302 protein-coding genes, 20 pseudogenes and 3 riboswitches are annotated in these 355,331 nt (G+C 73.4%); of the genes and pseudogenes, 175 read left to right on the plus strand and 147 right to left on the minus strand.

Features of this window, described 5'->3' with window-relative positions; all coding sequences use genetic code 11:
• The 8 genes from IE180_RS18510 to IE180_RS18545 all read left to right on the plus strand — a co-directional run.
• Positions 1–429, plus strand: a 429-nt coding sequence (locus IE180_RS18510) for a sensor histidine kinase (protein WP_268255469.1), incomplete at its 5' end; no start/stop codon positions are given.
• Positions 430–1,388: 959 nt separating this feature from the next.
• Positions 1,389–2,579, plus strand: coding sequence for a cytochrome P450 (locus tag IE180_RS18515; protein ID WP_190158002.1), 1,191 nt, complete (start codon positions 1,389–1,391; stop codon positions 2,577–2,579).
• Between the two features lie 38 nt (positions 2,580–2,617).
• Positions 2,618–2,827 carry a ferredoxin gene (locus IE180_RS18520; RefSeq protein ID WP_030690098.1) on the plus strand — a complete coding sequence of 70 codons (210 nt, stop codon included), beginning with the start codon at positions 2,618–2,620 and terminating at the stop codon, positions 2,825–2,827.
• Positions 2,828–3,283: 456 nt separating this feature from the next.
• On the plus strand, positions 3,284–4,057 hold the full coding sequence (locus tag IE180_RS18525; RefSeq protein WP_190158003.1) for a maleylpyruvate isomerase family mycothiol-dependent enzyme: 774 nt from the start codon (positions 3,284–3,286) through the stop codon (positions 4,055–4,057).
• A 281-nt stretch (positions 4,058–4,338) separates the two neighbouring features.
• Positions 4,339–4,932, plus strand: coding sequence for a dihydrofolate reductase family protein (locus tag IE180_RS18530; RefSeq protein ID WP_190158004.1), 594 nt, complete (start codon positions 4,339–4,341; stop codon positions 4,930–4,932).
• Between the two features lie 199 nt (positions 4,933–5,131).
• Positions 5,132–5,827: a type 1 glutamine amidotransferase domain-containing protein gene (locus IE180_RS18535; RefSeq protein WP_190158005.1), complete on the plus strand. Its 696-nt coding sequence runs from the start codon at positions 5,132–5,134 to the stop codon at positions 5,825–5,827.
• 130 nt (positions 5,828–5,957) lie between these two features.
• Complete coding sequence (locus IE180_RS18540) at positions 5,958–6,410, plus strand: nuclear transport factor 2 family protein (RefSeq protein ID WP_190158006.1); 453 nt, start codon at positions 5,958–5,960, stop codon at positions 6,408–6,410.
• A gap of 306 nt (positions 6,411–6,716) precedes the next feature.
• Positions 6,717–7,160, plus strand: coding sequence for an erythromycin esterase family protein (locus IE180_RS18545; RefSeq protein ID WP_373302797.1), 444 nt, complete (start codon positions 6,717–6,719; stop codon positions 7,158–7,160).
• Here IE180_RS18545 and gap read toward each other — a convergent pair.
• From gap to IE180_RS18570, 5 genes are all read right to left on the minus strand, one after another.
• Positions 7,126–8,124 (minus strand): type I glyceraldehyde-3-phosphate dehydrogenase, encoded by a 999-nt coding sequence (gene gap / locus IE180_RS18550; RefSeq protein ID WP_190158007.1) that lies wholly within the window; start codon positions 8,122–8,124, stop codon positions 7,126–7,128. The genes IE180_RS18545 and gap overlap by 35 nt on opposite strands.
• 110 nt (positions 8,125–8,234) lie before the next feature.
• The gene (locus IE180_RS18555) at positions 8,235–9,191 is read right to left on the minus strand and encodes a GlxA family transcriptional regulator (RefSeq protein WP_190158008.1); all 957 of its coding nucleotides are present in this window, start codon (positions 9,189–9,191) and stop codon (positions 8,235–8,237) included.
• 103 nt (positions 9,192–9,294) lie between these two features.
• On the minus strand, positions 9,295–9,666 hold the full coding sequence (locus IE180_RS37380; RefSeq protein ID WP_308434416.1) for a hypothetical protein: 372 nt from the start codon (positions 9,664–9,666) through the stop codon (positions 9,295–9,297).
• 126 nt (positions 9,667–9,792) lie between these two features.
• On the minus strand, positions 9,793–10,326 hold the full coding sequence (locus IE180_RS18565) for a GNAT family N-acetyltransferase (protein WP_190158009.1): 534 nt from the start codon (positions 10,324–10,326) through the stop codon (positions 9,793–9,795).
• Positions 10,327–10,383: 57 nt separating this feature from the next.
• Positions 10,384–10,812, minus strand: a complete 429-nt coding sequence (locus IE180_RS18570; protein WP_190158010.1) for a nucleoside deaminase — start codon at positions 10,810–10,812, stop codon at positions 10,384–10,386.
• A 93-nt stretch (positions 10,813–10,905) separates the two neighbouring features.
• On the opposite strand from IE180_RS18570, the gene IE180_RS18575 reads away from it, so the two are divergent.
• Positions 10,906–11,352 (plus strand): nitroreductase family deazaflavin-dependent oxidoreductase, encoded by a 447-nt coding sequence (locus tag IE180_RS18575; RefSeq protein WP_190158011.1) that lies wholly within the window; start codon positions 10,906–10,908, stop codon positions 11,350–11,352.
• On the opposite strand, the gene IE180_RS18580 is transcribed toward IE180_RS18575, so the two are convergent.
• Positions 11,286–12,431, minus strand: coding sequence for a DMT family transporter (locus tag IE180_RS18580; RefSeq protein ID WP_190158012.1), 1,146 nt, complete (start codon positions 12,429–12,431; stop codon positions 11,286–11,288). The two genes, IE180_RS18575 and IE180_RS18580, sit on opposite strands and share 67 nt — an antisense overlap.
• 72 nt (positions 12,432–12,503) lie before the next feature.
• On the opposite strand from IE180_RS18580, the gene IE180_RS18585 reads away from it, so the two are divergent.
• Entirely contained in the window at positions 12,504–13,418 is a 915-nt protein-coding gene (locus IE180_RS18585; RefSeq protein ID WP_190158013.1) for a LysR family transcriptional regulator, read from the plus strand.
• Here the strand turns inward: IE180_RS18585 and IE180_RS18590 are convergent.
• The gene (locus IE180_RS18590) at positions 13,410–14,243 is read right to left on the minus strand and encodes a class II fructose-bisphosphate aldolase (RefSeq protein ID WP_190158014.1); all 834 of its coding nucleotides are present in this window, start codon (positions 14,241–14,243) and stop codon (positions 13,410–13,412) included. The two genes, IE180_RS18585 and IE180_RS18590, sit on opposite strands and share 9 nt — an antisense overlap.
• A gap of 39 nt (positions 14,244–14,282) precedes the next feature.
• On the minus strand, positions 14,283–15,206 hold the full coding sequence (locus IE180_RS18595; protein ID WP_190158015.1) for an SIS domain-containing protein: 924 nt from the start codon (positions 15,204–15,206) through the stop codon (positions 14,283–14,285).
• A 172-nt stretch (positions 15,207–15,378) separates the two neighbouring features.
• Here IE180_RS18595 and IE180_RS18600 point away from each other — a divergent pair, with 172 nt between their 5' ends.
• Positions 15,379–16,185: a DeoR/GlpR family DNA-binding transcription regulator gene (locus tag IE180_RS18600; protein WP_190158016.1), complete on the plus strand. Its 807-nt coding sequence runs from the start codon at positions 15,379–15,381 to the stop codon at positions 16,183–16,185.
• A 235-nt stretch (positions 16,186–16,420) separates the two neighbouring features.
• Positions 16,421–18,445, plus strand: a complete 2,025-nt coding sequence (locus IE180_RS18605; RefSeq protein ID WP_190158017.1) for a phosphocholine-specific phospholipase C — start codon at positions 16,421–16,423, stop codon at positions 18,443–18,445.
• Between the two features lie 66 nt (positions 18,446–18,511).
• On the opposite strand, the gene IE180_RS18610 is transcribed toward IE180_RS18605, so the two are convergent.
• Complete coding sequence (locus tag IE180_RS18610; RefSeq protein WP_190158018.1) at positions 18,512–19,111, minus strand: DUF6197 family protein; 600 nt, start codon at positions 19,109–19,111, stop codon at positions 18,512–18,514.
• 404 nt (positions 19,112–19,515) lie between these two features.
• Positions 19,516–19,674, plus strand: a riboswitch (cyclic di-AMP (ydaO/yuaA leader).
• A 2-nt stretch (positions 19,675–19,676) separates the two neighbouring features.
• Between IE180_RS18610 and IE180_RS18615 the strand changes: the two genes are divergently transcribed.
• Positions 19,677–20,549, plus strand: coding sequence for a LysM peptidoglycan-binding domain-containing protein (locus IE180_RS18615; protein WP_190158019.1), 873 nt, complete (start codon positions 19,677–19,679; stop codon positions 20,547–20,549).
• Here the strand turns inward: IE180_RS18615 and IE180_RS18620 are convergent.
• The 3 genes from IE180_RS18620 to IE180_RS18630 all read right to left on the minus strand — a co-directional run bounded on the left by IE180_RS18620 (position 20,533) and on the right by IE180_RS18630 (position 23,648).
• Positions 20,533–21,837 (minus strand): phosphoribosyltransferase family protein, encoded by a 1,305-nt coding sequence (locus IE180_RS18620; RefSeq protein ID WP_190158020.1) that lies wholly within the window; start codon positions 21,835–21,837, stop codon positions 20,533–20,535. The two genes, IE180_RS18615 and IE180_RS18620, sit on opposite strands and share 17 nt — an antisense overlap.
• Positions 21,838–22,104: 267 nt before the next feature.
• Entirely contained in the window at positions 22,105–22,701 is a 597-nt protein-coding gene (locus IE180_RS18625; protein WP_190158021.1) for an LURP-one-related family protein, read from the minus strand.
• Positions 22,702–22,883: 182 nt separating this feature from the next.
• The gene (locus tag IE180_RS18630; RefSeq protein ID WP_190158022.1) at positions 22,884–23,648 is read right to left on the minus strand and encodes an alpha/beta fold hydrolase; all 765 of its coding nucleotides are present in this window, start codon (positions 23,646–23,648) and stop codon (positions 22,884–22,886) included.
• Between the two features lie 303 nt (positions 23,649–23,951).
• Between IE180_RS18630 and IE180_RS18635 the strand changes: the two genes are divergently transcribed.
• The 3 genes from IE180_RS18635 (at position 23,952) to IE180_RS18645 (ending at position 27,865) form a co-directional block, all read left to right on the plus strand.
• The gene (locus IE180_RS18635; protein WP_190158023.1) at positions 23,952–26,501 is read left to right on the plus strand and encodes a SpoIIE family protein phosphatase; all 2,550 of its coding nucleotides are present in this window, start codon (positions 23,952–23,954) and stop codon (positions 26,499–26,501) included.
• 124 nt (positions 26,502–26,625) lie between these two features.
• A complete protein-coding gene (locus tag IE180_RS18640; RefSeq protein WP_190158024.1) occupies positions 26,626–26,874 on the plus strand; it encodes a type B 50S ribosomal protein L31 in 249 nt (82 codons plus the stop codon).
• Positions 26,875–27,028: 154 nt separating this feature from the next.
• Positions 27,029–27,865 carry an SDR family oxidoreductase gene (locus IE180_RS18645; RefSeq protein ID WP_190158025.1) on the plus strand — a complete coding sequence of 279 codons (837 nt, stop codon included), beginning with the start codon at positions 27,029–27,031 and terminating at the stop codon, positions 27,863–27,865.
• A gap of 231 nt (positions 27,866–28,096) precedes the next feature.
• Here IE180_RS18645 and IE180_RS18650 read toward each other — a convergent pair whose 3' ends face one another.
• From IE180_RS18650 to IE180_RS18660, 3 genes are all read right to left on the minus strand, one after another.
• Positions 28,097–28,597, minus strand: a complete 501-nt coding sequence (locus IE180_RS18650; RefSeq protein WP_190158026.1) for a peptidylprolyl isomerase — start codon at positions 28,595–28,597, stop codon at positions 28,097–28,099.
• Positions 28,598–28,721: 124 nt separating this feature from the next.
• The gene (locus tag IE180_RS18655) at positions 28,722–28,934 is read right to left on the minus strand and encodes a hypothetical protein (protein ID WP_229860597.1); all 213 of its coding nucleotides are present in this window, start codon (positions 28,932–28,934) and stop codon (positions 28,722–28,724) included.
• A 30-nt stretch (positions 28,935–28,964) separates the two neighbouring features.
• Positions 28,965–29,612, minus strand: coding sequence for a DUF6629 family protein (locus tag IE180_RS18660; RefSeq protein ID WP_190158027.1), 648 nt, complete (start codon positions 29,610–29,612; stop codon positions 28,965–28,967).
• 109 nt (positions 29,613–29,721) lie between these two features.
• Here IE180_RS18660 and IE180_RS18665 point away from each other — a divergent pair, with 109 nt between their 5' ends.
• Positions 29,722–30,246 carry an AMIN-like domain-containing (lipo)protein gene (locus IE180_RS18665; RefSeq protein WP_190158028.1) on the plus strand — a complete coding sequence of 175 codons (525 nt, stop codon included), beginning with the start codon at positions 29,722–29,724 and terminating at the stop codon, positions 30,244–30,246.
• Positions 30,247–30,288: 42 nt separating this feature from the next.
• Here the strand turns inward: IE180_RS18665 and IE180_RS18670 are convergent, their stop codons facing one another.
• The 3 genes from IE180_RS18670 to IE180_RS18680 form a co-directional block, all read right to left on the minus strand.
• On the minus strand, positions 30,289–30,792 hold the full coding sequence (locus tag IE180_RS18670; RefSeq protein ID WP_190158029.1) for an NUDIX domain-containing protein: 504 nt from the start codon (positions 30,790–30,792) through the stop codon (positions 30,289–30,291).
• A 112-nt stretch (positions 30,793–30,904) separates the two neighbouring features.
• Positions 30,905–31,582, minus strand: coding sequence for a response regulator (locus IE180_RS18675; RefSeq protein ID WP_190158030.1), 678 nt, complete (start codon positions 31,580–31,582; stop codon positions 30,905–30,907).
• Positions 31,579–32,970 carry a sensor histidine kinase gene (locus IE180_RS18680; RefSeq protein WP_229860599.1) on the minus strand — a complete coding sequence of 464 codons (1,392 nt, stop codon included), beginning with the start codon at positions 32,968–32,970 and terminating at the stop codon, positions 31,579–31,581. The genes IE180_RS18675 and IE180_RS18680 overlap by 4 nt, the downstream gene beginning before the upstream one ends.
• Positions 32,971–33,104: 134 nt before the next feature.
• On the opposite strand from IE180_RS18680, the gene IE180_RS18685 reads away from it, so the two are divergent.
• Entirely contained in the window at positions 33,105–34,013 is a 909-nt protein-coding gene (locus IE180_RS18685) for an ABC transporter ATP-binding protein (RefSeq protein WP_190158032.1), read from the plus strand.
• Entirely contained in the window at positions 34,010–34,855 is an 846-nt protein-coding gene (locus IE180_RS18690; protein WP_190158033.1) for an ABC transporter permease, read from the plus strand. The genes IE180_RS18685 and IE180_RS18690 overlap by 4 nt, the downstream gene beginning before the upstream one ends.
• A gap of 3 nt (positions 34,856–34,858) precedes the next feature.
• Here the strand turns inward: IE180_RS18690 and IE180_RS18695 are convergent, their stop codons facing one another.
• Together IE180_RS18695 and IE180_RS18700 are read right to left on the minus strand one after the other, a co-directional pair.
• Positions 34,859–35,716: a YhjD/YihY/BrkB family envelope integrity protein gene (locus tag IE180_RS18695; RefSeq protein ID WP_190158034.1), complete on the minus strand. Its 858-nt coding sequence runs from the start codon at positions 35,714–35,716 to the stop codon at positions 34,859–34,861.
• Positions 35,717–35,910: 194 nt separating this feature from the next.
• Positions 35,911–36,387: a winged helix-turn-helix transcriptional regulator gene (locus IE180_RS18700; protein ID WP_190158035.1), complete on the minus strand. Its 477-nt coding sequence runs from the start codon at positions 36,385–36,387 to the stop codon at positions 35,911–35,913.
• Between the two features lie 98 nt (positions 36,388–36,485).
• Between IE180_RS18700 and IE180_RS18705 the strand changes: the two genes are divergently transcribed.
• A complete protein-coding gene (locus IE180_RS18705; RefSeq protein WP_190158036.1) occupies positions 36,486–36,977 on the plus strand; it encodes a PaaI family thioesterase in 492 nt (163 codons plus the stop codon).
• Positions 36,978–36,998: 21 nt separating this feature from the next.
• On the opposite strand, the gene IE180_RS18710 is transcribed toward IE180_RS18705, so the two are convergent.
• Positions 36,999–37,364, minus strand: a complete 366-nt coding sequence (locus IE180_RS18710; RefSeq protein ID WP_229860600.1) for a luciferase domain-containing protein — start codon at positions 37,362–37,364, stop codon at positions 36,999–37,001.
• 136 nt (positions 37,365–37,500) lie between these two features.
• The gene (locus IE180_RS18715; protein WP_229860602.1) at positions 37,501–38,670 is read right to left on the minus strand and encodes a PP2C family protein-serine/threonine phosphatase; all 1,170 of its coding nucleotides are present in this window, start codon (positions 38,668–38,670) and stop codon (positions 37,501–37,503) included.
• 182 nt (positions 38,671–38,852) lie between these two features.
• Between IE180_RS18715 and IE180_RS18720 the strand changes: the two genes are divergently transcribed.
• From IE180_RS18720 to IE180_RS18735, 4 genes are all read left to right on the plus strand, one after another.
• On the plus strand, positions 38,853–39,722 hold the full coding sequence (locus tag IE180_RS18720; protein ID WP_190158038.1) for an AAA family ATPase: 870 nt from the start codon (positions 38,853–38,855) through the stop codon (positions 39,720–39,722).
• Positions 39,719–41,119 (plus strand): VWA domain-containing protein, encoded by a 1,401-nt coding sequence (locus IE180_RS18725; protein WP_190158039.1) that lies wholly within the window; start codon positions 39,719–39,721, stop codon positions 41,117–41,119. The genes IE180_RS18720 and IE180_RS18725 overlap by 4 nt, the downstream gene beginning before the upstream one ends.
• A gap of 71 nt (positions 41,120–41,190) precedes the next feature.
• Entirely contained in the window at positions 41,191–41,400 is a 210-nt protein-coding gene (locus IE180_RS18730) for a helix-hairpin-helix domain-containing protein (RefSeq protein WP_190158040.1), read from the plus strand.
• 121 nt (positions 41,401–41,521) lie between these two features.
• The gene (locus tag IE180_RS18735) at positions 41,522–42,106 is read left to right on the plus strand and encodes a nucleosidase (RefSeq protein ID WP_190158041.1); all 585 of its coding nucleotides are present in this window, start codon (positions 41,522–41,524) and stop codon (positions 42,104–42,106) included.
• Between the two features lie 18 nt (positions 42,107–42,124).
• Here the strand turns inward: IE180_RS18735 and IE180_RS18740 are convergent, their stop codons facing one another.
• Positions 42,125–43,294 (minus strand): alpha/beta hydrolase family protein, encoded by a 1,170-nt coding sequence (locus tag IE180_RS18740; protein ID WP_190158042.1) that lies wholly within the window; start codon positions 43,292–43,294, stop codon positions 42,125–42,127.
• A 454-nt stretch (positions 43,295–43,748) separates the two neighbouring features.
• On the opposite strand from IE180_RS18740, the gene IE180_RS37520 reads away from it, so the two are divergent.
• From IE180_RS37520 to IE180_RS18750, 3 genes are all read left to right on the plus strand, one after another.
• Positions 43,749–43,850, plus strand: coding sequence for a putative leader peptide (locus IE180_RS37520; RefSeq protein ID WP_373302798.1), 102 nt, complete (start codon positions 43,749–43,751; stop codon positions 43,848–43,850).
• Positions 43,851–43,964: 114 nt separating this feature from the next.
• Positions 43,965–45,098, plus strand: coding sequence for an LLM class flavin-dependent oxidoreductase (locus tag IE180_RS18745; protein ID WP_190158043.1), 1,134 nt, complete (start codon positions 43,965–43,967; stop codon positions 45,096–45,098).
• Positions 45,095–46,459 (plus strand): NtaA/DmoA family FMN-dependent monooxygenase, encoded by a 1,365-nt coding sequence (locus IE180_RS18750; protein ID WP_190158044.1) that lies wholly within the window; start codon positions 45,095–45,097, stop codon positions 46,457–46,459. Before IE180_RS18745 ends, IE180_RS18750 begins: the two co-directional genes overlap by 4 nt.
• Before the next feature lie 52 nt (positions 46,460–46,511).
• Here the strand turns inward: IE180_RS18750 and IE180_RS18755 are convergent, their stop codons facing one another.
• Positions 46,512–48,407, minus strand: a complete 1,896-nt coding sequence (locus IE180_RS18755; RefSeq protein ID WP_190158045.1) for an alpha/beta fold hydrolase — start codon at positions 48,405–48,407, stop codon at positions 46,512–46,514.
• Positions 48,408–48,841: 434 nt separating this feature from the next.
• Between IE180_RS18755 and IE180_RS18760 the strand changes: the two genes are divergently transcribed.
• Positions 48,842–49,117 (plus strand): alpha-amylase inhibitor, encoded by a 276-nt coding sequence (locus tag IE180_RS18760; RefSeq protein ID WP_229860604.1) that lies wholly within the window; start codon positions 48,842–48,844, stop codon positions 49,115–49,117.
• A 234-nt stretch (positions 49,118–49,351) separates the two neighbouring features.
• Here the strand turns inward: IE180_RS18760 and IE180_RS18765 are convergent, their stop codons facing one another.
• Positions 49,352–49,954, minus strand: a complete 603-nt coding sequence (locus IE180_RS18765) for a TetR/AcrR family transcriptional regulator (RefSeq protein WP_190158047.1) — start codon at positions 49,952–49,954, stop codon at positions 49,352–49,354.
• Between the two features lie 138 nt (positions 49,955–50,092).
• Between IE180_RS18765 and IE180_RS18770 the strand changes: the two genes are divergently transcribed.
• Together IE180_RS18770 and IE180_RS18775 are read left to right on the plus strand one after the other, a co-directional pair.
• Complete coding sequence (locus IE180_RS18770) at positions 50,093–51,586, plus strand: APC family permease (protein WP_190158048.1); 1,494 nt, start codon at positions 50,093–50,095, stop codon at positions 51,584–51,586.
• Between the two features lie 5 nt (positions 51,587–51,591).
• A complete protein-coding gene (locus IE180_RS18775; RefSeq protein WP_190158049.1) occupies positions 51,592–52,455 on the plus strand; it encodes a carbon-nitrogen hydrolase family protein in 864 nt (287 codons plus the stop codon).
• 13 nt (positions 52,456–52,468) lie between these two features.
• Here the strand turns inward: IE180_RS18775 and IE180_RS18780 are convergent, their stop codons facing one another.
• From IE180_RS18780 to IE180_RS18790, 3 genes are read right to left on the minus strand one after another with little or no spacing between them, the layout of a single operon-like run.
• Positions 52,469–53,584 (minus strand): PP2C family protein-serine/threonine phosphatase, encoded by a 1,116-nt coding sequence (locus IE180_RS18780; RefSeq protein WP_190158050.1) that lies wholly within the window; start codon positions 53,582–53,584, stop codon positions 52,469–52,471.
• A 1-nt stretch (position 53,585) separates the two neighbouring features.
• Entirely contained in the window at positions 53,586–55,277 is a 1,692-nt protein-coding gene (locus tag IE180_RS18785; protein WP_190158051.1) for an MFS transporter, read from the minus strand.
• Complete coding sequence (locus IE180_RS18790; RefSeq protein ID WP_190158052.1) at positions 55,274–55,861, minus strand: TetR/AcrR family transcriptional regulator; 588 nt, start codon at positions 55,859–55,861, stop codon at positions 55,274–55,276. The genes IE180_RS18785 and IE180_RS18790 overlap by 4 nt, the downstream gene beginning before the upstream one ends.
• 297 nt (positions 55,862–56,158) lie before the next feature.
• On the opposite strand from IE180_RS18790, the gene IE180_RS18795 reads away from it, so the two are divergent.
• The 4 genes from IE180_RS18795 to IE180_RS18810 all read left to right on the plus strand — a co-directional run bounded on the left by IE180_RS18795 (position 56,159) and on the right by IE180_RS18810 (position 60,830).
• Positions 56,159–56,743, plus strand: a complete 585-nt coding sequence (locus IE180_RS18795; RefSeq protein WP_190158053.1) for a TMEM165/GDT1 family protein — start codon at positions 56,159–56,161, stop codon at positions 56,741–56,743.
• A gap of 325 nt (positions 56,744–57,068) precedes the next feature.
• The gene (locus IE180_RS18800; protein WP_190158054.1) at positions 57,069–57,686 is read left to right on the plus strand and encodes a TetR/AcrR family transcriptional regulator; all 618 of its coding nucleotides are present in this window, start codon (positions 57,069–57,071) and stop codon (positions 57,684–57,686) included.
• A complete protein-coding gene (locus tag IE180_RS18805) occupies positions 57,670–59,328 on the plus strand; it encodes an acyl-CoA dehydrogenase family protein (protein ID WP_190158055.1) in 1,659 nt (552 codons plus the stop codon). The genes IE180_RS18800 and IE180_RS18805 overlap by 17 nt, the downstream gene beginning before the upstream one ends.
• A 203-nt stretch (positions 59,329–59,531) precedes the next feature.
• Positions 59,532–60,830, plus strand: coding sequence for a M20 metallopeptidase family protein (locus tag IE180_RS18810; RefSeq protein ID WP_190158056.1), 1,299 nt, complete (start codon positions 59,532–59,534; stop codon positions 60,828–60,830).
• Here the strand turns inward: IE180_RS18810 and IE180_RS18815 are convergent.
• Positions 60,827–61,711, minus strand: a complete 885-nt coding sequence (locus tag IE180_RS18815; RefSeq protein WP_190158057.1) for a LysR family transcriptional regulator — start codon at positions 61,709–61,711, stop codon at positions 60,827–60,829. The two genes, IE180_RS18810 and IE180_RS18815, sit on opposite strands and share 4 nt — an antisense overlap.
• Before the next feature lie 130 nt (positions 61,712–61,841).
• Between IE180_RS18815 and IE180_RS37210 the strand changes: the two genes are divergently transcribed.
• From IE180_RS37210 to IE180_RS18830, 3 genes are all read left to right on the plus strand, one after another.
• Entirely contained in the window at positions 61,842–63,101 is a 1,260-nt protein-coding gene (locus IE180_RS37210; RefSeq protein ID WP_190158058.1) for an MFS transporter, read from the plus strand.
• The gene (locus tag IE180_RS18825) at positions 63,101–63,418 is read left to right on the plus strand and encodes a cupin domain-containing protein (RefSeq protein WP_190158269.1); all 318 of its coding nucleotides are present in this window, start codon (positions 63,101–63,103) and stop codon (positions 63,416–63,418) included. Before IE180_RS37210 ends, IE180_RS18825 begins: the two co-directional genes overlap by 1 nt.
• Before the next feature lie 62 nt (positions 63,419–63,480).
• A complete protein-coding gene (locus IE180_RS18830) occupies positions 63,481–64,119 on the plus strand; it encodes a TOPRIM nucleotidyl transferase/hydrolase domain-containing protein (protein ID WP_190158059.1) in 639 nt (212 codons plus the stop codon).
• A gap of 330 nt (positions 64,120–64,449) precedes the next feature.
• On the opposite strand, the gene IE180_RS18835 is transcribed toward IE180_RS18830, so the two are convergent.
• Entirely contained in the window at positions 64,450–65,235 is a 786-nt protein-coding gene (locus tag IE180_RS18835) for a cache domain-containing protein (RefSeq protein WP_190158060.1), read from the minus strand.
• The gene (locus IE180_RS18840) at positions 65,189–66,034 is read right to left on the minus strand and encodes a FadR/GntR family transcriptional regulator (protein ID WP_190158061.1); all 846 of its coding nucleotides are present in this window, start codon (positions 66,032–66,034) and stop codon (positions 65,189–65,191) included. The genes IE180_RS18835 and IE180_RS18840 overlap by 47 nt, the downstream gene beginning before the upstream one ends.
• A 131-nt stretch (positions 66,035–66,165) precedes the next feature.
• On the opposite strand from IE180_RS18840, the gene IE180_RS18845 reads away from it, so the two are divergent.
• The 4 genes from IE180_RS18845 to IE180_RS18860 all read left to right on the plus strand — a co-directional run bounded on the left by IE180_RS18845 (position 66,166) and on the right by IE180_RS18860 (position 70,251).
• Positions 66,166–67,203 (plus strand): ABC transporter ATP-binding protein, encoded by a 1,038-nt coding sequence (locus IE180_RS18845; protein WP_190158062.1) that lies wholly within the window; start codon positions 66,166–66,168, stop codon positions 67,201–67,203.
• 76 nt (positions 67,204–67,279) lie between these two features.
• On the plus strand, positions 67,280–68,479 hold the full coding sequence (locus tag IE180_RS18850; RefSeq protein ID WP_190158063.1) for an ABC transporter substrate-binding protein: 1,200 nt from the start codon (positions 67,280–67,282) through the stop codon (positions 68,477–68,479).
• Between the two features lie 10 nt (positions 68,480–68,489).
• The gene (locus tag IE180_RS18855; RefSeq protein WP_229860605.1) at positions 68,490–69,413 is read left to right on the plus strand and encodes an ABC transporter permease; all 924 of its coding nucleotides are present in this window, start codon (positions 68,490–68,492) and stop codon (positions 69,411–69,413) included.
• Positions 69,414–69,435: 22 nt separating this feature from the next.
• Positions 69,436–70,251, plus strand: coding sequence for an ABC transporter permease (locus tag IE180_RS18860; RefSeq protein WP_190158064.1), 816 nt, complete (start codon positions 69,436–69,438; stop codon positions 70,249–70,251).
• A 47-nt stretch (positions 70,252–70,298) separates the two neighbouring features.
• Here the strand turns inward: IE180_RS18860 and IE180_RS18865 are convergent, their stop codons facing one another.
• Positions 70,299–71,648 (minus strand): L,D-transpeptidase, encoded by a 1,350-nt coding sequence (locus tag IE180_RS18865; RefSeq protein ID WP_229860607.1) that lies wholly within the window; start codon positions 71,646–71,648, stop codon positions 70,299–70,301.
• Positions 71,649–71,783: 135 nt separating this feature from the next.
• Positions 71,784–72,269, minus strand: coding sequence for an SRPBCC family protein (locus IE180_RS18870; RefSeq protein WP_190158066.1), 486 nt, complete (start codon positions 72,267–72,269; stop codon positions 71,784–71,786).
• Between the two features lie 159 nt (positions 72,270–72,428).
• On the opposite strand from IE180_RS18870, the gene IE180_RS18875 reads away from it, so the two are divergent.
• The 7 genes from IE180_RS18875 to IE180_RS18905 all read left to right on the plus strand — a co-directional run bounded on the left by IE180_RS18875 (position 72,429) and on the right by IE180_RS18905 (position 77,713).
• On the plus strand, positions 72,429–73,031 hold the full coding sequence (locus IE180_RS18875) for a PadR family transcriptional regulator (RefSeq protein ID WP_190158067.1): 603 nt from the start codon (positions 72,429–72,431) through the stop codon (positions 73,029–73,031).
• A gap of 61 nt (positions 73,032–73,092) precedes the next feature.
• Positions 73,093–73,542, plus strand: coding sequence for a peroxiredoxin (locus tag IE180_RS18880; RefSeq protein ID WP_190158068.1), 450 nt, complete (start codon positions 73,093–73,095; stop codon positions 73,540–73,542).
• 168 nt (positions 73,543–73,710) lie between these two features.
• The gene (locus IE180_RS18885) at positions 73,711–74,109 is read left to right on the plus strand and encodes an SHOCT domain-containing protein (RefSeq protein WP_190158069.1); all 399 of its coding nucleotides are present in this window, start codon (positions 73,711–73,713) and stop codon (positions 74,107–74,109) included.
• Positions 74,110–74,279: 170 nt separating this feature from the next.
• Positions 74,280–75,077: a hypothetical protein gene (locus IE180_RS18890; protein ID WP_190158070.1), complete on the plus strand. Its 798-nt coding sequence runs from the start codon at positions 74,280–74,282 to the stop codon at positions 75,075–75,077.
• 36 nt (positions 75,078–75,113) lie between these two features.
• A complete protein-coding gene (locus IE180_RS18895; RefSeq protein ID WP_190158071.1) occupies positions 75,114–75,563 on the plus strand; it encodes an RrF2 family transcriptional regulator in 450 nt (149 codons plus the stop codon).
• Positions 75,564–75,632: 69 nt separating this feature from the next.
• The gene (locus IE180_RS18900; protein WP_190158072.1) at positions 75,633–76,820 is read left to right on the plus strand and encodes a globin domain-containing protein; all 1,188 of its coding nucleotides are present in this window, start codon (positions 75,633–75,635) and stop codon (positions 76,818–76,820) included.
• A gap of 122 nt (positions 76,821–76,942) precedes the next feature.
• Positions 76,943–77,713, plus strand: coding sequence for a rod shape-determining protein (locus IE180_RS18905; RefSeq protein ID WP_190158073.1), 771 nt, complete (start codon positions 76,943–76,945; stop codon positions 77,711–77,713).
• Between the two features lie 310 nt (positions 77,714–78,023).
• On the opposite strand, the gene IE180_RS18910 is transcribed toward IE180_RS18905, so the two are convergent.
• The 10 genes from IE180_RS18910 to IE180_RS18955 all read right to left on the minus strand — a co-directional run bounded on the left by IE180_RS18910 (position 78,024) and on the right by IE180_RS18955 (position 88,352).
• Positions 78,024–78,809, minus strand: coding sequence for a polysaccharide deacetylase family protein (locus IE180_RS18910; protein WP_190158074.1), 786 nt, complete (start codon positions 78,807–78,809; stop codon positions 78,024–78,026).
• Positions 78,810–79,001: 192 nt separating this feature from the next.
• On the minus strand, positions 79,002–79,445 hold the full coding sequence (locus IE180_RS18915; RefSeq protein WP_229860610.1) for a hypothetical protein: 444 nt from the start codon (positions 79,443–79,445) through the stop codon (positions 79,002–79,004).
• Between the two features lie 51 nt (positions 79,446–79,496).
• A complete protein-coding gene (locus IE180_RS18920; protein ID WP_190158075.1) occupies positions 79,497–81,044 on the minus strand; it encodes an ATP-dependent DNA ligase in 1,548 nt (515 codons plus the stop codon).
• A 49-nt stretch (positions 81,045–81,093) separates the two neighbouring features.
• The gene (locus IE180_RS37215; RefSeq protein WP_190158076.1) at positions 81,094–82,176 is read right to left on the minus strand and encodes a DUF6397 family protein; all 1,083 of its coding nucleotides are present in this window, start codon (positions 82,174–82,176) and stop codon (positions 81,094–81,096) included.
• A gap of 140 nt (positions 82,177–82,316) precedes the next feature.
• Entirely contained in the window at positions 82,317–82,730 is a 414-nt protein-coding gene (locus IE180_RS18930; protein ID WP_123458100.1) for a roadblock/LC7 domain-containing protein, read from the minus strand.
• A 173-nt stretch (positions 82,731–82,903) separates the two neighbouring features.
• Positions 82,904–83,521: a GTP-binding protein gene (locus tag IE180_RS18935; RefSeq protein WP_190158077.1), complete on the minus strand. Its 618-nt coding sequence runs from the start codon at positions 83,519–83,521 to the stop codon at positions 82,904–82,906.
• Positions 83,502–83,918, minus strand: coding sequence for a DUF742 domain-containing protein (locus IE180_RS18940; protein ID WP_190158078.1), 417 nt, complete (start codon positions 83,916–83,918; stop codon positions 83,502–83,504). Before IE180_RS18940 ends, IE180_RS18935 begins: the two co-directional genes overlap by 20 nt.
• Positions 83,919–83,931: 13 nt before the next feature.
• Complete coding sequence (locus IE180_RS18945; protein WP_190158079.1) at positions 83,932–84,366, minus strand: roadblock/LC7 domain-containing protein; 435 nt, start codon at positions 84,364–84,366, stop codon at positions 83,932–83,934.
• Positions 84,363–87,434, minus strand: coding sequence for a sensor histidine kinase (locus tag IE180_RS18950; RefSeq protein WP_190158080.1), 3,072 nt, complete (start codon positions 87,432–87,434; stop codon positions 84,363–84,365). The genes IE180_RS18945 and IE180_RS18950 overlap by 4 nt, the downstream gene beginning before the upstream one ends.
• 84 nt (positions 87,435–87,518) lie before the next feature.
• Positions 87,519–88,352 carry an MHYT domain-containing protein gene (locus IE180_RS18955; protein WP_190158081.1) on the minus strand — a complete coding sequence of 278 codons (834 nt, stop codon included), beginning with the start codon at positions 88,350–88,352 and terminating at the stop codon, positions 87,519–87,521.
• Between the two features lie 161 nt (positions 88,353–88,513).
• Between IE180_RS18955 and IE180_RS18960 the strand changes: the two genes are divergently transcribed.
• The 4 genes from IE180_RS18960 to IE180_RS18975 all read left to right on the plus strand — a co-directional run bounded on the left by IE180_RS18960 (position 88,514) and on the right by IE180_RS18975 (position 92,222).
• Positions 88,514–89,119, plus strand: a complete 606-nt coding sequence (locus tag IE180_RS18960) for a class I SAM-dependent methyltransferase (protein ID WP_190158082.1) — start codon at positions 88,514–88,516, stop codon at positions 89,117–89,119.
• Between the two features lie 216 nt (positions 89,120–89,335).
• Positions 89,336–89,671: a hypothetical protein gene (locus IE180_RS18965; protein WP_229860612.1), complete on the plus strand. Its 336-nt coding sequence runs from the start codon at positions 89,336–89,338 to the stop codon at positions 89,669–89,671.
• A gap of 99 nt (positions 89,672–89,770) precedes the next feature.
• The gene (locus IE180_RS18970; RefSeq protein WP_190158084.1) at positions 89,771–90,613 is read left to right on the plus strand and encodes a hypothetical protein; all 843 of its coding nucleotides are present in this window, start codon (positions 89,771–89,773) and stop codon (positions 90,611–90,613) included.
• Between the two features lie 220 nt (positions 90,614–90,833).
• On the plus strand, positions 90,834–92,222 hold the full coding sequence (locus IE180_RS18975) for a tannase/feruloyl esterase family alpha/beta hydrolase (RefSeq protein WP_190158085.1): 1,389 nt from the start codon (positions 90,834–90,836) through the stop codon (positions 92,220–92,222).
• An 18-nt stretch (positions 92,223–92,240) separates the two neighbouring features.
• Here IE180_RS18975 and IE180_RS18980 read toward each other — a convergent pair whose 3' ends face one another.
• A complete protein-coding gene (locus tag IE180_RS18980) occupies positions 92,241–92,786 on the minus strand; it encodes an MOSC domain-containing protein (RefSeq protein WP_190158086.1) in 546 nt (181 codons plus the stop codon).
• A gap of 87 nt (positions 92,787–92,873) precedes the next feature.
• A complete protein-coding gene (locus tag IE180_RS18985) occupies positions 92,874–93,962 on the minus strand; it encodes a fatty acid desaturase family protein (RefSeq protein WP_190158087.1) in 1,089 nt (362 codons plus the stop codon).
• A 247-nt stretch (positions 93,963–94,209) separates the two neighbouring features.
• Between IE180_RS18985 and IE180_RS18990 the strand changes: the two genes are divergently transcribed.
• Positions 94,210–97,230, plus strand: a complete 3,021-nt coding sequence (locus tag IE180_RS18990) for an SCO1167/SCO6262 family helicase (RefSeq protein WP_190158088.1) — start codon at positions 94,210–94,212, stop codon at positions 97,228–97,230.
• Positions 97,227–98,618 (plus strand): SWIM zinc finger family protein, encoded by a 1,392-nt coding sequence (locus IE180_RS18995; RefSeq protein WP_190158089.1) that lies wholly within the window; start codon positions 97,227–97,229, stop codon positions 98,616–98,618. The genes IE180_RS18990 and IE180_RS18995 overlap by 4 nt, the downstream gene beginning before the upstream one ends.
• Here IE180_RS18995 and IE180_RS19000 read toward each other — a convergent pair.
• Positions 98,599–99,369 (minus strand): hypothetical protein, encoded by a 771-nt coding sequence (locus IE180_RS19000; RefSeq protein WP_190158090.1) that lies wholly within the window; start codon positions 99,367–99,369, stop codon positions 98,599–98,601. The two genes, IE180_RS18995 and IE180_RS19000, sit on opposite strands and share 20 nt — an antisense overlap.
• 589 nt (positions 99,370–99,958) lie before the next feature.
• Positions 99,959–100,813 (minus strand): bifunctional 5,10-methylenetetrahydrofolate dehydrogenase/5,10-methenyltetrahydrofolate cyclohydrolase, encoded by an 855-nt coding sequence (locus IE180_RS19005; RefSeq protein WP_308434418.1) that lies wholly within the window; start codon positions 100,811–100,813, stop codon positions 99,959–99,961.
• A gap of 28 nt (positions 100,814–100,841) precedes the next feature.
• A riboswitch (ZMP/ZTP riboswitch) is annotated at positions 100,842–100,949 on the minus strand.
• Positions 100,950–101,368: 419 nt separating this feature from the next.
• Here IE180_RS19005 and IE180_RS19010 point away from each other — a divergent pair.
• From IE180_RS19010 to IE180_RS19020, 3 genes and pseudogenes are all read left to right on the plus strand, one after another.
• Positions 101,369–102,544, plus strand: a pseudogene (locus IE180_RS19010) (GAF domain-containing protein); the annotation flags it as partial.
• A 44-nt stretch (positions 102,545–102,588) separates the two neighbouring features.
• Positions 102,589–104,112: an acetaldehyde dehydrogenase ExaC gene (gene exaC, locus IE180_RS19015; RefSeq protein WP_190158274.1), complete on the plus strand. Its 1,524-nt coding sequence runs from the start codon at positions 102,589–102,591 to the stop codon at positions 104,110–104,112.
• Positions 104,113–104,518: 406 nt separating this feature from the next.
• Positions 104,519–104,647: pseudogene (locus tag IE180_RS19020) on the plus strand (IS5/IS1182 family transposase); the annotation flags it as partial.
• 135 nt (positions 104,648–104,782) lie between these two features.
• Here IE180_RS19020 and IE180_RS19025 read toward each other — a convergent pair.
• The 3 genes from IE180_RS19025 to IE180_RS19035 form a co-directional block, all read right to left on the minus strand.
• Positions 104,783–105,337 carry a dihydrofolate reductase family protein gene (locus IE180_RS19025; protein ID WP_190158091.1) on the minus strand — a complete coding sequence of 185 codons (555 nt, stop codon included), beginning with the start codon at positions 105,335–105,337 and terminating at the stop codon, positions 104,783–104,785.
• A gap of 96 nt (positions 105,338–105,433) precedes the next feature.
• The gene (locus IE180_RS19030) at positions 105,434–106,069 is read right to left on the minus strand and encodes a helix-turn-helix domain-containing protein (protein WP_229860613.1); all 636 of its coding nucleotides are present in this window, start codon (positions 106,067–106,069) and stop codon (positions 105,434–105,436) included.
• 380 nt (positions 106,070–106,449) lie between these two features.
• Positions 106,450–106,770, minus strand: coding sequence for an ArsR/SmtB family transcription factor (locus tag IE180_RS19035; RefSeq protein WP_190158093.1), 321 nt, complete (start codon positions 106,768–106,770; stop codon positions 106,450–106,452).
• 117 nt (positions 106,771–106,887) lie between these two features.
• Here IE180_RS19035 and IE180_RS19040 point away from each other — a divergent pair, with 117 nt between their 5' ends.
• The 5 genes and pseudogenes from IE180_RS19040 to IE180_RS19060 form a co-directional block, all read left to right on the plus strand.
• Positions 106,888–107,205: a hypothetical protein gene (locus IE180_RS19040; protein ID WP_229860615.1), complete on the plus strand. Its 318-nt coding sequence runs from the start codon at positions 106,888–106,890 to the stop codon at positions 107,203–107,205.
• A gap of 146 nt (positions 107,206–107,351) precedes the next feature.
• Positions 107,352–108,350, plus strand: coding sequence for an AraC-like ligand-binding domain-containing protein (locus IE180_RS19045; RefSeq protein ID WP_229860647.1), 999 nt, complete (start codon positions 107,352–107,354; stop codon positions 108,348–108,350).
• A 323-nt stretch (positions 108,351–108,673) separates the two neighbouring features.
• The gene (locus tag IE180_RS19050; RefSeq protein WP_190158095.1) at positions 108,674–109,135 is read left to right on the plus strand and encodes a DUF2871 domain-containing protein; all 462 of its coding nucleotides are present in this window, start codon (positions 108,674–108,676) and stop codon (positions 109,133–109,135) included.
• A gap of 7 nt (positions 109,136–109,142) precedes the next feature.
• Positions 109,143–109,510: pseudogene (locus IE180_RS19055) on the plus strand (DUF4267 domain-containing protein).
• A 46-nt stretch (positions 109,511–109,556) separates the two neighbouring features.
• A pseudogene (locus IE180_RS19060) lies at positions 109,557–109,715 on the plus strand (cupin domain-containing protein); the annotation flags it as partial.
• An 809-nt stretch (positions 109,716–110,524) separates the two neighbouring features.
• On the opposite strand, the gene IE180_RS19070 reads toward IE180_RS19060, so the two are convergent.
• Together IE180_RS19070 and IE180_RS19075 are read right to left on the minus strand one after the other, a co-directional pair.
• Positions 110,525–110,731, minus strand: a complete 207-nt coding sequence (locus tag IE180_RS19070; RefSeq protein WP_190158096.1) for a hypothetical protein — start codon at positions 110,729–110,731, stop codon at positions 110,525–110,527.
• A 20-nt stretch (positions 110,732–110,751) separates the two neighbouring features.
• Positions 110,752–112,203, minus strand: coding sequence for a radical SAM/SPASM domain-containing protein (locus IE180_RS19075; RefSeq protein ID WP_190158097.1), 1,452 nt, complete (start codon positions 112,201–112,203; stop codon positions 110,752–110,754).
• 37 nt (positions 112,204–112,240) lie between these two features.
• On the opposite strand from IE180_RS19075, the gene IE180_RS19080 reads away from it, so the two are divergent.
• The 5 genes and pseudogenes from IE180_RS19080 (at position 112,241) to IE180_RS19095 (ending at position 117,247) form a co-directional block, all read left to right on the plus strand.
• Positions 112,241–114,466, plus strand: a complete 2,226-nt coding sequence (locus IE180_RS19080) for a carbamoyltransferase family protein (protein WP_190158098.1) — start codon at positions 112,241–112,243, stop codon at positions 114,464–114,466.
• Positions 114,463–115,584, plus strand: a complete 1,122-nt coding sequence (locus IE180_RS19085; protein ID WP_190158099.1) for a cupin domain-containing protein — start codon at positions 114,463–114,465, stop codon at positions 115,582–115,584. Before IE180_RS19080 ends, IE180_RS19085 begins: the two co-directional genes overlap by 4 nt.
• On the plus strand, positions 115,581–116,156 hold the full coding sequence (locus tag IE180_RS19090; RefSeq protein WP_190158100.1) for a 2OG-Fe(II) oxygenase: 576 nt from the start codon (positions 115,581–115,583) through the stop codon (positions 116,154–116,156). Before IE180_RS19085 ends, IE180_RS19090 begins: the two co-directional genes overlap by 4 nt.
• 446 nt (positions 116,157–116,602) lie before the next feature.
• Positions 116,603–116,776 (plus strand): annotated as a pseudogene (locus IE180_RS36520) (IS5/IS1182 family transposase); the annotation flags it as partial.
• Positions 116,777–116,893: 117 nt separating this feature from the next.
• Positions 116,894–117,247, plus strand: a complete 354-nt coding sequence (locus IE180_RS19095) for a hypothetical protein (RefSeq protein WP_229860616.1) — start codon at positions 116,894–116,896, stop codon at positions 117,245–117,247.
• Positions 117,248–117,359: 112 nt separating this feature from the next.
• Here the strand turns inward: IE180_RS19095 and IE180_RS37220 are convergent, their stop codons facing one another.
• A complete protein-coding gene (locus tag IE180_RS37220; RefSeq protein WP_190158101.1) occupies positions 117,360–121,703 on the minus strand; it encodes a ricin-type beta-trefoil lectin domain protein in 4,344 nt (1,447 codons plus the stop codon).
• A gap of 411 nt (positions 121,704–122,114) precedes the next feature.
• Here IE180_RS37220 and IE180_RS19105 point away from each other — a divergent pair, with 411 nt between their 5' ends.
• Positions 122,115–129,110, plus strand: coding sequence for a ricin-type beta-trefoil lectin domain protein (locus tag IE180_RS19105; protein ID WP_190158102.1), 6,996 nt, complete (start codon positions 122,115–122,117; stop codon positions 129,108–129,110).
• 72 nt (positions 129,111–129,182) lie between these two features.
• On the opposite strand, the pseudogene IE180_RS19110 reads toward IE180_RS19105, so the two are convergent.
• A pseudogene (locus tag IE180_RS19110) lies at positions 129,183–129,316 on the minus strand (SAM-dependent methyltransferase); the annotation flags it as partial.
• A gap of 224 nt (positions 129,317–129,540) precedes the next feature.
• Here IE180_RS19110 and IE180_RS19115 point away from each other — a divergent pair.
• The gene (locus IE180_RS19115; RefSeq protein WP_190158103.1) at positions 129,541–130,989 is read left to right on the plus strand and encodes a hypothetical protein; all 1,449 of its coding nucleotides are present in this window, start codon (positions 129,541–129,543) and stop codon (positions 130,987–130,989) included.
• A gap of 332 nt (positions 130,990–131,321) precedes the next feature.
• Here the strand turns inward: IE180_RS19115 and IE180_RS19120 are convergent, their stop codons facing one another.
• Together IE180_RS19120 and IE180_RS19125 are read right to left on the minus strand one after the other, a co-directional pair.
• Positions 131,322–132,086 carry a GntR family transcriptional regulator gene (locus tag IE180_RS19120; RefSeq protein ID WP_190158104.1) on the minus strand — a complete coding sequence of 255 codons (765 nt, stop codon included), beginning with the start codon at positions 132,084–132,086 and terminating at the stop codon, positions 131,322–131,324.
• Positions 132,087–132,121: 35 nt separating this feature from the next.
• Positions 132,122–132,889, minus strand: a complete 768-nt coding sequence (locus IE180_RS19125; protein ID WP_190158105.1) for a GntR family transcriptional regulator — start codon at positions 132,887–132,889, stop codon at positions 132,122–132,124.
• A gap of 174 nt (positions 132,890–133,063) precedes the next feature.
• Between IE180_RS19125 and IE180_RS19130 the strand changes: the two genes are divergently transcribed.
• The 10 genes and pseudogenes from IE180_RS19130 (at position 133,064) to IE180_RS19175 (ending at position 147,260) form a co-directional block, all read left to right on the plus strand.
• Positions 133,064–134,323, plus strand: coding sequence for an extracellular solute-binding protein (locus IE180_RS19130; protein ID WP_190158106.1), 1,260 nt, complete (start codon positions 133,064–133,066; stop codon positions 134,321–134,323).
• A gap of 80 nt (positions 134,324–134,403) precedes the next feature.
• Positions 134,404–135,303: pseudogene (locus tag IE180_RS19135) on the plus strand (carbohydrate ABC transporter permease).
• Positions 135,300–136,133, plus strand: a complete 834-nt coding sequence (locus tag IE180_RS19140; RefSeq protein ID WP_190158107.1) for a carbohydrate ABC transporter permease — start codon at positions 135,300–135,302, stop codon at positions 136,131–136,133. Before IE180_RS19135 ends, IE180_RS19140 begins: the two are co-directional and overlap by 4 nt.
• 9 nt (positions 136,134–136,142) lie before the next feature.
• Positions 136,143–137,627 (plus strand): beta-N-acetylhexosaminidase, encoded by a 1,485-nt coding sequence (locus IE180_RS19145; RefSeq protein WP_190158108.1) that lies wholly within the window; start codon positions 136,143–136,145, stop codon positions 137,625–137,627.
• A 47-nt stretch (positions 137,628–137,674) separates the two neighbouring features.
• Entirely contained in the window at positions 137,675–139,105 is a 1,431-nt protein-coding gene (locus tag IE180_RS19150; protein WP_190158109.1) for a cellulose binding domain-containing protein, read from the plus strand.
• 593 nt (positions 139,106–139,698) lie between these two features.
• The gene (locus tag IE180_RS19155) at positions 139,699–140,850 is read left to right on the plus strand and encodes a S1 family peptidase (protein WP_190158110.1); all 1,152 of its coding nucleotides are present in this window, start codon (positions 139,699–139,701) and stop codon (positions 140,848–140,850) included.
• Positions 140,851–141,181: 331 nt separating this feature from the next.
• Positions 141,182–142,867, plus strand: coding sequence for a glycoside hydrolase family 64 protein (locus IE180_RS19160; protein ID WP_229860618.1), 1,686 nt, complete (start codon positions 141,182–141,184; stop codon positions 142,865–142,867).
• Between the two features lie 604 nt (positions 142,868–143,471).
• A complete protein-coding gene (locus tag IE180_RS19165) occupies positions 143,472–144,356 on the plus strand; it encodes an alpha/beta fold hydrolase (RefSeq protein ID WP_190158111.1) in 885 nt (294 codons plus the stop codon).
• A 228-nt stretch (positions 144,357–144,584) separates the two neighbouring features.
• A complete protein-coding gene (locus IE180_RS19170) occupies positions 144,585–145,319 on the plus strand; it encodes a D-Ala-D-Ala carboxypeptidase family metallohydrolase (RefSeq protein ID WP_190158112.1) in 735 nt (244 codons plus the stop codon).
• A gap of 189 nt (positions 145,320–145,508) precedes the next feature.
• Positions 145,509–147,260, plus strand: a complete 1,752-nt coding sequence (locus tag IE180_RS19175; RefSeq protein ID WP_190158113.1) for a glycoside hydrolase domain-containing protein — start codon at positions 145,509–145,511, stop codon at positions 147,258–147,260.
• A gap of 75 nt (positions 147,261–147,335) precedes the next feature.
• Here IE180_RS19175 and IE180_RS19180 read toward each other — a convergent pair whose 3' ends face one another.
• Positions 147,336–148,400, minus strand: coding sequence for a polyprenyl synthetase family protein (locus tag IE180_RS19180; protein ID WP_190158277.1), 1,065 nt, complete (start codon positions 148,398–148,400; stop codon positions 147,336–147,338).
• Between IE180_RS19180 and IE180_RS19185 the strand changes: the two genes are divergently transcribed.
• The gene (locus tag IE180_RS19185; protein ID WP_190158294.1) at positions 148,287–148,598 is read left to right on the plus strand and encodes a hypothetical protein; all 312 of its coding nucleotides are present in this window, start codon (positions 148,287–148,289) and stop codon (positions 148,596–148,598) included. The two genes, IE180_RS19180 and IE180_RS19185, sit on opposite strands and share 114 nt — an antisense overlap.
• On the opposite strand, the gene IE180_RS19190 is transcribed toward IE180_RS19185, so the two are convergent.
• From IE180_RS19190 to IE180_RS19200, 3 genes are all read right to left on the minus strand, one after another.
• Positions 148,568–149,719: a tetratricopeptide repeat protein gene (locus tag IE180_RS19190; protein ID WP_190158114.1), complete on the minus strand. Its 1,152-nt coding sequence runs from the start codon at positions 149,717–149,719 to the stop codon at positions 148,568–148,570. The genes IE180_RS19185 and IE180_RS19190 overlap by 31 nt on opposite strands.
• Before the next feature lie 221 nt (positions 149,720–149,940).
• Complete coding sequence (locus tag IE180_RS19195; protein ID WP_190158115.1) at positions 149,941–151,209, minus strand: aminotransferase class V-fold PLP-dependent enzyme; 1,269 nt, start codon at positions 151,207–151,209, stop codon at positions 149,941–149,943.
• Entirely contained in the window at positions 151,206–153,188 is a 1,983-nt protein-coding gene (locus IE180_RS19200) for a carbohydrate-binding protein (RefSeq protein WP_190158116.1), read from the minus strand. Before IE180_RS19200 ends, IE180_RS19195 begins: the two co-directional genes overlap by 4 nt.
• A 156-nt stretch (positions 153,189–153,344) precedes the next feature.
• Here IE180_RS19200 and IE180_RS19205 point away from each other — a divergent pair, with 156 nt between their 5' ends.
• The 6 genes from IE180_RS19205 (at position 153,345) to IE180_RS19230 (ending at position 160,665) form a co-directional block, all read left to right on the plus strand.
• A complete protein-coding gene (locus IE180_RS19205) occupies positions 153,345–154,724 on the plus strand; it encodes an ABC transporter substrate-binding protein (RefSeq protein ID WP_190158117.1) in 1,380 nt (459 codons plus the stop codon).
• Positions 154,721–155,617: a carbohydrate ABC transporter permease gene (locus tag IE180_RS19210; RefSeq protein ID WP_229860621.1), complete on the plus strand. Its 897-nt coding sequence runs from the start codon at positions 154,721–154,723 to the stop codon at positions 155,615–155,617. The genes IE180_RS19205 and IE180_RS19210 overlap by 4 nt, the downstream gene beginning before the upstream one ends.
• The gene (locus IE180_RS19215) at positions 155,614–156,465 is read left to right on the plus strand and encodes a carbohydrate ABC transporter permease (RefSeq protein ID WP_229860624.1); all 852 of its coding nucleotides are present in this window, start codon (positions 155,614–155,616) and stop codon (positions 156,463–156,465) included. Before IE180_RS19210 ends, IE180_RS19215 begins: the two co-directional genes overlap by 4 nt.
• Before the next feature lie 2 nt (positions 156,466–156,467).
• Positions 156,468–158,237, plus strand: coding sequence for a glycoside hydrolase family 36 protein (locus IE180_RS19220; protein ID WP_190158118.1), 1,770 nt, complete (start codon positions 156,468–156,470; stop codon positions 158,235–158,237).
• Complete coding sequence (locus IE180_RS19225; RefSeq protein WP_190158119.1) at positions 158,234–159,256, plus strand: LacI family DNA-binding transcriptional regulator; 1,023 nt, start codon at positions 158,234–158,236, stop codon at positions 159,254–159,256. Before IE180_RS19220 ends, IE180_RS19225 begins: the two co-directional genes overlap by 4 nt.
• A gap of 392 nt (positions 159,257–159,648) precedes the next feature.
• A complete protein-coding gene (locus tag IE180_RS19230) occupies positions 159,649–160,665 on the plus strand; it encodes a LacI family DNA-binding transcriptional regulator (RefSeq protein WP_190158120.1) in 1,017 nt (338 codons plus the stop codon).
• 24 nt (positions 160,666–160,689) lie between these two features.
• Here the strand turns inward: IE180_RS19230 and IE180_RS19235 are convergent, their stop codons facing one another.
• From IE180_RS19235 to IE180_RS19245, 3 genes are all read right to left on the minus strand, one after another.
• Positions 160,690–161,541, minus strand: coding sequence for a carbohydrate ABC transporter permease (locus IE180_RS19235; RefSeq protein ID WP_190158121.1), 852 nt, complete (start codon positions 161,539–161,541; stop codon positions 160,690–160,692).
• Positions 161,538–162,551: a carbohydrate ABC transporter permease gene (locus IE180_RS19240; RefSeq protein ID WP_229860626.1), complete on the minus strand. Its 1,014-nt coding sequence runs from the start codon at positions 162,549–162,551 to the stop codon at positions 161,538–161,540. Before IE180_RS19240 ends, IE180_RS19235 begins: the two co-directional genes overlap by 4 nt.
• 78 nt (positions 162,552–162,629) lie before the next feature.
• Positions 162,630–163,949 (minus strand): ABC transporter substrate-binding protein, encoded by a 1,320-nt coding sequence (locus IE180_RS19245; protein ID WP_190158122.1) that lies wholly within the window; start codon positions 163,947–163,949, stop codon positions 162,630–162,632.
• A gap of 276 nt (positions 163,950–164,225) precedes the next feature.
• Here IE180_RS19245 and IE180_RS19250 point away from each other — a divergent pair, with 276 nt between their 5' ends.
• Positions 164,226–166,643, plus strand: coding sequence for a glycoside hydrolase family 2 protein (locus IE180_RS19250; RefSeq protein WP_190158123.1), 2,418 nt, complete (start codon positions 164,226–164,228; stop codon positions 166,641–166,643).
• Entirely contained in the window at positions 166,640–167,680 is a 1,041-nt protein-coding gene (locus tag IE180_RS19255; protein WP_190158124.1) for a LacI family DNA-binding transcriptional regulator, read from the plus strand. Before IE180_RS19250 ends, IE180_RS19255 begins: the two co-directional genes overlap by 4 nt.
• A 97-nt stretch (positions 167,681–167,777) precedes the next feature.
• On the opposite strand, the gene IE180_RS19260 is transcribed toward IE180_RS19255, so the two are convergent.
• From IE180_RS19260 to IE180_RS19275, 4 genes are all read right to left on the minus strand, one after another.
• A complete protein-coding gene (locus tag IE180_RS19260) occupies positions 167,778–168,758 on the minus strand; it encodes an acetylxylan esterase (RefSeq protein ID WP_190158125.1) in 981 nt (326 codons plus the stop codon).
• 116 nt (positions 168,759–168,874) lie between these two features.
• Entirely contained in the window at positions 168,875–170,500 is a 1,626-nt protein-coding gene (locus IE180_RS19265) for a cellulase family glycosylhydrolase (protein ID WP_190158126.1), read from the minus strand.
• Positions 170,501–170,810: 310 nt separating this feature from the next.
• Complete coding sequence (manA, locus tag IE180_RS19270; protein ID WP_190158127.1) at positions 170,811–172,049, minus strand: mannose-6-phosphate isomerase, class I; 1,239 nt, start codon at positions 172,047–172,049, stop codon at positions 170,811–170,813.
• A 19-nt stretch (positions 172,050–172,068) separates the two neighbouring features.
• Complete coding sequence (locus tag IE180_RS19275) at positions 172,069–173,049, minus strand: ROK family protein (RefSeq protein WP_190158128.1); 981 nt, start codon at positions 173,047–173,049, stop codon at positions 172,069–172,071.
• Between the two features lie 219 nt (positions 173,050–173,268).
• On the opposite strand from IE180_RS19275, the gene IE180_RS19280 reads away from it, so the two are divergent.
• Positions 173,269–174,654, plus strand: a complete 1,386-nt coding sequence (locus IE180_RS19280; RefSeq protein ID WP_190158129.1) for a GH1 family beta-glucosidase — start codon at positions 173,269–173,271, stop codon at positions 174,652–174,654.
• Positions 174,655–174,790: 136 nt separating this feature from the next.
• On the opposite strand, the pseudogene IE180_RS37525 reads toward IE180_RS19280, so the two are convergent.
• From IE180_RS37525 to IE180_RS19290, 3 genes and pseudogenes are all read right to left on the minus strand, one after another.
• A pseudogene (locus tag IE180_RS37525) lies at positions 174,791–175,015 on the minus strand (rhamnogalacturonan lyase family protein); the annotation flags it as partial.
• 56 nt (positions 175,016–175,071) lie between these two features.
• On the minus strand, positions 175,072–175,560 hold the full coding sequence (locus IE180_RS19285; protein WP_190158130.1) for a flavin reductase family protein: 489 nt from the start codon (positions 175,558–175,560) through the stop codon (positions 175,072–175,074).
• Positions 175,561–175,956: 396 nt separating this feature from the next.
• Entirely contained in the window at positions 175,957–176,145 is a 189-nt protein-coding gene (locus IE180_RS19290) for a hypothetical protein (RefSeq protein ID WP_190158131.1), read from the minus strand.
• A gap of 255 nt (positions 176,146–176,400) precedes the next feature.
• Between IE180_RS19290 and IE180_RS19295 the strand changes: the two genes are divergently transcribed.
• Entirely contained in the window at positions 176,401–176,877 is a 477-nt protein-coding gene (locus IE180_RS19295) for an STAS domain-containing protein (RefSeq protein WP_190158132.1), read from the plus strand.
• Between the two features lie 641 nt (positions 176,878–177,518).
• On the opposite strand, the gene IE180_RS19300 is transcribed toward IE180_RS19295, so the two are convergent.
• A complete protein-coding gene (locus tag IE180_RS19300; RefSeq protein ID WP_190158133.1) occupies positions 177,519–178,559 on the minus strand; it encodes a LacI family DNA-binding transcriptional regulator in 1,041 nt (346 codons plus the stop codon).
• A gap of 161 nt (positions 178,560–178,720) precedes the next feature.
• Between IE180_RS19300 and IE180_RS19305 the strand changes: the two genes are divergently transcribed.
• The 5 genes from IE180_RS19305 to IE180_RS19325 all read left to right on the plus strand — a co-directional run bounded on the left by IE180_RS19305 (position 178,721) and on the right by IE180_RS19325 (position 183,021).
• Positions 178,721–179,626: an ABC transporter substrate-binding protein gene (locus IE180_RS19305; protein WP_268255471.1), complete on the plus strand. Its 906-nt coding sequence runs from the start codon at positions 178,721–178,723 to the stop codon at positions 179,624–179,626.
• Positions 179,626–180,735 carry an amino acid ABC transporter permease gene (locus IE180_RS19310; protein ID WP_190158134.1) on the plus strand — a complete coding sequence of 370 codons (1,110 nt, stop codon included), beginning with the start codon at positions 179,626–179,628 and terminating at the stop codon, positions 180,733–180,735. Before IE180_RS19305 ends, IE180_RS19310 begins: the two co-directional genes overlap by 1 nt.
• 5 nt (positions 180,736–180,740) lie before the next feature.
• Positions 180,741–181,484 (plus strand): amino acid ABC transporter ATP-binding protein, encoded by a 744-nt coding sequence (locus IE180_RS19315; protein ID WP_190158135.1) that lies wholly within the window; start codon positions 180,741–180,743, stop codon positions 181,482–181,484.
• Positions 181,481–182,254 (plus strand): type 1 glutamine amidotransferase, encoded by a 774-nt coding sequence (locus IE180_RS19320; protein ID WP_190158136.1) that lies wholly within the window; start codon positions 181,481–181,483, stop codon positions 182,252–182,254. Before IE180_RS19315 ends, IE180_RS19320 begins: the two co-directional genes overlap by 4 nt.
• A gap of 422 nt (positions 182,255–182,676) precedes the next feature.
• Positions 182,677–183,021 (plus strand): YkvA family protein, encoded by a 345-nt coding sequence (locus IE180_RS19325; RefSeq protein WP_190158137.1) that lies wholly within the window; start codon positions 182,677–182,679, stop codon positions 183,019–183,021.
• A 12-nt stretch (positions 183,022–183,033) separates the two neighbouring features.
• On the opposite strand, the gene IE180_RS19330 is transcribed toward IE180_RS19325, so the two are convergent.
• The 3 genes from IE180_RS19330 to IE180_RS19340 are packed head-to-tail and all read right to left on the minus strand — an operon-like array spanning position 183,034 to position 186,691.
• Positions 183,034–183,840, minus strand: a complete 807-nt coding sequence (locus IE180_RS19330) for a phosphatase PAP2 family protein (protein WP_190158138.1) — start codon at positions 183,838–183,840, stop codon at positions 183,034–183,036.
• Positions 183,841–183,888: 48 nt separating this feature from the next.
• Positions 183,889–184,866, minus strand: coding sequence for a YihY/virulence factor BrkB family protein (locus tag IE180_RS19335; RefSeq protein WP_030692107.1), 978 nt, complete (start codon positions 184,864–184,866; stop codon positions 183,889–183,891).
• Positions 184,832–186,691, minus strand: a complete 1,860-nt coding sequence (locus tag IE180_RS19340) for a bifunctional phosphatase PAP2/diacylglycerol kinase family protein (RefSeq protein ID WP_229860629.1) — start codon at positions 186,689–186,691, stop codon at positions 184,832–184,834. The genes IE180_RS19335 and IE180_RS19340 overlap by 35 nt, the downstream gene beginning before the upstream one ends.
• Positions 186,692–187,550: 859 nt before the next feature.
• On the opposite strand from IE180_RS19340, the gene IE180_RS19345 reads away from it, so the two are divergent.
• Positions 187,551–188,471: a YihY/virulence factor BrkB family protein gene (locus IE180_RS19345; protein ID WP_190158139.1), complete on the plus strand. Its 921-nt coding sequence runs from the start codon at positions 187,551–187,553 to the stop codon at positions 188,469–188,471.
• On the opposite strand, the gene IE180_RS19350 is transcribed toward IE180_RS19345, so the two are convergent.
• The gene (locus tag IE180_RS19350; RefSeq protein ID WP_190158140.1) at positions 188,462–189,679 is read right to left on the minus strand and encodes a phospholipase D-like domain-containing protein; all 1,218 of its coding nucleotides are present in this window, start codon (positions 189,677–189,679) and stop codon (positions 188,462–188,464) included. The genes IE180_RS19345 and IE180_RS19350 overlap by 10 nt on opposite strands.
• A gap of 281 nt (positions 189,680–189,960) precedes the next feature.
• On the opposite strand from IE180_RS19350, the pseudogene IE180_RS36545 reads away from it, so the two are divergent.
• A pseudogene (locus IE180_RS36545) lies at positions 189,961–190,133 on the plus strand (IS481 family transposase); the annotation flags it as partial.
• Between the two features lie 181 nt (positions 190,134–190,314).
• Positions 190,315–190,731 (plus strand): GNAT family N-acetyltransferase, encoded by a 417-nt coding sequence (locus IE180_RS19355; RefSeq protein WP_190158141.1) that lies wholly within the window; start codon positions 190,315–190,317, stop codon positions 190,729–190,731.
• Positions 190,732–191,311: 580 nt separating this feature from the next.
• Here the strand turns inward: IE180_RS19355 and IE180_RS19360 are convergent.
• Both IE180_RS19360 and IE180_RS19365 read right to left on the minus strand, forming a co-directional pair.
• Positions 191,312–191,535 (minus strand): annotated as a pseudogene (locus tag IE180_RS19360) (IS5 family transposase); the annotation flags it as partial.
• Positions 191,536–191,648: 113 nt separating this feature from the next.
• Positions 191,649–191,864, minus strand: coding sequence for a DUF6243 family protein (locus IE180_RS19365; RefSeq protein ID WP_190158142.1), 216 nt, complete (start codon positions 191,862–191,864; stop codon positions 191,649–191,651).
• A gap of 352 nt (positions 191,865–192,216) precedes the next feature.
• Here IE180_RS19365 and IE180_RS19370 point away from each other — a divergent pair, with 352 nt between their 5' ends.
• On the plus strand, positions 192,217–194,178 hold the full coding sequence (locus IE180_RS19370; protein ID WP_190158143.1) for an acyl-CoA dehydrogenase family protein: 1,962 nt from the start codon (positions 192,217–192,219) through the stop codon (positions 194,176–194,178).
• Positions 194,179–194,464: 286 nt separating this feature from the next.
• On the opposite strand, the gene IE180_RS19375 is transcribed toward IE180_RS19370, so the two are convergent.
• The gene (locus IE180_RS19375) at positions 194,465–195,403 is read right to left on the minus strand and encodes a MurR/RpiR family transcriptional regulator (protein ID WP_190158144.1); all 939 of its coding nucleotides are present in this window, start codon (positions 195,401–195,403) and stop codon (positions 194,465–194,467) included.
• 457 nt (positions 195,404–195,860) lie between these two features.
• Here IE180_RS19375 and IE180_RS19380 point away from each other — a divergent pair, with 457 nt between their 5' ends.
• The 3 genes from IE180_RS19380 to IE180_RS19390 all read left to right on the plus strand — a co-directional run bounded on the left by IE180_RS19380 (position 195,861) and on the right by IE180_RS19390 (position 200,332).
• Positions 195,861–197,117 (plus strand): NAD(P)/FAD-dependent oxidoreductase, encoded by a 1,257-nt coding sequence (locus tag IE180_RS19380; protein WP_190158145.1) that lies wholly within the window; start codon positions 195,861–195,863, stop codon positions 197,115–197,117.
• Between the two features lie 459 nt (positions 197,118–197,576).
• Positions 197,577–198,749, plus strand: coding sequence for a lycopene cyclase family protein (locus IE180_RS19385; protein ID WP_190158146.1), 1,173 nt, complete (start codon positions 197,577–197,579; stop codon positions 198,747–198,749).
• Positions 198,750–198,772: 23 nt separating this feature from the next.
• Positions 198,773–200,332: an FAD-dependent oxidoreductase gene (locus IE180_RS19390; protein ID WP_190158147.1), complete on the plus strand. Its 1,560-nt coding sequence runs from the start codon at positions 198,773–198,775 to the stop codon at positions 200,330–200,332.
• A 206-nt stretch (positions 200,333–200,538) separates the two neighbouring features.
• Here the strand turns inward: IE180_RS19390 and IE180_RS19395 are convergent, their stop codons facing one another.
• The 4 genes from IE180_RS19395 to IE180_RS19410 form a co-directional block, all read right to left on the minus strand.
• Positions 200,539–201,513: a Rieske (2Fe-2S) protein gene (locus IE180_RS19395; RefSeq protein ID WP_229860659.1), complete on the minus strand. Its 975-nt coding sequence runs from the start codon at positions 201,511–201,513 to the stop codon at positions 200,539–200,541.
• 182 nt (positions 201,514–201,695) lie between these two features.
• Positions 201,696–202,769, minus strand: a complete 1,074-nt coding sequence (locus IE180_RS19400; protein WP_190158148.1) for a phytoene/squalene synthase family protein — start codon at positions 202,767–202,769, stop codon at positions 201,696–201,698.
• Positions 202,766–204,256 carry a phytoene desaturase family protein gene (crtI, locus tag IE180_RS19405; RefSeq protein WP_190158149.1) on the minus strand — a complete coding sequence of 497 codons (1,491 nt, stop codon included), beginning with the start codon at positions 204,254–204,256 and terminating at the stop codon, positions 202,766–202,768. Before crtI ends, IE180_RS19400 begins: the two co-directional genes overlap by 4 nt.
• Positions 204,253–205,542 carry a polyprenyl synthetase family protein gene (locus IE180_RS19410; protein WP_229860631.1) on the minus strand — a complete coding sequence of 430 codons (1,290 nt, stop codon included), beginning with the start codon at positions 205,540–205,542 and terminating at the stop codon, positions 204,253–204,255. Before IE180_RS19410 ends, crtI begins: the two co-directional genes overlap by 4 nt.
• A gap of 204 nt (positions 205,543–205,746) precedes the next feature.
• On the opposite strand from IE180_RS19410, the gene IE180_RS19415 reads away from it, so the two are divergent.
• Positions 205,747–206,454 carry a class I SAM-dependent methyltransferase gene (locus tag IE180_RS19415; protein ID WP_190158150.1) on the plus strand — a complete coding sequence of 236 codons (708 nt, stop codon included), beginning with the start codon at positions 205,747–205,749 and terminating at the stop codon, positions 206,452–206,454.
• 224 nt (positions 206,455–206,678) lie between these two features.
• Positions 206,679–207,143, plus strand: a complete 465-nt coding sequence (locus tag IE180_RS19420) for a hypothetical protein (RefSeq protein ID WP_190158151.1) — start codon at positions 206,679–206,681, stop codon at positions 207,141–207,143.
• Positions 207,144–207,533: 390 nt separating this feature from the next.
• Here the strand turns inward: IE180_RS19420 and IE180_RS19425 are convergent, their stop codons facing one another.
• Both IE180_RS19425 and IE180_RS19430 read right to left on the minus strand, forming a co-directional pair.
• Positions 207,534–207,806 (minus strand): GlsB/YeaQ/YmgE family stress response membrane protein, encoded by a 273-nt coding sequence (locus IE180_RS19425; protein WP_190158152.1) that lies wholly within the window; start codon positions 207,804–207,806, stop codon positions 207,534–207,536.
• Positions 207,807–208,120: 314 nt separating this feature from the next.
• Entirely contained in the window at positions 208,121–208,594 is a 474-nt protein-coding gene (locus IE180_RS19430; RefSeq protein ID WP_308434419.1) for a VanZ family protein, read from the minus strand.
• A gap of 422 nt (positions 208,595–209,016) precedes the next feature.
• On the opposite strand from IE180_RS19430, the gene IE180_RS19435 reads away from it, so the two are divergent.
• Positions 209,017–209,697 (plus strand): DUF4230 domain-containing protein, encoded by a 681-nt coding sequence (locus IE180_RS19435; protein ID WP_190158153.1) that lies wholly within the window; start codon positions 209,017–209,019, stop codon positions 209,695–209,697.
• Positions 209,698–210,222: 525 nt separating this feature from the next.
• Here the strand turns inward: IE180_RS19435 and IE180_RS19440 are convergent.
• The 3 genes from IE180_RS19440 to IE180_RS19450 form a co-directional block, all read right to left on the minus strand.
• Complete coding sequence (locus tag IE180_RS19440) at positions 210,223–210,780, minus strand: DUF6328 family protein (protein WP_190158154.1); 558 nt, start codon at positions 210,778–210,780, stop codon at positions 210,223–210,225.
• A 753-nt stretch (positions 210,781–211,533) separates the two neighbouring features.
• A complete protein-coding gene (locus tag IE180_RS19445) occupies positions 211,534–211,986 on the minus strand; it encodes an SRPBCC family protein (RefSeq protein ID WP_190158155.1) in 453 nt (150 codons plus the stop codon).
• 205 nt (positions 211,987–212,191) lie between these two features.
• Positions 212,192–212,566: a ribosome maturation factor RimM gene (locus IE180_RS19450; RefSeq protein WP_190158156.1), complete on the minus strand. Its 375-nt coding sequence runs from the start codon at positions 212,564–212,566 to the stop codon at positions 212,192–212,194.
• 581 nt (positions 212,567–213,147) lie between these two features.
• Between IE180_RS19450 and IE180_RS19455 the strand changes: the two genes are divergently transcribed.
• The 8 genes and pseudogenes from IE180_RS19455 (at position 213,148) to IE180_RS19485 (ending at position 222,749) form a co-directional block, all read left to right on the plus strand.
• On the plus strand, positions 213,148–214,290 hold the full coding sequence (locus IE180_RS19455) for a serine/threonine-protein kinase (protein ID WP_229860633.1): 1,143 nt from the start codon (positions 213,148–213,150) through the stop codon (positions 214,288–214,290).
• 420 nt (positions 214,291–214,710) lie between these two features.
• Positions 214,711–215,955, plus strand: coding sequence for an NADH:flavin oxidoreductase/NADH oxidase family protein (locus IE180_RS19460; protein ID WP_190158158.1), 1,245 nt, complete (start codon positions 214,711–214,713; stop codon positions 215,953–215,955).
• Positions 215,956–216,525: 570 nt separating this feature from the next.
• Complete coding sequence (locus IE180_RS19465; protein ID WP_308434420.1) at positions 216,526–217,059, plus strand: (2Fe-2S)-binding protein; 534 nt, start codon at positions 216,526–216,528, stop codon at positions 217,057–217,059.
• Entirely contained in the window at positions 217,056–218,057 is a 1,002-nt protein-coding gene (locus IE180_RS19470; RefSeq protein ID WP_190158159.1) for an FAD binding domain-containing protein, read from the plus strand. Before IE180_RS19465 ends, IE180_RS19470 begins: the two co-directional genes overlap by 4 nt.
• 205 nt (positions 218,058–218,262) lie before the next feature.
• On the plus strand, positions 218,263–220,386 hold the full coding sequence (locus IE180_RS19475) for a xanthine dehydrogenase family protein molybdopterin-binding subunit (RefSeq protein WP_190158160.1): 2,124 nt from the start codon (positions 218,263–218,265) through the stop codon (positions 220,384–220,386).
• Between the two features lie 41 nt (positions 220,387–220,427).
• A pseudogene (locus IE180_RS19480) lies at positions 220,428–221,260 on the plus strand (IS5 family transposase).
• 218 nt (positions 221,261–221,478) lie between these two features.
• Positions 221,479–221,823: pseudogene (locus IE180_RS37530) on the plus strand (acetoacetate decarboxylase family protein); the annotation flags it as partial.
• Between the two features lie 320 nt (positions 221,824–222,143).
• Positions 222,144–222,749 carry a TetR/AcrR family transcriptional regulator gene (locus IE180_RS19485; RefSeq protein ID WP_190158161.1) on the plus strand — a complete coding sequence of 202 codons (606 nt, stop codon included), beginning with the start codon at positions 222,144–222,146 and terminating at the stop codon, positions 222,747–222,749.
• Positions 222,750–223,057: 308 nt separating this feature from the next.
• Here IE180_RS19485 and ruvB read toward each other — a convergent pair whose 3' ends face one another.
• From ruvB to IE180_RS19520, 7 genes are all read right to left on the minus strand, one after another.
• Positions 223,058–224,281, minus strand: coding sequence for a Holliday junction branch migration DNA helicase RuvB (gene ruvB, locus IE180_RS19490; protein ID WP_190158162.1), 1,224 nt, complete (start codon positions 224,279–224,281; stop codon positions 223,058–223,060).
• Positions 224,282–224,325: 44 nt separating this feature from the next.
• The gene (recA, locus tag IE180_RS19495) at positions 224,326–225,495 is read right to left on the minus strand and encodes a recombinase RecA (protein ID WP_190158163.1); all 1,170 of its coding nucleotides are present in this window, start codon (positions 225,493–225,495) and stop codon (positions 224,326–224,328) included.
• Positions 225,496–225,556: 61 nt separating this feature from the next.
• Positions 225,557–226,057 (minus strand): single-stranded DNA-binding protein, encoded by a 501-nt coding sequence (locus tag IE180_RS19500; RefSeq protein WP_190158164.1) that lies wholly within the window; start codon positions 226,055–226,057, stop codon positions 225,557–225,559.
• 256 nt (positions 226,058–226,313) lie between these two features.
• Positions 226,314–227,105 carry a zinc finger domain-containing protein gene (locus tag IE180_RS19505; RefSeq protein ID WP_190158165.1) on the minus strand — a complete coding sequence of 264 codons (792 nt, stop codon included), beginning with the start codon at positions 227,103–227,105 and terminating at the stop codon, positions 226,314–226,316.
• Positions 227,102–227,617, minus strand: coding sequence for a hypothetical protein (locus IE180_RS19510; protein ID WP_190158166.1), 516 nt, complete (start codon positions 227,615–227,617; stop codon positions 227,102–227,104). Before IE180_RS19510 ends, IE180_RS19505 begins: the two co-directional genes overlap by 4 nt.
• A complete protein-coding gene (locus IE180_RS19515) occupies positions 227,614–228,594 on the minus strand; it encodes an ATP-binding protein (protein WP_190158167.1) in 981 nt (326 codons plus the stop codon). Before IE180_RS19515 ends, IE180_RS19510 begins: the two co-directional genes overlap by 4 nt.
• A gap of 260 nt (positions 228,595–228,854) precedes the next feature.
• Positions 228,855–229,772: a RecB family exonuclease gene (locus IE180_RS19520; protein WP_190158168.1), complete on the minus strand. Its 918-nt coding sequence runs from the start codon at positions 229,770–229,772 to the stop codon at positions 228,855–228,857.
• Between the two features lie 431 nt (positions 229,773–230,203).
• Here IE180_RS19520 and IE180_RS19525 point away from each other — a divergent pair, with 431 nt between their 5' ends.
• From IE180_RS19525 to IE180_RS19560, 8 genes are all read left to right on the plus strand, one after another.
• Positions 230,204–230,578: a PRC-barrel domain-containing protein gene (locus IE180_RS19525; protein ID WP_190158169.1), complete on the plus strand. Its 375-nt coding sequence runs from the start codon at positions 230,204–230,206 to the stop codon at positions 230,576–230,578.
• Between the two features lie 344 nt (positions 230,579–230,922).
• Positions 230,923–232,431, plus strand: coding sequence for an aldehyde dehydrogenase family protein (locus IE180_RS19530; protein ID WP_190158170.1), 1,509 nt, complete (start codon positions 230,923–230,925; stop codon positions 232,429–232,431).
• Positions 232,428–233,954, plus strand: coding sequence for a GMC family oxidoreductase (locus IE180_RS19535; protein ID WP_190158171.1), 1,527 nt, complete (start codon positions 232,428–232,430; stop codon positions 233,952–233,954). The genes IE180_RS19530 and IE180_RS19535 overlap by 4 nt, the downstream gene beginning before the upstream one ends.
• The gene (locus IE180_RS19540; RefSeq protein ID WP_190158172.1) at positions 233,951–235,036 is read left to right on the plus strand and encodes a quaternary amine ABC transporter ATP-binding protein; all 1,086 of its coding nucleotides are present in this window, start codon (positions 233,951–233,953) and stop codon (positions 235,034–235,036) included. The genes IE180_RS19535 and IE180_RS19540 overlap by 4 nt, the downstream gene beginning before the upstream one ends.
• A gap of 205 nt (positions 235,037–235,241) precedes the next feature.
• Positions 235,242–237,212, plus strand: a complete 1,971-nt coding sequence (locus IE180_RS19545; protein WP_190158173.1) for an ABC transporter permease — start codon at positions 235,242–235,244, stop codon at positions 237,210–237,212.
• A 1-nt stretch (position 237,213) separates the two neighbouring features.
• Positions 237,214–238,185 carry an ABC transporter substrate-binding protein gene (locus IE180_RS19550; RefSeq protein WP_190158174.1) on the plus strand — a complete coding sequence of 324 codons (972 nt, stop codon included), beginning with the start codon at positions 237,214–237,216 and terminating at the stop codon, positions 238,183–238,185.
• A gap of 381 nt (positions 238,186–238,566) precedes the next feature.
• Positions 238,567–241,164, plus strand: a complete 2,598-nt coding sequence (lanKC, locus tag IE180_RS19555; RefSeq protein ID WP_190158175.1) for a class III lanthionine synthetase LanKC — start codon at positions 238,567–238,569, stop codon at positions 241,162–241,164.
• A 603-nt stretch (positions 241,165–241,767) separates the two neighbouring features.
• Complete coding sequence (locus IE180_RS19560) at positions 241,768–242,301, plus strand: EF-hand domain-containing protein (RefSeq protein WP_190158176.1); 534 nt, start codon at positions 241,768–241,770, stop codon at positions 242,299–242,301.
• Positions 242,302–242,487: 186 nt separating this feature from the next.
• Here the strand turns inward: IE180_RS19560 and IE180_RS19565 are convergent, their stop codons facing one another.
• The 5 genes and pseudogenes from IE180_RS19565 to IE180_RS36550 form a co-directional block, all read right to left on the minus strand.
• A complete protein-coding gene (locus tag IE180_RS19565) occupies positions 242,488–243,447 on the minus strand; it encodes a class I SAM-dependent methyltransferase (RefSeq protein ID WP_190158177.1) in 960 nt (319 codons plus the stop codon).
• The gene (locus IE180_RS19570; protein ID WP_190158178.1) at positions 243,444–244,556 is read right to left on the minus strand and encodes an NAD(P)-dependent alcohol dehydrogenase; all 1,113 of its coding nucleotides are present in this window, start codon (positions 244,554–244,556) and stop codon (positions 243,444–243,446) included. Before IE180_RS19570 ends, IE180_RS19565 begins: the two co-directional genes overlap by 4 nt.
• Complete coding sequence (locus tag IE180_RS19575; RefSeq protein WP_190158179.1) at positions 244,553–245,962, minus strand: aldehyde dehydrogenase family protein; 1,410 nt, start codon at positions 245,960–245,962, stop codon at positions 244,553–244,555. Before IE180_RS19575 ends, IE180_RS19570 begins: the two co-directional genes overlap by 4 nt.
• An 8-nt stretch (positions 245,963–245,970) precedes the next feature.
• Positions 245,971–246,726 (minus strand): (5-formylfuran-3-yl)methyl phosphate synthase, encoded by a 756-nt coding sequence (locus IE180_RS19580; protein WP_190158284.1) that lies wholly within the window; start codon positions 246,724–246,726, stop codon positions 245,971–245,973.
• A 443-nt stretch (positions 246,727–247,169) separates the two neighbouring features.
• A pseudogene (locus IE180_RS36550) lies at positions 247,170–247,766 on the minus strand (MmyB family transcriptional regulator); the annotation flags it as partial.
• A gap of 425 nt (positions 247,767–248,191) precedes the next feature.
• Here IE180_RS36550 and IE180_RS19590 point away from each other — a divergent pair.
• The 5 genes and pseudogenes from IE180_RS19590 to IE180_RS19605 all read left to right on the plus strand — a co-directional run bounded on the left by IE180_RS19590 (position 248,192) and on the right by IE180_RS19605 (position 254,411).
• Positions 248,192–249,352 (plus strand): enolase C-terminal domain-like protein, encoded by a 1,161-nt coding sequence (locus IE180_RS19590; RefSeq protein ID WP_190158181.1) that lies wholly within the window; start codon positions 248,192–248,194, stop codon positions 249,350–249,352.
• A gap of 260 nt (positions 249,353–249,612) precedes the next feature.
• Entirely contained in the window at positions 249,613–250,854 is a 1,242-nt protein-coding gene (locus tag IE180_RS19595; RefSeq protein ID WP_190158182.1) for a Rieske 2Fe-2S domain-containing protein, read from the plus strand.
• Positions 250,855–250,928: 74 nt separating this feature from the next.
• Positions 250,929–251,251: pseudogene (locus tag IE180_RS37535) on the plus strand (hemerythrin domain-containing protein); the annotation flags it as partial.
• Between the two features lie 167 nt (positions 251,252–251,418).
• Positions 251,419–253,875, plus strand: a complete 2,457-nt coding sequence (locus IE180_RS19600; RefSeq protein WP_190158183.1) for a molybdopterin oxidoreductase family protein — start codon at positions 251,419–251,421, stop codon at positions 253,873–253,875.
• The gene (locus tag IE180_RS19605; RefSeq protein WP_190158184.1) at positions 253,872–254,411 is read left to right on the plus strand and encodes a hypothetical protein; all 540 of its coding nucleotides are present in this window, start codon (positions 253,872–253,874) and stop codon (positions 254,409–254,411) included. Before IE180_RS19600 ends, IE180_RS19605 begins: the two co-directional genes overlap by 4 nt.
• Here IE180_RS19605 and IE180_RS19610 read toward each other — a convergent pair.
• On the minus strand, positions 254,408–255,307 hold the full coding sequence (locus IE180_RS19610; protein ID WP_190158185.1) for a UbiA family prenyltransferase: 900 nt from the start codon (positions 255,305–255,307) through the stop codon (positions 254,408–254,410). The two genes, IE180_RS19605 and IE180_RS19610, sit on opposite strands and share 4 nt — an antisense overlap.
• Positions 255,308–255,385: 78 nt before the next feature.
• Between IE180_RS19610 and IE180_RS19615 the strand changes: the two genes are divergently transcribed.
• The 4 genes from IE180_RS19615 (at position 255,386) to IE180_RS19630 (ending at position 259,310) form a co-directional block, all read left to right on the plus strand.
• Complete coding sequence (locus IE180_RS19615) at positions 255,386–256,498, plus strand: type III polyketide synthase (protein ID WP_190158186.1); 1,113 nt, start codon at positions 255,386–255,388, stop codon at positions 256,496–256,498.
• A gap of 16 nt (positions 256,499–256,514) precedes the next feature.
• Positions 256,515–257,048, plus strand: coding sequence for an isoprenylcysteine carboxyl methyltransferase family protein (locus tag IE180_RS19620; protein WP_373302799.1), 534 nt, complete (start codon positions 256,515–256,517; stop codon positions 257,046–257,048).
• A complete protein-coding gene (locus IE180_RS19625) occupies positions 257,045–258,076 on the plus strand; it encodes an NAD(P)/FAD-dependent oxidoreductase (RefSeq protein ID WP_190158187.1) in 1,032 nt (343 codons plus the stop codon). The genes IE180_RS19620 and IE180_RS19625 overlap by 4 nt, the downstream gene beginning before the upstream one ends.
• 180 nt (positions 258,077–258,256) lie before the next feature.
• Positions 258,257–258,397, plus strand: a riboswitch (SAM riboswitch).
• A gap of 190 nt (positions 258,398–258,587) precedes the next feature.
• A complete protein-coding gene (locus tag IE180_RS19630) occupies positions 258,588–259,310 on the plus strand; it encodes an IclR family transcriptional regulator (RefSeq protein ID WP_190158188.1) in 723 nt (240 codons plus the stop codon).
• Between the two features lie 309 nt (positions 259,311–259,619).
• Here the strand turns inward: IE180_RS19630 and IE180_RS19635 are convergent, their stop codons facing one another.
• Complete coding sequence (locus IE180_RS19635) at positions 259,620–259,844, minus strand: hypothetical protein (RefSeq protein WP_190158189.1); 225 nt, start codon at positions 259,842–259,844, stop codon at positions 259,620–259,622.
• A gap of 495 nt (positions 259,845–260,339) precedes the next feature.
• On the opposite strand from IE180_RS19635, the gene IE180_RS19640 reads away from it, so the two are divergent.
• The 4 genes from IE180_RS19640 to IE180_RS19655 all read left to right on the plus strand — a co-directional run bounded on the left by IE180_RS19640 (position 260,340) and on the right by IE180_RS19655 (position 265,479).
• Entirely contained in the window at positions 260,340–260,729 is a 390-nt protein-coding gene (locus IE180_RS19640; RefSeq protein WP_190158190.1) for a TOBE domain-containing protein, read from the plus strand.
• 95 nt (positions 260,730–260,824) lie between these two features.
• On the plus strand, positions 260,825–261,640 hold the full coding sequence (gene modA / locus IE180_RS19645; protein WP_190158191.1) for a molybdate ABC transporter substrate-binding protein: 816 nt from the start codon (positions 260,825–260,827) through the stop codon (positions 261,638–261,640).
• Positions 261,641–261,734: 94 nt separating this feature from the next.
• Entirely contained in the window at positions 261,735–263,672 is a 1,938-nt protein-coding gene (locus tag IE180_RS19650) for an ABC transporter permease (protein ID WP_190158192.1), read from the plus strand.
• 298 nt (positions 263,673–263,970) lie between these two features.
• On the plus strand, positions 263,971–265,479 hold the full coding sequence (locus IE180_RS19655; protein ID WP_190158193.1) for a DUF4246 domain-containing protein: 1,509 nt from the start codon (positions 263,971–263,973) through the stop codon (positions 265,477–265,479).
• Positions 265,480–265,576: 97 nt separating this feature from the next.
• Here IE180_RS19655 and IE180_RS19660 read toward each other — a convergent pair whose 3' ends face one another.
• Entirely contained in the window at positions 265,577–266,434 is an 858-nt protein-coding gene (locus tag IE180_RS19660) for an RNA polymerase sigma factor SigF (protein ID WP_229860635.1), read from the minus strand.
• 258 nt (positions 266,435–266,692) lie between these two features.
• Here IE180_RS19660 and IE180_RS19665 point away from each other — a divergent pair, with 258 nt between their 5' ends.
• The gene (locus IE180_RS19665) at positions 266,693–267,115 is read left to right on the plus strand and encodes an ATP-binding protein (RefSeq protein WP_190158194.1); all 423 of its coding nucleotides are present in this window, start codon (positions 266,693–266,695) and stop codon (positions 267,113–267,115) included.
• 61 nt (positions 267,116–267,176) lie between these two features.
• On the opposite strand, the gene IE180_RS19670 is transcribed toward IE180_RS19665, so the two are convergent.
• The 5 genes from IE180_RS19670 to IE180_RS19690 all read right to left on the minus strand — a co-directional run bounded on the left by IE180_RS19670 (position 267,177) and on the right by IE180_RS19690 (position 272,021).
• Entirely contained in the window at positions 267,177–267,599 is a 423-nt protein-coding gene (locus IE180_RS19670) for an SsgA family sporulation/cell division regulator (RefSeq protein WP_190158195.1), read from the minus strand.
• Between the two features lie 163 nt (positions 267,600–267,762).
• Complete coding sequence (locus tag IE180_RS19675; RefSeq protein ID WP_190158196.1) at positions 267,763–268,167, minus strand: STAS domain-containing protein; 405 nt, start codon at positions 268,165–268,167, stop codon at positions 267,763–267,765.
• Positions 268,164–269,279, minus strand: a complete 1,116-nt coding sequence (locus tag IE180_RS19680; protein ID WP_190158197.1) for a cobalamin B12-binding domain-containing protein — start codon at positions 269,277–269,279, stop codon at positions 268,164–268,166. The genes IE180_RS19675 and IE180_RS19680 overlap by 4 nt, the downstream gene beginning before the upstream one ends.
• Positions 269,276–270,958: a PP2C family protein-serine/threonine phosphatase gene (locus IE180_RS19685; RefSeq protein WP_190158198.1), complete on the minus strand. Its 1,683-nt coding sequence runs from the start codon at positions 270,956–270,958 to the stop codon at positions 269,276–269,278. Before IE180_RS19685 ends, IE180_RS19680 begins: the two co-directional genes overlap by 4 nt.
• Before the next feature lie 232 nt (positions 270,959–271,190).
• Entirely contained in the window at positions 271,191–272,021 is an 831-nt protein-coding gene (locus tag IE180_RS19690) for a DUF1206 domain-containing protein (RefSeq protein ID WP_190158199.1), read from the minus strand.
• A gap of 154 nt (positions 272,022–272,175) precedes the next feature.
• On the opposite strand from IE180_RS19690, the gene IE180_RS19695 reads away from it, so the two are divergent.
• Positions 272,176–272,433, plus strand: coding sequence for a WhiB family transcriptional regulator (locus IE180_RS19695; RefSeq protein WP_190158287.1), 258 nt, complete (start codon positions 272,176–272,178; stop codon positions 272,431–272,433).
• Between the two features lie 168 nt (positions 272,434–272,601).
• On the opposite strand, the gene IE180_RS19700 is transcribed toward IE180_RS19695, so the two are convergent.
• Positions 272,602–273,066, minus strand: coding sequence for an ATP-binding protein (locus IE180_RS19700; protein WP_190158200.1), 465 nt, complete (start codon positions 273,064–273,066; stop codon positions 272,602–272,604).
• Between the two features lie 117 nt (positions 273,067–273,183).
• Complete coding sequence (locus IE180_RS19705) at positions 273,184–274,395, minus strand: PP2C family protein-serine/threonine phosphatase (protein ID WP_229860637.1); 1,212 nt, start codon at positions 274,393–274,395, stop codon at positions 273,184–273,186.
• A gap of 107 nt (positions 274,396–274,502) precedes the next feature.
• On the opposite strand from IE180_RS19705, the gene IE180_RS19710 reads away from it, so the two are divergent.
• Positions 274,503–275,015: a MarR family winged helix-turn-helix transcriptional regulator gene (locus IE180_RS19710; RefSeq protein WP_190158202.1), complete on the plus strand. Its 513-nt coding sequence runs from the start codon at positions 274,503–274,505 to the stop codon at positions 275,013–275,015.
• A gap of 118 nt (positions 275,016–275,133) precedes the next feature.
• Here IE180_RS19710 and IE180_RS19715 read toward each other — a convergent pair whose 3' ends face one another.
• The 4 genes from IE180_RS19715 to IE180_RS19730 form a co-directional block, all read right to left on the minus strand.
• Positions 275,134–276,309: a PP2C family protein-serine/threonine phosphatase gene (locus IE180_RS19715; RefSeq protein WP_190158203.1), complete on the minus strand. Its 1,176-nt coding sequence runs from the start codon at positions 276,307–276,309 to the stop codon at positions 275,134–275,136.
• 79 nt (positions 276,310–276,388) lie between these two features.
• Positions 276,389–276,760, minus strand: coding sequence for an STAS domain-containing protein (locus IE180_RS19720; RefSeq protein ID WP_190158204.1), 372 nt, complete (start codon positions 276,758–276,760; stop codon positions 276,389–276,391).
• A gap of 51 nt (positions 276,761–276,811) precedes the next feature.
• The gene (locus tag IE180_RS19725) at positions 276,812–279,286 is read right to left on the minus strand and encodes a SpoIIE family protein phosphatase (RefSeq protein ID WP_190158205.1); all 2,475 of its coding nucleotides are present in this window, start codon (positions 279,284–279,286) and stop codon (positions 276,812–276,814) included.
• A 114-nt stretch (positions 279,287–279,400) separates the two neighbouring features.
• Positions 279,401–283,153, minus strand: a complete 3,753-nt coding sequence (locus tag IE180_RS19730; RefSeq protein ID WP_190158206.1) for a hybrid sensor histidine kinase/response regulator — start codon at positions 283,151–283,153, stop codon at positions 279,401–279,403.
• A gap of 287 nt (positions 283,154–283,440) precedes the next feature.
• Between IE180_RS19730 and IE180_RS19735 the strand changes: the two genes are divergently transcribed.
• A complete protein-coding gene (locus IE180_RS19735; protein WP_190158207.1) occupies positions 283,441–283,668 on the plus strand; it encodes a DUF5133 domain-containing protein in 228 nt (75 codons plus the stop codon).
• Between the two features lie 150 nt (positions 283,669–283,818).
• Here IE180_RS19735 and IE180_RS19740 read toward each other — a convergent pair whose 3' ends face one another.
• Together IE180_RS19740 and IE180_RS19745 are read right to left on the minus strand one after the other, a co-directional pair.
• Entirely contained in the window at positions 283,819–283,980 is a 162-nt protein-coding gene (locus IE180_RS19740; RefSeq protein WP_190158208.1) for a DUF5670 family protein, read from the minus strand.
• Positions 283,981–284,064: 84 nt separating this feature from the next.
• Positions 284,065–284,451 (minus strand): hypothetical protein, encoded by a 387-nt coding sequence (locus tag IE180_RS19745; protein ID WP_190158209.1) that lies wholly within the window; start codon positions 284,449–284,451, stop codon positions 284,065–284,067.
• 103 nt (positions 284,452–284,554) lie between these two features.
• On the opposite strand from IE180_RS19745, the gene IE180_RS19750 reads away from it, so the two are divergent.
• Both IE180_RS19750 and IE180_RS19755 read left to right on the plus strand, forming a co-directional pair.
• Positions 284,555–286,147 (plus strand): FMN-binding glutamate synthase family protein, encoded by a 1,593-nt coding sequence (locus IE180_RS19750; protein WP_190158210.1) that lies wholly within the window; start codon positions 284,555–284,557, stop codon positions 286,145–286,147.
• Positions 286,148–286,225: 78 nt separating this feature from the next.
• Entirely contained in the window at positions 286,226–287,956 is a 1,731-nt protein-coding gene (locus IE180_RS19755) for a thiamine pyrophosphate-dependent enzyme (protein WP_190158211.1), read from the plus strand.
• A 141-nt stretch (positions 287,957–288,097) separates the two neighbouring features.
• On the opposite strand, the gene IE180_RS19760 is transcribed toward IE180_RS19755, so the two are convergent.
• From IE180_RS19760 to IE180_RS19770, 3 genes are all read right to left on the minus strand, one after another.
• On the minus strand, positions 288,098–288,646 hold the full coding sequence (locus tag IE180_RS19760) for a GNAT family N-acetyltransferase (protein WP_190158212.1): 549 nt from the start codon (positions 288,644–288,646) through the stop codon (positions 288,098–288,100).
• A 242-nt stretch (positions 288,647–288,888) separates the two neighbouring features.
• A complete protein-coding gene (locus IE180_RS19765; protein WP_190158213.1) occupies positions 288,889–289,098 on the minus strand; it encodes a hypothetical protein in 210 nt (69 codons plus the stop codon).
• 150 nt (positions 289,099–289,248) lie between these two features.
• Complete coding sequence (locus IE180_RS19770; RefSeq protein WP_190158214.1) at positions 289,249–289,617, minus strand: PRC-barrel domain-containing protein; 369 nt, start codon at positions 289,615–289,617, stop codon at positions 289,249–289,251.
• Positions 289,618–289,856: 239 nt separating this feature from the next.
• Between IE180_RS19770 and IE180_RS19775 the strand changes: the two genes are divergently transcribed.
• Positions 289,857–291,359, plus strand: coding sequence for a SulP family inorganic anion transporter (locus IE180_RS19775; protein WP_190158215.1), 1,503 nt, complete (start codon positions 289,857–289,859; stop codon positions 291,357–291,359).
• 121 nt (positions 291,360–291,480) lie between these two features.
• Here IE180_RS19775 and IE180_RS19780 read toward each other — a convergent pair whose 3' ends face one another.
• Positions 291,481–292,995 carry a DHA2 family efflux MFS transporter permease subunit gene (locus IE180_RS19780; protein ID WP_229860639.1) on the minus strand — a complete coding sequence of 505 codons (1,515 nt, stop codon included), beginning with the start codon at positions 292,993–292,995 and terminating at the stop codon, positions 291,481–291,483.
• A 186-nt stretch (positions 292,996–293,181) separates the two neighbouring features.
• Positions 293,182–293,688 (minus strand): DinB family protein, encoded by a 507-nt coding sequence (locus tag IE180_RS19785; protein WP_190158216.1) that lies wholly within the window; start codon positions 293,686–293,688, stop codon positions 293,182–293,184.
• Between the two features lie 102 nt (positions 293,689–293,790).
• On the opposite strand from IE180_RS19785, the gene IE180_RS19790 reads away from it, so the two are divergent.
• On the plus strand, positions 293,791–294,420 hold the full coding sequence (locus tag IE180_RS19790) for a class I SAM-dependent methyltransferase (protein WP_190158217.1): 630 nt from the start codon (positions 293,791–293,793) through the stop codon (positions 294,418–294,420).
• A 393-nt stretch (positions 294,421–294,813) separates the two neighbouring features.
• Here the strand turns inward: IE180_RS19790 and IE180_RS19795 are convergent, their stop codons facing one another.
• Entirely contained in the window at positions 294,814–295,710 is an 897-nt protein-coding gene (locus IE180_RS19795) for an AraC family transcriptional regulator (protein ID WP_190158218.1), read from the minus strand.
• A 263-nt stretch (positions 295,711–295,973) separates the two neighbouring features.
• Here IE180_RS19795 and IE180_RS19800 point away from each other — a divergent pair, with 263 nt between their 5' ends.
• On the plus strand, positions 295,974–296,699 hold the full coding sequence (locus tag IE180_RS19800; protein ID WP_190158219.1) for a dienelactone hydrolase family protein: 726 nt from the start codon (positions 295,974–295,976) through the stop codon (positions 296,697–296,699).
• Between the two features lie 187 nt (positions 296,700–296,886).
• Positions 296,887–297,648, plus strand: a complete 762-nt coding sequence (locus IE180_RS19805) for a metallophosphoesterase family protein (protein ID WP_190158220.1) — start codon at positions 296,887–296,889, stop codon at positions 297,646–297,648.
• 115 nt (positions 297,649–297,763) lie between these two features.
• On the opposite strand, the gene IE180_RS19810 is transcribed toward IE180_RS19805, so the two are convergent.
• Entirely contained in the window at positions 297,764–298,303 is a 540-nt protein-coding gene (locus IE180_RS19810; RefSeq protein ID WP_190158221.1) for a YbhB/YbcL family Raf kinase inhibitor-like protein, read from the minus strand.
• 802 nt (positions 298,304–299,105) lie between these two features.
• Positions 299,106–299,585: pseudogene (locus IE180_RS19815) on the minus strand (NAD(P)H-dependent oxidoreductase); the annotation flags it as partial.
• Here IE180_RS19815 and IE180_RS19820 point away from each other — a divergent pair.
• A pseudogene (locus IE180_RS19820) lies at positions 299,541–299,852 on the plus strand (MmyB family transcriptional regulator); the annotation flags it as partial. The pseudogenes IE180_RS19815 and IE180_RS19820 overlap by 45 nt on opposite strands.
• 40 nt (positions 299,853–299,892) lie before the next feature.
• On the plus strand, positions 299,893–300,513 hold the full coding sequence (locus IE180_RS19825) for a phosphoribosylanthranilate isomerase (RefSeq protein WP_190158222.1): 621 nt from the start codon (positions 299,893–299,895) through the stop codon (positions 300,511–300,513).
• A gap of 23 nt (positions 300,514–300,536) precedes the next feature.
• Here IE180_RS19825 and IE180_RS19830 read toward each other — a convergent pair whose 3' ends face one another.
• Positions 300,537–301,043 (minus strand): hypothetical protein, encoded by a 507-nt coding sequence (locus IE180_RS19830; protein WP_190158223.1) that lies wholly within the window; start codon positions 301,041–301,043, stop codon positions 300,537–300,539.
• Positions 301,043–301,288 (minus strand): helix-turn-helix transcriptional regulator, encoded by a 246-nt coding sequence (locus tag IE180_RS19835; protein ID WP_055639523.1) that lies wholly within the window; start codon positions 301,286–301,288, stop codon positions 301,043–301,045. Before IE180_RS19835 ends, IE180_RS19830 begins: the two co-directional genes overlap by 1 nt.
• 256 nt (positions 301,289–301,544) lie before the next feature.
• On the opposite strand from IE180_RS19835, the gene IE180_RS19840 reads away from it, so the two are divergent.
• The 9 genes from IE180_RS19840 (at position 301,545) to IE180_RS19880 (ending at position 311,687) form a co-directional block, all read left to right on the plus strand.
• Positions 301,545–302,411 (plus strand): D-alanyl-D-alanine carboxypeptidase family protein, encoded by an 867-nt coding sequence (locus IE180_RS19840; RefSeq protein WP_229860663.1) that lies wholly within the window; start codon positions 301,545–301,547, stop codon positions 302,409–302,411.
• A gap of 217 nt (positions 302,412–302,628) precedes the next feature.
• The gene (locus IE180_RS19845; protein ID WP_190158224.1) at positions 302,629–303,093 is read left to right on the plus strand and encodes a GNAT family N-acetyltransferase; all 465 of its coding nucleotides are present in this window, start codon (positions 302,629–302,631) and stop codon (positions 303,091–303,093) included.
• 367 nt (positions 303,094–303,460) lie between these two features.
• A complete protein-coding gene (locus IE180_RS19850; RefSeq protein ID WP_190158225.1) occupies positions 303,461–303,703 on the plus strand; it encodes a hypothetical protein in 243 nt (80 codons plus the stop codon).
• Positions 303,704–303,824: 121 nt separating this feature from the next.
• Entirely contained in the window at positions 303,825–304,631 is an 807-nt protein-coding gene (locus IE180_RS19855; protein WP_190158226.1) for a biotin/lipoyl-containing protein, read from the plus strand.
• 155 nt (positions 304,632–304,786) lie between these two features.
• A complete protein-coding gene (locus tag IE180_RS19860) occupies positions 304,787–306,904 on the plus strand; it encodes an NHLP family bacteriocin export ABC transporter peptidase/permease/ATPase subunit (protein WP_229860641.1) in 2,118 nt (705 codons plus the stop codon).
• Between the two features lies 1 nt (position 306,905).
• The gene (locus tag IE180_RS19865; protein ID WP_190158228.1) at positions 306,906–309,869 is read left to right on the plus strand and encodes an NHLP bacteriocin export ABC transporter permease/ATPase subunit; all 2,964 of its coding nucleotides are present in this window, start codon (positions 306,906–306,908) and stop codon (positions 309,867–309,869) included.
• Between the two features lie 110 nt (positions 309,870–309,979).
• A complete protein-coding gene (bla, locus tag IE180_RS19870) occupies positions 309,980–310,915 on the plus strand; it encodes a class A beta-lactamase (protein ID WP_229860642.1) in 936 nt (311 codons plus the stop codon).
• Positions 310,912–311,325 carry an SRPBCC family protein gene (locus tag IE180_RS19875; RefSeq protein ID WP_190158230.1) on the plus strand — a complete coding sequence of 138 codons (414 nt, stop codon included), beginning with the start codon at positions 310,912–310,914 and terminating at the stop codon, positions 311,323–311,325. The genes bla and IE180_RS19875 overlap by 4 nt, the downstream gene beginning before the upstream one ends.
• A gap of 167 nt (positions 311,326–311,492) precedes the next feature.
• The gene (locus tag IE180_RS19880) at positions 311,493–311,687 is read left to right on the plus strand and encodes a hypothetical protein (RefSeq protein WP_190158231.1); all 195 of its coding nucleotides are present in this window, start codon (positions 311,493–311,495) and stop codon (positions 311,685–311,687) included.
• 50 nt (positions 311,688–311,737) lie between these two features.
• Here IE180_RS19880 and IE180_RS19885 read toward each other — a convergent pair whose 3' ends face one another.
• The 4 genes from IE180_RS19885 to IE180_RS19900 form a co-directional block, all read right to left on the minus strand.
• Positions 311,738–312,421, minus strand: coding sequence for a class I SAM-dependent methyltransferase (locus IE180_RS19885; RefSeq protein WP_190158232.1), 684 nt, complete (start codon positions 312,419–312,421; stop codon positions 311,738–311,740).
• Positions 312,422–312,766: 345 nt separating this feature from the next.
• Positions 312,767–313,438, minus strand: a complete 672-nt coding sequence (locus IE180_RS19890; RefSeq protein ID WP_190158233.1) for a DUF4232 domain-containing protein — start codon at positions 313,436–313,438, stop codon at positions 312,767–312,769.
• 172 nt (positions 313,439–313,610) lie between these two features.
• Positions 313,611–316,700, minus strand: a complete 3,090-nt coding sequence (locus IE180_RS19895) for a glycoside hydrolase family 3 protein (RefSeq protein WP_190158234.1) — start codon at positions 316,698–316,700, stop codon at positions 313,611–313,613.
• 39 nt (positions 316,701–316,739) lie between these two features.
• A complete protein-coding gene (locus IE180_RS19900; RefSeq protein ID WP_190158235.1) occupies positions 316,740–318,650 on the minus strand; it encodes an RICIN domain-containing protein in 1,911 nt (636 codons plus the stop codon).
• A gap of 257 nt (positions 318,651–318,907) precedes the next feature.
• Here IE180_RS19900 and IE180_RS19905 point away from each other — a divergent pair, with 257 nt between their 5' ends.
• The 9 genes and pseudogenes from IE180_RS19905 (at position 318,908) to IE180_RS19945 (ending at position 329,371) form a co-directional block, all read left to right on the plus strand.
• Positions 318,908–319,642, plus strand: a complete 735-nt coding sequence (locus tag IE180_RS19905; protein ID WP_190158236.1) for a DUF7873 family protein — start codon at positions 318,908–318,910, stop codon at positions 319,640–319,642.
• A 35-nt stretch (positions 319,643–319,677) separates the two neighbouring features.
• A pseudogene (locus tag IE180_RS19910) lies at positions 319,678–319,765 on the plus strand.
• Positions 319,766–320,224: 459 nt separating this feature from the next.
• Complete coding sequence (locus IE180_RS19915) at positions 320,225–321,718, plus strand: extracellular catalytic domain type 1 short-chain-length polyhydroxyalkanoate depolymerase (RefSeq protein ID WP_190158237.1); 1,494 nt, start codon at positions 320,225–320,227, stop codon at positions 321,716–321,718.
• A gap of 170 nt (positions 321,719–321,888) precedes the next feature.
• On the plus strand, positions 321,889–324,585 hold the full coding sequence (gene lanL, locus IE180_RS19920) for a class IV lanthionine synthetase LanL (protein WP_190158238.1): 2,697 nt from the start codon (positions 321,889–321,891) through the stop codon (positions 324,583–324,585).
• Between the two features lie 244 nt (positions 324,586–324,829).
• Complete coding sequence (locus tag IE180_RS19925; RefSeq protein WP_190158239.1) at positions 324,830–324,985, plus strand: VenA family class IV lanthipeptide; 156 nt, start codon at positions 324,830–324,832, stop codon at positions 324,983–324,985.
• 140 nt (positions 324,986–325,125) lie between these two features.
• The gene (locus IE180_RS19930; RefSeq protein ID WP_190158240.1) at positions 325,126–326,226 is read left to right on the plus strand and encodes an ATP-binding cassette domain-containing protein; all 1,101 of its coding nucleotides are present in this window, start codon (positions 325,126–325,128) and stop codon (positions 326,224–326,226) included.
• Positions 326,223–327,077: an ABC transporter permease gene (locus IE180_RS19935; protein ID WP_190158241.1), complete on the plus strand. Its 855-nt coding sequence runs from the start codon at positions 326,223–326,225 to the stop codon at positions 327,075–327,077. Before IE180_RS19930 ends, IE180_RS19935 begins: the two co-directional genes overlap by 4 nt.
• 99 nt (positions 327,078–327,176) lie before the next feature.
• On the plus strand, positions 327,177–328,217 hold the full coding sequence (locus tag IE180_RS19940; protein ID WP_190158242.1) for a vWA domain-containing protein: 1,041 nt from the start codon (positions 327,177–327,179) through the stop codon (positions 328,215–328,217).
• 251 nt (positions 328,218–328,468) lie between these two features.
• Complete coding sequence (locus tag IE180_RS19945) at positions 328,469–329,371, plus strand: NAD-dependent protein deacetylase (RefSeq protein ID WP_190158243.1); 903 nt, start codon at positions 328,469–328,471, stop codon at positions 329,369–329,371.
• 97 nt (positions 329,372–329,468) lie between these two features.
• Here the strand turns inward: IE180_RS19945 and IE180_RS19950 are convergent, their stop codons facing one another.
• Complete coding sequence (locus IE180_RS19950) at positions 329,469–329,933, minus strand: hypothetical protein (protein ID WP_190158244.1); 465 nt, start codon at positions 329,931–329,933, stop codon at positions 329,469–329,471.
• 18 nt (positions 329,934–329,951) lie between these two features.
• Positions 329,952–330,194 (minus strand): hypothetical protein, encoded by a 243-nt coding sequence (locus tag IE180_RS19955; protein ID WP_190158245.1) that lies wholly within the window; start codon positions 330,192–330,194, stop codon positions 329,952–329,954.
• A gap of 248 nt (positions 330,195–330,442) precedes the next feature.
• Between IE180_RS19955 and IE180_RS19960 the strand changes: the two genes are divergently transcribed.
• Entirely contained in the window at positions 330,443–330,991 is a 549-nt protein-coding gene (locus tag IE180_RS19960) for a GNAT family N-acetyltransferase (RefSeq protein ID WP_190158246.1), read from the plus strand.
• A gap of 18 nt (positions 330,992–331,009) precedes the next feature.
• Here IE180_RS19960 and IE180_RS19965 read toward each other — a convergent pair whose 3' ends face one another.
• Positions 331,010–331,846 carry an SDR family oxidoreductase gene (locus tag IE180_RS19965; RefSeq protein WP_190158247.1) on the minus strand — a complete coding sequence of 279 codons (837 nt, stop codon included), beginning with the start codon at positions 331,844–331,846 and terminating at the stop codon, positions 331,010–331,012.
• Positions 331,847–332,037: 191 nt separating this feature from the next.
• On the opposite strand from IE180_RS19965, the gene IE180_RS19970 reads away from it, so the two are divergent.
• Entirely contained in the window at positions 332,038–332,574 is a 537-nt protein-coding gene (locus IE180_RS19970) for a hypothetical protein (RefSeq protein WP_190158248.1), read from the plus strand.
• A gap of 131 nt (positions 332,575–332,705) precedes the next feature.
• Here IE180_RS19970 and IE180_RS37540 read toward each other — a convergent pair.
• From IE180_RS37540 to IE180_RS20000, 6 genes and pseudogenes are all read right to left on the minus strand, one after another.
• A pseudogene (locus IE180_RS37540) lies at positions 332,706–333,074 on the minus strand (alpha/beta fold hydrolase); the annotation flags it as partial.
• A gap of 19 nt (positions 333,075–333,093) precedes the next feature.
• Entirely contained in the window at positions 333,094–333,732 is a 639-nt protein-coding gene (locus IE180_RS19980) for an HAD family hydrolase (protein ID WP_190158290.1), read from the minus strand.
• Between the two features lie 26 nt (positions 333,733–333,758).
• Positions 333,759–334,844 carry an ABC transporter ATP-binding protein gene (locus IE180_RS19985; RefSeq protein WP_190158249.1) on the minus strand — a complete coding sequence of 362 codons (1,086 nt, stop codon included), beginning with the start codon at positions 334,842–334,844 and terminating at the stop codon, positions 333,759–333,761.
• A 3-nt stretch (positions 334,845–334,847) separates the two neighbouring features.
• A complete protein-coding gene (locus IE180_RS19990) occupies positions 334,848–335,762 on the minus strand; it encodes an ABC transporter permease (protein WP_190158250.1) in 915 nt (304 codons plus the stop codon).
• Complete coding sequence (locus tag IE180_RS19995; RefSeq protein WP_190158251.1) at positions 335,750–336,643, minus strand: ABC transporter permease; 894 nt, start codon at positions 336,641–336,643, stop codon at positions 335,750–335,752. Before IE180_RS19995 ends, IE180_RS19990 begins: the two co-directional genes overlap by 13 nt.
• Positions 336,643–337,755, minus strand: a complete 1,113-nt coding sequence (locus IE180_RS20000; protein WP_190158291.1) for an ABC transporter substrate-binding protein — start codon at positions 337,753–337,755, stop codon at positions 336,643–336,645. Before IE180_RS20000 ends, IE180_RS19995 begins: the two co-directional genes overlap by 1 nt.
• A gap of 292 nt (positions 337,756–338,047) precedes the next feature.
• On the opposite strand from IE180_RS20000, the gene IE180_RS20005 reads away from it, so the two are divergent.
• From IE180_RS20005 to IE180_RS20025, 5 genes are all read left to right on the plus strand, one after another.
• Entirely contained in the window at positions 338,048–338,800 is a 753-nt protein-coding gene (locus IE180_RS20005) for a GntR family transcriptional regulator (RefSeq protein ID WP_190158252.1), read from the plus strand.
• Between the two features lie 67 nt (positions 338,801–338,867).
• Positions 338,868–339,251, plus strand: a complete 384-nt coding sequence (locus IE180_RS20010) for a VOC family protein (protein ID WP_190158253.1) — start codon at positions 338,868–338,870, stop codon at positions 339,249–339,251.
• A gap of 100 nt (positions 339,252–339,351) precedes the next feature.
• Positions 339,352–339,879, plus strand: coding sequence for an NUDIX hydrolase family protein (locus tag IE180_RS20015; RefSeq protein ID WP_190158292.1), 528 nt, complete (start codon positions 339,352–339,354; stop codon positions 339,877–339,879).
• A 96-nt stretch (positions 339,880–339,975) separates the two neighbouring features.
• Positions 339,976–340,644: a HEAT repeat domain-containing protein gene (locus IE180_RS20020; protein ID WP_190158254.1), complete on the plus strand. Its 669-nt coding sequence runs from the start codon at positions 339,976–339,978 to the stop codon at positions 340,642–340,644.
• 136 nt (positions 340,645–340,780) lie between these two features.
• Complete coding sequence (locus IE180_RS20025) at positions 340,781–341,785, plus strand: HEAT repeat domain-containing protein (RefSeq protein WP_190158255.1); 1,005 nt, start codon at positions 340,781–340,783, stop codon at positions 341,783–341,785.
• A 17-nt stretch (positions 341,786–341,802) separates the two neighbouring features.
• Here the strand turns inward: IE180_RS20025 and IE180_RS20030 are convergent, their stop codons facing one another.
• Complete coding sequence (locus IE180_RS20030) at positions 341,803–342,309, minus strand: dihydrofolate reductase (protein ID WP_308434424.1); 507 nt, start codon at positions 342,307–342,309, stop codon at positions 341,803–341,805.
• An 8-nt stretch (positions 342,310–342,317) separates the two neighbouring features.
• On the minus strand, positions 342,318–343,115 hold the full coding sequence (locus IE180_RS20035; RefSeq protein WP_190158257.1) for a thymidylate synthase: 798 nt from the start codon (positions 343,113–343,115) through the stop codon (positions 342,318–342,320).
• 258 nt (positions 343,116–343,373) lie between these two features.
• Between IE180_RS20035 and IE180_RS20040 the strand changes: the two genes are divergently transcribed.
• Complete coding sequence (locus tag IE180_RS20040; protein ID WP_190158258.1) at positions 343,374–344,948, plus strand: serine hydrolase; 1,575 nt, start codon at positions 343,374–343,376, stop codon at positions 344,946–344,948.
• Positions 344,949–345,324: 376 nt separating this feature from the next.
• Here the strand turns inward: IE180_RS20040 and IE180_RS20045 are convergent.
• Together IE180_RS20045 and IE180_RS20050 are read right to left on the minus strand one after the other, a co-directional pair.
• Positions 345,325–345,525: pseudogene (locus IE180_RS20045) on the minus strand (TROVE domain-containing protein); the annotation flags it as partial.
• Between the two features lie 140 nt (positions 345,526–345,665).
• The gene (locus IE180_RS20050; protein ID WP_190158259.1) at positions 345,666–347,195 is read right to left on the minus strand and encodes a DUF1349 domain-containing protein; all 1,530 of its coding nucleotides are present in this window, start codon (positions 347,193–347,195) and stop codon (positions 345,666–345,668) included.
• A gap of 118 nt (positions 347,196–347,313) precedes the next feature.
• On the opposite strand from IE180_RS20050, the gene IE180_RS20055 reads away from it, so the two are divergent.
• Both IE180_RS20055 and IE180_RS20060 read left to right on the plus strand, forming a co-directional pair.
• Positions 347,314–348,492, plus strand: a complete 1,179-nt coding sequence (locus IE180_RS20055; protein WP_190158260.1) for a sensor histidine kinase — start codon at positions 347,314–347,316, stop codon at positions 348,490–348,492.
• Positions 348,489–349,160: a response regulator transcription factor gene (locus IE180_RS20060; protein ID WP_190158261.1), complete on the plus strand. Its 672-nt coding sequence runs from the start codon at positions 348,489–348,491 to the stop codon at positions 349,158–349,160. The genes IE180_RS20055 and IE180_RS20060 overlap by 4 nt, the downstream gene beginning before the upstream one ends.
• A 16-nt stretch (positions 349,161–349,176) precedes the next feature.
• Here IE180_RS20060 and IE180_RS20065 read toward each other — a convergent pair whose 3' ends face one another.
• From IE180_RS20065 to IE180_RS20085, 5 genes are all read right to left on the minus strand, one after another.
• Positions 349,177–349,782, minus strand: coding sequence for a hypothetical protein (locus IE180_RS20065; protein ID WP_190158262.1), 606 nt, complete (start codon positions 349,780–349,782; stop codon positions 349,177–349,179).
• The gene (locus IE180_RS20070) at positions 349,779–351,425 is read right to left on the minus strand and encodes a serine/threonine-protein kinase (protein ID WP_190158263.1); all 1,647 of its coding nucleotides are present in this window, start codon (positions 351,423–351,425) and stop codon (positions 349,779–349,781) included. Before IE180_RS20070 ends, IE180_RS20065 begins: the two co-directional genes overlap by 4 nt.
• Positions 351,426–351,582: 157 nt before the next feature.
• Entirely contained in the window at positions 351,583–352,782 is a 1,200-nt protein-coding gene (locus IE180_RS20075; protein ID WP_190158264.1) for a S8 family peptidase, read from the minus strand.
• A 335-nt stretch (positions 352,783–353,117) separates the two neighbouring features.
• Positions 353,118–354,314 (minus strand): RNA polymerase sigma factor, encoded by a 1,197-nt coding sequence (locus IE180_RS20080; RefSeq protein WP_190158293.1) that lies wholly within the window; start codon positions 354,312–354,314, stop codon positions 353,118–353,120.
• 8 nt (positions 354,315–354,322) lie between these two features.
• Entirely contained in the window at positions 354,323–354,730 is a 408-nt protein-coding gene (locus tag IE180_RS20085; RefSeq protein ID WP_190158265.1) for a YciI family protein, read from the minus strand.
• Between the two features lie 406 nt (positions 354,731–355,136).
• Here IE180_RS20085 and IE180_RS37545 point away from each other — a divergent pair.
• Positions 355,137–355,331 (plus strand): annotated as a pseudogene (locus IE180_RS37545) (hypothetical protein); the annotation flags it as partial.

A 355,331-nucleotide genomic window follows, 5' to 3' on the forward strand; every position in this document is an offset into this window, starting at 1 on the left:
CTCGCCCCCGCCGACCTCGCCGGAGGCGGCGGCCTCGAAGAGGCCCTGCGCGCCCTCGCGGAGCGGGAGTCCTCCGAGGCCCTCCAGGTCCGCTTCCACCAGGACGGCACGCCCTCCACCGCCGTCCCCGGCCGCGTGCAGGCGGCGCTGCTGCGGATCGCCCAGGGCGCGCTGGCCAACGTCCGCGAGCACGCCGACGCCGACACGGCGGCGCTGACCCTCAGTCACCTGGACGACCAGGTGGTCCTGGACGTCGCCGACGACGGCCGCGGCTTCGACCCCGCCGGGAAGCCCGGGGGCGTGCGCGGGCACGGTCTGCCCGCCATGCGCGCGCGTGCCCGGCAGCTCGGCGGCGAGCTCATGGTCGAATCGTCACCGGGCGGGGGCACGGTCCTGACGGCCGTGATCCCTCTGTCACCACCGTCCTGACGGCCCGCGCCCCTCTCCCGCCATGGCCGTCGTCGCCCCTTCGTCACCCCGTCCTGGCCGGTCTCGCCCCTTCGTCGCCCCGCCATGACCGCCCTCGCCCCTGCGTCACCCCGCCCCGGTCGGTCTCGCCCCGAAGGCCCCCCGGCCCCCGTCCGGCGCGGTGACCACTCGCTCGCGGACCACCCGCCCGCCGACCCCTCACCCGCTCCGGAGCAGCTCACCCGCACCGCGACCGGGGCTCCCTCGGCATCCGGGCCGGCCGACGCCGGAAACCAGCCGTCGCCCCGGCTCGTCACGGCGCGGAGCGGTCGGGCGTCGCCGACGTCCACGGTCCCCGACTCCACGTCGGAGGCACGGACCGGGCGCGTGACCTGCCGGTGGCGGGAACGGGGCCGGAGGTCCGCCCTCAGGCGCAGCCCCTTCTCCGCCTTCCGGCTCTGCACGGCGCGGGCCTTCCCGATCGGCTCCGGGACGGCCGGTCCGGTCCGTCCCCGGACACCGTCCTCGCCGGGCTCGCCCCGTTCCGGCACTCCGGACACGGCGGCGGCTTCCTCCGCGGCCGCGCCCCGGCAGGCGACACCGCCCGGTTCCCGCCCGGACGCGACCTCCGGGCGGGCGTCGAGCCCCGCGGTCCGGCAGTGCTCGACGAACGGGACTCCCGAGGGGCGGTCGATCTCGCCGAGCCTGAAGGCCTCTTCCCCGGCGGGTGAGTTTACGGCCACCCCTCAGACCGTCCGCGGGTGCGGGGGAACGGCCTCGGTGGAGGCGTACCGGAACCGGAGGAAAGGCCTCGGGCCCGGTCACGCCGGGCCGAAACCCCTCATGGGACCACCCGCCGTACGGGCCGCGCCCGATCCGGTGGAATGGCCGAACTGTGCATAGACCAGATAGGTGCCTGAGGCATGTAGTGGAGACGGCACCACAGTCCCTGCCACCGATGCGCTCCCAGCGAGGCCCCCGTGACGAAAGCCGTGGCGTTCCCCCAGGACCGGACCTGCCCCTACCACCCGCCCACCGCCTATCCCCGGACCGAGGAGGAGCACCCGCTGACGCGGGTCACCCTGTGGGACGGAAGGCCGGTGTGGCTCGTCACCGGACACGCGGCCGCCCGTTCGCTCCTCGCGGACCAGCGGCTGTCCACCGACTCGACCCGTGACGACTTCCCGCTGCCGACGGAACGCGCCACGGCCGTGCGCAGGCGCCGACGCGCGGCGCTGCTCGGCTGGGACGACCCCGAGCACAACGCCCAGCGGCGGCTGTTGATCCCCAGCTTCACCCTCAAGCGCGCCGAGACCCTCCGGCCCCGCATCCAGGAGACCGTGGACCGGCTCCTCGACGCGATGGAGGCGCAGGGGCCGCCGGCGGAGCTGGTGAGCGCGTTCGCCCTGCCCGTGCCGTCGATCGTCATCTGCGACCTGCTCGGTGTGCCGTACGCGGACCACGAATTCTTCGAGGAGCAGTCACGGCGGCTGCTGCGCGGCCCGACGGCCGCGGACACCGAGGACGCGCTGGCCCGGCTGGAGGGCTACCTCGGCGACCTGATCGACCGCAAGCGCGAGAAGCCCGGCGTCGGCGTCCTCGACGACCTGGTGGCGCGCGGGGCCGAAGACGGCGGACCCGGACGCGAGGAACTGGTGCGCCTCGCCACGATCCTGCTGGTGGCCGGCCACGAGACCACGGCGAACATGATCTCCCTGGGCACGTACACCCTGCTCCGCCACCCGGAGCGGCTGGCGGAGCTGCGGGCGGACCCCGGGCTCCTGCCGGCCGCCGTCGAGGAACTGCTACGGTTCCTGTCGATCGCCGACGGGCTGCTGCGGGTCGCGCGGGAGGACGTCGACGTCGCCGGGACGGTGATCCGGGCGGGCGAGGGCGTGGTCTTCTCCACCTCGGTGATCAACAGGGACGCCTCCGCGTACAGCGACCCGGACACCCTCGACTGGGCACGGTCCGCCCGTCATCACGTGGCGTTCGGTTTCGGCATCCACCAGTGCCTCGGGCAGAACCTCGCCCGCGCGGAACTGGAGATCGCGCTCGGGACGCTCCTGCGCCGGCTGCCGGGGCTCCGGCTGGCCGTTCCGGCCGAGGAGATCCCGTTCAAGCCGGGCGACACGATCCAGGGGATGCTCGAACTCCCCGTCACGTGGTGAAAGGAGCGGAGCGGAACATGGCGAAGGAAGCGGTGCCCATGCGCGTGTCGATCGACGCGGACGTCTGCATCGGCGCGGGGCAGTGCGCCCTCACGTCCCCGGACGTCTTCACCCAGGACGACGACGGATTCGGGACGGTCGTCCCGGGCCGGGAGGACGGCACCGGAACACTGGTCCGCGAGGCGGCGCGCGCCTGTCCCGTACAGGCGATCACCCTCCATGACCTCGCCGACGAACCACGTGCGTGACGGCGGTCGGCAAAGGCGCCGAGGGGCGGGCACCGTCACGGACCGACGGTGCCCCCTCCCTGCCGACCGGTCACCACGTCCGCGCCTGCCGAGCGGGCGAACGGCGCACGGCCCGGTCCCGCTCCTGTGCGGGCCCGGCGCCATGGGGCGGCCGCTCAGACCGGACCGCATCGACGCGGCCCGTCCGGAGGAGGTGTCGGCCGCGGACTTCGTCGGGCACCGCGGCGGCGGCTGCCCTTCTGGTCGGACCCGACACCGGGTGATCCACCGGTTCGACGAGATCGGCCCGGCCCGCCCGGACCGGATGGGTGGGTCCAGGAGGGGTCGAAGTCGCCGTCGGCGAGCAAGGCGCGGAGTTCCAGGGCGGCTTCGGTGCCGACGCCGCGGCCGGCCGTCGACGCGTTCGTCCGACAAATTCGCTACTCGGCGGCCGGAGCGCCGTGATACACATCCGCCGTGCAAGAAATCTTGGAGTTCCCCGAGGTCCTGCGGCTGATCGAAGACCGCTCGGCCGCGTTCCGCGCCGCGATCGCGTCCGCCCCCGACCTCGACGTCCAGGTCCCGACCTGCCCGGACTGGACGCTGCGCGAACTGGCGCAGCACCTCGGCGACGGCCGCCGCCGCCAGGCCGCCGTCGTCACGGCCGGCCCCGGCGCCGAGCCCCCGGCGAGGACGGACCCGAAGGGCGCCCCGACCGCGCCCCGCGACCGCGGGGCCCTGGACGCCTGGCTCGCCGAGTCGACCGAGCTCATGCTCGACGCGATGCGCGAGGCGGGCCCGGACCGCGGCTGCTGGACCTGGTGGGGCCGCTCGCAGGCCCCGGAGACCAGCGGAGCTGTGGCCCGGCACCAGATCCAGGAGATCGCCGTCCACACCTACGACGTCCAGCTCACCCAGGGGGCCGCGCAGCCGCTGCCGACGGACGTCGCCGTCGAGGGCGTCGACGAGTTCCTGACGACCGTCTCGGCGACGACCGTCCCCTGGCCGTTCAAACCGGCGACCATCGACCTGCACGCGACCGAGGGCCGCTCCTGGCGCCTGACCCTCGACGCCGACGGCGTCCGCTGCGACGACCTCGCCGCCGACGCGGAGCCGGGCGACATGGCAGTGCGCGGCGCGGCGAGCGAACTGGTCCTCTACCTCTACGCGCGCGTCCCGCTCGACGACCTGGAGACCACCGGCGACACCGAGCCGATGGAGCAGCTCGCGGACTGGGACCCGAACGCGTAGAGCACGCGCTTGCGACGCGGCGGGAACGGTCGGGTCCGTCGTCGGTCGTCCACCGTGCGGCCCGGCGGTCGGCCTCCTCCCGGGTCAGGCGGCCCCCGGCAAGCACGGCGAGGCGCTCTTCGGACTCATCGAGCGTCGACCGGCGGCTGGGGCCCGTGTCCTGACCGTACGGGTCCTGACCGTACGGTCAGGACCGACGCCGTCCGATGCGGGAACGGGGTCCTGAGGCGGGCGGGCGTCGGCGGTCGTAGGGTCGGAGCTGTTCCCAAGGAGGGCTTCCGATGCGCAGCGTGACCTACTCGATGGGCGTCTCGCTCGACGGCTACATCGTCGGGCCGGACGGTGGCTTCGACTGGACGGCGCCCGATGAGGAGGTCTTTCGCTTCTGGATCGACGAGATCCGAGAGGTCGGCGTCCACCTGCTGGGGCGACGGCTGTACGAGACGATGCTGTACTGGGAGACCGCTGACCAGGACCCGTCGCTCGACGACGCGGAACTCGAGTGGGCCGCACTCTGGAAGCCGCTCCCCAAGGTGGTGTTCTCCACCACGCTGTCGACCGTGCGGGGCAATGCCCGCCTGGTCTCGGGCGGCCTCGTGGAGGAGATCGAGCGGTTGCGGGCCGAACCGGGGCGGGGCGACATCGCGATCGGCGGCGCGGGGCTCGCCGCCGAGGCGGCCGCATCGGATCTGATCGACGAGTACCGGGCCGTGGTCCACCCGGTGCTGGTCGGCGGCGGCATCCCGTTCTTCCCCCGGCACCAGCGCCGAGTGGATCTCGAACTCGTCGAGACCCGCACCTTCAGTTCGAGGTTCGTCTACCTCCGCTACCGGGTGGCGCGCCGGGGCTCGTCCCAGCAGGGCGGCCGAGCATGATCGTATTCCCGATGGAGCCATTGGCGTCCCTATCGGAGCCATCGGTTTCTTCATTGGATACCTATGGCCCTCGGGCCTACTGTCGAGAACGTCGCCGCTCCGGCGAGCTCGCCGGAGAACGCCACTCGGGTCAGAGTGTCGGTGTGCGCACCCCCGTCTCCGGGCCCGGGTCGGGCCCGCCATCCCCTGGAGATCCCCCATGTCGAAGATCCTTTTCGTGATGACCGGCGCCGACCACTGGACGCTGGCCGACGGCACCAAGCACCCGACCGGGTTCTGGGCCGAGGAGGTCGTCGCGCCGTACGAGGCGTTCAAGGCCGCCGGTCACGAGGTCGTCGTCGCCACGCCCGGCGGCGTCGTCCCGACCGTCGACGCGGGCAGCCTCGCCGCCGAGGTCAACGGCGGCCGGGAAGGCGCGGACAAGGTCGCCGCGGCGCTCGCCTCCATCGGCGAGATCCAGCACCCGATCAGCCTGGAGGACGCCCGTCCGGCCGATTACGACGCCGTCTTCTACCCCGGCGGCCACGGCCCCATGGAGGACCTCGCCGTGGACACCACTTCCGGCAGGCTGCTGGTCGACACCCTGCGCTCGGGCAAGCCCCTGGGCGTCGTGTGCCACGGGCCCGCCGCGCTTCTCGCCGCCACCGACGCCGACGGCTCGAACGCCTTCGCCGGCCGCAAGGTCGCCGCCTTCAGCAACGCCGAGGAGACCCAGGCCGGCCTCGCCGAGAAGGCGAAGTGGCTGCTGGAGACCCGGCTCGTCGAGGCCGGCGTGGACGTCCAGGTCGGTGAGCCGTGGGCGCCGCACGTGGTCGTCGACGGCAACCTGGTCACCGGCCAGAACCCGTCCTCCTCCGCCCCGCTCGCCGCCGAGCTGCTCAAGAAGCTGGGCTGATCCTCCATCAGCACGGCCCCGGCTCGCCGCGCGCCGCACGACCGGGCGCGCGCGGGCCTGGACAGGGACACCTCCCCTCACTAATCTCCTCCCCACTTAATCAATTAGTTGACTAGGCGTGGAGATGTCCATGAAGCCCTTCCGTCAGGCCGTCGAGGCGAACGACCACGCGGCGATCGAGGCGCTCCTCGCCGAGGACGTCGTCTTCACCAGCCCCGTGGCCTTCAGGCCCTACCCGGGCAAGGCGATCACCGCGGCCGTCCTGCGCGGGGTGTCCCGCGTCCTCACCGACTTCCGTTACGTCCGGGAGATCACCGGCGAGGACGGCCGCGACCACGCCCTCGTCTTCGAGGCCCGCGTCGGCGACCGTGCGATCACCGGCTGCGACTTCCTCCACCTGAACGACCAGGGCCTCATCGACGACTTCATGGTCATGGTCCGGCCGCTGTCCGCCGCGCAGGCGCTGTCCGAGGCGATGGGGGCGCAGTTCGAGCGCATCGCCGCCGAGGCCGCCGACACCGCCTCCGCCGCCGGGGCCGCCTCCGCTTCCACCGCCGGGGCCGCCGAGCCGGACCCGGCGTGAGCATGGCCACGACGCCCTCGTCCTCGGCGCCGGCAACGCCGGCCTGACCACGGCCGCCCCCTCCGACAGGCCGGCGTGCGGACCCCTGGCGTCCTCGCCCCGCGTACAGTCGCTGCGGACGACGAGCTGTGCCGGGCATCCGCCACGGGGCGGGAGGGAGGACGCGCGCGTCGGACGAGGTGACGTCGTGGCTGGCCCGGGTCGCCCTGCCGTCGACCCGCCTCACCGCCGGTGCGCCCACCACCGATCTCCAGCCGTGGAAGGGCGTCCGCGTGCGGGCCGCCGACCTGGTGACGCGCGTGCGACGTGCGAGAGCACGCGGACCCGGGGCGGACGGTCTTCGCCGTGCGCGACCGGCACATGGCCGACGCCGTGGAGGCGGTCCTCGACGACCCGTCCGTGAGGGTCGCCCCGTGGGCGCACGACGGGCACCTCGGCAGGCGCCGCCACGGCGGCGCCGTGCCGTCCCTGGGACAGCACCTCCGCTCCCGGTGCGGCGACGCCCCTTACGCGCTGGGACCGCTGTTCGGTCGCGGAGCGTTCCGCGCGGCGGATGCGGCTCCGTTCCCGGGCCCGTCCGCCTCCTCGCCCTTCTCCCTCCGGAACGGGCGGAGGTCCGGAAACGCGTCACACGCCGACCCCAGTGCGGTCGGGGTCGGCGTGTGGCCGTGCCCGTCCCCACCGCGTGCGGTGGGGACGACGGTCGGGCTCGTCGTCAGCTCGTGGCGAGGAGCTGCAGGGTGTCGATGACGCGGTTCGAGAAGCCCCACTCGTTGTCGTACCAGGCGACGACCTTGACGTGACGCCCCTCGACGCGGGTGAGGGCGGAGTCGAAGATCGACGAGTGCGGGTTGCCCACGATGTCGGCGGAGACCAGCGGGTCGTCCGAGTACTCGAGGACACCGGCCAGCGGACCCTCGGCGGCGGCGCGGTAGGCCTCCAGGATCTCCTCGCGGGTCACGTCGCGGGCGACGGTCGTGTTGAGCTCCACGATGGAGCCCACCGGGACCGGCACGCGGATCGAGTCGCCGGACAGCTTGCCGTCCAGGTTCGGCAGCACGAGGCCGATGGCCTTCGCGGCGCCCGTCGAGGTCGGCACGATGTTGACGCCGGCGGCGCGGGCACGGCGCGGGTCCCGGTGCGGGCCGTCCTGCAGGTTCTGCTCCTGCGTGTAGGCGTGAACCGTCGTCATGAAGCCGTGCTCGATGCCGGCGAGGTCGTCGAGGACCTTCGCGAGAGGCGCGAGGGCGTTCGTCGTGCAAGAGGCGTTCGAGACGATCGTGTGCAGATCGGCGTCGTACGCGTCGGTGTTCACGCCGTAGGCAAGGGTGACGTCGGCGCCGTCCGCGGGCGCGCTGACGAGCACCTTCTTGGCGCCGGCGTCGAGGTGCGCGCGGGCGGCCTTGGCCGAGGTGAAGCGGCCGGTGGACTCCAGGACGATGTCGACGCCGAGTTCGGCCCACGGCAGCTGCGCCGGCTCGCGCTCGGCGAGCACCTTGATGCGGCGGCCGTCGACGACGAGGGTGTCTCCGTCGACGGTGACCGGGCGGCCCAGACGGCCCGAGGTCGAGTCGAAGGCGAGGAGCCGCGCGAGGGCCGTGGGCTCCGTCAGGTCGTTGATGGCGACGACCTCGAGGTCGCTTTCGCGCTCGAGGAGCGCGCGCAGCACGTTGCGTCCGATGCGGCCGAAACCATTGATGGCGATACGAGTCATGAGCGGTGTCCCTTCCGATTCGCCACCCAGGTTCGCGCGGAATGATCGTTCCGACCAGCGGCGTGATCGCCACGGTCCGCAAGTATCGCGCCAAGGGACCGGCGGGCGGGTCACTCCCCCTGCGCGAAGGTGCGCCGGTACTCGGTCGGGGTGGTGCCCAGGATGCGCTGGAAGTGCAGGCGGAGATTGGCTCCGGTGCCCAGGCCGACGTCGGCGGCGATCTGCTCGACGCCCCGCTCGGATCGTTCGAGCAGCTCACGGGCCATGTCGATACGGGCGCGCATGACCCACTGCATCGGCGTGTAGCCGGTGTCCTCGACGAACCGGCGCGAGAACGTGCGCGGCGACACCGCCGCGTTCCGGGCGAGCGTCTCCAGGGTGAGGGGCTCGCCGAGCCGGTGCAGCGCCCATTCGCGGGTGGCGGCGAACCGCTCGCCGAGCGGCTCCGGCACGCTGCGGGGCACGTACTGCGCCTGGCCGCCGCTGCGGTACGGGGCGGCCACCAGCCGCCGGGCGGCGTGGTTCGAGGCGCCCACGCCGAGGTCCCCGCGCAGGATGTGGAGGCAGAGGTCGATGCCGGAGGCGGCACCGGCGGAGGTGAGCATGCTGCCCTCGTCCACGAAGAGGACGTTCTCGTCGACGTGGATCAGCGGCCGCTTGGCCGCGAGCGCCCGCGCGTAGTGCCAGTGCGTCGTGGCCCGTTTGCCGTCGAGGAGGCCGGTGGCGGCGAGGGCGAAGGCCCCCGTCGAGATGGCGGCGAGCCGCGCCCCGCGCGCGTGGGCGGCGATCAGCGCGTCGACGACGGCTCGCGGGGGGTCCTCGCGATCCGGATGCCGGTAGCCGGGGACGAAGACGATGTCGGCCCACGCGAGCGCCTCCAGCCCGTGGGCGACCTGGTACGACAGACCGTCGCCGCCGGCCACGATGCCGGGCTCCGCGCCGCAGACCCGTACCTCGTACGGCATGCTCGCCCGGGTCGTGAACACCTGGGCGGGGATTCCGACGTCGAGGGGTTTCGCGCCTTCGAGCACGAGGACGGCGACGCGGTGGAGACGTGAAGCAGACACGTCCACGAGGGTACGCGTACACGTGTCCTCCCTGGTCAGGGGCGTCCGCGGCCGCCCCTGACCGCCGGACCCGGACCCCGGCCGCCGTGGTCCCGTCGGATCGTCACCGGGGCGGGCCGCGGTCGGGACGAACCACCACCGGGACGGGATCGTGGTCGGGACGGAACCGCGCCGTCCGGAACTCGTCGCCCGTGGCGGGAGCCTCCGGTACGCGACGGCACTCATGGTCGTCGGCACGCTCATCGAGAAGCTCACGGGCCGGCCGGTGTCCGAGGCGTACGAGCACCGCGTCTTCAAGCCGCTGAAGCTGCGCGATACCTCGCACGTCCACCCCGACACGCGCGTCGAGGACCTGCGCGTACGCCTTCTCGACCCGCGACGGCCGGCGCAGCCTGTCGGCCGTCGCGAACACCTCGGACCACGGTGCCGCCGACACGGCGCTCGGCGGAACGCCGGAGGCGGCCTTCTGCGGCAAGAAGCCGGCGGTGGCGCCGTCCTCGCGGGCCGCCTCCCCGCCGGCGGCCCGCGGCTTCTCGTCGCTGCCGGCGGAGCGGGACCTCGCCGGAGCGCCGCTGACGGCCCTCCGGCGAGGTCCCGGTGGTCACGCCCGGTACTCGGTGAGGTCGATGGCGTAGATCCGCAGCGGAACGCCGAGGGCCGGGTGGCTCACCTCCCGCTCCGGGACCATGCCGAGCTTGCCGATGACGTTCGCGGAGGCCCGGTCACCGATGTGGGCGATGGCGACGACCCGGTCGAGCCCGCGGTCCTGGAGGGCGAACTCCAGGACCGCGTGGGCGGCCTCGGAGGCGTACCCCTGGCCCCAGAACTGCCGGCCGAGGCGCCAGCGGATCTCCACGTCGGGAAGCACCTCCGGGAGGAACTCGGGCACGGAGAGACCGACGAGGCCGATCAGTTCGCCGGAGCCGAGGAGCTCGACGGCGAAGAGCCCGAAGCCCTCCTCGTCCCACTCCTCCTCGTACCGCTCGACGGCCTCCGCGGTCTGCTCCGGGTCCAGGACCGAGCCGTCGCCGACCCACCGCATGACCTCGGGGTCGGCGTTGATCTCCGCCATGGGGACGAGGTCGTCGTCGGTCCAGCGGCGGAGCATGAGCCGGGGGGTGAGGATCTCGGTCATGTCCTCATCCTGACGCATGCGGCGTCCCGTCTCACCAGGGCCCGGGCGGGCGCCGGGTCAGCGGTAGTAGCCCTCGACCACGGCCCGTACCTCGTCGAGCAGGGCGGGGCCGTCCTGCGGTACGGGCGGGCGGCCACTGGCCGGGCGGATGTCGAGGAGCTGTTCGCCGGAGAGGGCGTACACGACGCGGCGGAGGCCGGCCTGCCGGATGACCGCTTCGCACATGCCGCAGGGCTGGCAGCTGGTGTACATGGTGGTCTCGGCCGCGGTGGCCGGGTCCAGTTCCCGGGCCGCCCACCGGGCGAGCTTGAGTTCGGGGTGCGCGGTGATGTCCCGGTCCGTGAGGGTGGTGTTGCGCTCCTCGGCCAGGACGGTCCCGTCCGGGGCCGCCAGGAGTGACCCGAACGGGGGATCGCCGCCCTCCCGTGCCTCGGCGGCGAGGGCGATGGCGCGGCGGAGGAGGGCGTGGTCGTCGGGTGTCGTCATGACGGCTCCGTTCTGACGCGGTGTCGGGAAAGTCGGATAGCGTCGGGACGGCCGGGCCTGCGCCGGCGGACACCATCCGAAAGGACACACATCATGCCCCTCGAAGGCGAGTACGAGCCCAGCCCGACGGCGTGGGTGCGCAAGCAGGTCGAGCTGTACGAATCGTCCGGCGGCACCGAGGGGACGACGATGCGGGGCCTCCCCGTCGTCCTGGTCACGAGCCTCGGCAGCCGGAGCGGCAAGCTCCGCAAGACCCCGCTCATGCGGGTCGAGCACGAGGGGTCGTACGCGCTCGTCGCGTCCAACGGCGGCGCGGTCAAGCACCCCGTCTGGTACCACAACCTGGTGGCCACGCCCCTGATCGAGCTGCGCGACGGCCCGCACGTGGAGGACATGAAGACGCGTCTGGTCACCGGCGGGGAGCGGCGTGCGTGGTGGGAGCGGGCCGTCGCCGCGTTCCCGGACTACGCCGACTACCAGCGCAGGGCCGACCGGGAGATCCCCCTCTTCGTCGCGGAACCGGTCGTCCGGGACGTGTAGGCCGCACAGCTCCGCGGCCCCTCGGCGGCGCCCGGCCGGAGGGGCACCCGGTCCCGGGCCGTCGGGGCCGTCGGGGCCGTCGACCGGACGGCTCGCGCACCGGGGCGTGGTCCGGGAAGCACCCTCCAGCTCCGGACTGCCGGCGTCCGGCGTCCCGGAGGCGTCCCGGGAACCCCCGTCGGTCCGGTCTCCCCGGCCGTCGCGGGTCGCGGGACGGACCTCGCCCGCAGGCGGGTCAGGCCCACGCCGACCAGGACGACCGTCATGCCCGTCAGTGTCCGGGCGGTCAGCGGCTCGTCGAGCACCAGCGCGCCCAGGGTGACGGACACGACCGGCAGCAGGTATCCGACGGTGGCGGCGCTGGTGGGTCCCTCCTCGGCGATCATGCGGTAGTTGAGGTGGAAGGTGAGGCCGGTGGCGAAGACGCCCAGGACGAGGACCGCGAGCAGTCCCGTCACGGTCACGGTCGCCCGGCCGCCGGCCGCCACGGCGGGTGTGCTGAGGGCGGTGGCCGTGAGGAGCTGCGCCGCGGAGAGGGCCAGGGGCGCGGTCCCCCGGTCGGTGAGCCGGCGGGCCATGTACGCGAAGGCCGCCGCGTAGCTCATGGAGGCGCCGAGCAGGGCGAGCGCTCCCCAGGTCATCAGGCCGGAGCCCGTGCTCCAGGGCGCGAAGATCACCAGGACTCCGGCGAAGCCGAGGACGAGTCCGCAGGACCGGGCGGGGCGCAGGGGGCGTTCCGTTCCGAGGCCGAGGCCGAGGAGGAGGGACCAGAGCGGGGTGGTGGCGTTCAGGACGCCCGCCGTCCCGCTGTCGACGGTCTGCTCGCCGACGGAGAAGAGGAGGAACGGCAGCGCGTTGCAGAGGAGGGCGGCGATCACGAGGCGCCCCCAGGTGCCGCGGTCCCCCGGCAGCCGCTGTCCGGCGCCGTGCGCGAGCGCGAGGAGGACCGCCGCGCCGAGGAGGCAGCGCACGAAGGTGATCCACCCCGGGGTGAGGCCCTCGTCGAGGGAGATCTTGATCCAGAGGAAGCCGGAGCCCCAGAGCAGGGCCAGGACGCCCAGGCGTATCGCCGAAGTCATGGCCTCCACGGTCCCGGCTCCCGGCCGACAGGACAAGCGAAGGTTCGTGCAGGCAGCGTTAAGCTCTCCTGCATGCTCGACGTGAGACGCATGCAGGTGCTCGGGGCCGTCGTCGCCAGCGGTTCGATCACGGCCGCCGCCGGACACCTCGGCTACACCCCCTCCGCCGTGAGCCAGCAGATCGCCGTCCTGGAGAAGGAGGCCGGCATCGCGCTGCTCGAACGTTTCGGCCGGGGCGTGCGGCCGACCGCCGCCGGCCGGCTGCTCACCGAACACGCCGCCGTCATCGGACGCCAGGTCGCCGAGGCGGAGACGGCGCTCGCCGATCTCCGGGCGGGCCGCACCGGGCGGGTCGTCGTCCGCTACTTCGCCACGGCCGGCGCCGACCTGGTCGCACCCGCCCTGGCCCGTTTCCGTGCGGAACACCCGGGCGTGCGCGTGGATCTGAGGATCGCCGACGGCGCGCCCGACGAGGAGGCCGACCTCACCCTCCTCGTACGGCCCCGGGGCGCGGGACCGGAGACGTCCGGCGACGGCCTCCGGCTCGTCCCCCTGACCGAGGACCCGTACCGTGCCGTGCTGCCCAGGGGCCACCGGCTGGCCGATCGCCGCGGCGCCGTCGACCTGGTGGACCTGGCAGCCGAGCCGTGGATCGGCAGCGAGCGTCCGGGGCCCTGTCTCGACGCGGTCCTCGACGCGTGCGCGGCGGCCGGGTTCAGCCCGGACATCGCGGTGGAGTGTGAGGAGTACGCCGCCGCGCAGGGGTTCGTCGCGGCCGGACTCGGCATCAGTCTGATCCCCCTGATGGGCCTCGGCAGCCGTCACCCGAGCGTGGTGGTCCGCAGGGTCCGCGGTCCCGAGCCGGTCCGCTCGATCCACGCGGCGGTACGGGAGTCCTCCCTGGCACTGCCCGCCGTACGGGACCTCCTGACGGCGCTTCAGGAGGTCCGGGCGGGCGGGGTCACGTCGTGCGGGCCGTCACGGTGAGAGCACCGTCAGGAGGTGGGAGACCTCGCGGGCCACGGCCGCGCGGGCCGGGGTGAGGTACGTGCGGGGGTCGACCGTCGTGGGGTGTTCGTCGAGGTGGGCGCGGACGGCCTCGGTGAAGGCCTTGTTCAGGTGGGTGGAGACGTTCACCTTGGTCATGCCCGCCGCGATCGCCGCGGTGAGGTGCGGGTCCGAGACCCCCGAGGAGCCGTGCAGGACGAGCGGGGTGTCGACGGCCGCGCGCAGCCGGGCGATCAGGTCGAGGTCGAGGACGGCGTCCCGGGTCACCATCTGGTGGGCACTGCCGACCGCGACCGCGAGGGCGTCGACGCCGGTGGCGGCGACGAAGGCACGCGCCTCCTCGGGGTCCGTGCGCACGCCCGGGGTGTGGGCGCCGCCCTTGCCGCCGACCTCGCCGAGTTCCGCCTCGACCCAGACGCCGTGGCTGTGGCAGTGCTCCACGACCTCTCGGGTCGCGGCGACGTTCTCCGCGTACGGGAGTCTGGAGGCGTCGAACATGACCGATCCCAGGCCGAGGGCGACGGCCTCGCGGACGAGGTCGGGGTTCTCGGCGTGGTCGAGGTGGACGGCGACGGGGGTCTTGGCTGCGCGGGCGACGGCCAGGGAGGCGAGCGCGACCGGTTCCAGGGCGCCGTGGTAGCGGACGGTGTTCTCGCTGATCTGGAGGACGACCGGACGGTCGGCGTTCTCGGCGCCGGTCACGATGGCCTGCGCGTGTTCGAGCTGGAGGACGTTGAACGCCCCCACCCCGGTGCCCGCGGCGCGGGCGCGGCGGACGATCTCGTCGGTGGGCGTCAGCGGCATGGTGTCTCTCCCGGACGGTGGGCGGGGGCGGGGCGGCGGTCAGGCACGGACGTCGGCGAGGACGACGGAACGGGTCAGGTTCCGGGGGGCGTCCGGGTTGAGCCCCCGGGCCTCGGCGACGGCGACGGCGAGCCGCTGGGCGCGGACGAGCTCGGCGAGCGGGTCGAGGTCGCTCTCGGCGAGGGTGCCGCCGACCTTGCGGACCTCGTCCGCGAGCCCCGCGGGGAGGGCACCGAATCCCCAGGCCACCCGGCCGGGTCCGGTGATGCTGATCGGGCCGTGCCGGTACTCCATGGCCGGGTACGCCTCCGTCCAGGCACCGGCCGCCTCGCGCATCTTCAGGCCCGCTTCCAGGGCGAGCCCGTACGTCCAGCCGGTGCCGAGGAAGGTGAACTGCTCCGCCGTGCGCACGTTCTCGTCGAGCGGGGAGGCAAGGGCCCGCTCGGCGTCGCGGGCGGCGTCCTCGACGGTGGCGAGCCCCTCCGGCAGGGCGTCCTCGGCCTCCAGGTGGGCGCGGAACAGGGCGAGCACGGTGGTCGCGAAGCGGGTCTGGACCACGGACTCCTCGTCGGCGAAGTCGAGGACGGCGACCTCGTCGGCGAGGTCCATCACCGGGGTCGTGGGGTCCGCCGTGACCGCGCCGGTGGGGACCGTGCCGCGCAGCCGGGACAGCACGGCGAGGACCTCGCTGGTGGTGCCGGAGCGGGTGATGGCCACGACCCGGTCGTAGCGGCGGCCGTGGGGGAATGCGGAGGCGGCGAAGGCGTCGGTCTCGCCGTGGCCGCCCGACTCGCGCAGCTCCGCGTAGGCGAGGGCCATGAACCAGGAGGTGCCGCAGCCGATCACCGCGACCCTCTCACCGCGCCGGGGCAGGGCCGCGACGTGCTGGGACAGGGTGCGGGCCGCCTGGCGCCAGGTCGCCGGCTGGGAGGCGATCTCCACGGCGGTGCGGGTGGTGGTCATGCCGATCTCCTTGCAAGAAGAGTGCGCGATGGTGACGGAAGATGCTTGAAGATAGGGGTATTCAATCAGAAACACGCATCCCCTTTCCAGATCCCACGCCTGTCGGCGCTAGAATCGGACGCGCGCACGAGCGGGTGGTCATGCGGTCGTGGCCCCGACGGAGGAGGGACCCATGTCCAAGCACGAGCGGTGGAACACGCTCCTGGAGCTGCTCGCGGCCTCGGGGAAGCTGGAGGTCGAGGAGGCGGCGTCCGCGCTCGACGTCTCCGCCGCCACGATCCGCCGGGACCTCGACGAACTGGCCGAGCAGCAGCTGCTGGTGCGGACGCGGGGCGGGGCGGTCGCGCACGGCGTCTCGTACGAGCTGCCACTGCGGTACAAGTCGACGCGGCACGCGCCGGAGAAGCGGCGGATCGCGGAGGCGGTGGCGGATCTGGTCGCCCCCGGCGAGGTCGTCGGGCTCAACGGGGGCACGACGACGACGGAGGTCGCACGGGCGCTCGCGCTGCGGTTCGCGAGCGGCCGCGCCGAGGGCCCGGGGACCGCCGTGTCCGCGGGGCCCGCCCTGACCGTGGTGACCAACGCGCTGAACATCGCGGGCGAGCTGGCGGTGCGCCCGCAGATCAAGATCGTCACCACCGGGGGCGTCGCCCGCCCCCAGACCTACGAGCTGGTGGGTCCGCTGACGGTCGGGGTGCTCAGCGAGGTCGTGCTCGACGTGGTGGTGCTCGGTGTCGACGGGGTCGACGCCGAGCTCGGCGTGATGGCGCACCAGGAGGACGAGGCGAGCATCAGCCGGCTCTTCGCGGAGCGGGCGAGCCGGGTCGTCGTGGTGACCGACTCCTCGAAGATGGGCCGCAGGGCGTTCGCGCGGATCTGCGGGCTGGACCGGATCGACACGCTCGTGACCGACACCGGCATCGCCCCGGAGACGGTGGCGCAGCTCGCCGAGGCCGGGGTGAAGGTCCTCACCGTCTGAGGCGCCGCCCGAGCCGCCCGACGCGACGTCCGGCGCCCGGCCCCGCGCCCGGCCCTCGACCCTCGGTCCGACGTTCCACTCATTGGTCTGAGGTCGAACCAATCCGCACCCTGGTATCTCAGGTCCTGCGGGTATTCACCGATTAATTACCGCACGGCTGTACACCTTTAAGCTCTCCTCCCTCATCATGTCTCCGACGTGCCGCTGGGGCACACCGTGACAGGAGGGGCGAGGCATGATTCCCATCAGCCGCAGGGGGTTCGTCGGGATCGGCGCGGGGCTCATGGCGGGGGCCGCGCTTCCGCCGGCCCGGGCGTCCGCCGCCGCGAGCGCCGCGACCGGCACCCTCGCCGACGTCCGGCACGTGGTGATCCTCATGCAGGAGAACCGGAGTTTCGACCACTACTTCGGCACCCTGAAGGGCGTACGGGGCTTCGGTGACCGCGCGGCCGGCAATCTGCCCGGCGGCTGGGGCACGTTCAACCAGCCCAACTGGGGCGGCCGCCAGTACCCCTGGAAGCTCAGCGACACCCCGCCCGCCGGCGGGGTCGACGGCGAGACCCTCGCGCAGTGCAACGGCGACCTGCCGCACAGCTGGACCTCGCAGCACGCCGCCTGGAACAAGGGGCGCCTCGACAACTGGGTCACGGGCGTGGGCAACACCCGGACGCTCGGTCACCTCGACCGTGGGGACATCCCGTTCCACTACGCGCTCGCCGACCACTACACGATCTGCGACGCGTACTTCTGCTCGACGCTGAGCGCCACGGGCCCCAACCGCACGTTCCTGTGGAGCGGGAAGATCGACGGCTCCAGCAAGGACGGCGGCGACGAGTCGGGGCTCACCTGGGAGACGTACGCCGAGGCGCTCCAGCGCGCCGGCGTGAGCTGGAAGGTCTACCAGAACGCCCAGGACAACTACGGCGACAACGGCCTCGCGTACTTCAAGAAGTTCACCGACGCGCGGCCCGGGGACCCGCTGTACGACCGGGGCATGGGCTCGGTCCCGAAGGTGACCGGCTCGACGCCGGACGACATCGCCGCGGCGATCCGCGCCGACGTCGTCGCGGGAACCCTGCCGCAGGTGTCGTGGGTGGTCGCGAACGAGGCCTTCTCGGAGCACCCTTACGCCCCTCCGGGGGACGGCGCCCACTTCGTCGACCTCGTCTACCGCGCGCTCGCCGCGAACCCCGAGGTCTTCGACTCCACGGTGCTGTTCCTCAACTACGACGAGAACGACGGCTTCTTCGACCACGTGCCGCCGCCGGTCGCCCCTCCGGGCACGGCGGGCGAGTACCTCGACGGCGTGCCGATCGGCCTGGGCTTCCGCGTCCCGATGATCGTCATGTCCCCGTGGACCCGGGGCGGTTGGGTGAGCTCCGAGGTCTTCGACCACACCTCGGTGCTGCGCTTCATGGAGAGCTGGACGACGGCCCTCGGCACCCCGGCCGCCTGCCCCAACATCAGCGCCTGGCGGCGGAAGGTCACCGGCGACCTGACCGGGGTCTTCGACTTCGCCCACCCGGTGTACGGAGTGCCCGCCGGCCTTCCGTCCACGGCGAAGGTGATCGGGCAGGCCACCTGCGGCCCGCTGCCGAACCCGGCACCGCAGAACAACGCCCTGCCCGCCCAGGAGGCCGGCACCCGGCCGGCCCGCGCCCTGCCGTACCAGGTGAACGGCAACCTCGACCGCTTCGAGTTCGGCGCCTCGGGCAAGATCCTCGCCTGGTTCTCCATGACGAACCAGGGCGCGGAGGCCAAGCGGTCGGCGCACTTCTCGATCCACCCGCACCAGTACCGGGACACCGCCGCCTGGCAGTACACCGTCGACCCCGGCGGCACGGCCACCGACTACTTCAACATCGGCCTCGGCTCCGGATCGGGGAAGTACGACATCTCGATGATGGGTCCGAACCGTTTCCTGCGCCGCTTCATCGGGGACGCCTCCAAGGCGGGCAAGGCCGTCGAGGTGGCGGCCCGGTTCGCACCCGAGGCGGGGACGGGCAGGACGGCCCTGTGGTTCACGATGACCAACACCTCGGCCGGGCCCGTCACCTTCACGATCCGCTCGAACGCCTACCGCTCGGACGGGCCGTGGACGTACACCGTACCGGCGAACTCCAGCCGCGAGGACTTCTTCAACGCGGTGGCGTACAACGACGGCTGGTACGACTTCACGATCCTCGCCGACATCGACGGGAGCTGGTCGCGCCGGTACACCGGCCACATCGAGACCGGAGCCCCGAGCGTCAGCGGCTGACCCCCTCCCCCGTGCGCCGGGCAGCGGCTTCCGGTCCGCCGCCGCCCGGCCCCGGGCGACGCGGCGTCAACGGCCGGCGTGCGCGGCACGGCGGACCGTGGCGTCGAGGAGCGCCACCGCGTCGGCTCCGGTACGGCCGGGGGCCCGGTTCCACGGCCCGATCAGCCCCTGCCACCCGCGCGACCGCAGTTCGGTCATGATCCAGGCAGCCGCCTCGTTCATGGTGTCGGCGCTGCCGTGGCCGAGCCGATGGGCGGCGAGGAGGGCCCCGCAGACGCACCGGGCGCCACGCGCGTCACGCAGCTTGTACGGGGCGTTCTGCCAGCCCCACTCCGTCAGCACCAGGCGCGCGTAGCCGAGGTGGACCGAGGGGCGGATCTCGGTCCGGCCGATGCGGCGCCACGTGTGCAGCCGGTCCGGCAGGACGGCGCCGAGCCGCCCGGGGATGCGGCGCCCGGTGGGGAGCGCCGGGGGCAGGGCGGCCAGGGCGTCGGCCACGAGCCGGTCCACCGGCACGCTGAGCAGTGCCCGCCAGCTCTCCTCCGGCGGCGACTCCTGGGGGGCGGTCCAGTCCGTGACGATCCGCTGCCAGGTCGCGCTCTCGAAGAGGGCGGCCGCCTCACGGTCGAGGGCGTCGGGGCTGAGCAGGGGGGTGGAGGGCGGCATGGGGTGTCTCCTGGGTCGACTTCCTCCATCTTTCAGGATGGAATGTCTGTTTTGCGGCTTTTACCCGCACACGGAGAGTCGCCCGCCCCCGCGCCGCCCCCTCCCGCGCGAACACCTCACCACATGAATTAATACCCCATTTACCCATGAACGGAATTACGCGCCAAATAGGGACATTGCGCTTCGAGTGACAGGACTCACTCGTACGACCCGGCAGCCCGGCGGCCCCCTCCCCCACCCCGTACCGGACAAGGAAGTTCACCCCCTTCCGGACGGCATCGATCTTGAATCACCCGAATTCCGTGATCCATTTCCGGATAGCAGATCCCCCCTCCCCTTGTTATCCGTCGCATTACTGGCCTACGGTCACCTCCATTCGAGCGGAACGCCCAATCCTGCCGCCGCTCGGTAAACCTCCCTTTTCACCCGACGGCAGGAGCGGGGGACCCACGAATACGCCGGCCCGGAATCCGGAACGGCTCGGGGTGAAGCCGCGTGCGCGCGGCCGGACATCTCCCGTCCGAACCCGACAGCTCACCCCGCAGGCGCCGGAGAGGAAACCGTCATGCCTGCTCACGGTAAGCACCGCCGCCCCCGCCGCAGCCCCGTCTCCCGGGGCCTCGCCCTGGTCGGCACGGGTGGCGCCGCGCTGACCCTGCCGCTCGTCGCCCCGGCCGTCGCCGACGCCGCGCCCGTGTCCGGCGCCCCGGAGATCGCCGCCCAGTCACTCGCCGCTCCCGCCGCGCAGGCCGCCGCCAAGGCCCCGGCCGCCCCGGTCACCGCGCGCACCTACACCGTCGTGCGTGGCGACTCGCTTTCCCTGATCGCCCACAAGAAGGGAATTCAGGGGGGCTGGAAGAGCCTTTACCGTGCCAACAAGAGCATCGTGGGTGACAACCCGTCACTCATTCGCCCCGGCCTCGAACTGACGATTCGTCGGGATTCCGTCAAGGCCGCGCCGGCGAAGGCGAAGAAGTCCGCCACGACCGAACGGGCGAGCCGCTCCGAGCGCCGACCGGCCGCTCCCGCCGTCGCCACCGGTACGGGCGCCTCCGCCGCGCAGGCCGTTCCGGCCGTCGCCGCCGGCCAGGCGGCCCCTGTCGCCGCCACGAACTACGCCGACAACCTCGACGGCTGGATCCGGGAGTCGCTGGCCATCATGGGCCAGCACGGCATCCCCGGCTCCTACGACGGGATCTTCCGCAACGTCATGCGCGAGTCGTCCGGAAACCCCCGGGCCATCAACCTCTGGGACTCCAACGCCGTCGCCGGCACCCCCTCCAAGGGCCTGCTCCAGGTCATCGAGCCGACCTTCCTCGCCTACCACGTGCCCGGCACCTCCATGGACCTGTTCGACCCGGTCGCCAACATCACCGCCGCCTGCAACTACGCGGCCGACCGCTACGGCTCCATCGACAACGTCAACTCGGCGTACTGACCCTCTGGCGCCGGAAGTGCTCGGCGAACCAGGAGGCGGCGAGGTCCGCCACCTCCTCCAGGGCGCCCGGCTCCTCGAAGAGGTGGCCGGCGCCCCCCACCACGGCGAGTCGGTTCTCACAGCGCAGCAGGGCCTGGGCCCGCCGGTTGAGGTCCAGGACCATCGCGTCCGCGCCGCCCACCACCAGGAGCGTCGGGGCTCGCACCCCGGCCAGGTGCTCGGCCGCGAGGTCCGGCCGGCCACCGCGGGAGACGACGGCGCTCACGGGTGACACGGGGTCCGCGGCCGCCCACAACGCGGCGGCCGCGCCCGTGCTCGCGCCGAAGTACCCGAGCGGGAGTCCCGCGCCCTCGGTCCTCCCGGCCAGCCACTCCGTGGCCCCGGCCAGCCGCTCGGCGAGGAGCGGGGTGTCGAAGACGCGCTCCCGGTCTCCCGCCTCCTCCTCGGTCAGCAGATCGAAGAGGAGGGTCCCGAGGCCCGCCCGGTCGAGCACCCGGGCGACCGCCCGGTTCCGGGGGCTGTGGCGGCTGCTGCCGCTGCCGTGGGCGAACAGGACGATGCCGCCGGCGTCCTCGGGCACCGCGAGCCGTCCGTCGAGGGTGACGCCGGAGACCGGGATCCGGACGTCCGTGCCCTGCGCGTCGGGTCCCCGCACGGATCTGCTCCGGTCCAGACAGGCGATGACCTCGGCGTCCGGTGTCTGCGAGAAGTCCTGGTAGAACTGCCCGATCGCGAAGAAGAGGTCCGGCGTGTGCACGCTGACGGTCTCGTCGGCATCGCCGCCCACGCGGGTCGTCCATCCCCGTGGTGCCACCGGGACGGCGAGGACGATCCGGGCGGCGCCCCGGGCCCGGACCACCCGGCAGGCCGCCAGTGCCGTGGCCCCCGTCGCCAGCCCGTCGTCGACCACGACGACCGTCCGCCCGTCGAGGGGCGCGGAGGACCGGCTGCCCCGGTACCGGCGGGCGCGCTGGTCGAGCTCGGCGTGCTCACGCTCCTCCACCACGGCGAGGTCGCGGTCGCTCACGCCGGTTTCGCGGAGCACCCGCTCGTTGAGCACCCGCACGCCTCCCTCGCCGAGCGCCCCCATCGCGAGCTCCGGCTGGTGCGGCACGCCGAGCTTCCGTACGAGACAGATGTCGAGCGGCGCGTCGAGGGCGTCGGCGACCTCCGCGGCCACCGGCACCCCGCCCCGCGGAAGCCCGAGGACCACGACGTCATGGCCCTTCAGGTGGTCGAGCCGGGCGGCGAGCTGCCGCCCCGCGTCGGTGCGATCGCTGAAGAACATGGTCCGCCGCCCTTCCGCCGGTGCGCGGCTCGGGCGCGGGGAGGAACGGAGCGCCCCGTCCCCTGCCCGTCCTTCCAGGGTAGACGCGTCGTCCTCGCCGACGGGGCGCCCGGGACGGTGGGCCCGCACGGACGGCGGGTCCGCACGGACGGCGGGCCGCGCGGACGGTAGGTCCGCCCGGCAGACGGTCCGCCCGGCGAACGAGCCCACCCGACCGGCGGACCGGTGTCGGCTCGGCAGGCGGTGACCGGCGCGGTCCCGGTTCGGTCAGCGGGACTGCAGGGCGTCGAGGGCCACGGTCTGGGCTATGGCGAGGCGCGGGTCGAGCTCCGGGTCGGCTATGTCGAGCACGTACCGGTCCCGGATGCCGAAGAGCTTGTCGACGGACATGACGGTCCGCCCGCCGCCGGTGAAGTCGAAGTGGTACGGCACGACGAACGGGACGAGGTCCACGAAGGGCAGGAAGTCCCAGGCCCGCCGCAGCAGCGCCACCACCTGGTTCCGCTCCTGCCCGGTGGCCTCCCCCTCCTCGCCGTCCCGGCTCAGGTGCCAGGTGCTCCGCAGCAGGGAAGCGCCGAAGTCCTTCCGGAAGCCGCCCAGTCGGGTGCCGGAGGCGCCGACCACGTCGTACGTCGCGCCGAGGTCGACGACCTGCCGGGCCTTGAAGGTGAAGAGGACCTGGCGCCGGGACTCGTCGGTGTAGAAGGTGACGTGTTCCTTGAGCGCCATCCTCTTCGGGTGGGCGAAGGCGACGAGTTCGCCCTCCTTGCCGTCCGGTCCGACGGTGTGCACCAGGTAGCGGTTGGCCATGGGCGTCACCTTCTGCCGTACGAGGAAGCGGTGCTGCGACTGTGCGAGGCCCATCGGTCGTGCTCCTGCCGGTCGTGGACGGTCCCCGGAAGGCCATCCCCTGAGGTCGTGAGCACGATGATCCGCCGCCGGGGGACCCCGCCGCTGTCCTCGAAAGTCGTCGCCTCCGTCGACCTTCGGATGAGACCGGGACCGGAAGCCGGGCCGGAAGCCGGCACCGGAAGCCGAGGGGCGCCTCAGGCGCCCAGGAAGGCCTCGATGGCCTCCGCGAGGGCCTGCGGGGTCTCCTCGGTGGCGTGGTGGCCGGCGTCCTTGAGGACTTCGAGGCGGGCGTTGGGGTACCAGCGCAGCCAGGTGGCCTCCATCGCCTCGGCCCCCAGCGCGGGGTCGTGGGCGCCGACGACCAGCAGGACGGGCGTGGGGTTGTCGCGGACCCGCTCGTGGAAGTCGGTGCGGGACCAGGAGTCCAGATAGGCGCGGAAGGCGGTCGCGGAGGAACGGGTGAGGGAACGGTCGACGAGTACGTCCAGCCACGCGTCGTCGTGGCGCCCGCCGGTGGTGTGGTCGATGATCGCGCGCCGGTTGGCCGGCTCCTCGGCGGCTCCGGCGAAGAGCTCCCAGGTCTCCCCGTCGAGCGGGAAGCCGGCGGCGGAGACCGGGGAGACCCCGATGATCGAGCTGATCCGGTCCGGGGCGTCGAGCAGCATCAGCTGGGCCGCCTTGCCGCCCATCGAGTGACCGATGACGGAGAACGAGTCCCAGCCGAGGTCGTCGGCGACCGCGAGGGCGTCGGCCGCGACCTCCTCCATGGTGTAGGCGCCGGCGTGGTCGAGGGCGTCGCCGTAGCCCCGGCAGTCGAGGAAGGCGTACGTGCCGAGGCCGCCGTCCAGATGGGCCCGGAGCGGGGCGAAACTGGTGCGGTCACCAAACCAGTTGTGCAGCACGAGGGCCCTCCCGCGGCCCTCGCCGTGTACGTCGTACGGAAGAACCTGCCCCGTCATCGTGCCCCCTGCTCGCGAGGTCGTGCGCCGCGCGCCGACGGCGGCGGTCGACGACCGAGTGTGACGGCACGGATGCGCGGGGTCAACACCATCGGGTGGGCGCGCGGGAGCGCGCCGGCTCCGGACGGGAGGCGCCCCGACGGCCCGGGGCCGTGGAAGCGTCCCGCCGGATCCCGGAGAGGGAATCTCCTTCCCGGCCCAACCCCGGACACCGGCGCGCCTCACGTCCCGGACACCGGCGCGCCTCACGTCCCGGGCGCCGGTGCTTTCGCGTGCGTCCGGGAACGGGGGGATCCTGGCTGTGTGACCTCGCACGGCGCGTCCGGCCCCGGCCCGGCGGGCGGCACCGGGAGTCCGTCCGGGAACGGAGCCGAGAACGGGCCCGCCTCCCGTGCGCTCACATGGGCCCTCGCGGAGACGGCCCTCGCGGCGGTGGAGGGGGTCGGCGGTTACGCGGGCGGGGTGTACCTGCGCTCGGGGACCCCGGGGCTGTTGCGCCTCGCGGTCCTGGTGGGGCTGCCGGGGCCGCTGTTCCGGCCGTGGTGGCGAATGCACGCGAACCGGCCGTTCCCCGTGGCGGAGGTGCACCGCTCGGGCCAGTCCGTCCACCTCGCCGACGTCGAGGAGGCCATGCGGCGGTTCCCCCAGCTGGTGGCGAGCCTGCCGTTCCCGTTCGCCTCGCTGTACGCGCCGGTGGTCGCGGGCCGCGAGCGCTTCGGTGTGCTCGTGGCGCTGCGGGCGCCGAGCCCGGGGACGCCGGTGGACGCGCGGGACCGGAGCCGGATGACCGGGGACGCGCTCCGCCTCGGTGAGGCCCTGGCCGACCTGGCCCGGCGGGGGACGGAGATCGCGTGGCCCGGGGATCCGGTCTGCGTGCAGCTGCCCACCGGTTCGGGACCACCGGTCCGGTTCGGCTCCTTCTCCTGGGACCTGGACACGGGCACGGTCACGCTGGACGAAGGGCTCCTCGCCGTCCTCGGAGCGGATGTCTCCTCGCCCTGTTCGATCGAGGTGCTGACGTCCCTCCTCGATCCCGAGGACGGATACGCGCTGTGGGCGGCGGCCCGGCAGGCGACGGGGACGGACGGGCGGCCGTCGGTCCGCAGGCTCCGGCTGCGGGGGCCGGACGGCGGCCTCCACCTGCTCGAGGTGTCCGCGCGTGCGCGGCGGACCGTGGTGGGGACGGGAGCCGCTGGTGGAGGCGGCCGGCTGGAGGGGACGCTCGTGGACCTGGGTACGGGGCTGATCGGCTCGGACGCCACGGACCGGCTGCCGCGGGCCATCCTGGCCGTCGACCGGCTCGGCCGCGTCACCTACCTCAACGAGCAGACGGAGCACCTGCTGGGACGACCGCGCGGGGCGCTGGCGGGGCGGCCGCTGTGGGAGGCGCTGCCCTGGTTCGGTCAGCCCTTCCACGAGGAGCAGTTGCGCGCCGCCCTGCTCTCCGGTGAACCGGTGCGTTTCCTGGCCCGTCCGGAGCGGGGCCGGTGGTTGTCGGTGTCGCTCCACCCGGGCCGGGACGGGGTGACGATGGTGCTGGTCCCGGAAGAGGATCCGGCGCCCCCCGCCCCGGAAGCGAACGAGTCGGCGGCGAAAGGCGAACGGCCGGCGGGCGACGTCCTGTCCGCGCCGGGCGACCGGGCGGCCGCGCTGTACCGACCGGTGGCCCTGGCGATCGCGCTCTCCGAGGCGGTGACGGCGCGCCAGGTGTCGGCGGTGGTGACGGAGGAGCTGCTGCCGGCCTTCGGCGGACGGCAGTTGGCGATCTACCTGCTGAGCGACCGGCGGCTCTACCTGGCCTGGGAGACGGGCTTCCCGCAGGGTTTCCTCGAACCCTTCGACGGCGTGGCCCTGGACTCCCGGGTGCCGGGCGTGGAGACCCTGACGACCGGCAGGCCGCTCTTCTTCGAGTCCATGGAGCAGCTGGGGCTGGCGTATCCGGACCTCCCGATGGACTCGCACTCGGGCGCGCGGGCCTTCCTTCCCCTGATCGCCTCGGGCCGGCCGGTGGGCTCCTGCATCCTCGGGTTCGACGCCCCGCGCGGCTTCAGTCCGGAGGAACGGACCGTCCTCACGGCGCTCGCGGGACTGATCGCCCAGGCCCTGGAGCGGGCGCAGCGGTACGACACGGAGTCGGCGGTCGCGCGGGGGCTGCAGGACGCGCTGCTCCCGCACCGGCTGCCGGTGCGGGAGGGGGTGGAGACGGTGGGCCGGTACCTGCCGGGCACGCAGGGCATGGAGGTGGGCGGCGACTGGTACGACGTGATCGAGACCGGGCAGGGGCGGCTCGCCCTGGTGATCGGCGACGTGCAGGGGCACGGTGTGGCGGCCGCGGCCACCATGGGGCAGCTGCGCAGCGCCGTCCGGGCGTTCGCGCTGGGGGGGCACCGGCCGCAGGACGTGATGCGCGGCACCAACCGGCTCCTGATCGATCTGGATCCGGGGCAGTTCGCGAGCTGCTGCTACGTACTGCTCGATCCGGAGACGGGTGACGCGCGGGCGGTGCGGGCGGGGCATCCGCAGCCGCTGCTGCGGATGCCGGACGGTACGGCGCGGCCGGTGGAGCTGGCGGGCGGGATGGTCCTGGGGGTCGACGTCCGGGCGTCGTATCCGGTGACGCGGTTGCGGCTGGCTCCGGGGGCGGTCCTCGCGCTGTTCACGGACGGTCTGGTGGAGCGGCCGGGCCAGGACATCGACGAGGGGATCGGGCGGCTGAGCCGCGCCTTCGCGGCGACGGGCGCGCTGCCGCTCGCGGAGACGGCCGACCGGCTGATCCGGGAGGCGAGGGCCGCCGCGTCCCGCCCGGACGACATCGCGCTGCTGCTCGCGGCCCGGTGGGCGGACGGCGACTGAGCCGATCGCGCGGGTGTCACCCGGTCGGGCCCGTGGCGCTGGTCGGAGGCCGTGCGGCCGGGGAGGCTGGGGGTGCCGTGCCGATCAGGCCGGACCAGTCAGGGCAGTGGCCCGAGGAGGACACGTGCAGCAGGACAAGCAGCCCGATTACCACCCCGTGGTGTTCCGTGACCGCTCGGCGGGGTACGCGTTTCTGACCCGGTCCACCGCGACCAGTGACCGGACCATCGAGTGGGACGACGGCGAGACGTACCCCGTGGTCGACGTCGAGATCTCGTCCGAGAGCCACCCCTTCTACACGGGCAAGGCGCGGACCGTGGACTCCGAGGGCCGGATCGCCCAGTTCGAGCGCCGCTACGGCGAGGGGAAGTGAGGCCGTCGAGGGGATGAGGCCGCCGAGAAGGTGAGGCCGCCGGGAATCCGTCCGTGAAACTGGCCAGGAGATGGCCGGTTCGCCTTCCAGGATGAGGTCACGAAGACGGCGGGGCGCACGCGCTCCGCCACGGACTCCCTGGAGGGGGACAGCTGTGATCGTGGTGACCGGAGCGACCGGAAACGTCGGACGACCGCTGGTGGACATGCTGGTCGCGGCCGGCGAGGAGGTCACGGCGGTGAGCCGCCGTCCGGCCGAGGGACTGCCCGCCGGGGTGACGCACCGGCGGGGCGACCTGGCCGATGTCGACGGCCTCAAGGGGCTGTTCGAGGGGGCGGAGGCCGTGTATCTGCTCGTCGCGGGTCTCGGGGACGAGCTGCGTCCGCGCGAGATCGTGGCGGCGGCGGTGGCCTGTGGGGTGCGGCGGATCGTGTTCCAGTCCTCGCAACTGGTGGGGACGCGGACCGGCTCGGTGTCGCACGAGATCCTGCGCGCGTTCGAGGCGGCGGTACGGGAGTCGGGCGTCGAGTGGACGGTGCTGCGGCCCGGCGGCTTCGCCTCCAACGCCTTCCTCTGGGCCGAGCAGGTGCGCTCGGCCCGAACCGTCACGGCCCCGTTCGCCGATGTGGCGCTGCCCGTGGTGGATCCGGCGGACGTCGCCGGGGTGGCGGCAGCCGCGCTGCGCGACCCGGCGCACGCCGGGCGGACGTACGTCCTGACGGGGCCGGCCGCGGTCTCGCCGCGTGAGCAGGCGCGGGCGCTGGCCGAGGCGCTGGACGCGCCGGTGGAGTTCGTGGCGCAGAGCGCGGAGGAGGCCCGGTCGCAGCTGGTGCGGTTCCTGCCGGAGGAAGCCGTCGACGGGATGCTGTCGGTGATGGGCGAGCCCCTCGCGGACGAACAGCGGGTGAGCCCCGATGCGGAGCGGGTGCTCGGACGGGCGCCCCGGCCCTTCTCGGCGTGGGCGGTGCGGAACGTGCCGGCCTTCGCCTGAGGCTCCCGGCTCCCGGCTCCCGGCATCAGGCATCAGGCATCAGGCGACACGGCGGGGCGGGACGCGCGTCCGATGGACCGCTTTCCCGCCCCGGCCGGGTGGACGAGCGAGGGCCCCGGGCCCTCCGTCCGACCCGAAGGGCGACCGGCCCGGAAGGGCGGTCGGCCCGGAAGGGCGGTCGGCCCGGGGAGACGATTCGCCTCGGAGAGGCGGCTCAGCTCGGAGAGGCGATCAGGCCTTCACGATGCCGGACTCGGCGACCTCGATCTTGGCCTTGGTCGCGCCCGAGGCGGAGCCGAGGGACTCGATCTTCTTGACCAGGTCCTGGCCCTCGACGACCTCGCCGAAGACGACGTGCTTGCCGTCGAGCCAGTCGGTGACGACCGTGGTGATGAAGAACTGCGAGCCGTTGGTGTTCTTGCCCGCGTTCGCCATCGACAGCAGGAACGGGCGGTCGTGCTTCAGCTTGAAGTTCTCGTCCGGGAACTTCTCGCCCCAGATGCTCTTGCCGCCGGTGCCGTTGCCGTTGGTGAAGTCGCCACCCTGCAGCATGAAGTTGGGGATGACGCGGTGGAACGGGGAGCCCTCGTAGCCGAAGCCCTTCTCGCCGGTGGCGAGCGTGCGGAAGTTCTCCGCCGTCTTGGGGACGACGTCGTCGAACAGCTTGAAGGTGATGCGACCCGCGGACTCGCCGTTGATCTTGATCTCGAAGTAAACGTTCTCGTTGCTCATGAGGACATCCTGTCATTACTCACGCACGGCGCGCGCACGGGCCGCCTCCTCCCGGGTCGCGGCACGTCGGCGCCCCGCGCTCCGTCGGGAACACGGGGCACCGGCCGCCACCTGGGACGCGACGTCAGAGCAGCCCGCCGCCCTGCTGGTTCTGGAGGGCGCCCTCGGCTCCCTGGACGGTCTCGTGGAGGACGGTGGCGGTCTGGTCCTCCTGGAGGAGGCCCGTCGTGCCGGCGAGGGGGCTGTCGGCGGCGCTGGCCTGCGGCGGCGGGGTGACGAGGGCGGTGACGACGCCTGCGGCGAGGGAGGCGATGGCGAGCATGCTGCGCTTCTTCATGACCTGGTCAACTGCTGAGAGGCCGTCGGGTTACGGCCGGACGCGCCCGGATCCGCAGCCGGACGTCACCGGCCGCCGTCCGCGGGTCCAGGAGAGCAGCAGCAGGGAGGCGACCGCCGCGAGGGCGCACCAGGTGGAGACGAACGCGGTGCGCCACAGGAGGACGCAGACGGCCGCCCCGAGGCCGGTGAGGAGTCCGAGGATCCGCAGGAGCCGGTCGCGTGCGAGCAGCAGCGCGCCGACGGTGGCGAGCAGGTATCCGGCGAGGACCAGCGGCGCGTGGGGCAGGTCGACGGCGTAACCGAGGGTGTGGCCCCGGACCTCGGCCGAGACGGGGCGGACGGCGAGTCGGTACGCGAGGAAGGAGGCGGTCACGAGGCCGGCGGCGAGCGGTACGAGCAGGCGCGGCCGGTCGGTGGGGCGGGCCGCGGCGAGGACGCCGAGGGACACCCAGAGGGGCAGCAGGGGAAGGGCGATCACGGCCCAGGCGAGGGTGGCGGGGCCGGTTCCGCCACCGGCGCGCCAGACGGCGGCCTCCACGGCCTGGTGGGCGCCGAGGAGGAGGGGCAGGGCGGCGAGCGGCGCGTCTCCGGGACGGCGTGCGGAGGCCAGGGAGGCCGCGCCGACGGCGCCGATCCCGAGGCCCGCCCAGAGGTCGGCGGTCGCGCTCCAGCACATGGAGAATTTTTACCCTATATACGACAAAACAGGTGGAACCGTATCGTTGTGGTGGTTGTCTCTGCCAGTGACCCCTCTGTCCCCGGAACAGCAGAAATTGGGGGACGTCATGCATCACCGCCACACCCTCGCGGCCGTCGCCGCGGGAATCCTGCTGACCGCCGGGATCGGCGCCACGATCCCGGCAGACGCGGCCGGCACCTCGGCCCCGAGCGCCTCGCCCCCGGCCACGGCCCTGGTCGTCAACGCCCGCTGGGGCGGCCACCCCACCTTCGACCGGCTCGTGATCGACGTGCGGGGCGCCTTGCCCCCGGTCACCGTCCATCAGACCCGCTCGCTCCACTACGACGGATCGGGAAAGAGGGTCCCGCTCGCGGGGAAGTACTTCCTGGAGATCAAGCTCTCCCCCGCGGCCGCGCACGACGACGCCGGCCGGTCCGTCTACCAGGGCCCCCGGCTGCTGAAGATCCATCTGCCCGCGCTCAAGGGGGTCGCGCTGACCGGCGACTTCGAGGGCGTGGTGGGCGTCGGAGCCGCCTTCGACACCAAGCCCGAGTACAAGACCTTCCGGCTGCACTCGCCGGAGCGCTTCGTCGTCGACATCGCCCACCCTGCGGTGGGCCGCCGGGCCTGAGCGCGCGGGGTCGGGGCCCGTCCCGGCGGACGGGCCCCACGCTCACGTCCCGGCGGGTCCGCTCTCCACGTACACGGTCGACCCGGTCCTTCGCGCCCGGTCGACGGCCGCGAGACGGGCGAACTCGCGCGGGTCCATCTCCCGCTCCCACTCGCCGAGGGTCCGCAGGCGGTATTCGCTGTGTTCCTCGGGGTCGAGGACCACGGCGGCGATCTGTTCGTCCGTCAGCTCGCCCCCGTCGAAGATGAAGCCGATGTGGTTGGCCGGCCAGTCCGCGCCCCGGTCCGTGGCGAAGTGGGTGGCGAGGAGGCGCGGTTCGCCGGTGAAGACGATCCCGGTCTCCTCGTGGCACTCGCGCACCGCGGTCTCCCAGGGGGTCTCCCCCGGGTCCATGTGGCCGCCGGGCCACTGCCACGGCCGGCTCTGGTAGACGGCCCGGAGCTGGAAGGGGCGGCCGGCGGTGTCGGTGAAGTAGAGGCAGGCGTACGCCGTCGCTCTCGGCAACGTGTCGACGTACTCGGCGGGCGGCAGCCAGGTGTTCGCCATGGGCGGCTCTCTCTCGACGGACCGGATGGGTCGCCTCCATCCAAGCGGTCCGGGACGGGCGGGCCCGCTCCTCGCGAGTGGATCACCGGATCGTGTGAGCACCGCAGGTCCGTCAGACGGCGGAGACCAGGCCCGCCTCGTACGCGATGATCACCAGCTGTACGCGGTCGCGGGCGGCCAGCTTGGCGAGCAGCCGGGTGACGTAGGTCTTCGCGGTGGCGATGCTGATGTGGAGCGCCTCGGCGATCTCGGTGTTGGAGAGACCGCGTCCGACGAGGGTGAGGACCTCGCGCTCGCGGTCGGTGATCCCCTCGGCACGGCGGCGCGGGGCGGGCGGGGTCCTGGGGCGTTCGGTGAACTCCTTGATGAGGCGCCGGGTGACGCTGGGCGCGATGAGGGCGTCGCCGGAGGCGACGACGCGGACGGCGGCGAGGATGTCGTCCAGGGCCATGTCCTTGACGAGGAATCCGGACGCGCCCGCGTGGAGCGCCGCGTACACGTGGTCGTCGTCGTCGAAGGTGGTGAGGACGACGACTCGGGTGCCGGTGGGGCCCTCGGTGATGACGCGGGTGGCCTCGATGCCGTCCGTGCCGGGCATCCGCAGGTCCATGACGGCGACGTCGGCACCGGTCTCCTCGACGAGACGGACGGCTTCGGCGCCGTTCGCGGCCTCGCCGACGACGACGAGGTCCGTCGTGTCGGTGATGACCATCCGGAGCGCGGTGCGCACCAGGGGCTGGTCGTCGGCGAGGACGACGCGGACCGGCTGTCCGGCGGTGGTCCGGCTCATCGTGGGGTGGCTCCTGTGGGCAGGGGAAGGCGGGCGGTGACGCGGAAGCCCCCGCCGGGGCGGGGTCCCGCGCTGAACTCTCCGTGCAGCACCGCGACGCGCTCCCGCATCCCGGTCAGGCCGTAACCGGAGCCGGGGCCGGGGCTCACGCGCGCGTGGCCGGGGGCGGGGCCGCGGTCCTCGACGGTGAGGGCGAGGGTCTCGGGGAGGCGGTGGTCGACGGTGACCGTGCAGGAGTCGGCGCCGGAGTGCCGCACGACGTTGGTGACGGACTCCTGGACGATCCGGAACGCGGAGAGGTCGATGTCCGGGGGCAGCGGGCACGGGGCTCCGACCCTGCGGACGGCGACCCGGACACCGGCGCTTCCGGTGAGTTCGGCGAGCCGGTCGAGTGCGGCGAGACCCGGCATCTCGGGGAGTCCCCGGGCTTCGGCGGAGACGGCGGTACGGCCGGTGGTGACCAGGGGCGTCCCGGGGCGTTCCTCGGCCTCCCCGCCCCTGTCCCTGCCCGTGTCCTTGTCCGGGTCCGGGTCCTTGTCCGGGTCCGGGTCCTTGTCCGGGTCCGGGTCCTTGTTCGGGTCCGGGTCCTTGTCCGGGTCCGGGTCCGGGTCATCCGTACGCAGGGCGCCGAGCATCCGGCGCAGGCCGGCGAGGGTCTCGCGGCTCGCCGCCTCGATCTCGGTGAGGGCCTGCCGGGCGGCTTCGGGCTGGGTCGCGATGACCCGGCGGGCGGCCCCCGCCTGGAGGGCGACGATCCCCATGCTGTGGGCGACCGTGTCGTGCATCTCCCGGGCGATCCGGAGGCGTTCGGTGGTGACGGCCTGTTCGGCGGCCTGGGCGCGGGTCTGTTCGGCGTATTCCCGGGCCTGCCCCTCCGAACGGCCGAGGAGCCAGGCCACGAGGGCGGTCAGGGCGACCGCGAGGGTGCTCGTGGTGCCGGCGCTCCAGCCGGCGAGCAGGCGGACGGCCACGTAGGCGACGAGCAGTCCGAGGGCGAGCAGGAGCGCCCGCCGTGCCTCGGGGCGGGGGCGGGCGGCGGCGATGGCGTAGAGCGCGACGTCGACCGCGAGGTACTGGGCGAAGGGGATGGCGGTGACGCCGAGGGGGGTGGAGGCGATGACCGAGGCGACGAGGAGGTGGTTGAGGGCGGCGGTCGGACGGCGGGCGAGGAGGGCGCCGCCGCGCAGGGTGAGGAGGGTGGAGACCGCCAGCATGGCGAGGCCGTCCCAGCGCAGGATGACGAAGCCGGGGAAGACGTCCGGCTCCTCCTGGCCGGGCACGCGAATCCGGAGGAGGGCGGTGAAGACGATGCCGGCGCCCCAGGCGACGGCGGCCCACCCACCGGGGGCGACCCTCTTGTGGAACGGCGCTGACGGGGTGACGGACATGCGGTGATCGTAAGCGGCGGGCCCTCTCCCGGGCATCGGACCAGGGGTGTACGACCTGGGGTGACACGGCCCGCCGTCGATTGTCCGTGCTGGTCCGATGCCCGGCGCGGGGCCGGGACGGCACGGTTGTGTCCATGATCGAAGTCAGGGAACTCACCAAGCGCTACGGCTCCACGACCGCCGTCGACGCACTCGCCTTCACCGTCCGGCCGGGCCGGGTCACCGGATTCCTCGGCCCCAACGGATCGGGCAAGAGCACCACCTTGCGGATGATCCTGGGGCTGCACACGCCGACGAGCGGCTCGGTGACCGTCGACGGCCGGCCGTTCACGGACCGGCCGCGCGGCCTGCGGCACGTCGGCGCGCTCCTCGACGCCGGGGACGTGCACGGCGGCCGCACCGCGCGGGCGCACCTGGCGGTCCTGGCGCGCAGCAACCGCCTCCCGCTCTCCCGGGTCGACGAGGTCCTGGAGGAGGTCGGGTTGGCGGGGGCGGCCGAGCGCCGGATCGGCGGGTACTCGCTGGGCATGCGGCAACGGCTCGGCATCGCCGGGGCACTGCTCGGCGACCCGCCGGTGCTGCTGTTCGACGAGCCGCTGAACGGCCTCGACCCGGAAGGCGTGAAATGGGTGCGGGGACTGTTCCGGCGGCTGGCGGCGGAGGGCCGCACGGTCTTCGTGTCGAGTCATCTGATGACGGAGATGGAGCACACGGCGGACGAGTTGGTGGTCATCGGCCGGGGAGCGCTGATCGCGGCGGAGAGCCTGTCGGAGTTCGCCGCGCGGGGCAGGCGCCTGAGCGTGACGGTGGGCACTCCGGACCGGGTGCGCCTGACGGCGTTGCTGCTCGGGGAGGGCGCGGAGGTCGAGGAGGAGGCCGGTCTGCTGACGGTGACCGGGCTCTCGGCGGCCCGCGTCGGCGAACTGGCCCTGGCGCACCGGGTACTGCTCGACCAGCTCACCTCCCGTACGGCCTCCCTGGAGGAGGCGTTCATGGAACTGACCGCCGACAGCGTCGAGTACCCGGCAGGAGACGCCCGATGACGACCCTCGATCTTCCCGTGGCCTCCGTGGTGGAGGAGCCCCGTGCCCGTTTCCGTGACCTGGTGGGGTCGGAGTGGCTGAAGCTGTGGTCGCTGCGTTCGACGGGCTGGTCGCTGCTGCTCGGCGCGCTCGTCGTGGTCGCCTTCGACTTCGGCACCGCCTGGGACCACTACCGCTACTGGTTCCAGTACGACGAGGGGAGCCGGGCCGCGTTCGTCGCGAACGACATGGCGCTGTGGGACGCCTTCACGTACAACGCGGCGCTGGTCCTGATCCTCGCCTCGGCCGCCATGGGGGCGGTCGCGGTGGTCGGCGAGTACGGCAGCGGACTGATCCGTACGACGTTCACGGCGGTGCCGGCACGGAGCGCGCTCATGGCCGCGAAGGTGCTGGTCGTGGCGGCGGTGCAGGCCGTGTTCGGGGCGGTGGCGGCCCTCGGGTCGTTCTGGTCGACGCAGGCGATGCTGTCGGCCCGGGACGTCGGGCTGCCGATCACCCACCCGGGGGCGGGGCGCATCGTGGTGGCCTCGGCCCTGCTCGCCCCGGTGTGCGCGGTGGCCGGGATGGCGGTCGGCGCGCTGCTGCGGAAGGGCGCGGTGTCGATCGTCGGCTCCGTGGTCCTGCTCCTGCTGCTGCCCGCGGTGCTCTCGGACCGGCGTCACCTGACGGCGGTGCTCGCGCACGCGACGCCGTTGCACGCCTGGCAGCGGCTCGGGGACGCGGGGCCGCCCGCCGAGGAGTTGTTCCCCTGGTCGGCGGGCGGCGCGTGGCTGGTGTTCGCCCTGTGGGCGCTGGGCGGGGCGGCGGTGACGGTCCTCGCGGTGCGGGGCCGGGACCAGTAGGGGTCACCTGGGGCGCCGCAGCCGGCGGAGGACGAGGTGCTCGTGGACGAGGCGCCCGGCGAGGGCGCCTCCGTACACGACGAAGCCGACGCCGACGAGCCAGGACTGGAGGACGAGGACGGTGCCGAACTGACCGTACGTCACGGCGTTCGAGGCGATCAGCGGGGAGAAGACGAGCTGTGAGAAGACCCGCAGCCCGAGCAGCCCGAGGGCCGTGAGCACGCCGCCGGGGGCGAGGGCGCGCCAGCGGATGCGGCCGCAGAGCAGGAAGCGCTGGGACCACCAGAAGAAGACGAAGGTGCCGAGGAGGTCGCCGAGGGCGACGAGGGCGGTGACGCCCGCCGACGCGTTCTCGGGGGTGGGGAAGGCGACGAAGAGCAGCAGGGACGCGATGAGGACGCCGAGCCAGACGACGTGCCGCCACATGGTGTGCCAGCGGGCGGTGGGGAGGTCCCAGACCCGCTCGTACCCGGTCTGTACGGCGGATCCGAAGGTGACGCCGAAGGCTGCGAGGGCGGCGAGGCCGAAGGCGGTGGTGCGTTGCAGTGCCTGTCCCGGCTGGCCGAAGAGCCGTTCCACCTCCTCCTGGGAGACCTCGGAGACGCCGAGGCCCTGGACGAGCCAGCGGGCGAAGCCGTGGCCGCTGGCGAGGTCGGCCGCGGCGATGACGATGAGCAGGGGGACGAGGGTGAGGAGGCTGAGCGCCGCGAAGCCCATGGCGCGGTGCATGAGTTCCATGGCCCGGCCGCGGCTCCAGGCGAGGCCGACCGAGGAGGCAAGCACGCGCGCGTGGAGCCGTGCGAACCAGTGGCCGTGTTCGGCGGGGGCACCGCCGCGCGGCGGACCGGGTGTGGAGGGCATGCCTGGTGAGGTACCCGGCGGGACGCCGGGACATCTCAGGGGTGGGGCCGAACGGGTGGGCGGTTCCCGGATCGGAGCAGGGGGCGGCCTCGGCCCGGGCGAGGGGACGGCCCTCGGCCCGGGTCAGGGAGGCATCCCGGAGCGGAGCAGGGGGACGGCCCTCGGCCCGGGTCGGGGAGCCGTCCCGGCTCGGGTCACCGGGACGGGAGCGGGCGGGCGCCGGGGCCGGGGCGGACGGTGACGTCACGGGCGGTGAGGGTGGCCCGTTCCTCGCCCTCGCACTGGACGACGACGCGGACGGGGGCGCCGCAGTCGGCGTGCCGGATGTCGAGGACCGGGCCCTCGGGCTCGGCGGCGTGGGTGTCGCCCCACTGCTTGAGGGCGAGGAGCACGGGCCAGAGGTCGACGCCCTTGCGGGTGAGCCGGTACTCGTTGCGGGTGCGGGCGCCGGGTTCGCGGTAGGGCTCGCTGCGCAGGACCCCGGCGGCGACGAGCTTGCGGAGGCGGTCGGCGAGGACGGCTTCCGAAAGGCCGAGGTGGTGGCGGAACTCCTCGTACCGGCGGACGCCGTTGAAGGCCTCGCGCAGGATGAGCAGGCTCCATTTCTCGCCCACGACGTCCAGGGCACGGCGGACCGGGCAGTTCTCCGTATCCGTCTCCAGCCAGTTCATCCGCCCACTGTAGCCAGCTGGCTCTGTCGTTGACAGTCAGCTGACACGACAGCTAGCTTCGCCATACAGAGTCAGATGGTCGGCGGAGTGGAGTGGTGATGGGGCGGTCACGCACGGTCGAGTGGGAGGACGCCGGGGCCACCGCGCGCGCCGCGAGGTCGATGGCGGGCATCGACTTCCTGCGGGAGATGGTGGCGGGCCGACTGCCCGGGCCGCCGATCGCCGCCCTGCTCGGCTTCACCCTGGAGGAGGTCGAGCCGGGGCACGCGGTGTTCGTACTCGAACCCGGCGAAGAGCACTACAACCCGATCGGCAGCGTGCACGGCGGGGTCTACGCGACCCTGCTCGACTCGGCCGCGGGCTGCGCGGTGCACAGCACGCTCCCGCAGGGCACGGCGTACACCTCGCTCGACCTGTCGACCCGTTTCCTCCGCCCGGTCACGATGGACACGGGCAAGATCCGGGCCGTCGGCACCGTGCTGTCGCAGGGGCGCCGCACGGCACTGGCGGAGGCCGCCCTGTACGACGCGGAGGACCGGCTCCTCGCCCACGCGACGAGCACGTGCATGCTCTTCCCGGTCCCCTCGTAACCCCGCCGTTCCCCGGGGAGGTCAGCGGGTGCCGGGGACCGGGAGGGTGCGGGTGCAGCCGTCCGGGGCGACGTCGGGGACGCCGTTGGCCTGGAGGGCGGCGCTCACCAGGGTGGCGAGCAGGTCGATGTCCGAGCCCATGTCCAGACGGACCGTCACCCAGCCCGATCCGGCCCGCAGCCGGACCGCGCTCGACCCGAGGAGGGCCGGGCGCAGCTTCGCGACCATGGCGCGCGTGAGATGGACGTCCGCCTCGTGTTCACCGTGGAAGTGGACGATCTCCTGCGTCCCGCTGCCCAGTCCGAGCTCGGCGCCGCAATGGGCGCGGCCGGGGATCAGCGAGGGCCAGCTCATCAGACGTTCACTGGCATGCCTGGCCGTGTTCATACGAGGAGCGTGCCGGGCCGCGGGGCCGTGCACAAGCGTCCTGCCGCAACAATCCCGCCGCGGCGCGAAACAGACCGTCGGCGGGGGTGGCGTGACCCTCCGTCACGGCTGCGCGTGGGGGTGGGGTGACTCCGCGTCACGGCGTGGGGCGGGCGCGGACGCGGGCGGCGAGGACGGCCACGTCGTCCTCCGCGTGATGCGCGCCGAGGCGGTGGAGCACCTCTTCGACGACCTGCTCGGGGCCGGAGCCGGCGGGGAGCCGGAGGGCGGCGAGGCGGGCGAGCGACAGGTCGATGTCCTCCCCGCGCCGCTCCACGAGGCCGTCGGTGAAGATCAGCAGGGTCTCGCCGGGAGGGAGCGGGCGCGTGGTGGGTTCGTAGCCTCCGACGCCGGTGCCCAGCGGCGGTCCCACGGGGAGGTCGACGATCCGGGCGGAGCCGTCCGGGCCGAACACGGCGGGCGGCAGATGCCCGGCGCTGGCGAAGGTCGCGGTGCCGCGCCCCGGATCCACCTGGACGAGCAGGCAGGTGGCGGGGCGGCGGGCATCGTCCTCGGCGACCACCGAGTCGAGGTGGCGCAGCACCCGGTGCGGCGGCAGGTCGGTCGCGGCGGCCTCGCGGAGCGCGGTGCGGTAGGCGTTCATGTCGACGGCCGCGTCGAGCCCGTGGCCCATCACGTCGCCGACGACGAGAAGGCTGCGGCCGAAGTGGAGGCGCACGGTCTCGAACCAGTCGCCGCCCACGAGGGCGCGGGGGCCCGCCGGGAGGTAGCCGCCCGCGATCTCCAGGTTGGGGTGCGGCCGGCCGGGTTCGGCGACGAGGGCGCGCTGGAGGTGGAGCGCGGTGTCCTCGGTGGCGACGAGACGGCGTGCGTGACCGAGGTGCCGGGCGGCCAGCCGGGCGGCCTGCCGGAGGACCGCGACCTCGTCTGCCGAGAAGCCGGGTCCGTGGCGCGTGACGCTCACGGTCCCGAGGGGGGCCTCGTCGTGGACGGCGAGGGGGACGGCGAGACCGGGGGCGTCCGGGGGCACGGCGGCGGCCCGGGGCTCGTCGGCCCCCGCACGGGAGGCCCGGGAGACGGCCGGGGCAGGGGCTCCGGGGGGCGGGGGGCCGGTCGAGGCCGCGCGGCGGGCCGGGGCTCCCGGTGCGTCGAGCAGGTCGACCGTGACGCCGCCGTGGAGGTGGCGGGCGAGGAAGGCCGCGAGTTCACGGCAGGTGGTCGTCTCGTCGAGCGTCGTGCCGATCTCGCCGATCGCCTGCTCCAGGGCCCGCACCCTGGCCAGGAGGACCTCGTCCCGTTCCGTCACGACACCTCCACCGCCGTGCGGGCCTCCGGGTCGCGCACCCGGTCCCCCCATTGCACCACCGCCCGGCCGCCCCACGCTCGGCACGGAGCCCGCGCGGGACGGTTGTGCGGTGGCGCCCGATCTGATCGAGTACAGCCGAGGCTACTGGCCAGTAAGAGATTCCGCTTCCCCGGGGGACAGCCATGACGACCGGATTCTTCACCTCCGTCGACGACGTCGCCGAACGGCTCGCCGCGACCGGCTACCTGGCGTCGCCGGCCGTCGCCACCACCGTCTTCCTCGCCGACCGCCTGGGCAAGCCGCTGCTCGTCGAGGGCCCGGCCGGCGTCGGCAAGACACAGCTCGCCAAGGCCGTCACCGAGGTCACGGGGGCGCGGCTGGTCCGGCTGCAGTGCTACGAGGGCGTGGACGAGTCCCGCGCGCTGTACGAGTGGAACCACGCCAAGCAGCTGCTGCGCATCACGGCCGGGCGGGGCGAGTCCTGGGACGAGACGCGGACGGACGTCTTCGGCGAGGAGTTCCTGCTCCCCCGGCCGCTGCTCACCGCGATCCGCTCCGAGGAGCCGACGGTGCTGCTCGTCGACGAGACCGACAAGGCCGACGTCGAGGTGGAGGGACTGCTCCTGGAGGTGCTCAGCGACTTCCAGGTGACCGTGCCCGAGCTCGGCACGATCATGGCGACGCGGCGGCCGTTCACCGTACTCACCTCGAACGCCAGCCGCGAACTGTCCGAGGCGCTGCGCCGCCGCTGTCTCTTCCTGCACATCGGTTTCCCCGAGGAGGAGCTGGAGCGCAGGATCGTGACCCTCAAGGTCCCCGGCCTCGACGCCGAACTCGCCGCGTCCGTCGTGCGGGTCGTGGGGGCGCTGCGGGCGATGGACCTGCGGAAGGCTCCGTCCGTGTCGGAGACGATCGACTGGGCCCGCACGCTGCTCGCGCTCGGCGCGGACCGGCTGGACGAGCGGATCGTACGGGAGACCCTCGGCGTCCTCCTCAAGCACCAGGAGGACATCGTGAAGGCGGCGGCCGGGCTCGACCTGGACGTGGCGTGAGCCCGGCGGGCGGGCCGAGCCCTGACGCCGCCGGGGCCGCGGCGCGGCTCACCGGGCTCGTCGCGGCCCTGCGCGCGCACGGGTTCGGCATCGGGACCGGGGAGACCGTGGACGCGGGACTGGCCCTCGAAGCCGTCGGCTTCGCCGAACGGGAACTCGTCCGGGAGGCCCTGGCGGCGACGCTGCTCCACGGAGAGGGCCAACGGACGGTGTTCGACCAGGTCTTCGACCTGTACTTCCCGCTCGGCGGCGCTCCCGGCCCGGCCGAGGCGCACGGGAGCACGCCCGCGGACCTCGCCGCGCTGCGGGACCGGCTCGCCGAGGCCCTCACGGCCGGAGACGGCGCCGCGCTCGACCGGCTGGCCGCCGAGGCGGTGGGCGGGTTCGGCGGCTACGGCTCCGGCCCCGAGTCGGACGGCTGGTCCTCGTACCGGACGCTCTCCCGGCTGCGCCCCGAGACGCTGCTCGCGCGGGTGCGCGAGCGGCTGCGCGCGACGGCCGCGGCCGAGGGCCCCGAGTTCACCGAGCGGCTGCTCGACGACGAGATCCGGCGGCGCATCGAGGGCTTCCGGGAGCGCGTGCGGACCGAGGCCCGGCGGCGCGTCGCCGAGCGGCAGGGCCGTGACCGGGTCGCGCGGCGGGCGGTCGCGGGGACGGCGGACGGCGTGGACTTCCTGCTGGCCGGACGGGCGCAGCTGGACGAGTTGCGGCGTACGGTACGGCCGCTGGCGCGGAAGCTGGCCACCCGGCTCGCGGCGCGGCGGCGCCGGGCCGCGCGCGGGGAGATCGATCTGCGGCGGACCCTGCGCGGCTCGCTGTCGACCGGGGGCGTGCCGGTGCGCCCTGTCCTGCGCCGGCGCCGCCCCCGGCGCCCCGAACTGGTCCTGCTGTGCGACGTGTCGGGCTCGGTGGCCGGTTTCGCACAGTTCACGATGCTGCTGGTGCAGGCCCTGCACGACCAGTTCAGCCGCGTGCGGGTCTTCGCCTTCGTCAACCGGGTGGACGAGGTGACCGGGCTGATCGCGCGGGGCGCGGCCGACCCGGCGGCGCTCGGCGACCGCATCCTCGCGGAGGCGGAGCTCACGGGGTGGCACGGGCAGAGCGACTACGGGACGGCGCTCGGGGAGTTCGCCGATCGGTACGCGGAGGCGGTCGGCCCGCGCACGGTCGTCTTCGTCCTCGGCGACGCCCGCACCAACGGCGCCGACCCGAACCTCGCGGCGCTGCGTCTCGTCGCGGACCGTGCGCGCCGGGTCCACTGGCTCAACCCCGAGCAGCCCTCGCTCTGGGGGACGGGCGACTCGGTGGCCCCCGCCTACGCCGAGCTCGTGGAGATGCGCCCGTGCCGCAACGCCCGGCAGCTGGGGGAGCTGATCGGCCGGCTGCTCCCGGTGTGACGGCGGGGCCCGCCCCCGTTCCCCACGCCGTCGACCGGCCCGCCGCTCCGCTCCCGTGGCACGATCTGTCCATGGCGAACGAATCCGACCGGCCCGGGACGGACCTCCCTCGTGGAATCGGCGCGCCCGCGACCCGCGCGCTCGTCGCGGCCGGGTACACCCGGCTCGCGCAGCTCGCCGGCGTGCCCGCCGGCGAGCTGGCCGCGCTGCACGGCGTGGGACCGAAGGCCCTGCGCGTGCTGGACGAGGCGCTCGCGGAGCAGGGTCTTTCCCTGGGCTGAGGGCCGCACGGCGGTACGGGCTGAGGGCCGCACGGTCGTACGGGCTGAGGACCGCACGACGATACGGACTGAAGGCCGCCCGGTTGTACGACGGACGGCCCTTCGAACTAGCGTGGCCCCCATGGAACTCTTGGGAGAGATCACGGCCGACCGCCCCCTGCTCGTCCTCGCCGTCAAGGAGGAGGCGCAGTTCCTCGACACGGAGCTGCCCGTCCTGCTCACCGGCATGGGCAAGGTGAACGCGGCGACCGCGCTCGCCACCGTCCTCGGCCGGGGCCCGCGGCCGTCCGGGATCGTGAACCTCGGGACGGCCGGAGCCCTGCGGCCGGGCTGGACCGGGACGCACGTCGTCGGCACGGTGGTGCAGCACGACCTCGACGGCGAGCTGCTCGCCACGCTGACCGGCGAGACGTACGGCGCTCCGCTGGCGCTGCCGGACGGCGGTGACGTGGTCCTCGCCACCGGTGACACGTTCGTCTCCGACGAGGCGGCCCGCGCCCGGCTCGCCGCGCGGGCGCCGCTGGTCGACATGGAGGGGTACGCGCTCGCCTCGGCGGCGGAACTCGCCGGGGTGCCGCTGCGCATCGTGAAGCACGTCAGCGACGAGGCCGGCGAGGGCGCCGCGCGCACCTGGCGGGAGTCGGTCGCCGAGTGCGCGCGGGCGCTGGCCGACTGGGCGGAGGCGAACACCCCGTACCGCTCCTGACCTCCGCCCGGGAGCGGCTCAGGGGTGCTGGAAGTGGACCTCCGGGTTCTCGGGCGTCGGACCGTCGAGGACCGGGCGCGAAAGGCCGCGCAGGTGCCGGTCGAAGAAGGCCGCGACGTAGGTCCGGGTGACGGCGACGGCCCGGTCGGCGGGCAGTTCCGGCTGGGGCAGGCCGAAGTGACGTGCGAGCACGGGGCCGTCGGAGAAGGTGAAGTGTTCGGATCCGGCGACCGTGATCCAGCGCTTCCAGCCGTCGAGCGCGGTCCACGTCCGGTCCCAGGTGGCGTCCTGTCCGCCGGGCAGGTGCATGCCGTCGTGGGTCCCGAGCATCAGGAACGGGCGGCCCCGCAGGCCCTCCGCCGGGAGGTCCTGCCAGAAGGCGCCGTCCATGTTGATCCCGGCGTCGATCCGAGGATCGGCCACCATGGCGGAGGCCGCGCTCGCCCCGCCGATGGAGTGCCCGGCCATGCCGACGCGACGCGCGTCGATCGCGTCGGCGTACCGCCAGACGGGCTCGGGCCCGGTCAGGCGGTCCAGGACGTACCGCATGTCGGCGGCGCGCGTGGAGGTGACGACGCTGCCGTGCACCCCGCCCTCGAGGGCCGTGCAGGCGACGCAGGTGAGGGTGCGGCCGCCGGGAAGGCTGATCCCGTACGACTCGTAGGCGTGGTCGACGGAGGCCACGACGTACCCCCGCGAGGCGAGGTCCTCGGCGAGGTGGGTGAGCGTCCAGCGGGAGACGCCGAAGCCCGGCGAGAGCAGCGCCAGGGGGTGCCGGCCGGGCGCGGGCCCGACGCCGGTCCTGCTGTGGGTGCGGGTGCGGGCGAGGACGTCGCCGGAGACGCCGGGCCCGAGCTGCCCGGCGAGCAGCCGCGCCTCCTCCCTCGTGGCGTACGGGGCGGGACGGCCGCCGCCGGGGTGGGCGGCCGGGTAGTGCAGCGTGACCATGAGCGCCCGGCCGTCGGCGGTGGGCACCCACGGGTCGGTACGGGAGCGGTCGACGAGCGGCAGCACCGTGCTGCCGACGGCGTACGGTCCGGTGGGCGCCGGCAGCGTGGCCGCCCGCGCGGCCCGCGCCGGAGCCCCCGCCGCGGGCCGGTCCGGGACGGCCGCGGTGGCGACGCCGGCCGGTAAGGCGAGGGAGCAGACGAGAACGGCGGCCGCGGCCGCCCTGGTGACTCGGATCATGGGAGCACGCTAGGCCCGGGTGCCGGACCTGTACGTCCGCCCACGGGTCCACCTTCGGTCGGCCTGGGGTATGACACGGGGTCCGCCCCGGGGCGGACCGGCGGGCCCCCGCCCGGGACGGACCGGCGGGCTCCGGGCCGGGGCGGACCGGCGGGCCCCCGGGGCGAGCCGACGGCCTTCCGCACGGAACAGGCCACCAGGCCCCTGCCCCGCCAGGCCCCTGCCCCGCCCAGCACGGGCCACCAGACTCCCGCCCGGGACAGGCCGACGGGCTCCGCCCGGCGGGCCGGTGGTCGTCGGTCCAACTCCTCGCGCCCCGTGCGGTCCTGACGTCCCGGCGGGCGGAACGGTCTTGACAGTGCGGAAGGCGGCCTGTCTATGGTGAGGCGTCCCCGCCCACGCATCCGGGCGGGGCCGTGACCGGGGGGAGGCGCACGTGCTCGCAGTGATCGCCGTGGCGCTCGTTCCCGCCCGTTCGCGTGCCCGTCTGGTCTGCCGCCGGCACGTCGACCTCTGCCGTACCTCTTCGGCCATCTGTCCTTCCCCTCGCGCCTGACCCCGCCCCGCGTGGGTCCGCGCGTCCCGTGACGTCCCGTCGCCCGGCCCCGTGCAGCCGTGCCCCGCGCCGCTGCCGTGCCGTCGCGCGTCCCTGTCGTTCGGAAGGACTCCCATGCCCCGCCCCGCCCTGCACCTGGCCGTCGAGATCGACGGCGACGGTGCCCATCCCGCCGCGTGGCGCCGTGCCGCCCACTCCCCCGGCGAGCTGCTGACCCCGCGCCGGCTCGCCCGGGTCGCGGCCGTCGCCGAGAACGCCGGGTTCACCCTGGTCACCCTGGAGGACTCGATCCTGCCGCCCGGCGCCGGGAACGGCCCCGGGGACGGGTCCGGCCCCGTGGGCCGGATCGGCGCGGTGGAGCGGGCCGCGTTCGTGGCCGCGTCGACGAGCGTCCTCGGCGTGGCGCCGGTCGTGGCGACCACGTACGCCGAACCGTTCCACGTCTCCTCACAGCTCGCCTCGCTCGACCACGTCTCGGCCGGCCGGGCCGGCTGGGTGGTGGGGGTCGAGGAGGACCCGGCGGCCGCCCGCGCCTGGGGGCGGCCGGCCGTCGAGGGCGCCGACGCCCTCGCCCGTGAGGCGCGTGACGGCCTCCGCGTCGTACGGGACCTGTGGGACTCGTGGGAGGACGACGCGGTGATCCGGTCGGTGGCCACCAGCCGCTACCTGGACCGGTCGCGGCTCCACTCCATCGACTTCACGGGAGAGACGTACTCCGTGAAGGGCCCGTCGATCGTGCCGCGCCCGCCGCAGGGCCGGCCCGTGGTGCTCGCCCGCCCGGGTCTCGTCCCGGCCGGTCTCGCCGACGTGGCCCTCGTCGGCGGGGCGACGCCGGCCGAGGCGGGTGGCGCGGCCGGCGCCGCCGGCGCGCCGCTCGCCTTCGCCGAACTCGAGGTCGCTCTCGACACCGCGGGCGAGACGGCCCGGGAGCGGATCGCCCACCTGGAGCGGTACGCCCCGTGGGAATCCGGCCCGGACCGGCTGCGGTACGCCGGCCCCGCGGCCGGTCTCGTGGACCTGCTGGCGGAGCTCGGCGGCCACGTCGACGGGGTGCGGTTGCGACCGCTCGTCCTCGACGAGGACCTGGCGGTGCTCTCCCGTCTCGTCCTGCCCGAACTGTTCGCGCGGCGGATCGCCGCGCGCCCGCTGCCGGGCACCACCCTGCGCGCCTCCCTGGGGCTCCCCCGGCCCCTCAGCCGCTTCACGACCGACGGCGCCGCCGCGCTCGTCCGGGAGGAGACCCGATGACCCGCGCCGATGCGCACGACGTCCCGCGCCCGGACGCCCGGCTGCACTTCGGGGTGTTCTTCCAGGGCGTCAACCACTGGACGATCTGGTCGGACCCGTCCAGCGGTTCCCAGATCGATCCGGCGTCCTTCCTGCGGGTGGCCAGGACCGCCGAGCGCGGCCTCTTCGACGCGTTCTTCCTCGGGGACGGCCTGCGGCTGCGCGAGTCGGAGGGCGGCATCCACGAGCTGGACGTCGCCGGCCGCCCGGACTCGATCACCCAGCTGTCGGCGCTCGCCGCCGCCACCGAACGGATCGGTCTCGTCTCCACGTCCAACACCACCTTCAACGAGCCCGGCGACCTCGCCCGGCGGCTCGCGGGGCTCGACCTGCTCTCCGGCGGCCGGGCCGGCTGGAACGTGGTGACCACCCACAACGCCTGGACCGGCGAGAACTTCCGGCGGGGCGGCTTCCTCGACCACGCCGACCGCTACCGGCGCGCCGAGGAGTTCCTGTCCGTCGCGCGCGCCGTGTGGAACGGCTGGGCGGAGGGCGCGGTCGCCGGTTCCGCCGAGGCCCGGTCCTGGTCGGTGCCGGGTGCGGTGGGACGCGTACGGTCGCGTACCGACCACTTCGACGTCGATCTGGCGCCGACGCTGCCGCGCAGCGCGCAGGGGCATCCGGTGATCTTCCAGGCGGGCGATTCCGGCGAGGGGCGGGACTTCGCGGCCCGCAACGCGGACGTGATCTTCTCCGCGCACGGTACGGACTTCGGCGACGCGCTGGCCTTCGCCGAGGACGTCCGGGGCCGGCTGCGGGCGGCCGGGCGGAGGGAGGACGCCCTGCGGATCCTGCCGGGTACGGAGATCGTCATCGGGGCCACCGAGAAGGAGGCGGAGGAGAAGGCCCGCTGGGTCCGCCTCGAACAGGTCACGCCCGCCGTCGCGCTGGGCATCGCGAGCCGGCTGTGGGGCTTCGACCTGTCCGGGCGGGACGCGGACGGGCCGCTGCCGGCCGAGGATCCGGTGGTCGCCGCGTACGACGGGAAGTTCGGCACCCGTCAGCTGGGCGAGACCCTGGACACGGTGGCCGAGTGGCGGGCGAAGGCCGATGCCCACGGCTGGTCGCTGCGCGAGACGGTCATCGAGCTCGGCCCGCAGCGCGGTCACGTGGGCACCCCGGCCGGGCTCGCGGAGAAGTTCGCCCGGTTCGCCCGGTACGGGGCCGTCGACGGCTTCAACGTCTCGCCGTACCTGGTGCCGGACGGGCTCGACGACATCGTCGAGCTGCTCGTGCCGGAGCTCCAGGAGCGGGGCGTGTACCGCACGGCGTACACGGGCACGACGCTGCGGGAGCACCTGGGGCTCGGGCCGGCGGTGTGACCGCGCGCCGTGGGTGTCCGCGGCAGCGGGCGCCCACGGCGCGGCCCCGGTTTCAGCCCAGCGGCAGTTCGAGGAAGGCCGGTGCTCCCTCCGGGGAGCTGAGGGCCGTCTGCGTCCAGGGCACGGAAGCGTCCCCGTACAGCGGGTCCTCGCTGTCGACGACCAGCATCAGACGGTGTCCCGGGGCGATGTCGTACGCGGCGGCCTGGAGCCGCCAGGTCACGGTGCGGTCCTGGCCGGGCGTCAGCCCGTACGCGTTGAGCGGCTCGTGGGTGATGATCCGGGCCGTGCCGTCCTCGGCGACGTCGAAGAGGCGGGCGACGAGTCCGGCCGAGGCGGCCGTGGAGCGGACGGTGAGGCGCAGCCGCGGGACGCCCCGGACACGGCGGCCGACCGTGTCGTCGCCCGCCGGGGAGGTGAGCGGTGAGGTGGTCCAGACGACGGCGTGCCGGCGGTCGATCTTGCGGGTGTCGTAGGTCTTGGGGTTGCCGGTGCGTTCCGCCCGGCCGGTCCTCATGAGGCCGTCCATGACGGTGGCCTCCGTGTCCGCGCCCGCGAGGAACGCGCGGCACCAGCCGGTGACCTCCGAAGGGGTCGTCGTCTCGCCCGCGGGGAGGAGCCGTCCGTCGGCGCCGTCCACGCCGTCGCCGGTGAGGCCGAAGACCTCGACGCCGGTGGTGACCCGGCGCCAGTCGGCGCGGCTCTCCCTGGAGGCCTCTTCGACGACGCGGCGCTCGCCGGTCGGTCCGCCGGTGGCGGGGTCGAGGACGGGTTCGGTGGCGTACGTGAACATCACCTGGCAGCAGACCTGTTCCCACCGCTCGACGCCGTTGCGTTCGCCCTTGAGGTGGTGGTCGAGCCAGGCGTACGCCTCGGCCAGGGGGAGGTTCGCCCCGCTGGGCTCCGTGCCGACGAGTCCCGGGCCCTCGGGGGCGGTGTGGTCGCCGATCCAGAGGTTGAGCCTCTTGGGGACCCGGAGGCCGTCGAAGGTCTCCAGGAGCTGGTTGACGGGGAAGAGCCCCTCGTGCCAGGTGTTCGAGAAGAGGGTGGGGGTCTCGTTCTCGTTGGTGAGGTGGAGGTACGACTCGGGGGCGCGCAGCCGGCCCCACTCGACGACCCGGTCGAGGTTCCGGCCGGCGAGGAAGTCGGCCAGGATCTCCTGGTTCGCCTCGTCGAACTTGGTCTCCGCCGGGCCGCCGGTGAGCGCGAGGAGTGCCTTCACGGCCGCGAGGTGGCGGGTGCCGTGGTCGTAGAGGCTGGTGGCGAGGTTCCCCCAGGTGCTGAGGGCGACGACGGCGGTGACGCGGTCGTCGTGGGCGGCGACGAGCTGGCTGATGCCGGAGCCGTAGGACGCGCCGAGGAAGCCGATCGCGCTCGGGGAGAGGTGTTCGACCGCGAAGTCGATGACGGCGGAGCCGTCGGCCCAGTCGTGGGGGCCCGCCACGTCGACGAAGCCTTCGGAGGTGGAGGGCAGTCCGGGGGTGCCGAGGCCGCGGGGCGTGTAGGCGAGGACGTGGTAGCCCCTGCGGGCGAGGTCGAGGTAGGACCGGAGGAACAGCGGCCAGCCGTGGGGGGTCCAGCCCGCCGGGACGACGACGAGCGGGTGGGGGCCTGGGGCCGACTGCCGGAGGCCGAGGGCGGAGAGGCGGATGCCGTCCGTGGCTTCGATGCGGTGGTAGGCGGGCGGGGCGAGGTCCCGCACCTCCTCGACGTACGCGGCGAGTTCGGCGGGGAGCAGGGCTCGGGGGGCGTCGCCGCCGTCGCCCAGGAGGGCGGTGGCGAGGGTCCGGCCGAGGCGGGCGACGCCGGGGTCGACGGTGCTGTCGGCGGCCCAGAGGCCGCGGCCGGTGAGACGGGAGGCCTCGGCGGCGGTGAGGCCCGTCGTGGTGCCCGGGAAGCCGGGGAACTCTTCGGACGATCCGTTGGCGAAGGGGCTGTCCTGGGGCACGGGCACCCGTTTCCTCTCCACTGGGCTGCTGGCGGTCCGCTCTGCGGACGGTCGCAAGCCTCACGTACCGGGAACGGAGCGACCAGAGCGCACGAACGGCGCACGGGACGCGCAACCGGGCGGCAGCGGCACAAGCCGCCCCGGACATGACGTTCGGGAGGACACGGGGGGGTGGCGCCGCCGGAGCGGGCGGGTGGTGGGCGGGATCCCGGCTTCGGTCGCGACGGAGGCGTGCGGGAGGTGCGCAACGTCTTTCAATCCCTGAAAGGGGATCTGACCTGCTTGTTTTCGCACACGAAGAGATCTTGACTGAAAATGTTTGCAGAAACTTGCATGAGCCTCCGTGTGGTCCGAGGATGCGGGGCATGGCACACCACATGACACGCATATCGCGTCCTCTCGCTCTCGCCGCCGTGACCGCGGCGGGTCTCTCCATGACCCTGACCACCGCCCCGTCCGCCGCGGCGGACACCGGATCGCCGGCTCCGGAGTGCGTGGAGTACTTCCAGAGCTGGCGCTACACCGACGTCCACAACGGCTGCGGCGACACCGTCTCCGTCACGGTCGAGTACACGGACGGCCAGTGGGCCCCGTGCCGCGTCCTCGAGCCCGGCGGCTGGGCGACCTTCTCCGGCTACGGGACGAGCGGCAACTACGTCACGGGGCTGCGGACGTGCGATCCGGCCCTCGTCACCGCCGGCGCCGCCTGAGCCGCGGAGATCGCGGAGATCGCGGAGATCGCGGAGATCGCGGAGATCGCGGAGATCGCGGACAGACGATCGCCCGAGGGGTCGCCCGCGAAGGCGTCGACGGTGCGGCGGCCGGTTCGGAGGCCCCTCGATCCGCTCGCGCCCGCAGCTCACCCGGCCGGCCCCTCGGACACGAGGGGCCGGCCGCCACCCCGCCGGAGAGCGGTACCTCGTGGCCGGCGACCTCCAGGACCCTCAAGGCGCGTCCGGCAGGTAGCCGGTCGCCGCGCGGGCGTAGGAGTGCAGGGCGGCGATCACCTCGCGGGGGGAGCGGCGGCCGGCGAGCACGTCCATCTGGTAGCCGTCCTCCATCGCCACGAAGTTGGCGGCGACGAGGCGGGCGGGGTCCGTCAGGGTGAAGCGGCCCTGGGCCTCGCCGAGGACCAGGACCCCCTGATAGACGCTGATCTGTCGCTCCGTCAGGGCGCTGTCGAGGGCGGCGGCCTTGGGGTCGCGGAGCGTGCGGGGCCAGTACTCGAACAGCAGTCGGGGCAGCCGGTCCTGGGGGCCCGACGCCACTCCGGACGCGATACAGGCGGTGAGCCGCTCCCGGGCGTCGGCGTGCCGCTCGACCGCCGCCTCGCGCTCGCGGCAGAACCGTTCCATGCCCTGCTGGAAGGTCTCGTACATCAGGGCGTCGAGGTCCTCGTAGTAGTAGAGGACGGCCGCGGGCGTGACTCCGGCCTCTTCGGCGACGTCCCTCAGCCGGAGCCCTTCGAGTCCGCGGTTGAGCAGGGCGCGCGCCGCGGCCTCGCCCAGCTGGGCACGCCGGGCCTCCTGGTCCTTGCTCCGCGCCATCGGGACTCCTCCGCCATCTCGTGAACTAAATCGGAAGCAAAAGATACAGCCACAGGCCTTGACCGCACCAAGCGTGATTCGTTAAATCTCCGTTTAACGAAAACGGGGCGACCGTACGCCCCTCACCGGGAGGCCCTCATGACCCGCGCATCCGACACGCCCCCTTCTCCGGCACCACCCCCCGGAAAGGGGCTGCGAGGAGATTCCGTCGGTCTCCTCGCCACGACGGCCCTCGGGCTCGCCTCCGTGGCCCCCGCCTACAGCATCGCGATCACCCTGGGCCTGGTGATCCTCGTGGTGGGCGACCGGGCCCCGGCCGCCCTCCTCCTCGGCTTCGTGCCGATCCTCCTGACGGCCTTCGCCTTCCGGGAGCTGAACCGGCGCATGCCGGACTGCGGCACGACCTTCGTGTGGAACACGCGGGCGTTCGGCCCGGCCGTCGGCTGGGTGGCGGGCGGCTGGACGGTCCTGGTCGCGACCGTCCTCGCGATGACCGCGCTCGCCCAGGTCGGAGCCTCCGCGCTGCTCGCCTTCCTCGGGCTCGACACGGCGGCCGGCAGCACCTTCGTCGTGACCTCCGTCGCCGTCCTCCTGATCGCCCTGGTCGTCACCGTCGCCTACCGGGGCATCCGGCTCGCCGCCCACGTGCAGTACGCGATGCTCGGCCTCCAGCTCCTCGCACTGCTCGTCTTCGGCGTCGCGGCCTTCGCCAGGGACGGCGCCGCCGCCCCGGCCCTGAGCTGGGTCGACCCCTTCTCCTTCGACGACTTCGGCTCCTTCGCCGAGGCGGTCCTCCTCTGTCTGTTCGTCTACTGGGGCTGGGACGCCCTGATCACCTTCAACGAGGAGACCGTCGACAGCGGCCGCACGCCCGGCAGGGCCGCGATCGTCTCCACCCTGATCCTGCTCGTCACCTACCTCTTCACCGCGTTCGCCGCGATCTCCTTCGCCGGGACCGGCACCGGCGGGCTCGGACTGGGCGACGAGAAGAACGCGGCCGACGTCCTCACCCACCTCGCGCCCACCGTGCTCGGCGGCGCCGCGAGCCGGGTCGTCACGCTCGCCATCGCCGTCTCGGCCGTCGGCGCCCTGCTGACCTGCGCGGGCTCCACCCCTCGGAGCACGCTCTCGATGAGCGCGCACGGCGCCCTGCCCCCCGCCTTCGCCCGCATGCACCCGCGCTTCCGCACCCCCGCCTTCGGGACCGTGTTCTGCGGAACCGTGGCGGCCGTCGCCCTGGTCCTGCTCACCCTGGTCTCCGCCGACTTCCTCGGCGACGCCATCCTGTCGATCGGCCTCCTGATCGCCTTCTACTACGGCGTCACCGGCTTCGCCTGCGCCTGGCACTTCCGCCGACAGCTGCGGAACTCCCCGCGCGACCTGCTGGTCAAGGGCGTCCTGCCGACGGCCGGCGGCCTGATGATGCTGGCGGCGTTCGTCCGCAGCGCCTACGACATGGCCGACCCCGGCTACGGCTCCACGTCGGTCGGCGGAGTCGGCGGGGTCTTCCTCCTCGGCGTCGGCTCGATCGTCCTCGGCGGCGTCGTGATGCCGCTCGTCCGCATCCGCCACCGCCGTTTCTTCCAGGACGGCCGCACGGCCGTCGCCACCCTGTCCGTCACGGAGAACTGACACCCATGCGCACCCTCGCCCTCGCCGCCCTCCAGACCACGCCCGTCACCCACGACCCGGAGGCCAGTTGGGAACGGTTCGCCGACCAGGTCCGCGCGGTACGCGACACCTTCCCGCACGTCCAGCTCGTCGTCGCCCCGGAACTGCTGCTCTCCGCGGAGGCGCCCCTGCTCCAGTCCCGCGCGGAGTGGATGCGGGAGGCCGCCGTACCGGTCCCCGGACGGCTGACGGACCGGCTCGGCGCCCTGGCCCGCGAGACCGGTCTCTGGCTGGTCCCGGGCAGCGTCTACGAGCGGGCCGACGACGGCCACGTCCACAACACCGCCCTCGCCGTCTCCCCCGCGGGCGAGATCGTCGCCCGCTACCGCAAGGTCTTCCCCTGGCAGCCGTACGAGCGGACGCGGCCCGGCAGCGAGTTCGTCGTCTTCGACCTGCCCGGCATCGGCCGCGCGGGCCTTGCCATCTGTTACGACGGCTCGTTCCCCGAGACCGTGCGCCAGCTGGCCTGGCTGGGCGCCGAGGTCGTCATCCAGCCGACGCTGACCACCACCCGCGACCGCGAGATGGAACTGGTCTGCGCCCGGGCCAACGCCTGGACCAACCAGGTGTACGTCGTCAACGTCAACGCCGCCGACCCGGCCGGGGTCGGCGCAAGCGCCGTCGTCGACCCGGAGGGGACGGTCCGGCAGCAGGCGGGGAGCGGGGAGGAGGTCCTCGTCGACGTCCTCGACCTCGACGCCGTCACCCGCGTCCGTACGTACGGCTCCGCCGGCATCAACCGGCCCTGGGCCCAGCTCGCCCGTTACGGCGACCGGATCGAACTGCCCATGTACGGGGGCACCTTCCGGCCGGTGCCGGCGCGCGACTGAGCGGCGCGGCCCGTCAGCCGGGTCCCACGGGCGGGCGGACCACGAGGACGGCGGCCACGTCGTCGTCGAGGCCGTCCGCGCCGTAGGCGGCGAGGTCCCGGTGGAGGAGCGCGGGCAGCTCCGCGGCCGGCTCCCGGGCCCAGCCCCGCAGGCGCAGCTCCAGCGGGTAGAAGGTTCCGGCCCGGTCGCGGGTCTCGCTGACGCCGTCGGTGTAGAGGAGCAGGCGGTCCCCCGGCCCGAAGGGCACCTCCTCGATCCGGTGGTGGCTGTCGGCGAGACCGGCGAGGTTGACGGGCAGCGAGGGGTCGGCGAAGTGCACGGGCTCGACGCCGATCGCCCGCTGGAGCAGCGGGGCGGGGTGGCCGCAGCTGAGGAGCCGGGCGACGTCACGGCCGTCGGGGAGTTCCACCAGGACGACGGTGGCGAAGCGTTCGGCGGCGTCGGAGTCCGGATCCCAGGCGCCGTAGCGGGCGAGGCCCTCGTCCAGGCGGTCCGCGAGGTCCGCGAGGTCGCGGGCCTCGTTGACGGCGGCGCGGAAGGAGCCGAGCAGGACGGAGGCGGTCTCGACGGCGCCCAGGCCCTTCCCCTGGACGTCGCCGAGCATGACGCGCACCGCGCCGGGGATCCTGACGGCCTCGTAGAAGTCGCCGCCGATCCTCGCCTTGGCCGCGGCCGCGACGTACAGCAGGTGCAGGTCGAAGCGGCCGAGGTGCTCGGGCAGCGGGCGCAGCACGACCCGCTGGACCACCTCGGCGACGGCGGTGACCTCGCGCAGGTCCCGCTCGTACCGGGCCCTGACCCGGCTGACCCAGGCCGCGGCGACGGTCGCCGCCGCGAGCACCGTCTCGCTGGCGATGAGCTCGGCGGCGGTCGCCACCTCCCGGGTCGGGGCGAGGAGCACGCGGACGACCATGGCGAGCAGCCCGATGCCGACGGTCCCGCGCACGCTCCAGGTGACGGCGGCGAGCGCGGGCGCGGCGACGAGGAGCCGGTCGAAACGCTCCCGGTCGGGAGTGAGCAGATCGGCGACGACCGTCAGGACCAGGACCAGGAAGGGCAGCGCGCGACCGAGGTGGAACTGGGTGCGCGCCGCCGCGCCGGGGGGACGGCGGCGACCGGCTGCGGGCATCTCATGATCGTACGCAGGGCCGTCCGTCGGGCCGGGGTGCCGCAGGGTCCGGGCGTGTCCCCCGGTGGTCGGCCCGGCCGGGCAGGGCCAGGGCGGACGGGACGGCGAGCGCGGCGATCGCCGCCAGGGCCGGCAGCGCGGCGCCCCGGGCCGGTACGAAGCCGCCGTCGGGGAGGAGGGCGAGGAGGAGGGCCGCGGTGGCGACGCCGAGCGCAGGGCCGATGTTCATCGCGGTCTGCTGGAGACCGCCGGCGACGCCGGCGTGGGCCTCGGGGGCGCGGTGCACGACGACGGAGGTCGCGGTGACCATGAGCGTGACGAAGCCCGCGCCGAGAAGCGCGGCGGCGGCGCCGACGGAGGCCGCGCCGGCGGTCGTGTCGAGCCGGGAGAGCAGCAGGACCCCGAGCGTGAGCAGCCCGGCCCCGGCGGTGGCGGTGCGCCGGGGGCCGAAGCGGCGCTGGAGCGGCGGGCAGAGCGGCGCGCCGAGGACCATGAGGGCGGGGAGGGGCAGGACGCGCAGCGCGCAGTCGAGGGGGTCGAGCCCCTGGACGTCCTGGAGGAAGTACGTCGTCACGAAGAGCGTGCCGGAGAGGGCCGCGGAGGCCGCGAGGAGCGCGGTGAGCCCCGCGCCGACCGGCACGCTCCGGAGGAGCTCCGGGGGCAGGAGCGGGTCGGCGGCGCGCCGCTCGTGCCGCGCGAAGGCCGTCCCGGCGCCGAGGGCCGCGCTCCAGGCGAGGAGGGCGGCGCCGATGCCACCGGGACGGGACGCCTCGTCGAGGCCGTGGACGAGCAGTCCGAGCGCGGCGGCGAGGAGAAGGGCCCCGAGCGGGTCGAGCGCGAGGCGGGGCGCCGGGCGCTCGACGGGGGCGGAGCCGGGCGCCGGGCGGTCGACGGGGTGCGGCGGCAGGCGGTCCGGCGGGGCCGGGAGGCCACGCGGGTCGGCCGCGGCGGGGCCGGACGCCCGGCGGTCGGGGAGATCCGTCCGCCGGTGGTCCGGCGGGGACGGCGCACCGAGCGGGTCGGCCGCGGCGGGGCCGGGTGCCCGGCGGTCGGCGGGGTCCGTCGGGTCGGCGGGGTCCGTCGCCCGACGGCCCGTCCGCGGCAGGACGCCGAGCAGGACGGACCCCCTGGCGTCGGGCGGCTCCGGTCGCCGGTGGCCCGGTGGGGTCAGGGCGAGGAGACCGATGGCGAGGGTCGGGGGGACGCCGAGGAGGAAGACCGCGCGCCAGCCGTACGAGGAGACCAGCGCGCCTCCGACGAGGGGGCCGGCCGCGGCGGCGAGGCCGATGGCGGCGGTGCGCACGGCGATCGGGGTCGCCAGCCGCTCGGGCGGGAAGGCGGTGCGCAGCATGCCGAGGGTGGCGGGCTGGAGGAGCGCCCCGCAGACCCCCTGGAGCACGCGGAGCGCGATCACGGTGCCGATGCCGGGGGCCAGGGCGATTCCGGTGGAGACGGCGGCGAAGCCGAGGGCGCCGACGGCGAAGACCCGGTGGTGGCCGTACCGGTCGCCGAGGCGGCCCGCGAGGACGAGGAGGCTCGCGACGGCGACGAGGTAGCCGGTGCTGGTCCACTGCACCTGGCCGACCTCGGCGCCCAGGTCGCGCTGGAGGGCGGGTTGGGCGACGGTCAGGACCGTGCCGTCGAGGGCGACGACGGCGGCGCCGACGACGCTGCAGGCGAGGGTGCGGTTCACGGGGCGGGCTCCACGGGTCCGAGGTGGGCGTCGAGCGCGGCGGACAGGAGGGGGCCCGGGTCGTCGCCGCCGGTGGCGAGGCGGAGGCTGCCCCAGTGCCAGAGCTGGGCGAGGCCGTGCAGGTTGGCCCAGAGGGCGCCGGCGACGAGGGCGGGGTCGGCCGCCGGGCGGACGCGGGCGACGAGCCCGGTGAGGTGGGCGAAGAGCGGCAGGCTGGTCTCGCGGAGCCCGAGCCGTCCGCTCTCCAGCAGGTCGTGCCGGAACATCAGCTCGTACATGCCGCGCCGGGTGTCGGCGTAGTCGAGGTAGACGCGGGCGAGCACCCCGATCCGTTCGCGGGCCGTGGCCCCTTCGGGGTCCGCCTCGGCGACGCGGGCGGCCAGTTCGGCGAAGCCTCGGCGGGCGATGGCGGAGAGCAGTTCCAGGTGGGTGGGGAAGTACCGCCGTGGGGCTCCGTGGGAGACGCCGGCGCGGCGGGCGATCTCGCGGAGCGAGAGGGCTTGCACCCCCTCGGCGTTCACCAGCTCGACGCCGACCCCGACGAGCCGGTCAGGCAGCCCGTCCGCATGCTCTTTCCGTGTCATGGACACTGTCTACCAAGAGCGAGTAGACAGTGTCTACCCACCGTCGCGCTCGCGTCCGTTACACTGGGCGACAGCGAAGGGGAGTAGCCCTGCGAACCGGTCGTCGACACACTGGAGCCCTCGGGTTCCCGGTGACCGGGTCCGCGGATCACGCGGACGGGCGAGACCTTCGGCCAGGCAACAGCCGCGTCCGCGTTCCCGTGGGCGTGGTCCGTCATGCCGGGCCGAGTGGTCCTCCCGTCGCCCACCGAGGTGGCGCCCGGAGCCACGGGGCCCGGACCGAGCAGAGAGCCCCCTATGCACCTCGACCCCTTGGCGATCCTCACCGCCTTCGGGCTGATCTTCCTCGCCGAGCTTCCCGACAAGACGATGTTCGCGTCCCTCGCCATGGGCACGCGCATGCGCCCGCTGTACGTGTGGATCGGCACCTCCACCGCCTTCCTGGCCCACGTCGCCCTCGCGGTGGGCGCCGGCAGCCTGCTCGGGCTGCTCCCGGGCTGGACCGTCAAACTCGTCTCGGCCCTGATGTTCGGCTTCGGCGCCTTCATGCTGCTGCGCGGCGGGGGCGACGACGACGAGGCCGACGAGGGCGGCCGGACGGTCAGCGGCTTCTGGCCCGTCTTCTCGACCGCGTTCATGGCCGTCTTCATCAGCGAATGGGGCGACCTGACCCAGATCACCACCGCGAACCTGGCCGCCACCAACGGCACCTGGTCGACGGCGATCGGTTCGTTCGCCGCCCTGACGACGGTCTCCGCACTCGCCCTGGTCGCCGGCCGCTTCATCGCCAAGCGCGTCCCCCTCAAGACCGTGCAGCGCATCGGCGGCATCTGCATGGCGGGGCTCGCAATCTGGTCGCTGACCGAGGTCTTCACCGGCTGAGCAGGTCCCGGCTCCGGCGCACGCCCCTTCCCGTACCGGGGAGGGGCGTGCGCCGTTCCGGCCGAGCCGGCGAGCGCCCCGGACCCGGCGGGGGCGCCACGGGTCCGCGGCGAGCCGGACGGCCTCCTCGCGCTCGTGGGGTCGCACTTCACGTACGAGGAGAAGAAGCTCGTCACGACCCTGGACGGGCTCGACGCCCCGCTGCCGGGCGGCTTCGCGCTCCGCGGCCCGACGGGCGGTCGAGGGGCCGGGCGCCCTCCCCCTCCGGGTGGGCGCCTTCCCCCGGTCCCTTGATGAAGCAATGAATCACTGCTTCACTCCTTCCATGCCCTACCGACGCACGCCCGCCGTCCAGGCCCGGCTCGACGCCCAGCGCGCGTCGGTCGTCGACGCGGCCCTCGAGCTGCTCGCCGAACAGGGGTACGCGGGCTGCACGATGGCCGCCGTCGCCGCGCGCGCCGGGATCGCCACCGGCAGCGTCTACCGCCACTTCCCGAGCAAGGCGGAACTCGCCGTCGAACTGTTCAGGACGGTGGTGAGCCGGGAAGTGGCGGCGGTTTCCGAGGCGGCCGCGCACCCCGGGCACGGTTCGGCGGCCGAGCGGGTGGTCGCCGTGATCGAGACCTTCGCCCAGCGGGCCCTGAAGTCGCCGCGCCTCGCCTACGCGCTGCTCGCCGAACCGGTCGACCCGGCCGTGGACGCGGAGCGGCTGGTCTTCCGGCGCGCGTTCCGGGACGTGTTCGCCGCGCGCGTCCAGGAGGGCGTGCGCTCGGGCGAACTGCCGCCCCAGGACGCGTTCCTGACCGCATCGGCGCTGGTCGGGGCTGGCGCGGAGGCACTCGTCGGACCGCTGGCGGAGGGGGCCGTCGGCCCCGGGACCGTATCCGCACTCGTCACGTTCACCCTGCGAGCACTGGGAGTTCCCGATGCCGACCACGCATGAGGTCACCAACCAGGTACCGCCGCTGACCGGCCATGACGTCTCCGCCGACCCCGCGCTCCTGGAGGCGCTGCGCCGGGAGGGGGCGGGCTGGGCCGAGGCCGAGGTCCGTGAGCTCGGGGCGAGGGCGGGAGGCGAGGAGGCCCAGGAATGGGGCCGGCTCGCCGAGCGCCACTCCCCCGTGCTGCACACCCACGACCGGTACGGCCACCGGGTCGACGAGGTCGAGTTCCACCCGTACTGGCACGAGCTGATGGACGTGGCCGTACGGCACGGCCTGCACGGGGCTCCCTGGCGCGACGAGCGGCCGGGCGCGCACGTGGCGCGCGCGGCCAAGGTGTTCGTGTGGGGGCAGGCCGACGCGGGACACCTGTGCCCGGTCTCCATGACGTACGCGGCGGTGCCCGCGCTGCGCGTCCAGCCCGAACTCGCCGAGGTGTACGAGCCGCTGCTCACCTCCTCCGCGTACGACTTCGGGCTGCGGGTGCCGACGGAGAAGCGCGGGATCATCGCCGGGATGTCGATGACCGAGAAGCAGGGCGGCTCGGACGTCCGGGCGAACACGACCCGTGCCGTGCCGACGGGCGAGCCCGGGCAGTACGCGCTGACCGGGCACAAGTGGTTCACCTCGGCGCCGATGTCGGACGTCTTCCTCACCCTGGCGCAGGCTCCCGGCGGCCTGTCCTGCTTCCTGGTGCCCCGGGTGCTGCCCGACGGCAGCCGCAACGCGATCCGGCTCCAGCGGCTCAAGGACAAGCTGGGCAACCGGTCCAACGCCTCCTCCGAGATCGAGTACGAGGGCGCCCTCGGCCGGCTGGTCGGCGAGGAGGGGCGCGGGGTGGCCACCATCATCCGGATGGTCAACATGACGCGGCTCGACTGCGCCCTCAGCTCGGCCTCCGGCATGCGGCTCGGGCTCGTGCAGGCCGTGCACCACGCCACGCACCGCGCGGCGTTCGGGGCGCGCCTCGTGGACCAGCCGCTGATGCGGAACGTCCTCGCCGACCTGGCGGTGGAGGCGGAGGCCGCGACGGTCGCGTCGCTGCGGCTGGCCGGGGCGGTGGACCGGGCGGCCCGCGGCGACGCCGAGGAGGAGCAGCTGCGCCGGCTCGGTCTCGCGGTCACCAAGTACTGGGTGTGCAAGCGGGCCCCGGCGCACGCGGCCGAGGCCCTCGAATGCCTCGGTGGCAACGGCTACGTCGAGGACTCGGGTCTGCCGAGGCTCTACCGGGAGTCGCCGCTGCCGTCGGTCTGGGAGGGCTCGGGGAACGTCGCCGCGCTCGACGTGCTGCGGGCGATGTCCCGTCAGCCGGAGGCGGTGGAGGCGTACTTCGCGGAGGTCGACCGGGGCGCGGGCGCCGACCGGCGGCTCGACGCGGCGGTCGCGGGCCTCCGCAAGGACCTCGCCGGGCTCGGCGACCCGGACGCGGTGGCGTACGGGGCCCGACGCCTCGTCGAGCGCCTCGCCCTGGTCCTCCAGGGTTCCCTGCTCGTCCGGCACGGCCACCCGGCGGTCGCGGACGCGTTCTGCGCCTCCCGCCTCGACGGAGACCGGGGCCTCGCCTTCGGGACGCTGCCGGCAGGTGTGGACACGGCGGCCATCATCGCGCGGAGCGGCCCGGAGGCGGTGAGCACTCCGGCCTGACCGGTGCGGAGCCGGCCCGGCCGGTACCAGCCGTCCGGGCCGGCCTGACCGGTGCCTCGCCTGCCGCCGCCCCGGGCGGCCGGCCCGCGCGGTCACGGGTACGGCGCGCCGCGCCGTACCTCGCCCCGGCGCCTCCCTGGTGGCAGGGTGGTGACGCACGGTTCCCGGGCCGCGGCACCGGCCCGTACGAGAGGGAGACCCCGTTGGGCAGCGAGGCGATCCACGACGAACTGGACGAGCGGGCGGCCGACACGGCCGATCGGGTGGTGGCCTGGCGGCGCCATCTGCACCGGCATCCCGAGCTGTCCAACCGGGAGGAGAACACGGCCCGTCTGGTGGCGGACCAGCTGCGCGCCCTGGGTCTCGACGAGGTCCGTACGGGCATCGCCGGGCACGGGGTCGTCGGCGTCCTGCGCGGGGCGGGACCGGACGGCGGGCGGGTCGTGGCGCTGCGGGCGGACATGGACGCGCTGCCGGTGCGGGACCTGTGCGGGGCGGACTTCGCCTCCGAGGCGGTGGACGCCGACTACCCGGGCGGCCCGTTCCCCGTCTCGCACGCGTGCGGGCACGACTGCCACACGGCGATGCTGATGGGTGCCGCGACGGTGCTCGCGGGCGTCCGGGAGCGGCTTCCCGGCACGGTCCTCTTCGTGTTCCAGCCCGCCGAGGAGGGCCCGCCGGTGGCGGAGGAGGGCGGGGCGCGGGCGATGGTCGAGGCGGGTGCCTTCGCCGGCCCGGTGCCGACGATGGCCTTCGGCATGCACGTGACGCCGTATCCGAAGGGGTACGTGGGGTACCGGATCGGCAACCAGTACGGCGCGTCCACCCTGGTCCGCGTCGTCGTCACCGGAAAGCAGGTACACGGCTCCACGCCCTGGGAGGGCGTCGACCCGATGCCGGCGGCCGGCGCGGTCCTCACCGGCATCGGCCAGCTGTACCGGCAGGTCTCGGCCTTCGATCCGGTCACGGTGACGATCGGGCACGTCGAGGACGTGGGCCGCTTCAACATCATCGGCCAGACGGTGACGCTGTGGGGCACGGTCCGCTGCGCCGTGGAGTCCGACATGGCCGAGGTCCAGCGTCGTCTGACGACGCTGGCCGAGCACTCCGCGGCGGCGTACGGCGCCACGGCCTCGGTGGAGTACCTGCAGTCCGTGCCGCCCGTGCACAACAGCGGGCCGTGGGTGGAGGCCGGGCTGCCGACCCTCCGCCGGGTGGTCGGAGACGAGCGCGTCGTGGAGACGGGGGCGACGCTCGGGTACGACGACGTCTCCGAGTTCATCGGCCGGTTCGGCGGCCTGTACGTGATGCTGGGCGTCCAGGACGCCACGCTGGACGCCTCGGGCAGACCGGTCCCGGTGGAGGGCGGGCGCGGCCTCGTCACCAACCACAACCCGCACTTCTACGCCGACGACGACACCCTCGTCACCGGCGTCCGCCTCCACGCGCACGTGGCGTACGACCATCTGGCGGGCGCCCTGGTCGCGCGGCGGGAGGGCTAGAGGGCCGCGACGACCGCCGTCACGAAGGCCCTGAGCGGAGCCGAGTCGGAGGCGGTCGGCCACACCAGGCCGTACTCCAGGGGCGGGAGGCCGCGCAGGGGGACGTAGGCGATGCCGGGGCGGGGATGGTACCGGGCGCCGCGGGCCGCGCCGGGGGACGCGCCCCGGCCCGCGGTCACGTGGGAGAGGACCTCCTGCCAGGTGGCGGCGGCCGGGCCCCGGCCGACGGGGGCTCCGGACGGGGTGCTGCGCGGGTAGTGGTGGTCGGCCCAGTGGCGGGGGACGGCGCCGCCGGGAGCGATCAGGTCGAGGCCCGCGAGGTCCTCCGGGCCGAGGGCGGTGCGGGTCGCCAGCGGGTGGCCGGCGGGCAGGAGGAGCACCCGCTCGTCGGTGACGACGACGGGACCGGTGGTGAGGTCCGGCTCGCGCACGGGGAAGGCGGTGCACTGGACGTCCAGCGTTCCGTCCTGGAGGGCGCGGACCCCGCCGTCGAGGGGGACCTCGTGGACGGTGATCTCGCAGCCCGGGTGGAGGGCGGTCACGGCCTCGGCGGCGGCGGTGAGCAGCTCGCCGCCCCAGGGGGTGCCGAAGCCGACGCGCAGCCTGCCGTGGACGCCGCGCCCGGCGGCGGTGGCGCGTTCGAGAGCGGCCCGCATCTGCCGGTGGGCGGGCAGGAGGTCCTCGTACAGGGCGTGGCCGACGGGGGTGAGCCGGACGCTGCGGCTGGTGCGGGCGAAGAGCGGGGTGCCGACGCGGCGCTCCAGCTTCTTGACGGTCTGGCTGATCCGGCCGGTGGAGACGCCGAGGCGCTCGGCGGTGCGTCCGAAGTGGAGTTCCTCCGCGAGCGTGAGGAACGCTTCCAGTTCGTACCGTTCGAGCACCGGCCCCACCCCTTGACGTCCCCTGATCGTTGAGCGTGGCTCAACGCCGGTTTCATGATGACACCTTGATCGGCCGGGGTGGCGGCCGGGAGCCTGGGGGCGTCCCCCTCCCCCGTACGGAAGGGCCTCCGTGGTCCCACGCACCTCCGCCCCCGCCGCCTCCGCCCCGCACGTGAACGTCCTGCTCCTCGCCGTGGCGGGAGCGGTCGCCGTGGCCAACATCTACTTCCCGCAGCCGCTGCTCGCCGCCGTGGCGCGCGGCCTGGACGTGTCGGAGCGGACGGCGGGGGCGATCGCCTCGGCCACCCAGATCGGGTACGCGCTCGGCATCCTGCTGCTCGTGCCGCTCGCCGACTCCGCGCGGCTGCGCCGCCTCACCTCGGTGCTGCTCGCCCTGACCTGTGCCGCCCTGCTCGTCGCGGCGGCGGCGCCCGACGTGGTCACCCTGACGCTCGCGACCCTCGCGCTCTCCACCACGACGGTGCTGCCGCAGATCCTCACCCCGGTGGCGGCGGTGCTCGCCGGCCCCGGACGGCAGGGGCGGGTCGTGGGTCTGGTGGGTCTGGGCCTGACGCTGGGATCGACGCTCTCCCGTACGGTCTCGGGCGCCGTGGCCGACGCGAGCGGCAGCTGGCGGACGGCCTACGCGGTGGCGGCCGTGGCGACGGCGGCGCTGCTCCCCGTGCTCCCCCGCCGGCTGCCCGAACGGCTGGGGTCGCGGGGGGACACCTCGTACGCCGGGCTCCTGGCCGGGCTTCCGCGGCTCCTCGCGGTCCACCGGGAGCTGCGGATCCCGGCGCTGCTCGGGGCGTGCGTCTTCGCGGCGTCCAGCGTCTTCTGGTCGGTGCTCGCCTTCCACCTGGCGGCCCCGCCGCTCGGGTACGGGCCGGGGGCGGTGGGCCTCTTCGGGGTGCTGACCCTGCCGGCGGCGTTGCTCTCGGCGGCGGCGGGGCCGCTGACCGACCGGTACGGGGCCCCTGCGGTGAACGCCGGGGGGCTGGTGTGCGCGGGGCTCGGCCTCGCGGCGGCCGGACTCGCCCCGTACGCCCCCGTGGCCCTGGTGGCCGGGGCGAACCTGCTGGTGGTCGGGGTCAGCTCGTGCCAGGTGGCCGGTCAGGCGCGGATCTTCGGGATCGGCCGGGCGGTGGCGGCCCGGGTCAACACGGTCTTCATGCTGGCCACGTTCGGCGGCGGGGCCCTCGGCTCCCTCGCCGGGGCCTGGCTGTACGGGGCGCACGGCTGGTCGGCCGCTCTGCTCGCCGCGGGGGCGTGCGTCGTCGCCGGCGGGCTCGTGGTGGTCTCCGGGCGACCGGCGGTCCCGAGTTGCGTCCGGGACGTCACACGGGAGGCTGGGGGTATCCGCCCGCGCATCCCGCAGGGAGAGTCATGATGCTGGACCTCACCGCCCTCGCCGACGAACACCTGACCGCGGCCCGTACGGCGCCGCACGGGCGCAGCGCCCATCTGGTGATGCACGACGGGGTGCTGCGGCAGACCGTCATCGCCCTGACCTCGGGCACGTCCCTGGACGAGCACAACGCGCCGCCGGCCGCGAGCCTCCAGGTGCTGCGGGGCCGGGTGAGCCTGACGGCGGCCGGGCGGTCCGAGGAACTGCGGTCCGGCACGCTGCGGATGATCCCCAAGGAACGGCACGGGCTGACGGCGCTGGAGGACGCGGTGGTGCTCCTCACGGCCGTGAACGACTGAGGGAAGGCGCCCGGTCGGATATTCGCTGCCCCGCCGGCCGGTGGACGGGCAGACTCGCCCCCATGACGGACACGAGGGCAGCGGCGGACACGAAGGCGTTCCGGGACGAGGTGGGCCGCTGGGCGGCCGGTGGTTCCGACGGGGACACGGCGCGGGGGCTGGCCGTGGCACTGGGGCTGCGCACGGCGGTGCTCCTGGAGGGCCCGAGCGACTTCGCGGCCGTCGGGACGCTGGCCGCGCGGCGCGGCCGGGACCTCGCCGCGGAAGGCGTGTGCGTGGTGTCCATGGGCGGGGCGATGAGCGTCGCCCGCTACGCCGAACTGCTCGGACCGCCCGGTCTCGGCCTGCGCCTGACGGGTCTGTGCGACGAGCGCGAGCGGGGCTTCTACGAGCGGGGCCTGCTGCGGGCCGGAGCCCCCCGCGAGGACTTCTTCGTCTGTGTGGCGGACCTGGAGGACGAGCTCATCCGCGCGCTGGGCCCGGCGAAGGTCGAGGAGATCATCCGGAGGGAGGGCGACCTGCGCCCCTGGCAGACCTTCCTGACCCAGCCCGCCCAGCACGGCCGGCCCCGGCACCGGCAGCTGCGGCGCTTCCTCGGCACGAAGAAGGGCCGCAAGATCCGCTACGGCACCCTCCTGGTGGAGGCCCTGGACGCCGACCGGGTGCCGGCGCCGCTCGACGGCCTCCTGGCGAGCGTGTGAGCGGCGGGAGGCGCGACGTCACCTGCTCGTTCCGAAGGCACGGGAGCGGACGCCTCCGGGTCCGGTCGCGTGGGCCCGGGCGTCACGTCGAGCCGGGAGACGCGCCCCTGCCGGTCGATCCGCACGTCCAGCGGCCGGGGCACCAGGACGCCGTCCCGCGTCCAGGTCCAGCGGGTCGTCCACCCCAACTCCGCCCGCCTCCCCACGGGGTACGTCGCGTGGGCCCCGGCCTCCTCCGCCCGGGGATGGTGCGCCCGCGCGTACGCCCGGGCCGTCTCGCGAGGTTCCACAGGCCTGGGCGGCCGGAAGGGCCGCCGGGGCCCCGGCGGCTCAGCCGTCCGCCATGACCAGGACGAGCGGCGTGTCCCCGCAGGGCAGCAGGCGCAGGCCGGCGGTGCGGTGTTCGGCCGGCGGGCCGGCGAGGACGGCGGCGAAGTCGGGGCCCCTGGTGAGGGATCCGGCGAGATGGGCCGGGTCGGTGGAGGCGGCGACCCGGCCCCGCGCGTTGACGAGCCGGGCCGGTGCGGGCAGTCGCTGCAGCACGGGGAGGACGGCCGCTTCGAAGTGCCGCAGGTAGACGTCGGCGGCGGTCACGCCCACGAACCGGCCGCCGAGGGTGACCGGCGCGGAGAGGGTGAGGCCGTACTCGTCGGAGCACAGGTAGTCCACGTAGGGGCCTGCGACGGCCCGGCGTCCGGTCTCGCGGGGCAGGGTGTACCAGTCCCAGTGGGTGTAGTCGGAGTAGGCGGAGTGCTCCGGGTCGAGGTCGAGGAGGAGCGGGCGGACGGCTCCGTCGGGGCCGCGCTGCCACCATTCCAGCCAGCCCGGTACGTCGGTGAGGAGCCCGGGGGCGGCGACGAAGCCGACGCCCGAGACCAGCGGATGGGCCGCGAGCCGGGCGTGCAGTCCGGGGCGCAGCGCGGTCAGGTCGGCGACTGCGGGCCCGCGGCCCGCTCCGGTCGCCCCGGCGAGCAGGGCGCCCGTGTCGGTGCCGGTCTCGGCGACGGCGGCGAAGACCTCTTCGAGGGTGTCCCGGACGCGGCCGACGACCGCGTCGACCGGATCCGTGTCAGCGACGGCCCCCGTGGGGCCCGCGAGCCCGGTGCTCCTGCCCATGCGTGTCCTCCTCGGGCTCGGTTGCGCGGCCGGGGGTGCCGAGGCGCAGCGCGATCAGCCGCCCCACTGACTCCCGTACGCAGGTCTCGGCGAGCGTTCTGGCCCGCTCGTCGGCCTCATCCTGCACGGCGGAGATCACGGCGCGGTGACGATCCGACACATTGCCGAGGTGGACCGGGTCGTCGAGGACGAGGCAGAGGAGTGCGCCCAGGTCCGTCTGGAGGGCGATCTCCTCGCGGGTGAGGCGGGCGGACTGGGCGGCGGCGGCGAGTTCGACGTGGAAGCGGCCGTAGAGCCTGCTGCGGGTGGCCGGGTCTCCGGCGGCGGAGAGTTCCTCGACCGTACGGATGAGGGGGCGCAGGTCTCCGGGCTGGGTGCGGCGGGCGGCGAGCAGGGCGGCGGCGCCGGAGACCGCGGCCCAGTGGTCGCCGAGGTCGCGGAGCTCCTCGGTGGACCAGCCGGCGAGGCGGGCGCGCAGCCGCTCCTGCGGCGGGTCGTCGGGCAGGGTGACGAAGCTGCCGCCGCCGCGGCCCCTGCGGGTGGTGACGAGGCCTTGCTGCCGCAGGGCCATGAGGGCTTCGCGCAGGGTGACGGTGGAGACGCCGAGCTGTCCGGCGAGTTCGGTCTCGCCGGGCAGTTGCTCCCCGTCGGCGAGGAGTCCGAGCTCGATGGCGTCGCCGATGCGGCGGACGACGGTGTCGACCCGGGCCCGGGTGTCGACGGGGGTGAAGACGGCCCTGCGGGCCGCGCCGGTCCCGGCCGCGCCGCCTGCCTCGTCCGGCCTGCCGTTCGGTCTCACGGTTAACCACCTCGCGCGTCGGGCGTTGACTCAGGCTTTACCTTAAAGGGGTCTTGAGATTTGAACTATGACTTCATATGTTTACGCCCACACCCGAGCAACGCTCCACCGCACCAGAAAGGTTCCCGCCCATGGAGGGAATGGCGATCCGGCTGACGGGACTGCGCAAGACCTACGGCGGGACCGAAGCCGTGGCCGGGGTGGACCTGGAGATCGCGGACGGCGAGTTCTTCTCGATGCTCGGCCCCTCCGGCTCCGGGAAGACGACCGTGCTGCGGATGATCGCCGGCTTCGAGGCGCCGACCGCCGGGACCGTCGAGCTGGCGGGCCGCGACGTCACCCGGCTGGCCCCCTTCGAACGGGACGTGCACACCGTCTTCCAGGACTACGCGCTCTTCCCGCACATGACGGTCGAACAGAACGTCGCCTACGGCCTGAAGGTCCGCGGCGTGCCCCGCGCCGAACGCCTGGTGCGCGCCCGGGCCGCCCTCGCGCAGGTCGGCCTCGAAGGCCTCGGCAGGCGCCGGCCCGCCGAGCTCTCCGGCGGCCAGCGCCAGCGGGTCGCCCTGGCCCGCGCGCTCGTCGGCCGCCCCCGCGTGCTGCTCCTCGACGAGCCCCTCGGCGCACTCGACCTCAAGCTCCGCGAGCGCATGCAGGTCGAACTCAAGGAGATCCAGCGGGAGGTCGGCATCACCTTCGTCTTCGTCACCCACGACCAGGAGGAGGCCCTGACGATGAGCGACCGGATCGCCGTCTTCCACCAGGGCCGGATCGAACAGGTCGCCGCCCCCGCCGAGATCTACGAGCGTCCCGCGACCCCCTTCGTGGCCGGTTTCGTCGGCACCTCCAACCTGCTGACCGGGGAGACCGCCCGACAGGTGGTCGGGACGGCGGGCACGTACAGCATCCGCCCGGAGAAGATCCGGATCCTCCCCGACCACGAGGCACCCGGCGACCCCGGGCACTCCACCGCCGCCGGCACGGTCGCGGAGGTCGTCTACCTCGGCGACTCCACCCGCTTCCTGGTCGACCTCGACGGCGGCGGCCGGCTCACCGCCCTCCAGCAGAACCTGGAGACCTCCTCCGCCGACCTCGCCGCCTTCCGGGGCGCCCGGATCGGCCTCCAGTGGCACCCGGACCACGCCGTGCGCGTCCCCGAGACCCCGTAAGCGCCCGAAAGCTCCCCGATCCCCCGTCACGCCCCGCTCCCCCACGTCCCCGTCCCCTCACGCAACGGAGAACCACGTGCGCCCGCACCGCTCCCTCCTGACCGCAGCCGCCCTCTCCGGGCTGCTCCTCGTCACCGCCTGCGGATCGGCCGACCCGGCGGGGTCCGGGAAGTCCGGCGGCCTCAACCCGCCCGATCTGAAGGCACCGACGGCGCTCGGCAAGGCCGAGGGCGAGGTCGATCTGATCGCCTGGGCCGGATACGTCGAGGACGGCTCGAACGACCCGAAGGTCGACTGGGTCAGCGCCTTCGAGAAGCAGACCGGCTGTCAGGTCAACGTCAAGACCGCCGCGACCTCCGACGAGATGGTCTCGCTGATGAAGACCGGCGCCTACGACGCCGTCTCCGCCTCCGGCGACGCCTCCCTCCGCCTCATCGCCTCCGGCGACGCCGCCCCCGTGAACACCGCGCTCGTGCCGAACTACGCCGACGTCTTCGCCGGGCTCAAGAACAAGGAGTGGAACTCCGTCAAGGGCGTCGCCTACGGCATCCCGCACGGCCGCGGCGCCAACCTCCTCATGTACGACACGGAGAAGGTGAGGCCGGCCCCCGACTCCTGGTCCGCCGTCTTCGACAAGGCCTCGGCGCACAGCGGCAAGGTCACCGCCTACGACTCCCCCATCTACCTCGCGGACGCCGCCCTCTACCTCAAGGCGACCAAGCCCGAACTGGGCATCGAGAACCCCTACGCCCTCGACGAGAAGCAGTTCGACGCCGCCGTGGCCCTGCTCAAGGAGCAGAACGCGCACATCGGCGAGTACTGGAGCGACTACCTCAAGGAGATCTCCGCCTTCAAGAGCGGCGACTCGGTCGTCGGCACCAGCTGGCAGGTGATCGCCAACCTCGCCGCGTCCGAGGGGGCGAAGGTCGACGCGGTCCTGCCGAAGGAGGGCTCCACCGGCTGGTCCGACACCTGGATGGTCTCCGCCAAGGCCAAGCACCCCACCTGCGCCTACAAGTGGCTCGACTGGATCGTCTCGCCGAAGACCAACGCACAGGTCGCCGAGTACTTCGGAGAGGCACCGGCCAACGCGAAGTCGTGCGCCGAGACCGCCGACAAGAACCACTGCGCCGTCTTCCACGCCACCGACGAGGCCTACTGGAAGCGGGTCCACTTCTGGACCACGCCCATCGAGCAGTGCCTGGACGGCCGGACGGACGCGCGCTGCGTGCCGTACGCCCAGTGGGTCCAGGCCTGGAACGAGATCAAGGGCTGACCCCGGCGCCATGACCGCACTCACCCCCGGGCTCTCCCCCGAGTCCGCGCGGCGAGCCGCCGGCCCCGGCCGCGGTGCCGTCCGGCGGCTCGCCGGGGCCCTGCACCGGCGGCCCCGGCTGCGCCTCGCCGCCCTGCTCACCGCCCCGCTGCTCTGGCTGGTCCTCGCCTACCTCGGCTCCCTCGCGGCCCTGTTCCTCTCCGCCTTCTGGTCGACCGACAGCTTCACCTCCGAGGTCGTCCGGATCTGGACCACGGCGAACTTCGAGGAACTCGTCGGCTCCCCCGTCTACCGCACGGTCGCCCTGCGCACCGTCGGCGTCGCCCTGGCCGTGACCGCGCTCTGCGCCGTCATCGCCTTCCCTCTCGCCTTCTACACGGCGCGCGTCGCGCACCCGCGCCGCCGCCCGCTGTTCGTGGTCGCGCTGCTCATGCCCCTGTGGGCCGGTTACCTCGTGAAGGTGTACGCGTGGCGGCTCATCCTCTCCGAAGGGGGGCCGCTCGACTGGGCGCTGCGGCCCTTCGGCCTCAGCGGACCGGGGTACGGGCTCACGGCGACGGTGCTCGTCCTGACGTACCTCTGGCTGCCCTACATGGCGCTGCCGATCCACACCGCGCTCGCCCAGCTCCCCGACAACCTCCTGAACGCCTCGGCGGACCTCGGGGCGAGGACCGGGCGGACCTTCGTCTCGGTGGTGCTGCCGCTGGTGTGGCCGGCGGTGGCCGCGGGCTCCGTCTTCACCTTCTCCCTGAGCCTCGGCGACTACATCACCGTGCAGATCGTCGGCGGCAAGACCCAGCTGATCGGCAACCTCGTCTACTCCAACGTCACCCTGAACCTGCCGCTGGCGGCCGCGCTCGGCACCGTGCCGGTCGCCGTCATCGTGGTGTACCTCCTCGCGGTGCGGCGCTCCGGTGCGCTGCGCAGCCTGTGACCGGCCGGAAGGACCGCGACCGATGAACCTCTCCCGTCCCGCGCGGATCGCGCTGCGCACCGCGGCCGGCCTCGGCTTCGCGGCGATCTACCTGCCGCTGCTGCTCGTCCTGCTCGGCTCGCTCAACCCGGACCGCTCGGCGAGCTGGCCGCCGCCCGGCCTCACGCTCGACTGGTGGGCGGCGGCCTGGGACAACGAGGGCGCCCGCGAGGCGCTGTGGACCTCGGTCCGGGCGGGGGTCGCGGCGACGGCGGTGGCCCTGGTGCTCGGCACGCTCCTCGCCTTCGCCGTGCAGCGGTACGCCTTCTTCGGGCGGGAGGCCGTCTCCTTCGCGGTGGTGCTGCCGATCGCGCTGCCCGGCATCGTCACGGGCATCGCGCTCAACTCGGCCTTCGGCACGGTCCTGGAACCCCTCGGCGTCGGCCTGGGGATGTTCACGGTGGTCGTGGGCCACGCCACCTTCTGCATCGTGGTCGTCTTCAACAACGTGGTGGCGCGGTTGCGGCGGCTGCCCGGCTCGTACGAGGAGGCCGCGATGGACCTGGGGGCGCACACGTTCCGCGCCTTCCGGGACATCACGTTCCCGCTGCTCCGCTCGGCGCTGCTCGCGGGCGGGCTGCTCGCCTTCGCGCTGTCCTTCGACGAGATCGTGGTGACGACGTTCACGGCGGGCCCCGGGGTGCAGACCCTGCCGGTGTGGATCTTCAACAACATGACCCGCCCTCAGCAGGCCCCGGTGGTGAACGTGGTGGCGGCGGCGCTCGTCCTGCTCTCGGTGATCCCGATCTACGCGGCACAGCGGCTCTCCTCGGACACTCCGGGCGGCGGACGGGTGTGAGGGGCCGGTGACGCCGAAGGGCGGTCGGGAGGGACTGGCCGGTTCGTTCAGAGTGCCGGGTCCAGGGCACCCGCGAGCGGCCCGGGGGCGGGGCCGGTGGCGTCCGTGGCGAGGGCGCTGCCCCGGAGCCATTCGGACCAGCTGAGGTTCCAGTCTCCGAATCCGTTGTCGAAGGGCGTCATGGGCTTCCCGTAGCCGTTGACGACCCGTACGAGGTCCCCCTCGCGCACCGTGTGGAAGAGCCAGGCGGCGTCCTCGGTGCTCATGCCCGTGCAGCCGTGGCTGACGTCCTCGTTGCCCTGGGCGTCCAGCGACCAGGGCGCCGCGTGCAGGTACTCGCCGCTCCAGGTCACCCGGGTGGCCCAGCGGACCTCGAGGTCGTAGAAATCGGTGCTGCCGCGGGTGATGCCGATGGTGTCGCCCCGCATGCGGACGAGGGGCTCCTTGCCGAGGACGACCTTGATGCCGCCTCGGGTCCGGTAGCCGGGCTTGCCGGTGGTGACCGGGAGGGTGCGCAGGGGTTCCCCGTCGCGGAAGACGGTCATCCGGTGGGCGGAGACGTCGGTGACGGCCTCGATCCGGGCGCCCGTGGTGAACGTGAGGGGGCGTGAGGGGCCGCCGTAGAGACCGCCGCCGATGTGGGCCCCGTCGAGGCCGCTGTGGACGCGGATCGTGGCGTGGGCGGGCCAGTAGGTACGGGGCCGGTAGTGGAGGGTGGCGGAGTCGACCCAGTGCCAGGCGCCGTCGACGTGGGGTTCGGACCGCACGTCGAGGGCCCGTTCCACGGCGCGGCGGGCTTCGGGGGCGTCCTCCGGCACGGGCCGGCTGAGTTCGGCGGTGATCGGCCGGCCCACCCCGTACGTGCCGCCGTCCCCGGGCCCGAAGGTGACGGTCAGCCGCTCCCCGGCGGGCATCGGGGCGGTCCGGAAGTCGAGACGCGCGCGGCGCGCGCCGCCCGTCCCCGTCCCGTCGACGACGAGCCGGGCGGCGTACCGGGCTCCGGCCGGCAGGGGTGCGGCGCTGGTCCACCGGGTGTGGTCCGCGCTCTGCGTTCCGGCGATCCGGCGGCCGCGCCGGTCGGTGACGGTGACGTCGGCGAGCACGCCGGGGGTGCGGAGCGCGAGCTCCACGGGCCCGGTGGCCCGGGGACCGAGCGTGAACGGGCGGCCCGTGAGGACGCGGTCCCCGCCGAGGACGACCGAGTGGCGCGGGCCGGAGCAGAGGCCCCCGCCGGCGCAGCCGTCCACCGCGACGACGGCGGTGGCGTCGCGGGAGCCGGCGGCCCACGACTCGCCCTCGGAGTCCCGGTCCGGCGACTGGGCCGCCGTGCTGACGAGGACGGCTCCGACGGCGAGGGAGAGGGCTCCCCACCCCCGTGCGTATCGGCGTGACGACACGTCGGACATCTCCTCCTTCATGCGGTGACGTCGGCGGACGGTGCCGACCGCAGCATCAAACCGGATGGGAGGAGAAAAAGATGATCAATGTACCGGGCGTGGCGGCGGAGTCGGGGGCGAGACGACTCGAATGGGTCAGCGGGCCGGTTCCGGAAGCTCCTCGCCTGTCTCCAGAAGGGACTTGAGGCTGGAGATCAGCGCGGGCCAGCCCTCGCCGATCAGCGCCTTGATGGCGCCGTCGGGCTCCAGGTCCCCGTGGGTGACCGTGAGTTTGACCATGTCGCCGGACGGCTCGATCACGAAGGTGACCCGGGACCGGCGCTCGCGGACGAGGCCCTCGTACACCTCCTCCTCGAGGCGGACCGCCTCCGCCCAGGCCGGGGTGAAGGTGTGCCAGGTGTACGAGAGGACGCGGCCGGGCTCGGCCTCGAGGACGACCTGCTCGGGGTCCTCGGTCCTGTGGCCGTTCTCGTCCCAGACCATCGGCGCGCCCGGGGTCCACTCCGACTCGAAGGCGACGCCCCAGTAGCGGCGCGTGAGCTCCGGGTCGGTGAGCGCCTGCCAGAGCTCCTCGGGGGTGGTCCGGATGTAGGTGGTGTAGACGAACGAGTCGCTGTCCATCGTGCTGCCCCTCGGATCTGCTCCCCCGCGGCCTGCCCCTCTCCACCCTAGACAGGCGCCGGACGGACGTGCCAGCGAGGATCCCCCGTCCGGCGCGGGGTCCTCCGCCGGTTGATTAGGTGCGGAGGAAACTATTCAACGTGCTGCTAGCGTGTCCGGATGTCGCTCAAGCACGCCGTCCTCGCAGCTCTCCTGGAGGGCGAGGCCTCCGGATACGACCTGGCCAAGATCTTCGACGTGTCCGTCGCCAACTTCTGGGCCGCCACGCCGCAGCAGCTCTACCGCGAACTGGAGCGGCTCGCCGAGGCAGGTCTGATCACGGCCCGCGTGGTGGAGCAGGAACGGCGCCCCAACAAGAGGATGTTCAGCCTCACCGAGTCCGGCAGACAGGATCTGGTCGCCTACACGACGACACCGCCGCGCCCGAGCGCCGTCCGCGACGAACTGATGGTGCAGGTGCAGGCCTGCGACGAGGGCGACACCGCGGCCGTCCGCGAGTTCGTGGCCCGGCGGATGGAGACGGCCCGGGCGAAGCTGGCCCGCTACGACCGGTTGCGCGAGTGGATGCTCGACGGCCGGGACGAGGACACCTATCTGAGTGAGGCGGAGCGGGTCGGCCCGTACCTCACCCTGATGCGCGGGCGGTTCTTCGAGGAGGAGAACCTGCGCTGGGGCGAGCGCGCCCTCACCGTGCTCGACCGGCGCGCCGGCGCGCGGAGCGCGGTCCCGCGGAGGGATGACGCCGCCTCTACTCTGCGGTAACGTCACCGCCCGGCCGCCGGAGGCACCGGGGGCGACACAGGGACGGATCGGGCGGCCTGAAATGAACGTCGGAGACCTCGCCGAGGACTTCACCCTTCCGGACGAGACGGGCGCTCCGCGCTCGCTGACCGGCCTGCTCTCCGAAGGCCCGGTCGTCCTCTTCTTCTACCCGGCGGCCCTCACACCGGGCTGCACCGCCGAGGCCTGTCACTTCCGTGACCTCGCGGCCGAGTTCCGCGCCGTCGGCGCCCTGCCCGTCGGCATCAGCTCCGACGGGGTGGAGCGGCAGCAGGAGTTCGCCGAGCGGCACTCGCTCGGCTACCCCCTGCTGTCCGACACGGACGGTGCCGTACGGGAACGGTTCGGCGTGAGGCGCGGGTTCTCGCTGGCCCCGACGAAGCGGGTCACCTTCGTGATCGGCCGGGACCGGCGGATCCTCGAGGTCGTCCGCAGCGAACTGCGGATGAGCGCGCACGCGGACCGCGCGCTGGCCGCCCTGCGCGGCGCCTGACCCGAACCCTTCCCGCTCCCGCTCCGGCGGACCGCGGGCCTCCATCCGAACACGGCGGCGGAGGGCCCGCACGCGGGGCGGCCACGACGTGCGGACGCGTGGGGAACGGGTGAGACTCGCTGCATCGCCGGGCCTCCCACCGGCCGCACGGGAACGGAGTGCGCAGGAATGGACGACTACCCCCTCCTCAACCTCTTCTGGACGATGCTGTGGTTCTTCCTCTGGATCATGTGGCTCTTCCTGCTGTTCAAGGTGGTCACCGACATCTTCCGTGACCACTCGCTCGGCGGCTGGGGCAAGGCCGGCTGGCTGATCTTCTGCATCGTGCTCCCGTACCTCGGCGTGCTGGTGTACGTCATCGCACGCGGCAAGGGCATGGGGCAGCGGGACGTCAAGCAGATGAAGGAGAGCGAGGCGGCGTTCCAGGACTACATCCGCAAGACCGCCGGTGCGCCGGGCGGGGGCGGCGGAGCCGCCGACGAACTGACTCGGCTCGCCGACCTCAAGGCGAAGGGCGCCATCACGGCCGAGGAGTTCGAGAAGGCCAAGGCCAAGGTCCTGTCCTGAGACTCCACAAGCGGCGGACGAGGCGGCGGCACACCGGAGCCGGCGGAGGCGGGCGTGGCGACGGACTCAGGGGTTCCCTGCTGCGGGAGATCGCGGCGGAGCCCGGGAGGCTTCCGGAAACGCTCGCCTTCTTCGCCCTGCGCCACCTCGGCCCCGGGGCGGGGCCCTCGGTGGGACGCCTCCGTGCGGCCCATCCCGACGCCGACGCGTCGGCCCTGCGGGACCTCGTCGTCACACGGGGACGCCGGAGGGTCACGGCGGAGGGTTCCTTCGTCGGCGGCCCCTTCCTGATCCTCGTCCCCGTGGCGTTCTGCGGAGCCCTCCTGTCCCAGGCGCGCATCGTGCTCGAACTCGCCGCCACCGAAGGACGCGACACCACGGATCCGGAGCGCGCGGCCGAACTGCTCGTCCTGCAAGGGGTGTACGCGGACACCGCGGCGGCCCGGGCCGCCCTCGCCGCCACCCCCGACAGTCCTCGGCCGGAGAACCGGCGGGGCCGGACGGCCACGTTCCGCGATCTGGTGCTGCGCATGGCCTGGCTGCTCGGACTGCTCACGCCCTCCGACGAGAAGGTCGGGCGACGGACCCGGATCGGCCAGTGGGCGCTCGTCGGCTGCGTGTTCCTCGTGGGCCAGGTGGCCCCGCTCGTCTGGCTGCCGTACATGGCGTTCTCGTACAACCGCGCCACCAACCGACTGGTCGACCGGGCCACCGTCTTCTACGTCGGCTCGCGCGACCCCCGCACCCCACGGGGCATCCGGGTCGATCCCGCCATGGCCGTGGCGGGGCTGCGCGCGCTGGGATCGATGATGCTGCCGGCGGTCGCCCTGCTCCTGGTCATCGCCACCGACACCCGGATCGCGGGCGGGCGATGGCCCTTGGTCGGGATCGTCCTGGCGGCGAGCTGCCTGGTCACGGGCGGGTGGTGGCTGTGGCGGCGACGGCAGCGGCGAGAACCGCCTCCCTAATACGTATCCAAAATACGTCTTTGATACGGTCGGGCCGTGAGGCTGACGAAGTTCACCGACCTGGCGCTCCGTGCCGTGATGCGCCTGGCGGTCACCGCACCCGAGGAGTCCGTCACCACCCGCGAGGTGGCGGAGTCGATGGACGTGCCCTACGCCCACATGGCGAAGGTGGTCACCCGGCTCCAGCACCTCGGCGTGGTCGAGGCACGGCGCGGGCGGGGCGGCGGCCTGGTCCTGACGGAGCCGGGGCGGCGTTCTTCGGTGGGCTGGCTGGCCCGGACCCTGGAGGGCGAGGAGGAGGTCGTCGCCTGCGAGGGCGATCCGCCGTGCCCGCTGCGCTCCGCGTGCCGGCTGCGCGGAGCGCTGCGCGAGGCGCAGGAGGCCTTCTACCGGGTGCTGGATCCGTTGACCGTGGCGGAACTCGTGGAGTCGCCGACCGGTCCGCTGCTGCTGACCCTCGGCCCGCGCCCGGCGCGATCACACTGACGGCGCCCGCTCCCCCGGAGCACCCGCACGCCTTTTAATACGTAGATCATCTACCAGATTGAGAGTCCCATGCTGTCCGAGCAGGCCGTCCCGGTCGTCCGCGCCACCCTGCCCGCCGTCGGAGGCGCGCTCGACGAGATCACCGAGCGCTTCTACGGTCGCCTCTTCGCCGCCCGTCCCGAGCTGCTGCGGGACCTGTTCAACCGGGGCAACCAGGCCAACGGCGACCAGCGGAAGGCGCTCGCCGGCTCCATAGCCGCCTTCGCCGTCACCCTGCTGGAGAACCCGGACAGCCGCCCCGACGCCGCGCTCTCCCGGATCGCGCACAAGCACGCCTCGCTCGGCGTCACCTCCGAGCAGTACAAGATCGTGCACGAGCACCTCTTCGCCGCGATCGTGGAGGTGCTCGGCGACGCGGTGACCGCCGAGGCCGCCCAGGCCTGGGACGAGGTCTACTGGCTGATGGCGAACGCGCTCATCGCCGTGGAGGCCCGCCTCTACCAGGAGGCCGGTGTCGCCGAGGGCCAGGTCTGGCGGACGATGGAGGTCACCGAACGGCGGGAGGAGACGGCCGACACGGCCTCCTTCGCCCTGCGGAACGCCGACGGGACCCCCACGGGCCCCTTCCGGCCGGGCCAGTACGTGAGCGTCCAGGTCGCCCTGCCCGACGGCGCCCGGCAGATCCGCCAGTACAGCCTGTCCACCGCCCCCGGACACCCGCAGTGGCGGATCACGGTGAAGCGGGTCGACGGCGACCCGGCGGGCGAGGTCTCCTCCTGGCTGCACGCCCACGCCGCCGCGGGCGACACCCTGGAGGTCTCGGCCCCCTTCGGCGACCTGGTCCTGCCCGAGGGCGAGGGTCCCCTGCTGCTCGCCTCCGCCGGAATCGGCAGCACCCCCATGCTGGCGATGCTCGACCACCTGGCCGCCACCGGGTCGAACCGCCCGGTCGTCGTGGTGCACGCCGACCGCGCCCCCGCCTCCCACGCGCACGCCGGCGAGCTGCGGCGACTCGTGGACGCGCTGCCGCAGGGGACGCTGCACCTCTGGTACGAGGAGCCGGGCGGGTCCGGCGCCCGGCCGGGCCGGGCGGACGTCACGCTCCTCGACCTCCCGGCGGGCACCACCGCCTACCTGTGCGGGCCGCTGCCCTTCCTGCGCGCGGTGCGCGGCGACCTCCTCGGCCGGGGCGTCGCGGCGGCGGACATCCACTACGAGGTGTTCGGTCCCGACCTGTGGCTCGGCACCGAGGGCTGACCCACCCCCTCACCCCACTTCTTCGATCCCAAAGCGTCATGGTGCTTCCGCCAGGGATATTGCATAGTGATGTGCCATATCAACCTCGCAATCAGCAGGTGCGGAGGAATGGGGCGGAAGCGATGGGATCGTTCGGAGCAGCAGCGGCGGGCGGCCGGGGCACGGGGCGACCGGTGCGCGGGATCGCCCTCGACATCGGCAGTTCCCGGACCCGCGCCTGGGCGCCGGGAGCGGGCGTCTTCGCGGACGTGCCGAGCGGTCCGGTACGTCGCGGCCGCGTGGTCGATCCCGACTCCCAGCTCCGCCTGCTCCGGCGACTGGCCGCCGCGGCACCGGGCGGCGACGGGCAGGACACCGTCGTCATGCTGACCCATCCGGTCCTCGCGGGTCCGCAGGAGCGGGCGGCGGCGAAACGGATGGTGGACGGCCTCGGCCCGGTGCGGGTCGTCGCCGTGGACAGCGCCCGCGCGGCGGCCGCCTACGCGGCACCGGCCGGCGGGGGCCCTCTGCTGGTCGTCGACCTCGGCGCCCAGCTGACGGAGGTCACGCTCGTCGTGGACGGCCTCGTCGAGGACGCCCGGCAGGCCGAAGTGGGCCTCGACGACCTTCCGGACCCGGGGAGCGCACCGGACGCGATCGCCACGACGACCGCCGACCTGGTGGGCGACCTGTGGCGGCACGACCGCACCGGCGCCGTTCGGGGGGCGCTGCGCCGGGGCGTCCTGGTGACCGGCGGCGGCGCCCTGCGGCTCAACGTGACGGGGCGCCTCGCCCACCTCCTGCGCGCCCGGCTCCGACTGGCGAAGGACCCGTCCACCAGCGTCGTCCGTGGTGCGGGTCTGATGCTGACTTCCGCCCTCCGCCACCCGGCGGGCGCCCTGCCGCGCGGCTGACGGGCGAACGCAGGGCCGGCGGACGCGGGGCCGACGGACGGACGCGGGGCCGACGGACGGACGCGGGGCCGACGGACGGACGCGGGGCCGACGGGCGGACGCGGGGCAACGACAAAGCCCCGGTTGGACGGGGGATTCCAACCGGGGCCGATTGCCGTGACGGGGCGAAGGGCGGTCACCTCTCGGGGGGGGACCTTGGGGACCGGACCCCTTCGCGGTCACGTACATATGAACGGTAAACCTTTCCCGAATGTTCCGGGGCATCCCAGGTGGGCGGTGTGAGTCACCTCACCCGTTTTCACCGGTTCCGTCAGTCCCTCTCGGGGCGGTAGACGGTCCCGGGCTCGGCCTTGCCGGGCGCGAGGAGCTCCGGCACCGTCACGAACGTGAAGCCCCGCTGCTTCAGCTCGTCGATGATCGAGGGCACGGCGGGCACCGTCCCGTCGTAGATGTCGTGGAGCAGGATGATCCCGTCGCGGTGCGCGTTGTCGAGCACGCGCTGCCGTATGAGCGCCGAGTCGGTGGTGGAGTAGTCCTTGGCCGTGATGCTCCACAGGACCTGGGCGAGTCCGAGGTCCCGGCTGACGTCGGACACCGTGCCGTCGGTGCGGCCCTGCGGCGGGCGCATGAGGGTGGGCTTCCGGCCGGTGATCTTCTCTATGGCGTCCTGGGTGCGGGAGAGCTCGTCACGGATCTCCGACTCGTCGAGGTCGGTCAGGATCCGGTGCGACCAGGTGTGGTTGGCGACCTCGTGGCCCTCGTCGGCGATGCGCCTGACCACGTCGGGATAGCGGTCGACGTGCTTGCTGCCGAGGAGGAAGAAGGTGGCGGGCACCTGCTTCTCCTTGAGGACGTCGAGGAGATGAGGGGTGTCCTTGCCCGGCCCCGCGTCGAAGGTCAGGGCTATGCACTTGACCTGGGCGCAGTCGACGCGGCGGGGCGCGCCGCCCGCCTTGTCGTCCGTGCCGCCCTCCTGCCGGGCGTCCTGCGGAGTGACCGGGTCGACTCCGCAGCCACCCAGCGTCAGCATCAGCGACACCGCGGCGAGCAGTGCCGTGCCGACCGCTTTGCCGCGGCCGGACCTGGATCGGAACATGGTGGACCCGCTTTCCCCGTGGTGTCTTCGGTACGGCCGTCACCGCTGGTCAGGGCGGCGCACGCGGCCGGAAGGCACTCTACACACGGTGTATACCGGGGATGTCGGCGGGGTCCTCCGCACGCTCACGGACGCACGAGAACCCCGGGCGGCGCCCGTCCGCGCCGCCCGGAGCGTCCACGCGTCCCGCCCTCAGCGGGACGCGAGCAACAGCCGGGCCTCGGTCTCCTGGTCGCCGGAGACGGCCTGCAGGGACTGGATGTCGAAGCCGGTGGCGAGCACCTTCTCGACCTCGTCGACGGCGCGGTAGCCGCCGGTGAGCGTGACTCCGACCGGGGCGGTCAGGTGGACGGGCCCCACCTCCTCGTGCCGTCCGCCGGCCGTGTCGAAGGTGGCGGTCCAGACGGTGGGGGCCGGCCCCGTGGCCGACTGGGGTTGCGGTGTCGACGTGTCCTCCATCTGGTAGACCCGGTCGAGGACGTCGAACACGGCCTGGGCGTCCTCCTTGCAGCAGTCGTTGAGCTGCACGGTGACGTCGGTGTCGATGTGCAAGTCGTACACGTCGCTCATCTCCTCGCGGCCCGCCGGCCTGTCGTGCTGCCACGCGCTCCTCGTGCCGGGCACTCGTCGTGCCACGCCTCCAGCATCCCTCGCGGGCGGCCGCCCCGCGAGGGCCGCCCCTCCCGGTCAGCGGCCTCCGACGACGCGCTCGACGGTGTCGGCCTCCGAGGCACGTTTGTCGGGCCGGTGGCGCACGACCCGGGCGAAGCGGAGCGTGACGCCCGCCGGGTAGCGCGTCGAGACCTGAAGCCCGTCGTACGCGATCTCCACGACGAGTTCGGGCCGTACGCGTACGGTGAGGCCGTCGTCCGACACGGCGAGCTCCCGGAGCCGCTCGGTCTGCCAGCGCAGCATCTCGTCGGTGAGCCCCTTGAAGGTCTTTCCGAGCATGACGAAGCCGCCGTCGGCGGTCCGCGCGCCGAGGTGGAGGTTGGAGAGCAGTCCGGTTCTGCGGCCGTGCCCCCGTTCCACGGCGAGCACGACGAGGTCGACGGTGTGGACGGGTTTCACCTTCAACCAGGTGCGCCCCCGCCGACCGGCCACATAAGGCGCCTCCAGCGCCTTGACGAGCACGCCTTCGTGTCCCCGTGCCAGGGTGTCCGCGTAGAACCGCTCGGCGGCCGCGGTCTGCGCGGGATCGGCCGGATCGGTGACGACGGCACGGAGGACCCGCTGCGACTCCGGAAGCAGGCGGGCGAGGACCGCGTGCCGCTCCAGGCCCGGCCGGTCGATCAGTTCCTCCCCTTCCCTCGCGAGGACGTCGAAGAAGACCGCCGTGAGAGGAAGCACGGCGCGCGCACCGGCCACGTCGACCCGGGAACCCACCCGGGCGGAGATCGTCTGGAAGGACACGGGCCTACCGCTCCCGGAATCGAGCGCGATCACCTCGCCGTCCAGAATGAACCCGTCGGCGTCGACCGCACGGGCCGTCGCGACCACCTCGGGAAGACGGTCGGTGATGTCGTCGAGCGAACGGGTGTACACCCGGACGTCGTCACCACGCCGGTGCACCTGGACGCGGATCCCGTCGAGCTTCTCCTCGACCGCGCACGGCCCCAGGTCGGCGATCGCCTCGGCGACGGAAGCGGCGGTGTGGGCGAGCATGGGCTGCACGGGACTGCCGACCCGCAGGGTGAACCGCTCCAGCGCGGCGGCCCCGTCGGCCAGCACGGCCCGGGCGACCGGGGGCAACGAGCCTTCGAGCATCACGGCGCGCCTCAGTTCGAGGGCGGGCACCCCGGCGGCCCGTGCGACCCCCTCCAGAGCGATGGCGTCGAGAGCCCCCTGTCGCACCTCTCCCGTCAGCAACCGCACCAGGAGTTCCTGTTCGTCGCGGGTGGCGGCGGAGAACAGTCCGCGGACGAGCCGGCTCCGCTCCGCGCGGGCCCCGGCGCCCGAGACGGCGGCGAGTTCCGCCATCGTCGCGTCGACCTGCCCGAGCGTGAGAGCGGAGCCCTCGGCAGGCGGAACGGCCGGCGGGACGACGTCCTTGAGGACGCTCCATCCGACCCCGATGCGCCCCTGCGGCAACCGCCCGGACAGATACGCGATGACGAGCGGGCTCTCGTCGGGCTCGGCCCCGGCGAACAGCTCGGCCAGCAGCGCGATCTTGCGCGAGCGCGCGGAGGCGGCGGTGACCTCCCGGGACACTTCCGCCACACGTGCCAGCAGCATGGGCCCATCCTCTCCATCGCCCGCCCCGGCCGCACGTCAGAACGTCCCGTCAGGGCCAGGCCGTCGGACGCCTCCGTCGTCGGGGCCGCGCCGTGCCCGCCGTCCTCCCCCTCCGGAAACGCTCCAGGAGCCCCGCACGCGCCGGACGGCCCGCCGACCGGCCGATCGCCATGGGCCGCCCCACGGGAGCGGAGACCGTCACCACCGGGGCCGCGGCCCCCGAGGCCGCCGTCACCGCCTCCCCTCGAACCGGCGCCTCCGGAACCGCCTTCCCGCGAACCGGCACCATCGGAACCGCCCCTGCCCGAAGCAGCCCAGCCGTCGGCATCGTCGACGCCGACGCACCGACTCCCTCCGCACGCGTCTCGCCGGGACGCGGGGCCTGTCGCTCCGCCCGCGCCTCGTCCAGCGCCAGGGCGAGGCTCAGTCGATGCCAGAGGATCTCGTCCGGGTCGTCGGCCAGCGTCAGCCGCTCGGCGACCTCACGCGCCACCGGCGGCACCGGCATCCCGGGGGGCGGGGGCGGGCGCAACCGGTCCAGGTGCGTGCGCTCGTACGGATCGTCGACGACCTCGGCCACCTGGACCGGGTCGAGCAGGGAGGCGATGGCGGCGGCCCGCGCCCAGGGGTCCTCGGTGGCCCGGAGCAACAGGGCGAGCCGCCGCGCCCGCCAGTTCCTCGCCCGTCGGTCCTCGTGCGCCGCGAGACGCTCGCGGAGGTGCAGCGGCAGCCGCCCGGTGAGGAGAGCAGGGCAGGTGAGGCCGAGCTCGACGACCTCCTGGGCCAGATACATCCACACCACCGTCCGGTAGCGGTTCAACGAGAACCGCACCGGACTGACGTGCCCCGTCCGGGCCAGCCGGGTGAACCGGTCGGCGGTGATTCCGAGGAGGGCGGCGGCCTCCCTCGTACCGACCGCGCGCACCCGCTCGCGCAGGCCGGCGGGGAAGTCCGGGGCGGCCCTGAGTCGGTCGAGCTCTCGCCGCTCGACCCGCCGCCGCTCCCCCTCTCCGACCGGCACCGTCCTCACCAGGCCGAGCTGGAGCGCGAGTCGGAGCTCGTCGCGCCTCAGTTCCAGTTCCTGCGCGGCCCGTCCCGGCGCCACCGTGCGCGCCCCTTCGTCCACCGCCATTTCGCGGCCCTCCCCCTGCGTCCGTGCTCTCCTCAGACAGCGGGCCCCCGCGGCCCACGCAGAAAACCGTAACGCAGGGTGACGACAGTCGCACTCACTGTGGAAAAGGTCTGTGGACAACCCCCTCTCGGGCAGCGGTGTCAGAGCACGCCGTCGCCCGGGAGGCCGGGCTGCCGCGCCGCCACACCGAGGTGTTCCCCGACCCGGTTGACCAGCAGCGTCATCTCGTACGCCACCTGACCGACGTCCGCCTCCGCCGCGCTCAGGACGCACAGGCAGCTGCCCTCGCCCGCCGCCGTCACGAAGAGCAGCGCGTCGTCGAACTCCACCATCGTCTGTCGTGCCCGGCCCGCCCTGAAGTGCCGCCCCGAGCCCCGCGCCAGGCTGTGCAGACCGGAGGAGACGGCCGCCAGGTGCTCGGCGTCCTCGCGGACGAGTCCACTGCTCGCGCCCGTCACCAGGCCGTCGTTCGACAGCACCAACGCGTGTCGTATGTGTCCGACCCGCTGCGTCAGGTCGTCCAGGAGCCAGTCCAGTTCCTTGTCCAACGCCATCAGTGGTCCTCCCCCTAGCGGTTGCGTCCCCTCGGCCAGGACCTTGGTGGTCCTCAAGGCCTTCGTGGTCCGTCCCGTCGTGGTCCGCGTATCGCCGCAAGCCTTACGCACTGTCGTGGACAGGGCAAGCACCACATCACGCCCGCGCGTGCCGCGGACGCGGTGACGCCTCCTCAGCCGACCGTGTCCAGGAGCCGGGCGGTGTGCATCCGCCCGGCGTGTTCGACCAGGCGGATCAGCACTTCCTTCCCCGAGTCGCGGTCGCGCGCGTCGCACAGCACGACGGGCGTGCCGCGGTCCAGGTCGAGGGCGCGGGACACGTCGTGCGCCCCGTACGTACGCGCGCCCGTGAAGCAGTTGACCGCGACCACGAAGGGGATCTTCCGGTGTTCGAAGTAGTCGACCGCCGGGAAGCAGTCCTCCAGGCGCCGCGTGTCGGCGAGGACGACGGCCCCCAGGGCGCCCTGCGACAGTTCGTCCCAGAGGAACCAGAACCGGTCCTGGCCGGGCGTGCCGAAGAGGTAGAGCGAGAGCCCGGAGCGGATCGTGATGCGGCCGAAGTCCATGGCGACGGTCGTGGTGGTCTTCTGGTCGACGCCTCCGGTGTCGTCGACGAGTTCCCCGGCCCTGCTGAGCCGTTCCTCCGTGCGCAGGGGCCTGATCTCGCTGACCGCGCCGACGAGGGTGGTCTTCCCTACGCCGAATCCGCCGGCGACCAGGATCTTCAGCGCGAGGGCGGAGGTGTCCGCGTCGTCGTCCGCGCCGGTGCTCTCAGAGCGCTCGTAGGCCATCGATTACTTCCCTCAGGATTCTTTCGTCAGGGAGCTGAGCGGGCGGTACGGGTCGGCTGACGCGTACGAAGCCCGATTCGAGGAGGTCGCCGAGGAGGACCCGGACGACCCCGACGGGCAGGTCGGCGTCGGCGGCGAGTTCGGCCACCGACTGGGTCTCGGCCCGGCACAGGGCCAGCAGGGACCGGTGCTCGGGGCCGAGGAGCGCTTCCTCCGCCGGTCCGGGCGGCTCGTCGTCCACGACGACGAGGGCGATGAGGTCGAACCGCACGTTGCTGGGGCCCGGTTTGGTCCGCCCTCCGGTCACGGCGTACGGGCGGACGAGCGGTCCCGCGTCGGCGTCGTACCACTGACTGCCCGGTACGGGCGGGCCGTCGCCGGTGCTGTCGTCGTTCATCGTTCTCTCCGGGTCAGCCGGCGGCCGGCGGGGTCACCGTGAGGCGCGGCGGGGTGTGCAGGTGCTCGCCGACGCGCTTCACGAGCCGGGCCATCTCGTAGGCGATGAGGCCGATGTCGGCGCTAGCGGAGCTGAGGACGGCGAGGCAGGAGCCGTCTCCCGCCGCGGCGACGAAGAGGAAGCCGTCGTCCATCTCGACCATCGTCTGGCGGACTCCGCCGGTGTGGAACTGCCGTCCGGCGCCCTTGGCGAGGCTGTGGAAGCCGGAGGCGATGGCGGCCAGGTGCTCGGCGTCCTCACGGCTGAGCCCGTTGGAGGCGCCCACGGCGAGTCCGTCGTTCGAGAGCACCACGGTGTGGCGGACCTCGCGGACCCGCATGACGAGGTCGTCGAGGAGCCAGTCCAGTTCGCCGGACCGGTGGTGCGGGATCCGCTCGTGGTCGATCATGCGTCGTCTCCTTCGGAGCGAGGGTCGAGAGGTGCGGTGCCGTGGCCGGGGCCGTGGCCCGTGTCGGTTCCGAAGCCCGTGCCGAGGGGTCGCCTGGCGCCCGGGGCGGCGCCGCCGCCCCGCTGCCAGCCGTCCCGGTACGCCGTCATGCGGTCCCGGACCTGTTCCGGGGTGCGCGCGTCCGTGCCGGGTGCGACCGGTGCGGGCACCGGTGCCGGGGCGGGTGCCTCGCGCAGCTGCGGAACGAGACTCGCCTGCCGTACGCGTCGGGGCAGTTCGCTCCCCGTCTCGTCCCGGACGGCCGGTGCGACGGGCGGCTGCCCCGCCGGAGGCGCCGGTACGGAGGGGCTGCGGCGGCGGAGTTCGGTCACTTCGGCGGAGGCGGAGGAAGGAGCGGGGGCGGAGGAAGGAGCGGGGCCGGGTGCGGGAGCGGGGCCGGGTGCGGGAGCGGGGCCGGGTGCGGGCACGGCGGTCGGGCGCGTCGGCTGCTGCGGGCGGGGGGCCGGAGGGGACTGTGACGGCCCCGGGGACGGCGTTCCGTCCGCCTGCGGGGGCAGGCCCGCGGGGCGCGTTCCCGGCTGCGGGTCGGCCCGGCGTCCGGACGCGGCGGGCGAGGGCGGGGTTCCGGGACGCGCCGGGGCGGCCGGCGGGACGGCTTGCGCGATCCGGGGCCGGCCGAAGCGGCGGGCCTCGGCGCGGTGCGCCTCCTCGCGCTCCCGCGCGGCGCGCTCGCCGTCGCCGGGCCGGGCCCCTGCGGGCCGGAATCCGCTCCGTGCGGCGTCGGCACCCGGCCCCTCCGGCGCGGGGGTACGGGGGTTCCCCGCGCGCGGGGGTCCGCCGTGGGGTGTGCCGGAGTCGGCCGTCGGCGCGCCGCGGCCGGGTGGCGGCGCGCCCTGGAGGAGATCGGTCGGGAGCAGGACGACGGCGGTCGTACCGCCGTAGGGCGATGTCCTCAGGTGGACCTTGATGTCGTGGCGGGAGGAGAGGCGGCTGACCACGAAGAGGCCGAGCCGGTCGCTGTCGAAGAGGTCGAGGGCCTCGGACCGGGTGATGCGGGCGTTCGCCTCGGCGAGGGACTCCTTGCCCATGCCGAGCCCCCGGTCCTCGATCTCCAGGGCGTAGCCGTTGCCGACGGGTTCACCGCTGACCCGGACCTTGGTGTGGGGCGGGGAGAACTGGGCGGCGTTCTCGATGAGTTCGGCCAAGAGGTGGGTGAGGTCGGCGACGGCTCCGCCGACGACGGCCGTCTCGGGAAGTCGGCGCACCTCCACGCGCGCGTAGTCCTCGATCTCGGAGACGGCGGCGCGGACGACGTCGGTGAGGGGGACGGGCGTGCGCCAGGCGCGTCCCGGGGCGGCTCCGGAGAGGATGATCAGGCTCTCCGCGTGGCGCCGCATGCGGGTGGTGAGGTGGTCCAGCCGGAAGAGGTCGCCGAGCTCGTTGGGATCGTCGGCGCGCCGTTCCATGCTGTCCAGGAGGTTGAGCTGGCGGTGGACGAGGACCTGGCTGCGTCGGGCGAGGTTGACGAACACCCCGGAGATGCCGCTGGCGAGTTCGGCGCGTTCGACGGCGGCGGAGAGCGCCGCGCGGTGGACGGTGGTGAGCGCCTCGCCGACCTGGCCGACCTCGTCCTGGGAGGCGGGTCCGGGCGGCGCTTCGGCCCGGACGTCGATCTCCTCGCCCGCGCGGAGCCGGCGCATGGCCGCGGGGAGTTTGCGGCGCGCGATGTCGAGGGCGGTGTTGCGGAGGCTGACGAGCTCGACGACGAGGCCGCGGCCGATCCGCACGGAGATGACGAGCGAGGCGGCGACGGCGGCGAGGCCGAGGACGACCGCCGCGCCGCTCGCCGTGAGGACGCCGGCGAGGGGGTCGGAGCGGTCGGCGGCCGCGCGGCGCGCGTCGGTCTCGATCGCGGCGAGTCCGTCGTGAACGGCCGCGAGGGCGTCGTCCCACTCGGTGGAGGTGACCGCCTGGGCGGCGGGGCGGCCGGGGTCGGCGGCGCTGACCCGGTCCTCCGCCCGGACCAGCCGGGCGTGGTCGCCGCCGGCGGAGAGGCGGGTCCAGGCCGCGCGGGCGGCGGCGGGCAGGTCGGCGGCGGACGATTCGGCGAGGGTGCGCCGGGTCTCGACGGCCCCGGAGAAGTCGCGGAGCCGGTCGGGGGAGAACCGACCGGTGAGGTGGGCGGAGGTGAGGAGGGCGTCCTCGCGGGACAGCATCTCGCCGGCCCGGCCGAATTCGAGGAGTACGCGCGCGTCGGACCCCTGCTCGGCGTCCTGGACGCCGGTGAGGGCGCCGTCGACCGCGAAGGCGGCGGAGATGGCGTCCGTGTACTCCTCGTACGTCCGGTCCCAGTCGGCGCGCCCGTCGGCCGCGGCGGTACGGAGCCGGGCGAGGCCCTCGACCTCACCGACGAACGCGTCCACCCGGACGGCGACGTCGTGGGGCAGGTCCCCGGTGTCGCCGACGGTGTGCGAGCCGTCCAGGCGGAGCCGGGCGACGGCCTCGTCCGTCCGGCGGATCCGGTCCTCGAGTTCGGCGGCCCGGGCGGTGCCGGGCGCCGCGACCTGGCGTACGGCGGCGCGTCGTTCGGCCTGGAGGGCGGTGAGGGCGGCCGTCACGGGTTCGCGGACCTCGGCGTCGACGCGCTGGAGCCGGCGGAGGTCGGCGACGTCCTGCGCGGTGGTGACGGTGGCGAAGCCCCAGAGGGCGAAGAGCGAGACGACCGGGACCATCAGGAGCGAGACGATCTTGGCGCGGACCGAGCGGGGGCGCAGCGCGTGGAACGCGGAACGGGCACGGTGCCCGTCGGGCGGCGGAAGCCCGACGGAGGTCCCGGGGCGTTCGGAGGGCCGCGTCGGGGGCCGTCCGGAGGTCGCTCCCGAGGTGTGCGCGGTCGCGTCGGCGGCGCCCGGCGTCGAGGTGCCCGTGCGCCCCGCGGTCGGCGGGGTCCCGGGGGGCCGCTCCCCCGGCTCGTCGGCGGGCGGGCCCGCGTGTGCGCGCCGCCCGCGCGCGGCCGCCGGTGGCGGCGTGGCCGCCTCGGCGTCCTTGGTCCTGCGGGGAGTTCGCATGGCCTCCTCGTTCCGGCTGTGTCCGTGCTCGGGTGCGGTGGGGCGTGGCGCGGGTGCGCCAGGGGGTCGGATCAGGTCGTGGGCTCAGGTCGTGGGCGCGGGGGCAGCTTCTCCGGCGCGGAAGCCGGGGGGTGCGACGTCGACCGCGCGCTCGTCCGGCTCGGTGAGGCGTCCGGCCGAGGCGTACGCGGCGCGTTCACCGGCCGTCGGGGTGAGGGCGACGAAGGCGGAGGTGATGAACAGGTACGAGCCGAGGCCGACGGCGAGGGGGAAGACGAACTGCATGAGCGTGGCTCCCGGGAGAGGGGCCCCGGAGGGGACGACCTCGATCCGCACGGCGAGCATTCCGGTGTAGTGCATGCTGGTGACGGCCGCGCCCATCACGAGCGAGGCGACGGCCACGGCCGCGGGCGCGTGGATGTTGAGCGCCGCCCAGAGGGCTGCCGTGGCGGCGACGACGGCGATCAGGACGGAGAGTCCGACGAGCAGCGGGTCGTACCGCACCTGACCGTGGAGCCGGAGCGCGGCCATGCCCAGGTAGTGCATGCTCGCCACGCCGACGCCCGTGGTCAGACCGCCGGTCAGGAGCGAACGGACCCGGTCGCGTCCGTAGCCGACGACGAAGACGCCGACTCCGACGACGGCCATCGCCATGACGAGGCTGAGGAGGGTGAGCGGAACGTCGTAGCGGATGTCGGTGCCCGTCACGCCGAATCCGAGCATCGCCACGAAGTGCATCGTCCAGATGCCGGTGCCGATCGCGGAGGCGGCGGTGATCAGCCAGTTGCGCCGTGACCGGCCGGTCGCGTCGAGCGCTCGCACGGTGCAGCGCAGCCCGAGGGCGGCGCCGATGCAGGCCATCGCGTACGACAGCGCGGGTGTCAGCCAGCCGAAGGTGGCGTGGTCCAGGTGTCCCATGGCCCAGGGACGCTAGTGCGCATCGGGGGGCGCACCAGGGGCGCATTTCGAAAGCTGCTGGAATATGACAGAGAGAGGGTCCCGAACGATCAGGCCGAGTTCGAACGGGCACCCAGAACGTTCATCCCTCCGGGTGTCGAATCCTGCGGGATCATGAACCCATGAGCGATGACCCCACGCAGGTACGAGAATTCTTCGGCGCCCGCGCCGCCGGCTGGGACGGCCGGTTCCCCGACGACGGTCCCGCGTACGCCGCCGCCGTGGACGAGCTCGGCCTGCGCCCCGGCGACGCGGTGCTGGACGCCGGCTGCGGGACCGGCCGGGCGCTCCCGCCGCTCCGGGCCGCCGTCGGCCCCTCCGGCACGGTGCTCGGGGCCGACCTCACCCCCGAGATGATCGAACGGGCCGTCGCCGCCGGGCGCGGCGGCGAGGAGGGCGGGGCGCTGCTGCTCGCCGACGTCGGCCGGCTGCCGGTGCGCGACGGCGCGCTCGACGCCGTGTTCGGGGCGGGGCTCGTCTCCCACCTCCCGGACCCCGTCGCGGGCCTGCGGGAACTCGCCCGCGTCGTACGGCCCGGGGGGCGCCTCGCCCTCTTCCACCCGATCGGACGAGCCGCCCTCGCGGCCCGTCACGGCCGACAGGTCACCCCGGACGACCTGCGCGCGGAGCCCCGGCTGCGCCCCCTGCTCGCCGGGGCCGGCTGGCGGCTCGTCGACTACGTCGACGAGGACGCGCGCTACCTGGCCCTCGCGGTCCGCGAGGCCTGAGCCTCCACCGCGGGCGAAAAGGGCGCGGTACGCGCCCGGCGAGGCGACGCCGGGGCGCGGTCCTCGCGGGCCCGCGCGCCGCGCCGCCCACCGGGCGGGCTCACCGGACGCGCGCCCTCCATGCCCATCACCGATGCCAACGCCCCCTTCTTTACCGACACTTCACTGTCTACCGTGGAGATGCCGGGCAGTCGTGCCCGGGAAAGGCGGCGGGCCGTGGCACGAGTTCCGGAAAGACTGCGCAGACTCCTCCCCTCCGGCCGGAAGGCGCCCGAAGCCGCCGCTCCGGCGCCACCGCGCCCCCGCCAGGGGCACAACCTCTTCGAGGCGGCCGCCGAGTACATGGCCGCCTGCGCCGAGGACGACCCGGCCCGGGCGGAGGAGGCGGCGAGCCGGGTCTCCCCCGGCATGCTCTCCTTCGGCGTGAACGAACTGGCCTGCCGCGCCCTGATCACCCTCGCGCGGGAACGGAACCAGTCCCCCCGCACCGTGGCCCGCGCCCTGCTCGGCCTGCGTGACCAGCCGACCGCCCGGCGGGTCGGCGACGCGTGAGGGAGCCGCTCCGGAGGGCCGAGGTTCCGTGGCGGAGACCCTCGACGCGCGGGTTACCCACTGGTTAAGGTGCGCCGACGACCAGATGGGGAGGACGCCGTGGCTGGGACGGACCCGATCGCCGAGGCCGACGCCGACGCCGACGAGCTGTTTGTGCTGACCGCGGCACTGCTGACGCCCGGGCGCTTCCCGAGCGTGCTCGGTGACGACTACCCGGCGGCCTGCGCCGCGCTGGGCCTGCAGCCGTACGCCGAGGGGTACGGGCTCGTGTTCGGCCAGGACGGGCACGGTGCCCGCTGGACGGTCGTCGTCGACGACGTGTCGCTCGTCGCGGTGGCCATCTCCTCCTGGGACTGCGGCATGGCCTACGACCTCTCGCCCGACGAGCGTTCGGTGGTGACCGGGCTGCCGGGCTGGCCGCTCGCCGTGGCGACCGCCGCCCCCGGCGTCCCGGCCCCGCACGATCCGGAGCCCGAAGAGGGCGACCCCGCACCGCTGGTCCCGCCCTCCGGCGAGGAGTGGGGGCCGGCACAGCGCCGCCTGGGCGCCGACGAGGTGGCGCTCCACTGGGACACCTGGCGGGCCCGGGTGGGCGACGCAGGAAGGGACGGAGAACCGTCGGCGGCGGCCCCCGGCGCGGCCGCCCCCGGCGCGGGGGCCCCGGAAGCCGGCGCCGCGGCCTCCGGCCCGTACACCGGGGTCAGGAGGGCCCTGCACGAGCTGCGCGGCTATCTGGAGGAGCCGCCGCCGGTGGGGCGGGTGCGGTCGGTCTCCGGGATGCTGCGCGCCGACGGTCCGGGCTGGTCGCTCGTGGCCAAGGTCGACGACATGGCGTTCGTCCTCCTCGACGAGCTGCCGCGCGAGGTGCTGCCCGTGATGCGGGGGCCACAGCTGCCCGCTCTCCTCGAAGCCCTCGACGCCATGGCGGTCCGCTCCTCCTGAAGACCTCCCCGGAACCCTGGCGGCACGGCTGTCCGCTCCTCCTCGAAGCCCTCGGCGCCATGGCCGTCCGCTCCTCCTGGGCCCCCGTTTCTCCCGGCCCCGTCTTGGCTCCCCATAGGGCGACGGCCCGAGGTGTGGTTCCCAGCCATGGCCCGACGACAGGGGCGCGCCGCACGATGTGGCGCCGCACCCCTTTCCGTCGTCCCACCGGAGGCCCACCATGCGCCTGCTCCCAGGCGTCTCCATGATCACCGCGCTCCTCGCCGGGGTCACCGTCCTCGCCCCGGCGAGCCCCGCCGGGGCCGAAGCGCCGGCGGACGCGCCGCCCGTCGCGCACTGCGCGCGCCAGGACCGGATCCACGTACCCGGTGCCGAACACCGGCAGTCCGCCTGTCTGGACGACCTCACGACCACCGGACTCGCCGGCACCCCGTACACCGATCCGACGGACCGGGCCGGTCTCGCCGCGAAGGCGACCCGCAATCCCTCGGGGGTGCCCGGCATCCAGGTCGACGGCTACTTCCCCGACGACTCCCGCCTCAACACCACCCACGGCTGGGCCCATGACGCGCAGTTCGTCATCCGGCTCCCCGACCACTGGAACGGCGGGCTCGTCGTCACCGGCGCCCCCGGCAGCCGGCGCCAGTACTCCACGGACGCCCTGATCTCCGACCAGGTGCTCGCCCGGGGCTTCGCCTACGCCGCCACCGACAAGGGCAACACCGGCCCGGACTTCTTCACCGACGGGCGGGAGCCGGGCGACGCCGTCGCCGAGTGGAACCGCCGCGTGACCGAACTGACGCGAGCCGCCAAGAAGGTCGTGCGGCAGCGCTACGGCCGGGCTCCGGAGCGCACGTACATGACCGGCATCTCCAACGCCGGCTACCTCACGCGCTGGCAGCTGGAGAACCGGCCCGAACTGTACGACGGCGGGGTCGACTGGGAGGGCGTGCTGTGGACGACGCGCGGCCCGAACCTCCTGACGAGCCTGCCGGTGACGGTGGCCCGGTCCCAGGGCCTCGCCGATGACGAGGACCTGATCGCGGCGGGTTTCGCGCCGGGCTCGCGCTTCCTGTGGCCGTACCACGAGAAGGCCTACTGGGGTCTGACGCAGAAGCTCTTCCGGGCCGAGTTCGACCCCGCGTACGACCCGGCCTGCCCCGGCTCCACCGCCGGCGGGACCGTGGAGCAGATCTTCGCGCCCTGTGCCTCGGACGCCGTGTACGACTACGCCTCGCGGCCGGCGTCCGTCCACCGCGCGGTCGCGAGGGTCGCGCTGACCGGGAGGATCGGCAAGCCGCTCATCACGCTCCACGGCGATCTCGACACCCTGCTGCCGATCTCCACGGACTCCGACGTGTACGCCCGGATGATCGACGCGCGGGGCCGGGGCGGGCTGCACCGCTACTACACGGTGCAGGACGGGACGCACACGGACGGCCTCTACGACACGTATCCGGACCGGCTGCGGCCGATCCTGCCGTGCTACCGCTCCGCGTTCGACGCCCTGACGCGCTGGGTCGAAGAGGGCGCCGTGCCGCCCTCGGACCGTACGATCGCGCGACCCGCGAGCGGCGACGTGGTCAACTCCTGCGCCCTGGAGGGCTGAGCGGGAGTCTCGGACGGTTCAGACCCGCTCCAGCGGACGGTGCGGCTCCGGCGGCAGCTCGGCCCGGACCGGGTCCCCGGGCCGCACCTCTCCGCCGGTGCGCACGACGCCCATGACGCCCGCCTTGCGCACGATCTCGCCGTCCTCGTCACGGCCGAGGACCTGCTTGAGCAGACCGTGCCGGAAACCGTCGATCTGCGCACAGGGGTTGCGCAGTCCGGTGACCTCGACGACGGCCTCCGCGCCGAGGTGGAGGAGGGTACCGGTGGGCAGGGAGAGGAGGTCGATCCCCCGGGTCGTGACGTTCTCGCCGAGGTCACCGGGGGTGACCTCGAAGCCGGCGCCCGCGACCTCCTCGAAGAGCTCGGCGTGGATGAGGTGGACCTGGCGGAGGTTGGGCTGGGTGGGGTCCTGCGCGACGCGGGACCGGTGCTTCACCGTCACGCCCGCGTGGACGTCGCCCTCCACCCCGAGTCCGGCGAGAAGGGTGATGACCTCCCGGTTGGGCTTGGTGAACGAGTACGTGCCGTTGCTGCTGACCGTGGTGACGGTGCCGCTGGTCATGGTGAGGGCTCCCCCTTCTCTTCCGGCCGGGGAGCGGCTCCCCACCGCTTCCGGGCCGATGATCACATCGCACTTCGCCGTACGACCCTACTCCGCGCCCTCGCCGCGGAGCGGCGCCCCCACCTGGTGCAGGTGGCCGAGGGCCTGCCGGTACGAGTCCACGAAACCCGTCTCCGTGTACGGGACGCCCAGCGCGGCGCAGTGGGCCCGGACGGCGGGCTGGGCCAGGCGGAGGTTCGGGCGCGGCATGCTCGGGAAGAGGTGGTGCTCGACCTGGTAGTTGAGCCCGCCGAGGAACCAGTCGGTCAGGGCACCGCCCCGGATGTTGCGCGAGGTGAGGACCTGTCGGCGCAGATGGCCCCAGCTGTCGCCGTCCGCGTGTTCGTCCGGCCGCTCCATGCCCTTGTGGTTGGGGGCGAAGGCCATGCCGAGGTGCAGGCCGAGCAGCATCTGGTGGACGAGGGCGAAGACGAGGGCCTGGGCGGGTGTCAGGAGCGTGAGGAGCAGCGTCGCGTATCCGGCCAGGTGGGCGAGGAGGAGGGCGCCTTCGACGAACCGCTCGCGCCGGTCGCGGTACGGACCGTCCTTCGCGAGCAGGGCCTGGACTCCGTACGCCTTGAGCGCGATGCCCTCCAGGGTGGTCAGCGGGAAGAACAGCCGGGCCTGGTGACGGGTGAGGAAACCCTGCAGGCCCGTGCGGCCCGTCGTCTGGTGCTCGGCGAAGACGAGGACGTCGGCGGCGACGTCCGGGTCCTTGTCGAGGTGGTTGGGGTTGGCGTGGTGGCGGTTGTGCTTGTCGTTCCACCACTCCCGGCTCATGCCGAGCAGGAGGTTGGCGTGGACGAGCTGGAGGACGCGGCTCGCCCTGCGGTTCGCGGTGATCTGGGCGTGACCGGCGTCGTGTCCGACGAAGGCGGCGCGCGCGGAGAACAGGGCGAGGGGGACGGCGAGGAACAGCGTCCACCAGGAGGGCCCTGTCAGGGCGAGCCCGGCCACCACCGCGGCGATGCCGAGGAGGTCGACGACGATGCCTCGGGCGTACCAGCCGGGGCGGTGTTCGAGGAGGCCCTGTTCCCTGACCGTCCGCAGGAGGGGGCTGAACTCGCTGCCGCCCCGGGCGCGGGCGGGCGCCCCGGCGGGGGCGGCGGCCGGGGGCAGGACGGTGGCCTGGGACATGACGGGCTCCGGTTTCTGTCGGTCTTGCGCGGGGGCGGGCGTCTACCGAGAACGTACGGATTCGTGATCGTCCGCAGCCATGGCGTCACCACCCGTCCACGACCTGGGGCGCGCCGGGGTGCGGGGGTGGGGCGATCCCCACCCCCGCACCCCGTGACGCGCATCACGCGACGCGGGCGCACAGAGGTCGTTCCGGTCGGGTATCCTCGGCGACTCGGTCCCCCGGTAGTCAAATTTGAGGAATGCGTTGTCGCTCTCGCACGGACCCGATGAACCGGCCCGCGAACCCGCCCCCGAAACCTCCCGCCCCTTCCGCCACTCCGCTGTCTTCCTTCCCGCCGATCCGCCCCGCGCCGGACGGATCGCCTTCTGGTCACCGGACGGCGAGCCCCCGCCCGCCGCCGACGCCCCCTCCACCGGCGACACCGAGATCACCGTCGTCGACGGCGACCCGCTCCAGACCGTGACCGTCGCCGCCAGAACCCTGTCCGTACGGGACGCCCTGCCGTTCCTCGCCCGCGCCCGGTTCTCGGACGCCGCCTCCCCCGCGACCGCGTTCTGGGGTGCCGCGTCCCTCTTCGCCCTGGACCTCGTCGCACGCGGCCTGCTGCTGCCCTGCCTCACGCCCGGCGACCACGACGCATGGCGCGTCGGGCCGCTCGGCCCGGGAGAACTGGCCGAACTCCGCACGCTCGCCGCGTCGATGCCGCCCCTCGCGCACGCCGTACCCCTGCCCGCCCCCGTACCGCCGGCCGACGGCGAGCCCCCGGCCGACGACGAACCGCTGCTGCTGTTGCCCGAGCCCGAGGCGTTGCTGCGCGCCTTCGCCGACGCGGTGGCCGACACCCTGCCCCGCACCCCGGCGGCCCCGCTGGCCGCCGGTGGGCCCGCCTTCGCGGCCGACGCACCGCAGACCGTTCCCGAGCAGCGGGCATGGGCCGCCGACGTGGCAGCCGTGCACGACGCCGGCGTCCGGCTCTCGCTCCGGCTGGAACTGCCCGGCTTCACCACGGAATCCCGGGAGGCGCCCGCGTTCCGGGCAGTGCTCCAGTTGCACGGGGCAGCCGATCCGACCCTGGTCGCGGACGCGGCCGAGGTGTGGGCGGGATCCGGCCGCGCCGGGGCCGCGTTCGGTCCCCGGGCCCGGATGGACGCCCTCCTCGCCCTCCGGCGTGCCGCCCGGGCCTGGCCGCCGCTGTCCCCGCTGCTGTCGGCGGCCGTGCCCGACGCCGTCGAACTCGCCGACGAGGAGGTCGCGGAGCTCCTGGGCCCGGCGGCCACGGCCCTCGCGGCGGCGGGCGTCCAGGTCCACTGGCCCCGTGAGCCGGCCGACCGGCTCACCGCACGCGCGGTGATCGGCCCGGAGGGGACCGGAGCCGACGCGTCCCGCGACGGCTTCGAGCCCTGCGGCCCGGACGCCGCGAACGCCCCGGAGGCCATGGGCCCCTCGGACCTCACGGACGCCTCGGACACCGGCGCCGCCCGCGCCTCCGCGCTGCCCTCCTTCCTCGCCGCCGACTCCCTGCTCGCCTTCAACTGGCGCTTCGCCGTGGGCGACCACGAACTCACCCGGACCGAACTCGACCGGCTCGCCGAGGCGGGACGCCCGCTCGTACGGCTGCGCGACCGCTGGGTCCTCGTCGATCCGGCCGAGGTGCGCCGCGCCCGGGCCCACCAGGACCGCGAGGTCACACCGGTGGACGCCCTCTCGGCCGTCCTCACCGGCACGACCGAGGTCGACGGACGCCCCGTCGAGGTGGCCGCGACGGGCTGGCTGGAGCGCCTGCGCGAGCGGCTCGCCGAACCCGAGGGCGACCGCCCGGAGATCCCACAACCGGCGGCGCTCGCCGCGACCCTGCGCGACTACCAGCTGCGCGGTCTCGACTGGCTCCACCGGATGACCTCGCTCGGCCTCGGCGGCTGTCTCGCCGACGACATGGGACTCGGCAAGACGATCACGGTCATCGCCCTGCACCTGCACCGGCAGACCGACCCGGCCTCCGCCGGGCCGACCCTCGTCGTCTGCCCGACCTCGCTCATGGGCAACTGGCAGCGGGAGATCGAGAAGTTCGCGCCCGGCACTCCTGTGCGCCGCTTCCACGGCACGGCCCGTGACCTGGAGGAGCTCGCCGACGACGGCTTCGTGCTCACCACGTACGGCACCATGCGGCTGGACGCCGAGCGGCTCGCCGCCCGGAACTGGGGGCTCGTCGTCGCCGACGAGGCGCAGCACGTCAAGAACCCGTACTCGGCGACGGCCCGCCGGCTGCGGACCATCGGGGCACGCGCACGCGTGGCGCTGTCCGGCACGCCGGTGGAGAACAACCTCTCCGAACTGTGGGCGATCCTCGACTGGACCACCCCGGGGCTCCTCGGCGGTCTGGGCGCCTTCCGGACCCGGTTCGCCGCCGCCGTCGAGGGCGGGCAGGACCCGGCCGCCGCCGCGCGGCTCGCCGCCCTCGTACGCCCCTTCCTGCTGCGGCGTCGCAAGTCCGACCCGGGAATCGCCCCCGAGCTGCCGCCGAAGACCGAGACCGACCGGACCGTCTCCCTCACCCCCGAACAGACCGGACTGTACGAGGCGGTGGTGCGGGAGACCCTCGCGGCGATCGCCGAGGCCGACGGCATGGAGCGCCGCGGCCTCGTCGTGAAGCTCCTCACGGGCCTCAAACAGATCTGCAACCACCCCGCCCAGTACCTCAAGGAGGAACGGCCGAGGATCGAGGGCCGCTCGGGCAAGCTGGAACTGCTCGACGAACTCCTCGACACCATTCTCGCCGAGGGCGCGTGCACCCTGGTCTTCACCCAGTACGTGGGGATGGCACGGCTCCTGGAGGCGCATCTCGCGGCGCGGGGCGTACGGACGCAGTTCCTCCACGGCGGCACCCCGGTCGCCGAACGCGAGGCGATGGTCGCCCGCTTCCAGAGCGGGGACGTCCCGGTCTTCCTGCTCTCCCTGAAGGCCGCCGGGACGGGGCTCAACCTGACCCGCGCCGAACACGTCGTGCACTACGACCGCTGGTGGAACCCGGCCGTGGAGGCACAGGCCACCGACCGCGCGTACCGGATCGGGCAGGACCGGCCGGTGCAGGTCCACCGGCTCATCGCCGAGGGCACGATCGAGGACCGGATCGCCGCGATGCTCGACCGCAAGCGCGAGCTGGCGGACACCGTCCTCGGGACCGGCGGGGACGCTCCGCCGGAGCTGACCGAACTGACCGATGCCGAACTGGCGGAGCTGGTGCGACTGCGAGGGGACGGACGATGAGCGAGTACGGACGAGGGCGCGGCCACGGGGACGTCGAGCGGACCTTCGAGGCGCTCCCGCCGGCGCGCGGCGGTGGCTTCACCCGCACCTGGTGGGGACGGGCGTGGCTGAAGGCCCTGGAGGACACGGCCCTCGACGGGCAGCAGCTCAAGGCCGGACGCCGGCACGCGCGCGCGGGGGCGGTGGGCGCCGTCTCGGTGCGGCCCGGCCGGATCACCGCGATGGTCAAGGACCGCGACGGCACGGCGTACCGCGGCGACGTGCTGGTGCGGGAGTTCTCGGAGGAGCAGTGGGAACGGCTCCTCGACCTCGCCGTGGACAGCGCGGGTCACATCGCCGCGCTCCTCGACCGCGAGATGCCGCCGCACCTGGTGGAGGACGCCGCGGCGGCCGGGCTCGACCTGCTGCCGGGCATCGGGGACCTCGACGCGGAGTGCGGCTGCGAGGCCTGGGACCACTGTCCGCACACGGCGGCGCTCTGCTACCAGGTCGCCCGCCTCCTCGACGAGGACCCGTTCGTGCTCCTGTTGATGCGCGGACGGGGTGAGCGCACCCTTCTGGAGCAGCTGCAGGCGCGCAGTGCCGCACGGGCCGCCGCGCCGTCCGCGCGGGACGGGGCGGGAACCGGTGGCGCGCCGGGCGGACCCGTAGAAGCCGGCGGGATGCCCGGCGTGCCGGCCGAGGAGGTGTTCGCGGCGGGTTTCCTCGTGCCGCCGCTGCCCGCCCCTCCGGTCTCCCGGGACGTGCCGGGCCGGCCGCCGTCCCTGGACACGGACACGCCGCCGGAGCCGGGGGTCGACCCCGCCGCCCTCGAGTTCCTCGCGGCCGACGCGGCGGCACGCGCGCACAGGCTGCTCGGCGAGTTGACCGGCGGCGGGGACACGGCCGCCGCGGGCGGAGCGGGCCTGCCGCGTCCGCCCCGGCTGACGGTCGCCCAGGACGCCGTACGGCTCGCGGCGGGCGCCCCCGCCCCCTCGATCGCGGCCCGGCTCGCCGGCGGCGCGGGCAGGTCACGGGCCGAGCTGGAACCGGCCACGCGCGCGTGGCGGTTCGGCGGCGCCGCCGCCCTCGCCGTACTCGACGAGGAGTGGACGCCGGACGCCGAGGCACTGGAACGGGCCGCGCTCCGGCTCGCGGAGGCATGGGCGGAGGACGACCGTCCGGCGCTGCGGCGCGCGGGCGGCGCGCGGTGGACGGCCGTGGGCGCCGACGCGCAGCTGCGGCTCGGCGAGGACGGGCGCTGGTGGCCGTACCTGAAGGCAGGGGCCCGCTGGTCCCCGGCCGGTCCGCCGGACCGTGACCCGGCGGCGGCCCTGGCGACGGCGCTCGCCGCCGGTGCCGGTGAAACCGGTGCTCCTGGGCCCGGTGCTAGGAGAGCCGGTGGCTGACCGTGCCGCTGGTGACGACCAGGCTGCAGGCGACGGCGTCCTCGCCGAGGAGGAAACTCGTCCGGTACGGGTACTGGACGAAGGTCGTCCAGCGCGTGCCGAGCGGCTGCCGGGCGGCCTTGCGGCGAAGCGGTTCGCGGCAGAGCACGGTGGCCGCCTCGCGTACCGCCTCGTCGGTGGCGAAGGTGCCGACCAGGCGGGGACGGGCGACGAGTTCGCCCCGGTGCGGCGTGTCGCAGCGCCGCCGGAGGGCGGTGCCCGGCGCGTCGCGGTCGATGTCGAAGCAGTCGCCGACGCGCAGCGCCTCGTAGGAGACGGGCCGCTCGGGTGCCGGAGCGCCCGTCGGACGGCCGGACGGGGTGGCGCCTGGGGCGGTGGTCCGGGACCGGGAAGGGGCCGGTGAGGTACTGCCCTGCTGTTGCCCGGCTCGGTCTCCGGCTGCCGTTCGCTTCGGCGTGGCGCTCGTCGCCGTGGGGTCGGCGGGCGTTCCGGCGCTCGGCGCGTCGGCCGCACCCGCTCCGGTCGTCGGGGCGGGTGCGACAAGCCCCGGCCCGTCGGTGGCGACGGGAGACGGCACGCCGGCCGGGCCCCCACCCGGCGGGCCGTCGGCGAGTCCGCCATCTGCCGTGCCACCCCGTGCGGTCAGGAACGCGCCGGCCACCAGGGCGGCCGTGAGCAGCGGCAGGAGCGGCACGCCGAACCAACGGGCGCGCCGCGCCGCCGGTCCCGGCCGGGCCGCGCCGAGCCGCACGAAGCGGGCCGACCACGCGGACTCGACACCGGCCGCGAGGCGCTCGACCGTGAGGGACTCGATCGGACGGCGCGGGGCGGAGTCGGGTGCGGTCGGTGCGGAGGGGATCGGTGCGGATGCGGTCGGTGCGGATGGGGACGGCCCGATCGGGTTCGCACCCGTCGAAGAGCCCGTGTCGGTGGGACCCGTGCCGGTGGGACCCGTGCCGATGGGAAGCGTCGCAGTGGGATTCGTACCCGTCGGATCCACGTCAGTCGGATCCGTACCGGTGGAAGTCGAAGAGCCCGTGTCGACATCGACATAGACATCGACATCGACGTCGGTATCGACGTCGGTATCGGTATCGACTTCGATGTCGGTGGGACCGGACGGACCCGGACGGCCCGGTTCGGGCTGCGGAGTGGCGGTCGGCGGGTGGGACACAGGGACCAGGTTCGCCGTTCGGCGGCGGCGCGGCCAGCCTTCACCGGCCGTCGGGCTCGACCCGTACAGAATCGTGACGATCGCCGGCCCCGCGCGCTCGCGCCGCCGCCGCTCCCCCATCACCGCCGCCGCTCCCCCGTCACCGCCGCCGCCCGGTCACGGCCGCCTACAGGCCGAGCTGGCGCTCCGCGCCCTCGACCGTCTGGGCGAGGAGCACGGCGATGGTCATGGGGCCGACTCCGCCGGGGACCGGGGTGATGAGGGAGGCGCGCTCGGCGGCCGACGCGAAGTCGACGTCGCCGACGTTGCCCGGGTTGTAGCCGGCGTCGATGACGACGGCGCCCGGCTTGATGTCCTCGCCCTTGATGAAGTTCGGCTTCCCGACGGCGGCGACGAGGACGTCGGCCTCACGGACGACCGAGGAGAGGTCCTGGGTGCGGGAGTGGCAGTAGGTGACGGTGGCGTCGCGGCCGAGGAGGAGCAGCCCGGCCGGCTTGCCCAGGATGGCGCTGCGGCCCACGACGACGGCGCGCTTGCCGCTGAGTTCGACGTCGTAGGCGTCGAGAAGGCGCATGATGCCGCCGGGCGTGCAGGAGACGAAGCCGGGCAGGCCGAAGCCCATGGCGGCGAAGGAGGCCATGGTGACGCCGTCGACGTCCTTCTCCGGGGCGATGGCCTCGAAGGCGGCGCGTTCGTCGATGTGGGGACCGACCGGGTGCTGGAGCAGGATGCCGTGCACCTCGGGGTCGTCGGACAGGGCGGTGATGGCGGCGACGAGCTCCTCGGTCGTCGTCTCGGCGGGCAGTTCGACGTGCTTGGAGCGGATTCCGGCCTTCGCACAGCGGTTCTGCTTCATCTTCACGTACGTGACGGAGGCCGGGTCCGCGCCGACCAGCACGGTCGCGAGGCACGGCGTGACACCGGTGCGGCGGGTGATCTCGGCGGCTCGGACGGCGGTCTCCTCGACCGTGCGGCGGGCGAGGGCCGTGCCGTCCATGAGGGTGGCGGTGCTGATGGACATGGAAACTCCTGGGCGTCGTCTCTGACCGGTGGTTCGCCCAGGCGCACGGCATCGGCACGGGCGCGCCGCTACGGCACGCCCTGCCGGGCCGCTCCCCGGTGGTGATCCACCTCAAGCGCCAGTCACGGCCCGGACCCCACTCTACGTGAGCGGCCGGGGGCCGGTCCCGGACAGGGTGCGCATGCCGTGGCGCGAGGTGGCTTGCCGGGTGGCCGCGGGCGCACCACGATGAGCGCGACGGGCCGGGACGACCTCGACGAGGAGGCCGAGTTGAGCAATGTGTGGAGGGCCGCGGAGCCACGGCCGGGACGGGCACCGGCGGCGGAATCCGGAGCGGCTACCCGCCCGGGGACGGCCCGGGGTGCGACGTCCGACAGGGGTGCGTCGGCGGACCTCGACGCGGACGCCGGTCGGGACGAGGACGGGCACGCGGGCACCGGCCGAGGCGGGGGCGGACGCCCGGGCACCGGCGGAGGCACCGGTCGAGGCACCGCCCCGGGCGCGGACGCCCGTCGGGGCGCGGACGCGGACCCGCACGTCCGGGAGGCACGTCCGCTGGTGGCCGCGTCCTGGCGCCGGTCCGTACGCGCGCGCGTGAGCCCTGACGGGGCGGCGCGGGTCGAACTGGACGAGGACGAGCTCGCCGCGTGCCGGGAAGCCCACCCGCTCGCCTCGGCGATGCCGGTGATCCGGGAGCTGATGGGGGCGTACGCGACGGACGGCGAGCACCTTCTCGCGGTCTGCGACGCCGCCGGGCGCATGCTGTGGGTCGAAGGGCACCCGGGCACCCTGCGCAGGGCCCGGGGGATGAACTTCGTCGCCGGGGCCCGCTGGTCGGAGACGGCGGCCGGGACGAACGCGCCGGGCACCGCCCTGGCCGTCGACCGGCCGGTACAGGTCGTCGCCGCCGAGCACTTCCGGCGTCCGGTGCGGGCGTGGACCTGCGCCGCGGCTCCCGTGCACGACCCGCGCAGCGGGCGGGTGATCGGCGCGGTCGACATCACCGGCGGGGAACGGCTCGCGCACCCGCACAGCCTCGGCTTCGTCCAGGCGGTGGCCCGTGCGGCCGAGTCCCAGCTGGCCCTGCTCGGACCGGCCCCGGACCCGGAGCGGATCAGGCTGTCGGCGCTGGGCCGGGACGAGGCGGTGCTCTCGGTGGGCGGGCGACGGCTGCGGCTGAGCCGCCGTCACAGCGAGATCCTGGTGGTCCTCGCACACCGGCCGGAGGGGGTGGGCGGTGAAGAACTCCTCACCCTCCTGTACGAGGACGGGTCGGTCACGCCGGTGACGCCGCGGGCGGAACTGTCCCGGCTGCGCGCGTTGCTCGGCCCCGACGTGCTGCGATCACGGCCGTACCGGCTCGCCGCCCCGGTGGACGCGGACTTCGCGACGGTCGACCGGAGGCTCGCCTCGGGGGCCGTCACGGCGGCGGCCGGGGAGTACGCGGGCCCGCTGCTGCCCGCGTCGCTCGCGCCCGGAGTGGTGCGGCTGCGGGAGCGGCTCGCGGACCGGCTGCGGGCGGCTCTGGTGGACCGGGGCGATCCCGGACTGCTCGCCGACTGGGCGTACAGCGCGTGGGGCGAGGACGACGTGGTGGTCTGGCGAGCGCTGTGCGCCGCGGTGCCGACGTCGCAGCTTCCTCCCGTACGGGCGAGGCTCGACGCCCTGGAGGCGGAACTGTCCGTCGGCGCAACGGGTTTGCAACGTACCGTTCACCACACTCGGGCGTGAGCACCGGCCAGGGACGGCCGGCGCGTCCGAGGGAGGCCATGTCCATGACCCGTTACGCCGCGCCCGGCACCGACGGCGCGCTCATGTCGTACCAGGCCCGCTACGACCACTGGATCGGCGGCGAGTACGTCGCCCCGGCGGACGGCCGCTACTTCGAGAACCCCAGTCCGGTCGACGGCCGTCCCTTCACGGAGGTCGCGCGCGGCACCGCCGAGGACGTGGAACGCGCCCTCGACGCGGCGCACGCGGCGGCCCCGGCGTGGGGGCGGACGGCGCCGGCGGAGCGGGCGGGCGTCCTGCTGAAGATCGCGGACCGCATGGAGAGGAACCTGGAGGCGCTCGCGGTCGCCGAGACCTGGGACAACGGCAAGCCCGTGCGGGAGACGCTCGCCGCGGACATCCCGCTCGCGATCGACCACTTCCGCTACTTCGCGGGGGCGCTGCGGGCCCAGGAGGGCGCGCTGAGCGAGATCGACGACGACACCGTGGCGTACCACTTCCACGAGCCGCTGGGCGTCGTCGCGCAGATCATCCCGTGGAACTTCCCGATCCTGATGGCGGTCTGGAAGCTGGCCCCGGCGCTGGCCGCGGGCAACGCGGTGGTCCTCAAGCCGGCCGAACAGACCCCGGCCTCGGTGCACTTCTGGCTGAGCCTGGTCGCGGACCTGCTGCCCCCGGGTGTCCTGAACGTCGTCAACGGCTTCGGGGAGGAGGCCGGCAAGCCGCTGGCGTCCAGCCCGCGCGTGGCGAAGATCGCCTTCACGGGCGAGACGACGACAGGCCGACTGATCATGGAGTACGCCTCGCGGAACCTGAAGCCCGTCACGCTCGAACTCGGCGGCAAGTCGCCGAACATCTTCTTCGACGACGTGTGGGCGGCGGACGACGACTTCCGCGACAAGGCCCTCGAAGGCTTCACGATGTTCGCCCTCAACCAGGGGGAGGTCTGCACCTGTCCCTCGCGCGCCCTCGTCCAGCGCGGGCACTACGCCGACTTCCTGGAAGCGGCGGTCGCCCGCACGGAGAAGATCGTCCCGGGCCACCCCCTGGACACGGACACGATGATCGGCGCGCAGGCCTCCGCCGACCAGCTCCGCAAGATCCTCTCCTACCTGGAGATCGGCCAGAAGGAGGGCGCGAAGATCCTGACGGGCGGCCGGCTCGTCGAGCACGGGGGCGAGTTGGCGGGCGGCTACTACGTACAGCCGACCGTGTTCGAGGGCGACAACCGCATGCGGATCTTCCAGGAGGAGATCTTCGGCCCGGTGGTGGCGGTGACCTCCTTCACGGACTTCGACGACGCGATCCGCACGGCCAACGACACGCTCTACGGCCTCGGCGCCGGCGTCTGGACCCGCGACACGAACACCGCCTACCGCGCGGGCCGCGCGATCCAGGCGGGCCGCGTCTGGACGAACTGCTACCACGCCTACCCGGCCCATTCCGCTTTCGGAGGCTACAAGCAGTCGGGCATCGGCCGAGAGACCCACAAGATGATGCTGGAGCACTACCAGCAGACGAAGAACATCTTTTGTAGCTACTCCCCGAAGGCAGTGGGGTTCTTCTAGCGTCCCAAGTCTGGATGCCGACAAGGAAATTGCTCACCAGGGCCGGCCGAGATAACTGCTCTGGTTCGTCACGTCGCGTAGTCGAATCGGCCGCCCAGCTCGCACCTGCGGACCAGTCACGGACCAGACTCCCGCCCGGCGTGAGGCAGGCGACAACCCTCTGACACGTATGGCGGAAAGACCTAGCGGGACCGCTCAGGCTCAGCAGCACGCTCCGCGGGCGTGGGAACAGGCTTCGAGCCAGACCGCTCTCATCACATGGTCCGCATGACCGTCGTGCTGGGCGACCTCGTCGCGGATCACGCTGTTGAGGACGTCGGCTCCGTTGTCGAGCGCGGCGCGCTTGGTGGCGCTGACGCCGGGGCAGTACCGGCGTTGAGGTCGTAGAACCTGGGGTAGCCGAGGATCCGGACGGCTGGCAGTCAGGCGGCGGGAGATCGGGACGCGCTGGCGGCGCCTTCCCGCCTCTCGACAGGCCATGCTCGCCCTGCCCCACCTGCGGTGCGGTGACACCTGGACCCAGCCGGCTGCCGGGTCCTGGAAGGTGTGGCCGCCTGGCAAGGGCAGGTCCGAGCCGCAGATGTTCGCGGCGGAGCACCGGCGACCCGCCCACTGATCCTACGACACCGCCACGGAACGGAGCAGCCTGACCGCCGCTACGGTCCAGTGCTCAGCGCACCGGGCGGTAGGTCGCGATGATCACGCCGCTGCCGGTGGGCTCGGCGCTCACCAGTTCCAGCTTCTTCAGGGCGGCGTCATCCGCGAACAGCTTCTTCCGGCCCTCGCCGGCCACCACCGGGTGGATCAACAGCACCAGTTCGTCCAGCAGATCAAGTTCCAGCAGCGAACGAACCAGCGTCGGGCTGCCCGCGACGGTGATGTCCTTGCCCTCGCCTGCCTTGAGCTTCTCGATCGCGGCCGTCAGATCGCCGTTGATGAGCGTGCTGTTGGCCCAGTCCTCGACGCTGTCCAGCGTGGAGGAGACGACGTACTTGGGCGAATCGTTGATCCACTTGGCGAAACCGGCGTCCTCGCCGCTGGTCACCGTCGGCCAGTACTCGGCCCACTCGGTGAAGGTCACCCGGCCCATCAGAATCGTGTCCGCCGTTTCCAGCGCCTTCCCCAGCGCGGCGCCCATCTCCTCGTCGAAGGCGAACTGCCATTCGTTCGGCGACTGGACGACACCGTCGAGCGAGATGAACGGACTCGAAACGACCTTGCGCATGATTCCTCCGTGATGAGTTCCGGGCCGTCTGCCCGGTTACGGTCGGGACGGCCCCGCGACCGGGACGAGCCGACCCCGTCGGCTACGCCAGGAAACCTACGCGGGCGCCGAGGACGAGTGCTTGTACAGAAGCGACAGGGGCTCGACCCCGTCCGGACGGCTCAGCCCAGTGGCGGTCCGGCCGATGTACCGGGTCAAGGACCGCGCCAGATGCGGCTGGTCGAAGTAGCCCAGCCGGTGCACGACGTCCTGGGCCCGTTCACCCTCCTGAATCAGGATCGCGGCCTCACGGGCGCGGTGGATCTGCCGGACGGCACCCTGGGTGAGACCCGTCGCCGCGACGAAGCGCCGCTGGAGGGTGCGCTCGGAGACATCGGGGGCGGCGCCGTCGAGCACGGCGGGCACGATCGGGTCGCGGTCCACGATGCCCTCACGCACCATGCGCCGTACGAACGCCTCCGCGTTGTCGTAATCGGGTGGGTGCCAGGCGGAGCCCTTCAGCCAGACGGAGCGCCGCGTCACATCGGGTATCTCCGCGTTCCTGCCCACGAGCCGGCTGACCGGTATGTGCGGCATCGAGGTGCCCAGGGCGAAGCTGATGCCGAAGAACGTGGCGTCCTCGGGGACGGCGGCCGGACACGCCCTGGGTTCTGGGCCCTGTACGACCGCCTGGACCTGACCGTGGTGCTCCCAGAAGACGAGCTCCCAGTGTGCTGCCGCAACCGACGTCATCCGGCCCACTTCGTCGCTGCGGCTGCGCCACACACGCTCGATGTACGGCAGCTCCGACGGTCTGCTCTCGATCTCCAGACCCAACCGGATCCCCCCGTTCTCCGCTGCCTGAGCCGTCAGTGTGCCACGCCGCCTGGCGGCCAGGCCGCGTGCGAGATGCGCGCGGGGGGCCGGCGCGGATCGGTCCGACGGAATGGTTCGCACTGTCTCGTTCTCGGTTCCGGACCGTGTGCGCGCCGCCCGGCCGGGTGGTGGTCACCCCCGGCTCGACCCTGGCGCTCAAGGGATTTCGGTCGGTGGCGACCCGATACGACGGTGAGGATGTCCAGGTGCCGCCTCGGGCAGTGATCTGGCTGTGGTCGCGTTCTTGACCTGCGGGGTCACGCGATGTCGGCGTGGCGGTCGACCTCGTCGAGGACGGCGTCGAGCAGACGGGGGAAGCGGGCGTCGAGCTCTTGGCGGCGGAGGGTGACCAGGCGGGTCTTCCCGCTGGTGCGGACGGAGATGACGCCAGCTTCGCGCAGGATGCGCCAGTGGTTGGACAGGGTGGAGCGGGCCACGGTGACGCCTTCAGGGCTGCAGGTGCATTCTCCGTCCGCGGCCAGGCGTCGCAGCAGGTCCAGGCGGACCGGGTCGCCCAGGGCGTGCAGCACGGTGGCGATGTCGAAGTCCTGGGGCTGGGGTTGGGGCAGCGCGGGCATCGGTTCGTCCTCCTCCGGGTCTGTGTCTATGATGACGCACGATTCCACGATTCGGGAATATCGAATTGACCTTGAGGGGTGGGCGTGAAGGTACTGAGGACACTGGCTCGGCTGTACGTGGACGATCTGGACCGGGCGTTGCCTTCACTGCGCGAGCTGACCGGGGAGGACGTCCGGACGCGCTTCCCCTACGCCGACGTGGAACTGGCGGGTATCGGCGGATTCCTGGTCGTGGCAGGGACGGAGGAGGCCCTCGCCCCCTTTCGGAACGTTCAGAGCACGGTCCTCGTCGACGACCTCGACGGCCTGCGCGACCTTCTGGATACGCACGGCGGCGAGATCCTCTCCGGCCCGAACCAGGTCCCCACGGGACGTAATGCCACGGTGCGACACCCTGGTGGCATTGTTTTCGAGTACGTCGAGCACGCCGCCTGACGGCCTGACGCGGGTAGCCCGACGGGGCCGCGCCGCACGACCCGTCGGACACTCCCCAGGAGCCCCCGCGCGACCCGCGAGTGATCGTTGCGCCGGTCGAGCGAGAAGGCCGAGCCGGGTGGAAGAAGCAAGCTGGAGGCTTGACGGTGTGGCAGGGGGCGGATTCGGTGCAGGTGCCGGTGACGGACCGGTTCGATTGGTTCGCGCAGACGGTGTCCAGCGCGTTGATGCCGTCGGCGTTCACTCCGCAGGACGCTGCCGGATTCCAGGCGGAGGGCGCCTTCCTGGACCTCGGCGGGGCCCGGATGTCGAGGTTCTCGTTTTCACCGCTGCTTTCCTGGCGCACGCCGGCCCTGATCCGTCGTGGGGATCCGGAGCAGTACCAGCTGGGGCTGGTGACCGCGGGAACCGCCTGGTATGCGCAGGGGGAGGGCGAGGCGGAGCTGCATGCCGGGGACATGGTGCTGTGGGACACCTCCCGCCCGTACAAGTCCGGTTCGGGCCTCGACGGCGGCACGGTGGACGCCCTCGTCCTGCAGATACCCAAAGCGCGGATGCCCCTGCCCTCGCGGCAGATCGACCGACTGCTCGCACGACGCATGTCCAGCGGTACGGGCGTGGGAGCGATCCTGGCCCAGTTCCTGGTCTCCCTGGCCGGGAACGGCCCGGACTGCAGGCCCCTGGATCTGGCGGTGCTCGCCAACACGGCGGTGGAGCTGGCAGTTTCGTGCCTGGATCAGCAACTGGGCGCGGAAGCGGACGCGTCGGCCGACGCCCGGGCGCAGGTCATGCGGCACCGTATCGACGCCTTCATCGAACAGAGTTTGGGCGACCCGGGCCTGACGCCCCGTGCGATCGCCGACCATCACCACATCTCGCTGCGCACCCTGTACACGCTGTTCCAGAGCCACGACGACCTTCAGGGCGGGAGCGAGGGGGTGGCGGCGGTGATCCGCCGACGTCGACTGGAACGCTGCCGGGCCGACCTGGCGCGTCCGCAGCTGCGCCATCTGGCCGTTCACGTCATCGCCGCTCGGTGGGGGTTCGCCAGTACGGCGACGTTCAACCGGGCATTCCGTGCCGCCTACGAGACCACTCCGCACGCCTACCGCACCGAGGCGATGGAGTCCGGCCGGAAGGCATGACCTGCCGGACACGTCGCACATCCGCCCGGGGCGCGTGAGCCGGACGACGCTCGACGGATCCCGGGCGGGGTGAAACCCGTACAGCCTCTTCCAGGACGCGACCTCGCACCGTCCTTGCACGCGTTGCCGGTGAGGTCCGCACGCGATGCACCTCACCCCATGGGGCGCCGACCTAGCATCTGGAAGCAAGACCGACATCGGACGCCTCGATCTGCCGCAGCCGATCAGAGCCGATCGCTCATAGGCGGCGCGGTCGTTGCCCCTGACTGTTGGCGTTCTTGCCGTCAGCCGTGGAACACCGAACCCGAAGAGAGCCACCGCGCATGAAGAAGCTCCTCAACGCCGCCCATCTCTACATGATCCTCGGGGTGGTCAGCGGCCTGTACTACCGGGAACTCACCAAGGCCGAGCATTTCACCGGGCAGACCCAGTTGGGGGTCGTGCACACCCATGTCCTCGCTCTGGGAATGCTGTTCTTCCTCGTCGTGCTGGCCCTGGAGAAGCTGTTCTCCCTGACCGCCAGTGCGCTGTTCGGCTGGTTCTTCTGGATCTACAACGCGGGCCTGGTCATCACCGTCGGCATGATGACCCTGCACGGCACTCTGACCGTCCTCGGGCACGACAGCGGCGCCGCCGTCGCGGGCATCGCCGGCCTTGGTCACATCCTGCTGACCGCAGGCCTGGTCCTGCTGTTCATCACGATCGGCAAGCGCCTGCCAGCTCAGCCGCGGGCATCCGCTGCGGGCGCGACCACCGCCTCCCCCGCAACGCTCCAGGAGCGGTGAAACCTCCATGACGATCACCGCATACGCCCTCGCCGTCCTTCTCGATCTGCTCGTCCTGTTCGTCGGTGCGAGATTCCTCCACTCCCCGTATGCCGCGGCGAGCGGCTACGGAGTCGCGTCCACGTCCGGCGGCCCCACCGCCTACCTGCGGATCAAAGGCCTGCGTGACAGCAGTTACGGCCTGCTCGGCCTCGCCCTGCTCGCGTTCGCCGGGCCCCGTGCCGAAGCCTGGTACATGCTCGTCGTCGCACTGCTGCCCCTGGGCTACACCTTCATCGTGCTGCGCAACGGCGGATCCCGGCGGCCGCCTTCGGCATCCACTTCGCCACCGCTGTCCTGGTGTTGGTGACGGCCGCCCCGTTGTTCACCCTCTGATCCGGCCCCCTCATCGCCGTCGAACCCCTTCACGAAGCATTGACGGATGTCCCTCATCACCGGAGATTTCGACGAATCCGTGGTGGTCCGCGCCGCGCAGGCCGAGGTCATCGGCCGGGCCCCGAGCACTGTCCGCCTCCTGGCGGACAGCAGCGCAACCGGTGGCGCCCTGTCCGCTCAGCGGGTCACCCTCACCAAGGGCGCGGCGTTGCAGCTCTTCAAGGACTGCGTCGTGCGTATCGATGGGGCTGAAGCCCGCCTCCGCTACTGACCGGGTGATCGGCCTTCTGTCGGAGCCGGCACGGACCTATCGGGCCGCAGGCCGGTTCGAGCAGGCTCTGGCGGAGATCGGCCCGTCGTTCGTAGCGGGTGCGGAGGCGTTGGAACTGGTGCGGCCGGGCGAATGTGCGCTCGACCACCCGGCGCGCCTTGCCCGGTCCGGAGCCATGGGCTACGCCGCGTCGGGCGATCAGGGGCTTGATGCCGCGCTTGCGCGGCAGGCGGCGGCACTTGTCGAAGTCACGGCCCCGGTCGGCGTACAGACGCCGGGGCTCGCGGCGAGGACGTCCCCGAAGCCCCGGACCGACGGGACGGCACCCAGCAACAGCAGGAGCTGGGTACCGTCGTGCCGGTTGCCACCCGGTCTGGAACACGCAGCCGCCCGGAGAGCGAAGGCGTCACTCGGGAGCAGGCGGCAGCAGCGGGGCCACCCGCTGCCCGCAGGGCGTCAGGAACAAGATCAACACACGTCCCGGACACCCGGCCGACCGGCATCGCCAAGCACAAGTCCCGCAGCTCGATCCATTCCGAAACGATCAGTTGGACTGACAAGATCGTGACGTGCGACTGCCGGTCGATCACTGAGAGGCCTTGGTCGGCCTGCCCCCGCGTCGTCAACGTCGTCGACTGCGCTCACGTGCGGGATCGGGCGAGTGCTGCACGGGCGAGCCGCTCGTCGGCGCGGGCGAGATGCCGATCCGGGTCCGACCGAGCACCCCAAGCCTCACCCGGGAGTCAGCAGCGGGGCCCACCGGGCATGCTGATGCATCCGGGCGAACATTCCGAGTTCTGATCCAACATGTTGCCGAGGTCCGCGAGCTGCTCCTCGTCGAGAACGATCCGCAACCCCTTTTCGGACAGGTCGATGTTCGCCTTCGAGATGCGAAGCGTGTCCTCGCACTCCGATTCCAGAGACTCAGGCACCTCGGGTTCGTCGGGCATGATCTTCCCTTTCTCGGCCGTTACCGCGCGTGCTGAGCGAAATCGCCGGCCATCTTCGCGTAGATACGATTCTTGTCCTCAGGCGTGCACGTGGTAATCAGGCGAGAGCCGGTGTTCTTGCTGTCGCGTACGCGGCACGTCCCTCCGCAAAGATACCGAATCTCGCACGTCTTGCAGCCCTCGACATGGTCGACGTCGATCTGTGTTGCCAGTCCCGCCACCAGGTCGACGATGTTGCGCACGGGCATGTCGTCGATGTGGCAGACCTTTCCGTCCAGCAGGTGGCACGGGTAGACCGACCCATCGGGTCCGATCACCATCTGATCGGCGTATCCGCATGTGGCCATATGACGCGTGATCTGGGGAGCGGCACCGTTGACCGCCGCGAGGAGTTCGCTCACTTCCTCCCGCGACGCCGGACCGGCGGGATCGATCTGGCTGCCGCGGCCGTGCGGCATGATGCCGTAGGTGAATTTGAAGACGACGTTCGGGGCCCCCGCGAAGCGATCTCGCAGCTGAGGAAACTTCTGTACCCAGTTGGGCCATGTGGCGGGCACGATCGTCATTCCGATGCGCGTCGGAGTACCCAGTTCGGCCAACCTGTCAACCGCCGCGATCGCATGCTTGAAGGAGTTGCGGCCGCGGATTTCGTCATGTGACTCGGCGTCGGGTCCATCGATGCTGATCTGCACCAGGTCGACCAGCGGGTGAATTTGCTCGGCCAGCTTGGGAATCAGCAGACCGTTGCTGAACAAGGTCACCTTCATGCGGTGCTCCTTGGCGGCCGCCATGAGCTCGAGGCAGCCGCTGTGCATCAGCGCCTCACCGCCGGTGAACAGCACCTGCTTGCCCCCGAGCGCGGCGAAGTCGTCGATGAACCTGCGCCACCGCGCCGTCGGGAGCTCGTTCGCGCGATCGACGTGCGGGCTCGAATCCGCATAGCAGTGTGCGCATTCGAGCTGGCAGGCCTGCGTGAGGTGGAGGCGGGCGAACACCGTGACGCCTGAGGGCGTGCGGTCACGGTAGCCCGTCAAGCCGCGAACCAGCCCGGAGGTCGCCAGGAGGGACACGACGTTCGAAGCAACGCTCCATCCGACGTCGTTCGCGACGCTGCGCGGCGACTCGCCGGCCACAAGTCTGACGATGAGCCGGTGCTGTGCGTCGTCCGCCACTGCCAACGCGGCCTCCTGGACGCCGACCCAGACGTGGGAGCCGTTCACCGGCTCGTGGTGCAGTTCGTGGACCAGCGGCACGGGTTCGTCGAGCGCGAGCGTGAACTCCGCCGGCCCCGAGTCGGCCGGCGCTGCGCTCAGCGTGACGTGTTCGGCCTGCTGGTCGGCCGCTCGCTGCACCAGGGTACGCATTTCTTCCTGCAACGCGAGGGCGGAGATGTTCCGCGGGCGGGCTTTGGACGTGCATGACCCGCACCCGGACGTGTTCGCGACGTTCAAGAGCGGCAGCTGTTCCAGCATTCCGCCTCCATTCGTGGGACCGGAAGCCGCAATCCCCGTGCTGAACCTGATCGAGGTACCGCCGTCCGGCGGCGCGACTTTCATTCGGATGGATCAACAGGCCGGCCTTCTATCGGCCAATTCGACGACGACGCCACCCGTCGGGCATAGGCTTGGCACGCGCGCCGGGTCGCCACTGATTTCCGATGATAGGGCGGGAGAACACTTGAGAAACACTGAAACGCCGTGGATTCTCGGACTCAGCGCCGCACACAATGGCAGTGCGTGTCTGCTGCACGGAACCGAGATCGTCGCCGCCGTCCAGGAGGAGAGGCTCTCAGGTGTCAAGCGCGACCGCACGTACGGCGCCGCCGTCAGCCTGGCCACCGAGTACTGCCTTCGCCATGCCGGGATCGAGCCGGGGCAATTGGACTCCATCGTGCTGTGCGTGCAGGGGGAGGCGAGTCACGCCGAGCAGGACGTGAGCCTGAATCATCAACTGCGCCAGTGCTTCAACGGGGTTCCCGCCCTGAGGATTTCGCACCACCTCGGCCACGCCATCAGCGCCTATGCCGTGTCGGGCTTCTCGGATGCCGCCATCCTCGTCGTGGACGGAATGGGGTCACCCGATCAAGATCTCAGCGAAGAGGAGCGTCGCGCCGTCATCGGCGCACCCGGCGGCTGGGAGATCATCTCGATGTACGAGGCGTCGGGAACGACCGTCCGCCCCATCGCCAAACAACTCGTCCCAGCAGGCAAGTGGCTGGACCGCGCCGGCGCGGGAATGCCCGGCTTCGGCAGTATCGGCGGCATGTACTCCGCCGTCGCTCAGCAGATCTTCGGCGACCCCATGGACGCGGGCAAGGTCATGGGGCTGGCTCCGTTCGGTACACCGTCGTTCCGGCCGCACGAATTCGTGTCCGTGACCAACGGCTTGGCGACGTTCGCCACTGTGGTACCGGAGCGGTTTCGGCACTCCGATCGATGGCCGCTGCGCCAGCGCGAGTACGCCGACCTCGCCGCCTCGGTTCAAGCTGCCCTCGAGGAGGCGATCCTGGCGTTGGTGAGCCGGTTGCGCGCGTCGTCCACCTCGGCGTACCTGTGCTACTCCGGCGGCGTCGCGCTGAACTGCCCGGTGAACGAACGTCTGATGCACGAGTCCGGTTTCTCAGACGTCTTCGTCGCGCCCTTCGCCGAGGACAGCGGACCCGCCGTGGGCGCCGCGTTCTACGGACTCTGGCGTCACCGCCGGCACCGCCCGGCCAGGCTGGTGACGGAGGGGTTCGGGCACCGTTACGGCCCGAGCGAAGTGCACGAAGCCATCCGGTCGATCCCGCTTGTCGCCGCGTGCCCGGACATGGATGCGACCGACATCGCCGACGTCGCCGCGGACCGGTTGGAGCGCGGGCAGCTCGGGGCGTGGTTCGACGGCAGGAGCGAATTCGGCCCACGCGCGCTGGGGCAGCGCAGCATCGTGGCGGATCCTCGCCGTGCGGAGCACAAGACGAGGCTGAACCGCGACGTGAAGCAGCGAGAGGCGTTCCGCCCGTTCGCTCCATCGGTACTGGCCGAACACGTCCACACCTGGTTCGACGTCGACGAGGCGCGGTGCGACAGCCCGTTCATGCTGCGCGCGTTCACCTTCCGGCCGGGCTACGGATCCCGGGTGCCCGCTGTCGCGCACGTCGACGACAGCGCGCGCGTGCAGTCCGTTCGCGAAGAGCTCCAGCCACGGTTCCACGCGCTGATTCAGCGCTTCCACGACCGCACCGGCGTGCCAATGATCTTGAATACGTCACTGAACGGTTCCGGGCAGCCCATCGTCGAGACGCCGTCCGACGCGTTGTGGACGATGCTCGAACTGGGGCTGGACTTCGCGGTGATCGAAGGCGTGCTCGTCGAGCCAGCGGCGGACTTCGACTCCGTCCTGGGACTGGTGCCCGTCATCGCCGCCGAAAGTTACACCGTCGACCATTCGTTCCCGTCCGGGCCGACGATCTCGGTCAAGAGCCGGGTGTCGGCCGTCGACTTCAAGGTGGTCACGCCGTGGGGCAGCAGACTCCAGCCGCTCACCGCGGAGGCCCTGTCCGTGCTGGCGGTGATCGACGGCGTGGCGACGGGACATGAAATCCACGAGCGGCTTCGGCGCGACCAGAACGACGAACTCACCGCCGCCCAGCTGACCCGGACGATGCGGTTCCTTCGCAGAACCCGGATTGTGGACTTCTGGACGAGGTTGCCCTCGATTCCATTGGTCGGTCGCCAGGAGGTTGCAGCATCGTGACGGGCAGCAAGACGGTGACACGCGGTCGGGTCGACGGCTTCGTGTCCTCCACGGCCACCGAGCTCAGGCACCGCTGGCGACAGGCCGACAACACCCCCGAATCGTTTCCGGCCATTGCCGCCCGAGCCATTTCGGACGGGCTCGCCCGCGAGCCCGTCACGGGCGACGACGTCCTGCACTGGGTGCTCGACGGCGCCGAGCTCCCCTTTCAGCCGCGGCTCGACGAGACCTTCGGGCAACCGCCCGTCACCCTCTACCACGACGGCGAGTTTCAGCTCGACGCGCTGTACTGGGTCCAGAGCAGCACCGACGTGCACGGGCACGGATTCTCCGGTGCGTTCGCCGTCCTGGACGGTCAGAGCGTCCACACCCGCTTCGAATTCTCCGAAACGCACCGGGTCGACGACCACTTCATGATCGGGCGGGTCGTCGCCACCGATGCGGAGTTGCTCGACGTTGGAGCCGTGCACGAGATCCACGAGGGCCCCGCTTTGATCCACTCCGTCGTGCATCTTGGTTGCCCGAGCGTCACCCTGGTGGCTCGCACCTGTGGGCATTCCGCCCCCACCCCGGAGTACGCCTACTTTCCTCCCGCCATCGCTCTCGACCCCAGCAAGAACGATCCACTTCGCACGCGCACGGTGCAGTTGGTCAGAATGCTGATCCGTTCCGGTGCCTCCGGGCTCGGCCGGACGGTGGAGGCGCTGATCACCCGTTGCGACGTGCACACGGCGTTCCTGGTGGTGCGCGAACTCAGTCGCAACGCGGCGGCCTCGGCACTGGTGCATGCCGCGCTCGGATGGTCGGACGCGCGGTGGCCGGGAGTGGCGGGGCCGTTCGGCGACGCCGTGGAGGCCGAGCTGCGCCATGTGGGCGCCGTGACGATGTTGCACCGCATCGCCGAGCCCGATCACCGGGTGGTGCTCGGTGCCCTTGCGGCGCTCGACGAGCCCTCACAGTTGCGTAGGTTCCTGCGGAAGTACGCGGCCGCCGAAACCGATTCGCTCATCGCGGATTTCGTACGCGCCGTGAAGGAGACCGGCGCGCTGAACATCCCCGTCGAGAGACCCTTCGACCACATGATGCTCCGACCGTTGGCAGGCGAGGCAGCAGGATGACGGACACCAACACCCGCGTCACCGGCAATCCCGGACAGTGGGCCACGATCGTTCCCGGCCTCGCCCCCGCGGTGTGCGCGGAGCTCGCCGAGCGGTGCAGGTCTCTCGACACCGTCGTCCCCGGCGTCGTCGGCCAGAAGTCCTTGCCCGCTCACCGCGTCGGCCATTCACGTCTTCTTCCGCGGTCGGCGCTGTTCGAGGACGTCTATCAACTCATCTGGGACGCGGGCCAGGAGCTGAACCGCCGCTACTTCGAGCTGGACGTAACCGACATCGTCAAACCCCCGCAGTTCCTCGAGTACGTCGGGGGCCACGGGCACTTCCACTGGCACAACGACTACGGTCTCGAACGACCTCTTTCCAAAAGGAAGTTGACTGTCAGCATCCAGCTCAGCGACGGTCGCGACTACGAGGGCGGTGACTTCGAGGTGTTCGGCACGTCGCAGCCCATGCCGAGGACACAGGGCAGCATCGTCGTGCTCCCCGCCTTCGTGCACCACAAGGTCGCACCCGTCACATCGGGAACCAGGTGCGCATTGGTCGGGTGGCTGGCCGGACCGCCATTGCGATAGGCCGTCAGCACCTCGAAGGCCACGCCATCGCGTAACGCCCACCCGGCTCCGGGGACGACGACGCGCACCTGATCTTCGGCGAGGAACACGGCGAGGCCGTCGGGCCGTACCCGGTCGTCCACGTCCCCGGGGTGAGTTCACGTCGGATCGCCAAAGAACCCGGCACCGGCGTCACCCACCCCGCAGGGGTACGTCCACACCGAGGAGCGGACCCTCGACGGGCTCGCTGGTCACGCCCTGGGCAGGACCGACCCTCCGCCCGGCCCCGGCGCCGAACGGCCCCATGGCAGTTCCAGGGCGTCGCCGACCTCACCGTCGGCCACTGTCGACCGGGCCCGCCTCGACGAGGTCTGCTGCGCCGGCGCGGGCGCCTGGTAGCGCTTCGTCGGGTTCCTCGTCTGAGGCTGTTGCCGGACCTGCGCACCGACGGCGTCGTCTTCCACGAGGGCGTCGGGTCCTCACAGCGGCTTGGCCGTCATCGGTGGGTGGTCGAAACGACCGTGTCCTGGCCGGCGGGCTGCCGCAGGCTCCGCCGCCGCCATGAACGCAAAGCCGAGCGCTTCCTTGCTTTCGTCGGCACAGCCGCAGTCCTCATCGGCTACCGCCGGTTGATCCGGTGAGCCGGTCGGCCGGGAGCGACAGTCGGCCAGCGCGGTGGTGTCAGTGACAGCTCGTAGGTCGAATGGAGCGGAGCACCGGCTTGCGTCGCCGACGTCTCCGACAGCAGCATCGCTCCCGTGACCGGCCTGGACACCGACGGGAACCGCTGGCAGGCATGGCTCAACCTGGACAACGCCGCTGCTCTCCTCGTCGAGGAACCCGAGGACGTGGACGACGTGAGCCTGTGGATGGCCGCTCCCGAGTTCGAAGAGGCCATCGGACACAAGCGTGCAGAGCTCGATGTGGACGTGCCGGCCGATGCCGAAGACGCTCTCGTGTGGGCGTCAGCAGCTGGTGTCCAGGCCGCGGCGCAGCAGCCTCGGGTCGAGGAACCGCTGCACGGACAGGAGGCCTTCGTGGAGGAGCTGTTCGACATGCTGCTGGACGAGCTGGGCTTCCCTGAAGCTGTTCACTCCGCACCGCAGGCATAAGAAACGACGTCTGAGCGCACGAAAAGACGACCGCGGCCCCGAAGACGCGCGAACGCCCCGTCCGTGAGGGACGGGGCGTTCGGTCGTGCGGTGGTCCGCTCAGGCCGGCGTGCTACGGGTTGACCGGCAGCACGGGCGTGAAGATCGCCGGGACGCTCCACTGCTGCGCCGGCGTGCCGTTGCAGTCGAACAGCTCGAACACGGTGCCCCAGGTGCGGTTGGCCCACGGCACGTCGAGGCAGCGGCCCGACTGCGGGTTGTAGATCGAGCCGTCGGCGCGCGGGAGCCACTGCTGGCCGCCCTCGCCCAGGCACTGCCAGAAGAGCACGGCCGTGCCCTGCGCCGTCTGGTTGGCGCTGGCGGCGACGCACTGGCCCTGCTGGGTCAGGGTGCCGTTGGCGTTGACGCTGAGCTTCTGCGCGTCGCTGCCGTTGCAGCCCCACAGCTGGGGTCGCATGCCGTTGCCGCTGTTGTTGTTCGGGGCGTCCACGCAGATGTCCGGGGAGGGGGCGAAGCGGATCGGCGTGCCGGCCGTGGTGGCCTTCGGGGTGTAGCCCTGGTAGACGGCGAGGTTGCTGACCCGGCCGGCCAGCCAGTTGCTGGGCAGGCTCTGGTACTTGTAGCGGCCCATGACGAGCTTGCCGCTCGGCGCCGGGCTGCTGCTCGCCGCGTGGTGGCCGCTGGACGCCAGTCGGCCGTTGACGTACAGGCTCATGGCGCCGGTGGTGGCGTCGTACGTCGCCGTGAGCTGGGTCCAGACGCCGGCCTGGAAGGCGTTGGCCGGGTTGACCGTGGCGTTGAAGTCGTACGGCCAGCCGTCGTCGTCACCGCGGGCGAGGGCGAAGCGCCAGTTGCCGGAGTCGGCCCACAGCATGAACGCGCTCGCATGACCGGTGTCCTGGCTGACGATCACGCCGTCGGGCTTGTCCATCTTCGCCCAGGTGCTGATCGTGAAGCTCTGCCGGGTGTCGACGACCGGGGCCGGTGCGGTGAGGCTGGACTTCAGGGTGTCGCTGAAGACGGCGACGCCGGTGGCGCGGCCGTCGACGGTGTCGGCGCCGTAGCTGATGTTCGCCTCGGTGAGGTCGGAGCCGGCCGGGACGGACTTCTTGTTGTCCAGGCGCCACTGCGCGGTCGGCGCCTGGGTGTTGCCGCGCACGTGGTAGCCCGTGAAACCGTTCACCGCGCCGGAGTTGACCGCGCCCGCCCAGGAGTGCAGCGTGCCGGCCGTGTCGAGGGCCCAGAAGTCGGGCACCCCGTCGTCGGTGACGTCGCCGTCGGAGCCGACGCGCGGGTAGCCGGAGCCGGTGATGCCGTAGCCGATGCGGGCCGTGGGCTGCGCCGTGACGCCGGTGATCACGGTGTACGTGACGCCGAGGACGTCGTCGGTGCGGGTGCCGATGGCGAGCTTGTACTGGAAGATGTCGCCGCTGGTGCGGTTGCGCACCCACAGGGCCGGGGCGGTGTCCGCCGTGGTGGCGGTGGACAGGTTCAGGGTGTTGCCCGGGACCATCAGGTCCTTGTCGTCCCAGTCGCCGGTGCCGGACACCAGGGTCGGCGGGGCGAGCGTCTGGTTGGACTTGACCGGGTAGAACCAGAGCTTGCCGGCCTCGACGGCGAGCAGTCCGGTGGCGTCGGAGACCTTGCGGCTCGGCGTGCGCGAGGTGCGGGCCGGGCCGGTCGGGGTGATCTGGCTGGAGTACTGCCAGGTGCCGACGTTCTGGTAGCCGGCGCAGGAGCTCGCGTACGTGGTGTCGCAGTCCGGCTTGTCGACGGTGTGCTTGGTGCCGAGGGTGAACACACCGGGGTTGGACAGGGTGTTGTCGTAGGCGAACAGGTCGCTGCCGCCGAGCGCGCCGACCGTGGCGGGCTCGCGGTGGACGAACAGGTCGTCGACGTTGCGGCCCGGGTCGAGCGAGCCGCGGTGCGCGATCCGGTAGTCCTTCCAGGTGCGGCCGGAGCTCACCTCGGGCGCCTGGAGGGCGGTCGCCGCGGTGCCGCTGGGCAGCATGCCGGCGGTGCTGCCGTCGGTGGCGCGTCCGTGGGTGACCAGGTTGCCGGCGGTGTCGGGGATCAGGATGTCGGGCCGGGCGTCACCGGTGGTGTCGCCGAAGGCGACCGGGCCGTCCTTCCACGGGACGTAGAAGGCGTACGAGAGGGTCTGGGAGGCGTTGCCGGCCTCGTCGAGGACCCGGGCGTAGACGATGTTGGTGCCCCAGTGGGTGGGCTTGACGCTGATGCTGCTGACGCTCAGCGGGCTGCCGCAGGTCTGCTGGGCGCCGGCCAGCTGCGGGTCGAAGCTCCACTGGACGCAGGCCAGGCCCGAGGAGCGCAGTCCGGCGCCGGGGCTCGGGTCGGACGCGGAGATCGGGATGGAGCCGGTGTCGCCGAGGCGCAGGTTGGTGATCTGGCCGTTGCCGGCCGGCGGGTACTGGGTGTTGGGGTCGGTGAACTGGCCGAAGGCCATGACCGGCGGGGTCGTGTCGACGGCGAAGTGGCAGGTGGTGCTGGAAGGGCCGCGCAGCAGGCCGTCGTCGCCGTGGGTGGCCCAGGCGTAGTTGTGGCCGTTCTGCAGGGTGCCGACCGGCACGGAGTACCTGGCCTCCGACCAGTTCGACACGAAGCCGGACCAGCCCTGGTTCGCGGTCGCGCCCGCGGTCTCGTCCCAGACGTCGGCCCACTCGGTGAGCTGGCCCTGGTTGGGGCTGCTGACCCGGGAGATCAGGTCGGTGTGGGTGTCGGTGACCCAGCCGTAGGAGGACGAGGGCACCGAGCCGCAGGCCTGGGTGTCACCGGCGACGACGCGGCGCGGGACCGGGTCGGCGCGCAGGTTGTCCGGGGTGTTGGGCGGGAAGTCGTACTCGGTGCTGAGCGTGGCGTTGTAGTTGAACCGCTTGAAGCCCATCTTGTCGCCGGAGCCCTCGTTGCCCCGCAGGACGAAGGCGATCGGCTTGCTGGTGTCGCGGATCGCGTCGCGCATGGCGCCGGTGACGTTGAAGTCGACGGGGATGTCGTTGTAGCAGGCGGAGTTGGTGCCGTTGCCGGGCACCCACTTGCCGTCCAGCCACTCGCGGACCACGTGGTTGTTCCAGGACACCGAGCCGTCGAACTCATTGGCCCGGTAGACGTTCACGGGGTACGTGGTGGAGCAGGACCAGTCGGAGGAGATGTACTGGTTGACGCGCAGGTTGGCGTAGTTGACGGTCGACCCGTAGTACCCGTTGATGTCGAACTCGAACAGGGCGCGCTCGATGCCGTACGGGGACTCCCAGCCCTGGTAGCCCATGCCGGGGTGGTCCCGGTCGTTGGAGCCGGTGCGGTCGAAGTTGCTGGTGCCGGGCCAGGCCTGCATGACCCAGGCGTGGTGCTGCTTGCCGCGGGAGTCGCGCGACCAGTCCGGGTCGATGTAGACCGGGTAGCTGGTGTCCGCGCCGTCGAGCAGGTCCATGCTGGGGGCCAGGGCGATGGCACCGCGGCCCTTGCCGGCCTCGCCGGTCGCCTTCGCCCGGGTGACGGGGATCTTGGCGACGGTGGCGCGGGCGCCGGGTCCTTCGGGGCTGCTCAGGCCGTCGACGGCGCCGTTGGCCTTGTCGACGGGCGCGGCGGCGTCCATGTCGGCGTACTTGCCGCCGCGTGCGGCCGGCTGCCGGGCCTCCTTCGTGGACCACATGATCGGGGCGGGGGAGCGGAAGACGGTGTCCCGGCCGGCGTCGGCGGTGAGGTTGCCGTCCTTGTCCTTGGCGAGCGTGAGGCCCTTGGTCTCCGCGGGGAACACCAGGTTCCGCACCGCCGGGTTGGCGGCGGCGGCCGGGCTGCGCAGGATGACGACCGTGCCGTAGCCGCCCCACTTGGTGGCGGTGACCTTCAGGTCGGTGTCGGGTGCCACGTCCTCGAAGAGGGCGCCGTTGCCGCTGAGGACCGGCTTGGGCAGCGCGCCGGGGAACGGCGAGGAGACGGACAGCTGTTGGCCGTCCTCGGTGGTCATGGTGGCCAGCGGGCCGGTGCCGCCGCCGGAGATCACCAGGGCGGAGTCGGCGGCCTTCGGGGCCACCGTGCCGTCCGCGCGGGTGACCAGGGTGTCGTCCAGGGTGACCCAGCCGCCGCCCTTGCCCTTCATGCGCTGGGCTTCGAGGCTGCGCTCGGTGCGGAGCTTGCCCCGGGGCGTGACGACGGTGGTGCTGAACTCGTCGGTGAGTCCGGGAACCTGGACGTCCTTGCCGGTCGTCCTGGCCTTCAGCCTCGCCTGTTCCAGGGCGGCGCGGTCCGCCGTCGGCTTCGGGCGCTCGGCGCTTCCCCCGGAGGGGGCGGGAGCGGCCGGGGAGGCCGACGGATCGGGCTTGGGCGACGGCGCGGCCTGTGCCGCGTAGGGCGTGGCGGCCAGCATCGCCGCGGATACGGCCAGGACGGCGGCGGCCGCGACCGGCCGCCGTAGTCCGGCTCTTGGTGCAGTGGACATGCTTGTGTACTCCCCCATGTACGTGCGTGGTCCCGGCGCGTGGCGCGCAGAGATCGGGGGCACCTTGACAGGGTCACGTCGGCCGATCAAATCACGCCACACGGAATGTGTCCGACTTGTGGGTGACCTTCACGGAATGCACATGAAGTGATCTAGAACACATGCGTGTTTCAACCACTCATCCCGTACGCGAAGTTGGCGCGACTGCTACCTTCCCGTCCGATTGTGCCGTCGATTCGTGTCGTCGATCGGTTCGTGCCGTCGATCGGACGGACCGGCGGCCCCTACCTGCTTTCAACTTTCAACGGGGGATGAACGATGCCACGCTTCGGCATGCGCCGATCCGGGCGACCTTCACGGACACGGGCGACCGTTCCGCTGGTCGTGGCCCTGACGGCGTCTCTTCTGGCAGTGCCGGCGGCCCAGGCCGCACCGGCGAAGCCGGACTTCGACAGAATCTGGCAGCCGCCGAAGACACCGCTGCCGCACACCGCCTCGATATCCGGGACCACGGCGAAGAAGCGCCGCCCGGTGGCCCCGCCGCGCACGGTGCCGAAGCGGGCCACGGCGGCCCCCGCCGAGGCGGCCGTCACCGCGCTGAGCGGCACCGCGCTGCCCACCACGGCCCCGGCCCGCGCCGGCCGGCTCCCCGTGTGGGTCGGCCCCGCCGGCAAGGCGTCCAAGGCCCCGCTGCCCGCGGTGACCGTCGTACGCAACGACAGCAAGGCGGCCCGTGCCGCCGGCGTGCACGGCCTGCTGTTCTCCGTCGCCGCGGTCGACGCACCGGCCGACCGGAGTGCGTCCGGCACGGTCAAGGTGAAGGTCGGCCTCGACCTGGCGGAGCTTCAGCGCGCCACCGGCGGACAGTTCGCCGCGCGCGGCCGCCTGGTGGCGCTGCCCGCGTGTGCCGCGACCACTCCCGCGCTCGCGTCCTGCCGGGTCCGCACCCCGTTGGCCACCCACTACGACAAGGCCACCGGCCGGCTGACGGCCGACCTCGCCGTGCCGGCCGTGGCGCCCGCGCCCGCCCGCGTCACCGGCGGCGCGGCCCCGGCGTCGCAACTGCTCACGTCGGCCGCCGCGCCGAGCTCCGCCCCGATGCTGCTCGCCGCCGAGACCGGTTCCTCGGGCGGCGGCGGCGACTACAAGGCGTCCGGCCTGAACCCGTCCTCGGCCTGGGCCGCGGGCGGCTCCTCGGGCGCGCTGACCTACAGCTACCCCTTCCAGCTGCCGCCCGCGCTCGGTGGCCAGGCCCCGTCGCTGGCCTTGGGCTACGACTCCTCCTCCGTGGACGGCCGCACCTCCGCCACCAACGCGCAGGCGTCGTGGATCGGCGACGGCTGGGACCTCAACCCCGGCTTCATCGAGCGCGCCTACAAGCCCTGCGACAAGGCGGGGATCACCAACTCCGGCGACCAGTGCTGGGGCGGCTTCAACGCCAGTCTCTCGCTCGGCGGCCACTCCGGGCAGCTCGTCCGCGTCGCCACCGGAGCGGCGTCGACGGACGCGGCGACCGGAGTGTGGCGGCTGAAGAACGACGACGGCACGAAGATCGAGTTCGGCTCGGGCGCCGCCAACGGCGTCCAGGACGGGGCCTACGCCAAGGTCACCGACTCCGCCGGCACCGTCTCCTACTTCGGCGTCAACCACCTGCCCGGTGGTGACAAGAGCGACGCGGCGACGAACTCCGTGTCCAGCGTGCCGGTGTACTCCCCCAAGTCCGGCGACCCCTGCTACGACGCGGCCAAGGGCAACGGCTCCTGGTGCACGATGTGGCAGCGCCTCCAGCTGGACTACGTCGTCGACGCCCACGGCAACCTGACGACGTACACCTGGGCCCCGGAAACCAACTACTACAGTCGCGGCGGTGGCCAGAACCCCGGCGCCGGCACGCTCACCGCGTACACCCGTGCCACCACCCTGGCCTCGGTCGCGTACGGCCAGCGCCTGCCCGACCAGGTCGCGGCCAAGGGCGGCCTCCAGCCCGCCGTCCGGGTGACGCTCGGCACCGCCGAGCGCTGCCTCGACACCGCCGTCTGCGACCCCGCGCAGCGCACCGGGGCGAACAAGAACAACTGGCCCGACGTCCCCGTCGACCAGGAGTGCAAGAGCTCCGGCACCTGCACCAACCTCTCGCCGACCTTCTTCACCACCCGTCGGCTGGCCTCCGTGCTGACCCAGGTCCGGGTGAACAACGCCTGGCAGGACGTCGACTCCTACGTCCTCAAGCACTCCTTCCCCGACCCGAAGGACGCCACCAGCCAGAAGGCCCTGTGGCTCGACTCGGTCCAGCGCACCGGCAAGACCGGCACCCCCGAGCTCACGCTGCCCGCGGTGACCTTCGTCCCCGTGATGCTCGCGAACCGGGTCGACGGCACCGACCTCGTGCCCGCGCCGCCGCTCATGGACCGGCCGCGCATCCAGCAGATCAAGAACGAGACCGGCGGCGTCCTCAACGTCGACTACAACCTCCCGGCCTGCTCGCGCCTCAACCACGTGATGCCGTCCGCCGAGGACGACAACACCATGGCCTGCTACCCGGTCCGCTGGCTGCCGCCCGGCTCGGTCGTCGGCGCGGACCCGGTCCTCGACTGGTTCAACCACTACACCGTCGCGTCACTCACCGAGAACGACACCACGACCGACGCCCCACAGAAGATCACCGCCTACGCCTACGGCCCGGCCGGCTGGCACCGCGACGACAGCGAGTTCACCGAGACCAAGTCCCGTACCTGGGGCGACTTCCGCGGCTTCGCCACCGTGACCGCCACCACGGGCAGCGGCAACGACGGCCCCAAGTCGCAGGTGCGCACCACCTACCGGCAGGGCATGAACGGTGACGTCCGCAAGGACGGCTCCCCGCGCAGCGTCCAGCTCACCGACGCCCTCGGCCGGTCCGTCACCGACCACGACTGGCTCAGCGGCCGGACGCTCCAGACCGAGACGTACGACCAGGCGGGCGGCAGCGTCGTCAGCCGCAGCGTGTCCGGCGCCTCGGGCGAGGTGACGACCGCGACCCACGTGCGCGGCTCCGGCCTGCCGGACCTCGTCGCCCGGTACGACGCCACCACCACGACCGTCACGGACCAGGGCAGGAAGGCCGACGGCACCTGGCGGTCCACGGTCACCACCACGACCACCGACTCCACGCACAACAACCGCGCCGTCGCCACTCTGGAGCAGGCCGAGGGCCTCCCTGACCTGTGCTCGCGCCTCGACTACGCCACCGGACCCGACCCGCAGGTCGCCGGCCTGGTGAAGGAGGACCTGGTCGTCTCCGGCGCGAACGCCTGCACCGCCGGCGCGACCGCCGCCAACACCGTCGCCCGGACCCGCACCTCCTACGACAACCTGCCGTTCGGCCAGGCGGGCGTCACCGGCGACGCGACGAAGGCCGAAGTCCTGGACCGGTACCAGACGGACGGCACGCCCGTCTTCGTACCGACCGCGACCACGACCTACGACGCCTATGGCCGGACCGCCTCGGTCAAGGACCCGAACAGCAAGGACACCCAGCACCCGGACGGAGCCGTCACCACGACGAGCTACACGCCCGCCGCGACAGGCGAGCTGCCGTCCACCCTGACGGTCACCGCCCCCGTGCCCGGCTCGACGAGCACCTGGGACACCGTCACCACGATGGACGTCCGGCGCAATCTGGCCCTGACCGTCAAGGACCAGAACCTCAAGACGACCACGGAGACCTACGACGCGCTCGGCCGCCTCACCGCGGTCTGGCTGCCCGGCCGCACCCCCGCGGCCAACCCGAACGCCAACATGACGTTCGAGTACGGCGTCTCCAACACGGCCGGCACCCCCTCGACGACCACCACCAACAAGCTGACGAAGGACAGCCAGACACCCGTCTACGTCAAGAACGTCGACATCCTCGACGGCTTCGTCCACACCCGGCAGACCCAGACGTCCCCGGCCAACCCGGCCTACACCGGTCGCCTGATCTCCGACACGCTGCTCGACTCGCAGGGCCGCCCCCGTACGGTCAACGCACCCTGGTACAACGACGTGTCGGGCCCGACCGGCACGCTGCTGCCCTCGGCGGAGAGCACGATCCCGTCGCAGACCCGCACCACCTACGACGGCCAGGGCCGCGCGGTGGTCACCGCCTCCTGGTCGAAGGGCGTGGAGCAGTCCCGTACGACGACCGACCACAAGGGCGTCGACCGCACGGACGTCGTGCCGCCGAAGGGCGCCGCGCCGACCACGACCCTGACCGACGGCCGCGGCCGCACCACGGAGCTGTGGCAGTACACCACCCCCACCGCGACGGGCCTGCCGGCCGACGCCGCCATCACGCGCACCACCTACACCGTGGACGGAAACCCGCTCACCCGTAAGGACGCGGCGGGCAACACCTGGTCGTACGGCTACGACCAGCGCGGCCGCCCGATCACCTCGACCGACCCCGACACCGGCACCACCACGCAGACGTGGGACACCGCCGGTCGGCTCGGCAGCACCACCAACGGCAAGGGCCAGACGGTCACCTTCACCTACGACCTGATCGGCCGCAAGGCCGGCATGTTCGACGGCACCGCCACGACCGGCGACAAGCAGCTCGCGGCCTGGAGCTTCGACACCGCGACGGCCGGCAAGGGCAAGCCCGCCTCGTCCACGCGGTACGTCGGCGGCACCGGCGGCCAGGTGTACACCACCACGATCAAGGGGTACGACGACGGCTACCGCGTCACCGGATCCACGGTGAGCATCCCCGGCACGGACGCCGGACAGGCCGCCGGCACCACGTTCTCGTACACGACCAGCACGGTCTACGACAAGATCACCGGCAGCCCCAAGGAGACGGTGCTCCCGGCGCTCGGCGGACTGCCGGTGGACGACGTCGTGTACTCGTACAACGACTACGGTCAGATGTTCAAGTACGCGGGCGCGACCACGTACGACACGCAGACGGAGTACGACGCCTTCGGGCGTCCGATCCGCTCGACCGTCAACCCGTGGGCCACGCAGGTCGTCACCACCACCGACTACGACCAGGCCACCGGCCGGGTCAAGCAGCAGTTCACCGACAAGCAGACGTCCACCACCGGCGCCGTCCAGCAGACCGGCTACACCTACAACGACGTCGGCCAGATCACCTCGATCACCGGCATCGCCGACAACACCCCGTCCCAGACCGACCGCCAGTGCTTCACCTACGACGCGCTCGGCCGGCTCGCCACCGCCTGGACCGACAACGGCGGCCTGACCGCCCCGGAGAGCGGCCAGACCCTGGACCAGGGCGGCTGCGCCACGACCACGCCGACCGCCGCGAACACCGGCGGCCCGGCGCCGTACTGGCAGGACTACGGCTACGACCTGACCGGCAACCGCACCAAGCTGGTCGCGCACGACCCGGCCGGTGACACCACCAAGGACGTGACGACCACCCAGACGTTCAACGCCCCCGGCACCGTCGACACCCCGACGACCGCGCCCACCACGGGCGGCGGCACGGGTGGCCCGCACGCCCTGCTGACGTCGGCCGCGAAGACGGGGACGACCACCAACATCGACGACTTCCAGTACGACGCGGTCGGCAACACCACGTCCTTCCGCGCCGGCAAGGCCGGTACCAGCAGCCTGAACTGGAACAGCGAGAACAAGCTCACCTCGCTGACCACCGCCACCCAGATCAAGGGCATCGGCGGCAAGTGCATGGACATGCAGGGCGGCAGCACCACCAGCGGCAACCCGGTGCAGATCTACACCTGCAACACCAACGCGGGGCAGAAGTTCGCCACCGCCCGCGACCGGCTCTCCACCGGCAACAAGTGCCTGCAGGCCATGGGCACCACGGCCGGCTCGGCGGTCCAGATCCAGCCCTGTGACGGCACCGCCGCCCAGACCTGGACGGCGCGCCCCGACACCACCTTCTACAACCCCGCCTCCGGCCGCTGCCTCGCCGTCCCCGGCGACGTCACGACCGACGGCACCGACCTCGTCCTCGGCGACTGCGCCACCACGGTGCCCGCCGGACAGAAGTGGACCGTCCCCGACACCACCACGACCTACGTCTACGACGCGGACGGCAACCAGCTGGTCCGCCGCAACCCGGGCAAGACCACGATCAGCCTCGGCACCGACGAGCTGACCGTGGACACCTCGTCCGTCAACAGGACGCAGACCGGCGTCCGTTACTACCCGATCCCCGGCGGCACGACCATCGTCCGCACGGGCGCGGGCACCGCCGCCGGAGCGTTCGTCGTCCAGGTCGCCGACCACCACGGCACCAGCGGCCTCGCCATCGACCTCTCGACGCTGGCCGCCACCCGTCGCCCCACCGACCCCTTCGGCAACCCGCGCGGCACCCAGCCGTCGACGTGGGCCGGCGACAAGGGCTTCGTGGGCGGCACGAAGGACACGGCGACGGCCCTGACCAACCTGGGCGCCCGCCAGTACCTGCCGACCGCGGGCCGTTTCATCAGCACGGACCCGCTGTTCGACAACGCCGATCCGCAGAGCTGGAACGGCTACGCATACGCGGACAACAACCCGGTCACGAACTCGGACCCGGACGGCCAGATGTGCGTGCACGGTTCACCGGGCGGCGGCAAGGACGGGATCTGCGCGGGAGTGAAGACCACCAAGGACCACTTCGGCGACTCCGATGGTGTCATCGGCGACGGTTCCAACAACTGCACCCAGGCGTACTGCATGGACCACGCGCATCGCATGGAGGACGCCGCCGACGAAGCCGGCCAGTGGAACGTGGCTCCGAACCAGCCTGTGGTGGGAAGCCACATGTCACCGGCCAAGAAGGCGTACAACGCGGCCCGCAAGGCCGAGCGCGCAGCCAAGGAAAGGGTCGCCTCGCGTCTGCTGGGCGCCGCGCGCTGGAAGATCGCCGAGGACTACATGTACGAGGAGATCATGCGGAACCTGCGGTCCGGCGTCTTCGGGAAGATGCACAACGGTCTCCACGAGGACGGGGAGAATCCGGTGGGCGGTGCCTCTGGATGGGCCATCGCCTCCGCCATCTGGATCGCCAAGGTCCGCGACGGGGCCGACTGGGATCACAAGCCCAAGCTCAAGAGCATGATGGGTCTGTCGACGTCGTCGGACTACTTCTTCACAGTGCCCGGCGGCGAGTACGAAGCCTTCTACGACGTCTGGTCGAATGTCCACTACGGATTCGTCGGCGTGGCAGCCGGCTTCGATCAGGATTACATCGAAGCCGGTGCCAACGCATCGTTCCCGGGCGCCAGTATTTTCGTCGGTGGGAACGACCCCGGTGACCGGGCCAGCGTCCGCCAGGGCATCGAGATGTTCAAGAAGTACGGCACCGGCATGACCCGGGAACAGTTCCACCAGGGGATGCTGGACACCATCTCCGCCATGCGGGCGGAGGGAGACGCCACCAAGAACCAGGTCCGCCCCGCGACGGGCTGATCCGGCACCTCCACGGCACGAGCCGGGTGGCGGGTGCCCCCACTTCGGTGGGGGCACCCGCCACCCGGCGTTTCAGACCCGGTCGGCCGGATCGGCACGTACCGGAACGAGCCGTCCTCGTACGACTCGGCGGACGCCTCCTCGATGCCCGTGACCAGCGACGACGTGGCCCGCAGCTCCCCGTACGACAGCGTTGCCGGGGCGACGGGGGCCCGGTGCCGGTCCATGCCGCCGTCGGCACCGGACCGGTTCACGGGCGGCCCGGCGGAGCCGAAACGGTCACACAGAGTGACGCCCCTCATCGATAGCGCCACCGGCGAAAACGCGCTTGCGGGGCAGAAGAGCGGAATACGGCCATCCGCCTGGACGCGACCGGACACGGATTGAAATGATCCCGGCCTTCCCGTCCCACCTATGTGAAGGCCACAGCATGTTGACTGCGCGTCAATCACCGAAGTCCCCTTCCCGTCGTCACGCAGGCTGGATCGCCGCGCTCGCCACGGCGGTCCTGGCCGTACCGGTCCTCGGCACTCCGGCGCGGGCCGCGACCCCCGGAGACCCGGCCGCCGCCTCTTCCTTCAACCTCAAGTCCGGCCCCGACCTGAGCAGCGCGGTGGCCGGGTTGAAGGCGGCCCTGCCCACGCAGGGCATCCAGGATCTGCTCGACCAGGGCAACCGCACCGCGAAGACCGGCGCCTCGTGCACTGCGGACCCCTTCGGTACCGGTGACGACGGCGCCGTGCTCGCCCCGGCCGAGAAGATCTGCTGGGACGCGGGCGACGCCGACACCGAGGAGTGGATCCCGCAGGGCCTCACAGGTGTCTCGGACGCCCAGGCCGACGAACTCTGGGGAACCCGTAAGCCGCTGGTGGCCGCCTGGTACGACAAGGCGAGCACCAGCCTGTGCACAGCGGACCCCGGCACCTGCCCCGACAAGGGTGTGAGGCTGTCGTTCCTGGACCCGGAGACGCCCGTCACAGGCGTCCCCGACGGCCGCCGGTACCGTCACGTCCTCCTGGTCGAGCCGTACTTCAACTCGTACGGCAACGCCTCCTACAAGGCCGTCGACATCCATGCCGGGGGCCTCGCCTGGTACAAGTACTACCTCTACGTCGCGGACACGATGAACGGCCTGCGGGTCTTCGACATGCGTTCCGTCCTGGACCTCAACCCCGACCAGAACGCCTCGGTGGACGACACCACGCTCAACGGCCTGAAGAGCAACGTCACGGACGAGAGCAAGATCGGCCGACAGAGCAACGTCTACTACGGCCACACCTACCGGTACGTGATGCCGCAGGTGGCGTCGTACAAGTTCGTCGCTTCCCAGGGCAACTCGAGCGCGGGGACGTGCGTGGCGACCGGGGCCCCCAAGGCGTCGTACATCTCGGTCGACCGCAGCGCCGTGGCGGCCCCGGCACTGATCATGGGCGAATACTGCAACTCCGACACCGACCACCCGGAAAAGGGCCGGATCGGGGCGCTCCCCATCGATGACGCCACGGGCCTGCTCAAGGAGACCGGCGGAACGGTCACGGCGACGTCCGCGTACTACCTGCCCCGGGACCTCACCCAGGGTGCCGCCCGGTACAACGGCATGTACTACTTCAACCGCAGCTACCTCGACCACAGCGGAAGCCTGCGTCGAGCCACCGTCACGGGCGGCCGTCTGGTCGACTACGGAAGCAACATCACCAACGCCGTGGGCCCCGAGGACCTGTACGTCGAGCACGGCCAGAGCGTGCCCGGCGGCACCCAGTACCTCTGGTCGCTGACCGAGCACCGTGCGGACGGCACGGCGGGCTGCACCGACGCGGGCTCCCCGTGCGGCAGGGTGATCTACGCCCACCGGCTGGGCGACGTCCTGGCCCGTCCGTAGCGGCCGGGGCGGCCGGTCCGTAGCGGCCGGGGCGGCCCGTCCGCCGGTGGGCGTCGACGGTCCTCCCCGGGCGCTGCCCGGTCGACGCCCCGCTCGTGACCGGCCGCCCCTGCTGTCCCCCGCGGGCGTCCCGAGGCGCCGGTCGGGGGCCGGAACTGCCGATTCTGCCCGCGCTGTGACTGCGCCTCCGCCGTCCCGCGCACGGGCCCGTCCGTGGTACGAGGCCGGCGGGGAGCGCCGACGGCCCGGGGGGCGAGGCGTGGCGTCCGGCAGGGTCCAGCTGCGGGCACGAGCCTCGAAGCGATGCCGCGCCACCGCTCCGCGCGGTCGGATCACCCCACCGTTCCCCACCACGCCCCGCCCCGGGGGGCGTCCGCCTCCGGGTGGTCAGGCGCGCCGTCGCCGAGGGCGAGGCGGGTGACGACGCGGTAGCGGTCGCCGCGGTAGAGGGAGCGGACGTACTCGACCGGCCGGGCGTTCGTGTCGGAGGTGACCCGGTCGAAGAGGAGGGCGGGCGAGAGGACGGGCACCTCCAGGAGGGCCGCCTCCTCCTCGCTGAGCACGGTCGGCTCGATGGACTGGACGGCGTGGGCCGTCCGGATGCCGCGCCGCTCGCGCAGATGGGCGTAGAAGCCGCTCTCCATGTCGGCGACGGTGAGTCCGGGGACCAGGTCGGCGGGGACGTGCAGCTGTTCCAGGGCGATCGGTGCGCCGTCGACGTGCCGGAGGCGGGTCACGTGCACCAGCTCCGCCGCCGGGGAGATCGCGAGTCTGCGGCCGATCCGCGCCCCGGCCCGTGTGGTGCGGAATTCGAGCACCGTGCTCGTCCAGCCGCCGGGACTCCGGGGAGCGCCCGCCGGGTGGTCTTCGGCGACGAGCTCCTGGGTGATCTTGGCGGGGGCGACGAACATGCCGCGTCCGTGCTCCCGCACCAGCAGTCCGGTGGCGACGAGTTCGTCGACGGCGGCGCGCAGCGTGGGCCGGGAGACCTCCAGCACGGCGCAGAGGGTGCGCTCGGAGGGGATGGCGTCGCCGGGGCGGCGGCCGTCGATCACCGCCAGCAGATGTTCCCGGACCCGTGCCCGCTTCAGTGCCATGCCGTCCCCTCACCGGTGCGCCGTCCGCCCGCCGGTCAGTATGCATCTCCTTCGGTCGAGGACGTCACCAGGCCGTCGCGGGTGAAGTCGAGACGGGAGACGATGCGGTAGCGGTCCCCCCGGTAGACGGAGTGGACGTACTCGACGGGCCGGTCGGCGGTGTCGAGGGTGAGGCGTTCGATCAGCAGCGCGGGCGAGAGGACGGGGACGTCCAGGAGGGCGGCCTCGTCCTCGCTGACGACGGTCGGTTCGATCGACTGGGTGGCCTCCTTGACGTGAACCCGGTGGTGCTCCCTCAGGTGGTCGTAGAGGTCGCCCGCTTCGAGTTCCTCCGGGCTGAGCTCGGCGCCCACCAGGTCGGCCGGGATGTGCAGGTGCTCGATGGCCATGGGCGCTCCGTCGACGAGACGGAGGCGCGCGACGTAGAGCAGTTCGGCGGCGGGTGAGAGGCGGAGCCTGCGGCCGATGCGGGCGCCGGCCCGGACGGTGGCGGACTCCAGGACGGTGCTGGACCAATCGCCGGAGGCCCTGGGGACGGTGAAGGCCGTCTCGTCCGGGGCGAGTTGCTGGGTGATCTTGGCGGGGGCGACGAACATGCCGCGTCCGTGCTCCCGCACCAGCAGTCCGGTGGCGACGAGTTCGTCGACGGCGGCGCGCAGCGTGGGCCGGGAGACCTCCAGGACGGCGCAGAGGGTGCGCTCGGAGGGGATCGGGTCGCCGGGGCCGAGGCTTTCGACGAGGCCGAGGAGGTGCTCCCGCACCCGCTCCCGCTTCAGCACCCCGCTGGAGGAGCCGTCCTTCATGCCACTCTCCCTGACTGGTCAACTGGTAAGGCTGATGGTAGCGGGGTGAGCCGGCCTGTCGGCGGGTGAACAGCACATGTTTTTCAGGGGATTGACGCCTCCTACGGTCCGTGCCACCTTCTGGTCACACACCTGACCACTTGACCAATTGGTCAACTACTCATCGAGGCGCCCGTGAAGACTCGTCCCCTCGCCGGCTCCGTCACCCTCGCGGCGACCATCGCTCTCGCCGTCACGGCCTGCGGCGGCCCCGGCGATCCGGCGGCCTCCGGCGGACCGCAGAAGGTCACCGTCTGGATCATGAAGGACAGCGTCACCGACGCCTTCCTCACCCGCTTCCGCACGGGTTTCGAGGCCGAGCACCAGGACGTCGACCTCGACATCCAGATCCAGGAGTGGGACGGCATCGGCGAGAAGGTCACCGCCGCCCTCGCCAGCAAGGACGCCCCGGACGTCATCGAGGTCGGCAACACCCAGGTCGCCCAGTACGCGGCGAGCGGAGGGGTGCGCGACCTCAGCTCCAGGACGGCCGAGTTGAACGGCGCCGACTGGCTGCCCGGACTCGCCGAACCCGGCAAGGTCGACGGCCGGCAGTACGGCATCCCCTGGTACGCGGCCAACCGCGTCGTCATCTACCACAAGGACCTCTTCGCCCGGGCGGGCGTCACCGCCCCGCCGAAGACCCAGGCCGAATGGCTCGCCGTCACCGCGAGGCTCAACCGCGGCGGGACCCAGGGCATCTACCTCCCCGGCCAGAACTGGTACACGCTCTCCGGCTTCGTCTGGGAGGCCGGCGGCGACCTCGCCGTCCGGGAGGGCACGACGTGGAAGGGCGCGCTCGACACCCCGCAGGCCCTCGCCGGCATGGACTTCTACCGGCGGCTCCAGGCCCTCGGGAAGGGCCCCAAGGACTCCGACGAGGCCAAGCCCCCGCAGGCGGAGGTCTTCGCCAGGGGCGACGTCGCCCAGATCATCACCGTCCCCGGCGGCGCGAAGATCGTCGAGGAGATCAATCCCGCCCTCAAGGGAAAGCTCGGCTTCTTCCCCGTGCCCGGCCGGACGGCGGAGCAGCCCGGCGCGGTCTTCACCGGCGGCTCCGACCTCATCGTCCCGGAGTCCTCCGGCCACCCCGACGCCGCTTACCAGGTGGTGAAGGCGCTGGCCGGTGAGAAGTGGCAGACGGACATGGCCAGGACGATGAGCTACGTCCCCAACCGCACCTCCCTCGCACACGTCATCCAGGGCGACGAGGGCACGGCAGCCATGGCCGCGGGCGCGGCCCGTGGCCGTGCGACGCCGAACTCCCCGCAGTGGGCCGCCGTCGAGGCCACCAACCCGATCAAGCAGTACATGACCGCCGTCCTGACCGGAACCGACCCCGCTCGCGCGGCCGCGACCGCGTCCGCGAGCATCACCAGGACGCTCGGCTCGTGAGCCACGACCGCCGACTCGCCGTCCGTCCGGCGCGGACCGCTCCGCGGGAGCGCCCCCTCGCGCCACCCGGGCCCCGACGGGTGAGGCCGCCGCTCGGGCGGGCCCTCCGGCCCTATCTCCTGGTCGCCCCCACCGTCCTCGGCGGGGCGCTCCTCCTCGGCTACCCCCTGGTGCGCAACCTGCTGATCTCCTTCCAGCAGTACGGCATGGGCGAACTCATCCGCGGCGGCGCCGGTTTCGTGGGGTTCCGCAACTACCGGACGGTGCTGGCCGATCCCGAGTTCCGGGAGGTCGTCCGGCGCACGCTCTGGTGGACCCTGGTCAACGTCACGCTGATCATGGTGATCGGCACTCTGGTCGCCCTGATGATGCAGCGGCTCGGCCGGCGGATGCGGTTCCTGGTGACGAGCGGACTCGTCCTCGCCTGGGCCAGTCCGGTCATCGCCACCACCACCGTCTTCCAGTGGCTCTTCGCGTCCCGTCTCGGTGTGGTCGACTGGGTCCTCGTCCGGCTGGGGTTCGCGTCCTTCGAGGGCTACTCCTGACTGGCCGACGGCCCCGCCGCGTTCACGGTCCTCGTCCTGCTCGTGGTGTGGCAGTCGGTTCCGTTCGTCGCGATCACCCTCCACTCGGCGCTGCTCACCGTCCCGGCCGAGCTGTACGAGTCGGCCAGGCTCGACGGGGCCGACGGGCGACGGATCTTCCGGTCGATCACCCTGCCCCTGCTGAGACCGGTCTTCGGGCTGGTCCTCTGCCTCGAAGTCATCTGGGTGTTCCGCTGCTTCGCCCAGATCTGGGCCGTCACCGAGGGCGGTCCGGGCGAGGCGACGACCACCCTGCCCGTCTACGCCTACCGGGTCGCGCAGTCCCTGCACCGGTACGACCTCGGTGCGGCCGTCTCCACCCTCACCGTCCTCCTCCTCGTGGCCGTGCTCATCGCCTACTTCCGCCAGCTGCTCCGACAGGAGGCCGAACGGTGACGCCGCGCGCCCTGCGCCGACTTCCGCTGAACACCGCGGCGACGCTCGTCTTCGTCCTCGCCGTCTTCCCGGTCTACTGGATGGTCCTCACCGCCTTCCGCCCGACCCGTGACATCCAGTCCGAGACCCCGCGCTTCCTGCCCGGCTCCGTCACCCTGGAGCACTTCCGGAACGCGGTCGCGGCGGACGGCTTCTGGTCCTTCTGGCGCAACAGCCTGCTGGTCACCGCCGGGTGCGTCCTGCTCGCCCTGGTGGTGGCGCTCGCCGCCGCCTTCGCCGTGGCACGGTTGCGCTGGCGCGGCCGACGGGGCTTCCTGCTGATGGTCTTCCTCGCCCAGGTGGCGCCCTGGGAAGCGCTGTTGATCCCGATGTACGTCATCGCCCGGGACGCCGACCTGCTCGACCGGCTGGCGACGCTGAGCCTGGTCTACTTCATGATCACCCTGCCCTTCACCATCGTGACCCTCCGCTCCTTCCTGGCGGGTGTGCCGGCGGAGCTCGAGGAGGCCGCGCAGGTCGACGGCTGCACCCGCGCGGCCGCGTTCCGCCGGGTGACCCTGCCCCTGCTCGCCCCGGGCCTCCTCGCCACCTCGCTGTTCGGTTTCATCACCGCCTGGAACGAGTTCGCCTTCGCCAACATGCTGATCATCAAGAACCAGGACGACCGCACGCTGCCCGTCTGGCTCTCGTCCTTCTCCAACGTCTTCGGCACCGACTGGGGCGCCACCATGGCCGCCTCCACCCTCTTCGCCCTGCCCGTCCTCGTCCTCTTCCTGGTCCTGCAGGGCCGGGTCGCCGCCGGAATGACCGGCGGAGCCGTGAAGGGATAACGCACCGCGATGCCCGTGCCCCGCCTCGTTCCCGAACCCACCCACCTCTCGGTCCTCCCGGGCCGGTTCACCTTCGACGCCACGACCGCGCTCAAGGTCTCCCCCGGCGCCGACGCCGCCGCCGACCTGCTGCGCACCCTCCTCGGACCGGCCACCGGCCTGCCCCTGCCCGCCCGACCCGACGGCTCCGTCGTCCTGGCCCTCGACCGCGCCCTCACGGGCCTCGGCGACGAGGGGTACGGACTGACCGTCGGCACCGGAGGGATCCTGCTGCGGGCCGCCCGTCCCCGGGGCCTCCTCGCCGGCGTCCAGACCCTGCGCCAGCTCATGCCCGTCGAAGCCCTCCACCCGGAGCCGGTACCCGGCGTCGAGTGGTCGGTCCCCTGCGCGCAGATCACCGACGTCCCCCGTTTCCCCTGGCGCGGCTCCATGCTCGACGTCGCCCGCCGCTTCCGCCCCGTCTCCTTCCTCCGGCGGTACGTCGACCTCCTCGCCCTCCACAAGCTCAACGTCCTCCACCTCCACCTCACCGACGACCAGGGCTGGCGGATGCCCGTCGGCGCCCTGCCCCGGCTCACCGAGATCGGCGGCCTGCCGCACGGCGGCGCGTACACCCGCTCCGAGCTCACCGGCCTGGTCGCGTACGCGGCCGGGCGCGGGGTCACCGTCGTGCCCGAGATCGAGATGCCCGGCCACGTCCGCGCCGCCCTCGCCGCCTACCCCGAACTCGGCAACCACCCGGGCCGCACCTACGACGTCTGGGACCGCTGGGGCGTCTGCGACACCGTCCTCGGCGTCCACGACGAGGCCCTCGCCTTCTGCCGCACCGTCCTGGACGAGGTGATGGACGTCTTCCCGTCCCCGTACGTCCACGTCGGCGGCGAGGAGTGCCCCACCACCGAGTGGCACGCCTCCCCCGCCGCCCGCCGCCGGGCCGCCGAGGAAGGGCTGTCCGGCCCCGACGCCCTGCACGGCTGGTTCATGGAACGGATCGGACGCCACCTCCTCGACGCCGGGCGCAGGCCGCTCGGCTGGACCGAGAACGGCACCGACCTCCCCGCGTACTTCACCGTCATGCCCTGGCGCGACGTCGCCCACGGACGCACCGCGGTCCGCCGCGGACACCGGGTCGTCATGGCACCGCACCGCACCACGTACCTCGACTACCCCCAGTCCGCCGGCCCGGCCGAGCCGCCCGGCCAGACGGGCCAGGTCGTCGACCTGCGCGCCGTCCACGGCAACGACCCGGCACCGGCCGACTGGAGCCCCGAGGAAGCCGACCGGGTCCTCGGCTCCCAGGTCCAGCTGTGGACCGAGTACGTGCCCACCGCCGCGCACGCCGAGTACCTGACCTTCCCCCGGCTCTGCGCGCTGGCCGAGGTCGTCTGGACCGGCCGGCACGACTGGCCCGGCTTCCAGGAACGCCTCCGCCACCACCGGATCCGGCTCGACGCCCTCGGAGTGCCGCGCCGTCTCTCCCCCGCGTCCCCGTGACCGCCCCCGCATCCCCGCTCCACCCCCTTCACAGGAGAGGAACCCCCATGAGTGACCCGTCGAGGAACAGGAAGCTGCGGATCCGTGCGGCGCTCGCCGTCGCCACGGTGACCGGGCTCGGCGCCACCGCCCTCACGGCGCTTCCCGCGGCGGCGGCCGGTGAGGCCGTCGCCGTCCAGTACCGGCAGAGCGCCACCGGCGGCGACCAGGTCGAGCCCTGGCTGAAGGTGGTCAACACCGGCACGTCGAGCGTCCCGCTGAGCCAGGTCAAGGTGCGCTACTACTTCAAGGCCGACGCCGGGGCGTCGTACACCTACGCCTGTTCGTGGGCCGTGAAGGGCTGCGCCGATCTCACCGGCACCTTCGGCACCCTCGCCCGGCCCACCGCGACCGCGGACCGTTACCTGGAGGTCGGCTTCACCGCCGGAGCCGGTTCGCTCGCCCCCGGCGCCGACACCGGCGACATGCAGCTGCGCTTCCACCGCTCCGACTGGCAGCCGCTCGACCAGAGCGACGACTACTCCTTCGGCCCCGGACAGACCACGTACGCCAACTGGTCCAAGGTCACCGCGACCGTCGCCGGCGTCCCGGTCTGGGGCACCGCGCCCGCCGGCGACGAACCCACGCCGACCCCCACCCCGACCGACCCCACCACACCGCCGCCCACGGGGGCCGCGCTCTTCGACGACTTCGACTACACCGGGCACACCGACCCGGCGATCGGAGCCCACGGCTGGAGCGTGCGCTCCAACTCCGGCGGCCCCGGCGTGGCCGGCGCCACCTGGGCCCCCGAGAACGTCACCTTCGCCAAGGACGGCACGAACTCGATCATGAACCTGCGGACCTCCACCGCGGGGACCGGCGAGTCCACCCGCCACACCGAGATCCTCACCCGCGCCTCGAAGTTCAAGAACGGCACCTACGCGGCGCGCGTCCGCTTCTCCGACGCGCCGCTCTCGGGCCCGGACGGCGACCACGTCGTCCAGACCTTCTTCACCATCAACGACCTCAAGGCCCCGATGGCCGACGACTACGCCGAGTACGACTTCGAGTACCTGCCCAACGGCGGTTGGGGCGAGCCGGCCGACATCCTCTACACCACCTCGTGGGAGACCTACCGGCCCGACCCCTGGGAGGCGGTCAACCAGCACTCCGAGTCCCGCACGAGCTACGACGGCTGGCACGACCTCGTCCTGACCATCGACGGCAACGCAATCGTCTACTACGTCGACGGCCGGGAGTTCGGCCGGCACGACGCCCGCTACCTCCCCGAGCGCCCCATGTCCATCAACTTCAACCAGTGGCTGATCGACCTGGCCGGCCAGACGTCGACCACTCCCCGCGCCTACGACCAGAAGGTCGACTACGTCCTGCACGTCAAGGACCAGGTGCTCACACCGGCCCAGGTGGCCGCCAAGGTCGGCGCCTACCGCTCCGCGGGCACCACCTTCGAGGACACCGTCCCCGCCGCACAGTGACCCCCCGGGGGCCCGGTCCTCACCGGACCGGGCCCCCGGGCCGGGCCCGCTCGCTGCGCGGACGGGACGCCGGTCGGCCGACGGGCCGCCTGTCCGACGCGGCCCGCCTGTCCGACGCCCACGACGCCGCCGTCACCGACGGGGGCGGCCCGGCGGGCAGCACCCGCAGCGGAGATCGGTCCCCGACCGCCCGGCAGGCGCTCCACCAGCGGCAGACGCCCGTTACGGCCTCGTCGCCGGGAAGCTGGAGGCCGTACGCGGGCGGACGCCCCCGATCCGGCACGGGATCCCGAAGCCCGACCGCCGACGCGGGGGAGGTGACCGGCCCGTCGGCTTCGACCGCGTCCGCTGCGCAACGAGGTCGAACGGTCCGTCAACCGCCTCGAGAACTCCCGCGCGGTCGCCACCCGTGACGACACATGGGCTCGCAGGTCCGTGGTCCGGGACTTCGCCATGCCCGGGAGCGGTCGTGCGAGGCTGCCGCGACGACGGCCGAACTTTGGTATGGACCTGACAAGCGTGGGCGGTTAACGTGACGACGACGCTCGGTGAGAGCGCTCTCAAGGATTGGCCGCCCCACAACAGGAGGTCCCGTGAAACGCACCACCCCCCTGCGTGCCGCCGTCGCCGCCCTGCTCCTGACGATCGGCCTCGGTGCCGCCCACTCCGGCGTGGCGAGCGCGACCCCGCTTCCGGAGCCCGCCCCGGCGGCTCCCGCCTCGGCCGGACTGCTCGACGCCATGCGCCGGGACCTCGGGCTCACCGCGGCCGAGGCCGAGGGTCGGCTGAACGCCGAGAAGGCCGCCGTCGAGGTGGAGAAGGCCGCGCGTCGGCGCACGGGCGCCGCCTACGGCGGTTCGTGGTTCGATCCTGCGACCGGCCGGCTGGTCGTCGCCGTGACCGACCGCTCCATGGAGGCGGAGGTACGAGCGCTGGGTGCCGACACCCGACTGGTCCGGCACAGCGCCGCCGCGCTGGACCGCGCCAAGTCGCGCCTGGACGCGCTCCACGCGCCCGCGGGAGTGGCCGGCTGGCACGTCGACCCGAGGACCAACAGCGTCGTGGTCGACGTCGTACGCACCGAACGGCAGGCCCCCGACGTCCGGTCCTTCGTGGCCCGGGCCCGGGCCGGCGGCCCGGTCACCGTCGCCGAGACGGCACGGACGCCCCGCACGTACGCGGCCGGAACCGTCGGCGGTGACCCGTACTACACCGGTAACGTCCGCTGCTCGATCGGCTTCTCCGTCTACGGGGGCTTCGTGACGGCCGGGCACTGCGGGCAGCCCGGCGCGGCGGTGCGCGGCTGGGACGGGTCCGCGATGGGCACCTTCCAGGGCTCGTCGTTCCCCGGCGACGACTACGCGTACGTCTCGATCCACAGCGGCTGGTGGACCGTGCCCGTGGTACTGGGCTGGGGCACCGTCCCCGACCAGCTGGTCCGCGGCTCGTCCGAGGCCCCGGTGGGCGCCTCGATCTGCCGTTCCGGCTCGACCACTCACTGGCGTTGCGGCACGGTCCTGGCCAAGAACGAGACGGTCAACTACAGCCAGGGAGCCGTGTACCAGATGACCAAGACCAGCGTCTGCGCCGAGGGCGGCGACTCCGGCGGCTCGTTCCTCAGCGGCGACCAGGCCCAGGGCGTCACCTCCGGCGGCTGGGGCAACTGCTCCTCCGGAGGCGAGACGTGGTTCCAGCCGGTCAACGAGATCCTCGGCCGGTACGGCCTGCGGCTCCACACCGCCTGAGCCCGACACGGCGACCGGGCCCTTCCGGGCCCGAACGCCCGGAAGGACCCTCCGTACGGCTGCCGTCCGGCCCGCGCGGGTCGGACGGACCCGATGCCGGCCGATCGCCACGGGAGGTCCGGTCCGCCCCCTCACTCCCCCGAGGCAGCCCAGGAGAGCGTCAAGCCCCGGGGCATGAGAGGAAACCGCAGTCCAGAGGCGTTCGAGGAGTGACGCCTGACGTTGCCACGGGAGTCGCCCCTCCGTGACACCCCCTGCCCGACGAATGACGCCGCGTCGTTCCTGAGAGCGCTCTCGCACCAGCCCACCTCACGAAGAACGGACCCCCACCATGACGGCACGCCACCAGCGAACGATGTCCCGCAGAAAACTCCTCGCCACGACCGCGGGCCTGGCCGTGGCGGTCCCCGCCGTGGCCACCTGGCTCGAGGCCGGCGCCCACGCGGCCACCACGCCCACGCTCCCCCTCGACCTGGTCAACACCACCGGCAACGACACGGTGTACGCCTACGTGCTCGGCCGCGACCCGGCCGCCGCCGGCAACTGGGCCTTCGTCCAGGCCGACGGCGCCACCCTGTACCACCCTCCGGCCCCGGCCGACGACCAGACCCCGCTCGGCGCCGACTGCGCCATCGCGCTCAACGCGTCCGGCGCCGGGGCACGCGGGGTCACGCTCCCCCGGCTGTACAGCGGCCGCATCTACTTCTCCGTGGGCGCGAAGCTCACCTTCCTGATGAACCGGGGCGGCGGGCTGGCCCTGCCGTCGGTGAGCAACCCCACCGACCCCAACGCGAACGTCCACCACGACTTCTGCGAATTCACCTTCAACGCGGACCAGTTGTACGCGAACATCACGTTCGTCGACATGGTCTCGTTGCCGATCGCCTTCCGGCTGGAGACCGGCCAGGGCACCCAGACGGTGCGCGGGCTGCCTTCCGACGGGCTCTCCCGGGTCGCCGCGGCCCTGCGCGCCCAGTCCGCCGCCGACGGCAGCGACTGGAGCCGGCTCATCGTCACCGGCGGCGGGCGCGACCTGCGCGTGCTCAGCCCCAACCTGGCGATCCGCGGCGACAACGCCCTGTTCCGCGGTTACTTCGACGGTCACGTCGACGAGGTGTGGAACAAGTACCGCTCCACCGACCTGCGCATCGACACCCAGTTCACCTGGGGGACCCTCACCGGCCGGGTCTACGGCGACACCCTCACCTTCCCCGGGGCCGGCAGCTTCGCCAAGCCGTCGACCCTGTCGATCTTCTCCTGCAGCGACGCGCCCTTCACCACGGGCAACGACCTGATGGGCAACCTCAGCGCACGGCTCGCCGCCGCGTTCAACCGCACCACCCTGCTGGACAACCCGCACCAGCCGACCGCCGAGAACCCGGCCGCCTTCTACACCCGGCCGCGCACCAACCACTACGCCCGCATCCTGCACGCCACCACCCCCGACCACCTCGGGTACGCCTTCCCCTACGACGACGTGCACCCGGCCGGAGTCGATTTCGAGGGCAAGGTGCAGTCCGGCAGTCCCAGCCGCTGGACGATCACGGTCGGCGGCATGACCGACGGTGGTGGCACGCCGACCCCGACGCCGACCGCCACGGGCGGCGGGGTCAGCGCCTTCGCCACCATCCAGGCCGAGGCGTTCAGCGCCCAGTCGGGAGCCCAGGTCGAGGCCTGCTCCGACAGCGGCGGCGGCTCCGACGTCGGCCGGCTGTCGAACGGCGACTGGCTCAAGTTCTCGTCCGTCGCCTTCGGTGCCACCGGCGCCACCCGCTTCGACGCCCGTGTCGCGTCCGGCGCCGCCGCCGGAGTCAGCGGCCTGGTCCAGGTCCGCCTCGGCAGCCCCACGGCAGCCCCGGTGGGCAGCTTCGCCATCGCCAACACCGGCGGCTGGCAGGCCTGGCGCACCGTCCCCGCCGACATCGGCCGCACGACCGGCACCCACGACGTCTACCTGACCTTCGACAGCGGCCAACCCGCCGACTTCGTCAACATCAACTGGTTCACCTTCGCCTAGAAGATGTCCTTCCGGTCATCGGGTCGTCGGTCCGATCCTGAGGGAGGGGGAGGCTTCTGACGCCGCGTGGGCGGTGATCGCAGCACTGCTGCCGCCCGCGACCAGTGGGCCACCGGCGCGTGGACCGGCGACGAGGTCCACGGACCGTTCGGCTGCGCGTCACCCCTTCCCCGCCCGTGCCGCACGCGTGGCGGCCCCGGCCGGCAAGCCCGGACCGCCCGGAACGCGGGACGACCGAAGCCGGTGTCCTCGGCGGCCGTCGCGTCCGGGAACCCCTCCCGCCGGGGGGCGGCTCCTGGGCCGGCGCGGTGGTGCCGAGCCGGTCGAGCGCCCCCCTCCGGCGCGGGCGTCGGCGGGGCGGCGGGGCGGCGGGGCGATTCCGTGCACGACACGCGGCGGGGCGTCGCGACGGGCGACGGCGGCGTGATCCGCACCCGCCCCGGCCCGTGACCGCCGGCCCGGGGCCGAGGCCTTGAACGGCCCGGGGCCGGGGCCTTGAACCCGCGCCCGTTCTCGGGACACTCTTCGTGCCGGCCGTCTCCACGGCCGCGGGCGGTGTCGCCGCGCCGGGCAGCCGGAGACCGATCAGAGGGAAGAGGACCGCATGACCACGCGCACTCCGCAGGAACTCGCCGTCCCCGTACGAGGAGGCGACCTCGCCGTGACCCGCTGGCCCGGCGCAGGGCCCGCGGTCGTCGCCCTGCACGGCATCACGGGCAACAGCCTGTCCTTCGGCGCCGTCGCCGAACAGCTCGGCGACATCGATCTGTACGCCCCGGACCTGCGCGGCCGGGCCGGCAGCGCAGGTCTGCCCGCTCCCTACGGCATCCCGGCGCACGTCGAGGACGTCCTCGTCCTCCTCGATCACCTGGGGCTGCGTCAGGCTCTGCTCGTCGGCCACTCCCTGGGAGCGTTCACCACCGCGGTGGCCGCCGCGCGGCACCCGGACCGCTTCCCGCGCGTGGTCCTCGTCGACGGCGGCCTCGGATTCCCGATTCCGGGCGGCGCGGACATCGACGAGGTGATCGAGTCGGTCATCGGCCCGGCGATGCGCCGGCTCAGGACGACCTTCCCGGACGGCGACGCGTACCGCGCGCTCTTCCGTGAGCACCCGGCCTTCACGGCCCACTGGGGTCCGCACGTCCAGGCGTACGTGGACCGCGACCTGACCGGCGAGCCTCCGGAGATGCGCAGCAGCTGTGTCCTGGACGCGATCCGCGCCGACGGCGCGGGCCCCGTCGGCGACCCCGAGACGCTGGCCGCCATCCACCGGCCGGAGGTGCGCGGCACCCTGTTGTGGGCGGAGCGAGGAGTGATGAACGAGCCTCAGGGGCTCTACGACGAGGGGCGGCTGGCGGCGGCCGGCCTCTCCCCGGAGAGGATGGCCACCCGCCGGGTCGACGACACCAACCATTACACGATCCTGTTCGCGGAGCACGCGACGGCAGCCGTCGCGGAGGCGGTGCGCGCGGAGCTGAAGCTGATGTAGTCCCGGGCCCGGCGTGACAGACCGGGCCGGGCGTGCGTCCGATTCCGCGGGACGGCGCGCATCCGGGCCGGTGCGCGACCGGCGTCACCGCGGCCGTCGACCTCCGGAGGGGTGGTTCCGGAGGTCTGGTCCTGTGGCGGATGGTGACGGTGTGGACACGTACCGCTCACACGCCTCACACTCGCCTCAGCCCCTCGACGGGGAATCAGAACTCAGGACGGAGGCGCGATGCTTCGGCGCACGATCCAACTCACCCTCTCTATTGTCATGGTCATGATGGCAACGCTGGGTGGGATGCTGTCCACGGCCGGGTCCGCCCAGGCCGACGAGTGCTACACCTGGGGCCGCACCCTGTCCGAGGGCATGTCGGGCTCCGACGTGACGCAGCTGCAGATCCGCGTGGCCGGACACGCGGCGTACGGCGAGGTCATCGCCGTCGACGGCGCGTTCGGCCCGGCCACGAAGGCCGCGGTCACCCGATTCCAGCAGGCGTACGGTCTGCCCGCGGACGGCGTCGCGGGCTCCCAGACGTTCAGCAAGATCTACGCCCTGCAGGACCCGGACTGCACCCCGATCCACTTCACCTACGCCGAACTGAACAAGTGCAACTCCGACTGGTCCGGCGGCGCGGTCAGCGCCTCGACGGCCAAGGCCAACGGCCTGCGCACGATGTGGAAGCTGGAGGCCATGCGACACGCCCTGGGCGACGTGCCGCTGACCGTGAGCAGCGGATTCCGCTCGTACGCCTGCAACAGCGCGGTGGGCGGCGCCTCGAACAGTCGGCACCTGTACGGTGACGCCGCCGACCTGACCGGCAGCCCGTCGCTGTGCACGCTGGCCCAGCGGGCCCGCTACCACGGCTTCGGCGGCATCTTCGGCCCCGGCTACCCCGACCACGACGACCACACCCACGTGGACGGACGCACCAGCCGATCCTGGTCCGCGCCCAACTGCGGCGTCTGACCCGTACGCACGTCCCTGGCAGCGGGCTCTCCGCCCCGACCGGCTCCGGCCGGGGCGGAGAGCCCGCACCGCCCGCGAGGCACGAGGCGGGCGGGACACCGGACCTCCGGACGGGCACGGCTCGTCCCCGCCCCGAACAGACCTGCCCCGTCGCCCTCTCCCCTCCCCGCATCGAGCAGGAGTGCCCTGATGGCCTCGCGCATCCCCTGGCGCGTCCGCGCCGGAACGGCCACGCTGGCCGTGCTCGCCGGGATCGGGGCGTTCGCCGCGCCCGGATCCGCCACGGCTGCCGCCCCTCCCGGGACGGGCCGACAGACCGTCACCTACCACGGCTACCGCATCGAGGTCCCCGCCGACTGGCAAGTCGTCGACCTGACCGAAAGGCCCCGCGCCTGCCTGCGATTCGACCGTCCCGCCGTCTACCTGGGCGAGCCCGCCGAGCAGAGCGACTGCCCCGCACACCTCGTGGGCCGTACGGCGGGCATCGTCGTGGAGCCCCTCACCGCCCGCTCCGCCGGACAGGCGACGACGGTGACCGCACGGACCCCACGCGGCAAGGCCACCGCTCCGACCGCCGCGTCCAGCAACGACACCATCCAGATCGCGGTCGAGGACGCCGGCGTCCTCGTCACCGCTGCCCACACCCCGGCGACCGAGAACCTGGTGCGGGGCGTCCTGGCCTCGGCCGAACTCACCCCGGGTGCCAGGCGCACCGAGCTGCCCCGCACGGCCCGACGGCCCGACGCCACTCCCCTGACCGCTGCCGGACCGCAACCCGGCAGCTACCTGGGCAAGGGCTTCGACACCTGCGCGGCGCCCTCCCCGGCCGCCATGAACGCCTGGCAGGCCGGCTCGCCGTACAGCGCGGTCGGCGTCTACATCAGCGGCTCCTTCCGCGGCTGCGCGCAGCCGAACCTGACCGCGAGCTGGGTGACCGGTCAGACCGGCAACGGCTGGCGGCTGATCCCCATCGACGTCGGCCGCCAGGCCCCGTGCACGGGCTTCTCCCTGAAGATGTCGACCGACCCCGCCACGGCCAGGTCCCAGGGCGTCGCGGCGGCGGCCGCCGCCCTCACCGCCGCGGCGAACCTCGGCATCCCCGCGGGCAGCGCCGTCTACAGCGACATCGAGGGATACGCCTCCACGGCCTCCTGCAAGGCGGCCGTGCTGTCGTACCTGTCCGGCTGGACCGAGCGGCTGCACAGCGGCGGCTACCTGTCGGGCTTCTACTCCAGCGCGTCCTCCGGCATCAAGGACGCCGCGAGCGAGTACGGCAACAGCGCCTACACGCGGGTCGACCACATCTTCTACGCCTGGTGGAACGGCGCCGCCGACACCGACACCGGTTCCTACGTTCCGTCCACCTCCTGGGCCGGCCACCAGCGCATCCACCAGTACGCCGGCGAGGTCACCGAGTCCTACGGCGGCTACTCGATCAACATCGACCGCGACCACCTGGACGTGGGCACCGGCACACAGCCCGCACCCGACTGCACGGGGACGAACCTCGACTTCACCGCGTACCCCACCCTCCGGAGCGGCTCGACCGGCGACCAGGTCAAGGCGGCCCAGTGCCTGCTCAAAGCCGCCGGACACGACCCGGGCACCCCGGACGGGACGTTCGGCGCCGCCACGACCACCGCCACCCAGAACTTCCAGAGCGGCACGGGGCTCACCGCGGACGGAGTGATCGGGCCGAAGACCTGGACCGCCCTGCTGTCCCGCGGAACCACCCCCACCGTCCAGAGCGGCTCGACGGGAGAAGCCGTCACCCGGCTCCAGCGTGCCCTGACCGCCGCGCTCGGCCGGACGGTGGCCGTCGACGGCGCCTTCGGCGCGGGCACCGACCAGGCCGTGCGCGACTACCAGTCCTCACGCGCCCTGACGGCCGACGGCATCGTCGGCTCCGGCACCTGGGGCGCCCTCCAGTCGGGAAGGTGAGGAAGGCCTCGTGAGACCGCTCGCACGGAGCGTCGAGCCCTCGCCGACGGGGCGGTCAGCGAGGCGGAGCGGTGGTCACCTGGTCCGGTCGAGCACGTACGTGAACAGCCTGTCCAGTCGCTGTGCGGCGGTGTGCGTGAGGGACGCGTCGCGCAGCGCGCGGCGGGCGGCGTCCAGGTGCCGGCGCGCTTCGTCGCGGGTCGCGGTCCGCCCGCCCAACTCCTCCACGAGTGCCGCCACCCGTGCGGCGGCCTCGTGGTCGAACGGCCGGGGAGGGTCGAGCAGCGCCGCCAGTTCGTGCGCGGCCCTGCCTCCGCCGGCCAGTGCGGCGAGCATCGGGTAGGTCTTCTTGCCCCTGCGCAGGTCGGCGTGGACGGGTTTGCCGGTCACGGCAGGGTCGCCCCAGATGCCGAGGATGTCGTCCACCGCCTGGAAGGCGAGGCCGAGATGGCGGCCCGCCCGTTCGAGCGTGGTCACGGTCCGGTCGGGGGCACCGCCGAGGACCGCGCCGAGCGCGACGGCGCAGCCCAGCAGGGCGCCCGTCTTGTGTTCGGCCATCGACCGGTACTGCTCCGGGCCGACTGCGCCGGGGCCGTGCCACGGACGGTGTTCGAAGCGCAGGTCCTGCGCCTGGCCGGACACCAGCGCGTTCAGGGTCCGGCAGAGGCAGCGGACCGCGGCCGCCGCGTGCCGGCCCGGAGCCTCGGCCAGGATGGTCACGGCCTGGGCGAGAAGCGCGTCGCCGGCGAGAACGGCCGGACCGGTCCCGTACGCCTTCCACACCGCGGGCCGCTGCCGGCGCAGGGCGTCGCCGTCCATGATGTCGTCGTGGAGCAGCGAGAAGGTGTGCACGAGTTCGACGGCCACGGCGCCGGGAACGGCCTCCGCGCCATCGGCCCCGACCGCCTCCGCGCCGAGCACGGTGAGCGCCTGGCGCACTCCCTTGCCCTCGGATCCCCCGGGATCCGGAGTACCGTCCCTGTCGGACCAGCCCAGCGCGTACGCGGCCATCTCACCGGTCCACGGATGGAGGCCGCCCACCGCCTCCACCAGCGCAGGCCGGACGAGTTCACGACAACGCTCCAGGAGACGGGCCGGCGCCGTGTCGTGATCGACGTCGTGATCGTTCTCGCGATCGATGTCGCGATCGATGTCGCGATCGATGTCGCGATCGATGTCGCGATCGATGTCGCGATCGATGTCGCGATCGATGTCGCGATCGATGTCGCGATCACGAGAGGAACGCACCGTGGCCACGACTGCGGCGCCCGGCGGGCACACCGGCGAGGACGGTGTCGGCACGGCGCTCATCGCAGGCCCTCCACATCGGCGGCCTGAAGCGCCTCGGCCCCAACCGACGGCAGCACGGGCCTCGCGGTGCCCCGCTCGTGGCCGCCGTGGTCCGGCAGCGGCCCGACGCCCAGTTCGGCCGCTGCCTTGTCCACCATGTCCCGGGCGTGCCGCAGCCCGATACGGTCCAGCGTGGAGCGCAGTCCGGCCAGGTCCGCGGCGGTGTGCGCGGCGTCGCGGCCCAGGCGGGCGGAGGCCTTGACCAGCCCCAGTCGCGACAGCGCCGTCCCGCGCGGCTCGTCCATCTCCTGGAACTCCTCAAGGGCCAGCGCGTACATCTCGCGGGCCTGCTCGTAGTGGCCCGCCCGGTACAGCACGTTGCCGCGCATCTTGTGGTTGTAGGCGAGCGCGCTGGACAGCCGCATCTCCCGGCAGGCCTCCTCCGCCTGGGACAGCAGCGACAGGGCGCGCTCCACGTCGGCGTCGCGCACGGACACCACGTCCGCGATGCCGCGCAGCGCCCATGCCCACCCGCGCCGGTCCTCGGCCCGGTACGCCGTCTCGGCCGCCTCCTCGAACAGGGCCAGGGCCTCGTCGTATTCGCCGGTGTTGCGGTGCATCTGCGCGATGCCCTCCAGCGCCCACACCGTGTGCCGGGCCTCTCCCCGGCGGCGGGCCTCGGCGAGCAGCTGCTCGTGCAGCCTCCTCACCGCCGCGTAATCGCCCTGGATGCGCCCGGTCTCGGCGAGCCCCGCCAGCGAGTAGCCGCGCACGACGACGTCGCCGCCCCGCTCGCCCGTCTCGGCGGCCAGCCTCAGCAACCGGTACGCCAGCCTGAACGCGCCGCGCTGTCGGGCCAGCGTGCCGCCGCTCCACAGGGCCCACGCCATGGCCCCCTCGTGACCGGCCGCACGCGCCGCCCGGTAACTCGCCTTCCACGCCCGGTCGGCCTCCTCTATACGCCCGAGCCTGCGACAGGCCTCCGCCACGGCCAGCCCGCAGCGCGCCTCCTCCCGCCGGTCCCCGGCCCGTTCCGCCGTCCGCAGCTCCTCCATGCCCCGGGCCAGCACCTCGGGCAGTGAGGCGTTCACCGACAACGATCCGAGAGCACCCTGGTACTCCGGCGCCGATGCCTTCGCCCGCCTCGTCCCACGCACCTGACCTGCCATCACACCCCTCCTCGTGTCGACTCGACGATCAAGTCGACCCGAGGACCAAGACGGCGACCGCGGGCCGGGGTTCCCTCTCGGTCGAGAAGTCCGCCTCCGTACGGACGCGAGATCGTCCTCAGGTGCTACGCGGCCGTCGACGACTCCTCAGCGAGATGTACGCCGGGGCCCCGGGCCGGCGGGTCCGGTCGGCTCGGGGCGGGGCTGCCTGTTCGGCGACCTCAGTCACCGTCCAGCAGGGACCTCAGCCCCCGGGCGAGCCGCTCGTACTCCGCGGGGCGGTTGTAGATCTGGCCGCAGATACGGATCCCGCCGCCTCCCGGCCACGGCCAGACCAGAACCCGGCAGCCGACCCGGACCATGATCTCTTCACGCAGGGCCTCCGCCTCCGGTCTGGTCCGGGCGAACCGCGGCGGCAGCCGCAGGGCCCGCAGGGCGAGCCGGTCGTCGGCCGGCAGCGGGGTCACCCCCGGCAACTCGGCCAGCAGCGCGGCGCCGTGGGCCGCGAGGGCGCTGTTGTGGGCCCGTACCCGCTCCGCGCCGAGTGCGGCGAGCAGGTCCAGGCCGTCGGCCGCGGCGAGCAGGCCCGTGTAGTCCGCGGTGGCCCGGTACTCCACGGCGCGCGGGAAGCCCCGGTGGTCCTCCCAGGACGGAACGGGCGCGGGCACCCGGTCCCGCAGGGCGGGTGCGACCGCGAGAACGGCGGAGCCCGGGGGCGCGTACGCCCACTTGTGCAGGTTGCCGAACCACACGTCCGGCCGGCCGGCCAGCGGGGTGGCCAGCATGCCGGGCGCGTGGGCGCCGTCCACGACGGTGGTCACCCCGCGATCGGCGAGGTCGGCGAGAAGCCGTGGCCCGGCGACGATCCGGGCCGTGGGTGAGGTGATCTGGTCGAGCACCGCCACCCGGGTACGGGGGGTGACCGCGGCGAGCACCCTCCGGCGCACCGCGCTCTCGTCCGGCAGCTCCGGGTCGAGGGAGACAGTGACGAGCCGGGCCCGGCGCGCAGCGGCCGCGACCACGGTGCCGTAGCCGTGGTCGGTGACCAGGACCTCGTCGTCGGGGCCGAGTCCGAGGGCGTCCAGGGCCAGGTGCGCTGCCTCGGTCGCGTTCGTGACCAGCGCTGTTCCCTCCGGGTCGGCGCCGAGGTGGGCGGCGATCCGCGTCCGGGCGGCAGCGAGCCGGTCCGGGGCGCCGAGGAAGAAGGCGTCCGGGTCGGCGGCCGCCTCGGCCGCGAGTCGCCGGTGCGCGCGGGCGACCGGGAGCGGGACGGCGCCGAAGGAGCCGTGGTTGAGGTGGGCCACCCGCGCGTCGAGCCGGAAGAGTTCGGGACCGCCGGGGAAGACCCCTGGCTGCGCCGGAGCGCCGGCGCCTACGGCCGCCGGGCCGTTGCCACCGCCGTGCGCGGGGTGCCCCGTACCGCCGAGCGCTGTGCCGCCCGCACCGCTCGTCCCGCCCGGCGCGATGCCGCCCGCGCCTCCGGGCGTCATCGGACCTCGGCCGTGGCCGTGCGGCCCGGGGCCACCTTGACGCGGACGGTCGTGTACACGGCGCCGTCGATCACCCGGATCCGTGCCGGGCGGGCGACGCCGTCGACGGTGATCACGTCGTGGCTGCCGGGGAAGCGTGCCTCCCAGGTGTACGGGGCGGAGCCCGAGGTGTGGGTGAGCGTGGAGCGGTGGGCGCCCTCGTGCTTGAGCGCGAAGGCCGAGTCACCGATCCGCAGGTCCTCCACGGCGAGCCACGCCATGCCGGAGGGCAGGCGGGACCGGGTGGTGAGCAGACGCGCGGGGGCGTTCGGCGTGACGCCCATGAGGCCCTGGACGGTCTGGGCGATCAGGGTGAAGGACACCTCGGGGTAGTCGCCGTTGGTGCCCTGGCGGGTGTTGACGTGCTGGACGTCCTTCTGGGCGTAGACGCGCCGCATCCATTTCCAGGCGGTGTCCGGACGGTTGTTGGTGAAGAAGGTGTCGGGGAGGTAGGTGAGGGCCTCGATGTTCTCGGGGCGGTCCTCGCCCTCGGCCTGGGCGTCGACGTAGTCGAGGTAGGCCTCGCGCCGGGCGCCGGGCTCGATGATCTGCTTCATCGGCATGAACCAGCTGTTCTCCTTGCCCCAACCGGTCAGCGGCCGTCCGTCGACGGTGTAGCCGCGGACCATGCCGGCGCCCGAACCGTCACCGCTCCAGGTCGTGTTGAAGTACGTGCGGAGCTCGCGGGCACGGCGCGCGAAGTCGGCGGCCGTGCGGGCGTCGCCCTTGGCACGGGCCAGCGCGGCCATCGCCCGGTACGCCTGGTACTGGGAGCCGATGGCGTCGCCGGCCTCGGCGAGCGGCTCGTCGCTCTGCTCGTTGTAACTGGCCACGCCCTGGAAGATGCCTCTCCCGGTGCCCTCGGCGACCTTCACTCGGTCGCCGTTGTCCTTCCGGCCGTCGTGGAGGGTGACGAACTCCTCGGTGGCGTGACGGTAGAAGTCCCACAGCACCGGGTCGTCGAGGTAGCTCCGGTCGCCGGTCCAGCGGTACGCCTCCTCGGCCTTCTGCACGAGCTCGAAGACGGCGGGGACCTCACGGACGAAGAGATCGGGGCGGCGGTAGTCGATGGACAGGTAGGTGCGGTTGTCGAAGTTGAGCGCCCAGACGGGGTAGTAGGCGTGCTCGGCGGTGGCGGACGCGGCGAAGGCGCGGAGCATCGCCTTGTTCTCGGCGTGCAGTCCGAGCACGCCGGCGCCGACGAGCTGGTGGGCCGTGTCGCGGGAGTAGTAGCCGCTGCGGTTGGCGTAGCCGGCCCAGTAGGAGGGGGCGTAGACGCCGGTGCCGGTGCCGCCGGTCTGGCGCTCGTCCGCGTTCAGCGGCCCGGGGGTGCCCGGGAGGTGGACCCAGCTGCCGGCCTTGTGGGTGGCCCAGGCGAACATCTCGGCGGCCTCGGGGTCGCTGGAGGTGACCCGGGGAGTGGCGGGGGTGGCCGGGGAGACCATGACGTCGTCGGCGTTGACCCAGCCCTGGCCGGACTCGAAGGCGATCTCCAGGCGGTCGCCGGGGGCGAGGGTGACCGGGCCGAGGGTGTGGCGGCGGTACTGAGCGGTGGCGGGCAGGTCGAGGGAGGCGGCGGGAGAGCCGTTGACCCGCAGGACGTACCGGCCGCCCGGACCGCCGGTGGCGATCCAGGCGGAGATCGTGTACGCGCCGTGGCCGGTGGCGGTCACCGTCTGGGAGACCTTCATGCCGCTGCCCGCGTCGAGGTACGCGAGCCGGGCACCGGCGTGCGGGTGGTTGACGGCGGTCCCCGTGCCGGGGGTGAACTCCCAGCCGCTGCCCCCGCCTTCGAAGCCGGGGTCGCTCACGGTGAGGAGCGCCGGGGCGGTGGGCGCGGCCTCGGCCTCGGCAGCGGGGGCCGCCGGGGCGACCGCGAGGGGGGCCAGCGCGGCGAGCAGGGCGGTCGCGGATCTGAGAGCCGGACGGGAACGCGGCATGGGGTTCTCCCGGAGCGTGGGTGGACTCGGCGCGCGGCACGCTAGCAATCACCATGACGGCTTGCAATGGTTCCCGCATCCATCAGACGACAGAACAATCGAAAGTTTTCATCGATTCATTGCAAGTAGGGAGAGGCGCTTGTACTGTCCCGGCTCATGACACACAGCGACCGCAACGGAGCGGCCAGACCGATCGGACGCAGAGGCGTCCTGCGCACGGGCGGCGCCCTCGCCGCCACCGGCCTCGGGGGCCTCGCCCTCTCCGGCTGCACCGGCACCGGCACGGACGGAGGCACGGGCCGGGCCGGCGACCCGAAGAAGGGCGAGATCACCGTCTGGTCCTGGCAGGGGCCCGCCACCGAACTCAAGGCCCTCCTGCCGGACTTCAACCGGGTCTACCCGGACATCAGGGTCACGGTCCAGGACATCGGGAACCCGGCCATCTGGGACAAGATCACCACCGGTCTGGCCGCGGGCGGCCAAGGGCTCGCCGACGTCCTCCACATAGGCGTCGACTACCTTCCCGGCTACGTCGAGCGGTTCCCCGGCGGCCTCGCCGACCTCGGCCCGCTCGGCGCCACCCGGCACAAGGACGCCTTCGCCGCCGGCCTCTGGCAGACCGTCTGCCCCGACGGCAAGCGCGTGAACGCCCTGCCCTGGGAGGCCAATTCGGCCGGCTTCTACTACCGCGTCGACCTCTTCGAGAAGGCGGGCGTCGACGCCGGGGCCCTCCAGACCTGGGACGAGACGATCGAAGCCGGCAAGCGCCTCAAGGCCAGGACCGGCGTCCACCTCCTCGGCATCGACAAGCCGGCCTCCCAGCCCGATGCCGCCAACTTCTTCCAGATGCTGCTCCAGCTCCAGGGCGCCTTCTACTTCGACCTCGAAGGCCGGGTCACCCTCGACTCGCCCGAGGCCGTACGGGCCATGACGCTGATCAAGACCATGAACGACGCCGGTCTCGTCAGCGACCTCGCCGGCGGCTGGAACGCCCTCATGAGCTCCCTCAAGAAGGGCACCAACGCCGTCGTGCCCTGGCCCACGTGGTTCGGGGGCATCGTCGAGGAGCAGGTGCCCGCCGAGGCCGGCAAGTGGAAGGTGCGGCTCCCGCCCGCCGTGCGCCGCGGCGGCCCCACCGCCGCCACCGTGAACTCCACCCACCTCGCCGTCGCGGGCAGCAGCAGGCACCAGGCGGCAGCCTGGTCCTTCGTCGAGTTCGCCCTCACCCGCCCCGCCTCCCAGGTGCGGATCTACCGGGGCAAGGGCATCGCCCCCGCGCTCATGAAGGCCTACGACGACGCCGTGTTCCACGAGCCCTCGGCCTTCTTCAGCGGCCAGAAGAAGGGCGAGATCTTCCTCGCCGCCCTCAAGGCGCCCTCCCCGGCCGTGAACTACACCTCCGACTACGCCCGCGCTCTCAAGCTGGTCACCGACGCACAGTCCAGGGTCCTCCTCAAGGGCGCCGACCCGGCGACCGTGCTCCGCGAGGCGGCCTCCGAACTCGTCCGCCAGACCGGCCGGAAGGCCGCCCGGTGAGCCTGGCGACACCGCTCCCGGCCGCCGCCCGCCCCCGGCGGCGCGGCCGGGCGGCCCCGTACCTCTTCGTGCTGCCGGCCCTGCTGCTCTTCTCCGTCTTCAAGCTCTACCCGATCGGCTGGTCCTTCGTGATCAGCCTGCACCGCACCGTCGCGGGCACGGAGACCTTCGTCGGCTTCGACAACTACCGGCGGCTGCTCGACGACCCGTTGCTGTGGACCGCGCTCCGCAACACGACGATCGTCCTGGCCGTACAGGTCCCGCTGATGCTGGCCCTCGCCACCGCTCTCGCCGTCGCCCTGAACTCCACGCTCCTGCGCGGCCGCGCGGTCTTCCGGCTGGGCTTCTTCCTTCCGATGGTCACCGGCCTCGTCGCGTACGGCATCGTCTTCTCGGTCCTCCTCAACAAGGACTACGGCCTCGTCAACTGGCTGCTCGGCCTCGTCGGCGTCGACCCGGTGCCCTGGCTCACCGACGGCCTGTGGGCCCGGATCTCCCTGGGCCTCGCCCTCACCTGGCACTACACCGGCTACAACGCCGTCATCCTGCTCGCCCGCCTCCAGACCGTGCCCGCGGAGCTGTACGACGCCGCCGCCGTCGACGGGGCCGGCGCCCTCGCAGCGTTCCGTCACGTCACCCTGCCCGGGCTGCGCCCCGCGCTACTGCTCACCACCGTCCTGTCCACCATCGGCACGCTGCAGCTCTTCGACGAGCCGACGGTCCTCACCGGCGGCGGCCCCGACAACGCCACCCTCACCATCGGCGTGTACCTCTACCGCAACGCCTTCGCCTACGCGGACTTCGGCTACGCCTCCGCCCTCGCCTACGCCCTCACCCTGCTCATCGGCCTCCTCGGCCTGGTCCAGTTCCGCCTCCTGGGAGACAAGTCGTGAGACACGCCATGACGAACCGGGGCCCGGGCCGGCGGGCCGGCCGCTCGCTCCTGCTCACCTCCGGCCTCGCGATCGCCCTCGCCGCCGTCGCCGTGCCCTTCTACTGGCTCGTCGTCGGCGCCACCCACAGCTCGCGCGAACTCTTCACGAGCCCGCCGCCGCTGCTCCCCGGCGGCCACCTCGCCGAGAACCTCGCCACCCTCCAGGACACCGCCCACTTCGGCCGGGTCGTCCTCAACTCCCTCGGCATCGCCGGCGTCTACACGCTCCTCGCGGGGGCGGTCTGCACCCTCGCCGGATACGGCTTCGCCACCTACCGCTTCCGCGGCCGCGAGACGCTCTTCGGGCTGCTCATGCTGGGGCTCGTCGTGCCCGCCCAGATCACGCTCGTGCCGCTCTTCCGCATGATGGCCGAGCTCCAGTGGCTCGGCACCTACCAGGCCGTCATCGCCCCCGACCTCGCCCTGCCCTTCGGCATCTTCCTCATGCGGCAGTCCATGGCGGCGCTCCCGAAGGAGCTGCTCGACTCCGGCCGCATGGACGGATGCGGTGAGCTGCGGCTCTTCCTGAGGGTCGTGCTGCCGCCGATGCGGCCCGCCCTCGCGGCCCTCGCGATCTTCCTCTTCCTCTACCAGTGGAACGACTTCGTGTGGCCGCTGATCGTGCTGCGCGACGAACTCACCTTCACCATCCCCGTCGCCCTCGCTCCCCTCCAGGGACTCGACGAGACCGACTACGGCGCCATCCTCGCCGGAACCTCGGTCGCCGCCGTCCCCATGGCGGTCGTCTTCCTGCTCCTCCAGCGTCACTTCGTCTCCGGCCTCCTCGCGGGCGCCGTCAAGGAATGACCATGACTCTCCAGGCCCGGGCCGACGAGCCCGTGACCACCGCGCACGAGACTCCGGTGCCCGCCGAACCCCTTCACGACGGGGTCTCGATCGCCCTCCTCGCCCCCGGCACCACCCCCTCCCGGACCCTGACCCCCCTCCCGGACGGACTGCTCGCCCTCGACGTCCACGCCCCCGGCGTCCCCGTCGAGATCCGCCTCTCCGTCCCCCTCGGCGACGCGGCCGGCTACTGGCATCCGCAGGGCGGCTGGCGCCGCACCCTCGTCCCCGACTGGGCCGGGCGGGCCGCCACCTGCCTCGTCGACGGCCCCGCCGCCGGCTCCCTGTACGAGCACTCCGGCGCCACCCTCCTCACCTGGGCCGCCGCCGACCCCGTCACCGAGGCCACGGTCCGCTTCGGCGTCTCCGAGGAGAACGACACCCACGTCGTCCACCTCCGGCTGCCCGCCGCCGATCGCCCCCACCGTCTGCTGCTCGCGCCCCGCGCACCCTCCGTCGCCGCCGCCCTGCGCCCGATCCGCGCCCACCTCGCCGCCGCCCACCCTCCGATGCACGTCCCGGACACGGCCCGCGTCCCCGTCTACTCCACCTGGTACGCCTTCAACCAGAACGTCACCGCCGCCGCCGTCGAGAGCCAGGCGGCACTCGCGGCCGAACTCGGCTGCGGGGTGCTGATCCTCGACGACGGCTGGCAGGCGCACGGCAACGGCCGCGGCTACGCGGGCGTCGGCGACTGGCGGCCCGATCCCGCGAAGTTCCCCGACCTCGCCGCGCACGTGGCCGCCGTCCGCGCCCACGGCCTGCGTCACCTCCTCTGGGTGGCCCCCCTGCTGCTCGGCCCGCAGGCCGACTGCCACGACCGGTGGGCCTCCGCGGCCCCCCGCCCCGCCACCGTGCCCGGCGCCCACGTCCTCGATCCCCGCCGTCCCGAGGTGCGCCGGCACGTCGTCGACCTGTGTGTCTCCCTCGTCCGCGACTACGGACTCGACGGGCTGAAGCTCGACTTCCTCGACGAGGCCGCCGTCCACGCGGGCGACGGCGGCGGCGACGTCGGCCACGCCATGACCCTGCTCCTCGACGGGCTGCGGCAGGAGCTCGAGGCCGTCCGGCCCGGGATCCTGCTGGAACTGCGCCAGCCGTACACGGGACCCGGCATGGCCCCGTACGGGAACATGCTGCGTTCCTTCGACTGTCCGGCGGACGCCACCGCCAACCGGATGAACACGCTCGACACCGCTCTCCTCGCGGTCGGCGGCGCCGTCCACTCCGACATGCTCATGTGGTCGCACGGCGCCGGTACCGAGGCCGTGGCCAGGCAGTTGATCGGGGCCCTGCACTCCGTACCGCAGATCTCCGTGCGCCTCGACGAGGTGCCCCGGGAGCACCGGGAGACCGTGCGGTTCTGGCTCGGGTGGTGGCGTCGGCACCGCGAGCTGATCCTCGACGGCGAGACCGAGCCGGGGCGGCCCGACGAGCTGTACCCGCTGGTGCGCTCGGCCCGGGGCGAGGAGTGCCTGATCAGCGTGCACGGCGACCGGGTCGCGACCCTCGACACGGCCGCGTACCGCACCTTCCACCTGGTGAACGGTTCCGGCCGGGACCGGGTGATGGTCGAGGTCACGGGCGGCGGCGGACCGGTGAGGGCCCGGGTCCACGGTCCCGACGGCCGTATGATGAATGATCCGCCGACGCTCCTGCCGGACGGACCACGGCCCCTGGCCGTCCCGCGCGGCGGCCTGGTGTCGTTCACACTCACGGAAGGACCGCGATGAAGGTCGGCATCACCGACGTCGCAGCCCGCGCACAGGTCAGTGAGGCCACCGTCAGCCGGGTGATCAACCGGCGTCAGGGGGTGTCCCGCAAGACACGCGAGGCGGTCGAGCGGGCCATGGCCGAACTCGGTTACGAGCGCCCCACCCAGGGCCAGCTGGTGGCGGTCGTCACCGAATTCGTCTCGAACCCGTTCTTCGCCGACGTCGCCGAGCGGATCGAGTCCGCACTCGCCCCCCACGGCCTCAAGACCGTCCTGTGTCCCGTCTTCCCCGGCGGCGTCCAGGAACTGGACTTCCTCACCGCGCTCATCGACAAGGGCGTGGCCGCCGTGGTCTTCCTCTCCGCCTCCAACACGGTGGAGGGTGCCGACACCGAGAGCTACGAGCTGCTGCGCCAGCGCCGCGTCCCCTATGTCGGCGTCAACGGCGAGTTCGCCGACGGCGTGCCCGTTCCCGTCTACTCCACCGACGACGCCCTCGCCGCCGAGTTGGCCGTCGACCACCTCCACCGGCTCGGCCACCGCCGCATCGGCATGGCCTCCGGCCCCGCCGGGAACCGGCCCGCCGACCGGCGGGTGCGCGGTTTCGTCGGGGCGATGGCCCGGCGTGGCGCCGAGGACGCCGAACGGTGGGTCGTCCGCCAGTCCTACACCGTGGAAGGCGGGCAGGCCGCCGCCGCGGCCCTCGTGGCGCAGGGCGCCACCGCCATCGTCGCCGCCAGCGACTACATGGCCCTCGGCGCCATCCGGGGCATCCGGCGGCAGGGTCTCTCCGTGCCCGCCGACGTCTCGGTGGTCGGTTACGACGGCTCGACCGTCACCGAGTTCACCGACCCCGCGCTCACCACCGTCCGCCAGCCGGCCGACCGGCTCGCCCTGGAGGTGGGCCGCAGCGTCCTCGCCCTGGTCAGCAACCGCGAGGTGCCGACCGGCGAACTCCTCTTCGACCCGGAGCTGGTGATCCGGGCCTCCACGGGACCGGTGCCGGGCGTGCAGGACGGGACCTCGTCGCCCGGCTGAGGCCCCGCGCACCGCGACGACCTCCTCCTGGTCCCGCAACGGCGCGGGGACCCGCGGCGTCCGTCGTGATCCCGGACGGCTCCCCGCTGCCGGCCGGCCGGATCGCCGCCGACCGCCCGTACCGCTGGGGCGGACACGAACGTCACGGCACGAACGTGCGGGGCCTCACCGATCCCCTCGGGCGGCTGTCGCGGGCTTCACCCGCGCTGCCCGGATCCCCCCACGGCCTGACCGCCGCCCGCGCCCACGGCACCGTCGGCGCGCCCACGGCACCGTCGGCACACTCACCGAAGCCGGTCTCGAGTGCCGGGCCGACAAGGCGTATCAGACCCCCGGGCCCCTGCGGGTAGGGTCACTCTGCCGAGAGGACCTGTGCAGAGTGGGAGACACGTGTGAAGCGGCCGACGATTGCGGACATCGCGCTCCGTGCCGGAGTGTCCAAGGTGGCCGTCTCCTATGCCCTCAACGACCAGCCGGGGGTGTCCGATTCGACCCGTGCGTCGATCAAGGCGATCGCGAAGGAGCTCGGCTGGCGTCCCAACAGCGCCGCGCGGGCCCTGAGCGGCGCCCGCGCCCAGGCGGTCGGGCTCGTCGTGCGGCGGCCCGCGTCCACTCTGGGCACCGAGCCCTTCTTCATGGAGTTCATCAGCGGCATCGAGAGCGTCCTCTCCGACCGTGCGTACGCCCTGATGCTGCAGATGGTCGACAGCGAGGAGCACGAGCTGGAGATCTACCGGCGCTGGTGGGGAGAGCGACGGGTGGACGGCGTGTTCCTGGTCGATCTGCGCACCGACGACCCGCGGGTGCCGGCGGTCGAGGCCCTCGGCCTGCCCGCCGTGGTCATCGGGCCGCCGCACACGGCGGGCTCCCTGCCCGCCGTGTGGTCGGACGACGGGAAGAGCGTGCGCGAGGCGGTGCGCTACCTGGTGGCGATCGGCCACCGGCGCATCGCACGGGTGGCGGGTCCCGAGGGCTTCGCGCACACCGCCGTCCGGGACGCCGCCTTCCGCGAGGGTTGTGCGGAGGCGGGGTTGCCCGAGCCCGAGATCGTCCACACCGACTACACCGGCGACGAGGGAGCCCGTGCCGCCCGCCGGTTGCTCATCGCCGCCGAGCGCCCCACCGCGATGATCTTCGACAACGACATCATGGCGGTGGCCGCGCTGTCCGTGGCCCAGGAGATCGGTCTCTCGATCCCCCGCGAGCTGTCCGTCGTGGCCTGGGACGAGTCGCCGCTCACCCGGGTCGTCCGGCCCCCGCTGTCCGCCCTCGCCCGGGACATCCCGGCGTACGGGGCCGGCGCGGCTCGGGCCCTGCTCGCCCTCGTCGCGAACGAGGGGGCCGGGAACGTGGAGGAGGAGTACGCCCGGTTCGTGCCCCGGGGCAGCACTTCCGCCCCGTCGGCCTGAGCCGCCTCCCGGACGCCGCGAGCACTACTTCGTGGCCCCTTGCGCGAAGCCGTTGTAGATCCACCGCTGGAGCAGGAGGAAGACGACGAGCGTCGGCAGGATGACGAGGATCGCGCCCGCCGAGATGGCCTCCCAGTGCGCGCCGAAGGGGCCCTTGAAGCGGAACAGCGAGGTGGAGATGGTCCCGAGGTCCTCCGAGTGCATGTAGAGGAAGGGGATGTAGAAGTCGTTGTAGGTGGTGATCCCCTTGATGATGACGACGGTGGCGATCGCCGGCTTGAGGAGCGGAAGAATGATCTTCCGGTAGATCGTGAACGCGTTGGCGCCGTCCAGGCGGGCGGCCTCGTCCAGCGAGCGGGGGATGGAGCGGATGAACTGCAGGAAGACGTACACCGAGACGATGTCCGTGCCCATGTAGAGGAGGATCGGGGCCCACCGGGTGTCCACGAGGCCGAAGCCGTTGACGACCTGGAAGGTCGCGACCTGGGTGGTGACGCCCGGTACGAGGGTGGCGACGAGGAAGAGCGCCATGACGAGCTTCTTCGCCCGGAAGTCGAAGCGGTCGACCGCGTAGGCCGTCATCGAGCCGATGACGACGGTGCCGCCGACCGAGAAGACGAGGATGAAGGCGGTGTTGCCGAAGGCCGCGAGCATGTGGCCGTCGGTGAACGCCGTGGCGTAGTTCCGGAAGTTCAGCCAGTCGCCCGGCAGGGAGAGGGCACCGCCGTCGGAGACCTCCTCGGACGTCTTGAGGGAGGTGAGGAGGACGACGACCAGGGGCAGCAGGACGACCGCTGTCGCGGCGAGCAGGGACAGGTAGGTCAGCGCGGTCCCGACCGGCAAGCGGCGGCGGTGCGTTGTCGGGGCGGGGGTCATACGAGGTCCACCTTGTCGTCGGGTACGAGCCGGCGCTGGATCCAGGTGATCAGCAGGATGATCGCGAGCAGCACCACGGCGGCGGCCGAGGCCAGGCCGGTCTTGTTGAACTGGAAGGCGAGCTTGACCGTCTGGATGACGAAGGTCGACGTGCCGGTCGCGCCGCCGGTCATGATGTAGGGGATCTCGAACACGGACAGGGAGCCGGAGACCGCGAGGATGATGCTCAGGCTGAGGACGGGCCTGATGCTCGGGGCGATGATGTGGCGGAACTGCTTCCACTTCCCCGCACCGTCCAGCTGGGCCGCCTCGTAGAGCTCTCCGGGGATGGACTGGATGGCGCCGAGGAAGAGGACGAAGTTCAGCCCCGTGAAGCGCCAGACCGACACGCCCGCCAGGGACACGTTGGCGGAAGTGGGATCTCCGAGCCAGGGATGGTCGGCGGTCACGCCGAGCCAGGCCAGTACGGAGTCGAGGGTCCCGCCGTCCTGGAAGAAGTAGAGGAAGACGAAGCCGATCGCGACGCCGTTGATGAGGTAGGGGAAGAAGAGGATCCCCTTGAAGAAGTTGCGGAACCTGAGGTCGAAGCTCAGGACGGTGGCGAAGTAGAGGGCGACGCCGATCTGGAGGGCGGACGCGGCGAGGTAGTAGCCGCTGACGAAGAAGACCCGGAAGAGCTCGGGACGGGTGAAGATCTGGACGTAGTTGTCCACCCCCGTGAACGCGCGGTCGGGGCTCACTCCGTCCCAGTCGGTGAAGCTGTAGGAGATCATGCTCGCCACGGGTACGTAGGTGAACGTGATCAGCAGCGCCAGGGGCACCGCCAGGAAGAACCACGGGGTGGCGCGCCGGAGCGGGGAGTCCCGCCAGGAGCGTCCCCGGGTCCTCGTGTCGCCCGGGGGTTTCCGGGCCGCGGCGGCGGCCGGGCCCGCCGGGCGGCCGTCCCGCGTCGTCTGACGCGGCCTCCGCGCCGGCTCGGTCCGGGGAGGGGCAGGAGGGGTGTCGGTCATGTCGGCCTTTCGTGTCCGAGGCTGCGGGAGGTCGGGGCCCCGGCCGGTGTCGTACGGCCGGGGCCCGCTCCGCCGGTGTCAGGAGCCGGCGTTCTTCGCCGCCTCGTCCCACCTCTTGTTCAGGTCGGCGAAGAAGTCCTGGAGGCTGCCCTCCTGCGCTCCGCGGGCGGTGTCGATGAGCTTCTGCCGGTAGTCGGGCTTGTTCAGGCCGATTTCGGCGGCGTTGTCGATGTCGTTCACCAGGGCCGTCGCGGCTTCGGAGCGCTCCGTGAAGGTGACATCGTTGTCAACGAAGTCCTTGAGGGTCGCGGGCATCGGAGCCGACTTCACCGCGGGCACCGCGCCCTCCTGCTCCGAGTAGCCGGACTTCTCGGTGAACCAGTCGATCCAGGCGCGCGCGGCCGACTTGTTCTCGGAGTAGGCGCTGACGGCCTGCTGGTAGTCGGAGACCAGGGTGGCACAGAACTTGCCGTCCTTCTGGGCGGGGAAGGGCATGAACCCGATGTCCGCCGGCGAGCCGCCGGCCTCCTTCGCCGCCCCCTGCATCTGCGTGATCGCCCAGGAGCCGAGCATCATCGCACCGATCTTGCCCTCGGCGAGCATCGCCTTGGAGGTCTCCCAGTTCGTGGTGGTCGGGTCCTTCTCGACGAGGCCCTGCTTCACCATGTCGTGGACCAGCGTGTCGATGGTGCGGAGCTCTCCGCCGGCCCTCCAGGGCGACACGGGGCCGGCCAGCTTGTCGGTCGCCTTCGCGTCGCAGGTCACGGATCCCACGTTGGCGGTCCACTGGACCAGCGGCCAGCCGTCCTTGAAGTTCGTGTAGTAGGGGACGGCCTCGGTCTTGTCGCCGATGGCCTTCAGGTCCGCGAGGAACTCCTGCGGGGTCTTCGGCCACGCGGCGATCCCGGCCTTCCTCCACACCGCCTTGTTGTAGACGAAGCCGTTGGCGGTGCCGAACTGGGCGATGCCGTAGACCTTTCCGGCCACCTCGCTCTTGTCGCTGAAGCGGTACTTCCCCGCGAGTTCGGCGGTCGTCCCGAGGGGGGCGAAGAACTTCGGGTAGTCGTTCTTGGCGACCGCCGCGGGGATCATCAGCACGTCACCGTAGGTCTTGGTGTTCATGCGGATCTTCACCTCCCCCTCGTAGTCCGTGATCCCCTCGAACGTCACCTTCACCTTGGGGTAGACCTTGTTGAACTCCGCGGCGTACCGCTTCAGCGTGCCGTTCTGGACGAGGTCGGTCCGCTGGGTGAGGACCTTGATCCCCCCGGAGACCTCGTTCGGGTCGGCGGGGGCCGCCGCGGTCTCGCCCGACGCGGCACCCCCGCCACTGCATCCCGCCACGGTCAGCATCGCGACGGTGAGAAGCACGCCCGTGAGCGTCTTCGTCTTCCCCATGTGCCCAACTCCTTCAGGGTTACGGCTCAGGTCAAAGTGGGATGTCGGCACTATGACAGGACCGTGTGAACCGGTAAAGCTCCGGATTCCCGCGTGATGCCCAATCGTTATCGGGAGGCCATGACGGCGCCGATACGCGCCTCCTTCCACGTCTCTCCGTGCACGTTCCGTGACTGAACAGAGCTTTACCGGTTCATAGACAGCTGCTGTGCGTACGGCTAGGTTGTCCGGGTCGTATACGCATCCCGCCGCAGTCAGGCGATTGGAGCCGCACACATGAAGGACGTCACCCAGCTGACCGAGGGCTGGAGCCTGTGCCACGAGGGCGCGCTGCTCCCGGCCCGCGTCCCCGGCTGCGTCCACACCGACCTGCTCGCCGCGCAGGTCATACCCGACCCCTTCATCGGCCGGAACGAGACCGAGATCGCGTGGGTCGGCCGGCAAGGGTGGTCCTACGTCACGGAGTTGGCCCACGACACCGCGCACGAGCGCACGGAGCTGGTCTTCGACGGACTGGACACCGCCGCGGAGATCGTCCTGGCCGGCGAGGTCCTCGGGACGACCCGCAACATGCACCGCGCCCACCGTTTCGACGTCACGCGCCGCACGGGCCGTCTGGAGGTGCGCTTCGACTCGGCCTACGAGGAGGCGGACCGGGTCCGCGCCCTCACCGGGGAACGGCCCAACGTCTACCCCGAGCCCTTCCAGTACATCCGCAAGATGGCGTGCAGCTTCGGCTGGGACTGGGGTCCCACCGTCGTGACGGCGGGCATGTGGCGCCCGGTGCGCCTGGAGCACTGGTCGACCGCCCGGCTCGCCGAGGTCCGCCCGCTCGTCACGGTCGACGGCGCGACCGGTCGCGTCGAGCTCCGGCTCCGGGCGGAGCGCACGGAGCGCGGCAGTGGTCGGCCGCTGTCCGTCCGGGCCGCCGTCCGGGGGGAGGAGGGGGAGATCGAGGGCCGGGTCTCCTTCACCGGTGACGAGGCCGTGCTCCTCCTCGAGGTGCCCGCGCCGCGGCTGTGGTGGCCGCGCGGCTACGGCGACCAGCCCCTGTACGAGCTCGAAGTGACCCTGCTCGACGAGGAGGAGGGGCCGCTCGACACCTGGCGGCGCCGGATCGGCTTCCGTACCGTCGAGCTCGACCGGTCCCCCGACGCGCACGGAACCGGCTGCACCTTCGTCGTCAACGGCGTCCGGATCTTCGCGCGCGGGGTCAACTGGATCCCGGACGACGTGCTGCCCTCCCGGATGACACCGGAGCGCTACCGGACCCGGCTCCGCCAGGCCGCCGAGGCCAACATCGACCTGGTGCGCATCTGGGGCGGCGGCATCTACGAGGACGACGCCTTCTACGACGTCTGCGACGAGCTCGGGCTCATGGTGTGGCAGGACTTCCTGTTCGCGTGCGCCGCCTACCCCGAGGAGCAGCCGCTGCGCGGCGAGGTCGAGGCGGAAGCGCGTGACAACGTTGTCCGCCTGATGGCGCACCCCAGTCTGGTCCTCTGGAACGGCAACAACGAGAACCTCTGGGGCTTCCGCGACTGGGACTGGGAGGGGCCGCTCGCGGGCGACTCCTGGGGCGAGGGCTACTACCTCGGCGTGCTCCCGCGCATCGTCGCCGAGCTGGACCCGACCCGCCCGTACACGGCGGGCAGCCCGTGGTCCGGCTCCTGGGACCACCACCCCAACGACCCCCGCCACGGGACCCACCACTCCTGGGAGGTGTGGAACCGCCAGGACTACGCCGAGTACCGCGCGAGCGTCCCCCGCTTCGTCGCCGAGTTCGGCTGGCAGGCGCCCCCCGCCCTCGCGACGCTGCACCGCGCACTGCCCGGCGAGCGGCTCGCCCCCGACTCCCCCGGCATGCTCCACCACCAGAAGGCCGAGGACGGCAACGGCAAGCTGGACCGGGGCATCGCCCGGCACTTCCCCCTCCCCGAGGCCGACTTCGACCGCTGGCACTACCTGGCCCAGGTGGTGCAGGCGCGGGCCGTCTCGGCGGGCATCGAACACTGGCGGGCCAACTGGCCCGTGTGCGCTGGCACGGTGGTGTGGCAGCTCAACGACTGCTGGCCGGTGAGCTCGTGGGCGGCGATCGACGGCGACGGCCGGCTCAAGCCGCTGTACCACGAACTGCGCCGGGTGTACGCGGACCGGCTGCTGACGCTGCTGCCGACCGAGGACGGGCCGGTGCTCGCCGTCGACAACCAGTCGGGCGCCCCCTGGCACGCCCAGGTCGTCCTGCGGCGGCTCGACGCGGCCGGCACCGTCCTGGCGGAGTGCGAGATCGAGGTCGAGGCCGCGCCGCGCTCGGTCGTCCGGCCGGCGCTCCCGGCGGAACTGCTGCCCGCCCCCGGGTCCGTCAAGGAGTTCCTCGTCGCCGACGCCGACGGGCTGCGCGCGGTGCACTTCCCGGTGCCGGACCGGGAGTTCGCCCACCCGTCCGCCCGCTACGACATCCGGCTGGAGGCCGTCCCCGGTGAGGGCGCGGCCGTCGACGTGGTGGTGACGGCGCGGACGCTGGTGAGGGACCTCCTCCTCCAGCCCGACCGGCTCGGTCCGGCGGCGAGTGCCGACCGGGGCCTGCTCACGCTGCTCCCCGGTGAAGAGGCGAGGATCCGGGTGAGCGGCGTCCGGGACCTCGGCGGCGTCGAGCGGGTCCGCGCGGCCCTGTTCAGCGTGGCCCCGGCGTGAGCACCGGCGCTCCTCGGGTGACCATCAACGACGTCGCCAAGCGGGCCGGCGTGTCGAAGGGCGCCGTCTCCATGGCGTTCAACGACCGCCCGGGGGTGTCGCGGGCGACCCGGGAGCGGATCTTCGAGGTCGCCCGGGAGCTGGGCTGGGTCCCGCACCAGACCGCGCGGAGCCTGTCCGGCCGGCGTGCGGGCATCGTGGGCCTGGCGATCTGCCGCCCGGCCCGGCTGCTCGGTCTGGAGCCCTTCTACATGGAGTTCATCTCCGGCATCGAGAGCGTGCTGACGGAGCGTTCGTATTCCCTGCTGCTCCGTCTGGTGCGGGACCTCGACGAGGAGGTGGCCCTGTACGAGGAGTGGTGGCGGAGCAAGACGATCGGCGGGGCGATCCTGGTCGACTTCCACCGGGAGGATCCCCGGATCCCGCCGTTGCGGGCCCTGGGGATGCCCGCGGTCGCCGTCGGGCACCCGTCGCTGACCGGTGGTTTCCCCTCGGTGTGGACGGACGACGCCACGGCGGCCGCGGACGCCGTGCGGTACCTGGCGGCGCTCGGCCACCGGCGCATCGCCCGCGTGGGCGGCCCGGCGGGGCTCGGGCACAGCGCCATCCGCGCGCGGGCGTTCGAGGCCACGATGGCCGAACTCGGTCTCGACGGCCGCCGCCAGGTGTCGACCGGCTTCGCCGGCGAGGAGGGCGCCCGGGCGACTCGCGGGCTGCTCCTGACGCCGGACCGCCCGACGGCGATCGTGTACGACAACGACATCATGGCCGTCGCGGGAGCCGCCGTGGCGGCCGAGATGGGGCTCGTGGTGCCGGACGACGTGTCGTTGCTGGCCTGGGACGACTCCCAGCTGTGCAGGCTCACGCACCCGCCGCTGTCGGCGATGAGCCATGACGTGCACCGCTTCGGCGAGGTGGTCGCGCGTGCCCTGTTCGAGGTGATCGAGGGCACTCGGAGCGAAGCGCTCCAGGTGCCGACGCCGTCGCTGACGCCCCGGGGTTCCACGAGTCCGCCCCGCACGCGCCAGGGCACGTGACGAGAGGCCGTACCTCCCCGCCGGGGGTACGGCCTCTCGTGTCCCGACGGTCGCGGGAGCGCGCCCTACCGTCCTGGCCGCCGGTTCCGCGGCCGCCTCATGAGGACCGCAGGCGCGGGTGCGCCCGCAGCCAGCGCAGGTGCTCGACGACGGTGGCGCCCCCGCCTCCGGCGTGGTCGCCGAAGGGCCACTCCCTGATGTCCTTCTCCCCCGCGTACGCGCGGAAGGCCGCGAGGACGGTGGAGGGCGGGCAGACGGGGTCCATCAGACCGGCGCTGAACAGCGCGGGAGCCGTGGCCCGGCGGGCGAAGTGCACGCCGTCGAAGTACCCGAGGGTGGCGAAGACCCGCTCCGTCGCGTACGGGGCGTGGTGGCGGAGGTGGTCGACGAGTTCGGTGTACGGGCCCTCGGTGGCCGTCTCGGCACCGCGCCGGATGTGGCAGAGGAACGGCACGTCGGGCAGGGCGCCCGCGATGCGGTCGCCGCTCAGGCCGGCGACGGCCAGGGCGAGCCCGCCTCCCTGGCTGGCTCCCTGGACCACGATCCGCTCCGGGTCGACGTGGGGGATCGTGCGGGCGGCGTCGACCGCCCGGACGCAGTCGGTGACGAGGCGCCGGTAGTAGTGGGCGTGGGGCGACTCGATTCCCCGGGTCATGTACCCGTGCACCCAGTGGGTGCCGCCGTCCGGGTGCGGATCGGGGGTGTCGTGGCCCTGGCCCCGGCTGTCGACGACGAGGTGGGCGTATCCGGAGGACGCGTACGGGAGGTGGTCGACGACCCGTCCCCGGCCCCCGCTGTAGCCGATGTACGTGATCACCGTCGGCAGGGGCTCCTCCGCCTGGGAGGGGACGAGGAGCCACGCCGCGACGGGCTGGCCGGCCCAGCCGGCGAACCTCACGTCGTAGGCGTCGAGGGTGGTGAGGGGCGAGTCGGGCACCGGCCTGACGACCGGATCGCTCCCGGCCTCCCGGGCCGTCCGCAGGGTCTCGTCCCAGAAGGGGTCGAAGTCCGCGGGTTCCTCCGGGAGGCCGGCGGTCCGGGCGGCCGGGTGGTCCGGCGGAAGGTCGGTGTACGGCACGGGAGGCTCCTTGCGGTGGGACCGGCGGCGCCCGGCCCGTCGGGGCGGCGCGGCCGGTCGTGTCGGGCGGGGTCCGGGCCCCGTCGCGGGGACGGGGCCCGGGGGGAGGGGGCGGGTCAGCTCTTGGCGCAGGCGGCGCCGTTGAGGGTGAAGGTCGCGGGGACGGCGTTGCCGCCGGTGGACGAGGCGCTCAGACCGAAGCTCACGCTGCCGCCGGCCGGGATGGTCTCGGTCCAGGACTCGTGGGTGGCGTGCACCTGGTTGCCCTCCTGGACGACCTTGGCGTTCCAGGCGGAGGTCACCGTCTGACCGCCCGGGAAGGCGAAGTCGAGCCGCCAGCCCTTGACGGCCTGGGTGCCGGTGTTGCGGATGGTGACGTCGGCGTTGAAGCCGGTGCCCCAGTCCTGCAGCCGGTAGTCGACGGAGCAACTGCCGGCGGACGGTCCGGCCGCGGTGGTGAGGGCGGTTCCGGTGGAGCGGGGGGAGCGGTTGCCTGCGGCGTCGCGGGCGTACACGGCGAAGGTGTAGGTCGTGGAGGGCGTCAGACCGGTGAGCGTGGCGCTCGTGCCCACCGTGGTGGTGACGGGGGTCTCCGCCGTGCCGTTGACGCGGACGACGTCGTAGCCGGTGACGCCGGTGTCGTCGGTGGCGGCGGCCCAGGCCAGCCGGGCCCCGGTGGCGGTCACCTCGGTGGCGGTGGGAGCGCCGGGGGCGGTCGGCGGCCGGGTGTCGCTCGCCGTCCCGCCGTAGACGCTCGCCTCGCGCGAGGTCTGCCGGATGCCGTCGACGCCGTTGAACAGGCGCTGTCCCCAGGGGGTGAGCCGACTCGCGTCGAAGTCGGTGGCGAGGTCGAGGTACTCCACTCCCCCGCCGTTGCCGCTCCACGACCAGCCCAGGTAGCCGAGGTTCAGCTGCCGGGCGGTGGCCATGATGGCGTCCTCGTCCGGGTCGCCGTCCGAGTGGTTGTTGCCGAACTCGCCGACCACCAGAGGAAGTTTCCGGCTGACGAAGCTGTTCAGGTACGCCTGGACCTCGGCGGCGGTGTCGTAGACGCCGTACATGTGGAGGGAGAAGACGGTGTTGCGTTCCGGGTCGGCGGCGAAGACGGCGGGCGCGTTGTCCCGCATGGTGTTCGACCAGTCCTGGCCCCAGTTGGGGGCGTCCGCCATGAGGGTGTGGTGGAAACCGGCGGCGCGCAGCCGGGCGACGGCGTTCTTGGTGTCCTCGGTCCAGGCGCCGTACCCGGTGTTGCCGTGCGGTTCGTTGCCGAGGTTGAGGACGACGTACTTCTCCTGGCCCTTGACCGCGCCGGCGACCTCCATCCAGTAGTCGACCGCCTTGGCGAGGGACACGGCTCCGCTCTGCTCGCCGTAGCCGGTGGTGTCGTGGGCCTCGAGGACGCAGACCAGCTTGTTGGCCTTGCACTGGGTGACGACGTTCGCGACGTCGGCGGTGCCGTTCTTCGTCCACCGGTCGCCCGTGCTGAGCACGATCCGGGCCGAGTTGGCGCCGAGCGCCTTGAGGTCGGCGAGGGCCTGACCGGTCCTGCCGGGGTACCAGGCGTGGGCGTGGTTGACGCCGCGGAAGACGAAGTCCTGGCCGTTGGCGTCGAGGAGCCGGCCGTCGGTGACGTGGAAGCCGGTGGTGGGGATGTCGGCCGCGTGGGCCGCGACGGGCGCGGTGATCGTCGCGGCGGTGAGGGCGAGCAGCGCTCCCGCCGCGGTCGCCAGTGTCCTGTTCATGTGTGGTGCTCCCAACTCGGTCGCGCGCACGCCGGGGCGCGGTGCCGGGGCGTGCGGGCTTGCCTGACATGGAGGGTGCGGTGCTGCCGGCCCTGCGGAGCGACGCGTCGAAGACGCGGGGGTGGGCCGGTGGATTCCCGCTGTCCGGTGTGTTCCTGCGACTCTCACCGAGCAGGGGAAGGAAGTGCGCCGACCGGTGGGGTGGTGTTCCCCGCGCGGAGGTGACGTGGCGGATTCGCGAGACGCCCGGCGACCGAGGATGAGGCTAGAGGGGAAGGAGGCCGGAAAACAAGAGGCGGTACCTAACCGGTTAAGTATTCATGGCGTCCTCGTGGAGAACCGGAGTCGCGTCGGACGCGACCTCGATTCCGACCGTGGCGCGGAAGACGACCCCCTCTCCCGCGAGGGAGACCGCCTCGGCCGCGGGGACGTAGAGGGAACGCCCCGGTCCGATCCGCAAGGTGTCGCCCGTCGCGGCCGAGGTCAGCCGCGCCGCTCCCTCCACGCACAGGACGATCTGCGGCGCCCCGGCGGGGAGCGGGCGCGGGCGCTCCGCGCCGCCGAGCCGGAACCGCGACAGCCGGAAGTCGTCGACGGGGACGGGGTAGATCTCCTCGCCCGCCCGTTCCCCCGGCGTGAGGACACGGCCGGGCGGGGCGGTGAAGCGGACCACGCGCAGCAACTCGGCCGCGTCGACGTGTTTGGACGTCAGTCCGCAGCGCAGGACGTTGTCGGAGTTCGCCATGATCTCCACACCGAGGCCGGAGAGGTACGCGTGCGGGACGCCGGCGCCGAGGAACAGGGACTCCCCCGGCCGCAGTTCGACGCGGCGCAGCATCAGGGCGGCCAGCAGTCCCGGGTCGCCGGGGTGTGCCCGGGCGACCTCCGCGTAGCGGACGAGGTCCTCCTGGTGCGGGCCGACGTGAGCCGCGACGGCCGCGACGGCCGCGGTGACGTCGCCGAGGAGTCCTTCGGGCGGGCTGAGGAAGGCGGCGAAGACCTCCGCGAGGGCGGCCTCCTCCGGCCGGGTCCTCAGTACCTCGGCATGCGGACGGAGGGCGGGTACGGCAAGGGCGTCCAGGAGGTCGGCGCACTGCCGGGGACTTCGGAAACCGCACAGCCCCTGGAAGGGGGTGAGGGCGACGATCATCTCGGGCTTGTGGTGGGGATCCCGGTAGGTGCGGTGCGGAGCGTCCAGGGGCACTCCGAGGGCGTTCTCCAGCGCGAAGCCCGCTTCGGCCTGGGCGGGATCCGGGTGGACCTGCAAGGAGAGGGGGGCGTCGGCGGCGAGCAGTTTCAGCAGGAACGGCAGCCGGGGCCCGAACCGGCGCAGAGCGGGCGTGCCGAGTTCCGTCGCCGGGTCCGAGCGGAGCACCCGGTCCAGGGGCAGCGGCCCGCGCCCCCGGTCGACCCGGGACGGCGCGGCGGGATGGGCACCCATCCACAGCTCCGCCTGGGGCTCGCCGGTGGGCGGCGTTCCCATGAGGCGCGGGATCGCGGTGCGGGAGCCCCAGGCGTAGGGCTGGACGGTGTTGGAGAGGAGGTCCACGGGTTCCTTCCGGGATGGGTCACGGACGGGGGGCGGGGCTGCCGGTGGCGCCGGCGGCCGCGGGGGGCGGGCCGGCCCACGCGGCGGCGACCGCGGCCGCCCCGATCAGCCCGGCGTCGAGCGCGAGCCCCGCCGGCACCACCGGGACGTCGCGGGTGAAGTCCAGGACCGCGTGGTCGGCGAGGTGACGGCGGAGCGGGCCGAAGAGCGTCTCGCCGGACTGCGCGACGCCACCGCCCACGACCACGAGGTCGAGTTCGACCAGCGCCGCCGTGGCCGCGATGGCCGCGGCCAGGGCACGGCCCGCCCGGTCGAAGGCGGCCCGGGCCCTCGGGTCCCCCGTACGGGCCGCTTCCGCGACGGCGGCGGCCGTCGGGACGGTTCCGGGCGGCGGGGTCCACCCGGTCTCCAGGGCGTGGGCGGCGATGGCGGTGCCGCTGGCGAAGCGCTCGACGCAGCCGCGGGCGCCGCAGGGGCAGGGGGGGCCGTCCTGCTCCACGGTGATGTGGCCGATGTGGCCCGCGTTTCCCGAGCGACCCGCGTGGAGGGTGCCGTTGAGGATCAGCCCGCCGCCCACCCCGGTGGAGACGACCATGCAGAGCGCGTTGTCCACCCCCCTCGCGGCTCCCGCCCAGTGCTCGGCCGCGGCCATCGCCACGGCGTCGCCCACGAGGACGGGCCGGACCCCGGACGGCAACCGCGGGTGCTCCCGCACCCGGTCCACGAGCGGAAAGGAGCGCCAGGCCGGGATGTTGACCGGGCTGACCGTGCCCGCGACGGTGTCGACGGGCCCCGCGCTGCCGATGCCCAGGCAGGAGAGGGCCTCCCACTCGGGACGGGCGGACAGTTCGTCCATGACGGCGGCCACCTCGGCCATGAGCTCCGGCGCGGAGCCGTGGGCCGGGGTGGCCCGCTGGGACCGGGCGACCAGGCGGCCCTCGCCGTCGACCAGGGCGCCGGCGATCTTCGTACCCCCGATGTCGAGTGCTCCGTACATCATCGCGTCGAGCCTTCCGTAAGCGCGGACAGGGAAAGGTGCACACACTCTGGGCGCAGCATGACAACGTTGTCCAGTTAACTGGTTCAGTTAAGCCCTCGTTTAGTAAAACCGCGCCCTTTCCGCCTTCGGATCCTGGACGGCCGCGCTGAATCGCCTCATGCTCGGCTCTGATTTCCCGCAGCCGATCCCATGTCTCCCGACCGAAGGACGTCCCCTGCCATGACCGACGCCACGGCCTTTCCGTCCGACTTCGAGTTCGGCACCGCCACCTCCGCGTACCAGATCGAGGGGGCGACGGAGGAGGACGGCCGGGGACCGTCGATCTGGGACGCCTTCGCCCGGCGCGGCGGCGCCGTCCTGGACGGCAGCAGCGGCGACAACGCCTGCGACCACTACCACCGTCACCGGGAGGACGTCGCCCTGCTCGCGGACCTCGGAGTGGACACGTACCGCTTCTCCGTCGCCTGGCCGCGGATCCAGCCGTCCGGCGGGGGCCCCGTGAACCCGCGAGGGCTCGACTTCTACGAGCGCCTGGTCGACGACCTGCTGGACGCCGGTGTCACTCCGGTCGTGACGCTCTACCACTGGGACCTCCCCCAGCCGCTGGAAGACCTCGGCGGATGGCGCTCGCGGGACACCGCCCAGCGGTTCGCGGAGTACACGGAGCTGGTCGCGTCGCGGCTCCACGACCGGGTCCCCCGCTGGATCACCCTCAACGAGCCGTGGTGCAGCGCCTTCCTGGGGTACGCCGACGGCGAGCACGCCCCCGGAGCGCGCGAGGGCACGCCGGCACTGGCCGCGGCCCACCATCTGCTGGTCGGCCACGGCCTGGCGATGGAGGCGCTGCGCGCCGTCGGCGTCCAGGAGGCGGGCATCACGCTCAACCTCGACCACGTCTCCCCGGCCACCCCGGCGGCCGCCGACGTCGCCGCCGCCCTTCGCGCCGAGACGCAGCGCAACCTGATGTGGACCGACCCGCTGCTCAAGGGGCGTTACGCCGCCGCCGAGGCCGACACCTGGGGCGAGCTGATCGAGCGCCGGCCCTTCCGCCGCGAAGGCGACCTCGCCCTCATGTCGGCCCCGATGGACTTCCTGGGCATCAACTACTACACGCCGTCCACGGTGCGCGCCGCCCCCTGGCGCGAGCCCGACCCCGCCCGCCGCACCGCGACGGACAACCGCTTCGAAGCGGTCCCCGTTCCCGGCGTCCGCCACACCGCCATGGGCTGGCCCGTCGTCCCCGGCGCCCTCCGGAAGCTCCTCGTCTCGCTCCGCGACCGCTACGGCACGGACCTTCCGCCAATCCACATCACCGAGAACGGCTCCGCCGAGCACGACGCCCTCGCCCCCGACGGCAGCGTGCACGACACCGACCGCGTCGCCTACCTGGACGGTCATCTCCACGCGGTCGCCGAGGCTCTGGCGGAGGGCGTGGACGTGCGCGGGTACAGCGTCTGGTCCCTCCTGGACAACTTCGAGTGGGCCTACGGGTACAGCAGGCGCTTCGGACTGGTCCACGTCGACTTCCCGACCGGACGGCGCACCCCCAAGGCGTCCTACCACTGGTACCGGTCGCTGCTCGCCGGGAGGGTGAACAGGCCGTGAGGGAAGGACGGCCCGCCGTCTCGGGCGGAAGCTCGACGGCTTCGGCCCGCCACGCACGGTCCTCTTCCGCAGCGGCGCCGGACGAGGCCGTCGCCCCTGTCCGTCCGGCGCCGTCGGGCGTCGCCCGGCGCGGTTCGGCGCGGTTCGGCGCGGTTCGGCGCGGTTCGGCGCCCGAGGGCATCCGCCAGAGGAACCGACCGGTGCGCGTGCCGGCCGTCCACGAGCCCGGCTCGCTCCCGTCCCCGGAGGCCTCGCACTCCTCCAGGCCCGGCCGGGACGGGACCAGGCCGCCGACGTGCGTGGCGTCCCCGTGGCCCGGCTCGGCGGTCCGGAGCCCGGCGCCGCTGTCGTCGACGGTCATCGCTCCGTCGCGTCACGGCCGGCCGCCGCCTGCCCAGCAGCCGGCTCCTCGGGGCCTCAGGCCGGGTGGCCGGGGTCGAGGTGCCGCAGCTCCCGGTAACGGAGCAGTGGGGGCGGCCGATCCCCGTACGGCGGGCACACCGCGACGGGCGCCAGGAGGAATCCCACGTGGTCGCCCCCCTCGATGCGGCCTTCGATCCGGCCGGTGAACCACGTGGACAGCTGTTCCAGAACCGGACTGCCCGCTTCTCCCGGACGCCAACCGACCCTGGCGAACTTGTCCACCCGGTCGCCCGTCTCCCCTCCGAAGAGCTCCGCCAGCGCCCGGTCGTCCCGGTGGAGCAGGTGCACGGTGAGGTACTCGGCTTCCCGCGCCAGACGATAGGTGTGGTTGGCGACCGACAGCCAGACGGCGAACCTCGGCGGGTCGATGGAGCACTGGGACGCGAAGCCCACCAGGCAACCCGCCCGTTTCCCGTCGGACGCGGCCGTGACCACGTACATCGGGCCGTCGAGTACGTCGGTGAAGGCGTCGATCCCCGTCACGGCGTCTCCTTGTCGTCCCGGCTCTCTGACCCCGTCCTCGTGGTCCGCGGGTCGTGCTTCGGCTTGTCGCGGTCCGCCATGGCGCCCTTCTTCCGTAGTTCCTGCCCTTCACGCGTACCCCGCGCCGTCGCCCCGCCACCTGCCGGCTCCGGACGTGGCGTCGGTCGGCACCGTCCGGCATGTCGACGCGGGGACCCGGGGCCTCGCATCCCGTGGGCCGCTCGTGGGGAAACGCTCGACGCCCCGCGCGGAGCGGGGCAGGTCCGACCGCGGCCGCGTGCTGACGGAGCACCAGGAACGGCCGCTCCGGAGCGTCTGGAGCGGGGCGGGCCCGCGAGGGCTCCGGCCCGGGCGTCTCCGGTCCGGGCACACCGGCCGGCCGGGGGCTGCCGGGGGTCAGTGCGGGGCGTCGTGGTGCATGAGCTCCTGGAGGCGAGCCATGCACGGCGTGCAGTGGTGGTCCGTGTCCGAAGACCCCGTGCGGTCGAGGACCTGGCCGCACAGTGTCGTGGCGTGGCCGGGGGCCACGACGTGCCACGCCGGCCCCGTTCCGGCCGGGACGGCGCCGACGTGCATCTCGTACATACCGGGTCCCCCTGCAGTGAAAGCGCTGGTGGTCACCCACCCTCCCCGCCGCGGGGGCTGCGTGCCGCTGAAGCGGATCCATTCGGGTGACGCCCCCAGGGTCGCGGTGCCGGGCGACCCGTCCGCGTCGATTGTCCGACGGATCGACTCGGACGGGTGACCGGTTTCCCCCGTAGTGGGGATCTTCGCGTCGGCCGGGGGTGAAGAAACGCGACAGCTCGTTGCCCGACCCGGGTGGGCGTCGGTTGATGGTGCGTGAGTACATCGACTGCCAGCCCGATACTGGCCCCCGACACCGCCCGACGTGACACGGGCGCGGACACCGCGCCCTGCGCCATAGTCCTCCCTTCCTGCACTCCGGTCGGTGACACGCTGGTCGTTCACCTGGCCGGTGAGGTCGACCACCACAGCGTCGCTCCCGTTCGCGAGATGCTCGCCGCCGCCCACGGCTTCCGCGGTCTGGTTCTGGACACCTCCCGCGTGACCTTCGCCGACTCCGGTCTCCTGGCCCTGCTGGACGGCTGGACCGGCCCTCACCGCCGCGTTCGGATGACGAACACCTCCGTCCCCGTGCGGCGTCTCCTCGATGTCGCGGCGGCTGCCGGGCGGCACCGGCCCCGCGCCGGACGCCCTGGGCGGCCGGCCGGGCCCCCGCCTCCGGCTCGGGGCGCCGGCCCCGTGCACGCCTCGCTCGCCACGGACGGCGGGACGATGCCGACGGGGCGGTCATGACGTTCACGGTCCTGACCGTCACGCCGATGCTGATCGCCGTCCTCCTCCTTCGCCGGGTGCCCGGCACACGGAGGCCCGGACCCGGCCGGCCCGCGTGCCGGCCCGCGGTCGGAGCACCGCGCCACTGCCGGGAGCGGGTTCCGGGCCGGGCGGGCGGCGGACTGCTGCCGGTCGGGGGCCCACCGGGGGTCATCCACCGACAGGGCCGCAAGGCCCCGGTGGCTTGGCGCATGCCTCCATGCCGCGGCTTCGGATGGCCGGCTCACCGGTACCGGTGAGCCGGCGCCCCCGCCACGACCGTCGGTCACGGGTGCCGGGCGTCCGCCCGGCACCCTTCCCGTCCTCACGGAAGCGGACTGCTGCCGCCGGGAGGGGGACGCGGGAGAGGCGGACGTGCCGGGTGGAGCGCCTTGCGCGTGCGGTGAGGCGGAGGGGCGTCGAGGGATCTCGGTGGTGAAGCCGCCGCCGGCCCGGCCCGGCCCGTGCCCCTCCGGCTCGGCGCGGGTTCCGCCGGACCGTTCCTTCTGGGCTTGCCCGTCGCGGCACGCACGCCCGCGACGTCACGCGAGCAGGTTCGGTGACGATCGAGACGGACGGGTACGGGCCAGGCGTCCTCGGACGGCACGCGGCACGCCCACCGCTCAGCCCCGCCGCGTCGACTCCCCCGGGACGAGCCGGGACGGCACCGTGACCGGTTCGGGTTCGGCTCCCGTCAGGCGGTCGATGAGGACCGCCGCACAGGCCGAGCCGACCCGCCGGGGGTCGAGGCCGAGGGTGGTGAGGGCCGGCCGGGCGCCCGGCTCGGCCTCGTCCATGACGGTGACCATGAGGTCCCCCGGGATCGAGAGGCCCAGCTCCCGGGCCGCGGCCAACACCGCTTCGCCGTACGTGCGGTTGAGGGCGTGGACGGCGTCGGGACGGGTGGCGAGGAGGCGGCGGGCGGCGTCGCGGGCGGGTTCGCCGGGGGCAGTGCGCTCGACGGCGGCCGGGAGGTGCCGGGCGGCGCACCACTCCGCGTGGGTCTGCTCGCTGTCGAGGGTGAACGAGTCGAGTTCGGATCCGCTGAGCAACCCGATCCGCCGGGCGCCCGCGTCGTGCAGATGGTCCATCACCAGCCCGATGCCGGTGACGATGTCGCTCTGCACGTAGGGGAGTCCGGCGTGTGCCGGGTCGATCGGACGGCCGTCGGTGACGACGGCGAGGCCGCGGCGCAGGGCCTCGTCGATGACGGGGTCGCCGGCGATGGGGTCGACGACGATCAGACCGTCCATGGGGATGCGGGTCCACAGGTCCGTACCGGGGCCGACGGGCACGACGACCAGGGCGTAGTCGCGGTCGACGGCCTCGACCATGGCACCGGCGGTGAAGGCCGCGTAGTAGGGCCGGTAGGTGCGCTCCCAGGGCTCGGAGCTCTGGTGGCCGGCGGCGAGGCCGATCACTCCCGTGCGACCGGAGAGCAGGACCTGGGCGGCGGGGTTGGGGCGGTAGCCGAGCTCCTCGGCGATCTGCCGCACCCGCTCGCGGGTACGGGTGCTGACCTGGCCCTTGCCGTTGAGGGCGTGCGAGACCGTGGTGATGGAGAGACCGGCCGCCCGGGCCACGTCCTTGATTCCGACGGTGCGTCCGCCTTCGGCACCGCGCCCCGCTGCGGCCGTCCGGCCGGTGTCCTCGGGCCCGTCCATCGCCGGGTCCTCCTCACCCTTGACTCCCAAAACCTTTTGGGTCAGCATACTCGGCATTCCGCCACCCAAAAGGTTTTGGGAATCCCCTCTCCCCTCCCCTTCTCCTTCCTCCCCCCTCTCCCCCACCCCTTTTTCGCCCTCTCCGAGCCCCGGGAGCCCCCGTGCGCCGTCCCCTTCCCTCCCTCCTCCGATCGCCCGCCCGCGCCACCGCCCTGCTCGCGGCCGCCGCCCTCGCCCTCACCGCCTGTTCCTCCGCCCCCGGCGGTGACGCCACCAGCGCCGACACCAAGGCGCAGGGCAACCGCTACGGCGACTGCACGGTCAGCGGCAGGCGCGGCGAGCTGAAGCTGAAGACCGTCACCCCCGGCGCCCTCACCGTCGCCGGCGACCTGCCCTCCGCCGGATGGTGGAACGGCAACACCGTCGCCGACATCAAGAGCGGCTTCGAGTACTGCCTCGCCGCCGAGATCGCCCACCGCGCCGGCCTCGACACCCTCACCATCCGCAACGTCTCCTTCGACGCGATGGTCGCCGGCAAGGCTCGGGGCTACGACCTCGCGCTCGCCGAGGTGTCCATCACCGACGCGCGGCGCAAGGTGGTCGACTTCTCCACCCCGTACTTCGACTCCGACATCGGCGTCCTCGCCGAGCCGGGCTCCGTCACCTCCGCGAACATCCGCGGGCTGCGCCTCGGCGTCAAGCAGGCCACCTCCGGCGCGGCCTTCGTCAAAAACGAACTCAAGCCCGAGAAGCCGGTGTCCGTCTTCCCCGGCGACCCCGAGATGCTTGCCGCGCTCCAGTCCGGGCGCGTCGACGCCATCCTGACCGACACCGCGATCCTGCTCGGGCAGGCGGCGAAGTCCAAGGGCGCGCTCTCCGTCGTCGGCCAGTACGCGACCGGCGAGTCGTACGGTGCGATCCTGCCCGAGAACGGCCCCGACGCCGCCGCCCTCGACGGCCTCCTCACCACCCTGAAGCACGACGGCACCCTCGACCGCCTCTCCCGCGAGCACCTCGCGAAGGCGTTCGGCGGCGACCCGGCCGCCATCCCCGTCTGGAGCCTGTGATGAGCGCCGCCACCACCACCGCCAAGCCCCCCGTCACCGCTCCCCCGCCCTCCGTCCGACTCCCGCGCGCCCTGCCGCCGGCCGCGCTCGCCGTCGCCCTGCTCGTGTGCCTGGGCGCCGCCTGGACCGCCGCGGTCCTGTGGCGGGCCGCGCCCGCCGACGGCGCCTGGTCCTGGGCGCTGCGCACCGTGGCCGTCGCCGGTGGGCTCGGCGCGCTGACGGTGCTGAAGCCGGCCGGTCAGGCGGTACGTGCGGCCGCCCGGGCCCGTGGGGCGGCCGTCGACCGCTCGCGGCTCGCCGAAGCACGCGCGGAGGCGGCCGACGCCCGCGAGTCGGCCTGGGTCACGGTGGGGGCGTCGGCAGCGGTGCTCCTGCTGACCTCGCTCACGCTCTTCCTCCTCGCCAACGACCACGCCGTCCAGGCCACGTTCTTCAGCCCCGGGGCGATCGCGTCGAGCACCGCCGACGTCACCCGCGCCTTCGGCACCAACGTGTTCATCGCCGTGGCCGCCGAGGTCCTGGTACTCGTCTGGGGTCTGCTGCTCGCCGTCGCCAAGCTGGCCCCCGGCCGCGCCGGGCGCCCGCTGCGGCTGCTCGCCACCGCGTACATCGACGTCTTCCGCGCCGTGCCGAGCATCGTCGTCATCTACCTCATCGGCTTCGGCCTGCCGCTCGCCGAGATCCCCGGACTGAGCGCCCTCACCCCCACCTGGGCGGCGGTCCTCGCGCTCACCCTCACCTACGGCGCCTACGTCGCCGAGGTGTACCGGTCCGGCATCGACTCCATCCACTGGAGCCAGACCGCGGCCGCCCGCTCGCTCGGCCTGTCCCACTCCCGCACGCTGCGGCACGTCGTCGTCCCGCAGGCGGTGCGCCGGGTGGTGCCGCCGTTGCTCAACGACTTCATCGGACTCCAGAAGGACACCGCCCTGGTCACCGTCATCGGCACCATCGACGCCTTCAACCAGGCGCGGATCTACGCCTCCAACGACTTCAACCTCTCCTCCGTGACCGTCGTGGCCGCGCTCTTCGTCGTGATCACGATCCCGCAGACCCGGCTCGCCGACCGGCTGCTCGCCCGGTCCGGCACGGCTTCGAAGGGCGACTGAGAACCATGGCATTCCTCGAGATCGACGGCATACGGAAGTCCTACGGCGCCCACGAGGTGCTGCGGGGACTCGACCTGACGGTGGACCGGCATCAGGTGGTCACCCTCATCGGGGCCTCCGGCTGCGGCAAGTCCACGCTGCTGCGCTGCGTCAACGCCCTGGAGACCATCGACGCCGGGCGGATCGTCCTCGACGGGGACCCGGTCTCCGGGCGCGGCGTCGACGTGGACCGGCTGCGCCGGGACGTCGGCATCGTCTTCCAGCACTACAACCTCTTCCCGCACATGGACGTCCTCCACAACATCACCCTCGCGCCGACCGTCCTCGGCGTCCTGGACGAGGAGGAGGCCGAGGACCGGGCGACGGAACTGCTGCGCCGGATCGGTCTCGCCGACAAGGCGAAGGCGCTGCCCGACCGCCTGTCCGGCGGCCAGCAGCAGCGTGTCGCGATCGTCCGGGCGCTCGCGATGCGGCCCCGGCTGCTGCTCCTGGACGAGATCACCTCGGCGCTCGACCCCGAGCTGGTCGCCGAGGTCCTGAACATCGTGCGTGACCTCGCCGAGGACGGCATGACGATGCTCCTCGCCACCCACGAGATGGGCTTCGCGAAGGAGGTGGCGCACCGGGTGTGCTTCCTCCACCAGGGCGCCGTCCTCGAACAGGGCCCGCCGGAACAGGTCTTCGGCGACCCCCGGGAAGAACGCACCAAGGCGTTCCTGCGCCGCATCGTGGAGGCGGGACGACTGTGACGCACCTGTCCGCACACCCGGTCCTGGTGGTCCAGCACGAGGCCGACACCGGTCCCGGCCTGGTCGGCGAGCGGCTCCGCGAGGCGGGGCTCGATCTGCGGGTCCACCACCCGTGGCGGGGCGAGGAGCTGCCCGCCGACCTGTCCGGCTGGGCGGGCCTGCTCGTCCTCGGCGGCGCGCCCCACTGCGAGGACGACACCGCCGCGCCCTGGCTGCCGCGCGTCAGGGAGCTGATGCGGGAGGCCGTCGAGGCCCGCCTCCCGGTCCTGGGCATCTGCCTCGGCGGCCAGGTCCTGGCGCACGCCCTCGGCGGCCGGGTCGTCCGGCGTCCGCAGGGCCCCGAGGTCGGGGCCGTACCGCTGCGCCGACTGCCCGCCGCCGACGCCGATCCGGTGCTGGGCGCGGTGCCCGAGGGGGCGCTCGCGGCCCAGTGGCACTGGGACGAGGCCGAGTCGCTGCCCGACGGCGCGGTGCCGCTGCTGACCGGGGACGACTGCCCCCACCAGGCCTTCCGGGTCGGGCCCCGGGCGTGGGGCGTGCAGTTCCACCCGGAGGTCCTCGCGGACGCGATCGCCGACTGGGCGGAATCGGACGGACCGGCCGTACGGGCGGCCGGCGGCGACCCGGACGGTGCCGTCACCTCCGTACGGGAGGCGGAGCCCGGACTGCGCGCGGTCTGGGGCGCGATGGCCGGGGCGTGGGGCGCCGTCGTGCGGGAGGCCGCGGAGGCGGAGGGCGTCCGCGTCCCGGTGCCCGGCGTGCGCGAGTGAGGCCGTGCCCGGGGGCGCGGGAATGACGGGACGGTCCGTGCGCGGGCGTTCGTGTGCGCACGGACCGCAGGGGGGCAGGGGGGCGGTACCGCCCGCGGCCGGGGGGACCCGTCCGTCCGCCGACCACGAGTTCTCGGCGGACGGACGTCTCCGAACGGTCCTTACGGGCCTGAGCCTTCGCGGGGCCTCTGACCCACCCGCTCACCCCCGGGATCGCTCTCCTGCACGCCGCTCTCCTGCCCCGGTTCATGGATCCGCAGGCGGGTCCGGCCCGGGCACAACCGGGCGGCTCGGCAGTGTGCAGATCATCGTGGGGATCTCCGCGAACGCTCTGGTCGTGCTGGGCGCGGCACGGGTGTCAGGGTTTCCGGCCGCCGTCCGTGTCGCGGCGCAACCGGGGCGTTACGGGGTAGGAGAGCGGCATGGACAGCACCTTCTGGCTCGTCGTGGCCGTGGTTCTCGTGCTCGTGGTGGCGAGTGCCGCGGCCGTTCTGCTCGTGCGCGTGTTCCGCGCCCGCAAGATGCTCCTGGACGCCGGTGTCCCCTTGCAGTCCAAGGCCCTGTTCTGGGCGGCTGTGGTCTACACGATCTCGCCGATCGACCTCGTACCGGACCCGGTCTACCTGGACGACGTCGGCGTACTGCTGGTCGCCCTGCGGGCGCTGCACGCGGCAGCCGCCAGGAGCGGGGCGAATCTCGAGAAGCGGGCCGCGGCACCGGAGGAGACCTCGGCCGACGGGTCGGCGGGGACGCCGCCGTCGCGGTGAGGCAGGACCGCCTCACCGGGAGTCGGGGCGGCCCACCGGCTCCGGGGAGTCCGTCACGATCTCGGGCTCCAGGCCCTCGGTGGGAACGGTGCGGGAGCGGCCGATGTCACCGCGCCACGCTTCGAAGGCGAGCGTGGTGGCGGTCACCACCGCCAGTCCCAGCAGCCAGCCCCCGACCACGTCGCTCACCCAGTGCACTCCGAGCGCGACCCTCGTGTAGCTCACGCCGAGCACCGCCACCGCCGCCAGGATCCACGGCAGCGGCCGCCAGGCGCGCGGGACCAGGGGGAGCAGGACCAGCAGCAGGACGGCACAGGAGGTGGTGGCTGTCATGGCGTGGCCGGAGGGGAAGGAGAAGCCGGGCGCGTGGGCGACGGGGTCCGGCAGGTGCGGTCGGGCACGCTGGACCGCGTTCTTGACCAGCAGCCCCGCCAGCCCGCCGGCCGTCGCGGTGACGGCCGCCCAGGCGGCGAGACGGAACGCCCGCCGCCACAGGAGCCACGCCACCACCCCGGCCACCAGGAGCCGCATGGTCAGCGGCCCCCACGCGACGTGCGTGAGGAAGTCGAGCACGCGCACCCAGGCCGGACTGCCGAGTGCGGAACGGTGCAGCCGCTCGGCCACGTCCTGGTCGAGCCGGTGCAGCGGGACCCAGTGCGACTCCACCAGCACCAGGGCGAGGGAGAACGGGACGGCTGCCAGGGCGGTGAGGGCCGCGCCCGCCACCAACCGCACGCCGAAACGGGTGTCGGCCCGGCTCCGACCGATCGCGAGCCGTCCGAGACGGTGCCGCCGGGTCCGGGGGGAACGCTCGGTCATGGTCGGTACGGTTCCTTTCCGTCGGGGGGTTCGGGAGAGCCGGTCGGCTCAGACCCCGGGGTCCTCGGTGATCGGCGTCGCCACCCCCGCCCGTGCGGCCTCCAGCTGGGCGGCGAAGGAAAGGCCCAGGAACAGCGCGATCGAGGTGAGGTACGACCACAACAGCAGTGCCACGAACGCGCTCAGTGGCCCGTACACGGTGGTGAAGGAGCCTTCGGAGCCGACGTACAGGCTCAGTGCCCACGTCGCGCCCAGCCACAGCAGCAGGTGGACGGTGGCTCCGAAGGCGAGCCAGGTGTAGCCCGGTTGGGCGCGCCGGGGCGAGCGGCGGAAGACGGCACTGGTGGCGATCACCGCCAGCAGGATCCCCACGGGCCAGCGCAGCACGTCCCACGCTCGGGACGTGGCCGGCTCCAGGTGGTAGACCTCGATCAGGGCCCGGTTCAGGTCGGATCCGAGGACGGTGACGCAGAAACTCAGTCCGAGGGGCACCCCGGCCAGGACCGCCATCACCAGCCCACGGGCGTACTTGTGGAGGAACGGCCGGTCGCGTTCCACGCCGTATATGCGGTTCGCGCCGCGTTCCACCTGGCACATGCCCGTGGTGACGTTCGCGACGGAGAACAGCAGGCCGAGCCAGAGGGCGGCCGCGCCGCCCTCCCCGGCGTGCTGCCGGCTCTCCCGCAGGGCGTCGTCCACCACGTCCTGGCTCGGACCGCTGATCCGGCGGATCGTCAGTTCGGCGATCCGCCCGATGTCCTCGGTGTGCAGCACCCCGGACAGCCCGATGACGGCGATGCCCAGCGGAAGGATCGCCAGGACGGTCTGCAGGGCGAGAGCCCGGGAGTGACTGAACCCGTCGGCGTAACGGAACCGTACGAAAGAGTCCCGTACGAGGGCCCAGCCTCCGTATCGGCGGAGCGCGGCCCACGCCTCCTCCCCCGACAGGACGTCCCCCCGCAGACGGAGTTCGGCCTCCACGGCCTCGACCTCACTGCGCTGCGGTACGCGCGTCGCGGTGCCCACGTCCCCCTCCTTCTCCTCCGGCCCGTGCTGCCGGGACGTCCGGCCGCGCCGGGGTGCCTGCCCGTGCCGGAACGTCTTCCGGCGTCGGGGGAACCGCTCCCGCCGGGGCGTCCGCTCCCGCCCGAGCGCCTGCCCGTTCCGGGACGCCCGCCCCTGCCGGGGCGTCCGCCTCCGCCAGGGCCGGCAGGCACACCCGCAGCGCCCCCGGCTCGACCTCCGCGGTGAGCCGGGTGCCCGCGGGGAAGACGTCGCCGTCGAGCTCGCGCGGCTGGGGCCGTGCGAAGCGGAGGTCGATCCGGGTCGCGCCGAAGTACTCCAGTGAGCCGTGCGCGAGGGACCGGGGCCCCGCGGTTCCCGCGGTTCCCGCGCCGGACGCGCGCCGCCGCCGTCCGCCCGGTGCGCGCGAGGCGAGGTATCCGGCGGCGGCGAGCCAGCCGGCCACCCCTCGCGGGTCGAGCAGGACGACCTCCAGCCTGCCGCTGTCCGGCCGGGCGTCCGGCAGCAGAGGCAGCCCGCCCTGGAGGGTCCCGACGTTGCCGATGACGACCATGCGGGCTCGCCGCTCCAACGGGGCGCCCCCGTCCAGCCGTATCGACAGTCGCATCCGGGCGTCCCCCAGGTGCCGTACGGCCGAGACCACGTACGCGGCCCAGCCCAGCCTCTCCTTGAGGCGCGCCGAGGCGTCCCGGACCATGGCGGCGTCGAACCCGGCGCCTGCCATGACCGCGAAGCGGGTGGGCTCGATCCCGTCGCCCCGTATCCGTCCCACGTCGAGTCCGACGGCCTGCCCTCGGAGGGCCTCCCGCAGGGCGGCCACGGGGTCGGTCGGCAGCCCTAGGTTCCGGGCGAGGAGGTTCCCGGTGCCGCAGGGGAAGATCGCCAGGGGGATCCCGGTCCCGGCCACCACGTCCGCGCAGGCGCGTACGGTGCCGTCTCCGCCACAGACGACGACCAGATCGGGACGGCTCCCGCCGAGGCACGGGGCCAGGGCACCGGACGGGTCCCCGGCCGTCGTCTCCGTCCACCGCTGCTCCGCGTAACCGTGGTCGCGCAGCAGGGTCCGCACCCGGCCCGCGGTCCCGTCGTCGCAGGCGCGCGGGTGGCGCACCACCACGGCCCGCCGCGTGCTCCGCGCGGACGGGGCCGGGGCGGGGGGCGCCGCCTCCTCCGCGGGGCGCGGCAACAGGGCGGCCGCCGCGAGGGCCAGCGTGCAGGCGCCGTTCAGCAGCCCCGCCACCACGTCGGAGGTGTGGTGCATGCCCCGGTACACCCGGGAGAACGCCACGAACAGCGGAATCGCGAGGAGCAGCCCTGCCACGAGGTGGCGCCGAACGCCGTGCAGGCGCCGGGACGCGAGGACGGCCAGCCCGCCGAAGAGGGCGACGGAGGCCCCGACGTGGCCGGAGGGGAAGCTGGACGTCGGCGGCGCCGGGTCCAGGTGGGGCACGTCGGGGCGCTCGCGGTTCACGACGAGGGTGACGAGCAGGAAGACGGTGGACTGCGCGGCCACCGCCACGGCGAGGAAGGCCGCTTCCCGCCATCGGGGCGCGTGGGGCACCAGGAGCAGAACGACCGTGCACATGAGGGTGAGGACGATCACGCTCTCCGTGCCTGCCAGGAGGGACGCCCCGTCGGTGAGCGCGGTGGCCAAAGGGGTACGGCGGGCGGCGAGGGCGCGGTTGACGCCGTCCTCCGCCGACAACGGCCAGCGGTGTGCGAGGGGGCCGGTCACCAGCAGCCCCAGCGCGACGACCACGGCCGTCTGCACGGGCAGCCACAGGAGCGGACGGCCCGGTCTGGCTCCCGCCTCGTGTGAGTTCGTCATTGAGGCCGTGTTACCTGTCGGGCCCGGGTCATGCGCCCTCCGGACCGTTCCGGCCGTGACCGGGGCTCCACGCCGTCGTGGACGGAGGTCACGGCCGAAGCGTCCGACCGCCCCAACGGAGGTCACGACCGAAGCGTCCGACCGTCGCAGTCGCTCCCTCTCGGCGTCCGCCAGGTCCGCCGCCCCTCTTCGGCACCCTGCCACGAGGCGGTCACACGGCCGGCCGGGCCGGGCCTAGTCGGTCTGTTCCCCGGGTGCCGGAGTGCCCGGGCCGGCAGCCGGACGGGGCTCGCCCTGTTCGCCGGTGCCCTTCTGCCGCTCGCCGTCCTCACCTGCTCCGTCGGTCCGAGGGGGCTCGCCTCCGGTGCCCCGGATGTCCGGTGCGTCCGGCCCGGGTGCGGGCAGGTCCGGTGTGACGGCGTCGCGTGACGCCGGGACGGGGTCGGGAAGCTCTGGCTCAGGGGTGCTGTGCATCGGGGTCTCCTCACTCGATCCTGTACGGGTTCCCACCGCGGCTGCCCCTTTCCGCGCTCCTCATCCCTTCACGGGCGCCGGGCGTCGTCCGTCGGCGCGGCCCTGCGGCCCCGCGGCTCCGGGGCTCTGCGGCTCCGGGGCATCGGCCGTGGCTGGACGGCCGAGCGCACGGAGGGCGAGAAGACGGCCGGGGCTCGACCGGGCGGAGTGAGCGCCGTCGACGACGGCGAAGGGGACGGAGGAGGAGAGCGCCGTCGACGACGGCGAAGGGGACGGAGGAGGAGAGCGCCGTCGACGACGGCGAAGGGGACGGAGGACGAGAGCGCCGTGACGGCGGCCGGAGGGAACGGAGGATGAGAGCGCCGGCGCCGGGCAGGTGGGTACCGTGACGTCGAACACTCTCCGCACGCGCCGGAGCACTCCCGGAAACCGGCTCGCCGAGTCGCTGGGACGCGCCCGCTCGCACCTGTGGAGCACCGCCGTGCGCCTCTGGGACGACAACATCTCCGACTACGCCGCGGCCCTCACCTACTATGCGGTGCTGGCGCTGGTGCCCGCCCTGCTCGTCTCGGTCTCCCTGGTGGGGCTGGCCGGGACCGGCACCCGCGAGCGTCTGATCCGCGACCTCACCTCCTACGCCCCTCCCCAGTCGGCCCAAGTGCTCCGAGAGGCCTTGGAGGGCCTCACCTCCGCGCCGCCCTCCCTGTGGGCGCTGCTCGTCAGCGGGGTCCTGAGCGCCCTGTGGTCGGCCTCCAGCTACCTGGCGGTCTTCCGTCGCGCTCTGCACGCGATGCACCGGCTGCCCGACACGCGGCCGCCGCTGCGTGCGGCGCACGTCCTCGTCCTCACCGCCGGCCTGCTGTTGACCCTGCTCGTCGCGGGCGCCGCGAGCCTCGTCGCGACCGGCCCCGTGGCCCGTCGGCTCGCGGCGGCCGCCGGCTACTCGGGCGCGGACGCCATGGCCGTCCTGCGGTGGCCGGTGCTCCTGGTGGTCGTCACGGCGCTGATCCTCATCCTCTACCGGGCCGGGCCCGCCCAGGCCCGGGGCACGCGCCGGGGTTTTCCGGGCGGTGCCCTGGCGGCCTTTCTGTGGCTCGGCGCTTCGGCCCTGTTCACCCTCTACACGCGGTTCGGGACCTACAGCCGCCTCTACGGTTCGCTGGCGGGGGCCGTCGTCTTCCTCGTGTGGCTGTGGTTCAGCAACCTGGCCCTGCTCGCCGGCGCGCAGTTCAACGCGGTGCTCGCACGGGACGGGCGGCGGACCGGGGAGGCGTCGGCGGACGCCGAGGGGGTCTCCTACAGGTAGCGGCGGATGGGGAGCACGGCGGTCTCCCGGGCGCGCTGCAGCAGCGAGCGCCGCTTCCAGCGGTCCGGGCGGATCAGTTCGCTGACCTCGAGGTCCTCGTCGTAGTGCGCGTCGAGGGCGGCGGTGAACTCGGTGTCCATGACGGCGAGCATGACCTCCTCGTCGTGGTCGAGGGAGCGGCGGTTGAAGTTCGTGGAGCCGATCAGGGACACGACGCCGTCCATCGTGATCACCTTCGCGTGCATCATGGTCGGCTGGTACTGGTAGATGCGCACGCCGCAGGAGGTCAGTGCCTCGTAGCGGTGCTGCCCCGCCAGCTGGCACACCCGCTTGTCCGTGTGGGGGCCGGGCAGCAGGATCTCGACTTCCACGCCGCGGCGGGCCGTGGCGCAGAGCAGGTCGATGAAGTAGCCGTCGGGGGCGAAGTAGGCGGTCGCCAGACGGACCCGTTCCTCGGCCGATTCGAGGATCACGCGCATCAGGGTCTGCATGTCCTGCCAGCCGAAGCTGGCCGAGCCGCGGACCACCTGCACGATGGCGTTCCCGCTCGGGCGGTGGCTCACGAACCGGTCGCGCTCGTCGAAGAGTTCCGCATGGCATTCGGCCCAGTTCTGGGCGAAGGCGGCGGCGATGCCGTCCACGGCGGGGCCTTGGACCTCGACGTGCGTGTCCCGCCACTCGTTGGGGTTGCGCGCGTCTCCGCACCATTCCTCGGCGATCCCGACGCCCCCGGTGAAAGCGGTCCGCTCGTCGACCACGAGGACCTTGCGGTGGCAGCGGTGGTTCTGCTTGAGCGGCGACAGGTAGAGGGGCTTGCGGAACCAGGCGATCTCGACTCCGGCTCCGCTCATCCGGTCCAGCAGTTCCCGCTCGATGAGGCGGCTGCCGAAGCCGTCGAGCAGCAGCCTCACCCGCACACCCGCGCGCGCCCGGTCGGACAGGGCCACGGCGAAACGCCGCGCGATGTCGCCCCGCCAGTAGACGAAGGTCATCATGTCGACGGTGTGCTGGGCCCCGCCGATCGCGTCCAGCATCGCGGCGAAGATCTCGTCCCCGTTGCGCAGAGGGCGCACGGCGTTGCCCTCGGTCGCCGCCACGCCGATGAGCCGCTCCAGGCGTCGGCGTATGCGATGGGTCCGTTCGTCGACCGGGCCGCTGTCGGCGGTCGCGGTCGTTGCACCGCCGAACGGCGGCTCTCTGTCAGACATACCGGTACTCCTCCGTGGGGCCATCGGCGATCAGGATCACATACGACAGCATCGGGGACTCCGGCGCCAGATCCCGGGGTCGTGCGGGGCGGGCCACGCTCCGTCGGAGCGGCACGGGCTCCGGTCGCCGTCCGGACCGGCGGAGAAGCGGGCCCCCGGGCCTGGTCCGACGACGCGGCTGGTCGTCATCACCGGGCCGTGGCCCCCGGACGATCCTCCCTGCTCGCACGGTCGGCCGGACCCGCCTCACGAGCCGGTGCGTGAGGGTGGAGGCCTCGGACCGGGCCGAGGCGTTCTTCGCCGCCCACGGGATCACCAGGATCGAGCGGATCGTCACCGGCAACGGTGCCCGCTACCGCACCCACGGCCTCGCCCGCCTCCTCCGGAGCGCCCGCCATCAGCGGATCACCCCCTGCACGCCCGGCACCACGGCAAGGTGCAGAGGTACGACCGATCCTCTCCGAGGAGTTCCGCCAGGCCCGCGTGGGGACCTCGGAAGCCCGTCGCACCCTGTCGAGAAAGCGGCGGAAACCAGAACGGTGGGGTTCCGAAGGCCGTGGAGCCGGATTCGGTGCCGGGACCGCTCGCCGGCACAATGACCGCCCCCCGATGCCTGAACGTGTCAGGATCCTCGAATGGAGATCCGTCGTGTCACTCAGGCCGAGGCGGTCAACGCCGCCGGGCATCTCTTCGACACCGCCCCGGGGCGGGAGGCCACTGAACGGTTCCTGACGGACGAGTGCCATCACCTCCTGATCGCCTACGTGGAGGACGTCCCGGCGGGGATGGTCACCGGTGTCGAGATGACCCATCCGGACAAGGGAACCGAGATGTTCCTGTACGAGCTGGGCGTGGACGAGTCGTTCCGCGGGCGTGGCGTCGGCCGGGCCCTGGTGTCGGCGCTCGCGGACCTGTCACGTGAACGGGGCTGCTACGGCGTGTGGACGATCACGGACGAGGAGAATGCGGCGGCACTGGCGACGTACCGCCGCGCCGGCGGCGCCCCGGAAGCGGGACAGGTGGTGCTCACGTGGACGTTCGATCGGCCGTAGACCGACGCAACGGATGCCCTTCCCGCACCAGGTGGCCGACGCCCCGGCGTTCGGTCGACCCCCTGGGACGTGCGGGTTTCCGTCACGTCGACCTGGTGGCCGAACGCGTGCAGGTCCGCGAGGTCCGTGGTGACGAGGGAAGACGGCCGCCGCGGATCGTCCGCCGGGGCAGCGGGTCGGTGGCGGCCCGGCGGCGGGCGCAGAGGGTGCTGCCGTCCGAACGGATTTCCCTTGCGTGCGGGCTGCACGCCGGCGCGAGCACGGCGTCCTGACCCTCGTCCTGAGCGAGGTCGACGACATCGACGCTGGTCCAGCACCTGGCTGCCCGGCGGTCTCCGGCCCCTCCCCGACCCGGACGCGGCCGACGAGCAGCGAAGACCCCGCGTCTCGGGGAATCTCGGCCGGCCGCCTTGTCGCCGGGCGCCTGCCCGGTCGGCCACGGCTCCCCAGGTGGCACCGTCCCTGCCGGCCCGGTGGACCACGCGCCACACCGTCCCAGGGGCGATCGCCGCGATCCGATGTCCCACAGTCTCCCCCTCGGCAACGGAGCATGGGATTCCATCAGCGAGTCCCCGCGAAATCGGGCCTTGTGGTCCTCGCGGTCGAATGCCGGAGGCCGCCCGCCGGCCTTTCCGCGCCGTTCGCGGTGGGCGGCCCGGTCGGCCGGCTCCGGGATCGTGGAGCGGATGCCGCGCTTTCGCAGGTGGTCCCGGTCGGCGCGGGAGGAGCACGCCTTGTCGCCCCGCACCCACGGGGGCGGACGCGGGGACGGCCGGGCCCGGTGCGGGGCACCCGGGTGTCCTCCGGGCGGTCGGCCGAGGGCCGGGCCGAGCGCGTCCGGTACGGCAGCGGGGCCCGGACCGCGCATCGCGGTCCGGGCCCCGCCTCTTTCCGTGCCGCCCCGCGGCGGCGGTGCGTCAGCTCCGTGCGGTGTCGTCGCCCGTCTGCCCGGCGCTCTCGGCCACGCCCGTCTTCTCGCGCATCTTGCGCACCAGCTCCGCCTTCTTGTCGGCTGCGCCCTTGCGGTCGAGGTTGCGGTGCGGACCGTGGTTCTGCCGTTCGGCGCGGGACAGCCTCTTGCGCTGGCCGCCGCCCTGGCCCACGGGGTTGTTGATGTTCTTGCTGTCGGTCACGGGTTCTCCCGGTGGTGATGTGAAGTGAGCTGGGGATCCATCGGTGGGGGGGGACGGGCGGCGGCGTCGAAGGACGTCAGCGGGGCCCGTCACGCTCTCACTCGTACATCGGCGTCTGGAAGAACATGACAAGGACGTTACCCTGTCCCGTCAGGCCCGCCCACCCACCTCTTCGCCGCTCCGGCGTCGACCGGGCCTTTGACCGTCGTCCCCGTCTCCTCCTCGGCCGCACGGCACCGGGTCTTCTTCCGGGCGGTCCGGCTCCGCGTCACGGGGGCCGGGTTCCCATAGGCTCCGCTCCGTCGCGTGATCATCGCCGGTTGATCCGCACCGGCCGGGGTAACGGAGGGCCATGGCACCCGACGACGCTTCTGCCGCAGCGAGCGGCTACACGCAGCCAGTGATCGACGTCGAAGCCCTGGCGGCCCTCCTCGACGGCGAGCACGCCGGGATCCGCGACCTCGTCCGGACCAATCTGGTGGCTCACTCTTCCGTGTGGGAGGACGCCGAGCGACTCGGCATGGACGCGTTCCGCGAGCGGGTGCGCGACATCGTGGTCGAGATGGCCGGGACCGGCCAGACCGGCATGGGCTTCCCGGCGGCGTACGGCGGCGGCGGTGACGTCGGCGCCTCCGTCGCCGCCTTCGAGACCCTCGCCTTCGGCGATCTGTCGGTGTTGGTCAAGGTCGGTGTGCAGTTCGGTCTGTTCGGGGGCGCGATCCTGCACCTGGGCACCGCGCGCCACCATGACGCCTATCTGCCGGACCTGGTCGCCGGGCGGCTTCTGGGCTGCTTCGCGATGACCGAGACCGGGCACGGCTCCCATGTCCAGGCGCTCGGGACGGTGGCCCGGTACGACGCCGAGGCCCAGGAGTTCGTCGTCACCACCGAAGGCGACGCCGCCCGCAAGGACTACATCGGGAACGCGGCCCGCCACGCCGAGCTGGCGGTCGTCTTCGCCCAGCTGGAGGTGGGCGGGGAGTCCCGCGGCGTGCACGCGCTCGTCGTGCCGCTCCGGTCCGGGGGAAAGGTCCTGCCGGGTGTCGAGATCGAGGACGACGGCCGCAAGATGGGCCTCAACGGCGTCGACAACGGCCGGATCCGCTTCGACGGGGTCCGGGTGCCGCGCGAGGCGCTGCTCAACCGTTTCGCCGACGTCACGCCCGAGGGCGCGTACGTCAGTTCCATCGACAATCCCAACCGTCGCTTCTTCACCATGCTCGGCACGCTCGTCCAGGGCCGGGTCTGCGTCGGCGGCGCCGGGGTGAACGTCGCCAAGGTCGCCCTGGCTCTCGCCGTCAAGTACGGCGCGCGGCGGCGCCAGTTCGAGGTGTCGCCGGGCGGCGAGGAGCGGCTCCTCCTGGACTACGGGCTGCACCAGCGCCGGCTGCTGCCGCTGCTCGCCCGCACGTACGCGCTGCACTTCGCGCAGGACGTCGCCCGCCGACAGCTGCACGACGTCTTCTCCGGTCACGAGGACGACCCGCAGGCGCGGCGGCGGCTGGAGTCGCGGGCCGCCGGCACCAAGGCGCTCGGCACCTGGCACGCCACCCGTACGGTGCAGGAGTGCCGCGAGGCGTGCGGGGGTGCCGGCTATCTCGCGGTGAACCGCTTCGCCGCGCTCAAGGCCGACAGCGACGTCTTCACCACCTTCGAGGGCGACAACCACGTGTTGCTCCAGCTCGTGGCGAAGGGCCTGCTCACCGACCACGCCGGCGAGTTCGAGGACCTGGACCAGCTCGGCGTGGTCCGCTACGTCACCGGCCTCGCCGTCGAGACCGTCATCGAGAAGGCGTCCGTCCACAAGCTCCTGGAACGGGTCCGCGACCTGCTGCCCGGCGGCGACGAGTGGGACCGGGAGTCCGGGCTGCTCGACTCCGAGTACCACCTGGCCATGCTGCGCTACCGCGAGGAGCACATGCTCGCCGGGCTGGCCCGCCGGCTCAAGCGCGGAGTCGACCGGAAGCGTGATCCCGGCACCGTCTTCTCGCAGGTGCAGGACCATGTGATCGCGCTCGCCCACGCGCATGTCGAGCGTCTGGTGCTGGAGGCGTTCGTCGACGCGTTCCGGTCCCTGCCCGAAGGCGGCAACAGGGCGGCGCTGGAGCTGCTCTGCGACCTGTTCGCGCTGTCGACGATCGAAGCGGACCGGGCTTGGTTCATGGAGCACGGCCGGCTGACCGTCCAGCGGTCCAAGGCGATCAGCCGCGAGGTGAACGACCTCTGCCGCAAGGTCCGGCCGCTGGCCGTCGACCTGGTCGACGCGTGGGGCGTCCCGCCCGAGATGCTGCGGGCGCCGGACCTGCTGGGCTGAGAGCGGGACGGCTCCCCCGCGAGAGTCGGGCCGTTCGGGCGCGGCTCTGTGGGGCGGCTCCGATCCAGGGGTCGACCGGAGCCGCCGCAGAGCACCTGCGACAACGCGGTGCGGGCCGCCGGGACGTCGGGGCCGTCCGAGGAGGAGGGGGCGGCCTTCGATGTCCGTTCGGCCCGTGGGGCCCCTTCAGTAAATATATATACCGCCAAGTAGGCAAGGGCATGAAAATTTTCATGCGGAACGATCATGCGGAGAACGGAACCCCGCCCGGGCATGCGGGCCGGTTTCAGTCGTCCAGGAAGAAATCGTGCTGTTCCGCCGCGTGCTCGTACTTCTCCAGCCGAGCCTGCGTACGCTCCGGGTCCGCGTCCGCCATGGCCTGGAGGACGCCCGCGGACAGCACCCCCGGCGCGGCGTAGGAGTCGAAGACGAGCCGCGAGCCCGTGCCCGCGGTGAACACCTCATCGGCCTCGTCGGCCAGCGGCCCGAGCGCGGGGTCCGTGATCAGCGCGACGCGCAGCCCGACACCACGGGCGGCACGCACGACGGCGAGGGTCTCCTTGGCGTGCCGCGGCATCGCGAAGGCCAGCACCCACGTGCCGCCCGCCTCGCGCGCCTGGAGCAGCCCGTCGTAGGCGACGCTGCCGCCCCGCGTCACCACCCGGACATCGGGGTGGATGCGCCGCGCGGCGTACGCGAAGTACTCGGCGAGGGAGGCCGAGATGCGCAGGCCGACGACCGTCAGGGGGACGGACCGGGCCAGCGCGCGGCCGATGCCGACGATCCGGTCGGGGGCCGCGAGGGAGCGCCGCAAGGACGTCAGGTTCTCGATCTCGGCGTCGATCGCCGACTGGAGTTCGTTGCGGTGGCGCTCCTCCCCCTCGCCGGGCGCACCGGCGACCGCGCTGAGCGCGATGGGCTGGAGCGCCTCCCGGAGCGCGGGATAGCCGCTGAACCCCAGCGAGGAGGCGAACCGGGTCACGGACGGCTGGCTGACCCCCACGCGCTCCGCGAGCTCGGTGATGGACAGGAACGCCGCCTCGGTGAGGTGGTCGGTCAGGAACTGGGCGATACGCCGCTGCGCGGGAGACAGCCGGTGGCCGTCGAAGAGCGCCCGCACCCGCTCGACGGGGGAGGCCGTCGCCACCTCGGGGGCCGCCTCGGACGAGCGCCTGCCCGACGTGATCGCCGCTGCCTGTGCACGCTCCTGCTGCCCGGATGCCACGGGGTGTCTCCTTCTCGTCTCGCTGCCGCCCAAGATAGTTCACCCGCGCCTGGCCCCCGTGAGCCCGCGGCACCTGCCCGTCGGCGCCGTGCCATGGCACCACCGTGCGCGCGGAGGCCTGTCCGACTGTGCGTCAACCTCAAGGGGGGGGGACGCCCCCGCGCCGGTGTCGGCCCCGTCGGTGGCCGGCGGGTCGGTGATTCGGTGGTGGGGTGCGCCGTCGCGGACTTCCGGGGCGTGGTCGGGCTCCGTGGCGATCGCGGTCGGACCCCGTGGCGATCGCGGTCGGGCCCCGTGGCGATGGCGAGGTCTTCCGTGGCGAGCCGGCTCCGGAACCCGCGGGCCGTTCTCGCATCCGTCCGGCGGGGCGCGGGTGAATCCCCTGTCGAGCGGCACTTCACGGAGCCGAAGCCGACGGGGGCCGCGGTGCGACCGAACCCCCCGGAAAGAGGACGGCATGAAGAGGACGACGGGCGGCACGCGGTACGACGCGGTGGTCGTGGGTGCGGGGGCCGCGGGCCTCGCCTGCGCCGGTGACCTCTGCGCGGCGGGGCTGCGGGTGCTGCTCCTGGAGGCGGGCGACGGGGTCGGCGGGCGGATGCGCACCGACCGCGTCGCGGGCTTCACCGTGGACCGGGGCTTCCAGGTCTTCAACACGTCGTATCCGCAGGTGAAGCGGCGCTTGGACCTGAAGGCGCTGCGGCTGCGGCCGTTCACGCCCGGGGTGCTCGTGCACACCGCGGACGGGCTGCTGCGGTTCACCGACCCGAGCCGGCGCCCGAAGGAGAGCCTGGACGTGCTGTCGGGAGGGCTCGCGTCGGGTCGCGACCTGCTGGCCCTCGCCGCCCTGTCGGCCCGGGACGCCCTGGCACCGGCGTCCGTGGTGCGGCGCGGTGCCGACGGAACCACGCTCGACGCCCTGTCGGCGGCACACGTGTCGCCGCGGCTGGTGGAGACGTTCTTCCGGCCGTTCCTGTCCGGGGTCTTCCTGGAGGACCGGCTGGAGACCTCGGCGCGCTTCTTCCACCTGGTGTGGCGGAGCATGGTGCGCGGCACCCTGTGTCTGCCGGCCGAGGGGATCGGGGCGGTGCCCGCCCAGCTCGCCGCGCGCCTGCCGCAGGACGTGCTGCGGATCGCGGCCCCCGTCTCCGCCGTGACGCCCGAGGGCGTGGCCCTCCTGGACGGACGCGAGGTGCGGTCCGGCACGGTCGTCGTCGCCACCGGGCAGCGGGTCGCGGCGCAGCTGCTCCCGGGGCTTCGCGTGCCGGACGGCCGGACCGTCACCACGCTGTACCACGCGACCTCCCGGCCGCCTCTGGAAGAGCCCGTGCTGGTCGTCGACTCCCGGCGCAGGTTCCTCAACACCTGTGTCCTCACCGCCCTCCAGCCCGGCTTCTCCACCGACGGCCGGGCGCTGGTGGCCACCTCGGTGCTCGGCTCCCCCGGTCCGACGGACACGGACGCCGTCCTGAAGGCCCTGGGCGAGGTGTACGGCGCGGAGACGACCGGTTGGGAGCCCGTCCACCGCGTCACGGTCACCGACGCCCTGCCGGCGATGCCGGGCCCGACGCCGCTGTCCCGGACCGTGCGGTGGGCTCCGGGCCGGTACGTGTGCGGTGACCACCGCGCGACCGGATCCGTCCAGGGCGCGCTGGCGTCGGGGGCGCGGGCGGCCCGCACGGTCCTGGCGGACCTCCGCGCGGGCGCGGTCTGAGGGGCGCGTCCGTCGGCACGGCGCCTTCCCCGTGACCGGGGCGGCGCGGCTGCGCCGGGCGGCGCGGGACGGAGAAGACGAGGTGGGGCGGAGAAGAAAGAGGTGGGGCGGACAGAACGGGGCGGAGAAAACGGGGGGCACCACGGCGCGGCTGCATCCGCGGAGGCCGGGATGGGGGAAGCCTGGTCCGGACGGTCCTCCCGGGCGGGCGGGCCGGACGGGCCTCCCCAGGGGGTGTCTTGTCGATCGGACCGGATCAGGGAGCGGCGTCCGGTGCCCGGGGCTTCCCGGGCCCTCCGGGGGACGTCTCGCAAGGCGGAGGAGGGAGCCGACGCGGGGCGTCGGCGACCGACGACGACGCGGCGAGGCGCGGTGCCGGGCGCCGCGATCCCGGCCCGATCGGCAAGCCGCCCCCGGGGCCGGGGCGTCCGACGTCGAGAACGGAGCGGGCAGGGGACCATGACGCACAGCAGCGACATCGTCGTCGTCGGCGCGGGAGCCGCCGGTCTCTCGCTGGCCTGGCGGCTGCTCGACCCGCCGCCCGGTGTCCGGGCCCCGGAGGTGGTGCTCGTCGACGCGCCCGCCGGCCTGCGGTCCCCCGAACGCACCTGGTGCTACTGGGAGGCCGGAGCGGGCGACTACGACCCGCTGCTCACGGCGAGCTGGCGACGGCTCCGGGTCCGCGCCCCCGACGGCAGCGGCCCCGCCCGCGACCTCGGCGGGCTGCGCTACAAGATGCTGCGCTCCGCCGCCTTCGAGCGCGGGCTCGAGCCGCGCCTGGCCGGAGTGCGCAGGATCGAGGCCGTCGTCGAGCGCGTCGCCGACCGGCCGTACGGCGCCGAGGTGGTCTGCCGTACCGCCGACGGCTCCGTCCGCACCCTACGCGCCCGCTGGGTGTACGACTCGCGCCCTCCCGCCGTGCCGCCGCCCGCGCGGGTGGCGCTGCTTCAGCACTTCCGGGGCTGGTTCGTCCGGTGCGAGCGCCCCGCTTTCGCCCCCGGGACCGTCGAACTGATGGACTTCCGCACGCCCCAACCGGAGCACGGCCTCTCCTTCGGGTACGTCCTGCCCCTCAGCCGGCACGAGGCGCTCGTGGAGTACACCGAGTTCGGCCGGTCGCCCCTTCCCCGGTCCTCGTACGACGAGGCGCTGCGCCACTACACGGAGCGCGTGCTCGGCCTGGGGCCGTACCGGGTGACGGCCACGGAGCAGGGGGCCATCCCCATGACCGACGGCAGGTACGACCGTCGGCCGGGTCGGCATGTCTTCCGCATCGGCGCGGCCGGCGGGGCCGTGCGCCCCTCGACGGGGTACGCCTTCGCCGCGATCCAGCGGCAGTCCCGCGCGGTGGCGGACGCCGTGCACGCGGGCCGCACGCCCGTGCCGCCGCCCGCCCATCCCGCAAGGATCCTCGCCATGGACGCCGTCCTGCTGCGCGGGCTCGACACCGGCCGCATCGACGGGCCCGCCTTCTTCACCCGGCTCTTCGAGCACGTGCCCGCCGCCCGCCTGATGCGCTTCCTCGACGGCACGACCCGCCCCGCCGAGGAGTTCGCCATCGGCCTGCGCACTCCCGTGCTCGCCATGCTCCGCACCGTCGCCGAACTGCCCCTGCTCGCCCGCCGCACCTGACCGAGACCTCCGAGGAGAGCCCCATGAGCGTCCACGACCGCGCTCCGTCCGTCCGCCGCGGCCGCGACCGCAAGGCCGTCGTCCTCCCCGCGCCCCCGGGGCGTCCCGCCGCCCACGGCCCACGGCCCCGGTGCGCGGTCGTCGGCGGCGGCATCGCGGGCATCGCCGCCGCCACGGCGCTGGCCGAGCGGGGGGTCCGCGTCACCCTCTACGAGCGGGAGACGGCGCTCGGCGGCCGCCTGGCCGGCTGGCCCACCGAGCTCGCGGACGGCTCCGCCGTCACCATGAGCCGCGGTTTCCACGCGTTCTTCCGCCAGTACTACAACCTGCGCGGCCTCCTGCGGCGGGTCGACCCCGGGCTCGACCGGCTCCGCCCCCTGCCCGACTACCCGTTGCGGCACGCCTCGGGGCTGCACGACAGCTTCGCCCGGGTGCCGAGGACACCGCCGTGGAGCGCCGTCGGCTTCACCGTCCTCAGCCCCAGCTTCGGTGTCCGGGACCTGGCCCGGTTGAACCCCCGCGCCGCACTTCCGCTGCTCGACGTGCGGGCGTCCGAGATCCACCGGCGTTACGACGGCGTCAGCGCGCTCGAACTGCTCGACCGCATCCGCTTCCCGGCGGCCGCCCGGCACCTCGCCTTCGAGGTCTTCTCCCGGAGCTTCTTCGCCGACCCTGCCGAGCTGTCCGCCGCCGAACTCGCCCTCATGTTCCACGTCTACTTCCTCGGCTCGTCGGAGGGGCTCCTCTTCGACGTGCCGGACGAGCCCTACCCGCAGGCGCTGTGGGACCCCCTCGGCCGCTATCTCGAAGGACACGGCGTCGACATCCGTACGGGCACCGCCGTGTCCGGCCTCCGACCCGCCCCGCACGGCGGCCACCTGATCGACGCCGGCGGGGCCGCCGAGCACGCCGACGCGGTCGTCCTGGCCCTGGACACCGCGGGGCTGCGGGCCCTCACGGCAGCCTCTCCCCACCTGGGCGACGAGACGTGGCGCGCCCGGGTCGGCCGGCTCCGCACCGCACCGCCCTTCCTCGTGTCCCGGCTCTGGCTCGACCGCCCCGTCGCCGCCCACCGCCCCGGCTTCCTCGGCACCAGTGGCTACGGGCCCCTGGACAACATCAGCGTGCTCGACGCCTGGGAGGGCGAGGCCGCGCGCTGGGCCGCGAAGACCGGCGGAGCCGTCCTCGAACTCCACGCGTACGCCGCGGATCCGGCCGCGGGTCCGGGGGCCCTCGCCCGTGCCCTGACCGAACAACTGCACCGCGTGTACCCGGAGACGTCCGCGGCGCGCATCGTCGACCGACGGGACGAGTGGCGAGAGGACTGCCCGCTCTTCGCCGTGGGCGGCGACGCGGACCGGCCCACCGTCGACACGCCCGATCCGACCGTCACCGTCGCCGGGGACCTGGTCCGCACGGGGCTTCCGGTGGCGCTCATGGAACGGGCCGCCACCACCGGCTTCCTCGCGGCCAACGCCCATCTGCGGCGCTGGGGCCTGCGCGGGCAGACGCTGTGGACCGTGCCCGACCGGGGCCGGTCCGCGCCCCTGCGTCTCCTGGCGCACCTCTTCGGCGAGCACTGACGGGAGGGGCGTCTCGCGCGCGTCGGCGGTCCGACGTCGGCGCGGCAGGACCGGCACGGCGGAGCAGGGCGGGCGGGGGTCTCCCCGTCGGCAGAGGAGGTGCCACCCGCCCACCGCACCCCGGGTCCCGGCCGACCGGGCCGTCGAGCCGCCCAACCCCCTCAGCCCGTTCAGCCCGTTCAACTCGCTCAGCCCGTTCAGCCCGTTCAGCCGGGGAAACGGCCGTCCCTGCGGAGGGCGAAGCGCCGTTCGGCGTACGCGAGGTCGTCCCGCCACAACCGGCGTGCCGCGGCCCGCATCGCGGGTCGCAGCAGCGGAGCCAGCGCGCGGGCCAGCACGAACCCGCGCCGGTCCGATCCGGCCACGACCGCCTCCACCACGGCGGTCCTCGGGCGCCGGGCGCCGGGCGGCGTCAGTGGCGTCGCGTGCGTCTCCACCACCGATCCGGTTCCCTCGCCGGCCACGATGCGCATGACGACCGTGCGCGCGTCCGGTGCGTCGAACGTCGCGCGCACCGGGACCACCGCCCGTCCGGCCACCTTGAACGACACGTCCACCAGCAGGACGTCGTCCGTTCCGTCGTCGCCTGCGGGGCCGTCCAGCACGGTCAGGTCCACGAACGAGTACGGGTGCAGCCAGGCGCCGTGCCAGGGATCGAGGCGGTTCGCGACGACGTCCTCCGGTTCGCACCCGCCGACCCCGGTGTACACCGCGGCGACCGTCCCGTCCCCGGGCGGGCGGGTCGGCACGGCGGGACGCTCGGTCGGCGCTTCACCACCGGCCAGGTCGAGCCGTACCCACAGCAGGACGCCGTCGTCGTGCACCGGCCACGGCGACCACCCGGCGAAGGGCGCTCCGTCGAGGGCGAGGCCGTGCCAGTGGCAGATCAGCCGGCCGCACCGCACCGCGCTGTCCTTGAGCGGGGCGCCGAGGTGGGGGCAGGCCCCGGGCCCGGCGTGGGGTGCGCCGTTCTCGTCGCGCCACAGCACGATCTCGGTGCCGGCGACCGTCCGGCCGAGCGGCCGACGGGCGGTCAGGTCCGAGGCGGCGCCGACGACGAACCAGTTCCCCGAGGGACGTGCCCGGGCCCGGTCGAGGGCCTCCGCGATCCGCGCGGGCTTGGCGTCCCGCCACGTGGGGCGCTGGCGCTCCCAGGCGACGGCGTTCCGGCGCAGCCGCAGCGGCAGCGCCGCCCGGCGATCCGCCCGGCGGGCGGCGCTGCCATCCGTCCGCCGGGCGGATCCGATGTCCGTCCGCCGGGTGGATTCGCTGTCCGTCCGGCGGTCGGATCCGGTGTCCGTCCGCCCGGTCGGCCCGCCGCCCGTCCGCCCGGTCCGTCCGCCGTCCGTCCCGTTCTCCGCGCTCACGGCCTGTCCTCTCCCCGACGCTCCGTCACCGCTCCCCCGCTCGCCGCCGCGACGGCTGCCCCGTCGTGCGCCCTCCCGGCACCTCTCTGGCTCCCGTCTCCCGCTCTCCGGCCGGAGCCCGGCCGGGGGCGGACGGGGCGGGCGACGGTGCGCGCGGCGAGGGCCCCGGCCAGACCGCGCAGCGCCACGGCCGCCCTCCGCCGTCGGCCCACCACGGCCCTGCGGTGCACCACCGCGTACCCGTCCCTCTCGATCGCCCCCAGGATGTCGCGGTACAGCACGAACGCCGTGCGCACGCACGGCGCCGACACGGGGTCCAGGCGCTCGATCCCCGGCTCGGCGGCGCGGTAGGCGTCCCGGGTCAGGGCCGCGGCCGTGCGCAGCGCCGAGGTGATCCGTGCGTCCCGACGCCCGGTCCGCCTGCTCCACGTCAGCAGCTCGCGGTCCACGCCGTGCGCCGCCAGCAGGTCCAGGGGCAGGTAGATCCGCCCCCGGTCGAGGTCCTCGCCCACGTCCCGGAGGAAGTTCGTCAGCTGGAAGGCCACCCCGAGCGCCGCGGCGTACGGCTCTGCCTCCGCCCGGGAGGTGACCGTGCCGAGCACCGGGGTCATCTGCAGCCCGATGACGGCGGCCGACCCGTGCATGTAGGACCTCAGATCGGCGTAGGTCGGGTACTCCTCGACCGACAGGTCGCTGCGCATCGACGCGAGGAAGTCGGTGAAGTGGCGGGCCGGGATGCCGTACCGGGCCCTCGTGTCGGCCGCCGCCCGGACCACCGGCTCGCCGGCCTCCTCACCCCGGACGGCCCGCAGCCATTGCCGTTCCAGTGCGTCGAGGGCGAGGCGCCGTTCGCCGGTGGAGGCTCCCGCACCCAGGTCGTCGACGATGTCGTCGGCGTACCGCGCGAAGCCGTAGAGGGCGTGCACGGCGGCGCGCCGGTCCACCGGGAGGAGGCGGGTGGCGAGGAAGTACGTCTTGCCGTGCCGGGCGTTGAGCAGGCGGCTGGCGGCGTAGGCCGCCCGCAGCGACGGATCGGTGATTCCCGCGGCGTCCAGCTCGCGCGCCGTCATCCGGTCGGCCCCTTTCCGGTCACGCGGGCCGCGGCGAGCTTCCCGGAGATCAGCACCGTGGGCACCCCGACGCCCGGGGTCGTACCGCACCCGGCCAGGACGGCGTTCTCCGTGCCGGCCACGAGGTTCCTCGGCCGGAAGGGGCCCGTCTGCGCGAGGGTGTGGGCCACGGAGAAGGGGGTTCCGGCCGCGTGCCCCGACGCCGTCCAGTCCGCCGGGGTGACGAGGCTCTCCTCGTCGACCGACGCCCCCAGGCCGGCCAGCCCCCGGCGCTCCAGCTCCCGCACCAGTTCGTCCCGGTAGCGCGGCCCGAGCTCGCCCCAGTGGGTGGCCCCGAAGCCGGTCTCCGTGTTGGGACAGGGTGCCAGGACGTAGTGCAGATGGCGCCCGGCCGGGGCCAGCGACGGGTCGGTCGCGGTGGGTCGGGTGATCAGCAGCGAGGGGTCGCTCATCAGCTGTCCGGAACCGATCAGCTCACCGAACACGGTCTCCCAAGCGTTCCCGAACGACAGTGTGTGGTGCGCCAGTTGGGGCCAGGTGCGGTCCGTCCCGACGTGCAGGACCACCGCGCTCGGGGCGTGCCGCAGCCGGACGGGGCGCCTCGGGGTCCGTCCCAGGAGCCGGTAGGACACCGGCAGGTCCGGCGTCAGGACGACCGCGTCGCAGGGGATCCGGTCGTGGTCGGTGACCACGGCGGTGACGCGCCGGCCGGTGCGCTCGAGGCGGGCGACCCGCTCCCCGAACCGGAACGCCACGCCCGCCCGGGCCGCCGCCTCGGTCATCGCCACCGGCACGGTGTGCATGCCGCCGCGCGGGAAGTAGACGCCGGCGACCGTGTCCATGTAGGCGATCACGGCGTAGGCGGCCAGCGCACGGGACGGGGCGACCCCGGCGTACAGGGCCTGGAAGGAGAACACCCGGCGCAGCCGCTCGTCCGACAGGAAGCGTCCGACGGCCCGGTCGAGGCGCCCGAAGCCGCCGAGCGCCGCGAGCCGTGCCAGGTCCGGGTGGAGCAGCCGTACGGGGGAGTCGAAGTTGGCGTCGATGAAACGCCGCATCTGCACGGCGTAGAGCTCTTCGAGCCATCGGCGCAACCTGCGGTAGCCCAAGGCCTCCCGTGCGCCGGCGAAGGCGGCGATCCCGGCCTCCATGGCCTCGGCGTCGGTGTGCACGTCGAGGCGGCTCCCGTCGGCGAAGAGCGCCCGGTACGCGGGGTGCAGGGGGACGAGGTCGACGTGGTCGCGCAGCGATTCGCCCACGGCGTGGAAGGCCTCGTCGAGGACGTCCGGCATCGTGAGGACCGTCGGGCCCGTGTCCACCCGGTAGCCTCCGAGGTGGAGACGTCCGGCCCGGCCGCCGGGTCCCTCGTCCCGCTCCACCACGGTCACCCGCCGGCCCGCGCCCGACAGGTGCAGCGCGGCGGCCAGGCCCGCCAGGCCCGCTCCCACGACGACGACATGGTCCGTCGGACCGGTCAGGGACTTCAACGGGCTTCTCCGATCAGAACGGTGTCGATGCTGTCGGCGGTGTCGGCGGTGGCGGGCTCCACGACGGCGGCGGTGGCGGCGGGCCCCAGGACGTCGGTGGCGTGGGCGGTGGCGGTATCGCGTACGGCTCCGGGCCGGGCGGGCCGTCCGGAGGCGGGGCCTCGCCCGCAGGCATCGCGCAGCAGGTCGCCGAGCCGGTCCGCCGCCTCCCGTGACAGGCCGGCGTCGGCGACCGCCTCGATCCCGCGGGCGCACAGCTCCTCGACGCGCCGGGAGACCGACTCGCGCGCCCCACACGTGTCGAGGAGCTCCAGCACGCGGTCGACGTCCACCGTCCGGGCCGTGGGAGCCCCGCCGTCGACGTCCCCCGCCCGGGCGGCGGGAGCCCCCACCGCCTCGTCCAGGAGCCGCAGTCCGACGTGGTCCCCGTCGCGGAGGCACAGCTCCCGCGCGACGGCCAGCAGATAGGTCGCCTTGCCCTCGCGGATGTCCTCGCCGATCGGCTTCCCGGTCGTGGCCGGATCTCCGAAGGCCCCCTGCACGTCGTCGTGGAGCTGGAACGCCAGCCCGGCCGACCATCCGGCCGCGCGCAGCCGCCCCACCGTGTGCTCGGGCGCGCCCGCGAGCACCGCGCCCAGCGCCAAGGGATGTCCCACCGTGTACAGCGCCGTCTTGAGCACGGCGGTGCGCATCGCCCGGTCCGCCGACGTGGCGCGCGTGACCTGGCCGTGCAGGTCGAGGTACTGACCGGCCACCATCTGCATGCGCATCGCCCGCCACGCGTCCGCCGCCCGCTCCTCCGCCGGTGCTCCCCGAACGGCCTCGGCGAAGGCGTCGTCGGCCCAGGCGAGGGCCAGATCCCCGGCGAGCACCGCGGCGGCCCCGCCGAACGTGCCGCACGGCGACGCGCGCCCGGCGGTCCCGTACTGCCCGTCTATGCCTACGTGCACGGTGGGGCGTCCGCGGCGCACCGCGGAGCCGTCCATGACGTCGTCGTGGATCAGCGCGCAGGTCTGGATCAGTTCGAGCGCCGCGGCGACCCCCAGGGCCCGGGGGGCCTCGCGGGCCCCTCCCCCGCAGCCGCGCATCGCCCACCACAGGAACGCGGAGCGCAGCCGTCTGCCGCCGTCCAGCGCGAAACGCGCCACGCGGCCGGCGATGTCGGCGGCGAAGACCGGATCCGCGGCCTCGGCCTCCTCCAGGCGCCGCTCCAGCATTCCCCCGAGATGCTCCCCGACGGCCCCGGGCACGTTCTGGTCGACGTCGGACGGATCGAGCACGCGCATCGCAACTCCCCTTGGCGGCAGCCTGGCCTGTGTGGCTCACCGGTCTCACTGGCTCACCGCTGATTCCGTACCGCCTCCGCGAGCGGATGCACCGTTCCTTGGGCCGTCCGGACCATCCACGGCCACGAACGGCGTGCCGTGGGGGATCCGACGGTGCGCCGGCCGTGACACTGGGAGGCCCCGCACGTTCCCGGAGGCACCGCCATGGCCCTGCTGAGAGACTCCGAACTCGCGGGCGCCTTCGACCACGCGGCCGGCACCTACGACCGCATGACCTCGGCCAGCCCCGGCTACCACCGGCACCTGCGCCGCTCGGCGCGCCGCCTCGCCCTGCCGGGCCTCGGCGCGGGCTGGTCCGTGCTCGACCTCGGCTGCGGCACCGGTGCCTCGACCGCCGCCCTCCTGCGCGCCGCGCCGCTCGCCTCCGTCACCGGGGTCGACGCCTCGGTCGGCATGCTGGCCCGGGCCCGGAGCAAGGCCTGGTCGGGCCGGGCGACGTTCGTCCACGCTTCCGCCGAGGGCATGACCGGAGCCGGCGTCACAGGCCCGTACGACGCGGTCTTCGCCGCCTACCTCTTCCGCAACGTCACGGATCCCGACGCCGTCCTGGGACGGGTCCGGGACGTGCTGCGCCCCGGTGGACGGCTCGCCGTCCACGAGTACGCCCTGAGCGGGCGGGCCGTCGACCGCGCGCTGTGGTCGGCGGTCATGGCCGCCGTGGTGCTGCCGTGGGGCCGGAGCCACGGCGACGGGGCGCTCTACCGCCACCTGTGGCGCAGCGTGCTCGACTTCGACACGGCCGACGCGTTCGCCCGGCGGCTCCGCCGTGCCGGGTTCACCGGTGTCCGCGTGCTGCCCCAGCCGGGCTGGCAGACCGGCATCACGCACACCTTCGTGGCCACCCGGCCCTGAGGGCGCGGTGCGGTCGGCCCGGGCCCTCGGCCAGGGGCGTGCCCCCGGTTCACGAGCGGGTGACGCCACCGGGTGCCGCCGGCGTCGGGCGGCTTCTTCCTCCTCGCCGTGGCCCGCGTCCCCACCGCCTCCGTCGCCCGCCGGTGCATCCGGGGGCCGCCGAACGGAGGAAGGCTGTACAGCGTCACAGGACGACGCTCGTTCCTGCGGAGGAGAGGTGTTCCATGCGGCTCCATGACGAGTCCACCCCCCATGACGGGTCCACCCCCCACGACGGCGCCCACCGGCCGCCCCCGGGGGTCAGTGACGCCACGGTCGAGGCGCTGGGGTCCCTCTCCAAGGCGCTGGAGACGGTCGAGCGGGCCCGCGGCGCCCTCTACGGCTTCCACCAGCTGACGGGAACCGCGGACTTCGAGCTCGGCCGCGCGGTGCGCCTGCTCCGGGAGGCCGGCCACGGCGACTGGGCCGACCGGGTGGAGACCGAGATCCTGGGGCGCAACGTCATTCCCGGGCACTGGACGTTCCAGATCGTCGAGGCCTACGACCGGACGTACTACGAGCCGTTCAAGGACCTGGAACGGCTCGCCGTCTCCCGGCTCGCCGGAGGACGGAACCATCTGTACGAGGCCCGGCTCAAGGAGGCACGGCGCACCGTGGGCCATCCCGACCACACCTCCGGCCCCGGCTGACGGCGTACGCCTCAGGACCACGCCGCTGGACGGACCCCTCGTCCGGCGAGGGACTTCGGCATCCCCAGGGCCGGACTCACGGAGCCGTTCGAACCCTGCCCGAACAGCCGGTTCATCGCCGGGTGCAGCAGCGGACGCCCGGCTGTTCCCCGAGATCCGGGAACGGGGCCGCACCGGTGTCCTCGGCCCGCGCCGGTCCGGAGGTCGTCCGCGCCGCGACTCCCCCTCCCCCCGGCTGTCCCACTCCTGACCGGCCCTTCCGGTCTCTTTCGGGCCCGGGTCCGGTCCGGCTCGGGAAGCGGAGCGGTGGGTCGCGCCGCACGCGCAGAAGGCGCCCCTGCCCGCGAGGGGGAAGGGGCGCCTTCTGCGCGTGCCGGCCCGGGACCGGGGTCAGGCATGACGGTGTCGGTTGCCCGTGACGAGGCGGTAGAGGGCGAGGAGGATCACCGAGCCTATGACGGCGGCGATCCAGGTGGAAAGGTCGAAGAATCCGTCGATGGCGTCGACGCCGAAGATCACCTTTCCGAGCCAGCCGCCGAGCAGACCGCCGACGATGCCGATGAGCATGGTGATGATGATGCCGCCCGGGTCCTTGCCCGGCATGAGAGCCTTCGCGATCGCGCCGGCCAGCAGGCCGATGATGATCCACGCGATGATGCCCATGGTGTGCCTCCGGTTCGTCGCCTGAGAAGTTCGTAAGCTCCGCCTGTACCGATCCGGCGACGCCAAACGCCTCTTTCCGAAGAGGTGCGCTGGAGCCCTCCCCGATCCGGGCACGGATGCCGGGGCGCGCCGGGACGGGGGAAGGACCCCCGCCGGCGGGTTCGGCACGACGGCCCGCCGGCCGTCGCCCGATGCGACGAGCCGCGTCGGGCAAGGGAGTTGACGCGCCGGTCCGGGCCGAAGAGGCCGGCGGGCCGGACCGGAGGGCCGGAGCCGCGCGACAGGGTGTTCCGGGGCCGCCTTCCACCGCGGCGTCAGGCGGACGAGCCGCCCGGGCGCCGCTTCCACCAGCGGGGGCGGGTACGGGGGCGGACGGCGCGCCCCAGCCGCCGGCCGACGAGCACGTAGCCGAGGAGTGCTCCCGTCGTGTTGAGGAAGACGTCGTCGATGTCGAAGGCACGTCCCGTGACGAGCGCGCCCTGCACCAGCTCCACGAGCAGCATGGTGGCCGCGGTGACGAGCGCGACCCGGAGGAATCCGCGCGTCTTGCGGGACAGCAGCGGCAACAGGATTCCGAAGGGAACGCCGAGGGCGATGTTTCCCCCGAGCTGCTTGACGGTCTCCACGAAGCCCGGCTGGCGGAGGTAGTTCCCGATCGACCGGCCCGGCATCAGATTGCTGCGGGTGAGGGACACGGACGCCGGCGAGGCCTCCAGGGTGAGTCTGGCCAGGACCACGGCGAACGCCACCATGCCCGCGAGGGCCACCAGAGTGACCAGCGCCCGCACCAACCGCCCCGGGCCCCGTCGGACCGGGGCCGCCGGCCTCGCCCCCGGCGCTCTCGTACGCGGCTCCGCCCCGGGTGCCCTCGCACCCGGCTCCGCCCCGGGTGCCCTCGTGCCCGGCTCCGTCCCGACTGCTCCCCTCCCGGCCGGCTCGGCCCCGGCCGGATCCGTCCCGGCGGGCGCCGCCGCCTTCTCGCCTCCCGCCGCTCCGGCCCGTTTCCCCGACGCTCTCCAACCGATCATGCGCCTCTTCCTCCTCTGGACGCCCGCGTGCGGACGGGCCCCGCGTACCCGGGACGAGGCGGCCGCATGCCGTGCGATCCGTCGGGGACCGCACGTCTGACACACCCGCCCCACGAGCATCAATCCGTCTCCGTGCAAACGGAGTTGGGAATGGGAGGCGTCGAGGCGGGCACCAGGCGACCATGGGAGAAGACACCGAGAACAGACCCTCGCCGCCCCGCCGGACGACAAGGCGCTCCGGAGGGAGGTGGCGCCTCGTCATCGGCGCTCTGCTCGTGCTCGCCGTCGCCCTCATGCTGATCGGCCAGTTCCTCGGGCTCCCCGGGCTGGACGTCTTCGGGACGAAGGTGAAGGACCGCTCGGGTCCCGCCGTCCTGAAGGCCGTCCAGGACCTGAGCCGGTACGAGGGCGCGGCGGGGACCTACCAGGTGGTGGTCGACCTGGAGCACGACGCGCGGTTCCTGCCGGACTCGATCCGCGGCACCCGCATCCTCTACGTGGCGAACGGCAGCGTCGGCGCCTACGTCGAACTGGACCGCCTCGGGGACGGCACCGTGACCGTCGACGCGGACCGGACCGAGGCCACCCTCCGCCTGCCGCACGCCAAGCTGGCCGCTCCCGCGCTCGATCCCGAACGCTCGTACTCCGTCTCCAAGCAGCGTGGTCTGCTCGACCGGCTGGGCGACCTCTTCTCGGACAACCCCGCGAGCGAGCAGGCCGTCAACGTCCTCGCCGCCCAGCGGATCAGCGACGCCGCCCGCGAGTCCGGCCTGACGTCCCGGGCGGAGCGGAACACGACCGAGATGCTCCGGAAACTCCTGCTCGGCCTCGGCTTCGAACGGGTGACGGTCACCTACGCATGAGCGGGATCCTCGCGGGCCCCGCCCCGGAGGCGCACTGATCAGCGCAGGAGGCGGTGGGGCGCGCGGCCGCTCCCACGCGCCTCGCCCGCTCCCCCACGCGCCGCGCTTCGACGGGGGCGGCGCGCAGGAGGCCTCGGCCTCGCAGTGCCGGGCGCCGTGCCCCGCCGCTCCTGCCGCTCCTGCCTGACGTCCACTCAGAACACCTTTCGCTTCCCCGGCGTGCGGCCCCCGCAGGGGCGTTCCCAGCGCGAGGAACGGCTCCGGCATCCCCGCCGCCCCCCTTCCCCCGTGCCCCGACCCTCCGGGTTCGTGGCGGAGGAAAGCGTTTCGGCGTCGTGTTCGCGGTCATCCGGACCCTCGAACGTGGTCCTGGACTCGGGAGGTCCGTCGTGCCGGTCGTGCTGATCCTGGTGCTCGGTGTCGGGGTGGCGATGGCGTGGTGGAGCATCACGCCTGTTCGCGGCACGGCGCGGCGGGGGGCCCGGTGAAGGCCGGTGGCCGGCCCCGGCTCGTGCGTGCGTGGGATCAGTTTCCGCTCGTGTGGCGCGCGCGGACCCACAGGGGCAGGGCGAACCAGCAGACCAGGTACCAGACGAGGACGGCGGAGACCAGCCAGGGCACGTACGGGTCGTGCGTGGCCACCCTCAGGATGAGGAACAGCGCGGCCGTCAGCGTCGCGAGGAGGAGCAGGATGCCGGTGAAGGTGAGCCGGGAGGCCCAGACGACGGCCTGGGGCTTGACCCGCCGTCCGGACACGATCCGGTGGACGGAGACAGGACCGATCAGCGCACCCGTCGCCAGCGAGCCGAGGATGACGGTGACGAGGTAGATCGTCTTGTCGGTCTGCTGCAGATCGTGGAAGAGCGGAGTGAACACCACCGTGAGCAGGAAGCCGAGGAGGATCTGGACGCCGGTCTGGGCGACCCGTATCTCCTGGAGGAGTTCCTGCCAGCGCCGGTCCGCGCGCTCCTCCTCGGTCTCGCCCCGCCCGTCCGTATCGGTGCGGGGCTCCCCTGCGTCGCCTCCGCGCCGCTCCTCGCCCTGCTCGTCCTTCGGCGTGGCAACGCCGTTTCGTTCGTCCATCAAGATCCTCCTCAGGAATGTGGGGCCGGAGCGGACCCGCCCTCTCCGGCGATGAGCGCCCGGCGCGGAGAAGGGACTCCCGCACCGGCCGTCGCGGCGTCCCGGGGCGCGTCGGGCCACCTCGCCCCGGACGCCGGCGTACGGCGGCCGATCGGCCCGTCCCGCCGCGGAAGGGCGCCGCGTGCGGCCCGCCCACAGGCGCCGCACGACCCACGACCAGGGGAAGCCGTGGGTCGTGCGGCGTGAGCGTGTCCAGTCGTTCAGCACCCGTGTGCCCCGATGACAGGGGCGCATCCCCCCTTTCGGCGACACAAGGGAGTGCCTCGGCACACGTGCTGTGCCTGATCGCTCCGTGAGACAGCCGGGCCGGGGCGACGAAGCCCTTTCCCCGCCGCACCGCTTCATCCTGACGGGAGCCATCGGCCGGCTGCGTGTCGTGCACGCCGAACGGCCGGCTCGCCCGCGTGCTCCCTCGCTCCCGGACGACCGCCCCGCACCGGAAGAGACCCGTGCGGGGCGGTCGCGAGGCCGCCGACCGGCGGCGGGGAGGAAGCCCCCTGTGCTCCCCCAGTCGCCCCTCCACCGCTCAGGCGGCCCTTCCGGGTCTCCCAGGACGCGTCAGGAACGCGCGGGGCCTGCCGTTGCCCCGCACGACGGCGTGGGCCGGACGGAAACCCGTCCGGCCCACGCCGTCGTGCGCCACCGGGCGCTCCCCGTCCCGCGGACGCGGGACCGCGCCCGTGTGACGGACGCTCAGACCGATCCGCGCCAGGCGCCCGTCTCCCGGCCGCCTCGCTCTTCGATGAACGTCTTGAACCGCTTGAGGTCGCCGGTCACCTTGCGCTTGACGAACCCGAGCTTGTCGCCGACCTGCTCCGTCAGCCCCTCGGGGGCGAAGTCCATCTGGAGCATGACCTTCGTCCGGGCGTCGTCGAGACGGTGGAACGTGACGACTCCGGCCTGCCGTGCCTCGCCCTCGACGGTCGTCCAGGCGACGCGTTCGTCCGGGATCTGCTCGGTGACGACGGCGTCGAACTCCCGACGCACACCACCGATCTCCGTGACCCAGTGGGTGAGCGTGTCCGTACGCTGCTCGATCCGCTCCACGCCCTCCATGAAGCGGGGGAACGTCTCGAACTGGGTCCACTGGTCGTACGCGGCGCGAACCGGAACCTCGACCTCGACGGACTCCTCCACCTTCGACATGCCAACACCTTTCTCCTGGACGAGACTTATCTCCCCATCGGGGATGTATTGCTACGTTTCGCGTAACCCGAGCTGAAGACCTCACACCTCTTCGGCAGACATCGATCACATCTCGTGTCCCTTGAGGGCCCCGGCGCCTTCCCCGCCCGGGCACGCCTCGCCGGCAGGGAGGCGCACCCGTCGGGGAGACCCGGGCCACGGCTTGTCAGATGGCGCCCGTCCCGCCCGAGAAGGGCCCGCCGGTGCGGTAGTACTGGCCGATCTCCTCGCGGTACTGCCGGTCGGCGAGGTGCTTGTCGGAGACGAACTCCGGCGCGTCCTTCACCTGTTCCCTGGACAGGGCGAGGTGGAGCGTGTGCTCCTCCAGGTCGACGCGGGTCACCGCGCTCGCCGGGATCAGCACCTCCTTGCCGAAGATCCAGACGCCCGTGTCCACCACCAGATAGGCGTCGTCCACCTCGTCGGAGTGCTTGTCCACCTTGCCGATGTGTCCGTCGGACGCCTCGACCCGCCATCCGGTGAGGTCAGTGCCCGCCAGGTGGCCGAATTCCGTGTTGTAGGACCAGAGATGATCGGTCATCGCTGTCACTCCTCTGTCGCTGTGCGTCGTGTACGTCGCGGAACCGAACGTGCGCGCCGCCTCGGGGCGGGTCACGCCGGTCGTCCTCGGCGACCGTGGGTGCCACGGTCGGGACCACCGCCCGGCATCGGCGAAGGACGGTCGCGCAGACGGCGGTTCCGAGGAAGCCCACCGCCACCAGGAGCAGACCGACCAGGTCGAGGACGACCGCTTCGGGCTCCCGGTCGGACGCGAAGGCGAGGACGCCGCCGACGGGGATCACGGCGAGGAACAGTCCCGGCCCCATGGTCGCCTCCTTCCCGCGCGGGTCGGACGGCGTCCGCGTACCCGGGTCTCCAGGGATCATGTCGTTCTCCCCGGGAGCGGTCGGAGCCCGCCCTCGCCGGCCCGCACAGGCAGGCGCTCCCCCTCCTTTCCCTTCCTCCGGGGGATGGTCATGGACGGACGGGGCACGCGTCATCCGCGAGCCCCGTCCACGCACCAGTGGGCGGCACACCCGCCGATCGGCCCGTCGGCAGAGGCCGACCAGACCCCGGGGAGCACCGATGCAGGTCCGCGCGAGGCCCTTCCCTCCGGATCTCATGCCGGAGACCCACGCCGTCGCCGGCCGCTACCGGCTCGACCGTCTCCTGGGCCGCGGCGGCTCGGCCGACGTGTACGAAGCGCTGGATCTGCGGCTGCGGCGCCCGGTGGCGGTGAAGGTGTTCCGCCCCGAGGACGCCCACCGGGCCCGGGCGCGGTGCGGCGAGGAGGCCCGGATCCTGGCGCGCATGCAGCATCCCGGGCTGGTGACGCTCTACGACGCGGGCGACGACGAAGACCGGCCCTATCTGGTGATGCAGCTCGTCCGGGGGACGACCCTGCAACGGCGCATGACCCGCACGGTCCTCGGGCACGCCGAGACCTGCCGGATGGGAACGGTTCTGGCCTCGGCCCTCGCCCATGTGCACGCCCGCGGGGTCGTCCACCGCGACGTCAAACCGTCGAACGTCCTCCTGGACCGGACGGACACCCCGCACCTGTCGGACTTCGGCATCTCCCGCCGCCTCGACGGCCCCGCGGGCTCCGTGCCCGAGGGCGACGGCACGCTCGTCGGGACCGCCTCCTACATGGCGCCCGAGCAGGCCCTGGGCCGGAGCGTGGGGCCCGAAGCCGATGTCTACAGCCTCGGCCTGGTGCTCCTCGAAGCGCTGAAGGGCGAGACGGAGTACGGGGGAGCGCCGCTGGAGGCGGCGCTGGCGCACCTGGACCGACCTCCGGTGCTTCCGCCGGGTCTTCCGGCGGAGCTCGCCGCCCTGCTGACGGCCATGACCGCCCGGGCCCCCGAGGTCCGGCCCGAGGCGGCCGTCTGCGCACGTGCCCTCGCCGCCCCGCGAAGGGCCGGGCGCACCTCCCCCGCCGCCCCCGGACGTACCTCCCCGGGTGGGCGGCCGGCTCGCCGCGCCTCCGAAGGACCCACCGGACCGGTCGGCCCACGCACGTCCGCCCGCTCCCCCGGTGTCGGCCGTCCAGGGCGCCCCACCGGCAGGCGGGCCGTGGCGGCGACCCTGGCCGCCCTCGGTCTCACGCTGACCGGTTCCCTGGGCGGCGCCCCCGCCGAGGAGGCGGTGTCCCGGGGCGCGGTTGTTCCCCGCCCGGGGTCGGCGGACGGCGCCCGGACGGTCGCACCGGCACCACTCGTACCGCGCGCGGACGACCCCACCCGCCCCCTCGGCGGCGCCTGACGCCTCATCGGGCATTCGGATCACAGAAGTCCGCGATCCGGATACGCCCCGGACATGATCCGGAAGAGCTTCCCGGCCCGACGGACCGGGATGGTGCGGGACGACCCGGCGGACGACCCGAAGTGGCAGGACATGACGCCCGGTAGCACCCGTGTCGGCGTTCTCGGCGGAACCACAGGCGTTCCCGTGTTTCCCGAAGACCTGCTCGACCGCGGCCCCGCCGGGGGCGGCGCGTGCCGGGGGACGTCACGCCGAGGACGCAGACTCTGATCCTGACGGCGGGCGCCTGCGGCGGCGAGGCGGCGGGAGTCGTCCGTCTGCGACGCATCCCACACCCCCGCATGTTTACGGTGATTACATCATTGCCCTAATGTGTGTGGTGCACACATCGTGGATGATCGAGACGGAAGAGAGACCGGGATGACCAGCGAGCTGTTCTCGCCCCTGCCCCTGCGCTCCGGGCAGGTGCTGAAGAACCGGATCGCGAAGGCGGCCATGGAGGAGAACATGGCCGGCGACGGCCAACTCCCCGACGGGCAGCTGCTGTCGCTGTACCGGCGCTGGGCCGTCGGCGGCGCCGGCCTGCTGATCACCGGAAACGTGATGGTCCACGCCGAAGCCCTGACCGGACCCGCCGGAGTCGTACTCGACGAGCGCGCCCCGCTGGAGCCCTTCGCCGAGTGGGCGAAGGCGGCCAAGTCCGGCGGCGGCGCGATCTGGATGCAGATCAACCACCCCGGTCGGCAAGTGGCCTCCGACATGCCCGGCGTGGTCTGGGGCCCCACCGACATCGGCGTCAGTCTGGGCAGGCACAGCAGCCGCTTCGGCCGCCCGACCGCCATGACCCCCCAGCAGATCGAGGACACGGTGGCACGGTACGCGGTGACCGCGCGGCGCGCCGAGGAAGCCGGATTCGACGGTGTCGAGATCCACGCCGCCCACGGCTACCTGCTGTCGCAGTTCCTCTCCCCCCTCGTCAACAAGCGCACCGACCAGTGGGGCGGGTCCCCGGAGAACCGAGCCCGGATGCTGCTTGACGTCGTCCGCGCCGTCCGCGCCTCGGTCTCCCCGTCCTTCGCCGTCGCGGTGAAGCTCAACTCCGCCGACTTCCAGCGCGGGGGCTTCGACGCCGACGACGCCCGCCAGGTCATCGGGATGCTCGAACCGCTCGGCGTCGACCTGGTCGAGCTGTCCGGCGGCAGCTACGAGAGCCCGGCCATGACCGGCCGCCCCGCCGACGACCGCACCCGGGCCCGCGAGGCCTACTTCCTCGACCTCGCCGAGGACCTCGTCAGGACCAGTCCCATCCCGCTGATGCTCACCGGCGGCATCACCCAGCGCGCGACCGCGGAGAAGGTCCTCGACAGCGGCGTGGCGGTCGTCGGCATGGGCACCGCCCTGGCCGTCACCCCCGACCTGCCCGAGCGCTGGCGCCGGGGCCGCGAGGCCGACCGCGCCATGCGCCCGGTGACCTGGTCCGACAAGGCCCTCGCCTCCGCCGCCGGCATGGCCCAGGTCCGCCACCAGATGCGCCGTCTCGCCCGCGGCAGCAGCCCCAGGCCCGGTACCCACCCGGCGATCGCCCTGGTCTCCGAACTGCGCAAGCAGCGAAGGGCCCTTCGCGGCTACCGCGCCTGGCTGGCCGAGTACCGGGCCACGGCCTGAGAAGGACGCCGACGGCGCCCCGCGGCGCGCCCCTCCGCTCCGCCCGGGTCGCCATCGGTCATTGCCTTGTCCCCGTCCCGGCACTCGTCGTCCGCTGCGCGGTGCCGTCCGCTCCGCCTTGACGCCCTGCCGCATGAAGTGCTCCCGCACATGAAGTGCCCGCGCACGACCGCGTGCGCAGCCGCCCTCCGCGGGCGGTCCGCCACGTGAACCGTCTGCCGGAAGACCGTCCGTCCCCGACGAGGGAGCGCGAAGACGACGGGACCGAGCCGGAGCCCCGGAGAACCTCGAGGGCTCCTCGTCGAAGGGCCCTCTCGCGCCCGACGGAACGGAAAGGCACCCCGGGGCCGGGCGCTTGGCTCGCGGGAGGCGGGGAAGGCGATCGTCGCATAGCGTCGACGCAGGCGCGTACGGATGGACGCGCCGACGGACACGCGTCCGCACCCGCGTGCGGACGGGCCGGTGGGCGTGCCGAGCGGCGCCCCGTTCGGTCGGGCCCGTCCGCGTGCCGCCGCCCGGCGGGCGCCCGGGCCCGCGTCGGCGAAGGCCCCGAGGTGAGGAGGAAGGCCCGTGGACCAGACCCTGTCGGAGCGCGCGTCCACGGTGACGCTGCGCGTCAACGGAACGGACCGTTCGCTCACCCTGGACCACAGAACGACCCTGCTGGACGCGCTGCGCGACCACCTCGACCTCACCGGCACCAAGAAGGGCTGCGACCACGGACAGTGCGGTGCCTGCACCGTCCTCCTCGACGGCCGGCGCGTGAACGGCTGCCTGCTGTTCGCCGTCGCGTGCGCGGGCCGTTCCGTCACCACCGTCGAGGGCCTCACCGACGGCGAGGTCCTCCATCCGGTCCAGGAGGCGTTCGTCGCCCGGGACGCCCTGCAGTGCGGCTACTGCACACCGGGCCAGATCTGCTCGGCCGTGGCCCTGCTGGACGAGGCGGCGCGCGGCGAACCGTCCCACGTGACACCGCCGGAACGCCTGCCGGGCGGCCCCGTCCCCCTCACCCCGGACGAGATCCGGGAGCGCATGAGCGGGAACATCTGCCGCTGCGGCGCCTACCCGAACATCGTGGCCGCGATCGAGGAGGCCGCACGGTGAAGCCCTTCGCGTACGTGCGTCCGGAACGCACCGAGGAGGCCGTCGCGCACCTCGCGGCCCACCCCGGCGCCCGCTTCCTGGCGGGCGGCACCAACCTCGTGGACCTGATGAAGCTGGGGGTCACCGGCCCGCCGCTGCTCGTCGACCTCGGCGCCCTGCCCCTCGACGGCGTCGCGGAGACCCCCGACGGGGGCCTGCTGGTCGGGGCGACCGCGCGCAACAGCGACGTCGCCGCCCACCCCGTCGTGCGCACCCGCTACCCCGTGCTGTCCCAGGCCCTGCTGGCCGGCGCCTCGCCCCAGCTCCGCAACGCGGCCACCACCGGAGGCAACCTCCTCCAGCGCACCCGTTGCCCCTACTTCCAGGACACGTCCACGCCGTGCAACAAGCGCGTGCCCGGTTCCGGCTGTCCCGCCCGGGAGGGCGTCCACCGGGACCTCGCGGTCCTCGGCCACTCCGCGCACTGCGTCGCCACGCACCCCTCGGACATGGCCGTCGCCCTCGCCGCCCTCGACGCGGAGGTCCGGCTGCGCGGGGCGGACGGCGAGCGGACGGTGCCCGTCACCGCGTTCCACCGGCTGCCCGGCGACCGCCCGGACCTGGACACCGTCGTCGCACCCGGCGAACTCATCACGGGCGTGGCGCTCCCCGCGCCGCCTCCCGGCGCGCTCAGCGCCTACCGCAAGGCCCGCGACCGCGCCTCGTACGCCTTCGCGCTCGCCTCCGTCGCCCTCGTCCTGACCGTCGAGGACGGCCGGGTGGGGCACGCCGCCCTCGCCTTCGGCGGTCTCGCCCACAAGCCCTGGCGGGCGCGGGCGGCGGAGGAGGTGTTGCGGGGCGCGCCGGCCACCGCCGAGACCTTCCGGCGGGCCGCCGACGCCGAACTCGCCGCCGCCGAGCCCCTCCGCGACAACGGCTTCAAGGTGCCGCTGGCCCGCAACCTCGCCGTGGGCCTCCTGGGGGACCTCGCGTCCCGCGCCACCGCGGCCGCCGCGTGACGCCCGCGACGTGCCCGCGCCCGCACGCACCCCGGCACCGTCCCCGGCACCGCCCCCGCCGACGCCCTGCGGTTCGTCGCCCGTCCGCCACGCCGCCCTGACGTCCTGACGTCCCGCCCGGCGCCGGCCCGCCCGCTGGCGTCCGCCCGCCGAACGTCCGACCGTCCACACCCCGCCGTACGCCGACCGGAGGAGGCACCGCGCCATGACCCGCCACGAACCCGCGACCGCGCAGCCCCGGGCGGCCGTCCGGCGCGACGCCCGCCAGAAGGTGACGGGCGAGGCCCGCTACGCCGTCGACCGGACGCCGCCCGGCTGCCTCCACGCCTGTCCGGTGCCCGCCGCCGTCGCGCGCGGGCGGGTCACCGCCGTCCACGCCGACGAGATCCTGCGGCGCCCCGGTGTGCACGCCGTCCTCACCCACGAGAACGCCCCGCGCCTCGGCGACGCCGACGACCCGACGCTCGCGCTGCTCCAGGAGGACCGGGTCCCCCACCGGGGCTGGTTCGTCGCCGTCGTGGTCGCCGACACGCCCGAGAACGCCCGCGCCGCCGCCGACGCGCTGCGGATCGACTACGCGCCGAGCGAGCACGACGTCCGGCTGAGCGCCGACCATCCGCGCCTCTACACGCCCGAGAAGGCCAACGGCGGCCACCCGGCCGTACGCGAGCGGGGCGACTTCGACACCGCCTTCGCCGCGTCCCCGGTCCGCCTCGACGCCACGTACACCATGGGCGCCCTGCACAACCACCCGATGGAACCGCACGCCGCCACGGCCTGGTGGGACGACGACGGCCTGACCGTGTACGACTCCAGCCAGGGCGCGACGACCGTACGGGACGTCCTCGCGCGCCTGTTCCGGCAGCCCCAGCAGCGGATCACCGTCGTCTCCGCCTACGTGGGCGGCGGCTTCGGCTCCAAGGGCACCCCTCGGCCGCCGGCCGTCCTCGCGGCGATGGCCGCCCGGCACACCGGTCGGCCCGTCCGGCTCGCCCTGCCCCGCCGCGACCTGCCCGCCGCCGTGGGGCACCGCGCGCCCACCGTCCAGCGCGTCCGCATCGGCGCCGCCGCCGACGGGACGATCTCGGCCCTCGCCCACGACGTGGTCACCCAGACGTCCACGGTGAAGGAGTTCGTCGAACAGGCCGCCGTCCCGGCCCGCACCATGTACACCTCCCCGCACAGCCGCACCACCCACCGGGTGGTCGCCCTGGACGTGCCCACCCCGTCGTGGATGCGTGCCCCCGGCGAGGCGTCCGGGATGTACGCCCTCGAAGCGGCCATGGACGAGCTCGCCGAGGCGGTCGGCGTCGACCCGGTGGAGCTCCGGCTGCGCAACGAACCCGACGCCGAGCCCGACAGCGGCAAACCGTTCAGCAGCCGGGGCCTCGCCGAATGTCTGCGGGACGGCGCGCGCCGGTTCGGCTGGGCGGGCCGGGACCCGCGCCCCGGCGTCCGGCGGGACGGGGACGTGCTGTCCGGTACGGGCGTCGCCGCCGCCACCTACCCCGTACTCGTCAGCCCGTCCCGCGCCTCCGCCCACGCCGCCCCGGACGGCCGCTTCGTCGTCCGCGTCGACGCCACCGACATCGGCACCGGGGCGCGGACCGTCCTCGCCCAGATCGCCGCCGAGGCCCTCGGCGCCCCGCTCGACTCCGTACGCGTCGAGCTCGGCAGCAGCCGGCTGCCCGACGCCCCCGTGGCCGGCGGCTCCTCCGGGACCGCGTCCTGGGGCTGGGCCGTGCACAAGGCCTGTGCCGCGCTGCGCGCGACCCTGGCCTCCGACCCCGGCCGCACGCTGCCGCCCGAGGGCGTCACGGTCGAGGCGGACACGAAGGAGGAGGCGGGGCGGACGTACCCGTACGCCCGCCACGCCTTCGGCGCCCACTTCGCGGAGGTCCGCGTCGACACCGCCACCGGCGAGGTCCGGGTGGGCCGGCTGCTCGGCGTCTACGCCGTGGGCCGGGTCCTCAACGCGCGCACCGCCCGCTCCCAGTTCATCGGCGGCATGACGATGGGGCTCGGGATGGCGCTCACCGAACACAGCACCATGGACCCCTCCTTCGGGGACTTCCGCGAACGCGACCTGGCCTCCTACCACGTTCCCGTCTGCGCCGACGTGCCGGACATCGAGGCGCACTGGGTGGAGGAGCACGACCCCCACCTCAACCCGATGGGCAGCAAGGGCATCGGGGAGATCGGCATCGTCGGCACGGCGGCGGCGATCGCCAACGCCGTCCACCACGCGTGCGGCGTCCGCCTCCGCGACCTCCCCCTGACCCCCGACCGCCTCCTCCCGCTGCTCACCACCCGGGCGTCCGCTCCCTAGGCGGTGTCTTCAAATGATCATCGCTGGTGGATCATGGTGGCGTGATACGTCGCCATGAACTGTCCGATGCCGAGTGGGAGTTCGTCCGGCCGTTGCTGCCCGCGTCGTTGCGGGGGCGGAAGCGGCTGGACGACCGCCGGGTCCTGAACGGGATCGTGTGGAAGTTCCGCACCGGTGTCGCCTGGCGGGATGTGCCCGAGCGCTATGGTCCGTGGGCCACGCTCCACACGCGTTTCCGCAGGTGGGCCATGGACGGAACGTTCGACCGGATGCTGCGGGCCGCGCAGGCGAAGGCAGACGCGGCGGGCGACATCGAGTGGCTGGTCTCGGTCGACTCCACCGTCGTGCGGGCTCACCAGCAGGCGGCCGGAGCCCGAAAAGGGGGCTCCGCGACCCGGCCCTCGGCCGGTCCAGAGGCGGTCTGACCAGCAAGATCCACCTGGCCTGCGACGGCCGGGGCCGTCCCCTCGGCTTCGTCGTCACCGGCGGCAACACCAACGACCGCACCCGGTTCACCACCGTCATGGAAGCCATCAAGGTGCCCCGGATCGGACCGGGACGACCCCGTACCCGGCCCGACCACGTCCTGGGCGACAAGGGCTACAGCTCGAAAGCGATCCGCTCCTGGCTCCGCCGCCACGGCATCCCGCACACGATTCCCGAGCGGGCCGACCAGGTCCGCAACCGGGCCCGGCGGGGCAGCCACGAAGGCCGCCCGCCGGCCTTCGACCGCGAGGTCTACAAACACCGCAACGTCGTGGAACGGTGCTTCAACCGCCTCAAGCAATGGCGCGGGATCGCCACCCGGTACGACAAGACCGCCCAGTCCTACGAAGCCGCCGTCACTCTCGCCTCACTGCTGATGTGGGCGTGACATTTGACGACAGAATCTAGGCGTTTCGCCCCTATTGTTGACGGTGCTCACATTTCCCTTCGTCGCTTTCATGCACGCATCGCTCACATGAAAGCGGGGAACCCCCGTGCCCTCGCCCCGGAAGGACACCGTCGAGGTCGACCTCGACGGCCGTGCCGTCACCGTCCCCAAGGGGGGCCTGTACGACCGGTACCGCGTGGACCCCGGCCTCGACGCCCTCGCGCGCATCCGCCCGCGCGGCCGACGACGCCGGCGGAGTGGATCTGTCGCTCCCGGCGAACGCCCCGACCCAGCGGGCCCGCCCGAGCGGCGAGCGCGTCGGTTCGCCCACCTCGCACACGAAGATCGACGGCGCGCGGCACTCCACGCCGCACCAGACCCACGTGCTCAACGCCGGCACGACGCGCAGCACCAACGGCGTCACCCTCCAGCTCGGCGAGGGCCGCATGTCCGACGACCTGCGGTCGCCCATGCCGAAGCGGACCATCCAGTTCGACGTCATGACCGAAGGCCAGGCCGCCCTCCACACGCCGGCGCCCACCTCGGTCCCGAGCCGCAGCAAGGAGCCCCCGCCATGGTCACCGACCACGCCAGCAGCCCCACGGGCGCCCGGACCGGTCCGCCGTCGCACCGCACCGTGGGCGGACCGGTCCGAAACGCCTGCGGGCCAGAGGAGCGCGGTTCCGGCTCCAGGACGGATCCGGCGCCGCTCGCCGCTTCCCGTTCGGCCGGCCGCCCCGCAGGAGACCCGACGAGCGGCCGCGAGAACAGCTCGTCATCCCTCCCGGTCTCCCTCTTCCCTTTCGATCGCCTAAGATGTATACACCATTCACATTAGGGTGCGGCACAAGCGTTGCAGACACAGGGAAAGCGAGCGTGACCCATGCCACAGGCCGGCGCGTACCATCACGGTGACCTGCGAGCCGCGTGCCTGCGGGCGGCCCGGGAACTGCTGGAGGAGGACGGCAGCGCGGGCCTCTCGCTGCGCGCCGTCGCCCGCAGGGCCGGAGTCTCGGCGACCGCCCCCTACCGCCACTACGCGGACCGCGGGGCACTCGTCTCCTCGGTCGCCGCCGAGGGCTACCGCGAGCTCGCCGAGCACCTGACGACGGCCCGTCCCGCCCCGTCGACCCCGGACGATCTGGCCGCCGTCGCCACCGCCTACGTCCGGTTCGCGCTGGACCACCCCGCGATGTTCCGTGTCATGTTCGCCGAGCCCTGCGACCCGACCAGCGAGGAGCGCGTCGCCGCGACCTCCGCCATCTCCGCGTACGTCCGGGGCATCGTCCGTGACGCCTTCCCCGGCACCGAGGACACCGACGCGCTGTCGACCTCCGTCTGGGCCCTCGTCCACGGCCTGGCGTTCCTGCACCTCGACGGCAAGCTCGACTCCTCCACCCCCGAGGCCGTCGCCGACCGGGTCCGCTCCTCCGTACTCGCCCTGTTCACCCTCTCCCCCGCGATCCGGAAGGCGGCCCCGTCGGACTGACCGGCGGAAACCGGAACACTCCGCATCGACGGATGCGGCAGCGGATCCGTCGGAGCGGGCCCGGCTCGTCCGACGGGTCCCGCCGGCGCGGGCCCGTGCGGCACTTCCGCACGACGGCCTCCAGCGGTCGGCGGCGATCGGCCCACCGTCGACTGCGGGCGGCGCGACGACGCCGGGCACCAGGTCCCCGCCGAGGGCGCGGTCCAGCCCGTCGACGCCGGTCGAGCGGGCGGTCGCCTGCCGGCCGCACCCGGCGCGGCGGCAGGACGGCAGGTCCCCGGCGGTTTTCGTACGGGCAGGCGTGGGTCTCACCGCGCCGGGGGCCGGTGCCGGGGAGCGGCCGGGGAGGTGGGCCCTCCGGTGCGGTCCCCAGGCGGACCGCCCTGTCCGGAACGGCCGCTCCGGTGCGGCCCCCGGGGCGCGGCCCCGGACGGCCCGGGCGGCGATGCGAGCCCGAGGTGGGCCCAGGCGGCGGGCGTCGCGACCCGGCCGCGGGGCGTCCGGGCCAGCAGCCCCTCCCGTACGAGGAAGGGTTCGGCGACCTCCTCGACGGTCTCCCGCTCCTCCCCCACGGCGACCGCGAGGGTGGACAGGCCCACCGGACCGCCGCCGAACAGCTTCAGCAGGGCGTGCAGCACGGCCCGGTCCAAGCGGTCCAGGCCACGGCCGTCGACCTCGTAGATCCCCAGGGCCGCGGCCGCGATCTCGCGGGTGACCACTCCGTCCGAGGTGACCTGGGCGTAGTCCCGCACCCGGCGCAGCAGCCGGTTGGCGATGCGGGGCGTGCCGCGGGAGCGGCCGGCGATCTCGGCGGCGCCCGCGGGCTCGACGTCCACCTCCAGCAACCGGGCGGAGCGGTGGATGACCCGTTCCAGTTCGGCGGGGTCGTAGAACTCCATGTGGGCGGTGAAGCCGAAGCGGTCGCGCAGCGGCGGGACCAGCAGGCCGGCCCGGACGGTGGCGCCGACCAGGGTGAACGGCGGCAGGTCGAGGGACATGGCGGTGGCGTCGTGGCCGGTGCCGACGACGATGTCGACGCGGAAGTCCTCCATCGCCAGGTAGAGCATCTCCTCGGCGGGCCGGGACATGCGGTGGATCTCGTCGAGGAAGAGGACCTCGCCCCCGGTGAGCGAGGTCAGGACGGCCGCCAGGGCTCCGGGGTGCTGGATGGCGGGGCCGGAGGTGAGGCGCAGCGGGGCGTCCATCTCCGCGGCGATGATCATCGCCAGGGTGGTCTTGCCGAGTCCCGGGGCACCGGAGAGCAGCACGTGGTCGGCGGTGGCGCTCCGCTGCCGTGCGGCCCGGAGGACGAGGTCGAGCTGCTCGCGGACCCGTTCCTGGCCGATGAACCCGTCCAGGTGCTTGGGGCGCAGCGCCGCCTCGGTGGCCCGCTCGTCGCCGTCGGCGGGGGCTGCGACCAGCCGGTGGAGCGGCTCCGTCGCGGTGGGCCGGCCGGCGCCGGTCCCGCCCGGGGCCGGTGTCCCGTCCCGGGGCGGGGTGGCGTCGGGGAACACGGTGCCGTCCCGGTTCACCGGCGTTCGCCTCGCGCCGGGGTGAGGGAGCGGCGGGCTGGTCTTCACGGCCCGGCCGGGGTGCCGTCGAGGAGGACGCGGGGGGCCGGACCGCTCGGGGCCGGCGAGGTCGTCCCGGTGAGGCGCCGACCGGTCGCGACCGAGTCGAACGGCACGGCGCCGGGGGCGGCCACCCGGTTCGCCGCGTCCGTCCGGGGCTCCGCCGCCGGGGCCTCCGGCTTCGCCCCGATGCCCAGTTTCTCCCTGATCTGCTTCTCGATCCCGTCGGCGAGGTCGGGGTGGTCCCTGAGGAAGGTGCGGGCGTTCTCCTTGCCCTGGCCGAGCCGGTCGCCCTCGTACGTGTACCAGGTGCCGGCCTTGCGGACGAGGCCTTGCTGGACGCCCAGGTCGATCAGCTCGCCCTCGCGGCTGATGCCCCGGCCGTAGAGGATGTCGAACTCGGCCTGCCTGAACGGCGGGGCGACCTTGTTCTTGGCCACCTTGACGCGGGTGCGGTTGCCGACCGCGTCCGTGCCGTCCTTGAGGGTTTCGATGCGACGGATGTCGAGGCGCACCGAGGCGTAGAACTTCAGCGCCCGGCCGCCGGGCGTGGTCTCCGGCGACCCGAAGATCACACCGATCTTCTCGCGCAGCTGGTTGATGAAGACCATCGTGGTTCCGGAGTGGCCCATCGCACCGGCGATCTTCCGGAGCGCCTGGCTCATCAGCCGGGCCTGGAGGCCCACGTGCGGGTCGCCCATCTCGCCCTCGATCTCCGCGCGCGGCACGAGCGCGGCGACGGAGTCGACGACGATGAGGTCCAGGGCGCCGGAGTGGATGAGGGTGTCGGCGATCTGCAGGGCCTGTTCGCCGTTGTCCGGCTGGCAGACCAACAGGGCGTCGGTGTCGACGCCGAGCCGCCTGGCGTACTCGATGTCGAGGCCGTACTCGGCGTCGATGAACGCCGCGGTCCTGCCCGCCTTCTGCGCGTTGGCCATGGCGTGCAGGGCCAGGGTCGTCTTGCCGGAGGACTCCGGTCCGTAGATCTCCACGACACGGCCGCGCGGCAGGCCGCCGACGCCGAGGGCGAGATCCAGGGCGATCGAGCCGGTGGGGATGGCCTCGATCGGGGTTCCCGGCTCATCGCCCAGGCGCATCACCGAGCCCGCGCCGAACCGCTTTTCGATCTGGGCGAGGGCGATTTCGAGCGCTTCCTCGCGGTCCTGTTCCTTCATGGGGTCCGCCTCGGATGGGTGCGGTGTGCGGTCGCGGCCGGCGCACGGGTGCGCCGGTCCGTCAGAAGGGGTCCGTCTCCTCGCGGGAGGCACGTCCTCCGCTCTCGGCGGGGACCGGCCGCTCGCCGTCGGGCCGGGCGAACGGGTCCTCGGCGGAGGGACGGGGGCCGCCGCGGGAACCGGCGGGGACGCCGGTGTGCGGGGGTTTGGCGAGCGTCACGGAGGTGAACCGCAGCGACGGGCCGATCTCGTCGGCCTCCAGCTCGATGACGGTCCGCCTCTCGCCCTCCCGGGTCTCGTACGTCCGCTGGCGCAGCCGTCCCTGGACGATGACGCGGGTGCCTCGGGTCAGGGACTCGGCGGCGTGCTCCGCCTCCTGCCGCCAGATCGAACAGCGCAGGAACAGCGTCTCGGCGTCCCGCCACTCGTTGCTCTGCCGGTCGAAGGTGCGGGGTGTGGACGCGACGGTGAAGTGCGCGACCGTGTCTCCGGAGGGGGTGAGGCGCAGCTCGGGGTCGTCGGTCAGGTTGCCGACGACGGTGACGACGGTTTCACCGACCATGGCGGCTCTCCTCTCGTGCGACGGGTGACTCCTCACCCGTGTCCGTTCGGGTTCGACGGGTCCGTTCGGTTTCGACGGGTCTGTTCGGGTTCGACGGGCGGCCTCGTACCGGTGGTGAGGGTGCCCGGAGGGGAGGCCGCGCCGCTCCGGCCGGGTGGGAGGGGGAGCTGGTCGGCGCGGTTCTCCGGGGGTGTCGCGGTGGTGGGGGACGGCAGGGCTCCGGTGGGACGGCGGCCCCCTCGTCGGACGGGGGTGGTCATCGGGTTCGCCCCGCTTCCCCCTCCTGCCTCGGCCCGGGCTCGCCGAGCCCGGCCGCGAGGAGCCGTGCCCGGTGGGCGGGGGCCCTCCTCAGGGGTATTCCGAGCCGGGGGACGGTGCAGGGACGGCCCGCGGCGGCCCCGCACCAGGGACAGGGCACGCGGAGGGAGCGGAGGCCCGGGTCGCGCTTCGAGCCGGTGGGGCGGGAGGGCGGCCCGGCCGGGGCGGCGGGTATGCGCTCGACTCGCTGTCCCGAGGCGATCGCGGTCACCAGCGCGAGGAGTTCCGCACGATAACGGAGCGGGTCGTCAGGGTCGCTGTCCGGGAGCGGCAGCGGGTTGCGGGCGAGTCGCTCCTCCCGGATCGCGCGCACCTCGGCGCGGATGTCGGCGGCGGCGATGCGGGACCGCTGTCTGCCCAGCCGGGTCACGGCCGCCCGCACATCGGCGACGTCCAGGTCGGCGAGGAGCAGGTGCCAGGCGTCCGTCGTGGTGTCCTCCAGGTGCATCGACGGGCACATCGCCGCGACCAGGGCGACGAGTTGGGCCGTCTCGGCCGGCAGCATTCGCTCTTCCCTTCCGCGGGGGTACGGCCCGGCTGACGCCGGTGCGCCGCTTCCCGCCGCGTCCACCGGCTGCTGGTACACGTACAGGACGGCCCCGCAGGCGCACCGCAGCCGCTTGTCGTCCTCGAACGTCCAGCGGCCGCAATCGAGGTGACCGGCTTGGGAGACCAGGAACCACACCGTGCCGAGCGCGTCCCGGCCGGGGTGGGCGATGACGGCGGTCACGGATCCTCGCCGCCCTCGAGGGGGAGCAGACGGCGCAGGTCGAGCGTGCCGGTGTGCCAGGCACGGGCGATCCGTTCCCGCCCGCCGGGCAGGGGGCGCAGGCTGAACGACCGCGGTTCGGCGGCCGACAGCACGCCCAGTCCCGGGATCGCCTCGCCGGTGTACGGGTCGGCGACCGGATCGAGGCAGGCCAGCCGGGCGAGGAACTGCCGCTGCCAGCCGGGGCGCACCCGGACCAGCGTTTCCACCTCGCCGGGGTGGTTGTCGGCCACCCAGGCGGTGAAGGACTCCTCGTCGGCGACCACGACCGCCGGTTCGGGGTCGACGAGGGTGAGGGTGGCGACCGGTGTGTCGTCCGGCAGGGTCACCAGGACCGACTTCAGGTTCAGTTCGGCGCGGGCCGCGCGCAGTTCCTCGAGGACCTCGTGGCGCTCAGCCCGGTACTCGGCGTCGACGGCGTCGCGCAGCACCCGGAGTACGGCGACCCTGGTGGCGTGCTCCTTGAGGCTCATGCGGACTTGTCCTTCCGCTCGGTCCCGTTCTCCTGCCCGGTCCCGGCACCGTTCTCCCGCTTGGTCCCGGCCCCGACCCCGACGTCCTCGGCGACCCTGTTCCTCGCCGCCGCGGTGCCGTGGCGCACTATCAGCTGGCCGAGTGTGCAGGTCTCCCCGGCGTCGTCCAGGACGGCGGCGCCGAGCAGGTTGTGCCGGCGGGCCTCCTCGTACAGGGCGCGCAGCTCCTCGTGGTCTGCGCCCGGCGCGGTGGCCGCCGTGACGTAGTCGGAGACGGAGAGGGCGGGCTTTCCGGCCTCCAGCCAGTCGCGGACGGCCTCGGCGAACTCCGGGCCCGGCCTGTGGAGCACCGTCCCGGACAGCGGCTTCGCCCGGGACTTGGAGATCACCAGGGTGTTCTCGTGGTCGAGATCGCCGACGATGTCGAATTCGTACTCGATGCCCTCCCGCTGCTCGGGCTTGAGCCCGATCTTGCGCGGCACCTTGCGGCCGCGCTCGTCGGCCTCCACGACGTACTCGGTCTTGGTGCGCATGGTGACGATGAGATGGCCGGGATAGGCGAGCAGGGCGTCGATCATCGCCCGCTCCTGGGGGCGGGCCTCCTTCCAGCCGGCGAAGCTGCCGCCCGCCCCGAGGCGCTTGGCCGCGTTGTCGACCTGTTCCAGCATCCCGCCGGTGCCGGACCAGAAGTGACTCAGGGAATCGACGATCATGACGTCGTAGCCGTCGTGGGCGGCCACCGCGAGCGCGTCGACGAGGGTGGTGGGCTGGAACGTCGTGAGCGGGAGGGTGTCGAAGGCGAACTCGTCGGCGTACTTGGCGGCGCTGCCGTGCTCGGTGTCGATCAGGGCGATCCGTTCGCCGAGCCCGGTGGCGGTGACCAGGGCGGTGTAGGTCTTGCCCGACCCGGTGGGGCCGGCGAGCGCGATGCGGGCCTTGGCCTGTTCCTTGGTGGCGGGGGTGAAGGTGAGGTTCACGCCGTTCTCCTGGCGTCGGCGACGGCGGTTCCGGTCGGGTCCGGCCGGCAGGGGACGCGGTCCTCGTCCGGCAGGACGTGCTCCCGCGCGACCGCCCTCGGATCGAATATGCATTCGAATTGCTGTCTGCGTCCACGCTAGGCGCCCCAGAGGGAACAATCCACCCTTTTTCATAAGAAAAATACCCCAAAGGGGGAAATGTCAGAGAGAACGCGTATAATGTCCCGCCGCACGCGTGCGAGTCTCGGACACCTTCGGCCTCAGCGGGTGTCGGAGGGCGGGCACCCGCCCTCCCCCGCGGCCGGCTCCGCGGCGACGGGCAGGGGATAAGGCGGCGGGGTGCCGCCCCAGGCCGGACACAGCGCCCGATGGGGGCACCAGTCGCACAGTCGGCTCCGGTGCGGGGGCCAGTCGCCCGTCCGCGTCGCCCGCCCGATCGCGTCCCACAGCGCCAGCAGCTTGCGCTCCACGGCCCGCAGATCGGCCTCCGTCGGGTCGTAGGCGAGCACGTCCCCGCTGCCCAGGTAGACCAGCTGCAGGCGGCGCGGCACGGTGCCGCGCCGCCGCCACAGCACCAGGGCGTAGAACTTCAGCTGGAACAGCGCGTCCGCCGCGTACTCGGGCCGGGGCGCCCGGCCGGTCTTGTAGTCGACGATCCGCACCTCACCGGTCGGCGCCACGTCCACCCGGTCGATGATCCCGCGCAGCCTCAGCCCGGAGTCCAGCGTGGTCCGGACGAACAGCTCTCGCTCCGCGGGCTCCAGCCGGGCCGGGTCCTCCAGGGTGAACCACCGCTCCACCAGCTGCTCCGCCGTGGCCAGCCACTCCGCGCGCCGCTCCGGGGCGGGCGCCCCGCCGTCCCCCGCGAACAGCTCCGCGAGCTCCGGCCGCGCCGCCAGCAGCCGCTCCCACTCCCCCGCCACCATCGCCCGGGCCCGGACGGCCGTGCGCTCCGCCGCCGGGACGTCGAAGAGCCGCTCCAGCACCGCGTGCACCAGCACTCCCCGAGCCGCCGCCGCATTCGGCTTCTCCGGCAGCCGGTCGATCACCCGGAACCGGTAGAGCAGCGGGCACCGCATGAAGTCGCCCGCCCGCGACGGCGACAGCGACGACGGCGGCGCGGCGGGCCGGAGCGCTGCGGGCGGGGCCGGTGCGCCGGGGGTGTCGATCGGCTGCACACTCCCGACCTTACGCCGGTGGCCGGCACACCGCTCCGGCCACCACCGCCGCCCACGGAGGCGGTGGCCGCGCACCCGCCCCCTCGGGACCGTCGGGCCGCCGACTGCGTGCCTCGGGAGGCCGCCGGCGCGGCCCGATCGGTGGAGGGCACACCCACGCCGCCCCGCCCCTCCCCGGTCCGTCCGGCCGCCGCCCGCCGGGACGGCGGTCTCGTTCTCGCCGCTTCCGTCCGAGGCGCCCACCCGGCCGGGAGCAACGCGGACGGACCCGTTCGGGCGGACAGCGGGAAGGCGGGACCGGCGGCCCCGCCCCGCGGGCGGGCGCATAGGACCCGGGTCGCGGGGCAGCCGGTCCTCCTGAAGTCGCGGCGGGAAGCGGCCTGTTCCCGCCGCACCCACGATGAGCGTTCCGAAGCGGAGGAGTGATCGGCATGGCGGAGAGCGTGTGGAACTACGGGCAGGCCTTCAGCCACCTGGTGGGCACCGACCTGACCGGCTGGGGGGTCGAAGCCACCGACGGGCACGTCGGGAAGGTCGACAAGCACTCCCACGAGATCGACGACTCCTACCTGGTCGTCGACACCGGCGTGTGGATCTTCGGCAAGGAAGTGCTCCTTCCGGCAAGCACGGTGACCCACGTCGACCTGGAGAACCACACGGTGCACCTCGACCTGACCAAGGACCAGATCAAGGCCGCACCCGAGTTCCGCTCCGACGAGCACCTCGCGGATCAGCAGCGCCGGGAGGAGATCGCCGTGCACTACCGGACGGGCGGACCGTTCGGGGGCGGGCCGAGCCCCGTCTGACGTTCGGGCGAGCAGCACGGGGCGGTCCCGCACCTGGATGCGGGACCGCCCCGTGCGTCTCGAGCCCGCACGTGAGCGCGAACCGTCCCGGTCGCTCCCGGCCCCTCGTACCTCCTGGCCCTCGCACCTCCCGGCCCTTCGCACCCCTCGACCTCCCTCCCCCGCCCCGGAGCAGCCCCGCCCACCGGATGGCTGTCCCCTATGCACCCTTTGCCCCTCACTGGACGTGAGACAGAGCACTCTGCGTAATGCATTGCGCATGGCTTGTGAGGCCCAGGGCAGGCGGCTGAACCGCCGGTACTCGCCGGCAGGGGGACTCGAAGGAACGAAGGGCCGTACACGACGTGACCGCAGCACAACAGACCATCCATGTCGGCGGCGAGTGGCGCTCGGCCCTCTCCGGCGCCACGCGCGACCTCATCGATCCCGTCGACGCGACCGTCTTCGCGGTGGTGGCGGAGGGCGGTGTCCGGGACACCGACGACGCCGTGGCCGCGGCACGCGCCGCGTTCGACGACGGGGCCTGGCCGCGTACGCCGGCCCCCGAGCGGGCCGCTCTGCTGCGACGGGTCGCCGCCCTGCTCGAACGCGATCGGGAGCGGATCGGCGCCCTGGAGAGCCAGGACGCCGGCAAGACGCTGGAGGAGGGCCGCGTCGACGTCGACTGCGTCCGCGACGCCTTCCTGTACTTCGCCGACCTCGTGGCGAACGAGGACGGCGGACGCGTCGTCGACGCCGGTTCGGACAAGATCCGCAGTGTCGTCGTGTACGAACCGGTCGGGGTCTGCGCCCTGATCACGCCGTGGAACTACCCGCTGCTGCAGGCCAGCTGGAAGATCGCGCCCGCCCTCGCCGCCGGCAACACCTTCGTCATCAAGCCCAGCGAGATCACCCCGCTGAGCACCGTCGTCCTGGTCGAACTGCTCCTGGAGGCCGGACTGCCGCTCGGCGCGGCCAACATCGTCACGGGCCCCGGCGGCACCGTCGGCGCCCGGCTCGCCGAGCACCCCGACGTCGATCTCGTCTCGTTCACGGGCGGGCTCGTCAGCGGCACGAAGGTCGCCAGGGCGGCCGCCGACAGCGTGAAGAAGGTAGCCCTGGAACTGGGCGGCAAGAACCCCAACGTCGTGTTCGCCGACGCCTGTTCGACGCCCGAGGGCTTCGACACCGCCGTCGACCAGGCACTGAACGCCGCCTTCATCCACAGCGGCCAGGTCTGCTCCGCGGGCTCCCGCCTCATCGTCGAGGAGTCGCTGCGCGAGCGTTTCGTCGCGGAACTCGCCCGCCGGGCCGACCACATCCGGCTGGGTCGCGGCACCGACGAGGGCGTCGAGTGCGGTCCGCTGGTCTCCGCGGCCCAGTTGGCGCGGACCGAGGAGTACGTCGCCTCCGCCCTCGACGAGGGCGCGGTCCTGCGCGCGGGCGGCGAGCGGCCGGCCGGTCCCGGCTACTTCTACCGGCCCACGGTCCTGGACCGGTGCCACCGCGGCATGCGGGTCGTCCGCGAGGAGATCTTCGGTCCCGTCCTCACCGTGGAGACCTTCCGCACCGAGGAGGAGGCCGTCACCCTCGCCAACGACACCGAGTACGGCCTCGCCGGAGCGGTGTGGAGCTCCGACGAAGACCGCGCCCGGCGCGTCGCGGCCCGGCTGCGCCACGGCACCGTCTGGATCAACGACTTCCACCCCTACCTGCCCCAGGCGGAGTGGGGCGGCTTCGGCAAGTCCGGCATCGGCCGGGAGCTGGGCCCGAGCGGCCTCGCCGAGTACCGCGAGGCCAAGCACGTCTACCAGAACCTCGCCCCGCGCCCCGTGCGCTGGTTCGCGGGCGAGACGCGGAAGGAGCGGGCGTGAACGACCGGCACGTGTACGACTACGTCGTCGTCGGCGGCGGCACCGCGGGATCGGTGATCGCCTCCCGGCTGACCGAGGATCCGGACGTCAGCGTCGCCGTCATCGAGGGCGGCCCCAGCGACGTCGGCCGCGACGACGTCCTCACCCTGCGCCGCTGGATGGGCCTGCTCGGCGGCGAGCTGGACTACGACTACCCCACCACGGAGCAGCCCCGGGGCAACTCTCACATCCGGCACAGCCGGGCGCGCGTGCTGGGCGGCTGCTCCTCGCACAACACCCTCATCGCGTTCAAGCCCCTCCCCTCCGACTGGGACGAGTGGGCCGAGGCGGGTGCCGAGGGCTGGGACGCGGCGGCCATGGACCCCTACTTCGCCCGGCTGCGCAACAACATCGTCCCCGTCGACGAGGCCGACCGGAACGCGATCGCCCGGGACTTCGTCGACGCGGCGCGGACCGCGCTCGGCGTTCCGCGCGTCGAGGGCTTCAACGAACGGCCCTTCCACGAAGGGGTCGGCTTCTTCGACCTCGCCTACCACCCGGAGGACAACAAGCGGTCGTCCGCGTCCGTCGCCTATCTCCACCCCTTCCTGGACCGGCCGAACCTGCGCATCGCCCTGGAGACCTGGGCGTTCCGGCTGGAGTTCGAAGGCACCCGCGCCACCGGTGTGCACGTCCGCACCAAGGAGGGCACGGAGCACGTCGTACGCGCCCGGCGCGAGATCCTGGTGTGCGCGGGCGCCGTGGACACCCCGCGCCTGCTGCTGCACTCCGGCATCGGGCCGCGCGCCGACCTGGAGAAGCTCGGCATCCCCGTCGTGCACGACCTGCCGGGCGTGGGCGAGAACCTGCTCGACCACCCCGAGTCGGTCATCGTGTGGGAGACGCACGGTCCGATCCCGGAGAACTCCGCCATGGACTCCGACGCCGGGCTGTTCGTCCGCCGGGACCCGGAGTCCGACGGGCCGGACCTGATGTTCCACTTCTACCAGATCCCCTTCACCGACAACCCCGAGCGCCTGGGCTACGAACGACCCGCGCACGGCGTGTCGATGACCCCCAACATCCCCAAGCCGCGCAGCCGCGGCAGGCTCTACCTGACGAGCGCCGACCCCGAGGACAAACCCGCGCTCGACTTCCGGTACTTCACCGACGAGGACGACTACGACGGCCGGACCCTCGTGGACGGGATCCGCATCGCCCGGCAGATCGCGGCGAGCGAACCGCTGGCCGGTTGGCTGAAGCGCGAGGTGTGCCCGGGACCGGAGGTCACCTCCGACGAGGAGCTCAGCGCGTACGCCCGTCACGTCGCGCACACCGTCTACCATCCGGCCGGAACCTGCCGGATGGGGGCCGCCGACGACGAACTCGCCGTCGTCGCGCCCGATCTGAGGATCCGGGGCCTGGACGGCATCCGGATCGCCGACGCGTCCGTCTTCCCGACCATGACCGCCGTCAACCCGATGATCGGCGTGCTCATGGTCGGCGAGAAATGCGCCGACCTGCTGGGAGGCACCGCACGATGACCACCACGCCGCACACCGCACCGCCGCGGGACGCGACGGAGTCCGTCTTCTCCGTACGTGACCTGTGGAAGGTCTTCGGCCCGAAGGCCGAGCGCGTGCCCGCCGACCCCGAGCTCGGGGCCCTCGGCGCCACCGAGCTGCGCGAGCGCACCGGCTGCACCGCCGCCGTCCGCGACGTCTCCTTCGACGTCCGCAAGGGCGAGGTCTTCGTCGTGATGGGCCTCTCCGGCTCGGGCAAGTCCACGCTGGTGCGCTGCCTGACCCGGCTGATCGAGCCCACCTCGGGCACGATCGCCATCGACGGTGAGGACGTCCTGTCCATGGACTCCGGGCGGCTCCGCGAGCTGCGCCGGCACCGGGCGGCGATGGTCTTCCAGCACTTCGGGCTGCTGCCGCACCGGACGGTGCTCGACAACGTCGCCTACGGTCTGGAGATCCAGGGCGTGGGCCGCGGTGAACGGCGCGAGCGGGCGGCGGAGTTCGTCACGAAGGTCGGCCTGGACGGCATGGAGCACCGCAGGCCGAGCCAGCTCTCGGGCGGCCAGCGACAGCGGGTCGGGCTGGCCCGCGCGCTCGCCGTCGACCCCGAAGTCCTGCTGTTCGACGAGCCGTTCAGCGCACTGGACCCGCTCATCCGCCGGGACATGCAGGAGGAGGTCGTACGTCTGCACCGCGAGGAGGGACGCACGATGGTCTTCATCACGCACGACCTCAACGAGGCGCTGAAGCTCGGCGACCGCATCGCGCTGATGCGCGACGGCCGCGTCGTGCAGCTCGGGACGCCCGAGGAGATCGTGGGCGAGCCCGCCGACGAGTACGTCAGGGACTTCGTCCGGGACGTGCCGCGCGAACAGGTGCTGACCGTCCGCTCGGCGATGCGTCCCGCGCTCGCGGGCGAGTACGAGGCCGGGCCCGCGCTCGCGCCGACCGCCACCGTCCACGAGGCCATCGAGGCCGTCGCCCGTACCGGGGCGAACGCCCGGATCGTCGAGGACGGCCGGTGCCTCGGCGTGGTCGACCACGCGGGACTCCTCGGTGTCGTCGCCGGGGTCCCGGTCACGACAGGAAGGGCGGTGGCCTGATGTACGCCCGTACGACGTGGCCGCCGCCGGGCGGCACGACCCGTACCTCCGGGGGTCCCCGCCGTGCCGGACACGGCCGGGAGTCCTTCGCCGTGCCGCGGCCGGCCCGTGGCGCCGGCCGCGGCACGGCGGGACCGGACCCCAGGGGGACGGAGCTCGCCGCCCGGCCCCCGGAGCGGACCCGCGACACGAGCGGGTGGGGCCGATGACCGCCACCGTCACCCCCGCCTCCGCCCGTCCTTCCTCTCCCGCCGCGGCGCGCGGCGTCCTGCGCGTGTTCGCGGGCCACCGCGGTCGGCTGCTCTGCGCCGGCACGGCCGTCGCGCTCGTCCTCGGAGCCGTGTTCCTCGGCGGCGGGGGCTGGCCGGCGTCGCTCGTCGCCGATCCGTCCGGGCCGCTCGACCGCGCCGGCGACTGGATCGTCGACAACCGTGACGGCCACCCGCTGTTCCTCTACTTCCTCGGCCACATCAGCAACGCCGTGGTCGTCTCCGTCCGCGCCGTGTACCTGGCCCTGCTGGCCCTCGGCTGGGCCGGCGTCACCGCCGCCGCGGGTCTGGTGGCCTGGCGGGTCGCGGGCGTCCGGCTCGCGCTGACCTCCGTCGCCGCCATCGCCGTGTGCGGGCTGCTCGGCATGTGGGTGCCCACCCTGCAGACCCTCGCCCTGATGGTCGTCGCCGTCGCCGCGTCCGTGCTGCTCGGAGGCCTCCTCGGGCTCACCGCCGGCCTGTCCGACCGGATGGGCCGGATCCTCCGTCCGGTCCTCGACACCATGCAGGTGCTGCCGGCCTTCGCGTACCTCCTGCCCGTCGTCCTGGTCTTCGGCATCGGGGTGCCCGCGGCCGTCCTCGCCACCGTCGTCTACGCCGCCCCGCCCATGGCCCGTCTCACCGCCCTCGGGCTGCGCGGCGCGGACGCCGGTGTCATGGAGGCCGTCGCCTCCCTCGGCGCCACCGGCAGGCAGCGGCTGCTGACGGCCCGGCTGCCCCTGGCCCGCAAGGAGCTGCTGCTCGGCCTCAGCCAGTCGATCATGATGGCCCTCGGCATGGCCGTGATCGCGTCCGTCATCGGCGCGGGCGGCCTCGGCGACCGCGTCTACCAGGCGCTGGCCTCGGTCGACGTCGGAGCCGCGCTCGCCGCCGGCGTGCCGATCGTGCTGCTCGCCGTCGTCCTGGACCGGGTCACCGGCGCGGCGGGCGAACGCCTCGGCGCCGCTCCGGCCCGCCGTGCCGGAACCGGCTGGGCCGTCGCCCTCGTGGTGACCGCCGTCGTCGCCGGGGCCGGCCGTCTGTCCGGCCGGCTCTCCTGGCCCGACGGGTGGACGGTGGACATCGCCGAACCCGTCAACGGGGCCGTCGACTGGATGACCGCCCACCTCTACTCCGGCGTGCCCCTCGTCGGCGGCACCGCCGACTGGGCCGCGCGGTTCACCACGTGGGTCCTGAACCCCCTGCGCGACGGCCTGCAGTGGCTGCCCTGGTGGGCCGTCCTGCTGACCGTCGGCGCGCTCGCGCTGCTCATCGGCACCTGGCGCACCGCCACGACCGCCGTCCTCGCGATGGCGGCCATCGGTGCGCTGGGCGTCTGGGACCCGGCGCTCGACACGCTGTCCCAGGTCCTGGCCGCCGTCGCCGTGACGCTGGTGCTCGGCTTCGCCCTCGGAGTCGCCGCGGCCCGCAGCACCCGCCTGGGACGCGTGCTGCGTCCTGTGCTCGACGTCTTCCAGACACTGCCGCAGTTCGTCTACCTGATCCCCGTCGTGGCCCTGTTCGGTGTCGGCCGTGCCCCGGCGGTCGCGGCCGCCGTGGTCTACGCGCTGCCCGCGGTCGTACGCATCACGGCGCAGGGGGTGCTCGCGGTGGACCCCGCCGCGCTCGAGTCCTCGCGTTCGCTGGGCGCGACCGGTCGCCAGCAGCTGTTCCAGGTCCAGCTGCCGCTGGCCCGGCCCGCGCTGCTGCTCGCCGTCAACCAGGGCGTGGTGCTGGTCCTCGCCGTCGTCGTCATCGGCGGCCTCGTGGGCGGCGGCGCGCTCGGTTACGACGCGGTCTTCGGCCTCGCCCAGGGCGACCTGGCGACCGGTCTGGTCGCCGGTGCGGCGATCGTCTGCCTCGGCCTGGCACTCGACCGCGTCACCCAGCCGACGGAACGCCGCGACCTCGCCCGGAAGGGGGCCTGACATGGCTCGCACGCGCCTCGCGCTCGGCGGCTCCGCGCTCGCGGCGGCCGTCGCCCTGACGGCCCTCACCGGCTGCGGTGCCGCCGACATGACCCGTCAGGCGTCGCCGTACGCCGACGCGAAGGACTCCCGCACGGTGACCCTCTCCGTGCAGTCGTGGGTGGGCGCACAGGCCAACGTGGCCGTCGCGCGGTACCTGCTGGAGCACGAGCTCGGCTACCGGGTGGACACCGTGCAGATCGACGAGGTGCCCGCCTGGGACGCCCTCAGCCAGGGCCGGGTGGACGCCATCCTGGAGGACTGGGGCCACCCGGACCAGGAGAAGAGGTACATCGACGGCAAGGGGACGATCACGCGGGGCGGGGACCTCGGGGTGACCGGCCACATCGGCTGGTTCGTGCCGACGTACTTCGCCGAGGAGCACCCGGACGTCACCGAGTGGAAGAACCTGAACAAGTACGCCGACGATCTCCGTACCGCGGAGAGCGGCGGCAAGGGCCAGTTGCTGGACGGTTCCCCGTCCTACGTCACGAACGACAAGGCCCTCGTGGACAACCTGGGCCTGGACTACCAGGTCGTGTTCGCGGGCTCGGAGGCGGCGCAGATCACGCAGATCAAGCAGCTCGCCAAGGAGAAGAAGCCGTTCCTCAGCTACTGGTACAAGCCCCAGTGGCTGTTCGAGAAGGTCCCGATGACGGAGGTGAGGCTGCCCGCGTACGAGGAGGGCTGCGACGCCGAACCGGAGAAGGTGGCCTGCGCCTACCCGCACACCCCGCTGCAGAAGTTCCTCAACTCCCGCTTCGCGGACGGCGGGGGCGACGCCGCCGCCTTCCTGAAGAGGTTCCGCTGGACGACCGGCATGCAGAACGACGTCGCCCTCATGATCGCGGAGCAGAAGCTGTCGCCCGAGGAGGCGGCGAGCCGCTGGGTGAAGGAGAACGAGGCCACCTGGCGGAAGTGGCTGCCGTCCTGACACGGGCACGGCGGACCGGGCGCGCACGCCGGTCCGCCGCCGCGTCCTGCTCGGCCGCGGCTCCTCCTCGGCCTCCTTCCCCGGCCGCGGTCTCCGCCGGGTCCCGCCAGGGCGGCGGCGCGGAGCGCTCGCGGGGGCGCGTCCATCGGCGTCGGTCGTGCCGTCGTCGGTCGTGCCGTCGTCGGTCGTGCCGTCGTCGGTCGTGCCGTCGTCGGACGTGCGACGGCACGGGGGCCCGTGAGGGCCCCGCGGGACGCCCCGGAGGGACTCGCGCCCGGATGCCGGGCGCATGCCGCCGCCCGAACCGCCTCCGTACCTGCCGGTCCCGGCGTCCGGCGCGCGAGACCTTGGTGGTCCACCACCACCCTGTGAGGAGATCCCGTGCTCGAAGGCTTCGGCGAGGCGCTCGCGGACCGGGAGTACTACCTGCCGCTGACCGGCGTGGCCGATCCCGGGCCGCGCTTCGCTCCCGGTGAGGTGCCGCCGGGCCTGCGCGGCTCCGCCCAGGGCATCTGGACGGTCTGGGGCGGTGCGCGGGCCGGGCTCGCCGATCAGGGCTGGAAGATCCACGTGTCGGCGCGCCTCGACCGGGCGCAGCACGTGCTCGACACGGTCGCCGGGATCTGCTTCTCCGAAGGCGTGCCGTTCAAGCACCTGAGCGCCCGGCTCTTCTTCCTGTTCCTCCATCACAAGCACGCCGCGCGGGCCCAGTCGGGCAAGTTCTGCGCCGTCTACCCACCGGACACGGCGACCGCCCGCCGACTCCTCGAACGCCTGCGCGACGCCCTCGACGGGGAGGAGGGGCCGTACGTCCTCACCGACCGGCGCTTCCGCGACTCTCGGACGGTCCACTACCGCTACGGCTCCTTCGACGGCGCCCGCAGCCGGCTCCGGGCCGACGGCACCCGGGAGGGGACGATCCGCGACGGCTCCGGCCGCGAGGTCGTGGACTCGCGGGTGCCCGCCTTCCACTTGCCCGCGGGGATCACGGACCCCTTCGTCGAGCAGGAGGAGCAGCCGCACGCGGGCCCGATCCTGATCCGCGACTACGAGGTGACCCGCGCGGTGCGCCTGAGCAACGCCGGCGGCGCCTACCAGGCCCTCGACCGGCGGACCGGCCGCCCCGTCTTCCTCAAGGAGGCCCGCGCCCACAACGGCCTGGTCTTCGACGGGTCCGACGCGCAGCAGCGGCTGCGGCACGAGTACGACGTGCTGCGCGAGCTGCACGCGGCGGCCCCTGGGGTGGGCCCGGAGCCCCTGGACCACTTCACGGAGTGGGAGCACGACTTCCTCGTCACCGAGTACGTCGCGGGGCAGCCGCTGGTGAGCTGGCTGAGCCGGTCCTCCCCGCTGGCCCGCGCCGACCGCACGGCCGAGTCCGTCGCCGCGTACTACGAGGCGTGCCGCCGGCTGCTGGCCGCGCTGGACGCCTCGCTCGACCGGCTGCACGCCGCCGGCCACCGGTTCGGTGACCTCAGCCTGGGCAATGTGCTGGTCACGCCGTCGGGAGGGATCCGTCTCGTGGACTTCGAGGCGGCCTCGGCACTGTCCGCCGCCCCGTCCCGTATGGGCACCCCGGGGTTCACGCCGCCGCCCGGCCTGCGCCGGGCCGCCACCGATCCGCTGCTGCAGGACCGGTACGGCGCGTCGGCGGTCGCGCTCGCCTTCCTGGCGCCGTTCCACGAGATCGCCGAGCACGCGCCCGCCAACCTCGCACTGCTGCGCCGCGATCTGGCGGACGTGGCTCCGCCGCGGGACCTGTGGCAGCGGGCGACCGCCTTCCACCTGGCGGAGGACCGGGGACGGGACCGGAACGGCCCCGACCGCCCGCCCTCCCCCGTCGAGCCGGACGCCGATCCGCGCGGCCGCCTCTCCCGGCTGGCCGAGGACGTGGCCGCGGGTCTCCTCGAGACGGCCGACGCCGACCGGCCGGAGTGGGCCTTCCCGCCCTCGCCCGAGGCGTTCCGGACCAACAACGTGTGCCTGGCCCACGGCACGGCCGGGGTGGTGCACGCCTTGCGCCGCGCCGGGGTCGAGGTGCCGGAGGAGATCGTCGAACGGCTGCGCCGCGACACGCTGGCACTGCGCGACGCGCTGCCCCCCGGACTGCTCGTCGGTTCGGCAGGCATCGCCCGGGTGCTGGCCGACCTCGGCCGGCCCGCCGAGGCCGTCGACCTGCTCCGGGACGCCGACGGCCACCCGCTCACCGCCTCCTGCGGCACGCTGGCCGGCGGGCGGGCCGGGGTCGGCCTGGGCTGGCTCGCCCTGCACCGGCTGACGGGGGAGAACAGCCACCTGGAGCGGGCCGCCGCGGCGGGGGAAGCCCTGCTGCGCACCCCCGACCTGCCGGCCGCCCTCGGCGAGCACGACGCCCGCGGCCTGCTGCACGGCCGCTCGGGACTCGCCCTCTTCCTCCACCGCCTGGCCCGCGACACCGGCGAGGACCGTTTCCTGGAGGCGGGCCGCCTGCTGCTCCACCAGGAGCTGGACCGGACCTTTCCGCTGGACGACGGCGCCCTGTCCCTCTCCGACGACGCACGGCTCACCCGCGCCATGCCGTACTTGGCCACGGGCGCGGCGGGTCTCGCGGCGGTGCTCACCCGCTACGTGGCCACCGCGCCGGACGAGCGCTGCGCCGCGGCACTGCCGCGGCTGGTCGCCGGCATCCGGGTCTCCTGCGCCACGAAGGAGGCGGGCCTGTACCGGGGGCTGGCCGGGCTGAGCTGGTTCCTGACCGAGCACGCCGAGCTCACCGGCACGGACGCCGCCCGCGGGGACGCCGTGCGCGCCGCGACCGGCCTGCTGAAGTACGCCGTCCCGTACCGGCGCGGTGTCCGCTTCCTCGGAGCGGGTTCGCAGCGGTTCACCGCCGACCTGTCCAGTGGCGGGGCCGGTGTCCTGCTGGCCCTGCACCGCCTGCTGGCCGGCCCGCTCCTGACGGGGCACCACGCGCGCCCCCGGATCCCGGCAGCCGTCTGACGTCACCGGAAGGGCCTCCCGAGAACTCCTCGGCACGGCGGGGAACACCTCCGTGCCGAGGTGCGCAGCGACCGATACGACCACGACAGGAAAGAGGAGATCACCCATGAGCCAGATCCTCGCGCTCCAGACCCTGGACACCGAGCAGGAGGTCCACGCCCTCGTCCCCTGCTTCAGCGTCGCCTGGAGCATCAGCGACATCTTCCCCGAGCCGATGTAGCGGGCCGGTGCCCGCGGCGGGCCGGAACCGGTGGACCCGCCACCGGTTCCGGCCCGCCGCGTCGCTCGGTGTCCCGGTGATCGCCAGGGCCTCGCGCGGGACGACGCAGGTGCCGGTGCTCGGCGTCGCACTGCTGATCGGCCCGCGCGGACCCGCGGGCGCGGCCGGGCGGCATCCCCCGGGCGCGTCCGGGACGTCCTGGGCGTCCTGGGCGTCCTGGGCGTCCTGGGCGTCCTGGGCGTCCGGGCTGATTGTCGGTGGACTCACTCCTTCCGGTAACGGTGGCCGCCTCACCGTCACGACTCCCCCCACAACGCGGTTACGTGGGAGCACTCATGGAGCCGGGCCCGGGACCGACGGGCCGCACGAGACAGGTGACGGACATGCGCACTGAGGCCGCCAAGCGGGTCGAGCTGGTCTTCTCCCTCTTCGACGCCAACGGCAACGGAGTCATCGACTCCGGTGACTTCGACCTCATGACGGAACGCGTCCTGGAGGCGGCGGTCGCCTCGGACGCCGACGCGAAGGAGGCCATCCGGACCGCGTTCCGCCGCTACTGGACGACACTGGCCGCCGAACTGGACGCCAACGGCGACGGAGTGATCACCGTCGACGAGTTCCGCCCCTTCGTGCTCGACCCCGAGCGTTTCGGTCCCACGGTCGCCGAGTTCGCCGAGGCGCTCTCCGCACTCGGCGATCCGGACGGGGACGGCCTGATCGAGCGGCCGCTCTTCGTCTCGCTGATGACGGCGATCGGCTTCGAGGAGGCGAACATCCACGCGCTCTTCGACGCCTTCGGCCCGGACGCCGAGGACCGCATCACCGTGGCCACGTGGGCCGCCGGCATCGAGGAGTACTACGCGCCGGACCTGGCCGGGATTCCCGGCGACCGGCTGGTGGGCGCCCCGGCCGTCTGAGGCGGTCCGGTCGCGGGTGTCCCGGGGCGGCGCCGACCGCCCCGGGCCACCGGCGGCCCGGCGGACGTCACGACCCGGCGGACGTCACGACCCGGCCGACGTTACGACCCGGCGGACGTCACGACCCGGCCGACGTCACGACCCGGCCGACGTCACGGCCCGGCCGACGTCACGACCCGGCCGACGTCACGACCCGGGCTTGTGGGCGAAGACCCACCGGTTTCCCTCCAGGGCGTCGTTCGGCTCGGGGAGGGGGCCGCGCCCGTGCCGACGGGTGAAGTCGAAGGGCGTGCGCATCGACGTGGACCAGCCCCTGGCCGTCAGGTGCCCCGCCGAGTCGGGGCGCGGTCCCAGGTCGAAGAGGTCGAGCAGGTCGATGCCGATCTGTTCCCGCGTCGCCGTGTAGATCGCGCTGTCGCGGTACGCCAGCAGGTCCTTCTCCAGCTTGGCCTCGAAGGCCAGGGCACTGCCCCCGGTGGTCAGCCGGTCCACCGTGTCGATGAGGTACGTCTCGGCGCGGCTCGGCAGATAGAAGAGCAGCCCTTCGGCCAGCCAGACGCTCGGCGCGCCCGGGTCGAAGCCGGTGGAGGTCAGAGCGGTGACCCAGTCCGCGCGCAGGTCGACCGGTACGGGGACGCGCTTCGCCCTCGGGGCGGCCGACCGGTCCGTGAGCACCCGCTGTTTGAAGGCCAGCACGCCCGCCCTGTCGATCTCGAAGACCACGCAGTCGGACGGCAGGTCCAGCCGGAAGGCGCGCGTGTCCAACCCCGCTCCCAGCAGCACCACTTGACGGACGCCGTCGTGGACGGCCCCGAGGACGAAGTCGTCGAGGACCCTGGTCCGCAGCCCGAAGTAGCGGGCGAACCTGCCCCACAGCGGGTTGTCGTCCCCCTCCGGGACCTGCGCGACGCGTACCGGCCAGTCCGCGCACGCCGGGGCCGCGCGGACGAAGTGTTCGGCGTGGACGTCCTGGGCCAGGCTGTCGTGGCGGTGGGTCTCGATCGCCCGGGCCGCGGCGACCAGGAGGGCGGTCAGTCCCACACCGCCGTCCACGCCTTCCCCGTCGGCCCGCCGGGCCCCCGTGGCGGCCGCGTCCCCTCCGGTGGCGGGACGGGAGGACTCCTCGGTGGTGAAGGTTTCGCTCATCGGTCTCTTCTTTCCGGCAGCAGGACGGGTTTGACCACGCGGCCGGCGTCGCAGTCGCGTTCGGCCTCGTTGATGTCGGCCAGCGGATAGGTGCGGATCAGCTGGTCGAAGGGGAAGCGGCCGGCCCGCCACAGGCCGGTCAACCGGGGTACCAGCAGTCCGGGCACGGCGTCGCCCTCGCAGATGTGGCGGATGCCGCGGCCCCGGTCGAGCGTGCCCGGTTCGAGCGTCAGCGGCGCGTGGAGGCGCGCCACGAGGCCGAGGGTGCCGGTGGGGCGCAGCGCGTGGAGCGCGTCGTTGACGAGCGGGGCCGAGGCCGTGGTGTCCAGGGCGTACTGGGCTCCGCCGTCGGTGAGTCGGCGGATGCGCTCGGGCAGTCCGTGCGATCCGGCGGGCAGCGGGGTCGCGCCGAACCGTTCGGCCAGGTCCAGCCGCTCGGGATGCCGGTCGACGGCCACGGTCCGCACGCCGGCGGCGGCGGCCGCCATCACGGCGGCCAGGCCCACCGCTCCCGAACCGAGGACCACGAGGGTGTCGCCGGGTCCCGCGGCGAAGGTGTTCAGCACGGCTCCGGCACCGGTGAGGAAGCCGCAGCCGAGCGGACCGAGGAGTTCGAGCGGCAGGTCGGGATCGACCCGGACGGCGTTGCGGGCCGGGACGAGCGCGTAGGCGGCGAAGGAGGACTGGCCGAACCACCGGGGGGCCAGCGCCTTTCCGGCCGCGTCGGTGAGTCGCGGCGGTCCCTCCTCGCGCCCGCCGAAGAGGTTGAGGGCGGCGAACGAGTCGCAGTAGGCGGGGGCGGCGGCTCGGCAGTTCCGGCAGTGTCCGCAGGAGTCGAAGCTCAGGACGACGTGGTCGCCGACGTCGAGCGCGGGGTCGGGGCCGCCGCCCGTCGCCACCACGACCCCGGCGCCCTCGTGGCCGAGGACCGCCGGCAGCGGGCTGCGGCCGGCCGATCGCCGCACCGCGAGGTCGGTCCGGCACATCCCGGCTCCCGCGATCTCGACCAGGACCTCGCCGGGGCCGGGTTCCGCCCGCAGGGTCACCTCCTCGACCGTGAACGGCTCCTCGTACGAGCGCAGTACGGCCGCCGGGAACCTCGTCGTCACGCTTCCCCCTCCCGCGGGCGGTGGACGACGAACGGCCGGAGGTTGCCGTAGAGGCCCCACGGCCCGCCCGCGACGCCGACGCCGCTGTCCTTGGCGCCCGCGAAGGGCTGGGCGAGGGAGAGTTCGGCGTGGTGGTTGATCCAGGCCGTGCCGCATTCGAGCCGGTCGGCCACGGCCTCGGCCCGGTCGAGGTCGGTGCCCCAGACGGAGCCGCCGAGGCCGAAGCCGGTGCCGTTGGCCGCGTCGACGGCCTCGTCGAGGTCCCGGTACGGCAGGACCGGCAGGACCGGTCCGAACTGTTCCTCGGTCACCACCGGGCTGTCGGGCGGGACGTCGGTGAGGACCGTGGGGGCGAAGAAGTAGCCCGCCCCGTCGAGTCGGTGGCCGCCGGCCGCGGCCCGGGCACCGTCCGCCAGGGCCTGCCGCGTGACCTGCTCGACCCGGGCCAGCTGGGGAGCGTTGTTGACCGGACCGATGCGGGTGTCCGGGTCGAGTCCGGATCCGACCGCGACGGTCTTCGCGCGCCGGGCGAGGGCTTCGACGACCTCGGCGTGGAGCCGGGCGGGCGCGTAGACGCGTTTGACCGCCATGCAGACCTGCCCGCAGTTGCGGAACGCGGCCCAGAACAGCCGGTCCGCGATCCGGTCCACGTCGACGTCGTCCAGGAGGACGGCGGCGTCGTTTCCGCCCAGTTCCAGGGTGACCCGGGCGAGCGAGGCCGCCGCGGCCCCGGCGACGGCCCGGCCGGTGGGGACCGAGCCCGTGAAGGTGACGTGGCGGATGTCCGGATGGGCGGCCAGACGGGCGCCGAGGGGTTCGCGGCCCGTGACGACGGTCAGGACGTCCTCGGGCAGGACGGTGGCGAGGACGGAGCCGAGCAGCCGGGTGGCGAGCGGGGTGTGGGGGGACGGTTTGAGGACCACGGTGTTGCCGGCCGCGAGCGCGGGCGCGAACTTCGCCGCCGCGAGCTGGAGCGGGAAGTTCCACGGCACGATCGCTGCGACGGGCCCCACGGGACGCCAGCGGACCTCGCTGTGCACGGGCCGGTCGTCGTCGATCCGGCGGGTCCTGGGAGCCAGGTCGGCGAAGTAGCGCAGCCGGGCCGCCGTACGGGCGATCTCGGCGTACGACTCGGCCAGGGGCTTGCCCTGTTCCCGGGTGAGCAGCCGGGCGAGGTCGGCGCCGGCCGTTTCCACGGCGTCGGCGGCGGCGCGCAGGGCCGCGGTGCGGGCGGCGGGGTCGGAGCGCCAGCCGTGCCAGGCCCGCCGGGCCCGGGCGACCGTCTCGTCCAGCTCGTCCGGCAGCTGGTCGGGGGCCTCGTCGAAGGCCTCCCCGGTGGCCGGGTCGACGACGGCGAGGCGTGCGGCACGACGGCCGGGGACGCGACCGGTTCCTGGTGTCGGCATCCCGGCGGTCAGTTCACGGCCGGGGTGCCGACGGCGTGTTCCCGGGCCTGCCGGTCCATCTCCGCCCGGAAGGCGGCGACCAGATGCGGCTGGATCCTCCCGGCGTTGCGGTCGCCGCCCGCGCAGACCGCTCCCCGCACGCCCACGATGTCCGTGCCGATGCGGGTCAGCGGACCGAGATCGGTCTGCTTGACGCTGCCCGCGAGGGCGGCGAGCAGACCGGAGGCGTGGGCGCGCCGGACGAACTCGGCGCAGGCGTCGGGCGGGACGTGGTCGAAGAGGCGCGTTCCGTCCTTGATCGCGGTGTCCAGCATGGCCGCGTCGGCACCGGCGCGGGCGGCGATGTCGGGCAGGGCGAGCGGGTTGACGCAGCCGACGCGGTGGGCGTCGGCGTAGCCCGAGGCGACGACGAGTGCCTCGGGGCGGTGGTCCTTCACCGCACGGACGACCGCGCGCATGACCTCGACGCCCTGCTCGGGAGTCGTGCAGCCGTACAGGCCGACCTTGATGTACGTGGCGCCGGAGACGACCGCGCCGAGCGCGGCCTGCGCCACCGTACCGGGCTTGTACGGCACGTCCCCCACGGTCGCGGAGACCGGCTTGTCCGCCGGCACCGCGTCGCGTATCTCCCGGATGACCCAGGGGAAGTTGGCGCCCAGCGAGCCCTCGTCGGGCTTCTTGACGTCGACGATGTCGAGGTGTTCCGCGGCCTTCGCACAGTCGAGGGCTTCCTCGACACCGTCCGGGGAGATGAGAAGCAACACCATGGGCTCCTTCCGCCGCATGTCCGCCCGGCCGGGGCCAGGGGTGCGGATCACCTGGTTCACGTGCGGTGGGCCCATCCTTTCCGCCGCCCCGTGGCGGCGGTAGGGCGCGCGGATCTTCCGGGAGGCGCGTGAGGGCACGTGCGTGACGCGATGTGCGCCGGCGCCTGCCGACGCACGCCGGACCTGCCGACCGCTCCCCGTGCGCACTTGTGCGCTCGGGGTCGGCGTGGGGTGCGGAGGAGGGCACCCGTCTCCTCCTCGACGCCCCTGCCCCCAGGCCCCTCGCCGCACTCGACCGCCCGCGGGCACCAGGAGTCACGGCCCTTCCGCTCGGTGACGGCACGTGGCTCGCCCGTGACGGAGGGACCGTGCGGCCCCGGACCACCGCCCGACCCGGATTCCGCCCCCTGGAGGGCCGGACGGCCGCTTCGGGCGCCGGGGTTCCGCGCCGTCGTCCCGGCGGCTTCGGTGGCGGCCCGCGAGGCGAGCAGGCGGAGTCCCTCTTCGGAGGGGGAGCCGGGCTCGGCGGTGTGGACGGTCCTGTGGAGTCCGGGCTCGGCGGCCAGGTCCAGGGCCTCGAAGGCGAGCGTGAGCTCGCCGACCGTGGGGTGGTGGAAGCGCTTGGTGCCGGTGCCGTGGCGGCGGACGTCGTGGGCTCCCCAGCGGGCGCGGAAGCCCTCGCTGCGGGTGGACAGCTCCCCGATCGGATCGTGCAGGCCCTTGTCGTGAGGATCCCGGCCGGCCTCGCGGCGCAGGATGGCCACGGCCATGGCAGCGAGCCGTTCCCCGTCGGGGGAGAAGCGGCGGGAGGCGGGGTCGAGGAACTGGAAGCGGGCCAGGTCGGCCTGGTCGTCGGGGTCGGCGAACGGGTCGGTGGAGAAGGCGCGGGCCGGCGGGTCGGCGGCCAGGACGTCCGTCCGGCCGTTGCTCACGACCGCCGGGACGGCGTCGCGGGCACGGCGTCGTCCCTGCTGGGGCTCGCCCGGTTCGCCTTCGGCGGCCTCGCCGCGTCCCTCGTCGGCCTCGGCGGCGCGGGCACCGCCGTCCTCCTCGGCGTGGTCGCGGTCGCCGCCCCCGGCCTCGCGGCCGCCGTCCACGCCGTGACGATCCGCCGCCGCGCCCCGGGCCCCGGGCGCGAGACCGCCCGGGGCCGGCCGCGCGACCGGGTGACCGCACACCTCTGACCGGCCGGTTCCTCGCGGGGCGGGTACGCAGGAGGCGAACACCGGCCTGTCCGGCACCGCCGACGTCCGCGGCGGCCCGCAGACCCCCGGCACGGCGTACGCCTGGTGAGCGCGCACCGCGACCCCCGGTCCCCGGCGGAGGCGGGGCCCGGCGGCCCGCGGTCGCCCGGAACGGCGCCACGGTGCCCCGGCGCCGCGCCGTGGCCCCCGCCCCGTTTGCCGACGCCTCCGGCGGGTCACCTGTGACGACGTCGGGGGTACGCGCGAGGGAGTACGCGATGGCCGGAGCCGGACCGAACGAGTACCGCGTCGACGCGGTCGACGTGCACGCCTTCGAGGTGCCCACCGACGGCCCCGGCGGCAGGGAGCAGGACGGCACCCTGGAATGGGACTCCACGACGATGGTCCTGGTCCGGGTGCACGCCGGTGACAGGACCGGCCTCGGCTACACCTACGGAGACGTGTCGGTCGCCTCCTTCGTCACCTCGCAGCTCGCGCCGCTCCTCGAGGGGCGGGGAGTCCTGGCGCCGCCGGCCCTGTGGCACCGCATGGGGGCGCACATCCGCAACGCCGGCCGGCCCGGTGTCGGCGCCATGGCGCGCTCGGCGGTCGACGTGGCGCTGTGGGACCTCAAGGCCCGGCTGCTCGGCCTGCCGCTGGTGCACCTGCTGCCCGCCCATCACGACCGGGTCCCGGTGTACGGCAGCGGCGGCTTCACGAACTACCCGCTCGACCGGCTCGCCGAGCAGCTCGCCGGATGGGTGGACCGGGGCATCCCGCGGCTCAAGCTGAAGACCTCGCGCGAGCCCGAACGCGATCCTCGGCGCCTGACGGCCGTGCGCGAGGCGATCGGCGACGGGGTGGAGCTCTTCACCGACGCCAACGGCGCGCTCTCCCGCAAGGAGGCCCTGTACTGGGCACGCAGGTTCCACGAGGAGTGGGACGTGCGCTGGTTCGAGGAGCCCGTCAGCTCGGCCGACCTCGAAGGGCTGCGTCTGCTGCGCGACCGGGGCCCGGAACGGCTGGAGATCGCCGCCGGCGAGTACGCCTTCACCTCGCAGGACTTCGTCAACCTCGTGGAGCCCCCCGCCGTGGACTGTCTGCAGGCCGACGTGACCCGCTGCGGCGGCATCACCGGCCTCCTGGAGATCGCCGGTCTGGCGGCGGCCCGGCACCTCGACCTGTCCGCCCACTGCGCCCCGGCGGTCTCCGCCCACGCGTTCTGCGCCGTGCGCCGGCTGCGGCACCTGGAGTACTTCCACGACCACACGCGGGTCGAAGAACTGCTGTTCGACGGCACCCCGTCGCCCGTCGGCGGTGTTCTGCGGCCCGACCCCGCCCGCCCCGGCCTGGGCCTGGACGTCAAGTGGGCCGACGCCGAGCGCTTCCGCGTGTACGGGGCGCGCCCCGTCGGCCAGGACGCGCGCGGGGAGAAGTGAAACGCGCTGAGGAGCGGCACCTCGGCCGCCCGGGGCCGGAGGCACCCGCCGGCCGGCCCGGTGACCGCGGCGAGGACCGGCGCGTCGGTCACCCGCGCGGCCCCGCCCTCGGGGCGTCGCCGACGGCGGGAGGCCAGGATGGAACGGTGCCGGGACCCCGTCGGTCGCTCGGCGGGCCGGTGCGGGCCGGCTCCACCGGACCACGCGCGCCGGAACCCCGCGTGCCCGGTGCCCCACCCGACGGAACAGAGGGAGTGCGCATGGCCGAGACGCAGACGGGCGGCGGCATCACGCCGCCCGTCCCCAGCCGCGACGGCGTCCAGCGCTCCGGGCACACGGCGCCGCGGTCCGCGGGCCTTCCCGACCTGCGGCGCGTGGGCGCGCACCCGGACCACTGGTACCCGGTCGCGCTGTCGAGGAAGGTGCGCCGGGGGCGGGCGTACGCGACCGCGTTCGCCGGCGAGCGCATCGCGCTCTACCGCGGTGAGAGCGGCGCCGTACACGCCCTGGAGGACCGGTGCGCGCACCGGCAGGTCCCCCTGAGCATGGGCGTGGTGGAGGGCGAGACGCTCCGCTGCTGCTACCACGCCTGGGCCTACCGCGGTGACGGCCGCATCTCCCAGATCCCCTATCTCTCCAAGGGGGACGGCCGGCCGCCGCGCGGGGTGCGCGGCTACCCCGTCCGCGAGGCGTACGGTCTGGTCTTCGTCTTCCCCGGTGACCCGGAGAAGGCCGCGGGGACCGCGTTCCCCGAACTGCCGGCCCACGGTTCGCCGAAGTACCGGACCATGACCTTCTCCCGGACCGTGCGGTGCCACTACTCCTTCATGCACGAGAACCTGCTCGACATGAACCACCAGTTCCTCCACCGGGGCGTCGTGGGCAGGCTGCACCCGGAGCTCCTGGGCCACCGGGCCGACGGGCGGACGGTGGAGGCCCGGTACCTGTTCACGCACACCGGAGGGAAGCGGAACCGCAGCGCGGGCCTGTTGGCCGGTGAGGGCATCGGCGGTTCGGCCTCCAGCGATGTCATGACCATCCGCACGCAGTACCCGTACCAGACGCTCGACCTGGTTCCGGAGAGGGCCGACCACCCCGCCTTCCGGCTCTGGGCGGCGTACGTGCCCGAGGACGCCGAGCAGCGCACGTGCCGTACCTACGGCCTGCTCATGATCGAGAAGCCCGGGATCCCCGCCGCCCTCCATGTGGCCTGGCCGTTCATCCGCCGTTTCGCCGAGCGCGTCTTCGCCGAGGACCGGATGGCCGTCGAAGCGGAGCAGAGGGCCTGGGACGAGCAGGGCGAGGACCGCAACCACGAGGTCTTCCCGGTGATCCTGGACGTCCGCGAGGTGCTGCGCGCCAACGGCGTCCCCCTGCGGCCCCCGGCCGCCCCCTGCGACCCCGCCGGCTGCGACGGCGCACCCGCCGGTCACCCCCGCGACGGCGGGGAAGGCGACGCCTCCCGGGACCCGAGTCCCTCACCCGCCCGGCCGGGCGGGTGAGACCGCGCGTCCACGGTGGTGCCGCTCGGATCGGTCCTCCCCCGCGTCGGCCTTCGGGGTGACGGGGCCGGTGCATGATGACGGAGCTGGAGTGCTGCGCCGCAGACGATCCTCGGTTCGACGGGCTGAGGATGCGGCTCGTGAACGCGATCCGTTCCCCTGTCGCCGACGAGGAGGACAACCTCTTCCCCCGGCTGTGCCGGGCGTGCCCCGCGGTCGTGCTGAACGAATCGGGCGACAAGGTGCGGCAGGCCGAGAAGACGGCGCCGCCCCGTCCCCACCCCTCCCGACCCGTCCCCACCCCTCCGCCCCCGGCACGCCTCCGGCCGACAAGCTCCTCGCTCCCGGCACGGCCCCCGTCGACCGGCTGCGGGACGCCATGACCGGGCGCGGCGAGGGCTGGGGCGCCCGGGGGCGTTCCGTCGATCAGGCCGGTGCCCGCCCGAGCGGGCCGGTGGGGGCGGTGCGAACGGCCGGTCCCGGGCGGACACCGCGGGGGCTCGGGCGCCGCTTGGCCGGAGGATCCCGGGGTAGACGCAGGTCTCCGAAAGGCGGAGGTGTCGGATGGAGTTTCCGAACGACCGGATCGCGCGGCCCTGGGGCGGACGAACCGCCTACGGCTCCGGCGGGACGTGGCCGGCCCGGGTGGACACGCATCTCGCCGAGGGCGTCACGACGGCCGATGTCGAGCAGTGGGTGCAGTCCGCGTCGGTGCTGCATTCGAACGGGGACGCGATGGACATCGCGGTGCGGAACGGCCGCATCGTCGGCGTCCGGGGACGTGCGGCGGACCGGGTGAACCGGGGCCGGCTGGGGCCCAAGGACCTCTTCGGCTGGCAGGCCAACCATGCCGCCGACCGGCTGCGCGCCCCCTTGGTCCGGGAGGGCGGCCGTCTGGTCGAGTGCGACTGGGACACGGCCATGGGCCGCGTGGTGCACCACTCCCGCGAGCTCCTCTCCGCCCGTGGGCCGGGAGCGATCGGCTTCTACACCACCGGGCAGCTGTTCCTGGAGGAGTACTACACCCTGGCCGTCCTGGCCCGCGCCGGGATCGGCACCAACCACCTCGACGGCAACACCCGTCTGTGCACCTCCACCGCGGCCGAGGCGCTGAAGGAGTCGTTCGGCTGCGACGGCCAGCCCGGCTCGTACGCGGACGTCGACCACGCGGACGCCCTCGCCCTGTTCGGCCACAACATGGCCGAGACGCAGCCGGTGCTGTGGATGCGGGTGCTGGACCGGCTGGAGGGCGAGGACCCGCCGCGGCTGCTGTGCGTGGACCCCCGCCCCACCGTGGTGGCCCGGCACGCCGACGTGCACCTGGCGCCCCGCCTCGGAACCAACGTCGCCCTGCTCAACGCGCTCCTGCACGAGATCGTCCGGACCGACCGGATCGACCACGACTTCGTGGAGTCGCACACGGTGGGCTTCGAGGAACTCCGCGAGCAGGTCGCGGAGTGCACTCCCGCGTGGGCCTCGAAGATCTGCGACGTGCCCGCCGCGGCCATCGGCCGGGCCGCGGAGCTGCTGGGCGGTGCCGAGCGGCTCCTGTCCACGGTGCTGCAGGGCGTCTACCAGTCGCACCAGGCCACGGCGGCCGCCGTCCAGGTCAACAACCTGCACCTGGTCCGCGGGATGCTGGGCCGGCCGGGCTGCGGCGTGCTGCAGATGAACGGCCAGCCGACCGCCCAGAACACCCGCGAGACCGGCGCCAACGGCGACCTGCCGGGTTTCCGCAACTGGCAGAACGACCAGCACGTCGCCGAACTGGCCCGGATCTGGAACGTCGACCCGTCGGCCATCCCCCACTACGCCCCGCCGACCCCGGCGATGCAGATCTTCCGCTACGCCGAACAGGGTTCGGTGCGCATGCTGTGGATCAGCGGCACCAATCCGGCCGTGTCCCTGCCGGAACTCGCCCGCATCCGCGGCATCCTCGGGCAGGAGCGCCTCTTCACGGTCGTCCAGGACCTCTTCCTCACGGAGACCGCGCAGCTGGCCGACGTGGTCCTGCCGGCCGCGACGTGGGGGGAGAAGACCGGCACGTTCACCAACGCCGACCGCACCGTCCACCTCTCGGAGAAGGCGGTCGAACCGCCCGGGGCGAGCCGCCCCGACCTGGACGTCTTCCTGGACTACGCACGGCGCATGGACTTCCGCGACCGCGACGGCGGGCCGTTGATCACGTGGAGCACGCCCGAGGAGGCGTTCGAGGCGTGGAAACGCTGCAGCGCCGGCCGGCCGTGCGACTACACGGGTCTGACGTACGAGAGGCTGCGGGGCGGCAGCGGCATCCAGTGGCCCTGCAACGAGGACGCCCCCGACGGCACCGAACGCCTCTACACCGAGGGCATCAGCTGGGCGCATCCCGACGTCTGCGAGAGCTACGGCAAGGACCTGGTCACCGGCGCGCCCGTGGAAGTGGTCGAGTACCGGTCGCTCAACCCCGACGGCAAGGCGGTCGTCAAGGCCGCCGAGTACCTCCCGCCGCACGAGGACACCAGCGAGGAGTACCCCCTCCAGCTGACCACCGGCCGCACCCTCTACCACTTCCACACCCGCACCAAGACCGGCCGGGTGCCGCAGCTCGACGCCGCGGCCCCGGAGGTGTGGGCGGAGCTGAGCCCCGCCGAGGCCGCCGCGCGGGACCTCCGCGAGGGGGACCTCGCCCGGATCACCACGCCGCGGGGGTCGCTGCAGGCCCGCGTCCGGATCACCGACATCCGCGACGGGCTCGTCTTCGTGCCCTTCCACTACGGCTACTGGGACACCCCCGGGGGCCATGGACCGGCCTCGCCGTCCGAAGGCAGGGCCGCCAACGAGACGACGATCACCGACTGGGACCCGGCTTCCAAGCAGCCCCTGTTCAAGACGGCCGCGGCCCGCGTCGAACGCGTCGCGCGCGGTGACGGCACACCGGCTCCCGCCCCGACCAACACCGCCTCCGCGCCGTCCGCGCCGGACGGTGTCCCGGCCACCGCCGGAGGACCGCGGGCCCACGCGACGGAGGAACGGCCATGAGCGGCGTCGCCCTCACCCTGCGTGCGCTCCACCACGGCGAGCGCCACCTGGAGCAGGAGCTCGTGGCCGTCGCGGACCGCCACCGCACGGACCACGAGGTCCACCACGTCGCCACCGATCTCGCCCGCTGGTCCGACGAGCACGCCGACCGCATCGCGGACGCGGCCCGGGCCCACGGGCTCGACCTGAAGGGCGGCACGGAGGAGGAGCCGGGCGAAGGCCTGCTCTCCGCGGTGCGGGAGAAGACCGCCGAACCGCCGGGGCATCCACCGGAGCCCGGTCTCCTCCTCCTGCGCGACCTGCGCTCCCTCCACCTGGCGGCGGCCGAGAACTCCCTGTACTGGGAGATGCTCGCCCAGTACGCCCAGGCGGCGAAGGACGACCGGCTCCTGGCCCTGTCCTCCGCGTGCCACCCGCGGACGCTGCGGCAGATGCGCTGGACCAACGCCATGATCAAGGCGCTCTCACCGCAGATCCTCACCGCTCTCCGAACCCACGGGGACCGGGGCGCTTCGGGCCGGGCCCTGGTCGACTAGTCGACGGGCGGCGCGCTTCCGGCCAGTACCAGGAGCGCGGCGTCGAGGCCGGCCATGGCCAGGACGGCGACAAAAGGCACGCGTCCGCGCATCAGGGCGGGCGGCCCGGCCACCGCCAGGACGCAGAGCGCGAGGGTCACGCCGATCAGGCCCGCCCCGGCCGGCGACACCCGGCCCGTCGGGCCCGCCGTCAGCATCACGCAGGAGGCGAGGGTCAGGACCGCGGCCGACGCCGTGGACCCGCGCCGGCCCATTCTCTGCGGGAGCCCGCGCACCCCGCCCACGAGGTCGTCCTCGATGTCCGGCAGGACGTTGGCGAAGTGGGCACCGGTCCCCAGGAGCGCCGCCGCGACGGTCAGCCACAGGGGCGGCCAGGGGCGCCCCGGAAGGGCCAGCGTCAGGAACGCGGGCAGCAGCCCGAAGGCGACGGCGTACGGCAGCCAGGAGAGGACCGTCCGTTTGAGCCACAGGTTGTACGTCCATCCCGCGGCGACGCAGCCGAGGTGCACCGCGCCGGCCAGGAGGCCGCACCCGAGCGACAGGGGGACGCAGACCAGCAGGGCCGCGCAGGCCGCCGCGCCCACCGCGCCCGGCCGTGCGGCCCCCGTGGCCAGGGGCTTGTCACGTCGTCCGGCGGTCCGGTCGCGCCGCAGGTCCAGCCGGTCGTTGCACCAGCCGATCGACAACTGGCCCGCGGCGACCGCGGCCACCGCGCCGGCCGCCGGGGCGACGTCCAGTCCGGACGCGGCGGCCAGCAGCGCCGCGAGGACCGTCACCGTCGCCGCCGGCACCGGGTGACTCGCCCTCAGCAGACCGACGACGAAACGGCGTTCCGTCGTGCCGGGAACAGCCGGGGCGGCGAGGCGGTGGGGTCCTTCGTCCGTGGTGGGGCGCACCGCACCACGCTAGGCGACGGCGCGCCCACGACCGCCGGGTTGAGGGTGTCGGCGCCCCACCGTCCCTATGTTGGAGCAATGACGCGCGTCCTCGCGGTGAGCACGGTTTTCCCCCCGCACCGCTACATGCAGCACGAGATCACCGAAGACCTCGTCTCCGGCCTGCCGCCCGGGCCCGAGAGGGAACTCGTGCGCCGACTGCACGCGGCGGCCGGCGTGGAGAGCCGTCATCTCGCCCTGCCCCTCGACCGTTACCGCGATCTCGGTGCCTTCGGCGAGACCAACCGCCTCTTCGTCGAACTGGCCACCGCGCTGGGCTCCGAAGCCGCCACACGGGTCCTCCAGGACGCCGGCGTCCGCCCGGAGGACGTCGACCTGGTCGTCTCGACGACCGTGACCGGCATCGCGACGCCTTCCCTGGAGGCACGCGTCGCGGCACGGGTCGGTCTGCGGCCCGACGTCAGGCGCACGCCCCTGTTCGGGCTCGGGTGCTCCGCGGGAGCCGCCGGTCTGGCCCGCGTCCACGACTTCCTCGACGGCCGGCCGGGCGGCACCGCGCTCCTCCTCTCCACCGAGCTGTGCTCGCTCACCCTGCAGCGCGCCGACACGTCGATGGCGAACCTGGTGGCGGGCGGTCTGTTCGGGGACGGAGCCGCCGCCCTCGTGGCCGTCGGCGGCGACCACTCCCCCACGTCCTCGCGTACGACATCGCGGGCGTCCGCCTCCTCGCGCACGGCACCGCAGCCGTCCGGGTCCTCCGTGCCGAGCGTCGTGGCGGCGCGCAGCCGCCTGTACCCCGGGACCGAGCACCTGTTGGGGTGGGACGTCGGCGACTGGGGCTTCCGCATGGTCCTCGGGCCGGAACTCCCCGCACTCGTCGGGCTGCACGTCACCGAGGAGGTGGAGTCCTTCCTCGCCGCGCACGACCTCAAGCCCGGGGACGTGGGGGCGTGGATCTGCCACCCCGGCGGCCCGAAGGTCCTGGACGCGCTCGCCGAAGGGCTCGGTCTGCCGGGTTCGGCCCTCGCGGCGAGCCGCCGCGCCCTGGCCGCCCACGGCAACCTGTCCTCCGCGTCGGTGCTGCAGGTCCTGAAGGACGTGCAGGCCCACCGGCCGCCGCCCGGGACGATCGGCCTGATGCTCGCCTTCGGGCCCGGCTTCTCGTCCGAACTCGTCCTCCTGGCCTGGTGAGTCCGTCGTGGCCCTGATGCCGTACACCGTGCTGGTCCTGCTGGTCGTCGCCGAACGCTTCGTGGAACTCGCCGTGGCGCGGCGCAACGGTGCCTGGAGCCGGGCCCGGGGCGCCCGCGAGTACGGCGCCGGGCACTACCCGGTCATGGTCGCCCTGCACGCGGCGCTCCTCCTCGGCTGTCTCGTCGAGCCCTGGGCGGCCGACCGGCCCTTCCTGCCGCTGCTCGGCTGGCCCGCGCTCGCCCTCACGCTGGCCGCCCAAGCCCTGCGGTGGTGGTGCATCGGCACGCTGGGGCCCCGCTGGCACACCCGGGTGCTGATCGTCCCCGAGCTCCCGCTCGTCGCCTCCGGTCCCTACCGTCGCTTCCGGCACCCCAACTACGTCGCGGTCGTCGTCGAGGGCGCGGCCCTGCCCCTGGTGCACACCGCCTGGCTGACCGCGCTGGGCTTCTCGCTCCTGAACGCGGCCCTGCTCACCGTCCGCGTCCGCTGCGAGGACACCGCGCTGGCGCCGTCGCACGCCCTCTCCTCCCCCGGTGCCGCGTCGTGATCGACCTCCTCGTCGTCGGCGGCGGACCGGCGGGCCTGGCCACCGCGATCCACGGAGCGCGGCGGGGCTTCGACGTCGTGGTCGCCGAGCCGCGGCCGGCGCCGATCGACAAGGCCTGCGGGGAGGGGCTGATGCCCTCGGCGGCGCACGCTCTGAGAGCCCTCGACGTGCGGGTGCCCGGCCCGCCCCTTCGAGGCATCCGCTATGTCGACGCCACCGGCGGCCGGAGCGCCGAGGCCCGGTTCCGCGCCGGGCCCGGTCTCGGCGTGCGCCGGACCGTGCTGCACGAGGCACTCGCCGCCCGGGCCGCCCAGCTCGGCGTTCCGGTCGTCCCCCACCGCGTCCGCCGGGTGACCCAGTCCGAGGCGTGCGTGACCGCCGACGGGATCACCGCCCGCTATCTCGTGGCGGCCGACGGACTGCACTCGCCCACCCGGCGCGCGCTGGGCCTGACCGTACGGCCGGCCGCCGGCCGGCGGCGCACGCCCCGGTACGGACTGCGGCGCCACTACGCCGTCGAGCCGTGGACCGACCTGGTCGAGGTGCACTGGTCAGCCGACTGCGAGGCGTACGTCACTCCCCTCGGGCCGCGGCAGATCGGCGTCGCGATCCTCACCTCACGCCAACTGCCCTTCGACGACCAGCTGGCCCGTTTCCCCCGCCTGGCCGCCCGCCTGCGCACCGCCGACAGGACACCGGTCAGGGGCGCCGGGCCGCTCCGTCAGCAGGCCCGTTCCCGGGTGGCCGGCCGCGTGCTGTTCGTCGGCGACGCCGCCGGGTACGTCGACGCGCTGACCGGTGAGGGCCTCACCCTCGCCCTGACGGCGGCGGACGCCCTCGTGCGCTGCCTCCGCGAGGACCGCCCGCAGGCCTACGAACCCGCCTGGTGCCGCTTGTCCCGCAGCTACCGCCTCCTGACGAAGTCCCTGCTCTGGGCCCGGAACCAGCCACCCCTGGCCCCCCTGATCGTGCCGGCGGCCGACCGGTTCCCCGGCCTGTTCCGGAGCGCCGTGAACCTGCTCGCCTGACCGTCGCCGTCAGCGCACCGGGCGGGGAGCGCCGGGCGCCGCACCGGCCCTGCGACCTCCCGTCCGCGCCGGGGGCCGCGGCACGATCGCCCCGGCAGCGGCACGGCCTGCCGACCGTGTGAGCCGCGTGACCGGAAAGCCGTTGGCGGGTCGTCCCGGGAGTCTTGTATGGTTCCTCGCGAATCATCCAGAGGGGTGGAGGGACCGGCCCTACGAAGCCCCGGCAACTCCCCGTCGTCTCGGCGCTCCACGTTCGCGTCGCACCGTCGGGTCCAGTGCCAACTCCGGCCCGCGCCAACGTGGCGCGGGAAAAGATGAGGAGACACGGTGCTCTCTGTGCTGCCTTCCGCCCGGGCTCTGTCCACGCCGGGCCTTTCCCGTGCCCGTCTCGTGGCCGCCGCGGTGTGTCGACCGACCCGTTCGGCCCTTCACCGCTGACCACACCTGCCCTCCCCCGGGCGAGGTCTCCGCGCGTCATGACGCGCGGACGAGACGGGAGTACCCCTTTTTCGTGAACGCATCCGACATTTCCAGCGGCGTGGGTGTCCTCGACAAGGCCGCGGTGATCCTCGGCGCGCTGGCGTCGGGCCCGGCCACCCTGGCCGAGCTGGTCGCCGCCACCGGCCTGGCGCGGCCCACGGCCCACCGGCTCGCCACCGCGCTCGAACGCCACCGCATGGTCGCCCGGGACCTGCGGGGTCGCTTCGTCCTCGGTCCTCGACTCGCCGAACTCTCGGCCGTCGCGGGCGAGGACTGCCTGCTGGTCGCGGCCGGCCCGGTCCTCACCTCGCTCCGGGACACCACCGGCGAGAGCACGCAGCTCTACCGCCGCCAGGGCGAGGTGCGCGTCTGCGTCGCCGCCGCCGAACGGGCCGCCGGCCTGCGCGACATCGTGCCCGTCGGCTCCGCGCTCCCCATGAAGGTGGGCTCCGCCGCCCAGGTCCTGCTCGCCTGGGAGGACCCCGAGCGCTACCACCACGGTCTGCAGGGGGCTCGCTTCACGGCCACCGCCCTCAGCGGCGTACGGCGGCGGGGCTGGGCCCAGTCGATCGGTGAACGCGAACCCGGGATGGCCTCCGTCTCGGCGCCGGTGCGTGACCCGGCCCACCGTGTCGTGGCCGCCCTCACGGTCACCGGCCCGATCCAGCGCCTCACCCGCCATCCCGGCGCCCGGCTCGCGAAGGCCGCCGTCGACGCGGCCGACCGCCTCACCGACGCCATGCGTCACTCCTGATCGTGGCGCCGTCGGCGGGAGGTGGAGGTGACGGGGGGAGTACGTGCCGACAGCGGCCCTCCGCGCCCGGCACGGTGCCGGCCGTGACGGCGGTGGGCCACGGCGTCACCGGGCCGGGACCTGCTGGGTGGGGTTCACCGACCGGATCGTGGACGTGGCACTCCCGTCGAGGACGGTCGCGTCACCGGGCGGGCCGTCCGGGGGCCGTGAACTCATCGGCGGAACCGCGCTGCCCGACGGCGTCCGCCGACGGCCCGGTCCCGCGTGTTCCGTGCGGGGAGCGGGGCGGCCCGTCGGTGGACGCTCGCCTCACCGCGAGGCCGTGACCACGGCGAACCGGTCCAGCGCACCGGCCTTGGCCTGGGCGACGAGGTCGGCGAACTGTTCCTCGCTCATCTGCACCTGCTGGCCGAAGTCGTCGGTGAGACGGACGCGCCTGTCCTCGGGTGCGTCCGCGTCGACGAAGAGCTGCGGGCATCCGCAGTCGCACTTTCCGCAGAAGGTCGCGATCGGTTCGGGAGTCGTGTCGGGCATGTGGGCCACCTCGCCCCTTCGGTCTTGGGGATTCGCGGTCGTTCCGGCACGTCGATGCTGCCCAGTCGGCCGTCGCGCCCAAACCGACCCGACGGGTGTCGAACGGGCACTCGGCGTACGCGTGTTGACGTACGTGTGTTGACGCCGCGGCAGACGAGCCGTGCCTCTCCGGGCCGAGGCGCCTCGGGGACGGGAGCGTGGCCTGGAGTGCGACGGTGCCGTCATACAGCATTGGGCAGGCAGCGCGGCTGCTCGGAGTGAGTTCGGAGACCGTTCCCAGCTCGTCGTCCCGTCCGACCGCTGCGGCGCCCGCTACGTCAGCGCGGTCACCGGGATCCGGATCGGCGCCCACCGTCCTCCCGGCACCTTTCCGTCCGAGGGCTGAGACCGCCGGACAGGTCCGGTCGTCCCTTCCTCCAAGCCACCTCTCATCCGCGATGGAGGGTCCTACGTGTTTGTTGCAGATGACAGGAACAGGGCCCTACCGTGTCGCATATGCAGTCCTACACCATCGGGCAGGCCGCCCGTCTCCTCGGCGTGAGCCCGGACACCGCCCGGCGCTGGGCGGACGCGGGCCGGGTCGCGACCCACCGCGACGAGAGCGGCCGGCGCGTCATCGACGGCAAGTCGCTCGCGGCGTTCTCCGTGGAGATCGCACAGGGCGACGACGAGGACGTGTCGTACACGACGGCACGCAACGCGTTCCCGGGCATCGTCACGGCGATCAGGCTCGGTGACATCGCGGCCCAGGTCACCGTCCAGGCCGGGCCGCACCGGCTGGTCTCCCTCCTCACCCGTGAGGCCGTGGAGGAGCTGGGACTGGAAGTCGGCATGCGGGCCACCGCCCGCGTGAAGTCGACCAGCGTGCACATCGACCGCACCTGATCCCCCGACCCCCCACGCACCGCCGACACGTCTCGGCCGCCCCCGCGGCCGGCCTCCCACCGCACCTTCCGACCGTCCCCAGGAGACCAGACCCCATGTCCCTCGCCCTCACTCCCGCCGGACGCCGTACGGCCGCCGCCGTCCTCACCGCAGCCCTGCTGGTGCCGCTCGCGGCCTGCTCGTCGAGCGACGGCGCCGAGAAGGACACCGGCGGCTCGGCGGGCTCCGGCTCGAGCTCCGCGCCGCAGGCGAACCTGACCGTCCTCGCGGCCGCGTCCCTGACGGACGTGTTCAAGACGGCCGGTGCCGCCTACGAGAAGGCGCACCCGGGCACGAAGCTCACCTTCTCCTTCGCCGGCTCGCAGGAGCTCGTCGCCCAGGTCGCCCAGGGCTCTCCCGCCGACGTGCTGGTCACGGCCGACACCAAGAGCATGGACAAGGTCAGGGCCGACACGGGCACCCCGACGGTCATCGCGAAGAACCGGCTCGTCATCGCCACCGGCAAGGGCAACCCCTTCAAGATCGACGAGCTGAAGGACCTCGGGGACACCAGGCTCAAGGTCGTCCTCGCCGCCCCCGAGGTACCGGCCGGCAAGTACAGCAAGAAGATCCTCGACGCCCAGAAGATCACCGTGAAGCCGGTCTCCCAGGAGCCGAACGTCCGCGCGGTGCTCAGCAAGGTCGAGCTGGGCGAGGCCGACGCGGGGCTCGTCTACAAGACCGACGCCGAGAGCGCCAGGGACGCGGTCGACGCCGTCGAGGTCCCCGACGCTCAGAACGCCGTCGCGCAGTATCCGGCCGCTACGCTCAAGGACTCCGAGAACACCCGGGCCGCCACCGCGTTCGTCGCCTGGCTCTCCTCCCCGGAGGGCCAGAAGATCCTCCAGGACGCCGGCTTCCAGAAGCCGTGACCGTCAGGGAGCACCCAGATCGCGAGGGGCTGTCCGTACCGGGGGACGGACAGCCCCTCGCCCTCCCCACGCCCTCACGTCTTCGGGACCATCGATGAAACGAGCAGGCGCACGCGCCTCCGGCGCCCGTCCGCCCCTCACCCTGGCGCTGCCCGCGCTGGCGGCCGTGGCGTTCCTGACCCTCCCGCTGGTCGGCGTCCTCGCGCGGACCGAGTGGAGCGAACTCGCCGGCCACCTGAGCTCACCCGGCACGGTCCAGGCGCTGAAGCTCTCGCTCCTGGTCTCCTTCTGGGCGCTCGGCCTCTCCCTCCTGCTCGGGGTGCCGCTGGCCTGGTTCCTCGCCCGGGTGTCCTTCCCCGGCAAGGCCCTCGTCCGCTCGCTGGTGCTGCTGCCGATGGTGCTGCCGCCGACCGTCGGCGGTGTGGCGCTGCTGCTCGCCTTCGGGCGGCGGGGGCTCCTCGGGCCGTGGCTGGAGTCGACGTTCGGCGTCACGCTGCCGTTCCACACCTCGGGTGCCGTCCTCGCGGCGACGTTCGTGGCCATGCCGTTCCTGGTCATCAGCCTGGAGGGCGCGCTCGGCGGGCTGCGGCCGCGGTACGAGGAGACGGCGGCCTCGCTCGGCGCCCCGCCGGTCCGGGTCTTCTTCACCGTCACCCTGCCCATGGTCGCGCCCGGCGTCCTCGCCGGCGCCGCCCTGACCTGGGCGCGGGCGCTGGGTGAGTTCGGCGCCACGATCACCTTCGCCGGCAACCTGCCCGGCACCACCCAGACTCTCCCCCTCCAGGTCTACCTGCTCCTCCAGGACGAACCGGAAGCGGCGACTTCCGTATCGCTGCTGCTGCTCGCCGTCGCCATGGCCGTACTCGTCGCCCTGCGCGGACGGTGGACCGGCGCCCCGGCCGACCGCGTCCGCCGTGTCACCACCGCCCCCGGTGCCGAACCCGATCCCGGGGAAGGTCCCCCGTCCGTCCCTCCCGAGGCGAAGGAGTCCGGGGAGCGCTGGGCGCTGCACGCCGAGGTCACCGGTTTCACCCGGCTCACCCTCGACGCCGGACCGGGCACCACCATCGCCGTCGTGGGCCCCAACGGCGCCGGCAAGACCACCCTGCTCCGGGCCCTCCTCGGCCTCACGCCCCGCGCCCACGCCCGCCTCACCCTCGGCGCCGTCGACGTCACCGGCCTGCCCCCGCACCGCCGCCGGGTCGCCTGGGTGCCGCAGGACGGCGCCCTCTTCCCCCACATGTCGGCACTCGCCAACACCGCCTACGGCCTCCGCGCCCAAGGCGTCCCCCGCGCCGGGGCCCGCCGTGAAGCACAGGCATGGCTCGACCGCCTCGGCGTCGGGCACCTGGGGCACAGGAAGCCGTCCCAACTCTCCGGCGGCCAGGCCCAACGCGTCGCCCTGGCCCGGGCCCTCGCCGCCCGCCCCCGGCTGCTCGTCCTCGACGAACCGCTCGCCGCCCTCGACCAGACCACCCGCGCCCACGTACGCCACACCCTGCGCACCCACCTCGCGCGCTTCGGCGGCGTCTGCCTCATCGTCACCCACGACCCCGTAGAGGCCGTCTCCCTCGCCGACCGCGTCCTCGTCCTCGACGACGGCCGCGCCCTCCAGGACGACAGTCCCGCCGAGGTGGCCCGCCACCCCCGCTCGCCGTGGGTCGCCCGGATGCTCGGCCGCAACGCCTGGCCCGGAACCACCACCGCGGAAGGCCTCGCGCTCGACGGCGGCGGCACCCTGGTCGCGGCCGATCCGCCGCCCCCCGGCGTCCCCGCGCTCGCGATCGTCGCCCCCGAAGCCGTGTCCGTCCACCGCGAGAAGCCGGCCGGCAGCCCCCGTAACGTCTGGCCCGGAACCGTACGCGAGATCACCACCAGCGGCAGCCGCCTCCGCGTCCTGATCACCTCCGGCACCGCACCCGACCTCGTCGCCGAGGTCACCCCGCAGGCCGCCGCCGAACTGGGCCTCGCCGACGGGGTGTCCGTCTGGACCAGCGTCAAGGCGACCGAGACGACGGTCATCACCCTCTGATCCGACCGGGACGGAACGGGGAGCACACGGCGGAGAAGGACGCCTCCACGGTGCGGGGCCGGCTGCGTGGCATCGAGGTGTTCGCCCGCCCCGCCCGGCTTCGTGCCGCGCGGGAGGCTCCCGGCCGAGCCGTCGGAACCCTTCCTCGCGCGGCCGGGCGAGGCCGGCCTCCGGTACGGGCCGTGGGGTGGTGGCCGAACCCCGGCTTCCGGGCCGCGGTGACAGGCGCACGGCCGGGGTGTCGGACCGCTGACGTATTCTTCCCGCCACCGCACGCCGACTGGGAGGACCAAGAGAATTGACCGGCCTGTCCGCTTTCCCGCTGCCTTTTCAGGCTTCCCGTTCCCTGCCGTTCGCGACGCCCCGAACACTGCGGGAACTCCAGATGATGCGGTGCAGCTCGCACATCCGGGCGAAGCCGGGGTGGTTCGACAAGAGGAACGATGCCGACGTCGTCGCCAGGTGGACGCGGGAAGCGGTCGCCCAGGGCCTCACCGAAGCGCAGGTCCGTTACGTGCTCGCCGAGCTCGCGCATTACGCGGCGCTGCGGGACGGACGGACCGGCGTCGAGGTGTCCGCCGTCGACGGGGTGTGGCAGTCGGACACGCTGATCGACGACAAGCTCAGGTCCCGGCTGCGCGAGGCGGTCCGGGTTCTGGAGGAGGTCCCCGAAGCAGAGCGGGACTGGCATCCCGGCTCCGGCGGCCAGGTGCTGGATCTGGTTCACCCCTCCCTGTTCTGCCTGGTGAGAGAGGTGAGCGGCGCGCCCGAGCGGGCGTGGCAGAACCCGACGAACCCCTACTCGAAGTACGAGTTCTCGGAGAGGTTCCAGTGGCTGCCCACGGACGTCGACGTCCGTGACGACGGCGAGGTCGTCTTCCGTTCGTACGTCAACAACGTCCATCCCGAGACGCATCACGAACTCGTCTCCGTCCTGCCGGACCTGTTCGCGCGCATGCGCCCGCTGCTGGAGAACGTGCTCACCGATCTGCGCCATCCGCGGCCCCTGCGGATCGAGGCCGATCCCTACGGGTGGTACGACTCGGAGCCGGTGTGCCCGGACAGGTCCTCCTCCAGCGATGACGAGGCCCATGCCGAAGCCCTCCGCGCGTGGGAACGGGCCCAGGACGACTGGTGGGAGAACCGTCGCCCGGTGGTCCCGGACGCCCCGGTCTTCACCCCGCCCGAGGTGCCCGACGAGTCCGCCCGGGTCGATCTGCGCGGTCGCCGTCTCCAGGTCGTCGTGAAGCTCGCCACTCTTCACCTCACACCGGAGAAGCCCGAGTACGCGGGTGGCTCCTGGCACGTCGAGGGGATGCTGAACGAGCGGATCGTCTCGACCGGCATCTACTACTGGGACAGCGAGAACGTCACCGAGAGCCGGCTGGGTTTCCGGGCGGCGCTCGACGACCCGGAGTACGAGCAGAACGACGACAACGGTGTGCGCGAGGTCTACGGCCTGGAGAACGAAGAGGCGTTGAGCCAGGTGCTGGGATCGGCGGCGACCCCGGCGGGCCGCTGCCTGGCGTTCCCGAACGTCCTGCAGCACCGCGTCGGCCCGTTCCGCCTCGCGGATCCCACTCGCCCGGGACACCGCAAGATCCTCGCGTTCTTCCTGGTCGACCCGTCGGAGAAGATCGTCTCGACCTCCGACGTGCCACCGCAGCAACCGTGGTCCGAGACCTCGACCATGACGCTCGAGCAGGCCGAGGAGTACCGCGAGCAACTGATGCGGGAGCGCAAGTTCTTCGTCGACGAACACAACGAGCAGCTGTACGAGCGGGAGTTCTCCCTCTGCGAGCACTGACCCCCTTCGCGTCCGAAGGGGGTCGGGCCCGGAGTGCGCGGCCGGCCCGGCCCGGGGCTGGTTCCCCGGGCCGGGCCGGTTCCCGTCGGCCTTCGGGTCAGTTGCAGTCGTCGGCGAGCATGCCCTCGCGCAGGCGGTTCAGCGTGCGCGAGAGCAGCCGGGAGACGTGCATCTGGGAGCAGCCCAGCCGTTCCCCGATCTGGGCCTGGGTGAGTTCTTCGACGAACCGCAGGTGGATGATCCGCCGGTCGCGCTCGTCGAGGCCTTCGATGAGCGGGGCGAGGGCGTGGAAGTCCTCCACCAGTTCCATGGCGGGGTCCTCGCTGCCGATGTAGTCGGCCAGGGAGGCGTCCCCGTTCTCCTCCTCGCCGCTCAGCGCGGCGTCGAGCGAGGAGGAGTTGTAGCCGTTGGAGGCCAGGCGCGCCTCGGTGACCTCCTCCTCCGTGAGGCTCATCAGTTCGGCCAGCTCCTTGACCGTCGGCATCCGGCCCAGGCGCGTGCTCAGCTCTTCGGTCGCCTTGGCCAGTTCCACCCGCGCCTCCTGCAGGCGGCGGGGCACGTGGACCGCCCAGGAGGTGTCCCGGAAGAACCGCTTGATCTCGCCGACGATGTAGGGGACGGCGAACGTGGTGAACTCGACCTCCCGGGAGAGCTCGAAGCGGTCGATCGCCTTGATCAGGCCGATCATGCCGACCTGGACGATGTCCTCCATCTCGTCGCCGCGGTGACGGAACCGCCCGGCCGCGTAGCGGACCAGGCTCATGTTCATCTCGATGAGGGTGTTGCGCGCGTACTGGTACTCGTGGGTCCCCTCCTCCAGCACCGTGAGCTGCTGGAAGAAGACCTTCGACAGGGCTCGGGCGTCCTTCGGCGCGACCGCCAGCGGGTCCGGGACCGCCGGAAGTGCCCCCGTCCCGACCTCAATACCCGTGGCCGACATCGTGGTGACCGTCACACCTATCCCCTCTCGTCCTCGTCCCGAACCCGGATTCGTGGCCCGATGGCAGCCGCCTACCCCGACCTTGAAACTCCATTCCCATGTTTTTCGAGAAATCTTCGTGCCGGGCGTGAGGAGCCGTCAGCCGCCGTCTCCGCAGTCCCCGTTGCGGCCTCTCCGGTCCGCGTCCGGGCCGGGTCCGGTCGTCCGCTTCCGGGTTCTCGCGCCGGGGCCGGGGCAGACGGAACGGGTAGCGTGACCGAGCGAAGGAGAGACATGGCGCGGGATCCCTCACTGAGAGCCGTCGGATGGGCGCGGACGCTGCCCGTCAGCAGCGGCGTGAAGACGGCGCGGGACTGGACGCGTGAGCACCTGGCGGCCCTCGGCTGGGACCGTACGGCGCCGGACCTGGTGGACTCCGTCGTCCTGGCCGTCTCCGAGCTGGTCACCAACGCCCACGTCCACGCCCACAGCGACGCCCAGCTCATCCTGACGTGGGACGAGGAGTGCCTGCACGTGACCGTGCACGACGCGTCGTCCCACGTGCCCGAGCAGCGCCGTCCCGACGAGGGCTCCCTCGGCGGGCGCGGCCTGCTCCTGATCGACGCCCTCGCCGACGACTGGCAGGCCCGTCCCTGCCCCCGGGGCAAGGACGTCACCGCCTGCTTCCGGCCGGCCTCGCCCGACCGGCCTTCCTGAGGTCTCGCCGGTGTGACGGCCGCCCCCGCGCGCCACTGTCCGGGGAGGCGGACGGCGTACGTCAGCGCCTGAGGGAGGCGAGCAACGGCTGCCAGTCGATGTGCTGTTCCTCCGTGCCCCGCGGGACCAGGACGAAGGTCTCGCGGGCGAAGCGGGTGAGCTCCTCCTGGTCGCACCGGACCGTCGCGCGGTCTCCGGGCCGGCCGAGCCTCAGGAGGAGGCCGCCGTCGGGGACGGGGCGGAGGTGGACTTCTCCCGTGCCGGCGGGGGCGTGCGATCCGGCGAGGACCATCTCCCGGTCCAGGCACCACACGACGGGGCTGGGGTCCACGAGGTGGAAGGCGATACTCAGGGCGTGGGGGTCGCGGGAGGAGTAGCCGACGGTGGTGTCGATCCGGACCGCGGCGTCCGGGGTGAGCAGTTCCATGGCCATGTGTCGCGTGAGGGCGCGCGGTGCGGGAAGCGGCGCGACGGGCTGGAGCATGGGGCCTCTCCTTCGAGGGCATGGCGAGCGGGTGCGGTGTCCGCATGACCCGTCACGTCCCTCTCACACCTCGGGTCCCTCCGATGGACGTATCGGCTCCGCCGTGGGCGCGTGAAGGCCCCCCCCACCGGGCCACCGGGCCCGCGGCCGGGGCGAAGTCCCGTCAGGGGCGTGGCAGCCGAGGACTGTCCGCTTCCTCGCCCGGGGCGACGCCACCGGCCCCGGCCGTCCCGGTCGTCCCCGTCAGGTGCTCGTACGTGCCCGTGAGCAGGAGCAGCCGGTCGAGGAAGGCCGGCCTGCGCTCGATGTGCAGCCGCACCCCCGCCGCCTCGGTGTCCCGGCGGAGCGCCAGGAAGGCGGAGAGGCCCATCGAGTCGCACAGGGTCATCCGGGCGCAGTCGAGGTGGACGTCCGAGGGGCCGGGGCCCGAGGAGAGGTGGGCACGGACGGCGTCCAGCAGCTCGTCGGTGACGTCCCAGGCGAGGTCGCCGGCGATCTCCGCGTACAGGACGCCGTCCTGGCCGGTGGCGATCGCCAGTTCGAAGGCGTGGTCGGGGAATGCGGTCATGCGTGGAGTCCGGAGGCCTGGGGTGCGGGTACGTGGGCGAGGGCACGACGTCCGGCGGCCAGATGGGTCTGTGCGCGGGGGAAGTCGTGCTGGACGTCGGAGAGGAGGTCGAGCGCGGCCGACAGGGCGCCGCTCGGGACGCCGCGGACGCGGAGGACCTCCGCGGTCCAGGTGAGGAAGCCGGTGAACAGCTCGGCGTCGTCGGTGTACAGGGACGCGGCGAGGAAGTCGACGATGTGGGCGATGTCCTCGGCGGTCCGTTCCCGCTGTTCCTCGGTGTACGCGGCCATGGCCGGGACCTTGGCCTCCAGCCCTTCGAGGACGTCACGGGTGAGCTGGGCCCGGGTTCGGGTGACGAGGGTGTACTCCTGGTCGAGCAGGTGGGGCAGGCCCTGGCCCGGTCCGGTCCGGGCTCCCTCGGGACGCCGCAGGCCCCCGGCCAGGAGGGAGGCGGCGGCGCGGGCGTCGGGCGCCCACCCGTCGGCGCCGAGCAGACGGGCGTATCTGCCGTCGGGACCGAAGGCGGCACCGCCGACGATCACGGGGATCCCTATGGCCTGGACGGCGGTGACGGCCGCGTGGGCCGTCGGCAGGCGGACGGGCAGGGTCGAGGAGAGCGCGACCACGTCCGCCCCGGTCTGGTGGAGGTGCGCGATCAGGTGCGGAGTGGGGACGTGCGCTCCGAGGTAGTCGACGAGGAAGCCGCGGCCGCTCAGGACCTCGGCGAGGAGGCGGGCGGGCAGGGCGTGCCACTCCCCGTCGACGCAGGCGACGGTGACGCGCTGCGGGACCGTGCCGTCTCCCCCCGGGCGGGCCGGCCGGGTCCGGGGGGAGGGCGGGGTCCGACGGGCGAGGGCGGCGACGAGGCGGTCCTGGATGGCCGTGGCGGCGTGCTCCTGGGCGACGCTGATCCGGCCGGCCGCCCATGCCCGGCCGAGCCGGGCCTGCACGGAGCCGATGACGTCGAGGAGGACCTCCTCCACCGGTGTCCCGGCGTCACGGGCGTCGAGGACCGCCGCGGCGGCCGCCTCCTCGTCCCTCTCCCCGAGGGCCGCCCACAGCCGCTCGCGGGCGGCGTCGAGGCCGGAGGAGGTCGTGGTGTGTGTGGTCATACGGTGTACCTGCCCCGGGTGTGGCCGTTGACCGCCGACAGATGGGTGGTGTGCGGCGCGGTGATCGCGACGACCGCCATGTCGTCGTGCGGGCCGCTGCCCACCCAGTGGCCCGCGATCATCTGCATGCGTTCGACGACGGCCTCCGCCGGCAGTCCGACGCACTCGGCCAGCGCGGCCCTGAGCCGCTCCTCCCCGAACATGACGGACCCGAGCGGCCCGCCCCGGGCCTCGGTGATCCCGTCCGTGTAGAGCAGGCACGTCTCCCCGGGGGCCAGGTGCACGGTCGCGGACCGGGAGGTGACCTCGGCGAGCGCTCCCACCAGGGTTCCGCTCGTGTCCGCCTCCTCCACCTCTCCCGTGGTGCGCAGGATCAGCGGCCCGGGGTGCCCGGCGCTGGTCAGCCTGAGCCGCACCCGTCCGCCCGCGCGTCTCACCGAAGCCAGGACCAGCGTGGCGAAACGGGTGTGACGGGCGGTCATGAGGGCTCCGTTGAGCAGCTTCAGGACGTTCTGGTGGTCGTCCGCGAGGGGCAGCAGCGCGTGCAGGGTGCTGCGGATCCTTCCCGTGAGCACGGCGGCGTCCAGCCCCTTGCCGCACACGTCCCCCAGGACGGCGAGCGACTCCTGGTCGGCGTCGGCCCCGGCGTGGACGTCGTAGAAGTCGCCACCGATCCTCTCCGTCTCCTGGGAGGTGCGGTAGCCGCCGGCGAAGTCGACCCCGTGGACGTGGTGGAGCTGCGGCGGGAGGAGTTCGGCGATCAGCGCGCGGGTGATGCGCGCCTGTTCGGCGTACATGCGGGCGGCCGACAGCGCCGCGCCGGCACGGGCGGCGAACAGCCGGGCGAAGAGTTCCTCCGAGGCGTCGAAGGCCGACCGGCCGCTGCGCCGCAGCAGGATCAGGACGCCGGCGGGCACGCCGTGGCCCGGCAGCGAGGTGATGGAGACGGATCCCGGGGGTCCTTCGATGCCCTCGGGCACGGCCCATTCCGGCAGTTCGGCCGGGTCGATCCACCGGGCGGGCACCGGGGGGAAGCCCTGGAGGGCCTCGGCCAGGCCGGGAACCGCCGTGGGATCCATCGCCACCTGGAGCCCGGTGACCCGCTCCCCCACCGCGGTGACCACCCCGTACCGGTTCCTCACGGGCGGGGAGATCACGAGCGCCGCGTCGGCGAGGTGGGCCGCGGCGAGCAGGGCCGCCTTCTCCAGACACCGGTCCGGGTTCAGCGAGGACAGCAGCTGCGTGGACGCCTCGGCCAGGAGCGCGGTGCGTTCCTGCTCGGCCCTCAGGGCCTCCTGCGCCGCGGTCAGGTCGGAGTCGTCGACCAGCCACCAGGCGACGTCACCGTGGCCGGACTCGGTGGGGTGGGCCCGCAGGAGACGGCCCTCGTGGCTCCCTCGCAGGGAGGGACGCCCCGTGCGGACGGATGCTTCCGCGGACCGTGTCCGCGGGGGACGGGCCAGTCGCCGGTGCGCGTCCGCCAGCCAGGCGGGAACGACCTCGTCCAGCCACGAGCCGACGCCCATCTCGGGGAAGAGGTCCGCCGCGGCGTCGTTGAACTCGACGACGCCGCCCTGGCGGTCTGCCACCAGCGCCGGATGGGGCGAGCAGAGCCAGGAGGTGCCCGCGACCGTGGGAGTGACCCGTGACCGACCGGACTCGTGTTCGAAAACAGTCATATGCGTGGCCGCCCGTGGTGGCCCACCACCTTCCCGCTCGACGACAGCTGACCCGCCCACCCTTCCTCAGTGCGCGCCGCACATCAAGTGAACCCCCCTCTTCCGGCACGGACCGGGCGCCCCCACGCCATACCCCCACCTTTCCGGCACAGGAGCTTCACGGAAGGCTCACTCCCCGGGCCGGGTCCGGGTGCGACGGGACGACGGCGGAGCCGGGTGCGACGGGGCGGGATCAGAGCTCGCGCCACTTCGCCTGGCCGAAGGAGAAGGCTCCGAAGAGCACGAGGCCGGCGGCCACGGCGAGCAGCAGCCACGGGCCCGCCGGGGTCTGTGCGAACGAACGGATCGTGTCGTCCGTGCCCTTGGCGCGGTTCGGGTCGAACGCCGTCGCCGCCCGCACGCCGGAGAGCCCGAGCGCGGCGAAGACGAGGCCGCGCCCGATGCCGCCGGCCACTCCGGTCACGTCCATGAAGCGGCGCTGGTACGTCGTCAGGCGCCCCCACGCCAGGTGGTCCCGGTACTTCCGCAGGACCGCCCTGCCCGCGATCCACAGCCCGGTCACCAGAACGCCGACGGCGACCGCGCCGACCCACCAACGGCCGCCCGGGAGTTGGAGCAGGCGGGCGGTGAGGTCCCGGCTCTGCCGGTCGGTCGAGCCCTCGCCGCTCCCCCGCTCCCCCGTCGCGAAGGAGAGGACGAGGAAGGCGGAGACGGCGTAGAAGACGCAGCGGCCGGCGGACAGGGCTCGCCGGTACGCCTTGTCGCCCTTGGGGCCGGCCCCTCCGAGGACCGTCTCCGACAGGCGCCACGCCGCCATTCCCGCCAGGCCTATGCCCAGGGCCCAGAGGAGGACGGCGCCGAGCGGAGTGGCCGCGATGTGCGCGAGGGCTCCTCCCCGGTCGGCCTGTTCGTCCGTCCCCGTCAGCCCGATGCGTACGGCCAGCGCTCCGACGAGCAGGTACAGCACGCCCCGCGCCGCGAAACCGGCCCGGGCGCCCGCCCGTACGGCCTCGTCGCGGACCGCTCTCCCCGTGCCGGGCACGTGGGCCTTCACTGTGGTCATGTCGCCTCGCTCCTCTCGGTCGACCTCCGGATGCCCTGTTCGTGCCGGACGAATCGCCCCCGGGCGGTTTCGGCCGCCGACGGGGGGTCAGGCGGATGGAGACGAGTACCGACGCATTCACCAGGAGGATCACATGGACACCCGGGAGGGCCACATGGACGGCTGGCGGGCGGCGGCGGCCTGCCGCGAGGTGGACCCCGACCTGTTCTTCCCCGTGGGGGTGGGGCCCTCCGCGGTCGTCCAGGCCGACGAGGCCAAGGAGGTCTGCCGGCGCTGTCCGGTGCGGGCGGAGTGCCTGAGCTGGGCCATGGACGACTCCCGTCAGGTGACGGGTGTGTGGGGCGGCCTCACCGAGAGCGAGCGCCGCTCCCTCCGGCGGCGGTCGCGCCGCACGTCCGGCGAGCGGCGCTGAGGTCCGGCCGACGCCCCTGAGGGATTCCGGCCGGGCCCGTGGGTGCGAGGGCTTCCGGCCGGATCGGCGTGTCCGAGGGCGTCTTCCGGCCGGATCGGCACGTCAGAGGGCGTCTTCCGGCCGGGCGGGCTCCGTAGGAGCCGGTGCCCCGCGCGGGCGCACCGGCCGTCAGGCTCCCGCCCCGGCGTCCGCCGACAGGAGGGAGAGGCGCGCCCGGACCCGCTTGCCGTCCGGCTCCGGCTCCACGCTCACGCTCTCGCAGACGGCGACGACGATCTCGACGCCGTGCTGTCCGATCCGGCGCGGGTCGTGTCCGCGGGGCACGGGGGCGGCCGCCGCACGGTCGAACACCGAGATCTCCAGGGCGTCCTGACGCAGTTCGAGGAGCAGCCGGCAGGGGCCGGAGGTGTGCCGGACCGCGTTGGTCACCAGCTCGCTGACCACCAGCTTCGCCAGGTCGACGCGTTCCCGCGTCACCGGTTCCCCCCGGACCGCCGGGGCGGCCGCGAGGAAGTCGGCGGTGAAGGCGCGGGCGGATCCGATGGCTCCGCCGTCGGCGGTGCTGTCGAACACGGCACTCGCGGACAGCAAGGGCTCCGGTACCGCACGCTCCGCGGTGATCGCGTCCGTCATGGCCCTGGCACTCCCCTCGTACGAATGGGCGGCGCACTGGGCACCTCGTACTCCGCCTTTCCCCTCCTCACGGATTCCACACCGCCCGCATCGAGGATCACGCCCGGCAACATCGTGTCAGGGGGTGGGAGGCGGGAGCGGGCCGCCGCCCCCGCACGTCACCGGAGCGGACCGCCCGGTCTCGGGTCCGTGCCAGTCGAGGCAGACGACGAGGACGGCGTCCGGTGCGTCGCGGGGCGTCTCCCGCAGGGCCCGGACGACGGCTCCGGGCGCGTCCGCGCAGCTCAGACGGCCGGCCCGCGCCAGAGCGCGGGCGACGGGACCGTCCAGCGCCTCGTTCTCCCCGCCGCGCGGAGGGTCGCCCTCGTCGCAGGCGACGAAGACGAGCCGGTCGCCGGGCAGGAGGCGCAGGCGCTGTGTGGCGTAGACGGTGTCCTCGAACATGCCGAGGGGCAATTGGCGGTCCAGTTCGATGCGCTCGGTCGTGGTTCCGCGCGTCCGCCAGAGCGTCGGCGACCCGGCGTCGACGACCTCGATCCCGCCGGCGGTCAGGTCGAGGCGCAGCAGGAGGGCGGCGAGCGGGCTCTTCCCCCGGTACTGGCCGTAGAGTGCCTGGTCGGTGAGGCTGGCCTGGCCCACCAGGTCGAGTCCGGCCCGCCGTGCGTTGCGGATGGCGTTCAGGGCGAGGGTGCTCACGAGGGCGGCCGGGGTGCCGGGGCCCGCGCCGTCGGCGACGACGAGGAGCAGCTCGTCCTCGGTCACGCTCCAGTCCAGGAGGTGTCCTCCCGAGGTGTAGGCGGGCTCCCAGTGGGCGTGCAGGTCGAAGGCCGGCCCGGTGCAGGCCCGGCCCGGCAGGGTGTCCCACTGCATCTCCCCGGCGACGGTGAGGGCGTGCGTCCTGCGGGTGCTGCGGTACAGGTCGGTGTGGCGGTCGGCGACGCGCAGGGCGTGTCCGAGGGTCTCGGCGACGCGGCCGAGGCTCTCGACGGTCCCCGGGACGGCACGGTCGGGGGGCAGCACGACCACGAGGACGCCGAGCCGGTCGCCGCGGACCGTGACGGGAAGGCAAACGGTCGCCGTGGGCCCGTCATCACGGAAAAGATATGGTTGCTGCGTGCGGAAGACACGACCGACGGGCCCCGCGTCCACGGGCACGTGCCGCACCCCGGCAGGTGTCTGCACGGGCCGCACGGGGCGCAGAGACGTGAACCCGTAGTCGATGAGGAGCAGGTCGGCGCAGGACGCGGCGTACTGCTGCGCGAGACTGGTACGGAGGGAGTCCAGGAGGAGGTGTGGTGCCGCCCCGCGCAGTGCGCTTTCCACTGTCACGTGTCGATCCACCGAGTCCGTACCGCCTTCTGGAGAGATGTGGAGATGACCGGTCCGTCGGAAGGCCGACGTCCTCAGCCCCGGACGCCCGAGGAGTGTCGGCAGCCATGAACATCGACCCCGCCCCGCCCCAGCGGGAGCAGCAGCAGACGGCTCAGGCCGCCAGGGAGCTCATCGAGCTCCTGGAGGTGCTGTGGGAGCGCGGTCGGGACATGGTGTCGCCGACACCGGTGTCGGCGAGTCAGCTGCGCGTGCTGTACAGCCTGGACCGCGAGGAGGGGATCAGCCTCCGCACGCTGGGGGACCTGCTCGGGTCCGCGCCGCCTTCGGTGAGCCGCATGTGCGACCGGTTGGAGGCGCTGGGCTTCGTCCAGCGGCTGCCCAGCTCCGTGAGCCGGCGGCAGCTGGAGCTGCACCTGACCGCCCACGGCAAGGCGTACCTGCGGGACCTGCGGGTCCAGCGCGAGGAGGCCCTGCTCGCGGTCGTCGCCGCCATGTCGCCGACGAGCCGCAAGGCGTTGCTGCGGGGGCTCACCGGCTTCCAGGAGGCACTGGGAGAGGGCGCGCCGGCGAGCTCGTCACGCCCTGACACGCCGCTGAAGGACGTCAGTTCGGCCTGATCTCCGCGCGCCGCCGGCGTCGGCCGGCCGCACACTCCATGTCCCCACTGCCACCCTCCGGTCATCCTTGATGCGTTCAACCGGGCATGAGCCAGGTGTTGCCCCAAGGATACAGTTGTCACACGGCAACTGTTGACGGAGGTCCGTACCAGTCGAGGCAGACCACGAGGGCGTCGTCCTCCAGCGGGGTGTCGCCGTGGTACGCGGCGAGTTCGCGCAGCACCGCCTGCGGCACGTGCGTGGGCGGAAGCAGCCGTGTGCCGCTGAGCGCGCGGGCCAGCGCCCGTTCCCCGTAGCTCTCCCCGTCGGGCGAGACGGCGGCGTACACTCCGTCGCTGCCGAAGAGCAGGCGGTCCCCCGGACGCACGGTGAACCGCTCGGGCACGTAGGGGGAGTCCTCGAACATGCCGAGGGGCAGCTGCGCCTCGAAGGAGACGGACTCGACGGAGGGGCCCCGCAGCCGCCACAGACGGGGCGAACCCGCGTCCACGGCCTCCACCTCGCCGGTGGCGAGGTCGAAGCACAGGAGGAGCACCGACACGAAGGCGCTGCCCCGGTACTGCGCGTACACGGCCTGGTCGGCCAGGGCGGCCTGGTCCGCGAGGCCCAGACCGGCCCGGCGGGCGTTGCGGAGCGCGTTGATCGCCAGGTTCGTCAGCAGGGCGGCCTCGATGCCCTCCCCCATGCCGTTGGTGACGGTCAGGGTCAGCCGGCCGGCCGAGACCGACCAGTCGTAGTTGTCCCCGAAGATCGCGTAGGCGGGCTCCAGGTGGGCGCCGAGGGCGAACTCGGGACGGGTGCAGGAGCGTCCGGGAAGGAGCTGCCACTGCATCTCGGCCGCGAGGGTCAGCCGCGTCGCCCGCCGGGCCAGCACGTACAGGTCCGTGTCCCGCTCGGCCACCAGGATCTCGTGCCCGAGCCCCTCGCAGACCTGGACGAGTCCGGGCAGCAGGGCCCCGACGTCGGCCCCCGGCGGCAGCCCGACGGTGAGGACGCCCAGCCGCTCTCCCCGCACGGTGACGGGAAGGTGGATCAGGAGCTCGTCGGACACGCGGGTGACGTACGGCTCCTGGGCGCCGAAGGCGCGCCCCTGCGGACTGTCGTGGATCGGGATCGACGGCGCCGCACCGGGCCCGCGCTCGACGGGCTGGAGGGTCCGCAGTCCGTAGTCGGCCAGACGGAGCTCCACCCGCCGGGCGCCGCAGTGCTTCCGCAGGGCGTCTTCGACGACGCTCACCAGCTGGTGCGGGGCTGCCCTGCGGAGCGCCTGCTCCACGTCGGCGATCTCGTACACGTTCTCCCGTTTCCTTCCTGCTCCCGCTTCCTTCCTGCCCCGTGCGCGGTCCCGTGCCCGGGGCCGCACCGCCCTTCGTCTACCTCGCGCCGCCGCCGGCGGCGGCCAGTGCCTCGGCCACGCCGTCGTGCGGCGGGATCGTGGTCGTCACTCCGGTGATCTCCAGGATGCGTCTCACCGGCGACGTCGGCGCGGCGAGGTACAGGTCTCCCCCGAGGGCGCGTGCCTTGTGAACCGCTCTGATGAGGACGTTCAGGCCGGACGAGTCCATGAAGCCCAGCGAGGACAGATCGAGGACGAGACGGGCCCGCCCCTGCCGGAGCTGTTCCGCCAGGCGGTCGTCGAGCAGCTGGGCGGTCTCCATGTCGAGTTCGCCCCCCAGGGACAGCACCGCCGTGCCGGTGTCGCGGATCGTGACGTCGACGTTCAGGTTCGGTTCTTGCTCGGACATGTTCCCTGCTTTCCACAGTGGGGGACGGACGGTGGGGCGGCCGGTCGGCGATCAGGTCACCTGGACACCGATCAGACACGTGTCGTCGTCCGTGTCCGACTTGCTGCGCGACAGCAGCAGGTCCAGTCGTCGTTCGAGACCGTCGGCCGGCAGCCGGGCGGTGGCCAGCAGCTGGGCGACGGAATCGTGCACGGAGGTGTCCCGCCGTTCGACGAGACCGTCGGTGTACATCAGCACGGTGTCGCCGGGCTCGAGCCGGAGCTCCGTCTCCTCGTACTCGGCGTCGGCGAGGGCCCCGAGCAGCAGCCCCCGGAGCAGCGGCAGGTCGGCCGCCTCGCTCTCCCGGACGAGCACCGGCGGGAGGTGTCCCGCCCGGGCCCAGCGCAGCGTGCGGGTCTCGGGGTCGTAGATCCCGCAGACGGCGGTGGCCGTGACGTGGGCCGTGAGGTGGTGGGCGACGCTGTTCAGCCAGGACAGCAGCTGCGCCGGCCCCGCGCCGGTGACGGCGAGGCCGCGCAGGGCGTTGCGCAGGACGACCATCCCGGTGGCGGCCTCCACGCCGTGGCCCGCGACGTCCCCGACGCACAGGAGCACCTTCTTGGACGGCAGCACGACGGCGTCGTACCAGTCGCCGCCGACCAGGGACTCGGTCTCGGCCGGGCGGTAGCGCACGGCGACGTCGAGTCCCGGCGCGTCGAGCGGCGGTTTGGCCGGGGGCATGATGGCGTGCTGGAGCTGGAGGGTGAGCCGGTTGCGTTCTTCCGCCTCCTCCTCCGTGGCGACGAGCCGGTCGCGGGTGGCCGTGAGGGCGACCTCGGTCCAGTGCTGCGCCGAGATGTCCTGGTAGGCGCCCCGGACCGCCTGGAGCCGGTCGTCGGCGCCCAGGGCGGGTTCGGCGATCACCCGGATGTGGCGCGTGACCCCGTCCCGGCGCAGCAGGCGGAAGGACGTGGAGCCCGCCCGTCGCTGGTGCAGGACGGAGTGGAGGAAGCGCCGGATGACGTCGGCGTCGTCGGGATGGACGTGCGCCGCCAGCTCGCGCAGGGAGACGGGCGGTTCCGTCTTCTGCCGGCCGAAGAGGTCGAAGAGCTGGCCGTTCCAGGTGATCTCTCCGGTGAGGACGTCCTCCTCGAAGGCGCCGACCCGGCCGAGCCGCTGGGCGTGCTGCAGCAGGCTGGCGAGGCGGGCCGACTCGTCCTCGATGCGCCAGATGAGGAAGACGCTGTCCCCGTGCCGGCTGATGCTGATGTCGGCGAAGGAGGAGAGCGGCACCTGGTCCACGAGTGCGGTCAGCCGTGTCCGCCGGGAGCGGAAGGGCTCGCCCGTGGCGTAGACCCGCTCGATCTGTTCGAAGAGGTCGCTCCCGCCCGCCGTCGCGGGGTACGCCTCCAGGAGCAGCGCCCCGTCGACGGCGCTCCGGGGCCGGCCGGCCGGGTCCTGGAAGTGCGCGTTGGCGTGCCGGATGCGGAAGTCGGCCAGCCTGCCCTCCTCGTCCAGGTGAGGGGTCAGCACGAGGACGGGGTCGTAGAGTCCGTCGGCGAGTTCGGCCAGTTCCAGCGGTCCGTCCCCGCCGGGGGCCAGGGGGCGCGTCGGCACGGCCTGGGCGGGAAGTGCCTCCAGGGTGTGGGCGCAGAGTTCGGCCAGGGCTTCGAGCTGGCGCTCCACGGCCTGGGGCTGGGGGTCCAGCGGGCGGGCCCAGCAGATCTCCAGGACCCCGTGGATGCGGCCGCCGGTCCCGGCGGGGACGACGACCCGGCCGCCGTCGGGGTGGCGCGTGCGCCCGATCGAGGGGATGCCGGCGGCTGCCAGCGAGGGGTACCAGACCGTACGGCGGCCGGTGAGCGCCTGCCGGGCCGCGGTGGTCACGCCCGGCGGTACGTGGTGCCAGCGGTCCGCCTCGTCGGCGCCGAACCCGGCGTGGCCGCGCAGGCTCAGCGAGGCGTCCGGGCCGGTGGTCCAGATCGCCACGGCGACGGCGCCGAGGGGTTCGAGGGCGTGTGCCAGCAGCGACTCGGCGACGGACTGGGTGTCGTCCGCGCTGAGCGCCGCGCTCTCGGCCGTACGCAGGCGCACGCCGACCGAGGCGTCGGCCCCGGCGGCCCGGCCGGGCTCGCCGGCGGCGGTCCTGAGGAAATCGCCGGCGGCCTCGGCGACCCGGTCGCGGGCCGCCTGGTTGATGATGTCCGCGGCCAGCTCCAGCTGGGAGAGGCCCGCCTGGTCGGCCAGTTCGGCGAGCTGTCGCGCCGCCTGGGCGGGGCCGCAGCCCAGGCGTTCGACGATCACTCCCTTGGCGAGTTCGACCAGGGCGCGCCCCTCGGCCGCCGCGTGCGCGGCGCGCACCTCGCCGCGCAGGCGTTCCACCGTGGCCGCCAGCCGGCCGATCGCGAACCGGTCCTCCGCCGACGGCCGGTCGCCGACGGCGGAGGCCTGGACGGGGACGGCCGCCGCGGTCGCCGCGGGCGCCGGAGCGTCTTCCCCGTGGGGGCCGGAGCGCGGGTCTCCGTCCCGGAGATGGGGGCCACTCACGTCGACGTCTCCTCGGGTAGGACGGCCTCGGGGCCGCCGGACGGGCGGGGCCGCGCGGGAGGGCGCGGTGCCCGCGGCGGGGTGCGGTACGGGCCGGTGGGGGCTGCCACGGGGCTATCCCTCGTTCAGCCAGCGGCTGACGCAGGCGATGAGTTCGTCGGCGTCGACCGGCTTGGTCACGTAGTCGCTGGCACCCGCGGCGAGGCTCTTCTCCCGGTCGCCCGGCATGGCCTTGGCGGTGACCGCGATGACGGGCAGTTCCGCGTACTGCGGCATCTCCCTGATCCGCGCGGTCGCCGTGTAGCCGTCCATCTCCGGCATCATCACGTCCATCAGGACCAGGTCGACGGCCGTGTGGGCGAGGAGTGTCTCGATCCCCTTCCGGCCGTTCTCGGCGTGCAGCACCGTGATGCCGTGCAGCTCCAGGATGCCGCTGAGGGCGTAGAGGTTGCGGGCGTCGTCGTCGACCACGAGGACGGTACGGCCCTGCAGCGTGGTGTCGATGGTCTGCGGCTCCGGGGCCCGGTGTTCTCCCCGTACCAGGGGCACGACGTCGCCGGGCTGCTCCGCGGACAGGTGCAGGGCGATCCGCTCGCGCAGTTCGTCCAGGCTGGAGAGGAGTTCCAGCGGCCGTCGGCGGGCCAGCTCCTGGAGGGCGCGCTCCTGGTCGGCGGCGAGCCGACGGTTGTTGTGGGCGAGGACGGGGACGGTGCGCAGGGCCTCGTCGCCGTCCATGGCGTCCAGGAAGCGCAGGGCGTCGCCGTCCGCCATGTCGACGTCGAGCACGACGCAGTGGAACGCCTGGGTGGCCAGGGCCGCGGCGGCCTCCTGGGGGCCGACGACCGCGATCAGTTCGATGCCGTCCTGGTCGGCGCGACCGCCGTCGGCGTCGAGTTCCGTGAGGGCGTTCTCGGCGACGAGCGCGAGGAGTCCGCGCGGGCGCTCCTCGATCACGAGGAGGCGCCGCGTCTGCCGGGTCGAGTGCGTGGCGGGGCGCGGGGGGAGGGCGGGGGTGTCGTCCCGTTCCGGCGCCGCGGCCGGGAGGGCCGCCTGGCCGTCCGCCGCCGGGTCGGTGAGGACCGGCTGCTCCGTGAAGTCGGGGCGGGTGACGGGCAGGTAGAGGGTGAAGGTGCTGCCCTCGCCGGGCACGCTGGCGACCGTGAGGGCGCCGCCGAGCAGGTAGGCGATCTCTCGGCTGATGGACAGGCCGAGACCCGTGCCGCCGTACTTCCGGTTGGTCGTCCCGTCGGCCTGCTGGAAGGCGCCGAAGATCGCCTCCAGGTTCTCGCGGGCGATGCCGATGCCGGTGTCGGTGACGCGGAAGGCGACGACCGGGCCGCCCCGGTGGACGGTCGCCGGGAGTTCGCCGTCCGCCGCCGGTTCGATGCGGAGTTCGACGCTGCCCTGCTCGGTGAACTTGACGGCGTTGGACAGCAGGTTCCGCAGCACCTGCCGGAGCCGGGAGTCGTCGGTGACCAGGTCCACGGGGACGCCCGCGGCGGTGGAGACCGTGAAGGCGAGGCTCTTCTGCGAGGTGAGGGGCCGGAAGGTGGCCTCGACGTAGTCGAGGAGCTTGCGCAGCGCCACGCGCTCCGGGTTGAGGTCCATCTTCCCGGCCTCCACCTTGGACAGGTCGAGGATGTCGTTGATCAGCTGCAGCAGATCCGATCCGGCCGAGTGGATGATGCCGGCGTACTCCACCTGCTTGGCCGTGAGGTTGCGGGTCGGGTTCTGGGCCAGCAGCTGGGCCAGGATCAGGAGGCTGTTGAGCGGGGTGCGCAGTTCGTGGCTCATGTTGGCCAGGAACTCGGACTTGTACTTCGAGGCCAGCGCGAGCTGCTGGGCGCGGTCCTCGAGCTCCTGCCGGGCCTGCTCGATCTGCAGGTTCTTGGCCTCGATGTCGCGGTTCTGCGTCGCGAGCAGGGCCGCCTTCTCCTCCAGTTCGGCGTTGGAGCGCTGGAGTTCCTCCTGCCGCGCCTGGAGCTCCTCGGTGCGTGAGCGCAGTTCGGCCGCCAGCCGCTGGGACTCGTCCAGGAGTTCGTCGGTACGGGCATTGGCGACGATCGTGCTGAGGTTGACGCCCACCGTCTCCATGAGCTGTTCCAGGAAGTCCCGGTGCACGGAGGTGAAGGGACTGAAGGACATCAGCTCGATGACGCCCAGCACCTGGTCCTCGACGACGATCGGCAGCACCACCAGGCTGCCCCGGGACGTCCGGCCGAGCCCCGAGGAGATGGCGACGTAGTCGGCGGGGACGTTCTCGGCCGCGATGGTGCGGCGGCTGCGGGCGGCCTGCCCGACGAGCGACTCGCCCAGCCGGAAACGGTTCTTGCCCCCGTCGCCGGCGGGCCGGCCGTAGGAACCGACGAGTCCCAGCTCGATGCCGTCCTCGCCCTCCTCGGCCAGGTAGAACGCGCCGTACTGGGCGGCCACGAGCGGGGTCAGCTCGTCCATGACGAGTTCGGCGACCACGGCCAGGTCGCGGGGGCCCTGCATCAGGGCGGAGATCCGCGCCAGGCTGGACTTCAGCCAGTCCTGTTCCTGGTTGGCCCGTGTCGTCTCGCGCAGCGAGCCGACCATCGCGTTGATGTTGTCCTTGAGCTCGGCCACCTCGCCCGACGCCTCGACGGTGATCGAGCGGGTCAGGTCGCCCTCGGCGACGGCGCTGGCGACCTCGGCGATGGCTCGAACCTGTCGGGTGAGGTTCCCGGCGAGTTCGTTGACGTTCTCGGTCAGCCGCTTCCAGGTGCCGGAGACGCCCTCCACCTCCGCCTGTCCCCCGAGCCGGCCCTCGCTGCCGACCTCCCGGGCCACGCGGGTCACCTCGGCCGCGAACGAGGACAGCTGGTCGACCATCGTGTTGATGGTCGTCTTCAGCGCCAGGATCTCGCCGCGGGCGTCCACGTCGATCTTCTTGGAGAGGTCGCCGTTGGCGACGGCGGTGGTGACCTGGGCGATGTTCCGGACCTGGCCGGTCAGGTTGCTCGCCATGGAGTTGACGTTGTCGGTGAGGTCCTTCCAGGTGCCGGCCACGTTCGGCACCCGGGCCTGGCCGCCGAGGCGGCCCTCGGTGCCCACCTCACGGGCGACGCGGGTCACCTCGTCGGCGAAGGACGAGAGCTGGTCCACCATCGTGTTGATGGTGTTCTTCAGCTCCAGGATCTCGCCGCGCGCGTCCACGGCGACCTTCTTCGACAGGTCGCCGTAGGCCACCGCGGTGGCGACATGGGCGATCGCCCTCACCTGCGCGGTGAGGTTCCCCGCCATGGAGTTGACGGAGTCGGTCAGGTCGCGCCAGGTGCCGGAGACCCCCTGCACCTCGGCCTGACCGCCCAGCCGGCCCTCGGTGCCCACGTCCCGGGCCACTCGGGTCACCTGCTCCGCGAAGTTCGAGAGCTGGTCGACCATCGTGTTGATGGTGTTCTTCAGCTCCAGGATCTCGCCGCGGGCGTCCACGTCGATCTTCTGGGAGAGGTCGCCCTTGGCGACGGCGGTGGCGACGTGAGCGATGTCACGGACCTGGGTGGTGAGGTTGCCGGCCATGGCGTTCACGGAGTCGGTCAGGTCCGCCCAGGAGCCGGAGACGCCGGGCACCACGGCCTGACCGCCCAGCGTTCCTTCCGTGCCCACCTCGCGGGCCACTCGCGTCACCTCGGAGGTGAACAGGGAGAGCTGGTCGACCATCCCGTTGAAGACCGTGGAGATCTCGCCCATCAGGCCGCCCGCCTCGTCGGGCAGGCGGGTGCCGAAGTCACCGTCCCGCACCGCCGTGAGGCCGGCCAGGAGCTGTCGGAGCTCAGGCTCTGCCACCGCGCCCGGCTCCGGCCGCTCCTCGATCGAGGAGCCCTTGATCATCGTCTCAGACATGCCTCATCCTCGTTCGCCTTCAGGCATCCGTTCACGGGCCGTTCGGTCACGTTCACATGCCGTACCGTCCGCGGTCCCACGACGGCTCCGGCCTCGACCGTTGCCGTACGGCAATGATGACGACCCTACCCTTCCGTGATCGACAGGAGGAGAGCGGTGCCGCGTCGAGCGGCCGGAACCCGTCGTCCCAGGATTTCCGGACGCTCCCTCCGTATGCGACGCCGGAACCCGGGTACACGGCGCGTCGAGCCGGGCGGTCGACGCCCCGACGACGAAGGGAGCAGCACGTGCTGATGGCCCACCCCGTGGTCCTGCGCAACCTCATCGAGCAGTACGAGACCCTCCAGGTCCTCCAGGCGGAGAACGGCAGCGACGAGGTGCGGCGGCGCATGGAGGACCTGGCGTACACCTTGTGCGTCTCCACCGGTACGCGTGACGTGGACACGGCACTGATCGCGGCCCGCCACCGGCTGCCGGGCGCGCGCCCCGAGGACGACTCCGTGCTGACCGCCTGAGCACGCGGACGAGCCCGGCACCCTCCTTCCGGAGGGTGCCGGGCTCGTTCGTGCCGTGGGCGGGCTCACCCGGTGGGCCGGCGCCGTGGGCGGGCTCGCCCGGTGGGTTCACACCGTGGGCGGCCCGCCACCAGCGGTATCAGCGGCCTGCTACCAGCGGTACCAGCGGCCCGAGCTGCCCTTCGGCCGGGCCACGAAGCCCAGCAGCCACAGGACGAGCACGATCACGGCGATCCACCAGAGCGCCTTGACCGCGAAACCGAAGCCGAAGAGGAGCAGGGCGAGAAGAAGAACCAGCAGCAGGGGAACCATGTGTATCGACCTCCTGGGATGACACGTACTCGGGGACAGTTGAACGGCATGTGCGGACGGAAGGGGAAGGAAACCCGCCGTCCCTCAGAAGCGGCGTTCGAAGAACCGGGCCACCGGGCCCCGGCCGCGCCGCCCGGCCCGGTGGCCCAGCGCGTACGCGGCGGTGATCGCGGCCGTCGCGCTCACGGCGGCACCGGCCGTCACCGCGGTGAGCGAGAGGACGGCGGTCCACAGCCCGTCCCCGGCGCCACGGGCCGCCGGCGCGGACGGGCGCGCCGCCTCGACGGGCGGGAGCGGAAGGAACCGCAGCTCCCCCATGGTCGCCGGGCCGCGCGTCTCCGCGGTGCCCGTGCGCCCCTCTCCCGCCCCCGCGGCGCGGCCCGCGTCGCGGGGCGTGCCGGCGCGGTCGGACGCGAGGTACGGGCCGACCCGGCGGAACGGGCTCTGTCCACTCTTCTCCGAAGCACTCATGGGGGTCGTCTCGCCGGAGCCGCCCGCCGCAAACCTCCCCCGGCGCACCGGGCGCCCTCGGCACGGCGCGCTTGGCCCGGGCGATCCGGGACAGACGGCCCGCATGCTGACGCTTCTTCTCGTGGGCCTCCCGGCCGTCACCGCCCTCGTCACCGGCCTCCTGGCCGTCCTGGTGTCCCCGTGGTGGTGGTGCGCGGCGGGCCCCGCCCTCCTGCTCGCCGCGGTGGCGTCGTACGACCTGCTCCAGCGGCGTCACTCGATCCTGCGCAACTATCCGCTCCTGGGACACCTGCGGTTCGCGATGGAGACGATCCGTCCCGAGGTGCAGCAGTACTTCATCGAGCGGAACGTCGACGGCGCGCCCTTCGACCGGGACACGCGTTCCATCGTCTACGAACGGGCCAAGGGGACCGATGCCGAGGACCCCTTCGGGACGGAGCTGGAGCTGGACCGGCCGGGCACCGACTACCTCGTCCCCTCCATGGCCCCGCGCCCGGTGCCCACGCGGCCGCCCCGGGTGCGGATCGGCGGCCCCGACTGCGCCAGGCCCTACGACATGGCCCTGCTCAACGTGTCCGCGATGAGCTTCGGCTCCCTGTCGGACCGGGCGGTCCGCGCCCTGAACGAGGGCGCCCGGCGCGGCGGCTTCGCCCACGACACCGGCGAGGGCGGGATATCGGAGCACCACCTGGCCCCCGGCGGGGACCTCGTCTGGGAGATCGGCACGGGCTACTTCGGCTGCCGCACGGAGGACGGCGACTTCGACCCGCGGCGGTTCGCCGAGAAGGCCGCCCTCGACCAGGTCGCCTGCGTCCTGCTGAAGATCAGCCAGGGGGCCAAGCCCGGCATCGGGGGCGTGCTGCCGGGGTCCAAGGTCAGCCGGGAGATCGCCGCGGTCCGGGGCGTTCCCGAGGGCCGCACCGTGATCTCCCCGCCGTACCACCGCGTCTACCGGACTCCGAGGGAGCTCGTGCGCTTCGTGGGCCGGATGCGGGAGCTCGCCGGGGGCAAGCCGGTCGGGTTCAAGCTGTGCGTCGGATCGCGCCGCGAGTTCCTCGCCGTCTGCAAGGCGATGCTGGAGGAGGACGTCACGCCCGACTTCATCGTCGTCGACGGGGCCGAAGGCGGCACCGGGGCGGCGCCGTTGGAGTTCGCGGACGCCGTCGGGCTCCCCCTCACCGAGGGCCTGACGACGGTCCACCGGTCCCTCGTCGGCACGGGGCTGCGCGACCGGATCCGGATCGGCGCCTCCGGCAAGGTCGCCACCGGCGGCGACATCGTCAAGCGGCTGATCCAGGGCGCCGACTACACCAACTCCGCCCGGGCCATGATGTTCGCCCTCGGGTGCGTCCAGGCCCAGCGCTGCCACACCAACACCTGCCCCGTCGGGGTCGCCACCCAGGACCGTCGGCGCGCCCGGGCCCTGGACGTCGAGGACAAGGCGGCCCGCGTCCAGCGCTTCCAGGAGGCGACCGTCAAGAGCGCCCTGCAGATCATGGCCGCCATGGGCGTCGACGGGCCGAGCGGCCTGACGCCCTCGATGCTGCTGCGCCGGGTCGACCCGGACACCGTCCGCTCCCACGCCGACCTGTACACGCCGCTCGAAGCCGGGCAGCTCCTCACGTCGGCATCGCTTCCGTCTTCATGGGCAGGCGACTGGAAGGCGGCTCACCCCGACCGGTTCACCCCCCGGTGACCCGGTCCGCAGCCCTTCGTGAAACCCGTGAACCTCGTGAAATCCATGAAACTCGTGAAATCCGTGAAAGGAGACCTCATGACCCGTACCGTCGCCCAGGTGATCGTCGACGGTCTCGCGGACCTCGGCGTCGGCCATGTCTTCGGCGTGGTCGGCGACGCCCTCAATCCCCTCACCGATGCCATCCGGGTCACGGACGGCATCGAGTGGACCGGCTTCCGCCACGAGGAGGCCGCGGCCTTCGCCGCCGGCGCGCGCGCCCAGCTGTCGGGCGAGCTCGGGGTCTGCATGGGCACCGTGGGGCCGGGCTCGGTCCACCTCCTGAACGGGTTGTACGACGCCGCCAAGAGCGGTGCCCCGGTCCTGGCGATCTGCGGCCAGGTGCCGTTGTCGGAGGTGGGCGGCGACTACTTCCAGGAGGTGGACAACGACCTCCTGTTCCGGGACGTGGCCGTGTACCGGGCCACGGTGACCTCGCCCTCCCAGATGCCGAGGCTGCTGGAGTCCGCGGTGCGGGCGGCCGTGACCCGCCGGGGCGTGGCGGTGCTGACCGTCCCCGGGGACGTCGGCGACCGGAAGGTCGAGGACGACCGGCCGACGCGGTTCGCGCTGCCCCGCCCGGCCGTGACCCGGCCCGACGACCCGGCGCTGGCCGAGGCGGCGGAGGCGATCGCCGCCGGCTCCCGGGTCACCCTGCTCGTGGGTCGCGGCGCCCGGGACGCCCGCGAGGAGGTGCTGCGCACCGCCGAGCTCCTCGCGGCGCCGATGGTGCTCACGCTCAAGGGCAAGGAGGGTTTCGAGGAGGACAACCCGTACGAGGTCGGCCAGACGGGCCTGATCGGCAATCCGGCCGCGGCCCACGCCCTGGACACCTGCGACACGCTGGTCCTGCTGGGCACCGACTTCCCCTACCGCGACTGGTACCCGGAGGACTGCCGGGTCGTGCAGATCGACGTCCGGGAGGAGCACCTGGGCCGCCGGGTCCCGGTGGACGTGGGGCTGGCCGGGGACGTCGGCGCGACGCTGCGGGCCCTGCTGCCGCTGCTCGCCCCGGTCGACTCCCGGTCCCACCTCGACGAGGCCCGCGAGCGCTTCCTGCGGTGGCAGGAGGACCAGGCGGGCCTGGCCGACCCCTCCCACGACAAGCGGCTCCTGGGGCGGGTGCGGTCGATGTTCGACAACCGGTCCGAGGAGATCCGCCCGGAGGCGCTGGCGGCCGCGGTGGACCGTCACGCGGCCGACGACGCGATCTTCACCTCCGACACCGGCATGGCCACGGTCTGGCTCTCGCGTTTCGTCGGGATGCGGGGCGACCGCCGGCTGATCGGCTCGTACAACCTCGGCTCCATGGCCAACGCCATGCCCCAGGCCATCGGCGCCCAGCTGTGGGCACCGGACCGCCAGGTGGTGGCCTTCTGCGGCGACGGCGGCCTGAGCATGCTGCTGGGCGACCTGATGACCATCCGGTCCGAGCGGCTTCCGGTCAAGCTCGTGGTCTTCGACAACCGCCGTCTCGGGATGGTCAAGCTCGAACAGGAACAGGCCGGGCTTCCCGAGTTCGGGACGGTCCTCGACAACCCCGACTTCGCGGCGGTGGCCGAGGCCCTCGGGATCCGTGGCATCCGTGTCACCGATCCGGCGGAGCTGGACGAGGCCGTGCGCCGGGCGCTCGCCGATCCCGGACCGGTGCTCCTGGACGTGCTGACGAACCCGGCGGAAGTGGCCGTGCCCGGCAAGCCGACGGTGTCCCAGGGCTGGGGCTTCGCCATCGCCAAGATCAAGGAGAACCTGCCGTCGGGCGACGGGTGAGCGCCGGCCGGTGGGCGGTGTCGCCCGGTGTTCCTCGGCCCGGGACGGAGCGCGGACTCCGTCCCGGGCCGAGGAACACCCCCGAGGACCGTCCCCCGGCACTCCGGTACGGCTTCGTGACGGGGTGGGGGCCCCTGCCGGTCAGTGAGCGGACGCGTCGAGGCGGAGTCGCGCCGGGACGACGGGACGCTCGCCGGGGCCGGGGTTGCGATGGGTGTTCGTCGGGATCCGGGGCGCTTCGAAGGAGAACCCGAGGTCGGCCAGGAACCCCGTGCCCGGTTGCCAGCCCTCGGCCACCGAAGCAGCCACGTGGGTGCAGTCCTGTCCGGCGAGTTCCCGGAGGAGGGCGGAGGCCACCAGACGCCCCAGCCCCTGGCGCCGAAACGCGGGGTGGACGAGGAACAGGCCGAGCGAGCAGGCGCCTGCCGTCGGATGCCGGAGCACAGCGTCGATCACGCCGACGATCCGGCCGTCGACCGTGACGACGAGGAGGGCCTTGTCCTCGAAGGCCGCTCCTTCGGGCAAGCCGTAGTACAGGCTCTGGACGTCACCGGGCGCGGCCGGCCCTCCCGTGGCGGCTGTGAACCAGTCTTCAGCCGCGTCGAACAGCGCGAGCACGTCCTGCTCGTCAGCCGGCTCCAGGTCTCTGATCCGAACTTCCCGGCCGCCGAGTTCGAGGTCCAGCAACATGGCCACAGCTTAATTCCGGCTTCGCCGTCCGCGCCGGATTCCGCGACCGGGCCCCGCCCGGCCGCGTGGATGACCGCCGCGGCGCCCGACGCCGGGGGGCCGCTTCCCGGGCCACCGGTGACGGGGCCCACGGCCGGGGCCCCGCCCGTGCGCCGCCCCGGAGGCGCACGAGGCCGGCTACGTCCTCGCGGTCGCCCGCGCCGCCGGGGAGCACGGCGAAGGGCTCCGCCGGCGGCGTGCGCTCAGCCGTTCCCGGGTTCCGCACCGCTCGCCCGCCGCCGGGCGTCCTCCTGCGCGCTTCGGCTGGGGGACAGCGCGTCGGCCGCCTCGCCGTCCCGGCCGTCGTTCTCCCGCGGGTCCGTCTCCGCCTCCTCGACCTCCTGGAGAACCTCCTCGACGGCGGTCTTCGGACGGCTCCCGTCCTTCTCCGGACCACGGTTTTCCTGGGACATGCCTCTCCTCCTCGCCTTTTCGCGTACACACCCCTGCTACCCGTCGACCCGTGATTGATCCCCGGCCCTCTTCGACCCTTTTCCCGGACCGGGAAAGCGCGAAGGGAGGGCCCGAACCCCTCGGGTTCGGGCCCTCCCTTCGCGCCGGATTCAGATCAGCCGACCCCCGAAAGGGCCTCCCATTCCGTAATAGGTGACCAGATCCTGACGGTACTGGGGGTCGTCGAGGTGCTTTTCACGGTGGAACTCGGGAGCGTCCTTGATCTGCTCCTTCGTCCGGTCGACGAAGACCTTCCGTTCGTCCAGGTCGATGCGGACCACGGTGGAGGCCGGAAGGAGGACCTCCTTGCCGAAGATCCAGACTCCGGTGTCCACGACCAGATAGGCGTCGTCGACCTCGTCGGAGTGCTTGTCCACCTTTCCGATGCCGCCGTCGATCGCCTCGACCTTGTAGCCGGTCAAATCGGTGCCGGCCAGGTGGCCCGCGGTCGACTTGTAGCTCCACACGTGCTCAGTCACGCGAAAACAACTCCTTCGGTGGACGAGAACGGCCGACGCCCTCTCGGCCGCCCTTCTCTTCCGTGTGTCTCACCACGGGCTCGGCCCGCTTGAGCTCCGCCTGCCCCGGCCTCGACGACCCATGCGCCCAGGGGCGGTGATCCGCCCGGCCGCGGCGCCGGTACCGTGGAGGACCGTCCCCCTCCCCCGTACGCTCGCCTGCTCGCCGGCGGTGTGCCCGCCCGACAGGTCTGCCCGTCTTGCCCGACTCCACTGTCTCCGCACCCGCGCGGCCGCGCTCCTTCCGGCCCTCCTGGCTGTCGCCGAAGGTGCTGCGCACCGAGGCACTGGCCGGCCTGGTGGTCGCGCTGGCGCTGATCCCGGAGGCGATCTCCTTCTCGATCATCGCCGGGGTGGACCCGGCGATCGGCCTGTTCGCCTCCTGCACGATGGCGGTCACGATCGCGTTCGTCGGCGGCCGACCCGCGATGATCTCCGCCGCCACGGGAGCGGTGGCCCTGGTCATCGCCCCGCTCAACCGGCAGCACGGCTTCGGGTACCTGGTGGCGGCGGTCATCCTGGCTGGCGTCCTCCAGATCGTGCTGGGCGCGCTGGGCGTGAGCAGGCTGATGCGGTTCGTCCCGCGCCCGGTGACGGTCGGCTTCGTCAATTCCCTGGCGATCCTGGTGTTCATGGCCCAGGTACCGCAGCTGTGGCACGTGCCGTGGGCCGTGTACCCCCTCTTCGCGGCCGGGCTGGCGCTCATGGTCCTGTTCCCGAGGATCACCACCGCGGTCCCGGCCCCCCTGGTCTCGATCGCGGTCCTCACGGTGGTCACCGTCGCCGCGGGCATCACCGTGCCGACCGTCGGCGACGAGGGCGCGCTGCCGTCCTCGCTGCCCGTACCCGGACTCCCCGACGTGCCCTTCACCCTCGACGCCCTGGTCACCATCGCCCCGTACGCCTTCGCCATGGCGCTCGTCGGGCTGATGGAGTCCCTGATGACCGCGCAGCTCGTCGACGAGATCACCGACACCCGTTCGTCGAAGACCCGGGAAGCCGTGGGGCAGGGGATCGCGAACATCGTCACCGGCTTCTTCGGCGGCATGGGCGGCTGCGCCATGATCGGTCAGACCATGATCAACGTGAAGGTCTCCGGCGCCCGGACCCGTCTGTCCACCTTCCTGGCGGGCGGGTTCCTGATGGTGCTGTGCCTCGTCTTCGGACCGCTCGTCTCCGACATCCCGATGGCCGCCCTGGTCGCCGTCATGGTCATGGTCTGCTTCGCGACCTTCGACTGGCACTCCGTCGCGCCCAGGACGCTGAAGCGGATGCCCGCGGGCGAGATCGTCGTCATGGTGGTCACGGTGGTGTGCGTGGTCGCCACCCACAACCTGGCCGTGGGCGTGGTCACGGGGTCCGTCACCGCGACGGTCGTCTTCGCCAGGCGCGTCGCCCGGCTCGCCGACGTCACCGCGGTCGTCGACCCCGACGGCGGCCGGGTCGTCTACACGGTCACCGGCCAGTTGTTCTTCGCCTCGTCCAACGAGCTCGCCGGCCGCTTCGACTACGCCGGCGACCCCGACAGGATCGTCATCGACCTCTCCGCCGCCCACATCTGGGACGCCTCCTCGGTGGCGGCGCTCGACGCGGTCGAGCACCGTTACGCCCAGCGCGGCAAGACCGTGGAGATCACGGGCCTCAACGAGCCCAGCGCCGGCCTGCACGGCTCCCTCAGCGGAGAACTCACCGCGGCGGGCTGACGCCGAGGCCCCGCGCACGGCGCTCGGCGCGGGCCGCGGGGCCGGGCCTCGCCCGTCCGCCCGACGGGCGGGGCCACCGCGGACGGACCCCGTGCTCCGGGCCCCGGTGCGCCGGCCGGCGTCAGAGGGCGGGCGACGGGGCGGTCTTGTCCGTGGTGCCGCCCTCCTCCCGGGCCTCCGCCCCGGCGGGCGGCTGCGGGGCGGGCGGGGTGCGGACCAGCAGCGCGACCAACACGGTCAGTCCGCCGATCACGGCGCCGACGCCGAAACCCCACCGGATGCCCGTCGCCAGGGCTCCGGTGCCGTCGGCGCCGCCGGCCGCCGCCGTGGCGGCGTGTGCCGACATGACGCTGATGACCAGGGCGGTGCCGGCGGCGGCCGCGACCTGCTGGAGCGAGCCCAGGACGGCGGAGCCGTGGGGGTAGAGGTGCGGTGGCAGTACGGACAGGCCCGAGGTGAAGACGGGGGTGAACACGAACGCCATGCCGGCGCTCAGGGCCACGTGGAGGGCGAGGACCAGCCACGGCGAGGTCTGTTCGCCCGTCAGGGCGAACAGGGCGAGACAGGCGGCTGTGAGGGCCGCTCCGGGAACGACCAGGCGCGGTGCGCCGAGCCGGTCGTAGAGCTTGCCGACCTGCGGTCCGAGCAGGCCCATGGTCAGGCCGCCGGGGATGAGGAGCAGCCCGGTCTGCAGCGAGGTCAGGCCGGCCACCTCCTGCAGGTAGATCGGCAGCAGGATGAACCCGCCCATGAGGGCCATGAACGACAGGCACATCAGGGCGAGCGCCACGGAGAAGTGCCGGTACGTCAAGGTGCGGAGGTCCAGCAGCGGTGTGGACGAGCGCTGCAGCGCCAGCTGGCGCCACACGAACAGGCCCACCAGCACGCCGCCGGTCACGGCCGTGACCACCGGGGGCACGGGGGCCTGGGCCGAGCCCTCGGCGCCGAGCCCGCTCAGGCCGTAGACGAGGGCGCCGAACCCCGTCGCCGCCAGGGGGACGGACAGCCAGTCGATGGGGCCGGCCTGCGGCTCGCCGATGTTGACCAGTTGGCGCCGGCCGAGGAGGGCCATGGCTCCGGCGATGGGCAGCACGGCCAGGAACAGCAGGCGCCACGTCCCCAGTTGCAGCAGCACGCCGGAGGCCGCGGGGCCGAGGGCGGGGGCGACGGAGATGACGAGGGTGATGTTGCCCATGACCCGGCCGCGGTCGTGCGGGGGCACGAGGGTCATCAGCGTCGTCATGAGCAGCGGCATCATGACGGCGGTGCCACTGGCCTGGACGACACGGGCGGCCAGCAGCACGGGGAAGGCGGGCGCGGCCGCGGCCAGAGCGGTGCCGGCGAGGAAGAGCGCCATGGCGAGGCCGAAGGCGGTCCGGGTCGTCACCCGCTGGAGGAACCACCCCGTCACCGGGATGACGACGGCCATGGTGAGCATGAAGGAGGTGGACAGCCATCCCGCGGCCGCCGCGGTGACCTGGAATTCGCGCATGAGCCGCGGGATCGCGTTGACCATGATCGTCTCGTTGAGGAGGACGACGAAGGTGGACAGCACGAGGATCCGCAGCACGGCGGTGACGCGGGCGGCGGGGAGCGTGGGTGGCGCGTGGGGTGCGAGCATGGTGCCTTCCGTCATGTGAGTGTCCTCCGCTCCGGGCGGGTCACACCGACAGACCGCGACGCCGGGAAGAACTCATCGGTGTTTCCCCGATCCTTCCGGCGCCACCGCCGGGGCTCAACCCAATTACGGCACGGCCCCGGCCGCACGGGGAGAGGCCCGTCCCACGGGCTTCCGCGGCACCGGCCTCCCCGAACAGCACTCTTAGTAGCCGGTCGTGCCGTCGAGCATCTCGCGCAGGATGTCCAGGTGGCCGTTGTGACGGGCCGTCTCCTCGGTGAGGTGGAGGAGGATCCAGCGGAGGTCGACGTGGAGGCCGTCGCGGACGGGTCGCCTGGCCCGCTCGTCCAGGTCGTGCCGGGCGACCAGTTCGCGGTGGCGGGCGCTCTGTTCGGCGTATTCGTCGAGCAGGTGCGGGAGCGGGAAGTCGACGGCGATCCGCATCTCGCGGTCGGGGTCCTCCTCGGTCCAGGGGCCCCGGTCCTCCTCGCCGAGGAAGACCACCCGGAACCAGTGGTACTCGACCCAGCGGAGGTGGTTGATCACCCCGCTCAGGGTCATCAGCGGTGAGCCCGGCAGGAGCGCCTTGCGGGCGTTCTCCGCCGACACTCCCTCGCACTTGGCGCGGGCGGTGTCACGGGCGTAGTCGAGGAACGTGGTGAGCTGGGTGCGCTCGTCCCACGCGGGCGGCGTGTCTTCGGTTCTGGTCATCGTGCGAAGCGTCACCGATCACCACGGCCGGTGTCGAGGGGATTATCGTGCTGGTCGACCGGCCCCGGGACCAATGATCGGACCGGCTGTAGGGTCCTGCCCGTGGCGCATCATCGGGACGAGACCAGGGCGGCCTACGACGGAGTCGTCGAGTTGTACGCATCGCTGTTCGCGAACCGGCTGGAGACACGGCCGTTCGCCCGGGCCATGATCGGCACCTTCGCCGAACTGGTGCGCGCGACGGGCAACCCGCGGGCAGCGGACGTCGGGTGCGGGCCCGGACATCTGACGGCCATGCTGCACGAGCTGGGCCTGGACGCCTTCGGGCTCGACCTCTCCCCCGGCATGGTCGACCACGCCCGGCGGGCCCATCCGGCGCTGTGCTTCCAGGAGGCGCGGATGGAGTCCCTGCCGATCGAGGACGGCGCGCTCGGCGGCGTACTGGCCCACTACTCGACGATCCACACCCCTCCGGGAGAACTGCCGGAGCTGCTCGCCGAGCAGGTACGCGTCCTGGCGCCGGGCGGTCTGCTCCTCGTCTCCTTCTTCGGGACCGACGGACCGGAGCCGGTCCGGTTCGACCACAAGGTGGCGCCCGCCTACAGCTGGCCGGCGGACCACCTCGCCGAACTGCTGGCCGGTGCCGGGCTCGTTCCCTTCGCCCGGTTGCTCCACGATCCGGCCACCGAACGGGGCTTCCTCGACGCCCACCTGCTGGCCCGCCGTCCGTAGGCGCCCGGCCGTACCCGCCAGGTGCCGGCGCGCCCCGGACTTCCCGGTCCAGCTCGGCGAGCAACTTCCCGCACTCCTCGGCCCGGTGGCGACGGTGCGGGGTTCCGGTCACCTCGCCGGTGGCGACCTCCAGAGCGGCGGACAGGGCGGTGGTGCCGGCCCGGACGTGGTCGGCGGCGCGGCCGCGGACCGAGCGTCCGCCCGCCCCCGGGACGCGGTCGACTGCGACGGGCCCGGCTCCTTCGCCATCGACCGCGTCGGCCGATGGGTCGCCGCACCCGCTCCCGGAGCGCGGCCCGTTCCTCGCCGGACGGGATCGACTCGGCCTTCGGCCGCCCGGTACGTGCCACGGACCAAGCCCACGCGTCCGAACAGAATTCCCGGCTCAGAAGGCTAGGGCACGACGGCGGCCGCGTGGTCGACGCGGTCGCGCGTGCGTGCCGCGTCGACGCTCGGTGGTGCGCCGAACTGGCGCTTGTACTCGCGGCTGAACTGCGAGGGACTGTCGTACCCCACCCGGTGGCCGACGCCGGTCACGTCGTGCGGGCGGTTGGCCAGCAGGAGCCGCGCCGCCTGCAGTCGGATCTGCTTCTGGAACTGGATCGGGCTCATCGCCGTCACCGACTGGAAGTTCCGGTGGAACGCGGAGACGCTCATCCCGGAGGAACGCGCCAGGTCCTCGACCCGGAAGGACTCGGCGTAGTGGTCCCGGATCCAGTCGACCGCCCGGCTGACGTGGTGCAGGCTGCTGTCCGCGAGGCCCAGTTGGCGGACCGATTCGCCCTGCTCCCCCGTCATCAGCAGCCACAGGATCTCCCGCTTGACCAGGGGGACCAGCACCCGGCGGTCACGCGGCCGGTCCAGGAGGCGGAGCAGGCGGACGATCGCGTCGATCAGTTCCGCCGGCGCCTCGCTGACCATGATCCCCGGCCGGGGCGACCCGGCCGGTCGCGGCAGGTCGCCCGGCCCGGCCCTGAGCATCAACTCGGCGATGACGGAGGGCTCCAGCGTCATCCCGAAACCGAGTTCCCGCCCGCCGGGCGCGACGCGTCCGGTCACCGGCAGGTCGGCCGAGGTGACCAGGTACTGGCCGACCCCGTACTCGTACACCCGCTCGCCGAGCGCGAGCCGTTTGCCGCCCTGCGCGATGACGGCCAGCATCACGCCGGACATCGAGTACTCCGGTTCGGCGCCCGGGTCGGCGCGGCAGATCCGGACGCCGTCGATGGCCGTGGTCCGGTCAGGTCGCGCGTGCCGCTCCAGCAGGTCGCGCAGCTCGTCGAGGGACATGCGCCCATCCCATCACGGACGGACACGTTCCTCCCCCGGGGAGAGAGGATCGTGCAAGGACGCGCGAAGATCGTGCGGGTGCCCCGCCGGCCTCGGGGACCCCGGTGCAGCCGTTCGCACCGACAACGGTCACGGTCCGGGCGGGAGCGTGCCGACCCGGAGCCCCGGACCGCACGCGTCCAGCCGATGCGGCCGGGGCGGACTGCTCCGCCCTCGGTGAACACCGTCCCGAGCGGGCGCAACGGTCGTTACCGTCCGGTCGTATGACGACGATCACGACCCGTACGGTCGAATACCCGGCCGACAACCTGACGATGATCGGACACCTCGCGCTCCCCGCCGGTGCCGGGCGCCGGCCCGCGGTCCTGATCGGCCCCGAGGGGATGGGGCTCAGCGACGTCGAGCGCCGCCGGGCCGAGGCCCTGGCCGAGCTGGGGTACGTGGCGCTGGCCTTCGACCTCCACGGCGGACGCTACGTGGAAGACCCGGAGGAGATGGTGGCCCGTTGCCTGCCGCTGCTCGCCGACCCCGACCGGATGCGGGGGATCGGTCACGCGGCGCTCGACGTGTTACGTGCCGAACCACGGGCCGACCCCGACCGGACCGCCGCCGTCGGCTACGGCACCGGGGGCGCGGTCGCGCTGGAGCTCGGTCGCGCCGGCGTCGACCTGCGCGCGATCGGGACGGTCAACGCACTGACCACGGGCCGGCCGGGCGAGGCGGCACGCATTCGCTGCCCGGTATGGGCCGGGGTCGGGTCGGAAGACCCGATCATGCCGCCCGCGCAACGGGACGCGTTCGCCGCAGAGATGCAGGCCGCGGGCGTCGACTGGCGCCTCGTGGTCTACGGAGGAGCCCTTCACGCCTTCCACCACCCGCCGGTCGACCACGCCGCGCCTCCCGGCGTCGGCCACCACCCGCGGCACGCACAGCGAGCCTGGCGTGACATCGTCGCCCTGCTCGCCGAGTGCCTGCCCGTCACGGATTGATCCGACGGCCTCGGAGCGCTCGGCCCGGGCCGGCTCCTCCCGGACGAACACTCGGGTCACCACCTACCGGGACGGCCTCCTGGAAGGACTACGCGTCCGGCGACCACACGCGCTGAACGGCCCCCTTGAACTACGCGCCGGGCGAAAGACCACACCGCTCGGCTGTCCTCACCCCACAGTGGTGACCATGCTGAACCGAGTAGCCGTCCTGTCCGACATCCACGGAGTCCTGCCGGCCCTGGAGGCAGTGCTCGCCGAACCAGACGTCGGCACCGCCGATCACATCGTGCTCACCGGCGACATCACCGCCGGCCCGCAACCGGCCCAGGTTCTCGACCTGCTGACCGGCCTCGGCGACCGCGTCGTCTGGATCAGCGGCAACGCCGACCGCGAACTCCTCGAATACCGCCGGGGGCAACGCGACACGATCCCCGACCCGATCGGCCCCTGGGCAGCCGAACAGCTCCGCGAGGACCACCTCGATCTTCTCGGCTCGCTTCCACGATCACTCTCCCTGTCCGTGAACGGGCTGGGAAAGGTGCTGTTCTGCCACGCCACCCCTCGCGACGACGAGGAGGTCGTCCTCGTCGACTCCCGCCTGGACCGCTGGACGGAGGTCTTCCACGGACTCGATGCCGACATCCGCACCGTGGTCTGCGGTCACACCCACATGCCGTTCGTCCGCCTCGCCCACGGCCGACTCGTAGTCAACCCCGGCAGCATCGGCATGCCCTACGGACGAACCGGGGCGCACTGGGCCCTGCTGGGCCCGGGTGTCGAACTCCGCACCACGCACTTCGACCTCCAAGCCGCAGCCGCCCGGCTCAGCCAGGACTCGTCCTACCCCGGCATCACCGAGTGGGCCGACCACTTCCTGCACGCTCGCGCGACCGACGCCGACGCCCTCGCCGCCTTCGCCCCACGGGACGGACGCGACCACGCACCGTGACGCCCGCTCCCCGTCCACGACGACGGGCAGCCGAACACCGACTGCACGACCGACGGCGCCTGCCGGTCCCGAGGTCGCCCACGAAGCCCGCGGGCCGCCCCCGTCCCGCGGGCGCCTACTCCCCCGCGGCCTCGTACGTGGCGATCAGCCGCCCGCGGGCGATGGCGTGGAACCGCAGGTGGAAACCGACGAGTGCCGGGGACGCGTCCGCGTCCGGCCCCAGCTCCTCCCGGCCCACGGCGTGGACGGTGAACACATAGCGGTGCGGACCGTCCCCCGGCGGCGGCGCGGCTCCGCCGAAGTCCCTGCTGCCGTAGTCGTTCCGGGCCTGCAGGGCGCCCGCGGGCAGCCCTTCGAAGGTCCCCGTCCCGGCCCCGGCCGGGAGTTCGGTGACGTCCGCCGGGATGTCGAAGACCGTCCAGTGCCAGAACCCGCTGCCGGTCGGCGCGTCCGGGTCGTAGCAGGTGACCGCGTAGCCACGGGTGCCCCTCGGCCCTGCCGACCAGCTGAGCTGCGGTGAGGAGTTCCCCCTCGCGTACACCTGCGCGTCCGGCAGGACCCCACCGTCCGTCAGGTCCTTGCTGCTGACCACCAGCTCGGGCAGCGGCGGGTGGAAATCGTGCGGCAGCGGACGTCGCTTCGTCGGATCGCTCATTCCTGATCCCTTTTCGTGCTCTCGATGGAATCGCCCGAACGGGCATGATCAGCATCTGACCACGCACCGGGCGACGGCGACCCGCCGGCGAGAGGATCGGGCAAGGGGTCGCCACCTTTGTGAACGCGTCCCCTGATTCCCGCGACCGCGGAGAGGCGCTACGGCCGCTCCGGCGTACGGGGGCCGTGGCCGGGCTCGTCGGCGAGGGACGCGATGATCGTCCGGACCGTCTCCTCGGTGCTCCCCGGGTGCAGGAAGGCCAGCCGGGCGACGGTCTCGCCCTCCCAGACGCTGGGGGGTGACGAACGCGAGGCCGGAGGCGAGGAGGCGCCTGGACCACGCGTAGTAGTCCTCGGGCCGCCATCCGGTGCGGCGGATCAGGACGACCGTCGGCTCGGGCTCGCGGAGCAGGTGGAGGCCGTCGGTCGCCTCGACGGGGCGGGCGGTGTACCGGGCGATCTCGGCGCCCCGCGCCACGGCGTCCCGGTAGGCGCCGGTGCCGTGGACGGCGAGCGAGAACCAGAGGGGCAGGCCGCGCGGACGCCGCCGTCGGCGGAGGCCGTCGCGAGCGCCGCGGCGAGGGCCGGGCCGGTGAGCCGGTGGTCCGAGGTCGGTACGACGAGCGGTTCGACGCCGATGATCCGCAAGGTGTTGCCGACGGAGGAATGGACCTGGTCGCTGACGGCGATCCGGACGGGTGCCGTCGCGGTCAGGCCGAGGCGGTGCCTGCCGGTGTCGCGGGCCACGACCAGGGCGGAGAGGTGGCCGGCCGAACCGCCTCTGACGAAGCACCCTCCGGCGCCGTGGTCACCGACAGCAGTGCCCTCCTCCCTGCGAGGGTGCCTTCCCCGAAGCGCTCGCCGTACTTGGTGTCGCTGTGCTCACCGACGCCGTAGGCGAAGCGGTGGGTGAACACCCGGTCCACCCAGCCCTTGAGGATCGCGGGCATCGTGTACCACCAGAGCGGGAACTGGAAGATGACCGTGTCGGCCCGCAGCAGCTTCTCCTGCTCGGCCGCGACGTCCGGGGTGAGCGTCCCGGCCTCGAAGGCCTGGCCCGAGTCCAGGGCGACCTTCAGCGGGTTCGAGGCGGCGGGACCGTAGTCCGCCGCGTCCACGACCGCCTTCCAGTTCATCGCGTACAGGTCGCTCACCCGCACCTCGTGCCCGGCGGCCTCCAGGGTGGCGACCGCGAGGTCCTTCAGCGAGCCGTTGAGCGACTCGGGCTCCGGGTGGGCGCGGACGTGCGCGCCCGCACCCACGGGCGCAAGACGTACCGGCATCCGCTGGTCGGCCTGCTCGAACTGCACCACGAGAACTTCGCACCGCCCGACGGGGCGGGCATGGAACTGGCGGTGCTGTCCGCGACCCCCGGCACCCCGGCCGAGGACGGGCTGCGCCTCCTCGCGGGCCTGGACGCGGACAGCGCCCCCACGCGTCCTCCGGTCGACGTCCGGGTCCACGACCGATCGTCCGACGGCGCCCGCCCCCGCGTCGGGGCGCCTCCCCGGGGACGGTCCGCCGCCCGCGCGCACGCGGGGAGTGAGTAGGCTCGGGGTGCCGCGCCGGGGGTCAGCAGAGGAGAGACACGTGTTCGTGAAGGTGTGCGGGCTCAAGACGGCCGCCGACATCGATGCGGCGGTCGCGGCCGGGGCCGACGCCGTCGGGCTGGTGATCAGCGGGACCAGTGTGCGCGGGCTCGGCCGGGACCGGGCGGCGCGGCTCGCCGCCCACGTGCCGGCGGGCGTCCTGTCCGTCCTCGTGGTCAACGACACCCCCGCCGCCGAGGCCGCCCGCATCGCCGGTGAACTCGGCTTCGGCGCGCTCCAGTTGCACGGCACCGCGTATCGCGAGGAGGATTTCGCGGCCGCGGCCGGGATCTTCCCGCGACTGTGGCGGGCCACGTCCTTGAGCGACCGGCCCGACACGCGCGTCGGCGCCTACGGCGAGGAGGTCCTTCTCCTCGACTCGCCCCGGGCCGGTTCCGGCGAGCCGTGGGACCTGTCGCTGCTGGAGGGCGCGCGGCCCGAGGGTCCGTGGCTGCTCGCCGGAGGGCTCGCACCGCACAACGTCGGCGAGGCGATCGGCCGGGCGCGCCCCTGGGGGGTCGACGTGTCCAGCGGCGTCGAGTCCGCGCCGGGCGTCAAGGACCACGGCCTGATCCGTACCTTCGTCACCGCCGCGAAGCGGACCGCCCCGCACGCGGTCTGACTCCCGTCGGCGGTGGTCCGGCCTCAGGACTCGTCGTCGCCCAGGTCGTCCTGGACGCGCAGCCCCGCCACCCACAGCGGCATCATCCAGTGCGCGGCGAGCACGCCGACGAGGAGCGGGGTCACGGCCCCCCGGAGGGCGACGTCCGTCAGGACGCCGTGGGCGCCGGTGCCGAACACCGCGGCCACGAGCAACCACAGGGTGATGCGGTGGGCCAGGGCCCGCACCCGGTCCCGTTCGACGAGTTGGCGCTCGTCGAGCATCCGGCCACGGAGCTCGAGGAGGCCGCGGGTGGAGCCGTTGAGCATGCCGGTGAGCACCATCCAGGGGAGCGTCACGACGGCGACGACGACGGCCGGACCGTATCCGGGCCCGAACACCGTGGCGATCCAGGCGCCGGCTCCGGTGACGGTGAGGGCGAAGTGCGCGCCCACCAGCAGTCGGCGCCGGGCCGCCGTGGCATAGGCCGCGGCCGCCCGGCGGTCGTTCATCACGGCGTACATCCGCCGGTCGTAGCGCGTCGCGGTCATCACTGCTTCCTCCCGTAGACCTCGTCGGTGAGCGGCTGGAACGGCTCCAGGGAGAACAGCGCCTCCACCGGCAGCCCGAAGAACCGGGCCACTTTCAGGGCCAGGTCGAGGCTGGGGTTGTACTGGCCGCGTTCGATGTAGCCGATGGTCTGGTAGTGGACGCCCACTGCCTCGGCCAGTGCCTGTCGCGACACTTTCCGCTCTGCTCTGACAACGGCCAGCCTGTTGTGCACCTGCTCGCTCATGCATAAGAAGTACTACATTCGGCTGCATGAGTACAACAGAGGGGGCCGAACGGGGCGCGAGGAAGATCACGGCCCTCACCGTGCATCCATGGAGCCCTTTCGTGCGTCTTCCATGCGCCGGGTCCGTGTCCGGCACCGTCGCGGGACCCGGCAGAACCAGGGCCGGCCCTCCCGCGCGACCCGTGCGGGGCCCACGGACCCGGAAGACATCGATCTCTACCAAGGGCAGAAGACTTTGCTGACTCCGACACTCGGCCTGCGCAGAGCCGTGACCGTCTCGCTCACGACCTCGGCCGTACTGGCCGGCGGCCTCTTCGCCGGCCAGGCGCACGCCGCGACGCCCGTCCCGTCGATCACCGCCCCGGGCGGGTTCGTCATGAACAACGGGACGGGTACGACCCTTTACGGGAAGGCCGCGGACACCCGACGGTCGACCGGGTCCACCACGAAGATCATGACCGCGAAGGTGGTGCTGGCCCAGCCGAACCTCAACCTCGACGCCAAGGTCACGATCCAGAAGGCCTACAGCGACTACATCGTCTCCAGGAACGCCTCCTCGGCCCGGCTCATCGTCGGGGACAAGGTGACCGTCCGTCAGCTCCTCTACGGCCTCATGCTGCCGTCGGGGTGCGACGCCGCCTACGCGCTGGCCGACAAGTTCGGCACCGGCACCACGCGGGACGCCCGGGTCAAGTCGTTCATCGGGAAGATGAACGCCGAGGCGAGGCGGCTCGGCCTGCGCAACACCCACTTCGACTCGTTCGACGGAATAGGGGGTGGCCAGAACTACTCGACTCCGCGTGATCTGACGAAGATCGCGAGCAGTGCGATGAAGAACTCCACGTTCCGCACCGTCGTCAAGACGAAGTCCACGCAGCAGAAGGTGACCACCAAGAGCGGCGGTTACCGGTACATGTCGTGGACCAACACGAACAAGCTGCTGAGCACGTACAGCGGCGCGATCGGCGTGAAGACCGGTTCCGGTCCGCAGGCCAAGTACTGCCTCGTCTTCGCCGCCACCCGTGGCGGCAAGACGGTCATCGGCACGGTGCTCGCCTCGCCGTCCGAGACGAACAGGGCCGCCGACGTCAAGAAGCTGCTGGACTACGGCTTCGCGAGGTAGGAGGCGAGGAGTGAGCCGCGGCGACCGGCGCCCCACGGCGCCGGTCGCCGCCCGGCTCGCGGGGAAGCGCGTCGGCGGACCGGTCGGGTGCCGCCGCGCGTTCCCCGGTGGCGCGTCCGCGGCCCCGGGCCGCGGGGCGGCCGGAGCCGGCGGGCCGGCCGCCGCGTGATCCACTTGCTCCGCACCGCAGGGAGCGGTGCGTGAGGAGCGTGAAGAGATGTCCGAAACCGCCGCCGTGGTGGTCCGTCAGGTCCGCGAGGGCGACTTCGACCGGTGGCGTGCCCTCTACCGGGGATACGCCGACTTCTACCGGGTCGAGCAGAGCGAGGAGGCCGCGCGGCTCGCCTGGTCCTGGATCCACGACCCCGCCCACGAGGTGGAGGGCCTGGTGGCCGAGGCCGCCGACGGGCGACTGGTCGGGCTCGCGCACTTCCGGCCCTTCGCGCGCCCGCTGTCCGCCTCCGTCGGCGGCTGGCTCGACGACCTCTTCGTCGACCCCGCCGACCGCGGCTCCGGCGTGGCGGACCTGCTGCTCGACGCCCTGCGCGGGATCGGGGCCGAGCGCGGGTGGAGCGTCGTCCGCTGGATCACCGCCGACGACAACCACCGTGCCCGGTCCAAGTACGACCAGGTGGCCACGCGCACGATGTGGGTCACCTACGACATGCCTCCCGGGGCCTGAGCCCGCCGGGGCGGCCCGGCCCGCACCCGGCCCGCCCCGCGCCTACCGGAAACCTGCACAACGTGTGCGTGCCGGGGGGCGGGGCCTTCACCGTTCCCCGACACCACCGGGGCGAGGGCCGCCCGGACGGAACCGTTCTGTCCGTTTAAGTTCCCCGTGCGGGCCGGCGCGGCCGAATCCGTTACTCGGATCCGAGGAGAAGGTGTCGGCATTCGGTGAAATTGGAGACACGGCCGCTTCCCGAGGTGCAGAAACACCCGCGCAGAGGCGTCAACCGAATTTCTCCGGTCAGTCGTTCACGTGATTTGATCAATCCCGCTGCGGCCGCAGAAGACGGATTCCCCCCCATGAACGAAGGGTGCGCATCATGCGTCACGACCTTGAGACCGCTGAGATCTCCGACGCCGACCTCGACGCCGTCTCCGGCGGTCTCGTCACCATCTCCGGCGGCCTCGCCGGCGCTGTGACCAGCGACGTCACCAACATCCTCGGCACCGTCGGCTCCCTGCAGACGGTCCAGGGCGTCGAGGGCGTCGTCGCCGGCGTCCCGGGCCTGGCCTCCGGCATCACCGGCGTCTCGGTGAACACCGCCGGCATCGCCGGTATCTGAGCCCCGCATCGTCCGTGAACCCCGGAACCTCCCCGGTTCCGGGGTTCACGGTCCCCCCTGAGAACGGCCGCGGAAATCCGACCGCGGAATGTACGAGAGAATGCAGTCGAAGGAATAGTCCGTGCAGTTCCGCCGCAATGCGCTTTCCAAGCTGCAATCGCCCGAAGAACTCGACGTGCCCGTGCGTTTCGCGCGTCCCCAGGGCCGTCTGGTGCTCGCCGTCACCGTCGTCGTCATGGCCGCCGCGGGTTTCTGGGCCCTCACCGGCACGGTGACGTCCAAGGTGAACGCCCCCGGCCTCCTCACCCACGCCGAGGGCACCTATCTGCTGCAGAGCCCCGTCGCCGGACAGGTCACCGACGTCCTCGTCGAAGAGGGCCGGCCCGTCTCCCCCGGCGCGCCGCTGCTGACCGTCCGCACGGACCGGGGCGACCGGCAGGTCCGCGCCGTCGCCGGCGGTCGCGTCACCACGCTGTACGCGAGGCTGGGTTCGGTCGTCACCACCGGCGCCGACGTGGCGACCGTGGAGCGCGTGACCGACCCGCACGCCCCGCTGATGGCCGTGCTGTACCTGCCGGGCGACACCGCCGCCGCGATCCGCGCGGGCGCCCGGGTCGACCTCGGTGTCCAGTCCGTCCCGCGCGACCGGTTCGGCGTGCTCCGCGGCCGGGTCCGCGCCGTCGGCCGCACTCCGCAGACGCGGGACCGGCTCGCTTCCTTCCTCGGCGACGCCGGGCTCGCCGCGCGCTTCTCCCGCGAGGGCGATCCGGTCGCGGTGCTCGTCGCCCTGGACCGCTCCCCCGCCACCCCCTCCGGATACGCCTGGTCCTCCGCGGACGGGCCCCCGCACGCCCCCGACTCCGGCACGCCCGTCACCGGCGCCGTCCACCTCGCCGCGCAGCGGCCCGTCGACTGGCTGCTGCCGTGAGCGCGGCACGGGCGGCGACCCCGGCCCGGGCCCGGTCCGGCGGCAGGTCCCGCGGCTCGGCCCGCAGGCTCCCGCCGACGGGCGGGCCCCGACGCCGTGTGCAGGTCTCCCGGGGCCGTCGGCCCCGGACCGTCCGCACCCCCACGGTGCTGCAGATGGAGGCGGTCGAGTGCGGTGCCGCCGCCCTCGCGATGGTCCTCGGGCACCACGGCCGTTTCGTCTCGCTGGAGGAGCTCCGCATCGCCTGCGGCGTCTCCCGCGACGGCTCCCGGGCCGGGAACCTCCTCAAGGCGGCCCGGGGGCACGGGCTCCGGGCCAAGGGCATGCAGATGGACCTGGCCGCGCTCGCCGAGGTGGCCGCCCCGGCCATCCTCTTCTGGGAGTTCAACCACTACGTCGTCTACGAGGGCACGGGCCGCCGTCTGGGCCGGCCGGGGGTCTACGTCAACGACCCCGGCAGCGGCCGCCGGTTCGTCCCCATGGACCAGTTCGACACCAGCTTCACCGGCATCGTGCTCACCTTCGAACCGGGCCCCGGCTTCCGGCGCGGCGGCAGCAGGCCCGGCGTCCTCGCCGCCCTTCCGGCCCGGCTGCGCGGCACCTCCGGCACCCTGGCCGCCGCGGTCGTCGCCAGCCTCCTCCTGGTGGCCGTCGGCGCGTGGGTGCCGGCCCTGAGCCGTACGTACATCGACATGTTCCTCATCGGCAACCAGACGTCCCTGCTCGGCGTGGTCTTCGCGGCGATGGCCACCGCCCTCGTCCTGACCGGGACGCTCACGGCCCTCCAACAGGCCAATCTGCTGCGGGGGCGCGTCATCGCCTCCACCCTGGGCAGCGCCCGCTTCCTGCGGCACCTGCTCCGGCTCCCGCTCGCCTTCTACGCGCAGCGGAGCCCGGCCGACCTCGTCCAGCGCCTCCGGACCAACGACGCGGTCGCCGAAACGCTCGCCCGCGACCTGGCCGCGGCGGCGGTCGACGCCGTCGTCGTCCTGCTCTACGCCGTGCTGCTCTGGACGTACGACCCCCAGCTCACGGTCGTCGGCGTGCTGGTCGCCCTGCTCAACGTGGTCGCCCTGCGCGTCGTCGTCCACCTGCGGGCCACCGGCACGCAGAAGCTGCGCGCCGAGAGCGCCCGGCTGACCAACACCGCGTACAGCGGGCTCCAGCTCATCGAGACGATGAAGGCCACGGGCGGCGAGGACGGCTTCTTCCGCCGCTGGGCCGGGCAGCACGCCACCACCCTCGACGTGCAGCAGCGGCTCGGCGTGCCCAGCGCCTGGCTGGCGGTCGTCGCGCCCACCCTCGCCGCGCTCAACAGCGCGCTCATCCTCATGATCGGCGGTCTGCGTGCGGTGGAGGGCCATCTCACCGTCGGCCTGCTCGTCGCCTTCCAGGCCCTCGTCACCGGCTTCACCGCGCCGCTCACCCGCCTCAACGGAGTGGCGGGCCGCGTCCAGGACTTCGCCGCCGACATCGCACGCCTCAGGGACGTCGAGAACTTCCCCGTCGACCCGGTGCACACCCGGCGTGCCCCGGGCGCCGCCACCCGCCGCCTCACCGGCCACGTCGAGCTGGAGGCCGTCACCTTCGGCCACAGCCCCCTCGACGCGCCGCTGCTCAAGGACTTCTCGCTCACCGTCGGCCCCGGTCAGCAGGTCGCCCTGGTCGGCGGCTCCGGCAGCGGCAAGTCCACCGTCTCGCGGTTGATGGCCGGGCTCCACGCCCCGTGGGAGGGCGCGATCCGCATCGACGGGATGCGTCTGGAGGACATCCCGCGCAGCGCCCTCGCGGCCTCCGTCTCCTTCGTCGACCAGGACGTCTTCCTCTTCGAGGGCACCGTCCGCGACAACGTGGCGCTCTGGGACCCCTCCGTCCCCGACGAGGCCGTCGTCGCCGCCCTCCAGGACGCCGCCGTGTACGACGAGGTCGCCCGGCGCCCCGGCGGCATCCGGAGCCGCGTCGAGCAGGACGGCCGCAACTTCTCCGGCGGCCAGCGCCAGCGCCTGGAGATCGCCCGCGCGCTGGTGCGCCGCCCGAGCGTCCTGATCCTCGACGAGGTGACCAGCGCGCTCGACGCGGTGACCGAACAGGTCGTCATCGACAACCTGCGGCGGCGCGGCTGCGCCTGCGTGGTCATCGCCCACCGGCTGAGCACCGTGCGGGACAGCGACGAGATCGTCGTGCTCGACCGGGGCACGGTGGTGGAGCGCGGACGCCACGAGCAGCTCGTCGCGGCGTGGGGCACGTACGCCGGACTGGTCGAGGAGCGCTGAGGTGAACGTCCCCCATCCGCCCGTCGGCCTCGCCGGCGCCCGGCACGGCGGCGCACCGGACCCGGTCGTCGCCGCCCTGGGCGCCCTCGGCACCGCGGTCGACTGCGCCGGCCCGCGCAGCCTCGCCCTCGAAGGCCCGCACGTCCTCTGGCTCGTCGTCGAGGGCGCCCTCGACCTGTTCGCCGTCGACGCGGCGCGGCTCGGCCCCTGGCACTTCCTGGGCCGCCTCGAAGCGGGCGCGCTGCTGCTCGGACCGGTCGACGGCCCCGCGCACACCCTGGTCGGCCGGCCCGCCCAGGGGTGTCTGTTGCGCCGTGTCGAGCTGCGCGAACTGCCGTACCCGGCCGGTCAGGCGCACGGCGGGGAGGGGCACGGGCAGCAGGGGTACGGGCAGTGGGCGTCCGGCGGCCAGTGGTACGGGGGCCGGTGGGGCGAGGGGCAGGGCCCGTACGGCACGGGGGCCGAGGCCCCGCTCAGCTCCCTGGAGCACGCCTTCGCGCTCGGCATCGGGCGCGGGCTGCGCGTCCTGTACCAGGCGGCCCTGGACGGCGGCCCCGGCGACGCCCCGGGCTCGGCCGACGACGACGTCCTCTGGATGCGGCTCGCTCCCGGGAGCGTCGCGTACGGGGCCGCCTGCGCGACGGGCCACCAGGGTCACGGGGGGTACGGGGGCGACGGCTCCGGGACCCTGCTCGTGGACCCCGCGACCTGGCAGGGCATGGTCGACCAGCAGTACCGGCTGCTCCACGCCCTGGGCGACTGGATCGAGCAGCTCGAACGCGACCACGAGGACCGCGCGGCGGCGGGGATCGAGGCCGGCCGAGCCGCCCGCACGCGGGCCGACCACGCCCTCCTCGCCTCCATGGGCCGCTCCGGCGGCGTTCCCCGGGGCCGGGGCGCCGACGACGACGCGACCTACGCCGTGTGCCGGGTCGTCGCCGCCGAGGCGCGCATCTCTCTCGCCGAGCCGGTCGACGCGGCCGTGGACCCCGGGCACCTCGACCCCGTCGAACGCATCGCGCTCGCCTCCCGGATCCGCACCCGCGGGATCCGGCTGGGCGACCGCTGGTGGCGCGAGGACAGTGGGCCCCTCATGGGACACCGCGCGGCGGACGGGACCCCCGTCGCCCTGCTGTGGCGGCGCGGCCGGTACGTGGCCTTCGATCCCGCCACCGGTGAGCGGGAGCGCGTCGGCGGGGCGGAGGCCGCGGCGTTCGCCCCGCGGGCCGTCATGTTCTACCGGCCGCTGCCCGACCGGCCCCTCGGCCTGCTGCGGCTGCTCCGGTTCAGCGTCCGGGGAACGCGGGGGGAGCTGCGCGACCTGCTCCTCGGCGGGCTCGTCGCGGTCGCCCTCGGCGCCCTCGTGCCCGTCGCCACCGGCAAGGTGCTCGGCGCGTACGTCCCCGCGGCCGAGACCGGGCTGATCGTGCAGGCCGGCTTCGCGATCATCGCCACCGCCCTCGTGTCGGCCGCGTTCGCGCTGCTGCAGAACACCGCGATCCTCCGTATGGAGGGCCGTGTCGAGGCCACCCTCCAGCCGGCCGTCTGGGACCGGCTGCTCCGCCTGCCGACGACGTTCTTCGCCGGGCGTTCGACCGGCGAACTGGCCGGTGCCGCCATGGGCGTCAGCGCCATCCGCCGGATCCTGTCCGGCATCGGCCCGGTGGTCGTCCAGGCCGGCACCGTCGGCACGGTCAACCTGGTGCTGCTGCTCGTCTACAGCGTGCCGCTGGCCCTCGTCGCGCTCGCCCTGCTGCTGGTCACGGCCACGGTCTTCCTCGGTCTCGGCCTCTGGCAGCTGCGGTACCAGCGACAGCTGATCCGGCTCGACAACGAGCTCGACAACCAGGCCTTCCAGACCCTGCGCGGGCTGCCGAAGCTGCGCGTGGCGGCGGCCGAGAGCTTCGCCTACGCCGCTTGGGCGGGGCGGTTCGCCCGGACCCGGGAACTGCACCGGCGCATCGGGCGGATCAAGAACGTCCTCGCGGTCCTCGGGGCGGTCTGCCTGCCGCTGTGCACGCTCGTGATGTTCGCGCTCCTGGCCGGCCCGGCCCGCGGCACCCTGTCCGCGAGCGAGTTCCTCACCTTCAGCACCGCCGTCACGATGATGCTCTCCTCGGTCACACAGCTGACCGGCGCGCTCCTCTCGGCCGCCGCCGTACAGCCCATGTTCGAACAGATCAGGCCGGTGTTCCAGGAGACGCCCGAGGTCCGCGGCTCCAGTGCCCCGCCCGGCGAACTGACCGGTGCGATCGAGGTCGAGAACCTGTCCTACCGCTACGCCGAGGACGGCCCGCTGGTCCTCGACGGGGTCGACCTGCGGGTGCGGCCGGGCGAGTTCGTGGCGATCGTCGGGGCCAGCGGCTGCGGCAAGTCCACGCTCCTGCGGCTGCTCATCGGCTTCGACCGGCCGACCTCCGGCACCGTGCGGTACGACGGTCAGGACCTCGCGGCTCTGGACCCGGCGGCCGTGCGTCGCCAGTGCGGCGTCGTCCTCCAGAACGCCCGGCCGTTCTCCGGCTCCGTCCTCGACTGCATCCGCGGTGCCGGCGCGTACCCGCTGGAGGACGCGTGGGCCGCCGCCGCGATGGCGGGCCTGGCCGAGGACATCAAGGCCATGCCCATGGGCATGCACACGATGCTGTCCGACGGCGGAGGCACCGTCTCGGGCGGCCAGCGGCAGCGGCTGATGATCGCTCAGGCACTCGTCCGCAGGCCCCGCGTCCTCTTCTTCGACGAGGCGACGAGCGCCCTCGACAACGAGGCCCAGCGGATCGTCATCGAGTCGACCCGCGCGCTGAACGCGACCCGCGTCGTGATCGCCCACCGGCTGTCCACCGTCATGGACGCCGACCGGGTGATCGCCCTGGCGGACGGACGCGTCGTCCAGGAGGGCACACCCGCCGAACTCCTCGCCGACACGGCCGGGCTCTTCCACGAACTGGTCCGGCGGCAACTGGGCTGAGGCTTCCGCGCCCGGTCCGCGGGAACGCCGCGCGGCCCCCGCGTGGCGAAACCGGACGGGCTGTCAGGGCGTGTACACGTACGACAGTGATCACCGCGGAAGGAAGCACCTTGCACTCCAACGGAACAGGACCGTCCCGCCGTACCGCCCTCGCCCTGGGCGCCGGCACGGCACTCACGGCCGCGCTCGCGCTGGGCGGAGGAACCGCGCAGGCCTTACCGGAGACGGGCGGCGTCGTGGCGCGGCTGCGACGCCTGGAACGGGAGCACACCGCACGGCTCGGCGTGTTCGCCCGTGACATGCGCACGGGCAGGACCGTGGCCCACCGGGCGCACGAACGCTTCCCCATGGCCTCGGTGTTCAAGACGCTCGCCGTCGCGGCCGTGCTGCGCGACCTCGACCGCGACGGGGAGTTCCTCGCCCGGCGCGTCCACTACACCCAGGCGTACGTCGCCAGGTCGGGACTCTCGCCGGTCGCCGGGCTGGCCGAGAACGTCGCGAACGGCATGACCGTCGCCGAACTCTGCGACGCCACGATCCGGTTCAGCGACAACACCGCCGGCAACCTGCTCCTCCAGGAGCTGGGCGGCCCCACCGGAATCACCCGCTTCTGCCGCTCGATCGGGGACCGCGTCACCCGGCTCGACCGGTGGGAGCCCGAACTCAACTCGGCGGAACCCTGGCGGGTCACGGACACCACCACCCCGTACGCCATCGGCCTCGACCACGCCCGCCTCGTGCTGGGCGACGCGCTGGAGCCCCACGACCGCGAGCGGCTCACCGACTGGATGCTCCGCAACACCACCAGCACCGAGAAGTTCCGCCGCGGCCTGCCCGCCGACTGGCTCCTCGCCGACAAGACCGGCTCCCCCCGCCACGGCGGCGCCAACGACGTCGGCATCGCCTGGCGGCCGGACGGCACGCCGATCGTCCTGGCGGTCCTCACCACGCAGCCCGAGGAGGACGCCCCCACCGACAACCCGCTGGTGGCCAGGACGGCCGAACTGCTGGCGGAGGCGTTCAAGGCGGTGACGTCGGCTCCATGAACGCCACCGGCAGGGAATCGCGCCACCTCGGCGTCCATGTCGACCGGACCGTCGACGAGGTCTACGCCTACGCGTCGGATCCGGCCAACCTGCCCGCGTGGGCGCACGGGTTGGGGAGCTCCGTCGAGAAGGTCGGGGACGAGTGGGTCGCGGACTCCCCGTCCCTGGGACGCGTCACGGTCAGGTTCGTTCCCCGCAACGAACTGGGGGTGCTCGACCACGACGTCACGTTCCCCTCCGGGGAGACCTTCCACAATCCGGTCCGCGTGATCGCCGACGGCACGGGAAGCGAAGTGGTCTTCACCCTCCGGCGACAGCCGGGGACGAGCGACGCCGACTTCGAGCGCGACGCGGAGACGGTCACCGCCGACCTGATCCGGCTCAAGGAGCTGCTGGAGTCCGCCCGGTGACCTGTCCGGCCGATCGTGTTCGGAACCGGAGGGCGGGGGCCGCGGCAGTCGCGGTTCCGTAGCCGGCCTTCCACGGCCCGAACCGTTCGGGCGGGTCACGCCGCTGCCGGGCGGGGCTTCTCCGCCCCGTCTCCACAGGGCGCACAGCCCCGCCCGAGCAAAGGCGAGTGCCGGCTCCGGCGGAGTCGCGCGGCGCGGCCCCCGGATCGGCACGGGTCGTCCTCGGCACCTCCTCGCAGGCGGCGGAGCTCGTCGGCCGGTACCGCCGGCGGGGCTGCGCGCCGATCGGAACGTGGCAGTGGGACGTCACCGATCACGACGGCGTCGTGATCGTGAAGAACCTGCCGCCGACGACGCCGTGATCTCCCGGACGAGTCCGGGGGCGTGATCCGGAAGACCCTTTCCAGGGCCCTCAGCGCAGCCGGCGCGCGCGGAGCACCAGGTCGTGGGTGTGGTGCGCGCCGGCTCCGCCGTCGGGTGCGACGCGGGGCCGCTGTTCGTCCACCTCCACCACCCAGTCGTCGTCGAGCAGTGCCGTGACCGTCGAGGGCCAGACGTAGTCGGCCGGGTCGAAGCCGCTCTCGTCCGCCTGCCGGGTCTCCATTCCGGCGTGGTGGACGAGCAGCAGCACGCCGCCGACCGCGACGGCCGAGATCAGCGCGCGTTCGGCCGCGGCGTCGGGTGTGCGCGGCAGGGCCGGGTACTGCGCGGAGACCAGGTCGAAGGAGGCGGGCGGGAGCTTCGCCTCCGCCAGGCCGGCGTGGACCCAGCGGACGGTGACGCCGGCGTCCCGCGCGTGTCCGGCCGCCCGTTCCAGGGCCACGCCCGAGACCTCGAGCGCGGTCACGTCCCAGCCGCCGCGCGCGAGCCAGACGGCGTCCGCGCCCTCGCCGCAGCCGACGTCGAGGACGCGGCCGGGGGTGAGCGCGGCGACCTCGGCCACGAGCGCGCCGTTGGGCCGGCCGCTCCAGAGTCGTTCCCGCTCGGCGTAGAGGTCGTCCCACTTCGCCCGCGCCGCGGGGTCTCCGAGGTATCCGTCGGTGGGCGAGGGGGTACGGGCGGAGGCGGGCGTTCCCGCTGCGATGTCGTCGGTCACGGATGCACCGTCGCCCCTCGCGTCCCGCCCGCGCCACTGCTGTTGCCGGTCCGGCAAAACGACGACGCCCCTGGTGACGCGGAACACCCGGTGACGCATCCGACAGCGGCGTTCCGGCGCGCGGTCCGCGCCCGTCGACGGAGGGGCACCGCCCGCGGCGCCACTGACGCGGCCCCAGGGCCACGGACCCGTCACGCCGCGCCTCCGGGCGCGCCGGCCGGTGGCCGGCGGTCCCGTGGGCGGCCGGCTCGCGCGCCGCATCCCGCAGGACGCGCTGCGCACGGCGTCCGGCTGGTTCGCGGTGCCGCGGCCGGTTCCGGTCGGCCGCGGCGGAAGAGCGGGCGGCTACAGGCTGAGCGCGTCCTCGGCGTTGTCCATCCACGCGGTGACGGAGGTCTTCTCGGAGACGTTGAAGCCGGGCGTCGAGGCCTTGAGCGGCACCTGCTCCAGGTCGGACTCGGTGTCCATGGTCATCGCGATCGAGGAGACCGTCCTGCTCTTGGCATCCTTCGGGCCGCCCATCAGCCCCGCGTAGGCGGACTCGCCCGGGGCGAGCCGGATGGCGTCCTCGATGCCGGGGGCGGCGCCGCGCTCCGTCGCCCGCCCGTCCAGGTCGCCGAAGGTCACGACGGGGTGGCCGAGCACCCGGCACGGCTTGCCGCTCCTGTTGGTGATCTTCAGCAGGTAGCTGCTGGTCGTGGACTCGGCCAGGTTCGCCGTGAACGTCACGTCGTACGTGCTGCACGGGAAGACGTCGTGGTCCGGATCGGTCGACGGCGAGACCGGCTTGGCGGGGGTCGGCACCTTGACCGGCTTCGCCGGCGTGGCGGGCGTGGACGGCTTCGACGACTCGGCGGGCGTCGTGGGCTTCACCGGCGCGGAGGGGGTGGCGGCGGGCGGCGTCGCGGCCGGTACGCCGGTGCCGCCCGCGGCCCCGTCCTCGGAGGGCCCGCAGGCGGTGAGGGCCAGCGCGGACGCGGCGACGAGGACGACGGCGGCTCTGCGAACGGAACTCATGGTGGTACTCCCCCCGATGACAACGCACGAACTGCGCTGAGGTGGACACCAGGCTCGCGCACCCGTTTCACGGTTCTGTGACGGAATCCCACCGAAATCACCACGGTGCGCCCCGGGAGTCCCGCGGGGACTCCCGGGGCGCACCGACGACCGCCGCCAGGTCGGCGCGCGGTCACCCGGCCGCGCGGAACGCCTCGGTCAGCCGGGCGACCGCGCCCGCCGGGTCGCCGGTGAGCAGCAGGTGGTCCGCCTCGGCGAACGGCTTCGCCGTCTTCTCCGTGACGTTCCGTCCGATGCGCTCCTGGACGATCAGCCGGGCCCTGCCGACGAGTTTCCGCGCCGCGGCGGAGTCTCCGCGTCCGGCCTTCTGGAGGGCGCGGGCGGCGAGCCCGATCGTCCGCAGCGCCGGCTCCCCTCCCTTCGGCGTGCCGTGGAGCGTGGTCAGGCCCCAGCCGTACGGGAACTGCGGGTCGTAGCGCGTGTCGCCCACGTTCAGCGGCAGCTGGTCCTCCGACCTCGGCCAGCTCACCGGGAGCCGGCCGGTGAAGGGCCGTCGGCCGTACAGGACGTCCGCCACGCCGTCGCCCTCCGTGCCGGGCAGCCAGGAGGCCACCAGGGCGTCGATGGCGGGCAGTCGGTCGCCGATGAGCTGGGGGCGTCCGGAGACGACGAGGACCGCGCAGGGCATGGCGGCGCAGACCCGGTCGACGGCCGCCTTGTCGGCCGTGCTCAGTTCCAGGTCGTGGCCGTTGCCGACGTCGCCCACGCCCTCGGCGTACGGGGTCTCGCCGACCACCACGACACCGACGTCGTGTCCGGCGGTGGGCGCGGTGGCGTCCTCGGACCAGGTGAGCGTGGTGCCGGGGGCGACGGACTTCCGCATCGCCTCCAGGATCGTGGTGCCGGTGGTCGTCCGGCCCGAGGCGCCCTGCCAGGTGACGGTCCATCCGCCGGCCTGGTTGCCGAGGTCGTCGGCGTCGGAGCCAGCGACGTAGACGTTCTGGTCCGGCTTGAGCGGCAGCACGCCGCCGTCGTTCTTCAGGAGCACCTGCGAGGCGGCCGCCGCCTCCCGTGCCACCGCGCGGTGTTCCGGCGAGCCGACGGCCGCCAGGTGGGTGGTGTCCGCGTACGGCTTCTCGAAGAGGCCCAGGCGGAACTTCTGGGTGAGGATGCGGGCGACGGCGTCGTCGATCCGTGCGGCGGGGATGCGGCCCGCCTCCGTCTCGGCGACCAGGGTCCGGGTGAACTCCTGGTAGTTCGTCGGCACCATGATCATGTCCAGGCCGGCGTCGACCGAGGTCCGCACGTCGCTCGGGTAGTCGCCGGGGATCTGGTCGATGGCCTGCCAGTCGCTGATGACGAAGCCCTCGAAGCCCATCCGGCCCTTGAGGACGCCGTTGATCATCTCGGCGTTCGCGTGCATCTTCACGGGTCCCCGGTCGTCGCCGAGGACGTCGAGGGAGGAGTACGAGGGCATGACCGTGCCCACGCCGTGCTTCACGGCCCCGGCGAACGGCGCGAGGTGCACGGCCTCCAGTTCCTGGCGGGTGACGCGGGTGACGCCCTGGTCGATCGTGTACGAACCGGTCGTCGAGGAGCCGAAGGCGGTGCCGCCGTCGCCCACGAAGTGCTTGGCGGTGGTCAGCACCTTGTCGTTCCGGTCGAGGTCCCGGCCGTCCGGCGCGCCCTGCATCCCGTCGATCACGGTCTCCATGGCGGTGACGAGCGCCGCGTCCTCGCCGAAGGACTCGTAGGAGCGGCCCCAGCGTTCGTCACGGGTGACGCACAGGCAGGGGGCGAAGTCCCAGGGCACGCCGGTGGCCCGCACCTCCCGGGCGGTGACGGCGCCGGTCCTGGCGGCGAGGCCGGGGTCCCGCCCGGCGCCGATCCCGATGTTGTGGGGCATGATCGTCGATCCGACGACGTTGTTGTGGCCGTGCACGGCGTCCACGCCGTAGATCAGCGGGATCTGCAGCCGGGTCGCCCGGGCGCGCAGCTGGTAGGCGTCGACCATGCGGGCCCACGCCTCCGGCGTGTTGGGGGCGGGGACGGAACCGCCGCCGGAGAGCAGGGAGCCGAGCCCGTAGCCGGCGATGTCACCGGGCGAGCGCAGGGCGTTGCGCTCGGCCTGGGTCATCTGGCCGGCCTTCTCGGGGAGCGTCATCCGGGAGAGGAGGTCGGCGACGCGCTTCTTCACCGGCAGGCGCTCGTCGAGGTAGGGCAGTCCGTGCGCGTCGATGACGACGACCGGCGTCTCGGTGGGTGCCTCGGCGCCGTCGACGGTCAGCTTCACCGGAATCGTCTCGGCCTCCTCGGCGGCCCGGTCCTCCAGGGTCGGCACGGTGATCGAGCGGGTCGTTCCGGACGGCGTGCCGGCGGGGAAGACGAGGCTGCCGGAGACCGGGGAGTAGTCCTTCCCCGGCTGGGCGGGACCGCTGTCGTCCGTCGTGTACGTGACGGTGACGGGCTCGCCGGTCGGCGCGGAGCCGGTGGTGGTCACGGAGACGTCGACGCGGGCGGTGCCGCCCTCGTCCACGGGGTGGACCACGGCCCCCGTGGTGACGCGGGTGCCGCGGGCGGGGTCCGCCTTCCCGTACAGCTCGACGCCGTCGAGGGCGAAGCGGCCGGGTGCGCCGGTCGGCAGCGTGAGCGCGTACCCCCACATGCGGTCGAGGCCGAGGACCCGGTCGATGCCGCCGACCGGCTGGTAGTCGGCGCGGTAGTGGAACTCGGAGAAGGGGATCTCGACGAGGTGCCAGCCCTCCCAGTCGTCGGTGAAGGAGGTCGTCCACAGTTCGGAGGCCTCGCCGTCCGCTCCGCCGTCCTTGATCTCGAAGCTGATCCGCTTCCCGGAGCCGGGCGGCAGGGGCGCGGTGTTCTGGCCGTACCACCAGAAGCGGATGCCCTTGTGGGCGGTCCAGTCCTGCGCGGGCCGGTCGAAGGCGAAGTCGTGGGTGAACCCGCCCCAGCCGCTGATGTCGTAGCGGCCTTCGAGGACCTTGATGCCCTCGGGGGCGTCGGCGCGCTCGACGAGGGTGAGCGCGGGGTGGTCGTCGGCGTCGCTGCCCCAGGTGAAGAGGCCCTCGGCGGGCGGTCCGGTGAAGGGGACCTCCCCTTCGAAGCGGTCGACGGCCCGGGGGGCCGGGTCTCCGTCGGCGCCGGCGGCGGCACTGGGCACGGCTCCGGCGAGCAGTCCGGCGAGGACCGCGGTGGCGGCGAGCGCGGCGGCGCTCGCCCTTCTTCGGTGGCGCGGATGCGGCATGCGGGCTCCTCGGAAGAGGGGTACGGGGAAGAGGGAGGTTCAGGACGGCCGGTGGGTCCACTTCTGGTTGGCGCCGCCCGTGCAGGTCCAGATCTGCGTGCGGGTGCCGTCGGCCGAGGAGCCGCCGGTGACGTCCAGGCACCTGCCGGCAGCCGTGTTGACGACGTCGTGCGTCCCGGGGTCGTACGACCAGCGTTGAGCGCCGGTCCCGTTGCAGGTGTGGAGCTGCACCTTCGTGCCGTCGGCGGTTCCGGCCCCGGTGACGTCGAGGCACTTGCCGAGGGCCCGGACGGTGCCGTCGGCGGCGAGCGTCCACCGCTGTGCCGCGGTGCCGTTGCAGCTGTACAGCTGGACCGGGGTGCCGTCGGCGGTGGCCGCGCCGGCGACGTCGAGGCACTTGCCGGCCAGGCCGGTCAGCGGACCGGTCGGGGCGCTCGCCGTCGTACCGGACCAGGTGAAGGTGGCGGTGGTGCGGGCCGGCAGGGTGTACGTGAAGGACTGGCCGCCCCGGTCGACGCGGAGGGACTGGGCGGAGGCGCCGCCGTTGTGGGCGATGAGCGCCTCGGAGCCGTCCGGGTTGCGCCAGGCCACGTTCGGCAGGCCGGCGTCGTCGGTCGAGGCGATGCGGTACGCGCCGGGCCGGACGAACTTCGTGAGGTGTCCGGTCGTGTAGTACTCGATCGTGTAGTCGACCTGCCCGGCGCGCGCTCCGCCCTCCTGCACGGTGATCAGCCCCGTGCAGGTGCCGCAGCCGCCGTTGTGCGGACCCATGTCCTGGTTGACGGCCAGGCTCCACTTGACCAGGCTGCCGCTCCAGTTGCGGGCGAAGCCGACGATGTCCTTCAGGTCCTCGTCGTGCTGGTTCGCGATCCAGGTCCCGCCGGAGTGTTCGGTGCCGAACTGGCGCACCGACGGGTACTGGGTGTGGACCTGGCTGCCGACGGCCGGGTCTCCGGCGTAGCCGTGCCAGGCGATGCCCCCGAAGAGGGGGTCGTTCCGCACGCCCGCGTCTGCGAGGACCGCGGCGCCGAAGTTCGCGTAGTCACCGTAGTTCCAGTCGTGCACGAGGACCTTGGTGGTGATGCCGGCCGCGCGGAAGGCGGGGTAGACGTGGTTCTTCGTGAACTCGACGAGGTCGGACGGGTTCCAGCTCATGCCGGGGTAGTCCATGGCGGTGGGGTCGGCCGCCCGGCAGCAGTTCGGCTCGTTCTGCACGGAGAGGTAGTCGACCTTGATCCCGGCGGCCTGGTAGCTCTGGACGTACTTGACCAGGTACTGGGCGTAGAGCGGGTAGTACTCCCCCTTCAGCCGGCCCATCTGGTCCATCCGGCCGTTGTCCTTCATCCATCCGGGGGCGCTCCACGGCACCCCCTTCACGCGGAGGGCCGGGTTGAGCTGCTTGGCCTGGACGGTCAGCAGCCGCACGTTCGCGTCGTAGCCGTTCGCGCCGAAGTCGGAGAGGTCGCAGCAGGTGTCGTCGAGGGAGACGTTGCCGGGCCGGGAGAGGTCGGAGGCGCCGATCGGGTTGCGGACGAAGGAGAGGCCGATGCCGTCAGTGGGTGAGAACAGCTTGCGCATGACCTCGTCGCGGGTGGCGGCGCTGACCGCCCCGCCGCGCAGGAGGTGGGCGGTGGTGTCCGTGAGGGAGGCGCCGCCGCCCTCGAACTGCTGGTAGGTGGTGGCCTCGTCGACGGCGATGGTGTGGCTCGCGCCGCCGCCCGCGGGGCCGAAGGCGGTCGGTGCCTGCGGGGCGAGTCCCCGGGTGACGGTACGGCCTCCGGCGTCGGAGGTGGTGGTCAGCCAGACGTCGACCCGCTCGCCGGCGGCCCGTGCGACGCCGGGGCCGGTCACGACCAGGCCGCTCGCGAGGAGGACGCCGGCGACGAGGGCGGCGAGACGGCGGGGGCGTGAACGGGTCCGCCGCGCGAACGACCAAGATCTGTAATGCACCTGACACGCCTTTCGGTGGGGGGCGTCACGGCGCCGCGGCGGTCCGGGCGTCCCGGGCCGCCGTGCGCACCGCAAGACGACAAGGCTTATATCAAGGTGTGAAGTTATGGAGGCGGCGCACCCCCGTCAACCCCCCGCGCGGTCAACTCCTGAACGCGGCCCGAGGGTTCGCGTCCGATGCGCCCCGGCTTCCGGCCGGCTCCCGGACCGGAAAAACCGTTCGACCGGTCCGACGCCTCCGCCCTAAGGTCGACGACGTGGCAACGAAACTCAACCAGATCATCGCCGTGGAGAAGGGCGTCAAGTCCCGGGCGCACCAGGACCTGACGGCGGCCCACCACGGTCTGCAGAAGCCCGCGTTGCTCGCCGGCATCTCCCGCACCTACCAGCCGAAGGACGAGGAGGGCGAGCAGCTTCCGCCCGAGTCGACCCTGGTGCAGGTGAAGGCCGAGGACGTGCTGCGCGACACCGCGCGGGCGCTGACCCGGCTCTTCGACGTGACGGCCACCAAGGACTGGGCGAACTGCGAGGCGCGTGCGGACATCACGGTCGACGGGCGCGTGCTCGTGGGGCAGGTGCCCGTGGCGTATCTGCTCTTCCTGGAGAAGCAGCTGACGGACATCAACACCTTCGTCCGCAAGCTCCCGGTCCTCGACGCGGCCGAGTCGTGGACGCAGGACCCGTCGACGGACGCGTGGAAGACCGAGGTCGTGCGCACGGTCCGGACGAAGAAGGTGCCGCGCAACCACGTGAAGGCGGAGGCGACGGACAAGCACCCGGCCCAGGTCGAGGTCTACTACGAGGACGTGCCGGTCGGTTACTGGACCACGGTGAAGTTCTCGGGCGCGCTGCCCGCGCGCCGGGTCAACGAGCTCCTGGAGCGGGTGGAGAAGCTCCAGCAGGCGGTGAAGTTCGCCCGTGAGGAGGCGAACAGCGCCGAGGTCACCGACCAGCGGGTCGGCGACGCCGTCTTCGGCTACCTCTTCGGGTAGCGGGGACACCACGGACTCCCCGGCCGCGGAACGCGGCCGGGGTGCGCGAGGAGCGCAAAGCTGAAGCTGAGCCTTGTCGTGACATCCGCGGTTCCGGTGGAGGTTCGAGTCCTCCTCCCGGCACTTCCCGCCGGGATGGCCCAACCAGGCAGAGGCAGACCGCGGTCAATCTCAGACTATTGCTCCAGACTCAGCATGCGCCGCTCATCGCCGGATCGACCGGGCCCGGGCCCTGGTGCGTCGAAATGCCAGTTCGAATCTGGTCCGCCGAGCTCGATCGGCGGTGGTCCAAAGGCAGGACGCGACGCAATGACGAATGACCCGGGTCCTCAAGCGTGCCGGCGTGTGATGTGAGCGGCATCGACAGGGTCCGGGGGCAGGCTACGCCCTCGGACCCGCTCCTTTTCCCGCCCGCTCGCGGGGCCGACTCGGCGGCGGCCATGGATCGCTGTCACACAAGCCTCCGGTCGAGCGTGGTCGCCCCGCCCATGTCCGAGTCGACGCGGGCGCCCCCATGATGCACGCCACACCGGCCGTCACGGTCGGTGCACCTCGCGTTCACCCCCACTGGAGGCAGTCGTCATGGGACAGCCGTATCCTCCCCTCCGCTTCACGAAGGGCCGCCGATTCGTCGCGGGCGTCCGCCGTCGGCTCACCGCCGCCGCGGGGGCCCTGGCCCTGGCCGGCGGTCTGGTCGCCCTGGGCCCGCAGGCCTCCGCCGCGGGCCTGACCCAGGTCTCCGGCTTCGGCTCCAACCCGGGCAACCTGTCCATGTACGCCTATGCGCCCGACGCGCTGCCGGCCGGCGCGCCGCTCGTGGTCGCCCTGCACGGCTGCACGCAGAGCGCGAGCGACTACTACGCGCACTCCGGCTGGCCGACGTTCGCCGACCGGTACGGCTTCGCGCTGGTCCTCCCGCAGACGAGCAGCGCCAACAACGCCAACTCCTGCTTCAACTGGTTCGAGCCGGGCGACGGCGCACGCGGACGGGGCGAGGCGCTGTCGATCAGGCAGATGGTCGACAAGGCCGTCGCCCAGTACGGCAGCGACCCCCGGCGGGTGTACATCACCGGTCTGTCCGCCGGGGGCGGCATGACCGCGAACATGCTCGCCGCGTACCCCGACGTCTTCGCGGGCGGCTCCATCGACTCCGGGCTTCCCGCGTTCTGCGCGGACAGCGTGTCCACGGCGTACACCTGCATGTCCGGCCCGCCGGACAGGAGCCCCGCGCAATGGGGCGCCCTGGTGCGCTCGGCCGCTCCCGCCGGCACCGCGTCCTGGCCCCGGGTGGCGATCTGGCAGGGAACCGCCGACACCACCGTCAGGCCGGCCAACGCCACCGAGCTGCGCGACCAGTGGACCGACGTCTGGGGGACCGGCCAGACGCCCTCCCGCACCCGGAGCCTCAGCGGGAGCGCCACGCTGAGCGAGTACGACGACGCCTCCGGCCGGCCCGCCGTCCAGGTCTACTCCCTGTCCGGCATGGCCCACGGCCTCGCGGTCGACCCGGGCAGCGGCCCCGACCAGTGCGGCAGCACCGGCACGTACTACCTGGACGCCGTCTGCTCCAGCTACCACACCGCGCGCTTCTGGGGCCTCGACGGCGCCGGGCAGGAACCCGCCCCCGGGTCCCTGCCCGCCCCCACCGGACTGGCGGTCGCCTCGACCACCGACACGACCGCGTCCCTGCGCTGGGACGCGGTGGCCGGCGCGGTCTCGTACGACGTCCACCGCGACGGCACGAAGGTGGGCAGCACGTCCTCGACCGCGTACGCCGACACCGGCCTCGCCCCGGGGACGGCGTACGGCTACACGGTCACGGCCGTCGACGCCTCGGGCGCGGCGGGTCCGGCGTCGGCGGCCGTGACGGCGACCACGACCGGGTACACGCCCACGTGCCACACGGCGAGCAACTACGACCACACGGTCGCCGGACGCGCCTACCGCAGCGGCGGCCTCACCTATGCCACGGGCTCCGGGCAGGCCATGGGCCTGTGGAACACGTTCACCGTCCACACCCTCGAGCAGACCGCCCCCGGGCACTACGTCGTGGCCGACTCCGGCTGCCCGGCGTGACGTCGCGTGCTCCGGCGCATTCTTCCGCGCCGGAGCGCGCTCCCTCTCCTGGCGGTACCACGTCGTGCGCTCGCTGGATGAAGTGAATCCGGGTGGCTGCGTGTTGGTCCGTTTATGTCATCGGGCACCTTCCCGTCAGCGGTTCTCACCGTTGAGAGGGACGACACGCAATGACGAGCCACGCTACCGAAGTCGAACTGGAAGACCTGCTCCGCCAGGCGCTGCACGCCACGGATACGGCTGCGCACTGGGCGGTCGAGGCGGACGAGATGTGGTGCCGGGTGGCGCCCGTGCCCGCGACGCGGCGCGAGCAGGGGTGGAAGCTGCACGTGTCGGCCACGGCCGCCTCCGCGCCCGAGGTCCTCGCCAAGGCCCTGGGCGTGCTGCTGCGGGAGAAGTCGGGCTTCAAGTTCGCCCGGTCGCTGGAACAGGTCGGCGCGCTGAACTCCAGGGCGACGCCGCGCGGGAACGCGGGCAAGTTCATCACCGTCTATCCGCGCTCCGACGCCGAGGCGGTCGCGCTCGCCCGGGACTTGCACGAGGCGACGGCGGGGCTGGCCGGTCCACGGATCCTCTCCGACCAGCCCTACGCGGCGCGCAGTCTGGTGCACTACCGCTACGGGGCCTTCGTCGGCCGGCGGCGACTGTCGGACAACGGTCTGCTGGTGTGGTTCATCGAGGACCCCGACGGCAACCCCGTGGAGGACAAGCGCACCGGTCAGTACGCGCCGCCGCCCTGGGCCGTCTGTCCGTTCCCCGCCTCGGTGCCGGTGGCACCGCAGGGCGGGGAGGCGAAGAGTCGCCCGGTGGTGCTCGGCGGCCGCTTCGCGGTGCGGGAGGCGATCCGCCAGACGAACAAGGGCGGCGTCTACCGGGGCAGCGACACCCGTACGGGCGCGGGCGTGGTGATCAAGGAGGCCCGGCCGCACGTGGAGGGCGACGCCTCCGGCGGCGACGTCCGGGACTGGCTGCGCGCCGAGGCCCGGACGCTGGAGAAGCTCAAGGGCACGGGACTGGCGCCGGAAGCGGTGGCGCTGTTCGAGCACGCCGGGCACCTCTTCCTGGCCCAGGACGAGGTGCCGGGCGTGACGCTGCGCACCTGGGTGGCCGAGCACTTCCGCGACGTGGGGGGCGAGCGGTACCGCGCCGACGCGCTGGCACAGGTCGCGCGCCTGGTGGAGCTGGTGGCGGCGGCGCACGCCCGAGGCCTGGTCCTGCGGGACTTCACCCCGGGCAACGTCATGGTCCGCCCGGACGGCGGCCTGTGCCTCATCGACCTGGAGCTCGCGGTCCTGGAGGACGAGGCCGCTCTGCCGACCCGGGTGGGAACGCCCGGTTTCAGCGCCCCCGAGCGCCTGGCCGACGCGCCCGTCCGTCCGACGGCCGACTACTACAGCCTCGGCGCCACCGCGTGCTTCGTCCTGGCCGGGAAGGTCCCGAACCTGCTGCCCGAGGAGCCCGTCGGCAGGCCGGCCGAGGAGCGGCTCGCCGCATGGCTCACGGCCTGCACCCGGCCGCTGCGGCTGCCGGAGGGCGTGGTCGACATGATCCTCGGGCTGATGAGGGACGATCCGGCCGAGCGGTGGGACCCGTCCAGGGCCCGGGAGGCGCTGCGGAAGACGGACCCGGCGGGGCGGCCGGGGAGCGCGGGGACGACCGCCGGGCGGAGACCGGGAGCTGCCGCCGCCGGCCCGGTGCCGGAGGACCGGACGGCGGACGAGGTGGTGTCCGGGCTCGTGGACCACCTCGTCGACTCGATGACTCCGGCGGGCGACCGGCTGTGGCCCGTGTCGACGCTGACCGGGGAGAGCGACCCGTGCACCGTCCAGCAAGGGGCGGCCGGGGTCCTGGCCGTGCTCACGCGGTACTTCGAGCTCACCGGCGACCCGCGCCTGCCCGGCCTGCTCTCCACCGCGGGCCGCTGGATCGCGGACCGCGCCGACGTCCGCTCCCCACGCCCCGGTCTGCACTTCGGCGGCCTCGGCACCGCGTGGGCGCTGTACGACGCGGGACGCGCCGTCGACGACCGGCGGCTCGTCGAGCACGCGCTGGATCTGGCGCTGGCGCCCCCGCAGGCGACGCCCCACCACGACGTCACCCACGGCACGGCGGGCAGTGGACTCGCCGCCCTCCACCTGTGGCAGCGCACCGGGGACACGCGCTTCGCCGACCTGGCCGTCGACGCGGCCGACCGGCTGACGGCCGCCGCCCGGCGCGAGCCGTCCGGAGTGGGCTGGGCGGTCCCCGCGGAAGCGGGTTCCCCCGAGGACGGCAAGCGCTATCTCGGCTTCGCCCACGGGGCGGCCGGCATCGGCTGCTTCCTCCTCGCCGCCGCGGACCTCTCCCGGCAGCCCGACCACAGGGCGACGGCCCTGGAGGTCGGGGAGGGCCTCGTGACCGACGCCGTGCGCATCGGCGAGGCGGCGCAGTGGCCCGCCCAGTCCGGTGACCTGCCCACGGCCCCGTACTGGTGCCACGGCTCGGCGGGCATCGGCACCTTCCTCGTCCGGCTGTGGCAGGCGACCGGGGACGACAGGTTCGGCGACCTCGCCCGCGGCAGCGCCCACGCCGTCGCGGAACGCGCCTCCCGCGCCCCGCTCGCCCAGTGCCACGGCCTGGCGGGCAACGGCGACTTCCTCCTCGACCTGGCCGACGCCACGGGAGACCCCGTCCACCGGGACACGGCGGAGGAACTGGCGGGCCTCATCCTGGCCGAGGGCACCCGGCGTCGGGGACACGTGGTCTTCCCCAACGAGTACGGGGAGGTCTCGACCAGCTGGAGCGACGGTTCCGCCGGAATCCTCGCCTTCCTCCTGAGAACCCTTCGCGGCGGCCCCCGGCACTGGATGGTCGAGCGGCGGGGCTGAGCGGCCGGGGCCGGGAGCCTGACACGCGGCGGCCCCGCCCCTCCCCACGACCCGCGAGCCGCTCCGGGAGCCACGACCGCGCCCCACGAACCACGAGCCGCTCCGCGAACGGGATCGACGCGTCCGCCGTCGCCCCGGCCCTCCCCCCTGCGGACATCCCCACAGACTCCCGGCATCCGGACGAGTCCGGATGCCGGGTCGAGCGGCAGAAAAGTGCTGCCGCCCCTCAGAGAAGGAGAAAACCATGGAGAACCAGGACCTCGAACTGCTGGCCCGCCTCCACGCCCTTCCGGAGACCGACCCCGTCGGCGCCGACGGACTGGCGATGGGCGAGACGTGTGAGTGCGTCGGCCTGCTGACCCTCCTCAACACCGTCTGCATCGGCATCAGCTGCGCCTGAGACAGGCACCACCATCCGGCCGGCGGCTGTCCCGGGCAGCCGCCGGCCGGAATCACGACCGGCACAGCGGCATGCCCCCGGCGTGGCCGGCCACGCCGGGGGCCGCCGAACCGGCGACCCCCCAGACGAGGACCAGACCCATGCAGCGACACGTCGGCGATGACGATCTCGCCCCAGCGGCCCTCAGGACGGCCGCCCCGGCGAGCCCGCCCGCACCGCAAGACCTTCCCGAGTCCGCGTACGCCATCCGCACGCGGGGCCTGGTCAAGAGCTACCCCGGGCCGGAGGGCACGACCACCCGCGCCGTGGACGGCCTGGACCTGGACGTGGAGCGGGGCGAGACCTTCGCGTTCCTCGGCCCCAACGGGGCGGGCAAATCCACCACCATCGCCATGCTGTGCGCGCTGGCCCGCCCCACGGCCGGCCGTGCCACGGTGGCCGGCGTCGACGTCCTCACCCAGCCCCGCGCGGTACGGCGAAGGGTCGGGATGCTCTTCCAGCACAGCGCCGTGGACCCGGACCTGACGGCCGAGCAGAACCTCCACATCCACGCGCGCCTCTACGGCCTCTCCCGCCGCGACGCCCGCCGGCGCACCGCCGAAGTCCTCGAGACGGCCGACCTGACCGACCGGCGCCGCTCCCCCGTGCGCACCCTGTCCGGCGGCATGCGGAGGCGCCTGGAGATTGCCCGCCAGTTGCTGCACGCCCCCGGCGTGCTGTTCCTCGACGAGCCGACCACCGGACTCGACCCCCACGCCCGGGCCCAGGTCTGGGAGCACCTGCGGACGCTGCGCGAGCGGCACGGCAGCACCCTCTTCGTCACCACGCACTACCTGGAGGAGGCGGAGAACTGCGACCGCCTCGCCATCATCGACCGCGGCCGGCTGGTGGCACAGGGCGCGCCCGACAGGCTCAAGGCCGCGATCGGGGACGACCTGGTCGTCCTCCGCACCGGCGACGACGCCGCGGCGCAGCAGGTCGTACGCCGCCTGCTGCCGCCCGACCGAGCCGTCACCGTCGACGCGGACGGCGTCTCCCTTCGGGTCCCGGGCGGCAGCGCCTGGATCCCCCGCCTGTGCGCGGGGCTGGAGGCGAGCGGCGTCGCGGTGCACGCCGCCTCCGCGACCCCGCCGACGCTCGACGACGTCTTCTTCCACCACACCGGCCGCAGCCTCGACGCCCCGCAACCCGGCCGGGCAGCCGCGCACGCCGCCACGGCCAGGACGGGCGGCGGCCGATGAGCGCCCTCACCTGGGAGTCGTCGGAGACCACCGGCGGCGAACGGACCACCCGATTGCGGCGCGAACTGCGTGCCGTCCACGCCCTGGTCCACCGCGACCTGTTGCGCCTCGCCGGCCAGCGCACCCACACGGCACTGATGCTGCTGCACCCCGCGCTCTACCTCCTCATCCTCGGAGGCGGGCTGGCCGCCCTCATCCCGCAGGCCTCCCTGGGCGTCGGCTACCAGGCCTACCTCTTCCCCGGGATGCTGATGATGACGGTGCAGACGCCCGCCATCATGGTCGGCATCCGCCTGATCACCGACCGGGAGAGCGGCTATCTGCGAGAGCTGTTGATGGCCCCGGTCCGCCGTTCCACCCTGCTCCTGGGGAGCTGCGCCGGCGGCACCCTGACCGCCGCCGTCCAGGGGGCCGTCCTGCTCGGCCTGGCCGGTGTGGCGGGCCTGCCCTACGACCCGGTCCTCCTGGGGCTGCTCCTCGCCGGGATGGTCCTGGCCTCCTTCACCGTCACTTCCCTGGCCCTGGCCCTGGCCGTGAGCCTGCGGAGGGCCGAGACGTTCCACACCCTGCTCGGTGTGGTGATGATGCCGCTGCTGTTCCTCTCCGGCGGCTTCTTCCCCCTCACGGCCCTGCCCGCCTGGGCCCGGGCGCTGTCCGACGTCAACCCCCTGGCGTACGCGGTCGACCTCCTCCGCCGCATCATCGCCCTGCGGGTGCCGGACCAGGCGGCCGCCGCGGGAATCGAGTGGGCCGGCCGGCAACCGCCCCTGTTCCTCGAAGCGGCCCTGCTCCTGGCCGGCGGCGTCGTCGCCCTGCTGTGGGCGACGCACCGCTTCAACCGCCCCGAGTGACCGGAGGGGTGGGTTCCGCGCCCCGTTCGGGAGCCGGGCCGATTGTCAGTGGTGGGTGAGACGGTAGGAGCATCCAGTCGGAAAGAGGGGGAAGCTGTCTTGTCCGGAACCCAGAACTACATCAACCACGTCGCGCTCGTGCTGGACGCCAGCTCGTCGATGTCGCACCTGAGCCGCAAGGTCGTGGAGGTGGCGGACCAGCAGATCGCCTATCTCGCCCGCCGGTCGAGGGAGTTGGACCAGGAGACCCGCGTCACGGTGTACGTCTTCGCCGACAAGGTGGAGTGCGTCATCTACGACAAGGACGTGCTGCGGATGCCCTCGCTGAAGCAGCTGTACCGGGTCGGCGGCATGACCGCGCTGCTGGCCGCCGCGCTGAAGTCGCAGCGGGAGCTGGCGCAGACCGCCCAGCTGTACGGCGACCACAGCTTCCTGACGTTCGTCCTGACGGACGGCCAGGAGAACGCCAGTCACCGCTGCCCCGACGCCCCGGCCGGCACCGCGCGTGAACTGGTCGACGCCATGGCCCGGATGATCGCGGCCCAGGAGGACAACTGGACCCTCGCCGTCCTCGTGCCGGACCAGATGGGCAGGCGCGAGGCCATGAACTGCGGCTTCCCGAAGGAGAACATCGCCATCTGGGACGCCACCAGCACCCAGGGACTGGAGGAGGCCGGACAGGTCATCCGCGAGGCCACCGAGAAGTTCATGGTGGGGCGCACCAAGGGCATTCGCGGCTCGCGGGCGGTGTTCTCCACGGGGGCGGAGGCGGTCAACGAGGACACCATCAAGGCGGCCGGCCTCACTCCGGTGGACCCGTCGGAGTACCGGCTGATTCCGGTGGCCCGTGACGCGGGGATCCGGGAGTGGGTCGTCGAGTCCGGGCACACGTACCGCACGGGCTGCGCGTTCTACCAGCTGAGCAAGCCGGAGAAGATCCAGGCGCGGAAGCAGATAGCGGTGCTGGAGAAGAAGACGGACCGGGTGTACACGGGGCCGCAGGCCCGGGCCCTGCTCGGCCTGCCGGACGTGGAGACGCGGGTCAAGCCCGACCACAACGACGACTTCACCATCTTCGTGCAGAGCACCAGCGTCAACCGGAAGCTCATCTCCCGGACGCGGCTCCTCCTCATGAACTGACGAGCCGCGGCCCGGCCGGCCCCGGGGTGCCGGCCGGGCACCGACGCCGTCATCCGGACCGGGCCGTCCGCACCGTCATCCGGACCGGGCCGTCCGCGCCGCCGCCGCCGGGCGGCGGTGCCCGTCAGGGGGACCTCGCTCCGACCGTCCGGAGGGCCCGGCCGTCTGGCGGACGACACGGAGTCCCGGGCGCGCCACGGCCCCGCGGCCGCGGGAGGGCGAACCGGGGGACCGTTTCGTACCCTGGCGGCATGCGCATGCGTCCCACTCTGAGCTGGACCCCCGACGAGGACCTGCCGCCGGCCACGACGGACCTGGGGCCGGTCCTCGACGCGCTGGACACCGGTGGGGTGCTGGTGCTCAGTGGTGCGGGGATCTCCACCGAGTCCGGCATCCCCGATTACCGGGGCGAGGGCGGAAGCCTCAGCCGGCACACCCCGATGACCTTCCAGGACTTCACCGGCAGCGCCCAGGCCCGGCGCCGGTACTGGGCGCGCAGCCATCTCGGCTGGCGCACCTTCGGGCGCGCGCTGCCCAACGCCGGGCACCGGGCCGTCGCCGCCTTCGCGCACCACGGTCTGCTCTCGGGTGTGATCACCCAGAACGTCGACGGTCTGCACCAGGCCGCCGGCAGCGGCGAGGTCGTGGAGCTCCACGGCAGCCTGGCCCGGGTGGTCTGCCTCTCCTGCGGCACGTACAGCCCGCGCCATGAGCTCGCGCGGCGGCTGGAGGAGGCCAACGCCGGCTTCCGGCCGGTGGCGGCCGGGATCAACCCGGACGGCGACGCCGATCTGACCGACGCGCAGGTCGGCGACTTCCAGGTGGTGCCCTGCGCGCACTGCGGCGGCGTCCTCAAGCCCGACGTGGTGTTCTTCGGGGAGGCCGTCCCGCCCCGGCGGGTCGAGCACTGCCGCGGGCTGGTGGACGAGGCGACCTCACTCCTGGTGCTCGGGTCGTCGCTCACGGTGATGTCGGGCCTCCGCTTCGTCCGCCAGGCGGCCCGGGCGGGGAAGCCCGTGCTGATCATCAACCGGGACCCGACGCGCGGTGACCGCCACGCCCTCGCCCGGGTGGCCCTCCCGCTCGGGGCGGCCCTCACCGGCCTCGCCGAGCGGCTCGCCATCCCCACCGGCGACCCGGCGGAGCTCGGCTGAGCTCGGCTGAGGCGCCGGAGCCCCGTCGGCCGGTGGAGAGGGCCGCGCCGAGGCCCCCGGCCGTGCGGCGGGGGCCTCGGCGCGGTCGGCAGGGCGTTCAGCCGGCCGCCGCGATCCAGGCGTCGAGCTGTTCCTGCGTCGTGGCCGGGTCGGCCACGAGTTCGGCCAGGGCGTCGTCGACGCGATGGCGGGTCGCGACCGCGGGGCACCGCAGGCACGCGGCGACGCCGGTCTGGGTCCACCACTGGCAGCGGGGCCGCAGGTGACACCGCGGGACGGAGCCGTCCTCACGCGCGACCGGCCGCGCCATGACGCGCTCGACCAGTGTGCAGTCGGCGCCCCGGCGGTTCACGCAGTCGCTCACGCAATGTGAGGCGAAGCGCAGGATGCGGCGCGGTTCGATGTCCGGGGGGACATCGCCGAGCACCTCGGACGCCGGCACCGGATCGGCCAGGTAGACCACGTTCCCGTCCCGCCCGGACCGTACGCCCAGGACGACGGACTCCGGGGTGTGCGCCTCGCCGCTGGGGCACCACGTCCGCACCGGTTCTTCTCCGCCCACGGTGGTCACCTCTCCGTCTCAGCAGGCGGTGCGGGAAGCGAGCGTCGCCTGGCCGCCGGTGTTGCCGCCGATCTCGGCGGCCCCGTCCTGCCGGTCCAGTGCGGCGGCGACCCCGATGCTCTCCTTGAGCTGGGCGACCGTCGTGATCCGGTCGGACCGGACCGGCGCCGACTCGCCCTCCGCACCGACCGCGGCCACCAGGCCCGCGGCCAGCAACGCGGCGGCCCCGGCCGCGGCCGCCCTACGCGTCGGACTCTCCATGACGTACTCCCGTCTCACGGTGGTTGGGGCTCAGGAGCGTAGGTGCGCCGGACGTCCGGGGCCGGCACTCGACGGCGGCAGTCGTGCGGCAGTCGCGGCCACCGGGGCCCCGCCCCTGTCGCGGCGGGTACCGCGAGGGCTTGCCGTCGCGGCAACTCCGTTTGCCATCGAGGGCGTTACGGGAGCAGCGTGCGGCCTCGCCGAAGGCCGCCGAGAGTCCGGACCCGCACAGGCCCTAACGTGGGTCCATGCTCACGACGACGCCGCGGGTCGAACTGCGCCCGCTCACCCGCTCCGACCAGGACGAGTTCTGCGCGCTCGTGCGGGCCAGTTCCGCACTGCACCAGCCGTGGATGCAACTGCCCGCGACGGCGGAGGCGTTCCAGGACTGGATGGGCCGCTTCGACGACGGGACCAACCAGGGGTTCCTGATCCGGGTCCGGGAGACCGGCGAGGCCGCGGGGACGGTCAACATCAACTCGATCATCCGGGGCCGCTACCAGGGCGCGTCCCTCGGCTACGCGGCCTTCGCCCCGTCCGCGGGGGCCGGGTACATGACCGAAGGGCTCGCCCTCACCCTCCGGTACGCCTTCACCGAACTGCGGCTCCACCGGCTGGAGGCCTGCATCCAGCCGGCGAACAAGGCGTCCCTGGCCCTGGTCCGGCGGCTGGGCTTCCGCTACGAAGGGGTGTCGCCCGCCTACCTCTACATCGACGGGGACTGGCGGGACCACGAACGCTGGGCGGTCACCGCGCCCCGGCCGTGGACGCCCGACCCCTCCCTTCCCGAGGTCTGAGCCGGCGCCGCCGTGACGTCACCCGGCGTCGGCCCGGGGGCGGAGGAACTCCCGGACCCCCCGCAGGCGCGTGGTCAGGCGGCGCCGGGTCGCGCGGCCGTCGAGGACGATGTGGAGGCCGCCGGGCAGGTCGGTGTCGGCGTGGCGGCCGGTCGCCAGCCGGGTCGCGTCGAGGCCGTCCCGCCGCGCGATGAGCGTGCCGAGTTCGTGGCGGGTGACGGCCTGCGGGCCGGCGAGGTGGAAGACTCCGGTCCCGTCGGACCGGGCGAGTTCCCAGAGCGCGGCGGCCAGGTCGCGCACGTGGACGGGGCAGCGGACGTCGTCGGTGAACAGGACCCCGCGACGGGTGCCGGCCACCAGGTCGTGCGTGAGGCGTTCGTGTTCGGAACGGCCGTCGCCGACGATCAGCGAGGTCCGCGCGACGACCGCGTCCGCGCACAGCAGCCGCACGGCGGTCTCGGCCGTCGCCTTCGCCGCCCCGTACGGGGTGACCGGTTCCGGCACGCACGTCTCGTCGTAGGGCTCGGGGCGGCCCGGGAACACGGCGTCGGTGGAGACGTGCACCAGCCGGATGCCCCGTCGCGCCGCGGTCCGGGCCAGGAGCACGCCGCCCTCGGCGGTGACCGCCCAGTCGGCCCCGCCGCTGCTCGCGTTGATCACCACGCGGGGATCCACCGCGTCCAGGACCTCCCGCAGGCGGGCGGGATCGCGCAGGTCCAGCCGGTGCCACGCCACGCCCGGGGTTCCGCCCGGGCGCGAGTGGAAGGTGGCGGCCGTGTCCCGGCCCGCCGCACTCCCCTGGCGGGCGAGCTCGCCGCCGAGGTACCCGCTGCCGCCGACAATCAGTACCGTCATGCCGCCCCACGCTACGTCGGCGACCGGGGCCCCGGATACGGGTCCGCTGCGTTCCCCGGCACCGGTCCCACCGTTCCGTCCGGTGTCACCCCTGCGGGGCCTCCCTCGGGATTCGCCGGACCCCCGCCCGGTCGGCGGTCTAGCGTACGGACTTGCCGGCCGCCCGACCGCGGCCGCACGAGGAGGATCCCGTGCCGTCGTCCTGCGACCCCCAGTACGCCCCCGCCGGTGATGTGGGTGCGGCGGTGATGCTGATCGACTCCCGGCTCAAGGCCATCTACGACGGCAGGACCGGGGTCGATCCCGAACGGCGGAGACTGGACGAGCAGTTCACCGCCTCCCTGGGGCCGACGGGTGCCCAGGACCTCCTGGACGGCGTGTGCACGATCATCTTCATGTACATGAAGTGGCTGCGGGCGGCCTGCGAGGAGCACGACAAGGACGTGGTCGAGTACGTCGTGCCCAACCTCGTGACCACGATGCTCAGGATGCCCAGGAACATCCGGCCCGAGGCCGTCCCCACCATGGCCGGTCTGGCCGTCGCGGCGGGCACCGGCCTCAGCCCGAGCCTGTGGCGCGCGCAGTACGGGGACTGGACCCTGGAGGAGATGAACGCCCTGGAGGCCACCGCCTTCCTCCTGGCGGAGATCATCAACCGGATCACCGAGGACCGCGACTTCGCCACCCGGCTGATCACCGACGCCCTGTCCGGCGCGGAGCGGGACTGACCTCCGGGCCTCACGTCCGGTCGGCCAGGAAGTCCGCCGCGAGCGCGGTCCACGGGATCCCGCACCTCCCCGGCCTCCTCCCGGAACGGGAGGACCCGCGGCTCGTCGGCGAGGACGGCCGGGACGCCGAGCAGGACGAGGCCCGCCACGCGGTCCGGCCGGCGGCCCGCGACGATACGGGCCTGCATCCCGTCGCTCGCCCCGCCGACCGGCACCGCTCGCTCGATGCCCACGCCGTGCAGGAACGCGACCGGGTCCTCGGCGAAGTCCTCCGGCGGGTGGCCGCCGGGCGGCTTGTCGGCGTCGCCGTGGCCGCGCCGGGTGGGGGCGTACGCGTGCAGGCCCGGAGGCAGGCGGCGCGGCAGCGGTTCGGACGTCCACCAGGAGTCCGGGTAGCCGTGCACCGGGACGAGCGGTGTGCCTCCGGGGCGTCCGGCCTCCGCGTACGGAGGCGCGGGCCCGGCCCGGGCCCCTCCGGTCCCGGGACGGGCCCGCCGCACGCTCCCGGCCGCTTCCGCGTCAGAGGCCGGGGCCCCCGTCGTGGACGTGGCGGCGCAGGCCGTCGAGGGAGACGTCCTCCAGGCTGTCCGCGAAGGTCCTGCCGGGGCCCGCCGGCACCGGCAGGAGGGAGGGGACGACCAGGACGGCGCAGCCGGCGGCGACGGCCGAGGCCGCTCCGTCCGGCGAGTCCTCGACGGCCACGCACGCCGCCGCCGGGACGCCGAGCCGCCGGGCGGCCGTCCGGTAGGGGTCGGGGTGCGGCTTGGTGCGTGCGGTGTCGTCGGCGGAGAGCGTGAGGGCGAAGGGGACGTGCGCGAGGGCGCCGCCGACGACCGAGTCGACCACCGACCGGGGCGAGGCGCTGACGAGCGCGAACGGCATTCCCGCCCGCTCCAGTTCGGCCAGGAGGCGGTCCGCTCCCGGGCGCATCGGCGCGCCCTCGTCGACGCGCCGCTGGAAGGCGGTGGTCAGCGCCGTCGCGACGCCGTCCGGGTCGCGGGTGCCGGTGGCCCGCACGAGGTGGGCGGCGGTGTCCTCGACGGCGCGCCCGACGACTTCGGGTGCGTCGGCCCGCGTGAGCCGGTGTCCGAGCCGGGCGGCGACCTCCTCCGTGGCCTCCCACCAGAGGACCTCGGTGTCGACGAGGGTGCCGTCCATGTCGAAGAGGACGGCGGCGAGCGCGGTCACCGCTCCGCCTTCGGGACGACGAGCGCGGGGTGCGGGGCGAGGCCGACGGTGGCGCGGATCCCCGGGGTCAGTCCGCCCGCGTCGCGCGACGGCAGGTCGGCCTTGACCGTCGTGCCGCGGTGGTCGAGGTGGACGCGGGTGACGGATCCGAAGAAGGAGGTGGAGACGACCACGGCCTCGCCGTCGGGGTCGGCGGTCACGGTGACGTTCTCGGGGCGGACGAGCACCTCGACGTCGCGGGTGCCGGGGGCGTCGCCGTCGACGGGGAGCCGGCTGCCCGCCGCCTCCACGAGTCCGGCGTCGGTGAGGCGGCCCGGCAGGCGGTTCATGGTGCCGACGAACTCGGCGACGAAGGCGGTCGCCGGCCGGCGGTAGAGCTCGGCCGGGGCCGCGCACTGCTCCAGCTTCCCGGCGTTGAGGACGGCGACGCGGTCCGCCATGGACAGCGCCTCCTCCTGGTCGTGGGTGACGAACACGGTGGTGATGCCGAGGGAGATCTGGAGCCGCCGGATCTCCTCGCGCAGGCTGAGCCGGACCTTGGCGTCGAGGGCGGAGAGGGGTTCGTCCAGGAGCAGGACGCGGGGGCGCAGGGCGAGGGCCCGGGCCAGGGCGACGCGCTGCTGCTGGCCGCCGGACATCTGGTGCGGGTAGCGGTCGCCGTGCTCGGGCAGGCCGACCAGGTCGAGGAGTTCGGCGGCGCGGGCGTGGCGCTCGGCCGTCCCGGCCTTGCGGACGCGGAGGCCGAAGGCGACGTTGTCGCGGGCGGTGAGGTTGGGGAAGAGGCTGTACGACTGGAAGACCATGCCGGCGTCGCGGCGGTTGGCCGGGACGTGGGTGATGTCCGTCCCGTCCACGAGGACCTCGCCGGAGTCGGGGCGCTCGAAGCCGGCGAGGACCCGCAGCGCGGTGGTCTTGCCGCAGCCCGAGGGGCCGAGGAGCGCGAGGAGTTCGCCCGGTTCGACGGTCAGGTCGAGGCCGTCGAGGGCGACGGTGGTGCCGAACGCGCGGCGCAGGCCGCGGAATTCGACGCGGGCCCCGGTGGCGGCGGTGGACTCCGTCCGTTCCGCTGTGGCAGAGGTCATGGGTCAGGACTCCTTGCGGGAGGTGCGGGGGGCGCCGGCCGGGGCCGTCCCGGCCCGGGACAGGACGAGGAGCAGCAGCCAGGTGATGAGGAGGCTCAGGAGGGAGACGGCCACCGACACGCGGGCCTGGGCGCCGGAGATGGAGACGATCCAGACGGCGAACGGCCGGAAGCCGAGGACGGAGGCGGTGGTGAACTCGCCGAGGACGAGCGCCAGGGTGAGGAACGCGGCGCCGGCGAGCGAGGAGCGCAGGTTGGGCAGGACCACCCGGAGCATGACGTACGGCCAGGACGCCCCGCAGTTGCGGGCGGCCTCGACGAGCGTGGGGACGTCGACGGCGCGCAGTCCCGCGTCGAGGGAGCGGTGCACGAACGGCAGGGCCATGACGGTGTAGGCGAGGACCAGGACGAAGGGGAAGTCCTCGTTCTGGACCGCGAGGAACGTCTGGTAGAGCGGGGTCCGCGAGAGGTGGTCGGGGCCCCAGCGCAGTACGGTGCTGATCCCGGTGACGAGTGCGATGGGCGGCACCACGAGCGGCAGCGTGCACAGCACCTCGACGACCGGCCGCAGGCGCGGTGCGCCGAGCCGGACGGCCACCAGGGCGGGCACCGCGAGCAGCAGGGCGAGCGCGACGGTGGCGGCGGCGAGGCCGAGGGAGAGCAGCAGGCTCTCGGTGAAGCCGTCGGCGGAGAGCAGCGCGGTGTACGCCTCGAAGGAGACGCCCTGGCCCGGGGTGTGCACGGTGAACACGAACGAGGCGACGAGCGGGACGAGGAAGTAGGCGCCGCCGAGGCCGAGGACGAGGCCGCGCCACGGGCGGGGGCGGCGCCGGATCCGTACGGGAGCGGTGGCCCGGTCCGCCGTCCGCGCCCCGGGCTCCGGGGTGACGTCCGGGGCGGTGGGGGTCATCGCAGCCATCGGGCGCTCCTGCGCTGGAGGGGGAGGTGGACCGCCATGACCAGGCCGGCGATCAGGATCATGTCGAGGCCGAGGGCGAGCGCCACGTTCTCCTGGCCGACCAGGACGTTGCCGGAGAGCGCGTCCGCGATCTTGAGGGTGACGAGCGGTACGGAGCCGCCGACGAGCGCCGCGGCGGTGGCGTGGGCGGCGAAGGCGCTGCCGAAGAGCAGCACGAACCCGCCGAGCAGCGAGGGCGCGAGGACCGGGAGGCCGACGTGGCGCCAGTACTGCCATCCGCCGGCGCCCGCGTTCCGCGCGGCCTCGCGCCACTGGGGGCGCAGGCCGTCGAGGGCGGGCAGGATCACCAGGACCATGAGGGGGATGAGGAAGTACAGGTAGACGACGGCGAGGCCGCCGAAGGAGTACAGGTTCCAGCCGAGGTCGGTCAGGTCGGCGAGCCGGGTGACGACTCCGGAGATGCCGACGGTCGCGATGAACGCGAACGCGAGGGGGACGCCGCCGAAGTTGGCGAGGACCCCGGAGGCGGTGAGGACGGCGCCGCGCAGGATCCGGGACCGGGAGGTGACGACGGCCTGGGCGATGAGGACGCCGAGGACCGAGCCGATCAGGGCGGTGAGCGCGGAGAGCCGCAGGCTGCCGAGGAGCGAGCCGAGGTAGGGGCCCTGGAGGGAACGGCCCAGGTGTTCGCCGGTGAGGGCGGTGGCACCGGTGGCGGGATCGGTGCGGGTCACGGCGCCGTACAGGAGGGCGCCGAGGGGCAGTCCGAAGGCGAGGGCCGTGAAGGCGATCAGGGGGAGGGCGGCGAGCCAGGTGCGCGGGCCGCGCCGCCGGCGGCCGGTGCCGCCGGCGGTTCCCGTGGTGGGGGTGGCGGAGGACATCAGGAGAGGGCCTTGTCCCACTTCTCGGCGAGGGTGGCCTTGGCCCTGTCGAGTTCGGCGGCGGCCGGGAAGGCGGGGGTGCCGGAGACCTCGGGCAGCTCGGCCGTGAGGGTCTTGTCGGCGCTGCCGTCGGCGGTCATGACCGGCAGCAGGACGGGCCGGGCGTGTCCCTTGAGCCAGAGGTTCTGGCCCTCGGTGCTGTAGAGGAACTCCATCCAGAGGCGGGCGGCGGCGGGGTGCGGGGCGTCCTTGCTGACGGCCTGGGAGTAGAACTGCGCGTAGACGCCGTCGGCCGGGACGGCGACCTGCCAGTCGACGCCCTTGCCCTCGAACTGGTCGGCGTAGCCGGCGTTGAGGTAGTCCCAGTCGATGCTGATGGGCGTCTCGCCCTTCTCGACCGTGGCCGGGGTGGACTCGACGGGGATGAAGTTGCCGCTCTTCTTCAGGGTGCCGAAGAAGTCGATGCCGGGCTGGATGTCCGCGAAGGAGCCCTTGTTGGCGAGGGCGGCCGCGTACACGCCGCCGAAGGCGGAGCCGGACTTGGTCGGGTTGCCGTTGAGCGCGACCTTGCCCTTGTACTCGGGCTTGAGGAGGTCGGCGAAGGTCTTCGGGCAGTTCGGGATGCGCTTGGCGTCGCAGCCGATGGAGACGTAGCCGCCGTAGTCGTTGTACCAGCGGCCGTCCGCGTCCTTCTGGGCGGCGGGGATCTTGTCCCAGGCCTCGACCTCGTACGGGGCGAAGAGACCCTCTTCGGCGCCGCTGCGGGCGAACGCGATGCCGAGGTCGAGGACGTCGGGCGCGCGCTTCTGGCCCTTGCGGGACTTGACGGCGGCGATCTCGTCGGCGCTGGAGGCGTCCGGGTTCTCGCTCTCGACCTCGATCCCGTACTTCGTCTCGAACGTCTTGATCAGCTCGCCGTAGTTGGCCCAGTCCGGCGGCAGGGCGATGACGTGCAGCGCGCCCTCCTGCTTCGCCGCCTCGACGAGGGCGTCCATGCCGCCGAAGTCCTCGGCCGACTTCGCGGTGGCCGACTTCGCGCCCTCGGCGCCGGTCGTGCCCTCGGGAGCGGCACCGCAGGCGGTGACGGTGGTCAGGACGACGGCGCCGAGCAGGACTGCGGCGCCGCGGACGGGGGTTCTGCGCACGGGTTCTCCCAGAAGCGAGTGAAGGAACTTGTCTGAACAAGCCGCCCCCAGTTCGCCCGCGCCTCCTGTCCGGAAAATGAACGGCACATGGCCGGATCCGGACGCCTCCCGGAAGAGCCGGTTGTGGCGAACCACGGGCGACGTGCCTGGACTTGAGGCGGGCCGAGCGGGGCGCCGGACGTCGGATCGTCGGGTTAGGGTGGACGGGGGACGGCGCACACCGTGACGTGGTGTGCGCAGCCGAACGCGAGATGGGGGCATGGTGACGGCGCTCTACGTGGAGATCGCGGAGGAACTCCGCCGCTCGATCCTCAGTGGCGAACATCCCGTCGGGGCCCGCCTGCCGTCCGAGAGCGACCTCGCCGCCCGCTGGTCCGCGTCGCGCGGCACGGTGCGCCAGGCCGTCGCCCTGCTCACCTCGGAAGGGATCATCGGCTCCCGCCAGGGAGCCCGCCGCATCGTGCTCCGCAGGGAACGCCGGCACAGCTTCGCCGAGCTCCACAGCTTCGCCCAGTGGGCACGGGCCATGGGCTACCGGTCGGCGAGCCGCTTCCTCCACCGCGAGCGCCGCCGGGCCACGTCCGAGGAGGCGCGCCGGCTCGCCCTGCCGCAGGGAGCGACGGTCCTGGACGTCCTGCGCCTGCGCTGCCTGGACGACGAACCGGTGATGCTGGAGCGCACGGCGTACGCGGAGTGGGTCGCGCCCACCGTCGAGTCCCTGCCCGTCGACTGCGCCTCGATCATGGACAGCATGGCCGAGGACGCGGGCATCGTCGCGCACTACGGCGAGCACCTCATCGACGCCGTCCCCGCCGGGAGCGACGACGCCCGTCTGCTCCGCGTCCGCCGGGGCAGCCCGCTCCTGCGCCAGCGCCATCTGACGAGCAACCAGGACGGCCGCCCCATCGAATGGACGGAGGACCGCTACCGCGCGGGAAGCGTCACCTTCAACGTGAGCAACTCGGTGGGCACGGCCCCGCTGGTCCGGGATCCGGGTTCCCTGCTGACGTGATCTCCAACCACGTTCTTCGACAGGGAATCTGACGCCCGCTCACCCCTTCGCACGTACACTGGCGGGCATGGCATGCCGCATCACCGAACTGATCCTCGACTGCGCCGACCCCGAGCGGCTCGCCGCGTTCTGGAGCGAGGTCCTCGGATATGTCGAGATCGGCCGGGAGGACGACGGGAGCATCCAGATCGGGCCGCCCGGCGCCGTCCTGGGCGATCCTCGACCGACGCTCCTCCTCAGCCCCAGCAGCGACCCCCGGAGGGGGAAGCTCCCCCTGCACATCGACGTCAACCCCACCGACCGCGACCAGGACGCGGAGTGGGAGCGGCTGCTCGCCCTCGGCGCCCGGCCCGCCGACGTCGGCCAGGGCGACGGCGTGAGCTGGCACGTGCTGGCCGACCCGGAGGGCAACGAGTTCTGTCTCCTGCGGACCCGGATCCAGCCCCTCTGAGCGTCTCCCCCTCGCGGCGGCTCCGAACTCCCACCCGGCCGGCGGACACGCGGCCTGGGCCGAAACACAGCCCGGAAAGTATGATCAAGCGATGTCTGACATGACTGAGACCACGCCCGGCTGGCTGACCACCGACGAACTGGACACCGCCAGGGCCCGGATGCCGATCCTCTACGTCGAGGCCGTCCCCGTCCGCGTGGACGACAGCGGTGAGGTCACCAGCATCGGTCTGCTCCTGCGGATCGGCGCGGAGGGAACGATCAGCCGCACCCTGGTGTCCGGCCGCGTCATGCACCACGAGCGGGTCCGGGACGCACTGCTGCGCCACCTGGAGAAGGACCTCGGACCCGTGGCCCTGCCCCGCGTCCCGGCCTCCTTGCAGCCCTTCACGGTCGCGGAGTACTTCCCCACGGCCGGCGTCACGCCCTACCACGACCCGCGCCAGCACGCCGTCTCCCTCGCCTACATCGTCCCGGTGGCCGGCGACTGCCGCCCCCGGCAGGACGCCCTCGACCTGGTCTGGTTCAGCCCCCAGGAAGCCGCCTCCGCGGCCGTGCAGAACGAGATGCCCGGCGGTCAGGGGACGCTCCTGAGGCAGGCCCTCGCACACGTCGGACACACGTACTGAACTCCCTTCCCCGCGGAGCCGCCCGCCCGGCCGCCCGGCCGCAGTTGACCTTGACACGGTGACAAGGCCTTCACTGCGGCCCAGGAGGTGGTCCCGATGACCATGGCGAACGACGACACGAGGACGACGCGGGCTCTGCGGGGGCTCGGGAGCGACAACCCCTCGGTCCGGCTGCGGGCCGCACTGGCGGTGGGCACGGCACCGGACCCGCGGTGCGTCGACGAGCTCGTCGGGCGGTGCGCGGTCGAGCCGGACTTCCAGGTCCGCGAGATGCTCACGTGGGCGCTCACCCGCCACCCGTCGGCGCTGACGCTCCCCCGGCTCCTCGACGCGCTCCGCTCGGAGCGGGCCCAGGCCCGCGGCCAGGCCCTGCACACCCTGTCCAAGATCGGCGACGGGCGGGCCTGGCCGGCGATCACGCGGGAGCTCCTGACCGACGCCGACGACGACGTGGCCCGGAGCGCCTGGCGGACGGCGGTCGTCCTCGTGCCCGAAGGCGAGGAGTCCGAACTGGCCGAAGTGCTGGCGACCCAGCTCGGGCGGGGCGGACGTGAGACGTGGTTGAGCCTCAGCCGGGCGCTGATCGCGCTCGGCGGGGCGATGACGCCGGTCCTGCGCACCGCGCTGTCGGATCCCCGCCCCCCTGTGCGCCGGCACGCGATCGCCACGGAGAGGCTGTCGCACGACCCGGAGGCCGGCTTCGACTTCGCGATCGAGGAGGCGAAGCGGATCGTGGCCCTCGGCGCGGCCGGGCGGGAAGAGTGACGACGGACGGACCGGCCGGAAGAAGTGACGGACGGACCGGCCGGGAAGAGTCGTGGACGGACGGACCGGCCGGAAGAAGCGACGGACGGACCGGCCGGAGGAGTGGCGGACGGACCGACGGGAGGAGGGACGGACGGTGTTGATCGGCGAGGTGGCCCGCCGCTCCGGGGTCAGCGCCCGCATGCTCAGGCACTACGAATCGCTCGGCCTGGTACGGCCGACGGACCGTACCGGCGGCGGCTACCGGGAGTACGCCGACGAGGACATCCGGCGCATCTTCCACATCGAGAGCCTGCGGTCCCTCGGGCTGTCGCTCCGCGAGGTCGGGCGCGCGCTCGACGACCCCGGCTTCGCGCCCTCGGAGCTCGTCGAGGACCTCGTCCGGCAGACGCGCGAACGCATCGCGGCCGAGACCGAGCTGCTCACGCGGCTGCGCCGGATCGGCTCCGCGGAACCCGCCGACTGGCACGACGTCCTGCGGACCGTCGCCCTCCTCCAGGCGCTGACGTCACCGAGCCCGGAGACGCGGCAGCGCGCCGCCCTGTCCTCGGCCGACGAGGCTCCGGTGCCGGTGGAGGCGCTCGTCGAGGCGGCACTGGGCGAGACGGACCCGAGCGTGGCCGGAGCCCTCCGCTGGGCGCTGGCGCGCTCGGGCGAGAGCGCGCTGCCGCTGCTCGCGCGGGGCCTCGGGTCACCACTGGCCGAGGTGCGCGACCGTGCCGTCCGGGCCGTCGCGGAGATCCCGGGCGACGGGGCGACCGCACTGCTGCGGGAGGCCCTCGGAGACGCAGCCCTCCCGGTCCGTGGGCACGCGGCCCTGGAGCTGGGGGTCCGGGGCGCGCCCGAGGCGGTCCCGACGCTCATCGACATGGTCGTCGGGGAGGTGAACGACGTCGACGCGGCCGACGCGCTGAGCGCGCTGGCGAGCCGTCCCGCGCTCGCGGACCGCATCACCGGCCTGCTCGTCGACCGCCTCGCCCACGGCACCACGGAACCGTCCGCGCGCCGACGCCTGGCCCAGGCCCTCGCGGACATCCCGGGGCCCGCGGCGTCACGCGCCCTCGCGGACCTGTCCCGCGACGGGGACCGCGCCGTCGCGCTGACCGCCGCGTACGTCCTCGGGAGGCGCGGGGCGCTCTGACGGGTCCGTCCGGGCGGTCACGGGCGGTCGTAGCGGCGGATGCGGTAGCGCAGGCCCGTCGTGGAGTCCCGCCAGCCGGAGTCCTCCGAGAGCCGCCAGTCGGGATCGAGGGAGGGGGCGTAGGTGTCGCCGGCGACCGTGGTGTCGACCTCCGTCACCGAGAGCGTCCTGGCGTGGGGCAGGGTGGCACGGTAGATCTCGCCACCGCCCATCACCCAGGCGAGCGCCCCGCCGGCCGGCTCCGGCGGCCCGGCCGCCAGCTCCAGCGCCGTCTCGACGGACCCGGCGCGCTCCGCGCCCTCGGCCGTCCACCGCTCGTCGCGGGTCACCACGATGTTGCGGCGGCCGACCAGGGGGCGGAAGCGCGCGGGCAGCGAGTCCCAGGTCTTGCGGCCCATGATCACGGGGCGGCCGAGGGTGGTCGCCTTGAAGTGCGCCATGTCCTCGGGGAGGCGCCACGGGATCGCGTTGTCCGCGCCGATCACGCCGTCGGTGGTCTGCGCCCAGATGAGCCCGATGTTCACACCCGTGCTCATACGGCGACCGGGGCCTTGATCGCCGGGTGGTGCCGGTAGTGCAGCACCTCCACGTCGGAGTAGGCGTAGTCGAACAGCGAGTCGGCCTTGTGCAGCTTCAGCTCGGGGAAGTCGTACGGGGTGCGGGCGAGCTGCTCGGTCACCTGCTCCACGTGGTTGTCGTAGATGTGGCAGTCGCCGCCCGTCCAGATGAAGTCGCCCGGCTCCAGGCCGGTCTGCTGCGCCACCATGTGGGTGAGCAGGGCGTAGCTGGCGATGTTGAACGGGACGCCGAGGAACAGGTCCGCGCTGCGCTGGTACAGCTGGCAGGAGAGCCTGCCGTCGGCGACGTAGAACTGGAAGAAGGCGTGGCACGGGGCGAGCGCCATGCGGTCCAGTTCGGCGACGTTCCAGGCGGACACGATCATCCGGCGGGAGTCCGGGTCGCGGCGCAGGGTGTCGAGGACCTGGCTGATCTGGTCGACGTGCCGGCCGTCCGGCGTGGGCCAGGAGCGCCACTGCACGCCGTAGACGGGGCCGAGCTCGCCCTCGTCGTCGGCCCACTCGTCCCAGATGGTGACGCCGTTCTCCCGCAGCCAGCCGACGTTGGAGTCGCCGCGGAGGAACCACAGCAGCTCGTACACGATGGACTTGAGGTGCACCTTCTTGGTGGTGACGAGCGGAAAGCCCTGCGAGAGGTCGTAGCGGAGCTGGTGTCCGAAGACGCTCCGGGTGCCTGTGCCCGTCCGGTCGGCCTTGGCCGTTCCCGAGGTGAGCACCATTTTCAACAAGTCTTCGTACTGGGTATCCGCCACGGTCGCCGAGTCTACCGCCGGTCGCGGAGGGGCGGTCGCCCGGGCGACGGCGACGGTCACGGTGCGGCGGGGCCCGGCGGTGACGCGGCAGGGGGCAGGGGCACGCCCCGGCGCCGGGAACGGCACCGCTGGTCCGGCACGCCCCCTCCGAACGATGATCGACCGTCCGGGCACGGGATCCGGGCCGCGCGCCGTCGGGCCGTCGCACCGAGGGCGGCACCGCGCGACAGACGCTCACGGAGGTCTTTGAATGAAGACATGAGCACCGTTAGATGGCTTGCCGCGGCAGGACTGGCGGCGGCGCTTGTCGGGGCTGCGGCGCCCGGCCCCACGCCGTCTCCCACTCCGCCCCCCTCGCCGCCTCCTGCCCAGCCCCCGCCCCGGCTCGACGACGCCGACGTGAAGCGCGCCGTCGACCGGCTCGACGGAGTCGTCGAGGACGCCATGAAACGCACCGGCGTGCCGGGGGTCGCCGTCGGCGTCGTCCACGACGGCAAGGTGATCCATCTGAAGGGGTACGGCGTGCGGAAGGTCGGGGAGAGCTCCGCCGTCGACGCCGACACCGTGTTCCAACTGGCCTCCGTGTCGAAGCCGGTCGCCTCCACCGTCATGGCCGGGGCCCTGGGAGTCGACGGCTGGGCCGAGCCGGTCGCCCCGAACCTGCCGGACTTCAAGCTCAGGGACCCGTGGGTCACTTCCCACGTGACGTCCGCCGACCTGTTCGCGCACCGCAGCGGTCTCCCCGACCACGCGGGCGACCTGCTCGAGGACCTCGGCTACGACCGCGCGTACATCCTGTCCCATCTGCGGTACGAGCCCCTCACCCCCTTCCGCGCGAGCTACGCGTACACCAACTTCGGCCTCACGGCCGCCGCTCAGGCGGTCGCCGAGCGGAAGGGCGTGTCCTGGGAGAAGCTCTCCGCCGACACGCTCTACAAGCCGGCCGGCATGAACTCCACCAGTTCCCGCTTCGCCGACTTCGCGAAGGCCACCGACCGGGCCTGGGGGCACGCCAAGGTCGACGGCGCCTGGAAGGCCGAGTTCGTACGGAACCCGGACGCCCAGTCCCCCGCCGGCGGGGTCAGCTCCAGTGCCCATGACATGACCACGTGGCTGAAGCTCCAACTGGGCAACGGCAAGCTCGACGGCAAGCAGATCATCGCCGCCGACGCACTGGAGCGCACCCACTGGCCCGAGTCGGTCGCGAGCCCCCCGCACGCCCCGGCCGGCCGGACCGGTTTCTACGGCCTGGGCTGGAACGTGAGTTACGACGACGAGGGCCGGCTCAGGCTCTCGCACACGGGAGGGTTCGAACTGGGCGCGCACACCAACGTGACGATGCTGCCCGGCGAGCAGCTCGGCATCGTCGTCCTCACCAACGCCTCACCGGTCGGCGTCGCCGACGCCGTCGCCCTCGACTTCTTCGACATCGCGCAGACCGGCAAGGTCAGCCGCGACTGGATTCCCCTCGTGGACGCGGTGTACCAGCAGCAGACGGACGCGCTCCGGTCGAAGACCGACTACGCCCACCCGCCGTCCGGCGCGGCGCCCGCGAAGGCCGCCGACACGTACGCGGGCACGTTCGGGAACCCGTACTACGGGCGTGCGAAGGTCGTCGCCGCCGCGGACGGCACCCTGACGCTCCAACTGGGGCCGAAGCCCCAGTCGTACCGGCTCACGCACTACGACGGCGACACCTTCAGCTTCCCGACGGCCGGCGAGAACGCCGTGGGCCCCACCGGAGTCACCTTCACCCCGGACGGGAAGTCCTTCACCGTCGAGTACCTGAACCACGAGGGCCTGGGCAGGTTCACGCGGACCGGCGGTTCGTGAAGCGCGCAAGGAGTACGTTGACGCACCCGTCTTCCCCTGCCTGAGGTGCGGGCGTGTCCGTGAACCACAGCGCGTCCGACGAGGACCTCCGCCGCGTGGCCTCCGGGCTCGTGGCCCGCCTCCCCGCGCCGGTCCGGGCCGTCGAGCGGCGGGGGGACCCGGACGACACCCGTCCCGAGCCCGCCGAGCCGTCCGGGGCACGGCTCGCGCTGCTGCGCCACGGGCGCGATGGTCGCCGGCGTGGCGGTCCTGCCGCTCTTCGGCCGGTACGGGGCACGGGTCGCCCCGCCGCTGCTGCCGATGCGGCTGTTCCGCGACCGTGCGCTGCAGGTCATGCGGGCCGCGGCCGGCCGCGCGGGACCGTCCGGCCCGGTCCACGGCCCGCCGCCGTCTCCAGCAGCGTCCGACGTGCCGTCAGCAGGGGGCCGGAGAGTGGCGGAACCCCACGCTCCGGGTGGTGGCGTCGGTCCAGGGCGTACCGGAACAGCGCGCCCTGCCACGGTTCGGCCGGATCCGGGGAGGCGTGCACCAGGTCGAGCACGTCGCCGAAGCGGAAGCCGTGGGCGGCGGTGTCGTACGAAGCTCCCGCGCCCACCGGGATCCGGAAAGGCGGCGGCATCACGTGGACGCGAAGGAAGCAGCCGCGGCCGAGCGCGCCGGAGGCGCGGTCGCGGGCCGACGCACGCCGCACGTCGGCCCGCGCACCGGCGGTTGCCGTCACGCCGCCGATCGCCGCGCGCCGCTCCCCGGCGGGCGGCGCAGGGCGAGGGCCAGGAGAACCGCCGCGTACCCGCTCAGGACGCCGATCCCGGCCCACCAGGGAAGCGGGAAGTAGCCGGTGGAGGGCGCGTAGTGGGCGACCACCTGCGGATACGCGACGAGCGTCTGCCGGGTGGCGAAGCCGGCGGCCGGGGTGACGCGCAGCAGCCACCGTGCCGGGCCGTCGGCGAGCAGCGGGACGGAGGTCACCACGTACGGGAGCACGATCGTCAGGACGGCGACGGGGATCGCGGCCCGGGCGCGTCGCAACAGGGCCCCGAGAGCGAGGGCGAGGACGGCGGCGAGGGCGAGCGCGGCGGCCGTGCCGACGACGACGCGGACCCCGGTGAGGGCGGACGCCCCGACGACGGGGACGCCGTTCGCCCTCAGGATCGCCGTGCCGGCGGGCATCACGACGCCGACGGCGAGGAGGCCGGTGACGAACGTGACGGCGGCGACGACCATCGCCTTCGCCGCGAGTTCCGCGCGGGTGACCGGCGCGCCCCCGGTGGCTTCGCGACGGTACGCGGTGGTGGCGAGCCGCACCGCGACCACGAGCACGACGAGCAGCGCGAGGGCCAGGCCGCCGAGGGTGTGCTCGGCCGGCCGGGCGCCGTCCTCGGTGCCCGACGGCCCGATGTCGCCGGACCCGGTGACGGTGATCGTGCCGTTCTCCTCCACCGCGCCGGACGCCTGGTGGTGCTTCTCCCAGTCGGTCCGGTTCGCCTCCCCGACGGTGTCGCTCCGCCAGCTCCCGGCCGGGTCCGTGCCCTTGAGGCCGACGTGGTCGAAGACGCCGCCGGCCTGGGTCCAGCGCACCTGTTCCGTGGCTCCGCCGAGGCCGACGGGCCGGAGGGTCAGATCTCCGGGAGAGGTGGCGAACAGGCCGACCCGCACGGTCTCGGGGAGGCCCGGCAGCCGTGCCGTGCCGACCTTCGTCCACCGCTCGCCGTCGGCGGACTCGTGGCCGGTGACGGTGTCGCCCGAGCGGGTCAGCCGCAGCCAGCGGGGGGAGCCGGCCGAAACCCCGTCGGCGCTGCCCGCGATGTCGTGGCGGTAGTCGTACTGCATGCGCACGCCGTGGCCGCCGGTGGCCATCAGCGCCGCGTACGGGGATCCCGGGCGGGCGCCGTCCTTGATGATGATCCCGGCCTTCGCCCAGGGCACGAGGCCCGGGACGATCCGGTCGTGGTGCGGCGGCGGGTACGTGATCGTGCCCGCCATGGACGTCAGCCGGACCGTGATGCCGCCGTTGCGGCCCAGGTCCCGGTGCAGGAAGGAGAACTGGTCGTGGACGGGGGAGCCGTCGGGGCCGGTCGGGGCGGCGGGGCACGGGCCGTCGCAGGACGCGCGGTCGCCGAAGGAGTGGAGCAGGCCGAGGGTGATGACGGCCAGGGCGGCGGTCACCATGGCGATCAGCCGGCCCGGGCGGCGGAAGGCGGTCCACTCCCGGCGTACCGCGTGGAGGATGTCGTCGGTCGAAGGCATGACCACGGTTCTACGGATGCCGGCATGACGTGGCCCGAACGGCGCCTGTCACCCCGCTGTTAGGTGGGGCGGGGGATGCTGGGTCCGGCCGGGGACGGACGGGAAGAGGAGCACGGGCATGCTGCGGGGCGGAACTGTCGTACGGCGCTTCACGGTCTTGTACGCCTCGGGGTTCCTCGGATCCGGGATCGTGCTGCTCGCCCTGACCCGTCTGATGTCCGGCGTCCGGCTGTCCGCGCCCACGCCCCCGTCCACGGGCGTCCCGGGCGATCCGTCCGGTCTCGCCGCCGCCCGGGAGGAGATCCGGGACCTGCGGACGCGGCTCGCGGACGTGCACGGGCAGCAGGAGCACCGGTGGGTCGTCGCCTCGCTCGTCGCCCTGGTGGTGATGGCGGGCCTCTCGCTCCTGCTCGGGCGCCTCCTGGCCGGCCGGGTCCTGCGTCCGCTGCGGCTCATCACCGCGACGACGCGGCGGATCTCCGCGGAGAACCTCCACGAGAGGCTCGCGGTGACCGGCCCGGCCGACGAGGTGAAGGAGCTCGCCGACACGGTCGACGGCCTCCTCGAACGTCTTGAGGCGTCGTTCGTCGCGCAGCGGCGCTTCGTCGGCAACGCCTCGCACGAACTGCGGACGCCGCTGGCGACGATGCGGGCGTCGCTGGACGTGGCCGTCGCCAAGCCGGAGCCCGCCGCGCAGACCCTCGCGCTCGCCGACCGCCTCCGGGCCGAACTGGACCGCGTGGACCAGCTGCTCGACGGCTTCCTCCTCCTCGCCCGTGCCGAGCACGGCGCCTCCGCCGACCGGACGCTCCTGTCGCTGGGCGAGCTGGCGCGGGAGGCACTGGGCGCCCGGGGACCCGGCGTCGCCGCGAAGGACCTGGACCTCCGTCTCGAGGTCCGCACGGCGGTCCGGACGCGGGGCAGCGCGGCGCTCCTGTCCCGGCTGGTGCAGAACCTCGTCGACAACGCGATCGCGCACAACGAGGAGGGCGGCTGGATCCGGGTCGCCGTCGACGGCGACGGCTCCGAGTCCCGGCTGGTCGTCGAGACCGGCGGGCACGTCCTGGACCAGGGCGAAGTCGACCGGCTGGGAAGGCCGTTCGAGCGCCTCGGCACCGCCCGTACGGGTTCGGAGGAGAGTTCGGGCCTGGGACTTTCGATCGTGGCCGCGATCGTCGCCGCGCACGGCGGCCGCCTCGTCCTGCGGGCCCGTCCGGAGGGCGGCCTGCGCGTCGCGGTGACGCTGCCGTCGGCCGCCCCCGAGGGCGTCGCGGTGAGGGCGGGGGCGACGGCGTGAGGGTCCTGGTCGTGGAGGACGCGCGGTCGCTCGCCGAGGTCGTCGCGGAGGGGCTGCGGGACCAGGGGATGGCGGTCGACCTCGCGCACGACGGCCTGACGGCCGCGGCCAAACTGGACGTGAACGCGTACGACGTGGTGCTCCTCGACCGGGACCTGCCCGGCATCCACGGTGACGCGCTCTGCCAGATGGTCACCGGGCGGGACGACCGTCCGATGGTGCTGATGCTGACCGCGGCCGGGGAGCCCGACGACCGGGTCAGCGGTCTCGCCCTCGGGGCCGACGACTACCTCGCCAAGCCCTTCCACTTTCCCGAGCTGGTCCTGCGCGTCCGGTCCCTCGCCCGTCGCAGGCCGGTTGCCCGGGCCCGTACGCTGCGCGCCGCCGGTCTCGAACTCGACCCGGTACGCCGCACCGCCGTCCGGGAGGGCCGTCCGCTCGCCCTGTCCGTGAAGGAGTTCGCCGTCCTGGAGGCGCTCCTGCGCGCCAGTCCGGGGTTCCTGAGCGCCGAGGACCTCCTGGAGCAGGTGTGGGACGAGAACGCCGACCCGTTCACCAACACCGTGACGGTCACCGTCGGCCGGTTGCGCCGGAAGCTGGGCGGCCCACCGGTCATCACCACGACGACCGGGGTGGGCTACCGCATCGCCGACGCGCCGGGCGGTTGACCGCGGCCGGTGCGGTTCATCGGCAGCGGTACGTGAAGGTGGCCTCCGCCGTGCGGGGGGACGGGGACGTGACCACCAGGCGGGCCACGGCGTGGTGGGTGCCCCGGCCCCGGAAGGTCCACAGGAGGTGGAGGCGGGCCTCCTTCCGGCCGCGGGGCAGGGTCTCGCGCAGGGGGTCCGAGCGGGTGCCGTCGCTGCGTTCCCAGTGGTACGTGAGGGTGCCCGGGCGGCCGTCGGTGCGTACGACGCCCAGGACGTTCGCCGTGCCGTCACAGCCGAGCGTCCCTTCGGGGGCGGTGACCGCGACGGAGCGGACCTCGGCCCGGGGGCCGTACTCGCGCCGGGCGAGGAGGGCCAGGACGACGAGCAGGATCACGGCCGCGGGCGCGTACCGGAGCAGCCGGCGCGTGCGCGGTCGGCGGGGCGGCGGGGCTCCGGGAAGGGTGCCGTGCCAGATCTGGGCCGCCGTCGGGGTGTTCTCGGCGCGGCGGGCGGCGGCCGCGGTCACCCCCGGGCCGAAGCGCAGCACTTCGCCCTCGACGCGGTCGGGCGTCGGGGCCGGTGTCGGGCCCTCGAACCAGTGGCTGCCCAGTTCGGTGGCGCTGTAGTCGTCGTCGTTCATGTGATCACACACCGCCGGATGAAGACCTGCTGCAGGGAGCCGCCGTTCGCGGCGGCGGGGTCCGTGGTCGCGCGCACTCCCCAGTAGCAGCCGGGGCCCCGGACCGCGTGCGGGAGCGTCAGGGTGTACCGGCCGGCCCCTTCGCGTCGGACGGTCTCCGAGCCGTCCGGCGTTCCGGGCGTGCCCTTCTCGTCGCCGGTGAACCACTCGACGAGGAGCGTCACCGGTCCGGTTCCGTCCGTCGTGATCTCGACGGTGGCTTCCGCGTCCGTCGGCCCGACCTGGCGCAGGCTCGTGACCGATACGGCCGTGACGGAGACCGGGGGCGTCGTCGGCGGGGTGGTCGGTGGGGTCGTGGGCGGCGTGGTGGGTGGGGTCGTGGGCGGTGTCGTGGGCGGTGTCGTGGGCGGCGTGGTGGGTGGGTCCACCGGTGCCGTCGTGGTCGGCGGGGGTGCCGTGGTCGGTTCGGTCGTCGTGTCGGTCGGTGCGGGGGTTTCGGGCGTTTCCGAGGACGGGGAGGGCTCCCGGGCCGTCGGCGTCGTGCTCGGGTCCGGTGGGCGGGCGCTCGGTGACGTGTTCGTCGTCGCGACGGCCCGGGCGGCCTCCTCCCCGGTCGCCTCCTCTCCCCCGGCCCGTGCGGCGAGGGCGAGGAGCACCGCCAGGACGAGGGCCGCCGCGGCCGCGGGCAGCCCGTGGGGGAGACGTCGCCGGAGGCGCGGCGGCGGTTCGGGCAGGGTCGTCGTGGCGAGGGCCGTCGTGCCCTGGGCCGTACCGCCCGAGGAGGGGAAGAGCAGCGGAAGGAGGGCGGCGAGCGCCGCGAGCCGGCCCCGTCCTCGTTCCTCCCAGTCCGGTCCGTAGGCGGCGGTGGCGACCGACTCCAGTTCGCCGACGAACGCGTCCGCGTTCTCCGGCCGTTCGTGCGGGGCCTTGGCGAGGCCGCGGCGGATGAGCGGGCGCAGGGGTTCCGGTGCCTGCCCGTCGGGTACGGGCGCCTCCAGGTGCTGGAGGGCGAGTTCGGCGAAGTTGTCCCCCGCGAAGGGCTTGCGCCCGGTCAGGCACTCGAAGAAGGTCGCGGTCGCGGCGTAGACGTCGGCCGCGGGCGAGGCGGGGGCGCCGTTCCACTGCTCGGGGGCCATGTAGGCGGGCGTCCCGGCGATCCCCGGCCTGCTGTCCCGTCCGGCCGCGATCCCGAAGTCGACGAGTGTGGAGGAGCCGTCGGCGGCGACGAGGACGTTCTCGGGCTTGTAGTCGCGGTGGACGACGCCCGCCCGGTGCGCGGCGGCGAGTCCGAGGAGCGAGCCCTTGAGGACCGCGAGGGCGGCCTCGGGGCCGGTGGCGCCTTCCCGGGCGAGGAGGGCGCGCAGGGCGACGCCGTCCACCAGCTCCATGACGATGGCCGCTCCCCCGGGCGCCTCGACGTACTCGTAGAACCCGACGACGTGCGGGGTGTCGAGGGCGCCGAGGATCCGGGCCTCGGAGCGGAAGCCCCGGACGAACGTCCCGTCCGAACGGAGCCGCTCGCTCAGGTACTTCACCGCCACCGGCATGCCGGTCGCGTCGTGGACGGCCAGCGCCACGCGTCCGCTGCCGCCCGCTCCCAGCTCTCGGGACTCCGTGTATCCCGGGACCACCCATGCGCTCATCCCCGTCCCCTTTCGGCGCCGCAGCGGCCTTCCTCCCCAGGGACAGATTCTGGCCACGGCCGGTTCCCGGCGAAAGGGGCGAACCGAAGAAGGGCGGACGGAAGAAGAGGATGGCCCCCACGGCGCGGGGGCCATCCTCGCGGTTCTCACCGCACGATCACGGCGTCACCTTCAGGAGCTTGTTCGCCGTGCCGGAGGAGGGGTTCTTGATGGCGTCCGACGTGGCCGCCCCGGTCAGCGCGGCGGCCGTGTCGGCGGGCGTCGCCGTCGGGTGGGCCGCCAGGTAGAGCGCCGCGGCACCCGTCACGTGGGGCGTCGCCATGGACGTGCCGGAGATGGTCTTGACCCCGGTGTCGCTGTCGTTCCAGTCCGACGTGATGTCGGAGCCGGGGGCGTACAGGTCCACCACCGCACCGAAGTTGGAGAAGTCCGACTGTTCGTCGTCCTTGGTGCTGGAGGCCACGGTGAGCGCCTCGGGCACCCGGGACGGCGAGCCCTGGCCGGCGTCGGAGGACTCGTTTCCGGCCGCGACGGCGAAGGTCACGCCGGAGGCGATGGCGCGCTGGACGGCCGCGTCGAGGGCCTCGTCGGCGCCGCCGCCGAGGCTCATGTTGGCGACGGAGGGTCCGGAGTGGTTCTTCGTCACCCAGTCGATGCCGGCGACGACCTGCTCGGTGGTGCCGGACCCGTTGTCGTCGAGCACCCGTACGGCGACGATCTTGGCCTTCTTGGCGACGCCGTGGGCGGTGCCGGCGATGGTGCCCGCGACGTGGGTGCCGTGGCCGTTGCCGTCGTCGGCCGTGTCGTCGTTGTCCACGGCGTCGAAGCCGTGGGCGGCCCGGCCGCCGAAGTCCTGGTGGGTGATCCGGACGCCGGTGTCGATGACGTACGCGGTGACGCCCTCCCCTCCGCCGTCGGGGTAGGCGTACTTCTCGTCGCCGGCCGTCTCGGCCTGGTCGATCCGGTCCAGGCCCCAGGACGGGGGCTTCTCCTGCGTCTCCTTGATGGTGAAGCGCTTGTTCTGCACGACCGTGTCGACGGCGGGGTCGGCGGCGAGCCGCTTGGCCTCCTGGACGGTCAGGCCCGAGGCCGAGAAGCCGTTGACCTTCGAGCCGTAGGAGCGCTGGAGGGTGCCGCCGTACTTCTTCGCGAGCTCCGCCTTGTTCGCGGATGCGTCGAGGATGACGACGAAGCTGCCGTCGACGGCGCCGGGGGCGCCGAGCCCGTGCACGGTCCCCTCGGCCGGGGTGGCCGCCCCGGCGAGGTTGCCGGCGAGCAGCGCCGTGACGGCGGCGGCTGCCACGCCCGTGGCTATGGCCGCGTGGCGAAAGCCCTTGGATCGCTGGTGAGTTGCCATGAAAGAGGTTCTCTCCTCGTGTTGACGTGTGGGGCGTCAAACGTTCGAGAGAACCCTGTGCTGATTGGCAGGAGCAAATCAAGTGCGAACCGGGGGTACGGGGTTGTTCAACAAGGTTTCTGAATAGGCTCTCCGCATCGCCTCCACGTCGCACACGCCGCACCGCGAACTCCTCCGTGAAATGGGCACGTTCGCCGGAGGACCGGACGGGGCGGGGCCGCAGGGGAAGAAGGTCTCCGTCCACGGGGCCGGGAAGGGAGAAGACCTCCCGTCGGCGGGGCCGGGAGGGGAGCAGGTGCCCCGTCCACGGGGCCGGGAGGGAAGGAGGGCCCCCGTCAGCGGGGCCGGTCCGTGTCGAGGCGGGTGTTGAGGCGCGCGGCCCGACGGGTCAGGTGGTCGCGCTCCAGGAGGTCGGTCGCCTTCCCCGCCGCCTCGGCGTACAGCCGTGCCGCCGTCGTGAGGTCCCCGGCGCGTTCGTGGAGGTACGCCGCCACCGCCGTGTACCGGGGCAGGGAGTCGTCCAGCTCCGCGAGGGCCGCCAGGCCGGCGCGCGGTCCGTCGGCCTCGCCGACGGCGACCGCGCGGTTGAGCCGGACGACCGGGCTGTCGGTCAGGCGCGCGAGTTCGTCGTACCACTCGACGATCTGCACCCAGTCGGTCTCCTCGGCCGTGGGGGCGTCGGCGTGGAGCGCCGCGATGGCGGCCTGCGCCTGGAACTCGCCGAGGCGGTCGCGGGCGAGGGCCGACTGCAGGATCCCGACGCCCTCGGCGATCGCACCGGTGTCCCACCGGCCGCGGTCCTGCTCGGCGAGCGGCACCAGGCTGCCGTCGGGCGCGGTCCGGGCGGCGCGCCGGGCGTGGTGGAGCAGCATGAGGGCGAGGAGCCCCGCCACCTCCGGGTGGTCGATCGCGGTCGCGAGCTGCCGGGTGAGCCGGATGGCCTCGGCCGCGAGGTCGAGGTCTCCGGAGTAGCCCTCGTTGAAGACCAGGTAGAGGACGCGCAGCACGGTGGAGACGTCGCCCGGCCGGTCGAACCTTCCCCGGGGTGCCGGCCCCGTGCGCGCGGAGGGGGCACCGGGGCCCGAGACCGTGCGCTTGGCCCGGCTGATGCGCTGCGCCATGGTCGCCTCGGGCACCAGGTAGGCCTCGGCGATCTGGCGGGTGGTCAGCCCGCCGACGGCGCGCAGGGTGAGCGCGACCGCGGACGACGGCGTCAGGGACGGATGGGCGCAGAGGAAGTAGAGCCGCAGCGTGTCGTCCACCCCGGGGACGGGGCCGGGCGCCGGTTCCTCGTCGACGAGGTCCTCGCGCCGTCGCCGGGCGGTGTCGGCCCGGGTGGCGTCCAGGAACTTGCGCCAGGCCACGGTGACCAGCCAGCCCTTGGCGTCGCGCGGAGGGTCGGCCGGCCAGACGCGGACCGCCTCGACCAGCGCGTCCTGGACGGCGTCCTCGGCCGCCGCGAAGTCGGCTCCGCGGCGGACGAGGACGGCGAGGACGCCCGGGATGAGGCTGCGGAGCAGGACCTCGTCCATGGTGGCGGTCACTCCGTGATGGTGGGCGGGGCGGCCATGAGCGGGCGCAGTTCGAGCCACTCGTGGATCGGCTTCCCGCCGGCCCCGGGGGCGGCCGAGAGCTCTCCGGCGAGCTCCAGGGCACGCTCGTAGCTGTCGACGTCGATGATCATCCAGCCGGCGATGAGGTCCTTCGTCTCGGCGAAGGGGCCGTCGGTGACGGGCGGGCGCCCCTCGCCGTCGTAGCGGACCCACGTCCCCTCGGGGGCGAGCCCCTGGGCGTCGACGAACTCGCCGGTCTCCTCCAGGCGGGCCGCGAAGTCGTGCATGAACTGCACGTGGTCCGAGATCTCCTCCGGCGTCCACTTCTCCATGGGGACGTTGTTGGCCGGAGCCGGGGCGCCTCGGTAGTGCTTCAGCATCAGGTACTTGGCCATGGTGTTCTCCTCGGTCCTCGTGCGGCCCATTCTGGCCGCTCTCACCCCGGGGACGGAGCGGGGCGCGGGTTCTCGACATCCCTGCCGAACTTTTTTTCCGGGGGCGTGGGCGCGGCCCGTCAGGGCGCGGTCGTGGGCCCGCCGGGGTACCGGACGGGACCGGGGGCGTCCACGGCGAGCGGCCGGAGGCCGAGGCGGTCGTAGAACGCCCGTGCAGGGGTGTCGGCCCGCGCCGCGCAGAGGTTGCACGGCCGGGGCCCCGTACCCGCGCAGGGCCTCCGGGAGGATCCGGACGAGGGCGCGTCCGTGGCCCCGGCCCTGCCAGGCGGACAGCAGGTCGAGGGGGAGGCGGGCGGGGAAGCCGGTCGGCTCCTCCGAGGAGCACCGCGCCATCGGCCGCTCCCGCGTGGACGACGAGCGGTGGTGCGCCGCGTACGAGGCGATCGCTCCGGGGCTCGCCGCGTACCGGCGCGACGCCGTCGGGGCGTACGCCGCGGATCGGCCGGGCGGATCCGGGGGCGAGGGCCACGGACCGGCCGGGTCGGCACGGGACGAGGACGAGGACCGCGGAGCGCGGACCGGCCGGGCCGGCACGGGACGA

The sequence above is a fragment of the Streptomyces litmocidini genome (genome assembly GCF_014649755.1).
GTDB lineage: Bacteria > Actinomycetota > Actinomycetes > Streptomycetales > Streptomycetaceae > Streptomyces > Streptomyces litmocidini.

Bases quoted from the DNA above. Each gene is read 5' to 3' on its own strand.
- IE180_RS19680 (WP_190158197.1), bottom strand. From the start codon at position 269,279: ATGACCACACACACCACGACCTCCTCCGGCCTCGACGCCGCCCGCGAG.
- IE180_RS19035 (WP_190158093.1), bottom strand. From the start codon at position 106,770: ATGCCCGCGCTGCCCCAACCCCAGCCCCAGGACTTCGACATCGCCACC.
- IE180_RS18595 (WP_190158015.1), bottom strand. From the start codon at position 15,206: ATGACCACCACCCGCACCGCCGTGGAGATCGCCTCCCAGCCGGCGACC.
- IE180_RS19290 (WP_190158131.1), bottom strand. From the start codon at position 176,145: ATGTACGAGATGCACGTCGGCGCCGTCCCGGCCGGAACGGGGCCGGCG.
- IE180_RS20005 (WP_190158252.1), top strand. From the start codon at position 338,048: ATGGTGACGGCGCTCTACGTGGAGATCGCGGAGGAACTCCGCCGCTCG.
- IE180_RS19315 (WP_190158135.1), top strand. From the start codon at position 180,741: ATGGCATTCCTCGAGATCGACGGCATACGGAAGTCCTACGGCGCCCAC.
- IE180_RS37215 (WP_190158076.1), bottom strand. From the start codon at position 82,176: ATGGCGGTGGACGAAGGGGCGCGCACGGTGGCGCCGGGACGGGCCGCG.
- IE180_RS18665 (WP_190158028.1), top strand. From the start codon at position 29,722: ATGCATCACCGCCACACCCTCGCGGCCGTCGCCGCGGGAATCCTGCTG.
- IE180_RS18615 (WP_190158019.1), top strand. From the start codon at position 19,677: ATGCCTGCTCACGGTAAGCACCGCCGCCCCCGCCGCAGCCCCGTCTCC.
- IE180_RS19415 (WP_190158150.1), top strand. From the start codon at position 205,747: ATGGCCCTGCTGAGAGACTCCGAACTCGCGGGCGCCTTCGACCACGCG.
- IE180_RS19410 (WP_229860631.1), bottom strand. From the start codon at position 205,542: ATGCGCGTGCTCGATCCGTCCGACGTCGACCAGAACGTGCCCGGGGCC.
- IE180_RS19915 (WP_190158237.1), top strand. From the start codon at position 320,225: ATGGGACAGCCGTATCCTCCCCTCCGCTTCACGAAGGGCCGCCGATTC.
- IE180_RS18520 (WP_030690098.1), top strand. From the start codon at position 2,618: ATGCGCGTGTCGATCGACGCGGACGTCTGCATCGGCGCGGGGCAGTGC.
- IE180_RS18705 (WP_190158036.1), top strand. From the start codon at position 36,486: ATGGGGCGGTCACGCACGGTCGAGTGGGAGGACGCCGGGGCCACCGCG.
- IE180_RS18845 (WP_190158062.1), top strand. From the start codon at position 66,166: ATGGAGGGAATGGCGATCCGGCTGACGGGACTGCGCAAGACCTACGGC.
- IE180_RS19220 (WP_190158118.1), top strand. From the start codon at position 156,468: ATGACTCTCCAGGCCCGGGCCGACGAGCCCGTGACCACCGCGCACGAG.
- IE180_RS19075 (WP_190158097.1), bottom strand. From the start codon at position 112,203: ATGCTGGAACAGCTGCCGCTCTTGAACGTCGCGAACACGTCCGGGTGC.
- IE180_RS19875 (WP_190158230.1), top strand. From the start codon at position 310,912: ATGAACGCCACCGGCAGGGAATCGCGCCACCTCGGCGTCCATGTCGAC.
- IE180_RS18695 (WP_190158034.1), bottom strand. From the start codon at position 35,716: ATGCCCTCCACACCCGGTCCGCCGCGCGGCGGTGCCCCCGCCGAACAC.
- IE180_RS18740 (WP_190158042.1), bottom strand. From the start codon at position 43,294: ATGATCCGAGTCACCAGGGCGGCCGCGGCCGCCGTTCTCGTCTGCTCC.
- IE180_RS19225 (WP_190158119.1), top strand. From the start codon at position 158,234: ATGAAGGTCGGCATCACCGACGTCGCAGCCCGCGCACAGGTCAGTGAG.
- IE180_RS18700 (WP_190158035.1), bottom strand. From the start codon at position 36,387: ATGAACTGGCTGGAGACGGATACGGAGAACTGCCCGGTCCGCCGTGCC.
- IE180_RS19545 (WP_190158173.1), top strand. From the start codon at position 235,242: ATGACCGCCACCGTCACCCCCGCCTCCGCCCGTCCTTCCTCTCCCGCC.
- IE180_RS37220 (WP_190158101.1), bottom strand. From the start codon at position 121,703: ATGTCCACTGCACCAAGAGCCGGACTACGGCGGCCGGTCGCGGCCGCC.
- IE180_RS19300 (WP_190158133.1), bottom strand. From the start codon at position 178,559: ATGGACGGGCCCGAGGACACCGGCCGGACGGCCGCAGCGGGGCGCGGT.
- IE180_RS19005 (WP_308434418.1), bottom strand. From the start codon at position 100,813: ATGTCCATCAGCACCGCCACCCTCATGGACGGCACGGCCCTCGCCCGC.
- IE180_RS20020 (WP_190158254.1), top strand. From the start codon at position 339,976: ATGACCATGGCGAACGACGACACGAGGACGACGCGGGCTCTGCGGGGG.
- IE180_RS19985 (WP_190158249.1), bottom strand. From the start codon at position 334,844: ATGACCTCTGCCACAGCGGAACGGACGGAGTCCACCGCCGCCACCGGG.
- IE180_RS18575 (WP_190158011.1), top strand. From the start codon at position 10,906: ATGCCCCTCGAAGGCGAGTACGAGCCCAGCCCGACGGCGTGGGTGCGC.
- IE180_RS18535 (WP_190158005.1), top strand. From the start codon at position 5,132: ATGTCGAAGATCCTTTTCGTGATGACCGGCGCCGACCACTGGACGCTG.
- IE180_RS18880 (WP_190158068.1), top strand. From the start codon at position 73,093: ATGAACGTCGGAGACCTCGCCGAGGACTTCACCCTTCCGGACGAGACG.
- gap (WP_190158007.1), bottom strand. From the start codon at position 8,124: ATGACTCGTATCGCCATCAATGGTTTCGGCCGCATCGGACGCAACGTG.
- IE180_RS19640 (WP_190158190.1), top strand. From the start codon at position 260,340: ATGCAGTCCTACACCATCGGGCAGGCCGCCCGTCTCCTCGGCGTGAGC.
- IE180_RS19340 (WP_229860629.1), bottom strand. From the start codon at position 186,691: ATGACGAACTCACACGAGGCGGGAGCCAGACCGGGCCGTCCGCTCCTG.
- IE180_RS19835 (WP_055639523.1), bottom strand. From the start codon at position 301,288: ATGAGCGAGCAGGTGCACAACAGGCTGGCCGTTGTCAGAGCAGAGCGG.
- IE180_RS18630 (WP_190158022.1), bottom strand. From the start codon at position 23,648: ATGACGGGGCAGGTTCTTCCGTACGACGTACACGGCGAGGGCCGCGGG.
- IE180_RS18775 (WP_190158049.1), top strand. From the start codon at position 51,592: ATGCGCACCCTCGCCCTCGCCGCCCTCCAGACCACGCCCGTCACCCAC.
- IE180_RS18750 (WP_190158044.1), top strand. From the start codon at position 45,095: ATGACCCGCGCCGATGCGCACGACGTCCCGCGCCCGGACGCCCGGCTG.
- IE180_RS18875 (WP_190158067.1), top strand. From the start codon at position 72,429: ATGTCGCTCAAGCACGCCGTCCTCGCAGCTCTCCTGGAGGGCGAGGCC.
- IE180_RS19350 (WP_190158140.1), bottom strand. From the start codon at position 189,679: ATGTCTGACAGAGAGCCGCCGTTCGGCGGTGCAACGACCGCGACCGCC.
- IE180_RS19935 (WP_190158241.1), top strand. From the start codon at position 326,223: ATGAGCGCCCTCACCTGGGAGTCGTCGGAGACCACCGGCGGCGAACGG.
- IE180_RS19960 (WP_190158246.1), top strand. From the start codon at position 330,443: ATGCTCACGACGACGCCGCGGGTCGAACTGCGCCCGCTCACCCGCTCC.
- IE180_RS19850 (WP_190158225.1), top strand. From the start codon at position 303,461: ATGCGTCACGACCTTGAGACCGCTGAGATCTCCGACGCCGACCTCGAC.
- IE180_RS19090 (WP_190158100.1), top strand. From the start codon at position 115,581: ATGACGGACACCAACACCCGCGTCACCGGCAATCCCGGACAGTGGGCC.
- IE180_RS19450 (WP_190158156.1), bottom strand. From the start codon at position 212,566: ATGACCGATCATCTCTGGTCCTACAACACGGAATTCGGCCACCTGGCG.
- IE180_RS18655 (WP_229860597.1), bottom strand. From the start codon at position 28,934: ATGAAGAAGCGCAGCATGCTCGCCATCGCCTCCCTCGCCGCAGGCGTC.
- IE180_RS19145 (WP_190158108.1), top strand. From the start codon at position 136,143: ATGCCCGTGCCCCGCCTCGTTCCCGAACCCACCCACCTCTCGGTCCTC.
- IE180_RS18625 (WP_190158021.1), bottom strand. From the start codon at position 22,701: ATGGGCCTCGCACAGTCGCAGCACCGCTTCCTCGTACGGCAGAAGGTG.
- IE180_RS18790 (WP_190158052.1), bottom strand. From the start codon at position 55,861: ATGACACGGAAAGAGCATGCGGACGGGCTGCCTGACCGGCTCGTCGGG.
- IE180_RS19765 (WP_190158213.1), bottom strand. From the start codon at position 289,098: ATGTCCCAGGAAAACCGTGGTCCGGAGAAGGACGGGAGCCGTCCGAAG.
- IE180_RS19030 (WP_229860613.1), bottom strand. From the start codon at position 106,069: ATGACGTCGGTTGCGGCAGCACACTGGGAGCTCGTCTTCTGGGAGCAC.
- IE180_RS20075 (WP_190158264.1), bottom strand. From the start codon at position 352,782: ATGGCAACTCACCAGCGATCCAAGGGCTTTCGCCACGCGGCCATAGCC.
- IE180_RS18830 (WP_190158059.1), top strand. From the start codon at position 63,481: ATGACGGACACGAGGGCAGCGGCGGACACGAAGGCGTTCCGGGACGAG.
- IE180_RS19965 (WP_190158247.1), bottom strand. From the start codon at position 331,846: ATGACGGTACTGATTGTCGGCGGCAGCGGGTACCTCGGCGGCGAGCTC.
- IE180_RS18745 (WP_190158043.1), top strand. From the start codon at position 43,965: ATGCCCCGCCCCGCCCTGCACCTGGCCGTCGAGATCGACGGCGACGGT.
- IE180_RS18540 (WP_190158006.1), top strand. From the start codon at position 5,958: ATGAAGCCCTTCCGTCAGGCCGTCGAGGCGAACGACCACGCGGCGATC.
- IE180_RS19325 (WP_190158137.1), top strand. From the start codon at position 182,677: ATGGACAGCACCTTCTGGCTCGTCGTGGCCGTGGTTCTCGTGCTCGTG.
- IE180_RS18905 (WP_190158073.1), top strand. From the start codon at position 76,943: ATGGGATCGTTCGGAGCAGCAGCGGCGGGCGGCCGGGGCACGGGGCGA.
- exaC (WP_190158274.1), top strand. From the start codon at position 102,589: ATGACCCGTTACGCCGCGCCCGGCACCGACGGCGCGCTCATGTCGTAC.
- IE180_RS18960 (WP_190158082.1), top strand. From the start codon at position 88,514: ATGAGCGATGACCCCACGCAGGTACGAGAATTCTTCGGCGCCCGCGCC.
- IE180_RS18800 (WP_190158054.1), top strand. From the start codon at position 57,069: ATGCCCTACCGACGCACGCCCGCCGTCCAGGCCCGGCTCGACGCCCAG.
- IE180_RS19420 (WP_190158151.1), top strand. From the start codon at position 206,679: ATGCGGCTCCATGACGAGTCCACCCCCCATGACGGGTCCACCCCCCAC.
- IE180_RS19860 (WP_229860641.1), top strand. From the start codon at position 304,787: ATGGAGGCGGTCGAGTGCGGTGCCGCCGCCCTCGCGATGGTCCTCGGG.
- IE180_RS19930 (WP_190158240.1), top strand. From the start codon at position 325,126: ATGCAGCGACACGTCGGCGATGACGATCTCGCCCCAGCGGCCCTCAGG.
- IE180_RS19845 (WP_190158224.1), top strand. From the start codon at position 302,629: ATGTCCGAAACCGCCGCCGTGGTGGTCCGTCAGGTCCGCGAGGGCGAC.
- IE180_RS19995 (WP_190158251.1), bottom strand. From the start codon at position 336,643: ATGTCCTCCGCCACCCCCACCACGGGAACCGCCGGCGGCACCGGCCGC.
- IE180_RS19780 (WP_229860639.1), bottom strand. From the start codon at position 292,995: ATGACGGAAGGCACCATGCTCGCACCCCACGCGCCACCCACGCTCCCC.
- IE180_RS19200 (WP_190158116.1), bottom strand. From the start codon at position 153,188: ATGCCGCGTTCCCGTCCGGCTCTCAGATCCGCGACCGCCCTGCTCGCC.
- IE180_RS18585 (WP_190158013.1), top strand. From the start codon at position 12,504: ATGCTCGACGTGAGACGCATGCAGGTGCTCGGGGCCGTCGTCGCCAGC.
- IE180_RS19990 (WP_190158250.1), bottom strand. From the start codon at position 335,762: ATGGCTGCGATGACCCCCACCGCCCCGGACGTCACCCCGGAGCCCGGG.
- IE180_RS18670 (WP_190158029.1), bottom strand. From the start codon at position 30,792: ATGGCGAACACCTGGCTGCCGCCCGCCGAGTACGTCGACACGTTGCCG.
- IE180_RS19245 (WP_190158122.1), bottom strand. From the start codon at position 163,949: ATGGGGAAGACGAAGACGCTCACGGGCGTGCTTCTCACCGTCGCGATG.
- IE180_RS19795 (WP_190158218.1), bottom strand. From the start codon at position 295,710: ATGTCCCTCGACGAGCTGCGCGACCTGCTGGAGCGGCACGCGCGACCT.
- IE180_RS19310 (WP_190158134.1), top strand. From the start codon at position 179,626: ATGAGCGCCGCCACCACCACCGCCAAGCCCCCCGTCACCGCTCCCCCG.
- IE180_RS18760 (WP_229860604.1), top strand. From the start codon at position 48,842: ATGACCCTGACCACCGCCCCGTCCGCCGCGGCGGACACCGGATCGCCG.
- lanL (WP_190158238.1), top strand. From the start codon at position 321,889: ATGACGAGCCACGCTACCGAAGTCGAACTGGAAGACCTGCTCCGCCAG.
- IE180_RS19205 (WP_190158117.1), top strand. From the start codon at position 153,345: ATGACACACAGCGACCGCAACGGAGCGGCCAGACCGATCGGACGCAGA.
- IE180_RS18565 (WP_190158009.1), bottom strand. From the start codon at position 10,326: ATGACCGAGATCCTCACCCCCCGGCTCATGCTCCGCCGCTGGACCGAC.
- IE180_RS18870 (WP_190158066.1), bottom strand. From the start codon at position 72,269: ATGGACAGCGACTCGTTCGTCTACACCACCTACATCCGGACCACCCCC.
- modA (WP_190158191.1), top strand. From the start codon at position 260,825: ATGTCCCTCGCCCTCACTCCCGCCGGACGCCGTACGGCCGCCGCCGTC.
- IE180_RS19175 (WP_190158113.1), top strand. From the start codon at position 145,509: ATGGCCTCGCGCATCCCCTGGCGCGTCCGCGCCGGAACGGCCACGCTG.
- IE180_RS19160 (WP_229860618.1), top strand. From the start codon at position 141,182: ATGACGGCACGCCACCAGCGAACGATGTCCCGCAGAAAACTCCTCGCC.
- IE180_RS19685 (WP_190158198.1), bottom strand. From the start codon at position 270,958: ATGACTGTTTTCGAACACGAGTCCGGTCGGTCACGGGTCACTCCCACG.
- IE180_RS18860 (WP_190158064.1), top strand. From the start codon at position 69,436: ATGAACCTCTCCCGTCCCGCGCGGATCGCGCTGCGCACCGCGGCCGGC.
- IE180_RS19615 (WP_190158186.1), top strand. From the start codon at position 255,386: ATGACGCGCGTCCTCGCGGTGAGCACGGTTTTCCCCCCGCACCGCTAC.
- IE180_RS19400 (WP_190158148.1), bottom strand. From the start codon at position 202,769: ATGACGGCGCGCGAGCTGGACGCCGCGGGAATCACCGATCCGTCGCTG.
- IE180_RS19745 (WP_190158209.1), bottom strand. From the start codon at position 284,451: ATGAGTGCTTCGGAGAAGAGTGGACAGAGCCCGTTCCGCCGGGTCGGC.
- IE180_RS18835 (WP_190158060.1), bottom strand. From the start codon at position 65,235: ATGGGCAGGAGCACCGGGCTCGCGGGCCCCACGGGGGCCGTCGCTGAC.
- IE180_RS18580 (WP_190158012.1), bottom strand. From the start codon at position 12,431: ATGACTTCGGCGATACGCCTGGGCGTCCTGGCCCTGCTCTGGGGCTCC.
- IE180_RS18735 (WP_190158041.1), top strand. From the start codon at position 41,522: ATGGAACTCTTGGGAGAGATCACGGCCGACCGCCCCCTGCTCGTCCTC.
- IE180_RS19925 (WP_190158239.1), top strand. From the start codon at position 324,830: ATGGAGAACCAGGACCTCGAACTGCTGGCCCGCCTCCACGCCCTTCCG.
- IE180_RS18980 (WP_190158086.1), bottom strand. From the start codon at position 92,786: ATGACCAGCGGCACCGTCACCACGGTCAGCAGCAACGGCACGTACTCG.
- IE180_RS19440 (WP_190158154.1), bottom strand. From the start codon at position 210,780: ATGGACGAACGAAACGGCGTTGCCACGCCGAAGGACGAGCAGGGCGAG.
- IE180_RS19730 (WP_190158206.1), bottom strand. From the start codon at position 283,153: ATGTCTGAGACGATGATCAAGGGCTCCTCGATCGAGGAGCGGCCGGAG.
- IE180_RS20085 (WP_190158265.1), bottom strand. From the start codon at position 354,730: ATGGCCAAGTACCTGATGCTGAAGCACTACCGAGGCGCCCCGGCTCCG.
- IE180_RS19125 (WP_190158105.1), bottom strand. From the start codon at position 132,889: ATGAAGGACGGCTCCTCCAGCGGGGTGCTGAAGCGGGAGCGGGTGCGG.
- IE180_RS19275 (WP_190158128.1), bottom strand. From the start codon at position 173,049: ATGATGTACGGAGCACTCGACATCGGGGGTACGAAGATCGCCGGCGCC.
- IE180_RS20055 (WP_190158260.1), top strand. From the start codon at position 347,314: ATGCTGCGGGGCGGAACTGTCGTACGGCGCTTCACGGTCTTGTACGCC.
- IE180_RS19700 (WP_190158200.1), bottom strand. From the start codon at position 273,066: ATGACGGACGCGATCACCGCGGAGCGTGCGGTACCGGAGCCCTTGCTG.
- IE180_RS19510 (WP_190158166.1), bottom strand. From the start codon at position 227,617: ATGAGCCTCAAGGAGCACGCCACCAGGGTCGCCGTACTCCGGGTGCTG.
- IE180_RS18985 (WP_190158087.1), bottom strand. From the start codon at position 93,962: ATGTCCCAGGCCACCGTCCTGCCCCCGGCCGCCGCCCCCGCCGGGGCG.
- IE180_RS18765 (WP_190158047.1), bottom strand. From the start codon at position 49,954: ATGGCGCGGAGCAAGGACCAGGAGGCCCGGCGTGCCCAGCTGGGCGAG.
- IE180_RS18855 (WP_229860605.1), top strand. From the start codon at position 68,490: ATGACCGCACTCACCCCCGGGCTCTCCCCCGAGTCCGCGCGGCGAGCC.
- IE180_RS18780 (WP_190158050.1), bottom strand. From the start codon at position 53,584: ATGCCCGCAGCCGGTCGCCGCCGTCCCCCCGGCGCGGCGGCGCGCACC.
- IE180_RS19250 (WP_190158123.1), top strand. From the start codon at position 164,226: ATGAAGGACGTCACCCAGCTGACCGAGGGCTGGAGCCTGTGCCACGAG.
- IE180_RS19390 (WP_190158147.1), top strand. From the start codon at position 198,773: ATGAGCGTCCACGACCGCGCTCCGTCCGTCCGCCGCGGCCGCGACCGC.
- IE180_RS18940 (WP_190158078.1), bottom strand. From the start codon at position 83,918: ATGAACGACGACAGCACCGGCGACGGCCCGCCCGTACCGGGCAGTCAG.
- IE180_RS18945 (WP_190158079.1), bottom strand. From the start codon at position 84,366: ATGATCGACCACGAGCGGATCCCGCACCACCGGTCCGGCGAACTGGAC.
- IE180_RS18690 (WP_190158033.1), top strand. From the start codon at position 34,010: ATGACGACCCTCGATCTTCCCGTGGCCTCCGTGGTGGAGGAGCCCCGT.
- IE180_RS19635 (WP_190158189.1), bottom strand. From the start codon at position 259,844: ATGCCCGACACGACTCCCGAACCGATCGCGACCTTCTGCGGAAAGTGC.
- IE180_RS19710 (WP_190158202.1), top strand. From the start codon at position 274,503: ATGAACATCGACCCCGCCCCGCCCCAGCGGGAGCAGCAGCAGACGGCT.
- IE180_RS19190 (WP_190158114.1), bottom strand. From the start codon at position 149,719: ATGGCAGGTCAGGTGCGTGGGACGAGGCGGGCGAAGGCATCGGCGCCG.
- IE180_RS18675 (WP_190158030.1), bottom strand. From the start codon at position 31,582: ATGAGCCGGACCACCGCCGGACAGCCGGTCCGCGTCGTCCTCGCCGAC.
- IE180_RS19590 (WP_190158181.1), top strand. From the start codon at position 248,192: ATGGCCGGAGCCGGACCGAACGAGTACCGCGTCGACGCGGTCGACGTG.
- IE180_RS19525 (WP_190158169.1), top strand. From the start codon at position 230,204: ATGGCGGAGAGCGTGTGGAACTACGGGCAGGCCTTCAGCCACCTGGTG.
- IE180_RS18590 (WP_190158014.1), bottom strand. From the start codon at position 14,243: ATGCCGCTGACGCCCACCGACGAGATCGTCCGCCGCGCCCGCGCCGCG.
- IE180_RS19170 (WP_190158112.1), top strand. From the start codon at position 144,585: ATGCTTCGGCGCACGATCCAACTCACCCTCTCTATTGTCATGGTCATG.
- IE180_RS19675 (WP_190158196.1), bottom strand. From the start codon at position 268,167: ATGACCGCATTCCCCGACCACGCCTTCGAACTGGCGATCGCCACCGGC.
- IE180_RS19895 (WP_190158234.1), bottom strand. From the start codon at position 316,700: ATGCCGCATCCGCGCCACCGAAGAAGGGCGAGCGCCGCCGCGCTCGCC.
- IE180_RS19355 (WP_190158141.1), top strand. From the start codon at position 190,315: ATGGAGATCCGTCGTGTCACTCAGGCCGAGGCGGTCAACGCCGCCGGG.
- IE180_RS20010 (WP_190158253.1), top strand. From the start codon at position 338,868: ATGGCATGCCGCATCACCGAACTGATCCTCGACTGCGCCGACCCCGAG.
- IE180_RS19830 (WP_190158223.1), bottom strand. From the start codon at position 301,043: ATGACCGCGACGCGCTACGACCGGCGGATGTACGCCGTGATGAACGAC.
- IE180_RS19380 (WP_190158145.1), top strand. From the start codon at position 195,861: ATGAAGAGGACGACGGGCGGCACGCGGTACGACGCGGTGGTCGTGGGT.
- IE180_RS19025 (WP_190158091.1), bottom strand. From the start codon at position 105,337: ATGCGCAAGGTCGTTTCGAGTCCGTTCATCTCGCTCGACGGTGTCGTC.
- IE180_RS19665 (WP_190158194.1), top strand. From the start codon at position 266,693: ATGGCGCGGGATCCCTCACTGAGAGCCGTCGGATGGGCGCGGACGCTG.
- IE180_RS19195 (WP_190158115.1), bottom strand. From the start codon at position 151,209: ATGACGCCCGGAGGCGCGGGCGGCATCGCGCCGGGCGGGACGAGCGGT.
- IE180_RS19980 (WP_190158290.1), bottom strand. From the start codon at position 333,732: ATGGACGGCACCCTCGTCGACACCGAGGTCCTCTGGTGGGAGGCCACG.
- IE180_RS19280 (WP_190158129.1), top strand. From the start codon at position 173,269: ATGACCGACGCCACGGCCTTTCCGTCCGACTTCGAGTTCGGCACCGCC.
- IE180_RS19115 (WP_190158103.1), top strand. From the start codon at position 129,541: ATGTTGACTGCGCGTCAATCACCGAAGTCCCCTTCCCGTCGTCACGCA.
- IE180_RS19670 (WP_190158195.1), bottom strand. From the start codon at position 267,599: ATGCTCCAGCCCGTCGCGCCGCTTCCCGCACCGCGCGCCCTCACGCGA.
- IE180_RS19600 (WP_190158183.1), top strand. From the start codon at position 251,419: ATGGAGTTTCCGAACGACCGGATCGCGCGGCCCTGGGGCGGACGAACC.
- IE180_RS19560 (WP_190158176.1), top strand. From the start codon at position 241,768: ATGCGCACTGAGGCCGCCAAGCGGGTCGAGCTGGTCTTCTCCCTCTTC.
- IE180_RS20050 (WP_190158259.1), bottom strand. From the start codon at position 347,195: ATGCCTTCGACCGACGACATCCTCCACGCGGTACGCCGGGAGTGGACC.
- IE180_RS18825 (WP_190158269.1), top strand. From the start codon at position 63,101: ATGCTGGACCTCACCGCCCTCGCCGACGAACACCTGACCGCGGCCCGT.
- IE180_RS19720 (WP_190158204.1), bottom strand. From the start codon at position 276,760: ATGTCCGAGCAAGAACCGAACCTGAACGTCGACGTCACGATCCGCGAC.
- IE180_RS18910 (WP_190158074.1), bottom strand. From the start codon at position 78,809: ATGTTCCGATCCAGGTCCGGCCGCGGCAAAGCGGTCGGCACGGCACTG.
- IE180_RS19755 (WP_190158211.1), top strand. From the start codon at position 286,226: ATGACCCGTACCGTCGCCCAGGTGATCGTCGACGGTCTCGCGGACCTC.
- IE180_RS20065 (WP_190158262.1), bottom strand. From the start codon at position 349,782: ATGAACGACGACGACTACAGCGCCACCGAACTGGGCAGCCACTGGTTC.
- IE180_RS18920 (WP_190158075.1), bottom strand. From the start codon at position 81,044: ATGCTGCTGGCACGTGTGGCGGAAGTGTCCCGGGAGGTCACCGCCGCC.
- IE180_RS18795 (WP_190158053.1), top strand. From the start codon at position 56,159: ATGCACCTCGACCCCTTGGCGATCCTCACCGCCTTCGGGCTGATCTTC.
- IE180_RS19540 (WP_190158172.1), top strand. From the start codon at position 233,951: ATGACCACCACGCCGCACACCGCACCGCCGCGGGACGCGACGGAGTCC.
- IE180_RS19185 (WP_190158294.1), top strand. From the start codon at position 148,287: ATGGAGGCCGCCCACCGCCTCCACCAGCGCAGGCCGGACGAGTTCACG.
- IE180_RS20070 (WP_190158263.1), bottom strand. From the start codon at position 351,425: ATGAGCGCATGGGTGGTCCCGGGATACACGGAGTCCCGAGAGCTGGGA.
- IE180_RS19485 (WP_190158161.1), top strand. From the start codon at position 222,144: ATGCCACAGGCCGGCGCGTACCATCACGGTGACCTGCGAGCCGCGTGC.
- IE180_RS18530 (WP_190158004.1), top strand. From the start codon at position 4,339: ATGCGCAGCGTGACCTACTCGATGGGCGTCTCGCTCGACGGCTACATC.
- IE180_RS19435 (WP_190158153.1), top strand. From the start codon at position 209,017: ATGGGAGAAGACACCGAGAACAGACCCTCGCCGCCCCGCCGGACGACA.
- IE180_RS18685 (WP_190158032.1), top strand. From the start codon at position 33,105: ATGATCGAAGTCAGGGAACTCACCAAGCGCTACGGCTCCACGACCGCC.
- IE180_RS19455 (WP_229860633.1), top strand. From the start codon at position 213,148: ATGCCGGAGACCCACGCCGTCGCCGGCCGCTACCGGCTCGACCGTCTC.
- recA (WP_190158163.1), bottom strand. From the start codon at position 225,495: ATGAAGGAACAGGACCGCGAGGAAGCGCTCGAAATCGCCCTCGCCCAG.
- IE180_RS19070 (WP_190158096.1), bottom strand. From the start codon at position 110,731: ATGCCCGACGAACCCGAGGTGCCTGAGTCTCTGGAATCGGAGTGCGAG.
- IE180_RS19120 (WP_190158104.1), bottom strand. From the start codon at position 132,086: ATGGCACTGAAGCGGGCACGGGTCCGGGAACATCTGCTGGCGGTGATC.
- IE180_RS19805 (WP_190158220.1), top strand. From the start codon at position 296,887: ATGCTGAACCGAGTAGCCGTCCTGTCCGACATCCACGGAGTCCTGCCG.
- IE180_RS18805 (WP_190158055.1), top strand. From the start codon at position 57,670: ATGCCGACCACGCATGAGGTCACCAACCAGGTACCGCCGCTGACCGGC.
- IE180_RS18935 (WP_190158077.1), bottom strand. From the start codon at position 83,521: ATGGCCTACGAGCGCTCTGAGAGCACCGGCGCGGACGACGACGCGGAC.
- IE180_RS18605 (WP_190158017.1), top strand. From the start codon at position 16,421: ATGATTCCCATCAGCCGCAGGGGGTTCGTCGGGATCGGCGCGGGGCTC.
- IE180_RS18620 (WP_190158020.1), bottom strand. From the start codon at position 21,837: ATGTTCTTCAGCGATCGCACCGACGCGGGGCGGCAGCTCGCCGCCCGG.
- IE180_RS19695 (WP_190158287.1), top strand. From the start codon at position 272,176: ATGGACGGCTGGCGGGCGGCGGCGGCCTGCCGCGAGGTGGACCCCGAC.
- IE180_RS18710 (WP_229860600.1), bottom strand. From the start codon at position 37,364: ATGAACACGGCCAGGCATGCCAGTGAACGTCTGATGAGCTGGCCCTCG.
- IE180_RS19050 (WP_190158095.1), top strand. From the start codon at position 108,674: ATGAAGAAGCTCCTCAACGCCGCCCATCTCTACATGATCCTCGGGGTG.
- IE180_RS19785 (WP_190158216.1), bottom strand. From the start codon at position 293,688: ATGACCAGAACCGAAGACACGCCGCCCGCGTGGGACGAGCGCACCCAG.
- IE180_RS19750 (WP_190158210.1), top strand. From the start codon at position 284,555: ATGCTGACGCTTCTTCTCGTGGGCCTCCCGGCCGTCACCGCCCTCGTC.
- IE180_RS19595 (WP_190158182.1), top strand. From the start codon at position 249,613: ATGGCCGAGACGCAGACGGGCGGCGGCATCACGCCGCCCGTCCCCAGC.
- IE180_RS18770 (WP_190158048.1), top strand. From the start codon at position 50,093: ATGACCCGCGCATCCGACACGCCCCCTTCTCCGGCACCACCCCCCGGA.
- IE180_RS19605 (WP_190158184.1), top strand. From the start codon at position 253,872: ATGAGCGGCGTCGCCCTCACCCTGCGTGCGCTCCACCACGGCGAGCGC.
- IE180_RS19385 (WP_190158146.1), top strand. From the start codon at position 197,577: ATGACGCACAGCAGCGACATCGTCGTCGTCGGCGCGGGAGCCGCCGGT.
- IE180_RS19445 (WP_190158155.1), bottom strand. From the start codon at position 211,986: ATGTCGAAGGTGGAGGAGTCCGTCGAGGTCGAGGTTCCGGTTCGCGCC.
- IE180_RS19800 (WP_190158219.1), top strand. From the start codon at position 295,974: ATGACGACGATCACGACCCGTACGGTCGAATACCCGGCCGACAACCTG.
- IE180_RS18930 (WP_123458100.1), bottom strand. From the start codon at position 82,730: ATGGCGTTGGACAAGGAACTGGACTGGCTCCTGGACGACCTGACGCAG.
- IE180_RS18680 (WP_229860599.1), bottom strand. From the start codon at position 32,970: ATGTCCGTCACCCCGTCAGCGCCGTTCCACAAGAGGGTCGCCCCCGGT.
- IE180_RS19265 (WP_190158126.1), bottom strand. From the start codon at position 170,500: ATGAACAGGACACTGGCGACCGCGGCGGGAGCGCTGCTCGCCCTCACC.
- IE180_RS19575 (WP_190158179.1), bottom strand. From the start codon at position 245,962: ATGCCGACACCAGGAACCGGTCGCGTCCCCGGCCGTCGTGCCGCACGC.
- IE180_RS18720 (WP_190158038.1), top strand. From the start codon at position 38,853: ATGACGACCGGATTCTTCACCTCCGTCGACGACGTCGCCGAACGGCTC.
- IE180_RS19550 (WP_190158174.1), top strand. From the start codon at position 237,214: ATGGCTCGCACGCGCCTCGCGCTCGGCGGCTCCGCGCTCGCGGCGGCC.
- IE180_RS18955 (WP_190158081.1), bottom strand. From the start codon at position 88,352: ATGGGACACCTGGACCACGCCACCTTCGGCTGGCTGACACCCGCGCTG.
- IE180_RS19165 (WP_190158111.1), top strand. From the start codon at position 143,472: ATGACCACGCGCACTCCGCAGGAACTCGCCGTCCCCGTACGAGGAGGC.
- IE180_RS19890 (WP_190158233.1), bottom strand. From the start codon at position 313,438: ATGAGTTCCGTTCGCAGAGCCGCCGTCGTCCTCGTCGCCGCGTCCGCG.
- IE180_RS20015 (WP_190158292.1), top strand. From the start codon at position 339,352: ATGACTGAGACCACGCCCGGCTGGCTGACCACCGACGAACTGGACACC.
- IE180_RS19955 (WP_190158245.1), bottom strand. From the start codon at position 330,194: ATGGAGAGTCCGACGCGTAGGGCGGCCGCGGCCGGGGCCGCCGCGTTG.
- IE180_RS19650 (WP_190158192.1), top strand. From the start codon at position 261,735: ATGAAACGAGCAGGCGCACGCGCCTCCGGCGCCCGTCCGCCCCTCACC.
- IE180_RS20080 (WP_190158293.1), bottom strand. From the start codon at position 354,314: ATGGACGAGGTCCTGCTCCGCAGCCTCATCCCGGGCGTCCTCGCCGTC.
- IE180_RS19620 (WP_373302799.1), top strand. From the start codon at position 256,515: ATGCCGTACACCGTGCTGGTCCTGCTGGTCGTCGCCGAACGCTTCGTG.
- IE180_RS18600 (WP_190158016.1), top strand. From the start codon at position 15,379: ATGTCCAAGCACGAGCGGTGGAACACGCTCCTGGAGCTGCTCGCGGCC.
- IE180_RS19500 (WP_190158164.1), bottom strand. From the start codon at position 226,057: ATGGTCGGTGAAACCGTCGTCACCGTCGTCGGCAACCTGACCGACGAC.
- IE180_RS18570 (WP_190158010.1), bottom strand. From the start codon at position 10,812: ATGACGACACCCGACGACCACGCCCTCCTCCGCCGCGCCATCGCCCTC.
- IE180_RS19760 (WP_190158212.1), bottom strand. From the start codon at position 288,646: ATGTTGCTGGACCTCGAACTCGGCGGCCGGGAAGTTCGGATCAGAGAC.
- IE180_RS18650 (WP_190158026.1), bottom strand. From the start codon at position 28,597: ATGAGCAACGAGAACGTTTACTTCGAGATCAAGATCAACGGCGAGTCC.
- IE180_RS19370 (WP_190158143.1), top strand. From the start codon at position 192,217: ATGGCACCCGACGACGCTTCTGCCGCAGCGAGCGGCTACACGCAGCCA.
- IE180_RS18660 (WP_190158027.1), bottom strand. From the start codon at position 29,612: ATGTGCTGGAGCGCGACCGCCGACCTCTGGGCGGGCCTCGGGATCGGC.
- IE180_RS19475 (WP_190158160.1), top strand. From the start codon at position 218,263: ATGACCCGCCACGAACCCGCGACCGCGCAGCCCCGGGCGGCCGTCCGG.
- IE180_RS19945 (WP_190158243.1), top strand. From the start codon at position 328,469: ATGCGCATGCGTCCCACTCTGAGCTGGACCCCCGACGAGGACCTGCCG.
- IE180_RS18950 (WP_190158080.1), bottom strand. From the start codon at position 87,434: ATGCGAACTCCCCGCAGGACCAAGGACGCCGAGGCGGCCACGCCGCCA.
- IE180_RS19235 (WP_190158121.1), bottom strand. From the start codon at position 161,541: ATGACCCCCGCCCCGACAACGCACCGCCGCCGCTTGCCGGTCGGGACC.
- IE180_RS19810 (WP_190158221.1), bottom strand. From the start codon at position 298,303: ATGAGCGATCCGACGAAGCGACGTCCGCTGCCGCACGATTTCCACCCG.
- IE180_RS19150 (WP_190158109.1), top strand. From the start codon at position 137,675: ATGAGTGACCCGTCGAGGAACAGGAAGCTGCGGATCCGTGCGGCGCTC.
- IE180_RS19740 (WP_190158208.1), bottom strand. From the start codon at position 283,980: ATGGTTCCCCTGCTGCTGGTTCTTCTTCTCGCCCTGCTCCTCTTCGGC.
- IE180_RS18900 (WP_190158072.1), top strand. From the start codon at position 75,633: ATGCTGTCCGAGCAGGCCGTCCCGGTCGTCCGCGCCACCCTGCCCGCC.
- IE180_RS19565 (WP_190158177.1), bottom strand. From the start codon at position 243,447: ATGAGCGAAACCTTCACCACCGAGGAGTCCTCCCGTCCCGCCACCGGA.
- IE180_RS18975 (WP_190158085.1), top strand. From the start codon at position 90,834: ATGCGCCTGCTCCCAGGCGTCTCCATGATCACCGCGCTCCTCGCCGGG.
- IE180_RS20040 (WP_190158258.1), top strand. From the start codon at position 343,374: ATGAGCACCGTTAGATGGCTTGCCGCGGCAGGACTGGCGGCGGCGCTT.
- IE180_RS19690 (WP_190158199.1), bottom strand. From the start codon at position 272,021: ATGACCACAGTGAAGGCCCACGTGCCCGGCACGGGGAGAGCGGTCCGC.
- IE180_RS18730 (WP_190158040.1), top strand. From the start codon at position 41,191: ATGGCGAACGAATCCGACCGGCCCGGGACGGACCTCCCTCGTGGAATC.
- IE180_RS18610 (WP_190158018.1), bottom strand. From the start codon at position 19,111: ATGCCGCCCTCCACCCCCCTGCTCAGCCCCGACGCCCTCGACCGTGAG.
- IE180_RS18885 (WP_190158069.1), top strand. From the start codon at position 73,711: ATGGACGACTACCCCCTCCTCAACCTCTTCTGGACGATGCTGTGGTTC.
- IE180_RS18995 (WP_190158089.1), top strand. From the start codon at position 97,227: ATGAGCGAGTACGGACGAGGGCGCGGCCACGGGGACGTCGAGCGGACC.
- IE180_RS19330 (WP_190158138.1), bottom strand. From the start codon at position 183,840: ATGACCGAGCGTTCCCCCCGGACCCGGCGGCACCGTCTCGGACGGCTC.
- IE180_RS19240 (WP_229860626.1), bottom strand. From the start codon at position 162,551: ATGACCGACACCCCTCCTGCCCCTCCCCGGACCGAGCCGGCGCGGAGG.
- IE180_RS19460 (WP_190158158.1), top strand. From the start codon at position 214,711: ATGACCAGCGAGCTGTTCTCGCCCCTGCCCCTGCGCTCCGGGCAGGTG.
- IE180_RS19425 (WP_190158152.1), bottom strand. From the start codon at position 207,806: ATGGGCATCATCGCGTGGATCATCATCGGCCTGCTGGCCGGCGCGATC.